This window comes from Aeromicrobium tamlense (assembly GCF_013408555.1).
GTDB lineage: Bacteria > Actinomycetota > Actinomycetes > Propionibacteriales > Nocardioidaceae > Aeromicrobium > Aeromicrobium tamlense.
On the sequence record NZ_JACBZN010000001.1, the window covers coordinates 1,736,846 to 2,186,524 of the forward strand.

Here is a 449,679-nt window from a genome sequence, read left to right on the forward strand (position 1 = left end):
CGGCAGTGCCCCGGGCCTGATCTACGGCTACGGCTCGTACGAGATCAGCCTCGACCCCGACTTCTCGATCTCGCGCCTCAGCCTGCTCGACCGCGGCTTCGTCTACGCCGTCGCCCACGTGCGCGGCGGCGGCGAGCTCGGCCGCGCCTGGTACGACCAGGGCAAGCAGCTGGCCAAGAAGAACACGTTCACCGACTTCGTCGCCTGCGCCCGTCACCTCGCCGACGAGCGCTGGACGTCCGCCGACCGGCTGGTCGCCGAGGGCGGCAGCGCCGGCGGTCTGCTGATGGGCGCCGTCGCGAACCTCGCACCCGACGCGTTCGCGGGAATCTTCGCCGACGTGCCGTTCGTCGACCCGTTGACCACGATCCTCGACCCCTCACTGCCGCTCACGGTCATCGAGTGGGACGAGTGGGGCGACCCGCTGCACGATCCCGAGGTCTACGCCTACATGAAGGGTTACGCGCCCTACGAGAACGTGGCCGACATCGAGTACCCCGCGATCCTGGCCGGCACGTCGCTCAACGACACCCGCGTCCTCTACGTCGAGCCCGCCAAGTGGGTCGCCCGGCTGCGCGAGGTCACCGGGGCCGAGCGATCGGTCCTGCTGCGCACCGAGATGGCCGCCGGCCACGGCGGCGTCAGCGGTCGCTACGCCGCCTGGCGTCAGCGGGCCTGGGAGCTGGCGTGGATCATCGACACCGCGACCCGCGTGACCGGCGCCATTCCAAGAAACTCCTGAGAACGGAACACCAGCGCTGCCGCGTTCGTTGTACCGGGTGAAGCCACCGTCAGGAGGATCACCGTGGAAGACCGTGAATTCGAGGGCAAGGACAGCGTCGGCATGTACCTGTCCGAGATCGCGCGCACCCCGCTGCTCGACGCCGAGCGCGAGGTCGAGCTGAGCCGCACGATCGAGGCCGGGCTGTACGCCCGCCACTTGCTCGAGACCGGCCGCATCGGACGTGCGAAGGGCGGCGCGCCCAAGCGCGCCACGCGCGAGGAGCTGGAGTGGATCGCCGAGGAGGGCGACCGCGCCGTGCAGGAGTTCGTCCAGGCGAACCTGCGCCTCGTCGTGTCGATCGCGCGCAAGTACGGACGCGCGCAGATGCCGATGCTCGACCTCATCCAGGAGGGCAACACGGGTCTGATCCGCGCCGTGGAGAAGTTCGACTACGCCAAGGGCTTCAAGTTCTCGACCTACGCCACGTGGTGGGTCCGTCAGGCCATCACCCGTGGTGTCGCGCAGCAGGCGCGCGTCGTGCGCCTCCCCGTGCACGTCGTCGAGGAGCTGAACCAGGTCTCCGGCGCCCGTCGCAACCTCGAGCGCCAGCTGGGCTACGACCCCGAGCCCGCCGAGATCGCCGCCGAGCTCGGGATGGAGGTCGAGCGCGTCATCGACCTGCTCGCCTGGGGCCGCGACCACGTCAGCCTCGACTCCCCCGTGGACGAGGACGGCGACACCAGCCTCGGCGACCTGATCGCCCGCGACAGCACGCCCGGCCCCGACCTGGCGATGCTCGACCACGATGCCCGCGACCAGCTGCTCGCTCTCGTCGACCGACTGGAGGCCCGCGAGGCCGACATCGTCAAGGCCCGCTACGGCCTGCTCGACGGTCGCCAGCAGAAGCTCGCCGACATCGGCAAGCGCCACGGCATCTCGGCCGAGCGCGTGCGTCAGGTGGAGCGCCAGGCGATCGCGCGACTGCGCGAGATCGCCGATCCCGAACTGGCCGCGTAAGCGGTCACTCCCGAGCGGACGCTACTGCAGCGGCGTCGCGCTCATCGAGCGCCCGGCTCGACCAGGTCCTTCCAGACCTCGTCGACCCGGGCGCTCAGCTGTTCCCGGGTGCCGGTGTTCTCGATGAGGACGTCCGCGGCGGCGTTGCGCTGATCGCGGGACGCCTGCGCGGCGATGCGGGCGCGGGCGTCGGCCTCGCTCATGCCGCGGTCCCCCACCATGCGCGCGAGCTGGAGCTCCTCGGGCGCGTCCACGACGATGACGACGTCGCACGCGGCCGCGGCACCCATCTCCACCAGGAGCGGGTTGTCGTGCACGACGATGCCGTCGGGACCCGCCTGCTGCTCCCGCTCGGCTGCGAGATCGCGGATGGCGGGGTGCGTAATCGCCTCGAGGTCCTTCAGGGCCGCCGGGTCGGCGAAGACCAGCGCGCCGAGCGCGGGCCGGTCGAGCGTGCCCTCGGGGGTGATGACGCCGGCGCCGAAGCGCTGGGCGATGAGGTCGAGCGCGGGGCTGCCCGGCTCGACGACCTCGCGGGCCAGCCGGTCGTAGTCGATGATCGTGGCGCCCAGCGCGGCCAGACGCGCGCTGACCGTGCTCTTGCCCGAGGCGATGCCTCCGGTCAGGCCGACCCGACGTGCCATCGCGCGGGGCTCAGAGGGTGCCGGCGTTGCCGACGGTGGTCACGTGGACGTGGTCGTAGTGGTTCGCGGTGGCGCCACCACGGTCGCTCATGCCACGCCAGCCCTCGCCCCCACGCTGGACCGTCCAGATGCGCTGCTCGTAGATCAGGTAGTCCACGCCCAGCTGGGTGCGGTTGGCCTGCAGGAACGCGGCGATGTCCCAGCCGAGCTGGCCGCGGACCATGATGTCGAGCGAGTGGCCGGTGGCGTGCTCGCCACGGCCGGCCAGGCCGCCGTAGCTGGCGACCTCGGGGAAGCGCGCGCAGACGGCGCGGTAGACGCGCACGGTGTCGGGCTGCAGGCCCGACTCGACCGCGGAGCCACGGGCGCAGGCGGCCGTGGAGATCGTGCCCTCGGAGGGGCCGAGCTTGGGCTCCTCCTCGTCGACGAGCTCGGTGGAGACCCAGCGCGGGAGGTCGTTGTGGATGACCTGCGTCCAGTCGCCGCGGGTCTCGCCCGTGACCTGGAGGGTCTTGCCCTTCGCCACGGTGGCCAGCACCGGTGAGTCGTCGGAGGCGTCGGCACGGACCGGGACGGTCTTCTGCGCGTAGAGCGAGCCCTCGACCATGGCCTCGGCCTCGACGGCGGAAGGCAGGGGCGGGCGCTCGGCGCTGCTGCGGCTGGCGCGCGCGGGAGCGGAGCCGCTGAGGGCCTCGGTGACGATGTCACCGTGGGCGACGGGGGTGGCGTCGGCGGCATCGGGAGACTCGGCCAGGCTCACCGTGGAGGTGCCGAGAGCCGCGACGGCGGCCACTCCGAGGGAGGCCACACCGGTCGCCAAGGCTCCGTGCTTGCGGGCACGGACGTACCAAGGGTCGCGGACGACGGGCTTGCGCCGGTGTCCGGGCTTGGGGGTCTGGGTCATCGAAACCAATGCGGGTCGGGGGAACGGCCGCCTGCCAGTCAACCATACTGAGCACGCAGATCCCAGAGGCTTCGACGATCCCCCGCGAGAGGAATGAGCGATGTCACACCAGGCCGCAGAGCCCGTGGCGCTGCCCGCGGCCGACCTGCGCCGCCTGGCGGGCCGCTTCGCGGCGGGACTCGAGACGGCCGGCGTGCGGGCCGGGGACCGGGTCGTGGTGAGCCTGCCGAACAGCGTCGAGCTGCTGGCGGCGGTGTGGGCCTGCGTCGCCTCCGGGCGCATCCCCGTGCCCCTCGACCCACGGCTGACGCCGCACGAGCGCGAGCCGATCCTCGACGACGTCTCCCCCGCCCTCGTGCTGGACTCGCTCGTACGGTTCGCCGAGCTGCTCGAGCCCGAGCCCGTCGACCTCGACCCCGACCCGCGCTGCCGCCCGATGCACTTCACCTCGGGCACAACGGGGCGCCCGAAGGGCGTCTGGTCGGGCTTCTGGGACGTCACCGACGCCGAGCAGGCCGTCCTGGAGGAGCGGGACCTCTGGGGCTTTGCGGCCGAGGACGTCAACCTCGTGGTCTCGCCGCTCTACCACTCCGCTCCCCTGCGGTTCGCGCTCGGCACGGCGCTGGCCGGCGGCGACGTGGCCGTGCTGCCCACGTTCACCCCCGAGGGCTTCTGCGAGGCCGTCGCGCGGCTGCGGCCGACGACGATGTTCTGCGTCCCGGCGCACCTTCAACGGCTGCTGGCGCATCTGGAGGTCGGCGCCACGATCGACGTCTCGTCGTTCCGTCTCGTGGCGCACGCCGGCGCGCCCTGCCCCGACCCGATCCGGCGCGGCGCGCACGCGCTCTTCGGCACCGACGTCGTCTGGGAGTTCTACGGCTCGACCGAGGGCCAGTTCACGGCCTGCTCGGCCCCGGAGTGGGCCGAGCACCCGGGTACTGTTGGGCGCGCCCGGCCCGGCCGCACGATCACGGTGGACCACGAGGACGAGCTGTGGTGCGCCGTGCCGCCGTGGGGACGCTTCGCCTACTGGAACGACGAGGAGCGCACGGCGAACGCCTGGCGCGACACCGCCGACGGTCCGGCGTTCACGGTGGGCGATCTCGGCCGCGTCGACGACGACGGCTACGTGTACCTCGACTCACGCCGCACCGACCTCATCATCAGCGGCGGGGTGAACGTCTACCCCGCCGAGGTGGAGGCCGCGCTGGTGGAGGTCCCCGGCGTCGTCGAGATCGCGGTCTTCGGTCGGCCCGACGAGCACTGGGGCCAGCGTGTCGTGGCAGCGCACGTCGGCGACGCATCGGAGGACGCCCTGCGCGAGGCCGCCACCGAGCGCCTGGCCCCGCCGAAGCGGCCCAAGGAGTACGAGCGCGTCGAGGCGCTCCCCCGGACCGCCACCGGCAAGGTCAGGCGCACCGAGCTCTGAGCAGCCTCAGGCCGACTCGATGCACGTGAACGAGCGCCGGTACGCCTGGGGGCTGGTGCCGCGGATCGCGCCGAAGTGGTGGCGCAGCGTCGCGGCGTTGCCGAAGCCCACGCGGGTCGCGATCTGCTCGATCGAGAGCTCGGAGGTCTCGAGGAGCTCCTCGGCCATCGCCACCCGGCGACCCAGCAGCCACTGCCAGGGCGTCGTTCCCGTCTCGTCGCGGAACCGGCGGGCGAAGGTGCGCTCGGAGAGGTGCGCGCGCTGGGCCAGCGCGGCCACGGTGAGCGGCTCGGCGAGGTGCTGCTGGGCCCAGTCGAGCACGGGAGCGAGCGTCTCGGCCTCGATCGTGGGCATCGGCGCCCGCACGAACTGCGCCTGCCCGCCGTCGCGGTGCGGCGGCACCACGATCCGTCGGGCCGCCGTGGCCGCGACGCGGGAGCCGTACCACTGACGCATGAGATGCAGGTTGGCGTCGATGCCGCCGGCCGAGCCCGCGCCGGTGACGATCCCGTCCTGCTCGACGTAGAGCACGTCGGTGTCGACGACCGCCTCGGGGAACGTGGCCGCGAGCTCCGGACCGTAGCGCCAGTGCGTGGTGCAGCGACGGCCGTCCAGCAGCCCGGCGTGGCCCAGATGGAACGCGGCCGAGCACGAGGCCATGATCGTCGCCCCGCGCGCGTGCGCTGCTCGCAGCACCTCGCTGATGCGCGGGTCCTCGTCGCGGTAGTGACGCTGCGCCGCCACCGCCACGAGATCGGCGTCGTCGGCAGCCGACAGGTCGTGTCGCACGACGTAGTCGAATCCCGAGGTGCCGGTGACGATCCCTGGCACCGGGGTGCACGCGACGAACTCGAAGACCGGGTTGTCGTCGTCGGGGTGGTACGGCTCGGCCCAGACCTCGGCGAGCACGCCCATGCCGAAGGGCTCGGCGAGCTCGGGGACGATCATCGCGATCTTGGTCATGGGGACCTCCTGGAGGGTTTCCATCGCATGTGGCGGAATCTTGACGTGTCATGGCGTTCCTGCCACTGGTGGCAGGATATCACTGATAGCAGAATTAAAGCCATGATGATCCTCCTGCTCCTGCTGATGACCACGACGGCCGCGGCGCTCGCCGCCGGACTGTGGTCGACCATCAACCACGACGGACTCGGCGTCCGCCCCGGCCCGCGCAGCCACGCCCGCGACACCTTCGGTGCGTCGTATGACTCCTGACGACACCGACTCCGAGGACGACGAAGGCCCCCGACCAGCTGGTCGGGGGCCTTCGTCGTGCTCAGGGGGAGATCACTCGCCGCCGGTCAGCTTCTCACGCAGGGCCTGCAGCGCCTCGTCGGACGCCAGCGAGCCACCGGTCGACTCCTCCTGGGCGGGAGCGGACGTGTACTCGCCCACCTCGCCGGCCTCGAGGTTGGCCTTCTCGGCCTCGGCGACCTGCTTCTTGTGGGCCTCCCAGCGCTCGTGCGCCTCGGCGTACTGACGCTCCCACGTGGCGCGGGCCTCTTCGAAGCCCTCCTGCCACTCGCCGGTCTCCGGATCGAAGCCGTCGGGGTAGATGTAGTTGCCCTGCTCGTCGTAGGACGACGCCATGCCGTAGAGGGTCGGGTCGAAGCTGTCGGCCTCGGCGGCGACCTCGGTCTCGTTGGCCTGCTTCAGCGACAGCGAGATGCGACGACGCTCGAGGTCGATGTCGATGATCTTGACCATGACCTGGTCGCCGATCTGGACGACCTGCTCGGGGATCTCGACGTGACGCTCGGCGAGCTCGGAGATGTGCACCAGGCCCTCGATGCCCTCCTCGACGCGCACGAACGCACCGAACGGGACGAGCTTGGTGACCTTGCCCGGGACGATCTGACCGATCTGGTGGGTCCGGGCGAAGTGCTGCCACGGATCCTCCTGGGTCGCCTTGAGCGACAGCGACACGCGCTCGCGCTCCAGGTCGACCTCGAGCACCTCGACGGTGACCTCGTCGCCGACCTGAACGACCTCGTTCGGGTGGTCGATATGCTTCCAGGACAGCTCGGAGACGTGCACCAGGCCGTCGACGCCGCCGAGATCGACGAAGGCGCCGAAGTTGACGATCGAGCTGATGACGCCCTTGCGGACCTGGCCCTTCTTGAGCTCGTTGAGGAAGTTCTGGCGCACGGCCGACTGCGTCTGCTCGAGCCACGCACGGCGCGACAGGACCACGTTGTTGCGGTTCTTGTCGAGCTCGATGATCTTCGCCTCGAGCTTCTGGCCGATGTACGGGTCGAGGTCGCGGACGCGACGCATCTCGACGAGCGACGCGGGCAGGAAGCCACGCAGGCCGATGTCCATGATCAGGCCGCCCTTGACGACCTCGATGACGGTGCCCTCGACGACGCCGTCCTCTTCCTTGATCTTCTCGATGTCGCCCCAGGCGCGCTCGTACTGGGCGCGCTTCTTGCTCAGGATCAGACGGCCTTCCTTGTCCTCCTTCTGGAGGACGAGGGCCTCGACCGAGTCGCCCACCTGGACGACCTCGTTCGGATCGACGTCGTGCTTGATGGACAGCTCACGCGAGGGAATGACGCCCTCGGTCTTGTAGCCGATGTCGAGCAGGACCTCGTCGCGGTCCACCTTGACGATGGTGCCGTCGACGATGTCGCCGTCGTTGAAGTACTTGATGGTCTGGTCGATCGCGGCGAGGAAGTCCTCTTCGCTGCCGATGTCGTTGACCGCAACCTGCGGGGCCGCAGAAGGAGTTGCGAGGCCGGAAGTCATGTAGTTGGGCTCCGAGTGGATGGAATTGAGTGTGGACAGGATGTGCACCGGATTCCGGGCATGCCGGAGCCAGCGCAACTGTCAGTCTACGTCACGCACGGGTGCCGCGTAAAACCGGCGGCTCAGCCGTTGGAACCGGCGAGCTGCTCGTCCATCCAGGCGGTGCGACCGGCGATCCAGTCCCGCAGCCGGGCGGTCTCGCGCAGCCAGCCCTCCCCCGGCTCCACGCCGGAGTCCGGGTCGCTCGCGAAGCGCAGGACGGTGGTCCACGTGCCGATCTCCTCCGGCGCGGCCCAGACCAGCTGACCGGCCCCGCCGTCGGCGACCGGGGTGAAGTTGGCCGTCGCGCTCTCGAGCAGTCGGGCGGACTCCTCGTCGACGTGCGTGGCGAGAGTCGCCAGCTGCGGCGCGGCCTCGCGCCAGCGGGCGCGGACCTGCTCGACGAACCAGGGATCGGTCAGCAGGCGGTTGTAGTAGTGACCACCCGGCTCGGCCCACAGCTGCGACGGCAGCAGCGCCTGGCGCCAGCCGTCGTCGGGGAACTGCGGGTGGAAGTGCCGGCCGATCCACCAGCCCGAGGGCAGGTGGGAGTCGCCGGCGTAGCCGAGCTCGTACAGCCCCTGCGAGACGTCGTAGTCCCACGGCGGGCCCATCGCGAGCGTGCCGTCGGCCCGCATCACGAGGTACACGCTGTTGCGGAAGCCCGCGTCGAGGTTCTTGGTCAGCTCGTTGACGAGGTACAGGGAGACGAACGAGTCCACGTCGATGCGCTCGCGGTAGCCGTTCTCGGGGAAGGACTCGTCGTAGAGGAGGTCCTCGACCTCCTGGAACGCCTGCCGCACGCGGGCCGGATGGTTCGTGTCGCCGTCCTTGAGGAAGACGCGCAGCCCGCGGTCCGTGCGGAACTCGGGATCGTCGTCGTCGTTCGTGTCGGCCTCGAGCAGGGTGTCGCCGTCGCCGAGCTCGACGCGCCCGTCCTGCGTCTCGATGCCCTCGCCGAACTGGTAGACGCCGCAGGGGGCGCCGTTGATGCGCAGCTCGACCGACTCGAGGTGGGGCGCCCACGGGACGGCGAGCATCCGCGCCGCGCGCATCGCGACGTCGTTGCGCAGCAGCGAGCGGTCGAAGTGGTTGGCCAGCAGCACCCAGTCCCGACTCTGCGGCAGGCCGAGCAGCGAGGCCTTCGCGTCGAGCTTGACCTTGTACGGTCGCTTGCGCTCGATCGACGCGGTGGAGTTGCCCCGCACGCGCAGTCCGGCCGCCACCGTCGTGAATCGGCCGTCGCGCCGGTCGTGGAACGTCAGCCGCCCCTTCACGTAGTCGGTCTTCGTGGTGATGATCTGCGTGCAGGCATCCGGGCCACGCGGCCCGGGGACCTCGACGGCCAGCGACGTCACGCGCGGCGGGGTCGTGGGGGTGGGCTCGGTCGTGGGCTCGGTGGTCGGCTGCTCCAGCGGCTCGTCCGGGGTCGGGTCCGGCGACGAGGTAGGCGGGGCCGGCACGACCTGTGCGGCGCCCGAAACCTGGGGCGCGCCCTTCCAGCGTCCGGCAACCACCCGGAACGCGCGTCCCGTCAGGTCGCGCTGGGTGCCCACGACGCCGAAGTCCACCCGTCCGGCGGCGTTGCCGGGACGCCCTGCGACGACGGTGCGCCAGGTCGAGCCGTCACGGCGTTGCAGGCTGACCTTGCGGCCGGTGCGCGCGGGCGTGACACGCGCGGCGACGCGGACCTGTCCCCCGGTGACCCGCACGGTCGTGTCCGCTGCGGGACGCACCGTGCGGACCGTCACCGTCCTCGTGGAGAGCGCACGGTGGCGCTTCCCGCGCACGGTCGTCGCCGGGAGGACGGCGCGGTAGTCGACCCGGGCGCGCGTGGTGGAGGTGGTCGTCCGCAGGACGCCCCTCGCATCGGTTGTCGCGCGCAAGCTGCGCCACGAGGAGCCGGCGCGGTACTTCAGGACGACGGGGCGCCGCACCCGGGTCCCCGACGCCACCACCACGGAGAAGCGCTCGCCCGGCATCACCGACGTGCGCGAGACCTTGACCGTCGCCCGGGGTGCGGCCTCGGCCGGGGTCGCCACGACGAGTCCCGTCACCATCACGAGACCACTCACGCCACAGGCGAGAGCACGCAGGGCCCACCTCACGAGAGTTTCCCCGATTCAGTCCGAGATCAAGAACGAGCGCAGCGCCCGTCCGTACGACTCGACGTCGGCCGCGGCCATCACCTCGCGCGCGGAGTGCATCGCGAGCTGCGGCGCACCGACGTCGATCGTCAGGATACCCGTCCTGGCAGCGCTGATCGGACCGATCGTGGAGCCGCACGGCAGGTCGGCGCGGTGCACGTATCGCTGCAGCGGCACGCCCGCGGCCGTGCACGCCGCGGCGAAGATCCCGGCGCCGACGCCGTCGGTGGCGTACCGGAGGTTCTGGTTGACCTTCAGCACCGGACCACCGCCGAGCGTGATGCGGTGCAGCGGCTCGTGCTTGTCGGCCTGGTTGGGGTGCGTCGCGTGGGCCATGTCGCCCGAGACGCAGACCGACGCCGCGACCGAGCGGAAGACGTCGTCGCGCTCGCCGCCGGCGGCGAGCACGATCCGCTCGAGGACCGAGGACAGCAGGGGCGAGTCGGCGCCGCGCTCGGAGGTGCTGCCGACCTCCTCGTGGTCGAACAGCACCATGACGTGGCGCGCCGTGGGGTCGCCGGCCTCGACCGCGCCCAGCAGCGCGTCGAGGGCCGCCGAGCACGTGGCCTGGTTGTCCAGTCGCGGGGCGGCGACGAGCTCGCCGTCGGGCCCCGTGCGACCCGAGGCGCGCAGGTCGAAGGTCATGAGGTCGAAGCCCGTGACGGCCGTGCCGTGGAACCCGGCGCGCTCCCCCACCACCTCGAGGAACGGACGGCGGGTCAGGCCCGCGAGCGCGTCGAGGTGGCGCTGGCGGTCGAGCTTCGAGCCGTCGCGGTCGAGGTGGATGGCCAGCCGCGGCACGCGCAGCAGCGGCTCGTCGACCCGGATGGTGCGGGTGGTGCCGTCGCTGAGCGCGATGCGGCCGGCGATGCCGAGGTCGAGGTCGAGCCACGACTCCAGCAGCGGGCCGCCGTACGGCTCGAGCGCCACCGTGGCCTGACCGTCGCGCCAGCCGTCGTGGTGCTGCTTGAGCCGCAGGTTCGGGCTGTCGGTGTGGGCGCCGACGATGCGGAAGCCGGCATGGGCGGGCGCCTCCGGACCGGTCGACCACGCGACGAGCGTGCCGCCCGAGACGATGAAGTGGCGTCCCGCCGCGGTGGGCCAGGCGTCGCGCGGGTCCACCGCGGTGAACCCGGCCTCGGTCAGCCGCGCGGCCGCCGTCTCGCAGGCGTGGAACGGCGTCGGCGAGGCGTCGACGAAGGAGATCAGGCGGTCGGCAGCGTGCATGGCGCCACCCTAGCGACGGTTGCGGAAGTCCTCGATCGTCGCCTTGAGGCCGATCTCGGCCGTGGTCGAGGGCGACCAGCCGAGCAGCTCGCCCGCGAGGGTGATGTCGGGACGGCGGATCTGCGGGTCGTCGACGGGACGCGGCACGTGCACGATCTGCGACGAGGACTCGGCCAGGTCGCGGATCCACGTGGCGAGGTCGAGCATCGAGATCTCCTCGGGGTTGCCGAGGTTGACCGGGCCCGTGGCGCTGGACTGCATCATCGCGACGAGCCCGCCGACGAGGTCGTCGACGTAGCAGATCGAGCGGGTCTGGTGGCCGTCTCCGGCGACGGTGATCTCGCGGCCGGTGAGCGCCTGGTGAACGAAGTTCGGGATGGCGCGGCCGTCCTCGACGCGCATGCGCGGGCCGAACGTGTTGAAGATGCGCACGATCTTGGTGTCGACGCCGAACTCGCGGCGGTACGCCGCCGTCATCGCCTCGCCGAAGCGCTTGGCCTCGTCGTAGACCGAGCGGGGACCGACGGGGTTCACGTGGCCGAGGTAGGTCTCGGGCTGCGGGTGGACCTGCGGGTCGCCGTAGACCTCGGAGGTCGAGGCCAGCAGGTAGCGGGCGCCGTGCGCGTGGGCGAGGTCGAGCGTGTTCTTCACGCCCATCGAGCCCGTCATCAGCGTGTGGATCGGAAGGCGGTGGTAGTCGACCGGCGAGGCCGGCGAGGCGAGGTTGTACACCTGGTCGAACGGACCCTCGATCGCGTCGACCGCGGCCGCGTCGGCGATGTCAGCGTCGACGATCGTGACCTGGTGCGCGACGGCGGCGAGGTTCTCACGTCGGCCCGTGCTGAAGTCGTCGACCACGACGACCTCGTGTCCCGCATCGACGAGCCGCTCCACGAGGTGCGATCCGACGAAACCGGCGCCGCCGGCAATCAACGCGCGCATCCGTGCTTCCCTTCGCCTGAGTCCGCCAGCTTTCTACTGGCGAGTAGGACTCATCTCACAGGGTACCTCGGAGTTCGCCCGGTTCGGCAGCTTCGCGCCCATCTCGTCGCAACAGCAACAGCAGGTTCCACGAGAGGACCTCTCGGACGACGGGGACGCGCACCAGGAACGAGGCCCAGCGCGGCAGGTAGCGCGGCCGCGCGGACACGACCCGCACGCCCGGCGCCCGGTGCGCCCATCGCATCCCCCACGCGACCGAGAGCTTGAAGAGCGTCTCTCCGACGCGATTCTTGGGCGGGTGGCCGTGACGGCGGGTGTACCGGTCGATCGCGCGCCGGCCGCCGAGCCAGTGCCACGGCGACGTCTCGTGGCCGCCCCACGGCGACCACCAGTTCGTGTAGGAGAGGAACACCAGCCCGCCGGGCTTGGCGATGCGCACCAGCTCGCGGGCGACGACCTCGGGGTCGCGGACGTGCTCGAGCAGGTTGGAGGAGAACACCAGGTCGGCCGAGCCGTCGGCGAACGGCAGGGCCGCGGCGTCGGCCGCCACTCCCCCGTCGGCGAGCGCCGGGACGTCGGGGTCGAGGTCGACCGCGACGTAGCGGGCGCCGCGGCGACGGAACTCCTCGGCGAACTCGAGCGGGCCCGCGCCGACGTCGACGACGAGCCGCCCCTGCAGCGACATCTCGTGCTCGACGAGGTCGGCCGAGTCGCGCGCGAGCGCACCGTAGAAGAGGTGTGGCTCGGTCTGCTCGACCAGGAAGGACCGGAAGAGATGGACCGAGCGGCCGATGCCCTCGCCCCTCATCGGACGGGCCTCGTGGCCGTCACGACGAGCGTGGGCCGCCAGCGCGGGCGCACGATCCGCAGCACGAGGGCGACCGGCGCGAGCGCCATCGCGAGCAGGCGGGCGGCGCGCGACGCCAGCACCCCCGCGGGGCGGTCGGCAGGGCGGAGGCGCCGCACGAGGCTGGCGCCCTCCATCGTCAGGTTGTCCGTCAGCGACCGCGACACGCGCACGTCGGCGAAGCCCGCCGCGTCGAGCAGCCGCGTGATCGAGTCGGCCGAGAAGAAGCGCACGTGCGTGGGGTCCTCCAGCAGCCACCAGGCGTCGGAGAAGGCGCGCAGGGAGGCGCTGTCGGCCGCCGGCGTCAGGAAGAGCACGCGGCCCCCCGGGCTCAGCAGCCGGTGCGCGGCGCGGGCCAGGGCGTGCACGTCCTGCACGTGCTCGACGACGTGGACGCCGTAGACGAGGTCGGCCGGCTCGGCGGTCTCGGGGACCTCCTCGATCCCGCACGCGTGCAGCTCGGCGCGCGCGCGGACCTGCGGGTCGACGTCGACGTGCAGCTGGTCGGGATCGCAGCCCGCCACGGGGTGGCCGTCGTCGAGGTAGCCGCGCAGCATGGCGCCGCCGCCGTAGCCGATCTCGAAGACGCGGGCCCCGTGACGCAACGGAGCGGCCCGCCGCAGCGTGCGCGACGTGAGGGCGAGCCGCACCCGGTCGAGGCCGGGGTCGCCGCCGTAGGCGACGTCGCGCGGATGCGCCGGAGCGGCCTTGGGATCGCGCTCGATGTGAGAGCATTTCGGACAGGTCGCGAGCACCGAGACGCCGTCCCGCAGGGTCACGGGCGTCGTCGGTGTGGAGCACACCTCACAGGACATCGGACACCTCACCCCTCGCACGGACAGGAGAGCACGCTATCAGCGGATTGCGCATCGCCATCCTCAGTTGGCGTGACCTCGAGCACCCCGAGGCCGGAGGCGCGGAGGTGTTCGCCGAGCGGACCGCCGCGACCATGGCCGAGCGCGGTCACGACGTCGTCCTGTTCGCCTCCTCCTTCCCCGGCGGGACGCCCCACGCCGAGCGACACGGCTTCCGCCTCGCCCGGGCCGGCGGCCGCTTCACCGTCTACCCGCGGGGTCTGTGGCACGTGTGGCGCCGCCGCCGCAGCTACGACATCGTCCTCGACGTCCAGAACGGCGTGCCCTTCTGGACGCCCCTCGTCTTCGCCAAGCCGCTGCTGGCCGTCGTGCACCACGTGCACCGCGAGCAGTGGTTCACCTTCTTCCCGCGCCCGATCTCCTCGATCGGCTGGTTCCTCGAGTCGCGCGTCGCGCCCTTCGTGTACCGCCGTCAGCAGTACGTCACGGTGTCCGAGGCCTCGCGGCGCGAGCTGGCGGCCGTGGGCGTCGACCCCGCACGCGTCTCGGTGGTCTACAGCGGCAACGAGGCCCCCGACCACGTGCTGGAGCAGGAGCCCGAGCCCGAGCGGGGCACGCGACTGGCCTGCCTGGGCCGCCTCGTGCCGCACAAGCGCGTCGAGCTCGCGATCGACACCGTCGCGGCGCTGAAGGACGAGTTCGACGACATCGCGCTGGACGTCATCGGTGGCGGTGACTGGATGGACTCCCTCGTGGAGCACGCGCGCCGCGCCGGCGTCAGCGACCGCGTCGTCTTCCACGGCCACGTGAGCGACGACGAGAAGCACGCCCTGCTCGCCGGGGCGGCCGCGCTGGCGATGCCCTCCATCAAGGAGGGCTGGGGCCTGACCATCCTCGAGGCCGGATACCACGCGGTGCCGACGGTGGCGTTCCGCTACGCCGGCGGCACGCAGGAGTCGGTCCAGGACGGCCACACGGGCCTGCTCGTCGACACCGACGACGAGTTCATCGCCGGGCTGCGCCGGCTGCTGGCCGACCCCGACGAGCGGGCCAAGCTCGGCGCCGCCGCACGCGAGTTCGCCCTGCGCTTCGACTGGGACCGCACGGGCCACGAGCTGACCGACCTGGTCGAGCGCGTCGCGCGCTCCTGAGACTCCTCACCGCACACGACGAAGGGCCGCCGTCCCCCGGAGGGGACGGCGGCCCTTGCGGTACCGGTGACCGTCAGGCGGTCGCGTAGGCGTCGTCGTTCACGTCGGCGTCGCGGTTGCCGCGGAACCGGACCGCGAGCGCGATGCCGACCACGATGAACAGGATGCCGAGGCCGCCGATGGCCAGCGGCAGCCAGGTGCGGACGGCCTTGAGGACGCCGACCTTGGAGCCGTAGTCGTCGATCGTGGCCTGGACCGTCTCGGGCGTGGACGCCGAGACGGTGTCCATCGCGACGACGTCCTCGGCGCCGGGCTCGTCCAGCTTCAGCCACTGCTTCTGGGCCTCCTGGATCTTCACCATGACGCCGGTCTCGGGCTCGACCCAGATGGTGCGCTCGTTGGCGTACGTGCGGGTGGCCTCGACGGCGTTGGTGTCCTCCAGGCCGAAGATGCCGCGCGGGACCTCGCGGACGCCGAACTCGGTCTCGGGGACCGAGCCGAAGAAGCGGTAGGTGTCGATCGAGCCGTCGGTGCCCTCGACCTTCTCGGTGCCCTCGTACTCCATCGTCATGGGCGCCTTGATCGTCGCGTCCCAGTACTCGTAGCTCTTCTTCTGCGTGTTGAACGGGAACTTGATGATCTGGCCCTCGAACTCGATGGGCTCGCCGTTCTGCGAGCTGCCCGACCACGGGACGGCCTCGCCGGTGAAGCGATCGATCGCGAACGTCTGCTCGAGGAAGTCGATCGGCGGAGCCTGGTCGTTGTTGTCGGTGCTCTGGCCCTTGGTGAAGACGCCGATGTCGGCGCCGTCGTTCTCGTCGGAGGCCTCCGACGCGAGGTCGGGATCGCCGATGACGGTCGCGACGGTGGAGATCGGGCCCGAGCCGGGGGCCACGTTGTCGGCGTCGAAGAAGTTGGCGTTGTCGTCACCGAGGACCTGCTGGGTGTTCTGGTCCTTGGGGACCACGGCCAGGCGGTCGTAGGCGTACACCTTCATCGCGACGCCCAGCGTCAGAAGGAACGCTCCGAGCGTCAGGAACGCCACCGCGCCACGAGAAAACTTCCGCACAAGTGCCTCCGGTCTAAGGGTGCTGCAAACAGTATTTGTGAGTTACCTCTCGCGAGAGCGTAGCACCACGAATCCGTCTTGTTGCGGATCCCTACTGATGAGTACATCCGCGATGCGAGCACTGCCCACACCCGCCGGTCCCGCGTCCAGCCAGGCGACCCCCGCGGCGTGCGCCGCGGCCTCGTCGCTGGGCTGGTCGCCGACCATCACGACGCGTTCGGGGCGGGCCCACGGCGCCCGCGCCAGGGCCCGCAGCAGCATCCCCGGCAGCGGCTTGCGACAGTCGCAGGTGCCCGTCTGGTGGGGGCAGACCTCGATCCCGTCGAGCCGTCCGCCCGCCCGCGCGAGACGCTGGACGAGGGCCGTGTGGACGTCGACGAGCTGCTGCTCGGAGAGCAGCCCGGTGGCGATCCCCCGCTGGTTCGTGACGAGCACCGTGCGCACGCCGGCGCGGGTCAACTGCCCCACCGCACGGGCGGCGCCGGGGCGCAGCCGCAGCTCTGCGGGCGATGCGATGTAGCCCGGCCGGTGCACGTTGAGGGTGCCGTCGCGGTCGAGCAGCACGAGGTCCCACGGGACGTGGCGGTCCGGCGGCGGGATCTCGCCGGTGTCGCGTCCGAGCAGCGCCTCGGCGGTCCACATGGTCAGGACGTCGGCTGCGACAGCACGTCGACCGCCTCGCACCAGGCGTGCGCCCACAGCATGTGGACCTCCTGGATGCGCGGCGTGAAGTCCGAGGGCACGTGCAGCACGTGGTCGGCGCGGCCCGGCAGGTCGCCACCACCCTCACCGGTCAGCGCGACGGTGGCGATGCCGCGCTCGCGGGCCGCGTCGAGCGCGCGCAGGATGCTCTCGCTGCGCCCGCTCGTGGACATCGCGATCAGCAGGTCGCCCGGACGACCCATGGACTGGACGCCCCGCACGAACACGTCGTCGAAGCCGTAGTCGTTGCCGACGGCCGTGATCGAGGTGAGCGAGTCCGCGAGGCACACCGCGGGCAGCGGCGCGCGATCGAGGATGCACTTGCCGACGAACTCGGCCGCGACGTGGCTGGCGATCGCGGCGCTGCCGCCGTTGCCGGCCACCAGGATCGTGCCGCCGGCCCGGAGCGTCTCGACGACGGCCCGGCCCGCGGCGTCGACGGCCTCGACGAGCGCGGGCTCCTCGAGGGCGCGCGCCAAGGTGGCCCAGGCGTCGATGCCCAGCGTCTGGCGCTGCGCGACGACCTGCGCGACCGCGTCGTCCGAGACGCGGTGCAGCTGGTGCTCGATCGTCAACTCTGTCCCCTCCACGTGACCAGTCCTTCCCTCGAGAACGTGAACTCCGAGACCGCCAGCCCCATGCGGGTCAGCTCCTCCGCCACGACGTGGCGCCGCTCGAACTCACAGATGAAGACCAGGTGGCCTCCGCCGCCGGCGCCGGTGACCTTGCCGCCGAGCGCACCGAGCGTGAGGGCCTTCTCGATCGCCTGGTCGATGAGCGGCGTGGCGATGCGGTCGGACATCTTGCGCTTCTCGTCCCATGCGCGACCCAGCAGACGGCCCAGCGTGTCGACCTCGCCGCGCACCAGCGCCAGCTTCATCTCCTCGGCGAGCACCTTCTGGGCGCGCAGGCCCTCGAGGGCCTCCTCCTCGCCGCGCTCGTACCGCGACACCTGGTCGTCGATGATGTGGTCGCTGACGCGGGTGTTGCCGGTGTAGGCCAGCAGCATGTTGTGCTCGAGCTCGTGGATCGTCGAGTCGCGGATGCGCAGCGGGTTGACGACGACCTTGTCGGTGAACTCGATGTAGTTGAAGCCGCCGAACGCCGCGGCGTACTGGTCCTGGGCACCGCCGGGGATCTGCAGGTCCTCGCGCTCGAGCCGGTAGGCCAGCTCGGCCACCTCGTACTCGGTGAGGTCGACGCCGAGGTGCTGGGCGACGACGCCGATCACGGCGACCATCACCGCGCTCGAGGAGCCCAGGCCGGACCCGGGCGGGGCGTTCGTGTGGATGAAGAGGTCGAAGCCCGTGGCCTGGACGGCGCCGGGGTACTGGCGCAGCCGCGCGATCGTGGCCTTGGGCAGGTCGAGCTGGCCGTCGAGCTCGAGGTCGTCGTCGACGTTGAAGCCCACCGAGTAGCCGTAGTCGAGCGACTTGATGGTGACCTGTCCGTCGGTGCGCGGGCGCAAGGTGCAGTAGGAGTAGGCCGAGATCGTGGCCGACAGGACCGCGCCGCCCTCACGCTCGGGGAACGGCGCCACGTCGGTGCCGCCACCGGCGAACGAGATGCGCAGCGGAGCACGGGCACGCAGCACCGGGCGGCGGACGTCGACCGCGGCGGGATCGGCTGACACCTGGTGGGACTGCTGTGTCATCCGTACTAGCCTCCAGACGTGACGCGTCGCACTGCCGGGCGCAGTGCGACGTCAACCTACCTGATGTACGACCATCCCGGAGGGCCCATGGGTCACCTGCGTCTCGTCGACGGCCTGCGTGCCGTCGCGGCGGGTCTCGTGCTGGTCTCGCACGTCGCGTTCTGGACCGGAGCGGCGAACATCGACCTCGTCGGAGGGCTCGTCGCACGCGGCGACGCGGGCGTCGCGGTGTTCTTCGCGATCTCCGCGTTCCTGCTGCTGCGGCCCGCCATCGCACGGGGGCTCGACGGCGTGGCGAGCGAGCCGGGCTCGCTCTGGCGGTACGCCGTGCGCCGCGCCGCGCGCATCCTGCCGGCCTACTGGCTGGCCCTCGCCGGCGTGCTGGCCGCAGCCGTGTGGGTCGTCGGGTCCGGCAGCGGCGGCGCCGGGAAGGTCGCCGCGCACCTGCTGGTGCTGCAGGGGTACACGCGCGAGTACTACCAGTCCTTCACGCAGACCTGGAGCCTCACGACCGAGGTGACGTTCTACGTCCTCGTGCCGCTGCTCGGGGCGGTGCTCACCCGCGGGCTCTGGCGGCGCGGCTCGCGCGGCGTGGGCACGCTCGTCGGCCTCACCCTGGCGGTCGGCGGGGTCGGCCTCGTCGCGCAGGCCGCGGCCGCCGCGTGGACGCGCGCGGGCTCCGACGGCGGCGCGGGGGTGCTGGCGACCAGCGTGCTCGGCCACCTGGCGTGGTTCGGGGCGGGCACCGTCGTGGCGCTGCTGGCCGAGGGCCACCGCCGCGGGGTCGGCCCCCTCGCCACGCGCCCCGGCGTGCTCGCCGTCTGGAGGTCGCGGCCCACGCTCGTCCTGCTCGCCGTCGTCACCTACGTGCTGGCGTCCTCGCCGATCGCCGGTCCGCGCGACCTGGCTGCCCCGACCGTCGGTCAGGCCGTGGTCAAGGAGGCGCTCTACGCGCTGTTCGCGTTCCTGCTGCTGGCGGCGTGCGTGCAGGAGCCCCGCCCCGGCACCCCCGCCGCCCAGGTCGCCCGCTGGGGCGTCACGCGCTGGCTCGGCGACATCTCCTACGGCGTGTTCCTGTGGCACCTGGTCGTGCTGCAGGTGCTGTTCGAGGTCACCGGCGCCACCCTCTTCGCCACCGGATTCTGGTGGGTGCTCTACGCGGTGGTCGGCTTCAGCGTGGCGCTGGCGTCGCTGTCGTGGATGCTGGTCGAGCGGCCGATCCTGACGCTGGCCCGGGATCGAACAGCCCGCGACCGAGCAGCGCGAGCGTGAGCAGACCCGTCAGCTGACCCAGCACGGTGCCGGCCGAGGTCCGGTCGACGACGCCGAGAGCGGCCATGGCCACGGCGCCGAGCCCCATCGAGACGATCGCGGCCGGCACGACGAACCGGCGCGGCAGCAGCCACGCGACCACCACGAGGGCCAGCCCCGCGGGTCCGCCGCAGAGCAGACCGACGACCCCGGAGACCGCCCAGCCGAGCCGGCGATCGGGCTCGTCCGCGGGCGCCGGCCAGGTGTCGTCGGGCAGCCGTCGGCGCCGCGTCGCGACGAGTGCCCCGAGCAGCAGCAGGAGCGCCACGGGCGCGGTGGCCAGACCCCAGCGGTGCGCCGTGGACGGGGCGAAGTCGATCACCACGTCGCCGGAGACGGCCGCGGGGACGCGGAAGCCCTGCCGCCAGCCGTCGATCGTCACGGGCTCGAGCTCGTCGCCGTCGGCCGTGGTGGCGCGCCATCCCGCGTTCGCCCCCTGGGTCAGGGCGATGACGGCGTCGTCTCCCCCGCTCAGCGAGGCGACGATGCGTCCCGGACTCTGCTCCTCCGCGCGCACCGGACGTCCCACCCCCGCCGCGGAGTCGACCGTGCCGAGCAGGATCCTCTCGACCTGGAGCGCCGGCGGCAGCTCGGGACGGACCTCGACGACGCCGCGACCGACCGAGACCTCGTCCTCCCCGCACGCCGGGAGGGTGAGCGGGTCGCCGCTCACCAGGCGCGAGCGGGCGATCTCGCCGCCGACACGGACGGTCGAGCCGCCGACCGTCACGGCCGAGCACGGCACGCGGACGGGGGCGGGCTCGCCGATCGCCTCGAAGTCGAGGTCGGGCACGGCCCAGGCGCCCTCCCCCGGCGTGCGCACGACGGTGAGGGTGACGCGGTCGCCCCTGCCCTCCACGACGCCACCCGTCGGAGGCAGCACGGTCACGCGTCCGCCGACCGTGGCGCGGATCGACGCGATGCCCACCCCGTCCGTGGTGATCCGACCGAGCGGGGTCTCCTCGGGCAGCGTGACCTCGACGGTGGCGGCGTCGCGCCCGTCCGGGACCTGCCACGACGTGGTCGGGTCGCGGTCGAACGCCGCGCCGGGTCGCGAGGCGATGTCGTCGGGGTCGGCACGGTCCTCGGAGGCGAACGTCGCCGGGGCGTCGAGCAGCGACTCCAGCTGGGACCCCGGGCGGGCGCGGGCGGTGACCTCGACCGGCACGCGCGCCTCGGCGGATGACCGGAAGGCCCAGCGCGGCGCCGCGGCGTCCTCCTCCAGCGGGCTCAGCAGGACGCCGGTGCGACGCGGATCGATCTCGCCGGGCAGGAGCAGGCGCGAGCCCCACTCGTGCTCCGCGCTGGTGACCTCGGCGATGCCCCGCACCACGGGTCGCGGCGCCTCGGGCAGGAGGACCTCGAGTCGGGTGAACTCCTCGGCGCCGAAGTCGGCGGTCCAGTCCGAGCCGGCGTCGACGTCCTCGGCGCGCGAGCTGCCGTCGGCGCGCACCGCTCGCAGCGTGAGGGGGTCCGTGGCGGGCGTGGTCTCGGCAGGCGCCACCGTGACCTCCCCCAGCGGCGAGGACTCGTCGAGCGTGAGCGCCAGACGTCCTTCGGTGGTCTCGTCGGTCAGCCACGCGGTGCCCGGATCACCGTCGAGGGCGGCCGCGGGTCCGGAGGCCGTGCCCGACCACGTGGCGGCGAACGGGTCGGCGCCCGAGCTGGACGCCTCGACCGAGGCCAGACCGAGCCACTCGCGCACGGGCTGGGTGGTGCGGTCGCCCGCGGGCGGGAGGTCGCGCGACCCGATCGGGACGGGGCCGTCGTCGTCGACGTCGAGGGTCGGCCCGAAGGCGAGCTGGGCGGGGCGGCCACTGTTGAACTGCCGCCAGCGGGGCGTGTCGGTGACCACGTCGGCGTCCTCGGCCGCCGGCGAGACCGAGGTCCACGCCCACGGCGACAGGCCGATCGCGGTGAGGTCGTGCAGCGCCTCGGGACCCCCGGCGACGACGACCTCGCCGTCGGCCGGCATCGACTCGACGACCGGAGTGGGGCCGGAGCCGACCGTCCACACCGAGAGGTCCCCGAAGCGCTGGTGCTCGGCGAATCCCGGGGAGCGGGCGAGCGTGCGCTCGACCCGGTCGGCCGGCAACGCCTGCACGAGTGACAGCACCCCGTGCCGGACGACGACGCGCGCCACGCCCATCCGCTCGAGCAGGTCCGCGAGTCCGGGCTGGGCCACGCCCGACGCGGCCGCCGCGTCGATCCGGTCGAGCAGCCGGGTCGCGCCCGGGTGTCCCAGCGGCGCGGCGGGTCGCGTGACGATCGGCGACTCGGCCAGCGCGACGAGTGGCTCGTCCGAGGTCTTGCCCCACGTGAACTCCGCCGTGCGCGCGGCGGGCAGCACGAGCGTGGAGCCACCGTCCTGCGCGTGCAGGGCGTCGAGGTCGGCCGCGGCCTCGCGCCACGTCGCCGGGATCTCGTCGTAGCTGTTGGCGTCCCCACCGCGGCCCGACCACCAGGCCATGGGCGACAGCAGGGCCGCCACGAGCACCACCACGGTGGCCGCCCGCGGCAGCCGTCGCACGCGACCGAGGCCGTGCGCGACCAGCACCGCCGCGCCGAGGGCGAGCGGCAGCCGGACCAGCGGGTCGGCCTTGTGCACGTTGCGCAGCGCTGCGCCCGGCCCGTCGAGGAAGTCGCGGACGAGCCCGGACACCGGCGATCCGACGATCCCGGCGTGTCCCACCGCCATGAGCACGGTGCCGAGCAGGGCCGAGCCGACGAGGAACCGCGAGACGTCGCGGCGCTCGCGGTCGCGACCGAGGACGACGAGTCCCGCGACTCCGGCGCCGGCGACGACCATGCCCGCGACGATCGCCACGAGTCCCTGCGCCTGGACCCAGCCGGACTGCCACACGGGGTGGGACTCCGCGTCGAGGATGTAGGCGATCCAGTGGTCGGCGCCGCGCAGCACGTGGGGCACCGAGGTCACGGCCGTGGTGATCCGGGCGGTCTCGATGTAGTCCAGGAACGGGTAGCCGTAGCGGCCGAGCACGAGCAAGGGCACGACCCACCACGCGGCGCCGACGAGCACCCCGGCGGACCACGCGAGGACGGCTCGCCCGCGCCGAGCGGCCCTCGGGGCGGTGAGCAGCACCAGCAGCGGCAGGAGCAGCACGACGGCGGACGCGGTGGCGTTGACGCCACCGAGGGCGAAGGTGAGCAGTCCCGTGATCGCGGCGGCCCGGACCAGGGCAGCACGGTCGGTGGAGGGCCTGACCATCGTCCACGCGCTCAGCACGAGCCACGGCGCGACGGCGCCCGGCCAGGCCTCGACCGAGATCTCGGGCAGGACGGTGACCACGCGCGGGGCGATCGCGTAGAGGGCGCCGGCGAGCAGGGCGAGGTCGGGCCGCAGGCGAAGCAGGCGGCGGGCGACGAGGTAGGTGCCGGTGAAGCCGACGACCAGGATCAGGCTCCACCAGAGGCGCTGGGCGGCCCAGCCGGGAAGGCCGATCGCGTCGGCCAGACCCATGAACGGGCCGAGGGGGAAGAGGTAGCCGTAGGCCTGGTTCTGCAGCTCACCGAGGCCGGCGTGCGAGTTCCACGCGTACAGCGCCCGCGCGAGGTAGTCCCACGGGGCGACCGTGAGGTCGAGCTTGGTGTCGGGCTGCGTGCGCCCGGGTGCGACGACCCACGGAAGAATCGCCACCAGCAAGGTGCTGGCGGCGATTCTGACCCGTTGCGCGACGTCGGGCGTCGCGGAGGGTTCGTCGATGGTGGGGTGTGTCACCCCGGTTCGATCAGGACTCGTCGTACGCGATGACGGACGAGTGCGTCTGATCCTGCTTGACCGCGGTCTGGCTCGCGACGATGCCGAGGACCGCGAGAATTCCAAGGATGATCCCGGCAGCGCTGCCGCCGATGGTCCAGACCGCGTTCTCGCTCATGTGCCCCTGTTTTCCGTAGTCGAGGAATACTTATCGGTAACCCTAGCAGCCCGCCGGCGGCTTGTCCCGCAGACGACACACGCGTGATACGGCGCCTCAGGAGTGCTCGCGCGGCCTCCGGACGACCGCACGGGCGGCTCCGCCCGCGGCCAGGAGCAGGCCGAGGCCGCCCAGCGCGAGACCGAGGTGGTCGATCGGCTCGGCCTCCGGCACGGGGGCGAGCCCCTCGTCGCCGAGGTCCCACCACTCGAGGGACTCCGTGCGGACGCGCAGGTCGGCGTCGGCCAGCTGCAGGGCCGTGAGGGTGGGTCCGGGCTGGTCGGGCTGGATGAGCACGTGGCGCACGCCGACGGCGCGCAGTGCCGCGAGGACGTCGCCGCCCGGTGCGCCGAGGGCGCGTGTGACGTCCGCCGCGCGGGGGTCCTCCCCCGCCACGACGCCGTCGCGCAGCGGCAGCGCGTCGTTGACCCGGACGTCGCGCTGGAGCAGGCGCGGCCACGGGTCGAGCAGGACGCGGTCGTCGTTCCATCCGTACCGGCGGTACTGCGTCCACGGCAGCACGGCGACGGCTCCGGGCTCGGCCCGCTCGAGCCGCTCGGCGACGAACGTGAAGTCCACGGGGTAGTCGACCGAGCCCCAGCGGCCGCCGGCGCCCCAGGCGAGCCCCGGCAGCGTGACGACGGTGACGAGGCCGGTGGCGGCGGCCAGTCCCCCGGCGATCCAGCGTCCGGCACCGCGCCGGGACGCCGTGGCGGCGAGACGGGCGGCGCACAGGCCCACCGCCAGCGACACCTCGACCATCCACAGTGCGGCGAACTTCTGCCCGTCGCGGACGAGTCCGCCACCGGGGACCTGCAGGACGAGGAAGGAGACGAGCTCACGGCCTCCGGGCAGGCCGGCCGCGATGCCCGCGACCAGGCCGAGAAGGCCGGCGACGGCGGCGCCGAGATATTCGGGGCGCGACCGGACCCGCGCGTCGGACCACGCGATCACGACTGCCGCGAGGACGCCGACCAGCGCGACCCCCGACAGCAGCAGGCTCTGCCGCTCGGCGAACCAGCTGGCCTCGTTCCAGATGCCACCCCCGGTCAGCACCGAGCCGACCATGCCCCAGGGGGTGTCGCCGCGGGCGGCGAAGGCCTCGACGCCCGCAGAGTCCGCCGACGAGGAGGCGTCGGAGCGCAGGAACGGGAACCACCACGAGGCCGCGACCAGCACCGAGACGAGCATCGCCCAGCCCCACGCCCGCCAGGCCCGCGGCCACCGCGACCCGGCGAGCAGCACGGCGGTGGCCATGACGACGGCGAGCACGGCGCCGGTGGAGCCGGAGAGCCCGGCCAGCGCCAGCACCACGCCGAGCGACCCCCCGGCGGACTCGCCCCGGCGGACGCGACCCGCCGTGCGGACGACCCAGAACAGCGCGGCGTAGCCGAGCAGGTAGCCCCAGTGGCCGATCGCGAGCCGCTCGGCGATCCACGGGTTCCAGCAGGCGACGAGCGCACCGGCCACCGCGGCGCGGCGCCCCGGCAGCAGCGCACCCGCACCCGCGCCGGCCGCCACGAACACCGTGACGAGCAGCAGCTTCTGGACCAGCCAGCCGGGCAGGACGGTGGACAGGACGGCCACGACGAGGTCGTTCGGGACGGCGCGCGGCACGGCTCCGTCGACGCCGAGGGTGCGCTCCCCGAACCCGAGGTCGGGGACGAACACCATGTCGTAGCCGAGCTGGAAGCCCGGCGCCAGCGTGGGGCCGAGGATCACCACGGCGGCCAGCAGGCCGACCAGACCGCCGACGGCGGTGGGCGTGGTCGCGCGCCTCATCAACGCGCCCCGTGCAGACGTTCCATCTCGGCGAACGCCTCGCCCATGCGACGGCACTGCGTCAGCAGGTCGTGGTGCTCGACGACCCACGCGCGGTTGGCCTCGCCCTGCCGGCGGCGACGCTCGGCGTCGGACAGCCAGCCGACCAACGACGCCGCGAGGGCCTCGACCTGGTCGGACCCCTCGACGTCGAGCAGGTCATTGCCCGGTGCGATCGCCTCGTGGTTGCTGCCGCAGCGCGTCGTGACCACGGGGAGACCGCACGCCTGGGCCTCGACGTAGGCGAGGCCGAACTGCTCCTCCCACTTCCACGTGGGCCGCGGCGCCGTGGTGAAGACCGCGGCGCTGCGCAGCAGGTCGCCGACGCCGCCGGCGTCGAGGCCGCCCGCCAGCGTGACGCCGCCGTGGGGGTCGTCCGCCGCGGCCCGCACGAGGCCCTCGAGCGGCCCGCGGCCCGCGACGACGAGCTCGGCCTCGGGGATCTCGCGGCGCACGAGGCGCATGGCCTCGAGGATGCGGTCGATCCCCTTGTTCTCGGCCAACGGGCTGACGAACGCCACCCGCGGGCGGTCGGCGATGTCGTGGGCCGGCGTGAAGATCTCGGTGTCCACGCCCGGCTTCACGACGCGGATGACCGCGTCGTCGAAGCGGTTCTCCAGCAGGTGGTCGCGCGCGGCGTCGACCATGCACAGCAGCAGCTCGGCTCCGCGGCACGACTCGAGCGCCTGGCGGTAGGGCGGCACGCGGTAGAGCGGCTGGCGCGCGAGATTCTCCCACGTCACGACCGCCTGGAGCGGACGCCGTCCGGTGCCGCGCCGTCGCCACCGCGACGCCTGGCCGGTGACGAGCGAGCACAGCTCGAGCGAGGCGACCCAGTCGAACTCGGCCGGGTCCTGGTCGCGAAGCTCGTTGACCCACGCGAACGCGCCGGCCTCGATGAAGCGCTTGATCGGGCGGCGGTAGGTGCTGGGCACCCACGTCAGGTCACCCACCGGCTCGTCGCGCGCCAGGGCGGTGACGTGCGTGTCGCCCAGGAGCGACATGTAGAAGAGCTCGCGACGCGGCCGCTGGTCGGGCAGGGACACCCACAACAGTTCGCGCGTCACCCGTCGATCCTCACACCCGCGCCCGGCGACGACCCGCACGGGCGCCCCACAGGTAGCCCGCGGCCTCCATCACGCGCATGCCGGCCATGCCGAGAGCGTGGACGGGGCGACGGGCGAGCCGGCGCCAGCTCTGGGCGTAGGCACGCAGCACGCCGGAGCCCTGGTCGGCCATCGCGCGGTCGTGACGCTCGACCAGCGCCGGGAGGCTGAGCCCGTAGTAGTAGCGCTTCTGCCAGATGTCGCGCAGGGTCAGCCGGCCCTCGTCGTGGTCGACCACGACGGGCGCGAGCTCGACGGTGCCGCCGGCATCGCGGATGCGGAAGCGCAGGTCGGCGTCCTCCGGGCCCGACATCGACTCGTGGAACCCGTCGGCGAGCATGTCGGCTCGGCGCAACAGGCGCGGGTTGTGCAGCCACGGCGCGTCGAGGTAGCACTCGCGCTCGAGCGCGCGGCACGCCGTCCAGAAGCCGTCGCCGATCGTGCGCTCGGGCAGCGCGACGCCCGTGGCGTCGGTGACGGCGGCCGTGCGCACGGCGGCGCTGACCGCGTCGGTGGGCAGGTACATGTCGCTGTCGAGCCACAGGATCCAGACGCCCTCGGCGGCGCGGATGCCGCGGTTGCGCTGGGCGCTGCGCTCGGGACCGGCCGTGATGACCACGTCGGCGATCCCCCGCGCGATGTCATCGGTCCCGTCGGAGCTGTGGTTGTCCACCACGATCAGCTCGACGTGCGGGTGGTCCTGCGCGCGCACCGACGCCAGGCAGCGCTCGATCGTGCGGGCGTTGTTCCGCGTCGGCACGATCACCGACACCAGGGGCTCAGTCATCGTCGTCCCTCCGCAGGAGCAGGATGAGGCTGCCGGCGACGGCCAGCACGAGGCCCGCGCCCGCGAGGTGGTGCGGCACCAGGCTGGCCGCGATCACGTCGGCGGACAGCTCGCCGATCCCGTCGCGCCGGGCCTGAACGACCAGCAGCGCCAGGATCGAGGCGAACACCAGTCCCGACCCGAGGTACACGAGACGGCGCGGGTCGACCGGCCGCAGCCACGTCAGCACGACGGCGACGAGCGCGCCCGCCAGGCCGCCCCAGCCCAGCAGGAGTCCGGCGCCGACGACGCCGGTCACCGCGAGCACGGGTGCCGAGGCCCACCGCGGGCGCAGGGCGGTGGGCCCGGCCGGACCGTCGGGCAGCGCGAACAGGCGGCGGCGCACGAGGGCGGCGACGATCAGCGCGAGGGCCGCGAGCAGGCCGACGCCGCTCGCGCCGAGCGCGATGTTGGCCCACGTCTGCGGGGCGTAGCGGATGTCGATCGTGGCGGCGGCACCGTCCTCGACGATCCAGCCCGTGGAGAAGCCGTCGAGCGTGACGGGGGCGCCCAGGTCCTTCCCGTCGGCGGTGGCCCGCCAGTCGGGGTTGTAGCTCTGGCCCGTGACGACGGCGTAGGGGCCGTCCGTGACCTCGACGTCGAGCGTCTGGTGGGCGTCACCGTCGCGGGTGGTCTCGGAGATGATCGGCGAGCCGAAGCGCTCGAGCGACTCCCGGGTGTCGCTCAGCTGGAGCGAGTCGAGGATGAACGCGGGGTTGGCGTCGATCGTGTGCTCGCCCGCCTCGAGGCGCGTGGTGTCGCAGCCGACCCACGGCGTGCCCTGCTGATCCTTGCGCGCCAGCAGACTGGTCTGCGGCCGCATCAGCAGGCCGGTCCCGTCGGCGAGCGCGACCGGCAGGCACTGCTGCTCGTCCTCGTCGGCCTCCGGAACCTGCAGGCCCGTGTCGATCGAGCGGAACGTGGGCGGGACGCCCGAGGGGTCGCCGGCGATGCCGTCGATCGTGACCCGGACGGCGGAGCCACGGACGGGCTCGTCGAGCTCGATCGTGGTCTCCCCCAGGCCGATCTCGGACTCGGCGACGTCGCGGCCGTCGACGCTGACCGTGACGCGGGAGGCGCGGTGGCGGGTCTGGTCGTCGAGGATCCTCGCGGGCTCCTGGTCGATGACGACGCGCTCGATCCGGCGCTCGTCGCCGCGGATCTCCCACCAGGCACCGCGGGTGTTGCCGCCGGGCACCCAGCCGGTGTCGGCGTCGCCGTCGGCGGCGCGCGAGGCGCGGTAGACGGGGTTGTCGAAGTAGAAGCCGCTCGACTCCGCCTCGACCTCCTTGCCGCGACCCTCGACGCGGTCGTACATGACCTCGACGGGGCCGTTGACGCGGACGTCCGCCTTCGTCTCGAAGGTGCGGCGGTCGGGCAGGGTGACGACGCGGTTCAGCGCACGCTCGGAGTCGTCGTTGATGGAGGGCGTGTTCTGCACACGGGTCAGCAGCACGTCGAGCGGCGTGCGCGAGAAGCGCAGGCGGTCGTCGGCGTCGAGCTCGTCGTACGTGTTCGAGAGCGTGAGCGGGGTGCGGCCGGCGACGTGCGCCAGCTGGCCCAGGCCGATCTCGGCGATGCCCACGAAGTTGAAGCCCTCACCGCGGGTGGAGTCGATGGTGAGCGTGACCTCGTCGGTCTCGACGCCGCCGAGTCGCGCGGTGGCCAGGCCGCTCTCGGGCAGGGTGATGGTGTCGCTCCGACCGCCCGCGGACACCGTGACCTCGTCGATCTGCACGTCGCCGATGGGCAGCTGCGCCACGGGGACCTCGTCGAGGGTGACGGGCTCGTCGAACGTGGCGACGAGGCGCTGACCGGCGGCCGTGCCGAAGTCGCCGAACCGCCAGCCGGTGGTGAGGTCGCCGTCGACGGCGAAGTCGCCCGTGCCGTAGGGCAGGTCGAAGAACGTGCCGCCCGAGCGCGACGTGGTGACCTCGACGACCGAGTCGACGCGCACGGTCTGGTCCTCGGGATCGGTGCCGAGCGTGCGGGTGGCGCCCGGGTCCTGGTCCTCGCGCAGCAGCGGGCCCTGGCCGACGGTGAGCCGGTTGGCGATCACGCTGCGGCGCGCGTTGGTGTCGGTCAGCACCATCCGGCCGACCGTGTCGAGGGCCGTGCTGAAGTCGTCGGTCGACAGGTCCTGGGCGTACCGGACGAGCGGCGAGTCGTCGAGCAGGCCCGCGTCGGCCATCGCCGGGAACGAGAAGCCGTCGCCCGCGACGATCACCTGTCCGTCGAGCGGCACGGCGCGCAGCGGCTCGCGTGCTCCGCCGACGTCGTAGATCTGCACGGGCGGCAGCAGGTGCTCACCGTGGAAGAAGGGGTCCTCCTCCGCGGGCGAGAGCGTGTTCTGCCCGGGCACGCCGATGTTCTCGCGGCCGAAGAGGCCAGGATCGCCGGCGACCAGCTGGTTCATCTCGGACGGGCGCGCGCCGCCGGTGTTCTCCCACACCACGTCGTTGCGCAGCAGCACCTGCCCGGCGCCGAGGTAGCGCGCCATCGTGGAGACGACGGCGCCCGTGGACGTGCCGGACTGCAGCGAGCCGTCGAGCGCGGCGAGGAAGTTCACGCCGGGCGGCGAGGCGTTCGGCGTGGTCTCGGGCAGGACCGCGCGCCGGTCGATGAGCGCGTTGACGATGTCGTCGGGACGCTCCTCGGTCCATCGGTAGAACGGCCGGACCTGTCCGGGCAGCACGAGGACCGAGCCGGGACGGGTGCTCTCGTCCACCGAGGCCGCGGCCTCGTGCCAGTAGTCGGGGACGTCGATCGGCGAGATGTAGAGGCGGCCCGACAGCGCCGGCAGGCACCAGGCGGCGAACACGCTGGCGGTGACGACCACGACCACGGTGCGCGCGGGGTGGAAGCGCCAGACGCGCGGCGCGAGGTGCACGACCGCCACGACCAGGCCGATCGTCATCGCGACGACGAGCACCGCGCCGATCTTGTTGGTCGTGCGGAACGCGGAGAGCGCCGGGATCTCGAGCAGCTGGGCCAGGAGGAGGCCGAAGGGAGACGCCGGGCCGTCCTCGGTGGGGAACACGCCGACCATGACGACCGCGGCGCCGAACACGGCCACGGTGACGAGCACCCGGGCGCGGGTCCGTGCCCAGGCCAGCGCCGTGAGGCCGAGCGCCGGCCACAGCGCGGTCAGCACCATGATGAGCGGACTGACGACGTAGACCGCGTGCTCGGGCACCCAGGGCCCGGTCGAGCTGGAGCCGTACAGCGGCCACAGGCCGAGCCCGCGCAGCACCTCGGTGAGCGACGAGACCTTCGCGATGCCCGTGAGCGACTCGGAGCCCTCGACGATCTGGGCACCCGTGGTGAGCGCGGCGAACGCCGGCACGAGCCAGTAGAGCGACAGCACGACGACGAAGAGCGCGGACTTCGCGAGCACCAGCAGCGCGTCGACCCAGCGCAGTCCCTCGCTGGCGCGGATCGCCAGGACGACCGGGATCACGGCGAGCAGCTGCAGCAGCGGCACGACGGCGACGTTCATGCCGCTCATCGCGAAGAAGGTGAGGCCGAACAGCGCCGGCCAGGCCCAGCTGGCCGGGCGGCGCAGGCCGTGGATGAGGCACAGCAGCTGCCACGGCAGCAGCGCCATCGGCAGCGCGATGGCCAGTGTGGCACCGGCGCTGATCGTGTAGGGGTTCGCGAGGAACAGCACGGCCGCCAGCAGCCCGCCCCAGCGCCCGACGCGCGGCGCGACGACCCGCGTCAGGCGGGCCGCGCCCCACGCGGCCACGAGCCAGAGCACGAAGTGGAAGACCTTGAACGCCATCTCGGGCGACAGCCCGATCCCCCGCAGCGCGGACAGCACGAGCAGCACCGGCGCGAGGCCCACGTTGAAGTTCGGCGAGCCCAGGTACGGCGAGGCGGTCCACGACGACATGTACTGGCCGAGCATCGCCCACGGGCGGATGTAGATCTCGGGCTTGATGTCGGTGTAGAAGGTGCCCCAGCCGTTGAGACCGATGACCAGCGCCAGAGCGACGATCGCCGAGCCCACCACGAAGCGGTAGTGGGTGAACAGGCGCACAGAGAACTCCCTCGAGGTCCGGCCGGTCGGCCGCGGGCACAGCGTCGTCCAATATAGCCCGCGTCACACATCTGTTACCGGCGAGTCACGAAGCCCGGTAGCCTGAGGTCGCCATGCCCCGTCCGTCCCCCTCGTCACGCACGCGTCCGGGCGCCGGGGCGGCACTCGGCGTCACGATGGCCGTCGCCAATCTCCTGAGCTACGTCTTCGTCCTCGTCCTGTCGCGCGCGCTCGGTCCTTCGGACTTCGGCGGCTTCTCCGCGCTCTCCGCCTACGGCATCGTGCTGGCGGTGCCCGCCGGCGCGCTGCAGGTCATCGTGGCCCGTCACGTGGCCGGCGCGTCGTCGGACTCGCGCGGCCTGCGCACCGCCCTCATGGTGGGCACGGCCCTCGCCGGTGCGACGATCCTCGCCGCTCCCCTGCTGGCCGACGCGTTCCGGCTCGACACCGCGTGGTCGGCCATCTGGCTGGGCCTGACGCTGGTCCCGATGACCCTCACCGGCGCGTTCCAGGGCATCCTGCTCGGGCGCGACCGGCTGGCGGCCCTCTCGGCGATCTACGTCGCCACCGCCGGAGGGCGGCTCGCCGCCGGAGCCGGCGGCGCGGCGCTCGGCCTCTCGGTCGCCCAGGTCTTCGCCCTCCTGCTGCTCGTCGCGGCCGCCGTGGCGGTGCTCGGCGCGTGGCTGTGCCGCGAGGACCTCACGCTCGCCGAGGACCAGAGCCTGGGCACGGAGCTCATCCGCGCCACGATGTCGCTCGGCGCGTTCATCGCGCTGACGAACGTCGACGTCACGCTGGCGCGCGCCTACCTCGACGATCACGAGTCCGGCGGCTACGCCCTCGCAGCCACCTTCGGCCGCGCGATGGGCTGGGGCACCCAGTTCGTGGCGCTGCTGCTGGTCCCCCGGATGCAAGGTCCCGGAGCGGCCCGCTCGTTCCGCCGGTCGCTGCTGCTGATCCTGGCGCTCGGCCTGGCCGGGGTCGCCGTGATCGCGGTCGCCCCCTCGTTCTGGGTCGAGCTCGCCGGCGGCGCCGAGTACGCCGAGTTCGGCGGACTCGCGGTGGCGTGCGTCGGCCTCGGCGTGCTGTGGGCGCTCGTGCAGGTGTCGCTGTTCGCCGAGATGGGCCTCGACAGCCCCTGGCTCGGCCGGTTCACGTGGCTCGTCCTCGGCGTGCAGTGCGTGCTGGTGGTGCTGTGGTTCCACGACACCCCGTACGAGCTGGTCGGGGTGTGCGCGGCCGGTGCCGCGGCCATCGTGGCCGCGGCGCTGGTCCGATCGCGCCGCCTCGGAACGCGCTGACGGGACGACGGAGCGTCGGTCGTCAGTCCTGCTTCTGCTCGATCGCGCGCGACCGGCCCATGACGATGCGGGCGCCCAGCTTCATGACGCCGGGGAACTTCGTCGCGGCCTTCCACGCGAGCCGGTTGAGCCGGTTCTGCACGTGCACCTGGTAGCGGCGCAGCCACTCGTCGCGGCCCTTCAGCACCGACGGCGTGGTGCGACGGAACGTCAGCGCGTGCAGGCCGTTGGCCCAGCGCGGGTCGTCGTCGGACTTCGCGTCCCACGTGGCGTCGATCGTCCAGCCCGGGTGGCGGTCGAGGAAGAGGCGGTGGGCGCGCTGCACGACCGGCCACGTGGCGTCGTCGATCAGCACGAGCGCCTCGTCGGCCAGCAGCGGCTCGACGACGGCCAGCGCGAGGTAGTGCGCCAGCAGCGTGTGCTCGCCGTCGTAGAAATAGACGCCGACCGGTCGGTCGAGGATGTTCGGGACGGCCATCAGCTTGAAGCAGTCGCCCTCGAGAAGGCGGACGTCGGCGCCCTCGCCGTACGTCGCGAGGTTGGCCATCAGCTCCTCGCGGGCCTCCTGGCCGGCCATGCCGAACTCCAGGAAGTTCTCCATGGCGTAGAAGACCTTGTCGGCGTTGTCGCGGACCGTGCCGCACATCGACCGGCCCTTGAAGGTGCCGACCTCGAGGTAGGCCTCGTCGGCGGGCATCAGGGACGCCGCCAGGTTGAGCATCGCGAGCTCGTTGGAGGACGTGAAGCCCGTGACGTCGGCCTTGACCTGGTCCCAGTACGGATCGATCGGATCGGTGTCCTGCGGATCGCCGGGGAAGAGCGTCGGGGCGCGGTCGAAGAATGCGGAGGTGTCCATGAATGCCTTTCGTGCGGCGACCAGCCTACCTGCTGGTAACCGGATTCTGGGGTGAACCGAGCGGGTTCACGCGCGGGTCTGCCAGCGCTCCCGGATCGAGGGCGCGAGCCACGTCCAGACCATCGGCGTGGCCTCCTCGGAGAAGTGCAGCTGGTCGCGGAAGACCTCGATCCCGTGGCGCTCCTTGGCGAAGCCGCGCTGGCACTCGAGGGCGTCGTAGAGGTCGAGCACGGGCACCCCGTTCGCCTCCGCCCACGCGGTGAGCCAGCCGTTGATCCGGCGCGGATCGACCACCGTCTCGGCGATCTCGGGACGCTCGTCGAACCAGTCCTCGTCCTCCGCGTCGATCTGGTAGTCGCCGATCGAGTCGGCGCGGCACGGCAGCGTGGCCAGCTGCACCTGCTGGACGTCGGCGGCCCGGGCGTCGGCGAGCAGCCCGTCGAGCTGCTCCTCCACGGCCGCGCGGTAGGCGGGATCGTCGACCTCGAGCAGGCTGCCGTCCTCGCGCTCGTGCGGCACGCCCAGCACCGAGCCCACCATGAGCACCAGGACCTCGGCGTCGGCGTCGCGCAGGTTCTCGGTCAGGTTCTCGCGGCCCTCGCGGCACGCGTCCGAGACCTCCTCCTGATTGCGCGGCGTCCAGTGGATCGTGAGCGGCAGCAGGCTGCAGCCCTCGGTGGCCAGGTCGGTGACCTGCAGGTCGGAGAAGGTGCGGTCGGGGAAGCCCTGCGCGAGGTAGTGGGCGACGGAGTCGCCGTAGAGCGCGGTGCGCACGGTCTCGTCCTGGGGCGCGTAGGTCGGGGTGCCGTCGACGAGCGCCGGCACCCGGCCCGCCTCGAGGTCCTCCTCGACGGTGGGCACGTCGCCCACCCGGACCGCAGCGAGGACGACCGCCGCGGTGGCGCCGACCGCCAGCACGCGGCCGCGATCGATCCCGCCGGTGAGCCGCGCGAGTCCGCCGAGCATGACCGGTACCTCGACGAGGTGGAAGCTCAGCGCCGCCAGCGCCAGCGTGACGAGCGAGCCCAGGATGAGGGTGCCCTCGACGGGCAGCGCCGGCGCGTAGCGGTCGAGCCACAGCTTCACGGGCCAGTGCCACAGGTACAGCCCGTACGTGAGGATGCCGAGGTAGACCAGCGGCGCCACCGTGAAGACGCGGCGGAACAGACCCGGCCCGACCTGGACGGCGCCCGCCAGCCCGACGGCCGTGAGCGCCGCCAGCATGAGCATGCCGCCGGACTCGAACATGAACGGCGACAGCGGCGGCACGACGAAGAAGCAGGCGATCGACGTGAGCGTGGCCGCCCAGGCCCAGAAGGCCGCGACCCGCGGGCGCATGTCGGCGGGCCGGTGGCCGTCGCGGTCAGGCCCGACGGCGAAGGCGACCGCCATGCCGGCGAGCAGCGCCTGCACGCGGGTGTCGGTGCCGTAGTAGGCGTGGGCCTGCGCCTCGGTGGAGCCGACGCCCACCATGGCCGTCCAGACGGCCGAGGCGGTGGCGAGCGACGCGACGACGGCCACGCGCGCCCAGCGTCGGTGGACGAGGCGGATCAGCGCCATCACCAGGAACGGCGCGACGAGGTAGAACTGCTCCTCCACCGCGAGGGTCCACACGTGGCGCAGGAAGGAGGGGTTGGCCCACTCGACGAAGTACTGGTCGGCCTGCTGGACCAGGCGCCAGTTCATGACGAAGCCCATCGTGGCGAGGATGTCGCCGCGCATCGAGCGACGCGTGGCGTGATCCGCCGCGAGCACCCCCCACGTGGCGATCGCCAGCAGCATGATCGTCAGGGCCGGCAGCAGGCGCCGCGCGCGACGCCGGAAGAAGTCGACCACGTCGATCCGGCCCCGGCGCGCGTGCTCCTTGAGCATGATCATGACGATCACGTAGCCCGAGAAGACGAAGAACAGGCTGATGCCGACCCACGCGCCCTGCAGGGCCGAGACGCCGAAGTGGTAGAGCAGCAGGACGACGACGGCCAGGCCGCGCACGCCGTCGAGGGTCGCGCTGCGCGAGCCCTGGCTGTTCCTCAGGGAGAAGACCGAGCTCATCGCGTGACCTCCCGCGCCCGGTCGCGCACCGTCGGCGCCAGCCAGGTCCACACCATCGCCGCGGCCTCGTCGTCGAAGTGCAGGCCGTCGCTGAAGAGGGTCACGTCGTTGATCTCCTGCACGGGCCCGTCACCGCAGCCCAGCACGTCGTAGAGGTCCACCAGCGGCACGGAGCGCGCACGCGCCCACGCCCGCACCCAGTCGTTGACGACGGAGGGCTCGGCGGTGGCGTCGATGACCTCGGGATGGTCGGCGACGTACGTGGAGATGCCCGGGATCGTCGCCATCTGGCGCGGGTCGCGGCACGGCAAGGTGGCCACCTGCATCGTGGTGCCGGACTCGGCGGCGCCCTCCCGGAGGCGGTCGAGGGCGTCGAGCACCTCACGCCGGAATTGCGGCGACTCGAGCCAGATCGGCTCGCCGGCGGGGTCCTCGTGCGGGATCGCCGCGAACGTCGGCAGCATCACGAGCACGGTGTCCACGTCGGCGTCGCGCACGTTCGCGGCGAAGTCGCGCTTCGCGGCCCGGCACTCGTCGTCCTGCTGGAGCTCGCGGTAGGCGATGCGCGACTCGAGCAGGTCACACCCCGGCACGGCGAGCGAGGTCACCGAGAGGTCCTCGTACTGCTCCGCGGGGAAGACCTCGGCCAACCGGTCGGGCAGGGAGTCTCCGAACACGGCGATGCGGGTGGGCTCCTCCCCCGCCTCGTAGGCGGGCTGGCCGGCGCGCAGGGGCGGCACGTCGCGCGCCGCGACGGCCTGTCCGGTGGCGGGGACCTGCCCGACGAGCACCGCCATCACGACGACCGACGCGGGACCGACGACCGCCAGCCAGCCCGGCCGGCGCAGCCGCGGCACGAGGCCGCGCAGGCCGTGGTCGAGCACGGGCCGCTCGAGGTAGCGATAGCTGAGCGACGCCAGCAGGGTCGTGACGAGACAGCCGACCACGATCTCGGCAGCGGTGCCGATCTGGGGCACGCCGCGCTCGATCCAGAGCTTGACGGGCCAGTGGTAGAGGTACAGCCCGTAGCTGCGCTCCCCGAGCCACGCCAGCGGCCGCCAGCCGAGGACGTGGTGCACCGAGAGGTCGGGCCGGGCGACGCATGCCCACACGAGCACCGCCACGATCGCCGACTGCACGAGGATGCCGCCCCGCTCGAAGAACAGCGACGACATCGGGTCGACCAGGACGAGCGCGGTCAGCAGACCGAGGAGCGACGCCCAGGCAACCGGCTCGAGCACTCCCCGCGACGGGACGCGGCGGGTCACCGCTCCGGTCCCCGCCACGAGGTGCGCGAGGAGGACGCCCACGAGGAGGGACTGCACGCGGGTGTCCGTCCCGTAGTAGGCGTGCGCCTGCGCGGTGGCGTCGCCGACGCCGACCTGTGCGGTCCACCACGCCGAGGCGAGGGCCAGCAGCACCAGGACGACGGCTGCGATCCGGCGCGATCCCAGCCACGCCAGCACGGCGAGCAGCAGCGGGACGACCACGTAGAACTGCTCCTCGACCGACAGGGTCCAGGCGTGGCGCAGCATCGAGGCCGAGCCGAACTCGGCGAAGTACTGGTCGGCCTGCGCGATGAGCCGCCAGTTCATGACGAAGCCGAGGGTGGCCACGAGGTCGCCGCGCAGCTGGCGGCGCGCGGCGTCGTCGGCGAACGCCAGTCCCCACACCGCGAGGACGAGCAGCAGGGCGATGAGCGCCGGCAGCAGTCGGCGGGCGCGGCGTCGGTAGAAGCCCAGCAGGTCGACCCGCCCGAAGCGCTCACGCTCGACCAGGAGCAGCCGGGCGATGAGGAATCCGGAGAGGACGAAGAACACGTTGATGCCGGTCCAGGCACCGCCCAGGACAGTCAGGCCGAAGTGGTAGGCCATGAAGAGGAGCATGAAGCCGCCACGGATGCCGTCGAGCGAGGCGACCCGGGCGCGTGCCGGAGCCGCCGTCACGCCCACGCCCGCCGTGCCTGCTCGAGGGCCTCGGGCGTCCCCACGTCGAGGAACTCCGCGTCGTCGCGGTGCGCGCGGACGTCGGCACTCGTGACCAGGCGCGGGAACACGTCGACCTCGACGGACAGCGGGACGGTGTCCGGCAGGCCGAGCAGGACCTCGCCGCGCATCACGTAGGTGCCGGCGTTCACGAGACCCGGTGCGGCCTCGGCGGGCTTCTCGTGGAACCCGGTGACGCGGTCGCCGTCGACCGACACCACGCCGTAGGCCCGGGCGTCGGACACCTCGCGCACGTGCAGGAGGACGGCGGCACCGGACTCCTCGAACACGCGCACCTGGGCGGCGAGGTCGTGCCGCGAGAGCAGGTCGCCGTTCACCACCACCACGGTGTCCCCGGGCGCGACGGTGCCGCGCGCGGCGAGCGCGAGCGCGCCCCCGGTGCCGAGCGGCTCGTCCTCGCGGCTGTACGACAGGCGCGCGCCCCACGCCTCGCCGGTGCCCAGCTGCTGCACGACCCGGTCGGCGCCGTACCCGACGGCGACGGTCACGTCCGGGACGCCGGCGGCGACGAGGCGACGGATCTGGTGGGCGACGAGAGGCTCTCCGCCCACCTCGACGAGAGGCTTGGGCAGGTCGCCGCTCGCGGCTCGCAGGCGGGTCCCGAGACCTCCGGCGAGAACGATCCCACGGCGCACAGACACAGCCCTAACTCTTGGTTACCCGCGCGTACGCACGGCGTTCGCCATAGTAGTATGCGTCACATGCTCGACGACTCCGATGTGCGTTCTCGCCCCGTCCCCAACCTCGGGACGAAGGTGGCGATCCTCGCGGCGATCCCGTTCCTGGCGTACGGGATCTACCTGCTGCTGACGCCCATCACCGAGATCCAGACCAGCTCGGGCGCGATCTTCGAGTGCGGCTCCGCGCTGCAGCCGCCCGCGGACAAGTTCCAGGCCGGCGTGTGCGGTCCGATCAACACGCAGTACCTCTACGGTGCGCTCGCCTCCATCGTCGCCGCAGTGGGCATCGCCGGAGTCGGCGCGATGCTCTTCGGCTTCACGCACCAGGTCGAGCGCGCCCGCGGCGACCGGCACGGCTACGCGGACGACTACGAGTACTCCGACCGCGACCGCGACCGCGACCGCGACGAGCGTGGCTCGGTGCGCGGCACCGACCGTGACGACCACTCCGACGGCGGCGCGCGGCGCCGACTCCTCGACGACGGACGCTGAGACCCGCGGGCCCCGCCCGCCGCCTCGAACCTCATGTCGGCTCCCACTCCTGCGCTGCGTGCGCGACTGCCCTACCGTCCCGCTCTCGACGGCCTGCGCGCGGTCGCGATCATCGGCGTCCTCGTCTTCCACCTCGACGAGCGATTCCTCCAGGGCGGCTGGCTGGGCGTCGACCTGTTCTTCGTCCTGTCGGGCTTCCTGATCACGAACCTCCTCGTCGCCGAGCAGGACCGCTGGGGCCGCATCAGCGTCGTCCGCTTCTGGGGCGCGCGCATGCGGCGACTGCTGCCGTCGCTCATCACGGTGCTGCTGGCCGTCTCGGTCGCCGCGTGGATCTGGACCCTCCCCGGCCGCCGCACCGCGGTCGCCTGGGACATCGTCTCCTCGCTGTTCTACGTCTCGAACTGGCGCTTCATGCTCGGCGACGAGCAGTACTTCGACCAGCTCTCGCTCCCCTCGCCGGTCCGCCACACGTGGTCGCTGTCGATCGAGGAGCAGTTCTACCTCGTCTTCCCGCTACTGCTGCTGCTCGTCAGCGCCGTGGTCCGGGCCCGGCGCCGGCAGTCGATCGTCTTCGCGGCGCTCGCTGCCGCCTCGGCCCTCGCGATGGCCAACGGGTACGCGAACGGCACCGAGATCACCTCGCTCTACTACAGCACCGTCACGCGGGCGTTCGAGCTGCTGATCGGCGTCTGCGCCGCCCTGGTGCTGGGTCGGACCGCCTTCCGCGAGCGCCGCTCCTCGGTGCTGACCGATGTCACGGCCTGGGGCGCCCTGGCGCTCATCGTGGCGGCCATGGTGGTCACCGACTCGTCGGCCGCGGCCGTCTACCGCGGTGGTCTCGTGCTGGTCTGCCTGGCCGCGCTCGTCGCGATCCTTGCGGCCGCCAGCGGCACCGCAGGCACCTTCAACCGCGCGCTCGGCAGCCCGGTCCCCCGCTGGATCGGCCTCATCAGCTATCCCCTCTACCTGTGGCACTGGCCGGTCATCGTCTACCTCAACTCGGGCACCACCGGACTCGACGGGCTCGCCCTCGACGTGGTCCGGGTGGGCGTGTCGGTGGTACTGGCGTGGCTCACCTACCGCTTCATCGAGGCGCCGATCCGGGGACGGCGACCCTTCTTCGCCTCCGCCCGGCGCGTCTCGCGAGCGATCACGATCATGGCCGCGCCCCTCGTGCTGACGAGCGCCTTCGTCGTCGCGCACTCCCAGCCGCCGCAGTCCGAGCTGGCCGGCTACGGTCCCCACTCCGACCTGCCTCCGCTCGAGCTGACCCCGGAGCCGTACACCGCCGAGGCGCGCCGCTCGACGATGCTGCTGGGCAACTCGATCCCGTTCAGCATCTACAAGAACGTCGCCACCCACGAGTTCCGCCAGCTCTCGATGAGTCAGACCACGCACCTGGGCTGCGACCCCTTCACCCTGCAGAAGGTCGTGGACGGCGAGGCCAACGAGCCCACCCGCAGCTGCCTGGACTGGCGCAAGGAGTGGCCCGCCCTGGTCGAGGCCGAGAAGCCCGACGTCCTGCTGTTCTTCGTCCCGCAGACGTTCGTGTCCGACCTCGTCCACGACGACGAGGTCGCGACGTTCGGCACGCCCCAGCACGACGAGCTGATCCGCACCGCCCTCGACGAGGTGAACCGCAAGGCCGACGGCGCCGGCACGCTCGCGCTGTCGACGCTGGCCTGCCACGACATCCCGGCCTTCGACAAGACCGAGATGCAGCAGCTCAACGACATCGAGCGCGTCGAGCGGGTCAACTCCGTGGTCACCTCGTGGGCCAGCGAGAACCAGGTGCCCGTCGTCGACTCGTTCGCCGCGTTCTGCTCCGAGGGGTACAACCCCGTGCTGGGCGGCGATCCGCTGTACGAGGACGGCCTGCACTTCACCGTGAAGTCCGCACCGCTGGTGTGGGCGTGGATGATGCCCCAGGTGCTGCGCTTCGCCGACGAGGCCCGGGGAGCGAGCTCGTGAGCCGGGCAGCACGCGCCACCTTCTCGAGCGGCACGATCGTCGCCGTCGCGATGATGGTGATGAACGTGGCGACGTACGGCTTCAACCTCGTCGCCGCACGGCTGCTCGTTCCTGCGGAGTTCGGCGCCCTCACCGCGCTGCTGAGCCTCATCCTCATCGCGAACGTCGTGGCGCTCGCCCTCCAGGCCTCGATCGCGCGCCGGATCTCGGTCCACCCCGACCACACGGTCCAGATCGTCCACACCGCCTCGCGGGTGGCGCTCGCCGTCTCGCTCGCGGTCGGCCTCGCCGTCGCGCTGTCGAGCCCAGTGCTGACGCCGGCCTTCTCCTTCGACTCGGTGCTCGCCGTGGTGTGGTGCGGGGCGATGCTCGTGCCGCTGACCCTCGCGGGCGCCCAGCTGGGCGTCGCGCAGGGCACCGGACGGTGGGGCAAGCTGGCCGCGCTCTACGTCGGCAACGGCTTCGGTCGGCTCTTCGGCGGCGTCGCCGGACTGCTCATCGAGCCCTCCGCCACCAGCGCGATGATGGGCCTGGCGATCGGCGCCTGGCTGCCCGTGGTCCTGGGGGCCGGGCTGCTCCGGGCCACCGGCACGGGCGACGTGCACAGCCGGCGTCCGCTCGTCTTCGAGACCGTCGCCTCGGCCGCCACCCTGCTGGCGTACTTCGCCTTCAGCAACGTCGACGCGCTCATCGCACGCGGCGGCTTCGAGGCCCACGACAGCGGCCTCTACGCGTCAGGGCTCATCCTCACCAAGTCCACGCTGTTCCTGCCGCAGTTCGTCAGCGTCGTGTTCTTCCCGAGCATGGCCCGCGACACCTCCCACCGCACGCGCCTGCGCGCCGCCGGGCTGGTCGGCGTGCTGGGCCTCGCCGTCGTGGCGGGCAGCGCCCTGCTGCCGCAGCTCGCGCTGATCCTGGTCGGCGGCGACCAGTACCGCGAGGTCGCGGACGACCTGTGGCTGTTCGCGCTCTCGGGCACGTTCCTGGCCGTGGTCTACCTGCTGGTGTTCGACGCGCTCGCGCGCCGCTCCACCGGCGTCGCCGTCCTGCTGTGGGCGGCGTCGGCCACGGTGTTCGCCGTGGCGTGGTTCTGGCGGATCGACATCGTCGGCCTCGTGGTCACGATGGCGAGCGTGGCCGCCGTGGTGGCCGGCCTGCTGCTGGTGTGGCCGCTGCTGCGGCCCACTCCCCCGCGGGACGGCTCAGTGACCGGCCTCGTGCCAGGAGCGACCGACGCCGACGGACACGTCGAGCGGCACTGACAGGTCGGCCGCGGCCGCCATCTCGCGACGCACCAGATCGGTGAGCTGGTCGAGCTCGCCGGCCGTGGTCTCGAGCACGAGCTCGTCGTGCACCTGCAGCAGCATCCGCGACTGGAGGCCCGCCTCGTCGATGGCGCGCTCGACGTTCAGCATCGCCACCTTGATGATGTCGGCGGCCGAGCCCTGGATCGGCGCGTTGAGCGCCATCCGCTCGGCCATCTCGCGACGCTGACGATTGTCGCTCTGCAGGTCGGGCAGGTAGCGGCGCCGCCCCATGATCGTCTCGGTGAAGCCGGTCTGGCGAGCCTCGTCGACCAGCCCGCGCAGGTAGTCGCGCACGCCGCCGAACCGCTGGAAGTAGTCGTCCATGAGGCCCTGCGCCTCGCCCGTGGAGATCGACAGCTGCTGGCTCAGGCCGTAGGCCGACAGGCCGTACGCGAGCCCGTAGTTCATCGCCTTGATCCGGGCACGCAGCTCGGTGCCGATGTCGTCGGGCTCGCGCTCGAAGACCTTCGCGGCCATCACCGTGTGGAAGTCCTCGCCCGAGTTGAACGCCTCGATCAGGTCGGCGTCCTCGGACAGGTCGGCCATGATCCGCATCTCGATCTGGCTGTAGTCGGCGGTGAGCAGGGTCTCGTACCCCTCGCCGACGACGAACGCCTCGCGGATGCGGCGGCCCGACGCGGTGCGGATCGGGATGTTCTGCAGGTTCGGGTCGTTCGAGCTGAGCCGTCCGGTGGCCGCGATCGTCTGCGCATAGGTGGTGTGGATGCGCCCGTCGTCGGAGATCGATCGACGCAGCGTCTCGACGGTCTGGCGCAGCTTGGTGACGTCGCGGTGCGCGAGCAGGTGCTCGAGGAACGGGTGGCCCGTCTTGGCGTAGAGCTGCTGGAGCGAGTCGGCGTCGGTCGTGTAGCCGGTCTTGGTGCGCTTGGTCTTGGGCATGCCCAGGTCCTCGAACAGGACCACCTGCAGCTGCTTGGGCGAGCCGAGGTTGATCTCCTTGCCGCCGATCGCCTCGTAGGCGCCGTTCGCGGCCTCCTGCGCGCGGGCGGCGAACTCGGACTCGAGGGTGAGCAGCGCGTCGTCGTCGACGGCGATGCCCGCCTGCTCCATCCGCGCCAGCGTGGAGACCAGCGGCAGCTCGACCTCGGCCAGCAGGCGCGTGCCGCCGGACTGCTCGACCTCGGTGGCCAGCGCGGCCGCGAGATCGAGGGCGGCCCGCGCCCGCAGCATCGCGACCTCGGCGTCGTCGTCGGTGTCGAGCGAGAGCTGGCCGGTGTCGGCGGTGTCGTCGCGCAGCTCGCGCTTGAGGTAGCGCACGGAGAGGTCGGCCAGGTCGTAGGAGCGCTGGTCGGGGCGCACCAGGTACGCCGAGACGGCGGTGTCGGCGCGCAGTCCGCGCAGGGTCCAGCCGCGGTCGGCGAGCGCGAGGATCGGGCCCTTCGCGTCGTGCAGGACCTTGCCGCGGCCGGCATCGCCGAGCCAGGCGGCCAGGGCGGCGTCGTCCGCGGGCGTGAGCTGCTCGACGTCGATCCAGGCGGCCTCGTCCTCGGCGGCGATGGCCAGCGCGATGACGTCGCCCGAGCCGCGGCCCCACGAGCCCTGGACGTGCAGGCCCACGTCGCCGCCGGCGTGCTGGTCGAGCCACGCCGCGACCTCGCCGGGCGCGAGAGCGCGACCCTCGAGGTCGAAGCCGGCCTCGGGCTGCACCTCCTCGGTGACGCCGGGGAACGTGGTGAACAGACGCTCGCGCAGGGCGGTGAACTCGAGGGAGTCGAAGACGGTGTGGACCTTCTCGCGGTCGAACGCCGTGTCGATCGTGAGGTCGGCCGGGCCGAGCGGCAGGTCGAGGTCGCGCACCAGCGCGTTGAGGCGGCGGTTGCGGATCACCGAGTCGAGGTGCTCGCGCAGGGACTGCCCCGCCTTGCCCGGCACCTCGTCGACGCGCCCGATGAGCGCCTCGAGGGTGCCGTAGCCGTTGATCCACTTCGCCGCGGTCTTGGGACCGACGCCGGGGACGCCGGGCAGGTTGTCGCTGGTCTCGCCGACGAGCGCGGCGATGTCGGGGTAGAACTCGGGCAGCACGCCGTACTTCTCCTGCACGGCCTCGGGCGTCATCCGCGCGAGGTCGGAGACGCCCTTGCGCGGGTACAGCACCGTGGTCTGCTCGGTGACCAGCTGGAGGGCGTCGCGGTCGCCGGAGCACACCAGCACCTCCATGCCCGCGGCCTCCGCACGCGTGGCGAGGGTGGCGATGATGTCGTCGGCCTCGTAGCCCGCCTTGTCGACGTGGCGGATGTCGAGCGCGTCGAGCACCTCCTTGACCAGGGCGACCTGCCCGGAGAACTCCTCGGGCGACTTCGACCGGTTGGCCTTGTACTCGGCGTACTCCTCGGTGCGGAACGACTGCCGCGACAGGTCGAACGCGACGCACACGTGCGTGGGCTGCTCGTCGCGCAGCACGTTGATCAGCATCGAGGTGAAGCCGAACACCGCATTGGTGCTCTGGCCGGTCGAGGTCGCGAAGTTCTCGACGGGCAGGGCGAAGAAGGCGCGGTACGCCACCGAATGTCCGTCGATCAGCAGGAGTCGGTCCACGGGACGACCCTAGTCGCCCGCGCCGACAGGTCAGCCGCGGACGGCCGCGCGGCGGCGCAGCGAGCGGCGGACGGCCAGCAGGCGGCCCGTCTCGCGGGAGCCGGCGGCCTTCGCGGCCAGCCGGGCGTTGAGCTTGCCGACCGGGATCGCGCGCAGCACGGCGATCTGGTTGAAGCCCAGCTTCGTGAGGTAGCGGTTGGGCTCGCGCGCGTGGGCGGCGGACGAGGCGAGCACGAGCTCGCAGTCCTGCTCCTCGGCGTGCGCGGCCACGACGGCCAGCAGGCCCGACGCGATCGACCGGCGGCGGTGGCTGGGACGCACCTGCAGGTCGGACACGATCATGACCTTCGACATCGTGATGGGGTTCAAGGTGGCGAGGTCGGCGGTCGCCGCGGCGACGATCTCGCCGCCCACGAGCGCCACGAAGAAGCGGCGTCGGTGCTCACGGGCGTTGAACTCGATCGCCTCGCGGGCCTCGGCCTCGGTCGGGCAGCGCCACAGCGCCTGCTGGGTGTACGCCTCGGACCCCTCGTCCGTCACGGCGTCCGCACACGCGGCCCACAGCGCGATCAGGGCGGCGGCGTCGTCGACCTCGACATCGCGAATCTCGACGGGCTGGCGCAATGCCATCGACGTGGCACCTCCGGGCGGGGGACGGACGGGGACGGGCGACAGCCTACGCCTCCGCGTCGGCTCGTGTGAATGGCTGTCCGGCCTCCGCAATCGAAACCGAACTGTTACCAAAGCGACCCGCGAGAGACCGGCGGGGAAACGCCGGGATCGCTATGCTCTTCGGGATCGACTCTGGCGTACCTGACCCCGGTGCGCAGACAGCGACAGGAGAATGCGTGCGACTGCGAACAGCGGCGCTGCTCTCGGTGATCGTTGCCGGACTCGTGCTTCTCGCGAATCCGGCAATGGCTGAGACCACGTCCCCCACACCCGGACCCAGTGCCTCGGCGCCGGCCTCCGATGCCCCCGTCACGGGTCCTGCGATCCGCGTACGGCTGCTCGACCAGCAAGGCGGCAAGGCGGCCAACGATCCGCCGCCCGTCCCTGGCGTCACCGTGAGCGTCGCGGACGACTCGGGCTCCGAGCTCGGCTCGGCCGTCACCAACGACCAGGGCGTGGCCGCGGTCGCGATCCCCGGCAAGGGAACGTACGAGGTCTCCATCGACGAGTCCACGCTCCCCTCGGGCGTGAAGCTGACGGGCAAGAAGACCCTGACGGTGAAGGTCAACCTGGCGTCCGGCCAGAACGTGGCCTTCCCGCTGAACGGCAAGGTCGTCGAGGCCACCCCGTTCGCCGAGCGTCTCGTCGACAGCATCGTCTCGGGCGTCAAGTACGGCCTCATCATCGCGCTCGCCGCGATGGGCCTGTCGCTGATCTTCGGCACCACGGGCCTGACGAACTTCTCGCACGGCGAGCTCATCACCTTCGGCGCCATCTCGGCCTACGTCCTCAACGTCACCTTCGGGCTGCCACTCATCCTGGCCGGACTGCTGACGATCGGCATCGGCGGCCTGTTCGGCTGGGGCCAGGACCGCGTGCTCTGGAGACCCTTGAGGTCCCGCGGCACGGGCATCATCGCGATGATGATCGTCTCGATCGGTCTGGGCCTGCTGCTGCGCAACCTGTTCCAGTTCTTCTTCGGCGCCGGCACCCGCTCCTACAACGAGTACACCTCGCAGCGAGCGCGTGACTTCGGCCTGTTCGACCTGTCGGACAAGGAGATCGCGATCATGGGCATCGCGATCGTCGCCATCGTCGTCACGACGACGATCATGTCCCGCACCCGCCTGGGCAAGGCGATGCGCGCCGTCTCGGACAACCCGGCCCTGTCGGCCTCGTCCGGCATGCGCGTCGACGGCGTCATCTCCTCGGTCTGGACGATGGGCGCGGCCCTCTCGGCCCTGGCCGGCGTCCTGCTCGGCGTCAACAGCCAGGTCAACTTCATGATGGGCTACCAGCTGCTGCTCATGGTGTTCGCCGCGACCGTGCTCGGTGGCCTGGGCACCGTCTGGGGCGCCGTGATCGGCTCCCTCGTGATCGGTGTCATCACCGAGGTCGGCCCCCTGCTGGGCGTGCCCAGCTCCATCAAGGAGGTGGGCGCGCTGATCGTGCTCATCCTCATCCTGCTCATCAGGCCGCAGGGCATCCTGGGCCGCGCGGAGAGGATCGGCTGACCCATGGACATCGGCAACATCATCGACGCGGCGTTCTCCAACGCCTTCGGCCCCCAGGCGATCGTCTTCGCGCTCGCCGCCATCGGCCTGAACGTCCACTTCGGCTACACGGGCCTGCTGAACTTCGGCCAGGCCGGCTTCATGGCGGTGGGCGCCTACGGCCTCGCCGTCACCATGGTCCGCCTGGACCTGCCCCTGCTGGTCGGCGTCGCCGCCGGCCTGTTCGCCTCGCTGCTGCTCGCGCTCGTCCTGGGTGTCCCCACCCTGAGACTGAGGGCCGACTACCTGGCGATCGTCACGATCGCCGCAGCCGAGATCCTGCGCCTGGTGTTCGGCGCCGTCGAGACCAAGAAGGTCTTCGGCGGCTCCAACGGCCTCAACGGCTTCACCGACACGTGGAACGACCTCAACCCGTACACGGGCGGCATCGACATCGGCATCGCCTCCTGGGGTCGGAACGACCTCTGGGCCATGACCGTCGGCTGGATCGCGGTGGCGCTGTGCTGCCTGCTGATCTGGGCGCTCATGCGCAGCCCCTGGGGCCGCGTCCTGCGCTCGATCCGCGAGGACGAGGACGCCGTCCGCTCGCTGGGCAAGAACGTGTTCCTGTACAAGATGCAGGCGCTGATGCTCGGCGGCATGATCGGCGGCCTCGGCGGCATCTTCTACGCGCTGAAGCAGGCGTCGGTCGTGCCGTCGGACTACAGCACCAACCTGACGTTCTTCGCCTACACGGCGCTGCTGATCGGTGGCGCGGCCCGCGTGCTGGGCCCCGTCGTCGGCTCCATGATCTTCTGGTTCCTCATCAGTGGCCTCGGCGAGTTCTTCAGCCAGGCCACCTCCGGCGTCGACCCGCTGATCCCGGCCTCGATCATGACTGACACGCAGGCCAGCCTCATCCGCTTTATTCTCATGGGCCTCGGCCTCATGCTGCTGATGATCTACCGACCCCAGGGGATCTTCGGCGACCGAAGGGAGATCGCGATCGATGCCCGTTGACATCACCAGCGCCCGCGAGGCGCTCGCCGCCCTGCCGAACGATCCGGGCGTCAGGAAGCCCGACCCGATCGTCGTCGGCGACGACATCACCCGCACGTTCGGCGGCCTCAAGGCCGTCGACGTGGAGCACATCGAGATCCAGCGCGGCGTCATCACCGCCCTGATCGGGCCGAACGGCGCGGGCAAGACCACGCTGTTCAACCTGCTCACCGGCTTCGACGTCCCCGACACCGGCTCGTGGTCCTTCGAGGACAACTCGCTGGCCAAGGTGCCCGCCTACAAGGTGGCGCGCCTGGGCATGGTGCGCACGTTCCAGCTGACCAAGGTGCTCTCGAAGCTCACGGTCATCGAGAACATGCGTCTCGGTGCCACCGGCCAGCGCGGTGAGAAGTTCTTCCCCGCGATCGTCAAGGCGCTGTGGGGCGGCCAGGAGGACGAGATCACCGCTCGTGCCGACGAGCTGCTCACCCGGTTCAAGCTCGACGCCAAGCGCGAGGACTTCGCCGGCTCGCTCTCGGGCGGCCAGCGCAAGCTCCTCGAGATGGCGCGCGCGCTGATGGTCGACCCCGACCTGATCATGCTCGACGAGCCGATGGCCGGCGTGAACCCCGCGCTCAAGCAGTCCCTGCTCGGGCACGTGAAGTCGCTGCGCGACGAGGGCCGCACGGTCCTGTTCGTCGAGCACGACATGGACATGGTCCGTGACATCTCGGACTGGGTCATCGTCATGGCCCAGGGCCAGATCGTCGCCGAGGGCACGCCCGATGCCGTGATGGCCGACCAGCGCGTCATCGACGCCTACCTGGGCGCCCACCACGACACCGACCTGAGCGAGCTCAACGAGGACGAGCTGGCCGAGCAGGTCGAGGCCGAGATCGATGCGGAGGAGAGCCAGTGAGCGACGCCATCCCCACTCCCCAGACCCCCGAGTCGGAGCGTCGGAAGCACGCCGAGGGCGCCGACGGCGCCGTCGTCCGCGCCGACAACCTGATCGCGGGCTACCTGCCGGGCGTGAACATCCTCAACGGTGCCGACCTGTACTGCCAGCCCGGCGAGCTGGTCGGCATCATCGGCCCGAACGGCGCGGGCAAGTCCACGCTGCTCAAGGCGCTGTTCGGCCTGGTGAAGATCCACTCCGGCACGGTGACGCTGAAGGGTGAGGAGATCACCAACAAGCGCGCCGACGTGCTGGTCAGCCAGGGCATCGGCTTCGTCCCCCAGACGAACAACGTGTTCCCGAGCCTGACGATCGAGGAGAACCTCGAGATGGGCTGCTACCAGGACCCGTCGAAGTTCAAGGACCGGTTCGCCTTCGTGACCGACCTGTTCCCGACGCTGGGCCAGCGCGCGAAGCAGCGCGCCGGCTCGCTGTCGGGCGGCGAGCGCCAGATGGTGGCCATGGGCCGCGCCCTCATGATGGACCCGTCCGTGCTGCTGCTCGACGAGCCGTCCGCCGGCCTGTCCCCCGTCATGCAGGACGAGGTCTTCGTCCAGACGCGCAAGATCAACCAGGCGGGCGTCTCGATCATCATGGTCGAGCAGAACGCCCGTCGCTGCCTGCAGATCTGCGACCGCGGCTACGTGCTCGACCAGGGCACCACGGCCTACAGCGGCACCGGTCGCGAGCTGTCCAACGATCCCAAGGTCATCGAGCTGTACCTGGGCACGCTGGGCAAGCAGGCCGGCTGACCCAGCACCACCGCGAACGCCCCGCCTCCTTCGGGAGGCGGGGCGTTCGTCGTGTGAGGACTCGCCGGGGCGGTGAGCTGTCAACCCTTCCGCCCGGGTCGCGGTGCCTCATCAACCGAATGGGAGGTCCATGAGGTTGACCACGCACCGCTCCCCCGGCCACCAGCGCCCGCAGGGAAAGGCGAAGGGCCCGGGGCGTGCGCCCCGGGCCCTCCTGTGCGGAGACTGAGTCAGTCGACTCAGATGTCGCCCGCGATGTACTTGACGGCCTTGTAGCCGCCCTTCGTGTCGTACTCGTAGATGCCGATGGACGCGGACGTCGGGCTGCCCGTGTCGCTCATCTCGATCGGACCGGAGACACCGTCGTAGTCGATGTCCTTGTCGTCGGCCAGCAGATCAGCGCACTGCTTGAACGTCGTGCACTTCTCGCCGCCCTTCGTGACCTCGACCAGCTCCGACGCGATGGCCTCGCCCGAGTCGTTGCCGGCCGCGATGGCCGCCAGCGCCGAGGTGATGACCGCGTCGTAGGACTCCGCCGCGTAGGAGTAGTCCTTCAGCTTCGGGTCGATGGCCAGCAGACGCTCACGGAACTCGCCCGTGGCCTCGGCGCCGGGGACCGTGCCCTTGACACCCTTCAGGTCGGCCGCGAACGACTCGGCGGAGTAGTCGGCCACGTTGCCGTCGACGAAGTACGTCGCGACGTCCTGCGGGCCGACGCCCTTGCCGACCAGCTGCGGGATGATCTTCTTGGTCTCGTCGAACGCGATCAGCACGACGGCGTCGGGCTTCGCGGCGGCGACGTCGTCGACCTGCGCGTCGTACGAGGGAGCCTTCTCGCCGTAGAACGACGTGACGGCGACCTTCGAGCCGGCGGCCTCGAGGCCGGACTTGACCTGCTCGGCCAGCGTCTCGCCGTACGAGTCCTGGCGGGCCAGGATGGCGACGTTCTGGCGACCGTCCTCGACCAGCAGGTTGGCCATGACGGCACCCTGCAGGACGTCGGACGGAGCGGTGCGGAAGTACAGGTCGGGCTCGGCGTACTTGCCCTCGTCGAAGTCGGTCGACGTGTTGGCCGGCGAGTACTGGACGACGCCCGCACCGAGGATCTTGTCGATGACGGTCATCGAGACGCCCGACGACGCGGCGCCGACGATGACATCGGCCTTGGCCTTGATCAGCTTGTCGGCCTCGGCCGGAGCGATGCCCGAGTCGGTGTCGCCCGAGTCGCCCTTGACGTGGCGCGCGTCCTTGCCCAGGACACCGCCGGCCTCGTTGATCTCCTGGACGGCCAGGTCGACACCGGCGAACTCCGGCGGGCCGAGGAAGGCGAGGCTGCCGGTCTGCGGGAGCAGCGAGCCGACGACGAACTCGCCGTCGCCCTTCGCCACATCCTTGTCGTTGTCGTCAGAGCTTTCGTCGCCGCCGCCACAGGCGGCGAGGACGAGTGCGCTGGCGCTGGCCAGTGCGGCCAGACGGAGCGTCGTGGTGGAGCGCTTCATCAATCCTCCGTGTGAGTAATCCGCACGGGTCGGTTCGCCCGGCGCGATGTGACAAGAAACCTAGTCGCCGGAGGTTTCCAAATCTCGCATGCTGCGTGATTGGGAGGTTTCGTAGCCAACTTGTAACCGTTGCCACACTCGCGGCTCGTCACCCCTGCAAAGACGGCCCGTTCTCGATGACGGCCTCGGCCACCTGGCGCATCGACAGCCGCACGTCCATGGCGGTCTTCTGGATCCAGCGGAACGCCGCGGGCTCGGTCAGGCCGAGGGACTCCTGCAGCACCGCCTTGGCCTGCTCGACGACCTTGCGGGTGGCGAGCTGGTCCTGCAGGTCGCCGACCTCGGCCTCCAGGGCTCGCAGCTCGGCGTAGCGGCTGCGGGCCATCTCGATCGCCGGCACCAGGTCGGAGGCGGTGAACGGCTTGACGAGGTACGCCATGGCGCCGGCCTCGCGGGCCCGCTCGACGAGCTCGCGCTGGCTGAACGCGGTGAGCATGACGACCGGGGCGATCCGCTCCGCGGCGATCTGCGACGCGGCGGTGATGCCGTCGACGCCGGGCATCTGGACGTCCATCATCACCAGGTCGGGCCGGTGCTCGCGGGCGAGGTCGACGGCGGCCTGCCCCTCGGCGGCCTCCCCCACGACGTCATAGCCCTGCTCGGCGAGCATCTCGGCCAGGTCCATCCGGATGAGGGCTTCGTCCTCGGCGATCACCACGCGCGGCGCGGGGGCGGTCGAGCGTTCTGCGTCGTTCACCCACTAAGGTTATCGGGCACGACGGTGAGCCGGGATGGCGGAATGGTAGACGCGGTGGTCTCAAAAACCACTGTCCGCAAGGGCGTGCGGGTTCGAGTCCCGCTCTCGGCACCCTGACGCCCCGTCAGGCGATGGTCGGCGGGGTCTCCTCGGGGTCGTAGGCCGCGACGACCCGGTTGATCGCGTCGCCCATCTTGTGCACGCGCAGGGCGTTGGTGGAGCCGGGGATGCCCGGAGGGGCACCGGCCACGATGACCACGCGGCGGCCCTGCTCGCAGCGCTGCTGGCCGAGGAGCTCGCGGTCGACCTGGAGCGCGATCTGGTCGGTGTGGCTGATCTCGGGCGTCAGGAACGTCTCGACGCCCCACGTGAGCGCCAGCTGGTTGCGCACGAGCGTGTGCGGCGTGAATGCCAGCACCGGGATCGACGAGCGATAGCGCGCCATGCGGCGAGCCGAGTCGCCCGTGGTGGTGAACGCGATCATGAGGTCGGCCTCGACCGACTCGGCCACCTGCGAGGCGGCGCGGCAGATGATGCCCGTCGTGGTCTTGGGCTGCCACGTGAACGCGGCCATCCGCGGCAGGCCGTGGTCCTCGGTGGAGCCCACGATCCTCGCCATGATGCGCACGGTCTGGATCGGGAACTGGCCCACGCTGGTCTCGCCCGACAGCATCACCGCGTCGGCGCCGTCGAGCACCGCGTTGGCGACGTCGCTGGCCTCGGCGCGCGTGGGCCGCGGGGCCGAGATCATCGACTCGAGCATCTGGGTGGCGACGATGACCGGCTTGGCGTTGCGGCGCGCCTTCTCGATGATGAGCTTCTGCACGATCGGCACGTCCTCGAGCGGCAGCTCGACGCCCAGGTCGCCGCGCGCCACCATGAAGCCGTCGAACGCGTCGACGATCTCGTCGAGGTTCTCCACGGCCTGCGGCTTCTCGATCTTGGCGATGATCGGGCGGTGGACGCCCTCCTCGTCCATGATCGCGCGGACCTCGGCGGCGTCCGCGGCGTTGCGCACGAACGACAGCGCGATGAAGTCGACGCCGGCGCGCAGGGCCCAGCGGAGGTCGTCGATGTCCTTCTCGCTCATCGCCGGGACGCTGACGTTCACGCCGGGCAGGTTGATGCCCTTGTTGTTGCTGACGGCGCCGGGCACCTCGACCGTGGTGACGACGTCGGTGTCGGTGACCTCGGTGGCTCGGAGGCGGACCTTGCCGTCGTCGATGAGGATCTCGTCGCCCGCCTCGACGTCACCCGGCAGGCCGGAGTACGTCGTCGAGCACAGGTCGCGCTCGCCCTGCACGTCACGCGTGGTGATCGTGAAGCGGTCGCCGTAGCTCAGATCGTGGGGGCCGTCGGCGAACCGGCCGAGCCGGATCTTGGGACCCTGGAGGTCGGCCAGGACCGCGATGGCCTTGCCGGTGGCGTCGGCGGCCTGGCGCACGCGCTCGAGGCGCTTGAGCTGGTCGCTCTGCTCTCCGTGGCTCATGTTGAGCCGGGCCACATCCATGCCGGCGATCGCCAGCTCGAGGATGCGTTCGGCGGTGTCGGTCGCGGGTCCGAGGGTGCAGACGATCTTGGCTCTACGCACGTCGTCCAGCCTAGTCCTGCTCCGAACCCAACCGCGAGTCACACGCCCACGCGGCCGGGTCCGGAGCGGACGGGTCAGACCGTGAGCGGTCGCGCCGTGGGCGGGATCGGCTTGGGGAGCGTGGTCGATCCGGTCAGCCACGCGTCCACGCCGGCGGCCGCGCCGCGGCCCTCGGCGATCGCCCACACGATGAGCGACTGGCCGCGGCCGGCGTCACCGGCGACGAAGACGCCCTCGACGCTGGACATGTAGTCGAGGTCGCGCTTGATGTTGCCGCGCTCGTCCAGGTCGACGCCGAGCTGCTCGACGACGCCGCCGGTCTCGGGACCGGTGAAGCCCATCGCGAACAGCACGAGCTGCGCCGGGATGACCTTCTCGCTGCCCTCGACCTCCTGGAAGCGGCCGTCGATCATCTCGACCTCGACGATGTGCAGGCCGCTGACGTGGCCGTTCTCGTCGCCGACGAACTCCTTCGTGGAGACGGCGTAGACGCGCTCGCCGCCCTCCTCGTGCGCCGAGGCGACGCGGTAGATCATCGGGTAGGTCGGCCAGGGGTGGGCGTCGGCCCGCTCCTCGCTGGGACGCGGCATGATCTCGAGGCTCGTGACCGAGCGCGCGCCCTGGCGGATCGAGGTGCCGAGACAGTCGGCGCCGGTGTCGCCGCCGCCGATGATGACGACGTCCTTGCCCGTGGCGACGATCTGGTCCTCGACCGTCTCGCCCAGCGCGACGCGGTTGGCCTGCGGCAGGAAGTCCATCGCCTGGTGGATGCCCGCGAGCTCGCGGCCGGGCGCCGGGAGGTCACGACGGACGGTGGAGCCGATCGCCAGCACGACGGCGTCGTACCGCTCGCGCAGCTGCTGGCCCGTGATCGCCTCGCCGACGGCGACGCCGGTGCGGAACACCGTGCCCTCGCGCTGCATCTGGTTGATGCGGCGGTCGACGTGCGACTTCTCCATCTTGAACTCGGGGATGCCGTAGCGCAGCAGGCCACCGGCCTTGTCGTCGCGCTCGTACACCGCGACCGTGTGGCCGGCGCGCGTCAGCTGCTGCGCGGTGGCCAGGCCGGCGGGGCCGGAGCCCACGACCGCGACCGTCTTGCCGGTCAGCCACTCGGGCGTCTCGGGCTTGACGTTGTGCATGTCCCAGGCCTTGTCGATGATCGAGACCTCGACGTTCTTGATGGTCACCGGGTCGCGGTTGATGCCCACGACGCAGGCCGTCTCGCACGGCGCCGGGCACAGCCGCCCGGTGAACTCGGGGAAGTTGTTCGTCGCGTGCAGGCGATCGATCGCGTCCTCCCAGTCGTCGCGCCAGACCAGGTCGTTCCACTCGGGGATCAGGTTGCCCAGCGGGCAGCCCTGGTGGCAGAACGGGATGCCGCAGTCCATGCAGCGTCCGGCCTGCTCCGAGATGATCGGCAGCAGGGCTCGGCCGGCACCGCCGGGATAGACCTCGTTCCAGTCGTTCACCCGCTCCTCGACGGGGCGGCGCTCGGCCACCTTGCGGGGCGTGGTCATGAAACCTCGGGGATCAGCCACGGGCTGCCACCTCCATCATGCGTGCAGTCGTCTCGTCCTCGGAGAGTCCTTCCGACTCCGCCGAGGCTTTCGCTTCCAGGACCCGCCGGTAGTTGACCGGCATGATCTCGCTGATGCGAGCCAGGCTCGCGGGCCAGTCGCGGAGCAGCTGCTCGGCCACGGCCGAGCCCGTCTCCTCGAAGTGGCGGCGCACGATCGCCTCCAGCTCGGCACCGGTGGCCTCGGGCACGGGGCGCACCTCGACCATCTCGGGGTTGACCACGTCGTGGTCGAGGTCGAGCACGTAGGCCGACCCACCGCTCATGCCGGCCGCGACGTTGCGGCCGGTCGGGCCCAGGATCACGACGCGGCCGCCGGTCATGTACTCGAGCGCGTGGTCGCCCACGCCCTCGACGACCGCCGTGGCGCCGGAGTTGCGGACGCAGAAGCGCTCGCCCACCTTGCCGCGCAGGTAGATCTCGCCGCCGGTGGCGCCGAAGCCGATCACGTTGCCGGCCACGATCTGGCCCTCGGCCGCGAACTGCGACTCGCGCGGCGGGCGGACCACGATGCGGCCGCCCGACAGGCCCTTGCCGACGTAGTCGTTGCCGTCGCCCTCGAGGCGCAGCGTGATGCCGCGCGGCACGAAGGCGCCGAACGACTGGCCGGCCGAGCCCAGGAAGGTGATGTCGATCGTGTCGTCGGGCAGGCCCGCGCCGCGGTAGCGCTTGGTGACCTCGTGACCGAGCATCGTGCCCACGGTGCGGTTGACGTTGCGGATCTCGAGCTGGGCCCGGACGGGCTCGCCCTTCTCCAGCGCGTCGCCCGCGAGCGCGATGAGCTCGTTGTCGAGGGCGCGGTCGAGGCCGTGGTCCTGCTCCACCGTGCGGCGGAGCGAGGCGCCCTCGGGCAGCTCGGGCCGGAACAGCACGGGCGCCAGGTTCAGCGAGCTGGCCTTCCAGTGGTCGATCGCCTCGCGGACGTCGAGGACCTCCGCGTGGCCGACGGCCTCGTCGATGCTTCGGAAGCCGAGCTCGGCGAGGATCTCGCGGACCTCCTGCGCGATGAACTCGAAGAAGTTCACGACGTACTCGGCCTTGCCGGAGTACTTCTCGCGCAGCGAGCGGTTCTGCGTGGCGACGCCCACGGGGCAGGTGTCGAGGTGGCAGACGCGCATCATGATGCAGCCCGAGACCACGAGCGGCGCCGTGGCGAAGCCGAACTCCTCGCCGCCGAGCAGCGCGGCGATCACGACGTCGCGCCCCGTCTTGAGCTGGCCGTCGACCTGCACGACGATGCGGTCGCGCAGCCCGTTGAGCAGCAGGGTCTGCTGGGTCTCGGCCAGGCCGAGCTCCCACGGACCACCGGCGTGCTTGAGGCTCGTCAGCGGGGACGCGCCCGTGCCGCCGTCGTGGCCGGAGATCAGCACGACGTCGGCCTTGGCCTTCGAGACGCCCGCCGCGACCGTGCCGACGCCGACCTCGGAGACCAGCTTCACGTGGACGCGGGCCGACGGGTTGGCGTTCTTCAGGTCGTGGATGAGCTGCTTGAGGTCCTCGATCGAGTAGATGTCGTGGTGCGGCGGAGGGCTGATGAGGCCCACGCCCGGCGTCGAGTGACGCGTCTTGGCCACCCACGGGTACACCTTCGGACCGGGCAGCTGGCCGCCCTCGCCCGGCTTGGCGCCCTGGGCCATCTTGATCTGGATGTCGTCGGCGTTCGTGAGGTACTCGCTCGTGACGCCGAAGCGGCCCGACGCGACCTGCTTGATCGCCGAGCGGCGCTCGGGGTCGTAGAGGCGCTCGGGGTCCTCGCCGCCCTCGCCGGTGTTCGACTTGCCGCCGAGGCGGTTCATCGCGATGGCGAGGGTCTCGTGCGCCTCCTGGCTGATCGAGCCGTACGACATGGCGCCGGTGGAGAAGCGCTTGACGATCTCGGAGATCGGCTCGACCTCGTCGATCGAGATGGGCTGGCGGTCGGAGTTGAACTTCATCAGGCCGCGCAGGGTCATCAGACGGCCGGACTGGTCGTCCACCTTCTGCGTGTACTGCTTGAAGATGTCGTACCGGCCCGTGCGCGTGGAGTGCTGCAGGCGGAAGACGGTGTCGGGGTCGAAGAGGTGCTCCGGACCCTGGCGGCGCCACTGGTACTCGCCGCCGACCTCGAGCAGGCGGCGCGGACCGGCGATGCCCTTCGTCGGGTAGGCCTTGAGGTGGCGCGCGTGGACCTCGTCGGCGATGACGTCGAGGCCGACGCCGTCGAGCTTGCTCGACGTGCCGGTGAAGTAGCGGTCGACGACCTCGTTCGACAGGCCGACGCACTCGAAGATCTGCGCGCCGGTGTACGACGAGACCGTCGAGACGCCGATCTTGCTCATGACCTTCAGGACGCCCTTGCCCAGGCCGTAGGCCACGTTGCGGGCGGCCTTGGTCGGGTCGACGCCCTCGACGTAGACGCCCTCGCGGGCCAGGTCCTCGGCGGTCTCGAGCGCCAGGTACGGGTTGACCGCCGTGGCGCCGAAACCGATGAGCAGGGCCACGTGGTGGACCTCGCGGACGTCGCCGGCCTCGATCAGCAGGCCGGCCTGCGTGCGCAGCTTCTCGCGCACCATGTGGTGGTGCACGGCGCCGGTCAGCAGCAGCGACGGGATGGGGGCGAGGTCGACGTTGGAGTGACGGTCCGACAGCACGATGATGCGCGCGCCACGGTTGACGATCGCGTCGGACACCTCGGCGCAGATCTCGTCGAGGCGCTTCGCGAGCGCCTCTCCCCCGCCGAGCACGTCGTACAGGCCGCGGACGACGTGCACGCTGAAGCCGGGCATGTCGCCGTCACGGTTCATGTGGCGGATCTTGGCCAGCTCGTCGCTGTCGATCACGGGGAACGGCAGCTGCAGCATGCGGCACGAGGCCGGGCTGGGGTCGAGCAGGTTCTTCTCGGGGCCGATGGTGCCGGCGAGCGAGGTGACGACCTCCTCGCGGATGGCGTCCAGCGGCGGGTTCGTGACCTGCGCGAACAGCTGGCTGAAGTAGTCGAACAGCAGGCGCGGGCGGTCGGACAGCGCCGCGATCGGCGTGTCGGTGCCCATCGAGCCGATGGCCTCCGCTCCCGTGCGCGCGATCGGCGCGACGAGCTTGCGGACCTCCTCCTCGGTGTAGCCGAACACCTGCTGGCGACGGGCGACCGAGGCGTGCGTGTGCACGATGTGCTCGAGGTCGGGCAGGTCCTCGAAGCGCACGAGGCCCGAGTACAGCCACTCCTCGTACGGGTGCTCGGTCGCGAGCGAGCGCTTGATCTCGTGGTCCTCGACGACGCGGTGCTCGGCGAGGTCGAGCAGGAACATCTTGCCCGGCTCGACGCGGCCCTTGCGGGTGATCGTCTTGGGATCGATGTCGAGCACGCCGGCCTCGGACGCGAGCACGACGAGGCCGTCCTCGGTGATGACGTAGCGGCCGGGGCGCAGGCCGTTGCGGTCGAGGACCGCACCGATCTGGGTGCCGTCGGTGAAGCACACCGCGGCGGGGCCGTCCCAGGCCTCCATGACGGTGGAGTGGAACTCGTAGAACGCGCGGCGCGCGGGATCCATCTCGGCGTTGTTCTCCCACGCCTCGGGGATCATCATCATCACCGCGTGCGGCAGCGAGCGACCGCCCAGGTGCAGCAGCTCGAGCACCTCGTCGAGCGAGGCCGTGTCCGAGCCGTCGGGGCTGCAGATGGGGAACAGGCGCGACAGGTCGCCGGGGATCAGGTCGCTCTCGAGCAGCGCCTCGCGGGCGCGCATCCAGTTGCGGTTGCCGCGGGCGGTGTTGATCTCGCCGTTGTGCGCCAAGTAGCGGAACGGGTGCGCCAGCGGCCAGCTCGGGAACGTGTTGGTGGAGAAGCGGCTGTGCACGATCGCCAGCGCCGACTCCATGCGCTCGTCGAGCAGGTCGGGGAAGAACACGTCGAGCTGCTCGGTCGTGAGCATGCCCTTGTAGACGAGGGTGCGAGACGACAGCGACGGGAAGTAGACGCCCGCCTCGTGGTGCGCGCGCTTGTTGACCGCGTAGGTGAGGCGGTCGAGCTCGAGTCCCGCGGTGGAGCGGTCCGGCGTGGTGACGAAGAACAGCTCGAAGGCGGGCATCGCGGCGTAGGCCATGGAGCCGAGGATCGACGGCTCGACCGGAACCTCGCGCCAGCCCAGGACTTCGAGACCCTCCTCGGCGGCGATGCGCTCGACGTCGGCCTTCGCGGCGGTGACGCGCTCGCGCGGCAGGAACGCCATGCCCGCGGCGTAGTGGCCGAGATCGGGCAGCTCGGTCGGGGCGACGCCACGCAGGAACCGGTCCGGCACCTGCATGAGGATGCCGGCGCCGTCGCCGGTGTTGGGCTCGCCGCCGACGGCGCCACGGTGGTCGAGGTTGCGCAGGGCCGTCAGGCCGTGCTGCACCATCTCGTGGCTGGGCACGCCGGTGAGGGTGGCCACGAAGGCGACACCACAGTTGTCGTGCTCGTTGGCGGGGTCATAGAGGCCTTGCGCCGGGGGCGCGGCCGAGAAGAGAGGACGATCCATCGAAAGAACCTGTCGTCGGTGCCAAGGGGAAAGAACTGGGCGAGGACGACATTGGCCTCATCAGCGGATTCAGATTACCTCAAGATTTCGCGCGACCCGAACCCCGGGCCCGCGTGCCTCAGGTGGCGGCGCAGGCGGGGGCCGGCGGCAGCGGGGCGGGGACCCCGACCGACGGCATGCCCAGACCCACCGAGCCGGGCGAGACCGAGGTGCGGCCCTGGCGCGCCTCCCACGCGTCGCCGGCGCGCGTGCGGCGCACCTCGATCGGTGCATCGTCGGCGACGAGGTGGTGCGGCGACGCCTTCGTCACCGTGGTCACCACGAGGTCGCCCGGGCGCACGTCGTGGCCGCCCGGCGTGAAGTGCACGAGGCGGTTGTCGCGGGCTCGGCCGCTCATGCGGTGGGTCTCGGCGTCCTTGCGGCCGCCGGCCTGCGACTGGTCGGAGACGAGCAGCTCGACGACCGTGCCCTCGAGGCGCTGGTTCTCGGCCCACGCGACCTCCGAGACGAGGGCGGCGAGTCGCTCGTAGCGCTCCTGCACGACCGCCTTCGGCAGCTGGTCGGGCAGGTCGGCGGCGGGCGTGCCGGGACGCTGGGAGTACTGGAACGTGAACGCGCTGGAGAAGCGCGCCTTCCGCACGACGTCCATCGTCTCGAGGAAGTCCTCCTCGGTCTCGCCCGGGAAGCCCACGATGATGTCGGTGGTGATGGCGGCGTCGGGCATCTGCGTGCGCACGCGGTCGAGGATGCCCAGGAAGCGCTCCTTGCGGTAGGAGCGGCGCATCGCCTTGAGGATGCGGTCGGAGCCGGACTGCAGCGGCATGTGCAGCTGGGGCATGACGTTGGGGGTCTCGGCCATCGCGGCGATGACGTCGTCGGAGAACGCCGCCGGGTGCGGCGAGGTGAAGCGCACGCGCTCGAGGCCCTCGATCCGGCCGCACGCGCGCAGCAGCTTCGAGAACGCTTCGCGGTCGCCGAACTCGACGCCGTAGCTGTTGACGTTCTGGCCCAGCAGCGTGACCTCGACGACGCCCTCGGCGACGAGCGCCTCGATCTCGGCGAGGATGTCGCCCGGGCGGCGGTCGCGCTCCTTGCCGCGCAGCGCCGGGACGATGCAGAACGTGCACGTGTTGTTGCACCCCACGCTGATCGACACCCACGCGGCGAACACGGAGTCGCGCTTCGTGGGGAGCGTGGACGGGAAGACCTCGAGCGACTCGAGGATCTCGACCTGGGACTCCTCGGCGATGCGCGCACGCTCCAGCAGGACGGGCAGCGAGCCGATGTTGTGGGTGCCGAAGACGACGTCGACCCACGGGGCGCGCGTGGTGATCGTGTCCTTGTCCTTCTGGGCCAAGCAGCCGCCGACGGCGACCTGCATGCCGGGCTTCTTCGCCTTGAGGCTCGCGACGTGACCGAGGTTGCCGTACAGCTTGTTGTCGGCGTTCTCGCGCACCGCGCAGGTGTTGAACACGACGAGGTCGGGGGTCTCCCCCGACTGCGCCGCGGCGTAGCCCGCCGTCTCCAGCAGACCCGACAGCCGCTCGCTGTCGTGGACGTTCATCTGGCAGCCGTACGTGCGCACTTCGTAGGTCTTCGTCATGACCGTCCCATCGTACGTGGGCCGCGGACGCGAGAGTCGACACGCGGTCGTCCGAGCCCGACCGACGCTACGGTGACGGGATGGTCGAGTATCCGAACGACTCCACTCCCCTGGTTCGCACGTGGTTCGAGGATGACGACGCGTGGCAGCGTCTCCTCACCGAGGCGGTGACGCGCGCCCACGAGCGGGACGAGTACGCGGACATCGCGATCATCGACGACCCGGACGCCGCGAGGCTCTCCCCGTCCGACCTGACGGCGCTGCATCGCGTTCCCACGGGACACAGTCTCGTGATCGTCGCGGACCGGCGGGCCATGACCGAGGACGGGCACCCGCTGCTGGTCCTCCGCGCCGACGGCGCCTCGCCGCCGGAGGAGATGCGGGCCGCGGCGGACCAGATCGCCCTCCTCGAGATCAACGTGGCGCTGCTGGCCAACCTCGACTGGGAGGACTTCGCCACGCACGTCGGACCCGACGGCGTTTTCCGAGGCTTCGGCTGACAGGGCTCAGAGGGTCGCGAGGATCTGGTTGAGGCGCGCGACCTCGGCGGACTGCGACGCGGCGACGTCGGCGGCGAAGCCGCGATTCGTCGTGTCGATGCCGTCGCTGAGCGCCCGGTCGGCCATCGCGAGGGCGCCCTCGTGGTGGGCGATCATGCGGCGGACGAAGAGCTTGTCGAACGCCGTGCCGCGGGCCGCGGCGAGCTCGTCGAGCTGCTCGGGCGTGAGCATGCCCTGCATGTGCGTGGCGTGCTCACCGGTGGCCTCGAGCGGCGCCTCCGGCAGGTCGCGATCTCGGAGCCAGTTCTGCATCGTCTCGATCTCGGTGCGCTGCGTGTCGCTAATGCGCTGCGCGAACCCGGCGACCTCGGAGTCCTTCGCGTGCTTCGCCGCCAGCGCGGACATCTCGACCGCCTGCTGGTGGTGCGGGACCATCATCTCCACGAACTCGCGGTCGACCTCGTTGTAGTCGTCCTGCGGGGTCGTGAGGTCGTCCGGGTCGACCGTGCGACTGGACTCCCCCACCTTGCCCGGCACGTTGACGACGGGACCGTCGGGCTGGTCCTCGTCGCCGGAACAGGCCGAGGCCACGGTGAGCGTCAGGACGACGCCCACCGTGGCCACGACACGACGAGCCAGGGTCACCTGGTGACCCGGATCGTCACCTTGGCGCTCTGGGCCGAGACCGACGCGCTGCCGCCGTAGGCGACCGTGGCGCGGTACGTGCCCGCCTTCAGCTTCGGCAGCGTGATGGTCACGGCGCCGTTCCGCAGGACGCCGCCCGCCTTCTTGCCGCCGACGGTGACGGTGACCTTGCCGGTCGGCGTGGTGCCCGTGGCGGTGACCTTCACCGTGAGCTTGCCGCGCTTCGAGGCCTTCACCTTGGTGACCGAGGCCGCCTTGACCTTCGCCGTCGCCTTGAGGACGTCGAACGAGACGACCGAGGACATCGAGGCCGTGCTGCCCGACGACGACGGCACGAAGGCCGCGCGCAGCGCGTGACGCTTGGCGACCGGGAAGTCGCGCGGGAGCCTCACGCTGGCCTTGCCACCGGACAGCGCCACGCCCTTCGCGATGACGCCGCCACCGTGGCTGAACGTCACGGTGCCCTCGGCGCCCTCACCGGTGACCGTGGCGGTCAGCGTGGCGGGGCTCGAGCCGAAGACCTGCGACTTCGGGCTGACCGACAGGGCCGTCGAGGTGCTGACCGCGGTCAGCTCGACCGAGGCCGCGTACAGGGCCTCGTCCAGCTCGGAGTCGCCGCGGACGACGAACGATCGCGTGCCGACCTTGGCCGAGGCCGGGACGGTCACCGAGAGCGAGGCGGAGCCGTCCGCCTCGGCGCGACCCGTGGCCAGGACCTCGGGCTCGGCGCCCGTGCTCCACACGTCCACGTACTCGCCCTCGTCGAACGTGCCGGCGGGAACCGAGACGGTGACGTCGCGGTCGGTGCCGGCGCGGAAGCTCGCGGGCGAGACCTCGGCCTCGGGGAGCGACCCGAGCGACGGGACGACCGGGGCGGTCTTCCAGTCCCACGTGATGGGCTCCTGCGTGGCGGGGTTGCGGACGTCCTGGCGGTGGCGGACGGCGTCGGCGAACTCGTCGCCCGTGAGCTTGAGCACGTCGAGGCCGCGGCCGATCTCCGAGCCGTACAGGTAGCCGTTGTGGTGGTAGACGGCCCAGTAGCCGCCGAGGACCAGGTTGTTCTCGCCCAGCGAGCCGCGATCGAAGTAGCCGATCTCCTGCGGCTTCGTCTGGTTCGAGAAGTCGATCAGCGAGGCGCCGCCCTGGTACCAGGCCTGGACCATGACGTCACGGTCGCCGACCTGGACGATGTTGCCCTCGTGGCCGACGCAGTTCTCGCGCGTCGACTGGCGGCGCGGGATCTTGTAGTAGCTGCGCAGGGTCAGGTCGTCGCCCTCGATCGAGAAGATCGCGTTGGCGCCGCGGTACTGCGGGGTGCCGGGCAGGCAGGTGGCCGAGGAGCCGCCGCCGAGCTCGTCCTGGAAGACGACCTTGCTGGCGTCATCGCTGAACTGCGCGGTGTGCCAGAACGCGTAGTTCTCGTCACGGACGCGCTCGGTGACCGCCGGGTTCAGCGGGTCGGAGATGTCGACCATCACACCGTCGCCCATGCACGCCGCGGCGAGCAGACCCTTGGCCGGGTAGGCGGTGAGGTCGTGGCAGCCGTTCGTGGCCGAGGTGCTCGCGCCGCCGTCGACGCGGTCTGCCGTCGTGAACGCGGGGTTCTCCGCGTCCCACAGCGAGACCTCCTTGGCGATGTGCGCGCCGGCCGGATCGTCGAGGTCGACCTCGATGATCTCGAGCTGCTGGTGCGGGGGCTTGCAGTAGAACGCCGAGGCCGAGACGTCGTACGCGGCGTTGTACAGGTAGACGCTGTTGTCGTCGCCGGGCTTGGGGACGAGCGTGTGCGTGTGCGAGCCGCAGCGGGTCTTCACGTTGCCCACGTACTGCGGCGAGGCCGGGTTGCTGATGTCGAAGATTCGGATGCCCTCCCACGCGGCGGCGTTCGAGGAGGCGACCGCGGCTGCGCCGCACTCCGACCCGTTGCGCGGCTGGTCGACCGAGAAGAACAGCAGGTCGCCGGCGATCGAGAGGTCGCCCTGGTAGCCGGGGCAGATGGTGTTGGAGACGACCTGCGGGTCCTCCGGGTTGCTCACGTCGTAGGCGACGAAGCCGTTGTAGCTGCCCTGGTAGACGTAGTCGCCCTTGAACGCCAGGTTCGACATCGTCGCCTGGCCCTCCTGCAGCGGGACGTTCTTCACGAGCTCGACGTTGGGCGTGGCCTTCTCCTGGCCGAACGCCAGCGGGGCGGTGAAGTCCATCGGCACGAACGGCACGCCGCCGGGGGCGATCGAGCCGTTGCTCTCGTCCTCGGAGGTGACGTCGGCGCCGGCGCTGGCGCCACCGAGGATGCGGGCCTGCTCACGGGTCTCGGGGACGAGCGGATCGGCGACGGCCGGGGTCGCCAGGGCGCTGAGCCCCAGGGCGATCAGGGCCGCGGCACTGAGGGTGCGACGGAGGGAAACGGGTCTCAAGGCAGGGGTCCTCACTCGGGCTGAAACGTGACGCACGTCTCTTCGATGCGTTGGGCAGATCGTAGGAGAGATTTGTTGCCGGTTTGCTACGGGGTGTCGGACAAGACTCATGTGACCCGTGATGCCAGTGGAAATTGGTGGGGCGATCGGACGCGGACACGTGCGCCCGGGTTGCGATCCGGTTGCGGTCTCGGGCCCACCGGGTTCAACAGTTGCGCGGGCGGAGGCGCTGCGGTTGGGTGGTACGTCATGGGAGACACCACCACGCCGATGGTCCGCATGGACGGCGTCCAGAAGTGGTTCGGCGACCTGCACGTGCTGCAGGACATCGAGTTCGAGGTGGCCGGCGGTGAGGTCGTCGTGGTGATCGGGCCCTCGGGCTCGGGCAAGTCCACGCTGTGCCGCGCCATCAACCGGCTCGAGCCGATCAACGAGGGAACGATCGAGATCGACGGCGTCCCGCTGCCCGAGGAGGGCAAGGCCCTCGCCCGGCTGCGCGCCGAGGTCGGCATGGTCTTCCAGTCGTTCAACCTGTTCAGCCACAAGACGGTCCTCGAGAACGTCACGCTCGGACCGATCAAGGTGCTGGGCAAGTCCAAGTCCGAGGCCGAGCAGCGCGCCCGCGAGCTCCTCGACCGCGTCGGCGTCGGCGCCCAGGCCGGCAAGCTGCCGTCGCAGCTGTCCGGCGGCCAGCAGCAGCGCGTCGCGATCGCCCGCGCCCTGGCGATGGACCCCAAGGTGATGCTCTTCGACGAGCCCACCTCCGCGCTCGACCCCGAGATGATCAAGGAAGTCCTCGACACCATGGTCGACCTCGCCAAGGGCGGCATGACGATGGTCGTGGTCACCCACGAGATGGGCTTCGCGCGCACCGCCGCCGACCGCGTCGTCTTCATGGCCGACGGGCGCATCGTCGAGCAGAACACGCCCGACGAGTTCTTCACCAACCCGCAGAGCGATCGAGCCAAGGACTTCCTCGGCAAGATCCTCAAGCACTGATCTGCATCACGACGTATCTCGCAACATCGATCCCGAAGGGGGAGGACGAAAGATGAGAGCACGAAGGACACGGTTCGCGGCCGTCCTGGCCGCCGGCCTGTTGGCACTGAGCGCCTGCGGCGACGCGGGCAACAGCGATGACGAGGGCTCCGGCCCGGACGTCGAGGTCGAGGAGCAGGACTTCGAGGCCGGCACCCGCATGGCCGAGCTCCAGGAGGCCGGCTCGGTCAAGATCGGCGTCAAGTACGACCAGCCCGGCGTCGGCTTCAAGACCGCCACCGACGACGCCCCGTCCGGCTTCGACCCCGAGATCGGCAAGATCCTCGCGGCCAAGCTCGGCATCAAGGCTGAGGACATCGAGTGGGTCGAGGCCGTCTCGGCCAACCGCGAGCCCTTCCTGCAGAACGGCACGGTCGACTTCGTCATCGCGTCGTACTCGATCACCGACGACCGCCGCAAGGTCGTGGGCCAGGCCGGCCCGTACTACGTCACCGGCCAGAGCCTGCTGGTCGCCAAGGACGACGACTCGATCAACGGTCCGGACGACCTCAAGGGCAAGAAGGTCTGCTCGGTCACCGGCTCCACGTCGATCAAGACCGTCGAGGAGGAGTTCGGCGCCACGCCGGCCGGCTTCGACACCTACTCCGAGTGCGTCCGTCAGCTCGAGAACGGCTCGGTCGACGCGGTCACCACCGACGCGGCCATCCTGCTCGGCTACGCCGCGGAGAACCCCGACGAGCTCAAGGTCGTCGGCGAGCCCTTCTCCGAGGAGCGCTACGGCATCGGCTACAGCAAGGACAGCCCCGAGCTGTGCCAGTTCATCAACGACAGCCTGACGTCGGCCTTCGAGGACGGCACGTGGGCCGAGGCGTTCGACGCGACCCTGGGCAAGGGCGGCGCCGACGCGGGCGACCCGCCCACGCTGGACGAGTGCGCCTGACGTGACGACCGACCGACGACGAGGGTGGTGAGATGGACTTCTCGTTCCTGCAGGACAGCTGGGAGCTGCTCCTGAAGGGCTTCTGGGTCACGCTGCGAGTGTTCTTCGCCAGCGGTCTCATCGCCCTCGTCCTCGGCACGTTCGTCGCCGTGGCCCGGGTCAGCCCGGTCCCGGCGATGCGGGCGGTGGGCACGGCGTACGTCACGCTGTTCCGCAACACTCCCCTGCTCCTGCTGCTGTTCATCACCTACTACGGCCTGCCGGCCATGGGGATCGACTTCGGCTTCTTCTGGAACGTCTCGCTCGCGGCCGGGCTCTACACCGCCGCGTTCGTGTGCGAGGCGCTCCGGTCAGGCATCAACGGCGTGCCCCTGGGTCAGGCCGAGGCGGCGCGCGCCGTGGGCATGCCCTTCAGCATGACGATGACCCAGGTGATCCTCCCCCAGGCGTTCCGCCTGGTGGTGCCGCCGATGGCGAGCGTGTTCATCGCCCTGGCCAAGAACACGTCCCTCGTCGCCGCGCTCGGCTTGGCGGACATCGCGTTCCGCCTCCAGGGCCTGATGCGCGACTACCCCAGCTCGCGCACGGCGGTGTTCCTCACGATCGCGGCGATGTACATCATCATCGTGGCGGCGATCTCCCTCGTGGCCTCCTGGGCCGAGCGTCGCTGGAAGGTGGAGTCGCGATGAGCACGCTGCTGTTCGACGTCCCCGGCCCCCGAGCCCGTCGTCGCCACCAGATCCTGTCCGTGGTGACCGTCGTGGTCGTCACGGCGTTCCTCGGCCTCGTCGTGTGGCGCTTCGCCTCCACCGGCCAGTTCGACTACGAGCTGTGGGAGGTCTTCGTCACCCCGGCCTACATCGAGATCATCCTCGAGGGCCTCTACTACACGCTGCTCGCCGCGGTCATGGCGATCGCCGGCGCCCTCATGTTCGGGATGCTGTTCGGCATCGGGAAGCTGTCGGACCACGCGTGGGTCCGCTGGCCCTGCTGGGCCATCGTCGAGTTCTTCAGGGCCGTCCCGCTCTTCATCCTCATCACCTACCTGTGGGCGCTCTACCGCTTCCAGATCGAGCTGCTCGCTCCCCTGGTGATCGGCCTGATCCTCTACAACGGCTCGGTCCTGGCCGAGACCTTCCGCGCCGGCATCAACGCCGTGCCGAAGGGTCAGGTCGAGGCGGCGTACGCGCTCGGCATGCGCAAGAGCGCCGTCATGCGCATCGTCCAGCTGCCGCAGGCGATCAAGATCATGACGCCGGCGATCATCAGCCAGTGCATCGTCGCGCTCAAGGACACGTCGCTGGGCTACATCATCGTGGCTCCCGGCCTCACCTACGCGGGCCGCCAGATCTGGCGCGAATTCGACAACCACCTGCAGGTCGCGCTGGTCCTCGGGGCGATCTACATCATCCTCAACCTGTGCCTCGAGCAGCTCGGCCGCTTCGCCCAGCGACGCCTCACCGAGTCGCGCACCGTGCAGGGTGACGCGGGTGCCGACGACGCCACGCTCGCCGTTCGCTGACCCGAGGCAGGACCGGCCGCGTTGCCGGGTCACAATGTCGCCGTGACACCTGTGTTCTGGCGCGACGTGCGCCTCGTGCCGGTCCACTCGGCGGCCCCGAGCGATCCGGTCTGCCTCCGCGTCGCCGACGGAACGATCGTGGCCGTGGGCCCGGACCTAGGGCCCGAGCCGGGCGATCGCGTGATCGACGCCGAGGGCCGCTGGGCGATCCCCGGGCTGTGGGACCAGCACGTGCACCTGACCCAGTGGGCGCAGACCCGCACGCGGCTCGACGTCTCGGACGCGACCGACCCCACGGCGGCGGTCGAGATCGTCCGCGCGCACCTGCCGTCCGTCCCCGACGGCGACTGGCTGTTCGGGTTCGGCTTCCGGCTCGCGGGCTGGGAGCGTGAGCCCACCGTCGCCGAGCTCGACGCCGTGACAGGCGACCGTCCCGTCGTCCTCACCAGCGGCGACGCCCACACCGGGTGGCTGAACTCCGCGGCCCTCTCGGCGCTCGGCGCTCCTCCGAGCGACGGGCCGCTGACCGAGGCGCCGTGGTTCGCCCTGATGGCCGAGGTCGTCGAGCGCAACGCGGCTCAGGACGGCGGCCGCGCGGTGGCGGACGCGATCGCCCAGGCCGCCTCGCGCGGCGTCGTCGGCATCGTCGACTTCGAGTGGGCCGAACCCCTCGCCATCTGGTGCGAGCGCATCGCGCAAGGGCTGGACGCGCTGTGGGTGCGCTCGGCCGTGTACCCCGAGTACCTCGACGACGTCATCGCCGCCGGGCTCCGCACGGGCTCCCCCGTCACGCCCGATGGCCCGGTCACGGTGGGTCCGCTCAAGATCATCTCCGACGGCTCGCTGAACACCCTGACGGCGTTCTGCCACGACCCCTACGGCGGCGGCTCCGACCGCGGCGTGCAGAACCACGACCGTGCCGCGCTGATCGAGCTGCTGACCCGAGCGCACGGCTCCGGCTTCCGAGCGGCCGTGCACGCGATCGGCGACGCGGCCGCCCACGAGGCGCTCGCCGCGTTCGCGGCCACCGGCGCCGTCGGCAGCATCGAGCACGCGCAGCTGCTGACCGGACTCGACATCGCCGAGATGGCACGCCTGGGCGTCACGGCGAGCGTCCAGCCCGGCCACCTGCTCGACGACCGCGACGTGACCGCCCGGCTCTGGGCCGACCGCGCCGACCGCTGCTTCCGGCTGCGTGGACTCCTCGACGCCGGTGTCACCGTCGCCTTCGGCTCGGACGCCCCGGTGTCGCCACTGGACCCGTGGTGGGCCATGGCGGCTGCCGTCCACCGCTCCGCCGACGAGCGGGCGCCGTGGAACCCCGGCGAGGCCCTGAGCGCCGCCGAGGCGCTCGCCGCCAGCGTGGACGGCCGCGACACCCTCGCGGTCGGGAGCCCGGCTGATGTCGTGCTGCTGGATCGCGACCCGCTGACGCCCGTCGGCGACTCGGCCGCGGTCGCGTCCCATCTGCGCGCCGTGGGCGTCGAGGCCACGATGCGCGCCGGTCGCCTCACCCACACGGCACCGAGCCTGGCCTGACGCCCTACTTCTTGGGCGTCACCCACAGGTGGATCGTGCCCTCGACGGTCACGGTGCCGTCGGCGCGCGTGGCGCGGACGGTGATCGGGACCTCCGGTCCGCCCGCCCAGTCCGTGGCGTCGCTGTCGGCCGTGCAGACCACGTCGGAGTCCGACTTCGCAAGGTACTTCACGTCCATGCCCTTCGGCAGCCAGCGGTGGTCCGGCGGGCACGTGGCTTCGGCCAGGAGCCCCATGGCCGCCTCGAGCCCGTTGCAGGCCGCGATCGCGTGCACCGTCCCGATGTGGTTCTTCGTGGAGCGACGCAGCGGCACGACGACCTCGCCGTGATGGGGACGCATGTCGACGATGCGCAGGTGCGCGCTCGCGAAGTAGGGCGCCGCGCGGGAGAAGAGCTGACCGAAGACGGCACGGCCCTTGGGCAGGGCCGAGAGCTTGCGGTACATCGCATAGGTCGAGGGCATGACGGTGATGTTACTCGACAGTAGGATCGAATGTCGCGCGCTGGGCGGTGCAGACCACGTCGGCCCACGGAGCACCCTCGGGCTGGATCCACAGACCCGTGACGAAGCCGCACTTGCTGAGCACGCGAATCGACCGGTGGTTACGGGCGTCCGGCGCCGCGAGGAACCGCGGGGCGTCCGGGTACTCCGGCACCAGCACGTCGCGGCAGAACCGCTCGATCATCTCGGTGCCGAGACCCTTGTCGACCAGGTCGGGGTCGCCGATGAGGTAGTCGAACGCGACGGCCTCGGGGTCCTGGCAGCGCACCGTGAGGTCGTCGTCGGAGGCCACGACGAAGCTCTGCAGGTAGCCGACCGGGACTCCCCCGAGCTCGGCGATCCACATCCGCACCGGGTCGTCACCGGAGAGGCGCCGACCGTAGCGACGACGTGCGTGGTCGATGTCCTCGAGACGGTCGGGGAACCACGCCAGCACGTGCGGCTCGCGCCGCCAGGACACGACCGCCCCCAGGTCGGCGTCGACCAGGGGGCGGAACGTGAACACGCGGACAGCGTAGGGCGACCGACGTCAGGTCGACTCGATCGCCACGTGCTCGGCGTCGAGCTCGGCACGGACCACGTCGAAGGCGACCTGCGGCGCGTAGCCCTTGCGGGCGAGCATCGCCGTGAGCCTCCGAACCTGCACGGACTGGTCGAGGCCGCCTACCGAACGCAGCTTGCGCTGCACGAGACGGTGGGCCGCCTGACGCTCGAGGTCGGGATCGACGTCGGCCAGGACCACGTCGATGACCTCGGGCGCGACGCCCTTGCGCTGCAGCTCCATCCGCAGCACCGACCGCGCCAGACCCTTCGCGCGACCACGCTGCTCGACCCACAAGCGGGCGAACCGCTCGTCGTCGACCAGTCCCTCGGACTCGAGCTGGTCGACGACCACGTGTGCGACGTCCTCGGGGAACTTGCGACGCGCGAGCGCGTCGAGAAGCTCACCGCGGCTGCGGTCGCGCGCGGCCAGACGATCCATCGCGATCGTCCGGCCCGCGACGACGACGGCCCGAGGATCCGCGTCCGGATCCGTGGGGTCGATCATCAGAAGTCGGCGGCCGAGAGGTCGCCCGCGAGGTCGTCGACGACGACGGCAGGATCGGCCGGCTGGTCGACCTGCGGCCCGATGCCCAGGTGCTCCTTGATGCGCTTGTCGATCTCGTCGGCGAGGTCGGGGTTGTCGCGCAGGAAGTTGCGGGCGTTCTCCTTGCCCTGGCCCAGCTGGTCGCCCTCGTACGTGTACCAGGCGCCGGCCTTGCGGACGAAGCCCGCGTCGACGCCGAGGTCGATCAGGCTGCCCTCGCGGCTGATGCCCTGGCCGTACATGATGTCGAACTCGGCCTGCTTGAACGGCGGCGCGACCTTGTTCTTCACGACCTTGACGCGGGTGCGGTTGCCGACCATGTCGGTGCCATCCTTGAGCGTCTCGATGCGGCGCACGTCGAGGCGGACCGAGGCGTAGAACTTCAGCGCCTTGCCGCCCGTGGTGGTCTCGGGGCTGCCGAACATCACGCCGATCTTCTCGCGGAGCTGGTTGATGAAGATCGCCGTCGTGCCCGAGCCGTTGATCGCGCCGGTCATCTTGCGCAGCGCCTGGCTCATGAGGCGGGCCTGCAGGCCGACGTGGCTGTCGCCCATCTCGCCGTCGATCTCGGCGCGCGGCACGAGGGCGGCGACCGAGTCGATGACGATGATGTCGAGCGCGCCGGAGCGGATCAGCATGTCGGCGATCTCGAGCGCCTGCTCACCGGAGTCGGGCTGGGACACCAGCAGGGCGTCGGTGTCGACGCCCAGCTTGCGGGCGTACTCGGGGTCGAGCGCGTGCTCGGCGTCGATGAAGGCGGCCACGCCGCCGGCCTTCTGCGCGTTGGCCACCGCGTGCAGCGCGACCGTCGTCTTGCCCGAGGACTCGGGGCCGTAGATCTCGACGACGCGGCCACGCGGCAGTCCGCCGATGCCGAGCGCGACGTCCAGCGAGACGGCACCGGTGGGGATGACCTCGATGGGAGCCCGTGCCTGATCGCCCAGGCGCATGACCGCACCCTTGCCGTACGACCGGTCGATCTGCGCCAGGGCGTTCTCGATCGCCTTGTCCTTGTTGGCTCGCTCCTTGGCGATGTCCTTGTTCGAGGGGGTGCTGCTCTTGGGAGGCATGCTGCGTCCTTCGTGTCGTCGACCGTGGCGGTCGGGTGGCGGGCCATCTTCGACGGTAGGCGGACCCACTGACATTCGTGAGCCTCGTCGACTCGCCTGTGGATGCTGCCCGACCTCACCGTCGGCCTGTGGACGAGCCTAGACCGAACACCTGTTCGACGGAAGCGCGACACGCCGAACGCCCCTCCCCTCGCGATGGCACACGCGGGAAGGGGCGTTCGCACAAGGTCTCAGGCGGTCAGGGCCTCGCCGATCGCGCTGACGAAGGCCGGAAGATCGTCGGGATTGCGGCTCGTGATGAGGTTGCCGTCGACCACCACGGTCTCGTCCACCCACTCGCCACCGGCGTTGCGGATGTCCACCTCGAGGCTCGGGTAGCTGGTGAGCCGCCGGCCCTTCACGAGGTCGGCCGAGACGAGCAGCCACGGCGCGTGACAGATCGCAGCGACCGGTAGGCCGGACTCGAGTGCGGCCGAGACGATCCCCCGCGCCTGCTCGTCCTGGCGGATGTGGTCGGCGTTCACCGTGCCCCCGGGGAGCACGATCACGTCGGGCCACTGCTGGTGGAAGCCGTCGAGCGTGCCGTCGACGCGGACCGAGATGGTCTTGTCGACGTCGCCCTCCATCGCCTGGAGAGTGCCCTCGTGCGGGGCGAAGATCCTCACGTCCGCCCCCGCTGCCTCCAGCTCGTCGCGCGGGGTCGTGAGCTCGGACTCCTCGAAGTGGTCGGTCGCGATGATCGCGACATGCTTGCCGGTCAGGTCGGGAAGTTCGCTCATTCCTCGACGCTAGCTCAACGGTCGCGTGCCGGCAGGTCGAGCGCGGCGTGCACCGCACGCCAGATGCGCTGCGGGTCGACGCCCGCGTCCAGCGCCTCGACCGGGGTGCGCCCGTCGAGCGAGGCGATCGCCTGTTGGCGTGCCCACGAGGCGGCGTAGGCCGGCCCGAGGGCCGCCTCCATGCGCTGCCAGAACTCGCTGTGCCTCACGCGGCGGAGGCCTGGGCCTCGTCGCGGGCGATCGACGACACGGTGGCCAGGTCGGCCGCCTCCTCCAGCTCGAGCAGCGAGCTGACGTCGAGCAGGACCTTGCTGAGCGGAACCTCGAGCGCCTGGGCGAGCGCGGCGAGCAGCTCGGAGCTGGCCTCCTTCTGCCCGCGCTCGACCTCGGAGATGTAGCCGAGGCTGATCCGGGCCCGCTCGGAGACGTCGCGCAGGGTCAGGCCCTCGGCGAGACGACGCGCGCGCAGCACGTCACCGATGAGTTCACGCATCGCGGTCATCGCCATCACCCTTCCCTGTTGAGCTCAACGCTCGTCGAGCCGTCGTTCTTCCCCAGCCTATAGTGCAGGTCCGCCAGGACGGCGCGGACCGCCGAACGTCTCACCGCGTCGCGGTCGCCGTCGATCCGCAGCAGGCGCGAGGTGACCCCGTCCGGGCCCGCCACCGCGACGTGCACCGTGCCCGCCGGCTGCCCCTCGGCCGGCCCTGGGCCGGCCACGCCCGTGGTGCCCAGCCCCCACGTGGCGCCGAGGCGCACACGCGCGCCTCGCGCCAGCTGCTCGGCGACCGCGGCGTTCACCGTGCCGTGCTCGGCCACGAGCGCCGCGTCGACGCCGAGGACCTCGACCTTCACGTCGGGCTGGTAGGCCACGACGGAGCCGCGGACGACCGCGGAGGCACCGGGGACGTCGACGAGCGCGGCGCACACGAGGCCGCCGGTGAGCGACTCGGCAGTGGCCACGGTCTGGCCGGCCGCGCGCAGGTCGGCCACGACGGCCGCGGCGTCGGCCAGCGGACTCACCGCGAGGTGTCGCCCGCGGGCTGGGCGGCCAGGCGGCGCGCGTCGATCACGTACTGCACGCCGGTGACCAGGGCCACGACGAGTGCCGCGGCCATCAGGACGTGGGTGACGGCGAGCAGCACGGCCGGCACGACGCCGTCCCACAGCTCGAACGGCAGGCAGTAGCCGGCGATCGCGAAGGACTGCAGGACGGTCTTGAGCTTGCCGCCGCGTCCGGCCGGCATGACGAAGCCACGACGCACCATGACCATGCGCATCACGGTGATCCCCCACTCGCGCATGAGCATGAGAATGACGGCGGCCCAGAACACCGGGCCCCACGGCTGGTCGGTGAAGATGATCGCCAGTCCGATGAAGGCCATGCCCGTGAGCGCCTTGTCGGCGATCGGGTCGGCCATCTTGCCGAAGTCGGTGATCAGGTCGTGCTTGCGGGCGATGTCACCGTCGATCTTGTCCGTGGCCATCAGCACCGCGAACGTGGCCCACGCGGCGATGCGGTAGCCGATGGACTCCCCTCCGTCGTGGAGCAGCAGCCAGCCGAACACCGGGACACCGAGGATGCGGATCACGGTGAGGACGTTCGGGACGTTCAGGTTGCTCGGCTTGTCGGCCGGGCGAGACGAGTCCATGGGGTTCAGTATGGCTCAGGCAGGTGAGAGCCAGGTCCATCCGGGCACGTTGCGGGCCACCCAGTAGGCCAGCACGACGCCGAGCAGCGCCCAGATCCACGCGGCCGGGATGCGGCTGGGGTGCCAGGCCTGCCGGCCCAGGAGCCGCAGACCCCACGCGCCCCAGGCGATCAGCACCGCGGGGAGCAGCAGGACGGCCAGCGGGTTGCGGTCCCACGCCGTCGCCAGGTCGCCGCGGGTGAGGGCGTGGACGGCGCGCAGGCTGCCGCAGCCGGGACAGTAGAGGCCCGACACGGCCAGGAACGGGCAGGTCGGGTAGTGCCCGGGCTCCTCGGGCGAGACGGACGCGAGCACAGCCGTGGCGGCGAGCCCGGCGACCGTGACGCCGACGAACGCCATCGCCCCGCGCCGCCGGACGGATCCGGCGGGCGCGGGGCGCTGGTGGCTGTCGATCGAGATCAGAGGCTCGACGTCGAGGTGGTGTCGCCGTTGGCGACCACGACGAAGATGACGATCAGGTAGACGACGAGGGCCACGAAGAAGGCGATGACGGACCAGATGGCCCACTGCTTCGCCTTGCGCGACGACTCCTGGGCCCCGGCGAGGTCACCGGCGGCGAACTTGCCGTTGACCTGCGCCGCGTAGACGATCGAGACCACGCCGAGCGGCAGGCAGCAGAACAGCGTCGTGAGGATCGCCCACACGAGGTTGTTCGGCGGCGGCGTCGCTCCACCGTAGGGCCCCGAGGACGGAGGCGGCGGAGGTGCGTTGTAGGTCATGCAGCGTTCCCTTTCGCGTCACCGTTCACCCCCGAGGGTGAACGCGTTGGTCCGTCGAGCCTAGTGGCTCAGCCGACCTGGATGCTCGCCAACACGTCGGCGAGGTCGTCGGGCTTGACGAGCACGTCACGCGCCTTGGAGCCCTCACTCGGCCCGACGACGCCACGACTCTCCAGGATGTCCATGAGTCGTCCGGCCTTCGCGAAGCCGACGCGCAGCTTGCGCTGCAGCATCGAGGTCGAGCCGAACTGCGTGTTGACGACCAGCTCGACGGCCTGCAGGACGAGGTCCATGTCGTCGCCGATGTCGTCGTCCAGCTCGCGCTTGGCCTGCTGCGGAGCCGTGACGTCCTCGCGGTAGGAGGGCTTCAGCTGCTCCTTGCAGTGCGTCACGATCGTCTCGATCTCGGCCTCGGTGATCCAGGCCCCCTGCATGCGCATCGTCTTGTTCGCGCCCATCGGCAGGAACAGGCCGTCGCCCTGGCCCACGAGCTTCTCGGCGCCGGGCTGGTCGAGGATGACACGGCTGTCGGCGAGCGAGCTGGTGGCGAAGGCCAGACGGCTCGGCACGTTGGCCTTGATGAGGCCGGTGACGACGTCGACGCTGGGTCGCTGGGTGGCGAGCACGAGGTGGATGCCGGCGGCACGGGCGAGCTGCGTGATGCGGACGATCGAGTCCTCGACGTCGCGCGGGGCGACCATCATGAGGTCGGCGAGCTCGTCCACGACCACCAGCAGGTACGGGTACGGCGTCAGGACGCGCTCGCTGCCCGGAGGCGCCTGCAGCTTGCCCGACGCGACGGCCTTGTTGAAGTCGTCGATGTGCCGGTAGCCGAAGTTCGCGAGGTCGTCGTAGCGCAGGTCCATCTCGCGCACGACCCACTGGAGGGCCTCGGCGGCCTTCTTCGGGTTCGTGATGATCGGCGTGATGAGGTGCGGGATGCCCTCGTAGGCGTTGAGCTCCACGCGCTTCGGGTCGACGAGGATCATGCGGACCTCGTCGGGCGTCGAGCGCATGAGGATCGAGGAGATCATCGAGTTCACGAAGCTCGACTTGCCCGATCCGGTGGCGCCGGCGACCAGCAGGTGGGGCATCTTCGCGAGGTTGGCCACGACGTAGCCGCCCTCGACGTCCTTGCCCAGGCCGATGACCATCGGGTGGTGGTCGCTGCGCGCCTTGTTCGAGCGCAGCACGTCGCCGAGGGAGACCATCTCCTTGTCGACGTTGGGGATCTCGACGCCGATCGCACTCTTGCCCGGGATGGGCGACAGGATGCGGACCTCGTTGGAGGCGACGGCGTACGCGATGTTCTTGCTCAGCGCAGTGACCTTCTCGACCTTGACCGCGGGGCCGAGCTCGACCTCGTAGCGGGTGACCGTCGGGCCGCGGGTGTAGCCGGTGACGGTGGCGTCGATCTGGAACTGCTCGAGCACCTCGGTGAGGCGGCCGACGACCTCGTCGGAGGCGGCCGAGCGGGCCTTCGGCGGCGTGCCCTCCTTGAGGGCGTTCGGCTCCGGCAGCGTGTAGACGATGTCACCCGACAGGGCCAGCTGCTCCGCGCGGACGGGCAGCGGCTCGAGGGGACGCGGGTCGGGCTGGGGCTCCGGCTCGCTGAGCACGGGCACCGGCGGCGGGCTGACGGGCACCTGACGGTCCTCGTCGGGCCCGTCGACGAGCGGGTTCTCGAACGGCTCGTCGTCGACGACCGGGACCGTGCGCGGGTGACGCTTCTTGACCGGCTCGGGGGTGGGCTCGGGCTCGACCGCCTTGTCGCGACCGAGGGCGCGGTTCACCAGCGACGAGACGCGCTCGGGCACGGCGTACAGGGGGGTGGCGGTGACGACGAGGACGCCGAAGATCACGACGAGCACGAGGATCGGCGCGACCACCCAGCCCGTCTTGAGCAGGTCGACGAGGATCGCGGAGAACAGGAAGCCCACCGCTCCCCCGGCCTCGGACATGTCGGGGTCGCTGGGGCGCGGAGTGCCGTGCGCGAGGTGCACGAGCCCCAGCACGCCACCCACGATGGCTCCCCAGCCGATCGCCTGACGGCCGGCCGGACCGTTGCGGTCGGGGTGGCGCAGCGTGCGCCAGGCGACGACGGCCAGCAGGATCGGGACCGCCCACGCGAGCACGCCCACCGATCCCGTCGTGATGCGGCGGACGGTGGCGCCCACGCCTCCGGGGATATCCCACCAGACCGATGCGGCGGTGACGAGCGCGAGCGAGACCAGCGCCAGGCCGACGCCGTCGCGGCGCTGCTCGGCGTCGAGCTCGCGGGCACCGTGTCCGATGCTGCGCGCGATCGCGCCGACCACGCCCGCCAGCCCCAGCCAGAAGGCCGTGGAGGCGCGCATGACGCCCTGGAGGGCAGCACTGAGGGGACCAGGACCCGTGCGGGGTGCCGGCTTGCGCGCAGGAGGCTTGCGCGCCGCGGGCTTCTTCTTGCGGGCCTGGCTGCCGGACGGCCGCTTGCGCGGCGGGGAAGACGTTCGGGTCGCCATGATCCCAAGGCTAAACCAGAACCTGAGAGTTCTCACGGACCCACGCCGCGAGCGGGGACGGGGTCAGCGGATCGCGGACCCGACCTCGCCGGGCGTCTCCAGGACGTCGGCCCGCTCCAGCGCGAGCGAGACGAGCCGCGGGTCCGGGGCGCCGGCGCCCAGCAGGGGTGCGGTGACGACGTCGGCGCCGAGCCGCCCGATCGCCGAGGCCCCCTCCCCCGACGCCAGCGCGTACATCGAGACGACGACCCGCCGGTTGTGGGCGCGGGCGACGTCGAGCGCGTCCTCGACCGGCGTGCCGACACCGTTCACCACGCCGACGTGCACGGGCCCACCCCACACAGCGCTCAGCAGGCGGGCCGCCTTCGAGACGTCGGTGAGCGCCGGCGAGCCGTCGGCGTGCGGCGCCACCATGACGATCGTGTCCGACGGCTTCGCGCCCGCCTCGATGAGCCGGCGAACGCCGATCTCGGCCAGGACCCAGTCCGGACCCATCGCCGGCGCCACCCGGACCAGCGGGTCCGTCGCGGCCACCTCGTTCATCAGGCGGGACGTCTCGCAGTCGTGGTTGAGCAGCAGCGGCACGATGATCCGCGGACCCGACGTCTCGGCGACGACGTCGGCCAGCGACGGCTGCTGGACGTCGACGAACGCGTCGACGACTTCGCACGACGGCGCCTGGCGTCGGACCGCGTTGACGAGCGACGCGATGGCCGACCGGCCGATGTGCGACGTCGTGCCGTGGCTGCACACGATGATCCGAGTCCTCACGCCTCAAGAGTCGTGAGCGACTGTTTCCTCGCGGTTACGGTGCGGGCGAGGTTCGGTAACGGGTGTCTCGCCCGTCCCTCAGGCCTCGAGGACGATCGGGATGATCATCGGGCGCCGGCGCAGTCGACGACCCGCGAACGAGCCGATGACCCGTCGCATGACCTGCTGCAGGGCCGCCGCGTCGCGGGCGCCGTCGGCGATCGACTCCTCGAGCGCCGCCACGACCTTGGGCTGGATCTGGTCGAAGACCGAGTCGTCCTCGGCCAGACCGCGGGCATGGATCTCGGGGCCGCTGACGATCTTGCCCGTGACGGAGTCCACGACCGCGATGACCGAGATGAAGCCCTCGGCGGCGAGCGTGCGGCGGTCCTTGAGCTCGGAGTCGGTCAGGTCGCCGATCGAGGAACCGTCGACGTAGACGTAGCCGACGTCGTAGGCACCGGCGATCTCGGCATGGCCGTCGATGAGGTCCACCGCGTAGCCGTCCTCGGCGATGATCGTGTTCGGCACGCCGGTCTGCGTCGCCAACGCGGCGTTGGCGTGCAGGTGCCGGATCTCGCCGTGCACCGGCATGACGTTCGAGGGCTGCACGATGTTGTAGCAGTAGAGCAGCTCGCCCGCGGACGCGTGGCCAGAGACGTGCACGAGGGCGTTGCCCTTGTGCACGACGTTCGCGCCGAGCTTGGTCAGTCCGTCGATGACGCGGTAGATCGCGTTCTCGTTGCCCGGGATCAGCGACGAGGCGAGCAGGACGGTGTCGCCCGGCTCGAGGTGCACCTTGTCGTGCGTGCGGTTCGCGATGCGTGACAGGGCGGCCATCGGCTCTCCCTGCGAGCCGGTCGACATGAGCACCATCTTCTCGGGCGGAGCCGCGTCGATCTTGTCGACCACGACCCCGTCCGGAACGCTCAGATAGCCCAGCTCGCGCGCGATCTGCATGTTGCGCACCATCGAACGGCCCACGTAGGCGACCTTGCGGTCGTGCTTCACGGCAGCGTCGAGCACCTGCTGGACACGGTGGATGTGCGAGGCGAACGAGGCCACGATGATGCGCTTCTTGCTGCGCGCGAACACGGCGTCGATCGCCGGAGTGATCTGCTTCTCGGCGGTCGTGAAGCCCGGCACCTCCGAGTTGGTGGAGTCGGTGAGGAACAGGTCGACGCCGGCCTCGCCGAGGCGCGCGAACGCGCGCAGGTCGGTGATGCGGCCGTCGAGCGGCAGCTGGTCCATCTTGAAGTCGCCGGTGTGCAGCGCGACGCCGGCGGCGGTCTTGATCGCCACCGCGAGGGCGTCGGGGATCGAGTGGTTCACCGCGACGAACTCACACGCGAACGGGCCGAACTGCTCGACGTCGCCCTCGGACACGACGTGGGTGGGCACGTCCTTGAGGCGGTGCTCCTTGAGCTTGGGCGCCAGCAGGGCCAGCGTCAGCTTCGAGCCGATGACCGGAATGTTCCCGCGCTCGCGCAGCAGGTACGGGACGCCGCCGATGTGGTCCTCGTGACCGTGGGTCAGGACGAGGCCGACGATGTCGTCGAGGCGGTCACGGATCGGCGTGAAGTCCGGGAGGATCAGGTCGACGCCCGGGTGGTGCTCCTCGGGGAACAGCACGCCGCAGTCGACGATGAGCAACTTGCCGTCGAACTCGAAGACCGTCATGTTGCGGCCGATCTCGCCCAGTCCTCCGAGGGGGACGACGCGCATGGCGCCCGGGGCGAGCGGCGGCGGGGTGGGCAGCTCGGTGTGCATGTGGGTCACGACGCGACCTCCGGGCGGAGAGCGGCGTTCTTCGGTGATGTCATGGGATTCCTTCGGTTGCGCACGCTGCTCCGGCTCACGCCAGGAGGCCTGCGTCCTTCAGTGCCGTGCGGATGACCTGGACCTGGGCGTCCGTCGCGGGCGTGAGCGGCAGTCGCACGCCTGCGTGGGGGATGATCCCCATCTCGGTCAGGGCGACCTTGGTGGCGATGGCGCCCTGGGTCTGCCCCATGATCGCGTCGACGATCGGCAGCAGCTCGTCGTCGAGCTGGCGCGCCCGGACGAGGTCGCCGGCGTCGACGGCCTCGATCATCGCCTTGATGCGAGCGCCCGCCACGTGGGCGATGACGCTGACGACGCCGGCGGCGCCGATGGAGAACCACGGCAGGTTGACCGCGTCGTCGCCCGAGTAGAGGGCGAGGCGCGAGGTCGCGCGCAGGCGCGCCGCGCGCGCGAGGTCGCCGGTGGCGTCCTTCACGGCCAGGACCGTGCGTCGCGACTCGAGCTCGACGTACGTCTCCTCGGAGATTTCGACGCCGGTGCGGCCGGGGATGTCGTAGAGCATGATCGGCGTGTCACCGGCCGCGGCCGCGACCGCGTCGATGTTCGCGAGCAGCCCCGCCTGCGGCGGCTTGCTGTAGTACGGCGACACGACCAGCAGGCCGTGGGCGCCGATGCGGACGGCCTGCTCGGCCAGCTCGACGGTGTGGCGGGTGTCGTTCGTGCCGACGCCGGCCACGATGGTGGCGCGGTCGCCGACCGCCTCGAGCACGGTGGCCAGCAGGCGGCCGTCCTCCTCACCCGTCGTGGTGGGCGACTCGCCGGTGGTGCCGGAGACGACGATGCCGTCGTTGCCGATCTCGACCAGGTGCGTCGCGAGCGCCGCGGCGGCGTCGAGGTCGAGGCCACCGTCCGGGGTGAACGGGGTGGCCATCGCAGTGAGGAGCCGGCCGAACGGCGCGGCCTCGGTCGCCAGCGGAGACGTCATGCTCCGAGGTTACCGTCACGGCGCCGGTGCCCTCGTGCAGGATGAGGCCGTGACCGACTTCTACCCGCACGACACCATCGCGACCCCCGACGGCTCCGGACGGCTGACCCTGGAGGTCACCGATCGCTGGAACACGCCGCTCGGCAAGCCCAACGGCGGGTGGGTGCTGGCGTCGATGCTGCGCACGGCGATGGACCACGCCGACGTCGGCCGCCCCGTGGTGGCGGCCATCACCTACTTCGCCTCCCCCGAGGCCGGCACGATCGCCGACCTCACGGTCACCCCGGTGAAGCTGGGCCGCCGCGTGCAGACGGTCGACGTCGACCTGGCCTGCGACGGGCGACCGCTGGCACGGATGACCGCGAGCTTCGCGCGCGACCACCACGGTCCCACGCAGGAGCTGGGCGCCGCTCCCGAGCTGCCCGACCCCGGCACGCTGCCCGACCCGCGCGAGGTCGGCATGCCGCGCGACGGCCTGTTCGGGCGCGTCGAGTACCGGATGGCGCAGGCGCCGGGCTGGTCGGTCGGCCAGCCGTCGGGCGACCCCACCACCGACGTCTGGCAGCGCCTCGACGGCGGCACCGAGATCGACTGGCCCGCCCTCGGCCTGCTGGTCGACGCCTGTCCGCCGCCCGTCATGGAGCTCGGCCCGCTCGTGTCGATGACCGTGCAGCTCACGGTGCACTTCCACCGGCTGCCCGAGCCCGGATCCTGGGTGGCGTCGCGGTTCAGCACCCGTCACCTCGCCGACGGGTTCCACGAGGAGGACGGCGAGCTGTGGGACGACCAGGGCCGGCTCGTGGCCCAGTCGCGTCAGCTCGCGATCCTGCTCTGACCCGTCAGCCGCCGGAGGTGTCGGTGGTGCCCTCGTAGAGACCGATGACGTTCCCGTCGGGGTCCTCGAAGATGGCCCACCAGCTCGTCTCGGAGATCGGCTGGCGCTCCATCACCACGCGGGCGCCGTGCTCGCGCGCCGTGGCCAGCACCTCGTCGATCGAGTCGACCTCGACGTACGAGCGGGGCTGGGTGAAGCCGTCGGAGCGGGGCGCCAGTCCCCCGCCGCTGATCTCGTTGGGGGCCTGCCACATGGGGTAGCCCTCGTAGCCCGGGTACTCCTGGAACTTCCAGCCGAAGAGGGCGCCGTAGAACTCCTTCGCGCGCTCGTGGTCGGACGCGGGGATGTCGATGTGCGTGATGTCGCCGTGTGCCATGGCTGACTCCTGTCCTCCCGGCCAGTGTCGGACGGCGACGGGCTCACGACAAGGGGTCAGCGACGGGCGTACGTGGCGATCTCGTAGTCGGGCGTCCCGGCGTGCCGCTCGCGTTCGACCTCGGTCCAGCGGTCGGGGTCGATCGGCGCGAAGAACGTGTCACCGGGCGGGCTCAGCGGCACGTGCGTGACCACCATCGAGTCGACCAGGTCGCGCTCGAGGGCCTCGCCGAAGACGGCCGCACCGCCGATGAGGAAGACCTGGTCGTCGAGCTCGCGCGCCCGCGCCAGCGCGGTGTCGAGGTCGCCCGCGACGATCACGCCGGGGTCGCCCGGGTCCCAGCCCGCACGACGGGTGAGCACGATCGAGGTGCGACCCGGCAGCGGCCGCCCGATCGACTCGTACGTGGCGCGACCCATGACGATCGGGTGCCCCCACGTGAGCTCCTTGAACTGGCGCATGTCGCCCGTGCGGGGCCAGGGCATGCCGCCCTCGAACCCGATGACGCCGTTCTCCCCGACCGCCACCGCCACCGTGACCGTCATGCGTCAGACCGCGATCGGCGCCTTGATGGCGGGGTGCGACCGGTAGCCCTCGATCGTGATCGAGTCGAGCGTGAAGTCGTCGATGTCCGTGACGGACGGGTCGAGCCGCAGCGTGGGCAGCGGCAGCGGATCACGGGTGAGCTGCTCGCGCGCCTGGTCGAGGTGATTGACGTAGAGGTGGCAGTCGCCACCGGTCCAGATGAACTCGCCGACCTCGAGGCCGGTGACCTGGGCGACCATCTGCGTGAGCAGCGCGTAGGAGGCGATGTTGAACGGGACGCCGAGGAAGACGTCGGCAGACCGCTGGTAGAGCTGGCAGCTGAGCTTCCCGTCGGCGACGTAGAACTGGAAGAACGCGTGGCACGGCGCCAGCGCCATGGCGTCGAGGTCGGCCACGTTCCAGGCGCTGACGATGTGGCGGCGCGAGTTCGGATCGGCCTTCAGCGCGGCGATGACCGCCTGCAGCTGGTCGAGGTGGCGGCCGTCCGGCGCGGGCCAGGACCGCCACTGGTAGCCGTAGATCGGACCGAGGTCGCCGTTGGCGTCGGCCCACTCGTCCCAGATCGTGACGCCGTTGTCGCGCAGGTACTGCGTGTTGGTGTCGCCGGCGATGAACCACAGGAGCTCGGCGACGACGCTCTTGAGGTGCACCTTCTTGGTCGTGACGACCGGGAAGCCCTCGGCGAGGTCGAAGCGCATCTGGTGCCCGAAGACGCTGCGGGTGCCGGTGCCGGTGCGGTCGCCCTTGGCCACTCCCTCGTCGAGGATCCGGCGGACGAGATCGAGGTAGGCCTGCATGTCGGCAGACTAGCAACGCGCCCCGACGTTCCGTCCGAACGCCGTGAGATACTGACCCGCGTGCCGGAACCCACTGCGCCGAGTCCTGCGGACGTGAGGCGATTCGTCGCCCTCCAGCTCGGTGTCACCGCCCTGTTCGCCGCCCTCGTGCTCGTCGTCTTCGGCGGCGGTGACGAGCCCGCGGCCCGCTGGTGGGTCGCGCTGGCGCTCTTCGCGCTGGTCCTCGTGGCGGGCGCCTGGGTGGCCCGCTCGTGGTCGCGTCCCGCGCCCCTGGCCGCCGACGACCCCGATCCGCGCGACACCGCGCTGCGCCGGCTGTCCTCGCACATCGCCCGGGCGTTCCTCGTCCTCGAGATCCCCCTCGTCATCTCGGCCGTCCTCGGTCTCGCCGGACTGATCGGCGGCGGCGTCATGCTCGTCACCGTCGTCGCGGCGCTCGCCGCCCTCGTCTTCGGCACCTGGCCCACCCGTCGCAACGTCGACCGCTTCGCCGCGGCCCTCGAGCAGGGCGGCGCCTCCTCCGGACTGCGAGAGGCGTTCTCGCGATGAGCGAGCGCCAGCGAGCGAACCATTCCATGCGTCGAGTCGGGCCATCGCCCTACCGTGGCTTGTCCAAGGCGGTGGCTCGATGAGTGCTGACGTCTCCGTGCGGCTGGCGTGGCCGGACGACGCGGCGCGGATCGCGGCGGTCCAGCGCGCCCACTGGGAGCGCGCGTACGGCGAGGTCGTCGACCCGGCCGAGCTCGACGCGCTCGACACCGATGAGATGGCGCAGCGGTGGGCGCAGCTCATCACCGCGCCCCGTGACGCGCGCATGCGCACCCTCGTCGCGCTGGAGCGCGCCACGGTGCGCGGCTTCGCCCTGGTGCACCCGTGCCACGACCCTGACGCCGACCAGGTGCGCGACGCCGAGATCGGCGAGTTCGTCGTCGACGCCGAGCACCTCGGCCAGGGCCACGGCTCGCGCCTCCTGCACGCGTGCGTCGACACCGTGCGCGCCGACGGCTTCAGCCGCGCGGTGTGGTGGGTCTCCCCCGCCGACGACGCCCTGCGGGCGTGGCTGCTCGACGCCGGGTGGGCCGCCGACGGAGCCCATCGCGAGTTCGCCGGCGCCACCGGCCCACTCAAGCAGGTTCGACTCCACACCACGCTGACGTGAGCGACGAGACCAGCGACCGGCAGGTCGTCGCCGACTCCCTCGGCGTGGGGATCGGCGTCGGGCTCTACGGCGTCTCCTTCGGCGCGCTCGCCACCACGAGCGGCCTGTCCGTGCTGCAGGCGTGTGCGCTGTCGCTGCTGGCGTTCACGGGCGCGTCGCAGTTCGCCTTCCTCGGCGTGGTCGCGGCGGGCGGCGCCCCGCTCACGGGCGCGCTGACCGCGGTGCTGCTGGGCGTGCGCAACACCTTCTACGGCATCACGCTGGCGCCGATCCTGCGGGTCAAGGGCCTGAGACGGCTGGGCACGGCCCACGTGGTGATCGACGAGTCCACCGCGATGTCGGTCGTGCGCGACGACCCGCGCCAGGCCCGGCTGGGCTTCTACTGGACCGGACTGTCGATCTTCGCGGTCTGGAACCTCATGACCCTCGTCGGCGCCGTGGCGGGCGAGCGGATCGGCGACCCACGCGCCATCGGACTCGACGCCGCGGTCGCCGCCGCGTTCCTGGGCCTGCTGTGGCCGCGACTGGACTCCACGGCCGCCCGGCTGCTGGCGCTGCTGGCCGCCGCCGTGGCCCTCGGGCTCGTGCCCTTCACCCCTCCGGGCGCCCCGATCATCATCGGCGGCGTCGTCGCCGTGCTCGTCGGCCTGACGTTCGTCCCCACCACCGCGCGAGGCGCCGATGACTGAGATCTGGTGGGGCGTGCTGGCCGTCGCCGTCGGCTGTTACGCGCTGAAGCTGCTGGGCCTCTCGGTTCCCGAGCGCGTGCTGGAGCACCCGCTCACCGTGCGCGCGGCGGCATTCATCCCGGTGGGGCTGCTCGCGGCACTGGTCGCCGTGCAGGGGTTCAGCACGGGCTCCGAGGTCGTGGTGGACGCCCGCGTCGTCGGTCTCGGCGTCGCCGCCGTGCTGCTGTGGCGCAAGGTGCCGTTCCTGCCGATGCTCATCGCCGCGGCCGCGGCGACCGCGCTCGTGCGACTCGTCGCCGGCTGAGCGGCCTCACTCCAGGCCGAGCACCTCGTCGAGCCCCACCGTGACGCCGGGGTGCGACGGGATCCAGCGGAGCGCGGCGACCACGCCGGGCATGAACGACTCACGGCTCGACGAGTCGTGGCGGATGCTGAAGATCTCGCCGGGGTCGCCCAGCACGACCTCCTGCGAGGCGATGAAGCCCCGCGCGCGGACCGCGTGCACGGGAATGCCCTCGACCTTGGCGCCGCGGGCCCCGTCGGGGTCGGTGGTGGTGGCGTCGGGCAGCGGGTCCGACCCGGCGTCGCGTCGCGCCTGCGCGATGACCTCGGCCGTGCGGACCGCCGTGCCCGACGGCGCGTCGACCTTGTCGGGGTGGTGCATCTCGATGACCTCGACCGACTCGAAGAAGGGCGCCGCCTGCGCCGCGAAGCGCATCATCAGCACGGCGCCGATCGAGAAGTTCGGGACGACGATGACGCCGACGCCCGACCGCCCGTCGACGAGCTCGCGCAGCCGTGCCACCTGGTCGTCCCCGAAGCCCGAGGTGCCGATGACGACGTGGATGCCGCGCTCGAGGCACCAGCGCGCCTGGTCGAAGGCGACGTCGGGCGTCGTGAAGACGAGCACGGCCTCCGCGTCCGCCTCGACGACGGCCTCGAGGTCGTCGCCCACGTCGATGCCGGCCACCAGGTCGAGCCCTTCGGCCGCCTCGATCGCCGCCGCCGACGTCGATCCCATCCGGCCCTTCGCACCCAGCACCGCCACGCGTGTCATGGCCCCGATGCTATCGACCGATCCGCAGGCCCGTTCGGGGGTCGAAGTGGTGGACCTGCTCGGGGTCGAGGACCGCCAGGTGCGAGGGCGTGCCCTTCACCGGAGGGTTGCGCCAGTCGGTGCGTGCCACCACCGGAGTGCTGACGCCGTCGGCACGCCCGTAGAGGTAGGCGTCCGAGCCCAGCTCCTCGACGACGTCGACGACGATCGGCAGGCCCTGGTCCGAGATCGCGAGGTTCTCGGGGCGCACGCCGACGACGATCGAGCTGCCGCTGGCGCCGAGCAGCGCCTGCCGCGGCACCGCGAGGTGCGTCGTGCCGAAGGCCACTCCCCCGTCGCTGATCGGCAGCTCGAGCAGGTTCATCGCGGGCGAGCCCATGAAGCCCGCGACGAAGAGGTTCACCGGACGGTCGTACAGCTCGCGCGGGGCCGCCACCTGCTGCAGGACGCCGTCCTTGAGCACCGCGACGCGGTCGCCCATCGTCATCGCCTCGACCTGGTCGTGGGTGACGTAGACGGTGGTGGTCCCGAGTCGTCGTTGCAGGGCGGCGACCTGGGTGCGGGTCTGCACGCGCAGCTTCGCGTCGAGGTTCGACAGGGGCTCGTCCATGAGGAACACCTGCGGCGACCGGACGATCGCGCGCCCCATCGCCACCCGCTGGCGCTGGCCGCCGGAGAGCGCCTTCGGCTTGCGGTCGAGGAAGTCGGTGAGCCCGAGCAGGTCGGCGGCCTCGGCCACGCGGCTGCGGATGTCGGCCTTGGAGACCTTCGCGATCCGCAGGGCGAAGCCCATGTTCTCGGCGACCGTCATGTGCGGGTAGAGGGCGTAGTTCTGGAACACCATCGCGATGTCGCGCTCCTTGGGCGGCACCCGCGTGACGTCGCGGTCGCCGATCAGGATGCTGCCCGCGTCGACGTCCTCCAGCCCCGCCAGCATGCGCAGGGTCGTGGACTTGCCACAGCCCGAGGGCCCGACCAGGACGAGGAACTCCCCGTCCTTGACCTCGAGGTCGATGTGGTCGACCGCGGGACGCTCCTGGCCCGGGTACACGCGGGTGGCCCCGTCGAAGACGACGGCGCTCATGCGGTCTCACCCGCCTGCAGCACGGCCGGGAGGACGACCGACCGCGGCTCGGCCGAGGGGTCGTCGATCCGGCGGGCCAGCACGTCGACCGCCGTCGCACCGAGCTCGGCGAGCGGCTGGTGCACGGTGGTCAGCACCGGCGTCGAGGCGGCCGCGGCCGGCGATCCGTCGAAGCCGACGATCGCGACGTCCTCGGGGACCCGCAGGCCCCGCCGACCCAGCTCGCGCAGCGCGCCGAGCGCCATGACGTCGTTCGCGGCGAAGATCGCGTCCACGTCGGGGCGCCGCTCCACCAGGGCGGCCGCGCCGCTCACGCCGCTGGCGTCGCTGAAGTCGCCCGCCTCGACGAGCTCGTCGTCGAACGGCAGTCCGGCGGCCTCGAGCGCCTCGCGGTAGCCGGCGAGGCGGTCGCGGCCCGATGCGAGGTCCTGGGGGCCGGTGATCGTGGCGATGCGGCGCCGCCCGCGCGAGGCGATGTGGTCCACGGCCTGACGCGCACCGCCGACGTTGTCGACGTCGACGAAGCACGCACGCGGGTCGCGCGGCCGGCCGACGTGCACGATCGGCAGGTCGGGGCTCTCGGGCAGGCTCAGCGCGTCGTGCATCGAGACCACCATGACCCCGTCGACGTGCTGGGGCGTAAGGAACTGGCCGAGCCGTGCGAGGTGGGACTCGTCGGGGACCATCGAGAGCACGAGGCGCCGCGAGGTCTCGTCGACCGAGCGCGAGATGCCTCGCACCAGGCCGGCGAAGAACGGCTCGGCGAACACGCGCTCCTCGTCCTCGGCGATGACCAGCGCGACCGTGTCGGTGCGTCGGGTCTTCAGGGCGCGCGCGGCTTGGTTCGGCACGTAGCCGAGCTCGCGGACGGCGCGCTCCACGGCGTCGCGGGTGTGGGGCGACACGTGCTCCGAGCCGTTCACGACCCGGGACGCGGTGCCGCGCCCGACCCCGGCGAGCCGGGCCACTTCCTCCAGCGTCGGCTGGCGGCTGTCAGTCATGCCCTCTCCTTCGTGCTGCTCGCCCGCGCGAGCTCGGCGAACCAGCGTGCGCTGGCCTTGGGGGTGCGGACCAGGGTGTCGAAGTCGACGTGGACGATGCCGAACCGCTTCGCGTACCCCTCGGCCCACTCGAAGTTGTCCAACAGCGACCACGCGAAGTATCCCCGGACGTCGACGCCGTCGTCGACCGCGTCCGCGAGCGCCTCGAGGTGACCGGCGACGAAGTCGATGCGGTCCTGGTCGTCGATCGTGCCGTCACGGACCTCGAGGTCGTCGAAGGCCGCGCCGTTCTCGGTGATGTAGATCGGGATCGACGGGTAGTCGCGGTGCACCTGTCGCAGCACCTCGCCGAGCCCTGCGGGGTCGATGTCCCAGCCGGACGCGGTCTTGGGCCACTCGCGGTTCACGAAGTCGACCTCCGAGGCACCGGGCCACGGCGACGCCGCCACGACGTGCCGCGAGTAGTAGTTGATGCCGAGGAAGTCCAGCGGCGCCGCGATCACGGCGAGGTCCTCGGCACGGATCGCCTCGGTGCCACCGACGCCCGCGACGTCCTCCAGCACGTCCTGCGGGTAGCGACCGAGCAGCACGGGGTCGAGGAACCAGCGGTTCATGAGCCCGTCGATGCGCCGCGCGGCGTCGTCGTGGCGGCCCGTGTCGTCGGCCGGGGACACCGCGTAGAGGTTCAGCGTGACCCCGACGCGCGCCTCGGGACGCCCCTCGCGCAGCCGCGGCACGGCCAGTCCGTGCGCCAGGTGCAGGTGGTGCGACGCGGCGAGCGCCGCGGCGGGCTCGGTGCGACCCGGCGCGTGGATCCCGGCGCCGTAGCCGAGGAAGGCCGCGCACCAGGGCTCGTTCGTGGTGGTCCAGCTCCGCACGCGGTCGCCCAGCGCGTCGGCCACGATCTGCGCGTAGTCCGCGAAGCGCTCGGCGGTGTCGCGCACGGGCCAGCCGCCGGCGTCCTCGAGCGCCTGCGGGAGGTCCCAGTGGAACAGGGTCGGCCACGGCTCGAGCCCGGCCTCGAGCAGGCCGTCGACGAGCCGGTCGTAGAACGCCAGGCCGCGCGGCTCGACGCGTCCGCTGCCCTCGGGCTGGACGCGCGACCACGAGATCGAGAAGCGGTAGGCGTCGAGGCCGAGCTCGCGCACGAGTGCGACGTCCTCGGGCCACCGGTGGTAGTGGTCGACGGCGACCTCGCCGGTGTGCCCGTCGAACGTGCGACCGGGCTGCGCGGCGAACGTGTCCCAGATCGACGGACCGCGTCCGTCCTCCTTCACGGCCCCCTCGATCTGGTACGCCGAGGTGGCCGCGCCCCACACGAACCCGGGGTCGAACCGCTGGCTCAGAGCGCTCATGACTTCAGTCCGCCTTCCATGATGCCGCCGACGATCTGGCGGCCGAACACGATGAACACCAGGACGAGCGGCAGGGTGCCCATGAGCGTCCCGGCCATGACCAGCGCCTGGTCGGTGTAGTACCCGCCGGACAGGCGCGAGAGCGCGACCTGCACCGTGGGGTGGTCGATGTCGAGGGAGATGTACGGCCACAGGAAGTCGTTCCAGCGCTCCATGAAGGTCAGCAGGCCCAGCACCGCGGCGGCCGGACGCAGCGCCGGGAACACGATCGACCAGAAGATCCGGAACGTGGAGGCGCCGTCGACGCGCGCGGCCTCGATCAGCTCGTCGGGGATCGCCTGCGAGGCGTACTGGCGCATGAAGAACACACCGAAGCCGCTCACCAGGAAGGGCAGCGTGACCGAGGCCAGCCCGCCGGCGAGGCCGAGCTTCGTCATCAGCATGTACAGCGGGATCAGGCCCAGCTGCACCGGCACCATCATCGTGGCCACGACGATCACGAGCAGGACGTTGCGGCCGCGGAAGCGCAGCTTGGCGAACGCGAAGCCCGCGAGCGCGGAGGTCACCACGACCGAGATCGTCGCGACCGTCGCCACCAGCAGCGTGTTGAGCAGCGCCTCGGCGAACTGGACGTCGGCGTTGGCGAAGACCCGCTCGATGTTCGTCGCCAGCTGGTCGCCGGGCAGCAGCGGCGGCGGGATGCCCAGGATGTCGCTGTTGGCGCGCGAGGCCATGACGACCATGAAGTACAGCGGCGCGGCGGACAGCAGCACCACGAACGCGAGCGCCACGTACATCAGCGGCGAGGCGCCGGTGACGCGGGAGGTCACGGGCGGTCGGTCCGCCGGCGGGATGACCAGGGTGGAGGCGCCGGCGCGCGTGCTCAGGCTCATGTCAGTCCGCCGATCGGATGCGCCGCAGGAGCAGCAGGTTGATCGCCGCCACGACGGCGATGATGAGGAACAGGACCCAGGCGATGGTGGACGCGTAGCCGAACCGCTGGCCCGTGAAGGCCTGCTGGACCAGGTACATCGCCAGGGTCTGGAACTGGCCGCGGTTGCCGCCGGAGATGGCGTTGGCACCGGAGTTGAACAGCAAGGGCTCGGTGAACAGCTGGATGCCGCCGATCGTGGCGATGATCGTCACGAAGATCAGGGTGGGCCGCAGCATCGGCACGGTGACCGACCAGAACTGCCGCCAGGCCGAGGCGCCGTCGATCCGGGCCGCCTCGTAGAGCTCCTTCGGCACCGACTGCAGGGCCGCGAGCAGGATCAGCGCGTTGTAGCCGGTCCAGCGCCAGTCGACCATCGTCGCGATCGCGAGCCACGACGACCAGCGGTGGGCCCGCCAGTCGATGTTCTCGACACCGAACAGGCCCAGGAACCAGTTGGCGATGCCGTAGTCGCGGGCGAAGATCAGGCCGAAGATGATGCCGACGGCGGCGACCGAGGCCACGTTCGGCAGCAGCACGCCCATCCGCCAGAAGGTGCGCGCCCGCAGCCGCGTGTTGAGCATCTGGGCCAGCACCGTGGCCAGCACCAGTTGGGGCACGGTGGCGAGCACGAAGATGCCGAAGGTGTTGACCAGGGCCCGCCAGAAGGCGGTGTCGCCCATCAGCTCGCGGTAGTTGTCCAGGCCGATGAACTCGACCTTGCCGGCCAGCAGCGTCCACTCGTGCATCGACACCCAGGCGGTGTAGACGAGCGGGAACAGGCCGAACACCGCGAAGACGACGAAGTAGGGCGAGACGAACGCGAGGCCGGCGCCCTGCTGCCGTGCGAGTCGCTTGGTTGCCATGGCTGATCCTCTCCGATCTCGGTGTCCGAACAGGGGCAGCCGGTGTCCGCGCCTTGGAGGAACGCGCGGACACCGGCCGCGTCAGGGGTGCGTCAGCGTGCGGCCTTCTCGGCTGCGGCTGAGGCGTCGTCCCAGCCCTGGGCGGGCGGGACCTCTCCGTTCTCGACACTGCGCAGGGCGTTCTCGACCGCGTCGCGGACGGGGACGTTCTTGGTGCCGAGGAAGACCGGCTCGAGCTGCTCGGCGCCGGCCACGAACAGCTGGCCGATGGGCGCCTCGTTGAAGTACGCGTTGGTGGCGTCCTTCAGCTCGGGCTGGTCGTACAGGGCCGGCAGGGAGGGCAGGCGTCCCTCGGCCTCGAAGGCGAGCATCTGGCCCTCCTCGTCGCTGAGGTACTCGATCAGCTCGAGCGCCATCTCCTGGTGCTTGCTGGTCTGGGGCACCGCGAGCCACGAGCCGCCCCAGTTGCCCCCGCCGCCGGGCACCGTGGCGATGTCCCACTTGCCGGCGTTCTCCTCGCCCGACTGGTCCTTGATGTAGCCGGTCATCCAGGCGGGGCAGGCCACGGTGGCGAACGAGCCGTTCTTGAAGCCCGCGTTCCACTCGTCGCTGAACGCCTTGAGCTGCGCGGACAGGTCGGCCTCGGTGATCTCCACCGCGTAGTCCCACGCCGTCTTCACCGCGGGGTTGGTGTCGAACACCAGGTTCTCCTCGCGGTCGAAGTAGGTGTGGTCGCCCTGCTGCATGAGGATCGAGTTGTAGGTGTTCGTCGAGGAGTCGATGAACCCGACCTTGTCGTCGCCGATGCCGGACTGGAACTTCTTGCCCGTGGCGATGAAGTCGTCCCACGTGGGCCAGAGCTTGCCGACCTCCTCGCGGTCGGTGGGCAGTCCCGCCTTCTCGAACAGGTCACGGCGGTAGCACATGGCCAGGCCGCCGACGTCTGTCCCGTAGCCGATCGTGGTCTTGCCGTCGCCGGTCGTGGCCTTGTCCCACACCCACGGCAGCCAGCGGTCCTTGAGGTCGTTGCCGCCCTTCTCCTGCAGGTTCACGAACTTGTCGGTGGCCGCGAGGAAGGCGACCGTCTGGCCCTCCTCGATCGCGACCACGTCGCCCGCGTCGCCGCCGGCGGCGATCTGCTGCGTGAGCTTGGTGTTGTACTTGCCGAGGTCGCCCTCGGCCGTCTCCACGATCTTGACGCCCGGGTGGGCCTCTTCGAACTTCTTGTACGCCTCGGTGTAGCCGAACTTGCCGAACAGGTTCACCCGCAGGGTGATGTCGTCCCCGTCCTCGCCCGAGTCGCTCCCGCCGCAGGCGGCCAGGCCACCCAGGGCGACGACAGCGGCAAGGGAGGCGGCGATCCGTCGTGTGCGATTCAACGTCGTGCCTTCCGTCAGTCCCCCACCCGTCATGGGAGCGCTCCCATGCAGTGTGGTCCGCGTCACACGCTGCTGTCAAGAGAATTTTGGGAGCGCTCCCAAACTCGCGGCGAAGCCGCTCGGTTGTGACGCGTGAGCGGTGACCTGTGAACCCCAAAGGGGCCGGGATGGGTTGATGTTCCACCGCGACCTGCCGGGAAGGGTTGACGGCTCACCGCTCCTCCACCGAACGGGACGAGGCCCCGCACCTCTCGGTGCGGGGCCTCGCGGGGTCGAGCGTGACGATCAGGCGTCGGTGGACTCCTGCGCCTCCTCGGCGGGCTCGTCGGCCTTCTCCACGACCGGGACCAGCGACAGCTTGCCGCGGTCGCCGACCTCGGCGATCTGGACCTGGATCTTGTCGCCGACCTTGACGACGTCGTCGACGTTGTTCACGCGCTGGCCGCCGTTGAGCTCACGCAGCTTGCTGATGTGCAGCAGGCCGTCCTTGCCCGGCAGCAGCGAGACGAACGCGCCGAAGTCGACCGTCTTGACGACCGTGCCGAGGTAGCGCTCGCCGACCTCGGGCATCGTCGGGTTGGCGATCGCGTTGATCGCGGCCTTCGCGGCCTCGGCCGCGTCGCCGCCCTCGGCGCCGATGAAGACGGTGCCGTCGTCGTCGATCGAGATCTTCGCTCCGGTGTCGTCCTGGATCTGGTTGATCATCTTGCCCTTCGGGCCGATGACCTCGCCGATCTTGTCGACCGGGACCTTCACCGTGATGATCCGCGGAGCGTAGGGGCTCATCTCGTCGGGCTCGCTGATGGCCTCGGCCATGACGTCGAGGATCGTCTGCCGCGCGTCGTGCGCCTGCTGCAGGGCACCGGCCAGCACGTCGGCGGGGATGCCGTCGAGCTTGGTGTCCAGCTGCAGGGCGGTGACGAAGTCACGCGTGCCGGCGACCTTGAAGTCCATGTCGCCGTAGGCGTCCTCGGCTCCGAGGATGTCGGTCAGCGTGACGAACTGCTGCTCGCCGTCGACCTCACCGGAGATCAGGCCCATGGCGATGCCGGCGACCGGGGCGCGCAGCGGCACACCCGCGTTCAGCAGCCCCAGGGTGGACGCGCAGACCGAGCCCATCGAGGTGGAGCCGTTGGAGCTCAGCGCCTCGGAGACCTGGCGGATCGCGTACGGGAACTCCTCGCGCGAGGGCAGGACGGGCAGCAGGGCCCGGCCGGCGAGCGCGCCGTGGCCGATCTCGCGACGCTTGGGCGAGCCCACGCGTCCGGTCTCACCGGTGGAGAACGGCGGGAAGTTGTAGTTGTGCATGTAGCGACGCGTCGTCTCGGGCGAGAGCGTGTCGAGCTTCTGCTCCAGGTCGAGCATGTTCAGCGTCGTGATGCCCATGATCTGGGTCTCGCCACGCTGGAACAGCGCCGAGCCGTGCACGCGCGGGACCACGCCGACCTCGGCGGACAGGGCGCGGATGTCGGCCAGACCGCGGCCGTCGATGCGCACCTTGTCGCGCAGGACGCGCTCGCGCACGAGGGACTTGGTCAGCGAGCGCAGCGCGGCGCCGAGCTCCTTCTCGCGACCCTCGAAGCGCTCGCCGAGCTGCTCGACGACGTTTGCCTTGATCTCGGACTCGCGCTCCTCGCGGTCGGCCTTGCGGACGATCGTCAGGGCCTCGGTGAGGTCGGCGGTCGCGATCTCGCGGACGGCCTCGTACGCGTCGTCCTCGTAGTCGAGGAAGACCGGGAAGTCCTGGACCGGCTTGGCGGCCGCGGACGCGAGCTCGACCTGGGCCTCGCACAGCTGACGGATGGCCACCTTGGCGGCCTCGAGGCCACCGGCGACGATCGTCTCGGTGGGCGCCTGGACGCCCGACTGGACGAGCTCCCACGTGTTCTCGGTGGACTCGGCCTCGACCATCATGATCGCGACGTCGTCGCCCGCGATGCGGCCCGCGACGACCATGTCGAACACGGCCTCCTCGAGCTGGCTGTGCGTCGGGAACGCGACCCACTGGCCGTCGATCAGCGCGACGCGCGTGGCGCCGACGGGACCGGTGAACGGCAGGCCCGAGATCTGCGTGGACGCCGAGGCGGCGTTGATCGCCAGGACGTCGTAGGGGGTGTCGGGGTTGAGGGCCAGGACCGTGATGACGACCTGGACCTCGTTGCGCAGGCCCTTCTTGAAGGTCGGGCGCAGCGGACGGTCGATCAGGCGGCACGTGAGGATCGCGTCCTCGCTGGGGCGGCCCTCACGGCGGAAGAACGAGCCCGGGATGCGACCCGCGGCGTACATGCGCTCCTCGACGTCGATCGTCAGCGGGAAGAAGTCGAAGTGGTCCTTGGGGTGCTTGCCGGCCGTGGTGGCCGAGAGCAGCATCGTGTCGTCGTCGAGGAACGCCGAGACCGAGCCGGCGGCCTGCTGGGCCAGCAGACCCGTCTCGAGACGGATGGTGCGGGTACCGAATCGACCGTTGTCGATCACGGTCTCCACGGAGGTGATGTCGGACATGTGTGTCCCTTCTGCAGGGGAGCTCCCCTGCTCGTCGGGACGAGGACGGCTGCGCCGGAGCGGTCCGCATACAGGACCCGGGCCGGTGCCGGTCTTCGATCGAGGCCCGCGGCGCCCGAGGCTCCGAGGGCCACTACCGAGGACCGAGCAGTCGCCGGCCTCGTCGTGGGTTCTTCTTCAGTTGTGGTGCATGCGGAACGGGCGGCCATCCCCGTAGGGATGACCGCCCGCGTCCTCAGCGGCGCAGACCGAGACGCTCGATGAGCGAGCGGTAGCGCTCGATGTCGTTGTTCTGCAGGTAGTTCAGCAGGCGGCGACGCTGGCCGACCAGCAGGAGCAGGCCACGACGGCTGTGGTGGTCGTGCTTGTGCTCCTTGAGGTGCTCGGTCAGGTGCGAGATGCGGCCCGTGAGCAGCGCGATCTGGACCTCGGGGGATCCGGTGTCGCCCTCAGCGGTCGCGTACTCGGCGATGATGTCCTGCTTCGACATGTTTGCCACCGTGGGGGCAGCGGTCTTCTTCGACACGTTTCTCCTTGGAGTGTCCGTTGCACGGCGCGCCCGGGCCTGTTCACCGGGGCACTCTCTGTCCGTGGCCGTTCGACGGCAACCATCAGGGTACCAGCGCGGGCACGACGGGTGCCAATCGCCACACGGTCAGGAGCGCAGGGCCACGCGGGCGTCCGCGACGTCGCGGTGCATCTGCTCCACGAGCGCCTCGAGCGTCGTGTACGCCACCATCTCGCGCAGCCGCGCGACGAATTCCACGCGCACGCGCGAGCCGTAGAGGTCGAGGTCCTCGCGGTCGAGCACGTAGGTCTCCACGCGGCGTCCGCGGACCCCCTCGAAGGTGGGGTTGGTGCCGACCGAGGTGGCGCCGGGCAGGCGCGTGCCGTCGGGCAGCAGCAGTCGCGTGGCGTAGACGCCGTCCGGCGGGACCGCGTAGGTGTCGTCGACCGGCACGTTGGCCGTGGGGAACCCCAGCTCGCGACCGCGGCGGTCTCCCTCGACGACGACCCCTTCGACCTCGTGCGGGCGGCCCAGCAGCACCGTGGCCTGCTCGACGTCACCCGCGGCGACGGCGGCGCGCACGCGCGTGGACGAGAAGGCCTCGGCGTCGCCCGCCAGGGCGGACTCCTGCGCGGTGAAGCCGTGGGCGCGCCCGGACTCCGCGAGCGACTCGATCGAGCCGGAGGCCCGGCTGCCGTAGCGGAAGCCCTCCCCCACGACGACCGCCCGGGCGTGGCACTGGTCGAGCACGACGGCCCGCACGAACTCGTCGGGCGACCAGGCGGCCATCTCCCGTGAGAAGTCCAGGACGCGCACGTGGTCGGCGCCGTGCTCGTGCAGCAGCTCGATCCGGCGCTCCAGGGTGGTCAGCCGGGCCGGCGCGCGGTCGGGCGCGAAGATCGCGACCGGGTGCGGGTCGAACGTGATGGCGAGGGTGGCGACCTCGCCGGCGACCGCGCGCGTGGCGGCCAGCAGGGCCTGGTGTCCGCGGTGCACGCCGTCGAAGTTGCCGATCGTCACGGCCGTCGGCTCGGACACCGAGGTGTCGGGAGCTCCCTCGACCGCCTTCCAGATCGCCACGGCGTCACTTTGCCACATGGCGCCCCGGCGTTCTCAGGCAGCGAGCCTCAGCGCGGCGATCGAGTCGTCGGTGCACGTGTCCCAGAAGCCGCCCACCACGTCCTGCACCTGCCCGAAGGACGACGCCGCGAACAGCACCTCCTGGTAGTGCGTGATGTCGTAGTCGGTGGTGCCCATGTCGGCCAGGTCGAGCGGCCGGATCGTCATCTGGCGGAACTCCTCGATCTCGCCGGGGCTCGACAGGATGCCCGCGCCGTACGCCTTCAGCCCGTCGGTCTCGTGCACGACGCCGAACTCGAGCGTGAACCAGAAGACCTTGCTGACGAACTCGAGCGCCTCGTCGGACTCCACCCGTCGAGCGGCGGCGCCGGCGGCCTCGTAGAGGTCGGTGAAGCGGCGGTCGGCGAGCGTGTTGCCGTGGCCCACGACCTCGTGCAGCACGTCGGGCTCGGGCGTGTAGAGCGGGACCGAGTGGTGCCGCACGTACTGCGTCGCCCAGAACCTCTTGTCGGCCAGTGCGCCGTAGAAGTCGCGCAGCGGCACCAGGCCGGCCGCGGGCTGGTACGCGAAGCCGGTCAGCGGCGCGAGGGCCTCCGACAGCTCGTGCAGCTGCGGCACGTGGTCCTCGGGCAGGCCGAACGCCTCCTTGCCGTCCAGGTACTCACGGCACGCGTAGGTGCGGTGCTTCGCGTGCAGGTCCGCGCAGACCACGCGCCACACCTCGTGCTCCTCGTCGGTGTAGTCGATGAGCGGCGCCGGATCGCCGGGCTGCCACTGCGCGGCGGCGGTGGCGATGCGGTCGCGCCGCTCCCGGTAGACCGGGTCGTCGAGGCCGGGGTGGCCCTCCCCCAGCTCCACGGACACGCTGCCGTCGCCCTTCTTGACGACGGGTGCGAAGTACTGCCCTTCCTCGAACATCTCGCTCCTCCCCGTGGCCGTCAGGCCACGATCCCCTCGACCTCGCCCAGCGGCAGGGTTCGGCCGTCGTGTGTGCGGGCCACCGCAGCGATGACGACGCGGTCGCCGTCGCGCAGGAAGCCGCGCTCGGAGCCGTCGTCGAGCCGCAGCGGCTCGGTCCCGTTCCAGGTCAGCTCGAGCAGCGAGCCCACCTGGTCGCGCTCGGGTCCGCTCACCGTGCCCGAGGCGAACAGGTCGCCCGGGCGCAGCGACGCGCCGTTCACGGTCAGGTGCGCCAGCATCTGCGCCGGCGTCCAGCCCATCGTCCGGAACGGTGGTCGCGCCACGACCGTCCCGTTGACGGCGACCTCGAGCTCGAGGTCCAGTCCGTGTCCCGCCGGCAGCAGGTAGTCCTGAAGGTCCGCCTCGGGCCGTGGTGGATCGATCCGCGCGTCCGCGAGCGCCTCCCAGGGCACGATCCACGCAGAGACCGACGTCGCGAACGACTTGCCCAGGAACGGGCCGAGCGGCACGTACTCCCACGCCTGGATGTCGCGCGCCGACCAGTCGTTGACGAGGCAGACGCCGAACAGGTGGTCCTCGGCGCGGCCGATCGGCACCGACTCGCCCAGGGCCGTGCCGGTGCCGACGACGAAGCCGACCTCGGCCTCGATGTCGAGCCTCGCGCTCGGCCCGAACGAGATCGTGCCGGCCGCGGACCGCACCTGGCCCGAGGGCCTCCGGACGGGCGTGCCCGAGACGACGACCGTGCCCGCGCGGCCGTGGTAGCCGATCGGCAGGTGGTTCCAGTTCGGCGTCAGCGGCTCGCCGTCGGGACGGAAGATCCGGCCGACGTTCGTCGCGTGGTGGCGCGAGGCGTAGAAGTCCACGTAGTCGGCCACGGTGAAGGGCAGGCGGAGCTCGACGCCCGACGCGTCGCGCACCTCCGGGGAGCCCGAGACGTGCTCGAGGAGGGCGGTCCGGACGACCGACCACGTCTCGCGGTCGGTCGCCAGCAGCGCGTCGAGGGTGCCGGCGGCGAACAGGGGGGCCAGGTCCGGCAGCAGCGCCGGGGCGAGCCCGGTCAGGTCCAGCACGCCCTCGCCGACGCCCACGCCCACCCGCGGTCCGTCGAGATCGTCGGCGGTGAAGCTGCAGTACGGCAGCGTCGTCGTCCCGAAGTCCGTCATCGCAGCAGGCCCAGCGCGCGCAGGTGGCCGAGCGGCTCGTCGATGCTGCACGTGCCCACCGAGCGGAACAGCCGGCGCGCCTCGCCCAGTGACTCGAGGTCGAGGTCGTCCGCCGCCGCCGTGAGCAGCGGGACGGGGTCCTGGCCACGATGCGCCGCGACGACCGCCGCCATGACGTTGACGAAGCCGTGGGCGCCGTCGTGCGCGATCGCCGCGTGCAGGCCGGCCGTCAGCTTGAACGGCCGGCCGTGCTCGACGCAGTGGACGATCGCGGTCCCGAGCTCCTCCGGGGTCGGCACGTACGCGCCCCCGCAGCGCAGCTTCAGCACCGCCCCCGGAGGAACACGGAACCCCGCTCCCCAGGGCATCTCGACCGCGATCTGGTGCACCGGCAGGTCGGGCAGGAGGTGGATCGGTCCGCGCACCTCGGCCGCGACCGGCTCGACGGGCGTGCCCATCAGCGCGCGGAGCGCCGGTGCGAGCTCCTCCGCGGTGCCCACCACCGAGACGCGCACCGGACGGACCGCCGCGTCGAGAAGCGCTGGCAGGCGTGGGACGTCGCACACGAGCGGTCCCACGTGCACGCCGTCCCCGGCTCCGGCGCGCGCCAGGTGGTCCTTGACCGCGACGTCCACGGGCGCGTCGCCCGGCGGGAAGATCGCGGCGTCGTCGAAGAACGCGTCGAACGCCGCCGTCACGAGCGCCCCCACGACAGGTGGTAGACGCCGTCGTCCACCGCGCGGCCGCCCTCGCCCAGTTCGAGCGGTCGGAACGTGTCGACCATGACGGCCAGCTCGTCGAAGGACTCGGCACCCAGGCTCGCCTCGATCGCCGAGGGCTGCGGGCCGTGCGAGTGCCCGCCCGGGTGCACCGAGATCGAGCCCTTGCCGATGCCCGAGCCCTTGCGCGCCTCGTAGTCGCCGTCGACGTAGAACATGATCTCGTCGGAGTCGACGTTCGAGTGGTAGTACGGCACCGGGATCGCCAGCGGGTGGTAGTCGACCTTGCGCGGCACGAAGTTGCAGATGACGAAGTTGTTCCCCTCGAACACCTGGTGCACCGGCGGCGGCTGGTGGACACGGCCGGTGATCGGCTCGAAGTCGGCGACGTTGAACGCGTAGGGGTACAGGCAGCCGTCCCACCCGACGACGTCGAACGGGTGCCGGGGCACGACGTGCACCGACCCCGAGAGCCCGCCCGGGCCCGAGCCACGGTGCTTCACGTAGACCTCGACGTCGGTCTCGTCGCGCACCTCCGGCTGGCCGGGTCCACGCAGGTCGCGCTCGCAGTAGGGCGCGTGCTCCAGCAGCTGGCCGTAGCGCGAGAGGTAGCGCTTCGGCGGACCGATGTGGCTGTTCGCCTCGATGCAGTAGGCGCGGACGGGGCCGTCGGGCACCCAGCGGTGCGTCGTCGCGCGCGGCACCAGCAGGTAGTCGCCCGGCCCGAACGCGAGGTGCCCGAACACGGTCTCGAGCACGCCGCTGCCGGCCTCGACGAAGACGCACTCGTCCCCCGTGGCGTTGCGGTAGAGCGGTGAGGCCTCGGCGCCCACCGCGTACGAGATCCGCACGTCGCCGTTGCCCAGCACGAGCCGCCGGCCGCGCACGAGGTCGCGCTCGGCGTCGGTGAACAGGTCGTGCAGCTTGAGGTGCCGCGGGAGCAGGGGCTCGTTCGGCGTCGTCGCCTGGTCGGGCAGCTGCCACGTGCGCGCCTCGACGATCGCCGAGGGCACGCCCACGTGGTAGAGCAGGGAGGAGTCCGAGCTGAAGCCCTCCTCCCCCATCAGCTCCTCGCGGTAGAGCGAGCCGTCGGGCGCCCGGTGCTGGGTGTGGCGCTTCGGCGGGACCAGCCCCGCGCTGCGGTAGTGGGCCATGTCCGACCGTCCTAGAAGTTCCCTCGCCGGGCCTGCTCGCGCTCGATCGCCTCGAACAGCGCCTGGAAGTTGCCCTTGCCGAAGCCCAGCGACCCGTGGCGCTCGATGAGCTCGAAGAAGACCGTGGGCCGGTCGCCGACGGGCTTGGTGAAGATCTGCAGCAGGTAGCCGTCCTCGTCGCGGTCGACGAGGATGCCGCGACGCTGCAGCTCCTCGATGGGCACGCGGACCTCGCCGATCCGCTCCCGCAGCGCGGGGTCGGTGTAGTACGAGTCGGGCGTGTCGAGGAACTGGACGCCGGCGTCACGCAGCCAGTCGACCGTCGCGAGGATGTCGTTCGTGGCCAGCGCCAGGTGCTGGGCGCCCGGGCCGCCGTAGAACTCCAGGTACTCGTCGATCTGCGACTTCTTCTTGCCCATCGCGGGCTCGTTGAGCGGGAACTTCACGCGGTGGTTGCCGCTGGCGACCACCTTGCTCATCAGGGCGCTGTACTCCGTGGCGATGTCGTCGCCGACGAACTCGGCCATGTTGGTGAAGCCCATGACCCGGTTGTAGAAGTCGACCCACTCGTCCATGTGGCCCAGCTCGACGTTGCCGACGACGTGGTCGAGCGCCTGGAAGATGCGCTTCGGCGCGCCCTCGGGACGCTTCATCGTGGACGTCCGCTCGACGTAGCCGGGCAGGTAGGGGCCCGAGTAGCGGCTGCGGTCGACCAGCGAGTGGCGCGTCTCCCCGTACGCGGCGATCGCAGCCATCCGCACGGTGCCGTGCTCGTCGCTGACGTCGTGGGGCTCCTCGAGGATCGTCGCGCCCTGCCGCCGCGCCTGCTCGACGCACGTGTCCACGTCGGGCACCTCGAGGGCGATGTCGACGATCCCGTCGCCGTGGCGACGGTGGTGGTCCAGCACCGGGCTCTGCGGATCGACGCCGCCCTTCAGGACGAAGCGGACCGCGCCGCTGGCCAGCACGAACGCGTGGTGGTCGCGGTTGCCGGTCTCGGGGCCGGAGTAGGCCACGAGGTCCATCCGGTAGGCCGACATGAAGAAGTGCGCCGACTGCGTCGCGTTGCCGACGTTCCACACGATCGCGTCCCAGCCGGTCACCGGGAAGGGATCGGTCGAGGGGTCGTGCTCGACGAGTCCGACGAGCTGCTGGAGCTGCTCGAGGTCGAGGTGGGCGAGGCGTTCGGCATCCGTGAGGTCGAGGCTCATGTGACTCAGGACACACCCACGGTGCCGAGTGGGCAACCGGCTCACGTGGAGGTGGTCATACCTGTCATTCAGCGCAGGAAGGACGGCCGCGAACTGGTCAGATTGCTAGGCTCAGGTCATGTTGGACCGATTGGACGTCGCCCTGATCGACGCGATGCACACCCACCCCCGTGTCGGCGACCTCGAGCTGTCGCGCCTCCTCGGCGTCGCCCGAGCGACCGTGCAGTCCCGGCTGCGCAAGATGGAGGAGGCCGGCGTCATCACCGGCTACGCGCCCGACATCGACCTCGCCGCCGCCGGCCACCCCGTGCAGGCCTTCGTGACCCTGCAGATCGTGCAGGGCTCGATCGCCGACGTCACCGAGGAGCTCGAGTCGCTGCCCAACGTGCTGGAGGCGTTCATCACCAGCGGCGACGCCGACATCGTCTGCAAGATCGCCGCCACCTCGCACGAGGACCTCAAGGACACGCTGCTGCACATCAGCGGCTCGGGCTCCGTGGCCCGCACCAGCAGCGTGATCGTGCTGTCCGAGCTGGTGCCCGCCCGCGTGCTGCCGATGCTGCGCAAGGGTGCCGTCGATCCGCCGCCGCGCGCGCCGGCGTTCCGGTGAGCGGGCACGGACTCTCATCGAGACCTCATTCGCATCGGCGCCGGAACCGCGAGAATGGGAGCATGTCCCCCCGCTCCATGCTCGTCGCCGGCCTGCTCGGCGCCGTCGTCCTCGTCCTCGGGGGCGTGCTCGTCGGCCGGCTGAGCCCGGCGCAGGGATCCGACGGCACGGTCGAGCCGGTCGTCATCGACCCCTCCGCCGTGAGCGAGACCGTCGACCCGACGCCCACGCCCAGCCCGACCCCCAGCCCCACGCCGACCACCGCGACGCCGACGCAGCCCGAGCCCAGCCAGGTGAAGCCCTCGCCGCGCCGGGTGGACGACGACGATGATGATGACGACGATGACCTCGACGACCGTGACGACCCCGATGACGACGACTGAGTCGCGCCGGCGGAGCCGGGCGTGGTGAGGCCGGGCCGGCCCTCGTTCTCCGTCCGCAGTCGCCTGATCGCCGCGATCGGGCTGCTCGTCGGAGCCGCGCTGCTGGCCGCCGGCGTCTCGATGTGGGTCGTGGAGTCGCGCCGGATCGACCAGAGCATCGACGCCGCCATCAGCCAGGAGTTCGCCGAGTTCCGCACGGCGTTCGCCACCGAGCCGACCGTCGGGGCCGACGCGCGGCTGTCGGAGTTCCTGGCACGCACGCTGCCCGACGACGGCGAGATCGTCTGGATGTTCCCCACGACGGGTGGCCCGTCGTACATCGGCGACGCCGACCGCAACCTGCTCGACTCGCCCCGGTTCTCCGCGCTCGTCGAGGACCTGCGCGCGACGGGCGGCCTGCGCGACTTCACCGCGGGTGGCGAGCGCTACCGGGTGGGTGTGCTGCCGGTGCAGCAGGGTGATGCCGCCGCGGCGCTCGTCGTGACCCGCGACCGGACCGAGGCCACGGAGCAGCTCAACGACCTGCTCATCACGTACGCGCTCGTCGGCCTGCTCGCGCTCGTGGTGGTGCTGGCCGCGTCGTCCTGGCTCGCCGGACGCCTGCTGCAGCCCCTCAGCCGGCTGCGCGACACGGCCCGCGACATCAGCGCGGGCTCCCTGGACGAACGGCTCGAGGTCACCGGACACGACGACCTCACGGACCTCCAAGTCACCTTCAACGACATGCTCGACCGGCTGGAGGCCGCCTTCTCCACCCAGAGGCAGATGCTCGACGACGCCGGCCACGAGCTGCGCACGCCACTGACCGTCCTGCGCGGCCACATCGAGCTCATGGACCCGGACGACCCGGCCGAGGTCGACGAGACGAAGGCGCTGCTGCTCGACGAGATCGACCGCATGTCGCGCCTCGTGGACGAGCTGCTCGTGCTGGCCAAGGCACGACGTCCCGACTTCATCCGGCTCGAGCCGGTCGACCTCCAGACCTTGGGCGAGGGCGTCGCCGCCCGCTCACGAGCGCTCGCCGACCGGGACTGGCGCACCGATCTGTCCGCGGTGGGCGAGGCCATGCTCGACGGCCAGCGCATCACGCAGGCGCTGCTCCAGTTCGCCGACAACGCCGTGCGGCACACGCAGGACGGCGACACGATCACGATCGGCTCCGGCGCGACCTCGAGCTCGATCGAGCTCTGGGTGGCCGACACGGGCCCCGGCGTGCCGACCGAGCTGCGCGACGAGATCTTCGACCGCTTCACCACCACCGGCTCGCACGACGGCTTCGGCCTCGGCCTGTCGATCGTGAGCGCGATCGCCGAGGCGCACGGCGGCACGGTCGTCCTCGACGATCCGCCCACCGGCTCGGGGGCCGTGTTCCGGCTGCGCCTGCCGAGGGTGCAGGATCGGTGACATGAGCCGGATCCTGGTGGTCGAGGACGAGGAGCGCATCGCCTCCTTCGTCGCCAAGGGCCTGCGCTCCGAGGGCTTCACGCCCACCGTCGTCGCCGACGGGATCACGGGGCTCGACTACGCGCTCAGCGGCGAGTTCGACCTCATCGTGCTCGACATCGGCCTGCCCGGCATGGACGGCTACACGGTCCTGCGGCGGCTGCGCGAGGAGCGCTCGACGCTCCCGGTCATCGTCCTCACGGCGCGCGACTCCGTCACCGACACGGTCGCGGCGCTCGAAGGCGGCGCGGCCGACTACATGAGCAAGCCGTTCCGCTTCGCCGAGCTGGTCGCGCGGGTGCGCCTGCGGCTGCGCACCACCACCGAGACGGTCGTGAGCGAGGACCTGTCGGCCGGAGACGTGCGACTCGACGTCCGCAGCCGACGCGCGTTCGTCGGCGACCGCGAGGTCGATCTGTCGGCCCGCGAGTTCGCCCTCGCCGAGGTGCTGCTGCGCCACCGCGGCCAGGCCCTGTCGCGCGAGCAGCTGCTCTCGCACGTGTGGGGGTACGACTTCGACCCGGGCTCGAACATCGTCGACGTCTACGTCGGGTACCTGCGCAAGAAGCTCGGCCCGGAGCTCGTCACCACGGTGCGTGGCGTCGGCTACCGGGCCGGCTGAGCGCGCTCAGCGACGCAGGCTGAAGCCCGCGAGACGCGCCGAGGGCAGCGCCGCGAGCAGGGGCTCGATCCGCTCCACGAGCTCGACCGTCGTGGGCCGGTCGGCGGGGTCGAACGCGAGGCACTCCATCACGAGATCGCGCACCGGCGCCGGGACGAACTCCGGCATCGGCGCGGGCGGGGTGCTCAGCTGGGGCCAGCGGTCGTCGCCGCCGAAGCGCCAGGCCCGGTGGCCGACCGCCGCGCGGTACAGCGTCGCGCCGATCGACCAGACGTCGGCAGCCGGACCGATCGGCCCGTGCGTGACCGGGTCGCACTGCTCGGGCGGCATGTACTCGTCGCTGCCGACCGGGTAGTCGAGCGCGGCGGCGGTGTCGAGGTCCAGCGTGAGGCTCAGGTCGATGAGCTTCGCCGGCGCGCCCATGATGACGTTGCTGGGCTTCACGTCGAGGTGCAGCAGGCCACGGGCGTGCAGGTAGTGCACTCCCCCGGCGAGCTCGAGCGCGAGCGGCAGCAGCTGGTGCAGCTGCACGGGACCGTCGCGGAAGATGAGGGCCGACAGCGTGGGGCCGTCGAGATGCTCCTGGACGAGGTACGGGCGCTCGGCGCCGTCGTCGAAGTCGTAGAGCCGCACGATCGACGGGTGCGCCAGCTGCGACAGCACCTCGATCTCGCGCAGGGTGCTCGCCACCGCGTCGGCGTCGCCGATCAGCTCGGGTCGCAGGATCTTCACGACGACGGGCGCCAGGCGCGACTCGTCGTACGCGAGCCACACCTCGTGGTGGACGCCGCCGCCGAGCTCGGAGAGCCCGACGAGCCCCGGCGGCAGGTCTGCCGCCGGGGTGCCGGACGCTGCGGGGGTGGGCATCAGTTGGTGCCGCGCGTGTTGGCGGACTGCTTCGACGCGACGGTCTGCTTGCTCGGCGCCGTCTGCTTCGACGGGGCGCTCGGGCGCGACTGCTTCGTCTGCACCGTCTGGCGCGACGGGGCGCTCGGGCGGGTCTGCACCGTCTGACGCGACTGCACCGTGTGGGCCGTCGGGTCGTCGGCCCCGGCGGTCGCCGAGGTCGTCTGCGCCGACACCGTCGTCTTCAGCGTGTTCTGCGTCGGGTCGGCGGTGGGGTCGGCCGTCGGCTCGGGATCCGGCGTGGGCTCGTCGTCCACCGTGGTCACCACGCTGCTGGTGGCGTCCTCGCGCTTGGCCGGGTCGGTCTGCCCGCCCACGGCCGCCTGCGCCACGACGACGCCTCCGGTCGTCAGGGCGATCGTTCCGGCCAGGGTCGCGATGCCGGTGCGCACTAGGTTGTTCATGCATCCTCCTCGAGTGTCGTTGCCTCCACTCTTGGGCCCGGCCGTGAAGCCTCCGTGAGACGTTCGTGAGAGGACTCTCATGAACGCCGCACGGTCAGACGAGCGGCCGCCAGGGGCGCATGAGGCGCTCGTAGAGGCGGGCGATCGTGGGGCGCTCGCGCCACGTCTCGGCGTCGAGGACCTGCGCGCTCTCGGCGTCGCGCTCGAAGATGCGGCGCATCCCCTTCGCCAGGCCCTCGTCGAGGATCTCGAGGTTGATCTCGTAGTTGCCCGTGAGGCTGAGCCGGTCGATGTTGGCGGTGCCGATCGTGGACCACTCGCCGTCGACCGTCATCGTCTTCGCGTGCACCATGTGGTCGCTGTAGCGCAGGATCTCCACGCCGGCGTCGAGCAGCGGGCCGAAGTAGCCACGGGCGACGAAGTCGGCGACCACGTGGTTCGAGACCTTCGGCACGAGGATGCGCACCTGCACGCCGCGACGGCTGGCGTCGATGAGCGCCTGCAGGATGTTCTGGTCGGGGATGAAGTACGCCTGCGTGATCTCGATCGTCTCGGTCGCCCGGTCGATCGCCTCGAGGTACATCCCGCGGATCGGGTAGATCAGCTGCCGCGGCACGTTGCGGTGCGCGCGCACGTGCGGGTCCCACGTGGACTCCGACAGCGCCGTCATGCTCTCGTGCGGCCGGACGTCGTTCCAGAAGTCGATGAACGCGTTCTCCAGGTCCCACACCGCGGGACCGGTGACCGCCACGTGCGTGTCGCGCCACTCGTCGGCGTAGAGGCTGCCGATGTTGTACCCGCCGACGAAGCCGATCGTGTCGTCGACGACGAGGATCTTGCGGTGGTTGCGGCCCCACGCGCGCGGGCTGAAGAACGCCAGCCGGTGCGGCAGGATCGGGTAGCGCATCATCCGCACGCCGTGGCCGAAGCGGAAGAAGCTCGGCGGGACCACGAGGTTCGCGAAGCCGTCGTAGACCACGCAGACCTCGACGCCGCGGCCGGCCGCCTCGCGCAGCGCCGCACGGAAGCGGCGCCCCATCGCGTCGGCCTTGATGATGTAGGACTCCAGCAGGATCCGCTTCCGGGCGCCGGCGATCGCCGCCAGCATGTCGTCGTAGAGGGCCTCGCCGGAGACGTAGACCTGGACCTCGTTGCCGCCGCCGATGGTGAAGTGGTCGGCCTCGATGCGCGGCAGCGGCTCGGTGCCCTTGCCGCGCAAACGCTTGCGCACCGACGTCGCCGTCATCAGCGAGACGACGGCGCCGACCTGCACGAGGAGGGCGCCGAGGAGGAACCGGCGGAGCCAACCGCGGGGGTGGGACGACCGGAGCGACATGGCGCTCAGCCTAGGTGGTCTCACACGAAGACCGCGACCGGGCGCGCCCCGGAGCCCGCGGCCTCGTACAGCGCGAGGAAGGAGCCGTCGGGCGCGAAGATCGCCACCGGCTTGCCCGACGGGACCGAGAGCCCGGGCAGCGCGCGGCCGTACCGCACGTCGCGAGCCTGGTCCTCGTCGAGCTCGACCGCCGTGAACGCGGCACGCGCCGCGTCGTCGAGGCCGACCATCTCGAAGTGCTCCCCCAGCTGGTCGAGGGTGCGCGCCTGGTCGAGCGTGAAGCCGCCGACGCGGGTGCGACGCAGGCTGGTGAGGTGACCGCCCACGCCGAGTGCGGCACCGAGGTCGCGCGCGAGCGCGCGGACGTAGGTGCCGCTCGAGCACTCCACGCGGACACGGGCGACGGCACGCTCCCCCGGCTCGAACTCGAGCAGCTCGAACGCCGAGACGACGACGGGTCGCGCCTTGAGCTCGACCTGTTCGCCCGACCGCACGCGCGCGTAGGCGCGCTGGCCGTCGACCTTGATCGCCGAGACCGACGACGGCACCTGCTCGATCGCGCCCGTCAGCGGCTCCATGGCCGCGCGGACGTCGTCGATCGTGAGCGCCGAGGCGTCGGCGACGGAGGTCTCCTCACCCTGCGCGTCGTCGGTGACGGTGGTCGCGCCGAGCGAGATCGTGGCGAGGTACTCCTTGTCGGCACCCGCCACGTGCCCGAGCAGGCGCGTGGCGCGGTTGACGCCGAGCACCAGGACGCCCGTCGCCATCGGGTCGAGGGTGCCGGCGTGGCCGACCTTGCGCGTGCCGGCGAGCCGGCGGGTGCGACCGACGACGTCGTGCGACGTCCAGTCGATCGGCTTGTCGACGACCACGAGACCGGACTCCGTGGTCGCGGCACGCCTCTCGCCCTGGGGCGAGCCGTGCCGCGACCGCGGAACCTCACTGCTCAGTGGACTCGTCCTCGTCCTCGCCTTGCTTGTACGGGTCGGCGTCGCCGGCGTACGTGGCGCCCTGTGCCTGCTCTGCGACCCGCGCGTCGGACTCGCGGGCCTTCGCCAGCAGGTCCTCGATCTCGCGGGCCGTCTCGGGAACGGAGTCCAGGAAGAACTCCAGCGACGGCGTGTGCCGCGCGCCGAGCTGCTTGCCGACCTCGGAGCGGATCAGGCCGGTGGCGCTGACCAGCGCCGCGGCCGTCTCCGCACGAGCGGTCTCGTCGCCCATCACGGTGTAGAAGATCGAGGCGTGCTGACCGTCGCCGGTCAGCCGCACGTCGGTGATGGTGACGAAGCCGAGCCGCGGGTCCTTGACCCGCCGCTCGAGCATCGTCGCCACGATCTCCTTGATCCGATCGGACTTCTTGGCCTGACGAGGACTCGCCATCGTCAGTCCCGCTTCTTCTCGACCAGCTCGAAGGCCTCGATCACGTCGCCGAGCTTGATGTCGGAGTACGAGACCACGACACCGCACTCGAAGCCCTCGCGGACCTCGGACGCGTCGTCCTTCTCACGGCGCAGCGACAACACGTCGAGGTTGTCGGCCACGACGGAGCCGTCGCGGACGATGCGCACCTTGGCGTTGCGTCGGATCGAGCCACTGGTGACCATGCAGCCGGCGATGTTGCCGCCCTTGACCTTCGAGGACCGGAAGATGTCGCGGATCTCGGCGGTGCCGAGCTGCTGCTCCTCGTAGATCGGCTTGAGCATGCCCTTGAGCGCGCTCTCGATCTCCTCGATGGCCTGGTAGATGACCGAGTAGTACTTGATCTCGACACCCTCGCGGTCGGCCAGCTCGGTCGCCTTGCCCTGGGGCCGGACGTTGTAGCCGATGATGACCGCGTTGGACGCCGCCGCCAGGTTGACGTCGGTCTCGGTGATCGCGCCGACACCGCGGTCGATGACCCGCAGTGCGACCTCGTCGCCGATCTCGATGCCGGCCAGCGAGTCCTCGAGGGCCTCCACCGAGCCGGCGCCGTCGCCCTTGAGGATGAGCAGGAGCTCGTCCGTCTCGCCCTTCTCCATCGAGGACATGAAGTCCTCGAGGGTGCGGCGACCCGAGCGCTTGGCCAGCAGCGCGTTGCGCTCGCGCGCCTCACGCTTCTCGGCGATCTGACGGGCGATGCGGTCGTCCTCGACCACCATGAAGTTGTCACCCGCGCCGGGCACGGCCGTGAGGCCGAGCACGAGCGCCGGACGCGACGGGGTCGCCTCCTCGATGTTGTCGCCGAACTCGTCGAGCATGGCGCGGACGCGGCCGAAGGCCGGACCCGCCACGAGCGAGTCGCCGACACGCAGGGTGCCGCGCTGGACGAGGACGGTGGCCACGGGGCCACGACCACGGTCGAGGTGCGCCTCGATCGCCAGGCCCTCGGCCTTCTGCGCCGGGTTGGCGCGCAGGTCGAGCTCGGCGTCGGCGGTCAGCACGATCGACTCGAGCAGGGTGTCGAGGCCCTGCTCGGCCTTGGCCGAGACGTCGACGAACATCGTGTCGCCGCCGTACTCCTCGGGCACCAGGCCGTACTCGGTCAGCTGGCCACGGACCTTGGACGGGTCCGCACCCGGCTTGTCGATCTTGTTGACCGCGACGACGATCGGCACACCGGCGGCCTTGGCGTGGTTGAGCGCCTCGACCGTCTGCGGCATGACGCCGTCGTCAGCCGCGACCACGAGGATCGCGATGTCGGTGGCCTGGGCACCACGGGCACGCATGGCGGTGAACGCCTCGTGGCCCGGGGTGTCGATGAACGTGATCGCACGCTCGGCGCCGTCGACCTCGGTCGTGACCTGGTAGGCACCGATCGACTGCGTGATGCCGCCGGCCTCCTTGGCCGCGACGTTGGCCTTGCGCAGCGCGTCGAGCAGCTTCGTCTTGCCGTGGTCGACGTGACCCATGACGGTGACGACCGGCGGACGGGCCGCCAGATCGCTCTCGTCGCCGGCGTCCTCGCCGAACTCCAGCGAGAAGGACTCGAGCAGCTCGCGGTCCTCGTCCTCGGGCGAGACGACCTGGACGTCGTAGTTCAGCTCCTCGCCGAGCAGCTGCAGCGTCTCGTCGTTGACCGACTGCGTCGCGGTGACCATCTCGCCCATGTGGAACAGCACCTGGACGAGCGATGCCGCGTCGACGCCGACCTTGTCGGCGAAGTCCGTCAGCGAGGCGCCACGGGCCAGGCGCACGACCTGCCCGTCGCCCTTGCGGACGCGCACGCCGCCGATCGACGGCGCCTGCATCTGGTCGAACTCTTGACGCTTCGCGCGCTTGCTCTTGCGTCCACGACGGACCGGGCCACCGGCGCGACCGAAGGCACCCTGGGTGCCGCCGCGCTGGTTGCGGCCGGGGCCGCCGGGGCGACCGCCACCGGGAGGACCGCTGAAGCCGCCGGGACGGGCTCCGCCGCCACCGCCACCGGGACGACCGCCGCCACCGGGACGACCGGGACCGCCGGCGCGACCGCCGGGACCGGGACGAGCGCCGGGACGGGCGGGACCGACCGCGGACTGCTTGGGCATCATCGCCGGGTTGGGACGGGGCATGCCCGGACGAGCCGGGGCGCCGCCGCCCTCACGGGCCGCAGGCGGACGCGGCGCCCGCTCCTGCTGCATGCCCTGCTTGGACGAGAACGGGTTGTTGCCCGGACGGGCCGCCGGCGTGCGCGGACCCGGACGGGGACCACCGCTGGTGGGCAGGCCGCCGGCCTGGCCGGGGCGCGGGGCCGGTCCCGGACGGGGACCGGGGGTGCGCGACGGCGCGGGGGCGGGAGCCTCCGCGGCAGCAGCGGCCGGGGCCTCGGGGGCCGACGGCTGCTGGGGTGCCGGGGTGGGCTTCGCGGCCGGGGCGGGTGCCGCCGGCTTGGGCGCCGGAGCCGGACCCGGCTTCGGCGCAGCAGGCGCCGCCGGGGCGGCCGGCGATGCGGCGACCTCGGCGGGCGTGGACTCGGGGGTGGTGCTCTCGGGCGCCTTCTGGGCCTCCGGCTTCTTCGCCGGGGCGGCCTTCTTGGCAGCCTTCTTCGAACCCTGCTCGCGCAGGCGGTCGCCGTGCTCCTCCTTCAGACGGCGCACGACCGGCGCCTCGACGGTGGAGGACGCCGACTTCACGTACTCGCCCATCTCCTTGAGGGTGGACAGGACGACCTTGCTCTCAACACCGAGCTCGCGGGCGAGCTCGTGGACTCTTACGGCCACTCTTCTCCTTCAGGGATCCGGCCCCGAAGGAGGCACGGATCAGTTGTAGACGTACAGGCTCATTGCGCGGTGCATCTTCATTGCGCAGTACTCATCGAGTGCTCATGAGCGTGTGCTCCGATTTCCGTTTCGAGCGACACCGGTCGGTGCCGCAGTGGTCAGGCTCTGCGCTGGGCCTCGTTCCGCACCCAGTCGGTCAGGGCTTCGGTGTCCGGGGATCCTTCGAGTCGAAGGGCCCTGACGAACGCCCGCCGGTCGAGGGCGAGCTGCAGGCACCGTTCCGCGGGGTGCAGATGCGCTCCGCGGCCCGGTCGAGTGCCGTCTGGGTCGGGCTCCACGGTGACTCCCGTGGCACTCCGTCCGGCGACGACTCTCACCAGAGTGGACTTCTCCGCACGCTGCCGGCAGCCGACGCACGTACGAATCACCATCGTCAAGTCTAGCGGCTCTACCGAGGCGACGCCGAATCGCCACCCGGCGTGGGTGCCGTGTCGGGTCGGATGTCGATGCGCCAACCCGTCAGCTTCGCTGCGAGACGGGCGTTCTGGCCCTCCTTGCCGATCGCCAGCGAGAGCTGGAAGTCGGGCACGACCACGCGCGCGGAGCGCGTGGCCTCGTCGACGATCGTGACGCCCTTCACCTGCGCGGGCGACAGCGCGTAGGCGATGAACTCGGCGGGGTTCTCGCTGAAGTCGACGATGTCGATCTTCTCGCCGTGCAGCTCGGTCATCACGGCGCGGACGCGCTGGCCCATCGGGCCGATGCAGGCGCCCTTGGGGTTCACGCCGGCGGCGGTGGCGCGCACCGCGATCTTCGTGCGGTGACCGGCCTCGCGCGCGATGGCCGCGATCTCGACCGAGCCGTCGGCGATCTCGGGCGACTCGAGCGCGAACAGCAGCTTCACCAGGTTCGGGTGGGTGCGCGAGACCTTGACGCGAGGACCGCGCAGGCCGCGCTCGACCTCGTAGACGTAGGCCTTGATGCGCTCGCCGTGGGCGTAGCGCTCCTCGGGTACCCGCTCGTTCAGTGGCAGCACGGCCTCGATCGAGCCGAGGTCGATGTAGACGTCGCCCGGCGAGCGACCCTGCTGGATCACGCCGGAGACGATGTCGCCGACCTTGCCGGAGAACTCGCCGAACTTGCGCTCGTCCTCGACGTCGCGGATGCGCTGCATGATCAGCTGGCGCGCGACGGAGGCGGCGAAGCGGCCGAAGTCCTCGGGGGTGTCGTCGAACTCCTCGGTGAACGTGGCGGGGGGCGTCTCGCCGTCCTCGGACGGCGGGGTCTCCAGACGCTCGCGCGCCCACACCGTGACGTGGCCGCTCTTGCGGTCCAGCTCGACGCGCGCGTGCTGCTGGGCGCCCGAGGTCTTGTGGTACGCCGAGAGCAGGGCGGTCTCGATCGCGTCGACGACGAGGTCGAAGCTGATGCCCTTCTCGCGCTCCAGCATCCGCAGCGCGGACATGTCGATGTCCATCAGACGTCCTTCCGGTTCAGCTCGATCTGCACGACGGCCTTGACGATCTCGTCGTACGGGAAGCGGGTGGTGTCGCCCTTGACGGCCAGGTCGACGCCCGTGGCATCGCTCTCGCCCACGCGGGCCTCGAAGCGCTCGCCGTCGATCAGCTCGACGGCCACGACACGACCGGCGTTGCGACGCCAGTGGCGGGCCTCGACGAGGGGCCGGTCGACGCCACGCGACGCGACCTCGAGCGTGTACGGGCTCTCGCCCATGACGTCCGAGTCGTCGAGCGCAGCGGAGATGGCGCGCGTGGCCGCGGCGATGGTGTCGATGTCGACGCCGCCGTCGCGGTCGACGGCGACCAGGAGGCGGCGGCGCTCGCCCTTGCCCAGCAGCTCGACCTCGTCGAGGTCCAGGCCGAGGGAGGTGGTGACGGGTTCGAGGAGACTCGAGATCCCTTCCGGGGTGGGGGTGGTCATCGGGTGCTCCTGTTCAGTTGTCATCCGTACTGCCCCACCCTACCGAAGAGGTCGAGGTCGGTAGTCTGCGGTCGTGAGCAGCCGACGCGTCGTCATCGCCGCCGCCGGCGGAGCCGCGGTGGCCCTCGCAGGACTGTTCGTCACCGACACCTTCGACGACGCGCTGCGGGCCGTGGGCGCCACGCCCAAGCCTCTCCCCCGCCCCGAGGACACCTCGCTCATGCGGGCCGTCGTCGAGGACCAGCAGCGCGTGCTGGCGGTCGCGCGAGGCGCCGGGAACCCCGAGGTCGTGACGCTGGTCTCGGCCCAGCTGGTGCAGCTCGGCACGACGCCCGGCACGGGCACCGAAGACGGCGACCTCGCCGAGGTGCTGCGCGCGGCCGTGGGCCACCGCGCCACCGACGCGCGCGCCGCGATCTCCCCCGACTTCGCCCAGGTGCTGGCGTCGATGTCGGCCGGGCTCGCGCAGGCGGTGACGCTGGCGTGAGCACCGCGACCGAGCTGCGCCTGACGCAGCAGTGGCTGGCCCTCGAGCACGAGGCGATCTGGGTGCTCGCCCTCGTCGGGGCGCGGTTCCCCGCGCTCGAGGAGGCCGCGCAGGACGCCCTGCCGGCCCACGAGACCACGCGCGACCGGCTGGCCGACGCCGTCACGGACCTCGGCGGGACGCCCGTGGCGACCCAGCCCTCCTACGACGTCACCGATCCGCGCGACGCGAGCGCCGCTCGAGCGCTGGTGCGCGACGTGGAGGCCCGCATCGCCGCCGCCTGCGTGCGACTCGTCGGCCCCACGAGCGACCGGGCACGCGACCGCGCCGTCCGCGGCCTGCGCGCCGCCGCCCTCGCCCAGGTCCGCTGGGGCGCCGACCCCGAGCCCTTCCCCGGCCTCGACTGACTCTCTCGCCTCCGGCGAGCAAGATCTGTAGCGGCATCCACCGTTTTCCCGGCGTTCAGGCCGAAAAACTGTGGATACCGCTACACATCTGGCGCCGCGGAGCGGTGGTCAGTCGGCCGGGCCGAGCTCGATCAGCGGGAAGGTCGTGGGCAGACGGCCGGACGCGGTCCCGAGGGCGTACTGGTGGTCCTCGAACCTGGCACTTGACGGCACGGGCGCGTCGGCGAGTCGCCTCAGCTCTCCCCGGCGCAGGTCGAGCAGGTGGGCCTGCTGCTCGCCGTTGCGCTCGACGGCGAAGGCGACCCAGCGATCCGTGGCGTTGAGCGCGCCGAGGCTCCCGTCGCCGGCGTCGATCCGATGGTCACCGAGGTCGGAGTCGATGCGGATCTCGTGCGCCTCCGGGTCGAGCACGGCCGACACGCCCTCGCTCGCCGCGAACGAGGTGCCCGCGAGGCCATCGCCGGGCATCCGTCCCTCGGCTCCGAGGGACGGATCCCAGCCGATCAGCCGGTCGCCGATCAACACGCGCACTTTGCCTCCGACGTCCGCGAACACGTCCGTCGCACCCTCGGCGACGCGCTGCGGCGGGGCACTCGCGTCGAGCGGCACCCGGTAGAGCGAGCTCATGCGCGGGATGCTCTCCGGGTCCTTCGCGTCCGACGCGATGAACCAGGCGTCGTCACCCACCACGACCGGACGCGAGAGCACGCTGACCGAACGCGTCGCGAGGAGCCGATCCGTGCCGTCGCCCAGGTCGAGCACGTGGAGGTCGCCGTGGTCACGGCTGGGCGACTCGACCCAGAGGAGCCGGTCCCCGTCGACCGTGACAGGACCGAGCTGAAGCGCGCTGCCCGGGATGGCGTCGCGGTCGACGGGCCCCTGCCGCCGGGCGCGATCCGACAGGACCTCGGTCCCGCCCGTGCCCGGGTCGCGGGCGACCAGGGCGACGGCGTACGGGTCGTACCCGGAACCGCCGTCGGCCGAGTGGGCCTCCCGGACGTAGATCTCGTCGCCGCCAGCCGTCCAGCCCTGGAAGGTCGCGGCGCGTCCGTCCAGCTGCGCGGCGATCGAACCCGTGACGCGGTAGTCGTCCTCGGACAGCACGGGCACCACGTCGCCCACCACGATCACCGTCGGCCCGTCGGGCTCGGACGCGCCGGAGCAGCCGGCCAGCACCGCAGCGAGCAGGACGGACCCAGCGGCCATTGTCGAGATGATCGAGCCTCGCATCGGTACCCTTCCTCCGGCGCGAAGGCCTCGCGCGTCGGAGGCGATCATGTCGGTCGGCACACGTGTTGTCGAGACGCCTCACCGGCCGGCGCGTCGCCGGGATGCGCCGGCGCGGAGGCGCGACTCAGGCGTGGTCGGCGAGCACCGTGACGAGCTCGCCGACGGGCACGTCGCGACGCTCGCCGGTGGCGCGGTCCTTCACCTCGACGACGCCGTCGGCCAGGCCCTTGCCCACGACGACGATCGTCGGGACGCCGATCAGCTCGGCGTCCTTGAACTTCACGCCGGGCGACATCTTCGGGCGGTCGTCGTAGAGGACGTCGAAGCCGGCCGTCTCGAGCTCGGCGACGAGGCCCTCGGCGGCCTCGAACAGGGCGGGATCCTTGCCGGCCACCACGAGGTGGACGTCGAAGGGCGCGACCTCCTTCGGCCACACGATGCCGGCGTCGTCGTACGAGCCCTCGACGACCGCCGCCACGGCGCGCGAGACGCCGACGCCGTACGAGCCCATCGTGACCGTGACGAGCTTGCCGTTCTCGTCGAGCACCTGCAGGCCGAGCCGCTCGGCGTACTTGCGGCCGAGCTGGAAGATGTGGCCCATCTCCATGCCGCGCGCCAGCTCGAGCGGACCCGAGCCGTCGGGTGCGGGATCGCCGGCGCGCACCTCGGCGGCCTCGATCGTGCCGTCGGACGCGAAGTCACGGCCCGCGACGAGGTCGAACACGTGCCGGCCCTGCTCGTTGGCGCCGGTGATCCAGCTGGTGCCGTCGACGACGCGGGGGTCCGTCAGGTAACGGATGCCCGTGGTGCTCTCGGCGCCCAGCGCCGCGGGACCGATGTAGCCCTTCACGAGCCCCGGGTGCTGCGCGAACGCGGCCTCGTCGAACGGCTCGACCTCGGCGGGCGCCACCTGCGTCTCGAGGCGCTTCGCGTCGACCTCGCGGTCGCCGGGGAGGCCGATCGCGAGCGGCTCGGTGGAGCCGTCGGGGTGGCGCAGCATGACGAGGACGTTCTTGAGCGTGTCGGCCGCGGTCCACGGGCGGTCCTGGCGCGGGTGCTTCTCGTTGGCGTGGGCGACCAGCGTCTCGATCGTCGGGGTGTCGGGCGTGTCCTCGACGTGCGCCGCGGGCAGGCCCTCGAACGCGATCGCGTCGGGCACGACCGTCGTGACGGCCTCCACGTTGGCCGCATAGCCACCGGGCGAGCGCACGAACGTGTCCTCACCGGTCTCGGAGACCACGAGGAACTCCTCGCTCGCCGAGCCGCCCATGGCGCCGGAGTCGGCCTGGACGATGACGTAGTCGAAGCCGAGGCGGTCGAAGATGCGGATGTAGGCGGCGCGGTGCGCCTGGTAGGCCGCCTCGAGGCCCTCGTCGCTCACGTCGAAGGAGTACGAGTCCTTCATGATGAACTCGCGGCCGCGCAGGATGCCCGCGCGGGGACGCGCCTCGTCGCGGTACTTCGTCTGGACCTGGAAGAGGATCGCGGGCAGGTCCTTGTAGGACGAGAACGTGTCCTTCACCAGCAGCGTGAACATCTCCTCGTGCGTGGGGCCGAGCAGCATGTCGTTGCCGCGACGGTCCTTGAGCCGGAAGAGGTTGTCGCCGTACTCGGTCCAGCGGTCGGTGGCCTCGTAGGGATCGCGCGGCAGCAGCGCCGGGAAGCGCACCTCCTGGCCACCGATGGAGGCCATCTCCTCACGGACGATCGCCTCGACCTTCGCCAGCACCCGCAGGCCCAGCGGCAGCCACGAGTAGATGCCGGGCGCGACGCGACGCACGTAGCCGGCGCGGACGAGCAGCTTGTGGCTCGGGACCTCGGCATCGGCGGGATCGTCGCGCAGGGTACGGAGGAACAGCTGGCTCATGCGCATGGCACGAGGCTATCGGCTGGCGCGACGGGCGACGTGACCGCCCGACGGGCTCAGGAGGAGCGCGCGAGGTGGAGCGCGGCGCGGATCAGCGGCCACTGCAGCGGCAGGCGCGCCAGGACTCCGGCCTTGAACGCCGGGGACGTCCGGCGGCTGCCGACGACGTCGACCGCCATCTGTACGTTCGCCGGGAACACCGCCGCCAGCAGGCCGGCTGACGCGATGGCGCCGACGCGGCGCGTGGGCGGTGCGATCACCGCGGCCGCGCAGACCAGCTCGGCGACGCCCGATGCGAGGACGATCTCGCGGTGGCGCGGCAGGAAGCGCGGCACGATCCGCTCGAAGACCTGCGGACGGACGAGGTGGATGACGCCGGAGACGGCGAACGGGACGGCGACGAGCGCCAGATCGGTGCGACGGGACATGGTGCCTCTCAGAGCAGGATCGAGGCGAACGTCTCGACCTGGCGGAAGCCGACACGCTCGTACGTGCGGCGGGCGGGGGTGTTGTGCTCGTTGACGTAGAGGGTGACCGCGGGCGCCACTGCGCGGCGCACCTGACGGATCACGGAGGCGAGGGCCGGGGCGGCCACGCCCGTGCCGCGCAGCTCGGGGTGCACCCACACGCCCTGCAGCTGGCAGCCGGTGTCGGTCGAGGCGCCGACCTCGGTCTTGAACAGCACCGTGTCGTCCTCGATGATCGCGTACGACCAGCCCATCGACACCAGCTGCGTGACGCGGGCGCGGTACCCGCTGGGCGAGCCCACCGACTCGGGATGGACCCCGACCTCCTCGGTGAACATCGCGACGCACGCCGGGTAGAGCGTGTCGACCTGGTCGATCCGGACCGGGCGCACGCGCGGGTCGAGCGGCACGTCGCTGTCGTGCTTGAGGACCATGAACGGCTGCGACGGGCGCGGTGAGCGCGCCGGGCCCCACTCGTCCTTCACGCGGTCCCACAGCGGCAGCACCGTGGCGGCGGTCCCGACGAGCGAGCTCGGCTTGTGGCCGTGGGTCAGCAGTCGCTCGCTGAAGGCCTCGATGGCAGCGGGCGTGGCCTGGGCCGGGACGACATTGGCGCCCACGTGCAGCAGCGAGACCGCCTGGCCGTCCTCGAAGTAGCCCCACAGCTCGGCGCCGAACCAGCGGCGGTCGAGGCGCGTGGAGTCCACGCGGTGGCGGACGAACATGTCGACGAGCGGCTCGCGGTCGAGCACCTCGTGGATGAGCTCGAGGTCGGCGCGACCGAGCGGCCTCACGTAGGAGGACGTCGCGGCAGGCGGGTCGCACACCTCGGTCATGTGACCCAGACTACCCGCGGGACTTCGGCTGCAACTCGCTGTCAGGACACGGAGACCGAGGCAGAACCGCCCTCGACCGGCTCCATCGTCTCGGCGATGCGCATCGCCTCGTCGATGAGGGTCTCGACGATCTGGCTCTCGGGGACCGTCTTGATGACCTCGCCCTTGACGAAGATCTGACCCTTGCCGTTGCCCGACGCCACGCCGAGGTCGGCCTCGCGGGCCTCCCCCGGTCCGTTCACGACGCAGCCCATGACCGCGACGCGCAGCGGGACCTCGAGGCCGTCGAGGCCCGCGGTGACCTGCTCGGCGAGCGTGTAGACGTCGACCTGGGCGCGGCCGCAGGACGGGCACGAGACGATCTCGAGCTTGCGGGGGCGCAGGTTGAGCGACTGCAGGATCTGGATGCCGACCTTGACCTCCTCGACCGGCGGGGCCGAGAGGGAGACCCGGATCGTGTCGCCGATGCCCTTGCTGAGCAGCGCGCCGAACGCCGTGGCGCTCTTGATCGTGCCCTGGAAGGCGGGGCCGGCCTCGGTGACGCCCAGGTGCAGCGGCCAGTCGCCGCGCTCGGCGAGCATCTCGTACGCGCGCACCATGACGACGGGGTCGTTGTGCTTGACCGAGATCTTGAAGTCGTGGAAGTCGTGCTCCTCGAACAGCGAGGCCTCCCAGACGGCCGACTCGACGAGCGCCTCGGGCGTGGCCTTGCCGTACTTCTCGAGCAGGCGCTTGTCGAGCGAGCCCGCGTTGACGCCGATGCGCAGCGAGACGCCCGCGTCCTTGGCCGCCTTGGCGATCGCGCCGACCTGGTCGTCGAACTTGCGGATGTTGCCCGGGTTCACGCGCACCGCGGCGCAGCCGGCGTCGATCGCGGCGAAGACGTACTTCGGCTGGAAGTGGATGTCGGCGATGACCGGGATCTGCGACTTGCGCGCGATGTCGGGCAGCGCGTCGGCGTCGTCCTGGCTGGGGCACGCGACGCGCACGATGTCGCAGCCGGCGGCGGTGAGCTCGGCGATCTGCTGGAGCGTGGAGTTCACGTCGGAGGTCAGCGTGGTGGTCATGGACTGCACCGAGATCGGGGCGTCGCCGCCGACGTCGACGGTGCCGACCTTGATCTTGCGCGTGGGCCGGCGAGGGGCGAGCACCGGCGGCGGCGCCTCGGGCATCCCGAGGTCGACCCCGCTCACGAGAGCCTCACCGGATTGACGATGTCCGCGTAGATCAAGACCACACCCATGACTATAAGGACGAGCCCAACCCCATAGGCGACCGGCAGCATCTTCGCGACGTCCACGAAACCGGGATCCGGCTTGCCCCGCAGGCGGGCGAACACGCGCCGCAGCTGCTCCCACAGCGCCCCCGCGATGTGCCCGCCGTCGAGCGGCAGCAGGGGGATGAGGTTGAACAGCCACAGGAAGAGGTTGAGGCTCGCCAGCAGCCCGATGATGCGCTGCGCGCGCTCGCCCCACGTGGGGTCGTCGTACGTGACGAGCTCGCCGGCCACGCGGCTGGCGCCGACGACGCTGACGGGACCCTCGGCATCGCGCTCGGCACCGAGGGCAGCCTTCGCGACGTCGACCATGCGGGCGGGCAGGTGCACCAGGGCGTTCGCCGTGGCGCCGATCATCTCCCCCATCTGGTCGATGACGAAGACGGGTCCCTGGCGCTCGTTGACGAAGGTGGGCGAGACGCCCAGGAAGCCGACGTTCTCGACCCGCTCCGGGTCGTCGACCGACGCGCGCGCCAGCACCGACGTGTTCACGGTGACCTCGCGCTCGGCGCCGTCGCGCTCGAAGCCGATCGTCGCCTCGCGGTCGCCGTTGCGGCGGATCAGCGTGGTGACCTCGGTCCAGTCGTCGAGCGGCTCGCCGTTGAACGTGGTGAGCACGTCGCCCGTCTCGAGGCCGGCCTGCCGCGCGGGGGTGACCGGGTCGGCGTCGGTGCACGCGCGGCCGACCTCGGCGTCGGTGATGGCGCAGTCCGAGACCTGACCGACGGTGGTGGTCGGGGTGGGCACGCCGAACGCCATGAACGAGATCGCGAACAGCACGGTGGCGATCAGCAGGTTCACGGTGGGGCCGCCGGCCATCACGATGACCTTCTGCCACCAGGGCTTGCGGTAGAACAGACGGTCCTCGTCGGCGGGATCGACGTCCTCGTACTCGGCCGCGCGGGCGTCGGTGGCCATCTGCGTGAACAGGCCCGTATTGGACGAGCGGACCACGAGGTGACCGTCGTGGTCGCGCTCCTCGCGCTCGGGCGGGAGCATGCCCACGAGCTTGACGAAGCCGCCGAGCGGGATGGCCTTGAGGCCGTACTCGGTCTCGCCGCGCTTGACCGACCACACGGTGCGGCCGAAGCCGACGAAGAACTGCGTGACCTTGACGCCGAACTTCTTCGCGGGCCACATGTGGCCGACCTCGTGCAGTGCGATCGAGACCGCGACGCCGATCAGGAAGACGATGACCCCGAGCGCGTACATCATCGGCGGGCCGCCCCTGCTCGGACGGCGACAACCTGGCGAGCGCGCTCACGGGCGCGCGCGTCGGCCTCGAGGACGCGCTCGACGGAGAGGTCACCCGTGGCCGCTTCCGGGTCGGCGAGGTGGTCGTCCACGATCTCGGCCACCGTGTCGACGATGCCGAGGAAGTCGAGGTCGCCGGCCATGAACGCGTCGACGCAGACCTCGTTCGCGGCGTTGAACACGGCGGGGGCGGTGCGTCCGAAGGCTCCGGCACGACGGGCGACGCGGATCGCGGGGAACGCCTCGTCGTCGAGCGGGAAGAACTCCCAGGCGGTGGGCGACGTCCAGTCGCAGGCGGGCACGGCGCCGGGGACGCGCCGCGGCCACGAGAGCCCGAGCGCGATCGGCAGGCGCATGTCGGGCGGCGAGGCCTGGGCCATCGTGGAGCCGTCGACGAACTCGACCATCGAGTGCACGACCGAGGTCGGGTGCACGACGACGTCGATGCGGTCGTATTCGATCCCGAACAGCAGATGCGCCTCGATGACCTCGAGGCCCTTGTTCACCAGTGTGGCGGAGTTGATCGTGATGACGGGGCCCATGTCCCACGTGGGGTGCGCGGACGCCTGTTCAGGGGTGACGTCGAGCAGCTCGTCGCGCGAGCGACCGCGGAACGGTCCGCCGCTGGCGGTGAGCACGAGTCGGCGCACGTCCTCGGGGTCCTCGCCGCGCAGCGCCTGCGCGAGCGCGGAGTGCTCGGAGTCGACGGGCACGAGCTGGCCCGGCTTGGCGGCGTCGAGCACGAGCTCGCCGCCGATGATGAGCGACTCCTTGTTGGCCAGCGCGAGCGTGGCACCGGTCTCCAGCGCGGCCAGGGTGGGCATCAGGCCGACAGCGCCGGTCATACCGTTCAGAACGGTGTCGGCGGGCACCCGCGCGGCCTCGACGGCCGCATCGGGACCGGCCACGAGCCGCGGCAGCCGGTACTCCCCCGCCGACCAGCCCCGCCGCTGCGCCTCGGCGTACAGCGCGAGCTGCACGTCCTGCGCGGCGGTGGCATTGGCCACGGCGACCAGCTCCACGCCGAACTCCAGCGCCTGGGATGCCAGGGTCGCCGGATCGGCGCCTCCGGCGGCCAGCGCCACCACGTCGAACCGGTCCGGATTGGCTCGCACGACGTCGAGCGCCTGCGTGCCGATCGACCCGGTCGAGCCCAGGACGACCACCCGCGAACTCATGGGGTCCATTGTGGCACCGGCCGGCGAACCCGGGGCCGAGCCCTGCGAGCCGGTCAGGTGAGGGTGCCGCCGTGCAGGAGCGTGGCGAGCACGTCGCCGTACGTGCGCTCCATGCGCTCGCCGTAGTCGCCGGCGTCATGCATCTCGGCGCGAGCGGGATCGACCCGTCCGGCGCGCAGCACGAGCTCGAGCTCGTACTTCTCGTCACCGGTGTGGATCGTGGCCGGGTCGCCCTCGATCCGGAAGCCGGCCTCACGGTCGGGCTCGGCGCCCAGACGCACGATCGCGAGCACGCTCACGACCCAGGTGTGGCGGTCGGGGACGGACAGCGCCACGGGCGCGCCGGCGCGCAGGCCGAGGTCGCGCAGGCCGCCGGCGAGCGAGGCGCTCTCGTGGAGCAGCTGGGCGTAGGACAGCGAGCCGGAGGGCGTGACGAGCGCGAGCTCGTCGGCGCGGCCCTCGACCACGTGGCGGTCGAGGGCGCGGAAGGCGATGCTCTGCACGCGTGCCATCAGTTTCCCCTGAAGATCGGGTCGCGCTTCTCGGTGCGGGCGAGGGCCGCCTCCTTGACGTCCTGGCTGGCCCAGACGTCGCGGAAGCTCTGCTCGATGCGCTCGTCGTCGCGGCTCGAGCCGTTGAGGACGAGCTTGTTGTGCGCCAGCGTGAGCGGCGCGAGCCGGGCGATCTCGTGGGCCCAGGCGATCGCGTCGTCGAGGGTGCCGGCCCGGTCGGCCAGCCCGCACGCGAGGGCCTCGTCGCGGTCGATCGTGTCGGCGGCGAGCATGACCCGGCGGGCCCGGCCGCTGCCGGCGAGGTCGGCCAGGGTGCGGATCGTCCACGCGTCGACGGCCATGCCGTTGCGCGCCGTGGGGACCGCGAACCGGGCACGCTCGTCGACCACGCGCAGGTCGCACGCGATCGCGAGCTGGGTGCCGGCGCCGATCGCGGGGCCGTTGACGGCCGCGATCACCGGCACGGGGACCTGCGCGAGGTGGTGCAGCATCCGGTACAGGGCCTCGATGAACTCGTCGCCGTAGACGCCGTCGAGGTCGGCACCGGCGCAGAACGCCGAGCCCTCCCCCGTCACGACGAGCACGCGGGCTCCCTGCTCGACGGCCTCGGTGGCGGCCTCGTGCAGCTCGCGGCACAGCGCGAGGTTGAGCGCGTTGCGCCGGTCGGGACGGCGGAGGGTGAGGACGACGACGTCGCCGTCGCGCGCGATGGTCAGCAGGTCGGGCATGCGACCCAACCTAGCGAGCGACCATCGCGCGGACGGCTCCGCGTCACTTGACTTCGGTGCGCTGGACCCGCAGGTAGCCCAGCACGCCGGGCACGACGACCCAGAGGCAGAACGTGAACGCGAAGCGCAGGTACTCCAGCGCCCCGACGTCGACCGAGTTGCCCATGACGTCCTCGCCTGCGATGAGAGGCGTGGCCGCGTAGTTGAAGTCCAGCCACGGCAGCAGATCGCGCGCCCAGCCGAACAGGGCCATCAGGATGGGGTACGCCACGAGCGGCAGGATCAGCGCGACGACGTAGAAGCTGGCCACAGCCGCCGGCGTGTTCAACAGCAGCATCGCGAACGCGAAGGCCATCCAGAAGAACGCCAGCTGCAGCACGACCGTCCAGAGCAGTTCCTTGCCCGTGAGGTTCCAGACGACGTCGTGGTCGGTCAGCATGCCGTAGAGGACGTTGCCGAGAGCACCGAAGACGGCCGCCAGGACGAGCGTACCGAGGGCGAGCAGCGTGACGGCGGCGAACTTCGCACCGATGACGCGGCCGCGGTGGGGCTGCAGGCTGAAGGTGGTCAGGTGCGTGCGCTGGCTCCACTCGCTGCTCACGGAGAGGATCGCGAACACCGGCAGCAGGATCGACAGCGGGATGGTCATGATCTGGGAGAAGCCCGACGCCGTGATCGTCACGTCGTCGTTCAGGGCCAGCACGAGCAGCGTGAGCACCATGGCCAGCAGCAGCAGCCCACCGGTGATGATGAACAGCCACAGACCTCCGCGGGTGTCGAACATCTTGCGCAGCTCGACCCTGACTTCGCGGGAGAAGGGGATGGCGGGACGCGACAGGTCGATCGTCGAACCGCTCGTGGTGGTCGTGCTCATGAGTGGGCTCCTTCGGTGGCGAGGGCATCGCGCTGGTCGTCGGCGGTGAGCTGCAGGAACATGGCCTCGAGGCCCGCCCCGTCGGCCTCGCGCAGCTCGAGCAGGGCCACGCCCGCCTTCGCGGCGGCCAGGCCGACCTCCTCGGGCGACGCGGTCGAGGTGACGGCGTCGGAGGCGACCGACGCGTCGAGGCCGGCGGCCTCGAGCGCCCCGATCAGGGCGACCTGGTCGCGCGCCCGCACCCGCGTGCCGGCGGCGCGCAGCAGCTCGTCCTTGGTGCCGCTGGCGACGATGCGGCCGTGGCCGATGACGATGAGGTCGTCGGCGATGATCTGGATCTCGTGCAGCAGGTGCGACGAGAGCATGACGGTGCCGCCGCGGTTCGCGTACTCGCGCAGCAGCTGGCGCATCCAGTGGATGCCGGCCGGGTCGAGGCCGTTGGCGGGCTCGTCGAGGATGAGCACCTTCGGGTCGCCGAGCAGCGCGTGCGCGATGCCGAGGCGCTGGCGCATGCCGAGCGAGTAGTTGCGGACGCGGCGCTTGGCCTCCTTGGGCGTGAGACCCACGAGGGCGAGCATCTCGTCGACGCGCGACATCGGCAGGCCCATCGCGCGGGCGCCGATGACGAGCACCTCGCGACCGGTGCGGCCGCCGTGCTGGGCCGAGGCGTCGAGCAGGACGCCGACCTGCGTGCCGGGGTTGGGGATGTCGGCGTAGTTCGCGCCGCCGATGGTGGCGGTGCCGCCCGAGGGGCGGGTCAGGCCGGTGATCATCCGCATCGCCGTGGACTTGCCGGCGCCGTTGGGCCCGAGGAACCCGGTGACGCGTCCGGGCCGGCACACGAACGAGACGTCGTCGACGGCGCGGAAGTCGCCGTACGACTTGGACAGGTTCTGGACTTCGATCATGACTCCACCCTGCCGTGTGCCGAGGTCTCGCAACAGACGCCGACACGCTCGTTCTGGTAGCCGAAAGTAGGGGGCGCGCCATCCCCTCGCCCGAGGTGCCGCGCCGAGGGTCGCGCCTATCCTGAGGCGGTGACGCCCCCGCCCCCTCCCCTGTCCCTCTGGGGGCACGTGTGGCGCACCCTGGTCGCTGTCGCGATCTCCGCGGTGGCGTGGTCGGCGCTGTTCCCCTGGCAGTGGGAGAACGCGCGCTGGTGGTGGTGGCTCGACGTCCTCGTCGGACTCGCGTGCTTCGTCCTGGTGTTCTGGCGCCGGCGCTTTCCGGTCACGGTGGCCCTCGTCACGAACGTCGCCAGCGCCTTCGCGGCCACGGCGGGCGGTCCGGCCACGCTGGCGCTGTTCTCGCTGTCCACCCGGCGCCAGTGGCGCGAGATCGTCCCGGTGAGCATCGCCACCCTCGTCTCGGCGTTCGTCTTCGTGGTCGTCGACCCCACCACCGACCGGGGCCTGTGGCTGCTCAACGTCGGCTTCGTCATCACGATCATCGGGTTCACGATCGGCTGGGGCCTCTACGTGGGTTCGCGCCGCGAGCTGATGGCCACGCTGCAGGAGCGCGCCGAGCGCGCCGAGGCCGAGCAGGCCGCCCGGGTGTCGCAGGCGCGCACGGCCGAGCGGGCTCGCATCGCGCGGGAGATGCACGACGTGCTGGCCCACCGGATCTCGATGGTCACGATGCACGCCGGGGCGCTCACCTTCCGTGAGGACCTCGGCGCCGAGGAGATCCGCCAAACCGCCGGCATCATCGAGCAGAGCTCGCGCCTGGCCCTCGTGGAGCTGCGCGAGGTGCTCGGCGTCCTGCGCGACGACGTGGGCGACGGCGCCCCCGAGCCGCCACAGCCCACGGCCGCTGGCATCGACGGCCTCGTCGAGCACTTCCGCGCCTCGGGGATGAACCTCGACTCCAACCTGTCGGTCGACCTCTCGACCGTGCCGGAGTCCATCGGTCGCACCGCCTTCCGTGCGGTCCAGGAGGGCCTGACCAACGCGTCCAAGCACGCCCCGCACGCGCGGGTCGCCCTCGCGATCACCGGCGGTCCGGACGACGGCCTGGTCATCGAGGTGTCGAACCCGCTGCCGGCCGGAGGGCGTGCTCCCGACCTGCCCGCCTCGGGCCTCGGGCTCGTGGGTCTGGCCGAGCGAGCCGAGCTCGCCGGCGGCCGCCTGCACCACGCCGTCGTGGCCGGCCATCACGTCCTGAGAGTGTGGTTGCCGTGGATCGCGTGACTCGAGTGCTGCTCACCGACGACGACCCGCTCGTGCGCGCGGGTCTGGGCCTCATCCTGGGCGGCGCCCCCGGCATCGAGGTCGTGGCCGAGGCGTCCGACGGGCGCGAGGCCGTGGCCACCGTGCGCGAGCGTCCCGTCGACCTCGTGCTGATGGACCTGCGGATGCCCGTGATGGACGGCATCGAGGCCACCCGCGTGATCACCACCGAGCCCTCTCCCCCGAAGGTCGTGGTCCTGACCACCTTCGACGCCGACGACCACATCGTGCGCGCCCTCGCGGCCGGTGCCGCCGGGTTCTTGCTGAAGGACACCCCGCCGCCGCGCATCGTCCAGGCCATCGAGGCGGTCATGGCGGGCGAGCCGATCCTGTCGCCGGCCGTCACCGCCAACCTGATCCGCCAGGTCACGGCGGACGGTGCCGACCAGCGGCGCACCGCCGCGGAGCGCCTCGTCGCCACCCTCACCGAGCGCGAGCTCGACGTCGCCCACGCCGTCGGTCAGGGCCGCTCGAACGCCGAGATCGCGGCCGAGCTCTTCATGAGCCTCGCCACCGTGAAGGCGCACATCTCGCGCATCTTCGCCAAGCTCGACGCCTCGAACCGCGTCCAGGTCGCCATCACGATGCACGACGCCGGCCGCCTCTGAGGCGCTCGAATCGAGACTCCCGCGACTTTTGGAACGGAATGCACCGTTCGAGCGCGGGAAAGCGTGCAAACCGTTCCAGAAGTGGGCCAGGAAGGCGGTTACTCGGCGGCGGCGAGCTGGCCGCAGGCGCCGTCGATGTCGGAGCCGCGGGTGTCGCGGACCGTGGTGGGGATGCCCTTGGCCTCGAGGCGGCGGACGAACTCGCGCTCGTCCTCGCGGCGCGAGGCGGTCCACATCGAGCCGGGCGTCGGGTTCAACGGGATGAGGTTGACGTGCACCCAGCCCCAGTCGCCGTACGAGTTGAGCACATCGCCCAGCAGGTCGGCGCGCCATGCCTGGTCGTTGATGTCGCGCATCATCGCGTACTCGATCGAGACGCGGCGCTTCGTGGTCTTCGCGTAGTTCCACGCGGCCTCGACCGTCTCGGCGACGCTGGAGCGGTTGTTGATCGGCACCAGCTCGTTGCGCAGCTCGTCGTCGGGCGCGTGCAGGCTGAGCGCGAGGGTGACCGGGATGCCCTCCTCCGCGAGCTGGCGCATGCGCGGGACGAGGCCGACGGTGGAGACCGTGATGTTGCGGGCGCTCATGCCGAGGCCGTCGGGCGCGGGCGCCACCATGCGACGGACGGCACCGATGACGGCCTTGTAGTTGGCCATCGGCTCGCCCATGCCCATGAACACGACGTTCGAGAGGCGGCCCGGGCCGCCGGGGATCGCGCCGGACTCCATCTGGTGCGCGGCGTCGACGACCTGGTCGATGATCTCCGCGGTGCTCATGTTGCGCTGCAGGCCGCCCTGGCCGGTGGCGCAGAACGGGCACGCCATGCCACAGCCGGCCTGGCTGGAGACGCAGATAGTGGCGCGGTCGGGGTAGCGCATCAGCACCGACTCGACGAGCGCGTTGTCGAACAGGCGCCACAGCGTCTTGCGAGTGGTGCCCTTGTCGGCCTCGAGCACGCGGACCTGCGACAGCAGCTGCGGCAGCAGGGCGCCGACGATCGCGTCGCGCTCCTTCGCCGGGAGGTCGGTCATGTGCTCGGGATCGCGCTCGTGGCGGGCGAAGTAGTGGTGCGCCACCTGCTTGACCCGGAACGGCTTGAGGCCGAGCTCCTCGGCGGCGGCCTTGCGCTCGTCGCCCGAGAGGTCGGCGAGGTGCCGCGGGGGCTTGCCCCGTCCACGCGCCGGTGCCATCACGAGAGGCAACGGCTTGGGATTCACGTCCGCAACGTTCACCTCGTTCGCCATGTCCCCAGTGTCCCAGACGGCGCCCACCGGGAACGAATCCGCGCGAGGACGGCTCAGAGCGCGCGGAAGCGCGGCGACAGCGCGGCGACGAACTCGAGCTTGTCCAGCACGGGTCCGGCGATGACGAACGGGTAGAGCGGGTCCTTGCCCATCGAGCGGTTGATCTGGTTGAGGGCCACCGAGAGCGGGATCCAGACGCCCGTGACGAGGTCGCGGAACGAGCGGAACGCGCCCACGTCCACCGACGTCAGCCCGAACGACTGCGCCGTGTCGATCGTGTCGGCGATGTGCAGCACGTGCGCGAACGTCTCGGCGAAGTCCTCGAACGGGTGCATCGTGGCGTAGGCGCTGATGTAGCGATCGGTCCAGCCGGCCGGCGGGCCGTCGGCGTAGTGCCGGTCGAGGGCCTCCTGGTAGTCCGCGCGCTCGTCGCCGAAGAGATCGCGCGCGGCCTCGATGAGGTCGCCCTGAACCAGCTGGGACTCGTAGTAGTGGCCGGTCTCGTGCCGGAAGTGCCCCAGCAGCGTGCGGTAGGGCTCGTCGAGGTCACGGCGCAGCCGCTCGCGGTGCACGCTGTCGCCCTCGGCGAGGTCGATCGTGACGATGCCGTTCTGATGTCCCGTGGTCACCGGCTCGTTCGCGCTGGACAGCAGGTCGAAGGCGAGCCCGTTCTCGGGATCCTCCGCGCGCGTGACGATCGGAAGCTCCAGCGCGTCGAGCTCGACGATGAGCCGGCGCTTGGCCGACTCGGCCCCGGGGAACGCCCGCATGCCCTCGGGGTCATGGTCGTTCGGGCGGGTCCGCGTGAGCACACAGTTGAAGCACAGCGTGCCCTCGAAGCGTGTCAGCCACGTGCACGCGGCCAGCTCGCGGTTGGCGCAGCGCCACCACACGAGTCCTTCGGCATCGACGTAGCGGCCCTGCTCGTCGACGGGGACGATCGCCCGCTCCTCGCGGGAGAACCCGAGCTCGGCACCGCACGAGACGCACGCGGTGTTCTCGAAGTACAGGGGGTTGCCGCACCGACGACACTCGAACGCACGCACGGAACCACCCAACCCCGACAGCCGCGGGCGCGCCACTTCGAGCCCACAGGGCGTGGGTCACGCGAGCGGTGCCACGTCCACCTGGACGTCGAGCGAGGACGAGCGCGCGTCGGTGTAGATGATGCCCTTCACCGGCGGCACGTCCTTGTAGTCGCGACCCCGGGCCACCGTGACGTAGCGGTCGTCGGCCCAGTGGTCGTTGGTGGGATCCAGCGCGAGCCAGCTGCCGTCGGGCAGCCAGACGGCGGCCCAGGCGTGCGAGGCGTCGGCCCCGACGACCCGCTCGCGCCCCGGCGGCGGCGTGGTGGCCAGGTAGCCGCTCACGTAGGCGACGGCGAGCCCGTGCGAGCGCAGGCACGAGAGCGTGAGGTGGGCGAAGTCCTGGCAGACGCCGGCGCGCTGCTCGAAGACGTCGTCGATCCTGCTGGTGACGGTGGTGGCGGTCTTGTCGTAGCGGAAGTCGGCATGGATGCGGTGCATCAGCTCGGTGACGGCCTCGCCCACCGGGCGTCCGGCCGTGAGCGACTCGGCCGCGTACGCGCGGGCCTGCTCGGTCTGGTCGACGAGGGTCGACGGGAGCGCGAAGTCCACCGCGCGCCACGCGTCGGGCACGTCGGGCCGCTCCCCCGGACGCGCCAGCTCCCACGGCGTCGCGAGGGCGTCGGCGTCGTACGTGGGCACCTGCACCTCGACCTCGCTCGTGGCGTCGACGACGAGCGTGCGGTGCGGCTCGGTGACCTGGAAGTACGTCACCGCGTTGCCGTAGAAGTCGGTGTCTCGCGATGCGTCGCCCGGGGTCGGCTCGATCCGCACGTCGACGTCGTCCACCCGCTGCCACGACGTGGAGCGCGGGACGACGTGGGCGATGCCGTAGCTGTTCGAGACGTCCTCGTCGTACGTGTAGGTGGTGCGGTGCCAGACCCGGTACCTCATGCGCCACCTCCCGCCGACAGCGCCAACGCCCGCGGCGTGGGCGCGGCCGCGAAGTGCACCTCGGCTACCGCGTCGGACAGACGCATCAGCTGCTGCCCGGTGGCCTGCGCGAACCGCACGAAGTTCGGCCGGCTCTCACGCTCGATCGACATGAGCGCCGCGACGTCGAGACGCTCGAGCTCCTCGAGCAGGTCGTCCACGAGCCGCTCAGGACGGCTCGCGCCGCTGGAGCCCGGCAGGGTCGCGAGCGAGGCGTCGATGGCGCGCAGGTTGAAGGCGAGCGACCGGGGATTCGTCTCGTCGAGGAGCAGCAGGTCGAGCACCGAGGCGCCACGGACCACCCCGCGGTGACGCCGTCGGTGCGTGATCGCGCTCTCGGCCGCCTGCAGCACCGCCAGGTGCACGTCGCGATCGACGTCGATCCCGCGCCGCACCGACAGGGTGGGGCCGACGAGGTGGCACAGCTGGAGGCTGCGCTCGATGCCGCGCCCGATCTCCATGAGGTGCCAGCCCACGTCGCGCACCATGTTGCCCGTGACGCCGTGCAGGGCGAGCACGTCGGTGAGCATGCGGCCCGCGCTCTCGCCGATCTGCCAGCCGTGCGGGTTGGCCGCCAGCGCGCCGCGGGCGCGGTCCATCGCGCCGAACACGCGGAAGAGGTCGGGCGAGACCTGGTCGCGGATGCTCTGGGCGATCTCCTTGAGGCGTGCCACGGTCTGGGCCACGGAGCCGGGGCGCCGGGTGTCGAGCAGCAGCGACCGCAGGTCGCCCTCGAAGTCCTGCGCGTCGAACGGCGACGGGCTGAGCGAGCGCAGGACCTGCGCGACGACGGACAGGGTGCGGCCGCCACTGGAGTGCGCGCGCCCCTGGAAGTCCTCGGCGAGCTCGTGCGTGACGATCGCGAGCCGCAGCAGGTCCTCGACGCGCTCGGCGTAGCGGCCCAGCCAGAACAGGTCGTCGAGGACGCGCGGCACCGGCGTGACGGGAGCCCGCACGTGGGCGACCTGCAGCGAGTCGAGCAGTCCCTGGTCGGGCTCGTCCGGCGACTCCTTGAGCACCCAGACGTCCTTGCTGACGCCGACCTCGTCGGACTCGGTGCCCACGGGTGCCGCCGTGGCGAGACCGCCGATCATCGGGCGGTAGCTGGAGCCGTGCCGCAGCGTGAACGCGCGCAGGGTGAGCGCGTGCGGCTGCAGGCGGCCGCGGTCGAGCGTGGGCGAGACCGACACGGCCGCGCGCTCCTGGCCCACGTAGCGGTACGGCTCGGCGAGGAGCGCGGTGACGAGCTGCTCGCGCGTCAGCGCCTCGGGCACGAAGGGCGGATCGATCCGGCGGACCACGAGCTCGTCGAGCCGGTCGAGCACCTGGTCGCGTCCCTCGGGGGTGCCGGCCCAGACCGTGGGCACGTTGGAGAGCCGCAGCGGCTCGTCCAGCAGGCGCTCGCACATCGCGGACATGAACGGCAGCAGGGCCGCGTTCTCCAGCACACCGGAGCCGAGCCCGTTGACGACCGTCACGGTTCCGCGCCGAACCGCCTCCGTGAGGCCCGTGACACCCAGCTGCGACTCGCCGCGCAGCTCGAGCGGGTCGCTCCACTCGGCGTCCACACGACGCAGGATCACGTCGACCTGCTCCAGCCGGCCGAGGACGCGCATCCAGATCGCGCCGTCGCGCGCGACGAGGTCGCTGCCCTCCACGAGCGGGAAGCCGAGCGTGGTGGCGAGGAACGCCTGGTCGTAGGCCGTCTCGGACGTGGGACCGGGCGAGAGCACCACGACCCGCGGGTGCTCTCGCCCGTCGGGCGCCACCTGCGTCAGCGCCACGCGCAGCGCCTGGAAGAAGGGGGCGAGCCGGTGCAGGCCGGCCTCGCGGTAGGCGACGGGCAGCACGCGCGACAGGACACGGCGGTTCTCCATCGCGAAGCCGATCCCGGACGGCGCCTGCGTGCGGTCGGCGATGACCTGCCACTCCCCCGACGGCGTGCGCCCGAGGTCGGTGCCCGTGACGACGAGCTGGCGGCGGTGGTCGGCGCTGGCCCGCGCCACCACGCGCAGGAAGCCGCTGTGACCGAACACGATGCTCGCGGGCAGCGTGCCGCTCGAGAGCAGCTCCTGCGGGCCGTAGAGGTCGCGCGAGATCGCGTTCAGCAGCTCGGCGCGCTGTGCCAGGCCCTTCTCCAGGACCGACCACTCCTCGGGCGCGATGACGAGCGGCACGGGGTCGAGTCGCCACGCCTGCTGGTCGGCGCCCGGGGGCGTGTAGACCACGCCCTCGTCGGCGAGCAGCCGCGCGATCTCGTCGCCCACCCGGTTGAGCTCGGGCAGGGTCAGGTCGACGGCCTCGGCGGCGAGCCGCTTCCACGACGTGCGCAGCGTGCCGTCGGGGCTGGCCACCTCGTCGTAGAGGGCGGCCGTCTGACCCAGCGCCGGCTGGATCACCGAGGCGGCGTAGTCACGCAGGACGGTCATGGGTCAGACCAGCAGGTACATCACCAGGTACGCGACGGGCGCGACGGCGATGAGCGAGTCGAGCCGGTCCATCAGTCCACCGTGGCCGGGCAGCAGGTCGCCCATGTCCTTGATGCCGAGGTCGCGCTTGATGAGCGACTCGCACAGGTCGCCGAGAGTGGCGAAGCAGACTCCGGCGACGCCGAGCAGCAGGCCGGCCCACCACGGGCCCTCGAGCGCGTAGACGACCACGAGGATGCCGCACGCGATGCCTGCGAGCAGCGAGCCGGCGAAGCCCTCCCAGGACTTCTTCGGCGAGATCGTCGGCGCCATCGGGTGCTTGCCGAACAGGACGCCCGCGGCGTAGCCGCCGATGTCGGAGGCGATCGTCACCAGGATGAACGCCACGACGCGCCACGGGCCGTCGTCGGCGGCGAGCATGCGCATGACGAACGTGCCCATGAGGAACAGGTAGGACAGCAGGAAGACGCCCGCCGTCGCGTCGCGGACGAAGCCGTCGCTGCCCGAGCGCAGCCGCCAGGCCATCGTCGCGATGACGGTGAGCGCCATGACCGCCGCGGCGGTGTCCATGTCGTCGTAGAACGCCACCACGAGCATGGCGACGCCGCCCACGAGCACCGGCGGCAGCGGCACCCGGATGCCGGCCGTGCCGAGCGCACGGGCGATCTCGAGCGCCGCCACGACGAGCGCGACAGCGGCGACGACGCCGAACAGATCCTTGACCCAGAACAGGGACAGCAGGACCAGGGCGACCAGGCTGACGCCGACCGTGATGGCCGCGCGCAGGTCGCGGCCGGCCCTCCCGGTCTTCTTGGCGGCGGCCGAGTCGGGAGTCGGGCCCTCAGACGTCAAGGAGCTCTGCCTCTTTGGCCTTCAGCGCGTCGTCGATCTCGTCGACGTGCTTCTTCGTCAGACCGTCGAGACGCTTCTCCGCCCCGGTGTTGTCGTCCTTGCTGATCTCGGAGTCCTTCTCGGCCTTGTCGAGCGCCTGCTTGGCGCTGCGACGCACGCCGCGCACGGCGATGCGGCCGTCCTCGGCCTTGGAGCGCGCGAGCTTGATGTACTCCTTGCGGCGCTCCTCGGTGAGCTCGGGCAGCGTCACGCGCAGCACCTTGCCGTCGTCGGACGGGTTGACGCCGAGGTCGGAGTCGCGGATGGCCTTCTCGATGGCCGACTTCGCGCCGAGGTCGTAGGGGGCGATGATGACGGTGCGCGCCTCGGGCACCTGGAAGCCCGCCAGCTGCTGCAGCGGTGTGGGCGTGCCGTAGTAGTCGGCGGTGATCTGGGCGAACATCGCCGGGTGGGCGCGTCCGGTCCGGATGGCCTCGAACTCGTCGCGAGTGTGCTCGACCGCCTTCTTCATCCGGGTCTCGGCATCGCGCAGTGTCTCGTCGATCACGTCATGCTCCGTTGCATCGTCGGGGGTGTCCACGCCTCAGGCGTGGACGAGTGTTCCGATCATCTCACCACGCAGGGCGCGGGCGACCGCGCCCTCGTCGTTCATGTTGAACACCATCATGGGCAGTTCGTTCTCCATGCACAGCGCGAACGCGGCCGCGTCGACGACCTGGAGGTTGCGCTGGAGGGCTTCGTTGAAGGTCAGGCTGTCGAAGCGCTGGGCCTCGGGGTTGCGGCGCGGGTCGGAGTCGTAGACCCCGTCGACGCCGTTCTTGCTCATCAGCACGACGTCGGCCTTGATCTCCAGCGCGCGCTGGGCCGAGACCGTGTCCGTGGAGAAGTACGGCATGCCGGCGCCGGCGCCGAAGATCACGACGCGGCCCTTCTCCATGTGGCGGATGGCGCGGCGCGGGATGTAGGGCTCGGCCACCTGGGCCATCGCGATGGCGGACTGCACGCGCGTCTCGACGCCCTGCTTCTCGATGAAGTCCTGCAGCGCGAGCGCGTTCATGACGGTGCCCAGCATGCCGATGTAGTCGGCGCGGGCACGCTCCATGCCCCGCTGGCTGAGCTCGGCCCCGCGGAAGAAGTTGCCGCCACCGACGACGATCGCGACCTGCACGCCGTCACGGACGGCGGCGGCGACCTGGGCGGCCGCGTCGTTGACGACGTCGGGGTCGATGCCGATCGCACCTCCTCCGAAGACCTCACCGGAGAGCTTGAGGAGTACGCGGCGAGCCATGGGTACGAGATTATCCGATGACCGGCCCCGGAGCGCAGCCGACATGGGCATCGGGCGAGGGCTGTGACGCGCGCCGCAGACGCACGAGGGCCCCGCGGATCGCTCCGCGGGGCCCTCGACGATCGTGGTGCGACTCAGGCGCCGACCTCGATGTGGCTGAAGCCCTTGACGGTGATGCCGGCCTCGTCGGCGACGGCCTTCACGGTCTTCTTGTTGTCGGTGACGCTGGACTGCTCCAGGAGGACGTTCTCCTTGAAGAAGCCGTTGACGCGACCCTCGACGATCTTGGGCAGGGCCTGCTCGGGCTTGCCCTCCTCCTTGGCCGTGGCCTCGGCGATCTCGCGCTCCTTGGCGACGAGGTCGGCGGGGACGTCCTCGCGGGTCAGCCAGCGCGGGCGCATGGCCGCGATCTGCATCGCGACACCGCGGGCGGCGTCGACGTTGTCGCCCTCGTACTCGACGAGCACGCCGACGGCCGGCGGCAGGTCGCTGGCGCGACGGTGCATGTAGGTGGCGACCTGACCCGAGAGGGCGCTGACGCGACCGAGCTCGAGCTTCTCGCCGATGACGGCGGCGAGGGCGCTGATCGTCTCGGCGACGGTCTTGCCGTCGTCGAGGGTGACCTGCGCGAACTCCTCGGCGTTCGCCGGCTTGGCGGCGTCGGCCGCGGTGGCCAGGCGCTCGGCCAGCGCGATGAACTGGTCGTTCTTCGCGACGAAGTCGGTCTCGGAGTTGAGCTCGACCAGGGCCGAGCCGGCGTTGGCGACGAGGCCCGAGGAGGCCTCGCGCTCGGCACCGCGCTTGGCGGCCTTGGCCGCGCCCGAGATCCGCAGGACCTCGACGGCCTTGTCGAAGTCGCCGTCAGCCTCGGTGAGGGCCTTCTTGGCGTCCATCATGCCCGCGCCCGTGGCGTCGCGGAGCTTCTTCACATCGGCAGCAGTGATTGCCATGTTCAACCTCGGTTCTGGTGGTGCCGGCCCGACGGATCGCGTCGGGCCGGCAGATGGTCGGAGTGACTCAGGACTCGGCGGGAGCCTCGGCCGCGTCGGCGGCGGGCGCCTCGGCGGTCTCGGCGGCCGGCGCGTCGGCGGCGGGGGCCTCGGCGGCGGGCGCCTCAGCAGCAGCGGCCTCGGCGGGCTGCTCGGCCTTCGAGGCGAGCAGCTCCTTCTCCCAGTCGGCCATGGGCTCCTCGGCACCGAGCTCCTGGCCCGGGGCCTCCTCGCCCGTCTTGGCGCCACCGCGCGACATGAGGCCGTCGGCGACCGCGTCGGCGATGACGCGGGTCAGCAGGCCCACCGAGCGGATGGCGTCGTCGTTGCCCGGGATCGGGTAGTCGACGTCGTCCGGGTCGCAGTTGGTGTCCAGGATCGCGACGATCGGGATGTTGAGCTTCTTGGCCTCGTCGACCGCGAGGTGCTCCTTCTTGGTGTCGACGATCCACACGGCATTGGGCACGCGGCCCATGTCGCGGATGCCGCCGAGGGTGCGGTTGAGCTTGGTGTACTCGCGACGCATCTGAAGGAGTTCCTTCTTCGTGCGGTTCGAGCCCGCCACGTCGTCGAAGTCGATCTCCTCGAGCTCCTTCATGCGCTGGAGGCGCGCGGACATCGTGGAGTAGTTGGTGAGCATGCCGCCGAGCCAACGCTGGTTGACGTAGGGCATGCCGACGCGCTTGGCCTGCTCCTCGACGGGCTCCTGCGCCTGGCGCTTCGTGCCGACGAACAGGATCGTGCCGCCGCGGGCGACGGTGCTCTTGACGAACTCGTACGCGGAGTCGATGTACGACAGCGACTGCTGGAGGTCGATGATGTAGATGCCGTTGCGCTCGGTCATGATGAATCGCTTCATCTTGGGGTTCCAGCGACGGGTCTGGTGCCCGAAGTGAACGCCGCTCTCGAGCAGCTGACGCATGGTGACGACGGCCATGGCCGTACTTCCTTTCAAACCAAGTTGTCGCATCGCCGGTCGGCGACGCCCTGGTGTCCGACGCGGGCCACCCATCGACGGATGGGACCTGGATCGCGCCCCGTTCGGTTGCTCACGTCACGGGAGAGGACACGCGAATTTCCGTCCGGTGGACGGATCGAACCAAGTCTAGTCCACGGCCCCTCTCCCGAGGAAATCGGTGCCACGGTGGGCCGAAGCGGCGATCTCCACAGGGTCGTGCGGCCCGGGTTGCGCGGTCCACAGGGTCCACGCCGGCGGTTCCGCCCAGGCTCCCGGATCGGTTGGCTCGGGGCATGCGCCGTGCCCTCCTCCTCGTCCCGCTCCTGCTCACCCTCGTGCTCGCGTCGCCCGCCGTGGCCGCCCCGTGGACGTGGCCGCTGGGCGACCACACGATCGAGCGGCCCTTCGACCCACCGTCGTCCGAGTACGGGGCCGGGCACCGCGGTGTCGACATCCCCGGACGCGTCGGTCAGACGGTCCGGGCCGTCGCCGTGGGTCGGGTGGCGTTCGCGGGACGCGTCGCCGGGATCTGGACGATCACGATCGAGCACGGCGGGGAGCGCTCCACCTACCAGCCCGTCGCGCCGTCCGTGCGCGTCGGCGACGCGGTCACCGCGGGCCAGCCCATCGGGCGGCTCCTCGGCGACCACCCGTCGTGCCGTCGCACGTGCCTGAACCTGGGGCGGCTGCGCGGCGACGAGTACCTCGACCCGGCCGACCTCCTCGCCACCGCCGGCGCCTACCGTCTCATCGACCCCGACGGCGAGGTCCCCGAGCCGCCGGACGTCGGCATGGGCGACCTGCCGATCGACGGTCCCGTGACGTCCGCGTTCGGGATGCGGGTGCACCCCGTCACGGGCGTGCGGAAGCTGCACGACGGGGTGGACGTCGGGGCGCCGTGCGGGACCCCCGTCCCCGCGGTGGCGGCGGGCGAGGTCGGCCACGCCGGGTTCCGCGGCGGGTACGGCCTGCAGGTGCAGGTCGAGCACGCCGGGGGCGTCGCGACCTCCTACTCCCACCTCGGGTCGGTCACGGTGCGCCCGGGCCAGCGCGTCGGCGCCGGCACCGTCGTGGGGCGCGTCGGCTCGACCGGGTACTCGACGGGCTGCCACCTGCACTTCATGAGACTCGTCGACGGGCGGCCCGTCGATCCGCTCGCCGCCCGGTGAGTCAGGCTCGCGGGTGCGCCTGGGCGAACGCGGCGCGCAACCGGTCGGCGCTGACGTGCGTGTAGATCTGCGTCGTCCCGAGGGACGCGTGCCCGAGCAGCTCCTGCACGGAGCGCAGGTCCGCCCCACCCTCGAGGAGGTGCGTGGCGGCCGTGTGCCGCAGCCCGTGCGGACCGACGTCCGGCGCGTCGGGAACGGCGGCCACGCGGTCGTGCACGATGCGGCGCACCACGCGCGCGTCGACTCGGCCGCCGCGAGCCCCGAGGAAGAGGGCGGGTCCGCTGCCGGGCACCGCGAGCGCGGGCCGCCCTCGTTCCAGCCACGCGGCGACGGCGTCCTGCGCGGGAACGCCGTACGGCACCATCCGCTCCTTCGAGCCCTTGCCCATGACGCGCAGGACGCGTCGTGACGTGTCCAGGTCGTCGACGTCCGCGCCGACCAGCTCGCCCACGCGGATGCCCGTCGCCCACAGCAGCTCGATCACCGCGAGGTCCCGCAGGCCCACCGGGCTGTCGTCGTCGATCGACTCGACGATCGCGTCCACCACGCCGCGCATGTCGGCCTGGCTGAGCGCGGGCGGCAGCGACCGGTGCGCCTTGGGCGCCGCGAGCAGGGCCCCGGCGTCCGTCGCGGCACGGCCGGTGCGCTCCATCCACGCGGTGAACACCCGCGCCGCGGTCGAGCGTCGGGCCATCGTCGTGCGCGCCTTGCCACGCGTCTGCAGGTTCGCGAGCCAGCTGCGCAGGGTCCGGATCGTCATGCCTGACGGGTCGTCCACCCGCATCAGCGTCGCGTGCTCGGCGAGGCTCGCGAGGTCGGTCAGGTAGGCCCGCACCGTGTGGTCGGACAGGTCGCGCTCCTGCACGAGGTGACGCTCGTAGTCGGCCAGCGTGCGCGCCCAGGCCTCGGAGAAGTCACTCACTCCCCCACTCTCGCACCGGCGTCGCGCGATCGTCGGGAGGCGCGGTCAGGCGGGGTGGAGGTGGACCTCGGTGGCCTTGATGCTCAGCCAGACCTCGCGGCCCGGCTCGAGCTCGAGCTCGGCCACGGCCGCGGTGGTGACATCGGCGAGCCATCCCGAGATCTCGACGCGGCACGTCGTGCCCCGGACCTCGACGCCGAGGACCGTGCCGGTCAGCACGTTCCGCGGGCTGCCGCTCGGATGCTCGCGGTGCACGGCCACCGCCGACGGAGAGAAGGTGGCCGTGGCGCCCGCGCCGGCGAGAAGGCCACCCGTGGGCGTGCCGGTGAGCTCGCGGCCGTCCGCCGTCCTCATCCGGTCGGCCGCGAGGGCGACCCCGTCCACGAGGTTCACCCCGGCCAGGGCCGCGCCGAACGCGCTGCGCGGATGGGCCAGCACGTCGCGGACCGGCCCCTCGTGCACCACACGGCCGCGCTCCACGATGACCGCTCGATCCGCGAGCGCCAGCGCGTCCAGCGGATCGTGGGTCACCAGCACGGCCGTGCTCCCTTCCAGGACCTGGCGCAGCAGACGACGGATCTCGGGGACCGCCTCCACGTCGAGGGCCGCGAGGGGCTCGTCCAGCAGCACGACGTCCGGGCGCACGGCCAGGGCGCGGGCGATGGCGACGCGCTGGGCCTGGCCCCCGGACAGCTCGCGAGGGCGTCGGTCGCCCAGCTCCCGCGCGCCGACCAGCCCGAGCCAGTGCTCGACGTCCTCGGGGTCGCCGCGCAGCCCGAAGGCGACGTTCTGCCGGACCGTCAGGTGGGGGAACAGCCGTGGCTGCTGACCGAGCAGCGCCACGGAGCGCAGGTGCGGACGCACCCACGTGCCGTCCCCCGCGAGCACGCGGTCGCCCACGACGACCTCCGCCTCCGCCGGCCTCAGCAGACCCGCGATGGTGGCGAGCAGGGTGGACTTGCCCGCGCCGTTCGGCCCCATGACGGCGAGGGTCTCCCCCGACGCCACCGCGACCTCCAGGTCGACGTCGCGCACCGGATCTCGCAAGCGCACGCCGAGGCTCACCACGGCGACCGCCCCGGCCGGTGGACGACGGCGATCACGACCACCGCGACGGCGACGAGCAGGAACGCGAGCGCGGTCGCGGCGTCGGGATCGACCTCGCGCTGCAGGTAGATCTCGGTCGGCAGGGCGCGCGTGACGCCCTGCAGGCTGCCTGCGAAGGTGACCGTGGCGCCGAACTCGCCGAGGGCCCGCGCGAACGAGAGCACGACGCCGGCGACGAGACCGGGCGCCACGAGAGGCAGGGTCACCCGGCGCAGCACCCGTCCGGGCGAGGCACCGAGCGTCGCGGCCACGTCGGCGAATCCGGGATCCGCCGCCCGGAGCGCGCCCTCGAGCGTGATCACGAGGAAGGGCAGCGACACGAACGTCTGGGCCAGCACGACCGCCAGCGTGCTGAAGGCGATCTCGATCCCGAGCGCCTCGAGGTGCTCCCCGAGCCACCCGCGCCGCCCGAAGGTCGCCAGCAGGGCGATGCCCCCGACGACCGGCGGGAGGACGAGCGGCACCAGGACCACGGCGCGCACGGCGGCCGCCCAGCGTCCCGAGCTGCGCGCGAGCAGCAGCGCGAGCGGCACCCCGAGCAGCACGCACAGCACCGTGCTGGCGGCCGCGGTCCGCAGGCTGAGCGCCAGCGCCGCGCGCGAGGACTCCGTCGTCACGAGGGACAGGAAGTCGGCCCACTCGACCCGCAGCACGAGGCCGACGAGCGGCAGCCCGAGCAGCGCCACGGCGATCGCGGCAGGGATCGCGGTCCAGCGCGGGACGTCGGTGCGGGTCGTCACGGTGCCCCGAAGCCCGCCTCGGACAGGATGCGCCGACCCTCCGGGCCGGAGGCGAAGGCGACGAACTCGGCCGCCAGGTCGTCGCCCGGATCGAGCGCCGCGGCCGGGTAGCGGTTGACGACCTCGTCGGCTCCGGGCACGTCGACGCCACGCACGGAGGAGCCCGCGGCGACCACGTCCGTGCGGTAGACGATCCCGGCATCGGCCTCGCCGCTGGTGACCTTGCCCAGCACGTCGGTGACCGACTGCTCCTCGCTGACGGCCGAGATCCTCAGGCCGTTCTTCGCGAGCAGCACCCGGGTGGCCGCGCCACACGGCACCTGGGGCGCGCAGACGACGACCTTGGTGCCTGGATCGGTGAGATCGTCCGCGGACGCGACGCTCCCGTCGGGGCTCGCGGCGATCTGGAGCGTGTTGGTCGCGACGATCTCGGGCGCCAGCGCGTCCTCGGAGGCCCCCGTGACCCGTGCCATCGTGCGCTCGTCGGCCGCCGCGAAGACGTCGGACGGCGCACCCTCGAGGATCTGCGCGGCGAGGTCGGACGAGCCGCCGAAGGACAGCCGGACCTCGACGCCGTCGTGCTCGCCCTCGAACCGGTCGGCGATCTCGGTGAAGGTCTGGTTGAGGGAGGCGGCCGCGAACACGGTGAACGTGCGCTCCTGAACGGCGTCCGTGCTCGACGTGCACGCGGACCCCGTCGCCGCGATCGCGACCAGCACGGCCCCGAGCCGCCTCATCGACCCTCACCCGGCGTCTCGAGGGCGACGTTCGTCGCCTTCACGACGGCCACTGCCACGACTCCCGGCTCGAGACCGAGCTCGCGGACGGACTCCGTGCTGATGAGCGAGACGACCCGGTGCGGGCCGCACTGCAGCTCGACCTGGGACATCACCCGGTCGCTCACCACCTCCGTCACGATGCCGACGAAGCGGTTGCGGGCGGAGCGGGAGACCGACGTCGGATCGGCGACCGATCGACCCTCGCTCCTGACGTACTCGGCCAGCCCACGGCCGTCCACGACGGTCCGGCCGGCGTCGTCCTTCGCCGCGGCCAGACGGCCCGCGGCGATCAGACGTCGTACGGTGTCGGTGCTGACTCCCAAGAAGTCAGCGGCATCAGAGACGCGCACCTGAGACATGACTGCCACGATAGCGGCTCAGATGCGTCATCGGACCGGAGGAACCATGGGCAGATCCGTCGACGAGCACGTCCGGGAGGTGGCGACCCTCGTCCGCGCGGCCGCTCAGCGTCGAGCCACGGACCCGCCCGAGACGGTCGCGGTCTCTGCCGCCCTCGCCGGGCGGCTCGCCACCCCGGTGCGATCACGGCTCGACGTTCCGGGCTTCGACAACAGCCAGATGGACGGATTCGCCGTCCACGCCGAGGACCTCGCCCGTGCCGGCGTCACCCCGGTCACCCTGCCCACGGTCGCCCACGTCGTGGCCGGCGACGCCGTTCCGCCCCGCCTCGATCCCGGCACCGCGGCGCCGATCATGACGGGCGCTCCCCTCCCGCCCGGCGCCGACGCGGTCGTGCCCGTCGAGCGCACCCGCCCCGGCGACTTCGGTCCGGTCGAGGGCGGTGGCCTGGTCGAGTTCGGCGAGGCGGTCGAGCCCGGCACCTTCCTGCGGCGAGCCGGGTCGGACGTCGAGGCCGGCGCGACCGTGCTCGAAGCCGGCGCGCCACTGACGCCCGCCGCGATCGGGGCGCTCGTCGTGTCAGGTGTCGCGGAGGTCGAGGTCGCGCCGCTGCTGCGCCTCGCCGTGGTCGCCACCGGGGCCGAGCTCGTCACGGGCGCCGTCCCCGACTCGAACTCCTCCGTCCTGGCCGCCCACGCCGTGAGCCTCGGCCTCCCGGTCACGACGCACGTCGTCCCCGACGACCCCGCGCTGCTGCGTGAGCTGCTCGACCGCCTCGCGGTGGAGCACGACGTCATCGTCACGACCGGTGGCGTCAGCGCCGGAACGCGCGAGGTCGTGCGGCAGGTGGTGGAGGGCACGCCCGGCTCGTGGTTCGGCCACGTCGCCGTCCAGCCCGGCGGACCACAGGGCCTCGGCACGGTCCGCAGTGGCGACCACGACGTGCCGATCATCTGCCTGCCGGGGAACCCGGTCAGCGTCCTGGTGTCGTTCGAGCTGTTCCTGCGCCCGGCGCTGGCCCAGGCGGCGGGCCGGGTCGCCTGGCGCCCGTCGGGCACGTCCGCCCTCGCCGAGCCGCTGACGTCGCCGCCCGGCCGACTGCAGGTACGCCGGGGACGGCTCGGCGACGACGGTCGCGTGAGCCTCGTCGGCGAGGCGGGGTCGCACCTCGCGGTCTCCTACGCGCGGGCCGACGTGCTGGTGCTGGTCCCCGAGCACACCACCGAGCTCGACGCCGGCGATACCGTGGAGTGGTGGAGGATCGCATGAGCACGAGCGGGTCCGGGGACGAGCTGTCGCACTACCGCGAGGACGGCAGCGCGCACATGGTCGACGTGTCGGGCAAGGCCACGACGCGGCGCGAGGCCACGGCCTCGGGCGTGCTGCGCACCCGGCCCGACGTCGTCGAGCGGATCATGAGCGGTGACCTGCCGAAGGGCGAGGCCCTCGCCACCGCGCGGATCGCCGGCATCCTGGCCGCGAAGCAGACCCCGCACCTCGTGCCGATGTGCCACCCGCTCCCCCTGTCGGCGATCACGCTCGACTTCCGCGCCCTCGAGTCGGGTGTGCGGGTCGAGGCGACCGTCGCCACGACGGCACCCACCGGCGTCGAGATGGAGGCGCTCACGGCCGTCAGCGTGGCGGCGCTGACGCTGTTCGACATGGTGAAGGCCGTCGACCACACCGCCGTGATCGACCAGGTGCGCGTCGAGGCCAAGACTGGCGGCACCCACGACTGGACCCGCGATGAGTGACACCCGGCCCCGCCTGCTCGGCGTGGTCGTCTCGTCCACGCGTGCCGCCGACGGCCGGCGCGAGGACCTCACCGGCCCCCGGATCGCCGAGTGGGGCCGGGCCCACGGCTTCGAGGTCTCGGGTCCGCACGTCGTCCCCGACGGTCCCGAGGTCGGTGACGTCCTGCGCCGCCTCGTGGACCAGGGCTGCGCCCTCGTGCTCACCACGGGCGGCACCGGGTTCACCGACGACGACCACACGCCCGAGGTGACCGCCGCGCTCGTCGACCGGCCCGCGCCGGGCATCGCCGAGGCGATCCGCGCCCGCGGGCTGCGCACGACCCCGCACGCGGCGCTGTCGCGCGGCACGGCCGGGATCAGCGGGCACACCCTCCTGGTGAACCTCGCCGGATCGACCGGGGCGGTGCGCGAAGGGCTCGAGGTGCTGTCCGAGATCGTCGACCATGCCCTCGAGCAGCTCGGGCACGGGCGACCCCACGACCCGCCCCTGCACACCTGAGGTCGAGCGCGTCAGGCGCTGCGTCGGAGCAGCAGCACGCCGTCGCGCAGCACGACCTCCTCGCCGCTGGGGGCGAACGCCGTGCGCTCCCGGACGTCGGCGACGACCGTGGTCCACTCGTCGGGCGGCAGGTCGAGCACCTTCAGGTCGTCCTCGGGCGTCGGGAAGTGCATCCGCGCGTGGTGGTCATGGTCGCCGTCGTGAGCCCACGGCGGCGCCTCGGCGTGCGCGACCACGAGCAGGTGGCCGCCGACCGCGACCCGGTCGGCCCCGGTCCGCAGGATCCGGCCGCGGTCGAGCGCCACGGCCGACTGCAGGAACGAGGCCGTGACGAGGTCGAACTCTCGGGTGCAGGACCAGGTTTCGAGGTCGGCAGCCACCCAGGTGACCCGCTCGCTCAGGCCGGCCCGTTCGGCCGCCCTTTCGGCTCGCGAGAGCGCCGTGGGCGAGATGTCGATGCCGGTGACCTCCCAGCCCCGCTCGGCGAGCCAGAGGGCGTCGCCGCCCTCCCCCGCGCCGAGGTCGAGCGCCGTGCCCGCGGGCAGGTCGGCCGCCACGTGGGCCAGGGCCGCGTTGACGTGACCGGACCAGACGCCCTCGCTCGACCCGTACTTCTCCTCCCAGTGGGCGAAGACCTCGTCGGCTCGGGCGGGATCCATCGCGTGGGAGTCGTTCACGCCGTTCAACCTACCCCTCCCTCACGGTTCGTCACCCTCGTCTCGCGTCGCCATCCGCGCTCGTCCCGTGCCACCACGTCGTGGTGCTCGAGCTCGCGCAGGGCCCGCAGGACCGGGACGGTGCCGAGGCGCAGCGCCCGAGCCAGCTGCTCGACGGGCTGGGGCTCGGCACCGAGCCGGAGCCACACCCTGCGCGCTCCCGGACCGATCGCGGGCAGATCGGCGTCGACGATCCCGAAGGTGTCCGCGAGGACGTCGTGCCCCGACGTCACGAGCAGCGCCTTGCCGTCGCGCACCGCGAGATGGGTGCCGCACGAGGCCTGCGACGTGATCGGTCCGGGGACGACCATCGTCGTCCGGCCGAGGAGGTCGGCCCAGTGCAGGGTGTTGAGCGAGCCGCTGCGTCGTGCGGCCTCGACGACCACCACGCCCACGCTGAGCGCCGCGATGATCCGGTTCCGCACGAGGAAGCGGTGGCGCTGCGGCTCGGCGCCGGGTGGGAACTCGCTGATGACGAGCCCCTCCTCGGCGATGCGGCGCAGGAGGGCCGCGTGCGTGCGCGGGTACTCGACGTCCACGCCGCACGCCATCACGGCCACCGTCGGCCCGCCGCCGAGCAGCGCCCCGCGGTGGGCGCAGGCGTCGATGCCGAACGCGGCTCCGCTCACGACGGCGTGCCCCTGGTCGGCGCAGTCGGCCGCGATGTCGCTGGCGACCTCCGCGCCGTAGGTGGTGGAGCCGCGAGCCCCCACCACCGCCACCGGAGCCGCGGCGATCGAGGTCAGGTCTCCCCCGCCGCGCACCCACAGCCCCAGTGGGGCACCGGTGACCTGCCCGATGCCGTCGACCTGGTCGAGGTCGTCGAGCGCGACCGGCCACGCGGGCGAGCCCGGGACCACCCAGCGGGCGCCGACCTCGTCGGCGCGCCGCAGCACCCCGTCCACGCGACTGGCGGCGTCCGCAGCGCCGGCGTGCCAGCGATCGGGGATCTCCGGGGCGCCACGGACGACCGCATGCCACAGCTCGACCGGGTCGCAGCGCTCCCGCCAGGCGACGAGCCGCGGGTCACCCGGTTCCGCCACGAGCGACAGCATCAGTCGGGTGCGGGACTGGCTCCTCGTCATGCCGCCTCCAGCAGTCCGAGGAGCTCGCCGCCGATGGCACTCCCGCGCCGCAGGTCGAGCGCCGCCTGGACGTCCTCGATCGTCGGCTGAGAGTGCTCGCACAGGTCGGCGATGCTCCAGGCGAGCCGCAGGACCCGATCGGCCGACCGGGGCGTCACCTTGTGCCCCCGCACCTGCTGCTCGAGCAGGCGTGTCGCGTCGGTCGCGGCGGGCCAGGCCTTGCGCAGCTCGACGCCGGGGACCGCCGCGTTGACGCGCCATGGCGTGCCGGCGAGTCGCGTCCGCTGCCGGAGGCGGGCCTCGGCGACCCGGCCGGCGAGCTCGGCGGTCGTGGGGCGGGTCACCAGGCCCGAGACGAGGTCGCGCCGCGTGGGCTCGACGAGCGTGCGGTGGATGTCGATGCGGTCCCGGATCGGCCCGGACAGGCGGTCGGCGTACCGGCGTCGCGTCGCGGCCGGGCACTCGCACCGCTGCATGACCGAGCCGGCATGGCCGCACGGGCACGGGTTGGTGGCGAGCACGAGCTGGAATCGTGCCGGGAAGACCGCCGTCTGCGCCGCACGCGACACCACCACCTGACCGCTCTCGAGCGGCTGCCGCAGCGCCTCGAGGACGTTGCTGGCGAACTCGGGCGCCTCGTCCAGGAAGAGGACCCCGTGGTGGGCCAGCGACATGGCGCCCGGCCGGACGACCCGGCTGCCGCCACCGACCACGGCCGCCGCGCTCGCCGTGTGGTGCGGCTCGAGGAATGGCGGTCGCACCAGCATGGGCAGGTCCGACGGCAGGACGCCTGCGAGCGAGTGGAGCGCGCTGACCTCGAGGGAGTCGTTCGGGTCGAGGTCGGGCAGCAGCGCCGGGAGCCGCTGCGCGAGCATCGTCTTGCCGACCCCGGGCGGCCCGGTGAGCAGCAGGTGATGACCACCGCTGGCGGCGATCACCGTGGCCAGGCAGGCGTCGTCCTGCCCGACGACGTCGGTGAGGTCGAGCTCGCCGGTCGGCGCGACGCCGCTCCAGCCGTCGCCGGCCTCGCTCAGGGGTGGGACGGGCGGATCCTCGGGCTCCTCGTCGCCGCGCAGCATCGCCACGACCTGTCGCAGGGAGCGCACGCCGACGACCGTGATCGAGGGGACGAGTCGTGCCTCGTTGACGTTCGACTCCGGGACGACCACCTTCTCGAAACCGGCGTCGGCGGCCGCGAGCGTGGCCGGAAGGACACCACGGACGGGCCGCAGCCGCCCGTCGAGTGCGAGCTCGCCGAGGAAGACCGTTCCGGCGAGCGTCTCGGGCGGGACGACGGCCTTCGCGGCGAACACCCCGAGCCCCATCGCGAGGTCGTAGTGCGGTCCACTCTTGGGCAGGCTGGACGGAGCGAGGTTGATCGTCACCCTGGTGTCGGGCCATGAGGTGCCGGAGTTCACCACGGCGGAGCGCACGCGGTTGCGCGCCTCGCTCACGGTGGCGTCGGCCAAGCCCACGACGACCGTGGCCGACAGGCCGGACGCGATGTCGACCTCCACCTCGACTGGACGGCCGGCGAGTCCGTCGAGGGCGATCGAGTGGACGGCCGCCATCACGCCACCCCAGCGATCCGCTCGACGCGTGGTCCGCCGCTGCGCGGCACCCACACCGTGACCACGTCGATGCGGACGCCGTCGGGGCTGACCTCGTGCACGTCGAGCCAGCGCGAGAGGGACCGCCGCAGCATCGTGATCTTGCGGTCGGAGACCGACTCGAGCGGCGTGCCGTGACTGGCCGTGGTGCGCGTCTTGACCTCGCACACCACGAGCGTGTCGCCGTCGCGCGCCACGATGTCGATCTCGCCGTGCTGGCATGTCCAGTTCCGGGCGAGGATCACCATGCCCAGGCGGCGCAGGTGGTCGGCGGCGACGCGCTCGCCGTAGGCGCCGAGCGCCTGGTTCCGTGCGTAGGTCATGCGCCGAGCCTCCCGGTCCGGCACGCCCCGGAGAAGGCCCCGCGCGGGGCCTGTGGACGAGCCCGGCGGGGTCCGTCAGGCCTGTGGACGGGCGTCGGCCGCGTCGGCCGCCGCCTCCTCCCGGTAGCGCTCGGAGAGCAGCCGGTACGAGCGCGTGCCGAACGCGGCGAGCGCGAGCGCCACCATGGTCAGCCCCGCGAAGAAGAAGATCAGCGCGATCCCGCGCGCGTCACCCGTGCCGACGAGCCACTCCCACTGGCGGGCGCCCTCCTCGGACTCCAGCAGCGGGATGATCCAGAACTCGGCGAGCGGCGCGACCAGGAAGGCCGTGACGGGAGCCGCAGCCGACTCGAAGGCCTGCGCGAAGCCGAACACCCGGCCCTGACTCGTGAAGGGCACCACGCGCTGGATCACGGTCTGCTCGGCCGCCTCGACCGCCGGCACGATCAGCAGGAACAGCCAGATGCCGGCGATGCACAGCCAGGGCCACTCGCGCAGCGTGAACGTGGCGTTGAGCACGCCCATCGCGACCAGCACCCACAGCATCGTGCGCAACGGGTTCGAGCCGAGTCCCCAGCGCGCGATCACGAGCCCGCCCGCGATGAAGCCCGTCGAGGCGAAGCCGAAGACCAGGCCCCACTCCTCCACCGAGAACAGGGTCAGACCGTACGGGTCCATGAGCGCCATGAAGACGCCCGAGACGAGGTTGTTGAACGTCGTGAGGACGATCAGCGCGAACAGGCCCGGGACCAGCGCGATCGCCGCGAGCGCGCCCCGGACGTCGACCTTCGGCGTCGGCTCGCCGGAGGTCGACGGGTGCGCCTCGGCGATCCGCACGAAGGCCAGGTGCACGACCGTGGCCACCGTGAGGACGTTCGCGATCACCAGCGTCCAGCCCATGCCGAGCTGGCCGATCGCCAGACCGCTGAAGACGCTCGTGACGATGAAGGCGATCCCCTGCACCGTGCCGACCAGGCCGTTCGCCCGATCGCGCCGGTCGGCGGGGATCAGCAGGGTCACCAGGGTGGAGAGCGCGATGTTGCGCATGCTCTCCACGACCGAGCCGAAGAGCACGATGCCGGAGAACAGCCAGAACCAGGGACCGGTCATGTCGACGATCGCCTCGGGACCGACCCAGGCGTAGAGCACGCCCGCCGCGAGGAAGGCCGCCATCGTGACCAGGCTCGAGCCCACCAGGACGTCGCGCTTGCGGTGGCGGTCGACGAGCGTGCCGAAGAGCATCGCGAACAGGGCGAGCATCAGCATGTAGGCGCCGCCGACGACACCGGTGGCGAGCACCGAGCGCGTCTCGAGGTAGACCCAGAACGTCAGCGCGAACCACAGGAAGCTCGTCGTCACGTTGGCGACCAGCGTGTTCGTCAGGACGTGGGCGAAGGTCCGCGCCCCGTCGGGAGGCGCGGTGGGATCGGTCGTCATGGGTCGCTCAGGCCGGAGGCAGCTTGACGTCGGAGTCCTGCAGCTCCTCGACGTTGACGTCCTTGAAGGTCAGCACCTTCACGTGCTTGGCGAAGCGCGCGGGGCGGTAGATGTCCCACACCCAGGCGTCGGCCATCGTGACCTCGAAGTAGGCGTCGCCGGACTCGGAGCGGACCTTCACGTCGACGGCGTTGCACAGGTACAGCCGGCGATCGGTCTCGACGACGTACTTGAAGATGCCGACGACGTCGCGGTACTCGCGGTAGAGCGAGAGCTCCATCTCGTTCTCGTACCGCTCGAGATCCTCAGCGCTCATCAGACCACCGCCTCCGTCATCGCCACCGCCACGTCGGGGACCGGACCGCAGCCCGGCAGGGACCACGAGCGACGATGGTGCAGCGTGGGACCGTGCTGCGCCAGCGCAGCGATGTGCTCGGGCGCGGAGTAGCCCTTGTTGAGCTCCCAGCCGTACTCGGGGTGCTCGGTGGCCAGCTGCACCATGATCGCGTCGCGCGCGGTCTTGGCCAGGATGCTGGCGGCCGCGACCGCGGCGCACCGCATGTCGGCCTTGATCATCGTGGTGACCGGCGGGACCTCGTCGGCGAGGCCGGGCGGGCCGAACAGCGCAGCCTGCTCCGGGATGCTGAGGTAGTCGTGGTTGCCGTCGAGCAGGACCGCGTCGGGCCGCACGGCCAGCTGGGCGAGGGCCCGGTGACCGGCCAGCCGCATCGCGGCGATGATCCCGTACTCGTCGATCTCGGTGGGGGTCGCGTGACCGACGCCGTGAACGGGCGCCCATCGGCGGATCTTCGGCACCAGCGCCTCGCGGGCTGCCGGGGTGAGCAGCTTGCTGTCGCGCACGCCCTGGGGCGCGGTGCGGGTCTGCTCGGTGACCACGACCATGCCGATCGTGACGGGTCCGGAGAGGGCGCCGCGGCCGACCTCGTCGCTGCAGGCCAGCGCCGTGCGGCCCTCGCGCAGCAGGCGGCGCTCGTGGCGCAGCGACGGCGCGGGGCTCACGGGACCTCGTCGAAGGCGTCGGTCCCGGGGATCGTCCCGAAGCGGTTCAGCGGCCACACCCTCAACCATGCCTTGCCGACCACGTCCTCGTCAGCGATGAAGCCACCTCCGGGCTCGCCGAGGTGCGCGCGCGAGTCGGCCGAGTTGCCCCGGTTGTCGCCCTGCACCCACAGGTAGCCCTTCGGCACCTTCACGTCGAAGGTCTGGTCGGCGTTGACGTCCTGGTCGGCCAGGTAGGGCTCGTCGATCGGCTCGCCGTTGACCGTGGTGCGTCCCTCGGCGTCGCAGCAGACCACCCGGTCGCCGCCCACGCCGATGACGCGCTTGATGAGGTGACCGCCGGACGGGAACAGGCCGACGACCTCGAGGCCGCGCTGCACGACGTTGGCGGACTCGTCGACGTCGCCCCCGAGCCAGTTGCCCGGGTCGCGGAAGACGACGATGTCGCCCCGCTCGGGTCCGCCGCTCCAGTACGACCACTTCTGCACGAGCAGCTTGTCGTTCTTCACCATCGTCGGGACCATCGAGTCCGACGGGATGTAGAAGGCCTGGAAGAAGAAGGTCTTGACGATCAGGGCCAGGACGAGGGCGGTGGCGACGAGGAGGATCGACTCCTGCCACAGCGGCAGCTGGCGTTTCTCCTCAGGCACTCGATGAGCCTACCGGCTGGTCCCGGGCGAACCGCGCATCGGTCGGTCGCGTCACGGGGCCGGAACGTCGTCGAACGCGTCGGTCGGCGCGACCCGCCCGATGCGGTCGAGCGGCCAGATCCGCGTGCCGACCCGGCCCACCACGAGATCGGTGTCCACGAAGCCTCCGCCGGCCTCGTCGAGGTGGGCCCGCGAGTCCTTCGACGCGGCCCGGTTGTCGCCCTGGACCCACAGCCTGCCCCGCGGCACCGTGACCTGGAACGGCTGCGCGACGTTGGCCGCCGGGTCGGCCAGGTAGGGCTCGTCGACCGGCTCGCCGTTGACCATCAGGCGCCCGGCCTCGTCACAGCAGCGGACCTCGTCACCGGCGACGCCCACCACGCGCTTCACGAGGTGCCCGCCCTGCGGGAACAGCCCCACGGCCTGCAGCCCGCGCTGCCACGGGGCCGGCGGCTCGAGGGGCCCGAGCCAGTCGCCCGGGTCGCGGAACACCACCACGTCACCACGCTGCGGCTCGCCCACGCGGTAGGACCACTTCTGCACGGCGATGCGGTCCCCCTTCGCCAGCGTGGGGACCATCGACGACGACGGGATGACGAAGACCTGGAACGCGAAGGTTCGCACCAGCAGCGCCAGCGCCAGGGTGCCGGCGACCAGCACGAGCGCGTCGAGCCACCGGGGCAGCCGGCGCCGTCGCGTCCTCGGCTGCTCGGTCACCCGCAGATCGTAGCCCGGAACGGCGACGACCCCGCTCCCTGACGGGAACGGGGTCGTCGAGCGGCGGGAGAGATCAGATCTCGCGCTTCTCCTTGATCTTGGCGGCCTTGCCGCGCAGGTTGCGCAGGTAGTACAGCTTGGCGCGACGGACGTCGCCACGGGTGGCGACCTCGATCTTCTCGATCACGGGCGAGTGAACCGGGAACGTGCGCTCGACGCCGACGCCGAAGCTGACCTTGCGGACGGTGAAGGTCCGGCCGATGCCCGAGCCCTGCACCTTGATGCAGACGCCCTGGAACAGCTGCACACGCGAGCGGTTGCCCTCGACGATGTTGACGTGGACCTTCAGGGTGTCGCCCGCGCGGAAGTCGGGGACGTCGTCGCGCTTGCTCTGCGCTGCGATCTGGTCGATGACGTTCGTCATGATCTCTCCTCGCCGGTGCCACAAGTCACCTGCGGATGTCGTGTTGCCGAAAAGTTGGGTGTGGTGCGCCGTGGGGACTCCCTCATGGCAGAGCCGTCCGGCACCAGCAGTCCATGATGCCACAGCGCCCCGCCCCCGAGGAAATCGGGGACGGGGCGCCGCGGTGCAGCAGAGGGTGCTCAGTCGAACTTGTACGCGGCGCCGCCGTGCAGGACGTTGTCCAGGCCGGCGACCTCCTCGTCCTCGGTGACGCGGAAGCCGATCGTGGCGTCGATCGCCTTGCCGAGGCCGAAGGCCACCGCGAAGGAGAAGACCGCGACGAACACCGACGGGATGATCTGCGCGATCAGCTGGTCGAAGTCGCCGCCCGTGAACAGGCCCGTGTCGGTGGCGAAGAAGCCCAGGTACAGGCAGCCGATGAAGCCGGCGACCAGGTGCAGGCCCACCACGTCGAGCGAGTCGTCGTAGCCGAGCTTGTACTTGAGGTCGATCGCGAAGCAGCAGACCGCGCCGGCCAGCAGGCCGAGGACGATCGCCCAGAACGGCGTCAGGTTGGCCGCGGCCGGGGTGATGGCGACCAGGCCGGCGACGATGCCCGAGGCGGCGCCGACGGCGGTCGGCTTCCCGTCCTTGAAGTGCTCGACGACGATGTAGCCCAGGACGCCCGCCGCGGGAGCGGCGATCGTGTTGAGGAAGATGATCGCAGCGGTGTTGACGTCGACCGCGGCACCGGTGTTGAAGCCGAACCAGCCGAACCACAGGATCGCGGCGCCGATGAGCACGAGCGGGACGTTGTGCGGCTCGGCGGACTCCTTGGCAAAGCCGACGGTGCGCTTGCCGAGCACGAGCGCCAGGGCGAAGGCCGCGGCACCGGCGCTGATGTGGACGACCGTGCCTCCGGCCCAGTCGATCGGGACCGCGTCACCGATCTCGAGGGTGCCGATCCAACCCGTCAGGCCCTCGTCGTCGAAGCCCCACACCCAGCCCTGGGAGGGGAAGTAGACGATCGTGGCCCACAGGCCAGCGAACAGCATCCAGGGGAAGAAGCGCGCACGGTCGGCGACGGCGCCGGAGATCAGGGCGGTCGTGATGACGGCGAACGTCGAGCCAAACGCGACGCCGGCCAGGCCGGACGCACCGTCACCGGTCGCCAGGTCCTGCAGGGCGAAGTCCGAGAACGGGTTGGCCAGCCAGCCGTCGATGAGGTCGGCCGAGCCGGCCGAGCCCATGTTGTAGCCGTAGAGGATCCACAGCACGAAGACCAGGCCCATCGCGCCGAAGCTCAGCATCATCATCGAGATGACGCTCTGGGCCTTGACGAGTCCGCCGTAGAAGAACGCCAGTCCGGGCGTCATGAAGAGAACAAGGGCCGCGCAGATCAGCAGCCAGATGGTCCCGGGTTCCATATCAACCTCTTTGCAGTAGGTAACACGTGAGCAGCGGCCGGAGCTCCCTTGCCGCGGCGCTGCACCGATCCTGCTGCGGCCCGATTACGCGGGGCCTCCAGCGTCGTTACGAGCGTGTTACTCGCCGAGATCGCGTGTTAAATCGGGACGACGCTGCTCGGTGCGCAGGCGGGACTGGTCCCTGCGCCAGGCGGCGATGCGTCCGTGGTCCCCCGACAGCAGGATCGGTGGGACGTCCAGGCCGCGCCACGTGGCGGGCTTGGTGTACACGGGGTACTCGAGGAGGCCGTCGGCGTGCGACTCCTCCGTGAGCGACTCGGGGTTGCCCATGAAGCCGGGCAGCAGGCGCACGACGGCCTCGATGATGGCGAGCGCGGCGACCTCTCCCCCATTGACGACGAAGTCGCCCAGGGAGATCTCGCGGACGTCCCAGCGGGTGGCGGCGTGGTCGAGGACACGCTGGTCGATGCCCTCGTAGCGCCCGCACGCGAACACCAGCTGCTCGGCCGTGGAGAGGCGGACCGCCTCGGCGTGGGTGAAGGGCGCGCCCGACGGCGTGGGCACGACGACGACGGCCCGATCGGTGGCGACGGCGTCGAGCGCCTCGCCCCACGGCTCGGGCTTCATCACCATGCCGGCGCCACCGCCGTACGGCGTGTCGTCCACCGTGCGGTGACGGTCGTGGGCCCAGTCGCGCAGGTCGTGCGCGTGGAAGTCGACCAGTCCGGCGCGGCGGGCCTTGCCCGGCAGGGACAGGTCGAGCGGCGCGAAGTAGTCGGGGAAGATCGAGAGGGCGTCGATGCGCACTAGCGCACCTCGTCGGCTTCCTCGGGGTTCAGCAGGCCCGGACGGTCGACGACCGTGACCGTGCCGGCGTCGAGGTCGACCTCGGGCACGAGGGCCTCGACGAAGGGCACCTGGACGCGGCGGCCGTCGACCTCGACCAGCAGGGTGTCGTGCGCGGGCAGGTGGAGCACGTCGAGCACGCGCCCGCGCGATGCTCCGTCGACCTGCACCGCCAGTCCGATCAGCTGGTGGTCGTAGAACGCGTCGTCGTCCTCGGGGACCTCGTCGGGGTCGATCTCGACCTCGAGCAGGGCGCCGTGCAGCTGCTCGGCCGCCGTGCGGTCGGGGACCTCGGCGAACGTCACGAGCAGCTTGCCCGAGTGGGGACGGCTGGCGGTGATCGTCAGCTCCCGGTCACGACACAGGACCGACGAGCCCACGGCGAAACGCCGTTCGGGCTCGTCGGTCCTGGTCTCGACGGCGAGGTCGCCACGGATGCCGTGGGCACGGCCGATCCGGCCGACGACGACGCGCATGCTGGAGCTCAGCGGCGCCGGTCGACGTCCACGAAGTCGATCCGCGCGCCGTCGGCACCGGCGATGGCCGATGCGACGGTGCGGATCGCCGTGGCCGTGCGACCCTGGCGACCGATGACCTTGCCGAGGTCGCTCGGGTTCACGCGCACCTCGAACAGCTCGCCGCGGCGGGTCTGCTTCGCGCGGACCGTCACCTCGTCGGGGTTGTCGACGATGCCGGCGACGAGGTGCTCGACGACCTCCTGCATGGGAGCGGACACGATCAGGCCTCGTCGGCCTTCGCGTCGTCGGCCGGGGTCTCCTCGGCCTTCGGCTCCTCGGCCGGGGTCTCCTCGGCCTTCGGCTCGTCCTCGGACTTCGCCTCGGCCTTCTTGGCCTTGGTGGTGGCCGACTTCTTGGGCTCGGCGTGCAGGTCCTTCAGGGCGGCGTCGAACAGCGCGGCCTTGTCGGCCTTCGGCTCGGGCTGCTTGAGCGTGGACTCGCCACCGATGTCGCCGGTGAGCTTGAGGATCGCCGCGACGGCCTCGGTCGGCTGCGCGCCGACGCCGAGCCAGTACTGGGCGCGATCGGAGTCGACGTTGATGGTCGACGGATCGGTCTTCGGGTTGTACGTGCCGATCTCCTCGATCACGCGACCGTCACGCTTGGTGCGGCTGTCGGCGACGACGATGCGGTAGAACGGCGTGCGGATCTTGCCCATCCGCTTGAGGCGAATCTTGACTGCCACGAGTGTGGTGTCTCCTTGTGAAATCGAACTGTGGTGACGGCGACCCGGCGTGTGGGGCAGGCCCGGTCTTCATCGAGGGCCGGGCTCGGCGGGAGAGAGGGCCGCACCGATTCCGGACGCAAGCGCCCATTCTGCCAGAACGAGCAGCCGCGTTCCAATCCGCCTCGCTCCCCCGGACTCAGCGGCGCGCGAGCCCCACGATGTGGTCGATGACCTCGTCCAGCGTGAGGTCCGTGCCGTCCACGACGACGGCGTCGTCGGCCTGCGCCAGCGGGGACGCGGCGCGGTTGGAGTCGATCGCGTCGCGACGGGCCAGCGCCTCGCGCATCGCCTCCGCGTCCTCCACACCGAGCTCGAGCGCACGGCGCTTCGCGCGGGCGACCGGGTCGGCGACGAGGTAGATCTTCAGGGTCGCGTCGGGCGCCACCACGGTGCCGATGTCGCGTCCCTCCACCACGATGCCGCCGGTGGCCCCGGCGATCGCCTGGCGCTGCAGCGACACGAGCTGCTCGCGGACCTGCGGGACGGTGGCGACCGGGCTCACGGCGGCAGTGACGGCGTCGCCGCGGATCGGCTCGGAGACATCGATGCCGTCGGCGGCGATCGTGGGTGCCTCGGGATCGGTGCCCGAGGTCAGCACGACCTCCCGGGCGGCCGCGGCGACCGCCGCGGGGTCGTGCACGTCGACGCCCCGCTCGAGCAGCGCCCACGTCATCGCGCGGTACATCGCGCCGGTGTCGAGGTAGGCGTAGCCCAGCCGTGAGGCCACCCCACGGGAGGTGCTCGACTTGCCGGACCCGGAGGGTCCGTCGATGGCGATGACGTCGGTCATTGGTCTCCTCAGCGGAAGGCGGCCCAGCCGCGTTCGATCAGGGCGGTGTGCAGGTCCTCGGCGGCGCCGGCCTGCACCACGACCTCGACGACGCCGACGAGGCGGCCGAGCTCGTGGTCGATGCGCATGTCCTCGATGTTGATGCCCGCGTCGCCGATGTCGGCGAAGAGTCGCGAGAGCTCGCCCGGGGTGTCGTCGATCGAGACGAAGACGCCGGCGAGCGCGATCGGGTGGGCGCCGTGCTTGCCCGGCACGCGGGCGACCCCGGCCCGCCCGCGGTCGAGGTGCTCCCCCACCGAGCCGTCGGCGGTGCGAACGGCGGCGCGCAGGTCGTCGAGGCGGACGGCGAGGTCGTCGAGGATCGCGCCGACCTGGCCCGCGTTGCTGCCGATGATGTCGACCCAGAGGCCCCGGTCGCTGCCGGCGATGCGGATGACGTCGCGCAGTCCCTGACCGGCGAGCAGGAGGTCATCGCCCTCGGCCTCGGTGAGCAGGCCCGCGGTCAGGGCGGAGACGAGGTGGGGCACGTGCGAGACGAGGGCGACCGCGCGGTCGTGGGAGGCCGCGTCCATCCGCCGCACGACCGAGCCGAGCGCCGTGGCGACCCGTTCGACGACCGCGACGGCCTCGGGGTCGGTGCCCTCGGTGGGGACGACGGCCCAGGCACGACCCTCGAACAGCAGGCCGGAGCCGGCCATCGGGCCCGAGCGCTCCTTGCCAGCCATGGGGTGGCCGCCGACGAATCGCGGGTCGGTGACGCCCGCGCAGACGTGGGTCTTGACGCTGGCGACGTCGGTGACCACGGCCGACGGGAACTCCTCGAGCGCCGCCAGAGCGGTCTCGACGACCGCGGCGGGAGGCACGGCGACCACGACGAGGGCCGGATCCTGCACCGGATCGGGAGTACCGGCGCCCAGCGAGGCGGCCAGCTCGACGTTCGCGGGTCGCGCGTCGCGCAGGTGCACCCGGACGCCGAGATCGCTCAGACCGAGCGCGACCGAGGTGCCGATCAGGCCGCAGCCGATGACCAGAACCGGTCCGGGCACGACGGGTTCGGGCAGATCGGCACTCATGCCTCCACGCTATCGAAGAGCGCTCCGAGCTCGTCGCGCGACAGGTCGCGCATCGCGCCCACGCGCAGGTCGCCCAGCCGCAGCGGCCCGAACGCCGTGCGCGTGAGCTCCACGACGGGGTGGCCGACGGCGTCGAGCAGGCGCCGGACGATGCGGTTCTTGCCGCTGTGCAGGTCGAGCTCGACGAGGCTGCGGCCGCGGCTGCGGTCGCGCACCACGAAGCGGTCGACGGCCGTGACGCCGTCCTCCAGCTCCACACCCGCGAGCAGCCGTCGACCGATCGAGGCCGCGACGTTGCCGTCGACGAGGGCGACGTAGGTCTTGGTGACCTCGAACGACGGATGCGCCAGCTGGTGCGCCAGGTCGCCGTCGTTGGTCAGGATCAGCAGGCCCGAGGTGTCGGTGTCGAGCCGGCCCACGTGGAACAGCCGGTCGGTGCGATCGGCCAGCAGACCGGACAGGTCGGGTCGGCCCTGCTCGTCGGCCATCGAGCTGACGATGCCCCGCGGCTTGTTGAGGATCACGTAGGCGTGCTCGGACGGCGGCGGGATGCGCACACCGTCGACGCGCACGACATCGGTGGTGGGGTCGACGCGGGCGCCGAGCTGCGTGACGACCTCGCCGTTGACCTCGACGCGGCCCGTGGCCATCAGCTCCTCGCTGCGCCGACGGCTGGCGACGCCGGCCTGGGCCAGCACCTTCTGCAGACGGATCGGCTCAGCCACCGACGCCTCCTGGGGTCTCGGAGGTCTCCACGGAGGGAGCGTCCTCGGCGGGCACGGCCTCGCGCTCGGCGGTCTGCTGCGCCACGCGCTCCAGCTCGCCGTCGAGGTCCTCCAGGTCGGGCAGCATCGGCGCGAGCTCGGGCAGCTCGTCCAGCCCGCTCAGCCCCATCCGCTCGAGGAAGTAGCTCGTCGTCCCGTAGAGGATCGCGCCGGACTCGGCGTCGTTGCCCAGCTCGACGATCAGACCGCGCGTCACCAGCGTGCGGACCACGCCGTCGACGTTGACGCCACGGATCGCCGAGATCCGCGAGCGGCTGATCGGCTGGCGGTACGCGACGACCGCGAGGGTCTCCAGCGCCGCCTGGCTCAGCTTGGCCTGCTGGCCCTCCAGCACGAACGCCGAGACGACGTCGGCGAACTCCTCACGGCTGTAGAAGCGCCAGCCGCCGGCCAGCTCGCGCAGCTCGAAGCCGCGCCCCTGCTCGGCGTACTCGGCGGCGAGCCCGCGCAGCGCCTGCTCGACATCGGCGGGCGGGTGGCCGACGGCCTGCGCGAGCACGAGGTGGTCGAGCGGCTCGTCGGCGATCATCAGCACGGCCTCGAGGGCGGGGCGCAGCTCGACCGGCGGGCGCCCGTCGGTCACGCTCTCCTCCGTCACACCCTGCTCGGGCACCTCGGCGGGCACGTGGTCGTCAGTCTCGGTCATCGTCACTTCCGGTCGTCGGGGCCGGCGGGACCTCGGGGTCCCCGGCGTCGCCCTCCTCGGGCAGGGTCGGCTCGTCGAACTCGTCGCCCACGTCGATGTCGCCGTCGTCGGTGCCGGTCCAGCGCACGGTCAGCTCGCCCAGCGGCACGGCCTGCTCGAACGACAGCATCCCCTCACGGAACAGCTCCAGCAGCGAGAGGAAGCGCGCGACCTTCGTCTGGCCGTCCGGCGCGTCCGCGACGATCGCGCGGAACGTCAGCGAGCGCTCGCGCCGGAGCCGGTCGACGACGAGGTGGGCCTGCTCGCGCACGCTGACCGCCGGGGCGTGCAGGTGCGCCAGTGACACGAGCGGCGGCGCCTTCGGCGCGAGGGCGGCGGCGGCCAGCTCGGCGAGGTCCTGCGGGGTCGCGCGGATCTCCACCTCGGGTAGCAGCGTCGCGAAGCGTGGCTCGAGCGTGACGGCGCGTGGGTGACGCAGCAGCTGGTTCTCGAAGCGCTCCTGGAGGATCGCCGCCACGGCCTTGAACGCGCGGTACTGCATGAGACGGGCGAACAACAGGTCGCGGGCCTCCAGCAGGGCGAGGTCCTCCTCGTCCTCGACCTCGGCCTGCGGCAGCAGCCGCGCGGTCTTCAGGTCGAGCAGGGTGGCCGCGATCAGCAGGAAGTGCGTGGTCTGCTCGAGGTCGTCCTCGAGCTCGCGCGTGTACGCGATGAAGTCCGACGTGACCACCGAGAGCGCGACCTCGGTGATGTCGAGCTGGTGCTTGGAGATCAGCTGCAGCAGCAGGTCGAACGGCCCCTCGAAGTTGCCGAGCGAGACCGAGAAGCCGGTCTCGGACGCCTGCGCGGGTGCCGGATCCGTCACGGACACCGCGGCGCTCATTCCTCGCCGAGCCGTCGGGCGAGCTCGCTGTCGGCCCCACGGGTCTCGAGGTCGGCGAGCGCACCGGCGATCGCGGCGCGCACGAGGCGACCGCGGTCGACCTTGCGACCCAGCACCGAGCGCAGCTCGAGGCGCGCCTGCTCGATGGCGAGCAGCTCGTCGCTGGTGAGGTAGACGGTCATCTTCTCGTCGTGCTTGACCCGGCCGCTGCCGGACGGCGGCACGGCAGGCGTCTCCTCGGATCGGGGCCCACTGGGTGCGGTCGGCCGGAAGAGCTCGTCCGCACCGGGCAGGTTCACGCGTCGGGACACCGCTGCAGCACTTCCCTCGCCAGCTGGCGGTAGGCCTCGGCACCCGGCGACGTGGACGCGTACTCGGTGATCGGCTCGCCGGCGACCGTGGAGTCGGAGAACTTCACGGTGCGGCGGATGACGGTGTGGAACACGGCGTCGCCCCAGCCGTCGACCAGCGTCTGCAGGACCTCGCGACCGTGCAGGGTGCGGCTGTCGAACATCGTGCCCAGCAGACCGATGACGCGCAGGTCGAAGTTGGTGCGGTCACGCACCTTCTCGATGGTCTCGTTGAGCAGCGCCACGCCGCGCAGCGCGAAGTACTCGCACTCCAGCGGCACGATGACGCCGTCGGAGGCCGTGAGGGCGTTGACGGTGAGCAGGCCCAGCGAGGGCTGGCAGTCGATGAGGATGACGTCGTAGTCATGGCGCACGTCGCGCAGGGTGCGCGCGAGCACCTGCTCGCGGCCCACCTCGGTGACGAGACGCATCTCGGCCGCCGACAGGTCGATGTTGGCCGGGACGAGGTCGAGGTTGTCGACCGACGTACCGAGGATGATCTCCTTCATCGAGAGCTCGCGGTCCATCAGCACGTGGTAGATGCTCTGCTCGATCTCGTGGGCGTTGTAGCCCAGTCCGACGGTCATCGAGCCCTGCGGATCGAAGTCGACCAGCAGCACGCGACGGCCGGTCTCGGCCAGCGCGGCGCCGAGGTTGATCGTGGTCGTGGTCTTGCCGACGCCGCCCTTCTGGTTGCACATCGAGATGACGACGGCGGGGCCCTGCGTGGTGCGCGGTCCGGGCTCGGGGAGGTCGGGCATCGGGCGACCGGTGGGTCCGAGATCCGTGCTGGGCATGTCGGCCACTGTACCGCTCACCGCAGCGCCCGGGGATGGGACGCCGCGTACGTCTCGCGCAACTTGTCGATCGTCACGAGGGTGTAGATCTGGGTGGTCGTCACCGACGCGTGGCCCAGCAGTTCCTGCACCACGCGAACGTCCGCACCGCCGTCGAGCAGGTGCGTGGCGAACGAGTGACGCAGGGTGTGCGGCGACACGTCGGCGTCGATCCCGGCGCGTCGCGCGGTCTTCGTCAGCACCGTCCACGCGCTCTGCCGCGACAGCCTGCCGCCGCGCGCGTTGAGGAACACGGCGGGCCCGCTGCCGGCGGTCGCCGTGAGGTGCGGACGCGCCTTCGTGAGGTACGTCTCGAGGGCGTCGCGCGCGAAGGACCCGAGCGGCACGATGCGCTGCTTGGAGCCCTTGCCGGTGAGCAGCACGGACGACTGCTCGAGGTCCACGTCGTCCACGTCGAGACCGACGGCCTCGGAGATGCGCGCGCCGGTGCCGTAGAGGATCTCCAGCAGCGCACGGTCGCGCATCGACAGGGCGGTGCCGGGCTCCCCCGCCGCCGTCAGCAGCGCCTCGACGTCCTCCAGCGGCAGCGCCTTCGGCAGCCGGGACGCGGGCCTGGGCGGCCGCACGGCGGCCGTCACGTCGTTGGCGACGATCTGCTCGCGCAGGCAGAAGCGGTGGAAGCCGCGGACCGCGACGACCGTGCGCGCGACGCTCGACGTGCCGAGCGCGGGATGGTCCTCGTCGCCCTCGCGCAGCGCGGCGGCGAACGCCGTGACGTGGTCCTCGGCGATGTCCGCGGGCTCCGTGACACTGGCGCCCGTCAGGAACTCGGTGTAGCGACGCAGGTCGCGGCGATACGAGGCCAGCGTGTTCTCGGCGAGGCCGCGCTCCACCGCGAGGTGGGACAGGTACTCGGCCACGACCCGCTCGACCGCACCGCCGTCGGTCACGCCCGTGCCACCGCCAGGATCGCCACGACGGTCTTGGCGTCGAAGATGCGACCGTCGAGGCAGGCTGCCACGGCCTCGTCGAGGTCGACCCACCAGTGCGCCATGTCGGCCTCCTCGGCCTCGCGCTCGGTGCGCTCGGCCTCGGCGACCGGCACCAGCTCCGAGGCGTGGAACAGGGTGATCGTCTCGGTGGAGTAGCCCACCGTGGGGGCGATCCGCATCAGCTCGCGCCACGTGCCGGCGACCAGGTCGGTCTCCTCCGCCAGCTCGCGGGCCGCGGTCTGCTGCGGCTCCTCCCCCTCGACGTCCATCAGCCCCGCGGGGATCTCGAGCATGCGGCGGCCCATCGGGTGACGGTACTGCTCGACGAGCAGGATGCGACCGTCCTCGTCGACCGCGGCCACGCCCACGGCACGCCGCGGCCGCACCACGACGCGCGGATGGGTCGAGCCGTCCGGCGCCTCGATGGTGTCGACCGTCAGCGTCAGGTACGGGTTCTGGAACCCGACCTCGGACCCCACCTGCGGCCACGTGCCGTCTCCGGCCTCGACCGGTGCGGCGATCCGCCCCGGCAGCCGGGGGTGCGAGGTCACGATTCCTCGACGGGCAGCCGCATCTCCAGCTTGCGCTTGAGCGAGGCCGCGATGAGGCCCGAGAACAGCGGGTGCGAGCGCGTGGGACGCGAGCGCAGCTCGGGGTGCGCCTGGGTGGCCACGTAGAACGGGTGCACCTCGCGGGGCAGCTCGACGAACTCGACCAGGGTCGAGTCCGGCGACGTGCCCGAGAACACCAGGCCGGCCTTCTCCAGGTCGTCGCGGTAGGCGTTGTTGACCTCGTAGCGGTGGCGGTGACGCTCGTCGACCTTGTCCGAGCCGTAGAGCTCGCGGACGATGCTGCCGGCCTTGAGGCTGGCCGGGTACAGGCCCAGGCGCATCGTGCCGCCCAGGTCGCCCGCACCCTCGACGAACTCGTGCTGCTCGGCCATCGTGGCGATGACCGGGTGCTCGGTGGCGGGGTCGAACTCCGACGAGCTCGCGTCCTCGATGCCCAGCTCGGTGCGGGCGTACTCGATCACCATGCACTGCAGGCCCAGGCACAGGCCCAGAACGGGGATCTGCTGCTTGCGCGCGTAGGACAGCGCGCCGAGCTTGCCCTCGATGCCGCGGATGCCGAAGCCGCCGGGCACGCAGATGCCGTCGACGTCGCCGAGCTGCTCGGCTGCCCCGGCCTCGGTGGCGCAGTCGTCCGACGGCACCCAGCGCAGGCGCACCTTGGCGTCGTTCGCGAAGCCGCCGGCGCGCAGGGCCTCGGCGACCGAGAGGTAGGCGTCGGGCAGGTCGATGTACTTGCCGACCAGCGCGATCGTGACCTCCTCCTCGGAGTGGTGCACACGGCGCAGCAGCGCGTCCCACTCGTTCCAGTCGACGTCGCGGAACGGCAGGTCGAGACGGCGCACGACGTAGGCGTCGAGGCCCTCGGAGTGCAGCACCTTCGGGATGTCGTAGATGGACGGCGAGTCGACCGCCGTGACGACGGCGTCCTCGTCCACGTCGCACATGAGCGAGATCTTGCGCTTCACGCCCGCGGGCACGGGACGGTCGGACCGGCAGACGATCGCGTCGGGCTGGATGCCGATCGAGCGCAGCGCGGCGACCGAGTGCTGCGTGGGCTTGGTCTTGAGCTCGCCCGAGGGACCGATGAACGGGATCAGCGAGACGTGCAGGAAGAAGACGTTGGAGCGGCCCACCTCCTGGCGGACCTGGCGCGCGGACTCCAGGAACGGCTGGCTCTCGATGTCACCCACCGTGCCGCCGATCTCGTGGATCACCACGTCGACGTCGGGGCCGCCCATCGACAGCATCCGGTCCTTGATCTCGTTCGTGATGTGCGGGATGACCTGCACGGTGTCCCCGAGGTAGTCGCCGCGGCGCTCGCGGGCGATGACGTCGGAGTAGACCTGACCGGTCGTGACGTTGGCGCGGCCGACGAGGTCCTCGTCGAGGAAGCGCTCGTAGTGGCCGATGTCGAGGTCGGTCTCGGCGCCGTCGTCGGTCACAAAGACCTCACCGTGCTGGAACGGGTTCATCGTGCCCGGGTCGACGTTGAGGTACGGATCGAGCTTCTGCATCGTGACGCGCAGGCCGCGTGACTTGAGCAGACGCCCCAGGCTGGAGGCGGTCAGGCCCTTGCCGAGGGAGGACACGACTCCACCGGTGACGAATACGTGCTTGGTGACGGCGTTAGTTGCCAACATGACTCCCGTGGGTCCGGTTCGGATGCGGAACCGGGCGGTGCCTGCGGCAACGTCCGGGGGTGGAGGAACCGCCTCGGGGGCTGGGTTCGACTCTGGGTTCCACGGAACTCCAGCCTACCATCGCCGACCGAGGCCCGGGACCATCCGCGCCGAACGCCACGGTCCCGAGCCCCTGATCCTGCCTCAGTTCGGAACGGGCCCGTCGGCCGCCCGTGACGTGCCCCACGCACCCGACTGGCCGGCGGCCTCGCGCACGAGTCCGAGCACCGAGGCGACGCGGCCGGTGCCCGTGTCGGTGACGTCGATCGTCGAGACGTTGGCAGCGGCGTCGCTGCCGCGGACGGCGTTCACGACGCCGTTCTCGCCCGAGGAGACCGGCCCGACGACCGCCACGCCCTGGCTGCCGGCGTCGAGGCCGGCGACCATGCTGGACACGACCGTGCCCTCTCCCCCGGACGACGATCCGGCGGGTCCGGACACCACGAGCGCCAGCTGGGCCGAGACCTCGGGGTCCTGCTCGACGGCGAGCAGGTCGCCCTCGGTGAACGCCGAGCGGATCGTGCGGGCGGTCTCGTCCAGGGAGCCGTCGCCCTTCGTCAGGTAGCCGCGTGCGATCGCCGCGCCGACCTTGCCGTAGTCGGTCGCCTCGGAGGCCGCGTCCGGGTCGGACTGGGCCGCGACGCCCTCGGCGAACTGGCGGTTGGCCGGCGACAGCAGCTTGCTGGTGAGCTCGACCTGGCCCGTCACCCGGGCGCCCGCGGTGGTGAGGTTCTCGATGAGCGAGTCGATCTCGTTGTCGCGCGCGCCGGGCGTGGTGAGCAGCAGCACCGTGCGGTTCTTGAGCTTGTCGCGCAGCTGGCCCGGAGCCGTCATCGACGCGTAGCCCGCGTCGAAGCCGGCCAGCGCAGGGCTGATCTCGGCGGTGTCGGACGAGGTCGTCGTCGTGGCGGCGTCGCTCTCGTCGAGCAGCCCCGCCCCGACCGCGATGCCGGCGGCGAGCGCGAGCAGCACGGCCGCGAGGGAGATGACGTGGTAGCGCAGGTTGATCACGAGACGAGTCCTTCGGTCCAGGAGGAGACACGGTCGGTCACGGGCGAGAGCCACTCATGACCGAGAGGGGTGGTGGCCACGGCCGCCACGACGGCGATGACGCCGGCCAGCAGGAGCAGCAGCGGGACGAACCAGCTCAGCCGCTGGCGCGCGAACCACGCCACGGACTGGGCGTCGACGACGCGCGAGCCGGCGCGGAGCCGGGCGATGAACGTGCCGGCCGCGTCGGCGGTGTCGCCGTCGACGATGTCGACGAGGCGCGAGGGCCCGCCGACCTGCACGATGACTGCGGCCTCGTTCTGGTCGGCGAGCAGCAGGGCGAGGTTCTCGGGCGTCCCCGCCGCGGTGAAGACCACCGGCTGACGGCCGTGGGCCTCGAACTGCTCGGGACGGTCGAGTCGGCCCGAGGCCGACACGATGACGACCTCGCCCGAGCGCTCGATCATGCGGCCGGAGAGCTCGTCACCGCGCCCGACCAGCAGGTGCGGCCGCAGGCCCGCATCGATGAGCAGCCCGGCGCCGTCGCCGACGCCGATCAGCACGGGGTCGTGGTCGCGGACGAACGAGCGGATCGACTTGAGGTCCTTCGCCGCGTCGGGACCGTCGGTGACGACGACCACGGGGCGACCCTTGATCGGGGTGGAGACCTCGGGGATGCCGGCACCCTCGAGGAGCATCGCGCGGTCGCGGCGCAGCGTGTCGGCCGCGTTGGTGACGATCGAGTCGAGCTGGCTGGACAGCCCCGAGGACGCCTCGTCCAGCTGGTCGCGGACCCGCGACTCGGTCATCTCGACGCCGGTGGCCACGGTGGTCTCACCGAGGTGGACGGCGCCTTCGTCCACACGCACGACGTCGCCGCTGCGGAGCGTCTGCCAGACGACCTCCCCCACGCGGTCGACGAGCGGGATGCCCGCGGCGGCCAGCACCTGCGGGCCGAGGTTCGGGTAGCGACCCGACGAGGACGAGGACACGTTGAGGACGGCGGCGACGCCGCGCTCGACCAGCGACTGGGCCGTGTCGGCGCCGAGGTCGGCCACGTCGATGACGACGACGTCTCCCGAGCGCACCGAGGACAGGTCGGCGGCATTGCGGCACAGCCGCGCCGGGCCGACCACGCCGGGACCGTCGGGAAGGGCGCGCTTGCTGCGCTTCAAGATGGGCATGATGCCCTCCATGGAACCCGCGTTCCATGAGAGTTCACACCCGACACGCCGATCCGGGCCTCGAAAGTGACGTGACCCTCAGGCAGTGCGGGCGAGCTCGAGCAGCTCCCGGGCGTGCTCCTGCGCCGCGGCCGAGTCGTCCAGCCCGGCAAGCATCCGCGCCAGCTCGTCGACCCGGGAGTCGTGCTCCAGGCGCAGCACGCTGCTGCTGGTGACCGTGCCGTCGTCGGACTTGCTCACCACGAAGTGGGAGTCGGCGAAGGCGGCCACCTGCGGCAGGTGGGTCACCGCGATGACCTGGGCGTGCTGCGCGAGGCGGGCGAGGCGGCGGCCGACCTCGACGGCCGTGCGGCCGCCGATGCCGGCGTCCACCTCGTCGAACACGAGCGTGGGCACCGGGTCGCGACCCGCGAGCACGACCTCGATCGCGAGCATGAGGCGCGACAGCTCGCCGCCGCTCGCGGCGCGGGCGAGGGGGCGCGGCTCGGCGCCGCTGTTGGCCGCGAACCAGATCTCGACGTCGTCCGCACCGTGCGGTCCGGGTTCGCCTGGCAGGACGCGGACCTCGAGTCGCGCCGATGGCAGGGCGAGGTCGGCGAGCTCGCGGCCGACCTCCTCCGCCAGCTGCTCGGCAGCGCGGGTGCGGGCCTGCGTGAGCCGGCCGGCGAGCTCCACCACCCGATCGCGCGCGGCGTCGGCCTCGGTCTCGAGTCGTTCGATCGCGGTGTCGTCGAGGTCGAGCTCGAGCACCTCGGCGCGGGCCCGGTCCGCCCAGGCGATGACGTCGTCGAGGCCCGGACCGTACCGACGCTGCAACGCGGTGAGCGCCGCGCGTCGCTCCTGCACGGTGGCCAGGCCGGCGGGGTCGAGGTCCACGTCGGCGGCGTAGGCAGCCAGCTCGGACGCGATGTCGGTGAGGTCGATCGCGGCGCGGCGCAGCCGCTCGGCAAGCGCCTCGAGCCGAGGGTCGTTCCCGGCGACGGGGTCGACGACGGACTTCGCGGCGGCGAGCGCGGCAGCGGCGGAGTGCTCGTCCTCGGACAGGGCGACGGACGCACCGGCAGCGGCCGCCGCGAGCGCCTCGGCGTGCGCGAGCCGGTTCTCGCGCTGCACGAGCTCCTCGTCCTCGCCGGGCTGCGGGTCGACCGCGTCGATCTCGTCGAGGCCGTGGCGCAGCAGGTCGAGGCGCTGCAGGCGCTCCCCCGCGTGCGTTCGCAGGTCGTGCAGGCGCGCCTTCAGCTCGCGGAGGCGCTCGTAGTCGGGCTGGTACAGCGCGAGCAAGTCGGACACCTCGGACCCGGCGTACCGGTCGAGGGCGCCGCGCTGCTCCTGTGGCCGCACGAGTCGCTGCTGGTCGGACTGACCGTGCACCGCGACGAGCGAGTCCGCGAGCCGCGACAGGAGTCCGGCCGGCACGGTCGACCCGCCCGCGAGGGCGCGGCTGCGGCCCTGGCTCGTAAGCACGCGGGCCAGCACGAGGTCGTCGTCGACCTGGCCCCCGGCCTCCTCGACGAGCGCGGCGACCTCGGGCGTCGCGACGACGGAGGCCTCGATGCGGGCGCGGTCGGCTCCACGACGGACGAGAGCGGAGTCGGCACGCTCGCCACGCAGCAGCCCGAGCGCCGTCACGACCATCGTCTTGCCGGCGCCGGTCTCACCCGTGATCACGGTGAAGCCGGGGCCCAGGTCGAGCTCGGCCTCCTCGATGACGCCCAGGGACGCCAGCCGCAGCGACTGCCACATCAGCGCTCTCCCGCGGCTCGTCGGGAGGCCTCGGAGGACCCGCGCCACCCCGAGACCGGGAGCTCGAACTTGCGCACGAGGCGGTCGGCGAACGAGGCCGGGTGCACGCGCGCGAGCCGCACCGTCTCGACGCCGCGGCGGACCTCGACGCGCGCGCCGATCGGCAGGTCGGACGCGCGACGGCCGTCGCACCAGAGCACGCCGGTGGCGGACTGTCCCACGACCTCGACCGCGAGGGTGGACTCCGGCGACACGACCATGGGCCGCGCGAAGAGGGCGTGCGCGCTGATCGGGACCATGAGCAGCGCCGACACCTCGGGCCACACCACGGGACCGCCGGCGCTGAAGTTGTAGGCGGTCGAGCCGGTCGGAGTCGCGCAGACGACACCGTCGCAGCCCATCCGTGAGACGGGACGCCCGTCGATCTCGACGACGACCTCGAGCATGCGCTCGCGGGACGCCTTCTCGACCGAGGCCTCGTTGAGAGCCCAGTTGGTGGCGACCACCTCTCCGTCCTGCAGGACCAGGACGTCGACGGTGAGGCGCTCCTCCACGGTGAGGTCGCCGGCGATGACACGCTGGGCGACCTCGGCGAGGTCCTCCTCGTCCGCCTCGGCGAGGAACCCGACGTGACCCAGGTTGACGCCCAGCAGCGGGGTGCCGGTGCCGCGGCACAGCTCGGCCGCGCGCAGGATCGTGCCGTCACCGCCGAACACCACGGTCAGCTCGCAGTCCTGGGCGGCACCGGACGCGGCGGGAACGACCGCCAGGTCGACCGCGCCGGCCGCCTCGAGGGCCTCGGCCTCGCCCTCGAGGGCGCGGACCTGGAGACCGGCCTCCTGGAGGGAGGCGGCGAAGTCGGCCGCGATCTTCGGGGCCCCGTTCCGCTGGGTGTGGACCGCGAGCAGCACGCTCCTCATGATCCGCTTCCTTCCTTCGGGTGCCGGGCCGCGAGAGGCCCGGCCGCGACGGCTGCGCGCGCCATCTCCTCGTCCGGCGCCGGGGCGTCGGTCCTCAGCCAACAAAAGTACTCGACATTCCCGGCGGGGCCCGGCAACGGACTCGGTGCGAGCGCGCGGGTCCCCCAGCCGTTGGCCCAGGCCGTGGTCGTCACGCCGTGGACGGCGCTCGCATGCAGCTCGGGGTCGCGGACGACGCCGTTCTTGCCGAGGTTCTCGCGCCCGACCTCGAACTGCGGCTTGACCATGAGGACCATGTCCCCCTCGGCCCGGCAGACCGAGGCCAGCGCCGGGATCACGAGCGTGAGCGAGATGAAGGACAGGTCGGAGACGACGAGGTCCACCGGCCCGCCGATGAGCTCGGCATCGATCGAGCGGATGTTCGTGCGGTCGAAGACGTGAACCCGCGGGTCGGACTGCAGCGACCACACCAGCTGGCCGTAGCCGACGTCGACGGCGACGACCTCGGCGACGTCGCGCCTCAGCAGGACGTCGGTGAATCCCCCGGTCGACGCACCGGCGTCGAGAGCGCGGCGGCCGCCGACGCTCAGACCCTGGGGCTCGAAGACCTCCAGCGCGCCGAGCAGCTTGTGGGCACCGCGCGATGCCCAGCCCGGGTCGTCACCCTCACGCACGACGATCGCCTGGTCGGTGGTCACCTGCGTGGCCGGCTTGCTGGCGGCGTTCCCGCCCACCAGCACGCGGCCCTGCTCGATGAGCGACGCCGCCTGGTCGCGCGATCGCGCCAGTCCGCGCCGGACGAGCTCGGCGTCGAGCCGCACCCGGCGGCTCACCGGCTCACCCGCGGGTCCCCGACGAGCCGGCCAGCTGGTCGCGCAGGACGCGGTGCACGGCCTCGAACACCGGCGGGTGCTGGGCCACCTCGAGGTCGCCGAGCGTGTCCAGCATCGCGACGGCCTCGTCGATCGCGGGGCCGACGCCCTCCACGGATCCGTCGCCGGTGGGTTCGGTCGTCATGCGTCGATCCTCTCATCGACGGTCACGTCGAGCCCCGATTCGTCGCGGCACGCCCAGCCGAGTCCGACGATCGCGCGGAGCGTCTCCGTCTCGGCCCCTTCCCGGGCCACGCGGATCGCGCCGTCGTGGATCTCGGCGACGGCCTCGCCGCAACGGGCGGCCCCACGCTCGACGGCGACGGCCGGGTGCGGCTGGTGGAGCGACGCGAGGCCGGCCCCGACGAGGTCAGGGCGCTCCTGCGGGTCGGCGTTCACGACGTCGACCAGCGTGTTGACTCCGGTGAGGACGAACAGCGAGGCGATGCCCGCCTGCCTGGCGCCGCGGATGTCGGTGTCGAGGCGGTCGCCCACCATCAGCGGGGACGAGGGCGCGATGCGCTCCATCGTCTCCTCGAACAGCGGCGCGTACGGCTTGCCGGCCACGACGGGCTCACGACCCGTGGCGAGTCGGACGGCGTGGACGAGGGCGCCGTTGCCCGGCGCGATGCCCTCGGCGGTCGGGATCGTCAGGTCGGTGTTGCTGGCGTACCAGGGCGCTCCGGCCTGCACGGCGTAGGCCGCCTCGGCGAGATCGCGCCAGCCGAGGTCGGGCATGTAGCCCTGGACCACCGCGGCCAGTCCCGGGGCGTGGCGATCGTCGACGGGTTCCAGGCCGCGGGCACGCAGCGCGCTGCGCAACCCCTCTCCCCCGATCACCAGCACCGGGGAGCCCGGCGGGACGTCGTGCGCGATGACGCCGGCGATCGCCTGGGCCGAGGTGACGATGTCCTCGACCGCAGGATGCAGGCCCAGCTCGCGCAGGTGCTCGGCGACCGCCTCGGGTGGCCGGTTCGCGTTGTTGGTCAGGTAGGCCAGGCGCACGTCACGCGCCTGGTTCAGTGCCTCCACGGCGCCGGGGACGGCATGCCCGCCGCGGTAGACGACACCGTCGAGGTCCAGCAGTACCGCGTCGTGGGAGGCGACGAGCGGGCGGTCGGTCGCGGCCAGCGTCATGCCGTCGAGGCTACCGGGGGCTCGGGCAACCGGGTCAGCGACCCGAGGTCGACGTACACCCGGCTCGATACGCCTCCGGACCGGCTGGAGAACAGGCGTCGGAGCTCGCCCTCGACCTCGATCCGGTCCCCAGGCTTCAGCTTCAGCGCCTTGGTGCGCAGCCGCGACGTCCACGCCGAGCAGTCGAAGGTGTCGACGAGCTGACGCGAGCGACGCTTGGCCGCCGCGCTGCGCTCGACGATGAGGCGGAACGAGACGAGCTCGTCCCCGCTGGGCAGGGTCCGCGGCTCGGCGGCGTCAGCCACCCGCCCGCGGAGCAGGACCTGGTTGTCGGTGTCGTTCATGACGCCCAGCCTCGCGTGGCGACGGGGAACGACGACAGGGCCCACGCACTGCCTGTGGACGGCGTGCGTGGGCCCTGCGACGTCTGTGGACGGGTTAGTTTTCGAGTTGTTTGAGGCGGTCGTGGACGTCGGTGGTGTGGTGGGTGTCGGTGCCGGCGGTGCGGTGGAACCAGGTGATGGCGTCTTGGGTGTTGCCGGTGGCGAGGAGGGTGTCGGCGTAGGCGTATCGGAGGCGGGTGACCCAGTCGGAGCGGTTGGTGGTGTGGAGGGGTTCGGTTTCGAGGATGTGGAGGGCGGCGTCGAGGTGTCCGAGGTCGCGGCGGGCGCCGGCGATGACGATGGACAGTTCGGTGTTGCCGGGTTCGTCGAGGTGGGCGCGTGTGGTGGGGTTGTCGTATTCGAGGGCTTTTTCGGGGCGGCCGAGGGCGCGTTCGGCGTCGGCCATCATGGGGGCGTAGATGTGGCGGCCGGTCATGCGGCGGGCGGCGCGGAATTCGGCGAGGGCTTCGGCCCAGTTGCCCAGGGCGTAGGCGGTTTCGCCGGTGGCTTCGCGGACGAGGCCGACGCGCATGGCGCGGGCGCGGGCGGCGAGGGCGTGCTTGTGGGCGGTCTCGGGGTCGGTGTGCAGGAGGGTGCCGGCCATGACGAGGTGGCGGGCGACCTTGTCGGCGAGCTTGTCGGGCAGGCCGGAGAGCTCTTGGCGGGCGTGCTTGTCCAGGTCCTTGGCGGAGACGTCGTCGGGGATGGGGGGTCCGTCGTAGATCTTCTGCTCGGCGGTGCGCTCGGGGGCGCTGGGGCGGCCGCCGGACCGCGGGGCGCCCGAGCGCGAGCCGGGGCCGGAGCGCTGGCCGGGGCCGGAGCGCTGGCCGGGGCCGGAGCGCTGGCCGCCGGGGCCGGAGCGCTGGCCGCCGCCGGAGCGGGAGCCGCTGGTGGGCTTGCCGTCGCGGGAGGTGGGCTTGCCGTCGCGGGAGGTGGGCTTGCCGCTGTTGCGGCTGCTGCTGGTGGGCTTGCCGCGGGTGTTGCCGGGCTTGTTGCTGGGCTTGCCGCCGCGGTTGTTGCCGCCGTTGCGGGGGTTTCGGTCCTGGGCCATGGTGCGGGTTCCTCTCGGGTGCCTGGCCTGGCGCCCGGCTGGGTGGGTGTTCGTGTGCCCCTCCACTGTGGCGGGGTCGGGGCCCGTGCGCCAGCAGGACCACCCGCTCGTTGGGGGTGGTCGGGGGGTGAAATGCAGCAAGGCCGCTCCCTGTTGGGAGCGGCCTCGCGCATCAATGGTTGTCCGGCGACGTCCTACTCTCCCACACCGTCTCCAGTGCAGTACCATCGGCGCTGAAGGGCTTGACTTCCGGGTTCGGAATGTAGCCGGGTATTTCCCCTTCGCCATGGTCGCCGAAACTCTATAGAGATATCAACAAACCTTGGAGAACACTCTCGTGTTCTTCGTGGTTCCCGATCATATCTCGGGAACCTCACAGTGGACGCGTGGCGGTCTTTGTAAGAAACAAGCCCTCGGCCTATTAGTACCGGTCAGCTCCATGCATTGCTGCACTTCTACTTCCGGCCTATCAACCCAGTGGTCTGCTGGGGGCCTTACCTCCTCGAGGGAGTGGGAAACCTCATCTTGAAACATGCTTCCCGCTTAGATGCTTTCAGCGGTTATCACTTCCGAACGTAGCCAACCAGCCGTGCTCTTGGCAGAACAACTGGCACACCAGAGGTTCGTCCACCCCGGTCCTCTCGTACTAGGGGCAGCCTTTCTCAAGTTTCCTACGCGCGCGGCGGATAGGGACCGAACTGTCTCACGACGTTCTAAACCCAGCTCGCGTGCCGCTTTAATGGGCGAACAGCCCAACCCTTGGGACCTGCTACGGCCCCAGGATGCGACGAGCCGACATCGAGGTGCCAAACCATCCCGTCGATATGGACTCTTGGGGAAGATCAGCCTGTTATCCCCGGGGTACCTTTTATCCGTTGAGCGACGCCGCTTCCACATGCCAGCGCCGGATCACTAGTTCCGACTTTCGTCCCTGCTCGAGCTGTCACTCTCACAGTCAAGCTCCCTTGTGCACTTACACTCGAAACCTGATTGCCAACCAGGCTGAGGGAACCTTTGAGCGCCTCCGTTACATTTTAGGAGGCAACCGCCCCAGTTAAACTACCCATCAGGCACTGTCCCTGATCCGGATAACGGACCTAGGTTAGATATCTAGTACGACCAGAGTGGTATTTCAACGATGACTCCACTCGAACTGGCGTCCGAGCTTCACAGTCTCCCACCTATCCTACACAAGTCGAACCAAACACCAATACCAAACTATAGTAAAGGTCCCGGGGTCTTTCCGTCCTGCCGCGCGTAACGAGCATCTTTACTCGTAGTGCAATTTCGCCGAGTTCATGGTTGAGACAGCGCCCAAGTCGTTACTCCATTCGTGCAGGTCGGAACTTACCCGACAAGGAATTTCGCTACCTTAGGATGGTTATAGTTACCACCGCCGTTTACTGGGGCTTAAGTTCTGTGCTTCGCTTGCGCTAACACGTCCCCTTAACCTTCCAGCACCGGGCAGGAGTCAGTCCATATACGGCGTCTTTCGACTTAGCATGGACCTGTGTTTTTAGTAAACAGTCGCTTGGGCCTGGTCTCTGCGGCCTTCAACGCTTCTCGGAGCAAGTCCGATGACGCATCCGGCCCCCCTTCTCCCGAAGTTACGGGGGCATTTTGCCGAGTTCCTTAACCATGATTCTCTCGATCACCTTAGTATTCTCTACTTGACCACCTGAGTCGGTTTGGGGTACGGGCGGCTCTGAATCTCGCTAGATGCTTTTCTCGGCAGCATAGGATCACTCACACTCCACTACGTGGGTGGCATCGGCTCTCAGGCATATGAGTGACGGATTTGCCTATCACTCGCCCTACGACCTTACCCGTGGACTACCATCGCCACGGTTGAGCTACCTTCCTGCGTCACACCATTGCTTGCCTACTACCAGATCGGGTCATGCGCTCTGCCGCACCGTGGTCTCCGAAGAGACGGTAGGTACGGTTTCGGGCACTTAGCATCACTGGATTCAGCATGGGCGATTCAACGCCGGTACGGGAATATCAACCCGTTGTCCATCGACTACGCCTGTCGGCCTCGCCTTAGGTCCCGACTTACCCAGGGAAGATTAGCTTGACCCTGGAACCCTTGGTCATTCGGTGGAAGAGTTTCTCACTCTTCATTCGCTACTCATGCCTGCATTCTCACTCGTGTCGCATCCACGGCTGGGTTACCCCGCCGCTTCGCTCGCGACACGACGCTCCCCTACCGATCCACACGGCTGGACCACGAAGGCCTACCTCATGTGTGAATCCCATAGCTTCGGTGGATTGCTTGAGCCCCGCTAAATTGTCGGCGCGGAATTACTTGACCAGTGAGCTATTACGCACTCTTTCAAGGGTGGCTGCTTCTAAGCCAACCTCCTGGTTGTCTCTGCGACTCCACATCCTTTTCCACTTAGCAATCGCTTTGGGACCTTAGCTGATGGTCTGGGCTGTTTCCCTCTCGACTACGGAGCTTATCCCCCGCAGTCTCACTGCTGCGCTCTCACTTACCGGCATTCGGAGTTTGGTTGAGTTCAGTAAGCTTGTAGGCCCCCTAGCCCATCCAGTGCTCTACCTCCGGCAAGAAACACGCAACGCTGCACCTAAATGCATTTCGGGGAGAACCAGCTATCACGGAGTTTGATTGGCCTTTCACCCCTATCCACAGCTCATCCCCCCAGTTTTTAACCTAGGTGGGTTCGGTCCTCCACGCGGTCTTACCCGCGCTTCAACCTGGCCATGGATAGATCACTCCGCTTCGGGTCTAGATCGTGCAACTCAAGCGCCCTATTCGGACTCGCTTTCGCTACGGCTACGGCACTCGCCTTAACCTTGCTACACAACGCTAACTCGCAGGCTCATTCTTCAAAAGGCACGCTGTCACAGTTCACAAGGAACCGCTCCAACGGATTGTATGCACACGGTTTCAGGTACTATTTCACTCCCCTCCCGGGGTACTTTTCACCTTTCCCTCACGGTACTAGTCCGCTATCGGTCATCGAGGAGTATTTAGGCTTAGCGGGTGGTCCCGCCAGATTCACACCGAATTTCAGGGGTTCGGTGTTACTCGGGATGACGCACAAGAGCCATGAGCTTACGGTTACGGGGATCTCACCCTCTGTGTCGCGACTTTCCAGTCAGCTTCACCTTCACTCATGGTTTATGACTCTTCGACTGTCCGGCAGAACAGTCAGTGCGGTCCCACAACCCCCTGGATGCAACGCCCGCCGGCTATCACACACCCAAGGTTTGGCCTCTTCCGGTTTCGCTCGCCACTACTACCGGAATCACTGTTGTTTTCTCTTCCTGTGGGTACTGAGATGTTTCACTTCCCCACGTTCCCTCCAAACGCCCTATGTGTTCAGGCGCAGGTACTCAGACTTTCCTCTGAGTGGGTTTCCCCATTCGGACATCCCCGGATCACAGCTCGGTTGTCAACTCCCCGGGGCTTTTCGCAGACTCCAACGTCCTTCATCGGCTCTCGATGCCAAGGCATCCACCATGTGCACTTAGTAGCTTGTTGTTACTACAAAGATGCTCGCGTCCACTGTGAAGTTCTCAAAATACGATCGGTCCCGTACCCGGTTCCCCGCCTGCCCCACCCCACAGGGTCGGATGGTTCGAGGAGATGTACGGTCCGAGAGATCCAGCAAGAGATGCTGATCCCTCAGGACCCAACAGTGTGCCTGAGCTGCCACCCACCACCAGGACCGAGGTTCCACGCCCACCCCAAAAGGTGAGCAGTACTGACGGCCCGAGACGGGCAGCAAGTCAAATAATCGACGATCCACTAGTGAGCTGGACCCGCGTCAGACATTCGCTGACGAACGGTGTCCGCCTGGACCAGACAAAGCTGGCCAGATGCTCCTTAGAAAGGAGGTGATCCAGCCGCACCTTCCGGTACGGCTACCTTGTTACGACTTCGTCCCAATCGCCAGCCCCACCTTCGACGGCTCCCTCCACAAGGGTTGGGCCACCGGCTTCGGGTGTTGCCGACTTTCATGACGTGACGGGCGGTGTGTACAAGGCCCGGGAACGTATTCACCGCAGCGTTGCTGATCTGCGATTACTAGCGACTCCGACTTCATGGGGTCGAGTTGCAGACCCCAATCCGAACTGAGACCGGCTTTTTGGGATTCGCTCCACCTCGCGGTTTCGCAGCCCTTTGTACCGGCCATTGTAGCATGCTTGAAGCCCTGGACATAAGGGGCATGAAGACTTGACGTCATCCCCACCTTCCTCCGAGTTGACCCCGGCAGTCTCCTATGAGTCCCCACCATGACGTGCTGGCAACATAGGACGAGGGTTGCGCTCGTTGCGGGACTTAACCCAACATCTCACGACACGAGCTGACGACAGCCATGCACCACCTGTATACCGACCACAAGGGGGCGCCTATCTCTAGGCGTTTCCGGCATATGTCAAACCCAGGTAAGGTTCTTCGCGTTGCATCGAATTAATCAGCATGCTCCGCCGCTTGTGCGGGCCCCCGTCAATTCCTTTGAGTTTTAGCCTTGCGGCCGTACTCCCCAGGCGGGGCGCTTAATGCGTTAGCTGCGGCACGGAGACCGTGGAAGGTCCCCACACCTAGCGCCCAACGTTTACGGCATGGACTACCAGGGTATCTAATCCTGTTCGCTCCCCATGCTTTCGCTCCTCAGCGTCAGGTAATGCCCAGAGAACCGCCTTCGCCACCGGTGTTCCTCCTGATATCTGCGCATTCCACCGCTACACCAGGAATTCCGTTCTCCCCTGCATACCTCTAGTTTGCCCGTATCGTAAGCACGCTCAGGGTTGAGCCCTGAGTTTTCACTCCCGACGCGACAAACCGCCTACGAGCCCTTTACGCCCAATAATTCCGGACAACGCTCGGACCCTACGTATTACCGCGGCTGCTGGCACGTAGTTGGCCGGTCCTTCTTCTGCAGGTACCGTCACTTTCGCTTCGTCCCTGCTGAAAGAGGTTTACAACCCGAAGGCCGTCATCCCTCACGCGGCGTTGCTGGATCAGGCTTTCGCCCATTGTCCAATATTCCCCACTGCTGCCTCCCGTAGGAGTCTGGGCCGTGTCTCAGTCCCAGTGTGGCCGGTCACCCTCTCAGGCCGGCTACCCGTCGTCGCCTTGGTGAGCCGTTACCTCACCAACAAGCTGATAGGCCGCGAGTCCATCCCACTCCGCCGGAGCTTTCCACCACCAGAAGATGCCTTCGATGGTCATATTCGGCATTAGCCAGCGTTTCCACTGGTTATTCCGAAGAATGGGGCAGGTTACTCACGTGTTACTCACCCGTTCGCCGCTCGTGTACCCCCGAAGGGGCCTTACCGCTCGACTTGCATGTGTTAAGCACGCCGCCAGCGTTCGTCCTGAGCCAGGATCAAACTCTCCGTTGAAAAAATCCCACAACCTCCGAAGAGATCACGGTCAACAACTAGACAGTTCAACACTGACAAGATCTGACTGCTGGACAGTCATTAATTGTCGGAATTGTCCCTGCAACCCTGCGCGAAACCAACCGAAGCCGGAATCCTTCAGAGTCGCCGGGGTACTGATAAAAAATTCGTCGACTTTTGACACACTGTTGAGTTCTCAAGGATCAGACGCACACCCACAACCACACCGTCACCGGCACAACCACAGGGGCTCATCCACATTACATCGCTGTTTTCCACCAGGTCAAACCCAGCTCGGTCACGATGCCAGCGCAACGTTTTCCCGCGGCCAGTTTCCGGCTCCCCACAGGGCTCCTGGCGTTAACCGCTTCGGTCTGCGCTTCCCGTTCCCCCGCCGTGCGGAGCAACAAGAAGAACATTACACACACGTTTCCCGTGGGCGCAAACCGGGGGGTGCGTGTGCCGGGTCACACCTGCAATTCCAGTCGTTTCGGGCGGTCACACGACCTGGACCCCCGAAACCGACCGCTTGCCCTTGCGCAGCACCACCCACGACCCGTGGAGCAGGTGCTCGGCCCCCAGCTCCAACTCGGGGTCGTCGACCCGCTGGTTGTTCACGTAGGCGCCACCGTCGCCGATCGCGCGACGAGCCGCCGACTTGGAATCGGCGAGGCCGGACGAGATCAGCGCCTCCACCAGCGGGGTGCCGGACGGGACCTCGACGGCTCCTGCCTCACGCAGCGCGGCCGCGAGCGTGGACTCGGGCAGGTCCCCCAGGTCACCCCGCCCGAAGAGCGCGCCCGAGGCCAGCTCGGCGGCTCGGGTCTCGTCCTCCCCGTGCACGAGCGTCGTGAGCTCGGCCGCGAGCCGGCGCTGCGCGGCGCGGGCACCCGGGCGCTCGGAGTGCTCCGCCATCAGCGCGTCGATCTCCTCGACGGGCAGGAACGTGAACTGCTTGAGGTACTCCCCCACCTTGGAGTCCTCGGCCTGGATCCAGGACTGGTAGAAGGCGTAGGGGCTCATCAGCTCGGGATCGAGCCAGATCGTGCCGCTCTCGGTCTTGCCGAACTTCGTGCCGTCGGCCTTGGTGATGAGCGGCGTCGACAGTGCGTGCACCTTGGCGCCCTCGGCACGGCGGATCAGCTCGACGCCACCGGTGAGGTTGCCCCACTGGTCGCTGCCGCCCGTCTGCAGCACCGCGCCGTGGCGGCGGAACAGCTCGAGGTAGTCCATCGACTGCAGCAGCACGTAGCTGAACTCGGTGTAGCTGATGCCCGACTCGAGCCTGCTGGCGACGACGTCGCGGGCCAGCATCCGGTTCACCGGGAAGTGCTTGCCGATGTCGCGCAGGAAGTCGAGCACGGACATCGGCTGCGTCCAGTCGAGGTTGTTGACCACCGTGGCGCCGTTGTCCCCGCCGAACTCGACGAAGCGCGAGACCTGTCCACGGATCCGCTCGACCCAGTCGGCGACCGTCTCCTTGGAGTTCATGATCCGCTCCCCCGACTCCTTCGGGTCGCCGATGAGGCCCGTGGAGCCGCCGACGAGGATCAGCGGCCGGTTGCCCGCGAGCTGGAGGCGACGCGCGGTCAGGAGCTGGAGCAGGTTGCCGACGTGGAGACTCGGCGCGGTCGGGTCGAAGCCCACGTAGTAGGTGATCGGGCCCGCGTCGATCTCGGCCCGGAGGGCGTCGAGGTCGGTGGAGTGCGCGATGAGGCCGCGCGCCTGCAGGTCGTCGATCACGTGTGTAGTCACGCGTTCAAGGCTATCGGCGCGGAACGCCGGGGCCTCACTAGGCTTCGGGCGTGAACACCCCTGCCGAGACGCACGAGGTCGGCATCGTGGCCTTCCGCGCGGACGGCTCGACCATCGACGCGCGCGACCTCCTGGACTACCTGGACTCCGTGCGCATCGCAGGCGGCGTGATCGACGGGGCCCGTCTAGGCCAGCCGGAGGTGCACACGGTTCGCCTGGCGCTCGACGCGGACGAGCTCGTCCTGCGCAGCGACGACCTGCCGCCGAGCCTGCCCTGGCAGGGACTGGTCCGCTCACTGGTGCACCGGTTCGACACCGTAGCGCTGGTGGACGACGGCGTGGTGGATCGCGACGGCCGGCACCACACGGGTGGCGACCTTCCGGAGGAGCTCGATGAGCTCATGGATACCGTGTGGGAGGCCGAGACCCACTCCCTGCCGCTCACGCTGGTCCACGTCGTCCGCACCGACCCGGACCTCGGCGGGGAGGCCCAGTCGATCGCCAATCGCGGCAACGCGACCGTGGAGGTCGCCGAGGTCGACGGGTTCACGCTGATCCACGACACGCTCAGCACGGATCCCGGGGTCGTCGTGGACGTGACGCTGCGGTCGCAGCTGCCTGCCGTGTCCTTCAGCCGGGAGGGAGACGGCCGTGGCGCGATCATCCGTGTCCGGCACGGCGGTCGCACCGTCGTGTGTCACGTGGACCGGGGCGTCCCTCCTGAGCTGACCACGGGGCTCCACGATCCCGAGACGCGCGCCCTGCTGCGGGGTGAGGTGACCCTGTGGTTCCCCTCGCGGCGACGCCGATTCGACGACGCGCTCGTGGCGCGCCTCAAGGCCGCCGGGACGGGCGAGAAGTCCTTCGCGGCCGACGTCGCCGACGCCGTCGGCGTCCCGCTCTCCGCGGCGCTGTGGCTGGAGGAGGACGCTCCACCCCCGGCCGTCACGGTCGTCGGGCCCCTCTCGAAGCGCGAGATGCTGGCGCGCGGGCTGCGAGGCGCCGCGGGCGACCTGCGCACCGAGCTCTCGCGGGAGGAGATCACGAAGGGGCCGCTCGGCGGCCTTCGCCGGTTCCTGATCGAGCACCCCGGCGCGTGCTTCGTCTACGGCCTGACCGAGCTCGCGCTGGCGGTCGTGTTCCTCACCGTCGCCGCGGACTGGGGCCTGTGGGCGCCGATCCGCTGGGTCGTGGCCATCTACTTCGCCGTCGACGGGCTGTTCAGCCTCGGGGTGGCCGCCGTGACGTGGCGGGGTCGCGTCAGGGCTTGACGGCGATGACGGGCATCGGGGCGTCGAGCAGGATCATCTGGGTGACGCGGCCCATGAGCATCTTGCCGACGGGCGTGCGCTTGCGGATGCCGATGACGAGGCGCTCGGCGCCGGCGTCGACGGCCTCGTCGATCACGACGTCCGAGACCGAGAGCGAGGCCGCGCGGCGGACCTCGTAGTCGATGCCCTCGAGGTCGAACCGCTCGGTGAACTCCGAGAGGTCGATCTCCTCGGGCTCGTCGAACTCGGGGTCGATCTCGCTGACCGTGATGATGACGAGCTTCTCGTCGTTGGCCTCGGCCTTGGCTGCGGCCCAGCGGACCGCGGCGCGCCCGTAGTCGTCGGGTCGGTAGGCGACGGCGATGGTCATGGTCCGAGCGTATCGCGCACCCGCGTCGGGAATGCCGCGACGGCTCCCCGGCGTTGGGACCGACGTGAACGACAACGCTGCACGTCCCGTCAAGGTCGACATCTGGTCCGACATCGCCTGCCCCTGGTGCTTCATCGGCAAGCGCCGCTTCGAGTCCGCCCTGCAGGACTTCGACGGCGAGGTCGAGGTCGAGTTCCACAGCTTCGAGCTGGCCCCGGACACGCCGGTCGACTTCGAGGGCAGCGAGGTCGACTTCCTCGCGCACCACAAGGGCATGGACGCCGGCCAGGTCGAGCAGATGCTGACGCAGATGACCGCGCTGGCCGCCGACGAGGGCCTGTCGTACGACTTCGAGGCGCTGCGCCACACCAAGACGCTGCTCGCGCACCAGGCGCTGCACTTCGCCAAGGAGCACGGCAAGCAGATCGAGCTCAAGGAGCGTCTGCTGTCGGCGTACTTCGAGCAGGGTCGTCACGTCGGCCGCGTGGATGAGCTCGTCGCGCTGGGCGCCGAGGTGGGACTGGACGCCGACGCGCTGCGTGAGGCCCTCGAGTCGGGTCGTCACGCCGACGACGTCGAGGCCGACATCGCCCAGGCGCGTGCCTACGGCATCTCGGGCGTCCCCTTCTTCGTGTTCGACGGCCGCCTCGGCGTGTCGGGCGCGCAGGCCCCCGAGACGTTCCGCCAGGTCCTCGACCGGGCCGTCGCGGAGGCCTCGGCGTGACCGGACCGTTCGAGATCGTGGGCGACGACGACGCGCCCGTGTGCGTCGACGGCGTCTGCGAGATCCCGCAGGCGAGCGACGGGGCACCCGAGGAGCAGGCGGAGCCCGGCCTCTAAGGTGCCGCCATGAGCACCACGGCCACGAGAGTCGCGCGCCGGCACGAGCTGGACCACCTGCGGGTGCTGGCGACCTTCGCGGTCATCCTGCTGCACACCGGGGCGATCGTCGTGGTGGTGTGGCGCGACTCGGCGCCCGAGCTGGTCTCGGCCTTCAACGTCGGCAACCTGGCCGACTCGCTGGGGCGCTTCGCGGTCAACTGCTTCTTCATGACGTCGGGGGCGCTGCTGCTCGACCCCGTCCGCCGCTTCGTGCTGCGGCCGCAGTTCCTGCGCGTCGCGCTCCCGACGCTGACGTGGATCGTGATCTACGGCCTCGCGAACGCGCTGCTGCGCGAGGACGGCGCGCGCGGCGTCAACGGCACCCTCACCGACCCCGGGGAGCTGGGACTGACCGGTCTCGTGCGGGCGCTCCTGGGCGGCCCGGCCGCGTACCACCTGTGGTTCGTCTACGTCCTGCTCGGGATCTACCTCACGGTGCCGCTGCTGCGGGCCCTGACGGACCGTCCCGAGCCCCAGCGCCGCCAGCTGCTGACGTGGTTCCTCGTGCTGTGGCTGATCGCCGACCTGCTGCCGCGGTGGGGCGCCTGGTTCCTCGGCGACCGCTTCCCCGCGCTCTACCCGTCACCGTTCGCGGCCCTGCCCACGGGCTACGTCGGCCTGTTCGTCCTCGGCTTCGTGATCAGCCACTACCGCGACCGGCTGCGGGTGCCGTACCTCGCGTGGCTCGCACTCGCGGTGGCCGGCCTCGGGTGGACCTTCGTCGCCGTGTGGCAGGCGGCCAGCCACGGCGATCCCGACGTGTTCGCCGCCTACGACAACCTCAAGCCGCCGGTGCTGATGTACTCGATGGGCGTCTTCGCGCTCTTCGCGACGCGCAGCTGGGGACCCGGACCCGCGTGGCCGGCCGTCCGCCGGCTCTCCGAGCTGAGCTTCCGGATCTACCTCGTGCACGCCCTCGTGCTGCACACGCTGCGGATGACGACCGACCTCGGTCCCCTCGTCGAGGAGCGCCCGATCGTGGGACTCCCGGTCATCTACGTGGCCACCGTCGTGATCTCGGTGGGCGTCTCCTGGGCGCTCGACCTCGTGAAGCCGTTGCGCCGCTGGATCTGACGGAAGTCGGTGGTAGCGTCGCGGACGTCGCGTGACCCAGGTCACATCCAGTCCTCGAGGAGTCCCCCGTGAAGTCCTTCCGTCGCTCGTCGGCCGTCGCCGCCTCCCTCGCCCTCCTGGCCGGCCTGGCCACGGCACTGCCCGCCTCGGCCGGCGAGCGGTCCCATCCGTGGCACCACCCGACCTCCGGCGAGAAGTACGTCGCGATGGGCGACTCGTTCGTCGCCGGCCCGGGCATTCCCGAGCAGGTGCCGGGCGGCTGCGCCCGCAGCGACCACAACTTCCCCAGTCTCGTCGCCGCCGAGATCGGCGCGAAGAGCTTCACCGACGTGAGCTGCAGCTCGGCCACGACGGCGCACTACTGGAACCCGCAGACGACGCCCGCAGGCGACGTGCCGCCGCAGCTCGACGCGCTCACCCGCGACACCACGCTCGTGACGATCGGCACGATGGGCGGCAACGACGTGGGCCTGGTCGGACTGGCCCAGACGTGCCTGATCCAGGGCTGCAGCACCCTGCCCACGCAGCCGTACCACGACGCGATCGACGGCCTCGCCGACATCTATCGGCGCGTCATCGCCGACGTCCGCAAGCGCTCGCCGAAGGCCCAGATCGTCGCCGTCGGCTATGGCACCTACGTGCCGACCGAGACGTGCCCCGCGCTCTTCCGCGCGACCAACGCCGACCTCGCGTACCTCCAGTCGATGATCGACCGACTCAGCGACACGATCGGCCGCGTGGCGAAGGAGGAGCGCGTCGCGTTCGTCGACATGCGCGACATCGAGGGCTGGCAGGAGCACTCGGCCTGCGCCGCCCCGGCCGACCAGTGGATCCGTGGCCTCGAGGCCTACGGCGACGGCGCTCCGCTGCACCCGTCGACCGCCGGCATGGCCCAGATGGCCGACCAGGCCCTCGAGACGATCGAGCCGCTCGTGGCGGGTCGTCACGACTCGCGGCGCCGCCTCGGTCGCGCGGCCGGCACCCTGCGGCTGCACGCCGTCTGTCAGGGACCGGCGCGCAAGGCGCGGGTGACCCTGCGGGTGACCGGCGGGCAGGGCCTCGCCACGTCCACCACGTTCGGCATCGGGAGCCGCGTGGTCGGCACCGACACCCGCGCGCCCTTCGCGCTCACCCGGTCGGCGGCGTCGCTGCGCGGCCACGCCCACCGGGGCCCGGCGCGCGCCCGGGTGACCTTGCGGCACGGCAGCGTCGTCCGAACGGCCGACCTGGCCACCAGCACGCCGAAGTGCCTGCGCTGAGCTGACGAGCGGGTCAGGCCCGGGGGTGCCGGCGATAGGCCGACACCGTCGGGTCACCCGCGACCCAGAAGCGCCACGGCGCGTCGGCGTTGAGCCGGACGCCCACGCGAGGGCCAGCGACGATCTCGGGATCCTCGACCCGCTCCCCCAGTGACACCGGCTCGGGATCGAGCAGGTCGGTGCCCAGATCGGCGCTGGTGATCCCGAGCGCCTTCGTGAGGTTGCCGGGGCCGCGCGCCAGGGCGACGTCGGCCACGGGACCGCGGCGCTCGCGGGCGAGCTCGATCCCCTCAACGATCTCGGCGGCGCGGATGAGCACGGCGGCCGCCTTCTCGGTGGGTCCCGTGACGACGTTGGCCGCGTGATGGCCGTGGATCCGGTACACGTAGAGCCGCCACGCCGGTCCGTACATGATCTCCGAGCGCGGCGTGCGGACGTACGCGTGGGAGGCGGGGTCCTCGATGCCGCCGTAGGCCTCGACCTCGGTGATCCGCGCGACCACGCCGTGCCCGTGCAGCAGGCGGCCCAACAGGTCGCGGGCGCGCAGGGTGACCTCAGCCATGGGTCGTGGATCTCGCTTCCGGGACGGGAACAGGGACGGCGTCATCGTAGGCACGCCGCCGCGAGCCACCCCGAACCGGTTCAGACCGCGTCGGACTCCTCGTCCGGCTTGACCGCCAGGACGGGGCACGGCGCGTCGAGGATCACCCGCTGGGCGACGCTCCCCATCAGCGCCTTGCCCACCGGGCTGCGGTGCCGGACGCCGACCACGATGAGGCTGGCGCCCGACTCGGTCGCCGCGCGGACGACGCTCTCGGCGACGTCGCGCACGACCTCCTGGCGCACCTCGGCCTGGAGGCCGAGCGTCGCCAGCCGCACGCGCACCTGCGTGATCTCGTCCTCGTGCGCGAATCGCGTGTCCACGAGCGAGTCGCCGCGGGTGTCGTTGATCACGAGCAGGCCCTCGCTGCGCAGCGTCGCCTCGGCGGCGCCGTGGGCGAGCGCGGCTCGTCCGTACTGGTCGGGGCTGTAGGCCACCACGATCGTCATGTCGTCGTTCCTCTCAGATGTCGTCGCGGTCGGTGACCGCCGCGCGGTCGAGCATGCGGTCGATCTCGTCGGTGTCGTGCCCGCGGCGACGCCACGCCACGACCCCCATGACCACGGCGATCGCCGCCATGAGGACGTAGACCAGGACGGCCACCGGCTCGCTCCACAGGGTGCTCAGGTCACCCTGCGAGATGGCCAGGGCGGTGGTCAGCTGCTCCTCCAGGCGCGGCCCGAGGATCACACCGATGATGAGCGGCAGCACCGGGAGCCCGAAGCGCCGCATCGCGAAGCCGAGCAGGCCCAGCACCAGCAGGATGCCGAGGTCGAACGCCTGGAAGTTCACGCTGTACGCACCGAGCGCGGCGAAGAACAGGATGCCGGCGTAGAGGTACGGCCGCGGGATCTGCAGCAGCTTCGCCCAGATGGGCGCCATCGGCAGGTTCAGCACCAGCAGCAGCACGTTGGCGATGAACAAGCTGGCCAGCAGGGCCCACACGAGCTCGGGCTCGGCGTCCATCAGCTGCGGGCCGGGCTGGATGCCGTAGCTCTGGATCGCCAGCAGCATGACCGCGGCGGTCGCGGTGGTCGGCAGACCGATCGCCAGCAGCGGCACGAGCGTGCCCGCGGCCGACGCGTTGTTCGCCGCCTCCGGGCCGGCGACGCCCTCGATGGCGCCCTGGCCGAACTCCTCGGGGTGCTTCGTGAGGCGACGCTCGGTGATGTACGACAGGAACGTCGGGACCTCGGCGCCGCCGGCGGGCAGGGCGCCGAACGGGAAGCCGTACGCCGTGCCGCGCAGCCACGGCTTCCACGAGCGGCCCCAGTCGGCCCGGCTCATCCAGGGCTGCCCGACGGGGATGATCTCCAGCGGGCGGCGGCGCAGGTGGGCCGCGACCCACAGCGCTTCGCCGATGGCGAAGATCGCGACCGCGACGACCACGACGTCGATGCCGTCGGCGAGCTCGGGCCGGCCGAACGTGAGCCGGGCCTGACCCGTCTGGGAGCCGACCAGCGCGATCGTCAGGCCGAGGAAGAGCGAGGTGAAGCCGCGCAGCTTCGAGGAGCCCAGCACGGCCGTGACCGTGAAGAGCGCGAACAGCATGATCGCGAAGTACGACGGCGCACCGAGCTCGACCACGACGTCGGCGATCCTGGGCATCAGGACGACGAGCAGGATCGAGCCGATGGTGCCGGCGACGAACGAGCCGATCGCCGCGGTGGCGAGGGCCTGTGCCGCACGTCCGCGCTTGGCCATCTTGTTGCCCTCGAGCGCCGTGACGACCGATGAGGACTCTCCGGGGGTGTTCAGCAGGATCGACGTCGTCGAGCCGCCGTACATGCCGCCGTAGTAGATGCCGGCGAACATGATGAGCGCGCCCGCCGGTTCGACGTTGTAGGTGATCGGCAGCAGCAGCGCCACCGTCATCGCCGGGCCGATGCCCGGCAGCACGCCGACGGCCGTGCCCAGCAGCACGCCGATGACGGCGTACAGCAGGTTCTCGGGGGTCAGGGCGTTCGCGAAGCCCTCCAGCAGCAGCTCCATCAGAGCACTCCGTCCAGGACGCCCGCGGGGATCGGGATGCCGAGGCCGACGTAGAAGCCGTACCAGGTCAGCAGGGACAGGGCGATGCCCACGCCGACGTCGAGCAGCAGGCGCCGGCTGCCGAGGATGCGCGCCGAGGCGGCGAAGAGGAAGGCGCCCATGATCGCCCAGCCGAGCCAGTTGATCAGCGCCACGACGACGACGATCACGGCGACCAGCTGCAGCAGCGTGGTCCAGTCGAGACCGCCGGAGAGGTCGACGTCCTCGCCCTCCTCGGGCTCGGCGACGTCACCGCGCCAGGTGGCGACGGCCAGCAGGACGCCGAGGACGACGAGCACGCTGCCGATCGCGTACGAGAACGCGTACGGCTGGACGGGCTGGTCGGCGAAGCCGGCGTCGAGCCCGAGGGCGTCGACGAGGACGACGATGCCGACGACGGTGACGAAGGCCGCGAGCCCGTACTGGGCCCGGTCCACCGTGCGTGCCGGTGGGTTCGTGGTGGTGGTCATGCGAGTCCCAGCTCCTCGAGGGTCGAGGCGACGCGGTCGTTCTGCTCCTCCAGGAAGGTGCCGAAGTCGTCGCCCGTGGCGAAGTCGTCGATCCAGCCGTTGCGCTCGAGGGCCTCCTGCCACTCGGGCGTCTCGTGCATGGCGGTCAGCAGCTCGATGTACTCGGCGCGGGTCTCCTCCGAGATGCCCGGCGGTGCGAGCACTCCGCGCCAGTTGATGAAGCTGAAGTCGATGCCCTCCTCCTTGAGGGTGGGCGCGTCGACGGTCTCGAGCGGCTCCTCGCCGGAGACGGCGAGCACGCGCAGGGACCCGTCCTCGATCTGGCCCTCGAACTCGCCGAGGCCGGACATGCCGACCTCGATCTTGGAGCCGAGGAGCGCCGTCGTGAGCGGTCCGCCGCCGTCGTACGTGATGTAGTTGACGTCCTTCGCGTCGATGCCGAGCTCGTCCGCGAGCTGCATCGGGAAGAGGTGGTCGGGTCCGCCCGGCGACGAGCCGCCGCCGATCGTGACGCTGCCGGGGTCCTTCTTCCAGGCGTCGACGAAGTCCTGGACCGTGCGGAACGGCGAGTCCTTCGGCACGAGGATGCCCTCGGGCTCGGACACCAGCTGCGCGATCGGCGTGGCCTTGTCGACGGTGGCGTCGGAGCCGTTCGTGAAGACCGACCCGACGACGCCGAGACCCATGGTCATCAGCAGGTCGTCGGCGCCGCGCTCGTTCATGAGTCGCTGCATCGCGACGGTGCCGCCGGCGCCGATGACGTTGGTGACCTCGAAGCGTCCGGTGAGCTCGTTCTCCTCCATCGCCCGCACACCGGCGCGACCCGTGAGGTCGTAGCCGCCACCCGGGCTGTTCGGGATCATCATGCGCAGGCGCCGGTTGGACGCGTCCTCGTCGTCGGCTCGCGTGACCCCGCAGCCGGCGAGCATCGCCAGCACCAGCGTCGCCACGAGTCCCACGCCCAGCGCGCGGCCACGGCGGCCGCTCGTTCCCCACCTGATCATCGGTCCTCCTCGTCGTGCTCCACCCCGATCATGCGGGCCCTTGTGGCGTGGGTCACGATTGCGGAATCAAAGGAGGTTCTGGTCATTGTGGTCATGCGGAACGTGTCGCCCGGACGGCGCCGGCTGACGCTCGCCGGGCAGGTGCTGCTGCTGCAGCTGGCGGTCGTCGCCGCCGTGCTGCTCGTCGTGGCGGTGATCTCGTTCCGGCAGAGCACGGCGGCCTTCACCGACGAGCGCGGCAGCGCGATGCGGTCGGTCGCGGAGTACCTCGCGGGCGGCGAGGTCGTCCGCACCGCGATCGACGAGCCCTCCGCCACCCGGACGCTCGCGCCGTTCGTCGAGCGGGCCGTCGCGCTGTCGGGCGCCACCGACGTGCTGGTGACCGACCCCGACGGCACCGTGATCGCCGCGGCCGAGCCGTCGGAGGTGGGCACCACGCTCGACCTCGGCGAGAGCCGCGTGCGCGAGGGACGCGGCTGGAGCGGCGACGTCGAGCACGACGGCCGGACCTACGTGACGGCGCACGCGCCCGTGATCGCCGACGACGGCACGCTCGTGGGCATCGCGGTCGCCGAGCAGGCCTACCCGTCGTGGTGGGACCGGATCGCGGACTCCTCCACCGACCTCGCGCCGTACCTCGGTCTCGGGGCCTTGCTGGGCGGACTCGGCACGTGGGCCGTCTCGCGGCTGCTGAAGCGTCGCACCCGCGGCCTCGCCGGCGACGAGATCGCCACGCTCGCCGACCACCGCTACGCCCTGCTGCACAGCATCCGCGAGGGCGTCGTCGCCGTGGACAACTCCGGCGTCGTGACCGTCATGAACGACGCCGCACGGCGGCTGCTCGGCGTCACGGGAGACCCGGTCGGGCAGCCGCTCGACGCGCTGGGACTCGACGCCGCGCTGACCGAGGTGATCGGGGGCGACGCCGAGACCCGCGACGCCGTCGTCCTCACGGGCGACCGGGTGCTGGTGGTCAACCGGCGCGCGGCGTCCAGCCGGGGCCTGGGCATCGGCGGCGTCACGACGATGCGCGACCGCACCGACGTCGTCGAGGTCGAGCAGCAGCTCAGCTCGAACCTCTCGATCACCGATGCGCTGCGCGCCCAGACGCACGAGTTCGCGAACCGTCTCCACACGATCTCCGGCCTCGTCGAGCTGGGCGAGTACGACGAGCTGGCGAGCCTGCTGGGCACGCTGACGCGCGAGCGGGCGGTGCTGGACGCGAGTCTGCGCGACGCGGTGCGCGACCCGGCCGTCGCCGCACTGCTGGCCGCCAAGGTCAGCCAGGCGGCCGAGGCCGGACTGGACCTGCGGATCCACCCGTCCTCGCACGTGCCAGCCCTGGAGCCGGACCTGGCCGCCGACCTCACCACCGTGCTGGGCAACCTCGTCGACAACGCCGTGGACGCCTGCCGCGGCGGCGCCGGGCGCGAGGTGGCCGTCCGCCTGACCGAGATCGATGGCACGATCGAGGTCGTGGTGAGCGACGACGGACCCGGCGTGCCGGACGAGATCGCCGGATCGATCTTCTCGCGCGGCTTCTCGACGAAGCCCGAGGTCCTCGGCGGCCGCGGCATCGGGCTGCCGCTCGTGCGCCTCATCGCCACGCGTCGCGGGGGCTCGGCCACCCTCGACCCCGGCGGGCCGGGCGCCACGTTCCGGGTGCGTCTCCCCCTCGTGGGCGGCGCCGCATGATCCGCGTGCTCGTCGTCGACGACGACTTCATGGTGGCGCGGATCCACCAGCGGTTCGTCGAGCGCACCGACGGGTTCGAGATCGCCGGGACCGCCGGCACGGGAGCGGACGCGCTGAGCGCGGTGGCCGAGCTCCGCCCCGACCTGGTGCTGCTCGACGTCCACCTGCCCGACATGGACGGCATCGAGGTGCTGCGCGCGCTGCGCGCCTCGGGGCACGAGGTCGGCGTCATCATGGTCACCGCCGAGCGCGACGCCGACGTGGTCCGCGCGGCGCTGCTGGGTGGCGCGCAGCAGTACCTCGTGAAGCCGTTCGAGTACCCCGAGCTGGCCGACCGCCTGCGCGCCGTCGCGAAGTCGATCCGGTCGCTGCACACCGAGTCCGAGCCGGACCAGTCGGCGATCGACCGGGCGTTCGGCGGTGGGCCGGGCGGTCCGGCGCCGCTGGCGAAGGGCCTGAGCGCCGAGACGGCGGCGTCGGTGCTGGCTGCGCTGGAGGGTGCGGGCGAGGTCTCGGCGGCCGAGGCCGCCGAGCTGATCGGGCTCTCGAGGGTCAGCGCGCGGCGCTACCTCGAGCACTTCGTGAGCACCGGTCGCGCCACCGTCAGGCTCCGCTACGGCACCGCCGGACGGCCCGAGCGGCGCTACCTCCTCGACTGAACGGAGTCCCGCTCCCGGCCCGCCCTGCTGCCCCTAGGCTTCGGGGCATGTCCGAGATCGCCGAGCCCGTCGACCTCGCCGTCGGCCGCCGCCTCAACCCCGACGCCGTCGGCTGGACGCGACGCCCGCTGCACCGCACGGCCCTGCCCTGGACCGGCCGGGCGAAGCGCTGGGAGTACTGGGGCATCGTCACCCGCCGGTTCGTGCTGGGCCTGACGATCGCCGACCTCGACTACGCGAACCTCACGCAGGTCTACGCGTATGACCGGCTGCGCCGGCACGAGGTCAGCCTCGACACGACGAAGCTTGGGCCGCTGCGCCCGGGCCTGTCCGACGACCTCCCGCCGATCACCGTGTCGAGCGGACCGCTGACCTTCGCCGACCACGGCCGGGGCACGCGCATCAGCGTGCAATCCGAGCGGGTCACGGTCGCGTTGGAGGCCGAGGGCGGCGACGACGCGCTCGGGGTGGTCGTGCCGTGGAGCCCGCGGCGATTCCAGTACACGCTGAAGGACCCCGCCCGGCCGCTGAGCGGCACGATCGAGGTCGACGGCGAGCGCGAGGCCGTCGTGGCCGGCTGGGGCGTCCTCGACCGCGGCCGCGGCGTCTGGCCCTACCGGATGACCTGGAACTGGGGTGCCGGGAGCGGCGACGTGGGCGGCCGGCGCCTGGGCCTGCAGCTCGGTGGGAAGTGGACCGACGGGACCGGCCAGACCGAGAACGGCCTGTTCGTCGACGGCCGCCTGCACCACTGGATCGACGACCTCCAGTGGTCGTACGACCTCGAGGACCCCGCATCGCCGTGGACCGTCACCGGACCCGACGTCGAGGCCACCCTGACGCCGTTCCACCGCCGCGTCGCCACGACCCAGCTGGGCGTGATCGCGTCGCGCACCCTCCAGGCCTTCGGCCGCTGGTCGGGCTGGGCCCGCGGAGGCAAGGGCGTGGAGCACCGGCTCGACGGCCTGGTCGGCTGGGCCGAGGAGGCGCGCAACCGCTGGTGAGCGGACCGTGCGGGGTTTTCCGTCACGATGCGGGGAAGTTTCCCCGCAAGGTGAGGGATTCCCCTGTCAACAGGGGATCCTCCACCCTCAGAGCCGCGAGCGGAGCTCCGCGAGCTGCTCGGTGACGCGGGCCTGGGCGGTGCCGCCGCGGCCGTCGCGCGAGGCGATCGAGCCGGCGAGCGTCAGCACCTCGCGCACTCCCCCGGGCTCGGACGCGCCCGACAGGTGCGGCGAGATCTGCGCGAAGTCCTCGTCGCTGAGGTCCCACAGCTCGATGCCGCGCTCCTCGCACGCACGGACGCACGCGCCCGAGAGCTCGTGCGCGACGCGGAACGGCACGCCCTGGCGGACGAGCCACTCGGCCACGTCGGTGGCCAGCGCGAAGCCCTGCGGCGCGAGCTCGGCCATCCGCGTGGTGTTGAACTCGAGCGTGGCCACCATGCCGGTGAACGCGGGCAGCAGGACCTCGAGCGTGTCGATCGAGTCGAAGACCGGCTCCTTGTCCTCCTGCAGGTCGCGGTTGTAGGCCAGCGGCAGCGCCTTGAGCGTGGCCAGCAGGCCCGACACGTTGCCGATCAGGCGGCCGGCCTTGCCGCGGGCGAGCTCGGCGATGTCGGGGTTCTTCTTCTGCGGCATGATGCTCGACCCGGTGGAGTACCCGTCGTGCAGCGTGACGAAGTCGAACTCCTTCGTGTTCCACAGGATGATCTCCTCGGCGAGCCGGGAGACGTCGACGCCGATCTGCGCCGCCACGAAGGCGAACTCGGCGACGAAGTCGCGCGCCGCCGTGCCGTCGATCGAGTTCGCGGCCGAGCCGGTGAAGCCGAGGTCGGCCGCGACCGCCTCGGGGTCGAGGCCCAGCGAGGAGCCCGCGAGCGCGCCCGAGCCGTAGGGCGACTCGGAGCCGACGCGGGCGTCCCATTCGCGCAGTCGGTCGAGGTCGCGCACGAGCGGCCAGGCGTGGGCCAGCAGGTGGTGCGAGAGGAGGACGGGCTGGGCGTGCTGGAGGTGTGTGCGGCCGGGCATCGGCGCGCCGAGGTGGCGCTCGGCCTGCCCGGCGATGGCCTCGACGAGCTCGCGCACGAGCGAGGCGACCTGGCGCGCGTGGTCGCGCAGGTAGGCGCGGAAGAGCGTGGCGACCTGGTCGTTGCGCGAGCGGCCGGCCCGCAGCCGGCCCCCGAGGTCGGCGCCGAGGCGCTCCATCAGGCCTCGCTCGAGCGCGGAGTGGACGTCCTCGTCGCCCGGCTCGGGGCGGAAGGCGCCCGAGCGGACGTCGCCGTCGAGCGACGCGATGCCGTCCATCATGGCCGCGAGGTCGTCGTCGGTCAGCAGGCCCGCGGAGTGCAGCACGCGCGCGTGGGCGCGCGAGCCGGCCAGGTCGTAGGGCGCGAGCCGCCAGTCGAAGTGCGTCGAGCGCGAGAGCTCGGTCAGCTCGGGCGAGGGGCCGGACGCGAAGCGCCCGCCCCAGAGTCGCGAGTCGGCGGCCTCGACGTCGGTGGAGCCGGGCACGGCGGGCGTGAGGTCGGAGGAGTCAGTCATCGGTGGGCACCTTACGGGCGAGGGAGTTCAGGTGGGCGGCGAGGGCCTCGCCGCCGGCCGGGTCGCGCGAGATCAGCATGACCGTGTCGTCGCCGGCGATCGTGCCGAGCGTCTCGCTCATCTGCACGTGGTCGATCGCGGAGGCCAGGAACTGCGCGGCACCGGGCGGGGTGCGCAGCACCACGAGGTTCGCGGACGACTGCGCCGAGACGAGCAGCTCGCGCAGCAGGCGCTGGAGCCGGACCTGCGCCGCGAACGAGTCGGAGGCGGCCCGGGCGCTACGGTCGCCGCCCTCGGCCGGAACCGCGTACACGAGGCTGCCGTCGCCCTGGCGGACGCGGACGGCGTCGAGCTCGTCGAGGTCGCGCGACACCGTGGACGCCGTCGCGGTGACCCCGCGCTCGCGCAGCAGGTCGACGAGCTCGCCCTGCGACCGCACGTCGCACGTGCCGAGCAGGTCGACGATGAGCGCTTGGCGGGACGCCTTGGTGCCGGGGATCATGACCGTTCCAGCAGCCAGGTCAGGACCGCCTTCTGGGCGTGGACGCGGTTCTCGGCCTCGTCCCACACCACGGACTGCGGTCCGTCGATGACGTCGGCGGCGATCTCGAGCCCCCGGTACGCCGGGAGGCAGTGGAGCACGATCGCCTCGGGGTCGGCCTTGGCCATGAGGTCCGCGGTGACCGAGTAGGCGCCGAACAGCGCGACGCGCTCGGCCTTCTCGTCCTCCTGCCCCATCGAGACCCACGTGTCGGTGATGACGACGTCGGCTCCGGCCACGGCGGCGGCCGGGTCGGCAGTGACCGCGACGGAGCCGCCCGTGCCGGCGGCGATCCGCTCGGCGTCGGCGACGATCGCGGGATCGGGCTGAAAGCCCTCCGGTGCGCCGACGCGGACGTGCATGCCCGCCGTGGCGCCGCCGAGGAGGTACGAGTGGCCCATGTTGTTGGCCCCGTCGCCCACGTAGGCGACCGTGAGCCCGGCGAGCGCGCCCTTGTGCTCGATCACCGTCAGCCAGTCCGCGAGGATCTGGCACGGGTGGAAGTCGTCCGAGAGCGCGTTGACCACCGGGACGCCCGCGTGCTCGGCCATCTGCTCGAGGCCGTCCTGGGCGTAGGTGCGCCACACGACGGCGCTGGCCATGCGGCCCAGGACGCGCGCCGTGTCGGCGATCGGCTCGCCGCGACCCACCTGCGTGACGCCCGTGTCCATCACCACGGCGTTGCCGCCGAGGTCGGCGATGCCCACCGCGAACGACACGCGCGTGCGGGTGGACGACTTGTCGAACAGCACGACCACCGACTGGGGTCCCGCGAGCGGGCGGCGCGAGTACGGCTCGGCCTTCAGCTCGGCGGCGAGCGCCAGCACTTCAGCCTGTTCTTCGGGAGTCAGGTCGTCGTCCCGCAGGAAGTGCCGGGTCATGATCCCACCTCCGTGGAAAGTGCAGGGTACGTCGGCGGCACCATGCCCGTGCCGATGCTCGCTCGCTGGCGCTCGCTCATGAGAGCACCTCGTCGAGGATCGCGCCGAGGGTGGACACGGCGTGGGCGGCCTCGTCCTCGGTCAGCACGAGCGGCGGCGCGAGGCGCAGCCGGTCGGGCGTGGGGGCGTTCACGATGAGCCCGGCGTCGAGCGCGGCCTTCTGCACGTCGGCCGCGCGCGGCTCGCTGAGCACGACGCCCCGCAGCAGGCCTCGACCCGTGACGCCCTCGACCCGCGCGTGGCGGGTGAGGCCGTCGGCGAGCTGGTCGCCGCGCGCCTGCGTGGCCGCGAGCAGGCCCTGCGACTCGATCGTGGAGATGACGGCGAGGCCGGCGGCGGTCGCGACCGGGTTGCCGCCGAACGTGGTGCCGTGGTTGCCCGGGCCGAGCAGCGTGGCGGCCTCCCCGAGCGCGACGCACGCACCGATCGGGATGCCGCCGCCGAGGCCCTTGGCGAAGGTCACCAGGTCGGGCGTGACGCCCGACGGCGTGTGCCCGAACCAGTCGCCGGTGCGGCCGATGCCGGTCTGGACTTCGTCGAGCCACAGGAGCGCGCCGTGCTCGGACGTGATCCGGCGGGCGGCCGCGAGGTAGTCCTCCGGCGGCACGATGACGCCGGCCTCCCCCTGGATGGGCTCGAGGATCACGGCGGCCACGGTCTCGTCGACGGCCGCGGCCAGTGCCTCGGCGTCGCCGAACGGCACCCAACGGACGTCGCCCGGCAGCGGCTCGAACGGCTCGCGGTAGGCGGCCTTCGAGGTCAGCGCGAGCGCGCCCATCGAGCGGCCGTGGAACGAGCCCTCGGCAGCGACGACCGTGGTGCGGCCCGTGCGGCGGGTGGCCTTGAACGCGGCCTCGTTGGCCTCGGTGCCCGAGTTCGCGAAGAAGACGCGGCCGTCGGAGCCGAGCAGCTCGAGCAGCTTCTCGGCGAGCTCGATCTGGGGCGCCGACGCGAAGAAGTTGCTGATGTGGCCGAGCGTCTGCAGCTGCTGCGCGACGGCCTCGAGGATCGCGGGGTGCCCGTGGCCGAGCACGTTGACGGCGATGCCGCCGAGCAGGTCGAGGTAGCGGTTGCCGTCGGCGTCCCACACGTGGGAGCCCTCGCCGCGCACGAGCACGCGCTGCGGGTCGCCGAACGTGTTCATCACCGCGCCGCGGTAGCGCTCGGTCCACTCGGCGCCGCCGAGCCGGGGCTCGCGGCCGTGGATCACGACTCCTTCAGGAAGACTCACGACTTCTCCTTCGCACTGGTCGTGTACATCGCGGTGCGGATCTTGGTCCGTGCGCCGGCGAGCACCTGGGTGCCGACGCCCTCGTCGGTGAAGATCTCCAGCAGCACGGCGTGCTCCTCGCGACCGTCGACGACGGTGGCGCGCTTGACGCCGCCACGGACGGCGTTGAGGCACGCGGTCATCTTGGGGATCATGCCGCTGGCCAGCTCGGGCAGGATCGCCTCGAGCGACTCGGGGCTGATCTCGCCGATGACGTCACTGCTGTTCGGCCAGTCGGCGTAGAGGCCCTCGACGTCGGTGAGGACCAGCAGCTTCTCGGCCCCGAGCGCCACGGCGAGGGCCGAGGCGGCCGTGTCGGCGTTGACGTTGAGCACCTGGCCGTCGGCGTCGGGCGCGACGGTGGAGACCACCGGGATGCGACCGGCGTCGATGAGGTCGATGACGGCCTCGGGACGCACCCCGACGACCTCGCCCACGAGGCCCACGTCGACCGGCTCGCCGTCGACGACCGGCTGGGTGCGCTGGGCACGGAACAGGCCGCCGTCCTCACCGGACAGACCGACGGCGAGGTCGCCGTGCTGGTTGAGCAGGCCGACCAGCTCGGGGCCGACCTGGCCCTTGAGCACCATCCGGACGACCTCGACGGCCTCGGGTGTGGTGACCCGCAGGCCGCCGCGGAACTCCGACTCGATCTGGAGGCGGTCGAGCATGGCGCTGATCTGCGGCCCGCCGCCGTGCACCACCACCGGCTTGAAGCCGGCCAGCCGCAGGAAGACGATGTCCTCCGCGAACGCGCGCTTGAGGCGCTCGTCGGTCATGGCGTTGCCGCCGTACTTCACCACGACGATCTTGCCGTGGTAGGCCTTCAGCCACGGCAGGGCGTGCGCCAGCGTGGCCGCCTTCGTGGTGGCGGCCGCCCAGTCCTCGGGCGCCCACTGCTTCATCTCGTTGTCACTCATCGGTGCTTCCTCAGGTCGAGTAGGCGGAGTTCTCGTGGACGTAGGCGTGCGTCAGGTCGTTGGTCCAGATCGTGGCGCTGTGGTCGCCTGCCTTGAGGTCGATCGTGACCGTGACCGAGCGCGGCTCGAGGTCGACCAGGTCGATCGACTCCCCCACGCCGGAGTTGCGGCACACCCACACGTCGTTGACCGCGACGTCGAGGTCGAGCGGGTCGAACTCCGCGGTCGTGGTGCCGGCCGAGGCCAGGATGCGGCCCCAGTTGGGGTCCTTGCCGTAGATCGCCGTCTTGAACAGGTTGCTGCGCGCGACGGACCGGCCGACCTCGAGCGCGTCCTGCTCGCTCGCGGCGTTGACCGTGGTGATCGCGATCTCGTGGTCGGCGCCCTCGGCGTCGGCCAGCAGCTGCAGCGCGAGGTCGCGGCACACGGTGGTGAGCGCCTCGGTGAACGCGGCGACCTCCGGCGCGACGCCCGAGGCACCGGACGCCATCAGCAGCACGGTGTCGTTGGTGGACTGGCAGCCGTCGGAGTCGAGCCGGTCGAACGTCTGGGCCGTGGCGGTCCGCAGGGCGGTGTCGAGCGTGGCCGCGTCGAGGTCGGCGTCGGTCGTGACGACGACGAGCATCGTGGCCAGCGCCGGGGCGAGCATGCCCGCGCCCTTCGCCATGCCGCCGATGACCCAGCCGTCGCCCTGCGCGACGGACTGCTTCATGACGGTGTCGGTGGTCATGATCGCCGTCGCTGCGTCGGCGCCGCCCTCGGGCGAGAGAGCGACGACGGCCGCGTCGACCCCGGCCAGCACCTTGGACTCGTCGAGCAGGCGCCCGATGAGGCCCGTCGAGCAGACCTGGACGTCGATCGCACCGATGCCGAGGTGCTCGGCGACGCGCTCGGCCGTGCGGTGCGTGGCCGCGAATCCCTCGGGTCCCGTGTAGCAGTTGGCGCCGCCGGAGTTGAGCACGATCGAGCGGGCGCTGCCGCCCTTGATCGCCTGCTCGCTCCAGATCACCGGGTGCGCCTTGCAGCGGTTCGAGGTGAACACGGCGGCCGCGGCCGACGACGGACCGTCGTTGACGACGAGCGCGATGTCGGGCTTGCCCGAGTCCTTGAGGCCGGCGGTGACGCCCGCGGCCCGGAAGCCCTGCGCAGCGGTCACGCCCGTGCTGTTCTCGTTCATGGCGCCACTCCGATCGTGGTGAGTCCGGTGGTCTCGGGCAGACCCAGCGCGAGGTTCATCGACTGGACGGCCGCGCCGGCCGTGCCCTTGACGAGGTTGTCGATGGCCGTGACCGTGACGAGGCGACCCGCGCGCTCGTCGACCGCGACCTGGATCTGGGCCGTGTTGGCGCCCAGCGTGGCGGCCGTGGTGGGCCACTGGCCCTCGGGCAGCAGGTGCAGGAACGGCTCGTCGCCGTACGCGTCCTCGTAGGCGGCGCGCACCTGCGCCTCGTCGATGCCCTCGGCCAGCCGCGCGGTGGCGGTGGCCAGGATGCCCCGCGCCATCGGCACCAGCGTGGGCGTGAAGGAGATCGTCACCTCGGGCGCGCCGGCCTTGGTGAGGTTCTGCGCGATCTCGGGAATGTGGCGGTGGCTGCCGCCGACCGCGTACGGCAGCGCGGCGCCCAGGCCCTCGGACGCCAGCAGGTGCGTCTTGAGCGACTTGCCCGCGCCGGAGTACCCGTTCGCCAGCACGGCGACGAGGTCGGTGGTCTCGACCAGACCCGCGGCGACCGCCGGCTGCAGGCCCAGCGTCACGGCGGTGACGTTGCAGCCCGGCACGGCGACGCGCCGCGCGCCGGCCAGCGCCGCGCGCTGACGCGAGGAGCCCGTGATGAGCTCGGGCATGCCGTACGGCCAGGTGCCCGCGTGCTCGCCGCCGTAGTAGTCGGCCCAGTCCTGCGAGCTCTCGAGCCGGTGGTCGGCCCCGCAGTCGATCACGAGGACGTCGTCGGGCAGCTGCGCGGCGACGGCGCCCGACGCGCCGTGCGGCAGCGCCAGGAACACGACGTCGTGTCCGGCGAGGGTCTCGGGGGTGGTCTCGGCGACGATCCGGTCGGCCAGCGGGAGCAGGTGGGGCTGGTGCTGGCCGAACCGAGAGCCCGCGGTGGACGCCGCGGTCAGCGCGCCCACCTCGACCTCGGGGTGCGACAGCAGCAGCCGCAGCACTTCTCCGCCGGCGTACCCGGTGGCACCGGTGACGGCGACCTTGATCATGGCGATCAGTCCGTCCCGAACTCCATGGCGGCGGCCTCGAGAGCCACCTCCTCGTCGCCCTCGACCGAGGGGTTCGCCTCGATCCGCATGGCTCCACCGGCAGGCAGATCGCCGAACAGCGTGCCGTTCTCGACCAGGACCTGGCCCTGGTCGAGCGGCTGCGAGGCGTACATCTCGAGCTTGGCGCGCGAGTCGGCGATGTCGAGATTGCGCATCGTGAGCTGGCCGATCCGGTCGGTGGGTCCGAAGACAGCGTTCTCGGTGCGCTCCATCGAGAGCTTCTCGGGGTGGTAGGAGAAGTGCGAGCCCTGGGTGTCGAGGATCGAGTAGTCCTCGCCCCGCCGCAGCCGCAGCGTGACCGAGCCGTGCACGAGCGACGCGATCCAGCGCTGGATCGACTCGCGCAGCATCATCGCCTGCGGGTCGAGCCACCGGCCCTCGTACATCAGCCGGCCGAGGCGGCGGCCGTGCGCGTGGTAGTTCGCGATGGTGTCCTCGTTGTGCACCGCGTTGACCAGCCGCTCGTAGGCGATCCACAGCAGCGCCATGCCCGGCGCCTCGTAGATGCCCCGGCTCTTGGCCTCGATGATGCGGTTCTCGATCTGGTCGGACATGCCCAGTCCGTGCCGGCCGCCGATCACGTTGGCCTCGTGGACGAGCGCGACCGGGTCGTCGAACCGGGTGCCGTTGATGGCGACGGGGCGACCCTCCTCGAACGAGATCGTGACGTCCTCGGCGTCGATGTCCACCGACGGGTCCCAGAACTTCACGCCCATGATCGGGTCGACGGTCTCCAGCGAGACGTCGAGGTGCTCCAGCGTCTTGGCCTCGTGCGTGGCGCCCCAGATGTTGGCGTCGGTCGAGTACGCCTTCTCCTGGCTGTCCCGGTACGGCAGGCCGTGCTCGACGAGCCACTGGCTCATCTCGGTGCGGCCGCCCAGCTCGTGGACGAAGTCGGCGTCGAGCCACGGCTTGTAGACGCGCAGCTCGGGGTTGGCCAGCAGGCCGTAGCGGTAGAACCGCTCGATGTCGTTGCCCTTGAAGGTCGAGCCGTCGCCCCAGATGTTGACGCCGTCCTCGTGCATCGCGCGCACGAGCAGCGTGCCGGTGACGGCGCGGCCCAGCGGGGTGGTGTTGAAGTAGGTGCGGCCCGCCGACTTGATGTGGAAGGCGCCGCACGCGAGGGCGGCCAGGCCCTCGTCGACGAGGGGGCGCTTGCAGTCGATGGCCCGGGCCAGCTCGGCGCCGTACTCCATCGCGCGTCCGGGGACGCCGGAGATGTCCGGCTCGTCGTACTGGCCGAGGTCGGCGGTGTACGTGCAGGGCACGGCGCCCTTGTCGCGCATCCAGGCGACGGCGACGGACGTGTCGAGTCCGCCGGAGAAGGCGATGCCGACGCGCTCGCCGACGGGAAGAGTGGTGAGGACCTTGGACATGGGGAACATTCTTGCACAGCACTGCAAGACTTTGCATTCGGGGTGGGGTCCGCTCCGCCTAGTATCCCGCCATGGCCCGTCTCGTGCTCCGGTTGGTCACCGCGGTGATCCTCGCCGGACTGCTGCTCGTCCCCGCGCTCGCGACGATGGGAGGCTCCTCCAGCACCGGTGTCGCCGATCCCGTGACGATCACGTCGTACCGCGCGACGTACGACGTCGACGCGGACGGCACCCTGCACGCGAGCGAGACCATCACCGCCGACTTCCCGTGGGGACGCCACGGCATCTTCCGCTACTGGGACCGCTCGGACCAGGGCGACCACACCGTCCGGTACCACCCGAAGGACGTGCGCATCCGCCTCGACGGCGAGCCCGTGCCCGTCAGCCGCTCCTGGGAGCAGGGCCGGCGCTTCCGCGTGGCCAAGATCGGCGACCCGAACACCTACCTGGCGGCCGGCACCCACACCTACACGATCGACTACCGGATCGACGGCGTGCTGGGTCCGAATCCCGAGAGCCTGGCCGACTCGAGCGCCAGCTGGACCGGCGGCGAGTCCGACCGCGCCGAGCTCGTCTGGCAGGTCGTGGCCGCGGGCTGGAGCATGCCGATCAGCGTGGCCGACCTGCGCGTCTCCCTGCCGCAGCCGACCGACCGCCTGGAGTGCTCGATCGGCGACGGGCGCCCGTGCACCGTCGAGGGCGAGGGCTCCCGCGAGCTGCGCATCACGGCCACCGACCTCGCGCCCCACACCGCCGTGGTGGTGCGCGCCGCGATGGACTCCCCCGCCCCCGACCGCGCGCACGTCCCCTGGTCGATCGGCTGGGACCGGATGCTGGGCTCGTCGCTGCCCGCCCTCGCCGTCGTCGTGCTGATCTCCGCGGTCGCCCTGCTCGTGGGCTACCTCCTGGAGCGCACCACGCGGGAGCGCGTGCCCGGCCTCCCCGTGCTGTTCGAACCGCCCGAAGGACTCGGTCCGGTGCAGACGGCCTACGTCACCGACGAGCGGGTGCCCCGCCACGCCCTGACCGCCACGCTGCTGCACCTGGCCGAGCAGCAGCACGTCGACCTGCGGCAGCACGGCAAGGACTGGACCGTCACGAGCCACGTCGACCCCGCCACGTGGGACCGCCTCGACCCGGTCGCCCGCGAGGTCGTCTCCGGGCTCGACCTGCGCGGCGAGGGCCGCACGTTCACGGCCGACGGCTCGATCGAGTCGGGCAAGCGCCTGTCCGCGGTGAAGACCGCACTGCCCGGCGTCGCCCGGGCCTGGGGCACCACCAGCCGCACCGTCGTCCCGGCCTCGCACGAGTGGCTGTGGCGCGCGCTCCTCGTGGTCGCGATCGGCGTGGTGATCGGCGGCACGTTCGTCGGGGTCACCGGCCTCTACCTGATGCCCTTCGCCGCCTTCGCGATCGGCTCGGTCGGCGTGCTGATGCCCGGTGTCGGCCGGCGCCGCACCCGCGAGGGCCGCGAGCTGTGGTCGCGCGCCGGTGGCTTCGAGCGCTTCCTCAGCACCGACGCGGCGAAGGACCGGTTCGACTTCAGCGGCCGCGAGGACCTCTACACCGCCTTCATCCCCTACGCGGTCGCCTTCGGCGTCGCCGACCTGTGGGCCCGCAAGTACGAGACCGCCACGGGCCTGCCCGCACCCGTCCCGGTCTGGTACGGCGGCACGACGGGCGGCGGCACCGTCGGCGCCAGCGGCGCGGCCGCCTTCAGCAGCTTCGAGAGCGCGCTCTCCAGCTCGATCGGCGCCTACACCGCGAGCGTCTCCTCCTCCTCGAGCGGGGGCGGTGGGGGCGGCGGCTTCAGCGGCGGTGGAGGCGGCGGAGGCGGGGGCGGCTCGTGGTGAACCCCTCGGCCCCGGCGCCGCGCCCCACTAGAGTTTCGACCAGTTCCCGTACCTGGAGGTTCCCGTGCTGATCTGGATCATCGTCGCGATCGTCGTCGCCCTCGTGCTGTTCGGGGTCGTCGCGTTCAACCGGCTGCGCACGGCCGACATCGCCGCCCAGGAGGCGCTCGGCGGGATCGACGTGCAGCTGACCCGCCGCGCCGACCTCATCCCGAACCTCGTGAACGCCGTGAAGGGCTACGCCGCCCACGAGCGCGGCGTCTTCGAGGAGGTCACGGCCGCGCGCGCCGGCGTCACCGAGGCCGCCCGGTCGGGCTCGGTCGAGCAGCGCGCCGCTGCCGAGGCCCGCCTCGAGCGCGCGCTCGTCGACGTGATGGCCGTCGCCGAGGCGTACCCCGACCTCAAGGCCTCGGCGAACTTCCAGCACCTGCAGACCGAGCTGAGCGACACCGAGGACAAGCTGTCGTTCGCGCGCCAGTACTACAACGACGCCGTGCGGGCGCTCAACCAGCTGGTGCGCACGATCCCGTGGATGTTCTTCACGGGCGTCGCCGGCGTGAAGGAGCGCACCTTCTACGACGCTCCCGCCGGCCAGGACGCTCCTCCCACCGTCCAGTTCTGACCCCGCAACGAGATGTGCTCCCCTTTCGACGTTTGAGCCGGGCTGAAAGGTCGAAAAGGGAGCACATCTCGCGCTCGCCGGAGGTCAGACCGCGCGGGTCATCCAGCCGTGGCGGTCCTCGGCGCGGCCGTACTGGATGTCGACCAGTGCCGAGCGGATGTCGGCCGTGACCTTGCCCGGCTCGCCCTCGGCGCTGACGACCTCGCCACCGTCCCACTTGAGCTTGCCCACCGGAGTGACCACCGCGGCGGTGCCGCAGGCGAAGACCTCGGTGATCGTGCCGTCGGCGACGCCGTCGCGCCAGTCGTCGATCGAGACCTTGCGCTCGATGACGTCGTGGCCCAGGTCCTTGGCGATGGCCAGGATCGAGTCGCGGGTGATGCCCTCGAGGATCGAACCACTGAGCTCGGGCGTGACGATCGATCCGTCGGCGTGCACGAAGTACAGGTTCATGCCGCCGAGCTCCTCGACCCAGCGGTGCTCCACCGAGTCCAGGAAGGCGACCTGCGCGCAGCCGTGCGTCGCGGCCTCCTGCTGGGGCAGCAGGCTGGCGGCGTAGTTGCCGCCGCACTTCGCGGCGCCCGTGCCACCGGCGCCCGCCCGGCTGTACTCGCTGGAGAGCCAGATGTCGACCGGCTTGATGCCCTCGGAGAAGTAGGCGCCGGCGGGCGACGCGATCACCGAGTACGTGACGTGCTGGCTGGGCCGGACGCCCAGGAAGACCTCGGACGCGAACATGAAGGGGCGCAGGTAGAGGCTGCGCTCCTCGCCCGTGGGCACCCACGCGCGGTCGGTCTCGATCAGCGACCGCACCGACCCGATGAACCACTCGACCGGCAGCTCGGGCAGCGCGAGGCGGTGCGCCGAGCGCTGCATCCGGGCCGCGTTGGCCTCGGGACGGAACAGCCACACCGAGCCGTCGGCGTGGGCGTAGGCCTTGAGGCCCTCGAAGATCTCCTGGGCGTAGTGCAGCACCGCCGTGGCCGGGTCGAGCGACAGCGGGCCGTACGGCACGACGCGGGGGTCGTGCCAGTCGCGGTCCGGCGTCCACTCGGTCAGGAACATGTGGTCGGTGAAGTGGTTGCCGAACCCGGGATCGGCGAGGATCTCCGAGCGCTCGGCGTCGCTGCGTGCGTTCGCGTTGGTCTCGATCCGGGGGGTGAACGCAGGGGTGGTCATGGCGGACACGATAGTCCTTTCGGGAGTGGTGGGAGGGGTCGTCAGGCGACCGATACCTCCGCGGCCACGCGCGACGCGATGGCCTCCCCCACCTCCTGCGTGGATCGCGGCTGACCGTCGCGCGCGGCGATGTCGGCCTCGACGGCGGCGGTGATGCGCGCCGCCTCGGCGGCGTGGCCGAGGTGGTCGAGCAGCAGGCCGGCCGAGAGGATCGCGGCGGTCGGGTCGGCCTTGGACTGGCCGGCGATGTCGGGCGCCGAGCCGTGGACCGGCTCGAACATGCTCGGGGCGGTGCGGTCGGGGTTGACGTTGCCGCTCGCGGCCAGGCCGATGCCACCGGTGACGGCGGCGGCCAGGTCGGTGAGGATGTCGCCGAACAGGTTGTCCGTGACGATCACGTCGAAGCGCGCCGGGTCGGTCGCCAGGAAGATCGTGGCGGCGTCGACGTGCAGGTAGTCGACCGTGATGTCGGGGAACTCCGCCGCGACGGCGTCGACCGTGCGGCTCCACAGGTGGCCGGCGTGGACGAGCACGTTGTTCTTGTGCACGAGCGTCAGCTTGCGACGCGGGCGCGCCTGCGCACGGGCGAACGCGTCGCGGACCACACGCTCGACGCCGAAGGCCGTGTTGAGGCTGACCTCGGTGGCGACCTCGTGCGGCGTGCCGACGCGGATCGCGCCGCCGTTGCCGACGTACGGTCCCTCGGTGCCCTCACGGACGACGACGAAGTCGATGTCGCCCGGGTCGGCCAGCGGCGTGGGGACGCCCGGGAACAGCTTCGAGGGACGCAGGTTCACGTAGTGGTCGAGCTCGAACCGCAGCCGCAGCAGCAGTCCGCGCTCCAGCACCCCGGACGGGACCGACGGGTCGCCGACCGCGCCGAGCAGGATCGCGTCGTGCCCGCGGATCTCCTCGAGGACGCTGTCGGGCAGCGTCTCGCCGGTCGCGTGCCAGCGGCGCGCGCCCAGGTCGTAGGCCGTGCGGTCGAACGTGAGTCCGGACCCCTGCGCGACGACGTCGAGAACCTTCAGGGCCTGCTCGGTGACTTCCGGGCCGATGCCGTCGCCGGCGACGACCGCGAGGGAATAGGTGCTGGTCATGAGTCCATCCTAGAACCGTTGATCTCAGATGTTGAAACTCGGGTCTCGCTATCCGGTCGTCAGTTGTCTTCGGGCGTCTCGTCGAAATCGGCGTCGTCGCGCAGGTGCGCGGGTCCCCATTCCATGGCGATGATCGGGTCGAACATGAGTGCTCCTCTGAAGTGGCAGTGGTGGTCGGTGCGGGATCCGACGGGACCGACGACCCTGCGGGGCCACGTGCTGCGACGGGTGACGTCGGTCAGCGTTTCAGAGGAGGAGAACCAGGTCCTGGTCCAGAACATCTGCTGCAGAGTCGTCGAGCCAACGCCGAAACTCCGCGGCAGGTGTGGCCCTAGGAGGTCCTGCCGCGGCAAGCGATGAGTACGAGCTGCTTCCGCATGGCCGCGACTGTACACCAGGGTCCGGGCCGCCGTCTGCACCCCACGCAGATCTCAGCGGGTGAGCCCGGGCGCCTTCGTGCCCGCCACGTGGAACACTGGCCTCATGAGCGCTCCGGCTGAGGTCCCTGATCTGGTCGCCCGCGCCCTGGACCTGTCCCGGCGCCGCGGCTTCATCACCTCCACCCGCAGCGAGACGGGCCGACTGCTGGCGACCTTGGCCGCCTCGCGCCACGGCACCCTCGCCGAGCTCGGCACCGGTTGCGGCGTGGGCTCGGCCTGGCTGTCCAGCGGAGCCCCGAAGGGCGCCCACATCGTCACCGCCGAGCTCGATCCCGGCCTCGCCGAGGACGTGCAGGGCATCTTCCACGACGCCTCGAACGTCGAGGTCACGTGCGGCGACTGGACCGTGCTCGAGCAGTACGCGCCGTTCTCCCTATTGTTCGTGGACGTGCGCGACGTCATGGCCAGCATCGACGTGATGGCCGACCTCCTCGAGCCCGGCGGCATCGCCGTGCTCGACGACTTCGTCCCCTCGGCGTTCTGGCCGCCGATCGTCGACGGCCAGGTCGACACGATCCGCGAGCAGTGGCTCACCGACGAGCGCTTCGCCGCCGTCGAGATGCTGATCGACCCCGACGCCAGCCTCATCATCGCCACGCGCCGCTGACGCGACCGGCACGGGCGAACCCCTCGCCGTCCTACTCTCGGCCCAACGGGTCATCGAGACCCAGACGGAGGAGGAGTCGTCATGTCCGAACCGACCTACGCCCACACCACCAGTCCGCGAGGCGTCCGCACCGTCGGACTGCTGTCGATCATCGCCGGCATCGTCCTCGTCGTGGCCGGGGCCGCCACGTGGTGGGTCGTCACCGACCAGCTGAAGGCCCAGAACATCACCGTCTCCGAGGACGCCGAGTGGTTCGGCGGCAAGCAGGTGAACGGCCCCGTCGACGCCTACTCGCAGGCGCAGGTGATCGACAAGCACGCCCTCGAGGCGACGGGTGGCAAGACCTACGCCGAGCTGGAGCAGGACGACCCCCTGCGCGAGGTCGCGATGAACGCCTCGTTCCTGCGTGCCTCGCTGTTCACGTCGGTGGTCGCCTACGGCGTCGCGCTGTTCGCGGCCGGCATGGGTCTCATGTGGATCCTGATGGGCTGGTCGCTGCGTCGCCTCGCGCCCTGAGCGGACGTCAGGTCGTGGCCGGCTCGGCGGCCGCGACCCGGCGCACCTCGAACCACGGCAGGAAGAGCTGCACGATCGGGCCGATCGCCACGGCGTAGAGCACCGTGCCGATGCCCACCGTGCCGCCCAGCAGGAAGCCCGTGGCGAGGACGAGCAGCTCCAGCATCGTGCGCACGCGCCGCACGCTCGCGCCGGTGCGTCGGACGATGCCGGTCCACAGGCCGTCGCGCGGGCCCGGGCCCAGGCCCGCTCCGACATACATGGCGCCCGCCATGCCGTTGCCGACGACGCCGGCCACCAGCATCGCCGTGCCCCACACCGGACCCGAGGCCTCGGGCAGGACCGCCAGGGTGGCGTCGGCCGCCAGGCCGATCACCACGACGTTCGCGATCGTGCCGAAGCCCGGACGCTGGCGCAGCGGGATCCAGGCCAGCAGCACGAGTGCCCCGACGAGGATGACGACCTGCCCGAACGTCAGCGGCAGCTGGTGGGTCAGACCCTCGTGGAAGACGTCCCACGGGTCGAGCCCCATGCCGGCCCGCACCAGCAGGGCCATGGTCGCGCCGTAGAGCCACAGCCCGACGAAGAGCTGCACGAGACGGCGCGTCATCGCCGCGCCTCGGGCCGGCGCAGGATCGGCGCGGTGGGCAGGCGACGCAGCCCGTCGCGTCGCACGACGCGCACGGTGGCCGCGATCCCCCACATCGTGAGGGCGATCAGGATCATCCACAGGAGCACCCTCTCACTCTGCGCCGAACTGGACTTGGATTCCATAGCCAATCCTGCCAAAGTGGCCTCATGGCCCGTGCCACCGCCCTCTCCGCCCGCCGTCTCGCGTCGATGCTCGGCGACGCCGACCCCGGAGCCGGCCCCGCCTACCGCCGGCTCGCCACCCAGATCCGCGGCGCGGTGATGGACGGGCGCATCCCGTCGGGGACGACCCTGCCGAGCGAGCGCTCGCTGGCCGAGGCCACCGGGCTGAGCCGCACCACCACCACGCGCGCCTACGAGGTGCTGCGCGAGAGTCGCCTGGTGCGCACACGGCAGGGCTCCGGAACCGTGGTCGAGCTGCCCGTCGGCCGCGCCGGCTCGACGAGCATGCTGGCGCGACCCTCGCGGCACGACGGCATCGCGCTGACCGCCGCGGCATCCGAGGCGCCAGAGGGCTTCGCCGCCCTGATCCAGCGGGCGATGACCAGCCTGCCGGCACTGCTGGCGACCGACGGCTACCTGCCGGACGGCCTGCCGATCCTGCGCGAGCGTCTCGCCGCCCGGTACACGAGCCACGGTCTGCCCACCGACCCGGAGCAGATCGTCGTCACGACCGGCGCCCAGAGCGCACTGTCACTGCTCGTCTCGGTGCTCGTGCGGCCCGGCGAGCGGGTCCTCGTGGAGGGCTGCGGCTACCCCCATGCGTTCGACCTGCTGGGGCGCGCCGGCGCGCGGCTGCTGCCGCTGCCCACCGGCAACGACCCGTGGCCCGTCGACGAGGTGGCCCGGCTCGCGCCCGCCGCCGGCCTCGCCCTGTTCGTGGCCGACTTCCACAACCCCACCGGCACTCTGATGCCCTCGGCGCAGCGCCGCGAGCTGGCGCGCATCCTGCCGGCGGGCGGCGTCACCACGATCATCGACGAGACCCTGCGCGACGTGAGCCTGGGCGACGCTCCCCTGCCCGAGCACTACGCCGCTCACGACTCGTCCGCGATCGTCGTGGGCTCGGCGGCGAAGTCGCTCTGGGGCGGACTGCGCATCGGATGGATCCGCGCTCCCCGCACGCTGGTGCCCCGGCTCGTCCACGCCCGCATGACGCGAGACCTCGGCACGGCCGCGCTCGACCAGCTCGTCATGGCCACGGCGCTCGAGGACGGCGACCTCGACCTGACGGCGCGGCGAGCCGAGCTGCGGCACCGCCGCGACGTCCTCGTCCAGGCCGTCGGCACCCACCTGCCCGACTGGTCGCTGACGCGGCCCGAGGGCGGCCTGACCGCGTGGGCCACGCTGCCCGCTCCCCTGAGCTCGGCGCTCGTCGCGGTGGCCGAGGAGGAGGGCCTGACCCTCACGCCCGGGCCGCGGTTCTACGCGACCAGCACCGCGGTCGGCGAGCGACGACTGCGACTTCCCTTCGCGCTGGCGCCCGACCAGCTGGAGGACGCGGTGGCGCGCCTCGCCCGGGCGTGGGAGCGCGTCACCGAGGGCCACGCGGGCGCCACCCGCGATCCGGACGCGGTCGACCTCATCGCCTGAGCGTCCGCTCCTGTTGCGGGCCGCTACCGATGCCCGCAGGCTTCTGTGCAGGCCATTTCGCCCCACCCGGGGCACGATCCGCAGGGGGCAGGGGCATGGATCTGCTGAGGAAGAAGAGCGTCGACGACGTCATCCACCAGAACGACGAGACGCCGGAGAGCCAGGAGCACGGCAGCCTCAAGAAGAACCTGTCGGCGCTGGACCTGATCGGCTTCGGGATCGGCATCGTCATCGGCACGGGCATCTTCACGCTGACCGGCCTGCAGGCGAAGGAGAACGCCGGACCCGGCGTGACGATCTCCTTCCTCATCGCCGGAGCGGTCGCCCTGCTGGCGGCCCTCTGCTACGCCGAGCTCGCCTCGGCCGTGCCGACGGCCGGCAGCTCGTACACCTACAGCTACACGACGATCGGCGAGATCTTCGCCTGGATCATCGCGTGGGACCTCATCCTCGAGTTCGCGCTCGGCGCGGCGGTGGTGGCGCGCGGCTGGTCGGGCTACGTCGCCGGCGTCTTCGACCTTCCGGCCAAGTGGTTCGCCGAGGAGGGGTCCGTCGTCAACGTCGGCGCGATCTTCATCGTGTTCGTGCTGGGCTGGGTCGCGCTGCGCGGCATCCGCGAGTCGGCGTGGGTCACGAACGGACTCGTCGTCATCAAGGTGCTCGTGTGCGTGTTCGTCATCGCGGTCGGCGCCTTCTACGTCAACACCGGCAACCTCGTGCCGTTCATCCCCGAGTCGCAGCCCCCGTCGGGCGACGGCGGCGCCTCGAGCAGCCTGCACGCCCCGCTGTGGCAGTTCCTCTCCGGCGTCGAGCCGGCCACGTTCGGCCTCACCGGCATCTTCGTCGCCGCCGCCGTCGTGTTCTTCGCCTACTCCGGCTTCGAGGCCGTGGCGAACCTCGGCGAGGAGACCAAGAGGCCCGAGCGCGACATGCCGCTCGGCCTCCTCGGCACCCTCGGCATCTGCACCGCGCTCTACGTGGGCGTGTGCATCGTCCTGACCGGCATGGTCCACTACTCCGATCTGTCCGAGGGCGACGCCGTCGCCGACGTCTTCGACCAGGTGGGTCTGGAGTGGGCGGGCATCCTCATCGGCATCGCCGCCGTCGCCGGTCTGACGTCGGTGATCCTCGTCGACCTCGTCGCGATGCCGCGCATCGGCTTCGCGCTGGCACGTGACGGCCTGCTGCCCGAGGCGTTCCGCCGCATCCACCCCACGTGGGGCACGCCCGTCCTGATGACCAGCCTCACCGTGGTGGCCGTGGCGCTGCTCGCGGGCCTGGTCCCGATCTCGGTGCTCGCCGAGATGGTCAGCATCGGCACGCTGTTCGCCTTCGTCGTCGTGGCGATCGCCGTGATCGTGCTGCGCCGCACGCAGCCCGACATGAAGCGCCCGTTCCGCACGCCGTGGGTGCCGATCCTGCCGATCGCCACCGTCGCCTCGTGCGTGGGCCTCATGGCCAGCCTCAAGGTGGACACGTGGCTGCGGTTCCTGGTCTGGCTCGCGCTCGGCTTCGTCGTGTACTTCGCCTACGGGTACCGCCACTCGCGGCTCAACAAGTCCCCCGAGGGTGATCCCGCGTGAGCGTCGTCGTCGGGTTCGGCAGCGACACCCGCAGCCTCGCGGCGCTCGACCTCGCGGTCGAGTTCGCGCGCACCACGGGCGAGGAGCTGGTCGTCACGAGCGTGGTCCAGGACAGCTGGGACTCGCTGCGCGACTTCGCCGGCGTGGACGACGAGTGGCGCCGCTACGTCAAGGAGCAGACCGAGGAGGCGCTGGCCATCGCCCGGGCGCACCTGGGCGAGGAGGCCGACGTCGTCACCGTCTCGCGCACCGCCTCGTCGGTGCCGCAGGCGCTGCTGGACGAGAGCCGCGCCCGGAACGCCCGGCTCGTGGTGGCGGGCTCGGCGTCGCACGGCGCCCTGGGCCGCATCGCCTTCGGCAGCACGAACGGCCGGCTGGCGCACAGCTCGGCGATCCCGGTGGCGCTGGCACCGCGCGGCTTCCACGCCCACGACGGCGGCATCGAGCGACTCGTCGTGGCGGTGGACCCGACCGCGTCGGACGCGGCGCTGAACGGACCGATCGCCTCGCTCGCGCTCTGGCTCAAGGTGCCGGTCGAGATCGTGACGTTCGCCGTGCGCAGCGGCTCGCGCACCGCCTTCGCGGCCTTCGCCGACCAGGGCGTGCGCGAGGCGTGGGCGGCGCTCGTGCGCCGGCATCAGGACCAGCTGGCCGACGGCATCCGCGCGCTCGCGCCGGGCGTCGACGTCACCACGACCCAGGTCACCAGCGCCGAGCGCTGGTCGCTCGCGCTCGACTCGTTCGAGTGGAGCCCCGGAGACCTGCTCGCCGTCGGCTCCAGCCGTCACGGCCCCGTGTCGCGCGTCTTCATGGGGTCCACCGCGACCAGGATCGTCAACCACAGCCCCGTGCCGGTGATCCTGCTCCCCCGCCCTCCGCGCGCCCGCGCGCCCCGCTCCTGACGCACGAACGCGGCGCCCCGCACCGACACGTGGTCGGACGGGACGCCGCGCTCGGCGACGGAGGACGGACTCAGCGAGCCGCGCTGCCCTCGGTGTAGTCGTCGTCGGCCTGCTTCCACGAGAAGTGCGAGCGCAGGGCCTTGCCGGTGGCCTCGATCGGGTGACCGGCCTCCTTCTCGCGCAGCTCGAGGAACTCCTTGCCTCCGTTGTCCTGGTCGGCGATGAAGCGCTCGGCGAACGCGCCGGACTGGATGTCGCCCAGGACCTGCTGCATGCGCTCCTTGACGCCCGAGTCGATGACGCGGGGGCCGGACACGTAGTCGCCGTACTCGGCGGTGTCGGAGATGCTCCAGCGCTGCTTGGCGATGCCGCCCTCCCACATGAGGTCGACGATCAGCTTGAGCTCGTGCAGCACCTCGAAGTAGGCGATCTCGGGCTGGTAGCCGGCCTCGGTCAGCACCTCGAAGCCCGCCTGGACCAGGTGCGACATGCCGCCGCACAGCACGGCCTGCTCGCCGAAGAGGTCGGTCTCGGTCTCCTCGGTGAAGGTGGTCTTGATGACGCCGGCGCGCGTGCCGCCGATGCCCTTCGCGTACGAGAGCGCGAGGTCCCAGGCCTGGCCCGAGGCGTCCTGCTCGACCGCGATGATGTCGGGGATGCCGCGGCCGGCGACGAACTCGCGACGCACGGTGTGGCCGGGGGCCTTCGGGGCGACCATGATGACGTCGACGCCCTCGGCCGGCTTGATGTAGCCGAAGCGGATGTTGAAGCCGTGGCCGAACACCAGCGTGTCGCCGGTGGTCAGGTTGGGCGCGATCGACTCGGTGTAGACGTGACGCTGCACCTGGTCGGGCGTGAGGATGACAATCACGTCGGACTCCTCGACCGCCTCGGCGACCGGGAGGACGCGCAGGCCCTCGGCCTCGGCCTTGGCCTTGCTCTTGCTGCCGTCGGCCAGGCCGATGCGGACGTCGACGCCCGAGTCGCGCAGGTTGAGCGCGTGGGCGTGGCCCTGGCTGCCGTAGCCGATCACGGCCACGTTCTTGCCCTGGATCAGGGACAGGTCGGCGTCGTCGTCGTAGAACAGTTCAGCCACGATTCTCGGTTCTCCTTGGTTGGGGGTCGAAGGCGCAGGTGCGTGCGCCGGCGCGATGTGGGGTGCGGGTGGTCAGCCGGCGGCGGTGCCGGGCACGGTGCGCAGCGTGCGGTCGGTGATCGACCGCGAGCCGCGGCCGATCGCGACGCGTCCGGACTGCGCGATCTCGCGGATGCCGAAGGGCTCGAGCACGTTGAGCATGGCCGTGAGCTTGCCGGCGTCGCCGGTGGCCTCGATCGTGACCGAGTCCTGCGCGACGTCGACGACCTTGGCCCGGAACAGCTGGACGGTCTCGAGGACCTGGCCGCGGGTCTGCTGGTCGGTCTTGACCTTGATCAGCATCAGTTCGCGCTCGACCGCGTTGCCCGAGTCGAGCTCGACGATCTTGAGCACGTTGACGAGCTTGTTGAGCTGCTTCGTGACCTGTTCGAGCGGGAGCTCCTCGACGTTCACGACGATGGTCATCCGCGAGATCTCGGGGATCTCGGTGGGACCGACCGCGAGCGAGTCGATGTTGAAGCCGCGGCGCATGAACAGGCTCGAGACGCGCGCGAGGACGCCGGGCGTGTTCTCGACCAGGACGCTCAGGGTGTGCTGGGGCATCAGAGGTCTTCCTCTTCCCATTCGGGGGCCAGATCGCGGGCGATCTTGATGTCGTCGTTGCTCGTGCCGGCGGCCACCATCGGCCAGACCATCGCGTCGCGCTCGACGACGAAGTCGATCACGACGGGCACGTCGTTGATGCTCATCGCCTTGGCGATGACCTCGTCGAGCTCGTCCTCGCTCTCGCAGCGCAGGCCCACGCAGCCGTAGGCCTCGGCGAGCTTGACGAAGTCGGGGATCCGGCGGGCGCCGATGGTCTCGGGGCCGGTGTTGAGGTCGGTGTTGGAGTAGCGGCCCTCGTAGAACAGGGTCTGCCACTGGCGCACCATGCCCAGCGAGGAGTTGTTGATGACCGCGACCTTGATCGGGATGCCCTCGAGGGCGCAGGTGGCCAGCTCCTGGTTGGTCATCTGGAAGCAGCCGTCGCCGTCGATCGCCCACACGACGCGATCGGGGTCGCCCACCTTGGCACCCATCGCGGCGGGGACGCCGTAGCCCATCGTGCCGGCACCGCCGGAGTTGAGCCACTGGCGCGGGCGCTCGTACTTCACGAAGTGCGCGGCCCACATCTGGTGCTGACCGACGCCCGAGGAGTAGATCGCCTCGGCACCGGCGGCGGCGTTGATCCGCTCGATCACGGTCTGCGGGGCGAGGCCGTCGTGCGGCTTCTCGTACGCGACCGGGAACTTCGCCTTCACGCCGAGGATGTACTGGCGCCACTGGTCGTAGTCGCCCGTCAGCCCGTCCTCGTCGGACTGCTTGCGCAGCGCGCGGATGAGGTCGGCGATGACCTCGCGGGCGTCGCCCACGATCGGGACGTCGGCCACGCGGTTCTTGCTGATCTCGGCCGGGTCGATGTCGGCGTGGATGACCTTCGCGCCGGGCGCGAACGTGTCGAGGTTGCCGGTGACGCGGTCGTCGAAGCGAGCGCCCAGCGTGATGAGCAGGTCGGCCTTCTGCAGGCCGGCGACGGCCGCGACCGTGCCGTGCATTCCGGGCATGCCCAGGTGCAGGTCGTGCGAGTCGGGGAACGCGCCGCGTGCCATCAGCGTGGTGACGACCGGGATCTGCGTCAGCTCGGCGAGCATCGCCAGCTCGGCCGACGCGTCGGCCTTGATGACGCCGCCGCCGACGTAGAGGATCGGCTTCTTCGCCTCGGCGATGAGGCGCGCCGCCTCGCGGACCTGCTTGTTGTGCGGGCGCGTGGTGGGCCGGTAGCCCGGCAGCGCGAGCTCGTGCGGCCACTCGTAGGTGGTCATCGCCTGGAGGGCGTCCTTGGCGACGTCGACCAGGACCGGGCCGGGACGACCGGTGGAGGCGATGTGGAAGGCCTCCGCGACGACGCGCGGGATCTCGGCGGGGTCGGTCACCAGGAAGCTGTGCTTCGTGATCGGCATCGTGATGCCGCGGATGTCGGCCTCCTGGAAGGCGTCGGAGCCGATGACGCTGCTGGCGACCTGGCCCGTGACGGCGACGATCGGCACCGAGTCGAGGTAGGCGTCGGCGATCGCGGTGACGAGGTTGGTGGCGCCCGGGCCGGAGGTGGCCATGCAGACGCCGACCTTGCCGGTGGCCATCGCGTAGCCCTGCGCGGCGTGGCCGGCGCCCTGCTCGTGACGGACCAGCACGTGGCGGATCGAGGAGTCGAAGAGCGGGTCGTACGCCGGCAGGATCGCCCCGCCGGGGATCCCGAAGATGACCTCCACACCGGCCTGTTCCAGCGATCGGACGAGGCTCTGCGCCCCGGTCATCGGCTCCGGTGCCGTCTCGGTCATGGCCCCACTCTTCTCGTCTGCCGGCAGCCCCGTGGCGGCGGCCGGTGCTCGGTTCCCCATCGTATTCCCTGCTTCCTGTCGTCCATTCATCGCATGAAAAAACCCCCGGCCGTGAGGCGACGAGGGCGAGACGCGCGGCGAGGTGCCGTGCGTCAGTGGACTACGAGAAGCAGCGCGTGCATGACTCCAGTGTGCGCCGGGAGGCGCGAGTGGTCAAGTTGTGAGACGAGTCGTCCAGCATCCGGACAGCCGGGCGTCAGTGGAGGGTGCCGAGCGTGGCCTCGTCGAGCGTCCGGTCGGCGAGGACGAGACGGATGCCGTCCGGCACCTCGCGGTCGGGTCCGCGCCAGACGAGGCCCAGCCCTACGCGCTCGGCTGTGCGCCGCGAGGCCTCGTTGTGCTCGAGGAGGTAGGCGACGACGGGCTCGTCGGGAGCGAGCCGCGCGGCCGCGTCGACGCCCGCCCGGGCGACCTCGGTGGCGTAGCCGTGACCGTGGCGCTCGGCTGCGATCCGGTAGTAGAGGTTCCACGTGCCGCCGGCGCGGCGCCGCACTCCCCCGATGCCGACCAGCTCACCGCCGCGGCGCGCGATCCAGTAGCCGAGGCCGTCGCGCTCCCAGTCCGCCGTGTAGTCGGCGATCTGGTCGCGGGTCTGCTGGACGTCGGAGTGCACCCCCGAGGGCAGGTGCCGCCAGACCCGCGGGTCCGCGTTCAGCGCGTGCAGCTCGTCGAGGTCGCCCTCGGACACCGCCGCGAGCTCCAGCCGCTCCGTGCTCAGCCTGGTGAGGTCCATCCCGCTCACCAGGGGAAGGGCTCGAAGTCCTTGAGGAACACGCCGTGCAGGTCGACGCCGGCCTCGCCCTGGACGATCGGGTCGTAGACGCGCGCGGCTCCGTCGACGAGGTCGAGCGGCGCCTTGAAGCCCTCCTGCGCGAGGCGCTGCTTCGTCACGTGCGGACGCTCGTCGGTGATCCAGCCGGTGTCGACGGCGGTCATGAGGATGCCGTCGGACTCGAACATCTCGCGGGCGCTCGTGCGCGTGAGCATGTTGAGCGCTGCCTTGGCCATGTTGGTGTGCGGGTGGCCGGGACCCTTGTAGCCGCGGGCGAACTGCCCCTCCATCGCCGAGACGTTGACGACGTACTTGCGGCGCGCGGCCGAGGCCGCCATGGCGGGACGCAGACGGCTGACAAGGATGAACGGCGCGACGCTGTTGCACAGCTGGACCTCGAGCAGCTCGAGCGCGTCGACCTGACCGACGTGCTGCACCCAGCTGTTGGTGTCGACGAGGTCGGGCAGGAGGCCGCCGGCGTCGATGCGCTCGAGGTCGGCCGAGCCCGCCTCGAGCGCGAGGGCGGTGAGCTCGTCGGCCGTGACGGCGTCGCCCGCGAGCGCGGGGTGCGAGCTGACCGAGCCGACGAGCGAGGCCGGGTGGGCGTCGCTGGTGTGACCGAAGGTGACGAGCTCGGGGACGAACCCCTCGGGCAACGGCTGCAGCTCGGCGTCGGCGATGGCCTGGTAGGCGCCGGGCTGGCGCTTCACGGTCTGCGCGGCGTTGTTGATGAGGATGTCGAGCGGGCCGGCCGCGGCGACCTCGTCGGCCAGGCCGATCACCTGGGCGGGATCGCGCAGGTCGATGCCGACGATCTTGAGTCGGTCGAGCCACTCGTTGCTGTCGGGCTGGGCGCGGAAACGGCGCACGGCGTCGCGCGGGAAGCGGGTGGTGATCGTGAGGTGCGCGCCGTCGCGCAGCAGCCGCAGCGCGATGTACATGCCAATCTTGGCGCGGCCGCCGGTGAGCAGCGCGCGGCGGCCGGTGAGGTCGGTGCGGGCGTCGCGCTTGGCGTGGCTCAGCGCGGCGCAGTCGGGGCACAGCTGGTGGTAGAACGCGTCCACCACCGTGTACTTCTCCTTGCAGATGTAGCAGCCGCGCGGCACCTGCAGCACGCCCGCGGAGGCACCACGCGCGTTCGAGACCAGCGCGATGCCGGCGGTCTCGTCGTCGATGCGGCGGGGCGATCCGGTGGCGGTGAGCGAGACGACCTCGCGGTCGGCGGCGTTCACGGCGTCGCGCTTGGCCTTGCGGCGCTGCTTCTTGACGTCCTTGTAGAACTTGCCGCAGGCGCGTCGCAGCGCGACGTAGGCCTCGTCCTCGTCACCGAGGTGCTGCGCCTCGCCCAGCACCTTGAGGGCGATCGCGAGCTCGTCGTCGGTGAAGTTCGGCACCAACTGATTCTACGGTGCCGTTCCGCGAGCCTGGCCGCTGAGTGGGCGGTGAGATGTCAACCGATCCCCCGGCCGAGCGGTGAGGCGTCAACCTTCTGAGGTCTGGATTCGGTTGACGACTCACCGCTCACCCAGCGGCGGGAGCCGATCAGCCCGTGACGGCGCCGTGCGCGGCGGAGCTGACGAGCTTGCGGTACTTGGCCAGCACGCCGGAGGTGTACTTCGGCGGGTTGGGCTCCCAGCCCTCCTGGCGACGGGCCAGCTCGTCCTCGTCGATCTCGACGTCGAGGAGCTTGTTCGCGACGTCGAGGACGATCGGGTCGCCGTCGCGCACGAACGCGATCGGACCACCGTCGACGGCCTCGGGGGCGACATGGCCGACGCACAGGCCGGTGGTGCCGCCGGAGAAGCGGCCGTCGGTGAGCAGCAGGACGTCCTTGCCCAGGCCTGCGCCCTTGATGGCGCCGGTGATGGCGAGCATCTCGCGCATGCCGGGACCGCCCTTGGGGCCCTCGTAGCGGATGACGACGACGTCGCCGGCGACGACGGTGCCGTCCTCCAGCGCGTCCATCGCCGCGCGCTCGCCGTCGAACACCCGGGCGGTGCCGCGGAAGACCGACTCGTCGAAGCCGGCGCTCTTGACGACCGCGCCCTCGGGGGCGAGCGAGCCGTGCAGGATCGTCAGGCCGCCGGTCTTGTGGATCGGCTGGTCGAGCGGGCGGATGACGTCGCCGTCGAGTCCGAGGTCGATGTGCGCGAGGTTCTCGGCCATCGTCTTGCCGGTGACGGTCATGACGTCGCCGTGCATGAGGCCCGCGTCGAGCAGCGCCTTCATGATCACGGGGATGCCGCCGACCTTGTCGACGTCGTTCATGACGTAGCGGCCGAACGGCTTGAGGTCGCCCAGGTGGGGCACCTTGTCGCCGACGCGGCTGAAGTCGTCGAGCGTGAGCGGCACGCCGGCCTCGCGCGCGATCGCGAGCAGGTGCAGCACGGCATTGGTGGAGCCGCCGAGCGCCATGACCACGGTGATGGCGTTCTCGAAGGCCTCGAGCGTCATGATGTCGCGGGCGGTGATGCCCTTGCGGAGCAGCTCGACGACGGCCTCGCCCGACTTCTTGGCGTAGTCGTCGCGGCGGCGGTCGGGGGCCGGCGGGGCGGCCGAGCCGGGCAGGCTCATGCCGAGCGCCTCGGCCGCGGAGGCCATCGTGTTGGCGGTGTACATGCCGCCGCAGGCGCCCTCGCCGGGGCAGATCGCGCGCTCGATGCGGTCGACCTCGTCGCGGGTGATGAGGCCCTTCATGCAGGCGCCGACGGCCTCGAAGGCGTCGATGATCGTGACGTCCTTGCCGTCGACGTTGCCCGGCAGGGTGGAGCCGGCGTAGAGGAAGACGCTCGACAGGTCGAGGCGCGCGGCGGCCATGAGCATGCCGGGCAGGCTCTTGTCGCAGCCGGCGAGCAGCACCGAGCCGTCGAGGCGCTCGGCCGACATGACGACCTCGACCGAGTCCGCGATGACCTCACGGCTGACGAGCGAGAAGTGCATGCCCTCGTGGCCCATGCTGATGCCGTCGGAGACGCTGATGGTGCCGAACTCGAGCGGGTAGCCGCCACCGGCGTGGACGCCCTCCTTGACGGCCTTGGCGAGGCGGTCGAGCGAGAGGTTGCACGGGGTGATCTCGTTCCAGCTGGACGCGACGCCGATCTGGGGCTTCACCCAGTCGTCGTCGCCCATGCCCACCGCACGGAGCATGCCGCGGGCGGCGGTCTTCTCCAGACCGTCGGTGACGTCGCGGCTGCGCGGCTTGATGTCGATCTCGGGCGTGTCGGGGGTCTCGGCCATACCGGCATCGTACGACCGGCTTTCGCGAGGACGACGCCCGGTCAGAACAGCGGCACGAGCACGAGGGCGAGGAACCAGCTGACGAAGCTGCCGACCAGGACGTACTCGGCGCGCGAGCCGTCGCCCTCGTCCTTGGAGATCTCGGGGAATCGCAGGATGCCCTTGGCGGCCAGGATCGCGGCCACTCCTCCGTAGTTGCCGCCGACGGCGAAGCCGAACACGAGCACGCGCTCGAGGGGGCCGATGACGCGGCCGCCCTTGAGGCGTCGCTCCTCGGCGAGCAGGCCGCGGCCGACGTGGTCGAGCACCTCGCGCACGACCGCGTTGGCGGGTCCGATGAGGGCAACGGCGGTGATGACGGCGAGGACGAGCTCGTCGAGGCTGACGCCGGCGAGCGCCGGGACGTCGAGGTCCTCGTACCAGCTGAGCATCGGTGGGCGGTCGCGCTCGATCACGGGCGAGGCGATGAGGGCCAGCAGCGCGCCGATGCCCGAGACGACCATGCCCGGGACCCGCCACGACGGAACCGTGCGGGCACTGGCCCACCAGAGGCCGACGACGGCCGGCAGCCAGCCGGCGCCCGGGCCGTAGCCGAGGCCGTACGCGGCGAGGATGACGATCGCGACCATCGCGATGACCTCGAGGACGACGATCCAGAGACGGTCGACGTGGCGGAGGTACTCGGCGAGGCAGATCGCCAGCAGGACGAGGGCGAGCAGGGCCATCAGCGCACCAGCTCCAGTCCGTCGAGCACGGCGTGGGCGCCGCTGCGGCGCAGGGACTGCGAGACCGCCGACGGCGAGATGCCCTCGGCCTCGGCGAGCTCGCGCTGCGTGCGACCCTGCAGGAGGCCGAGCGCGAGGCGTCGCTGGCGGCCGTCGAAGCCGCTGACGACGTGGTCGCGGACCATCAGGTAGGCGTTCACCGTTCCCCCTTCGTGCACCCAGCTGCGCAGGCCGGACTGGCGCCCTTCGCGCCGTTCCACCTGACCGATCGCGTCGCGCGCGTTCCACCAGGCGGGTCCGTCCTGGGTGAGACCGTACTCGGAGCGACCGACGACTTCGATCGTGCCGATGCCGATGCCGACGCGGGCGTCCATCTCCGGCGGGAGCGCGAGCCTCACGGCGAGCGCGGTGACCAGCGCGTCGCGCAGGCTCGCGTGCGTCGACTGGAACTCGTCGCCGATCGTGGGCGCCGGGGCCTGCAGCGATGGCACCAGCTGGGCCGCCGTCTCGAGCGCGGTGATCAGCGCCTCCTGCGCTCCCGATCGGGACGAGGCGGTGCGCGAGGCGACGAGGTCACCGATCAGCGCGACCACCTCTGAAGTCGACGGCTTCATTTCCATGAAATGAAGCATATGACTTTATTTCGAGAAAATGAAGTGCTTGGCTTCATTCCATCGGTTCGGGCCGCCATGCCGGCACCACCAGGTCGCGGTCGGGATCGGGCTCGGGCGCCGGGGGCCCGGCGGGGTGCTTCCTCACCCAGGCAGTCGCGGCGCTGTGTCCCGCGTCGAACAGGCTCGCCCGCTGCTCGGGGGTGAGGTCGAAGTCGGTCCAGCGCACGCCCCTGGGCTTGGCGAAGATGCTGCGGTCGATCGCGGCAGGGTCGCTGACGTGGCGCACCTGCGTGGAGTCGACGGTGGTGAAGATCAGGTTCGTCAGCAGCGACAGCGGCGACGTGACCGGCTTGGCCTTGGCGCGCTCCCCTGCCGGCGAGCTGAGCCGCACGCCGAGGGTGGGCCAGCGGCTGGGCTTGCCGTCGTGGCGGTCGAAGAGCTCGATGGGATAGCTGCGCAGAAGCGAGCCGTCGGCGAGGGTGAGCGTGCCGTACTGCGACTTCAGCCGAACGGGCTCGAAGAGGAACGGGATCGCGGCCGAGGCTCGCACCGCGCGGGCGACGGAGTACTCGTTCGGGTCGTGGCCGTGCGCGGGCAGGTCCCACGGTAGGAACATCGCCCGCTGGCGGGACAGGTCGCTGGCGGTGACGACGAGCCGGAACGACTGCCCCTGCGGCAGCGCGCTGCCCGGGTCGTCGAAATAGAGGTCGCCGAAGGTGCGCACGCCGAGGTCGCCCAGGACGCCCCGCACCCACTGCTCCATGTGGCGCCCGGGGTGGGCACCGAGGTGGAAGAGCACGCCCCACGCGTCAGCAGCGCGCGGCCACCAGCCGAGCATCGCGCCGCGCTTGCGACGGTCGAGGAACGCGCTGTAGTCGATCGTGCGCATGATCTCGTCGACCCGACTGAACGGCTCCCCCGCGTGCTGCATCGCCGCCATCACGGCTCCGACCATCGCACCGGCGGACGACCCGCCGATCCGCGCGAACGTGTATCCGTTCTCGGCCAGCGCGGTCGCCGCCCCCACGAGGGCGATCCCCTTGACTCCCCCGCCCTCCAGGACGAGGTCGATCGCGCGCGTCTGCTCCACGGTTCGACTCTATGGGCTCGGCGCGACCACGGCCCGGCTCAAGCGTTCGGGCCCGGTGCGCCATGTGATGTTCTGACCGACCTGATGCGCGATGGCTCCCGGTGAACAACGCACCGGACTGTGGTCACCCGGCGACTGCAATATGGCGCGCCCTTCCGTCTCAACCGGAAATGACGTCACTGGCGGATGGGCACGAGGCCCGTGCGGCCGTCCCAGGAACCGTGCTCGGACAAGGGCCGGAACCGGAAGGTCGCGAACTCGTGGTGGAAGTCGCGGCGCTCTCGCTCGCGCATGGCGTCAACGTGCCGCGTCGGGTCGGGCACGTCGGAGCGTCCGTGCACCATCTCCACCATCTGGCGCGCGCTGTGCCAGATCGTGAAGGTCGAGATCGTCCGCGGCGGACGGAAGCCGGCGACGGCGAGCGTGACGCCCGGGTGGTCGCGCACGAGGCGCTCCACGGGCCGGCCGTGGTGGAGGAAGCGAGGGATCTCGGGGATGCGCATCCGGGCCAGCGTGACGGCCACGACCGGCTCGTCCTGGTCCCACGAGCCCGCCCGGACCGGCAGTCCGGGCAAGGCGGCGAGGCTCGACCAGCGGCGCAGGTACTCCAGTCGCACGTGCCAGCCGGCGGCGAGCGAGCGGCCCAGTCCGTCACTGGCAAGGAACCGCTCCAGTGAGGCTTCGTCCTGCCACTGCGCGAAGACCGCGAGCCTGCGCAGCTGGAGTCGGTCGGGCGACACGACCGGCGCGCCGAGCCGCATGAGCGAGAGGCTCTCGAGGTGGTCGAGCCCAGGGACGGTGTCCGGCGTGGGCGGTCGCAGCAGGGCGCTGGTCCCCGTGCGGCGCGGGACCTCGGCGAGGTGGAAGCTGTGGATCGTCACGACTCACGCTCGAGCCTGTAGTGCAGGCGCAGGGCCGAGACGCCCCACATGCGCAGCTCATGATCGGTGCGCAGCACGCCGTCCGGATCGACGAAGACGTGGAAGGTCTCGTGCAGCGGCACGCGTGCGGCGTGCTCTCCGGCCTCACGGACGACCACGTACGCCCCGTCGTCGCCGAAACGACCGCGGGGCGACTGCAGAAGGAGTCCTCCGTCGGGCGTGATCGAAGGCCGCAGGAACACCTGCAGGTTCCCCGACTCGAGGGGGAAGGCGACATGCACACTCGGGCCCGCGGCGCCCGGCAGCGTCCGCGCGGAGTAGGCGCCGCTGAAGACCGTCCGGCCGCTCGCACGCAGGGTCCGCGTCCACGCGGACGCGACGTGGAGGCCGTCGCGGTTCCGTACCGGCGTCACGTGGCTGTCCATGCCGTGCGCGACGTCGAGCGGACGCATCGGCAGGGCGAGCTGCTCGACACGGCGGCCCCACAGGCGCGAGATCAGCTCACCGGCCGGCCAGAACACCGGCGACCAGCCGGACCACACGTCCATCCGCCAGCGCGCGGTGTGCTCGTAGAAGTCGCGCACCAGCGGGTTCAGGCGATCCGCCGCGAACCCGGGACCGTCGAGGACGGACATGGACGGCAGCAGTCCCGCGTCGGGGTCGGCCTCGCCCAGCACGCCGCCGTGCCGTGCGGCCTCCGTGCCGATCCAGTCCGTGCCCACGCGGGCCGAGGAGCTCACCGGCGCGTCGAGCCACCGCTCCGCCCCGTCGAGGTCGACGCGGCGACCGGTGAGTCGCCAGAAGCTCCTCGACCCGAGGTCCAAGACGTGAGGCACGGACCAGATTGTGCCGCATCCATCGGCACCGTGACCCGCACTTGCTACCGGGAGCGGACCGTTCCCTGCCGCGTGGTCGCTGCCACCGACGGAGCGACACGAGGCCAGGTCCAGGCGCTGCGCAGGATGAACGCGAGCACCATCAACTCCAGCACGACGCCGAGTCCGTAGAAGAGCAGCCAGGACTCCCCCGCCACGTTGAACGCCGTCACGGGCACGAAGAGCGAAGCCGCGACGAGGTTCGCGATGCGGTTCACCCGGGCCGGCAGTGCCGCCGACAGCACGACCATCAGGGACGGGACGGACATGAGGGCCAGCGCCGCGGTCGAGAAGGTCTGGGAGAGGTCGAACTCGAAGACCCGGCCGTCGAGGATGTCCTCCACGACGCCTGGCGTGAAGAAGTTGAGAATGTCCACGTAGGCGTACAGGAACATGAGGCTGGTCCAGGCTGCGGCGAGCCTGACGCGCACCGGGAGCGGCTGGTCGTCGAAGGTGTTGGGTTGGCGTGTGCTCATGGTGGGCTCCGTTGTCGTGAGGATCGTTGCGTCCACGCTCGCCCGGCACGGCGGCCTGCACATCGGTCCCGAGGCCTGAGCCGATCCGGCCGATGGAATGGCCTGATTCTCGTTCTTTCGGCGGGTGTGCCGGCGCGCGCCGATCCCTAGGGTGGAGCCGTGTTCACTGTCCGGCGCTCCCTGTGGGACGAGCCGCGACCTGCCGACGCCCCGCCCGTCGGACGGCTCGACTGGCTGCTGGCAGGCGTGTTCGCGATCGCGACGCTGGTTGAGGGCGCGGTGCGGCCGGACGTGGCCTGGCGTCCCCTCGTGACGGTGCTAGGTCTAGCACTCGTGCCGGCTCTCCTCTGGCGGCGGAGCCATCCCTTGCCGGCCGCCTCGGTCGGGTGGGGTGTCGCCGGGGTGCTCTCGGTCCTCCAGCTGACCGCCGACACCTCGGACCTGGGCCTCTACTCCATGCTCGGCGTGCTGGTCCTTCTCTACTCACTCGTGCGGTGGGGCTCGGGACGCGAGATCGCCGCGGGATCGGCGTTCGTGATGGTCGTCGCCGTGCTCGGGATGATCGCTTCCTCCGCGGGCTTTGCCGACGTCTTCGGTGGGAGCGTGCTCCTGCTGCTCGTCGTCGCCCTCGGAGCCGTGTTCCGCTACCGCGCGGACCTCTGGAGTCGTCAACAACGCGAGATCCGCAACCAGGAGCGGGTGGCGCTCGCGCGCGAGCTGCACGACACGGTGGCTCACCACGTCTCGGCCATCGCGGTGCAGGCGCAGGCCGGCGGCGTGGTCGTCGGCTCCCAGCCCGAGAAGGCCGCCGAGGTCCTGACCGCGATCGAGGCCGAGGCCTCGCGAACCCTCGCGGAGATGAGGTCCATGGTCCGCCTGCTGCGCGAGGAGGAGTCCGTCGACTACGCACCGCAGCGGGGCGTCGCGGACCTGCCTGCGCTGGCGCGCGTCGACACGACGCTTGCCGTCGAGGTCTCGCTGGACGGCTCGCTCACCGAGCTGGCGCGCCCCGTGGACGCGGCGCTGTACCGACTCGCGCAGGAGTCGCTGACGAATGCCGTGCGGCACGCCCGCGGCGCGACGCGAGTCGCGATCGACGTCCACCGCGAGGGCGACGCCGTCAGACTGCGTGTCAGTGACGACGGACGGATCGAGACGGAGGCGCCCGAACCCGGTTTCGGCCTGCTGGGGATGGCCGAGCGCGCCCAGCTGCTCGGCGGTTCGCTCAGTGCGGGTCCGGGGCCAGAGGGCGGCTGGGTGGTCGAGGCCGCGCTGCCCCTGAAGGCTCCGGCATGACCATCCGCGTGGTGGTGGCCGACGACCAGGACCTGGTCCGCACCGGGCTCGTGATGATCCTCGGCGCGCAGCCCGGCCTCGAGGTCGTGGGTGAGGCCGCGGACGGGCTCGCAGCGCTCGACCTGGCCACGCGGCTGCGCCCCGACGTCCTCCTCGTCGACATCCGGATGCCCGGGCTTGACGGCGTCGAGGTCACGCGCCGCCTCGCCGGACCTGACGTGGCCGACCCGATGGCGGTCGTCGTGATCACCACCTTCGACCTCGACGAGTACGTCCTCGGCGCCCTTCGCGCCGGCGCCCGCGGATTCCTGCTCAAGGACGCCGGGCCGGACCTCCTCGTGCAGGCCATCACCGCGGCCGCGAACGGCGACGCACTGATCGCGCCCAACGTCACCCGCCGACTGCTGTCGACGTTCGCCGACCAGGCCCCGGCGACTCCGGTCCAGCCCGTCGCGCCCCTCACTGAGCGCGAGGAGGAGGTGCTCGCCCTGGTGGCACGGGGACAGACCAACGCCGAGATCGCCTCCGAGCTCTTCGTCGGCCTGAGCACGGTCAAGTCCCACGTCGCCTCGCTGATGGCCAAGCTCGGCGCCCGCAACCGCGTCGAGATCGCGATGTGGGCATACGACACGCGGCGGGTCAGGGCCGACCAGTCGTGAGCGCTCTCAGTCCCGGGCCAACGCGACGGCCTCGATCGAGACGAGGAGTCCTCGCGGAAGCCGCACGTTCGCAGGCGCGGACCGTGCGGGCGGCGGGTCGGGCATGAATCGGGCGTAGACCTCGTTCAGCTTCGCGAAGTCGTCGACATCGGCGTAGAAGATCGTGGTCTTCACGAGGTCTGCCAGCGACGCACCCGCAGCCTCGAGGATGGCGGAGAGGTTGGCCAGCGCCTGCTCCGTCTGCGCCTCGATGCCCTCGACCACCTGCCCGGTCTCGGGATCGATGCCCGCCGTGCCGGAACAGAAGACGAAGCCACCTGCGACGATCGCCTGACTGTAGGGACCGAGCGCAGCCGGAGCCGCGTCCGTCTCGATCGCCACCCTGGCCGCTCCACCTTCGTGGCCCATGCAGCGAGCCTAGGCAGCGTCGAGGCTCTTGAACAGAGTTGCGAGGGCGTCGCCCCTCTCACCCCGCGCCGGGACGCAGTTCCGCCTACGGCTGGGGGTCGCCCTCCGAGTCGTCGTCCTCGTCCTCGCTGCTCAGCGCTGCGCCGAACGCGACGCCGATCGCGATGCCGAAGCCGATGAAGGCCCACTGGTCGAGCGCCACGGACAGCGCGACGCCCATGGACATGCCGATCGCGAGTCCGACGGCGAGCTTCGACGAGTCCATGCCGGCGAGCCTATCCGCGACTCTCAGGCGTGACCGATGAAGGGCTTCTGCCGTACGAAGGTCGCGTCCTCCACGCACTCGAGCAGGAAGGCCGCGGTCTCGTCGCGCGTGATCGCGCTGAGCTGGAGTCCCGGCGGGATCTCGGTGAACACCTGCAGCTCTCCCGAGGTGGTCTTCGCGAACGGGGCCGGCCTGACGATCGTCCAGTCGAGGCTCGTGCGCTCGATCAGTGCCTCCTGCCGGTCCTTGTCGGCGTAGCGGTGGCGCGTGAAGAGCGGGAAGAGAACGCGGTTGTAGAACCAGCCGCCGTGCCCCCTCGAGTCGCCGGCGCCGATCCCGGTGACGGCGACGAGACGCTTGACGCCGGTCGCCTCCATCGCCGCGATCAGTGCCCGCGTCGTGTCCGAGAACAGCGTCGTCCGGCCGAGCGAGTCGATGCCCAGGCACAGGACGACGGCGTCGTGCCCCTCGAGACTTCGCCGGAGAAAGGGCTCGTCGGTCGGCTCGCCCTCAGCGACGCGCACGTCCTCGGACGGGGTCACCCTGGACGCCTCTCGGGTCTGGGCGGTGACGGTGTGTCCCTGCGCGACCGCGCGGGCCAGCAGCCGCGAGCCGACACCGCCCGACGCTCCCACCACGACCAGTCGCATCGCAGGCCACCCCTCTGACTCGGACTTGGTACGTCCATCGAAACATGCCCCGGGTCCAGGCCGCCCCCATCCGGCGCGGAACCTCCAAGCGCGTCGGTCCGGCGCTCGGTCGTGTCAGACTCTCGGCGTGTCGACGACATCCACGGACCGCGCGGCTTCCGGACCCCGACCGACGGCTCGGCGCCGCCGCAAGGGGATCGTGGCGATCCTCGTCGCGATCGTGCTGGTGGCGGCGGGGATGGTGGCGTGGAACTGGTGGACGCATCCGAAGGCGTTCGGTGGACTGGGCGACGGCTATGAGCCCGATCCCCGACCGCTGGCGGATTCAGCTCTCTCGACCACGGTGGTCTTCCCCAAGATCAAGGGCTCTCCCGAGACCGTCACGATCAGGGGGCTCGACGCGACATTCTCCGAGAACACCGCCAAGGCCGGTGCCACCTTTTGGATCTGCCACATGACCGAGGGCGGAGCTCCCATCCTTGCCGTGTTCGACCCGGAGTCGACCTGTGCCGACATCGAGAAGGTCACCACCCCCATGCGCTTCGAGCACGGCGTCCGGCCGGACAGCGACTACCTGTTCGTCACCATCACCCCGACGCGAGCCGGCGTGGCACGCCTGTCGTCGATCGACGTCGACTACCGACGTCCCGAGCACTTCCACCAGCGCGGGACCCAGACCATCCAGGTCGGTGCGGAGGTCAACGCGCGCTGAACCGCGCACCCCCTCGCTCACCTGACGTGGGCGAGCCGACGGCCCTGGACACGAACCGCCGGGTAGCGTCCCGAGGGTGGCCAGTCCTCGCCGATCACGTGCTCGTCGACGCAGCACGTCCTCGCGCCGCGCCGGGACACGACCGTCGACGCGGCCGCTGCCGTCCGCCGGACCGGGTGAGCGCATCTGGGTGCTCGACGTCCCCTACGGGACCCCAGTCGATGGAGCCACTTGGCACCCTGCGGTCAAGACCCACCTCTACATCGGGCGCGCTCTGCCCGCACACCTCGAGCCGTACGCTCCCGGGCCGTACACGCTCGGTCGGTTCGTCGAGAGCTCCCTCAATCCCGAGCCGACGCCCAACCCCGAGCCGACCGAGGCGCTCGAGCCCCGCAGGATCCAGTTCGAGGCAGCCGACGCGATCGCGGCACGGGCCGAGGCCGGCGGACGGCAGTTCCTGCTGGCCGACGAGCCCGGCGTGGGCAAGACGATCTCGGCCGTCCTCGGCGCGACGGCCGTGGGCGATCTGCGCGGTGCGCGACGAGTGCTCGTCGTCGCCGACCGACCCGCCGCGATCACGATCGGCCACTGGTGCCGCACGATCGCCGCGCTCGGCGACGGCGGCCTGGAGTGGGTCGTGATCACGTGGGACCGCCTCGAGAAGGTCAAGGACCACGCGTGGGACGTGATCATCGCGGACGAGGCGCACGCCCTGCGGCGGACGACGACGAAGCGGTGGAAGCTGTGGGCGCGGATCTCGGGACATGCGCGCCCGCACGACAAGGCGCCGTTCGTCATCGCGACCACGGCGACGCCCGGGCACACGCCGCTCGAGCTCCCCTACCTCGCTCCGGCCTACGCCCAGACTCTCGGCGAGCCGATGAGCGAGTGGACCTCGGCGACGCAGCCCGCCGCCGTCTTCGCCACCGCACTCGAGCGCCACGGCGTGGAGCTGGAGCACGGCCGCTACGGCGCGGCCTGGACCGCCGACCCGGCGCGACGCGCTGCCGACCTCAAGCTGGTGCGCGGCTGGCTGAACGAGGAACAGCCGCCCGCGATGCTGCACCGCGCCGCACCGTGGGGGCCCGTGCCGATCTCCGGCATGCCGGTCGCGCTCACGCCCGCGGAGCGAGCCGCCTACGAAGCCGAGTGGGGCGAGTTCTGCCGTGAGATGGACATCGCCCGTCGCGGACGCAACGTGGCGAAGGGCCGCGCCGCCCTTCTGCGCTTCCGGCAGAAGGCCGGGCTCATCCGCGTCGACTCCACGGTCGCCTGGATCGCCCAGCAGATCGAGTCCGACCGGCAGGTGGCGTGCTCGGTGGAGTTCGTCACCACCGCGGCTGACCCGATCACCGACCGGCTCCGTGACTCCGGCATCGAGGTGGCCACCATCTACGGCCGCGACCGGTTCGACCCCGAGGCCGAACGGCTCCGCTTCCAGACCGGGGAGGCGAGGGTCTGCGTCTTCACCGCCGTCGCCTCGATCAGCCTGCACGCCGGGGAGACCCTCGCCGACGGCCGCCAGGCGAGCACCGAGCCGCGGGTCGGCCTCTTCCACCAGGCCCGCTTCTCGGGGATCGCCGCTAGACAGGTGACCGGCCGCACCCACCGGGATCATCGTGTCTCGCCGTGGCACATCGCCTACGCCGAGGCCACGGTCGAGGAGCAGGTCGGCAAGGTGATGGTGGAGCGGATCGCCGCGGCGTCCGACACCGTGGGCAGCGACACCACCGGCCTCGCCGACCTGGCGCAGCTCCTCGGGGCCGACTGGCTGCCGCCCACGACCCTCACCGAGGACGGCGCCTGAGCTCGCCACGTCCATGCTCGGCTGAGGTCGGGCAGACTGCTGGGGTGTCCGACCCGCTGCGCAGGCTGCTCGCCGCACCGCCCGACCTCCCGGTCGCCGCGGGCCTGCCGGCGCTCGACGAGGCGCTTCGCAGCCGCGGCCTCGCGGTGGTGCACGCGCCGCCCGGCACGGGCAAGACGACCTTGGTCCCGCCTGCCGTGGCCCAGTCCGTCACGGGGCGCGTCGTCGTCACGCAGCCCAGCCGCATTGCGGCGCGTGCCGCCGCCCGGCGACTGGCGCACCTGCTGGGCGAGCCGGTCGGCGAGACGGTCGGGTACTCGGTGCGTGGCGAGCGACGGACCAGCCGGAGCACGCGCATCGAGGTCGTCACGACGGGACTGCTGCTCCGGCGGCTCCAGCACGATCCCGAGCTCGCCGGCGTCGGCGCCGTCATCCTCGACGAGGTGCACGAGCGCCACCTCGATGCCGACCTGACCCTCGCGCTGCTCCTGGACGTCCGCGCGAACCTGCGCGAGGATCTCTCCCTCGTCGCGATGTCAGCCACCATCGAGGCCGAGCGCACGGCCGCGCTGATCGGTGGCGGCGAGGCTGCCCCGGTGATCAGCGTTCCGGGTGCGCTCCATCCGGTCGAGACCGTCTGGTGTCCGATGCCGCCGGGGACGCGTCGCACCGACGACCGGGGCATCACGCCGGCCTTCCACGACCACGTCGCTGCGACCGTGCGTCGCGCGCTCGCCGAGCACGGGGGCGACGTCCTGGTCTTCGTCCCGGGGGTCGCGGAGATCGACGCGGTCATCCGTCGGCTCGGCGGGGTGGAGGCGGACGTCCACCCGCTGCACGGACGACTGTCCGGCGCCGAGCAGGACCGAGCGCTGAGCGAGGGCCCACGTCGACGCGTCATCGTCTCGACGGCGGTCGCCGAGTCGTCGCTGACCGTGCCCGGGGTGCGTGTCGTGGTGGACGCCGGCTTCTCGCGCGAGCCCCGGACCGACCACCGCCGCGGTCTGGCCTCCCTCGTCACCGTCACCGTGAGTCGGGCCGCGGCCGACCAGCGAGCAGGACGAGCCGGCCGCCTGGGTCCGGGTGCCGTGCTGCGGTGCTGGTCCGAGGCGGAGAACGCGCACCTGTCGGCGCACCCGGAGCCCGAGATCGCCACCGCCGACCTGACGGCCTTCACGCTGGAGGTGGCGTGCTGGGGCAGCCATGACGTCCGAGAGCTGGCGCTCCTCGACCAGCCCCCGCCGCACGCCCTCGGGGCGGCCCGGCGGGTGCTCGTGGAGCTCGGCGCCGTCACGGAGGACGGGAGAGCCACCTCGCGGGGTCGAGCCATGGCCGCCGTCCCGGTCGACCCGCGGCTCGCGCGAGCCCTCATCGACGGAGCCCCACTCGTCGGGTCGAGGCGCGCTGCCGAGGTGGTCGCGATGCTCAGCGAGGACGTCCGTGCTCCCGGAGGCGATCTCGTCGCGGCGCTCAGATCACTGCGCTCCGGACAGCGGTCCGGCGCCTGGCGCAGCCAGGTCACGCGCTTGGAGTCCGTGGTGAAGGAACAGGTCGGACAGAGGGACAACGTCCCCGCGCTGACGGACGACGTCGCGGTCGGGCTCGTGGTCGCCCTCGCGCACCCGGACCGCATCGCGCGCAAGCGCTCCGGCGGCTCGAGCTACCTCATGACGTCCGGCACGGGTGCGGCCCTCGATCCGCGCGACCCCGGACCGCTCGCCGGCCTGGAGTGGCTCGCGGTCGGTGACGCGGAGCGACGGTCCGGGCAGCGTGAGGCCCGGATCCGCTCGGCGGCTCCGCTCACGGAGGACCTGGCGCTCGAGGCCGCAGGCTCGTCGTGGACCGAGGTCGACGAGGTCGGCTGGACCGACGGACGCGTCGTGGCTCGCCGCCGCACGCTGCTCGGCGCGATCGAGCTGAGCTCCGTGCCGATCAGCGACCCTCCGGTGGAGGCCGTGACCGAGGCGATCCGGGAGGCCGTGGCGAGCGAGGGCATCGATCTCCTCACCTGGTCGGAGGCGGCCACCGCGCTGCGCGCTCGGCTCGACTTCCTGCACCGCGCGATGGGCGACCCGTGGCCCGACGTGAGCGACGAGGCGCTGACGCAGAACCTTCAGTCGTGGCTGGGTCCGCAGCTGGCGCGAGTCCGCTCGGCCCGCGACCTTCGCCGCATCGACGTCGTGGCCGCACTGCGGGCGCTGTTGCCGTGGCCCGAGGCGGCGCGGCTGGACGCGCTGGCGCCGGAGCGCGTGGAGGTCCCGAGCGGCTCGATCGTGCGGATCGACTACTCCCAGGAGCAGCCGGTGCTCGCCGTCCGGCTGCAGGAGGTCTTCGGCTGGGACTCGGCGCCGGCCCTCGCGGACGGCAGGGTGCCGCTCCTGCTGCACCTGCTCTCCCCCGCCCGACGTCCGGCCGCCGTCACGGCCGACCTCGACTCGTTCTGGGACAACGGCTACCCGGGAGTCCGCGCCGACCTCCGCGGCCGGTACCCCAAGCACTCCTGGCCCGACGACCCGCGCACCGCCCCGGCGACCCGCCGCACGAACGCGCGCCGCACCCGGGACTGAGCCGTCCATGATGGACGCATGACCACCGAACGCGCGGACCGCGTCCGCGCCCTGTACCAGTCGTTCAACGACCGCGACCTCGATGCCGTGCTGGCGGCGATGGCACCGAGCGTCGAGTGGCCGAACGGCTGGCGCGGTGGGCGGCTGACGGGTCGCGACGAGGTGAGGGCGTACTGGCAGCGCCAGTGGGAGGAGATCCGCCCGATGACCGTCGTCCGACACATCGCCGAGCGTCCCGACGGCACCGTCGAGGCACGTGTCCGCCTGGTCGTCCGCGACCCCGCCGGGACCGTCCTGGAGCGCTCCGAGACGACGCACGTCTACGAGTTCGCGGGACCCCTGGTCCAGCGCATGAGGGTCGAACCCCAGGACGCCGTGGCGGGTGAAGCGTCGACATCCGCCTAGTCGCACCCGGTTCCGTCACCGTCCCTGTCGAGCCGGTACGGGTCGCTGCCCGTCACTGTGACGGGGTGACCGATCTCTCCGCAGTCGAGGTCCGCGACGATCGGCAGGCAGGGCGAGTACCCGGCCATGCAGTCCTTGTCAGGTGTCTTCGCCTTGGGAGGCTGCGGAACCAGTGGGACGGGCTTCGCAGCCTTCCGACACGCCGGTACCGAGGCCGAGGCGAAGGCACGGTCGAGTCGACGACCGAGCTCGGGGTTCTCGTGACGGAACTCCTCGAGGTAGCGGTCGTCGCCGAGCCCGCGCCGCGCGAGCATGACGTTCAGCGACCTGCCCTTCGCGTCCCGCACCTCAGCGACCAGGCGGCCGTGCGTGTCCTCGGCATACGCGTTCACCGAGTACCCGTTGCGCAGGACCTTTCGCGTGAACGCGGTGGCCTCCGGTCCGCACTGCTCATTGCGCTCCGGCGTGTTGACGAGTCCCAGGCGGTACTCGTTGCCGTCGGATCCCACCCAGGAGTCGCCGTCCTTCTGGTCCGTGATGAACAGCATGACGACGGGCTCGTCGGTCGGTTCGGGCGTCGTGGACGGCTCGGTCGTCGGTGACGGCTCGACGTCGGCCGGCGACTGGTCGACCGTCCGGGCGGGCTCTGTCGCATGGACCGGCTCGCTCGTCACGGTGTCGTTGGTCTCCGACGTGGCCGCGGCACCGACCGCCACGATCCCCATGACGGCCACGCATCCTGCGACCAGCCAGAGCTCCCACCTGCGAAGCCACGGCTTGCTGACGCGGTGAGTGTCGGCCGTGAAGCCCGCGGACGACTGGTAGGCGTTCAAGGCGTACGGATAGTTCCGCGCGGTGTAGTTGGTCCACGCGGACCCGTCCCAGTAGCGCAGCTCACCCTGGTCATCGGCATACCAGCCGGCGCGGGGACCCTCGGTCATCGAACGAGCGTCCCATGATCGTTCTGCGAATGTGGCGAAACAGGGTCAATCCAGCGGCGGCCCCTCGCGCTACCGGGCTGTCATCTCCACGAGGGACCCCGCCGCCTGCGTTCCGGTCTGGCAGAGGTGTCGACCCGAGCGCCGGTACGTGACGTCAGCACCATCGATCGTCAGCCGTCCAGGCCTCGTGGCGGTCACCGTCATCAGGATCTGTGATCGCCGGCCGTCCTGCCCGAACGTCCTTCTGGCCGTGGGCCCCGTCGTGGCGCAGAAATCGGCGATGTCCCGCTCCTCCCCGGAGCCGAGACCACCATTCGCATCCTTGAGCACGCACGTCAGGAACCCGAAGCGCGCAGCGGTCTCGTCCCGGACGACGCGTGGCGCGATGTCGAGGACCTTGACCGTCTCGTCCACTCCACTCAGGTGATCCACGACGGAGATGACGTGAGTCTGGCCCACAGTCAGGCTCTCGCCCTCCTGCCCTCCCTGGGCGAGAACAGTCGGGTGGGTCCACCAGTAGCCGGCGGCGAACAGCGCTGAGCCGAGCAGCAGGACGATCGCCTCGGCACCGACCCACCGGTACGCCACCGGGCGATCCACACGCATGTCGTGCACTCTCCCACGAGGACTGGCGCCAGCGGCCAGTTCCTCGAAATCGAGCCCGCCGCCCGTACGCTTTCGGGATGGCCAGGAAGAGGAGCCGGGACCGCCAGCTGCCGTTCTTCGTCATGGCGCGCACCGAGCACGGCCACTATCCGCACCCGGTGGAGGTCGCCGTTCACCCCGACGGGGCGAGCTCGCGCCTGTCCTTCTCCATCGGGCCGCATGCCGCGAACGCAGGAGGACAGATCGCGCTGGCTCGTGTCCTCGATGAGCAGCGGACCGGACTGAACCCGATGTTCGCGACGGAGTTCGACGTGGCCGAGCTGCACTGGCTCGTGCCCTTCCTGGTGCGGCTTCAGGCCGGCGAGGACGTGAACGACGAGATGGTGGCGGCCTACGCGACCCGGCACGGCCGCTCCCCGGAGGTGCTGTGGCAGGAGCACCACGGGGACTGAGCGGTACGGGCCGCGCGATGCTCTCGTGATGACCGGATCGCCAGCGGACGAGCGATACGATCACGCTCGTGCGCCGGGCCACGTATACGACTGCCGAGCTGACGGCCCTGAGTTTCGTCCTCGTCTTCTTCGGCTCCTCGCTCGTCATGCCGCTGAGCGAGGAAGGTGCCTCGTGGAGCTGGATCTACGCGGCGCTGTCCACGGTCAGCTCAGTCGTCGGCCTCGGACTCGTCGCGTTCGGGATCTGGTGTGGTGTCCGCCTGTGGCAGGCTCCCCGCGGGGCGTCGAACATCGGTGGCCTCGTCGCGATCGGGATGTTCGCGCTGTTCAGCATCCTGATGACTCTCGGTCCGCTCTCCAGCGGCGTCTGGCCGTGGGACGCCGCCCTGCTCGCGGCGCTGGGTCTCTACTTCCTCGCCATCCTGGTGCTGGAGATCTGGGCCGGGTCGAAGAGGCGACCGTGATCTCGGCGTTCGTGGAGCACCTCGTCGACCGGGTCCTCGAGCGGCTCACGCGGCACCCGGACGCCAACGCGGCCCGGGCGGCTTATCAGCAGGCCCTCCGTCAGCCGCCGGAGCTCCGCGATGCCGCGTTCCGCGAGGCGCTCGCGGACGAGGGCGTCACGTTGGACCTCGACGTCGAGGAGCACCTGCTCGGAGCGCTGAGCCACGGAGTCCCGGCGCGGCGCGCGTGCGCCGTGCTCGAGTAGGCGACTTGGCTCAGAGCTGAACGGTGTCGTTGTCGCCGAGGTCGGGCTGGGAGTCGGTGACGAGACCCTTCACGAACTGGACGGCCGCCGTGACCTTGCCCGGGGACTCCCAGTACTCCGCCGTGGTGGCGTCGATGCGCAGGGCGATGTTGTCGGGGTCCTCGGGGCCACCGGACATGAAGGCACCGGAGGACGCGTCCCAGAGGTCCTCGACCTTGCCGCGGTTCTGCTCGACGTGCGCGGTGCCGCTGAGGGAGACCCAGCCGGCGTCGCTGGCGTAGGCCACGTTCACGCGCGGGTCTGCCTCCAGGGCCTGCACCTTCTCGCTGCTGCGCTCGGTGAGGAACCACGTCGTGCCGGGGTGGTCGAAGTCCTGCACGCCCATCGGCGTGGACACGAGGAGGCCCTCCTGCGAGACGTACGTCAGGACCGCGATCCTGGTGTCGCGCATGATCTTGGTGACGGTCTCGGTCTGGTCGCGTGAGGTCATGCCTCGACCCTCGCACCACGACCGGGAGACCGCCTCTCGAGGAGCGGCTACGCCACCTGGTAGGTCAGGCAGTCCGCGGCGTCGGCGCCCGGCCCGACCCGGATCGAGTCCGCGTGGCACTCGAGATGGTCGTTGTGGGTGCAGTCGGTGCGGTGACAGGCGCCGACCATCGCGGTCGCGGTGGGCAGGCCACCGGAGACGCTGATGTCGATGAACGTGCCGCAGCCGGCCTCGGTCCCCGTGATGTTGATGGCCCCTGCGTGGCACTCGTGGTCCGCGTTGTACGAGCAGCCCTCGACCGCGCAGTCGTGGACGGGTGGCAGTTCCTTGACGCTCATGGTCGCCTCCGGCGGTGGTGGTCCTGCCTTCGACGGTACGACGACGCCCCCGCACTGAGGGAAGACTCAGTACGGGGGCGTTTCGTCGTGCGTCAGGAGAGCTTCTCGAGGATCAGCTCGCGCACGCGGCCGGCGTCGGCCTGGCCGCGCATCTCCTTCATGACGAAGCCGATCAGCGCTCCGGCGGCGGCCTGCTTGCCGTCGCGGATCTTCTGCGCGGCGTCGGGGTCGTTCGCGATCGCTCGGTCGACGGCCTCGCCGAGCGCGCCGTCGTCCGAGACCACCTCGAGGCCGCGGGAGGCCACGACCGCCTCGGGCTCACCCTCGCCGGCCAGCACCCCCTCGAAGACCTGGCGGGCCAGCTTGTCGTTGATCCGGCCGGCGTCGATCAGGCCCTGGATCTGGGCGACCTGGGCCGGGGTGATCGCCAGCGCGCTGACGTCGGTGCCCTGCTCGTTGGCCGTGCGGGCCAGCTCGCCGAGCCACCACTTCTTGGCGACCTGCGGCGAGGCGCCCGCGGCCACGGTCTCGACGACGAGGTCGAGCGCACCCGCGCCCACCGTGTCGCGCATGTCGAGATCGCTGAAGCCCCACTCGGACTGCAGGCGCTTGCGGCGCTCCGACGGCGGCTCGGGCAGCGTGCCGCGCAGCTCCTCGACCCACTCGCGCGACGGGGCGACGGGCGCCAGGTCGGGCTCGGGGAAGTAGCGGTAGTCGTCGGCGTCGGACTTCGGGCGGCCGGCCGACGTGGTGCCGTCGGACTCGTGGAAGTGACGCGTCTCCTGCAGGATCGAGCCACCCGCGTCGAGGATCCCGGCGTGCCGGCTGATCTCGTAGCGGACGGCGCGCTCCACCGAGCGGAACGAGTTGACGTTCTTGGTCTCCGAGCGGGTGCCGAGCTGGTCGGAGCCCAGCGGCTTCAGCGACAGGTTGACGTCGGCGCGCATCGAGCCCTGGTCCATGCGGGCGTCCGAGACGCCGAGGGCGACCATGAGGTCGCGGACCTGGTTGACGAACGCGCGCGCGACCGCGGGCGCCTTGTCGCCGGGGACCTCGATCGTGCGGGTGACGATCTCGATCAGGGGGATGCCGGCGCGGTTGTAGTCCAGCAGCGAGTAGTCGGCGCCGTGGATGCGACCCGTGCTGCCGCCGACGTGCAGCGACTTGCCCGTGTCCTCCTCCATGTGCGCACGCTCGATCTGGATGCGGAAGGTCTCGCCCTCGCCCCCGTCCTCGGAAGGCACAGTGACATCGGTCCACCCGTCGAAGGCGATCGGCTCGTCGTACTGCGACGTCTGGAAGTTCTTCGGCATGTCCGGGTAGAAGTAGTTCTTCCGCGCGAAGCGGCACCACTCGGCGATCTCGCAGTTGAGCGCCAGACCCATCCGGATCGCTGACTCGACGGCCTTCGCGTTCACCACCGGCAGGGCGCCCGGCAGGCCCAGGCACACGGGGCAGATCTGCGTGTTCGGCTCGGCGCCGAACGCCGTGGAGCAGCCGCAGAACATCTTCGACGCCGTGTTGAGCTCGACGTGGATCTCCAGGCCCATCACGGGCTGGTACCGGGTCAGGGCGTCCTCGAGCGGGACGAGCTTCGTGTCGGTGGTGCTCATCGGGCGGCCTCCAGCTCGGGGGCGAGTGCGGCGAAGGGGCTGCCGTCGCGCTCGGCGACGAGGCGCTCCACGGCGGCACCCGCGTTGTACAGGCGGTCGTCGGCCATCGCGGGGGCGAGGAACTGCAGGCCCACCGGCAGGCCTTCGGACAGGCCGATCGGCAGCGAGATGCCGGGCACGCCGGCGAGGTTGGCCGGGATCGTCGCGATGTCCTGGGCATACATGGCCAGCGGGTCGTCGAGCTTCTCCCCCAGGCGCCACGCGACGGCGGGCGACGTGGGCGAGGCGAGGACGTCGACCTGCTCGAACGCGGCCTCGAAATCGCGCGCGATCAGTGTGCGCACCTTCTGGGCCGAGCCGTAGTACGCGTCGTAGTAGCCGCTCGAGAGGGCGTAGGTGCCCAGGATGATGCGGCGCTTGACCTCGTCGCCGAAGCCCGCGTCGCGCGAGGCGGCCATGACCTGCTCGGCGCTGGGCACCTCGACGCCGTCGGGCGAGACGCGCAGGCCGTACCGCATGGCGTCGAACTTGGCGAGGTTGCTGCTGACCTCGCTCGGCATCACCAGGTAGTAGGCGGCCAGGCCGTGCGCGAAGCTCGGGCACGAGACCTCGACGATCTCGGCGCCGGCCTTCGCGAGGAGCTCGATCGACTCCTCGAAGCGCTGGCGCACGCCGGGCTGGAAGCCCTCGCCGCCGAGCTCGCGGATGACGCCGACCCGCAGGCCCGAGACGTCGGCGCGGCGGGCGGCCTCGACCACCGGCGGCACCGGGACGTCGAGGCTGGTGGAGTCGCGGGGGTCGTGTCCGGCCATCACCTCGTGCAGCAGCGCTGCGTCGAGGACGGTGCGGGTGACCGGGCCGGCCTGGTCGAGGCTGCTGGCCATCGCGACGAGCCCGTACCGGGAGACACCGCCGTACGTGGGCTTCACGCCGACGGTCCCGGTGACGGCGCCGGGCTGACGGATCGAGCCGCCGGTGTCGGTGCCCACGGCGAGAGGCGCCTCGAACGCGGCCACCGCGGCCGCCGAGCCGCCGCCGGAGCCGCCGGGGATCCGGTCGGTGTCCCACGGGTTGCGGGTGGGGCCGTAGGCCGAGTGCTCGGTGGAGGAGCCCATCGCGAACTCGTCCATGTTGGTCTTGCCCAGGATCGGCAGGCCCGCGGCCTTGAGTCGCGAGACGACCGTGGCGTCGTACGGCGGGATCCAGCCCTCGAGCATCCTCGAGCCGCACGTGGTGGGCAGGCCCGTGGTGGTCAGGACGTCCTTGACCGCGATCGGCACGCCGGCCAGGTGGTGCAGGGACTCCCCCGCGTCGCGGCGGCGGTCGACGTCGGCGGCCGCGGCGAGCGCGCCCTCGGCGTCGACGTGCAGGTAGGCGTGGATCTCGCCGTCGACCGCGGCGATCCGGTCGAGGTGCTGCTGCGTGACCTCGACGGAGGTGACGGAGCCCTCGGCGAGCGCCGCCGCGAGGTCAGCGGCGGTGGAACGGGTCAGGTCGCTCATTCTTCTCCCAGGATCTGCGGGACGAGGAAGCGCTGTTCCTCACTGGCGGGGGCACCGGCGAGCGCCTCGTCGGGCGTCAGGCTCGGCGTCACCTCGTCGGGACGGAATACGTTGGTCACCGGCACGGGGTGACTCATGGCCGGGACGTCGTCGCCGGCGGCCTGCTGAACGACCTGGACGTAGTCGAGGATCGCGGGGAGCTCGGCCCCCAGGCGATCGAGCTCGGACTCGGACAGTTCGATCCGCGCGAGGCTCGCCAGATGGGCGACGTCGTCGCGGGAGATCTCGGGTGACGACATGCCTTCCATCCTAGTGACGACATCGGACCGCCAGCACTCAGGACGCCCGGTGGTAGGTCAGCTCCCAGCGGCCCTCGACCCACTCGACCTCGAACCGGACGCCGGACGTGTGCGCCGGCTCCTCACCCCTGAGCTCACCGCTCCGCGGGTCGAACCGTCGTGAGGGCGGGGAGTGGATCTCGGCCTCCACGACGAACCTGTTCTCGCTCGGATTCTCGAGCGACATGATCCGCACCGTGGGCCGCTCCTCGTAGAGGTGGATCTCTTGGGCGTAGAACGCACCGACGTCGCCCGCCAGGACGCACAGGTGGCACGACTCCGCGTCGCCGAGGTCCGCGAGCGAGGAGGGATCCTGCGCGGCGAAGGCGTACGTCGGCACCGCCACGAGATAGTCGACGTAGGCGCGCAGGCCCTCCTCGGACTTCACATCTCGAGGACGCTCGGGCCTGAGTAGCTGGTTCCACCCCTCACTCGCCGCCGGCGTCTTCGTCGGGGCGGTGAGCTCGGGAGTCGGCGTGGGGTCATCGTCACCTCCCCAGCACCCTGCCAGCGGCAGCACGAGGACCAACGAGGCGGCCAAGGCGCGCAGACGATGCATCAGCACCCCTCCCCGAGATGCGGTCACGACTGGCTTCACCGTACGCGCCCGTCAGCGGCGGCGATGGGCGAGGATGACGTCCATGCTCCCTCGGACCGCGGCGCTCGCCATGGGATGCGCGCTGCTCACGGGATGCCAGAGCAGTCCGACCGATGAGCGCGAGCAGGCGTCGAGCTGTCCCGTCATCGAGATCGTCGGCATCCGCGGGCAGGGCCAGTCGCTCGACGCGCATCGCGGCCTCGGTGCCGAGGTGGACGAGATCGCGACGGCCCTCGCCGACGATCTCGCGTCGACCGGCACCGTGCGGACGACGGCGATCCGGCACGAGAGCGGCCTCAGGAGCTGGGACGACTACGTCACGGACGTCGCCGAAGGGCGCGAGCTGCTGGGCGAGCGGCTGCGGTCGCTCGCCGCCGAGTGCCCTGACACCCGGGTCGCCGTGATCGGCTTCAGCCAGGGTTCGCAGATCGCCCGCGAGGCGCTGGCGGCCGAGCCGGGGCTGGCGCGCGACGTGGACGCGCTGGTGCTGGTGGGCAGCCCGTTGCGCGACCCGTCGTCGCCGTTCCACCACGTGGAGCTGCCCGGTGGCGTGCCGTCGGCCGGTGGCCGGCTCGGCCCCGGCCCGGACCTCGGCGACCTGTCCGCGCGAACCGTGGAGGCCTGCGTCACCGGTGACACCGTGTGCGCGAACGACGGCTCGTCCGACCTCGCCGTGCACCGGAAGGCCTACGAGAGGCCGGCCGTGGCGCAGGCGATCGCGGACGCCGCCGACGACGTGCTGGGCTGACTCACGCCAGCGCGTCGGGGCCGCCCGCGAGCAGCTTGACGAAGCCCGCCTCGTCGAGGATCGGGACGCCGAGCTCCTCGGCCTTGTCGGCCTTCGAGCCCGCGTTCTCGCCCACGACGACGTAGTCGGTCTTCTTGCTCACCGAGCCGGCCGGCTTGCCGCCGGCGGCGATGATCGCCTCCTTGACCGAGTCACGCGTGAAGCCCTCGAGCCCGCCGGTGACGACGACCGTGAGCCCGTCGAGCACTCCCCCGGCCGTGGACGCGGCGCCGGGGCCCGGGTGGTCGGGGATCGCGAAGCGCACACCGGCGGCCTGCCACTGGTCGACGATCTCGCGGTGCCAGTCGACCTCGAACCAGTCGGTGACCGAGTCGGCGATGATCCCACCGACTCCCTCGACCGCCGCGAGCTCCTCACGCGTGGCCGCCCGAATCGCCTCGATCGACCCGAACCACTGCGCCAGTGCCCTCGCCGCGACCGGGCCGACGTGGCGGATGTTGAGCGACACCAGCTGGCGCCAGAAGTCCTTGGTCTTGGCCTTCTCGAGCTCGTCGAGCAGCACCTGGGCCTGCTTGGACGGATCTCCCGTCTTGACCCGGAACGGCGTGCGGACCACGGGCTCGCCGGTCTTCTCGTCGAGCTTCGGCTCGCCGGTCTCGGCGTCGCGGACCTCGACCTCGATCGGGACGAGCTGGTCGATCGTGAGGGAGAACAGCCCGGCCTCGGAGTCGAGCGGAGCGCCCTTGCCCTGGGTGAGCGCGGCGGCCGTGACCTCGCCGAGCGCCTCGATGTCGAGGGCGCCGCGCGAGCCGACGTGCTCGACGCGTCCGCGCACCTGCGCCGGGCAGGTGCGGGCGTTGGGGCAGCGGAGGTCCTTGTCGCCCTCCTTCATCGCCCGCAGCGGCGTGCCGCACTCGGGGCAGCCCTCAGGCATGACGAACGCGCGCTCGCTGCCGTCGCGGCGCTCGACGACCGGACCGAGGACCTCGGGGATCACGTCGCCGGCCTTGCGCAGGACGACGGTGTCGCCGATCAGCACGCCCTTGGCCTTCACGACGTCCTGGTTGTGGAGGGTGGCCTGGCGGACGACGCTGCCGGCCACCCGGACCGGCTCCATCTGCGCGTACGGCGTGGCGCGGCCCGTGCGGCCGACCGACACGACGATGTCGAGCAGCCGGGTCTGGACCTCCTCGGGCGGGTACTTGTAGGCGATCGCCCACCGCGGCGCGCGGCTGGTCTCGCCGAGCTCGGGGTGCAGGGCGAGCTCGTCGACCTTGACGACGAGGCCGTCGATCTCGTGCTGGAGCGAGTGCCGCTGACCGCCCAGCTCCTCCATGCGCGCCACCACGGCGTCGACGTCGTCGAGGACGCGCGTGTTCGGGCTGGTGGGCAGGCCCCAGCCCTGCAGCAGGTCGTAGACCTCGCTCTGGGCGGCGACCGGCGGGCGCTCCCAGGCACCGATGCCGTGGACGTAGAGGTTGAGCACCGCGATGCGCTCGTGGCCGGCCTCGAGCTCGAGGCCCGACTTCTTGTCGAGCTGCTGGCGCAGGCCGCCGCTGGCGGCGTTGCGCGGGTTGGCGAAGGCCGGGAAGCGGCGGGCCGCACTGGCGGTGGCGCGCTCCTCGCTGACGCCGCGGCTCGTGGACTCGGCGACGGCGCGATCGCGCAGGTCGGCCTGGAACGCGTTGAGCCGCTCGAACTCGGCGATGCCGATGAAGACCTCGCCGCGGACCTCGACGAGCGGCGGGTGGCCCTCGCCGTCGAGTCGCTCGGGGATGCCGCGGACCTTCAGCGCGTTGACCGTGACGTCCTCGCCGACCCGCCCGTCGCCGCGCGTGGCGGCCGAGACCAGCACGCCGTCCTCGTAGCGCAGGTTGATCGCGAGGCCGTCGATCTTGGCCTCGGTGAGCCAGCGGACCTGGCGGCCCGCCGCGCGCTCGGTCTTGGCGCACCATTCGCGCAGGTCCTCGGGCGAGAAGACGTTGTCGAGGCTGAGCATCCGCTCGGCGTGCTGGATCGGCGGCAGCGCCGTGGCGCCCGTGGCCGCGCCGACGTTCAGCGTGGGCGAGTCCTGCCCCTGCAGCTCGGGGTGGAGCCGCTCGAGCTCCTCCAGCCGGTGCATCCAGCCGTCGTACGTGGCGTCGTCGACGAGCGACGTGTCCTGGCCGTAGTAGGCGTCCCGTGCACGCTCGATCTGCTCGGTGAGCTCGGCCGCCTCCGTGCGCGCACCCGCCGCGCCGGGATCGTCGTCGGGGACCGCCGTCGCACGTGTTTCCGCCATGTCGCCGAGCCTAGTGCGAGCGTCGGACACTGCCACGCCGGTGCGCGCGTGCGGCCGAGTTGCCGCGCGCCGCGAGCGACCTAAGGTGCGGAACATGAGACTTCGCCGCGTGACGACCCGCACCCGGGGCTGGACGCGGCGGCGTGCCGGGCGCGGGTGGACCTACCTCGACGAGCTCGGCGCCACGATCACCGGCGAGGAGCGCGAGCGCATCGAGGCCCTGGTGATCCCGCCCGCGTGGACCGACGTCTGGATCAGCCCGTGGGAGAACGGTCACCTGCAGGCCACCGGCGTGGACGAGGCCGGGCGGACGCAGTACCTCTACCACCCCGAATGGGTGCGCCAGCGGAACCTGGAGAAGTTCGACCGGGTCAGCCAGATCGCCCAGGAGCTGCCGAAGCTGCGCGCGCTCGTGACCGACCACATCACCGCGACCGACTCGTCGCGCGAGCACGCGGCCGCGGTGGCGGTGCGCCTGCTGGACTCGGGCTCGTTCCGCGTCGGCAACGACGTCTACGCCCGCCAGGGCAGCTTCGGGCTGACCACGCTGGAGCGGCGCCACGTGCGCGCCAAGGGCGAGACGCTCGTGTTCAGGTTCATCGGCAAGTCCGGCGTGGAGCACCAGGTGGTGCTCGAGGACGCGCCGGTCGTGGACGCCGTGAACCGGATGCGGCGGCGGCGCGGCGGCGGGCCTCGACTGCTCGAGTACCGCGCCAACCGGGCGCGCTACGCGCTGGACTCCTCCGACGTCAACGAGTACCTGCGCGAGCAGACCGGCCTCGACATCAGCGCGAAGGACCTGCGCACGTGGGCCGCCACCGTGCTCGCGGCCGAGGTGCTGGCGCTGTCCGACGAGCCCGGTGACACGAAGGCGTCGCGGGCCCGGGCGGTGCGCTCGGCGATGACCGAGGTCGCGCTGGCGCTCGGCAACACGCCCTCGGTGGTGCGCAGCTCCTACGTCGATCCGCGCCTGGTGAGCCTCTACGAGTCCGGCACCGTCATCCCGCGGCAGTCCTTCGAGCAGGAGATCGACGAGCTCGAGCGCCGCAACGCGATCGAGCGCGAGACGCTCCGGCTGCTCCGCAAGGCCGACTGAGCTCTCGGCCCCTACCGAGATTTGCTCCCATTTCCACCTTTCAGACCGGTTGAAAGGTAGAAACTGGAGCAAATCTCGGCGGGGGCAGTCAGGTCAAGGAGCGGGCGGCGGTGGCGGCGAGCTCGAGGGCGCGGCGGGCGTCGGCGGGCGAGCGGCCCGCGAGGCCGCAGGCGGGGGTCACCGCGCCGCGCGCGGCGAACGACTCCGCCGCGAACCCGAGCCGTCCCATGAAGTCCTCGACCCGAGCCGCGTCGGCCCCGCCGAACCACAGGTCGGTGCCGGACTCGAAGGCCTGCGCCCACTCGTCCGACGGCCGGGCCAGCGACACGTCGAACGCGATCGCCTCGAAGCCCGCGCCGGCCAGCAGCGCGACGGGCACGTCGGGCGCGCACGAGTGCACGACGGGCCGCGCACCCTCGTCCACGATCGCCCGGACGACGGGCCGCAGCAGCGCGTCGGCGAGCGGCGCGTCGACCGATCGGTGCCGTCCGAAGCCACTCGCGGTCGGCACCTTGCCGCCCAGCACGGCGGTGATCGCGGGCTCGTCCACCTGGACGGTGAGCTCGCCGCTGAACCGCCGGCGCAGCTCGCGCACGTGATCGCGGACGCCCTCGCCCAGCGCCTCCGCCAGCTCGCGTCGCGCCCCGTGGTCGGAGAGCACCTTGTCGCCGCGCGGCCGCTCGACCATGGCGGCGAGCGTCAGCGGACCGGTGACCTGCTGCTTGACCGCGGCATCGTGCTCGGCGAGCAGCTCCTCGAGCAGGTCGAGGTCGGCCCGCAGCGCCGAGCGGGCGCGACGCTGGTCCATGCCCTCCCCCGGCGCGAGTCGCCAGCCGGCGGGCTGCAGGTCGATCGGCAGCGGCACGAGCCCGAGCGTGCGGCCGAGCATCGCCGACGGCGCGCCGCGGTCGGGCAGCTCGGGGACGAAGACGATCCCGTCGTCGCCGAAGGTGTCGATCACGTGCCGCGCGACGGGAGCGAGCTCCTCGCCGGGCATGGATCCGATCCCCGTGGCGCGCATGCCGACGATTCTCCCGCACGGTCGCCTGTGAGAATCATCCGGTGACCGTTCGACCCGCCACGGAAGCCGACCTGCCCGCCCTGGCCGACCTGGCCGCGCGCACGTTCCCGCTCGCCTGCCCGCCCGACATGCCCGAGGCGAGCATGACCGCGTTCGTCGCCGAGCATCTGTCGCTCGAGCGGTTCGCGCAGTACCTCGCGCACGAGGTCGCCGAGGTCCTGGTGGCCGAGGACGACGGCGTCCTGACCGGCTACACGCTGACGTTCGCGCGCGAGCCCTACGACGATCACCTGGCCTCGCTCGTGCGGCTGCGGCCCACGGTGGAGCTCAGCAAGTGCTACGCCGACCCGACCGCGCACGGCACCGGCGTCGCCGCGCGGCTGATGGAGGCCGTCGTCGAGTCGGCGCGCGCCGCGGGCGCGGCCAGCGTGTGGCTGGGGGTGAACGGCCGCAACGCCCGGGCCCAGCGCTTCTACGCCAAGCAGGGCTTCGAGGTCGTCGGCGAGCGCCGCTTCGTCGTCGGCGCGCACACCGAGGACGACCTGGTCCTCGAGCGTCAGCTGGCCTGAGCGGAGGCCTGCTCCAGCGCCCGCTGCACCGCGCGGGCGGCCACGCGGCCGGCTCGGTTCGCGCCGATCGTCGAGGCCGAGGGGCCGTATCCGACCAACTGCACGCGCGGGTCCGCGACGGAGGTCGTCGAGGTCGCCGTCGTGTCCCCCAGCTGGATGCCGCCGAGCGGCGAACGCAGCCTCAGCGGTCGCAAGTGGTCGACGTCGGGCCGGAAGCCCGTCGCCCACAGGATGACGTCGACGGGCTCGAACGTGCCGTCGGCCCAGCGCACGCCGTCGGGCTCGATCCGCTCGAACATCGGCAGGCGCTCGTAGGCGCCGAGGCGCGCGGCCTCCTGCTCCTGGGGCCGCAGCATGAGCCCGGTGACGCTGACGACGCTGCGCGGCGGCAGTCCGCGACGCACTCGCTCCTCGACCATCGCGACGGCCGTGCGGCCCGCCTCCTGGTCGAACTCGTCCGTGCGCCAGACCGGCTCGCGTCGCGTGACCCAGAGGGTGTCGGTGAGGGGGCGCAGCAGGCCGAGGAACTGCACGGCCGACGCGCCACCGCCGACCACGAGCACGCGCTTCCCGCGGAAGTCCTCCGGATCGCCGAAGCCTGCGGTGTGCAGCTGGCGGCCCCTGAACGACTCCTGTCCCGGGTAGCGCGGCACGAACGGGCGACGCCAGGTGCCGGTGGCGTTCACGAGCGTGCGGGTGTGCCACGTGCGGCCGTCCTCGGCCTCCACGCGGAGCACGCCGTCCTCGTCGCGCACGGACCTCACCACCACCGGGCGCACGACGGGCAGGTCGTGGTGGGTCTCGTAGTCGCTGAAGTAGCCCGGCACGAAGTCGTTGGCACGCTCGGAGCCGCTGGCCGGCGGCACCGGGTCGTCCGGCAGGTCGGCGACCCCGTGGACGTCGGCCATCGTGAGGGCGTCCCACCGGTGCTGCCACGCCCCGCCCGCGCGAGGATTCGCGTCGAGGACGAGGTGGCGCACGCCGAGCCGGCTCAGGTGGAACGAGGTCGACAGGCCGGCCTGCCCGGCTCCGATGACGATGCTGTCCCACACGCCAGGGTCAACGGCTCCGGTCCCTCCGCGATTCCCCCGGGCACCCTCGGTGAGCGGTGAGCTGTCAACCGCACCCGGGTGGGAGCGGTGAGCTGTCAACCGCATCCGACCCTCGAAGGGTTGACCACTCACCGCTCAGCCAGCGGAAGGGTTGACCACTCACCGCCCTCCCAGCGGTCCGGGTCGGGGGTCAGGCGGCGACGGAGCGGGAGGTGCGCGCGATGGTGGCCGAGCCGACGACGCGGGTGCCGGCGTAGATCACGCAGGCCTGACCCGGGGCGATGCCGGTGGCGGGGTCGCGCAGCTCGACCCGGACGACGTCGCCGTCCACGGTGACGGTGGCGCGGTGCTCGTCGCCGTGGGCGCGCAGCTGGACCGTGCAGTCGAGCGGCTCGGTGGGCGGCTCGTCGCACCAGAGCGGCTTGATGCCCTCGATCGCGTCGATGGCCAAGTGCTCGCGCGGCCCGACCGTGACGGTGCCCGAGACCGGCTCGATGTCGAGCACGAAGCGCGGCTTGCCGTCGGACGCCGGGACGCCGAGGCGCAGACCCTTGCGCTGGCCGATCGTGAACGCGTAGGCGCCGTCGTGGGAGCCGACCTCGGCCCCGGACTCGTCGACGATCGGCCCGGGCCGCGGACCGAGCCTGTCGGCCAGCCAGCCCGCGTTGTCGCCGTCGGCGATGAAGCAGATGTCGTGGCTGTCGGGCTTGTTCGCCACCTGGAGCCCGCGGCGGGCGGCCTCCTCGCGCACGAGGGTCTTCGGGTCGTCGCCGAGCGGGAACACCGAGCGCCCCAGCTGGTCCTGCGTGAGCACGCCGAGGACATAGGACTGGTCCTTGCCGTGGTCGACGGCGCGGTGCAGCTCGACGACCTCTCCGCCAGCTCGCTCGGAGGTCGCCAGTCGCGCGTAGTGGCCGGTGACGACGCCGTCGAAGCCGAGCGCGACGGCCCGCTCGAGCACCGCCGCGAACTTGATCTTCTCGTTGCAGCGCAGGCACGGGTTGGGCGTGCGGCCGGCGGTGTACTCGGCGATGAAGTCGTCGACGACCTCGTCGGCGAACTCGTCGCTCATGTCCCACACGAAGAACGGGATGCCGATGACGTCGGCCGCGCGGCGCGCGTCACCCGCGTCCTCGATCGAGCAGCAGCCGCGGGCGCCGGAGCGGTAGGACCGCGGGTTGCGGCTGAGCGCGAGGTGCACCCCGGTGACGTCGTGGCCGGCGTCCACGGCGCGAGCGGCCGCGACGGCGGAGTCGACGCCGCCGGACATCGCCGCGATGAGCCTCATCGCGTGCGGCTCCGGACCAGGCCGGCCGAGCGGGCGCGCTCGTGGACGGCGGGCAGCACCTCGAGCAGGCGTTCGACGTCGGCCTCGGTGGAGGTGTGGCCGAGGCTGAACCGCAGCGAGCCCCGCGCGGCGGCGTCGTCGAAGCCCATCGCGAGCAGCACGTGGCTGGGCTGGGGCACGCCGGCCTGGCACGCCGAGCCGGTGGAGACCTCCACGCCCTGGGCGTCGAGCAGCATGAGCAGCGCGTCGCCCTCGCAGCCCGGGAACGTCACGTGCGCGATGTTCGGCAGACGGTGCGTGGGGCCGGGCTCGGGATCGCCGTTCACGACCGCCTCGGGCACGACGCGAGCGATGCCCTCGACGAGGCGCGTGCGCAGGGTCTCGATGCGGGCGGCGTTCTCCGCCTGTCGCTGCACCGTGAGCTCGAGGGCCGTGGCGAAGCCGGCGATCAGCGCCACGCCGACCGTGCCGGAGCGCAGGTCGCGCTCCTGGCCGCCGCCGTGCAGCAGCGGGGTGGCCTCGATCTCGCGGCGGATCACCAGCGCGCCCACGCCGACGGGGCCGCCGAGCTTGTGCGCGGTGACGGTCATCGCGTCGAGGCCCGTGCCCGCGAAGTCCAGCGGCAGGTAGCCGGCGGCCTGGACCGCGTCGGAGTGCACGGGGATGCCGTGCGCGCGGGCGATCTCGACGACCTCCCTGACGGGCTGGATCGTGCCCATCTCGTTGTTGGCCCACATCGTGGTGATCGCCGTGACGTCCTCGGGACGGTCCTCGATGGACTCGCGGAGGGCGTCGAGGCGCACGCGGCCCTGGCGGTCGACGGGCGTGACGTCGATGCGGGCGCCCTCGTGCGCGGCGAGCCAGGTGACGGGGTCGAGCAGGGCGTGGTGCTCGATCGAGCTGAAGACGATGCGGTCGCGCTGCGGATCGGCGGATCGGCGCGACCAGAAGAGTCCCTTGATCGCGAGGTTGTTGGCCTCGGTGCCGCCGGAGCAGAACACGACCTCGCTGGGCCGGGCGCCCAGTCGCTCGGCGATCGACTCGCGCGACTCCTCCACGACGCGGCGGGCGCGGCGGCCGGCCTCGTGCAGGCTCGAGGGGTTCCCCGTGCGGCGCAGCTCGTCGTGCATCACCTCGACGGCCTCGGGCCACATCGTGGTGGTGGCCGCGTGGTCGAGGTAGACGCGATCGGGGGTCGTGCTCATCGTCTCCAGCGTAATGGGGGCGCACGAGGGCCGCCCGGGCCGTCCAGCCGCGGTTGCCGTGGCCGGGCGGCGCTCATAGATTGACCGGACACGGACCATCGGGGGGGGGGGGACGCGTGCGGGTCGAACTGGATCACGCCCTGCTGCTGGCCGCGCGCGGGGAGATGCGGCGGCTGGCCCAGTCCGTCGACGCCGAGTCCGGCCTCGCCGTGGCGACGTCGCCCGTGACGCTCCCGAGCCTGGCGCCGTTGCGCGAGAAGGCCACCTGGCTGCACGAGCAGCTGCCGATGGTGGGCGACCTCGCCGCGATCGCCCTCCTGCTCGACGAGGACGGCGACGGCACGACCGTCGTCACCGTGCCCGAGGGCGGCTGGGACCCTGCGACGCTGGTCGGACAGGCCGGCGACCAGAGGTTCGGTCCCGGGTTCGTCGAGGCGACCGGGCTGGAGGGCGAGGAGCTGTCGGCTTTGCTCCTCACGCTGGGGTCGGTGGGCCGCGACCTTCCTCCCGGGTCGGCGATGACGGCCGCCGAGCTGCGCCGCTTCGTCGTCGACCATCCCCGTGTCGCCACGGCGCTGCAGTCGACTCTGCCGCTCGGCACCGGACCGGCGGGCTCGCTGCGGTCCCTCACCGGCCCGTTCATGACCGCGCCCGGCGGCGCCGCCGAGGTCTGGGACCAGCGCCGGGCCGACGCGCGCGAGCTGTTCGCGAGCCTCTCCCCCGACGACGCCGCGATCCTCGCCATGACCTACCCGTCGATCGTGGGCAACCTCGCGGGCGTCCCCTTCGCCAACCGCGCCCACGCGAACACGGTGAACGTCGTGGCGGCGCTCGCGGACGAGCGTCGCGAGCTGGCCGAACTGCGCGAGCAGCACGCCCGGAACCAGGACGACTGGGACTTCCTCGGGCTCAACAACGACGACCTCGAGGGCCCGATCGGCAACCTCGAGGACCGGATCAGCCTGTACGAGTCGATCCTCGAGGACGACCGCACGATCGTCTTCTTCGACCCGGCGGGCGACGGCGCGATCGCCGAGCTTCATGGCACGATCGACGCCAGGACCCGCAACGTCGGGGTGCTGGTGCCCGGCACCGGCAGCGACCTGTCGAACTACGAGGGCGGCGTGGCCCGGCGGTCGCGCGGCTTCGTCAACACCAACGCCGCGGGCGAGCTGGCGATGGTCTCGTGGATGGGCGGCGACCTGCCCGACGACGTGGTCGCCGACGCACCCTTCGCGAGCTACAGCCTCGACCTCGGTCCGCGGCTCGCCGAGTTCTCGCGCGACCTCGACCAGGAGATCGGCAGCGCCACCGACTCCCGGCCGAGCATCACCGTCGCCGGGCACTCCTACGGTGGCGCCGTGGTCGGCCGGTCGGAGCTCAGCGGACTCGTCGCCGACCGCGTCCTGCACATCGAGTCCGCCGGGATGGGGCACGACGTCCGGGACCCCGACGACCTCCCCGACTCGCAGTCGTCGGTGGACCGCTACTCCATGACCGCGCCGGGCGACATCATCGAGCTGACCCAAGGGGTCCAGATCGGGGACATCGGGCACGGTGCCGACCCCGACCACTTCGACGGCACCACGCGGCTGCACACCGGTGACCGCGTCGACGGCTCGCTGAACACCGGCCCCGACTCGCACTCGGGCGTGTTCGAGGAGCAGAGCGACGCGTGGAGGAACATGTACGAGGTGTTCACCGGAGGCGTCGTGGAGACGTACCGCTCGCCCGAGTACCAGGTCCCTCGGTCGCCCCATGGCCCCGCGATCCCCGTGCAGGTGGGCTGGCAGGACGACGGGGAGAGGATCGACATCCGATGAGGCGCGCGGTGGCGGCGCTCATGCTCTGCGGGATCGTCCTGGCAGGGTGCGGCAAGGAGGACGACATGGACCTGCAGGAACGGGCCGAGGCCCGCGCGGCCGAGGCACGCACGTACGTCGACGACCTGGCCGCTCACGTGGGCGCCGACCCCGAGGTCGTGCAGGACGAGCTCGGCGACTGCGTGCCGGGCCAGCAGGACAGCGGGATCGACCTGTCCTACGCCGTGCACGTCACGGTGGACGACACCGCGGCCGAGCGGCTGCGCGGCGAGATCGCCGACCACTTCGCGGCCGAGGGCTGGGAGATCAAGGCCGACCCCGTGGACCCCGCGAAGGACGAGGTCAGCGTCCGCTTCGCCAAGGGCCCGTTCACCATGGGCGCCAACATCAGCACGACAGCCGGCCGGGCCGCCGTGAGCGGCACCGGCGGCTGCGTGCGCTGACTCAGGAGATCTGCGAGCCGCGGTGCGGCAGCAGCTCGTCCACGAGCGTGGCGGTGGTGTGGTCCATCGGCTCGCCCTCGAGCGCGGTCTCGAGCTGGTCGACCGCGACGGCGACCGCGGACACGCCGCCGGTCTCGTGACGGGCGCGCAGGATGATGCGCCACGCCTCCTCGTGCGTCGGGTAGATCCGCAGGATCGCGCCGGCCGCCGCCGCGGAGCCGGCCGGGTCGCGGCCGTCCTGCAGCAGTGTGGCCAGACGCAGGGCCGCGTCGATCACGAGCTCACCGATCGTGCGCGGCAGGTCGAGCGTGGCCGCCCAGGCGTAGCGGCCGCGCGGCGCGCCCTCGAACGCCGGACCGCGCACGAGCTTGAGCGCGCGACGCAGCAGGTCGATCTCGTCGCGCGGGAACTCGGCCCGGCGGCTGGCGATCACCAGGTGACGGAACGCGTCCCAGTCGCACACGACGTCGGGACCGAGCGACAGGCGGCCGTCGAGGCTCTCGCGCAGGCGGTGGTGGCCCTCGCGGTCGGAGCCGAGCCACACGCGGGCGCGCTCGATGTTGGCGTCGCGCACCTCGGGCGTGACGCCGAGCGGCCAGACGGCGCCGGCGAGCACGGTCGGGTGCACGCCCTCGGGGTGCAGGGCCAGGAACGTGATGATCTCGGTGAGGACCGTGGCGCGACGCTCGGTCTGCTCCCCCGGGCCGTCGACGACGACCGAGCCGAGGATGCCGACGCGGCTCGTGGCGGTGAGCCAGGCGGCGTCGTCGGCGTCGCGGCGCGGCAGCGCGATGGCCACGCGGTCGCCGTCGCCGGGACGCGTGGTCAGGCCGGCCGAGGCGAACAGCGAGGCCACGGCCTCGGCGTGGTGCGCGCCGATGCGGTTGGCCGTGACGGCCAGGCCGAGCTGGGGCACGTGCAGCGTGCCGTGCTCGTCGACGTGCAGGCGCCAGCGTGCGGCGTCGTGGTCGCCCACGGCGATGGCGGCCGTGCCCGGGTGGGCCGCGGCCACGCCGGCGAGCCGCTCGAGCGCGAAGCCCGGCGACTGGCTGCCGACGGCCAGGATCGCGACCTCGTCCTCGCGACGGCGGCCGGTGAGGACGTCGTCGGCGCGGGTGGCCTCGAGCTCGGAGGCGGCGGACTCGAGGTCGGACACGAGCGTGACGCGCTCGGCCACCTCGGCGACCGCGGACGGCAGGCCGGTGGCCAGGACGCGGACCGATCGCGACCAAGGGCTGACGGCAGCCTGCAGGACGAGCGAGGTGATGACCTCGGCGCTGACGTGCAGGTCGCCGCCGACGGTGATGAGGCCGCCCGACGACGCGAGATCGACCAGGACGTCACGGCCCTCGGTGTCGACGCCGAGGCTGACCAGCGACGGGTACGCCGGCTCGGCGTCCTCGGGCGCCTCGAGCGTGGCGAGGTCGGCGGTCAGGCGCCACACGGCGCCGTCCTCGACGGCCTCCCAGCCCTCCACCGCCTCGGGGACGGCAGGCGCGAGATGCAGGGCCACGTCGTCGTGGCCGACGACGGCCGCGTAGGCCGCCGGGACGTCGACGCCCGCGCGATCGCAGGCGTCCGTGAGGTGACGCAGCACGGTGTCGAGCGCGGCGGCGCGCTCGGGGTCGGCGGCCAGTCGCAGGTCGGCCTCGGTCTCGCGTGCCTTCTCGTCGGGCTCGCCACCGGGACGACGGCGACGCGCCACCGCGAGCGCGGCGAGCAGGCCGCTGGCCAGCAGGCCGGCGCCCATCCACCAGGCGGTGGACTCGGGGGCCTGTGCCGTGGAGTCGGCCTCGACGCCGCCGGCGTCGGACGTGCCGCCGCCGCCGCCGCCCTGCGAGCCGGCGGGCGGGGTGACCGGCGCCTGCTCGACCGCCACGCGGTCGACGCCGCTGGCGTCGCCGGGCATGACCAGCTGCCAGCCGGGCTGGATCAGCCGGGCGAGCTCGAGCTTGCGACCGTCGAGCTGGACCTTGTCCTTGTTGAGCTCGTAGATCTCCTTGTAGCGGAAGCCGTCGCCCAGGTGGCGCTCGGCGATGTCCCAGAGGTTGTCGTGGTAGCCGTCCTTCGGCGCCTTCACGGTGTAGACGAGCTCGCCCTCGAGACGGTTCTCGATCTGGTCCGTGGCCGCCGGCTTCTCCTCGGGCGCCGGGGTGACGGCGTCGACGACGGCAGCCGCCACGGCACCGGTCTGCGGGGCGATGTCCGACTCGGACGGACCCGCGGCGTTGGCGGCCGGACCGGCGACCAGGCCGGTCACGAGCAGGCCGCCGATGAGGGCGCGCGCGAGGTGCTGCAGCGGGCCGGCGAACGGCACGGTGCGGGCGAGGCCGCCGCGACGCGTGGCGACGATCTCGAGGACCACACAGACCACGAACACGAGCCACAGCAGCCAGACGATCCCGACGAGCACGGACACGAGGTCCTCGGGGCCGAGCTGGCGCGCAAGGTCGCGCAGGGCCGGCAGTTCGGTGGGGATCGGCGGGGCGCCGCCGAGCAGCAGCAGCGCGACGGGCAGGCCGACGAGCAGCGCGACGAGCGCGAGCGCGGACCCGATCCGCGAGGCGACCGATGAGGACTCCTCCACCGGGGCAGGTGCGAGCGACTCGAAGCGGCTGGCGTCCGGGGTCAGGGTGGGATCAGTCATGGTGCTCCTAGGTCAGGAGGTGGCGGCGGTCGCGGTGGCGCGGGCGGTGACCGGGTACTGGTTGATGCCGATGAGCTTGAGCATCGTGGTCTCGCTGGTGTCGCGGACCTCGATCGCGACGGTGTTGGCGTTCACCGTGATCGAGAACTGCGAGGCGGGGTAGCCGCGCGCGCTGAGGAAGTCCTGGGCGTAGAGGCGTGCCAGGCCGGGGTCGACCGCGAGCGCGCCACCGCTGCGCAGCTGGTCGACGTTGACGGCGTTGGCGCCGGCGCGCGCGGCCTGCTCGGCGTCGTCGGCGACGCGCATGCGGGCGTTGATGCCCATGCCGCCGTCGATCACGAGGCCGGCGCACAGCATGAGCACGAGCGACATGCCGAGCACGAAGATCGTCGCGCCTCCGCGTTCACGCCTGCTCATCCGAACCTCCGGTACTGGTCGATGGGGGCACTGCTGCTGGCCTCGAAGTCGCGGCTGCCGTTGAGGCCGACGAAGCCCAGGCCGTCATTCGAGACGCGGCAGCGGATCGTCACCTCGACCACGCCGCCGGCGGCGAACGTGCCGCCGATGTTGGCCACGTCGCACGACGAGAAGCGGTCGTCGACGTCGCTCGCGTTGGCGGCCGCGTAGGCGGCCGAGTAGGCCGCGGACTGGCTGCGCTCGAAGGAGGCCGCGCGGGCGGCGTCGCGGGCGGCGGACTCGATGTCGGCCCGGACCGTGACGTAGCGTCCGCCGGCCAGCACGAGCATGAGGAACATGACGAGGATCGGCACCATCAGCACGACCTCGACCGACATCGAGCCGCGCTCGGACCTGCGCATCCGGCGGATCACGGCGTGTCCTCCTGGAACTCCTCGATGGGACCCTGGGCCACTTCCTCCACGCGCGGCGAGCCGATGAACGGCAGCAGCTGGTTGGCCCGTCCGGAGACGGTGGCCCGCATGCTGTCGCCCACCTGAACGACGGTGACCTGCGGTCCACGCAGGACGCCCCGGCCGAGCTGGTTGGCCGAGGAGATCCCCTTCGTGCGGCCCTGGTCGGCGTCGCCGGTGACGCGGGCGACGCGCGAGGCCTCGCGGGCCGCAGCGCTGGCGGACTGCTTGGCCAGGTAGGTCAGCGCGAACTGGATCGTGATGATCATGGCGATCATGAGCAGGGGCGTGTAGAGGACCAGCTCGATCGCGCTGGCCCCCCTCTCGTCCCGTGCCCGAGATCGCATCGGATCAGGGGTTCTGGATGTTGTTGCCGATTTCGTTGGCCTCGCCCTGGAGGGCGTTCGTCAGGATCACGCCGATGATGCCGCAGACCGTGACGAGGACGGCCGCGATGACGACCCACTCCACTGCGGAGGCACCCTCCTCGCGGCGCGCCTTGTCGAGGCGGGCGCCGAGCATCGTGACGAGGTAGCCGAGTGCGGGGTTCAACATGTGCTTCTCCTTCGGGTGCGGTGGTCTCAGAGACCGGCGATGCCGGACAGCGCCGGGTAGATCAGGAAGACGAGGAAGCCGGCGGCGAGCAGCAGCTGTGCCACCAGCATGGACTGGGACCGCTCCTGGGCGCGGCCTTCGGAGTCGGCCAGCTCGCGCTGGCGCATCGACGCCGCTCGGGCGGTGAGCGAGTCGCGGACCTTGGCGCCGTCCTCGGCCACGAGGGCGAGCGCCGCGGCGAGGTCGCGCAGCTCCTCGACCTTCATGTCGTCGCCGAGGCGACCGAGCGCGGCCCACGGGGTGATGCCCTGGAGCCGGGCGTTCTCGATGGTCTCGCGCAGGCGGACCATGCCCCAGCCCTGGCTCACTCCGGCCGCGGCCGAGAGGGCCTCGGGCACGCCGCGGCCGCCGGCGAGGTTCATCGACACGAGGTCGAGGAAGGCGCTGACGACGTGGCGGAAGTCGCGGCGACGGTCGGTGGCCTCGGAGTGCAGCTGCAGCTGACCGAGCACCGCGCCGCCGAGGGCGCCGAGGATCGCCAGCCACAGGGGCAGGACCGGGCTGATCCAGCCCGCGACCATGAACGGCGACAGCATGAGGGCCGGCGCGAACGCACCGACGATGGCCGCCACGAGCGTGTTGCCCAGGTGGCTCTCGACGGAGCGGTCGACGACCGACAGGTCGGAGCGGATGCTCGCGGGCAGCTCGATGCCGCGGTCGTTGAGCAGGCCCGCCACGCGGGCGCCGAACTTCTCGCTGCGCGACTCCTCGGCCTCGAGCGAGGCGCGGCTGGGACGCACGCCGCCGCGGCGGCGCTGGACGTCGAGGCGGGCGAGCTCGGAGGCGGCAGTCGCGTTGAACGCGGGCGAGCGGCTGAACAGCAGCCACAGCCCGGCACCGGCGATCGCGCCGCAGATGAGGATGAGGGTCATCGCGCCTCCTGCTTCGTCAGCAGGAACCGCTCGGGCGTCTCGAACTCGGACAGGCGGCGCATCCAGATGAAGCCGCCGGCGAACAGGCCGATGACGACGAGCAGCACGATCTGGCCGATCGGCGTGGCGTAGGGCGCCACGTAGTCGCGGTTGAAGATCGACAGGATCAGCACGAACGCGATCGTGATCGCCATGACGATCTGGACGCTGCGACGCGTGCTGGAGCGGCTGGCGGCGATGCGGCGGCGCATGTCGAGGTCGGCGCGTGCCGACTTCGCCAGCGAGGTCAGCACCTCGCGCAGGCCCGGGCCGCGCAGCCGCGCGTTGAGGATCAGGGTGGCGACGATGAGGTCGGCGCTGGGGTCGTCGATGTCGTCGGCGAAGCCCTGCAGCGCGGTGGGCAGCGACGTGCGCACGCGGAGCCGGTCGGTGAGCCGGATCAGCGCGGGCTTGATCGCGGGGGACGCGGCGTAGGCGGTGGCCGGGATGGCCTGCTCGAGGCCGACGGCACCGGCGATCGTGTCGCGCAGGGACTCGGTCCAGGCCGCGAGGCCCTCGAGTCGCGCCATCGCGCGCTTCTCGCTGGCCAGGCCGCCGAACAGCAGGGGCGCGAACCACACGAGCGCGCCGACCGCGATGGCCAGCACGGGCCAGCTGGTGAGCAGCAGCACGAGGAGTCCGGCACCGGCGCCGAGCAGGGCCCGGCGCGCGCTGCCCTGGAGGCGGTCGCGCAGCGAGGGACCCGGACGCTTCGGGGTGTCGTCGTGGTCGGACATGCCCACCACGACGAGCAGGATCCCGGCGCCGACCACGGCGCCGAGGAGCGTCACCATCAAGGCCAGGGACAGCATCAGTACGCCTGGCCCTCGTAGGCGGTGGGCCGGTAGCCGTGCATCTGCAGGTCCTCGATGCAGCTGACCGCGGCGGCGGCGTGGGCCATGCCGTCGGGACCCTCGGCGAAGACCTCGCTCGACAGCACGCGGCCGTCGACGCCGTTGACCTCGCGGACCGACGTGATGACGCGGCGCAGGCCGCCACCGGTCTGGAACTCGTTGCGGCGCTCCACGAAGATCACGAAGTCGATCGCGCCGGCGATGAGCATCATCGTGGCGTCGGCCGGCAGCCGCTCCGCGGACTGGATCGCGTACGTGCAGATGCGGTTGAACACCTCGAGCGAGGAGTTCGCGTGGATCGTGGACAGCGAGCCGTCGTTGCCCTGGCTCATCGCGTTGAGCATCGTGACGATCTCGTCGCCGAGCACCTCGCCGACGATGACGCGGCTGGGGTTCATGCGCAGCGAGCGGCGCACGAGCTCGGACATGTGGATCGCACCCTGGCCCTCGGAGTTCGGCAGCCGCTCCTCGAACGCGACGACGTTCGGGTGCAGGTCGGGGAACTCCCCCAGGCCCAGCTCGAGCGCGCGCTCGACGGTGATGAGGCGCTCGGCGGGCTTGATCTCGTTGGCCAGCGCACGCAGCAGCGTGGTCTTGCCGGCGTTCGTGGCGCCCGCGATCATGATGTTCTTGCGCGCCGCGATCGCGGCGGACAGGAACGACGCCAGCTCGGGCGTCATCGTGCCGCTCTCGATCAGCATGTCGAGCGACACCCGCGCCAGGCGCGAGCGACGGATCGACAGCGACGGCCGCGGCGTGACGCCCATGACCGCCGAGAGGCGGCTGCCGTCGGGCAGGCGCAGGTCGAGCTGCGGGTTGGCCGTGTCGAACGGGCGGCTGGTGAGGCCGGAGTAGGCGCCCAGCACCTGCACCAGCTCGACGAGCTCGTCGTCGCTGTCGGCTACGGGCGGCATCCGCCGCTCCTCGCCGTTGGCGTAGCCGACGAACACGTTGTCGCAGCCGTTGATGTCGATGTTCTCGACGTCGGGGTCGTCCAGCAGTGGCTGGAGACGGCCGACGCCGTAGAGAGCGGCGTGGATGCCGTCGGCGAGCTCGGCCTCCTCGGTGCCCGAGAGCGGGGCGCGACCGGCCGCGATCTCCTGGCGGGCGTAGGACTCCAGGACTCGCGCGATGATGGCGCGCGCGAACTGGCGCTCGTCCTCGGTGGACATGGAGGGCAGGCCGGCGGCCGCGTCCTCACGACGCTGGCGGGCCAGCGTGTCGGCGACTTCCTCGCGCAGGGTGCGCAGCAGCTGCTGGTCCATCAGATCTCCTGCGCGACGGTGGACGGAGCGGCCAGGGCGCGGACCCGGGGCACCAGGTCGACGAGCGACCGCGAGAACAGGGAGCGCTGCACGGCGCGCGAGGACGAGGCGGCGCCGCGGGCGGCGGCCTTCGGGTCCCAGGCGATCGTGCCGAGCATCGTGACGTCGAGCTCGGACGCGGCGAGGAGCCGGCCGATGTCGTCGACGGCGCGCTGGTCGCGCGGGTCGCCGACCACGGCGACGCCGACGCGGGTGGCACCGGGACGGCCGAGCGACCAGGGCTCCTTCACGGTGGAGAGCCGGTCGCGCAGGTGCGCGACCGCGGCAATCTCGGAGCGGACGAGGAAGACGACGGCGTCGGAGCCCTCGACCACCGGACCGGCGGGCGAGCCGGCGATGAACCGGCCGGCGTCGGCCAGGACGTCGCCCGAGTGGGCACGCAGCGTGCGCTGCAGGTGGGGCCAGGCCGGACCGAGGCTCTGCGCCTGGCGCGGGCCCGAGGCGCCGACGAGGACGTCGATGCCGTGGCTGGTCTCCTGCAGGTGGTCGGCCAGGTCGACCTCGTCACCGGAGCGGACGGCCGCGCCGAGGGAGACCAGGCCACGCTGCTCATCGAGCGCGTTGTCGTCGGCGTCGCGCTCACGCGTGGCGACGTCGCCCCCGATCGGGTCGAGGTCGGCGACGACGACCGGCTCGGGCCAGCGCGCGGCCAGGCCCATCACGGCCGTGCTCACGCCCGGCGATCCCTTCGCGGAGACGAAGCTGATCACGGTCATCGCGCCACCGCCTCGGAAAGGGCACGGTAGGTCGGTGCCGCGATGGAGAGCGTGGAATCGTTCACTCGCTGACGCTCGCTCATCGCGCACTCGCCAGGCTGCGGAGCCGGTCGGAGTCGGTCACCGCCACCCCGCGGTCGACGAGCGACATGCCGATGCGGTTGTTGCCCGCCGCGTCGACGATCGCGTCGGCCACCTCGAGCGGGACGAGCAGCGTGGCCGCCGAGCCCTTCGCGTCGTTGCCGCCGCCGAGGACGCCGCCACCACCGGAGGAGACCGGCGGACGGATCACGAGCGCGAGCGCGAGGGGCTGGCTGGGCGTCTCGCCCTCGCCGATGCGCACGACGCGCACGAGGTCGCCGGAGTCGAGGTCGTCGGGGACGCGGCCCTCGACGAGCGGCACGCCGACCTCGGCGCGCTGGCCACCGCTGAGCGGGTTGGTGCGCACGAGCATCGTCGTGTCGAGCAGCTGACCCTCCACGAGCGGGACGCGGGAGTACGTGCCCAGCACGCTCGACAGCGCGCCCGACGGGACGATGAGGTCGGACTCGGTGGCCACGTTCGTCTCGCGGAGCATGTCGCGGGTGATCTCGGTGCCGGCGGGCACGTCGGTGGCGACGACCAGCACGGGGTCGCGCGAGTCCATGCGCAGGGCGAGCAGTCCGGCGAGCGCGGCACCGCCGACGATCAGCAGGACGCCGAGCAGCGCCACGGCCGGACGGCGGCGGCGCGGCGGCGTGGGACGCGCGGCCGACGGAGCGGCTCGTCCCCCGACCCCGCGAGCGGTGCGTGCGCGCTGACGGTCCTGGACCGCGTCGCCGACCGAATCGGTGCTGGTGCGCATCGACATGAAGTGGCTCCCCCTTGCAGACGTTGAGGCGCCCCACGACGGACTGAAGACACGCTCCCTCAGCGCAGCCCCCCGCAGGAACCACCACAGTCTAGCCCGATCCAGCCATCTCGTCCTGTCGGGTGGTCGACGTCACGAAGGCGCCCTCCGTCCCGCCGCTCGGGCCGAAACGCGGCGTCCCACCCTCTACGCTGAGGTCCATGCGATTGCTCGTCACCGCGGAGGCGGCATCGTCGGGGGAGATCCGAGATGCCATCGTCGCCTATTCCGCCACGAGCACGGTCGGGGATCTCGAGTCCGTGCTGCAGCAGCTCTTCGGGATGCGCAGCCCCCATGCCGACGTCGCGGACGTCATCGACCTCGACGCCCGGCGCGGCGGAGTCGACCGCACGGGTCCCGGCGTCTTCCTCGGCTCCCGCCGCCTCGACCCCGCCGACACCCTCGCGTCGGCCGGCATCCGCCACGGCGTCGTGGTGGGCCTCGGCGGTCCCAGCCGCCACCGCGAGCGCGAGCCGCAGGGCCTCGTCGAGGTGCGCGTCAGCTCGGGCCGCGGCGCCGGCCGCGTGCACCGCCTCGGGATCGGCACCTGGACGATCGGGTCCGCCGGCCACTGCGCGATCCGCGTCGACGGCGCCCCCGAGGTGGCCGCCCGCCTCGAGGTCGACGCGCAGGGCCGGGTCGTCGTCACCGCTGACGAGTCCGCGCGCGACCTCACCCTGCCCATCCCCGAGCGGCGCGAGCCGCCCACCGAGCCGATCGTCCTGCAGGCCAGCGTCGCCACCCGCACGAAGCGCCGCTTCCGCCGCCGCAAGCCCGGCCTCAGCGCCCTGCAGCAGGGACGCCAGGTCGACCCGTCCGCTCCCCTGCCGCTCGTCCGGCTCGACCGCGAGCCCGTCACCGCCTCGGTGACCTGGGCGCCGGGCGCCGTCCTGGGCGTCGCCGACGTGCTCTTCGAGCTCGGCTCGGTGAGCGCCCCGGACGCCTCGCTGTCGCCCTCGGCCAACGGTCCCGAGCTGGACTACAACCGTCCACCGCGACTGCACCCGCCCGCGCGCACCCGCGAGTTCTCGCTGCCCACCGAGCCGAAGAAGCCCGACAAGTCGCCCATTCCGCTGGTGATGATGCTGTCGCCGATGGTCATGAGCGGCTTCATGTACTGGCGCACCGGCTCGATCTTCTCGCTCATGTTCATGATCCTGATGCCGATCATGATGCTGCTGAACGCCACGGGCACGCGCCGCCAGCAGAAGGTCCGCTACCAGGAGCAGCTCGCCGAGTTCCACCGCCGCCGCGCCGACGTGGAGAAGGCCGCCGTGAAGTCGCTGGCCGACGAGCGGGGCCAGCGTCGCTCCATCTACCCCGACCCGGCCTCCGTGCTGCTGTTCGCCACCGGACCGCGGGCGCGCCTGTGGGAGCGCCGTCGCTGGGACCCCGACTTCCTCGAGCTGCGCCTGGGCACCAGCGACCTGCCGTCCGACGTCGTCGTCAAGGACTCCACGCGTGAGCAGCACGAGGGCCCGCTGCGCTGGACCGCGCCCGACGTCCCGGTGATCGTGCCGCTGGCGCCCACCGCGGTGCTCGGCGTGTGCGGCCCGTCCGACCAGTGCCTGTCCACCACGTCCTGGCTCATCGCCCAGGTCGCGGCGCTGCACTCCCCCACCGACGCCTCGGTCTGGGTCTTCACCGACCGCGACAACGCCGCCGCGTGGGAGTGGACGAAGTGGCTGCCCCACGCGCGCACCAGCGAGGACCACCCGCGCGCGGCCCGGGTCGCCCTCGACGAGGACGATCGCGCCTCGATGATCTCCGAGCTGACGCACCTGGTCGACCGGCGCAAGGAGCTCGACACCGACGAGCGCGAGGCGCTGCCCTCGGTCGTCGTCGTCCTCGACGGCGCCCGCGAGCTGCGCATGGCGCCCGGCATGACCTCGCTGCTCAAGATGGGCGCGTTCGTGCACGTCTACTTCATCTGCCTCGACCGCACGCGCCGCGAGCTGCCCGAGGAGTGCCGGGCGATCGTCGAGCTGCACGGCGACCTGCTCGACCTCGAGACCACCGCCGAGCGCCACATCGACGCCGTGCGTCGCGACGAGGTCGACGGCGTGTGGCTCGAGCGGCTCGGTCGCGCGGTCGCGCCGATCCGCGACGTCAGCACCGAGGACCTGAGCTCGAGCCTCCCGGCCGCCAGCCGTCTGCTCGACGTGCTGAGCCTGGACTCCCCCACCGGCCAGGACCTCGTCCGCCGCTGGGCCGGCGGCGGCCGCACCACCAAGGCCGTCATCGGCGAGGGCCTCGACGGGCCGTTCCGCATCGACGTGCGCGCCGACGGACCACACGGTCTCATCGCCGGCACCACCGGCTCGGGCAAGTCCGAGCTCCTCCAGACGATCATCGCGTCGCTGGCGGTGGGCAACCGGCCGGACGAGTTCAACTTCGTCCTCATCGACTACAAGGGCGGCGCGGCCTTCATGGACTGCCAGCACCTGCCCCACACCGTCGGCATGGTCACCGACCTCGACGGCCACCTCACGACGCGGGCACTCGAGTCCCTCGGTGCCGAGCTGCGGCGGCGCGAGCACCAGCTCGCCGACGCCGCGGCGAAGGACATCGAGGACTACCTCGCCGCCCGCCAGCCGGGCGACGAGCCGATGCCGCGACTGCTCATCATCATCGACGAATTCGCGGCCCTCGTGGCCGAGCTGCCCGACTTCGTCACCGGCCTGGTCGACGTCGCCCGACGCGGTCGCTCGCTCGGCGTGCACCTGATCCTGGCCACGCAGCGCCCCGCGGGCGTCGTCAACGCCGAGATCAAGTCGAACACCAACCTGCGCATCGCCCTGCGCGTCACCGACGCCAACGACTCCGACGACGTCATCGAGTCCAAGGCGGCCGCCGAGATCCCGAAGTCGTTCCCCGGCCGCGCGTACGCGCGCCTGGGCCACTCGTCGCTGACGCCGTTCCAGAGCTCGCGCGTGGGTGGCCGTCCCGCCGGCACCGAGCGCGCCGAGCTGCGCACCCGCGGCTTCGGCGTCGACGAGCTCGTGGCGCCGCCGTCCGCCGCGACGTCCGACGAGGACGACGTCTCGATCCCCACCGACCTGGCCACCCTGGTCGGCGCGGTGCGCGAGGCGAACGAGCTCATCGGCCTCGAGCCCATGCGCAAGCCGTGGCTGCCGCCGCTGCCCGAGACCCTGGTCCTCGATGACCTCGAGGCGCCCACCGCACCGGACATCGGCGCCGAGCCCGTCATCGCGCCGATCGTCTTCGGTCGCGGCGACCTGCCGCACCTGCAGCAGCAGGAGGTCGCCTCGTGGGACCTGCAGAACGCCGGCCACCTCGTGATCGCCGGCCAGTCGCGGTCGGGCCGCTCGTGGTCGCTGCGCGCCATCGCCGCCGCGATCGCCCGCCAGACCGCGCCCACCGACGTGCACGTCTTCGGCATCGACGCCGGCAACAATGCCCTGCTGCCGCTCGTGTCGCTGCCGCACGTGGGCGCCGTCGTCACCCGCACCCAGATCGACCGGATCTTCCGCCTGTTCGACCACCTCGGTCGTGAGCTCACGCGGCGCCAGCAGCTGCTGGCCGAGCAGGGCTTCGCCGACATCGGCGAGCAGCGCGCGGCGGTCGCCGGCGCCGACCGGCTGCCGTACCTCGTGGTGCTGCTCGACCGGCTCGAGGGCTTCACCAGCGCGTTCGAGTCCGTCGACGGCGGCGTCCTGCTGGAGCGCCTCGTCGGCCTGCTCCAGGAGGGCGTGGGCGCCGGCATCCGCATCGTCATCGGCGCCGACCGCTCGGGCGTGCTCGGTCGGTACGCGCTGCTGGTCGACGACCGGATCGTCCTGTCGATGAGCGACCCGTCCGACTACTCGGTCGTCGGCCTGCCGACGAAGCAGGTGCCCGCGCACATCCCGCCGGGTCGCGGCTTCCGCGCCGGCGAGCGCCCGCAGGAGGTGCAGTTCGCGATGCTCGACGCCTCGGGCGAGGGCACCGCGCAGGTCCGCGCGATCCACGAGCTCGGCCGCGCCGTCTCCGAGCGCTACGGCGACATCCCCCGCGAGCTGCGGCCGCACCGCATCGACGAGCTGCCCGTGGCGATCAGCCTCGACGAGGCGCTCACCCTCGAGCCGTCCGAGGCCGCGCTCAGCCCCAGCTTCATCCCGGTCGGCGTCGGCGGTGACACGCTCGCGTTCGAGGGCTTCGACCCGCTGTCCACCGGCCCGGGCTTCCTCGTCGCCGGTCCTCCGCGCTCGGGCCGCAGCTCGGCGCTCGTCGTGCCGATCGGCCAGCACCTCGCGCACCGGCGCGACGTCCTGGTCATCGCGCCGCGCCGCTCGCCGCTGCGCGACCTCGACGACCGGCGCCTCCAGCAGTTCACCGGCGCCGAGCCCATCGAGGAGATCCGCGAGGCCATCGGGCGCCTGCGCACGCAGCACCTGATCGTCGTCGACGACTTCGAGGTCCTCGGCGCGGACTCGCCGATCGGGCAGCTGCTCGGCGAGACCTACGGCGCGATGCGCGACACGCCGAACGCGATGATCATCGCGGGCGGCATCGACGAGCTCGGCTCGGTCTACCGCGGCCTCCCGTCCGACCTCAAACGCGGTCGCACGGGCCTCATCCTGTCGCCCCGCGCCTCGAACGACGGCGACGTCCTCAACGCCCGCCTCCCCCGCTCGGTCGGCGCCGCGGTCCCACCCGGCCGCGGCCTCCTCATCAACCCCACCGGCTACCGCTGGGTCCAGGTCCCCAAGGCCTGACCGGGGCTCTCGCCTCCGGCGAGCGAGATGTGTAGCGGTATCCACCCTTTTTCCGTCGGATCGGCCGAGAAGGGGTGGCTACCGCTACACATCTGGCGCTGGGGACAGCGTTCTCCCTCGTCCACAGGCCACCGCTCGGCTGTTCCCTCCCTCCTCCCCTGCCCGCCAGCCTCGAGGGATGCGCGAGATCCCTGAGTCGCTGACCGGTCGGCCGTTCACCGTCGCCGAGGCGCGTGCTGCGGGAGTGAGCGCGCGGACGCTCGACGGCGGTCGCTTCCGGCGGCTGTTCCGCGGCGTCCATGTCCTCGCCTCCGAGGAGCCGACGTCACGGACGTGGCTGAGGGCCGCGGTCCTGGCCGGGCCCTCCGACGCCGTGGTCAGCCACCGCACCGCGCAGGAGCTCTGCGGACCCGAGCTCAGCGGCGCCGACGACCGCATCCACCTGTCCACCCGGCGCAACGCCGTCAGCCGGGACGAGCGCATCGCCGTGCACCGCCGCCTCCACCCGATCGCGTCGCACGAGGTCGACGGTCTCCCGGTCACGACGCCGGCGCGCACCTTCGTGGACTGCGCGCTGTCGCTGACGTTCGTCCAGCTCCTGGTCTTCGGCGACTGGCTGATCCACCGCGGACTCGTGGAGTTCGACGAGCTGCTGCACTACTGCCGCGGTCGTCACCTCGACGGCGTCGTCAACGCCCGCCGCGCGATGCAGTACCTCGTGGCCGACGCGCGCTCGCCGATGGAGACGCTCGTACGCCTCATGATCGTGCTCTCGGGGCTGCCGCACCCGGCGTGCAACGTGACGCTCCTCGACGACGCAGGGCACCTGGTCGCCACGCCCGACCTCCAGTGGGCGCGCTTCAAGGTGGTGGTCGAGTACGACGGGATCTGGCACGAGCGGTCGCCCGACGACCGGCGGTGGCAGCGCGACCGGCGCGAGGAGCTGGAGCGGCGCGGCTGGACCGTGATCGTCGTCCACGACACCGACCTCGCGAAGCCGGTCTCGATCGTGACCCGGGTGCACGACGCCCTGGTGCGCGGCGGCTACCGCGGGCCTCGCCCGGTGTTCGGCCCGCGGTGGCACCGCGTGGTCCGGCAGCGCCTCTGACAGAAAATGTGTAGCGGTGTCCACCGGAATCCGGCCGGATGGCTCGGAAAACGGTGGACACCGCTACACATCTCGCCCGCCGGAGGCGGGAACGGCGGAGGGTCAGTCGACCTCGGTGACGACGGACTGGATCTCGCCGACCTCGAGGGTCTGCGGCGCCGAGGTCCGGTCGATCGGGGCCGGCAGGTCGATCGGGCCCGCGGGCGTCGTGATGCGCACGGTGTAGGCGACCGACACGGAGACGTCGAACGCACCCGACCGGGCGTAGGCGTGCTCGACCGCGCCGGACTGGCCGACCGCGGCGCCCTCGACGCCGATGCCGCTGCCCGACCGACCGTCGCCGAACGACCACGTCACCGTGCCCGGCGTGAACTCCACCGGGATCTGGAAGCCGAGGATGTCGACCGTGACCGTGGTCGCCTGCGCCTCGGCGGCGAAGTTCGTCGGAATGTTGACGTAGGAGCGGTCGGCCGGCTCGATCACGAACGTGGGCGTCGGCGCGAGCGCGAGCGCCCGCTCGATGATGTCCTCGGTGGTGATCGTCGGCGGCTCGGACTCGTTCGGCTCATCCGATCCACGGCACGTGATGCCGGCGCTGGAGAAGTTGTCCTCCGTGGCGCGGTTGTCCGCGCCCATCGCCCGTTCGAACACGCGGTAGCTGTACTCGCCGTCCACCGGGCACTGCGCGTCGAAGGCGGTGCAGAGAACGTCGTTGATGGTCTCGTAGTCCCTCACACCGGGGCCCGTGGCACGGACGGAGTTGTCGGCGCAGTTGGGCACGTACACCCGCTGGGTCCACGGCACCGGCACGCTGATGGCACCTCCGCCTCCACCACCACCGCCGCCCGGGTTGCCCTGCTCGCCGCCCTCGGAGCCGCAGACGTCGACGCCGCCGGAGCCGGCCTCGCCACCCCATCCCCCGGGGCAGTCGTCAGCGGCGGCGGGAGCCACGGTGGACAGCTGGAGAGCCGCCACGAGGCCTGCGAGCAGGACCGTGGCGGACAGGAGCGCGCCGACGCGGCGCGCGAACGAGGTCAGCCCAACTGGTAGCGCAGCAGCACCCATTGGTCGTCCTTCCACTGAAGATCGGCCGTGAAGGGCAAGCCCTTGGCCGCGTCGATGGTCGTCGTCTTCTTCTTGCCGTCGGTGGTGACCACGGACTCGCCCGCAGGCACGTCCATCGTCAGCTTCACCTGGTAGAAGACATCGTCGTTGATGGTCGGCTTTCCAGCCAACTCGTAGGTGACCGGGCCGGACAGGATCGACTGCTTGTTGATCTTGCCGTTGTCATGGTTGTCGGCCCACTCGCGGCACGTCTCGCACGAGCCGAGGTCGGCGATCGAGGTCAGGGCGGGAACGTCCGAGGTGGCCATCATGTAGAACACGGTGTCGGCCGCGTACTGCGCAAACGCCTCGGCGCCCTCGGCACTCTGCTCGTCGGCGGGCCGCTGCGGCAGCGCATCGGCGGCCCAGGTGGCCTCGGTGGTCGGCTCGGTCGTGGCGGACGCGCTGGGCCGCGGGCCCGCGGTGTCCTCGTCACCACCGCCGCACGCGGCGGTCAGTCCGAGCATCAGCGCCACGGCAGCGGCGGCGATGGTCCTGCGCATGGGTGCTCCCTTCGGCACAGCCGAGACGCCCGGCCCCCACGGGAGGCCGGGCGTCACAGGCAGGTCAGCGAGGCGACTGCAGGGGCGACAGCACGGGGTGCTGGTCGGCCTCCTTGGCGCCCTCGGCGAACTTGTTGTGCTGGAAGGCCACGTCGGTACCGGCGTTGGCGAACGCCTGGCACAGCTGGGTGAGCGCCTGCTTGAACTGGACCCAGGCCTCGTTGAACTCCTTGGCGCCGGTCGACTGCCACTCCTCGTTGGCCTGGTTCAGGGAGCCGTCCACGTTGGTGATCATCGTGTCGGTTTCCTGCATCGACTTGTTCAGCGTGTTGTACAGCGCGTAGAGATCTTCGATCCGAGCTTGCACCATGGGTTTGTCTCCTTCGTGAGTTCGTCCCCCGATTTATTCGAACGCAGGGACCAGGATGCTGGGCACGAGCGTATCGGACGATGCGCACGCTGGCAGCCCTACCCGACCATCGAACATGGCCCGTTGTGACCATGCCGGGCTGACGAGGTCGGCGATCGACGCTACGCTGGCCCTGCCGAAGCACACCATCGCCGGGGGAAACGATGACACCTGAAGACACCGAGGAAAAGACCGAGCCCAACCTGTTCCGGGGGACGCTGCAGTCCGCCAAGACCACGGTCACGAACTGTGGGAACAACGTGTACTCGGGCTACGGATCGCCGCTCGACGCGATCGCCAACCCGCTCGCCAACGGCGGCTGGGTCTGCACCGAGGCCGACTCGTGGATCGCCGAGCTCAAGGAGCAGTGCACCGGCATCCCCGAGGCCTTCGACGACGCCGTCTCCACGATCCAGGCGCGCATCGGCTCCGAGCCCGACCGGGTGCCCGAGAACGACTGGCGCGGGAACAACTGGCCGCGCCAGTGGCGCATGCAGAGCATGTACTGAGGACGGCCCATGACCACCGTCACCATCAAGATCGACGAGATCAGCGCCGCCATCACCGCGATGGAGGACCTCTCCTCAGAGGTCACCTCCCAGGCAGGGGTCGCGCGATCCGCGTCCCCGATCAGCCTGCCGAGCCTGTCCGAGAGCACGCTGGGCAAGAAGACCCGCTGGCTCGACGACCACCTCGAGGACCTCACCACGCGCCGCGACCTGGCGATCCTGCTCGACACCGAGGGCACTGGCTCCGCGTCGTACACGGTCACCAGCGACACGCTGTCCAACGTCAAGGAGATGCTGGGCCAGGAGCTCGCGGCCGCCGCGGGCACCATCGACGCCACGTCCGACCAGGACCAGCTCGACCACCTCGCCGGCCTGCTCGAGACGTGGAAGGACGATCCCGACGTCATGTCGGCGATGTTCACCGAGCTCGGCCCCGACGGCACCGTCGGCTTCATGGCCACCATCTCCTCGGCGATGGGCTACGGCGGCGTCGGCGACCCCGACGTCTACACGTCCCTGGCCGAGGACTTCCGCTCCGGACTCGCCACCGCCTCGAACGCCCCCGGCTTCCCGGCCGAGGAGTTCGGCCAGGAGATCGTGCGCTTCAGCGTCGCGCCCCTGCTCACCGACGAGGAGCAGCAGGCCTTCGCCGAGGAGTTCGGCATGGGCATGAACGGCGCGAACATCCTCACGTTCCTCATGGGCGACACGTCGTACTCCGACGACTTCCTGCTCGGGGCGGCCAACCAGCTCGACGACTTCGAGCGGATGGCCCGCGACGGCGTGCTGACCGCGCAGGACTGGTACAGCCACAACGGCTACGGACCGCTGCCCACCGGCAACGAGACCGGCTGGTACGACGATCCGATGGCGATGATCATGCACAACTTCGGGGAGAACCCCGAGGCTGGCCTGACCTTCTTCACCCAGCCCACCGAGGACGGCTGGGACCGTCAGACCTACTACTTCAACGACCGCGAGTGGAAGGCCGACGGCTACGGCGGCATCTCGCACGCGGTCGAGGGCATCGGCACCTCCGCGGAGAACCTGACGAACGACCCGGAGGCCACCACCGGCCTGGTCTCGCGGTTCCTCGACCAGGTCGCCAACAGCCCTGGCTTCAACGCCAACGATGCCCAGCCGGCCTCGCCGTACATCGCCGACCTGCTGAAGTTCTACATGCCGGCGGTCGACACGGCCTTGCGGTTCCCGAACGAGGACGGCGACGGCGGCTCCACGTCGCTGACGATCGACAACTTCGGGTCGTTCGACCACTACCCGATCCTGTTCACCGACGACCTCGACTCGCTCATGCAGGTCTCGATGAGCACGCCCGAGGGCATGCAGCGCATCGCGGAGGGCGTCGGCGTCTACCAGCAGACGCAGATCAACAACATCGCCGCCGCGCTCGAGGCGAACCCCGACGATCCCGACCTGCGCATGCAGCTGCGCGACGTGCTGCAGCGCTCGGCGGCCCTCCAGGGCTTCGGCGAGTACTCGGTCGGCCAGGTCGAGATCGACGGCGCCGAGGACCGCGACGCGCAGCGCCAGGCCTTCATCGACCTGGTCAGCGACGCCACCAGCCTCGTGCCCCTGCCCGGGGCCGACGTGGTAGGCGAGTTCGGCAGCGACCTGATCGACTTCGGCTTCAGCCAGGCCGTCGACCTCGGCACCGACGCGGCCGGTGACGCGTTCACGTCCGAGGCCGCAGCGGCCACCGACAACGCCAACGACCGGGCCGCGGCCGGCACCAACCGGGTCAAGATCACGGCGTACCTCGCCCTGGTCGAGTCGGGCGTCATCCCGCGCGACGAGGTGCCGGACTCGTTCTTCCAGAACGGTCGCCTCATCAGCGCCGCCGACATCCCGCCCGACCAGGTGTCCGCCTACGCCCAGACCGCGATGTCCGGCGTCAGCTCGTACGCGTCGAACAACGACCTCGAGGGGCCGTACCGGGACGAGTTCCTCGAGTACTACGGACCGGCGGGAGAGTGACGGTGCGACGTCTGGTGATCGGGGCCGTCGCGTGCGCCGCCCTGCTGGCGGGCTGCGCCGACGACGACAACGGCGGCGAGGGTGGCACGAACGACGACGGCGTGCCCAGCACGCTGCTGCAGCGGGACGACCTCCCCGACGTCGAGAAGGTCACCACCGACGACCGCTCGATCCTCACCAAGACGAACTGCGCCGACATGGACGGCGAGTACAACCTCACGATCACCGACAGCGATGACGTGAGCGCACTCTACGTCCTCGCCGACGGCGACCAGGTGAGGTCCTCTCTGCAGGGGCCCGCGCAGAACCAGACCACGGTCGACCACACGCTCGAGCAGGTCGACACCGCGGTCACCGCCTGCTCCGCGCCCGGCGCCGCCACCGGCACCTTCGCCCGGATCGAGGGCCTGCCCGAGGGCGCGGTCGGCTTCCGCACCGTCACCGACACGTCCGAGGGCCCGCAGACCACCGAGCGCGCGTACGCCGCAGCCGACGACGACACCGCCGTGGTGGTCACCGTCGACCACGTCGGCGAGGGCGAGCCGGCCGTCACCGCCGCCGAGCTGCTGCCGAAGGCGCTCGAGCGGGCCCAGGGCTGACTCAGCCCGTCGTCACCTGCGCGAGCTCACGCGCCACCTGCTCCAAGGTCGCGTCGTCGACCGAGTCGTCGAAGGTGAACCGCACGGCGGTCTGCGCCGTCTCGCGGTCGTAGCCCATCGCGGTGAGCACGTGGCTGGGCTCGTCGCTGCCGGCGGCGCAGGCGGACCCACTGGACGACACGATGCCGCGCGCATCGAGGTCGACGAGGATCGACTCGCCACTGCGCGGCGTGCGGGTCAGCACGAACGAGACATGCCCGGGCAGGCGATGCGTGCGGTGACCCGTGAGCTTCGCGCCGGGGACGAGCCGCTCGACCAGGCCGACGAACCGGTCGCGCCGTTCGGTGACGACCTGCGGGTCGCCGTGGCCCAGCTCGAGGGCGGTGGCCAGCCCGACGGCTCCGGCCACGTCCTCGGTGCCCGAGCGACGGCCGTCCTGCTGTCCCCCGCCGTGCACGAGCGGCTCCCACGGCTGACGACGCTGGACCCACAGCACGCCGACGCCCTTGGGCGTACCGAGCTTGTGGCCGCTGAGGCTCAGCGCCGTGACGCCCGACGTGCTCACGTCGAGGTCGAGCCAGCCCGCCGCCTGCACCGCGTCGGTGTGGAACGGCACGCCGCGCTCGGCGGCAAGGGTTGCGAGCGCGGCGATCGGCTGGATCGTGCCGACCTCGTTGTTCGCGTGCTGGATGCTGACGAGCGTGGTGTCGTCGCGCAGCGCGTCGGCAAGGGTCTGCGGCGCGACCGTGCCGTTGCGGTCCACCGGGAGCACCGTGACGTCGAAGCCGAGGCGTCCGAGCCACTCGGCCGACTCGAGCACCGCCGGGTGCTCGACCGCGCTCACCACCACGTGCCGCCCGCGAGGCGCCGCGAGCGCGATGCCCTTGATCGCCGTGTTGTCCGACTCGGTGCCTCCGCTGCAGAACGTGACCTCACCGGCGCGCGCGCCCAGCACGCCGGCGACCCGGCGCCGGGCGTCGTCGAGCGCCTGTCGCGCGACCGCGCCCGGCTCGTGGTGGCTCGCGGGGTTGCCGAAGTCGCGCGTGAGGTACGGCCACATCGCCTCGAGCACCTCGCGCCGGACGGGCGAGGTGGCGGCGTGGTCGAGGTAGATCACGAGAGCCGCACGTCCAGGCCGAGGTCGAGGTTGCGCACCGAGTGGGTCAGCGCGCCCACGCTGACGACGTCGACGCCCGTGGCGGCGATCGCCCCGATGGTCGTGAGGTCCACTCCCCCGGACGCCTCGACGAGCGCTCGGCCGGCGACCAGCTCGACGCCCGCACGCAGGTCGTCGAGGCTGAAGTTGTCGAGCATGATCGTGTCCACGCCGCCGGCCAGCACGGGCTCGATCTGGTCGAGGCGGTCGACCTCCACCTCGAGGTGGGTCGTGTGCGGGAGCTGCTCGCGCGCCGACCGGATGGCGGCGGTGATGTCGTCGACGAGGGCCAGGTGGTTGTCCTTGGCCATCACCGCGTCGGACAGGCTGAACCGGTGGTTGTGGCCGCCCCCGCAGCGCACGGCGTGCCGCTCGAGCGCGCGCAGGCCCGGCGTGGTCTTGCGGGTGTCGGCGACGCGCACGGACGGGCCGGCCGCCTCCACGTAGGTGGCCGTCAGCGTGGCGATGCCGCACATGCGCTGGACGAGGTTGAGGGCGATGCGCTCGCCGCGCAGCACGGCGCGGGCGTTGCCGCGGATCGTGGCCAGCTTCTCCCCCGCCGCGAACCGGTGGCCGTCGGCGACCAGCACCTCGACCTCGACGGCCGGGTCGATCGCGGTGAAGGCGACCTCGACGACCTCGGCACCGGCGAGGACACCGGGCTCTCGGGCGACGAGGTCGGCGGTGGCGACGGCGTCGCGCGGCACGAAGACCTCGGAGGTGAGGTCGCCATGGGGCGCGTCCTCGTCGAGGGCCATCTCGACCACGCGGAGGATCTGGCGGCGCTCAAGCATGGTGCACCGCCGTGAGCGTGGAGTGCCGGACCGGTCCCGGCGCAGCCTCGGGGACGTCGCGGCGGAAGTGCCCGCCGCGCGACTCCTCTCGGGCGAGCGCGCTGGCCACCACGGCGCGCGCGACCCACCACAGGTTGGCGTCCTCGGCGGACTTCGCGTCGATCGGAGCGGGGGGCGCCCAGCCGGCCAGCACCGCCGCCGCCTCCTCGAGGCCGGCACGGTCGCGCGCCAGTCCCGCGGCGTCCCACATCAGCTGCTGGAGGTCGGTGCGTCCGAACGCCTCGTCACCGGCGCGGACGTCCAGCCCGAGCGGCGCCCCCCAGGAGTCGTCGAAGTCGGCGTGCGCGCCAAAGGGGCGGCTGAGAATCGCGTCGGCCACCCGGGTGCCGTAGACGGCGCCCTCGAGCAGCGAGTTCGACGCGAGCCGGTTGGCGCCGTGGAGGCCCGTGCAGGCGACCTCGCCGACGGCGTAGAGGCCGGGCACGCTGGTGCGGCCCGAGAGGTCGGTGCGGACGCCGCCCATCGCGTAGTGCGCGGCGGGCGTGACGGCGATCGGATCGCGGGACCAGTCGAGCCCCTGTGATCGGACGACGGCGTCGATCGTCGGGAAGCGCTCGGCGAGGAAGCGCGCGCCCAACGCCGTGGCGTCGAGCCGCACGGGAGTGCCGCCCTGGGCGCGCATCCGCTCGGCGATCCCGCGCGCCACGACGTCGCGCGGCGCGAGCTCGGCGTCGGGGTGCAGGTCGGTCATGAACCGGTGGCCGGCCTCGTCGACCAGGACGGCACCCTCCCCGCGTACCGCCTCGGACACGAGGTGGTTTCCCGGCGTGGCCAGCGACGTGGGGTGGAACTGGACGAACTCGAGGTCGGCCACCACGGCGCCCGCGCGCAGCGCGATCGCGACGCCGTCGGCCGTCGCGACCGCGGGGTTCGTGGTGCAGGGGAAGAGCTGGCCAGCGCCGCCGGTGGCGAGCACGACGGCGTCGGCGGGCAGCTCCTCACCGTCGAGCAGACGGACGCCTCGGGCACGACCGCCCTCGAGCACGATGTCGACGACCGTGGTGTTCTCGCGGATCGTGATCCCGCTGGTGGCGAGGTGCCCGATCAGCGCCGTGGCGATCGCGGCACCCGTCGCGTCGCCGCCGGAGTGCAGGATCCGCTGGTGCGAGTGCGCCGCCTCGAGGCCCAGCGCGATGCGTCCGCCGACCCGGTCGAACGGCACGCCGCGGCGGATCAGCGTGGCGACCGCGGACGGGCCGTGCCCGCACAGCACCTCGACCGCGTCCTGGGCGCACAGGCCCGCCCCGGCGGCGAGCGTGTCGGCCACGTGCGAGGCGACGGTGTCCTCGGGCGAGGTCACCACGGCGATCCCGCCCTGGGCGACCGCGGTGTTGGACTGGTCGAGCCGGGCCTTGGCGACGAGCGTGACCTCGACGCCGGGACGCGAGACGAGGTCGAGGGCCGTGGTGAGTCCCGCGACGCCGCTGCCCACCACGACGACGTGCACCATCAGGCGTCCTTCGGCAGGGCCGCGAGCATCCGCTCGAGGGCGACCTTGGCGTGGACGGCGACGTCGTCGTCCACGACGATCTCGTTGCGGACCTCGCCCTCGACGAGGCCGTCGAGCACCCACGCGAGGTAGCCGGGGTGGATCCGGTACATCGTCGAGCACGGGCACACGACCGGGTCGAGGCAGAAGATCGTCTTGTCGGGGTTCTCGGCGGCGAGCCGGTTCACGAGGTTGATCTCGGTGCCGATCGCGACCACGGAGCCGGCCGGCGCCGCCGCCACGAACTTCTTGATCGCGTCGGTGGAGCCCGCGGCGTCGGCGGCGTCGACCACGGCCATGGGGCTCTCGGGGTGCACGATGACGCGCACGCCGGGGTACTGGGCGCGCGCCTGCTCGATCTGCGCCACGGTGAACCGCTTGTGCACCGAGCAGAAGCCCGGCCACAGGAGCACGCGCGCGTCGCGCAGGACATCGGCCTCGACACCGAGGTCGGGCCGGCGCGGGTTGATCATCGGCATCTGCTCCAGCGGCACGCCCATCGCCTTGCCGGTGTTGCGACCGAGGTGCTGGTCGGGGAAGAAGAGCACCCGGCGACCCTGCTCGAACGCCCACTCCAGCACGGTGGAGGCGTTCGACGACGTGCAGACGATGCCGCCGTGACGGCCGCAGAACGCCTTGAGCGCGGCCGAGGAGTTCATGTACGTGACGGGCACGGTGTCGTCGTCGCCGTAGAACTCGGTCAGCGTCTCCCAGGCGGCCTCGACCGAGTCCTCGTCGGCCATGTCGGCCATCGAGCAGCCCGCGGCGAGGTTGGGCAGGATGACGCGCTGCTCGGGCCGGGCCAGGATGTCGGCGGTCTCGGCCATGAAGTGGACGCCGCAGAAGACGATGGCCTCGGCGTCAGGGCGGGTCAGCGCGGCGTTGGCCAGCTGGAACGAGTCGCCCACGAAGTCGGCGTACTGGACGACCTCGTCGCGCTGGTAGAAGTGCCCGAGGATCACGAGGCGATCGCCGAGCGTGGCCTTGGCGGCGCGGATCCGCGCGTGCAGCTCGGCCTCGTCCATGCGCTGGTACGCCGCGGGCAGCTGACCGGGACGCGTGACCGGAGCGGGGATCACGTCGGTCTCGGACGCGCCGGGGCCGTAGCCGGGCATCCGGTCGAACTCCCACGGCTGCTTCGCCAGGTCGGCGTCGCAGCTGCTGCCCGGCGCCGACACGATGAGGTCGTTGATCGAGAGGGTCATGTTGTCTCCAGTCGGTAGAGGGCCGGGGGTCGGTGGCTGGTGCCGGTGACGTGGCGGCCCGTGGCGACGATGCGCGGGTGCGCGAGGGTCTGGCGTCGGAAGTTGGCGGGGTCGAGGCGGACCTGGCGGACGGCCTCGTGCACCTCGCGCAGCTGGGCGATCGTGAACTCCTCGCCCGTGAACGCATGCGCGATGTCGGAGTAGGTGATCTTGGCGCGCAGCCGGCTGAGGGCGTACTCGACGATGAGGTTGTGGTCGAAGGCCAGCCGCGGCACCTCGTCGGCGACGAACCACTCGACGTTCTCGCCGTCGATCGCGCGGGCGTCCTCGTCGGGGCGCACGAGTGCCCAGTAGACGATCGAGACGACACGGTCGGGCGAGCGGTCGATGCCGCCGAAGCTGTAGAGCTGCTCGAGGTGGGCCGGCTCGAGGCCGGTGGTGCGCATCAGGGTGCCGCGCGCGGAGGTGTCGAGGTCCTGCGCGGGCTCCAGCGGACCGCCGGGCAGCGCCCACTGGCCGAGGAACGGGTCGCGGATGCGGCGGACCAGCGGCAGCCACAGCGTGTCGCAGCCGGTGGTGGGGTGCGGGCGCAGCGCGAAGATCACGGTCGACACGGCCAGCTCGATTCGCTGCTCCATCACGCACCTCCTTAGGGTCACCGCGACACTAAGGGGTGGTTAAGGTCATGTCAACACTAAGTGCGACCCGTCTCAGAAGTAGTCGCGGATGATGACGGGCGCGGTCGGCGCCTCGAAGGAGCCGGGCTGCAGCACCGCGAGGTCGTACGGGCGGTGCTCCAGGACCCGGTGCTCGGTGAGCACGTCGGTCAGCTCGGTGCCGGACGTGTCGAAGCGGACCGCGGGGACCACGGTCGAGAACGTGCCGAGCATCCAGAACAGCGAGTCGCGCGCCGCGTCGTCGGCCCAGACCATGTCCTCGACCTCGACGTACGCACCCTCGCCCTCCCCCGGCGAACGGTTCCACGCCGCGTACGCGACCGCCGAGCCGTCCTCGTCGAGGGCGAGCGTCACGCCGGTGGCGTCGTGCAGCCAGGCGTCGTCGTCGAACTCGGCCGACTCGCGCGTGAGCGGGCCGTCCTGCTGCCGCGCCCAGTCGGCGTACAGGCGCTTGAGCGTGGGCAGGTCGCCGGCGGTCGCGCGGCGCAGCTCGCGGGTGCGCTCGAAGCGGTGGAGCGCCGTCGTCGGGACCTCGATCGTGTCCATCGCGCCCACCGTGCGGTAGCCGAGGCTCCGGTAGATGCCGGGCGAGCTGGCGAACAGCGTGCCGATGACATCACCCTGCGAGCGGGCCGACTCGTGCAGGCGCTCGATGAGGGGGCGCAGCAGACCGCGACCGCGGTGCTCCGGCGCGATGGCGACGCCGCCGATGCCGCACGTGGGCACCGCGCGACCGGCGAACCACGAGGCGTAGGGCTTGCGCGACGCGGTGGCCGCGAGCTGCCCGTCGACGAACAGCCCCCACCGCTCGTACGCCGGGTGCTCGACGCGGTCGTTCGGCAGCCGGCCCGACCCGAACGCCGGCAGCCTCACGGCGATGAGCGCGTCGCGGTCGGCCTCGGTCAGTCTGCGGATCTCCATGGACCGACCGTAGGCGATCCCTCAGCGGTAGTCGCGGGAGCGGTGGCCGCGCGGGACGGCGGGGTCGATGAGGCGCTCGAGGGTCTCGGCCACCAGGTTAACCGCGCCCTGCTGGTGCTCGAGACGACCCCGGATCACCACGGCGGCGCTGGAGCGCGCCACGGCGCGGTGCCGCTGCCAGACCGCGTCGAACACGACCACGTTGAGCATCCCGGTCTCGTCCTCGAGGTTGAGGAAGGTGACGCCGCCGGCGGTGTACGGCCGCTGGCGGTGCGTGATGAGCCCCGCCACCCGCACCCGCCGATCGGGCTCGTGGTGCAGCAGTCCCCCGACGGCGAGGATCCCCTGCTCCTGCAGCATCGGGCGCAGGTGCTCGAACGGATGCTCGCTCGGCGAGATCTTCGTGGACTCGAGGTCGGCCAGGGTCAGCTCGACGTCGCTCATCCCCGGCAGCATCGGCGGTGGCGCCACGATGGCCGTGCCGGGCAGCCGGTCCTGGCCGTCGGTGTAGCCCGCGTTCCAGATCGCCTGGCGGCGGGTCAGGCCGAAGTCGTCGAAGGCGCCCGCCGTGGCCAGCTGCTCCTGCTGCGCACGGGTGAGGCCGCAGCGGCGCACCACGTCGGCCATGTCGGCGAACGGCCGCTCCGCCCGCGCCGCCACGATCCGCTCGGCGTCGGCCGTGCCGATGCCCTGCACCGAGGTCAGCCCCAGCCGCACCGCGTGGTGGCCGTCGCGACGGTGGTCGGCGTGGTCGGGGGCCGCTGCGGCGTCGAACTCCCCCACCGGTGGCTGCTGGGCCTGCGCGCAGGACGCCCGCCCCGAAGGGCCCGTGCGGTCGCCGGTCGGCTCGAGGTCGGCGTGGACGCCCGACCGCACGATGTCGGGTCGGCGCACCTCGACCCCGTGGCGCCGCGCGTCGGCCACGAGCGACTGCGGCGAGTAGAAGCCCATCGGCTGCGCCCGCAGCAGTCCGGCCAGGAACGCGGCCGGGTGGTGCAGCTTGAGCCAGCTGCTGGCGTAGACCAGCAGCGCGAAGCTGATCGCGTGGCTCTCGGCGAACCCGAAGTTCGCGAACGCCTGGATCCGGCCGTAGATGTCGTCGGCGAGGTCGCCGGTGATGCCCTTCTCGGCCATCCCCCGGTAGAGCTGGTCGCGCAGCCGGTCGATCTTCTCGACGCCGCGCTTGGAGCCCATCGCCCGGCGCAGCAGGTCGGCCTCGTCGCCCGTGCAGCCACCGAGGACCATCGCGATCTGCATGAGCTGCTCCTGGAACAGCGGGACCCCCAGCGTGCGCTCCAGCACCGGCTCGAGCACGGGGTGCGGGTAGGTGATCGGCTCCTCGCCGAGCTTGCGCCGGATGTAGGGGTGCACGGCGCCGCCCTGGATGGGTCCGGGCCGGATCAGTGCGATCTCGATGACGAGCTCGTAGAACCGGCGCGGTCGCAGCCGTGGCAGCGTGCCGACCTGGGCGCGGCTCTCGACCTGGAACACGCCGATCGAGTCGGCGCGGCACAGCATGTCGTAGACGCCCTGCTCCTCCTTGGGCATCGTGGCCAGGGTCCAGCGCTCGCCGACGCGCTCCTCGACGATGTCGAAGGTGTGCTGGATCGCGCCGAGCATGCCCAGGCCGAGCAGGTCGAACTTGACCAGGCCCATGTAGGCGCAGTCGTCCTTGTCCCACTGCAGCACGGTGCGGTTCTCCATCCGGGCGCGCTCGATCGGCACGACCTCGCCGACGGGGCGCTCGGTGAGCACCATGCCGCCGGAGTGGATGCCCAGGTGCCGCGGCGACTTCATCGCCTGCTCGGCCAGTCGCACGACCGGCTCGGGGATCGCCTCGGCCTCGGGGACGTCGGTGCGGACCGAGGACCACGAGTCGATGCGCTTGCTCCACGCGTCCTGCTGGCCGACGGAGTACCCCAGCGCCTTGGCCATGTCGCGCACCGCCGACTTCGGGCGATAGCTGATGACGTTGCAGACCTGGGCGGCGTTGCGGCGGCCGTACTTCTCGTAGACCCACTGGATCACCTCCTCGCGCCGTTCGGAGTCGAAGTCCACGTCGATGTCGGGCTCCTCGTCGCGGGTGGCCGACAGGAAGCGCTCGAACGGCAGGCCGTAGGTGATCGAGTCGACCGCGGTGATCTCGAGGGCGTAGCAGACCGCCGAGTTCGCGGCCGAGCCGCGACCCTGGCACAGGATGCCGCGGCCGCGGGCGAACGCGACGATGTCGTGGACGATGAGGAAGTAGCCGGCGAAGTCCTTGTCCTCGATGACGGCGAGCTCGCGCTGGAGCCGCTGCTCGGCCTCGTCGCGCATGTCGGCGTAGAGCCGGTCGGCGCCCCGGCGCACGAGCTCGCGCAGCCAGCTCATCGGCGTGTGGCCCTCGGGGACCTCCTGCTTGGGCAGCCGCGGCGAGGCCTTGCGCAGGTCGAAGGCGCAGGCGTCGGCGATCTCGACCGAGCGCGCCACCGACCCGGGCCAGCGGGCGAACCGCTGGGCCATCTCGGCGCCCGAGCGCAGGAACGGCGGCGGCGCGAGCCAGCCGTCGAGCTCGGCGAGGCTGCGGCGCGCCCGCACCGCGGCGAACGCCTGGGCCAGCCGGGCATCGGCCAGCCGGGCGGCGTGGACGTTGCCGGTGGCGACGGTGGGCAGGCCGAGGTCGGCGGCCCAGCCGGCGAGCGCGTCGTTGGCGGGACCGTCGCCGGGCCCGCCGTGGTCGGTCAGCTCGACCACGACGTGCTCGGCGCCGAAGAGGTCGACCAGGCGGCGCAGACCCGCGATCCCCTCGCGGCGCGCCCAGCCCTTGCGGCAGCCGGTGAGCACGACCCACCGGTCGCGGCCCCGCTCGGCGAGCTCGCGCAGGTCGTAGACCGGCTGGCCCTTCTGGGTGCCGGCGAGGTTCGCCTCGGTGATCGCCGCGGCCAGCGCGTGGTAGCCCTCGACGCCGCGGGCCAGCACGAGCAGGTGGTCGCCCTCGGGGTCGGGGACGCCGTTCTGCGGGCCGGACAGGCCCAGCGACAGCTCGGCGCCGTAGACCGTGCGGAGCCCGTGCAGCTGGGCCGCCTCGGCGAACCGGGCGGCGCCGCTGAAGCCGTCGTGGTCGGTCAGGGCGAGCGCCGACAGGCCCAGCGCCTTCGCCTCGCGCACGAGCTCCTCGGGGTGGCTCGCGCCGTCGAGGAAGCTGTGGTTGCTGTGGCAGTGCAGCTCGGCGTAGGGCACGACCGCGCCGGGCGCCTCGGGCAGCTCGGCGGCCTCGTAGGCGCCGCGCTTGCGCGAGAACGCCGGCCCGTCGCCGCCGTCGGGCAGCGGCTGCGCGGGATCGCGCCACCGCCCCGAGAGCCGCGCCTCCAGCTCGCGCCACGAGATGTCGGGGTTGTTCCAGCCCATCAGGACCCCCCGGAGCGCTGGCCGTGACGTTCACGGGGTCGACACGCCGTGAACGACCCCGCGAACGTCACGCCCAGGGCTGCGGTCGGCTCAGTCATAGCGGGCCTCGGTCCACCAGCGGCCGTTCTCGACGACCATGAGCCAGGCGCTGCCGTCGACGCCGACCACCTGGAAGCGGGCGACGCGACGGGCGGAGGCCTCGTCCCACCAGTGCTCGTCCACGGGCCACGGACCGGCCCACGCCGCGACGGGCTGCCAGGCCAGGTCGGCACCGGCCCGGAAGCGGGCGGGTCGCCCCGACAGCCCACCGCGGCCGCTGACGCTGACCGGCATCCCCTCGGCGCCCACGACCTGGGCGGGCGCCGGCTCGGCGAACACCGTGGCGGGCGCAGGCGCCGGCACGCTGCCGGGCCACGGCCGGTCGAGCGGGCGCTGCACGACGGCACGCTCGCCCCACGCGGCGGAGAGCCGCCGGTCGGACGGACCACGACCGCCCTGCACCCCCACCGAGCGGACCCCCTCGGGCCCGACGAGCGCCTGCACGCGCGCCACCGACCGCTCGACCTGGTCGTCGGGACCGCCGCCGAACAGGCTCTCGGCGTGCTCGCCGAGGGGCTCGACCTCGACCGGGACGCACCGCACCGCCGCCACGGGACCTCCGGGCGGGTCGGCGGACAGCTGCCAGCGCAGCCGGTCGAGCACGTCGCCCGAGCCGAACCAGCGAGGGTGGCGCCACAGCCGACCGGAGACCCGAGGCTCCCCCGCGACCTCGGCGTCGACCTCGATCCGCAGCGTGGCGCACACCAGCCCCGCGCGGTCGAGCCGCCGGACGAAGTCCTCCACGGTCTGGCGGGCGCTGAACACCACCGCGTCGGCGCGCTCGAGCGGCGGCTCGAACGCCACCGACGCCGTCAGCTCGGCCGGCGGGGTGCGCCGCGAGATCTGACGGACCTCCTCGCCGCGGGCCCACCGGTGCAGCAGCGCGCCGTGCGCGCCGAACCGCGCGAGCACGTCGGAGCCGGCCAGCGCCGCGAACTCCCCCACGCGACGGATCCCCAGCCGTCGCAGCACCGTGACGAGGTCGAGTCTGGGCGCGGACGTGCCGGCCGGGTCGGGCACGTCGAGCACCTCGACGGGCAGGTCGCGCAGGAAGTCGACGTTGCCGCCGGCCGCCACGATCACGCTGTCCTGGGCGGGAGCCTGGCGGGCGGCCAGCTCGGCGACGAAGACCCCGTCGGCGATGCCGAACCGCACGTCCCACACGCCCAGGCCCACGAGCGCCTCGGCCATCACCGCGACGGCCTCGGGCTCGCCGCCGTAGTACCGGTCGGGGACGGTGAGCGCGCACAGGCCCGGGCGCAGCGGCGCCACGCCGGGACTGAGCTCCTCGAGCGTGGTGACGACCTGCTCGAAGGCCTTCGCGTCGGCCTCGGGACGGTGGTCGCTCACCACGAGGTCGGGACAGCGCGATTGCGCGTCGCGACGGCGCATCCCGCGCCGGACCCCCTGCGCGCGGGCGGCCGGCGTGCAGGCCAGCACGACGCCCTTCTCCAGGACGGCCAACGCGTCGGACGGCTCGGCCGCGCCCCCACGGGCGGCCTCGACGTGGTCGGCCAGCTGGACCAGCGCGGGCCAGTCGGGCACCCACACCACCATCGTGCGCATCAGCCCGCCACCTGCTCCATCGCGCCACGACGAGCGTCGGCGACGGACACGCCCACCGGGGCCACCCGCGCGTCGCGGCTGGGCAGCCACAGCCGACGCGTGCCCGCGACGCGGCCCCCGCGCTCGACCTCGACCGTGACCTGGCGCGCGACGAGGTGACCGTGGCCGTCCTGCGGACCCGCCCAGACCGCGTCGCTCAGGCGCAGCCGGGCGTCGACCCGCGGCCAGTCCCCCACGGCCACGAGCACGGCCTGCCGCCGGTGCAGCCGGGCCCGCAGCCGCGCGACCTCGCGCTCGGGCAGGCTGACCCGGTCGACCATGACCACGCCCACCGCGTCGACCAGCGCGCCCAGCACCGAGGCCGGGTCGGCGCCCGCGTCGGGCACCCAGACGGTGCGGTCGAGGTCGACCCCCATCGCGGCGGCGGCCTCGAAGCCCACTCGGTCGCTGCCGACGATCGCCGACCAGGCGCCGTCGCGCGACGGACCCGCCATGAGCAGCAGCGCCAGGCTGGTGGAGTCGACCGCGTAGCTGCCGCCGGGCTGCAGCGCGAGCAGACCGCTGAGCGCCGGATGCGTGGCCATCGAGAGCACCGACGGACGTCCCTGCATCCGCCCGATCGTGGCCCGCAGGTCATCGACCAGGGTGGCGGTGGGGACGGCGGAGCTCACCCTCCCATCATCGAACACCTGTTCGAATCAGTCAATCCGGTTCGAGCACTCCCGGGCGTGTCGCGACGAGCGCCAGGATCGCCGCCGCCAGCGGCGACGCCGCGCCCGTCGGCCGCTGGAGGGCCCCCTGGGACGCCCCGTCCACGAGCCAGCCGACCCACGTCACCAGGTCCGCCAGATCCACATCCTCGCGCACGTCGCCGTCGCGGCGGCCGCGCCCCAGGTGCTCGGCGAGGAACCGCTCGACCATCTCGCTCTCGGCGGCGAGCGCCGCGGCGACCTCGGGCTCCCCGACCACGCCCAGCAGGCCGTTCACGAACGTGACGTACGAGTCGTCGGCCATCTCCGCCTCGATCCTCGCGGCATGGGCCAGGACCGCCGCCAGCCCCGACGCCTCGCGGGCCACCTGCTCCAGCGACTCGCGCAGGCTCTCGAGCTCGGTCGTCAGGACCGCCACCAGGACGTCGAGCTTGCTGGGGAAGTAGTGGAAGAACGTGCCGGACGAGATGCCGGCGGCCCGGCAGATGCCGGCCGTCGTCGCACGGTCGTAGCCGAGCTGGGCGAACTGGGCCGCCGCGGCGGCGACGATGACGGCACGACGCGCGCCATGGCGCTGGGGGTCCACGGATCGAGGCACGTCCGCACTCTAGGGCATGAATAGAGCAAACACTCTAGAGTGTCTACTCTATGAATGATCGGACGCCCTCCCCCGCCTCCTCGCCCGCCCGGCCCCCGGGTCCACTGCCCTGGCTGGTCGTGGGAGTCGGGCTGGCCATCGCCTACGCCCCGATGTCGCTGCCCCCGCTGGGCCGCGCGGCCGGCCTCTCGCCGGGCGTCGACGGGCCCGCCTCGTCCATCGTCTGGAACGCGCTGGCCGTCACCGGCCTGCTCGCCCACGTCCTGGTCGTCGAGCGACGCCCGCTGGCCTCCCTCGGCATCTCGCGCCCGCGGGCCAAGGACCTCGAGTGGGCGATGTACCTGTTCGGGATCGCCATGACGTGGCAGTGGGTCGTCCTCACCCTCTGGCCACCACCGGCCGACGACGGCACGGCGACCCTCACGGCGCAGCCGGTCGCCGTCGTCCTGGCCCTCGTCGTCTCGGCCGCGGTCTTCGAGGAGATCCTGTGCCGCGGCTATCCGATCGAGCGACTCAGCGAGCTGACCGGACGGCGCACGATCGCCTTCGCGCTCACGGTCCCGCTGTTCGTGGCGCCCCACGTGGCCTTCTTCGGCCTGCCGTGGCTCTGGACCGCCGGCGCGGGCACGGTCGCGATCTACGTCCTCTACGCCATCACGCGCAACCTGCCCGCCTGCATGCTGCTGCACCTGGGCGTCAACCTGCCGATCCTGATCCCCACGATCGGCCAGCGGCTCGCCGGCTGACCGAGAACGACGAAGGGCGGGCCGTCCCGTGGGACGACCCGCCCTCAGCCTCGAGCGATCAGCGCGAGAGCTCGATCGACCCGCCGGGGATCGCGTCGAGCAGTCGGCGCGTGTACGCCTGCTTGGGGTTGCTGTAGACCTCGTCGACCGAGGCGTGCTCGACCAGCTTGCCCTTCTCCATCACCAGCACGTCGTCGGCGATCTGGCGCACGACGGCGAGGTCGTGGGTGATGAACAGGTACGACAGGCCCAGCTCGGCCTGCAGGTCGGCCAGCAGCGACAGGATCTGCGCCTGGACCAGCACGTCGAGCGCGCTGACGGCCTCGTCCAGGATGACCACCTCGGGCTGCAGGGCCAGGGCGCGCGCGATGGCGACGCGCTGACGCTGGCCGCCGGACAGCTCGTTGGGGAACCGGCGCGCGACCGTCCAGGGCAGCGAGACCTTCTGGAGCAGGTCGCGGACCCGCGCCTCGCGCTCGGCCTTCGTGCCGATGTCGTGCGTGAGCAGCGGCTCCTCGATCGCCCGGAAGATCGTGTACTGCGGATCCAGCGAGGCGTACGGGTTCTGGAACACCGGCTGCATCTGCCGGCGCAGGGCCAGCTGCTGCTTCTTGGTGCGCAGGGTGGAGATGTCGACGCCGTCGAACTCCACCGAGCCCGTGGTGGGCTCGAGCAGGTCGAGCACCATCCGCGCGACGGTGGACTTGCCCGAGCCGGACTCGCCCACGATCGCCGTGGTCGTGCCGCGACGCAGCTGGAACGACACGTCGTCGACGGCGACGAAGTCGTTCTTGCGCCACGGGGCCGAGCCGGGGATGTTGAAGACCTTCGTGAGGTGCTTGGCCTCCAGCACGATGTCGGTGCCCGAGCCGAACTCGGGATCGGTCTGGGCGACCTCCCCCGCCAGCTCCTCGGCGGCCTCCTGCGCGTGCTCGCGGACCTCGGCGCGCTGCTGCGACAGCAGCCGCTGCGAGGCCAGCGACGGAGCGCTGGAGATGAGGCGCTTGGAGTACGGGTGCTGCGGCTCCTGGAGGATCTCCAGCGCCGGACCCGACTCGACGACCTGACCCTTGTACATGACGACCAGGTGGTCGGCGCGCTCGGCGGCCAGGCCGAGGTCGTGGGTGATCAGCAGCACGGCGGTGCCCAGATCGGCGGTCAGCTGGTCGAGGTGGTCCAGGATCTGCTTCTGGACGGTCACGTCGAGCGCGCTGGTGGGCTCGTCGGCGATGAGCAGCTTCGGCCGCGCGGCCAGGCCCATCGCGATGAGCGCACGCTGGCGCATGCCGCCGCTGAACTCGTGCGGGTACTGCTTCGCGCGCTGCTCGGCGTCGGGCAGACCCGCCTCCTCCAGCAGCTCGACGACCCGTCGCTCGACGTCGGAGCCCTTGACCACCTCGTTGGCCACGAGGACCTCGGCGATCTGCTTGCCGACCTTGACGAGCGGGTTCAGGTTGCTCATCGGGTCCTGGGGCACCAGGCCGATGCGCGAGCCGCGCAGCGCCAGGATGTCCTTCTTGCTCGCCTTCGCGACGTCCTTGCCGTCGAACAGGATCGAGCCGCCGGTGACATGGCCCGTGCCGGGCAGCAGGTCGATGATGGCGTGCGCGGTGGTGGACTTGCCCGATCCGGACTCGCCCACGATGGCGACGGTCTGGCCCGGGTAGACGGTGAGGTTCGCACCACGGACGGCCGGGATGACCTCCTTGCCCTGGCGGAACGCGACGTCGAGGTCGATGACCTCCAGCAGCGGTGTCGTCATGCGCGGTTCCTCGACTTCGGATCGAGGGCGTCGCTCACGGCGTCGCCCAGCAGGATGAATCCCAGCGAGGTCAGTGCCAGCGCCGAGGCGGGCCAGAACATGACGCCGAGGCGCTGACCGGAGCGCACCTGGTTCTGGGCCGCGGAGATGTCGTTGCCCCACGAGACGATGCTGGTCGGCAGGCCCAGGCCCAGGAACGACAGCGTCGCCTCGGCCACGATGTAGACGCCCAGCGACACGGTCGCCAGGACGATCACGGGCGCCAGGGAGTTCGGCACCACGTGCCCCCACAGGTTGGCCCGGCGGGTCTTGCCGATCGCGCGGGCGGCATCGACGAACTCGAGGTTCTTGACCTCCAGCACGGCACCGCGCGAGATGCGCAGCACCTGCGGCCAGCCGAACGCCGCGAGGGCGAACACCACCGTGAGGATGAAGCCCCAGTAGCCGCGGTCGGGCCACAGGTTGTTGATGATCGACAGGCCGACCAGCGCGCCCAGCAGCAGCGGGATCGCGAAGAAGACGTCGGCGACGCGGGAGATGATCGTGTCGGACCAGCCACCGAAGAAGCCGGCCATGGCACCGAAGATCACGCCCGGGACCGTCACCACGATGGTGCACAGCACGCCCACCAGCACCGAGGCGCGGGCGCCGTAGATCGTGCGGGCGAAGACGTCGTAGCCCTGCTTGTCGAAGCCGGCGATGTGACCTTCGCTGGGGCCCTCGAGGCTGCGGCTCAGGTCGGCGCGGGTCGGGTCGACGTCGGTGAACAGCTGCGGGAAGAGCACGACGATCGTGACGATCGTCAGGATGACGACCGAGACCCAGAAGATCCAGTTCTTGCGGAGGCGCTTCCACGCCTCCTTCCACTGGCTCTCGGGGCTGCGGCTGTCGTCGAAGGAGCCCGTCTCGGCCAGCGGCGTCAGCTCGACGGCGGCGACGAAGCGCTCCTGGCCCGGCAGGGCCTTCGGGGGAATGTCGGTGGGGAACTCAGGCATAGCGGATCCTCGGGTCGAGCCAGGCGTACAGAAGGTCGACGATGAGGCTCATGACGACGTAGATGAGGACCATCACCGTCACGACCGAGACGATCGTGGGGCCCTCCTTCTGCTGGATGGCGCGGAAGGCCAGGTTGCCCAGGCCCGGGATGTTGAAGATGCCCTCCGTCACGATCGCGCCGGCCATCAGCGTGCCGAGATCGGCGCCGAGGTAGGTGACGACGGGGATGAGCGAGTTGCGCAGGACGTGACGGCGGTTGACCTGGCCGTCGGTGAGGCCCTTGGCGCGAGCGGTGCGCACGTGGTCGGCCGTGAGGTTCTCGACCACGGAGGTGCGGGTGAGGCGTAGGACGTACGCGAAGGACACGAGTCCCAGCACGAATGCCGGGATGATCAGGCGGTCCCAGCTGGCGTCTCCGCCGACGGTGACCGGTGCCCAGCCGAGCTTCACACCGAAGATCAGCTGCATCGTGAAGCCGAAGACGAAGATCGGGACGGCGATGACGAGCAGCGAGGCCACGAGCATCGTGGAGTCGAAGAGCTTGCCGCGCTTGAGGCCGGCGTAGAAGCCGGCGGCGATGCCGAGCACGCCCTCGATGACCAGCGCCATCAGCGCGAGCTTGAAGGTCACCGGGATCGTCTCGGCGAGCAGCTCGCTGACGGGACGTCCCGAGAAGGAGACGCCGAGGTCACCCTGAGCGGCGTTGCCCAGGAACAGCAGCCACTGCACCAGGAACGGCTTGTCGAGGTTGTACTGCTGCTCGATCTGGGAGCGAACCGCTTCCGAGACGGGCTTCTCGCCGAACAGGGCCACGATCGGATCTCCCGGCATGGCGAAGACCATGGCGTAGATCAGGAACGTGGACCCGAGCAGCACGGGGATGGCCTGCAGGATTCGCCGGCCGATGTACCACCACATTGTTAGCTACCTCCGGGGCACGAGGGTCGTCCCGTGCGTCGATTAAGCGTACCCGCGTGCCCACGGATCGAGCGCGGGCACGGGGGTGCGTTCGGTCATGAGTGTGGGGCGGCACCGGGTTGGTGCCGCCCCACCTCACGCGAGCATCACTTGGTGATGTTCTGGTATTCCGGCTTGTTCTGCCAGTTGAACTCCACGTTCTCGACACCCTTGGCCGCGACAGCCGCGACGTTGGTGTTCCAGAGCGGGATGGCCGGCAGATCCTTGAACAGGATCTCCTGGGCCTGCGCCAGCAGCTTGGCCATCTCGTCGCCCTCGGCGCTCAGCGCGTCGGACAGGAGCTTGTCGAACTCCTTGTTGGAGTAGTCGCCGTCGTTCGAGCCGGCGCCCGTGCCGAAGACCGGGCCGAGGTAGTTGTAGACCGACGGGTAGTCGGGCTGCCAGCCGGTACGGAACGCGGTGCCGATCGTGCGATCGGTGACCTTGGTGCGCAGCTCGGCGAACGTCGCGTAGGCCTTGGGCTCCGCGTCGATCTCCAGGTTGTTCTTGAGCTGGTTGGTGAGGGCCTCGACCCACTCCTTGTTGCCCGGGCCGTCACCGTTGTACGCGACGACGAACTTGCCCTCGAACGGGGCGATGGCGTCGGCCTCGGCCCAGAGCTTCTTGGCCTCGTCGGCGTCGAACTCCAGGACCTCGGAGCCGGGGATGTCGGCGGTGAACTCGGGCATCAGCTCGGAGCTGAAGTCCTTCGAGGGCGAACGGGTGCCGTCGAAGATCTTGTCGGTGATCTCCTTGCGGTCGATCGCGCGGCTGATGGCCTGGCGACGCAGGTTGCCCTCCTCACCGGAGAAGTGATCGAGCGACTCGGGGATCGTGACCGTGCCGTTGACCGAGCCGGCCGCCTCGAACGCCTGGACCGAGTCGTCGGTCTTGAAGGTCGTCAGGGCGCTCGGCGGAGCCTGGTCGAGGACGTCGAGGTTGCCCGCCTGGACGTCGGAGTAGGCCGAGTCCGGGTTCGTGTAGAACTTGAAGGTCACGCCGCCGTTCTTGGCCTCGCGGTTGCCCTTGTACTCCTCGTTCGGCGTCATGACGGCCTCGACGTTGTTCTCCCACTTGTCGAGCTTGTAGGGGCCGTTGCCGATGGGGGCCTTGCCGAAGGCGTCCATGTCCTCGAACGCGGCCTCGGGCAGCGGGTAGTACGCCGAGTAGCCCAGACGCAGCGGGAAGAGCGCCTCGGGGTTCTTGAGCGTGACCTCGAAGGTCTTCTCGTCGACGACCTTCAGGCCGCTCATCTCGGTGCCCTTGTCGAGGATGACGCCCTCGTCGTCGGTGCCCTCGATCGGGTAGTAGAAGTAGCTCTGCAGCTGGGCGTTCTCGGCGGCAGCGCCGAAGTTCCACGCCTTCACGAAGGACTCGGCGGTGACCGGGGTGCCGTCGGTGAAGCTCCAGTCCTTGAGCTTGATCGTCCAGACCTTGTTGTCGTCGGACTCGATCGACTCGGCGATCTCGAGCTCCTGCGAGCCGTCAGCCTTGTACGAGACGAGACCCGCGTAGATCAGGTCGATGATGTTGCCGCCGCCGACCTCGTTCGTGTTGGTCGTGATCAGCGGGTTCTGGGGCTCGGTGCCGTAGGCGGTGATGACCGCATCGGTCGACTCCGAACCGCCGTTGTCGTCATCGCCGCCGCTCGAGCAGGCCGCCAGGGTCAGGCTGGCGACTGCGGCGAGGGCGACACCTGCGAGGGCTGAACGCCGAGTTCGCATGTATTTCCTCCTGTGAAGGCGTACGTCGGTGAACGTGCATGTGTACGCGTGCTTCATAGGTATCACCTCGGGGGTGCCCCAGCCCACTCCCGACGGCGTACTTCATCGAACTGCAACCAAACGAAAGAACCACTCCCATTGGCACGATCGGGCCATGCCCGAGCACGACGACGGCCCCGCTCCCGGAAGGGAGCGGGGCCGTCGGGCGAGGGCCGATCAGCCCTTGCGCTTGGTGATCTCCTCGGTCGCCTGCGGCAGGACCGACTTGAGGTCGCCCACGACGCCGAAGTCGACGAGCTCGAAGATCGGCGCCTCCTCGTCCTTGTTGACCGCGACGATCGTCTTGGACGTCTGCATGCCGGCGCGGTGCTGGATCGCACCGGAGATGCCGTTGGCGACGTACAGCTGCGGCGACACGGTCTTGCCGGTCTGGCCGACCTGGAACGTGTGCGGCTTCCAGCCCGAGTCCACGGCGGCGCGCGAGGCGCCGACGGCGGCACCGAGGGCGTCGGCCAGGGCCTCGACCTCGGAGAAGTCGCCCCCGGTGCCACGGCCACCGGAGACCACGATGGCGGCCTCGGTCAGCTCGGGACGACCGGTGGAGACACGCGCCTCGGAGGACACGATCTTCACCTGCTTGGCCGACTCGGGGACGTCGAAGGACACGGCCTCGACGGTCCCGGCGCCGGCAGCGGCCTCCGGAGCAGCCGAGTTCGGCTTGACGGCGATGACCGGGGCGCCCTTGGTGACCTGCGCGGCAACGGTGAAGTTGCCGGCGAAGGCCGCCTGGGTGGTGGTGATCGAGCCGCCGTCGACGGCGACGTCGATGGCGTCGGTGATCAGGCCGGCCTCGGACTTGAGCGCGACGCGAGCCGCGATCTCCTTGCCCTCCGAGGTCGACGGGACCAGGACGGCCGCGGGCGACTTCTCGGCGACCAGGGCGGCGAGCGCCTCGGCCTTGGGGGCCACGAGGTACTCGGCGAAGGTGCTGTCGGCGTACGTGTAGATCTTCTCCGCGCCGTACTCGGCCAGGACCGAGGTGTCCGCACTCTGCCCATCAGCGTCGGCGAAGACGACGGCCGAGGCCTCGCCGATGCGGCGGGCGATCGTCAGGAGCTCCAGCGAGGGCTTCGTGACCTTGCCCTGCGGGGCGTCGATCAGAACGAGAACTTCACTCATTGATTCAGGCTCCTACTCACACGAACTTCTTGGACGCGAGGAACTCGACGAGCTTGGTGCCGCCGTCTCCCTCGTCGGTGACGATCTCGCCGGCGGTGCGCGGCGGGCGGGGGGTCGTGGACTCGACCTTGGTCCAGGCGTTGTCGAGGCCGACCTCGGCCGCGTCGACACCCAGGTCGGCGAGCGTCCACTCCTCGACCGGCTTCTTCTTCGCGGCCATGATGCCCTTGAAGGACGGGTAGCGGGCCTCGCCCGTCTGGTCGGTGACCGAGACGACGAGCTTGCCGGTGGCCTCGATCTCCTGCGTGGCGGCATCGCCGTCGCGACGGATCTTGACCGTCTCGCCGTCGACCGAGATCTCCGAGGCGAACGTGATGGCCGGCAGGCCCAGGCGCTCGGCGACCAGCGTGGGCACGACGCCCATGCCGGCGTCGGTGGAGCCCATGCCGAAGAACACCAGGTCGTAGTCGAGCTTCTCGATGGCCTTGGCCAGCACGAGCGACGTCGCGAAGGCGTCGGAGCCCGCGATGGCGTCGTCCTCGACGTGCACGCCGGCGTCGGCGCCCATCTGCAGGGCCTTGCGGACCGCGTCGGAGGCGTCGGCGGGACCGACCGTCAGCACGGTCACCTCGCCGTCGCCGGCCTCGACGACCTGCAGCGCCTGCTCGACCGCGTACTCGTCGAGCTCGGACAGAAGTCCGTCGACGTTCTCACGATCGACAGTGTTATCCGCTTCGAACGTGCGGTCCGCCGTGGCGTCCGGCACGTACTTCACAGCGACAACGATCTTGGTCACGAGGACCCTCCTGTGAATTCGGGGCGCGAGCGACGGTTTGATCACTCGCGAGTTATCGGGTCCACCTTGCCACGCGAAGCCATTCGCGAGTGAGGCGACCCTTCCTGTGGACGATGTTACCGAAAGGTAACCAGCGCGCCCATCCCAGCGGGAGTGGCGTGGGTCACGTGCCGGTGAACGTCGCCTTGCCGGGACCGTTCTCGACGAACGACCGCATGCCGTTCGTCTGGTCCTCGGTGGCGAACAGGCCGCTGAAGCCGGCCCGCTCGATCTCCAGGCCGGTCTGCAGGTCGACCTCCAGACCCCGGTCGACCACGTCCTTCGCGGTGCGCAACGCGATCGCCGGCCCCCCGACGAACTGCGACGCCCACGCGACGGCGCGCTCGTACACCTGCGCCGCGGGCAGGACCTCGTCGACCAGACCCAGCGCGAGCGCCTCGTCGGCACCGACGAACCGGCCCGTGTAGATGAGGTCCTTGGCCTTCGACGGGCCGATCAGGCGCGCGAGGCGCTGGGTGCCGCCGGCGCCGGGGATGATGCCCAGCAGGATCTCGGGCTGGCCGAGCTTCGCGTCGTCGGCGCAGAAGCGCAGGTCGGTGGAGAGCGCGAGCTCGAGGCCGCCGCCGAGCGCGAAGCCCGTGATGGCCGAGACCGTGGGCTTGCCGATCGCGGCGATCGCCCGGGTGAAGTCCTGCAGGAGGTGTCCGTGACGGAACATCTCCTGGTAGCCCATGTCGGCCATCTCCTTGACGTCCGCGCCCGCGGCGAAGACGCGCTCGCCGCCCCACACCACGACCGCGGCGACGTCGTCGCGGCGGTCGGCCTCGCGCGCCGCCTCCAGCAGCTCGGTCTGGACCTGTGCGTCGAGTGCGTTCATCTTGGGCCGGTCGAGGCGGATCGTGCCGACGCCGTCGGTCACCTCGAGTCGGACGAATGCGGCCATGTCAGTGCCTCCTGTGTGGGTTGCGCCCGAGCATAGGACAGCGTCAGGACACCGACCCGACGGCCTGCAGCGCCTCCCCCGACAGCCGGTAGGTGCGCCAGTCCTCGAGGTCGACCGCGCCCAGGGATCGGTAGAACTCGATCGACGGGGTGTTCCAGTCCAGCACCTGCCACTGCAGCCGGCTGTAGCCCCGCTCCACGCACACCCGGGCGAGCTCGGTCAGCAGGGCCTTGCCCAGGCCGCTCCCCCGCTGCGCCGGGTCGACGTAGAGGTCCTCGAGGTGGATGCCGTGGACCCCGTCCCACGTGGAGAAGTTGAGGAACCAGATCGCGGTACCGACGACCGCGCCGTCGGCCTCGGCGACGTGCGCGTAGAGCGCGGGCTGCGTGCCGAACAGCCGCTCGTGCAGCATCTCGTCGGTCAGGACGCACTGCTCCGGGGCCCGCTCGTAGGCGGCGAGGTCATGGACGAGACGCACCATGTCGGGCACGTCGGCGGCGGTGGCGGGGCGGATCCGCGGATCGGTCATGGGCTCGATTCCATCACGGCGGCCGGTAGCCTCGGCCACGTGACCGAGCCCGCCGAGCCCTCTGCCTCCCTGCGCGACGACGACCTCGTCCTCGAGCCCACCTCGGGCGCGGACGACCTGCACGGCTTCGCGGTCGTCTACGGCGGCGACCGCATCGGCACCGTGGCCCTGCAGCATGCCCACGGCAAGGCCGGCCGCCGGCTCGGCTCGATGCGGTGGAACTTCTCCTCCGGTCCCGGCGCGATGGTCGCCAGCCGCGCCCTGCGCATCGCCGTGGAGTACGCGTTCGAGCAGCTGGGCTGGACCCGGATCGAGGCGCGGGTGCCCGCCGACGACCCGCTCGGCCTGCGCGCCGCGTCGATCGCCGGTCTGCGCCGCGAGGGCATCGCCCGCTCCCCCGGCGACGCCGAGGACCTCGTCCTGCTGGGCCGCATCGTCGACGACCCGCCGGCCTTCAGCCGCGAGGGCTTCGTCGCCATCCTCAACGCTGGGCTGCCCCGCAAGCGCGTCATCGGGCAGGGCGTCCTGCGCGACCGCGACGGCCGGGTGCTGCTGTGCGAGCTGACCTACAAGCGCGAGTGGGACCTGCCCGGCGGCGTGGTCGAGGTGGGCGAGAGCCCGGCCACCGGCCTGGTCCGCGAGCTCGAGGAGGAGCTCGGCATCACCGTCGAGGTCAACGGACTCGTGACGATGAACTGGCTGCCGCCGTGGAGCCGCTGGGACGACGCGTGCCTGTTCGTGTTCGACCTCGGGGTCGTCGACGCCGAGCTGGTCGAGCAGATGGTTTTGCAGCGCACCGAGATCGCCGCCGTGCACTGGTGCGACCTCGACCTCGTGCGCGAGCGCGCCACGCTGGCCACGACCGAGCTGCTCGAGTCGCTGGCCGACTCCCCGCTCCCGGCCTACCGCGAGGCCCCGCGCCAGCCCGACCCGGTCCGCGACCAGGCCCGCTGACCTGCGACCCGGCGCCTCAGAAGAGGGCGGCGGCGAGCGAGCGGCGGGCCTGCGCGACGCGCGGGTCGGCCAGGCCCACCACGGTGAACAGGTCGAGCAGGTGCTGGCGCACGCGCTCCCGGTCGTCCTCCGAGGTCCGCTTCACCAGGTCGATGAGGCGCAGGAACGCATCCTCCACGTGGCCACCGGTGACGTCGAGGTCGGCGACGAGCAGCTGCGCGTCGATGTCGTCGGGCGCGTCGGCCGCGGCGCGACGGGCCTCCTGGAGGTCGGCGCCGTCCACCCGCGCGTACAGCTTGGTCGCGGCGAGGCGCTCGGCCACCTCGGCGTCGGCCGGGGACTGCGCGAGCAGGGCCTCGTACTCGGCCACGGCGGCGGCGAAGTCACCGCGGGCGTAGGCCTCGTCGGCGGCGGCGAAGCGCGGGTCGTCCTCCGGCTCCTCCGGGGCCTCGACCTCGGCGCCACCCGACGGCTGGGCGCGGCCGTTGAGGCCGTTCTGCTGGGCGAGGCGCACGAGCTCGTCGAAGAACCGCTTGACCTCGCTGGCGTCGACCGTGCCCTGGAACAGTGGGACGGGACGGCCCTGGACGAGGCCGACCACGAACGGCACGGCCTGCACCTGCAGCGCCTGGGCGATGCCCGGGTTGGTGTCCGCGTCGACCTTGGCCAGCTGCAGCGCGCCCCCGTAGGCGGCGGTGGCCTGCGCGAGGACCTCGTTGAACTCCACGCTCTGCGGCGAGCGCGGGGACCACACCGACAGCACGACGAGGTGCTGCATCGAGGAGTCGACCACCTGCTGGAAGTCGGCCTCGGTGACGTCGATGACGTAGACGGCGCCCTCGGGCGCGGGCGCGCCACCGCCGGCGGCGGGGCGGGGCTGGGCCAGGGAGGACAGGTCGAACGCGCCGGGCTGCGAGAAGCTCATGGGGACAGTCTAGGAAGACGGCTCACAGGCCGCGGATCGGCTCGGTGCGCTCGTCCCCGTCGGGTCCGCCGTCGAGCCGCCGGTCGCGCGAGGCCGACATCAGCCGCTCGCGCCGTCGGTTCTCCTTGTTCACGGCGTTGTTGATCTCGCGGTCGACCGCGAGGATGTCCGGCACGAACTTGATCTCGCGCAGGCCCTGCTCCTGCGCCGCCGACTCGAACACGAAGTGCCCGTATCCGAACACCCGGCCGAGCAGCGGGCGCGTCATGGTCATGTCGAGGATGCGGTTGATGGGCATCGTGGCCACGCGCGCGGTCAGGACACCGCTGAGCCGGACGACCCGCCAGTTCGTGACGACGAAGACGTCGCGCCACTCGACGTAAGCGCGCACGGCGGCCGCGCCGACGACGACGAGGGACAGCAGCCACAGCACCTGCGCCGGGCCGGAGTTCCAGTGGAAGAGCAGGACGAGCAGGCAGCCCGCGGACGCCAGCATCGAGGCGGGCAGCGGCCAGTACACGGCCACGTGCTTGGGCACGATCTGCAGGACGCGCTCGCCGCTGCGGGGATTGAGGCGCTTGTTGAGCGCGACGTGGTGCTCGGGGTCGGGGAACGGCTCGCGCAGGCGTCCCCAGAACCGCGCCGTCACCGGAGGGGGCGCGGTCTCGATCGCCGGACGCTCGGTCATGGCGCCGGCCTAGAAGAGCTCGGCGACGAACACTCCGACCTGCCCGAATGCGCTGATGGCGGCGTCGAAGGCCCCGCGAACGGCCGACGCGGCGTCCTCAGGCGTGCTGAACAGGTAGTAGAGCCCGAAGCCCACCACGAACAGGATCACTGCCTTCTTCACCACGCGCACAGTTCTACCGGACCTGCAACCCGAAATGCGGGACGCCGCGCAGGCGTGTGCGCTACGCGTCGAGATCGGCCAGGAGCGTGTCGGCGGCCGAGAACGGGTCGACGTCGCCCGCGAACGCCCGCGCGGCGAGCGCGTCGAGCTCCTCGCCGCCGTCGAGGACGAACCGTCGCCGGACCTGGTCGAGCGCGATCGCCTGGATCTCGCGGCGGAGCCGATCAGTGCGTCGCCGGGCCAGCTGGCCGGAGGTGCGCAGATGGGCCGCGTGCTCCTGCAGATGGTCGACGAGCTCGGGCACGCCCGTGCCCTCGGTGGCCACGGTGAGGTCGATCGGACGCTTCCAGCCGTCCTGGCGGTCGCTCATCGAGAGCATCGTGCGCAGCTCGCGCCGCGTGGTGGCGGCGCCGTCGCGGTCGGCCTTGTTGACGCAGAAGACGTCACCGATCTCGAGGATGCCCGCCTTCGCGGCCTGGATGCCGTCGCCCATGCCGGGCGCCAGCAGCACGACCGTGGTGTCGGCCAGACCCGCGACCTCGACCTCGGACTGCCCGACGCCAACCGTCTCGAGCAGGACCACGTCGCAGCCGGCGGCGTCGAGGACGCGGATCGCGTGGGGCGTGGCCCACGACAGGCCGCCGAGGTGGCCGCGGCTGGCCATCGAGCGGATGAAGACCTCGGAGTCGGTGGCGTGGTCGGTCATGCGGATGCGGTCGCCGAGCAGCGCTCCCCCGCTGAAGGGCGAGGTGGGGTCGACCGCGAGCACGCCGACGCGCAGGCCCCGGGCGCGCAGCTCGGTGACGAGGGCCGACGTGGTCGTCGACTTGCCCACGCCCGGCGACCCGGTGAGGCCGACGACGTGCGCGCCCCCCACGAGCGGGGCCAGCGCGGCGCTGACCTCACGCAGGTGGTCGGACTCGGTCTCGACGAGGGTGATCAGACGCGCCACCGACCTGGCCTCGCCGGCTTGCGCCCGCGTGACCAGGTCGGTGACGTCGACGTTCCTGGGACTCAACTCCGCAGATTCGGGTGAGGGCCGATCAGGCCTGCGGGACCCGGATGATCAGAGCGTCGCCCTGGCCACCGCCGCCACACAGCGCGGCCGCGCCGGTGCCGCCGCCACGACGCTGCAGCTCGAGGGCGAGGTGCAGGACGATGCGCGCACCGCTCATGCCGATCGGGTGGCCGAGCGCGATCGCGCCGCCGTTGACGTTGACCTTGTCCTGGCTGACGCCCAGCTTGTTGGCCGAGACGATGCCCACGGCGGCGAACGCCTCGTTGAGCTCGAACAGGTCGATGTCGGAGACGGCGATGCCCTCCTTCTGGGCGGCCTTCTCGATCGCGTTGGCCGGCTGCTCCTGCAGCGTGGAGTCGGGGCCCGACACGTTGCCGTGGGCGCCGATCTCGGCGAGCCAGGTGAGGCCGAGCTCCTCGGCCTTGGCCTTGCTCATGACGACCACGGCGCAGGCGCCGTCGGAGATCTGGCTGGCGGTGCCGGCCGTGATCGTGCCCTCCTTGGAGAACGCGGGACGCAGGCGGCCGAGGGACTCGCCGGTGGTGTCGCCACGCACGCCCTCGTCGGCGCTGACGACGACCGGGTCGCCCTTGCGCTGCGGGATCTCGACGGGGACGATCTCGTCGTCGAAGACACCGTTCTTCTGGCCCTCGGCGGCGAGCTGGTGCGAGCGGGCGCCGAACGCGTCCTGCTCCTCACGGGTGAGGGTGTCGGTGGCGGCGTTGCGCTGCTCGGTGAGCGAGCCCATGGCCTGGTCGGTGAGCGCGTCCCACAGGCCGTCGTACTCCATGTGGTCGAGCATCGTGACCTTGCCGTACTTGTGGCCGTCGCGCGAGCCCGTGAGCAGGTGCGGGGCCTGGGTCATCGACTCCTGGCCGCCGGCGACGACGACGTCGTACTCGCCCGCACGGATGAGCTGGTCGGCCAGCGCGATCGCGTTGATGCCCGACAGGCACACCTTGTTGACGGTGATCGCGGGGACGTCGAGCGGGATGCCGCCCTTGAACGCGGCCTGGCGCGCGGGCACCTGGCCGGCTCCGGCTCCGAGGACCTGGCCCATGATCACGTAGTCGACCTGGTCGCCGGTGATGCCGGCCTTGTCCAGGGCGCCCTTGATCGCGATGCCGCCGAGATCGGAACCGGACAGCGACTTGAGGCCGCCCTGCAGTCGACCGATCGGGGTACGGGCCCCGGCGACGATGACGGAAGTGGTCATGAAACGTGCTCCTTCGGTGCGTGCGTTGGGGTCACTGTACCCATGGGACCGGACGGCCCGACTGGGCGTGGGCCACCTCACATGACGGGCGTGAGGTCGGGCTCCGGCCCGAAGCGGAACCGGCGTCCGCTGATCTCGCCGACGTCGATGACGACGAGGTGGTACTTGAGCGTGGGCACCCACGAGTGCAGGTCGGCCAGGTCGAGCTCCTCGGCCTCCTCCTGCGTCTCGATCCGGCGCGCCGTGCCCTTCAGCACGACGCTCGTGGCGCCGTCGGCCGAGACCTCGTCGACCTCGAAGGCGACGTGGCTGTCCAGCAGGACGCCCATGAGCTTGGTGCCCTCGGCCGTGCGGAAGGCGATCCGGCGGCCGACGAGTGCGTAGTTGACGGGGAAGATCTCCGGCTGGCCCAGGACCGTCAGCGCCAGCCGCCCGAAGGTGTGGTCGGCGACGAAGTCCCACGGCTCGTTCCCGGTCATCTCGGTGATCGCAGAGGTGTCCATGTCTCATTGTCACCCCGGAAGCGGTCCACGGGGAGGACCCGCCGCTCCCGTACTAGGCTGCCCGCCATGACCAGTGAATCGCTCGTTCCGGGCCACCTGCTCACCGCCATCGACCACGTCGGCATCGCCGTCCCCGACCTCGACGACGCCATCGAGTTCTACTCGCGCGTGTTCGGCCTCGAGTCGATCCACGAGGAGGTCAACGAGGCGCAGGGCGTGCGCGAGGCGATGCTCGCCGTCGGCGACTCCGGCTCGTGCATCCAGCTGCTCGCCCCCCTGAGCGAGGAGTCCACGATCGCCAAGTACCTGGACCGCAACGGACCGGGCGTGCAGCAGTTGGCGTACCGTGTGACCGACATCGACGCGGTCTCCAACACCCTGCGCGACCGCGGCGTGCGCCTCCTGTACGACACCCCCAAGCGGGGCACGTCCGACAGTCGCGTCAACTTCGTGCACCCGAAGGACGCCGGGGGCGTGCTCGTCGAGCTTGTCGAGCCTGCGGCCGCGCACTGATTCCGGCTCGCGGCCCAAGTTCCCCGCCAGTAACATCACCGCAGACCCCCTGCACCACCGACGCGAAGGACCCTCAGTGCAGCACATCCTCGACGCCATCATGTCCGGCGACCGCACCGCAGAGACGTACCAGAACCTCGAGCTCCCCGAGACCTACCGGGGCATCACCGTCCACAAGGACGAGCAGAACATGTTCGAGGGCGTGGCCACCCGGGACAAGGATCCCCGCAAGAGCCTGCACCTCGACGACGTCCCCCTGCCCGAGCTGGCTCCGGGCGAGGCCCTCGTCGCCGTGATGGCCAGCGCGATCAACTACAACACGGTGTGGACCTCGATCTTCGAGCCCGTCTCGACGTTCGGCTTCCTCGAGCGCTACGGCCGCCTCTCGGAGTACACGAAGCGCCACGACCTGCCGTACCACGTGGTCGGCTCCGACCTCGCCGGCGTCGTGCTGCGCACGGGCCCGGGCGTCAACGCCTGGAAGCCCGGCCAGGAGGTCGTCGCGCACTGCCTGTCGGTCGAGCTCGAGAGCCCCGACGGCCACGACGACACGATGATGGACCCGCAGCAGCGGATCTGGGGCTTCGAGACCAACTTCGGCGGCCTCGCCGAGCTGGCGATCGTCAAGTCCAACCAGCTGATGCCCAAGCCCGCCCACCTGTCGTGGGAGGAGGCCGCCTCGCCGGGCCTGGTGAACTCCACCGCCTACCGCCAGCTGGTCAGCAAGAACGGCGCCAACATGAAGCAGGGCGACGTCGTCCTGATCTGGGGCGCCTCGGGTGGCCTGGGCTCCTACGCCACGCAGATGGCCCTGAACGGCGGCGCCATCCCCGTGTGCGTCGTGTCCAGCCCCGACAAGGCCGAGATCGTGCGCTCCCTCGGCGCCGAGCACATCATCGACCGCTCGGCCGAGGGCTACAAGTTCTGGAAGGACGAGCACAACCAGGACCCGAAGGAGTGGCAGCGCTTCGGCAAGAAGATCCGCGAGCTCACCGGCGGCGAGGACCCGGACATCGTGTTCGAGCACCCGGGTCGCGAGACCTTCGGCGCCAGCGTCTACGTCACCCGCAAGGGCGGAACGATCATCACCTGCGCGTCGACCTCGGGCTACATGCACCAGTACGACAACCGCTACCTGTGGATGAACCTCAAGAACATCAAGAGCTCGCACTTCGCGAACTACCGCGAGGCCTTCGAGGCCAACCGCCTCATCGACAAGGGCCTCATCCACCCGACCGTGTCCAAGGTCTACAAGCTCGAGGACACCGGCCAGGCGGCGCTCGACGTCCATCACAACAAGCACCAGGGCAAGGTCGGCGTCCTGACGCTGGCGCCCGAGGAGGGCCTGGGCGTGACGGACGAGGCCAAGCGCGCCAAGTACATCGACGAGATCAACCGCTTCCGCGGCATCTGATCCCGATGAGGTCGCGAGTCCGCGGGCTGGATGCCGCCCGCGGACTCGCGCTCGTCGGCATGGTGGTCGCCCACCTCGACACCCGGATCGACTTCGATCCGGGTGTCGCTGCGTCCTGGCGCCATGTGGGCGACGGGCGCGCTGCCGTGCTGTTCGTCGTGGTGGCCGGGTTCGCGCTCGCGCTGACCACCGGCGGCACGCGTCCCCACGAGGGCGAGCGGATGGCCGACGACCGGCTGGCGATCTTCGTGCGCGCGGCCGTGCTGGCCGCGCTCGGCGCCGCCCTGACCGCCCTCGGCACGCCCGTGGCGGTCATCCTGGCCTCGTACGCCGTGTACTTCGTCGTGGCGCTGCCCTTCCTGCGGGCGCCGGTCCCCGTGCTGCTGGGCGCCGGCACCGTGCTCGCCGTGGGCGGGCCGGTCATCATCGCGTGGCTCGTCGAACGGGTGCCCGAGCTGGCGGAGAGTCCCGTGGGCGACCTCTTCGTCGCGATGCCCTACCCCGCGATCCAGTGGACCGGGTTCCTGCTCGTGGGCCTCGCGCTGGGGCGCCTGCAGCCCTCCGACACCACGCTGTATGCGATCGCCGCCGTCGGGCTCGGCGTGGGGATCATCCTGCACCAGCTCATGCTCGACGTCCTCCAGCGCCTGATGAGCGAGCCGGGTGCGCGCGACGGCCTGGTGCTGAACCTGCTGAGGTCCGACCACCGCTCGCAGAACCCGATCGAGGCCGCCTCGGTGCTGGCGATCAGCGTGGCCGTCCTGGCCCTGCTCCTCGCGCTCACGCCCCAGCTGAACGGGCTGCTGTACCCGCTGGAGTCCGCCGGCAGGATGGCGCTGACGCTCTACGTCGGGCACATCGTGGCCTACTGGATCGCGATCGAGACCGATCCGGTGCTCGAGGCAGGATCGGGCGCCCTGGCGGGGTGGACGCTGGTCGTCGCGCTCGTGCTGGCGAGCCTGTGGTTCCTGCGGTTCTCCCGCGGTCCGCTCGAGTGGGCGCTGCACCGGATCGTGCAGGCCACCCTCGGGCCGCGGCACGGCGTCAGCGCGGCTGGTCCTTGAACACCGCGGTGGTGCGGTCGGCGTAGGCCGACGAGTCGGCGCGCTCCATCGGGCCGTCCCACTCCCCCGGCAGGGGCAGGTCGGCCTGCGGGTTGAGGCGAGCGACGATCTCGTCCAGCACGCGCTCGGTGTCCCCCACCCACAGGTGCTTGGCGCCGTCGACCGCGATCACCTCGGCCTGCGGCACCGCGGCGAACCGCTCCCGCGCCTCGGCGGGCTGGAGGTAGTCGTCGAACTCGGGCACGAGGGCGATCAGCGGCCGGCCGTCGGCGGCCCAGGCCGCCAGGTGCTCGGGCGCGCTGAAGCGCAACGGCGGCGACAGCAGGATCGCCCCGGCGACGTCGGGCTCCAGCCCGTACATGAGGGTCAGGTCGGTGCCGAAGGACCAGCCCACGATCCACACGTTCGGCAGCTCGGAGAACTCGGCGTACTCGATCGCGGCGGCCACGTCGAACCGCTCCCCCTGCGCCCGGTCGAACTCGCCCTCGCTGCGGCCGCGCACGCTCTCGGTGCCGCGGGTGTTGAACCGCAGGACGGCGATGTCGGCGAGTGCGGGCAGGCGGTAGGAGGCCTTGCGGAAGACGTGGCTGTCCATCATGCCGCCGTGCGTGGGCAGCGGGTGCAGGCAGATCATCGTCGCGACCGGGTCGCGGTCCTGCGGCAGCGCCAGCTCGCCCACCAGGGTCAGTCCGTCGGCGGTCGTGAGCTCGATGTCCTCGCGCCGGGCGGGCAGCACCGACGATCCCGTGATCTTCACACGTCCATCCTGCCCGAGGAGGCACGACGCCTCGCGCCGGGCGGGATCAGGACTGGCGCTGCCAGCAGTGCTGGTGCCAGTGCCGGCGCTCGTTGATGCCGTCGGTCTCCAGCAGGCTCGGGACGTCGGGCCACACGACGAAGTGCGGGGTCGCCGGCGGGATCAGCTGGTCGCAGCCGGGGCACCGGTAGGGGTACGACGAGGTGGTGCCGGTGATGAACCGCTGCCAGAAGTCGCCGGAGCGCCGACGGACCAGCTCCTCGGGCCGCGCGGGAGGCTCGCGCCGGGCGGCACGGGCGGCGGCTGCCTTGCGACGCGACATGGCCCCGATCGTACCGATCGGGGCCATGTGCGAGGGGCGTGCGGTGCGGCTCAGTAGGTGTGGAAGCCAGCCTTGGTCTTGCGGCCCAGGCGGCCCTCGGCGACGACCTTCTCCAGCGACGGGGCCGGCTGCCAGCCCTCGTGGCCGAACGTCTCGACGAGGGTCTGCTGGATCGCCAGCGAGACGTCGTTGCCGACCACGTCGAGCAGCTCGAACGGGCCCATCGGCAGCTTGGTCTCCTTCATCGCGGCGTCGATCTGCTCCATCGAGGCGGCGCCGGACTCCTGCAGACGGATCGCGTCGTTGAGGTAGGGGAACAGCAGCGCGTTGACGATGAAGCCGGCGCGGTCACCGCACGAGACCGGGTGCTTGGCGGTGGCCAGGCACAGGGCGCGCACGGTCTCGTCGACGTCGGGGTCGGTGACCTCGGTGGTGACGACCTCGACCAGCTTCATGACCGGGGCGGGGTTGAAGAAGTGCATGCCGATGACGTCGGCCGGACGGCTCGTGGCGTCGGCGCAGGCGCGGATCGACAGCGACGACGTGGTGGTCGCCAGGATCGCACCGGGCTTGCAGATGCGGTCGAGGTCGCGGAACAGCTCGAGCTTGATGTCGAGGTCCTCGGCGATGGCCTCGACGACGAGGTCGACGTCGGCCAGGGCCTCGCGCTCGGTGGCGCCGGTGAGGCGGGCGAGCACGGCGTCCTTGCCGGCCTCGTCGAGCTTGCCGCGCGCGACGGCGCGGTCGAGGTTCTTGGTGACGTACGCGACGACGCCGTCCAGCTTCTCCTGCGAGCGACCGACGTAGACGACGTCGTAGCCGGCCTGGGCGAAGACCTGGGCGATGCCCGACGCCATGGTGCCGGTGCCGACGACGCCGACCGTGGCGACGGGGCGCTTGACCTCGGGGACGGGGGTGCCGTCGGCGCCCTCGCCGGAGAAGGAGGAGCCGGAGTCGGCGATCTCGACCAGCGCGGGGGCCGGGCGGTGCAGCGGGTCGCCGGTCTGGGCGAACTGCTCGGCCAGGCCGTCGACGACCGTCTTCGCGCCGAGCGCGTCGATCAGCGCCAGCGGGCCGATCGGGTAGCCGCAGCCGAAGCGCATGCCCGCATCGATGTCGGCCGCGGTCGCGTAACCGTCGCCGTACATCGTGGCCGCGTGGTTGAGGTACGGGTAGAGCAGCGTGCGCGCGATGCGTCCGCCCTCGTCGTCGGCGGTGATGCGATCGACGATCTCTGCCATCAGAATCTCCTTCGAGGCTTGGCCCGCCGGTACTGCTTCCCGCCGAGCGTTCGTGAAAGGGTAGCGTGACAGCACCTCTGTCTCGATGGGAGTCCCATGTCCTCACGTCTCGCCGCCACCGCCCTCGCGACCGTCCTGCTGGCCGGTTTCGCCGGGTGCGCGAAGGACGAGCCCGCGACGCCGTCCGACCCGACCTCGCAGACGCCCAGCGCCACCGTCGCCACGGACGATCCCCGCGCCGCGCTCGTGGGCTCGTGGCGCGCCGACGAGGCGGACTGGACCGTGCACTTCGCGGCCGACGGCTCGTTCACCGAGGACTTCGAGGGCAACGTGGACTTCCGCCGCGGTGCGTACCGCGTCGAGGACGGCATCGTCTACCTCGACGGGGACGACGGCGAGACCACCGAGGGCGAGCTCTCCGGCGAGACCATCAACTTCAAGCTCGGGATGCTCGAGCGCCTGTGAGGATCGTCGTCGCCCGCTGCCAGGTCGACTACGCCGGCCGGCTGACCGCGCACCTGCCGCTCGCGCTGCGGGTCATCATGGTGAAGTCCGACGGCTCCGTGCTCGTGCACGCCGACGGCGGGTCCTACAAGCCGCTCAACTGGATGAGCCCTCCGTGCACGCTGCGCGAGGGCGTCGCCGAGGACGGCGTCGTCGAGTGGACCGTCACGGCCAAGAAGACCGACGACACGCTGCGCATCCGGCTCGAGGAGGTCATCCACGACTCCGAGCACGAGCTGGGGGTCGACCCCGGCCTGCAGAAGGACGGCGTGGAGAAGCACCTGCAGGAGCTGCTCGCGGAGCACACCTCGGCCCTCGAGGACGGCATGTCCCTCGTGCGGCGCGAATACATGACCGCCATCGGCCCGGTCGACCTGCTGTGCCGCGACGCGGCCGGCGGCTCGGTCGCCGTGGAGATCAAGCGCCGGGGCGAGATCGACGGCGTCGAGCAGCTCACGCGCTACCTCGAGCTGATGAACCGCGACCCGAAGCTGCGTCCCGTGCGCGGCATCTTCGCCGCCCAGGAGATCAAGCCCCAGGCGCGCACCCTCGCCAAGGACCGCGGCATCGACTGCGTCGTCGTCGACTACGACGACCTCCGCGGCCTCGACGACCCGAGCCTGCGCCTCTTCTGACCTCCGGTCAGCCAGATCTGTAGCGGTATCCACCCTTTCCCGGCCGACCTGGCCGGAAAACGGTGGCTGCCGCTACACATCTCGCGCGGCGGAGCCGCGGGTCAGCGGGAGCAGACGCGCAGGTCGGCCCAGACGGCGCGGTGGTCGGCGCCGGAGATGTCCTCGGTGCCCGAGTCCTGCACGCTGAGGCCGCGCACGAGCACGTGGTCGATGTCGGCGAACGGCGGGTAGAGGCGGTCCATCGGCCACGTGGCGGTGGGCCACAGCCCCGCGGTGTCATACATGCCGCGCTTCGCGTCGCGGAAGGCGGCGTGCGCCGAGGACGCGTTGAAGTCGCCCGCCATCACGAGCGGGCGGCCGCGGTTGGCGCGCTGCCACTGCCCCAGCTCCAGCAGGCCGCCACGCCAGTCCTCGAGCCACTGGCTCACCGGCGGCATCGGGTGCACGGCGCGCACCAGCACGGCCGTGCCGTCGACGTCGACGGACATCGCCGGCTGCTGGAAGGTGGCGGCCTCGCCGGCCGGCACGTCGACGCGCGTGGCCGGGTACCGCGAGAGGATCACCGAGCCGTCGGTGTCGCGCGCCTCGGGCGTCTGGCCGCTGCGGTGCGTGAAGCGCTTGCCGTCCTCGGTGGCGGAGATCGCCGCGATCATCGGCTCGGTGACCTCGTTGAGGATCAGCACGTCGACGTCGTGGCTCTTCACGGCCGCCACGATCTCGTCGACGTCGGCCTCGGCGTAGTACGCGTTGAGGGTCATCACCGACAGCCGCGCCTGGCCCGCGTCGCAGTCCGGACGGTTGCTGACGTTGAGGATCGTCACGAGCGCCACCGCGATCACGACGGCGTTGGCGCCGCACGCGAGCCAGGCCCGCGCGAGCACGCTCAGGACGATGCCCGCGACGGCCAGCACGATCCAGAGCCGCCCGAGCGCCTGGACCGCGGGCAGCCACGACGGCTCCACACGGTCCAGCCACGGCGTCGCCGCCAGTGCCAGCAGCACCACGGCGACGAGCGTCAACAGCGCCCGGACGACCCTCACGGCGTCAGGCGCCCGCGATCGGCGGAGCGGTGGGGTCGGAGTCCTCGCCGGTCTCCTCGCGCGCGATCCAGTCCTCGATGCGCTCGTAGTCGTCCTTCGAGCGCGTGACCACCGCGAGCAGGTCGCTCATCTTGGCGACCTCCTCGACCTGCTCCTTGATGAACCACTGCATGAACTGGTCGGAGGCGAAGTCGTTGTCCTCGCGGGCGAGTCGCGTGAGCTCGTTGATCTGCGCGGTGACGCGCTTCTCCTGGTCGAGCGCGACCTGGACGGGCTCGACCACGTCGGCGAAGTCCATGCGCGGGGCGGGCAGGCCCGGGATGACGACCTGCTGGTCCTGGTCGAGCAGATACTGCACCATCATCATGGCGTGGTCGCGCTCCTCGAGCGCCTGGGCGTAGAACAGGGCGGCCATCTGCGGCATCGTGAGCGCGTCGTAGTACGTCGCGATCCCCACGTACTGCTGGTGTGCGCTGAACTCGTGGCCGATCTGCTCCTGCAGGGCCTTCACGAACTGCTGGGACGCCATGTGCTCCTCCTTCGGCGAGGACAGCCTCACCTCGCGATGTACCGTGGTTGTCGTGCCGAAGCCGCCGAAGAAGAAGTGCTGCGTGAGCAAGCCGCGCTGCAAGCGCTGCCCGATCCGCATGATGGCCGACGGCACGCTCCCCGACGGCTACACCGTCAAGAAGCGCAAGCTGGTCAAGGTCAAGAAGGACAAGAAGAAGGACAAGAAGTCCTCGAAGTCCTCCAAGACCAAGGCCAAGCCGCTGGCCGCCTGATCACTTCGACCGCTTCGATCACGGCGAGCCTATTGGTCGGCGCGCGCCGACGCCACGAAGGACAGGCGAGCCTTCGCCCACCTGTCCCTCGCGCGGACCATTCCCAGAATCAGACGGGGAGGTCGTTGGCCTTGCGGATCTCGTCGACGACGCGGCCCATGATGTCGGTCATGCCGAAGTCCTTCGGCGTGAACACCGCGGCGATGCCGGCCGCCTCGAGCTTGCGGCCGTCGGAGTCGGGGATGATGCCGCCGACGATGATCGGCACGTTCGTCAGGCCGGCGTCGGCCAGGCCCTTCTGCACGTCGGGCACCAGCTCCATGTGCGAGCCGGACAGGATCGACAGGCCGACCACGTGGACGTCCTCGGCCACGGCGGCGGCCACGATCTGCTCGGGCGTCAGGCGGATGCCCTGGTAGATGACCTCGAAGCCGGCGTCGCGCGCCCGCACGGCCACCTGCTCGGCGCCGTTGGAGTGCCCGTCGAGGCCGGGCTTGCCGACGAGGAAGCGCAGGCGGCCTCCCAGCTCCTCACCGGTCTGGCGCACCTTCTCGCGCACGGCGGTCAGCTCGGATCCTGCCTCGGCCACGCCACTCACCCCTGCCACGCCCGTGGGCGCCCGGTACTCGCCGAAGACCTCGCGCAGCGCCGCGGACCACTCGCCCACCGTGGCGCCAGCGCGCACGGCGTCGAGGGTGGCGGCCATGAGGTTCTGGTCGGTCTTGGCCTGCTGCTGGACGACCTCGAGCGCAGCGTCGACGGCGGCCTGGTCGCGCTGGCTGCGCCACTGCTGCACGTCGGCGATCGCGTTGGCCTCGGCCTGCGGGTCGGCGACCATGATCGCGGTGTCGAGGTCGGCGGTCAGCGGCGACGGCTCGGTCTCGACGAAGCTGTTGAGTCCCACGACCTTCATCTCGCCGGACTCGATGCGCGCGCGACGCTCGGCGTGCGACGTGACCAGCTCCTGCTTCATGTAGCCCGAGACGACCGCGGCAACGGCGCCGCCCATCGCCTGGACACGGTCCATCTCGGCCTTCGCGCCCTCGACGAGCTCGTCGACCTTCGCCTCGATGACGTGCGAGCCGTCGAAGATGTCGCCGTACTCGAGCAGGTCGGACTCGTAGGCCAGCACCTGCTGGAGCCGCAGCGACCACTGCTGGTCCCACGGACGCGGCAGGCCGAGTGCCTCGTTCCAGGCGGGCAGCTGCACCGCGCGGGCGCGGGCGTTCTTGCTGAGCGTGACGCCCAGCATCTCCAGCACGATGCGCTGGACGTTGTTCTCGGGCTGCGCCTCGGTGAGGCCGAGCGAGTTGACCTGCACGCCGTAGCGGAAGCGACGCATCTTCGGGTCCTTGACGCCGTAGCGGTCGCGGGTGATCTCCTCCCACAGACGGCCGAAGGCGCGCATCTTGCACATCTCCTCGACGAAGCGCACGCCGGCGTTCACGAAGAAGGAGATGCGACCCACGACCTGCTCGAACTGGTCGTCGGGCACCTGGCCGGAGTCCTTGACCGCGTCGAGGACGGCGATGGCCGTGCTCATCGCGAAGGCGAGCTCCTGCACGGGCGTCGCGCCCGCCTCCTGCAGGTGGTAGCTGCAGATGTTGAGCGGGTTCCACTTCGGGATGTTCGCGACGGTGTACGCGATCATGTCGGTGGTCAGCCGCAGCGAGGCCTCGGGCGGGAACACGTAGGTGCCCCGGGAGAGGTACTCCTTGATGATGTCGTTCTGGGTCGTGCCGGCGAGGGCCGAGGGATCGACGCCCTGCTCCTCGGCGGCCACCTGGTACATCGCCAGCAGCCACATGGCCGTCGCGTTGATGGTCATCGAGGTGTTCATCTCCGACAGCGGGATGTCCTCGAAGAGGCGGCGCATGGCGCCCAGGTGCGGGATCGGCACGCCGACCTTGCCGACCTCACCACGCGACAGCACGTGGTCGGGGTCGTAGCCCGTCTGCGTCGGCAGGTCGAAGGCGACCGAGAGGCCGGTCTGACCCTTCGCCAGGTTGCGCCGGTAGAGGGCGTTGGACTCGGCTGCGGAGCTGTGGCCGGCGTAGGTTCGCATCACCCACGGGCGATCAGGCTGCACTGACATGCGGCAAGGGTACCGCTGCCCTGCGGCGCTCGACGGCGGGTCCACCCCGCCGTCACGCTCGGTTGCGATCAGGCGCCGGTGCGGTCGCCGCCGGGAACCCAGAGCACGTCGCCGCGCTCACGGTTCGCGTAGCGACCGAGGATGAACAGCAGGTCGCTGAGGCGGTTGAGGTACTTCGCGACGAGCGGGTTGACCGTGTCGCCGTGCTCCTCGATGGCACGCCAGGCTGCGCGCTCGGCACGGCGGGTGACGGTGCGGGCCACGTGCAGCTGCGCGGCGGCCATCGTGCCGCCGGGGAGGATGAACGAGTCGAGCTTCGGCGTCGCCTCGTTGAAGCGGTCGCACCACTGCTCGAGGCGCTCCACGTAGTCGGGCTCCACCCGCAGCGGCGGGTACTCGGGCTCATCGACGATCGGGTTTCCGACGTCGGACCCGAGGTCGAACAGGTCGTTCTGGATGTGCGTCAGCACGGCGGTGACGTCGGCGTCCAGCTCGCCGGTGGCCAGTGCCACGCCGATCTGGCTGTTCGCCTCGTCGACGTCGGCGTAGACGACCAAGCGCACGTCGTTCTTCGACGTGCGCGAGAAGTCGACGAGATTGGTGGTCCCGTCGTCTCCGGTCCTGGTGTAGATCCTCGTCAGGTGAACCATGCGTTCACCCTAGAGGTTGAGGTCAGAGGACCTCGCATCACATCCAGTCGATGCGGTTGATCTTGATGGGCGCCGAGGAGTCGTCCGCCTGGGCGGGCGAGGCGACGGTGCCCGCGGCGACGGCGAGGGCGAGGAGCGCTGCAGCGATGATCTTCTTCATGATCACAAGTGTGAAGGGTGGCGAGGTCACGAGCAACCGAAATGGCGGAGTTGCCTCGTATCGAAGATCACAGGACGTTGTTCACGCCACGTCCGGGCGGCGATGACTCCAGCCACGACAGCAACCCGGTTAGCGAGTTCGGGCTCAGCGCGAACTGCTCGATGCCGGCAGCGTTCTCGGTGCGCACGACGATGTGGCCGTCGTGCAGGGCGTACGCCTCGGCGCCCTCGGGGTCGCGGCGCCCCTCGATGAGGACGCCGCCGCGCTCGAACCGGTGGCGCGGGCGCGGGGAGAAGGAGAAGGTGCGATACCAGTCGATGGCGTCGTCACGATAGACCGCGACGCCGAGCACCCAGCCGGAGGCGGAGTGCTCGGCGCCACGATTCACGCTCAGCTCGAAGGTCACGCCCTGCCGGGCGATCCACCGACGACGTGCGATGAGCCCGACGAGGAAGAGCAGGCCCAGCACGACGATGATCGCGAGGGAGTCGACCAGCCACAACCACAGCGGCATCGATCAACCCCTCGCGATCACCATCAGGACGCCTTGCCGATGAGGCGGAGCTTCGCCTCGGCGCGGCGGACGGCCAGCTCGTCGTCGGACGAGCGAGCCTTCTCCAGGTCAGCGGTGGTGGCCGCCTCGTCGACCTCGTCGGCGAGGAACGTGTCCTCGGACAGGATCGACACGCGGTCGGCCGCCACGGAGATGAACCCCTCGCTGACGGCGGCGCGCAGGACCTCGCCGCCCTCCACGGGGTGGATCTCGACGACGCCGGGCACCAGCAGGGACAGCAGCGGCGCGTGGCCGGTGAGCACGCCGATGTCGCCCTCGGCGGTACGGGCGATGACCTCACGGGCCTCGCCCGACCACACGACGCGGTCGGCGGCGACGAGCTCGATCTGCAGTGTCATGTCAGCGGACCTCAGAGGTTCTTCTGGATCTCGGCCCACTTCTTGTCGACGTCGTCCAGACCGCCGCACATGAAGAACGCCTGCTCGGCCACGTGGTCGTACTCGCCGTCACAGATCTTGGTGAAGGCGTCGATCGTCTCGTCGAGCGGGACGGTCGAGCCCTCGATGCCGGTGAACTGCTTGGCCACGTAGGTGTTCTGCGAGAGGAAGCGCTGGATGCGACGAGCGCGCGAGACGATCGTCTTGTCCTCCTCGCTGAGCTCGTCGACACCGAGGATCGCGATGATGTCCTGGAGCTCCTGGTTGCGCTGCAGGATGCCCTTGACCCGGTTGGCCGTCGCGTAGTGGTCCGCCGCGATGTAGCGGGGGTCCAGGATGCGCGAGGTCGAGGTCAGCGGGTCCACGGCCGGGTAGATGCCCAGCGACGCGATCTCACGGCTCAGCTCGGTCGTGGCGTCCAGGTGGGCGAACGTCGTGGCCGGGGCCGGGTCGGTGTAGTCGTCGGCCGGCACGTAGATCGCCTGCATCGAGGTGATCGAGTGACCACGCGTCGAGGTGATCCGCTCCTGCAGCACGCCCATCTCGTCGGCCAGCGTGGGCTGGTAGCCCACGGCCGAGGGGACGCGACCCAGCAGGGTCGAGACCTCGGAGCCGGCCTGGGTGAACCGGAAGATGTTGTCGATGAACAGCAGCACGTCCTGGTTCTGGACGTCGCGGAAGTACTCGGCCATCGTCAGGGCCGACAGGGCGACGCGCAGACGCGCTCCCGGCGGCTCGTCCATCTGGCCGAAGACCAGCGCCACCTTGTCGAGGACGCCCGACTCCTCCATCTCGACGATGAGGTCGTTGCCCTCACGGGTGCGCTCGCCGACGCCGGCGAACACCGACACGCCGTCGTGGTCCTTGGCGACGCGGGCGATCATCTCCTGGATCAGCACGGTCTTGCCGACGCCGGCACCACCGAACAGGCCGATCTTGCCGCCCAGCACGTACGGCGTCAGCAGGTCGATGACCTTGATGCCGGTCTGGAACATCTCGGTCTTGGACTCGAGCTGGTCGAAGGCCGGAGCCTTGCGGTGGATGCCCCAGCGCTCGTTGACCTCCCAGGTCTCACCCTCGGCCAGGTTCATGACCTGTCCGGTGGTGTTGAAGACCTTGCCGAGGGTCTGGTCGCCGACGGGAACCGAGATCGGCTCGCGGGTGTCGGTGACGGGGGTGCCGCGGACGACGCCGTCGGTGGGACGCAGGCTGATCGCGCGGACCATGCCGTCGCCGATGTGCTGCGCGACCTCGAGGGTCAGCGTCTCCTTGGTGCCGGCGACCTCGGTGTCGACCAGCAGGGCGTTGTAGATCTCCGGCATCTGGTCGGCCGGGAACTCGATGTCGAGCACCGGGCCGATGACCCGGGCGACGCGGCCGGTCACGGCGGCCGAGTCGGTGGTGGTCTCTTCGACGGTTGCAGTCATGGTGTCTTCCTCAATCGGACTGGGAGGCCTCGGCGAGCGCGTTCGCGCCACCCACGATCTCGCTGATTTCTTGGGTGATGCCGGCCTGGCGAGCCTGGTTCGCCAGTCGGGTGTACTTCTCGATCAGGTCCTGCGCGTTGTCGGTCGCGGACTTCATGGCCTTCTGGCGCGCGGCGAGCTCGGAGGCCGCCGCCTGCAGCAGGCAGGAGTAGATGCGGCTGTAGAGGTACTTCGGCAGCACGGCCTCGAGCACCTCGGCGGCGCTCGGCTCGAACTCGTAGAGGGGCAGGACCTCGGAGTCCTCCGGGGCCTCCTCCCCCTCGACGATCTCGAGCGGGAACAGACGGATCGCCGTCGGCTCCTGCACCAGCATCGACTTGAAGCGCGTGTAGACCACGAAGAGCTCGTCGACGGCCTGGGCCGGGTCGATGGCCTCCTCGGCCGTCTCGTGCTCCGCGCCGCGAGCGATCAGCTCGTCGCCGATCGCGCGCGCGTCGTCGTACGTGGGCTTGTCCGAGAAGCCGGTCCACGACTTCTCGAACTCACGCTGGCGGAAGTTGAAGTACGACTCCGCCTTGCGGCCGGCCAGGAAGTACGTGACCTCCTTGCCCTCCGCGCGCAGGCGCTCGGCGAGCTGCTCGGTCTCCTTCAGCACGCTGGACGCGTAGGCGCCCGCCAGACCGCGGTCGCTGGCGACCACGAGGATGGCGGCCCGCTTCGCGTCCGGGTTCTCCGTCGTCAGCACGTGGTCGACGTTGGAGTACGTGGCCAGGGCCGACACCGCACGCGTGAGCTCTCGCGCGTACGGTGCGGCCGCGGCCGCGTGCTGCTGGGCCTTGATGATCCGCGACGCGGCGATCAACTCCATCGCACGCGTGATCTTCTTGGTCGACTGCGTCGACCTGATCTTCGCGCGGTACTCGCGGAGTGAGACAGCCATCGTCAGCCTCGCTTCTGTCGGACGATCTGCTCCTGCTCGACGTCCTCGTCGGCGAGTGCGTCGAACTCCTCGTGGCCGGCCTTGATCGATCCACCGTCGCTGGTCTCGAACTGGTCGAGGAAGGAGTCGTACGCGCCGTCGAGCGTCTGGGCGCTCGAATCCTCGAACTTGCCGCTCTCGCGGATCGCGTCGAGGACACCGGAGTGCGAGCGCTTGACGTAGTCGAGGAACTCGGCCTCGAAGCGGTGCACGTCGTTGACGGGCACGGCGTCGAGCTTGCCCGTGGTGGCGGCCCAGATCGAGACGACCTGCTGCTCCATCGGGAACGGGTTGTACTGCGCCTGCTTGAACAGCTCCATGAGGCGCTGTCCACGGGCGAGCTGGGCCTTCGACGCGGCATCGAGGTCGGACGCGAACATCGCGAACGCCTCCATGGCGCGGTACTGGGCCAGCTCGACCTTCAGCGAGCCGGTGACGGCCTTCATCGCCTTGGTCATCGCCGAGCCGCCCACGCGGGAGACCGAGATGCCGACGTCCACGGCGGGACGCTGGTTGGCGTTGAACAGGTCCGACTGCAGGAAGATCTGGCCGTCGGTGATCGAGATGACGTTGGTCGGGATGTACGCCGACACGTCGTTGGCCTTCGTCTCGATGATCGGCAGACCGGTCATCGAGCCCGCGCCCAGGTCGTCGCTGAGCTTGGCGCAACGCTCGAGCAGCCGCGAGTGCAGGTAGAAGACGTCGCCCGGGTAGGCCTCGCGGCCCGGCGGGCGGCGCAGCAGCAGCGACACGGCGCGGTACGCCTCGGCCTGCTTCGACAGGTCGTCGAAGATCACCAGGACGTGCTTGCCCTGGTACATCCAGTGCTGGCCGATGGCCGAGCCGGTGTACGGGGCGAGGTACTTGAAGCCGGCCGAGTCCGACGCGGGGGCTGCGACGATCGTGGTGTACTCCAGGGCGCCGGCAGCCTCGAGCGCGCCGCGCACGGAGGCGATGGTCGAGCCCTTCTGGCCGATGCCGACGTAGATGCAGCGGACCTGCTTGCTCGGATCGCCCGACTCCCAGAACTCCTTCTGGTTGATGATCGTGTCGATCGCGATGGCGGTCTTGCCGGTCTGACGGTCGCCGATGATCAGCTGGCGCTGGCCACGGCCGACCGGGGTCAGCGAGTCGATCGCCTTCAGGCCGGTCATCAGGGGCTCGTGGACGCTCTTGCGCTGCATGACGTTCGGCGCCTGGAGCTCGAGGGCACGACGTCCCTCGAGGTCAGCGATCTCGCCGAGGCCGTCGATGGGCGTGCCGAGCGGGTCGACGACGCGGCCGAGGTAGCCCTCGCCGACGGGGACCGAGAGGACCTCGCCGGTGCGCTTGACCTTCTGGCCTTCTTCGATGCCCTCGAAGTCACCGAGGATGACCACACCGATCTCGCGGACGTCGAGGTTCAACGCCAGACCGAGGGTGCCGTCCTCGAACTCGAGCAGTTCGTTGGCCATCGCCGAGGGAAGACCCTCCACCTGCGCGATGCCGTCGGCCGCGGACGCGACGACGCCGACTTCTTCGGCCTCGCCCTGCGTCGGGGTGTAATCCGACACGAACTTCTGCAACGCGTCGCGGATCTCCTCCGGACGAATCGAGAGTTCAGTCATGCTGTGTGCCTGCCTTCTTGTGCGAACGATGCGTTCTGGTCAGCCTGCGATGCGCCGGCGGGCGGCCTCGAGGCGGGTGGACATGGTGGCGTCGACGACCTCGTCGCCCACGGAGACGGCGATCCCGCCGATCACGGACGGATCGACCACGGTGTTGAGCTGGATCGCGCGGCCGTAGCGACGCGAGAGGGCGTCGGTGAGCCGCTGGCGCTCGGCGTCGTCGAGGTCGTAGGCCACGCGGGCGACGGCGACGAGCCGGTCCTCACGCGCTGCGACCTGACGGCTGAACGCCTCGAGGACCCGCTCGAAGGAGCCGGAGCGTCCGACCGCGGCCTGGCCCAGGAGGGACAGGGTCGACTCGGAGACCTTTCCACCGAAGACGTCCTGCAGCAGGGTGGTCTTCGCCGCGACCGGAACGGTCTTGTCGGAGACGACCTGACGCAGCTCGTCGGACTGGTGGATGACGCGACCGGCCTCGAACAGCTCGTTCTCGAGCTCGTCGCCCCGGCCGGCCTCGTCGGCGGCCCGGGTGAACGCCGCGACTCCGGCGATCTCGAGGCCGTCGGTGAGGTCACGACCCGCGGCCCAGCGACCGCCGACCGCGGCCTGCAGGACCGCGAGGGCGTCCTGGCTGACCTTGCCGTCGAAGATGCCGGCGGCGAGCGTGCGCTTGCCGTCGGCCTCGATCGAGGGATCGGTCAGCACCCGACGCGCCGCGACGGCGGAGTCGAGGGCCTCGACGATGCCGAACAGCTCGGCGCCGACCTGGGCCGCCGACGCGCCCGGCACCGCGGAGACCGCGGCGAGGGTCGCGTCGAGCGACTTGGCAGACGATCCGCGCATCAGTTCGCCGACCCCTCGAGCTCGTCGATGAAGCGCTGCACCGTGCGACGCTGGGCATCGGTGTCGGCGAGGGACTCACCGACGATGCGACCCGCGAGCTCGGTGGCCATGCCGCCGACCTCGGACTTCAGCTGCGCGATGGCCTGCTGGCGCTCGGCCGCGATCTGGGCCTGCGCCGCCGAGACGATGCGCGCGGACTCGGCCTGAGCCTGCTCGCGCATCTCGACGACGATCTGGGCGCCCTGCTCGCGCGCCTCCTCGCGGATGGCGGCGGCCTCGTGCCGGGCCTCGGCCAGCTGCGCCGTGTACTGCTCGAGCGCGGCCTGGGCTTCCTTCTGCGCCGACTGCGCCTCCTCGATCCCGCCCTCGATGGCGGCCGTGCGCTCGGCGTAGGCCTGCTCGAAGTTCGGAATGACGTACTTCCGGATGAGGAAGTACAGGATCGCGAAGACGACCACTGCCAGCACGATCTCCGAGAGGATCGGCATCAGCGGGCTGTGTTCCTCGCCTTCGGCAGCCGTGGCGAGAATCGTGGAGTACATCAGTCAGTTCCTGACGTTGTCAGAGGACGAAGGCGAGCGCGATGCCGATGATGGCCAGGGCCTCGGCAAGAGCGAAGCCGAGGATCGCGATCGTCTGGAGGCGGCTCTGGGCCTCGGGCTGACGGGCGACGCCGTTGATGTAGGCGGCGAAGATCAGACCGATGCCGACGCCCGGGCCGATGGCGGCCAGGCCGTAGCCGATCATGTTCAGGGAGCCGAGGGTTTCGAGATCCACGGATTTTTCCTTTCGTTGACGACGCAGGGCGCGCCGTCGGTTTGCGAAAACTGGGAGGCTATTCGGTTGTGGCCGGCGCTCAGTGCTCGTCGGCGAGTGCCCCACCGATGTACATGGCGGTCAGCAGGGTGAAGACGTAGGCCTGCAGGAACAGGACCAGCAGCTCGAGGAAGCTCACGGCGATGCCCAGGACGAACGACAGCGCGCCGACCGGGATGTACCAGGGGTTGCCGGAGTCGAGGATCAGGTAGGCCGCACCGGTCGCGAAGAGGATCAGCAGCAGGTGGCCGGCGAACAGGTTGGCGAAGAGACGAAGCGCCAACGTGACCGGTCGGACCAGCACGGTGGACAGGAACTCGAGCGGGATGATCAGCACGAGGATCGGGCCGGAGATGCCGCCGGGGACCGTGACGTGCTTGAGGTAGCCGAGGAAGCCGTGCTTCGCGACGCCGACGCCGTTGAAGACGAGCCACACGAGCGCCGCCAGCGGCAGCACGAAGCTGAAGCGCGAGAACGACGGGAACTGCAGGAACGGGATGAGGCCGAAGTAGTTGTTCACCAGGATGAAGGTGAAGAGCGAGAACAGCAGGGGCACGAACTTCATGAAGTCATGCGAGCCGATCGAGTCCCGGGCGACGCCGTTGCGGACGAAGCCGTAGACGTACTCGCCGGCGAACTGCAGCTTGCCCGGGACGACGGCCTTGTTCTTCGAGGCGGCCCAGAAGAAGCCGACGATCAGCGGCACCGAGAGGACCAGCAGGAGCATCGGCTTGGTGACCCCGAAGTCACCGATCGAGAAGACCGGAGGGAGGTCGAAGCTGGCCGGCCCGGGGGCGTGGTAGCCCTCAGAGTCCGAGGCGGCGTTCAGCACGGCGGTCGTCACGGCGGACAATCGATCACCCTTCTGTGGCGTCGAGCCCTGTCGGCCCCGACGTCGGTCGGCAGTTCGCGCGGGTCACTTCTCGCGTTGCGCCATCGCGACCGTGAGAATGCCCAGTGCAGCACCCACCACGACTCCGATGGCCACCATGAACGACGTGTCCCACCATCGGTCGAGCAGGAAGCCCACTCCACCGTAGAAGATCACTCCACCGGCCACACGCCCGAAGGCAACCCACGGATCCTGCGGCGGCGGTGCGTCGTTCATTGCACCCCGAATCTATCAGGGCCGTTTGCAGCCGCTGCAGGCAGGTCGTGAAAGTTGTCACTTGCTCGCGTGCGACCCGTTTCGCAGCGTCGAGGACACGCGGGCGAGGCTCAGTCGCGACCGGTTTCGCCCGGTTCTCCAGCGGTCTTCTCGGGCAGGTCGTACATCGGCGTGCGGTCCCGGGTGGCGTCGACAAGTCGGGCGGTCAGCCACGCGAGGGTGGTGGCGATCACCGTGACCGAGACCGACTCGGGGTCGATCGGGCCCGAGTCGCCGGACGAGCGCTGCAGCACCACGAACAGCGCCAGCAGGGCGACGACCTTCGTGAAGAAGAAGATCAGCGCGAACATCATCGACAGGCCGGGCGTGGCCTTCGCCACGGGTCCGAGGACCGCCGGGGTGGTGGCGAAGAACGCCAGCACGATGACGCCGCCGATGATCGCGCCCAGGAGCCCCTCGACGCCGACGACCGCCGCGGCCACGACCGTGCAGACCACGATCACCGCGAGCGCGATCCACGGGGCGAGCTGGCGTCGTTTCACGACCACACCTTCGATTCGAGTCGGGGAAGCAGGAAGATCGCGGCCGTCACCAGGGCGGTGATCAGCGCGATCGCCACGAAGAGCTGCCAGCCGCTGAACAGGCCCACCGCGACCACCCCGAACGCGACGAGCGCCGCGGCCGCGTACATGAGCAGCACGGCGCGACGGTGCGAGTGCCCGATCTCGAGCAGCCGGTGGTGGATGTGCATCTTGTCGGGGCTGAACGGCGACCGGCCCGCACGGGTGCGCCGCAACACCGCCAGGCCCATGTCGAGGAACGGGATCGTCAGGATCGCGAACGGCAGGATCAACGGGAGTATCGCCGCGGGCAGCAGGCTGGAGTCGGCGCCGCCGATGCCCTCGGAGAGGCTCGTGGCCGGGAACTGCCCGGTGAGGCTGATCGACGAGCACGCCAGGACGAAGCCCAGCAGCATCGAGCCGGAGTCGCCGATGAACATGCGAGCCGGGAAGAAGTTGTGGGGCAGGATGCCCAGGCACGCACCGGCGAGGCTGATCGTGAGCAGCGCGGCCGCGACCGCACGGGTCTCGCCGTTCTCGACGGCGAGGACGAACGCGTAGATGAAGAACGCGATCGACCCGATCGCGGCCATGCCGGCGGCCAGTCCGTCGAGGCCGTCGACGAAGTTCATCGCGTTGGCCGTGGCCACGATGAGGAAGACGGTCAGGATCATCGCCTGCGCCTGATCGAGGCCCAGGTAGGTGTTCGGCAGCGGCAGGTAGACGAAGTGCAGGCCCATCGCCACGGTGATGACGCCGGCCAGCACCTGGCCGGCGAACTTGCTGAGCGCGTCGAGCTCGAAGAGGTCGTCGATGATGCCGACGATGCAGATGACGCTGGCGCCGACGAGGACGGCGCGGACGTCGGCGTAGAGCGACGCGTCGCCGCCGGAGAGGAACGGCAGGTGGGTGGCGGTCAGGTACGCCGCGACGAGTCCGCCCAGCATCGCCGGCCCGCCGAAGTACGGCGTGGGGATGGCGTGGACGTCGCGGTCGCGCACCTGCGCGACAGCGCCGAGCTGCTGGGCCGTCTGCCGCGCGATCGACGACAGCAGGTACGCGACGCCGATCGCGACGCCGAAGACGACGAGGTACTCACGCACCGGCTCCACCGCCGGCGTGCTCGATCGTGTTGTTGTAGCGGTGCAGCGTGGCGAGCTCGATCGCTCCCTGGCGCAGCACGCGCGGCACGGGGCCCGTGACGTCGAGGATCGTGGACGGCGTGGAGCCGGCGGACGGGCCACCGTCGAGGTAGACCTTCACGGACTCTCCCAGCATGGCCTCGGCCTCGTCGGCCGACTCGGCCGCGGGGCGACCACTGAGGTTGGCACTGCTGACCGCGCTGGGGCCCGAACGGCGCAGGACGGCGCGCGTGCGCTCGTCGTCCGGGACGCGGACCGCCACGGTGCCGTGCGTCTCGCCGAGGTCCCACGTGAGCGACGGCTGGGCTCGGAACACGACGGTCAGCGGGCCGGGCCACAGGTCCTCGAGCATCGTCTGCAGCCACGCCGGCGGGCGCTCGGCGACGAGCGCGTCGAGCGTGGCGGGATCGGCGATGAGTACGGGCGGTGGCATGTCACGACCTCGGCCCTTCGCCTCGAGCAGCCGCGCGACCGCCATCGCGTCGAACGCGTCGGCAGCCACGCCGTAGACGGTGTCGGTCGGCAGCACGACGAGCGCGCCCTCGCGCAACGCCGAGACCGCCGCCTCGACACCCTCGTCGAGCTCGGTCGCGCAGTCGAACCTCATGGGTCAAGGTTAGGGGTCGACACCGGCACCCACGGCGCGGGATGCCGCCGGGGGGATCGTTAGAATCGTCAGGATGCGTTCCTCCAGCCTGGTCACCACCGACGTGGCGCGATGACCCCGTCCCCCACGCTGGCCGCCGTCCTGGCCCTGAGCTCGGCGCTCGGGTTCGCGTTCTCGACCTCGTTCCAGCACCTGGCCGCGGGACGCGTGCAGCTCACCGTGACGCATCCCCTGCTCGTGCTGCTGCAGCTCCTGCGCAGCCCGCGCTGGCTGGCCGGCAGCTCGATCGGGCTCGTCGCGTGGCTGCTCCACGCGGTCGCCCTCAACCTCGGCACCCTGTCGCTCGTCCAGCCGATCATCCTGCTGGGCGTCGTGCTCGCGGTGGTCGTGAGGTCGGCGCTCGACCGCCGCTGGCCGCGCCGCAACGAGCTGGCCGGCGTGCTCGTCACGATCGTCTCGCTCATCGCGGTGGTCTCCGTGGCCGACACGAACCACGGCGGCGCGATGGCGCCCACCGGTCTGATGCTGGCCGTGGCCGGAACGGGCGTCGCGACCGCGCTCGTCGTGACGCGCTTCGCGAACGAGCTCCCGCGGCGCGGCATGGCCGCGTTCTTCCTCGGCATGACCGCGGGCATGCTGTTCGGCATCACCGCCTGCCTGATGAAGGTGGTCGGCAGCGCGATCGGCGACCACGGCGTCCCCGGGTTCCTCGGCACCTGGTCGCCGTGGGTGCTGCTGGCGTGCGCGTTCCTCGCGATGTCGCTCAACCAGCGCGCCTACCAGCTCTCGCGCCTCTCGCACTCGATGCCGGTGCTCAACGTGACGTCGGTGCTGCTGTCGATCCTGCTCGGCGCGCTGCTGTTCGACGAGTCGCTGCCGACCTCCCCCGCGACCCTGGCCCTGCAGGCCGTCGGCCTCGTCGGCATCGCGTGGGGCCTCTACCGGATCGCCGACGCCGGCCCCCGGGCCCGCGTCGCCTGACCTCCGCCTCCGCGCCCGCGCCCGCTAGCTCCACTTCTGGAACGGTCTGCACCGTTCTCGACCACGAAAGCGTGCATCCCGTTCCAAAAGTGGGACGGGACGAAGCGGGAGCTAGGGGCGGCGGGCGGTGACGTAGCGGGGGCGGTCGGCGAGGTCGGCGTGGTCGCGGACCTCGGCCCAGCGGGCCGTGAAGACCGCGGGGGCGGACTCGCCCTGGGCGTCGGCGTGCTCGGCGCCGACCACTCCCCCGGAGCGCAGGAGTCGCCAGGCGACCTGCTCGACGACGCGCATCGCGTCGAGACCGTCGTCGCCGGACCACAGCGCGAGCTGGGGGTCGTGGTCGCGGGCCTCGGGCGCGACCGACTCCCACGCGTCAAGCGGGATGTACGGCGGGTTCACCACGACCACGTCGACCGTGCCGTCGAGGTCGCCGAACGCGTCGGCCATGTCGCCGCGGCGCAGGTCGACTCCCGTGCCGTCGAGGTTGCGCAGGGCCCAGCCGTAGGCGGACTCGTCGAGCTCCACGGCGTGCACCCGGGCCTCGGGCACCTCGTGGACCACCGACAGCGAGATCGCGCCGGAGCCGGCGCACAGCTCCACCACGACCGGCGGACGGCCCTGCGCGAGGACCTCGCGCGCCGAGTCGATCGCCCAGCCGGCGAGGAGCTCGGTCTCGGGGCGCGGCACGAAGACGCCCGGCCCCACCTCGACGTCGACGTAGCGGAACGCGGCCGAGCCGGTGATGTGCTGCAGCGGCACGCGACGGGCGCGGGCGTCGATCATCTCCAGGTAGGTACGGCGCTGGGCGTCGTCGACCCGCGCGGTCAGCGTGAGCAGCGCGCGCGGCGTGCCGGTGACGTGGCTCAGCAGGACCTCCGCGTCGTGGCGCGGGGACGCGACCCCGCCCTCCTCGAGCCGCGCGGCGGCGTCCTCGAGCAGGCGGCGCGTGCTCATCCGCGGTCCTCGAGCGCGGCGAGCCGCTCGGCCAGGTCGGCCTCGACGAGCGAGCCGATGACGTCGTCCAGGGCGCCGTCGATGACCTGGTCGAGGTTGTAGGACTTGAAGCCGGTGCGGTGGTCCGAGATGCGGTTCTCGGGGAAGTTGTAGGTGCGGACGCGCTCGGAGCGGTCGACCGTGCGCACCTGCGAGCGGCGCGCGTCGGCGGCCTGGGCGTCGGCCTGCGCCTGCGCGGCGTCGAGCAGCCGCGAGCGCAGGATCCGCATCGCCTGCTCCTTGTTCTGCAGCTGCGACTTCTCGTTCTGGCAGCTCACGACGATGCCCGTGGGCAGGTGCGTGATCCGCACCGCCGAGTCGGTGGTGTTGACGCTCTGACCGCCGGGTCCGGACGAGCGGAACACGTCGATGCGCAGGTCGTTGTCGTTGATCTGGACGTCGACGTCCTCGGCCTCGGGCAGCACCAGGACGCCGGCGGCGGACGTGTGGATGCGTCCCTGCGACTCGGTGACGGGCACGCGCTGGACGCGGTGAACGCCGCCCTCGAACTTCAGCAGCGCGTAGGGGGCCTCCCCCGGCTCGGGCGTGCCCTTGGCCTTCACCGCGGCCGTGACCGACTTGTAGCCGCCGAGAGCCGTCTCGGTGGAGTCGAGCACCTCGACCTTCCAGCCGTGCTGCTCGGCGAAGCGCGAGTACATCCGCAGCAGGTCGCCCGCGAACAGGGCCGACTCGTCGCCGCCCTCGCCGCCCTTGATCTCGAGGATGACGTCCTTGCCGTCGGCCGGGTCGCGCGGGACGAGCATGCGCTCGAGGCGCTCGGCGAGCGCTGGGACGCGACGCTCGAGGGCCTCGGCCTCCTCGGTCATGTGGAGCTCCTGCGCGGCGACGAGGTCCTCGCGGGCCTCCTGCCACTCGCGGTACACCCGGATGATGGCGGTGAGCTCGGCGTAGCGTCGCCCGAGGTCGCGCGCACGGCGCGCGTCGGAGTGCACGGCCGGATCGGCCAGCTGCTGCTCCACCTCGGCGTGCTCGTCGATCAGCGACTCGACGGCTTCGAACACGTCGTCACCTCCTTGCCTTCGGGTGCCCGGACACGACAACGGCGCCGATCGCTCCGTAGAGCGACCGGCGCCGGAGAAGTCCTACTTCTTGCCGTAGCGCTTCTCGAACCGGGCCACGCGGCCGCCGGTGTCGAGGATCTTCTGCTTGCCCGTGTAGAACGGGTGGCAGGCCGAGCAGACGTCGGCGCGGAGGGTGCCCTCGGTCGCCGTGCTGCGGGTGGTGAACGAGTTGCCGCAGGTGCAGGTGACCTGGGTCTCCACGTACGCGGGGTGGATGTCCTTCTTCATGATGTCCTCTCGTGTGGTCGCCGGGTCGGGACGCGGGGCGCGGACCGTGAACCGGAACCAAGGATCGATTGTGCCAGTCGGCATTGGCATAACCCAAATCGGGGCCCGGGTGTTCCCGGCGTTCCGAAAAACCCCGCACCGCCTACTATGACCTCCATGCGCACCGGGAGACTCAAGACCATCCTCGTCACCCTGGTGATGCTCGTCGTCATCGGCGGAGCCGGCCTCTACATCGCGAGCGAGTACGGCCGCTCCCGCGCCATCACGGTGATCGCGGCGGTCGGACTGATCGCTGCCCTCACGTGGGTGGTGCTGGCCGTGGTGTCGATCGCGACCGCGACCCGCGCCCGCCGGGTGGTGTCCGAGGAGGACACGACCCCGCGCAACGAGCAGCGCCCGGTGGCGCGCCGCACGATCCTGCCGGGCGACGACCAGCAGGTGGGTCGTCGTCGCCGCAAGGACGTCTCCGACGCCTGATCAGGCCGGCAGCAGCGCCTCGATGTCCTGGGCGATGTCCTGCGGGCTGGTCGTGGAGCCATAGCGCTTGACGACGTTGCCCTCGGGGTCGACGAGGAACTTCGTGAAGTTCCACTTGATCGCCCCGCCGAGCACGCCCTTCTTCTCGGACTTGAGCCACTGGTAGAGCGGGTGCGCGTCCGAGCCGTTCACCTTCACCTTGGAGAACATCGGGAACTGCACGCCGAACTGCGACTCGCAGAACGTGGCGATCTCGCCCTCGGAGCCGGGCTCCTGGCCGCCGAACTGGTCGCACGGGAACCCCAGGACGACGAAGCCACGCTCGGCGTACGTGTCGTAGAGGTCCTGCAGCGGTCCGTACTGCGGCGTGAAGCCGCACTGCGAGGCGGTGTTGACCACGAGCGCGACCTTGCCGCGGTAGTCGGCCAGCTGCTGCTCGATGCCGTCGATGGTCGTGGCGCTGAAGTCCCAGGCAGTCGTCATGCCGCGAGCCTAGCGACGAGGGCCCGGTCCCCTGACGGGAACCGGGCCTTCGTGGATCGGCAGAGGCGGCTCAGGGCCGCCCGCGGTCAGCTCTGACCGTCGTTGGACCCGCCGGGCATCGTCTTGTTGATCTCCATGAGGAACTCGACGTTGTTCTGCGTCTTCTTCAGCTTGCCCAGGATGAGCTCGAGGCCCTGCTGGCCCTCGAGGCCCGAGAGCAGGCGACGCAGCTTCCACACGATGGCCAGCTCGTCGCGGGCCATCAGCAGCTCCTCGCGGCGCGTGCTGGAGGCGTCGACGTCGATCGCCGGGAAGATGCGCTTGTCGGCGAACTCGCGGCGCAGGCGCAGCTCCCAGTTGCCGGTGCCCTTGAACTCCTCGAAGATCACCTCGTCCATGCGCGAGCCGGTCTCGATGAGCGCGGTGGCCAGGATGGTCAGCGAGCCGCCGTCCTCGATGTTGCGCGCGGCGCCGAAGAACTTCTTCGGCGGGTACAGCGCCGAGGAGTCGACGCCACCGGACATGATGCGGCCCGACGCGGGCGCGGCCAGGTTGTAGGCACGACCCAGGCGCGTGATGCCGTCGAGCAGCACGACGACGTCGTGCCCCAGCTCGACGAGGCGCTTGGCGCGCTCGATGGCCAGCTCGGCGACCGTGGTGTGGTCCGAGGCCGGTCGGTCGAACGTCGACGCGATGACCTCGCCCTTGACGGTGCGCTGGAAGTCGGTGACCTCCTCGGGACGCTCGTCCACCAGGACGATCATCAGGTGGCACTCGGGGTTGTTCTCGGTGATCGCGTTGGCGACCTGCTGCATCACCATCGTCTTGCCGGCCTTGGGCGGCGAGACGATGAGGCCGCGCTGGCCCTTGCCGATCGGCGAGACGAGGTCGATGACGCGACCCGTCATGCCGCCGGCCTGGCCCTCGAGGCGCAGGCGCTCCGACGGGTACAGCGGCGTCAGCTTCGAGAAGTCGACGCGGCGCTTGGCCTCCTCGGCGTCCGACCCGTTGACCGAGTCGACCTTGACCATCGGGTTGAACTTCTCCTTGCGCTCGCCCTCGCGGGGCTGGCGCACCTGGCCGGTGATCGCGTCGCCGCGACGCAGGCCGAGCTTGCGCACGAGCGACATCGAGACGTAGACGTCGTTCTCGCTGGGCAGGTAGCCCGTGGTGCGCACGAAGGCGTAGTTGTCGTGGATGTCGAGGATGCCCGCGGCCGGCACCAGGACGTCGTCCTCGGTGAAGGTGGGGTTGTCCTCGAGGCGGCCACCGCTGCCACCGCGGTTGCGGCCACGGCGGTTGCGGCGGCGTCCGCCGTCGTCGTCGCGGTTGTCGCGGCTGTCGCGGTTCTGGTCGCGGTTGTCGCGGCCCTGGTTGTCGCGGTTCTGGTCGCGGTTCTGGGTCTCGCGGCTCTGGTCGCGGCTCTGGTTGTCGCGGTTGCCCGCGCCCTGACCCTGGCCGCGGCCCTGGTCCTGGTTCCGGTTGCGTCCCTGGCCCCGGCCCTCGCGGTCACCGGACTCGCGGCGATCGCCCTTGTCCTGCGCCTTGTCGCCCTGGGCCTTCTCGCCCTGGCCGCGGTCGTTCTGACCCTTGTCGCTCTTCTCGCCCTGCGGCTTGTCGGCCTTCGCGGGCTTCTCGGCCTGCTCGGCCTGCGCCTCGACCGGCTCGGCCTGCGCCGGCTCGGCCTGCGGGGCGGCGTCGGCGGCCGGCTCGGCGGCGGCCTTCTTGGCGCGGGCGGGGCGCGAGGTCTTCGTCTCGGCAGGCACGTCGATGAGCGTGTCCTGGCTGGCGCGCGGCGCCTCAGCCGGCTTCGCGTCGCCGCGAGCGGTCTTGATGGCGTCGATCAGCTGGCCCTTGCGCATCTTGGCGGCACCTTCGATGCCGAGGCCGTTGGCGATCTCCTGGAGCTCGGCGATCACCTTGCCGCCGAGCGCTCCGCCGGACTTGCGGGGAGCCTTCGCGGGGGCCTTGTCGGCACCCTCCGCGGGAGTGGGATCGACCGTGGTTGATTCCGTCACACGTTGTCCTTATCGGGAGGCCACGTTCCTGCCGACGCCGGTCGGGTTCGCCGACGGTGCGTCGCGTTCAAGATCGCCCGTATCCGACGGGCTCAGAGGTGGCATGGTGTCGGGGAGAGAAACTCGACTCCGACACCTTCACTGTAACACGCACTCACGGCGCGACGTGGGCACCTTCGGGCGACACGCGCAGCTCGCGTCGCGCCCATCCGGACGGGGTCCAGTCCTCGAGTCCGTGCGCGAACGCCAGCACCGTGGGGCCGGCCCCGGAGATCACCGCGGGCACCCCCTCGACCCGCAGCTGACGGAGCAGCTTGTACGAGTCGGGCATGACCTCGGCACGGTACGTCTGGTGCAGCCGGTCCTCGGTGGCCGAGATCAGCCGCTCGGGCGCGGTGGTCAGCGCCGCGACCAGCAGGGCGGCGCGACCGGCGGTGAAGGAGGCGTCGGCGTGCGGCACGCTCTCGGGCAGCAGGCCCCGGGCGACCGACGTCGCGACGGGCTCGGGCGGCACGAAGACCGTGACGTCCGCCTCCACGTCGAGCCGCTGCGTCTCGGCGGCCGCTCCCTCGATCCACGAGATCGTGAAGCCGCCGAACAGGGCCGGGGCGACGTTGTCGGGATGGCCCTCGAGGTCGTTCGCCAGGCCGAACATCGTGCGGTCGTCCATGCGGTCCTCGCCGCCGACGACGAGCGCGCGCGCCAGCACCAGGCCGGCGGCGATCGCCGCCGCGGACGAGCCGAGGCCGCGACCGTGCGGGATCGTGTTGCGGCAGGACAGGTGCAGGCCGGCCGGCTTCTCGGCCAGCAGGTCGAACGCGGCGTCCATGGCGCGGTAGAGCAGGTGGGTCTCGTCGCGGGGCACCTCGTCGGCGCCCTCGCCCTCGATGTCGAACGTCAGGCCCGACGTGGTGACCTCGGCCGTGACCTCGTCGAACCAGCTCAGCGCCAGGCCGAGGGAGTCGAAGCCGGGGCCCAGGTTGGCGCTCGTCGCCGGGACCCTGACGGTGACCGGCACGTCGACGAACGTCATGCGAGACCGGCCGCCTCCGCGGCCGCGTGCACGTCGGCGTCGATCACCGTGTCGACGACCGAGCCGATCTGCGACAGCGGGGTGTCGATGTCCTTCAGGCCGTGGCCCGTGACGGTGATCGAGATGGTCAGGCCGGTGGGCACGTCGCCCGCCTCGACCGCGGCCAGCAGGCCGGCGACGCCCGCCGCGGAAGCGGGCTCGACGAAGATGCCCTCGTGACGGCCGAGCTCGCGCTGGGCATGCAGGATCTGCTCGTCGGAGACGGCCTCGATGCGGCCGCCCGACTCGTCGCGGGCGTTCTCGGCGAGGGTCCACGAGGCGGGGTTGCCGATGCGGATCGCGGTGGCGATGGTCTCGGGGTTCGCGACGACCCGCCCGCTCACGAGCGGCGCGGCGCCGGCGGCCTGGAAGCCCCACATCTGCGGACGCGAGCTGGCGACGCCGTCCTCGTGGTACTCGACGAAGCCCTTCCAGTACGCGCTGATGTTGCCCGCGTTGCCGACGGGCAGCACGTGGATGTCGGGAGCCTTCCCGAGGACGTCGACGATCTCGAACGAGGCCGTCTTCTGGCCCTCGAGACGCATCGGGTTGACCGAGTTCACGAGCGCGACCGGGTACTCCTTGGCGAGTCCGCGCGACATGTTCAGGCAGTCGTCGAAGTTGCCGCGGACCTGGATGATGTCGCCGCCGTGCATGACCGCCTGGGCCATCTTGCCGGCGGCGATCTTGCCCTGCGGGACGAGCACGATGGGCGTCAGCCCCGCCCGCGCGGCGTAGGCGGTCATGGAGGCGGAGGTGTTGCCGGTGGAGGCGCACACGACGGCCTTGGCGCCCTCGGCGAGGGCCGCACTGATCGCGGTGGTCATGCCGCGGTCCTTGAAGGAGCCGGTGGGGTTGTTTCCCTCGACCTTGACGAAGACGTCGCCGCCGACCAGACCCGACAGCCACGCCGAGTGGACGAGCGGCGTGCCGCCCTCCCCCAGCGACACGGCGGTCGCTCCGGCGTCGAGCGGGATGCGGTCCCGGTACTCCTCGATGACTCCGCGCCACGGGCTGGCCATCACGACACTCCTTCGACTCGCATGACCGACGAGACCCCGCGCACCATCTCCAGCTCGCGAACCTGTCGCACGGTGGCCGCCAGGGCGGCGTCGTCGGCCTCGTGGGTGACGACGACGAGCTGGGCGTCGCCGCCGCGGCCCTCCTGGCGGACCGTCTTGATCGAGACGTCGTGGACGGCGAAGGCCTCCGCGACGGCGGCCAGCACGCCCGGACGGTCCTCGACGTCGATCTGGACGTGGTACCGCGTGCGGGCCCGGCCCATGTCGAGCACCTCGACCTGCGCGTGCGCGGTCTCGCCCGGGCCGAAGACGCCGTCGACGCGGTGGCGGGCGACGGTGACGACGTCGCCCAGGACCGCGCTCGCGGTGGGCGCTCCGCCGGCCCCGGGGCCGTAGAACATGAGCTGGCCGGCGGCCTCGCTCTCGACGAAGACCGCGTTGTAGGCGCCGCGGACACTGGCCAGCGGGTGGGTCGACGGGATCATCGCGGGGTGCACGCGGACGGAGACCGCGGTGCCCGCGGGATCGATCTCGCAGATCGCGAGCAGCTTGACGACCGAGCCGATCTCGCCGGCGGAGCGCACGTCGGCCGCCGTGACCTCGGTGATGCCCTCGCGATGCACGTCGCCGATCGTGACGCGCGTGTGGAAGGCCAGGCCGGCCAGGATCGCGGCCTTCGCGGCGGCGTCGAAGCCCTCCACGTCGGCCGTGGGATCGGCCTCGGCGAAGCCCAGCCGCTGCGCCTCGTCGAGGGCCTCGTCGAAGCCGGCGCCGGTGGTGGTCATCGCGTCCAGGATGAAGTTGGTGGTGCCGTTGACGATGCCCAGCACGCGCTCCACCTTGTCGCCGGCGAGGGACTCGCGCAGCGGACGGACGATCGGGATGGCACCGGCCACGGCGGCCTCGTAGTAGAGGTCGCGCTCGGCCTTGACCGCCGCCTCGTAGAGGGTGTCGCCGTCCTCGGCGAGCAGCGCCTTGTTGGCGGTGACGACCGACGCGCCGCTCTCGAGGGCCGCCAGGATCAGCTCGCGGGCGGGCTCGATGCCGCCGATGACCTCGATGACGACGTCGAGGTCGCCGCGGGTCACCAGCGCCTTGGCGTCGGTGGTGAACAGGTCGGACGGGAGGTCGAGGTCACGTGCACGGTCGAGGCGGCGGACGGCGATGCCCACCAGCTCGACGGGGGCGCCGACGCGGCGACCCAGCTCCTCGGCGTCGCGGACGAGGAAGCGGGCGACCTCTGTGCCGACGACGCCACAACCGAGCATCGCGATGCGGATCGGGCGGGCTCCGGCAGGAGCCTCGGGCGAGGTCGTGGTCACCCGAGCAGCCTATCGGCCGCCGGACGCCGCCAGACCCGGGAGGGCGAAGGATGGGACGGGCCCACCGCGCAGGCGGGTCCGCCCCTCGACCTCACGACTCGCGCAGGCGTCCGCTGAGGACGACCGCGCCGAGGGCCACGAGCGGCGCGATGCCGAGGACGACCGCGAACGCCTCCTCGCTCGAGCGCGTGAGCAACGCGGCGAAGACCGCACTGCCCAGCGCCAGTCCCATCGCCTGGACGACGGCGTCGTTCGTCTGCATCGCGGCGCTCGCCGCGCCGTGCTCCCCCGGCGGCGCGGTCTCGAGCAGCAGCACCGAGAGCGTCGAGGTCGCCATGCCCATCCCGAGGCCGGCCAGCGGCCACAGCAGCACGAGCGCCGTCAGCGGCAGCGCCTCGACGAGGACCAGGACGCCCGCCAGGCTGCCGATCGAGACCAGGGTGGTCCCGATCCGGACGCGCCGGTGCTTGTCGGCGAGCGCGGGCACGTTGGCGGCCAGCCACGAGCCGCTGAACCACAGCACGGCGCCACCGGTGAGGAACATGCCGCCCTGCGTCGGGGTGAGGCCGCGGTGCTCCACGAGCGCCAGGGGCAGGTACGCCTCGACGCCGAAGAACGCCAGGGAGACGACGCCACGAGTCGCGATGACCGTCGGCAGGCCGCGGCGGCCGGTCCACGTGCCCGCGGGGAGCAGGGGCGGGACGACGAGGACCGCGGTCACGAGACCGAGCAGCAGCAGGGCCCACCAGCCGTCGAAGCCGCGCTGGCCGGCCACGCTCACCGCCAGGACGGCGAGCGCGCCCAGGCTCGCCAGCCCGACGCGACGGGCGCTGAGACGGACGTCGGACTGCGCGCCGGGGGTGCCGAGCGCCGGCGTCAGCAGCCCGGCCGCCAGGAGCGCCGGGACGATGGCGCCGAGGACGGCCCAGTGCCAGCCGAAGGTCTCGGCGACCCAGCCGGCGACCGGCGGGCCGACGAGCGCGGGCAGCACCCACGCCGAGGTGAGGACGACGAACACGCGCGGGCGGATGTGCTCGGCGAACGCCTGCCCGACGAGCACGTAGAGCGCGACGGTGGTCAGTCCCGAGCCGAGGCCCTGCACCGCCCGCCCGACGACGAAGACCTCCATCGTCGAGGCGGTGCCCGAGACGACGAGGCCGACGACGAAGCCGGCGACGCCGGTCAGCAGCGGGACGGTGGGTCCCTCGCGGTCGCACCACGGCGCCGAGACCGTCATCGTGACCACCGACGCCGCGAGCATGACGGCGAACGAGACGCCGACGAGCGACAGGCCGTCGAGGTCCGCCGCCACGAGCGGCAGGGCGGTGGCGATCGCGTAGGACTCGAAGGCGAAGAGGAACGCCGTGGCGAAGACGCCGGCCACGACCGCGCCCTGCGGGCCGGTCCACAGCCGCTCGCGCGTCACCGTGCTCATCGGTGGGTCTCCTTCGGGACGGGGACGTGGAGTCCTCCGTGGTGGTGCAGGCGTACGGCGCGCATCGCTCTCCTTCAACGGGTTCGACGCCAGCCAACAACCTCAACCGCGGTTGAGGTCAAGCGGCGCCGATCCGGCGCTCCGTACGGGTTCAGTCGACGTCGAGCGCGAGGAGGTCGTCCTCGGTCTCGCGGCGCAGGATGAGGCGCGCCTCGCCGTCGCGCACGGCGACGACCGCGGCCCGCGGGACGTGGTTGTAGTTGCTGGCCAGCGAGCGGCAGTAGGCGCCCGTGCCCGGCACGGCGAGCAGGTCGCCCGCGGCGATGTCGGACGGCAGGAACTCGGACTTCACGACGATGTCGCCGGACTCGCAGTGCTTGCCCACGACGCGGGCGAGGACCGGACGGGCGTCCGACGCGCGCGACGCGAGCGTGCACGAGTAGTCGGCGCCGTAGAGCGCGGGCCGGATGTTGTCGCTCATGCCACCGTCGACCGACACGTACATGCGCGAGCCGCCGCCGTCCAGACCGACGGCCTTGGTCGTGCCGATCTCGTAGAGCGTGAACGTGGACGGGCCGGCGATCGCGCGACCGGGCTCGATCGACAGCTGCGGGAGGTCGATCCCCAGCGCCGCGCACTCGTCGGTGACGATCTTGACGATCTCGCGGCCGAGGTCCTCGGGGGCGCGGGGGTCGTCCTGCGTCGTGTAGGCGATGCCGAAGCCGCCGCCGAGGTCGAGCTCGGGGGCGGTGATGCCCAGCTCGCGCGCGATCTGGTCGTGCAGGCGCAGGACGCGGCGCGCGGCCACCTCGAAGCCGTCGGTGACGAAGATCTGCGAGCCGATGTGCGAGTGCAGGCCCAGGAAGTCGAGGCCGTCGGCCGCGAGCACCCGGCGCACGGCCTCCAGCGCGGCGCCGTCGGAGATCGAGAAGCCGAACTTCTGGTCCTCGTGCGACGTGGAGATGTACTCGTGGGTGTGCGCCTCGACGCCGGCGGTGACGCGCACCATCACGGGCGCGCGCACGTCGAGCTCGGCGCTGAGCGCGGCGAGCCGCCCGATCTCCTCGAACGAGTCGATGACGATGCGGCCCACGCCGACCTCGAGGGCCCGGCGCAGCTCGGCGACCGACTTGTTGTTGCCGTGGTGGCCGATGCGGGCGGGCGGGAAGCCGGCGCGCAGCGCGACCGCCAGCTCTCCCCCGGTGCACACGTCGAGGTTGAGGCCCTCCTCGGCGATCCAGCGGGCCGTGGCCACGCACAGGAACGCCTTCCCGGCGTAGTAGACGTCGGCGTCGGGGAACGCGACGCGGAACGAACGCGCCCGCGAGCGGAAGTCGTCCTCGTCCACCACGTAGAGCGGGGTGCCGAACTCCTGGGCCAGCTCGGCCGCCGTCTCGCCGGCGACCGTGAGGACGCCGTCGACCTTGCTGACGTTGGCGGACCACAGGTGCGGGACGAGCTCGTTCGCGTCGTCGGGCTCGCGCAGCCACTCGGGGCCACGGGTGCCGGCTTGCCCGTGGAGGGCTCCAGCCTCGTGCGATCGCATCGTCACATCCGTTCCGGCGCCGAGACGCCCAGCAGGCCGAGTCCGTTGGCGAACACCTGACGCGTGGCGGACACCAGCACGAGGCGGGCGCGGTGCGTGTCGGTGGCCTCCTCGTCGCCCTGAGGCAGGACGCGGCACACGTCGTAGAACTTGTGGAAGGTCGAGGCCGTGTCCTCGAGGTAGCGGGCCACACGGTGCGGCTCGCGCAGCTCGGCGGCGCGCTGGACGACGCGCGGGAACTCCGCGAGCGCCCGCAGCAGGTCGCCCGCGCGCTCCTCGACGAGCAGCGACGGGTCGAACGCGCCGAGGTCGGCCGTGAGACCCAGGTCGGCGCCGTTGCGCAGGATCGACGACAGCCGCGCGTGCGCGTACTGGACGTAGTAGACGGGGTTGTCGTTGCTGGCGCTGGCCCACAGGTCGAGGTCGAGGTCGATCGTGGAGTCGGTGGAGTACCGGGCCAGGGCGTACCGCGCCGCGTCGACGCCGATCGCGTCGACGAGGTCCTCCAGCGTGATGACGGTGCCCGCACGCTTGCTCATCCGCAGCGGCTGGCCGTCGCGCAGCAGGTTGACCATCTGGCCGATGAGGATCTCGAGGTTGACGCCCGGCTCGTCGCCGAACGCGGCGCACATCGCCATCATCCGCGAGACGTAGCCGTGGTGGTCGGCGCCGAGCATGATGATCGCCCGGTCGAAGCCACGCTCGCGCTTGTCGAGGTAGTAGGCCAGGTCGCCCGAGATGTACGCCGGCTTGCCATCGGACTTGATGACGACGCGGTCCTTGTCGTCGCCGTAGTCCGACGTGCGCAGCCACTGCGCGCCCTCGGACTCGTACATCTTGCCCAGCTCGGTGAGGCGGGCGATCGCGCGATCCACGGCGCCGGTCTCGTGCAGGTGGTTCTCGTGGAAGAAGACGTCGAAGTCGACGCCGAAGTCGTGCAGGCTGCCCTTGATCTCGGCGAACATCTGCTCGACGCCCTCGGCCCGGAACAGCTCGGCGGCCTCGTCGTCGGGCAGGGTGGCCGCGCCGGGGTGGTCCTCGACGATGCGAGCCGCGATGTCGTGGATGTACTGGCCGCCGTAGCCGTCCTCGGGGGCCTCCTCGCCACGCGCCGAGGCGAGCAGCGACCGCGCGAACCGGTCGATCTGCGCGCCGTGGTCGTTGAAGTAGTACTCGCGGGTGACGTCGCCGCCGCTGAACTGCAGCAGTCGGCCGAGCGAGTCGCCGACGGCCGCCCAGCGGACGCCGCCGATGTGGATCGGTCCGGTGGGGTTCGCGCTGACGAACTCGAGGTTGATCCGCTGGCCCGCGTACAGGTCGTTGCGGCCGTAGCCCTCCCCCGCGTCGAGCACGACGCGGGCGATCTCACCCTGGGCGCCGGCGGCGACGCGGATGTTGAGGAAGCCCGGACCCGCGACCTCGGCGCCGGCGATGCCGTCGTCCGTGGCCAGCTCGGCGGCGAGCAGCTCGGCGAACTCGCGCGGGTTCATGCCGGCCTTCTTGCCCAGCTGCATCGCGATGTTCGTGGCGTAGTCGCCGTGCTCCTTGACCTTGGGTCGCTCGACGCGGACCTGGGTGGGAACCGGGTCGGGAAGGGTCACGCGGCCGGCGTCCACGAGGGATGTCAGGGCCGCGACGATGGCGTCGGAGAGCTGGTCGGGGGTCACCGACACAGCCTATCGGCGTCGGTCTACGCGCGGGATTGCAGGACCCGGCGCACGGTCTCGACGAGGTTGTCGGGATCGAACGGCTTCGTGACGTAGTCGTCGACGCCCGCGGCCGCGGCCCGGTTGAGGTCGATCTGCTGGCTCTGGGTGGACACCATCACCAGTCCGATGCCGGCGTAGCGCTGGTTCGAGCGGATGCGCGTGATCGCGGTGACGCCGTCCATGCGCGGCATCATCATGTCCATCGTGATGACGTCGGGCAGGGTCTCGAGGTCGCGCAGGGTGTCCAGACAGTCCTGGCCGTCCTCGGCCTCGATCACGTCGAAGCCGGCCAGCTCGAGGTTGGTCCGGATGAGGAAACGGATGGACGCCGTGTCGTCGACGACCAGCACGGTGGGGGGCACGGGGACAACGCTACCGGTGCGCTACCTTGGTTCTCGCGACGTCACGCCGTGAAAGGCCCCCGTAGCTCAGGGGATAGAGCACCGCCCTCCGGAGGCGGGAGCGCAGGTTCGAATCCTGCCGGGGGCACCACGCAGCACGAGAAGCAGCGCAGCACCAGGATCCGTCCCGTCTCGGGGCGGATCCTCTTGCTTTTCTCCGGGGTCCGCCAATCATTGAAGTCACTACATCGTGAAGTAGACTCATCACATGGAGTCCCGCGCCACGTCCGTGCTCGACAAGCTGCTGCTGCTGTCGAGCCTGATGTCGACCGACCTGACCCGGTTCGAGCAGGAGTCGGGTCTCACCACGGCCCGCACGCACCTGCTCTGGGTCCTCGGACTGTCCGGGCCCAGCACCCAGCAGGCGCTCGCCGCCGCGCTCGACGTGACGCCGCGCAACGTCACGGGTCTCGTGGACGGGCTCGTGGGCTCGGGGCACGTCACGCGCGAGCCCCACCCCACGGACCGCCGCGCCATCCTCGTGACCCCGACCGCGCGGGGCCGTCGGGCGATCGACGACCTCAGGTCGAGTCACGCCGACCTGGCCGCTCAGATCTTCGGGGACGTCCCCGACACGCGCCTGACCACCTTCGAGTCCACGCTCGACGAGACCATCGCGACCTTCCGCCGCCTGATGGAGGAGGCCACGTGAGCGGGCGAGGGCTCCTCCACCTCGGTCGGGAGGCCGTGCTGATGGAGCTCGCGCTGTACCGCTCGCTCGGGCGCTGGATCGCCCGTCGGCCCGACGTGCCGGACGGCGCCACTCCCCTCCGCTACGCCCAGCTCGTCGGACCGATGCTGTGGCTGTGGATCCTCGGCTCGGCCACCGAGACGGTCGCGGTCGAGCTGGTCCTGCGGCACGTCGACGCCGACTGGGCCGAGGCGATCCGGCTTCCGCTGCTCGTGCTCGGCATCTGGGGCGTGCTGTGGATGCTCGGCATGCTCGCGTCCTACCGCGTGCGGCCGCACCTCCTGGAGGCGGATCACCTGCGCGTCCGCAACGGTGCCCGCACGTGGGTCGACGTCCCGCTGGCCGCGCTGACGCGCGCCCGCTCGGTCGAGCACGAGCTCCCGGGGACCATCCGAGCCGTGCACCGCGAGGACGGCCTACTGCTGGTCGGCGTCAGCGGCCGGACGAACCTCGAGCTCGACCTCGGCGGCCCCACGGTGCTGCGCTCGTCGCGGGGCGAGGTCACGGCGGACCGCGTCGGCCTGTGGGTCGACGAGCCGCGCGACGTCGCGCGGGAGCTGGCCTCACGGATCGCCGTGCGCCCCTGATCGAGGCACTCACCCGCAGGCGACCTTCCCCCGTGGGGGCGACGCCCGGAGGCGCTTCCACCACAATGGACCCGATGCCCGACACCACGAGCGCGACCCACGACGACCTGCCGACCCTTCCGAGCCCGTGGCGTGCCCGGGTTCCCGGGTACTCCGACATCGACGCCCTCGTGGCCCTCAGACGGCTCGACGAGCTGCAGGGCACGGGCGAGGCGCACGTCGATCCGGCGGGCATCGAGTCCGAGGTCGCCGGCCAGGCCTCGTGGACCCGACGCCAGCTCGTGGCCGTGGGCGAGGACGACGTCCCGCGCGCCTGGATCACCGTGCACGACCGCGCCGCGGGACGTGCTCTCATCTGGGGCTACTTCGACCGCGACGTGCCTGAGATCGACGCGATCGCCGCGGCGTTCTACCGCTGGGCCGAGTCCGCGGCCGTAACGATGGCGCGCTTCCGCGGGATCAGCGCCACGCGGCTCGACGAGAGCCCCTTCGCCGGCGACACGCGCCAGGCCGGATGGCTCACCGACGCCGGCTACGCCAAGCGCCGCACGTGGCTGCACATGGAGCGGCCCGTCACCCCCGACGAGGCCTCGCTCGAGCCACGCGCCGGCGTCACGGTGCGGCCGGTCGAGCGGCACGAGAACGGGATGCCGGTGGCCTCCGACCTGCAGGTCGTCCACCAGATGCTCGAGACGTCGTTCCAGGACCACTTCAACTCGTACCGCGAGAGCTTCTCGGAGTTCGTCCAGCGGATGCGCGAGGACCCCGCGCACAGCTGGGACCATTGGTGGCTCGCGTACGTGGACACCGACGGCGGCCATCACGTGCCCGCGGGCACGGTCGTGTGCTCGTCGAGCGCGGCGCCCGAGGGCGGCACGCAGGGCACGTACGTGGAGTACATCGGCGTCACGCGCGCCGCCCGGGGTCGCGGCGTGGCCAAGTCGCTGCTCGCCACGGTGATCGCCGACGCCGCCCGCAACGGTCGCGACCGCGTGTCCCTCGAGGTCGACGCGGACTCCCCCACGAAGGCCGACGAGCTCTACCGGTCACTGGGCTGGGAGACGGACTACGTCACCGAGTCCTGGTTCAAGGACCTCGACCTCGGCGTCTGACGCTCAGCTCCCGGCGGGACTGGTGCGCTCGCGCAGCCACGAGGTGGTGCCGGGCTCCAGGCCGCGCAGCTTCGGCGTGCGGTCGACCGGTGTCACGATGAGCGCGGCGTCGTCGGGCAGCGACCACTTGATCGCGTGGTAGACGACCGACAGCGTCTCGGAGCTCTCGACCAGCAGCAGCCCCGGCGCGATCGTCCGCGCCTCCACCCACGGCCCCTCGAGGTCCTCGGGCTCCCGCTCCGTCCACGCCAGGTACACGCTCACGCGACCATCCTGTCGGCCTCCGGGCGCCCGCGCACGGGGCCGCCGATTCCCCGGCACCGGTCAGCGCCGGACCTGAGGCGTCAGGCCATCAGGCCGAGGGCGGCGCGGACGATCTCGTCCTCGCCCAGCAGGACCTGGTCGGAGGCGGGGCCGAGGGGGATGAAGCTGTCGGCGCTCGCGACGCGGGCGATGCGGCCCGGGTGGCGGGCGGCGACGAGGGCGCTGACGACGCCCTCCCCCACGCCGCCGGAGTGTCGCGTCTCGTCCACCACGAGCACGCGGTCGAAGCCGCGGCAGGCGTCGACGACCTGCTCCTCGGGCAGCGGCGCGAGCCAGCGCAGGTCGACGACGGTGGCCTCGACCCCCCGCCGACGCAGTTCCTCCGCGGCGCGCCGGCTCATGAACGTGCCGTTGCCGAAGGTCAGGATCACGAGGTCGCGACCGTCGCCGTGCACGCCGACCTCGCCCGGGGCGATCACCGCGTCCTCGGACGGCGGGGCGGTCCACAGGCCGTCGCCGTCCTCGTGGAGGTCGCGCGAGTGGTACCGCGCGATGGGCTCGAGGTAGACGCAGACCCGACCCTCGCGCGCCAGCCGGTGACAGGCGCGCAGCAGGCCGGGCGCGTCGGCGGGGTGGCTCGGCACCGCCAGCACCAGGCCCGGGATGTCGCGCAGCACGGCCACGGAGTTGTCGTTGTGGAAGTGGCCGCCGAAGCCGCGCTGGTAGGCCAGTCCGGCGATGCGCACCACCATGCCGTTGCGGTACTGCCCCGCCGAGAAGAACCCGAGCGATGCTGCCTCTCCGCGCAGCTGGTCCTCCGCGTTGTGCAGGTAGGCCAGGTACTGGATCTCGGGGATCGGCACGAAGCCGGCGAGCGCGGTGCCCAGCGCGGTGCCCAGGATCGTCTGCTCGTCGAGGAGGGTGTCGAAGACCCGCTGACCGCCGAACCGCTTGCGCAGGCCGCGGGTGACGCCGTAGACGCCGCCCTTGACCGCCACGTCCTCGCCGAACAGCAGCGTCTCGGGATGGTCCTCCAGCAGCTCTCCGAGCGTCGCGTTGATCGCCTGCGCCAGCGTGCGCCGCGATCCTTCGACCTCACGCTCCGGCACCGAGTCGAACCGCGGCAGCGCGAGCGGCGCGACGACGGCCGCGCGCGAGTCGAGCCGCGGCTCGCCGATGATGTCCTCGGCCTGCGCCATGACCCCGCGCCGCGTGCTCTCGTAGGCCTCGAGAGCCTCGGCGCCGGTGATCCCCCCCGCGTCCACGAGGGCGCGCGCCGTGGCGACGATCGGATCCCGGTCGTAGTCGGCCTCGATCCGCTTGCGCGTGCGGTACGCGACCTCGGCGTCGGACCCCGCGTGGCCGAGGAACCGCACGGTGGAGAGGTGCAGTACCCCGGGGCTGCGGCTCGACCGGACGGCGTCGAGGGCGTCCTGCGTCTGGCGCAGCAGGCCGACGGGGTCGTCGCCGTCGGCCGCGCGGTACTCGATCCCCGGCAGGCCCTCGAGCATGGCGCCGGGCCAGCCCTCGGGCGAGGCCGTGCTGATGCCGATGCGGTTGTCCTCGCACACGAACAGCACGGGGCAGGCGAGCCCGCGGTGGGTCAGGTAGGCCGCGGCGTTGAGTGCGCCGACCGCCGTGGAGTGGTTGACCGAGGCGTCGCCGAAGCTGCACAGCACGACGGCGTCCTCGGGCCAGGCCGTGTGACGCCCGAGCCGGCGCGCGAAGCCCAGCCCGAGCCCGAGCCCCACTGCCCGCGGCAGGTGCGAGCTGATCGTGGAGGTCTGCGGGACGATGCTCAGCGCCGGGTGCCCGAACACCTTGTGCCGCCCGCCCGACATCGGGTCGCTGCGCGCGCTGGTGAGGCTCTGCAGGATCGCCCGCACGCCGTCGTCGCGGCCCGCCTTCGCCGACCGCGCGGCGTACAGCCCGCCGGATCGGTAGTGCAGCAGGGCCGGGTCGCTCACCTCGGACAGCAGGCCGAGCGCCGCGTTGCTCTCGTGGCCGGCGGAGCCGATCGTGTAGTGCCCCTCGCCGCGCCCCTGCAGCCAGCGCGCCGCGAAGTCGAGGTGGCGGCTCTGCACCTGCGCCGCGAAGAGGTGGCGCAGCGCCACCACGTCGACGTCCCGGGCGGCCTCCGGGGCCGGCTGCAGTCCGGGCAGGGTGCGGACGACGTACTCGTCGATGGTCTCCATCAGACGCTCAGCGCCTCGCCGACCGCACGCGCGATCGGGACGTGGGCCGCGGGACCGTGGCCCGGCAGGACGAGGTCGGCGTCGAGCAGCGCGAGGTCCGGCAGCGTGGCCCGCAGTCGCGACGTGTCGTGGTGGAAGAACGCGTCGATCGCCTGCGGCCCCTCGACCGGGCTCAGCGAGTGCCCCGTGACGAGCGCGTCACCCGTGGCGACGGCGCGCTGGGCCGGGAAGTGCAGGGCGATGTGTCCCGAGGTGTGCCCGGGCAGCGACACCGGCACGGGCGAGCACGGGAGGTCGAGCGGCTGCCCCGGCACGACGGCCTCGACCGTGTCGACGTGCGGGTGGCCCGACGCGCCGAGGCGCGCGATGCCGAGCGCCCAGCGCAGCACCCGCGGACGCCACGCGCGCAGCAGGACGTCGGTGGTGGTGGCGCTCTCGACGCGCTCGCCCCGCAGCATCGGCATCTCGTCGGCGCCCGCCAGCACGCGCACGCCGCGCGCCGAGAGGGCCGGCATCGAGCCCGTGTGGTCGACGTGGTTGTGGGTCACCACGAGCGCCTCGACCTGCTCCATCGTGACGCCCGCGCGCCGCACGGACTCCTCGAGGAGGCCCGCCTGGCCGGGGTAGCCGCAGTCGACCAGCGCGGCGCGGTCGCCCTCCACCAGGACGATCCAGTTGACGTACTCGGTGCGGGCGAACCAGATCCCGTCGGCAACCTCGGTGACCTCCACGGCTCGAACCTAGGAGGCCGCGCAGGCGCTGTCCACGGACGCGCCGTGCGGACCCGCCGAAACGTGGTTAGCGTCGAGAGGGAACCACCACGTGAGCACCACACCCCGAGCCACAGGAGGCCCTCATGCCCACTCGCACCGCACGCACCGCCTGGGACGGCGGCTTCGAGGACGGATCCGGCCAGGTCGAGCTGACGTCGTCCGGCCTGGGCACCTTCGAGATGTCGTTCCCCAAGCGCTCGTCCGACGACGGTGGCGGCGCCACCAACCCCGAGGAGCTCATCGCGGCCGCGCACTCGGCCTGCTACACGATGCAGCTGACCGCGCTGCTGGGCCGCGCGGGCGCCACGGTCAACGCCGTCGAGACGTCGGCCGACGTCACGCTGGGCCCCGATCCCGACGGCGGGTTCCGCATCACCCGCATCAACCTCACCGTGCGCGCGGAGGCCGAGGGCATCGACGACGCGGAGTTCCAGCAGGTGGCCGAGGAGGCCAAGGAGACCTGCCCCGTGAGCAAGGCGCTCGACGGCGTCGACGACATGGGTCTCGACGCCACCCTCGAGACGCTCTAGAGCCTCGCGCCGGTCCCCGGCGCGAGGTTACCGACGGGTTCTGCGACCTGCCTGCGACCCTGTGGGCGAGCGCGTTACCCTGTCTTGAGTCCACCATCCGTGCGCGATCACGCGAGCGATTTTCCCCGGAAGAGGCGATTCAGGCCGTGGCCGAGTCCTCCCCCACCGCGTCGGCGACCGACGCTCCCCACCCCGACTTCGGCAGCAACGAGTGGCTGGTCGAAGAGATGTACGACCAGTTCACCGCCGACCCGTCCTCGGTCGACGCCGAGTGGGCCGACTTCTTCCGCAAGGGCGGCTACGGCGCCAACGGCGCCGCCTCGTCCGAGTCGAAGACGGCCGGGTCGTCGACGACGGCCGAGAAGCCCGCCCCGAAGTCCGAGTCCTCCGAGACCCGCACCGACGAGCCGGCGATCGAGCCGTCGCAGCAGCAGGCCGAGAAGCCGGCCACGCCGCAGAAGGCTCCCTCGGCGCGTGCCGCCGAGGAGAAGAACCCGCCGGCCCCGGCCGCCGCCCCGACCTCGCCGAAGCCCGCCGCCAAGGAGCAGCCCGCGAAGGCGCAGCCCGCCGCGGCCAAGTCCGCCGCCCAGGACAAGCCCGCCGAGACCCCCACGGGTCCCGGTGAGGTCGAGAAGGTCGTGCTGAAGGGCGCCTCGGCGCGCACCGCGACCAACATGGACGCCAGCCTCGCGGTCCCCACCGCCACCAGCGTCCGCTCGGTGCCGGTCAAGCTGCTGTTCGACCAGCGCGTCGTCATCAACAACCACCTCGCCCGCGCTCGCGGCGGCAAGGTGTCGTTCACGCACCTCATCGGCTACGCGGTCGTCAAGGCCGTCGCGGCCATGCCCGAGATGAACACCGGCTTCGAGTACAACGAGAAGGGCAAGCCGGTCCAGCTCAACCCCGAGCACGTGAACTTCGGCCTGGCCATCGACGTGCAGAAGGCCGACGGCTCGCGCCAGCTCATGGTGCCGAACATCAAGGCCGCCGAGACGATGGACTTCGCGCAGTTCTGGCGCGGCTACGAGACCATCGTGCGCAAGGCCCGCGACAACAAGCTCGAGGTCAGCGACTTCCAGGGCACCACCGTCAGCCTGACGAACCCCGGCGGCATCGGCACCAACCACTCGGTGCCGCGCCTCATGGCCGGCCAGGGCCTCATCGTCGGCGTCGGCTCGATGGACTACCCGCCGGAGTTCCAGGGCGCGTCCGAGGACACCCTCGCGCTCATGGCCGTCTCGAAGATGATGACGCTGACGTCCACGTACGACCACCGCGTCATCCAGGGCGCGCAGTCGGGCGAGTTCCTGCGTCGCGTGCACCAGCTCCTGCTGGGCGCCGAGGGCTTCTACGACGAGATCTTCACCTCGCTGCGGATCCCCTACGAGCCGATCCGCTGGGCGCAGGACATCTCGGTCCGCCACGACGACGACGTCGACCGCCAGGCGCGCGTCCTCGAGCTGATCCACTCGTTCCGCGTGCGCGGCCACCTCATGGCCGACACGAACCCGCTCGAGTACCGCCAGCGCACCCACCCCGACCTCGACATCGCGTCGCACGGCCTCACCCTGTGGGACCTCGACCGCGAGTTCCCGGTGGGCTCCTTCGGCAAGGCCTCGGGCAAGCGCTTCATGAAGCTGCGCGAGATCCTGGGCATCCTGCGCGACTCCTACGTCCGCACGATGGCCGTGGAGTACATGCACATCCAGGAGCCCGAGGAGCGCAGCTGGTTCCAGGAGCGCCTCGAGCGCCCGCACGTCAAGGAGCCCCGCGAGGAGCAGCTGCGCATCCTGCAGAAGCTCAACCAGGCCGAAGCCTTCGAGACCTTCCTGCAGACCAAGTTCGTCGGCCAGAAGCGCTTCAGCCTCGAGGGTGGCGAGACGATGGTCCCGCTGCTCGATGAGATCTGCGAGGGCGCCGCCGCCGACGGCCTCGAGGAGGTCTGCATCGGCATGGCCCACCGCGGCCGCCTCAACGTGCTGGTGAACATCGCCGGCAAGGACCCGGCCAACGTGTTCCGCGAGTTCGAGGGCAACATCGACCCGCGCACCGTGCAGGGCTCGGGCGACGTCAAGTACCACCTGGGCGTCGACGGCGAGTTCACCTCGGTCCGCGGCGACAAGATCAAGGTCTCGGTCGCGGCCAACCCGTCGCACCTCGAGGTCGTCGACCCGGTGCTCGAGGGCATCGCCCGCGCCAAGCAGGACGTGCTGAACCGCGGCGAGGAGTTCCCGGTCCTGCCGGTCCTCGTCCACGGCGACGCGGCGTTCGCCGGCCAGGGCGTCGTCGCCGAGACGCTCAACCTGTCGCAGCTGCGGGGCTACCGCACCGGCGGCACCGTGCACGTGATCGTGAACAACCAGGTCGGCTTCACCACGAGCCCGTCCTCGTCGCGCTCGTCGACCTACTGCACCGATGTCGCGCGCATGATCCAGGCGCCGATCTTCCACGTGAACGGCGACGATCCCGAGGCCTGCATCCGCGCCGCGCAGCTGGCCTACGAGTACCGCCGCACGTTCCACAAGGACGTCGTCATCGACCTCGTCTGCTACCGACGCCGTGGCCACAACGAGGGCGACGACCCCAGCTTCACGCAGCCGCTGATGTACGACACGATCGAGAAGAAGAAGTCGGTGCGCAAGCTGTACACCGAGGCTCTCGTCGGTCGTGGCGACATCACGCTCGAGGAGGCCGAGGAGGCGCTCAAGGACTACCAGAAGCTGCTCGAGCAGAACCTGGCGAAGGTCAAGCAGGCGCAGCACGACCCCGGCTACACGCGCACCCCGGACTACCCGGAGAAGCCGTACGACGAGGAGCTGGTCACCGCGATCAGCGCCGACACGCTCAAGGCCATCTCGGACGCCTACACGAACGTGCCCGACGGCTTCACGGTCCACCCGAAGGTGCTGCCCCAGCTGCAGCGCCGCGCGGCCTCGATCACGGCCGGTCCCATCGACTGGGGCACGGGCGAGATCATCGCGATGGGCTCGCTGCTCGCCGACGGTCGCCCCGTGCGCCTCGTTGGCCAGGACTCGCGCCGCGGCACGTTCACCACCCGCTTCGCCACGATCATCGATCGCAAGGACGGGGCCGAGTGGACGCCGCTGCAGCACGTGGCCGACAAGCAGGCGTCGTTCTACGTCTACGACTCGCTGCTCTCGGAGTACGCGGCGCTCGGCTTCGAGTACGGCTACTCCGTGGCCCGTCCCGAGGCGCTCACGATGTGGGAGGCCCAGTTCGGCGACTTCGTCAACGGCGCCCAGTCCGTGATCGACGAGTACATCAGCTCCGGTGAGACCAAGTGGGGTCAGAAGTCGGGCGTCGTCCTGCTCCTGCCGCACGGCTACGAGGGCCAGGGCCCCGACCACTCGTCGGGCCGCATCGAGCGCTTCCTGACGCTCGCCGCGAACGACGAGATGACGATCGCCCAGCCGTCGACGCCCGCGTCGTACTTCCACCTGCTCCGTCGTCAGAACCTGCAGTCGCAGCACCGTCCGCTCATCGTCTTCACGCCGAAGTCGATGCTGCGCAACAAGCTCGCGGCCAGCCAGCCCGACGACTTCACCTCGGGCACGTTCCGCCCGGTGATCGGCGACGACACGGTCGACGCCGAGCGCGTGGAGAAGGTCATCCTGTGCTCCGGCAAGGTGACGTGGGACCTGCTGACCGAGCGCAAGAGCCTCGAGGGCGACAGCCCCCGTACGGCGATCGTGCGCCTCGAGCAGCTCTACCCGCGTCCGCTGGAGGAGATCAAGGAGGAGCTCGCGAAGTACCCCAACGCCCGCGAGATCCGCTGGGTCCAGGACGAGCCCGAGAACCAGGGCCCGTGGCCGCACGTCGCACTCTACCTGCGCGACGCGCTGGGTCTGCCGATGACGCAGGTCACCCGCCCGGAGTCCTCGGCTCCGTCGGTGGGCTCGCACTCGGTGCACGTCACCGAGTTCAAGGACCTGATGAACCGCGCGTTCGCCTGATCGGTCGATGTACTTCACCGACCGGGGCATCGAGGAGCTGGCGGCCCGCCGCGGCGAGGAGGAGGTCTCCTTCGCCTGGCTGGCCGAGCAGCTGTCGATCTTCGTCGACCTGAACCCCGAGTTCGAGGTGCCCGTCGAGCGGCTGGCCACCTGGCTGGCCCGCCTCGACGACGACGAGGACTAGCCCGACCCGCAGCGCCTGCACCGCCCCGCCACCCGCGAGTGGCGCAGAACGGCCCGCCACTCGACGAGTGGAGGGCCTTCTTGCGCCACTCGGCGTCGGCCGGGCGCAGGGGCGCGGCTCGCGCGGCTCAGCGGGTCAGGACGATCTTGCCGAAGACGTCGCCGTCGATGACGCGCTGGAGGCCCTGTGCGGCGTCCTCCATGGCGATCTCCGCGTCGATGAGCGGCTTGGTGCCGGTGACGTCCATGAACTCGGCCAGGCGCCGCAGCTCGTCGCGGGTGCCCATCGTGGAGCCGTGGACGCGCATCTGCTGGAAGAAGATGCGGGTCAGCTCGGCGTGCGAGGGGGCGTCGCCCGACGTGGCGCCCGAGATGACGATCGTGCCGCCGGGGCGCATCGCGCGGACCGAGTGCGACCACGTGGCGGCACCGACCGTCTCCATGACCGCATCGACCTTGACGGGCAGCCGCGCACCTGACTCGAGGACCTCGTGGGCGCCGATCTCGAGCGCACGCCGGCGCTTGTCCTCGTCGCGGCTGGTCGCGAACACGCGAAAGCCCGCGGCCCGGGCCAGCGTGATCGCGGCGGTGGCCACGCCGCCGCCCGCGCCCTGCACGAGCACGGAGTCGCCGGGGTGCAGGTCGGCCTGCGTGAAGAGCATCCGGTAGGCCGTCAGCCACGCGGTGGGCAGGCACGCGGCCTCGGCCATCGACAGGCCCGCGGGCTTGGGCACCACGTTGCGCCTCGGCACGGCGACCTTCTCGGCGAACGTGCCCTGGTGGCGCTCCGACAGCAGCGAGCGGCGCGGGTCGAGCGTCTCGTCGCCGATCCAGTCCGGGTCGCTGATGACGGCGTGGACGATGACCTCGTTGCCGTCCTCGTCGAAGCCCGCCGCGTCGCAGCCCAGGATCATCGGCAGCGACTCCTCGCGCAGGCCGACGCCGCGCAGGCTCCACACGTCGTGGTGGTTGATCGACGCGGCCTTCACCGTGACCGTGGTCCAGCCGTCGGTGACCACCGGATCGGGCCGCTCCCCCACCACGAGGCCGTCCAGGGGGTTCTTCTTGTCCATCGAGGCGGCGTAGACGGCGAACACGGGCGATCTCCTGGGGTCGGGCGACAACTACCGCTGCGACCCTAACGGGGTCCGGCCGTGCTCGCCCGCGAGGGGCGTCCGATCAGTACGGGCGACGAGCGAGACCGTCGCGGCGCGCGGTGTCCGTCACGGCGCGGGCCACGGCCTGCGAGACGCGAGGATCGAACGGCGACGGGATGATGTGCGTCTCGGTCAGCTCGTCCTCGTCCACGAGGTCGGCGATCGCGCGCGCGGCCGAGAGCTTCATCGACTCGGAGATCTCGGTGGCGCGCACGTCGAGGGCGCCGCGGAAGATGCCCGGGAAGACCAGCACGTTGTTGAGCTGGTTCGGGAAGTCCGAGCGGCCGGTCGCCACGATCCGCGCGTGCCGGTGGGCGACGTCGGGGTGCACCTCGGGGTTCGGGTTCGCCAGCGCGAAGATGATCGCGTCGGGGGCCATGCGCGCGACGGCCTCCTCCGGAACCGTGCCGCCGGAGACGCCGATGTAGACGTCGGCGCCGTCGAGGGCGTCGGCGATGGTCCCGGGCCGGGCCCAGCCCGACGTCTCCTGCGCCAGCCACTGCTTGACCTCGTTGAGGTCGTCGCGCTCGGGCGTGATGACTCCGGCGCGGTCGGTGACGCTGATCTTGCGCACGCCGGCCGAGCGGAGGATCTTCGTGATCGCCACGCCCGCGGCTCCGGCACCGGAGATGACGACCTTGACCTCGTCGGGCTCGCGGTCGGTGAGGCGCAGCGCGTTGTAGAGGCCCGCGAGCACCACCACGGCCGTGCCGTGCTGGTCGTCGTGGAAGACGGGGATGTCGAGGCGCTCGATGAGGCGACGCTCGATCTCGAAGCAGCGCGGGCTCGAGATGTCCTCGAGGTTGACGCCGCCGAACGTGGGCGCCAGGCGCACGATCGTCTCGACGATCTCGTCGGTGTCGGTGGTGTCCAGCGCGATCGGCATGGCGTCGACGCCGCCGAACTGCTTGAACAGGATCGCCTTGCCCTCCATCACGGGCATCGCGGCGGCCGGGCCGATGTCGCCCAGGCCGAGCACGGCGGTGCCGTCGGTGATGACCGCGACGGTGTTGCCGACCCACGTGTACTGGTGCGCGACCTCAGGGTCGGCGGCGATCGCCTCACAGACCTTGGCGACGCCGGGGGTGTAGGCCAGCGACAGGTCGTCGGCGTTCCCCACGGGTACCGTCGAGGTGACCTCCATCTTGCCGCCGCGGTGCAGCGAGAACACGGGATCGTCGTCGTCGGTGAGCGTCATGAGCAGGTCGGTGTCGATCGGGTCGATGTGGGTGGACATGGTTCCTCGCGCAGCAGGGGGTGATCAGGTGCGGGCGGCGCCGATCCGGCTGCCGGGTGCGGTGTCGTGCCGCGGGTGAGGACGGGGTGTGCCCCACCGTCCAGTCTCCCACACCGGTCATTCCCCGTGGTCGTCGGCCAGCGCCCGTCGCGCCGGGCCGGTGGCCAGGCAGGCGAGCACGACCAGCGCCGAGACCGCGATCGCGATCCCCACGGCGCGGTTGTCGCCGGTGTTCGCGTCGGGGTTGCGCAGGGACCACGCCAGCCCCAGGCCGATCAGCTGGGCGACCACCACGGGTCCCCGGGCGACGTGGGCACCGCGCACCAGGCCCACGGCCGCGGCCACGAGGCCGGCGCCGAGGATCAGCAGAAGCACCCCGATGCCCACGCCCACCGCGATGCGTCCGGGGACGAGTCCGGCCAGGTCGAGCACCGCCAACGCGATGAAGACCAGCCCCTGGAGGGCGACGACGACGGCGGCGATCCCGAGGGGGATGCGAGAGGACACAGGCACGCGCTCAGGCTAACGCGGCGTGAATGCAAGCATTTTCCACGTTACGAATATGTGACGTTTCCCTCAGGATCTGTCCGGGTACATCTGTTGTGGAGTGCGCAGAACCTTGCAAAACTGGTAGAGCGTGCGCCCCGGCGTACTCGATCCCCCCCACGTAAGCTGCCCTAAGGAGTCATCCGCATGGATTGGCGTCATCGTTCGGCCTGTCTGGACGAAGATCCCGAACTGTTCTTCCCGATCGGCAACACGGGCCCGGCGATCCTCCAGGTGGAGGAGGCCAAGCTGGTGTGCCGCCGGTGCGACGTTCGCGACCAGTGCCTGCAGTGGGCTCTCGAGTCCGGCCAGGACCACGGTGTGTGGGGTGGCCTCAGCGAGGACGAGCGTCGCGCTCTCAAGCGCCGCAACGCGCGCGCCCGCATCAAGACCGCCTGATCGCCCTCACAGGCTGAAGGCGATCGTCACGGTCGTGCCGCCCGAGGGCATCGACTCGTAGTCGAGGTCGCCCTTCAGCTCGCCACGCACCAGCGTGGACACGATCGACAGGCCCAGACTCAGTGTCGGGTCGAAGTCGTCCGGCAGCCCCCGTCCGTCGTCACTCACCCTCAGCCGGATCCGTCCGCGGATCCGGTTGACGGCCAGTGTCACGCGCCCACCCTCGGGTCCGAAGGCGTGCTCGGCAGCATTCTGCACCAGCTCGGTCAGCGTCATCGCCAGCGGGGTCGCGATCTCGGCGGGCACCAGCCCGAACGAGCCCACCCGCTCGGCCTTCACGACGCCGCCACCGACGTCCAGCACCGTGCGCAGCAGCGTGTCGGCGATCGCGTCGAACTCCACCGACTCGTCGAAGGACTGGCTCAGCGTCTCGTGCACGAGCGCGATCGAGCCCACCCGCCGCTCGGCCTCCTGCAGCGCCTCGCGCGCCGCGGGGATCTCCATCCGCCGGCTCTGGAGCCGCAGCAGGGCCGCGACGGTCTGCAGGTTGTTCTTCACCCGGTGGTGGATCTCGCGAATCGTGGCGTCCTTCGAGACCAGCTCGCGCTCGCGCAGTCGTAGCTCGGTCACGTCGCGCAGCAGGATGAGCGAGCCCGTGGCCGCTCCCCCGCTGCGCAGCGGCATGATCCGCAGCAGCATCGACGCACCCGACGCCTCGATCTCGGCCTCGGTCTCGCCAGCTCCGAACAGCGTGGAGAACGGGCGGTCGGCGTCGTTGCCGATGAGGTACGTCGTGACGTCGATCAGGTCGGCGCCCTGGAGGTCGCCCACGTAGCCGAGCCGACGGTACGCCGACAGCGCGTTGGGGCTCGCGTACAGCACGCGGCCCTCCGCGTCGGTGCGGACGAAGCCGTCGCCCACCCGCAGCGAGTCGGCCAGCTCGGACGGCACGCCCGGCAGCGGGAACTCGCCGCGCTGGATCATCTCGAAGAGCTCGTCGCTGGCCCGCTGGTAGGCCGACTCGAGGGCGCTCGCGGTGCGGCGGTCGGTGACGGGGCGGCGCTTGACGATCACGCCGATGCGTCGGCCGGCCCACATCACCGGCACGGCGGCCTGCGTGATCGAGGTGCCATCGGCGAGCCGCTCGTCCTCGACCGCGGTCAGGTCGCGCGGGACGAAGGTGCCCACCACGTCCTCCAGCAGGGTGGTCGGGCCCGTGGTCGGACGGATCTGCGCCGCCGCCCACATGCCCTTCTCCTCCGCGTCCTCCACCCACAGGACCAGGTCGCTGAACGACAGGTCGGCGACGATCTGCCAGTCGGTGACCAGCAGCTGCAGCCGGTCGATCTGTGCCGTGGTCAGCGCGGTCTGCGCGTCGGCGATGTCTTCGAAGGAGGGCACGTTCCGAGACTAGGGCTCCGCTGGAAGCGACTCGCGGGTAACCTGCGTCACATGACCGAAGACCAGCAGCAGGACGCCGCGTTCCCGGAGCCCACCGGACCGCACGGCGGCCACCACGCACTCGACGTCGCGCGGGCCCACGGAGCCGAGGCGATGTTCACCCTCTCGGGCGCCCACATCTTCCCGATGTACGACGCCGCCGTGAAGTCCGACGAGCCGATGCCGATCATCGACGTGCGCCACGAGCCCTCCGCGGTCTTCGCCGCCGAGGCGATCGGCAAGCTCACGCGCACGCCCGGTCTCGCGGTGCTCACGGCCGGCCCCGGCGTGACGAACGGCGTGAGCCCGGTGGCGCAGGCCTACTTCTCGGGCGCTCCCCTCGTGGTCGTCGGCGGCCGCGCCGCGCAGTCGACGTGGGGCACCGGCACGCTGCAGGAGCTCGACCACCCGCCGATCTTCGAGACCATCACGAAGTCCGCCACGACGGCCAAGAGCCTGGCCGACATCGCGCCGGTCGTCGACGAGGCGTTCACCCTCGCCGGCTCGTCGCACCGCGGCCCCACGTTCGTCGACATCCCGATGGACGAGTTCTTCAACTCCGGCCCGGTCACGCACGTGTCGAGCGGCCCCTCGACCGAGCGGATCGACCCCGACCCCGACACGGTCGCGTCGGTCGTGCGCCTGCTCGCCGAGTCCCGGCGTCCGGTCGTGATCCTGGGCAGCGACGTGTGGTCCGACCACGCAGAGGAGGCCGCCCTGCGCTTCGTGCAGGAGTCCGGCATCCCCGCGATCGCCAACGGCATGGGCCGCGGCATCGTCCCCGGCGGACACCCGAACCTCGTCACGAAGGCACGCTCGAAGGCCCTCGGCACCGCCGACCTCGTCGTGGTCGTCGGCACCCCACTGGACTTCCGCCTCGGCTTCGGCCGGTTCGGTGGCAAGGAGGGCGGCGACCCCGCCGTCACGGTCCACATCGGCGACTCCCCCGGCCAGGTCTCCACCCACGCGTCGCTCGGCGCGTCGGCGGCCGGTGACCTCACCACGATCTTCGACGCGCTCCTCCAGGGACTCCAGTCCGGCACCAGCCGGCCCGACTGGTCGCCGTGGCTGAGCGAGCTGCAGGACGTCGTCGCGGCGGCCGTCCAGCGCGACGCGGCGCTGCTGACCGCCGAGGCCGACCCGATCCACCCCGCGCGGATCTACGGCGAGCTGCTGCCGCGGCTGGCCGACGACGCGGTCGTGATCGGCGACGGCGGCGACTTCGTGTCGTTCGCGGGCAAGTTCGTCGAGCCGCAGCGGCCCGGCGGCTGGCTCGACCCGGGCCCGTACGGCTGCCTCGGCGCCGGACTGGGCGCGGCGATGGCGGCCCGCATCGCACGGCCCTCGAGCCAGGTCGTGCTGCTGATGGGCGACGGCGCCGCCGGCATGTCGATCATCGACGTCGACACGCTCGTCCGCCACGACCTGCCGGTCGTCATGGTGGTGGGCAACAACTCCGCCTGGGGTCTGGAGAAGCCCCCGATGCAGATGCTCTACGGCTACGACGTCGCGGCCGACCTCGCCCCGAACACGCGCTACGACCAGGTGGTCCAGGCGCTGGGCGGCGGCGGCGAGTTCGTCACCGACCCGAAGGAGATCGGCCCGGCGCTCGACCGCGCGTTCGCCTCGGGCGTGCCGTACCTGGTCAACGTCGCCACCGACGTGAACGCGCTCTACCCGCGCAACACGATGGGCGTCTGAGCGTGACCGACCCGTCCGGACAGGCCACCGTGACGCACACCGTCGGCCCCGAGCACACCGCCCGTGCGGTGGGCAGCGGCGACCTCGAGGTCCTCGGCACGCCGGTCGTGCTGGCCTGGCTCGAGGCCGCCACGTGCGCCGCGCTCGACCTCGAGCCCTCGCAGACCAGCGTGGGCACCCGCGTGGAGGTGCAGCACCTGGCCGCGAGCGCCGTGGGCGCCACCATCACTGCGACGGCCTCGGTCACCCAGCGCGACGGGCGCCTGGTGATCTTCGACGTCGCCGCCCGCGACCAGAACGAGGTGCTCGTGGCCAGCGGACAGGTGCGCCGGATCGTGGTCGATCGCGAGCGCTTCCTGTCCCGTGTGCCCGTGGTGGGCTGAGTGTGCGAGACTTGATGGTCAGCGTTTTGAGGAGGAACCATGGGCAAGACCGGTCGCAAGCGCCGGGCGCGTCGCAAGAAGGGCGCGAACCACGGTAAGCGCCCCAACGCGTGAAACCGCGCCGATAACGCACGAAACCCCATCCGGCGGATGGGGTTTCGTCGTCTCCGGGACTCAGCGCAGGTCGGTGATCTCGACCTGGACGGTGCGGATCTGCAGCCGCACCTTCTCGCGCAGGGGCTCGGGAGCGATCTCGGTGCACGAGCGACCGACGAGCGCCTTCACGATCTGCTCGAGGTGGTACTCGTTCAGGCAGTCCGAGCAGTCGTCCAGGTGCGCCTGGATCTCGTCGCAGCTGGCGCCGTCGATCTCCTGGTCGAGGAAGACGTAGAGGTTCTCCAGCGCCTTCTCGCAGTCGGGTCCGTCACAGCTCACTTGGTGTCACCTCCGGCCGGAACCTTCATCCCACGATCGCGGGCGTAGTCGGTGAGCAGGTCGCGCAGCTGCCGACGTCCGCGGTGCAGCCTCGACATCACCGTGCCGATGGGCGTGTCCATGATCTCCGCGATCTCCTTGTAGGGGAAGCCCTCGACGTCGGCGAGGTACACCGCGTAGCGGAAGTCCTCGGGGAGCGCCTGCAGGGCGTCCTTGACGTCGGAGTCGGGCAGGCGCTCGAGCGCCTCCATCTCCGCCGACTTCAGTCCCGACGAGCTGTGCGCCGCCGCCGCCGCGATCTGCCAGTCCTCGATCTCGTCCGTGACCTGCTGGGGCTGGCGCTGCTTCTTGCGGTAGTGGTTGATGTACGTGTTCGTCAGGATGCGGTACAGCCACGCCTTGAGGTTGGTGCCGGGCTTGAACTGGTGGAAGGCGCTGAACGCCTTCGCATAGGTCTCCTGCACCAGGTCCTCGGCGTCCTGGGGGTTGCGGGTCATACGCAGAGCGGCCGAGTACAGCTGGTCGAGGAAGGGAAGGGCGTCGGCCTCGAATCGGGCCTGGCGCTCCTCCGGGGTCTCGTTCGACGGGTCCACGACGGTGTCGTCAGTCATCGTCGTCCAGCCTACTGTGGCCGGTCGTACGGGGCATGCGAGCATTCGTACCTCCTGTCAGGTCAAACGACTCGCCACGTGCCGCTATTCCCCCTCGATCGGGATCGGCTCGACCAGCTCGGGACCGTTGTTGCGGACGTTGTTGACCTCGGTGGAGACCGGCCACGTGCGCAGCACGCCGGGCGTGGCCGGGACGAGGTGGTCGAGCGCCTCGGGCCACGGCTCGGCCGCCAGCCACCGGCTCGCGACGTCGGGCTCGACGATCAGCGGCGCGCGGTCGTGGATGCGGCCGTCCTCGCCCTCGGCGGACGTGGTGAGGATCGTGTAGGTCAGCAGCCACGCGCCCTCGGGGTCCTTCCAGAACTCGTAGAGGCCGGCGAGGCCCAGGCCCGACTCGGCGCTCATGAAGAACGGCTGCTTCGGCGGCTTGCGCTTCGCGCCGGGCTCGCCCTCGGGCTGGTACCACTCGTAGAACCCGTCGGCCGGCACGATGGCGCGCCGCTTGGCGAAGGCCTTGCGGAACGAGGGCTTCTCGGCCACCGTCTCGCTGCGAGCGTTGATCAGCCGATTGCCGATCGAGGGGTCCTTGGCCCACGAGGGCACCAGGCCCCACTTCGCCGTGACGAGCTCGCGCCGGACCGTGTCCTCGCCGGTGCGCTGCACCACGAGTGGAGCGAGCTTGGTGGGCGCCAGGTTGTAGTCGGCGCCGGTGTCCTCGAACAGGTCGCCGAGGTCAGCCTCGAAGTCGTCGACCAGGGTGGCCGGGGTCCGGGAGGTCGCGTAACGGCCGCACATGCGGCAATAGTAGGCGCGGGCACCGACGCTCCGGGCCGAGCCGGCGGGTTCCGCCACACCCGAGATGGTGGCGGATCCCGCCGGTTCAACCGGTGAGTGCGTCGAGCACCCAGGTCACGTCCTGGGCCACCGGCGGCAGCAGCTCGAGCCACACCCGCGGCGGGGGCGACTCGAACGTCCGGCGGAGCAGGACCGTGACCAGGCTCAGCGTCGGCTGGTCCAGGCGCCGGCGTTCGGCCAGCACGCAGAACCGCCGCGGGCTCAACTGGGCGATGACCTCGTCGCCGGGGAATGCGGTGCGCAGGGCGACGCTCACGTCGACCGCGTGCAGCGCCTGCTCCAGCGGGTGACCGGGCTCCGGAGGCAGCTCGACCACCACGAGGGCGTGACGATCCGTGACCGTCCCGTCGTCCCGGACCGCGCCGCGGTACAGCCCGTCCAGGCTGTGTCGCAGGTGCGCCAAGGTCGACAGCTGGGTCAGCGGGTCCTCGCACGACGTCTCGAGCTGCAGCGCCCTCGACGTCTCGGCCCACGCCACGGCGACTCCACGGACCATCGCGAACGACGGTTCGAGGCCGTCGAAGGCCCTCTCCACGCGGTCCAGGACCTCGTGGAGCGGGACTCCGAGAGACGCTGCACTCGCTCCCACCTCGTGTGCAACGTCCACTGCGTCCACCCGGCCGGCACGGACGGCCGAGTCGAGGTCGACATAGCTGACGTCGAAGGGATCCATCTCCGTGCCTCCTCTCACAGGTGCCGGGCGCAGTCGCCGTGTTGTCACCCAAGAGACGGGGCCCGCCGGGGGCCATGACGCGACTTCGGCGACGAGTTTTCGTGCAACTGCGAGTTCGTCCCGAGAAGTCCGGGCAAAACGAGTCCGCCCCCGTAGTCACAAAGGGCCACGTGAACACCGGACAGCAGCGGATCGGCCACCTAGACTGAGGAGCGTGGCTGACCGAGGTCACGCGCGTTCTGCTTCGCGACCACTCGGGAAAGGGGCTGGCAGTGACCCTCGACGCCCCGCCGCCTGCCCTCGGACAGGAGCGCAGCGACGCCGACCTGCTCACCGCGGTGCGCGGTGGTGACTCCGGCGCGTACGGCGAGCTGTACTCCCGCCACCAGGCGGCGGCCCAGCGCCTGGCGCGCCAGCTCATGCGCGGGCCCGACGCCGACGACCTCGTCGCCGAGGCGTTCACCAAGGTCCTCGTGACGGTGCAGAACGGCGGCGGCCCCCAGGAGTCGTTCCGGGCCTACCTGCTGACCGCGGTGCGTCGCCTGCACGTCGACAGGATCCGGGCCGTCACGCGCGAGCGTCCCACCGACGACCAGTTCGAGCTGGACGGCCGCGTGGACTTCGTCGACACCGCCGAGCTCGGCTTCGAGCGCACCACCACGGCCGAGGCGTTCGCGTCGCTGCCCGAGCGCTGGCAGATGGTGCTGTGGCACCTCGACGTCGAGGGCCAGAAGCCCGCCGAGATCGCGCCGATGCTCGGCATGAGCGCGAACAGCGTCTCGGCGCTGGCGTACCGGGCGCGCGAGGGACTGCGCCAGGCGTACCTGCAGAAGCACCTCGTCCCCACGACGACGCCCGACTGCCAGTTCGCGATCGGCAACCTCGGCGCGTTCGTGCGCGGCGGCCTCTCACGACGCGACGCGGGCAAGGTGCAGCGCCACCTCGACGAGTGCCGCTCGTGCATGGGGCTGTACCTCGAGCTCCAGGACTTCAACCACGGCCTCGCGGGCATCCTCGCCCCGGCGATCCTGGGCACGGCCGCCTCGGGCTACCTGCAGGGCACCGGTGCCGCCGGCGCGCTGGCCGGTGCCGGCGGCGGCCAGGGTGGCGCGGGCGGCGGAGGCGGCGCGGGTGCCGGCGGTGGCGCGGGCGCCGTGGGCGGCTCGACCTCCGGCGTCATGGGCGTGCTCGGCACGATCGGTCCCGCGGGCATCGCGGCCGGTGCGGCCGCCAGCGTCGTGGTGATCGCCGGGGCAGCCGCGCTCATCACCGTGGACCGTCCCCCGGGGTTCGACACCACCACCTCGGCCGACGGGCCCGGCTCGGTGCTGCGGCCGAACGGCTCGGTGGTCCCCCAGACCCAGGGTCCCGACGTGGGACCGCTGCCCGACCCGATGGTGTGGCAGGACCCCGAGGAGCCCGTGGACGAGCCGACGGACGACGACGAGCCGCCGCTGCCTGACGACCTCGCGCCCGAGGACCCGGTCCCCACCGACCCCGTCCCGCTGCCCACCGAGCCGACCACCGAGCCCACGCCCTCCGAGCCGACCACGATCCCCACCGCGGAGCCGACCACGGAACCGACCACGGAACCGACCACCGAGCCGACCACGGAACCCACGACCGAGCCCACGACGGAACCGACCACCGAGCCGACCACGGAACCCACCACCGAGCCGACCACGGAGCCGACCACCGAGCCCACGACGGAACCGACCACCGAGCCCACCACCGAGCCCACGACGGAACCCACCACCGAGCCGACCACGGAGCCGACCACCGAGCCCACGACGGAACCGACCACCGAGCCCACCACCGAGCCCACGACGGAACCCACCACCGAGCCGACCACGGAACCGACCACCGAGCCCACGACGGAACCGACCACCGAGCCCACGACGGAACCGACCACGGAACCGACCACCGAGCCGACCACGGAACCCACCACCGAGCCCACGACGGAACCGACCACCGAGCCGACCACGGAACCCACCACCGAGCCGACCAGCGAGCCCACGACGGCTCCGGTCGACCAGACCGTCCGCGCGTCCGCGACGACCTCGTTCTTCTCGACGAGCTTCGCCTTCACGGTCGGCCGCGACGCCCAGCCCGGGCAGGCGGCGCAGATCCGCATCACCTTCACCGGCGGCTTCCCGGACCTCGAGATCATCACCAGCTGGTCGGGCTGGACCTGCACCCGTCCCGGAGGCATCACGAGCCCGACCCTCACGTGCAACCAGACCGTCACCGCGAACCGCACGCTGCCGACCCTCACGGTCCGCACCCTCATCCCCTTCGCGTCGGGCACCTACACCGTCACCAGCGGCGGCACGTCGCTCTCGGGCTCGTTCCGCTGAGCGCGACCTCGGCAGCGTCCGCATCCTGCGGCATGATGAGGGCATGACTCTCCTGCGCGCGGTGGCCCGTCCGATGCTCGCCTCGATGTTCATCTCCGGCGGGGTGATGGCGCTGCGCAAGCCGCAGGCGCTGGCCGCGAAGGCCCAGCCCGTGGCCGATGTCCTGCGCAGGATCGCGCCGCAGGCCGACCTGTCGGCCGCGAACCTCATCCGGCTCAACGGTGTCGTGCACGTCGCCGCCGGCGCCGCGCTCGCCACGGGCCACCTGCCGCGCACCTCGGCACTCGTCCTGGCCGCCACGATGCCCGCCACCACGGTGTCGGGTCACCCGTTCTGGAACGAGACCGACCCCGTCGCGCGCCGCAACCAGTTCACCCACTTCGTCAAGAACGTGTCGCTCACCGGCGGCCTGCTGCTGTCGACCCTCGACCCCGACCCGCACAAGCCGTGGCTGGGCACCCGCGCGAAGAACACCGCGGTCGCCGCCAAGGACACGATCGTCGACCAGATCGACGACCTGCGGGGATGAGGATGGACTGGCCCGCCCCGCTCCCCTCCGCCGCCGTCGACGCCGACGTCCGGCTGCCGGGCTCGAAGTCGCAGACCAACCGTGCCCTCGTGCTCGCGGCGATCGCCGACGGCCCGTCCACGGTGCACGAGCCGCTGGCCGCCCGTGACACCGAGCTGATGGCCGAGGCGCTCGTCTCGCTCGGCGCCCGGATCGAGCGCGGGACGCGCTCGTGGACCGTCACCCCGATCCGGCCCGTCGAGGCGGCCTCGGTCGACTGCGGCCTCGCCGGCACCGTCATGCGGTTCGTCCCGCCGGTTGCCGCCCTCGGCTCGGGCGAGGCCCGGTTCGACGGCGACCCCCGGGCCCGCGAGCGTCCGATGGGCACCACGATCTCCAGCCTGCGCGACCTCGGCGTCCGCGTCGACGACGACGGCCGCGGCAGCCTGCCCTTCACCGTCCACGGCGCCGGGTCGGTGCGTGGCGGTGCGCTCACCGTCGACGCCTCGGCCTCCAGCCAGTTCGTCTCGGCCCTGCTGCTGGTCGCACCCCGGTTCGCCGAGGGCCTCGACCTGCGCCACGAGGGTGGCTCGCTGCCGTCGCTGCCGCACGTCGCGATGACCGTCACCGAGCTGCGCCGCCGCGGCGTCGTGGTCGAGGAGTCGGCGGGTCGCTGGCACGTCCGTCCCGGGCCCGTGAAGGCGCTCGACGTGACGATCGAGCCCGACCTCTCCAACGCCGGACCGTTCGTCGCGGCCGCCCTCGCCACGGGCGGTCGGGTGCGCGTGCGCGACTGGCCCGAGACCACCGACCAGGCCGGCGACGCCTGGCGCGACCTGGTCACGGCCTTCGGCGGGCGCACCGAGCGCGACGGCGCCGACCTCGTCGTCCTCGGTCCCGAGCGCCTCGCCGGGGTCGACCTCGACCTGCACGACGTCGGCGAGCTGACCCCCGTGGTCGCGGCGCTGGCCGCGGTCGCCGACGGCCCGTCCCGGCTCTCCGGCATCGGCCACCTGCGCGGTCACGAGACCGACCGCCTCGCGGCACTGGCGACCGAGATCAACCGCCTCGGCGGTCAGGTCGAGGAGCAGCCCGACGGCCTCGTGATCACGCCGGCCCCGCTGCACGGGGGCACGTTCGCCACCTACGACGACCACCGCATGGCGCACGCCGGCGCGGTCATCGGGCTGCGCGTGCCCGGGGTCGTCGTGGAGAACATCGGCACCACCGCCAAGACCTACCCGCGCTTCGCCGACGACTGGGCGGCCGTGGTCTCGTGAGGGACGAGCACGACCAGTACGAGCGCCCCCGCCGGCGCACGCGGCCCCGCACGAAGGACCGGCCCGACTACTCCGACGCGCTCGTCGCCGTCGTCACCACGGTCGACCGCGGGCGCTACACGCTGCTGCTGCCCGACGGCACCGTCCTCACCGCGATGAAGTCCCGGTCGCTGGGCCGCCAGGGCGTCGTCGTCGGCGACGAGGCGCGCGTGGTCGGCGACGTCTCGGGCTCGGCCGGCAGCCTCGCCCGCATCGTCGAGGTGCTCGAGCGCCGCACGGTGCTGCGCCGCAGCGCCGACGACGACGACCCGATCGAGCGCGTCGTGGTGGCCAACGCCGACCAGCTGGTGATCGTGGCCTCCCTCGCCGACCCGCCGCCGCGCCCCGGCCTCATCGACCGCTGCCTCGTGGCCGCGTACGACGCCGGGATGGACCCCGCGGTGTGCCTCACGAAGGCCGACCTCGCTCCGGCCGACGAGATCCTGGCGCAGCTCGAGCCGCTCGGCGTCCGCGTCGTGACCACGCGGATCGAGGGCGACCTCGAGCCCCTGCGCGACCTGCTGCGCGACCGCACCAGCGTCCTGATCGGCCACAGCGGCGTGGGCAAGTCCACCCTGGTCAACGCCCTCGTGCCCGACGCCGGCCGCACCACCAGCCACGTCAACGAGGTCACCGGACGCGGCCGCCACACCTCCACCTCGGCGATGATCCTGCCCCTGCCGTTCGGTGGCCGGATCGTCGACACGCCCGGCTTCCGGTCCTTCGGTCTCGCCCACGTGGAGATCGACCGGATCCTGCGGGCGTTCGCCGACCTCAACACCGCGGCGCGCGACTGCCCACGCGGCTGCACGCACCTGGCCGAGGAGCCCGAGTGCGCGCTCGACGCCGCCGCCGCGGCCGGCGAGATCGATCCCGCCCGGCTCGCGTCGTTCCGCCGGATCATGGCCAGCCGCTCGCTGGCCGACGAGTACTGACCTGACCGCGGCCGCCAGACCGTAGGGTGGGCCCCATGGCCAACCCGTACCTGGATGACCTGCGCCTGGCCCACGTGCTGGCCGACTCCGCGGACAACCTCAGCATGGACCGCTTCGGCGCCCTCGACCTCGAGGTCTCCACGAAGCCCGACATGACCTACGTGACCGAGTCCGACCGTGCCGTCGAGGAGGCGATCCGTCGCACCCTCAAGACCTCGCGCGGCCGCGACATCGTCCTGGGCGAGGAGGCCGGCGAGACCGAGGGCACCGCCGAGAACGCCGACCGTCGCTGGATCGTCGACCCGATCGACGGCACCTCGAACTTCGTGCGCGGCGTGCCCGTGTGGGCCACCCTCATCGCCCTCGAGGAGGCCGGCGAGATCGTCGTCGGCTGCGTGTCGGCCCCCGCGATCGGCCGCCGCTGGTGGGCGATGAAGGGCGACGGCGCCCACACCGGCAAGTCGTTCCGCCAGACGCGTCCCATCCAGGTGTCGGGCGTGCGCGAGCTGACCGCCGCGTCGATGTCCTACTCCTCGGCGCCCAGCTGGGGCCAGATCGGCCGCCAGGGCGAGTTCGACGCGCTGCTGCGCCAGTGCTGGCGCACGCGGGCCTACGGCGACTTCTGGTCGTACATGATGGTCGCCGAGGGCGCCGTCGACATCGCCGCCGAGCCCGAGCTCAACGTGTGGGACATGGCGGCCCTCGACATCATCGTCCGCGAGGCCGGCGGCCAGTTCACGAGCCTGGCCGGCGAGCCCGGCCCGTGGGGCGCGAACGCCGTCGCCACGAACGGACGCCTGCACGACGCCGTGATGGCCTACCTCGGGCACTTCCCCGACGACGAGCCGTCGACGTGGCCCGACGAGCCGGAGGACGACGACGAGCCGCTGGCCGACAACGTCACCCGGCTGCGCTTCTCCCGCGACGACTGAGCCGTGAGACCGACACCTGCGCCTCGGGTGTGATGCGGGCTACACTCCCCACACAGTCGAGTGTCGACGACAGTCGAGGAGGCAGCCATGCGCGTACGTGACGTACTCACCGCCAAGGGCAGTGCGACCGTGTTCACCATCTCCCCCGATGCCACGGTCGAGGAGCTCCTCGACCTGCTGGCCGAGCACAACATCGGCGCCCTCGTGGTCAGTGCCGACGGCCGCTCGATGGCCGGCATCGTGTCCGAGCGCGACATCGTCCGCAAGCTGCGGGCCCTGCCCGAGCCCCGGTCGGCGACGGTGCAGCAGATCATGACCACCGACGTGCAGGTGTGCCACCCCGAGGACTCGTTCGGCTCCCTCATGAGCTCGATGACCGAGCACCGCGTGCGCCACATCCCCGTGCTGGAGAACGAGGAGGTCGTCGGGCTGCTCAGCATCGGCGACGCCGTGAAGTTCCGCATGGACCAGCTGGAGTTCGAGCGCGACCAGCTGACGCACTACGTCCAGGGCTGAGGCCCTTCCACCCCTGCAGTGACCGTTCTCACCTTGCGTGTCGATATGCAATCGATATATCGTAAGTACATCGGATGCCGCAGTGGTGTCCGTGGAACACCGAAAGGGGACGAGCATGCATCGCACTCCTCCCAACCCCGCCGGTCCGCACCGGCACCCCCGCCGGGCGCGTCGCGCCGGTGGACCCCGTGACTTCGACTGGGACCTCGGTCCCGGCCGCGGCCGTCCCGGACCGCGCGGTCCGCGTCGAGGCCGCAAGGGGGGCGACGTCCGCGCCGCCGCCCTGCTCCTGCTCGACGAGGCGCCCGCCCACGGGTACCACCTGATCCAGCAGATCGCCGCCCGCAGCGAGGGCGCGTGGTCGCCCAGCCCCGGGTCCATCTACCCGGTCCTGCAGCAGCTCGAGGACGAGGGCTTCATCGACTTCGAGCGGGTCGACGGTCGCAAGACCGCCACCCTCACCGACGCCGGCAAGGCCTACGTCGAGGAGCACCGCGAGACCCTCGGCGAGCCGTGGGACCCCGAGCAGCTGCGCCGCGGCGGCGACGCCGAGTCCGGCGCGCTGATCACCTCGGTCAAGACGCTCAACGCCGCCACGCGGCAGGTCATGACCGTCGGCAGCCTGGCCCAGCAGGCCAAGGCCGCCGAGATCGTCAACGAGGCCCGGCGTCAGCTGTACGGCCTGCTCGCGGACGATGACGCCTGACGGACGCCTGAGGCTGCCCGAGTCGGAGCTGGGCTGGCGATTCAGCCGCTCCTCCGGCCCGGGCGGCCAGCACGTCAACACCACCGAGACCCGCGTCGAGGTCCTCTGGTCCCCCGCGGACAGCACCGTGCTGACGCCCGACCAGCGCGACCGCGTGACTGCGCGTCTGCGCAACCGCCTCGTCGACGGCCGGATCTCGGTGGTGTCGTCGACCCACCGCTCCCAGCTGCGCAACCGCGAGGACGCACTGCGCCGGCTCGAGGAGCTGGTCGCCGACGCGCTGCGCCCCGCCAAGCGCCGCCGCGCGACCCGTCCCACCCGGGGATCGGTCGAGCGCCGGCTCGACGCGAAGAAGCGCCGCAGCCAGCTCAAGCGCGACCGCCGCGACTGGTGATCCCATCCGCCGGTGATGACCCCGGGCGGTCCCCCGGCCGATAGCCTGCGGCCATGGACTGGGGCACGATCATCTCGCTGGCGGCCGTGGTCGCCGTGGTCTCGATCAACATCGCGGCCCTGGGCATCATCCCGGAGAACCGCCGTCCCCAGACCGCGATGGCGTGGCTCATCCTCATCGTCTTCGCGCCGTTCCTGGGGATCCTGGCGTTCCTGTTCTTCGGCAGCGCGCGCATCGGCCACCAGCGCCACCGCCAGCTCACCGCCGCCAACGAGGTGATCGCCCGCGAGACGCAGGTGCTCGCCTCCGACGTGCCCGCCGGCGCCCCGGACTACCTCGACGGCATCGTGCGGCTCAACCACCGGCTCGCGCTGATGCCGCTCACCGAGGGCAACCACGTCACCCTGCTCCCGGAGTACCAGGAGTCGATCGACGAGATGATCGCCGCGATCGACACGGCGCAGCGCCACGTGCACGTGGAGTTCTACATCATGGCGCTCGACGACATGACCCGTCCGTTCTTCGACGCCCTCGACCGTGCCACCGCGCGCGGCGTCACGGTGCGCCTGCTGTTCGACCACCTCGGCACGCGCGGCATCCCCGGCTACCAGGACCTCAAGGCACGGCTCGCCGCCTCCGACATCGAGTGGCACCTCATGATGCCGCTGCTGCCCTGGAAGCGGCGCTTCCGGCGGCCCGACCTGCGCAACCACCGCAAGCTCCTCGTGGTCGACGACGTCGTCGGCTTCACCGGCTCGCTCAACCTGACGCACCCGTCGTACAACAAGCCCAAGAACCTCGCAGTCGGTCGGGAGTGGGTCGAGCTGTGGATGCGGCTCGAGGGGCCCGTGGTCGCCACGATCGACGCGCTGTTCGCGGCGGACTGGGCGCTGGAGACCGAGGAGGTCCTCCAGGTCTCGATGCAGCAGGTCGACCAGGTGCCGCACTCAGAGCGCGACGTCGTGGGCGTCAGCGCCCAGCTGGTGCCGAGCGGCCCGGGTTTCGAGGCCGAGAACAACCTGCGCCTGTTCACGTCGCTGATCTACAGCGCGCGGCATCGGATCAGCCTCACCAGCCCGTACTTCGTGCCCGACGAGACCCTGCTCTACGCGGTCACGACGGCCGCCCAGCGCGGGATCGACATCGAGCTGTTCGTCAGCGAGCAGGCCGACCAGTTCATGGTCGGCCACGCGCAGGCCTCCTACTACCGCGAGCTGCTCGAGGCCGGCGTGCGCATCTGGCTCTACCCCAAGCCCTTCGTCCTGCACGCGAAGCACTTCAGCATCGACGAGGACGTGGCCGTCGTGGGCACGAGCAACATGGACATGCGCTCGTTCGCGCTCAACTACGAGATGAGCCTGCTGGTCGCCGACCCCGGGGTGGTCCGGCGGATCCGCGTCGTCGAGGACGACTACCGCGCGAAGTCACGCGAGCTGCTGCTCGACGAGTGGCTGGAGCGCCCCGCGCGCACGCGCTTCGTCGACAACGCGATGCGCCTCACCGCGACGCTGCAGTGAGCGGTCAGGGACGCCCGAAGACCTGCACGGTGTAGGTGCGGCCGTCGGCCTTCGCCACGCCCGTGGCCAGGCGGGTGTACCCGCGGCTGAGCATGTTCCGCCGGTGACCCGGCGACTTCAGCCACGCCCGCACGTTGGCCTTCGGCGACGTGAAGCCGGTGGCGACGTTCTCGCCGACGCGGCTCATCCTGCACTTCTTGAGCACGACACCGAGGTTCTGGTGGAACATCCGGCGCTCCGCGGCCATGCGCTTCGCCTGACGGTGGGCGTACCGGTTGAGGCACGAGTGGTGCTTCAGCTTCTTGATGTCACGGAAGGCCCGAGACGTGTTCGTCTGCTGGAACAGCTTCCGGTCGAACGTCGTGTTGGACATCGCCGACGCCTGCGGTGCCGTCGGGACGACGAGCAGGGCGAGAGCGGTCAGGAACGCTGCGATGACGTGACGCATGCCTTCCAGTGTTGCGAGGGTGATCCCAGGGATCAAGCGCCGGAGTAGCCGTTGAGCAGGGCGAAGAACACCAGGAGGGCGGCTCCCGCGGCCAGCAGTCCGCCCAGCGCGCCCAGGCCCGCGAGGCGTCCCCGGTCGTGCGGACGCGACGACAGACCCGGGATCAGCGACCACAGCAGGGCGCCGACCACCACCATCACGACGACGAAGAGCGGCAGGATCAGGTCCTCGTTCGTTTCGTCGAGCACCGCCGCCGTCGAGGGGAACAGGCCCAGCGCGAGCAGCAGCAGGATGCCGCCGACGGCGAAGCGCCGATAGCCCCGGCGCTCGGGGGGCGAGTACTGCTCCTTGTCCTCCATGCCCCGAACCTACTGCGACGTCCGGGTGCACCGCACCCGCACGCGACACGCGCCCTGCGGGTGACCGCACGGTGGGGCAGGATCGAAGGACAGTGAAGGAGGCACCATGACCACGAGCCCTGACGAACCCCTGCCTGACTCCCCGCTGCCGGAGGTCGACCCCGACCTCGAGCCCGCGGCCGAGCCCGCCGACGCCGCCGACCAGCGCCGCGAGGTCTGGCAGAACGAGGACGACGCCCTCGTACCCGACGCCGAGCGCATCGTCCCGATCGACGAGGACGCCGACGACTGAGCCCGGCTAGACCACGCCGGTCGTGCCGAGCAGCTGGCCGATCGCGTAGGTCAGCGCGAGAGCGAGCGCGCCGCCGATCACGAGGCGCCCGGCGGCACGTACCTTGCGCCCGCCGCCGATGCTGGCCGAGATCGTGCCCGTGAGGGCGAGGGCGACGAGCACCGCCACGAACGTGACCGCCACGCGCCAGTCGGCGGTCGTGAGCAGCATCGCGAGCAGCGGCAGCAGCCCGCCCACCGTGAAGGCGGCCGCCGAGGAGAACGCCGCGTGCCACGGGCTGACCAGGTCGTCCTGGTCGAGCCCGAGCTCCACCTCGAGGTGGGCGGCGAGCGCATCGTGCTCGGTCATCTCCTTCGCCGCCGTGAGGGCGGTGGGAGCGCTGATCCCCCGGTCCTGCAGCATCTGCGCGAGCTCGTCGAGCTCCCCCTCGGGGTCCTCGCGCAGCTCGTCCTTCTCGATCGCGATGAGGTTGCGCTCGGAGTCGCGCTGACTGCTGACCGAGACGTACTCGCCGAGCGCCATCGAGATCGCGCCGCCGACGAGAGCGGCCGTGCCGGCGGTCGCGATCGCGCTCGCGTCGTTCGTCGCGCCGGCCACGCCGACGACGAGGGAGGCGACCGAGACGATGCCGTCGTTGGCTCCGAGCACTCCGGCCCGGAGCCAGTTCAGCTTCTGCGACGTGACCGCTGCGTGCGGCTCTTCGACGACCATGCTCGAAGGCTAGGCCACGCCCCGGGCGGTGAGGACAGGCTCACAGCCGCACGGACAGCAGCGCGAGAAGCCACGCCATCGCGGTCAGCAGCGCCAGCGTCAGCTCGACCAGGATCGAGATGCCGGTGGCGCGCATCGCGTGGCCCGTGGCCTTCCGCGCCGCGACGGGGTCGCCCAGGCGCTGCAGCTCGGCGAGGTAGGTGCCGCCGATGAAGCCGATGAACAGGCCCACGAACGGGATGACGAAGAACCCGATCACGCCCAGGACCGCGCCGAACAGCAGGCTGCGGTTGGGCACCCCGCGTCGCTTGAGGTAGCGCCCCGCGATGAGGTACTTCAGCACGACCCCGCCCACGGTCAGCGCGGCGGCGAGGACCGCGACGGTCCAGCCGGCCGTGCCGCCGGTGATCGCGCCCCACGTGAAGACCGCGATGCCGACGACGAGGCCGCCGGGGATGACCTGGACGATCGCGCCGACGAGGCCGACGAGGATCGCCAGCGCGACCAGCAGGTCGAGGACCACACTGCTCACGAGAAGGCGCTGATCCCGGTCTCGGCCCGCCCGATGATGAGCTTCTGGATCTGGCTCGTGCCCTCGTACAGGGTCATGACGCGGGCGTCGCGCATGTACTTCTGGACCGGGTACTCGTCGACGTAGCCGTAACCGCCGAACGCCTGGATCGCGAGGTTGGCGGCCTTCACCGCGGCCTCGGACGCGAACAGCTTGGCCTTGGACGCCTCGACGCTGAACGTCTCGCCGCGATCGATGAGGTCGGCCGCGCGCCACGTGAGCAGCCGGGCGGCGTCGGCGTCGACCGACATCTCGGCGATCATGTCCTGCACCAGCTGGTAGCTCGCGATCGGCTTGCCGAACTGCTCGCGCGAGGTGCTGTACTCGACGGTCGCGTCCAGACAGCCCTGGACGATGCCGACGCAGCTGGCGGCGATGCCCACACGGCCCTTGTCGAGCGTGGTCATCGCGATCCGGAAGCCGCGGCCCTCCTCGCCGAGGAGGGCGTCGGCGGGCACGCGCACGTCGGTGAACGAGAGCGCCGCCGTGGCCTGGCCGCGCAGGCCGAGCTTGCCCGTGACCTCGGTGGCCTCGAAGCCCGGCGTGTCGGTGGGGACGAGGAACGCCGAGACACCCCGCGCGCCGGGACCGCCGGTGCGCGCGAAGACGAGTGCGACGTCCGCCCACGTGCCGTTCGTGATGAAGATCTTCGAGCCGTTGATGACCCACTCGTCGCCCTCGCGCACGGCGCGGGTGGTGAGGTTGCCGGCGTCCGACCCGTGGTCGGGCTCGGTGAGGCCGAAGCAGCCGAGCAGCTTGCCCGAGGCGATCCCGGGCAGCCAGCGCTGCTTCTGCTCCTCGGTGCCGAACTTCAGGACGGACTTGCCGAACAGGCCCGTGGACACCGACACGATGCCGCGGATCGCCGAGTCGGCGCGGCCGAGCTCCTCCATCGCCAGCACGTAGGTGACGTAGTCGCCGCCGATGCCGCCGTACTCCTCGGGGATGGTGAGGCCGAGGAATCCGAGCTGTCCGAGCTTGGGGATGATCGCGGTGTCGACCGACTCGACGCGGTCCCACTCGGCGCGGAACGGCACGACCTCCTTGTCCAGGAACTCGCGCGCGAGCGCGCGGAAGCTGCGTTGGTCCTCGTTCAGGCTCAGATCCATGCCCCGATCCTGCCATCGACCTACGATGCAGAGCATGACCCTGCCCGTGGCACGCACCCCCGATCCTCGCGACGCCCCCGCCCTGCGCTGGGGCATCCTCGGCGCGGGCGGCATCGCGGCGACGATGACCACGGCGCTGCAGGAGGGGACCCGGCAGCAGGTCGTCGCGGCGGGCTCGCGCGACCTCGGCCGGGCTCGCGCGTTCGCGGGGCGCTTCGGCATCGGGCGCGCCCACGGCTCGTACGAGGACCTCGTCGCCGATCCCGAGGTCGACGCCGTCTACGTCGCCTCGCCCCACTCGGAGCACCACGACCACGCGCTGCTCGCGATCGCGGCAGGCAAGCACGTGCTGGTGGAGAAGGCGTTCACCCGGAACGCGGCCGAGGCGGACGCCGTGCTCGAGGCCGCGGACGACGCGGGCGTCACGTGCATCGAGGCGATGTGGTCGCGGTTCCTGCCCGGCTACGACGTCGTGCGGCAGGCCGTCCTCGACGGCCTCGTCGGTGACGTGCGACTGGTCCAAGCCGACCACGGCCAGCTGCTCTACCCCGACGGGCCCGAGCGGCTCGCCGACCCGGCACTGGCCGGCGGCGCCCTGCTGGACCTCGGCGTCTACCCGATCCACCTGGCCGCGATGCTGCTGCCGGACGTCGTCGAGGTGACCGCCACCGGCACGCTGACGCCGCTCGGGGTGGACGAGCAGGAGAACGTGACCCTGCGCGACGCCTCGGGCGCCCTCGCCGCGCTCAGCGCCACGATGTCGGCCACCTCGCCCACGGTGGCCACCGTGGCGGGCACCAAGGCCCGGCTCGATCTCCAGGGGCCGTTCTTCCAGCCGTCCACGATCCGGCTGGTGGACCCCAACGACCGCACGCTCGACGTGTGGGAGCCGCCGACGCGCGACGCGCTGCTGGGGCTGCGGTACGAGGCCGCCGAGCTCGCCCGGTGCGTGGCCGACGGGACCCCGGAGTCTCCGCTCCTGCCGTGGTCCGAGACCCGCCGCGTCATGGCGCTGATGGATGAGATCCGGTCGCAGCTGGGCGTGGTGCTGCCGGGCGAGTGAGGTCCGACCGGCGACGGCTGCGCCGCCTCCGCCGCTCGCCCGTCTACCGTGGAGTCACATGCGTTCCGACCGATCCCGCCGCCGCGCCGCCCCCGCGCTCGTCGCCGTGGCGATCGTCGTCGGCCTCCTGCTCGTGGCACGGCCGCTCAGTGCGGTCGACGCGCTGGTCGTGGTCGTGGTCGGCCTGCTGGCGGTTCTGGGTGCACACGAGCTGCTCACGGGCTCCCGCCTGCGCGACCGGCTGATCGGCGCGGGGGTGCTCGTCGCGTCCGTGGTGCTGGCGCTCGAGCCGCACTGGACCGTGCGCGTGCTGGTCGTGGTGTTCGCGGTCGTCCTGCTGGGCGAGGGGCTCGCGCGGGTCCGGCGGCGTCGCACCCGCTCCGAGCTGGCCACCGGCGCCGGCCTGGCGATCCTCGGCGTGCTGGCGCTGGCCTGGCCGGACGTCACGGTCTTCGTCATCGGGCTCGTGCTCGGCCTGCGACTCCTCCTGTTCGGGTTCCCGCGACTGGGGGCACGGGTGCCGCCGCCCGTCACCGCGACGTTCGTGCTCGCGCTGGCCGTCTCACTGGCCGCCTACACGGTCGTCGTCACGGCGATCGCGCCGCGGCCCGACGCGTTCTACGTGGCGCCCGACGACACGCCCCGCTCCCCCGGCCTGCTGCTGCGCGCCGAGCCCTTCGTCACCGACGTGCCCGACGGGGCCCGCGCCTGGCGCATCCTCTACAGCACCACGCGCGCGGGCGACGAGCCCACGGTGGCGAGCGCGCTCGTCGCCGTCCCGCGCGAGCGCCTGCAGGACCGACCGCCGGTGATCGCGTGGGCGCACGGGACGACGGGGTTCGACCGTCGGTGCGCGCCGAGCCTGCGTCGGTCCCGCACGATCGGCGCCGGCGGGATCGAGGCCGTGCACGCGGCGCTCGACGAGGGCTGGGCCGTCGTCGCGCCCGACTACCCGGGGCTCGGCACCCGCGGGGTGCAGCCGTACCTCGTCGGGTCGGGCGAGGCGCGGTCGGTGCTCGACGCGGTGCGCGCGGCACGGCGGCTGCCACAGCTGTCGCTGTCGAACGAGACGGTCGTCTGGGGTCACTCGCAGGGTGGGCACGCGGCCCTGTGGACCGCGATGACGCAGCCGGGCTACGCCCCCGACGTGCCGCTCGCGGGCGTCGCCGCGATGTCGCCGGTCAGCAACCCGACCACGTTCCTGCGCGACCTCGGCCGGCGCCCGGTGGGCACGATCTTCGTCGCCTACGCGCTGGCGGCGTACAGCGGGACGTACCCCGACGTGGAGCCCGGCGACCACGTGCGCGCCAGCGCGCGGCTGCCGCTCGAGCGGATCGCCGACCGCTGCCTGCGCTCGCCGACCTCGGAGATCTCGCTCGCGCAGGCGCGGGTGATGGCCGACCGGTTCGTCTCGAACTCGCTGTACGAGGGCGCGCTCGGGCGGCGGCTCAGCGAGAACGACGCCACGGGCGCCATGGAGGCGCCCGTGCTGATCGCGCAGGGCGAGAGCGACCGCGTGGTCACGCTCGGCCTGCAGGACGCGTACGTGCGCGAGCGGTGCGCGGCCGGCCAGTCGCTCGACTACCGCACCTACCCCGGCCGCGGCCACGGCGACCTCCTGCGCGAGGGCTCCCCCTTCGTCGAGGAGCTCCTCGCCTGGACCACCGACCGCTTCGCCGATCAGCCCACCACGACCACCTGCTGACCTCCGCGCCTCCGGCGCGCCAGATGTGTAGCACTGTCCACCCTTTTTCGGCCGATCAGACCGGAAAAAGGTGGAGACCGCTACACATCTCGGTCGCCGGAGGCGACGGAGCCGGTCTGGACGCGCCAGAGGGCGGCGTAGGCGCCGTGGCTCGCGACGAGCTCGTCGTGGGTGCCGGCCTCGACGATGCGGCCGGCGTCGAGGACCCAGATGCGGTGCGCGTGGCGGACCGTGGAGAGGCGGTGCGCCACCATGATCGCGGTGCGGTCGCGGGTGGCGGTCTGGAGCGAGACCTGGATCGCGGCCTCGGTCTCGTTGTCCACGGCGCTGGTCGCCTCGTCGAGGATCAGCACGGCGGGGTCGCGCAGCAGCGCGCGGGCCAGGGCCAGACGCTGGCGCTGGCCGCCCGAGAGCGTGACGCCACGCTCCCCCACCCACGTGTCGTAGCCGTCGGGCAGCGCCTCGATGAACGCGTCGGCGGCGGCCTGCCGAGCGGCCTCAGCGACCGCCTCGTGATCGGCACCGGGACGCCCGTATGCGATGTTCTCCGCGATCGTGCCGGCGAACAGGAACACGTCCTGCGAGACGTAGCCGATCGAGCCGCGCAGCGACTCCCACTCCAGCTCGCGCAGGTCGCGGCCGTCGAGGCTCACCTCACCCGAGCGGGGGTCGTCGAAGCGCAGCATGAGGCGCAGCAGTGAGGACTTGCCGGCGCCCGTGGGTCCGACGATCGCGTGCGTCTCGCCGGCGGGGACGACGAGGTCGATGCCGTGCAGGACGTCCGGCCCGTCGGCGTAGCCCGCGCGGACGCCCGACAGCTCGAGCCGGCCGGCCACCGGCGACGGCAGCGCGACCGTGCCCGCGGGCACCTCGATCGGCTCGTCGAGCAGCGCCAGGATGCGCGCCGTCGAGGCGCGACCGCGCTGGTAGAGGTCGAGCATCTCGGCGATCTCGGTGAGCGGCCACAGCAGCCGCTGGGTCATGAACACGAGCACCGAGTACAGGCCCACCTCGAGCTCGCCGTTCAACGTGGCCCAGCCACCGAACAGCAGCGTGCACGTGAAGCCGACGAGGATCGCCATCCGCACGAGCGGCACGAACGCGGCCGACGAGCGGATCGCGTCGACGTTGGCCTGGCGGTAGTCCGCCGAGGCCCGCTCGACACGGTCGCGCTCGCGATCCTCCGCGGTGAACGCCTTGATCGTGGTGATGCCGCCGAGGTTCGCCGCGACGAGGCCCGACAGGTCGGCCACCCGCTCGCGCACCGCGGCGTAGAGCGGCTCGAGGCGTCGCTGGAACCACAACGAGCCGAACACGATGAGCGGGATCGGCAGGAACGCCAGGACCAGCAGCTCCCACGACGCCACGGCGAACACCGCGCCGACGAGCAGGATGTTGAGGGCGGTCTGCAGCAGCGCCGGCGCGCCGATGTCGAGGAACCGCTCGAGCTGGTTCACGTCGTCGTTGATCGTGGCGAGCGTGGTGCCCTGCGGCCGGCCCTCGTGCCAGTGCACGTCGAGGCGCTGCGCGTGGTCGTACGCCTCCACCCGCAGGTCGTGCTCGACCGACTGCGCGAGCCCGCGCCAGGTGACCGCCGCGAAGTACTGCGAGGCCGACTCGACGATCCACACCAGCGCGTTGATCGCCGCGAGCCAGCCGAGCTGGGCGAACCGCGACTCCACGCCGAGCACGTCGGCGACGAACGAGCCCTGACCGCGCACCACCACGTCGACGGCGGCGCCGATCAGCAGCTCGGGGACGACGTCGGCCACCTTGTTGACCGTGGACAGCACCACCGCGAGCACGAGCCGCTTGCGGTAGCGGCCGTAGCGTCGCCACAGCTCCTCCAGGGGTGCGCGGTCGGCGCGGTCGGACATGCGGTCTCCTCGGTCGGTGGGGTCGGGTCTCAGGCGTGGGGCGCCGAGAACCGGGGCAGGTGCCAGTGCCAGTGGATGGCACCGACGCGGATGAGCAGGACGACCGCCCCGGCGGACAGCGCGGCGGCGCCGGTGGGCACCGTGGTCTGGCGCAGGACGACGTAGAGGGCGGCGCCGGCGACGGACGCCAAGGCGTAGATCTCGCCCACCAGGACGAGCGGCTTGCGGCGCACCAGCACGTCGCGGATGACGCCGCCGCCGGTGCCCGTGATGACGCCGAAGACGACGGCGACCCACGGCCGGACGTCCTCGGCCAGCGCGATCGACGCGCCCGTGACGGTGAACGAGGCCAGGCCCACGGCATCGGCGTAGAGCACGATGCGCCACGAGTCGACCTTCGACTGCGGGTGCCGCGATGCCACGGCGATCACCACGAGAGAGGTGACGGCGGCGACGATCAGCAGGCCGGGCGCGGTGACCCACCAGACCGGCTCGATGCCGAGCAGGAGGTCGCGCAGCGTGCCGCCGCCGACCGCGACGACCACGGCCAGCACGACGACGCCGAGCCAGTCCATCCCGGCCCGGACGGCCGCGTACCCGCCGGAGACCGCGAACGCGACGATCCCGACGACCTCGGCGGCCGCGAAGAGATCCTCGTTCACGGATTCCACCGTAGGGGGCCGTCCTGCCAGTAGCGTGCGCAGCATGGCCCGGACCCCCTCCTCGACCGACCACGCCTCCCGCGTCCTCGCGGCGCGCTGGCCGGCGCTGGCTGCCTTCGCCCTGCTGGTCATGACCACCCAGGTCCTGTGGCTGACGTTCGCCGCGGTGACCCCGCAGACCGCCACGCACCTGGGCGTCTCCGAGGGCGCCGTCGGCGACCTCGCCGTCGTCAACGCGGCGATGTTCGTGCTGCTGGCGATCCCGACCGGACGCTGGATGGACCGGTCCTACGAGCGGGCGCTGGCCGCCGGTGCGCTGTTCACCGCCGTCGGCGCGATCGTGCGCGCGCTCGACCCATCCTCCTACGCGGTCATCCTGACGGGCCAGGTGATCATGTCGGTCGGCCAACCCCTGGTCCTCAACGCGCTGACGAAGGTGGCCGCGCGCCACTTCCCCGACCGCGAGCAGACCACGGCGATCTCGGTGGCCGCGGGCGCGCAGTACGCCGGCATCCTCGTCGCGGTGCTGACTTCGGCCTGGCTCGTGGACGCCGGCGGATTCCGACTGCTGCTGGTCTCGCACGCCGTTCTCGCGGTGGTGGCCGCGGCCGCGGTGCTGCTCAGCCTGCGCCTGCCGGCCCACGCGGTCGACGTCCTGGGCCGCGCGAGGCTCGGCGAGCTGCGCCGCGACCCGCTCGTGTGGAAGATGGCGGGCCTGCTGTTCCTCGGCTTCGGCATCTACAACGGCATCGCCACGTGGCTGGACTCGATCCTCGTGGACTTCGGCCACCCGGGCCTGGCCGGACCCGTGATCGCGACCATGACGCTGGCGGGCATCGCCGGCGCGGCCGTGCTGCCGGGGCTCGCGGCGGCTCGCGACGCCCGCCGCACCGTGGCGCTCGGCGCCACCGCCACCCTCGCGGTGGTCATGGTGGCGCTCGCGGCCACGCAGCCGGTCTGGCTCGTGTACCTCGGCCTCGCGCTCGTCGGCTTCATGCTGATGGGCACCCTGCCCGTGGTGCTGGACTGGTCCGAGCTCCACGTCGGGCCCACCCGCGCGGGCACGGTCACCGGCATGCTGCTGCTGGCCGGCAACCTCGGCGCCGTGCTCGTGGTGCTGACGGTGCAGCTGGCCATCGGCGACCCGACCGCGGCACTCGTCGTGATGGCGGCCTGGGCCGTGCCGGGCTTCGTGGTGGCGTGGCTGCTGCCGCGACGCCAGGGGGCCCGGGGTCGCGCCTAGGCCGCGGCCCTCTCGATCCGCACCACCACGGCCTTCGACACCGGGGTGTTGGACTCGCGCGCCGTGGAGTCGAGCGGGACGAGCACGTTGGCCTCGGGGAAGTACGCCGCGGCGCACCCGCGCGCGGTCGGGTAGGCCACGGCCCGGAAGCCGCGCAGCACGCGGTCGGGCTGGCCCGGCCACTCGCTGTAGACGTCGATCACGTCGCCGTCCGCGATGCCGCGCTCGGCGAGGTCGTCGGGGTGCACGAACACGACGTCGCGGCCCGACTTGATACCGCGGTAGCGGTCGTTGCGGCTGTAGATCGTGGTGTTGAACTGGTCGTGCGCCCGGACGGTCTGCAGCAGCAGACGCCCCGGCTCGAGCTCGATCGGCTCGAACCGGTTGGCGGTGAACCGCGCCTTCCCCGTGGCGGTCTCGAAGGTGCGGGAGTCGCGGGGGCCGTGCGGGAGGACGAACCCCTCCTCGCTCGCGACCTTGCGCTCGTAGTCCTCGCAGCCGGGGACGACGCGGCTGATGTGGTGGCGGATCGTGCCGTAGTCGGCCTCGAACGCGGCCCAGTCGATCGGCTGCCGGTCGGCCAGCGTGGCGCGGGCGAGCCGGCTGATGATCGCGACCTCCGACAGGAGGGTGTCGGCGACGGGGTCCACCTTGCCCCGCGAGGCGTGGACGGCGCACACCGTGTCCTCGACGGTGATGAACTGGTCCCCCGAGGCCTGCCGGTCGATCTCGGTGCGGCCCAGCGTGGGCAGGATCAGCGCGGCGTCGCCCGTGACGCCGTGCGAGCGGTTGAGCTTGGTGGAGACCTGCACGGTCATCGCGGTGCCGCGCAGCGCCGCCTCCGCGGACGCGGTGTCGGAGATCGCCGAGACGAAGTTGCCGCCCAGGGCCATCCAGAAGCGCACGTCGCCGCGCTGCATCGCGCGCACCGAGTCGACCGAGTCCAGGCCGTGACGGCGCGGCGGCTCGAAGCCGAACTCCGCGGCGAGCGCGTCCATGAAGCTGTCGGGCATCTTCTCCCAGATGCCCATCGTGCGGTCGCCCTGCACGTTGCTGTGGCCGCGGATCGGGGAGGCGCCCGCGCCGGGCCGGCCCATGTGCCCGCGCAGCAGCAGGAGGTTGACGATCTCCTTGATCGTCGCGACGGCCTGCGTGTGCTGGGTGAGCCCCATCGCCCACGTGACGATCACCTTGTCGGCGGCGAGGTAGCGGCGGGCGAGCTCGTCGATCTCGGTCGAGGTCAGACCGGTCGCACGCAGCACCGCCTGCTCGTCGAGGTCGGCCACGCTCGCGCGCAGCTCGTCGAGGCCCGACGTGTGCTGCTCGATGAACGCATGGTCGAGCACGGTGCCGGGCGCGGCGTCCTCGGCGGCCAGGACCCGCTGGATGACCGCCTGCAGCAGCGGGCCGTCGCCGCCGAGGCGGATCTGGCAGAACTGGTCGGCCATCTTCGTGCCCTTGCCGATCACGCCGCGTGCGTTCTGCGGGTTCTTGAACCGGATCAGCCCGGCCTCGGGCAGCGGGTTGATCGCGATGATCGACGCGCCGGCCCGCTTCGCCCGCTCGAGGGCCGAGAGCATGCGCGGATGGTTCGTGCCCGGGTTCTGACCCATGATGATGATCAGGTCGGCCTGCGGGATGTCCTCGTAGGTCACGGTGGACTTGCCCACGCCGATCGTCTCCACGAGCGCCGAGCCGGTGGACTCGTGGCACATGTTCGAGCAGTCGGGCAGGTTGTTCGTGCCGAACGCCCGCACGAAGAGCTGGTAGACGAAGGCGGCCTCGTTCGACGCACGGCCGGAGGTGTAGAACGACGCCTGATCGGGGTGGTCGAGGCCGTTCAGCGTCTCCGCGGCGAGCCGGAACGCCTCGTCCCAGGACACGGGCCGGTAGTGGTCCTCCCCCGGCGCCTTGTAGACCGGCTCGGTGAGCCGCCCCTGCTGGCCGAGCCAGTACTCGCTCTTGCCGGCGAGGTCGTCCACGGAGTGCTCGGCCCAGAACTCGCGCGACACCGTCAGCGGGGTCGCCTCCCACGTCACGGCCTTCGCGCCGTTCTCGCAGAACTCCGCCGAGTGCCGCCGGCCCGGGTCGGGCCAGGCGCAGCTCATGCAGTCGAAGCCGTCCTTCTGGTTGATCGACGTGAGCAGTCGCGCCGTGCGCGCCACGCCCATCGCGCTCAAGGCGGGACGCATCGCGTGCAGCACGCCCGGGAGGCCCGCGGCCCAGTCCTTGAGGCCGGTCACCTCGATGCCGTCGTCGTTCGGGTCCTCCACCAGCGGCTTGCGTGTCATCAGGCCTCCACCCGATCGGGACGTGAGTAGACGACCATCGACGACCCGCGCAGGAAGCCGACCACGGTCAGGCCGGCCTCCTCGCCGAGCTCGACCGCCAAGGACGAGGGAGCCGAGATCGCCGCGAGCAGCGGGGCGCCCGCCATCGACGCCTTCTGCACGAGCTCGAAGCCCGCGCGCCCCGAGACCAGCAGGACGCAGCCGGCCAGTGGCAGCTTCTCGTGCTCGAGCGCCCAGCCGACGACCTTGTCGACGGCGTTGTGGCGCCCGACGTCCTCGCGGACCACGAGCGGCTCCCCGGTGCGGCCGTCGAAGAGTCCCGCGGCGTGCAGTCCCCCGGTCTGGTCGAACACCGACTGGACGTCGCGCATGCGGTCGGGCAGGGCCGTCAGCAGCTCGGCCGGGACCGTCAGCGGGTCGGGCCCGACCTCGAAGGCGGACTTCGTGGTGACGGCGTCGATGCTGGTCTTGCCGCAGACGCCGCACGAGGAGGACGTGTAGCCGTGGCGCTCGAGGGCGAGGTGGTCGAGGTGGGCGCTGGCGTCGACCTGGACGTCCAGGACGTTGTACGTGTTGACGCCCTCGTCCGTGGCGCCGGCGCAGTAGCGCGCGGTGCGGATCTGCTCGCGCCGCGTGATGACGCCCTCGGAGACGAGGTAGCCCAGCGCCAGCTCGACGTCGTGGCCCGGCGTGCGCATGGTGACCGCGAGCGCGCGGCCGTCCACCCGGATCTCGAGTGGCTCCTCGCCGGTCAGCCGGTCCTCGCGGACGCGCGAGCGGCCGGCCTCGACCACGGTGACGCGACGGCGGACGGCGGGCTTGGTCATACGGCCACCGTATGCGAGATCGGCGGACCGGGCCGGGCGATGGGAGGCGGAGTCGGTACCCCCGCCTCGGGGGGTGTGCAGGGGCACCGACTCACGACAGACACAGCTCGGCTGGGGGACCGAGCGCTTTCCCTCCCGGCAGTCTCGAGTGGTGTGAGCTCGAGGCGCCGCGAGCCAAAAGTACCGGACTGGTACACAAGCGCGCCCGAAAATCGCACAATTTGTTCAGTCCCTGCACAAAGCCTGCAACGGCGGGGGAAAACGCACCTCAGACCGGGCGGAGGAGGCTGGTCTGGATCGAGACGACCGGCGGCACGATCGCGGACAGCCGCAGCCGGCGACGCGGTGGGGTCCGCCGGATCTCGCGGGCGACGAGCTCCTCCGCGGCGCCGATGGCGCCGACGACCTCGAGCTCGGTGGGCACGCGCACGTCGGCACCGGACGCCGCGGCGAGCTCGGCCACGCGCGCGAGGCTGCGGGCGTGGCGTTCCACCACGACATCGCGCTGGCGGCGCAAACGCTCCCCCGCGGCGTGGATCTCCACGACGAAGCTGCGCGCGAACGTCGGTCGCGCCTCGAGGCAGGCCGCGAGGCCCCGCACGCCGAGCTCGATCCGCTGCTCCCAGGCCGCGTCGTCGAGGGTCACGCCCTGGTCGCGGATGAACTGGACCAGCTGCTCGCTGATGGTCTCGTGGGCCGCGGCGAAGGCCTCCTCCTTGTCGGAGAAGCACCGGTAGAAGGTCGTGCGCGAGACGCGCGCCCGTCGGGTGATGCCCGTGACGGTGGCGCCGGCGAACCCCGCGTGCGCCACCTCGTCGGACACGGCCTGCAGGATGCGGCCGCGCTGCGAGGCGGCGACCTCGGACTCGGGGAGGGCCGCGCGCCCCCGCGGGAGTTCGAGCCGCTCCGGCAGCAGGCTCAGGGCGTCTTCGGGCACCCGGCACACATTATCCGCAGGAATCCCGGGGTGTCTCGGACTTTTCCCGCGACTGGACGCGGCCGACGACGCAGAAATGTTGCTCCGCAGGGCTTCGCACGCAACGTTTCCGGGCTGAGCACGCAAGAAATTTCCGTTGTTTGCACCCTGACCCCTGCGTAGCGTTGACTTCATGAGTTCCGTCCCCTTCCTCGACGTGGCCAACACCGTGCGCTGGGTCCGCTCGCGCGGCGCCGAGGCCGTCATCGCCGGCATGACCGACGCCGTCGAGGCCGACTTCCGCCGCTGGCCGTCGTTCGACAAGACCCCGCGCGTGGCCGCGCACTCGTCCGAGGGCGTCATCGAGCTGATGCCCACGAGCGACGGCGTCGCGTACGGCTTCAAGTACGTCAACGGGCACCCCTCGAACCCCTCGTACGGCCTCCAGACCGTCACCGCGTTCGGCGTCCTGGCCGAGGTCTCCTCCGGCTACCCGACGTTCGTGGCCGAGATGACCGTCCTGACGGCGCTGCGCACCGCCGCCACCTCGGCGATGGCGGCCCGCCACCTCGCCCGTCCGGACTCTCGCGTCATGGCGATGATCGGCACCGGCTCCCAGGCCGAGTTCCAGGCGCTCGGCATGCGTGCGGCGCTGGGCATCACGTCACTGCGCGTCTGGGACGTCGACCCCGCCGCGATGGAGAAGTTCGTCCGCAACGCCGAGCCGCTCGGCTTCGAGGTCCACGTCGCGTCCAGCGCGGCCGACGCCGTGCGCGGCGCCGACGTCATCACGACCTGCACCGCCGACAAGCAGCGCGCCCTCGTCCTCACCGACGACATGGTGGCGCCCGGCGTGCACGTCAACGCGATCGGCGGCGACTGCCCCGGCAAGACCGAGCTCGACCCGGCGATCCTGCACCGCGCGGACGTCTTCGTGGAGTTCGAGCCGCAGACCCGCATCGAGGGCGAGATCCAGGCCGTCGCGGCCGACCATCCCGTCACCGAGCTCTGGCAGGTCGTCACCGGGCAGGCGACGGGTCGCCGCGACGCCGACGCCGTCACGGTCTTCGACTCGGTGGGCTTCGCGGTGGAGGACTTCGCGGCGCTGCGGTACGCGCACGAGTCCGTCGCCGGCACCGACCTCGTGGGGTGGCTCGACCTCATCGCCGACCCCGCCGACCCGAAGGACCTGTTCGGCCTCGTCGCCGGCGCGGACGTCCTCTCGGCCGCCCACTGATCCACCGATCGCGAAGAAGTCCGGCGTCGCTCTTGACGCCGGACTCTCCTCGGCATAACGTGCAACCAAATGGTTGTAGATACTCAGAACGAGCTGACCGACGCCGAGGTCGACCGCATCTTCCACGCCCTCGCCGACTCCACTCGACGCGACATCGTCCGCCGCACCCTCGTGGGCGAGGCGTCGGTGTCCCGTCTGGCCGACTCGTACGACATGTCGTTCGCCGCCGTGCAGAAGCACGTGGCCGTGCTGGAAGGGGCCGGACTGGTGACCAAGCACCGACAGGGCCGCGAACGACTGGTCCGGGGCAATCCGCACACGATTGCCCGGGCCCAACAGCTGCTCGACGAGTTCGAGCTCATCTGGCGCTCGCGCGTGGAGCGCCTCGACGCCCTCCTGGCCGAGGACGAACCCGATCCCTCCTGAAAGGCACGACCATGCCCATCACCTCCGTGTCCAAGGACACCGACGACCTCACGATGACCGTCGTCGCCGACTTCCCCGTGCCGGTGCGCCGGCTGTGGGACGCCTACGCCGACCCCCGCCAGCTCGAGCGCTTCTGGGGGCCCGTCGAGTGGCCCGCGACGTTCAGCCGGCACGACATGACGCCGGGCGGAGAGTCGCACTACGTCATGACCGGCCCGGACGGCGACCAGAGCGCCGGCTATTGGAAGTTCCGCTCGGTCGACGAGGGGAAGGGCTTCGAGGTCGAGGACGGCTTCTGCACCGACCCGGGCGTGCCGAACCCCGACATGCCGTCCATGCGGATGACCTTCGCGTTCGAGGAGACCGGCGAGGGCTCCCGCGTCACGACCACGACGTGGTTCGCCTCCCTGAAGGACCTCGAGGAGCTCATCGCCCAGGGCATGGAGGAGGGCATGACCTCCGCCATGAGCCAGATGGACGCCGTCGTGGCCGACCTGAGCTCGTTCGCCGCCTCCGTGGGCACCGAGAGCCAGCTGCTCGACGACACCCACGTGCGGATCACCCGCATCATCCGCGGCACGGTCGAGCAGGTGTGGCGCGCCCACACCGAGCCCGAGCTGCTGCGGCGCTGGCAGCTCGGGCCCGAGGGCTGGACGATGCCGGTGTGCGAGGTCGCCACGAACGTCGGCGACACCTACCGCTACGAGTGGGAGCAGGAGGGCGGCGAGAACCGCTTCGGCTTCACCGGCGAGCTGCTCGAGGTGAGCCCGCCCGTCCGTTCGGTCACCACCGAGCGGATGATCGGCATGGAGGGCGAGGGCACGATCAACGAGCTGACCCTCACCCCCGTCGAGGAGGGCACGCTCATGTCGCTCTACGTCACCTACCCGAGCCGTGAGCTGCGTGACCAGATCCTGGCGACGGGCATGACCGACGGCATGGAGACCAGCTACGCCCGGCTCGAGCGCGAGGTGCTCGCCCCGGCGTGAGCCATCGCCTCATCGCAGCCGCAGGCTCACCACCGCGGCTGCGATGAAGCGGTCACGCCCCTCGGGGCGGATGCGGCCCTCGACGAGGCGTGCGGGAACGGACAGGGACGGGCGGACCCGGCGGCGCCGGGTGGGCTTCGACTGGAGCATGGTCCTGATCGAACAACCTCAACTAAGGTTCAGGTCAATGACTGTCCTCCTGACCCCGTCCCAGGTCGCCGAGCGAGCCGGCGTCGCGGTGTCCGCCCTGCACTTCTACGAGCGCGAGGGGCTCATCACGTCCACGCGGACGGCGGGCAACCAGCGCCGCTACACACGCGACGTGCTGCGGCGCATCGCGTTCATCCGCACGTCGCAGCGCGTCGGGATCTCCCTGGCCGAGATCCGCGAGGCGCTCGCGTCCCTGCCGACCGACCACGCCCCGTCCAAGGCCGACTGGTCGCGGCTCTCGCGGCGCTGGCGCCGTTCGCTGGACGAGCGGATCGCCCGGCTCGAGCGGCTGCGCGACGACCTCGACGGCTGCATCGGCTGCGGCTGCCTGTCGCTCAGGACGTGCCGGCTGCGAAACCCCGACGACGCCCTCGCCTCCGACGGCGCCGGCCCTCGACTCCTCGACCCCGACTGACGCTCAGCCGGGGCTCAGACGTTGCGGCGGTACTGGCCGCCGACCTCGAAGAAGGCCTCGGTGACCTGCTGGAGCGAGCAGACCCGCGCGGCGTCCATCAGGACGGCGAAGACGTTCTCGTGGCTGGCGGCGGCCTCCTTGAGCCGTTCAAGGGCGGCCTCGGCCTCGCCGCGGTGCGCCTGCTGGAACGCGCGCAGGCGGCGCAGCTGCGACTCCTTCTCGCCCTCGGACGCCCGCGCGAGCGCGAGCTTCTGCGGCACCTCGTCGCCGTGCGGGTTCTTGAACGTGTTGACACCGACGATCGGCAGCGAGCCGTCGTGCTTGCGGTGCTCGTAGAGCATCGACTCGTCCTGGATGCGCCCGCGCTGGTAGCCGGTCTCCATCGCGCCGAGCACGCCGCCACGCTCGCTGATGGCCTCGAACTCGCGCAGCACGGCCTCCTCGACGAGCTCGGTGAGCTCCTCGATGACGAAGGACCCCTGCAGCGGGTTCTCGTTGGCGGCCAGCCCCCACTCGCGGTTGATGATGAGCTGGATCGCGAGCGCCCGGCGCACCGACTCCTCCGACGGCGTCGTGACGGCCTCGTCGAAGGCGTTGGTGTGCAGGCTGTTGGCGTTGTCGTAGATCGCGATGAGCGCCTGCAGCGTGGTGCGGATGTCGTTGAAGTCCATCTCCTGCGCGTGCAGGGACCGGCCCGATGTCTGCACGTGGTACTTCAGCTTCTGGCTGCGCTCCCCCGCGCCGTACTTCTCCTTCATCGCGATCGCCCAGATCCGGCGGGCGACCCGGCCGAGGACCGAGTACTCGGGGTCCATGCCGTTGCTGAAGAAGAAGGACAGGTTGGGGGCGAAGTCGTCGATCGCCATGCCGCGGGCGAGGTAGGACTCCACGTACGTGAACCCGTTCGCGAGCGTGAACGCCAGCTGGCTGATGGGGTTCGCCCCGGCCTCGGCGATGTGATAGCCCGAGATCGACACGGAGTAGAAGTTCCGGACGCCGTGCTCGATGAACCACTCCTGGATGTCGGCCATCATGCGCAGGCTGAACTCGGTGGAGAACAGGCACGTGTTCTGGCCCTGGTCCTCCTTGAGGATGTCGGCCTGCACCGTGCCGCGCACCTGCCGCAGCGCCTCGGCGGCGTCGACGCCCTTCTCGGCGGCCTGGTCGATCACGGCGTTGAGGAAGAACGCCAGCACCGTGGGCGCCGGGCCGTTGATCGTCATCGACACCGAGGTCGACGGATCGAGAAGGTCGAAGCCGTCGTACAGGACCTTCATGTCGTCCAGGGTCGCGACGGAGACGCCCGACGTGCCGACCTTGCCGTAGATGTCGGGGCGCAGGTCGGGGTCTCGGCCGTAGAGGGTCACCGAGTCGAAGGCCGTGGACAGCCGCGTGGCGGGCTGGCCCTCGCTGAGCAGCTTGAAGCGGCGGTTCGTGCGGAACGGGTCGCCCTCGCCGGCGAACATGCGGGCGGGGTCCTCGTTGTCGCGCTTGAAGGTGAACACGCCCGCCGTGAACGGGAAGAAGCCGGGCAGGTTCTCACGCCGCCAGAAGCGGACGAGGTCGCCGTGCGAGCGGTACCGCGGCAGGCTCACCCGGCGCAACCGGTTGCCCGAGAGCGTCTCGCGCACGAGCGAGAACCGCAGCTCACGGTCACGCACCCTCACGACCTGCTCGTCGCCGGAGTACGCCTCCACGACGGCAGGCCAGGCGTCGAGGGACTCGCGCACCGGGGCCGGGAGCTCGTCCTGGGCGCGGCGCGCGGCCTCGGCCAGACCCGGTTCGTCGGGCAGCTCGGCCGCCGCCGCGGCGAGGTGCTGCGCCCGGTCGGCCGCGTCGGCCCAGCGCTCGGTCTCGTCGTGGAAGTCGCGCACGGTCTCGGCGATCTCCGCCAGGTACCGCACCCGCTGGGGCGGCACGAGGTGGTGCTCGTCGCTGGAGTGCCGCACCGACACCTCCGGCAGGACGCCCGGCTCGATGCCCAGCACCGACCGCAGCTCCTGGTAGAGCGCCGTCACGCCGTCGTCGTTGAAGTGCGCCGCCGACGTGCCGAACACCGGCATGTCCGACGGCTGCTGCCCGAACGCCTCGCGGTTGCGCACCAGCTGGCGACCCACGTCGCGCAGCGCGTCCTTCGCGCCGCGGCGCTCGAACTTGTTGATCGCCACCACGTCGGCGAAGTCGAGCATGTCGATCTTCTCCAGCTGACTGGCGGCGCCGAACTCCGGCGTCATGACGTACAGCGAGGCGTCGACGTACGGCAGGATGCCGGCGTCGCCCTGGCCGATGCCGGGCGTCTCGACGATCACCAGGTCGTTGCCCGCCGCCTTCAGCACGGCGATGACGTCGGTGAGGTGGTCGGGCACCTCGTGGCTGCCGCGCGTCGCGAGCGACCGGAACGACACCGGCCCGCCGATCGCGTTCATCCGGATGCGGTCGCCCAGCAGCGCGCCGCCGCCCTTGCGTCGCGTGGGGTCGATGGCCACGACCGCCACCCGCAGCTTGTCGCCGTGGTCGAGACGCAGCCGGCGCACCAGCTCGTCGGTCAGCGAGCTCTTGCCCGACCCGCCGGTGCCGGTGATGCCGAGGACGCGCGCGGTCGAGCGGCCGGCGCCGGTCGTGATCGCCGCGGTGAGGTCGGGACCGAGGCGCCCGGACTCGGCGGCTGTCAGGGCCCGCGCGACCGAGGCGCGGTCACCCGCCAGCACGGCGTCCGCCGCGGGCAGTCCCGCCTCGACGAGGTCGACGTCGCAGGCCTCGACGAGGGTGTTGATCATCGCCGCCAGGCCGAGCCGCTGGCCGTCCTGCGGGCTGAAGATCGTCACGCCGGCGCTGCGCAGGCGGGCGATCTCGTCCGGCACGATGACGCCGCCGCCCCCGCCGAAGACCCGCACGTGGCGGGCGCCGCGCTCGGCCAGCAGCTGCACGAGGTACTCGAAGTACTCCACGTGACCGCCCTGGTAGGAGCTCACGGCGACGCCCTGGACGTCCTCCTCCACGGCGGCGTCCACGATCTCGGCGACCGAGCGGTTGTGACCGAGGTGGATCACCTCGGCGCCCTGCGACTGCAGGATCCGTCGCATGATGTTGATGCTCGCGTCGTGCCCGTCGAACAGGCTCGAGGCGGTGACGAAACGCACTGGATTCACGGGGACGTGCATGGCGACCTCATCAATTACTAGGATGTCCTAGCAATATACTCGGACGTCCGAGCATTGACCATGGGTCAGCGCCGCGCGATGCGGTGAATGGTGAAGGAGAGGACGAGGTCAGTGCCCCCGCGATCGGGGGGTGAGCGGGGGCACCGACCTGTCGGACGGGGTTCGGTCGGGGGAGACGAACCACACCGTCATGGGCAAAAGTACACCGCGGGTACAACTGTCCCGCCACCACCACGAGCGTGTCGGGACGTGGCCTGCGTCACGGTCGGTGCATGACGGCCGTGACGATCTCCCGGATCGGCGGGGCGACGGCGGCGAGGTCGAGGTCCTCGTCGTGTCGCTGGCTGCGCACCCGCCGCGCGACGAGCTCGTCGAACGCGCCGATCAGGGCGCGGAGGACGTCGTGCTCGGGCAGCCGGATCGTGGGGTCGTCGGCCGACGACACCTTCGCCAGCTCGTGCAGGATCTGCACGTGCCGTTCGAGCATCTCCTCGCGCTGGCGTGCCAGCCGCTCCCCCGCCGCGAGGATCTCGACGAAGAAGCAGACGGTGAACGACCGCGCGGTCTCCAGCACGTGGAGGTAGCTGGCGAGCACCGTGGCGATGCGCTCGTCGAACTCGAGGTCGGGCCGGGTGAGCGCCGGCTCCCACACCCGCGTGAGGGCCAGGTCGCTGGCGTGCCAGTGCGCGGCGGCGAAGGCCTCCTCCTTGTCGGCGAAGGCGTCGTAGAACGAGGAGCGCGAGACGTGGGCCCGCTTCGTGATCGCGGCGACGGTGGCGGCGGCGTAGCCCGACTCGGCGACCTCGTCGAGCGCGGCCTGCATGATGCGGCCCCGGCGGGAGGCCTCCACGTCGGACTTCGACAGGGCCGATCGGCCGCGGGGCAGGTCGAGGCGATCGGGCAGCAGGCTGAGCAGACCGTCGTCCTCCATTCCCGCAGGATAGGTGGGCGCGGACGGCCTGTCCGGCGCTTCGGCAGACGCCTGCGATCAGGCGCGCGCCTCGACCCGGCTCCACCCGTCGGCGGTGCGCTCGACGGTGAGCTGCGCGGGCAGGCGCTCCTTCATCGTCTCGACGTGGCTGATGAGCCCGATCGTGCGGCCGTTCTGACGCAGCCCGTCGAGGGTCTGCATCGCGACCTCGAGCGTCTCGGCGTCGAGCGAGCCGAAGCCCTCGTCGATGAACAGGGTGTCCAGCGTGATGCCTCCGGCACGGTTGGTGACGACCTCGGCCAGGCCCAGCGCGAGCGCCAGCGACGCGAGGAACTTCTCGCCGCCCGAGAGCGACTCGGGGCTGCGGGTGACGCCCGTGTACTCGTCGCGGACCCGGACCTCGAGTCCGGAGTTCGAGCCACGGGTGGCGGTGACGTCGCTGCGCTCGAGTGCATAGCGGCCGCTGGACATCGCGTGCAGGCGCAGGTTGGCCGCGACGACGATCTGCTCGAGCTCGGCGGCCAGGACGTAGCTCTCGAGGCGCATCCGCCGCGTGTTGGGCGACTCACCGTGCACCGACCGGGCCAGCCGGTCGAGGACCGCGAACTCCGCACGGGCCTGCGCGTGCGTGGCCCACGCGCTTCGGATCGTGGTGGCGAGCCGGTGCGCCGTGACGGCGCTGGTCTCGACCGAGCCGTAGCGGATCGTGGCGGCCTCGCAGGTCTCGCGCGCCTGCGCGTGCACCGCCTGCGGGCCCTGGATGTCGACCGGCTCGGCGGGCAGGTCCTGCAGCTCGGGAGCGGCGAGGGCGGTCTGGCTGGCCACCCGCAGCGCCTCGTGCTTCTCGATGCGTCGGCTGAGGTCGGCGATCGCGGCCGCGTCGAGGCGCGCCTGGGCGAACTCGCCCTCGTCGGCGAAGCCGTTCTGGTCGAGCGTGGCGGCGAGGGTCTCGCCGCATTCCCGGAGGCGCTCGCGCGCACCCTCGTCGGCGGCGCGGGCCTCGACGAGACGGCTCGTGGCCTCGAGGTGGCCGGTGACGACGGCGATGCGCTCCACGACCGAGCCGGAGTCGCCACGGACCCGGGCGACCGTGGCGGCCAGGGCGTCGGCCTGCTGCTCGGTGGTGGCGGCGCGCTGCTGGACCGCCGCCCGCTGCACCCCGAGATCGGCCAGCGCTGCGGCGATGCGCTCCTTGGCGGCTCGCGAGTCGACGCGCTCCTGCTCGGCCTGCTGGGCCCGGGCCAGCGCGTCCTCGGCCTCGCGCACCGCGGCGGTGAGCTCGTCGAGGGGACGGACCTCGGCCCAGCCCTGCACCGTGGCCCGGAGCGCCGCCGCCTGCTCGCCCGCGCGACGGGCCGCGTGGTCGGCGCGGTCGAACGCCTGCCGCGCCTCGTCGAGCGCCTCCTCGGTGACGTGCCCGTCGGCCAGGACGGCCGGCGCCGGGTGCTCGGCCGAGCCGCAGACCGCACACGGCTCACCCGTGACGAGCGCCTGGGCCAGGGTGCCGGCGTACTCGGCGAGGCGACGCTCGTTGAGCGAGTCCAGGACCGTGGAGGCCGCCGTGCGGGCCTTGCCGCGCTGCAGCTCCTCGACCTGCGCCGCGGCGAGCTCTCGCTCGGCGGCGGCGCGCTTGCGGGCGAGGGCGAGGGCGTCGCGCAGCCGCTCGAGGGCGGACCCCGCCTGCTCGGCCGAGACGTCGACCTCGCGCTCGAGGACCGCGTCGTGGTGGAGGGCCTGGGCCGCGAGGTCGTCGGCCCGCCGCCCGAGGTCGTCGAGCTGCTCGGACAGGGTGCCCGCGAGGGCCCGCAGGCGCTCCAGCTCCTGCTCGTCGGCGAGGCGGGCCGTGAGCACCGCGAGGTCGGACGTGAGCCGGTCGCGGTGCTGGACGAGGTCGGTCGGCGGCGGACCGTCGACGACCTCCTCGAATCCCGCCAGCGCCGCGGCGAGCCCGGCCGCGGCCTCCTCGGCACGGGCCGCGGCGACGACCCGGGCCCGGTGCGCCACCTCGACCGACTGGGCGGCCACGGCGAGGTCGCGACGGACACGGTCGGCCGCGATCGCCGGCGCCTGCTGCACCACGAGGGTCATCGCCTCGGTGGCACGGGCGAAGCGGCGCTGGCGCTCGGCCAGCTCGGTGGCCTGCTGCAGCAGCTCGGCGGCGGCCTCGACCTCCTTGGTGGCCTGGTCGAGGTCGCCCCTGGCGAGCTCGACGTCGGCGTCGTGCGTCTCGAGGACCTGGGCGATCCACGCCTCGTCGACCTCCTCGGGCACGTCCCGTCCCGCGTGCTGGGCCAGGGCGGAGATCGTGGCGGCGGTGCCGGACTCGGCCTCGCGCAGGGACTGGCGCAGGGCGCCGGCGCGGCGCTGCAGCTCGACGTCGTAGTCGCTGAAGCGCTCGCTGCGGAACAGGGTGCGCAGCAGCTTCTGGCGGTCCTCGCTGGAGGCGACGAGGAAGCGCTGGAAGTCGCCCTGCGCGAGCAGGACGACCTGGAGGAACTGGTCGCAGCGCAGCGGCAGGATCTCGTGCAGCTCCTCGCCGACGGTGCGAGGCTGGGCCGCGATCCCGACCCACTGGTCGCCCTGGCGCACCGACAGCTCGGCGGTGGCCTTCTCGCGGGTCATGCCGGTGCCGCGCACCTTCGGCCGCGCGTACTCGGGCGTGCGGACGACGCGGTAGGTGCGACCGGCCGCACTGAAGACGAGCTCGACCCGCGTGGGCTCGTCGGGCGTGCAGTGCGTGCTGCGCACCTGCTTGCCGCCGCCGGTGGCGTAGCGCGGGGCCGAGTCGTAGAGGGCGTAGACGACCGCGTCGAGGATGCTGGACTTGCCCGCGCCCGTGCGGCCGGTGATGAGGAAGATGCCGTGGGCGGCGAACGTGTCGAGGTCGACGGTCTGCGTCTGACGGAACGGGCCGAACCCCGTCATCGAGATCTGGTGGATCCTCATCGCGCCGCCTCGGTGCCGGCGACGTGGCCGACGAGGTCGTCGAGGATCGCGGCCTCGGCCTCGGTGGGACCCTCTCCCCCACGCACGAACGACAGGAACTCGGCCATGACCTGCTGGTCGGTGAGCGTGGCGAGCCGACGGGGATCCGTGGGCGCCACGGAGTCGTCGACCCGGCTGGGGCGGAACTCCAGCAGGGCGCAGTGCGGGAAGCGACGCTGCAGCCGGCGCATGGGGTCGTCGGGACGCGCGTCGTCGGTGAGGATGGCGCGGACCCACGACGACTCGTGCGCCGCGTGCGCGGCGTCGGTGAGCAGCTCGTCGAGGGTGCCGGTGAGGGTGGCGAGCGGCCGCGGGACCGGCAGGTCGAGCCAGTCCACGGCGCCGAGGCCGGCGGCGTCGAGGGTGACGAGCCACGCGCCGCGCGGCTTGTCCTGCTCGGAGAACGACAGGTGCAGCGGCGCGCCGCTGTAGCGGACGTGGGGCGCGAGCGTGTGGCGACCGTGGATGTGGCCGAGCGCCGCGTAGGTGACGCCGTCGAACGTGGGCACGGGCACGCGGTCGAGGCCGCCGGCGGTGATGCCGCGCTCGGACTCGCACGACTCGCCCTCGGCGCCGGAGACGAAGGTGTGCGCCAGCACGACCGAGCGACCGCCGCGCTCGGCGAGGTCGGCCCGGATGTTGTCGAGCGCGAACCCGATCGCGTCGGCCTGGTGCGCGAGGCGCTGGTCGGGCCACACGTGGCGGATCAGCGCGGGCTCGAGGTAGGCGATGCCGTAGAAGTGCACGGACCCGTGCTCGTCCTCGAGCGTGACGGGGGTGGCGTGGTCCTCGGGCCGGGTGACGACGTGGACGCCGGACTCGCGCGCGAAGGCGGCCTTGGCGCCCAGTCGCGCCGGCGAGTCGTGGTTGCCCGACGTGACGACCACCGCGGCGCCCGTGCGACGCAGGGCGATCAGCACGCGGTCGAGCTCCTCGACCGCGGCGGCCGACGGGGTGGACGAGTCGAAGACGTCGCCCGCCACGACCACGACGTCGACCGCATGGTCGCGCACGGCCTCCACGAGCGCGTCGAGCACCGAGGCGAGGGCCTCGGCGGTCGAGTGCTGGTGGAACGTCCGGCCGATGTGCCAGTCGGACGTGTGGAGGATCTTCACGTCTTCGACGCTAGCCAGCGGCTCGGACAATTCGGTGCACCGCACCGGGCGGGTCGCCGCGGCGTCGGCCACATCCGCCTCCCGCTAGGGTTCAGGCCATGGCGATCGTCCTGCTGGTCCGGCACGGTCGGTCCACCGCGAACACGTCCGGCACCCTCGCGGGCCGGCTCCCCGACATCCACCTCGACGACCTCGGGCGCGAGCAGGTCGAGACCACCGGCGCCCGTCTCGCGGACGTCCCGGTGGCCGACGTGGTCACCAGCCCCCTCGAGCGCTGCCGCGAGACCGCCGCCGCGATCGCCGGACGCCACGGCATCGAGCCCACCGTCGACGAGGCGATCACCGAGTGCGGCTACGGCGACTGGCAGGGCCGGGCCCTGAAGGAGCTCGCCGCCGAGGACCTGTGGAAGACCGTCCAGCTCCACCCCGCGGCCGCGGCCTTCCCGGGCGGCGAGTCGCTCGCGGCCATGCAGGCACGCGGCGTCGCGGCCGTCCGCGGCCATGACGCACGGGTCGCGGCCGAGCACGGCGACGAGGCCGTGTGGGTCGCGGTCTCGCACGGCGACGTCATCAAGGCGGTCCTGGCCGATGCGCTCGGCATGCACCTCGACCTCTTCCAGCGCCTGCACGTGGACCCGGCCTCCGTGTCGATCGTCCGCTACGGGTCGCGCCGGCCCGACGTCGTCGCGGTCAACACCTCGGCCGGCGACCTGTCGTGGCTCAAGGCCGCCGAGCCCTCCGCCGACGCTGCGGTGGGCGGCGGCGCGGGTCCTCGTGCCTGATCGCATGAGCCGTGTCACGTCCACGCGCCCAGCGGCGTGCGGCACGGGCTCCTAGCATGGGTGCCATGGCGCAACGGGTGCACGAGTTCGACTGGCCGGACCGTCTGGTGATCGGCACGGTCGGCCGTCCCGGCGAGCGCTCGTTCTACCTCCAGGCGCGCACGGGTGAGCACCTCGTCAGCGCTCTCATGGAGAAGGAGCAGTCGGCCACCCTCGCCGAGAAGCTGGACGAGGTCCTCGACGAGCTCATGGCCCAGGACGGCAACCCGTTCAGCGTGCCGGCCGAGGCCCCCGAGGGACTCGACGACGACGGTCCGCTGGACTCCCCCGTCGTCGAGCAGTTCCGGGTCGGGATCCTCTCGCTGGGCTTCGACCCCACCACGGCGCAGGTCGTGATCGAGGCGTTCCCGCTCGTCGAGGACTCCCCCGAGTCGCTGCTCGAGCCCGAGCCCGAGGGACCGTCGGAGGTGCTGCACGTCCGCATCCCCGTGGGCGCCGCCCGCTCGTTCTGCAAGCGCACCCGCGCGGTCGTCGAGGCCGGCCGTCCCTTGTGCCCGCTGTGCTTCGAGCCGATCGACGGCGACGTCCACGTGTGCGGCGCCACGGACGACTCCTGGTGAGCCTCGAGGGCGACCTCGAGCTCGAGGGTCGCATCCTGCCCGCGTCCAACGCCACCTTCGTCGGCCGGATCGACGGCGTCCGGGTGGTCTACAAGCCCGTCGCCGGCGAGCGGCCGCTGTGGGACTTCCCCGACGTCGTCCTCGCGAAGCGCGAGGTCGCGTCGCGCCTGGTGTCGGAGGCCACCGGCTGGGACGTCGTCCCGCCCACGTGGTGGGGCGAGGGTCCCCACGGGCCCGGGATGCTGCAGGTCTGGCAGGACGCCGATCCCGAGGCCGAGGCCGTCACGCTGGTGCCGGCGGACGACCTCCCCGACGGCTGGTGCCACGTCCTCGACGGCCTCGACGCCGAGGACCGGCCCGTCTCGCTCGTCCACGAGGACTCCGCCGGCCTGCGCCGCATGGCGGTGTTCGACGCGATGGTCAACAACGCCGACCGCAAGGGCGGGCACGTGCTGGCGATGACCGGCGGCCACCGGCACGGCGTGGACCACGGCCTGACCTTCCACGAGGAGCCGAAGCTGCGCACCGTGCTGTGGGGCTGGCTCGGACAGGCGCTCTCCGAGGACGAGCTCGCCGGCGTGCGTCGAGTCTGCGACGGCCTCGACGCCGAGCTCGGCACCACGCTCGCGGAGTGGCTCGGCGAGCCTGAGCTGGCGGCCCTGCGCCGTCGCTGCGACCGCTTGCTGGCCGAGGGCGTCTTTCCCTCACCCGAGGGCGACATGCCCGCCGTGCCCTGGCCGCCCTTCTGAGCCCGTCCTCTGCGACTGAACGAGGTTTCCTGTCACTTCACGTGGTTCGCAAACCTCGTGAAGTGACAGTTTCCCCGGTTAACCGGGGAAACCGTCACCGCGACGAGGAGCGGCCGCCCCGGGGCTCCGGGCGGCCGCTCGTGTCGGGTCGATCAGATGCTGGCCAGCTCGGCGTCGCGGGTCTTCGAGTGACGCAGACCCAGGGCGGCGAGGACCGCGAGGACCACGGCTCCGGCGAAGGAGGCGATGGCCGTCAGCCCGGCGATCAGGCCCATGGTGCCGAAGGCGTAGGCGTTCAGGAGCATCCCGCGCAGGGTGTTGCCCATGAAGAGCGACTGCCGCAGCGCGGCGACCTGCTGGCCGGCCTCGGAGGCCTTCTCCTGGTCGGACAGGGCCATGAACTCACCGCTGACCTCCTCGTACGTGCGGTTGCCGCTGGAGGCGTTCATGTGGGCGAGGATGTAGTGGTCGGCGAAGGCGCGGGCCTCGGCACCGGTGTCGAGCGGGCTGCCGGCGAAGGGCTCGAGCGCCTCGCGGTCCGCGTCCGACAGGCTCGTCAGCGCGTCGCCCTCGGGCATCGTGATCCGCTGCGCCACCAGCTGCGACTGCACCTGGTCGTCGATGAAGAAGTGTGCCCAGGAGGCCAGGCCGCCCACGACCACCAGCAGTCCTGCCAGGGCCAGTCCGGTCCACGAGATGAGCTTGTCGAATGCCGAGCGGCGCATGATCTGTTCCTCCTGTGCGATGACTCCGCGTCGTTGCGTCGTCATCACTGACGCTACGGAGCGCCGCGGGTCCCGGGATGAGGCGAAGTGACCCACTTTCCCGGGCCCTTGGTCCCGGGTGCGTAGGGACCCCGGGACGCGACGACGCCCGGCCCCCAGGAGGGACCGGGCGTCGCGGGGACCTGCGTCGATCAGGACAGCGTCTCGAACGCCGGAAGGTTGCGCTTCATGACCTTGCCGGTGGGGTTGCGCGGCAGCTCGTCGAGGAACATCACCGCACGCGGCACGGCGAACCGGGCGACGTGCTGCTTGGCGTAGTCGACGACCTCGTCCTGCGAGAGCTCCTCGCCCTCGCGGACGACGACGTAGGCGGCCAGGCACTGGCCCCACTGCGGGTCGGGGATGCCGGTGACGACGACGTCCTGGACCTTCGGGTGCTCGATGAGGGCGTCCTCCAGCTCGCGCGGGAAGACGTTCTCGCCGCCGGAGATGACCATGTCGTCGTCACGGCCGGCGACGAACAGGCGGCCCGCCTCGTCGAAGTAGCCGAGGTCGCCCGAGTGCATGAGGCCGTCGCGAAAGTCCTTCGTGCGGCCGTCGGTGTACCCGGCGAACATCATCGAGTTGCCGACGTGGATCACGCCGGTCTCGCCCTGCGGGACCTCGTGGCCGTTCTCGTCGAGCACCTTGACCACGGTGTGCCACGGCACGCGGCCCGCGGTGCCCGGCGCGTCGCGCAGGTCCTTCGGGCCGGCGATCGTGACCCAGCCGGTCTCGGTGGCGCCGTAGAAGTTGTAGACCGAGTCGGTGAACGTGTCCATGAAGTGCGTGGCCAGCTCGCCGGCCAGGGCCGAGCCGCTGGACGCGGTGATCTTGAGGCTGGAGACGTCGTGGTTCTTGATGACCTCGGGATCGGCGTCGACGAGGCGCTGCATCATGAGCGGCACCACGACGAGGACCTCGGCCTTGTACTTCGCGATGTCCCGGATGACCTGCTCGGGCACGAAGCGGCGACGCAGGACGTAGGTGGGGACGGTCGAGAGGCCGAAGCCGAAGTTCAGCAGGCCCCACGAGTGGAACAGCGGCGCCGCGACGACCACGGTGGAGTTGCCCTCGTACGGGATCGCGCCGAAGTAGGTGAGCAGGGGCTCGAGGTTCTCGGGCTCCTTGCGCTTCGCGCCCTTGGGCAGGCCGGTGGTGCCCGACGTGAAGATGACGATGCTGCCCGGCTTGGCCGGCTTCGGGTGGTCGGCCGGCGACAGGCCCTTGGCCAGGCTGCCCAGCGTGGGCAGGCCGTGGGTCTCGTCGTCCTCCCACGCCACGACGATCGACTCGCGGTCGATGTCGGCGGCGACGGGCAGGAACTCCTGGTCGAGGATGACCATCTTGGCGCCCTCGCGCTTGACCAGCTCGGTGAGCTGGCCGCCGCTGGCCATCGTGTTGAGCAGCAGCATGCGGCCGCCGAACTGCGAGATCGCGACCATGGCGATCACCATGTGGCGGTGGTTGCGGCACAGCACCGCGATCGGGTCGCCGGGGACGAAGCCCTTGTCCTTGAACGCCTGCGTCAGGCGGTTGATGGCGTCGCTCGTCTCGCGCCACGTCAGCTGGCCGGCGTCGTCGATGATCGCGACCTGCTGGGGCTTGCGGGCAGCCGCGGCGCCGACGGCGGACGGGAATCCGGGACCCCACGAGGCGAGCTTCTTGCCTGCCTTCACCAACCGGACGGGGTTCTGGGCCTTGAGCAGCCCGATTCGCCGCAGCACCTTCAACTTGTAACCGAGGTCGCCCATCTTCTCTCCGCATCCTGTGTGTACCGGCAGGTAATGTGACGAAGGTTACCAGCGGGTCACTTGATCGCGTCAGGGACTTGTCCAAGATGCGGCGGGTTCGTCCTCGAATCGCAGGACGGATTCGTGACCGGTGTAACTCCGGGTGACCCCGCCGGTGGCGAAAGTCACTCGAATCCCAGCGGTTTCCAGATACCTCGGGAATGTCGCCGAAAGCCTCGCCCCGGCGTCCGGCCGCGCGCAGGATGGGTCGGGTGGGACGCGTGGCGCGTCCCGGGAACGAGGTCGACGTGACGCACCGGGTGGCAGTCGTGACGGGCGGGGCGAGCGAGACGGGGCTGGCCGCCGCACGCCTGCTGGCGCGCGACCACCACGTCGTCCTCAGCGACGCACGCGGCGAGCGGCTGGTGCGCGCCCTGGACCGTCTGGACTCCCCGGGGTCTCGGCCGAGTCGATCGTGGCCGACGTCACCGACCTGCGCTCGGTGGAGGCGCTGATGCTGGCGGCCCGCGAGGCGGGGCCCGTCGTCTCGGTCGTCCACGCGGGCGGCACCACCGACTCGGCCGACTCACCCGAGGCCATCGTGCGCGCCCGCGTCCTGGGCACGATCAACGTCACGGCCGCCACCCTCGCGGTGGCCGGGCTGGGCACCACCCTCGTCCACGCCTCGTCCGCCGCCGCGACGGCGCTGCCCGTGCTGCCGCGCTGGGTCTTCCGGCTCGCACCGGCCGACCCGGAGGGCCTCGTCGCGACCCTCACGCGCCTGGCCACCCTGTGCCCGGCGCGGCGCGCTCCCGCCGCGGCCCACGCCATCAGCACCAGCTTCCTGCTCGGCTACACCGCCCGGATGGGCGAGGTCTTCGACTCGTGCGGCGCCCGGCTGCGCTCGACCCCCGCCGAGTCGGTGGTCGAGCTGTGCCGCCACGACCTCGTCCCGGCCGCCTGAGCCAGCCGCCGCGAGCGTTCTGGCGCGGCTCCCCTCCCCACTTTCGGAACGCGTCGCACCGTTTCGCGGACGGAAACGGTTCAACGCGTTCCAAGAGTGGAAGAGGGGGTCAGCCGCGCTTCTTGAGGTCGCGCCCGATGACGAGGCGCTGGATCTGGTTGGTGCCCTCGAAGATCTGCATGACCTTGGTCTCGCGCATGTAGCGCTCGACCGGGAAGTCCTTCGTGTAGCCCGCGCCGCCGAGCACCTGGACGGCGTCGGTGGTGACCTTCATGGCGTTGTCGGTCGCGACGAGCTTGGCGATCGAGGCCTGCCGCGAGAACGGGCGGCCGAGGTCGCGCAGACGCGCGGCGGCGAGGTACGTGGCGCGGGCGCTCTCGACGGCCGCGGCCATGTCGGCCAGCAGGAACGTCAGACCCTGGTGGTCGATGATCGGCACGCCGAACGCCTCGCGCTCCCTGGCGTAGGCGACCGCCGCGTCGAGGGCGCCTTGGGCGACGCCCGTGGCGACCGCGGCGATGCCGAGCCGACCGGAGTCCAGTCCGGCCAGCGCGATCGCGAGGCCCTGGCCCTCGTCGCCGAGCCGGCGCTCGACCGGCACCCGCACGTCGTCGAACAGCATGGTGGCCGTCGTCGAGCCCATCAGGCCCATCTTGTCCTCGGGCACGTCCGCCGCGAGTCCCTCGGCGTCGGCGGGCACGAGGAAGCACGTGATGCCGGCTTCGGCGCGCGCCATCACCTTGTAGTAGTCGGCCTGGCCGCCGTGCGTGGTCCACGCCTTCGCGCCACGCATCACGTAGTCGTCGCCGTCACGCTTCGCGGTGGTGCGCATCGCGGCGGGGTCGGAGCCCGCGTGCGCCTCGGACAGGCAGTACGCGCCCAGCAGCTCGCCGCCGAGCATGTCGGGCAGCCACCGCTGCTTCTGCTCGGGCGTGCCCGCGTGGTCGAGGCCGAAGCAGCTCAGCGCGTGCACGCTCGTGCCGACGCCGACGCTGGCCCACGCCGTGGCGATCTCCTCGACCACCTGCAGGTAGACCTCGTACGGCTGGCCGCCGCCGCCGAGCTCCTCCGCGTACGGCAGCCCCAGCAGCCCGGCCCGACCGAGCGTGCGGAACACGTCGCGCGGGAACGTCGCCGAGCGCTCGTCGGCGTCCACGCGCGGGCGCAGCTGGTCGTCGACGATCTGGCGGGTCAGGGCGATCAGGTCGCTCGCCTCGTCGCTGGGCATCACGCGCTCCACGGCCACGGTGGGTCCTCCTCGGTGTGTCGGCACCTCCAGCATGGACCACCGCCGGAATGGTTGGATCAGGACATGGAGATCACTGGAGCATCAGCCATCGTCACCGGAGGCGCCTCGGGAATCGGCGCCGCCGTCGTCCGCCAGCTCGCCGCGAAGGGCGCGCGCGTGGTCGTCGCGGACCTCAACGACGACGCGGGCCGCGCGCTCGCCGACGAGGTCGGCGGCGTGTTCATCCACGTCGACGTCACCGACACCTCGCAGATCGAGACGGCGGTCGCCGCCGCCGAGGAGCTCGCGTCGCTGCGCGTGCTGGTGAACTCGGCCGGCATCGGCTGGGCCCAGCGCACGGTGGGCCGCGACGGCTCGTTCGAGTCGGCGCACGACCTCGACGCCTACAAGAAGGTCATCGCCATCAACCTGATCGGCACCTTCGACGCCATCCGTCTCGCCGCCACCGCGATCGGTCGCACCGAGCCGCTGGAGTCCGGCGAGCGCGGCGCGATCTGCAACCTCGCGTCCGTCGCGGCGTTCGACGGCCAGATCGGCCAGGCGGCGTACTCCTCGTCGAAGGGCGGCGTCGTCGGCATGACCCTGCCCGTCGCGCGCGACCTCGCGGCGATCGGCGTGCGCGTCAACACCGTGGCCCCCGGCCTGATCGACACCCCCATCTACGGCGAGGGCGAGGCGGCCGAGCAGTTCAAGGCCAAGCTCGGCGAGTCGGTCAACTTCCCCAAGCGCCTCGGCCACCCCGAGGAGCTGGCGAGCATGGTCGTCGAGTGCGTCACGAACTCGTACATGAACGGCGAGACGGTCCGCGTCGACGGCGCGATCCGGATGCCTCCGAAGTAGGTCGTCCCGGGAGGCGAGCACGCGGGGGCCCCGGCAGGATGGACCCATGCGTGCTCTCCTTCTCATCGACCTCCAGGAGGACTTCCTCGACCCGCCGCCGCTGGCCGAGCAGCGCTCGGACCTGGTCCGCGCGGTGCAGCGCTGGGCGGACTGGGCCCGCGACCACGACGTGCCCGTGATCGAGGCGCGCACGGTGCTGCCGGAGGACAAGTCGACGTGGGCGCTCAACATGCGCGAGGACGACCAGCCGGTGGTGCTCGAGGGCACGCAGGGCGCCGAGACGCTCACCGAGCTGGACCTGCGGCCCGACGTCGAGATCGTCAAGCGACGCGACGACGCGTTCCACGGCACCGACCTGCTCGAGCGGCTGCGCGCCCTCGACGTGGACGAGCTGATCGTGGGCGGCGTGGTCACCGAGGCGTGCCTCGCGATGACCGCCGCCACCGCCTACGCCCACGACCTGCGCGTGCTGATCGCCGAGGGCGCCGTGACGTCAGCCGATCGCGACGCCCACGACGCGGCGCTGAAGTGGCTGCGCGAGCAGTACCGCCAGGACGTCGTCTCCCCCGAGGACCTCGACGACTGAATCAGCCGACCGCTGAGGAGCGGTGAGAGGTCAACCCTTCCCGCCGAGCGGCGGTGAGTCACCAACCGAATCAGGCTGCCATGGGGTTGACGACTCACCGCTCTGCCAGCCAAGCCGCGGCGCCAGGTCGGGCGGCGCGAGCGGCCGTCGAGCGCCGGGTGTCACGGATCGGTCGCGGCCGGTGTCTTGATGTCGGACGACCTCGCCGAGGTCCGATGAAGGAGACACCATGCCCAGCACGTTCCGCATCCCCGCCGCCCCGATGGACTCCCCCGCCGCGCGCGTCGTGAGCGCCGCAGCGCGCCGGATGTACGGCCGCGTGCCCGACCTCGTGCCCGTGCTGTGGAACCACCGCAAGGTGCTGCGCGCAGTGCTGGCGTGGGAGCGCCGCGTCGCGACGTGGGACGCTCTCGACCCGCACCTGAAGTCGTACGCCGTGATGGCCTCGGCCGCGAGCATCGGCTGCAGCTGGTGCCTCGACTTCGGCTACTACCTGGCCCACGACGAGGGCCTCGACGAGCAGAAGGTGCGCGAGGTCCCGCGGTGGCGCGAGTCGGACGCCTTCACCGACCTCGAGCGCGACGTCATGGCCTACGCCGAGGCGATGACCGCGACCCCGCCGACGGTCACCGACGAGCAGGTATCCGGGCTGCGCGCGGCCCTGGGCGAGCAGGCGCTCGTCGAGCTCACGATGATGGTGGCCGTGGAGAACCAGCGCTCGCGCTTCAACCTGGCCGCCGGCCTGGCCAGCCAGGGCTTCAGCGACGTGTGCGAGCTGCCGCTGGCGGACGTGCGGTGACGTCCGTCCTCGACGAGTTCACGGCGCACCGCGCGCTGCTGTTCACGGTCGCCTACGAGATGCTCGGCTCGGCCGCCGACGCCGAGGACGTCGTGCAGGAGACGTGGCTGCGCTGGAGCGCCGAGGACCGCGAGGACGTCCACGACCCGCGCGCCTACCTCGTGCGGATCACGACGCGCCTGGCCCTCAACCGCCTGCGCACGCTGGCGCGTCGGCGCGAGTCGTACGTCGGGCCGTGGCTGCCCGAGCCGCTCGTCACCGCGCCCGACGTCGCCGACGACGTGGCCCTGGCCGACTCGGTCTCCACGGCGATGCTGCTCGTGCTGGAGACCCTCGGCGAGACCGAGCGGGCGGTGTTCGTGCTGCGTGAGGTCTTCGACGTCCCCTACGAGGAGATCGCCGCCGCGGTCAACCGCACGCCCGCCACGGTGCGCCAGATCGCGCGGCGGGCACGGGCGCACGTGGCCGCGCGCCGGCCGCGCGTGCAGGTGACACCGCGCGAGCGCACCGAGGTGGTGGCGCGGTTCCAGCGCGCGATCGCCGAGGGCGACCTCCAGCAGCTGCTGGACGTCATCTCCCCCGACGTGGTGCTGGTGTCCGACGGCGGCGGCAAGGTCAGCGCGGCCCGGCGCCCGATCGTCGGACGCGACAAGGTGCTGCGGTTCCTCGCGGGCGTCATGCCCGACGACGTCGTCGTCGAGGCCGCGTGGATCAACGGCGAGCTGGGCCTCGTCACCCGTCAGGCCGGCGCGATCACCGCGATCGCGACCGCGGTGGTGCAGGACGGGGTCGTCGTCACGATGAACATCGTGCGCAATCCCGACAAGCTCGGGGCGACCGGCCCCGTGCGGCTCAGCCGGAGCTGAGCCGCGGGGGCGGACGGTCAGGCGTCGTCGTCCTCGCCCTCGTCGCCGGGGCCGCCGGTGCCGGGGTCGTCGGGCGTCGGCAGGTCGGGAACCCCCGCGGGGCCCTCGACGCCGGGCACCGTCTCCGTGCCGGCCTCCTGCTCGTTCCCGCCCGGCTCCGAGACGCTCGCGTGCTGCGGGTCCACGGTGAGCTCGTCGGCCAGCTCCGCGGCCTTGCCCTCCGCCTGGTCACCGGTCTTCGGCGTGCTGTCCATGCTGTCCTCCATCGGTGGTGCGGTGCAGCAGCAGGACGGCGCCGCCGTCGAGCTGCCGGCTCTCGGCGATCGTGAGGCCGCGCTCGGCCGCGTCGGACTCGAGATCGCGTCCCTGCCCCTCGTCGCGCAGCTGGAGCAGGCCGACGCCGCCGCGGCACAGGTGCCGGGCGATCACGGTCAGGCACTCGCGCGCGAGGTCGAGTCCGTCGGCGCCCCCGTCGATCGCGGTCAGCGGGTCCTCCGGGAACTGCCCGACGCCGTCCGAGGTCAGGTACGGCGGGTCGGCGATGACCAGGGCGAAGCGCTCGTCGGGCAGCAGCACCTCCGACATCCCGCCGTGACGGATGTCGGAGTCCACGCCCCACGCCCGCGCGTTGCGCGAGGCCCACACGCAGGCGTGCAGGTCGGCGTCGACCTGGACGAGGTGCCTTCCGGTGCCGGCCACGGCGAGCAGGCCGATGTGACCCGCCCCCGCGCAGACCTCGAGCACGGGACCGGCCGGCACGCGGTCGAGCCACTCGCGGGCCCAGGCCGACTGCGCCTCCGTCCAGGGGCGGGGCGTCAGCACCCGCTCGTCGTAGCCGATCGACCGGCCGCCGAACGTGGTCGACCGCGCCTCGGGCTCGGTGGCCTGGAGCATCAGAAGACCGGCTTTCCGCCGGTGACGCCCAGGACGGTCCCCGAGACGTAGCTCGCGTCCGTCTCCGACGCCAGGAACACGAACGCCGGCGCCACCTCGGCGGGCTGGCCCGCGCGACCCAGCGGCGTGTCCGAGCCGAACTGCTCGAGCTTCTCCACGGGCTGCGTCGCGGGCTGCAGCGGCGTCCAGATCGGGCCGGGCGCGACCGCGTTCACGCGGATCCCCCGCGGGCCGAGCTCGGCCGCGAGGTTCACCGTGAGGTTGTTGATCGCGGCCTTCGTGGAGGCGTAGTCCAGCAGGCTCGTCGACGGCTCGTACGCCTGGATCGACGTGTTGTTGATGATGCACGAGCCACGACCCAGGTGCGCCAGCGCGGCGCGGGTGAGCCACAGCAGGGCCAGCACGTTGGTCGTGTAGGTGCGCTCGAGGCGCTCGTCGTCCATCTGCTCCAGGCCCTCGTCGCGCGCCATCTGGTAGCCGGCGTTGTTGACGAGGATGTCGAGGCCCCCGAGGCCGTCGTGGGCGTGGGCGATGACGCGGTCGCACGTGGCGCTGTCGCGCAGGTCGGCTTCGATGGCCAGGCAGGTGCGGCCGGCCTCCTCGACGAGGCGCGACGTCTCGCGGGCGTCCTCGACCTCCTCGGGCATGTAGGTGAACGCGACATCGGCGCCCTCGCGGGCGTACGCGATCGCGACCGCACGACCGATGCCGGAGTCGCCGCCGGTGATGAGGGCCTTGCGGCCCTCCAGCCGGCCGGTGCCGACGTAGCTCTCCTCGCCGTGGTCGGGCACGGGCTCCATCACGTCGGTGCGGCCCGGGGGCTCCTGCTGCTGCGGCGGGAAGCCGCTCTGGTCCTCACTCATGGGACTCTCCTTCGTCGTCGAATCGGGTCCTGATCGCCTGGTGGGTCGCGTCGCACCAGGGCAGCGACGCGGACTTGCCGCACCGGCACACGGCGCTGACGGGTCTCTCGGTGCGGTGGATCTCGCCGTCGGGGGCGCGCACGCCGATGTCCCCGCGGATGAGCAGGGGTCCGTTGGGGCACACGCTCAGATCGACGCGGCGCGACATCAGATCCCCCACTTGTCGAACATCGCCGTGGCGAACCGGCTCTCCTGGTCCAGGCACGTGAAGACGCCGAACGCGACGTCCTCGGCCAGGTGCGGCTCGGCCTCGACCAGCGCGCCGGCGATGAACCGCGCGGCGGTCTGCTCGTGCACGGCGTCGGCCTCGACGTGCTCGTCGTAGTAGGCCGCGATCTCCTCCGGCAGGCCCAGCCGCCGCAGGCCGCGCGCCATCCGGCGCGACGGTCCCGAGCTGGAGGCCTCGAACGCCACGAGGTGGCCCACGGAGGCCCCGCGCAGCCGGCGCTGGAGGCCGAACATCGTCAGGGTCACGTTCATCTCGAGCACCTCGACCGGCACGTCGTCGATCGCTGCGCCCTCGCGGGTGTCGAGGCCGAGGGCGCGCATGCCCTCGGCGAACAGGTGCGCGTGGAGCCGCTCGGGACGACCGCCGCCGTACTCGTCGTACTGGAGCTCGGCCAGCGCCGCGCGCGCCGGACCGGGCAGCCGTGCGACGGTCCACGCGGTCGGGTCGGCCTCCTTGAGGTGGTAGATCGACCGATACCAGAGCAGCTCGCGGACCTGCTCCGCCGTGGCGGAGCGCTGCACGTGCGCGGCCAGCGACGGCCCGTCGTCGTTGCGCACGTACTCGAGCAGGACGTCGGGATCGGCGGACTCGGGCAGGCGACCCACGGCGCGCTCACGCAGTCGCGCCTCCAGGTCGCGCTCGACCTCGTTGCGCACGGCGATGAGCTCCGGCGTCCACTCCGCGTCCTGCACGTCGGCGAAGCCGCGGTGGTGCAGCTCGTGCGCGATCCAGGCCGTCAGCAGCCCGTCCTCCTCGCTCGACGGGCGGACCCGCGGGATCCGGTCCCACGGCATCGCCCCGGTGAGGGCCGCGACGGTCGCGGCACTCAGGTCGCCACGAGGCTGCGGCAGGGTCGACGTGGTCGGCCCACTTCCGGTGATGACGGCTGATGGCATCCGTGGTCCTTTCGATCTGCAACGGGGGGACACGGTGGGGGTACCCCCCGGAGCGCGCCTCATGCGCACCGCGCGCCCATCGTGCCCCGGCGCATGGAACCGCGCGAGTCGGGTACGTGAACCTCGACCGTCGAAACTGAGGAGGATCCATGAGCACACCGCACCCTGACGCTCCCGCCGAGGGCCCCGATCCCGACGACCCGTCGACGCAGCCCGACCCGACCGAGCCGGACGACCCGCCGCACGACGCGGTCGACGCCGCGCCGAACCAGGACGTCCAGCAGCAGCTCCTCGAGCGCGACGGGCTGGCCTGAGGCGCCGATGACCGACGACAACCGACCCCTCTGGCTCGTGCCCGCGGAGGTCGCGGGCTCCGACACGCTCCCCGACGCCTGCGACGACCTCGTCGTCGGCGCCGGGGTGGTTGGCCTCACCACCGCCGTCCTGCTGGCCCGCGCGGGCCGGCGGGTCTGCGTGGTCGAGGCCCGCTACGTCGGCGCCGGCTCCACCGGGCACAGCTCGGCCAAGGTCTCGCTGCTGCAGGGCACGCGCCTGTCCACGCTGCTGGAGCAGCACTCGCGCGACGTCGTGCAGTCCTACGTCGAGATGAACCGGGCCGGCTTCGACTGGCTGGTCGACTTTGCCACGGCCCACGACGTCCGCATCGACCGCCGCGCCGCAGCCACCTTCGCCGCCAGCCCGAACGAGACCTCGCGGGCGCGCGCCGAGTTCGTCGCCGCGCAGTCCGTGGGCCTCCCGGTGGAGTGGTCCGACGGGCTCGACCTGCCGGTGCACGTGCACGGCGCGGTCACCCTCGCCGACCAGGCGCAGGTCGACCCCGGGTCGCTCCTGTCCGCGTTGGCGACGGAGCTGCGCGCCCACCAGGGCGTGATCGTGGAGAACGCGCGGGTCGCGAGCGTGGACTGGGTCGGTCCGCCGACGGCGCACCTCGAGGACGGCCGCACGGTGCGCGCCGAGTCCCTCGTCGTCGCTACCGGCTCGCCGATCCTCGACCGCAGCCTGGCCTTCAGCGATCTCGAGCCCCAGCGGTCGTACGTCGTCGGCTACGAGCTGGCCGACCCGCCGCAGATCATGGCGCTGTCGTCCGGCTCGCCCTCGGTGTCGCTGCGCGACGCCCGCACCGCCGACGGGCGGCCCGCGCTGCTGGTGGGCGGCTTCGGCCACGGCGTCGGGCGCACCGAGGCCGAGCGCGAGCACGTCGAGGCCATCCGCACGTGGACCGCCGAGCACTTCCCCGCCGCTCGCGAGGTCGCCGCGTGGTCCGCGCAGGACTACACCACTGGCGACGGGCTGCCCCGCTTCGGGCGGATGCCCCGCGGCGGCGACCGGATCCGCTTCGCCACCGGGTTCGCCAAGTGGGGCTTCACGAACGGCACGGCCGCGGCCCTCGCGATCGCGCACGACGTGCTCGGCGACCCGATGCCCTGGGCGGACAGCGTCGTCGACCACTCCTCGCCGCTGCAGTCGGTGAAGGGCCGCGCGTCGATCAACGCCAAGGTCGCCAAGGAGGTCGCCACCGGCGCCGTCCGCGCGCTGTCCGGCTCGGACGCGCCGCTGGAGACCGGCGAGGGACGCGTGCACCGCGAGGGCGTCCACGTGGTCGCCGAGTCGCGCTCCGAGACCGACACCTGCCGCGTGTCCGGGCTCTGCACCCACCTCGGCGGTGTGCTGCGCTGGAACGACCACGAGCAGTCGTGGGACTGCCCCCTCCACGGCTCGCGCTTCTCCCCCGAGGGCGAGGTGCTGAACGGTCCCGCGACGAAGCCGCTCAAGCGGCTCGAGCCCTCGGAGGAGTCCTGACGTCGCGAGCGCCTCAGGGGCGGACGTGTCGCGCCTCCTGATCGGCGTCAGCGGCTGGAGCTACGACGGGTGGCGCGGCGACTTCTACCCGAAGGGCCTGCCCGGCGTCGCGAGCTCGAGCACGTCGCGTCGCGCCTGACGGCCGTCGAGGTCAACGGCACGTTCTACTCGCTGCAGCGGCGCACCACCTTCGAGCGCTGGGCCTCGGAGGTGCCCGAGGACTTCGTGTTCGCACTGAAGGGCAGCCGCTACGTGACGCACCTGCTGCGACTCGTCGGCGTCCGCACGACCGCGGAGGCCGCCGTGCTGGCGCAAGGACTGGCCCGTCCTCGACCTGCCCTCGAGCTCGATCGCCTACGCGCGCCTCCACGGCCACACCCGCCTCTACGCCAGTCGCTACAGCGATTCCTCCCTGGACGCGTGGGCGCAGTGGTGTCGCAGGCGGTCCGCCGAGGGCCGCGACGTGCAGGTGTACTTCGACAACGACTCCGAGGGACACGCGCCGCACGACGCCGAGCGGCTGCTCCACCGGCTCCGTCCGAGCTGACCTCCGCTCGGGTTGCCGACCCCCGGGGGCGGTGTGAGGCTGAAAGCGGTTGAACCCCCAGCCACCCGGTTCTCTCCCGATCCGACGGAGGCTCCATGACTGCGTTGTACGACCACCCCCACACGACGAGCTGCGAGGACCTCGTCCTCGAGCACCTGTCGCTCGCCACCGCCCTCGCCCGCCGGTTCGGCAACCGCGGCGTCGACGCCGAGGACCTCGAGCAGGTCGCCCGGCTCGCCCTGGTCAAGGCGGCGAAGCGCTACAACCCCGCTCAGGGCCCGTTCCCGCCGTTCGCGACCGCCACGATCCAGGGCGAGATCAAGCGGCACTTCCGCGACCGGGCCTGGATGGTGCGACCCCCGCGCCGGGTCCAGGAGATCCAGGCGCTCATCGCCGGCGAGCAGCTGCCCGAGCTGACGACGGCGAACCTCCACGAGATGGCCGCGCGCCTCGGCGTCGCCCCGGAGGACCTCCGGGACGCGGCCGCGGCACGGGGCTGCTTCCACCCCGACTCCATGGACGACGTCAGCCACGGACGGCGCGAATTCGTGCGCGAGGACGACGACCTCGAGTTCGTCGACGAGTGGCTCACGGTCGCGCGCCCGCTGCGCGAGCTGGAGCGCGAGTCGCGCGAGCTGCTGCACTGGCGCTACGTCGACGAGATGACCCAGCAGGCGATCGCCGACCGGCTCGGCATCAGCCAGATGCAGGTGTCGCGCCGGCTGTCCAAGGTGCTGTCCTCGCTCCGCGGGCATCCCGACCTGGCTGCGGCATAAAATGGAGGAGCTCCACCGGCTGTAGGAAGGATCCGGGCGTGACCGGCGACACCACCACTCCCCTCATCAACCAGCTCGCGGACGTGGCCCTGTCGATGCATCAGGAGCACTCGGCCGAAGCGACCGTCGAGTCCGTGCTCGGCTACATCAAGACCGCGGTGGGCGCCCAGTACGCGGGCGCCCTGCTCTTCGGCGAGAAGGGAGCGATCGAGACCGTCCCGGGATCGGACGACATCGTCGAGAAGGCGGGCGCCGTCCAGGCCGAGGTCGGCGAGGGGCCCGACCTCGCCGCCATCGAGGAGGCCCAGTCCATCCTCGTCTCGGACATCCGCGCCGAGCCGCACTGGCCGCACTGGGCGCAGGCCATGGCCGAGCTGGGCCTGCGCAGCCTGGTCAGCGTGAAGCTGTCCACGCGCGACCGAGCCTTCGGCAGCCTGACCGTCTACTCGACCCATCCCGACGCGTTCACGGACGAGGACCGGTCGGTGGTCGAGGCGTTCGCGCGCCACGTGGCCATCGCGATCTCCACGTCCGTGCGGGAGCAGAACCTCAACGCGGCGATCGACTCGCGCAAGCTCATCGGCCAGGCGCAGGGCATCCTCATGGAGCGCTTCTCGCTGTCCGACGCGCAGGCCTTCGCGGTGCTGCTGCGGTACTCCCAGCACTCCAACACGAAGCTGCGCGTCATCGCCGAGCGCCTCGTGTCCGAGCGCACGCTGCCGCCCGAGTCCGACTGACTCAGGCTCGGCGCACCCGTTCGACCGAATCCAGCCATGCCGCCACCACGCGGTCGGCCATGTCGGAGGTGGAGCGCATGTTGCGCGTGACCTCCAGCCCGCGAACGAGGGCCATGAGCGACTCGAAGGCGAGCGCCTCCTCGTCGGGGTCCTCGATCCCGGCGTGGCGGCGGAAGAGATCGCGCAGCGCAGAGCCGAGCCGACGCTCGGCCGGCAGCAGAGCGGCCCGCAGCTGCTCGTCGGTGCGCGAGGCCGACCACAGCTCGAGCGCCGCCTGGAAGTACGGACCGGTCATGGCCTCGCGGATCGCCTCGACGAGCAGCCGCAGCGAACCCGGACCGTCCTCGAGCTCCTCGAGTGTGCTGCTGATCATCGCGAACCGTTGGTCGGCGACGTGATGAATGGCCGCGACCAGCAACTCGGACTTGGAGCCGAAATGGTGCAGCAGGGCGCCACGGGAGAGCCCCGCGGCGTCCTGGATGCGCTGGGTCGTCGTGCCCGCGTACCCGTAGGTGACGAGGCACTCCACGGTGGCGTCCAGCAGGCGCTCACGCGTGTGGGCGAGCTGCTCCTTGCGGGTCATGGACACGACGCCACGTTACTGAATCTCCGCGGCGGTGTTCACAGCTGCGCGAGCTCCCCGGCCGCGATCTGGTCGCGAAGACGGAACTTCTGCAGCTTGCCCATGGCGTTCGTCGGCAGCTGATCGGCCACGAACCACGACTTCGGCGTCTTGTGCGGTGCCAGGTGCTCGCGCAGGAACGTCTGGAGCTCGCCCGCCGAGGGACGCGCGGCGCCCGCGAGCTGCACCACGGCCGCGACCGACTCGCCCCATGCCGCGTCCGCGAGCCCGACGACGACGGCCGAGGCCAGTGCCGGGTGCGTGACGAGGACGTCCTCGATCTCGCGCGGGTAGATGTTCTCACCGCCGCGGATGATGAGGTCCTTGATCCGGCCGGTCACGGTGACGTAGCCGCGGGCGTCCATGCTGCCGAGGTCACCGGTGTGCAGCCAGCCCCGCGCGTCGATCGTCTCGGCCGTGGCCTCCGGCTGGCCGAGGTACTCGATCATCGCCTGGAAGCCGCGAGCGCAGATCTCGCCCTCCGTGCCGACGGGCACGACCTCACCGGACCGCGGGTCGAGGATCGCGACGTCCACGTTCGGCAGCGGCTGACCCGCGGTGTGCAGGGCGTCCTCGCGGGCGTCGTCCGGGCGGGTCTGGCACACGATCGGGCTCAGCTCGGTCTGGCCGTAGACGGCGCTGAAGCGGGCTCCGCACACCTCGTCCCAGCGGTCGACGAGGACGGGCGGCACGAGGTCACCACCCGACATCACGACGTCGAGCGCGGAGAGGTCGAAGCCGGCGAGGCCCGGGTGGGCGAGCATCGCGTGCAGCATCGCCGGGACCGCACCGATGCCCTTGACGCGATGGTCCTGGATCGCCGTCAGCAGCAGGGACGGGTCGAAGAGCTCGGCCAGCACGAGCGTGCCGCCCTGACCGAACGTCCCCATCGCGGCCAGGCCGCAGCCGGCGGTGTGGAACAGCGGCAGAGCCGTGGCGTAGGTCGCCCCGTACGGCAGGTCGCAGCGCTCGCGCACGTAGCGCGCGTTGTTGACCATGGCGACGTGCTTGAGGACCGCGGCCTTCGGGCGGCCCGTGGTGCCCGACGTGAACTGGATCTGCGTGGGCGAGTCCGGCGAGACCTCCGGCAGCTCCACGCGGCGCGGGGCGGCGCGGACGTCCTCGAGCCAGCCGCCGAGTGCGACGGCCTCGCGGATCCGCGACACCTGCGGCAGCACGGCCTTCACGATCGTGGCCATGTCGGTGCCGCGGAAGTCGTCGACGTGGAAGACGCCCACCGCCTCCGACGCCTCCAGCACGTGGCGCAGCTCCTCGCCGCGCAGCGCGGGGTTCGCCGTGACGAGCACGAGGCCCGCCAGCGCCGCCCCGTACTGGAGCACGATCCACTCCGGCACGTTCGGTGCCCAGACGGCGACGTGCTCGCCGGGCTCGAAGCGCTCGAGCAGCCAGGCGGCCGCGTGCTCGGCGTCGGCCAGCAGCTCGGCGTAGGTCCACACGCGGTCGTCGCGGTCGGGGGCGACCGAGACGAGCGCGATCGCGTCGGGCGCCTGCCCCGCCCCGTCACGCAGCAGGTCGCCGACGGTGAGCGGCAGGACGGGCTCGCTGGTGTCGGCCTCCCACAGCGACCGGGTCAGCGCCCTCATCGGCCGCCGCCCGCCGTGTCGCGCCGCATCGCCGCGACCTCGTCGGCCGTGGGGATCGCTCCGCCGCCGTCGGGGATGAAGCGGCCCGTGTCGCGCCACTGCACCGCGGCACCGAAGCCGTGCTCCTTCGCGAAGTCCACGAACCACCGGCCCTCGGGCGAGTGCCGCGTGATGCCGTCGAACAGGACGGCCATGTTCTGGGTGCTCTGCAGGCCCATGTTGTCCAGCGCCTGGTTGACCATGAGCTTCTGCATGACGAGCTGGTTGATCGGGACGCCGGCCATCCGCTCGGCCAGCCGCTCCACCGCGGCGTCGAGCTCGTCGGCGGGGACGGCGTCGATCACCAGGCCCCACTCCTTGGCCTGCGCGCCGTTGATCGTGTCGCCCGTGAGCAGCATGCGCTTCGCCCGCTCGGCACCGAGCCGGTACACCCACATCGCGGTCGTCGGGCAGCCCCAGATCCGCGCCGGCATGTAGCCGATCTGCGCGTCCTCGGCCATCACGACGAGGTCGCACGAGAGCGCGATGTCGCTGCCGCCCGCCACCGCGTGGCCCTGCACCTTGGCGATCGTCGGCTTGGCCGAGCGCCACAGGGAGAAGAAGTGGTCGGTGTTGGCCTTCATCATCTGGAAGTCCTGGATCGGGTCCCAGACCTCCCCCTGGTGGTCGATGCCGCCCTCGGCGTACACCTTCAGGTCGTAGCCCGAGCAGAACGAGCGGCCGCTCCCCTGCAGGACGATGACGCGCACCTCGGGATCGGCGTTCGCCTCGTCGACGGCGGCGTGGATCTCGCGGGCCATCTCGGCGGTGATGGCGTTGAGGCGCTCGGGGCGGTCGAGGGTGATGTAGGCGCGGCGGTCGCGGGTCTCGTAGCGCACGGTGTGGCCGGTGAAAGGCACGCTCAGCTCCTTCTCGGGGTGTGTGGTCGCCGTCACGATTTCACAGTCCGTCCGGACTGTCAATCAACACCGGCGATCACTCGTCGCCGTCGCGTCGCCCGCGCTTGGTCCGGCTGTCGTAGTGGGGTGCAACACTTCAGTGTTCGCGCCCGGCGAACGCGTCTCGAGGAGTTCCGTGAATCTGTTCGCTCGCTTCAGCATGGCCAACCGCGCCCTCATCGCGCTGGTCACCGTGGTCGCCTCCATCGCCGGCGTCTACTCCGTGACCCAGCTGAAGCAGGAGCTGATCCCGGCTCTGGAGTTCCCGGCCGTCATCGTGGTGTCGCAGTACCCCGGTGCCTCCGCCGACGTCGTGGACGCGCAGGTCACCCAGAAGGTCGACTCGGCCGCGAAGTCGCTGGAAGGCGTGGAGTCGATCCAGTCGACGTCCACCCCGGGCAGCTCGATCGTCATGGTCACGCTCGACTACGGCACCGACACCGCCTACGCGCGCCAGCGCCTCGAGAGCAGCCTCGGCTCCGCGCTGGCGGGCCTGCCCGACGACGTCGAGCCCCTCGTGATCGCGGGCAGCATCGCCGACATCCCGATCGTGCAGCTATCGGTCTCGGGCGAGGGCGCCGACCTGGCCGACCTCACGTCGAAGGTCGACGAGGAGCTCGTCCCGCTGCTCGACGACATCGCCGGCGTCCGCGACGTCACCGTCTCGGGTGGACCGGTCGACCAGGTGCAGCTCACGATCCAGCCCGCCGCGCTCGCCGCCGCGAAGGCGAACGCCGGCGACATCGCCACCACGCTGCAGCAGAACGGCTCGCTGCTGCCCGCCGGCGCCGTCACCGACGACACCACCACCCTCAGCGTCCAGGTCGGCAGCGAGCTGCAGGACGTGAAGGACATCGCCGCACTCCCCCTCGCGGGCAGCCCCGGCACCACGCTGGGCGACGTCGCGCGCGTCCGCCTCGCCGAGAAGGCCGCCACCTCGATCTCGCGCACCGACGGCAACCCCAGCATCGGTCTCGCGATCACCAAGACACCCGACGGCAACACCGTCGACATCTCGCACGCGGTGGCCGACGCCGTCGACGAGGCCGGCACGGCACTCGGCGAGGGCACGTCGGTCGACGTCGTGTTCGACCAGGCGCCCTTCATCGAGAAGTCGATCGAGGACCTCACCACCGAGGGCCTGCTGGGCCTGGTCTTCGCGGTCGTCGTGATCCTGGTGTTCCTGGCGTCGCTGCGCTCCACGATCGTCACCGCGATCTCGATCCCGCTCAGCCTGCTGGTCACGTTCGTCGGCCTGCTGGTCTTCGGCTACTCGCTCAACATCCTGACCCTCGGCGCCATCACCGTCGCGATCGGCCGCGTGGTCGACGACTCGATCGTGGTGATCGAGAACATCAAGCGACACCTCTCCTACGGCACGCGGAAGTCCGAGGCGGTGCTCACCGGCACCCGCGAGGTCGCCTCGGCGATCACCGCCTCGACCCTGGCCACGGTGGCGGTCTTCCTGCCCATCGGCCTGGTCGGCGGGCAGGTCGGCGAGCTCTTCCGCCCGTTCGCGTTCACCGTCGCGCTGGCGATGCTGTCCTCGCTGCTCGTGGCGCTCACGATCGTGCCGGTGCTGGCCTACTGGTTCCTGCGCGAGCGCCAGGGCGAGGTCGACCCCGTCGCCGTCGAGGCCGCCGCCCAGGAGAAGGAGCGCCGCACGCTGCTGCAGCGCGGCTACGTCCCGGTCATCGACTGGGCGCTGCGCCACCGCCTCGTCACGCTGGTCCTCGCGGCCGTCCTCTTCGTCGGCTCGATGGCGCTCACGCCGTTCATGAAGACGAACTTCCTGGGCAACTCCGGCCAGAACACGTTCACGGTCGTGCAGTCGCTCGAGCCCGGCGCCTCGCTCGCCGCGATCGACACCGCCGCGCAGAAGGTCGAGGACGCGCTGACCTCGGTCGACGGCGTCGACACCGTCCAGGCCACGATCGGCTCGGGCGACGGCCTGGCCGCGCTCTTCGGCGGGGGCGGCGACGCCAACTTCGCCGTCACCACCGACGAGGACGCCGACCAGGAGGCCCTCCAGGACGAGGTCTCCGCGCGGCTCGACGAGCTGCGGGACGTCGGCACGGTGCAGATCAGTGCCGCGGCCGCGATGGGCGGCTCCTCCACGATCGACGTCGTCGTCACCTCCGACGACCCGGCCTCGCTCGACGACGCCGCCGCGCAGGTGCTCGAGGCGCTCACGGACGTCGACGGCGCGTCCGACGTGTCCTCCAACGCGCAGGCCGCCCAGCCGACGATCACCGTCACCCTCAACCAGGTCGGCCGCACGCTCGGCGTGAGCGAGCAGCAGATCAGCCAGGCCGTGTCGTCGCTCACCGGTCCCACGCCGTTGGGCAGCGTCGTGCTCACCGGCGCGCAGACCGACGTGGTCGTCCTGCCGGGCGGCGAGGTGCCCACCTCGGTCGAGGAGCTGCGCCGGCTACCGTTCGGCGACGCCACCCTGGGCGACGTCGCCGAGGTCGAGCAGGTCGCGCTGCCCGTGTCGGTCACGCGCCAGGACGGCGACCGCTCGATCACGGTCTCGGTCACGCCCGAGGGCGACGACCTGGGCACCGTGAACTCGTCCATCGCGAAGGCGATCGACGGCGTCGACCTCCCGGAGGGCGCCGAGGCCACCGTCGGCGGCGTGTCCGCCGACCAGGCCGAGGCCTTCGCCCAGCTCGGCATCGCACTGCTGCTGGCGATCGCGATCGTCTACATCGTCATGGTGGCGACGTTCAAGAGCCTCATCCAGCCGTTCCTGCTGCTGGTGTCGATCCCGTTCGCCGCCACCGGCGCTGTCCTGCTGCTCGTCATCACCGGCGTGCCGCTCGGCGTCCCGTCGCTCATCGGCATGCTCATGCTGATCGGCATCGTGGTCACCAACGCGATCGTGCTGATCGATCTGGTGAACCAGTACCGGCGCCAGGGCGCCTCAGCCGAGGAGGCGGTCCGCGAGGGCTCGCGCCACCGCGTCCGCCCGATCGTCATGACGGCCCTCGCCACGATCTGCGCCCTGACCCCGATGGCGCTCGGCGTCACGGGCGGCAGTGCGTTCATCAGCCAGCCACTCGCGATCGTCGTGATCGGCGGCCTGGCCAGCTCGACCTTGCTCACGCTGATCCTGGTCCCGGTGCTCTACCTCGTGGTCGAGCGCTGGCGCACGCGCAAGGAGCGGCGCCGCGAGCGTCGCGCCGCGCGCCCTACCGCGGTCTGACGGTTGTGGTGGCTCCGGGTCGCGGCTAGTATGCAAATCGTTGTATGCAACGAGTTGCATGAGTCCCGGCCCGGAGGTCACCCCATGTCCCTGCCCACCGTCCTCGAGAACCGTCTGTCCATCCCGGTGATGGCGTCCCCGATGTTCATCGCCTCGGGTCCCGAGCTGGTCATCGAGCAGTGCAAGGCCGGCGTCGTCGGCTCGTTCCCCGCCCTCAACGCGCGCCCGGCGTCGCTGCTGAACGACTGGCTCGACCGCATCGAGTCCGAGCTCGCCGGCACCGACGCCGCCCCGTTCGCGGTGAACCAGATCGTGCACCGCTCGAACAACCGCCTCGAGGAGGACATGGCCACGATCGTCGAGCACCAGGTGCCGATCGTCATCACCTCGCTGGGCGCCCGCCCCGAGATCAACGACGCCGTGCACTCCTACGGCGGCATCGTGCTGCACGACATCATCAACAACCGCTTCGCGCACAAGGCGATCGAGAAGGGCGCCGATGGCCTCATCGCGGTGGCCGCGGGCGCGGGTGGCCACGCCGGCACCCTCTCCCCCTTCGCCCTCGTGCAGGAGATCCGCCAGTGGTTCGACGGACCGCTCGCGCTCTCGGGCTCGATCGCGCACGGCCGCTCGGTGCTGGCCGCGCAGGCCGCCGGCGCCGATCTCGCCTACGTCGGCTCGGCCTTCCTGGCCACCGAGGAGGCCAACGTGGTCGACGGCTACAAGCAGATGATCGTCGAGAGCTCGGCCGACGACATCGTCTACTCCGACCTGTTCACCGGCGTGCACGGCAACTACCTCCGCGGCAGCATCGAGGCCGCCGGGCTCGACCCGCGCAACCTCCCCGCCGGCGATCCGTCGACGATGGACTTCGGCTCGGGCGGCACCACCGACGCGAAGGCCTGGAAGGACATCTGGGGCGCCGGCCAGGGCCTCGGCGTCGTCGACGCGACCGTGCCCACGGCCGACCTCGTCGCCCGCCTCGTCCGCGAGTACGACGAGGCCCGCCGCGACCTCCTCGCCGCCGTCCCGGCCTGAGTCTCAGCCGTCACACGATTCCCCGGTTAACCGGGTCTTCCTGCACGATGCGGGGGAGGCTCCCCCCGCATCGTGAGGGATTCCCCTGTTAACCGGGGAATCTTCTTTCCTGCGCGCACCCCGACGCAGATGGGCCCCGGGGGCCGTCAGCGGAACCCGTAAGGCAGGCTTGGTCCCGCACGCCACGAAATCTGAACGTAACAAAGCAGACGGGAATGAAGCCTGGTGACCTTGCACGAGAGCCTCGGGACGATCTACGACGAAGTCCTGCACCGCAACCCCGGTGAGACCGAGTTCCACCAAGCCGTGCGCGAGGTGCTGGACAGCCTCAACCCCGTGGTCAGCAAGCACCCGCAGTACACCGACGCCGCCGTCATCCGCCGCGTCTGCGAGCCCGAGCGCCAGATCATCTTCCGTGTCCCGTGGGTCGACGACCAGGGCAACGTGCAGATCAACCGTGGCTTCCGCGTCGAGTTCAACTCCGCGCTCGGCCCGTACAAGGGCGGCCTGCGGTTCCACCCCAGCGTCTACCTGGGCATCGTCAAGTTCCTCGGCTTCGAGCAGATCTTCAAGAACTCCCTCACCGGCATGCCGATCGGCGGCGGCAAGGGCGGCTCGGACTTCGACCCCAAGGGCCGCTCCGAGGGCGAGATCATGCGCTTCTGCCAGGCCTTCATGACCGAGCTCTACCGCCACATCGGCGAGTACACCGACGTGCCCGCGGGCGACATCGGCGTGGGTGGCCGTGAGATCGGCTTCCTGTTCGGCCAGTACAAGCGCATCACCAACCGCTACGAGTCCGGCGTCCTCACGGGCAAGGGCATCACGTGGGGCGGGTCGCTCGTGCGCACCGAGGCCACCGGCTACGGCACGGTGTTCTTCGCCGGCGAGATCCTGCGCACCCGCGGCGAGTCGTTCGACGGCAAGCGCGTCGTCGTGTCGGGCTCGGGCAACGTGGCGACCTACGCGGTCGAGAAGCTGCAGCAGCTCGGCGCCACGGTCGTGGCCTGCTCGGACTCCAGCGGCTACGTCGTCGACGAGAACGGCATCGACCTCGAGCTGCTCAAGGACGTCAAGGAGGTGCGCCGCGCCCGCATCAGCGAGTACGCCGAGGGCCGCGACGGCGCGCACTTCGTGAGCGACTCCTCGATCTGGCACGTGCCGTGCGACATCGCCCTGCCGTGCGCCACGCAGAACGAGCTCGACGAGACCGACGCGAAGACGCTGGCGCAGAACGGCTGCACGATCGTGGCCGAGGGCGCGAACATGCCCTGCACGCCCGAGGCGATCAAGGCGTTCGGCGAGTCCGGCATCACCTTCGCGCCCGGCAAGGCCGCGAACGCCGGCGGCGTCGCGACGAGCGCGCTGGAGATGCAGCAGAACGCCTCGCGCGACCGCTGGTCGTTCGAGTACACCGAGGAGCGCCTCGCCGAGACGATGCGCGGCATCCACGACCGCTGCCTCGAGACCGCCGACGAGTACGGCACGCCGGGCAACTACGTCGCGGGCGCCAACATCGCCGGCTTCACGCAGGTCGCGGACGCAATGCTGGCCCTCGGCGTCATCTGAGACCCGACGGAAGTCGTCCGTCCCGGACGCGAGATGTGTAGCGTTGTCCACCCTTTTCGGGGTGGATCCGCCGGAAATCGGTGGATGCCGCTACACATCTCGCGCGGCGGAGCCGTGGCTCAGGTCGCCTTGCGGCGGAACTCCGGCTGCTCGATCGGCTTGCTGGAGCCGTGGGACTTCTCGCTGCCGTCGTGCTCGGCCCCCTCGGCCGTGGCGTGGTGACGGTGCTTCTTCTTGTCGAGCGCCTCGCGGAACTTGGCCTTCATGTCGTCGGAATCGGTCACTGCGGCCTCCTCAGGTCGTGTCCAACGTAGCCCGGCGCGCAGGCCGGCGCGAGGGCGTCAGCGCCAGTGCCCGTGCCCCTTCGGCTTGCCGACGTCGCCCTTGCGGTAGTCGCAGACGCCCTCGGGGAACACCTGCTCGAGGCGGGCGATCTCCGCGCGGCCGGGACGCCACGAGCCGTAGAGCCCCGACTTCACGGCCTTCGAGACCGGCTGGAGCGCGCACTTCCAGATGCCGCCCTCGTACGGGGCGCCGGCCACGCGACGCGAGCTGGAGTAGATCGGGAAGCGCTGCGTGCACTCCCCCGCGGCCTTCGTGTCGAGGACGCCGTTCCAGACCTTCGGCCCAGCGGCGATGACCTCACCGCTCGTGGTGAAGCACGTGTCCACCGCGCGCGCCGGCTTGTTGCCCGAGACGCCCTTCCTCGGGTTCCGCGCGATGTTCGCCATCCACTCGTCGACGACCTCGAACGCCCGCAGCGTCGGGTCGTAGTCCTGCTGAGGCCGGGCGTCGGCGAACCAGATGACCTGGTTCGAGGCGTCCCGGTCGACGTTGAGCATGCGCTGGCGCACCGCGAACGACTGCTGGGTGTTGTGCATGTCCAGCTCGTCCTCGAGGTACGGCCGCAGGTCGATGATCGGGATGTCGATGTCGCCCTGGAACTGCATGCCCGAGGCGTAGGCCGCGCGGATGGCCTTCAGGTCGCCCGACCGCCGCGGCGCGGGTGCGTCGCCGCCGGGGCTGAGGTTCATGTTGCGCGAGCTCCACGGGTCGAAGTTCTGCGGAGTCGTGGCGCCGGCGAACGGTGCCCCCTCGGTCACCATGTCGCGGGCCTCCTTCCAGCTGCCCACCTTGGCGTTGAGGTCGACGAACTCGGCCGGCGTGATGACGCCGTCCTTCAGCGCCTGCAGGCCGTACTGGACGCCCACGTTGTCCCACGGCACGCGGGCGTACCCGTCGGAACCGGTGCCGTAGATGTTCACGAGGTCGGCGAAGTGGGTCCACTGGACGCCCTCGGTGCCCTGCGCGAGCTTGTCGAGGTCCTGCACGTCGGTGAACGTCGGGTTGAGCGCCAGCGGCGTGAGCCCGAACCAGCCGGGCTTGCACTCCATCAGCGGGGGCGCCGCCGAGCCGGGCGCACGGTCCATCACCTGGTAGCCCAGCGCCTGCATCGCCCCGTACAGCTGGTTCCACTGCGCGATCTCGCCGGCGGACAGGTTCTTCGGCTCCTTCGTGCCGTTGAGGCCGATGATCGCCTGCCGGACCTCGGGGTCCTTCCACTTCGGGTTCGCCCGGTCGGTGGCGTCGAAGTAGTGCTCCAGCAGCTCGCAGTCGCCCACGTGGATGATCTGCGTGACCATGTCGGGGTACGAGTACTGCGGGATCGCCGCGTCGATGATGCCCGGGTGGTTCTGCGCGTAGACGTACTGCTGGATCGCGCCGCCCGAGCCACCCACGGCCACCGTGTAGTCCGGCACGCCGTAGGTCTCGATCGCGCGCTCCTTGAGCATCAGCGCGGTCTCGCCGCCGAGCTGCAGGTTGTAGTGCGTGCTGGTGCGGGTGCCGCTCGACCACATGACGCCGTAGCCCCGGCCGAGCAGGTCGGCGGGCAGCATCGCGCTGTCGCTCGTGGTGCCCTGCGCGTGCCCGATGGCGACGCCGCCCTGGAAGCTGAACACGAGGCGGCGGTTCCACAGCGCGTCGTCGGGACGCTCGGGATCGGCGTCGCCCACGGGCGCGAGCGCCGCGATGCTGTAGACGAAGCGGTTGACCGTGCCGCGCTCCCACCGCACCACGAACGGCACCTGCTGACCGTCCTTCGTCGTCGTGGTCGCGGTGTCGGCCGGCGCGTTCGCCGGGTCGTCGAGCCAGTGGAACCGGTTGTCCGTGGTGGAGCGGTAGACGTAGCCGATGCGGCGCTCCGCGGCGCAGTTCGCGCTCCAGCCGACGGTCTCGGCGTCGGCGGTCGGGTAGCCGCGCCCGTCCTGCGGGTAGTCGCCGTCCGCGTCCTCGCGCGCCACCGCGATGCCCTGCCGGTCCTGGTTGTCCACGATCGGCTGGCCGAGGATCTTGCGGCCGTCGAAGCGGCCGCGTGCCGTCGTGCAGACGAACGGCTGCTGCTGCGGTCCGGAGAAGATCGGCCCGGACTCGGGGAAGTTCGTGACGCGCAGCGAGGCGGAGCGGGCGCCGTGCCGGGCGCCCCTGCGGACCTCGGCCCGCAGCGTGGTCCGCCCGACGCGCAGGTCGTCGACGAGTCCGACGAGGGTGCGGTCGGAGGTCAGGTCGAAGGCGTCGGTGACGTCGGCCGCGCCGGCGCGGATCACCACGTCGGACGGCCGCACCTGCTTCGGCAGACTCACCTCGACGAGCGCGTCACCCGCGGAGACCTGGTCCGGGGCGCTCGACAGCACCTCGATGCGCAGGGCGTTGCCGTGGCGCGGGCTGCCGGCCTCGGCGGCGACGGTGGCGCCCGCGACGAGCGCGAGCCCGGCGGCGCCGACGAGGACGAGACGGAGGGGACGGTGGGGTGCACGCATGCCTGACTCCCAACAGGACAGCCCGAGAGACTTGATGTTCGAGCACCCTACTGTGACCTACGTCACATTGTCACGACCTGCGGACGAAGGCGACTCGCCCCGGTCCTCCCGCGCCGTCTCGTAGGCGGGCTCGCGCAGGCGCCTGACCCAGTCGTAGTTCTGCAGTCCCGGGACCGTCCTGCGGACGGGGTCGAACGAGGGCTGCTCGGCGGACTCGTGCAGCAGTCGCAGCACCGCGAAGGCGACCCAGGCGCCCTGCCCCTCGGCACGCAGCAGCACGTACTGCTGCGGTTCCGTGGGCGCGGCGGCCAGCAGCAGCGGACCCTCGGGTCCGCGGTACGGCAGCAGCGTCGTCGACAGGTGCCAGCCCGAGGACTTCACGGGGCGCAGCAGGAAGCGACTGAACCGCCCCGAGCCGGTGCTGGCGAGCAGCACGTCGGCATCGCCCTGCTGGGGCAGCCGCAGGGCGAGGCCCTGGATGTCGGGCCAGCCGTGCGGGAACCCGAACGCGGCGGAGACGCGGACGATCGCGCGCTCGGTGCCGGGCTCGTCGAGCCACGGGACCCCGGTCGGCAGCAGCGTGCCCGTGCGGGTGAGCTCGGCCTCCCACACCGTGCCGCGTGGGTGCAGCGGCTTGCGGGCCCGACGAGCCATCGCGACGGCGTGCGTGGCGCCCTCGAGGACCAGCCCGCCGGCCCGCGCGGCCACGCGGCCGGCTCCGGTGGCGAGCTCCTCGGCGGCGCGGGGCAGTGAGGTCATCGGGGCTCCTGACGGGTCACGGGTGCAGCGGGGGCATCGTGCTGCCGGCGCGCTCGGGGATGCCCGACAGCAGCGCGTTGACCGCGTCGCGTCCCGAGTGGTCCGGGGTCCAGTCCAGCTCCGTCCGGGCGCGCTCGGTGGACATCAGGGGCGCGCGCATCAGCGCACCCAGCAGGCTTCCGGGCACCGGAGCGGCGTGCACGCGCCACGCGGCGCCGAGCACGGCCTGCACGGCGCGCGCCGGGACCTCGACCGTGCGCGCACCCATGAGCTCGCCCAGCTCGGGATGGCGCAGCACCCCCTCGCCCGCGAGGTTGAACGGGCCGCTGACGGGGCGCTCGACCGCGGCCCGGATCGCACGGCCGACGTCGCCGGCGTGGATCGCCTGGAACCGGAGCCCGGCGGGCACGGGCAGGATCGGGATGCGGCGGCGATCCAGCAGCGCGGGCCTCGCGAGGGCGCCGCCGAAGATGCGGCGCTGCTCGCTCGCGGCGGAGCGCTGGAACACGAAGGCGGGACGCAGTCGCACCACGCGGACGTCCGGGTGCGACGCCTCGAAGCCGTCGAGGGTGCGCTCCACGTAGGCCTTCTCGCGGCAGTAGGTCGCCTCCGAGGCACCGTCCGTCAGCCACGACTCGTCGACGGGCGTGTCGTGCTCGACCGGCGAGTAGGCGGCCACCGACGACGCGACGACGACCTTCGGCACGCCGACCGCCTGGACCGCGTCGAGCACGCGCCGGGTGCCCACGGCGTTCGTGGCCCAGGTGACGTCCTGGCGGTGCGTCGGCTGGAACTTCCAGGCGAGGTGCACCACGGCGTCGGCACCGGTGAGGACGGTCGTGAGCTCGTCGTGAGAGACGTCGGCGGCATGCCAGCGCACCGAGGAGGCCCCCGCATTCGCGATCTCGGGCAGACGGCGCGCGACGGCGGTGAGCTCGTGCTCGCCGCCGGTGGACAGCTCGCGCAGGGCGGCGGACCCCAGGTTCCCGGTCGCGCCGGTGATGACGATCCTCATGCAGGACACGTACCCGCGGCGCGTGCTCTCACACCCCAGCCGTCGCCGCGGCGCTCGACCAGGCCCTGCTCCTCGAACGCCTCGAGCCAGCCCGTCATGGGCCAGCGGCCCCAGCGGCGGTGGAACAGCGCCCCGTTGCGCAGGATGTCGTCGAGGTGGTCCACCGGGGGCCGTTGCACCGGGTGGTGCTGGTGGAAGGCCCTCGCGCCGCCGGTCCAGCCGAGGTCGACGCCCGCGCGCGCGGCGCACTGCGAGAAGTCGGTGTCCTCGCCTCCGTAGCCGACGTACTCCTCGTGGAAGCCGCCGATGCGGTCCCACGTCTCGCGGTGCACCGCGAAGGAGAGCGACCAGAACAGGTCGGGGTCGCCTCCTCGGATCCGCTCCCCCGGGGCCGGCGCCGGCCGGGCGGCGTGCGGTGAGTCCCACGCCTCGACGTCCTCCGGGTAGCCCTCCGGCGGCGGGGGCGGGAGGTAGGTGACCGGGCCGCACCACAGGAGGTCCGGCTCGGTGGTCACGGCGTCCACGTAGTCCTGCACCAGCCCCGGCGAGACCAGGCAGTCGACGTCGAGGAACACCAGCACCTCGGCGCCGGTACGGAGCGCGGCGTCGGCGCCCGCGTTGCGCGCGGCGGCCAGCGGCAGACCGAGCGGGTCGCGATCGATCGCGAGGGCGTGGACGGCAGGTGGCGCCTCCGGGCTCCACTCCAGCAGCTCCGGGTCGTCCATCGCGACGAGCACGCGCTGGTCCGGCAGGCGGGTGTTGCGGGCCAGGCTTGCGTGCTGCGCCCGCAGGTGGTCGTGACGCCCGTGGGCGACGGTGATCACCGCGACGGACGTCATCGCGCGACCGGCTCCGCGACGAGTCCGGCGACGAGCGCCGCGAACCGCTCGGGTGCGTGGCCGTCACACCAGCGCTCCCAGCCTGAGCCGTCGAGGCGTGCGGCGCGCTCGAGCCGCTCCGCCCACCCGGCCGCGGGGAACCCGAACTCGACGAGTGCCGGCCACGACTCCCCGGCCAGCACGCGCGCGGTGGAGTGCTGCTCGTCGTGCGGCCGGTCGGCCGGGATGACGATCGCCGGGCGGCGTGCCGCGGCGACCTCGGCGATCGCGTTCTGGCCGGCGTGCGTCACCACGACGTCGGCCTCGCAGATCGAGGGGAACGGATCGGCGAGCCACGGTCCGTCGGCACCGCCCAGCACCTCCCACTGCCAGCCGGGCGTCTGGGCCCGGGCGACCTCGAGCTCCGCGTCGGTGAGGCCGCCGCCGCCCCTGCCGCCGAGCACCACGACGCGTCGCGCCGACGTCCTCCGGACGGGCTGGTCCTGCACCGGGAATCGCGAGACCGCGCCGACGCAGTGGAGCGGCTCGTCCACGCCACGCACCATGCCCTCGGCCTCCTCGGGCCAGAACGCGACGAGCGCGCTCGAGGCAGCCCGACCCAGCCGGTGGGCGCGGTCGCCGCGGTCGCCGGGCAGGACGACCGAGACCACCGGGACCCCGTGCAGGCGGGCCAGCAGCGCGACCTCGACCGAGACGTCGCTGACGACGAGGGACGGGGCCGTCTCGCCGATCCACGTCGAGATCGCGGCCATCCGCGAGCGCAGCCCCGGCTCGCCGAGCGGCGCCCAGTGCAGGAAGCCGTCGGCGGTGTCGCCGGCCTCCTCGGCCCACGCGTCGTCGCGCTCGAGCCGGACCCACTCCCCCGCCCAGCCTTCCGGCTTCGGCAGGGACGACAGGCCGGTCACCGGCTCGTCCAGCGACTGCGCGAGGACGGTGGCGCGGTGCAGATGGCCGCTGCCCTGGTGGTGGACGTAGTAGCCGATCATGCGGCGAGCGGCGTCGACACCGCCCGGTACAGGTCCTCGTACCGGTCCACCATCGTCGAGATCGAGCAGCGCTCGACCGCGGCCCGCCGGACGCGCGACCGGTCGAGCCGGGCCGCGAGGTGCATGGCCCGGGCCAGACCGTCGACGTCGTCCGCCGCGGCGAGCGCACCGACGGTGCCGTCGACGAACTCCGGCAGGGCGCCCCTGGCGAACGCGGCGACGGGCGTGCCGCAGGCCATCGCCTCGGCGGCCACGAGTCCGTAGGGCTCGTCCCACATCGGCGTCACCACGGCCACCCGCGCCGAGCCCACCGCGGCCCGCAGCGAGTCGTGCGTGAGATGTCCGAGATACCGGACGTCCCCACCGAGCCGCGGCTCGATCTGCGTGCGGAAGTAGTGCGCGTCCAGCGACGGCCCGGCGAGGTCGAGCGGCATCCCGGCCGCCCGCGCCGCGTCGATCGCCAGGTGCGGACCCTTCTCCGGCACGAGCCGACCCGACCAGATCGCCGCGCGGCCGCCGGGCCCGGGCCACCACCGCTCGACGTCCACCCCGTTGGGGATGGTCGTCGTCGGGGTGACGTGGGCCCACGCCTGCGCCGTGAAGCGGCTGACCGCCACGAACGTGCTGGCGGGCGACGCGAACTTCAGGGCGGACTCCAGCCACGGCACCGGCGGCGTGTGCAGCGTCGTCACCATCGGCACGTCGAGCATCGCCGACATCGCCACGGGCAGGTGGTGGAGGCTGTTGTTGTGGATGACGTCGAACCGGCGGGCGTTCCGCGCGAGGTCGAGCATGAGCCCGAGGTAGGCGTGGTGCTCGTCCATCCAGGCCCCGGGCGTCACGTCGAGGTCCGGACGGTTCACCTCCTCGTGCCGCAGCGCCTCCACCGGCAGCTCCGCCGTGCGCAGATCGGGGTCCGATCCCGGCGCAGCGAACAGCGAGACGTCGTGGCCGCGCTGGGTCAGCTGGCGGGCGAGGGCGTGCGTGTGCGCCTCGAGTCCGCCGGCGAAGGGCTCGCTGATCGGGAACCGGCTCGAGGCGATGAGGCAGATCCGCAGGCCGCTCACGACAGCAGCCTCCGGTAGAGCTCCTCGTGGGCGCGGGACACCGCGATCCGCTGGGCGCGACGCTCGTCCACGTCGGCCCCGTGGTCGGGCCGGGCGGCGTGCGCGAACCAGACCGCGTCGCGCAGGGACTCGGCGTCGAAGTGCGACTCGTCGAAGCCGTAGCTCAGCACCGGCCCCTGGTCCGCATAGAAGCCGCACGTCGGCGCCACCACGGTGGTGCCGAGGTCGCGGCACGCCTCCAGCCAGCCCGAGTGCGTGCCGAAGCGGTAGGGCAGGACGGCCACGTCGAGGCTCGCGAGGTACTCCCACAGCTGGTCGTCGGGCAGGAAGTCGTGCACCCGCAGGTCGATCCGGCCGGCGGCGGCCTTCTGCTCGAGCCAGCGCGCGAGCTCGTCGTCGCGCCGGGCGCCGTCGGCGTCGAGGACGTCGCGGTGACCGTTGACCTGCAGGACCGCACCGGGCAGGCCCGCGAGCGTCTCGTCGAGCACCTCCAGCACCGGGAACGGGTCCATCGACTCGCGCAGGCTCTTGATGTGCACGCCCACGCGGAACTCGTCCGTGTCACGGGCGGCCCGCTCGCGGCGGAGCCGCGCCATCGTGTCGAGCTCGACGACGTGCGGGTGCGGCAGCACGATCGCCTCCCGGTCCCAGCGGCGCCGGATCTGCGCGGCGGCGCCCTCGGTGAGGGTCACCACCGCGTCGGCGGCGGTGATGAGGACGCCGAGCTGCTCGTCGTGCAGCTGCGGGGTCGGGTGGTGCGGGTTGCGCAGGTCGTGCGCGGTCAGCACCAGGGGCTTGCCGCGCTCGCGGAGGACGTCGACGAGTCGCTGGAGGTCCTCCGGCGAGCAGGCGTCGAAGCCGAACTGCACGTGGAACACGTCGAAGTCGGCCGTGGCCGCCCACTCCGGACGCAGCATGACCGGCGGCCACCACGTGCTGGTGGTTGAGCGCGAGGGGTGGTCGGGGTCGGGATCCGGCAGGTGCACGAACGGGCTCGGCCCGTCCGGCGGACGCAGGTGCCGCACGTAGACGTGCGTCGACGGGACGGAGGCGATGCGCAGCGACCCGGTGGCGGTGCGCTCTGCGACGAAGTTCGTGGTCAATCCAGGTCCCCGATCACGACACGGCCACGGGGAACCGGTCCCACACGCGGTGCGAGGCCATCAGCTCCTGGACCTGTCCGAACACCGTGGTGGCGTCGTCACCCGTCACGACGCCCGTCAGCCGACCCGAGTAGCCCGCCGACTCCAGCGCCGTCACACCGTCGCCCCACGCACCGATCACCTTCGCGTGGCGCCACGTCTCGTCGATCAGCAGCTGCACGCGCGGATCGAGCGCCGGACCGCTGGGCGCACCGGACTTGTCGTCGCGCGACGCCAGCGCGTCGGGCGCGGGCTTCGGAAGGCCGGCCAGCAGGAGGACGTCGAACTCGACCGAGCGACCGGTCGCGAACGTCCGCTGCACCGTGAGCGGACCGACCGTGCCGCCGTGCGGGCCCACCACGAGCGGGACGGCGCCGGCGGAGAAGATCGCCGCACGCAGCGCCTCGACGCCCGCCAGGTCGCCGTCGGGGTCGACGACGATGCCGATCATGCGGCCATCCGCGGGCCACGTGCCGCCGACCTGCGACAGCGCGGGGCTCGGCGTCTCCTGCGTGAGCTCGACCGTGGGCGCCGGCGCGGGCAGGCCGAGGGCCGTGGCCACCTCCTGGCACAGCACGGGATCGATGTCCGCCAGGTGCTGGAGCTGGCGCTCCTTGATCGCGTCCTCGTAGCACTTGCCCAGCTCGAACGAGTAGGCGCGGATGATGTGCTCCTTCTCGACGGGGCTCATGCTGGCCCAGAACAGCCGCACCTGGCTGAAGTGGTCGTCGAACGAGGCCGGGTTCGCGCGCACCTTCGTCGCCTCGGCGACGCGCACCGGCGTGTCCTCGAAGGCGCGGTCGTCGGCGCCGGCGAAGAACGGGCAGCCGCCGTCGAGCGAGTTCGGCTTGTACGGCGCGACCCCGGCGTGCACGGCGTGCTGGTGGAAGCCGTCGCGGAGCATGTCGTTGACGGGCGCGTGCGGCCGGTTGATCGGGATCTGCGAGAAGTTCGGCCCACCGAGACGCGTGATCTGCGTGTCGATGTACGAGAACAGCCGCGCCTGCAGCAGCGGGTCGTTGGTGACGTCGATGCCCGGCGGCAGGTGGCCCGGGTGGAACGCCACCTGCTCGGTCTCGGCGAAGAAGTTCGTCGGGTTGCCGTTCAGCGTCAGGCGGCCGATCGGCTGCACGGGCGCGAGCTCCTCGGGGACGATCTTCGTCGGGTCGAGCAGGTCGATGCCGGCGAACTCCTCCTCGGGGTTGTCCTCGAAGACCTGGATGCCCAGCTCCCACTCGGGGAACGCGCCCGCCTCGATCGCGTCGTAGAGGTCGCGGCGGTGGAAGTCCGGGTCGATGCCGTTGATGAACTGCGCCTCCTCCCACGTCAGGGAGTGCACGCCGAGCTTCGGCTTCCAGTGGAACTTCACCAGTGACGTGCCGCCCTCGGCGTTGACGAGGCGGAACGTGTGGACGCCGAAGCCCTCCATCATCCGGTAGGAGCGCGGGATGCCGCGGTCGGACATGTTCCAGATCGTGTGGTGCTGCGCCTCGGAGTGCAGCGAGACGAAGTCCCAGAACGTGTCGTGCGCGCTCTGCGCCTGCGGGATCTCGCGGTCCGGGTGCGGCTTGCCGGCGTGGATGACGTCGGGGAACTTGATGCCGTCCTGGATGAAGAACACCGGGATGTTGTTCGCGACGAGGTCGAACGTGCCCTCCTCGGTGTAGAACTTCGTGGCGAAGCCGCGGGTGTCGCGCACCGTGTCGGCCGAGCCGCGCGAGCCCAGCACCGTGGAGAAGCGCGTGAACACCGGGGTGGTGACGCCCTCCCGGAGGAACTGCGCGTGGGTCACCTCGGACGCCGTGCCGTAGCCCTCGAAGATGCCGTGGGCGCCGGCGCCGCGGGCGTGGACGACGCGCTCGGGGATCCGCTCGTGGTCGAAGTGCGTGATCTTCTCGCGGAAGTGGTGGTCCTGCATGAGGATCGGACCGCGCGGGCCGGCCTTCAGCGAGTGGTCGCTGTCGCGCAGGCGCGCGCCCTGCGAGGTGGTCAGGTGGGCGCCCTGCTGGGTGCGCACGTCGTCGGGGGCGCCGGACGGCGCGCCGGTCGCCGACCGGGTGTCGGGGGCGCTCTGGTCCTGCTTGCGCGGCAGCGGCTCGCGCGGGGTGGTCGGCTCGTCCAGCGGGGCCGGCTCGGGTCCGGGCCGGCCCGGGATGTCCGGGCTCGCGAGCTCCGCCGCCTTGTCGAGCGCCTTCTCCGCCGTGCTCTCGACGGCGTCCTTGATGTTCTTCGCGGCCTTGCTCGGGTCCATCGTGGTCTCCTCGGGGAATCGGCGGTCGTCCTTTCCGGACGTACCCCTCCGCATGGGGGTCAATCGCGCGCGCGTCATCTCGTCGCGAACGGGTACTGGAGACCCACAAGGAGGCACGATGACCACAGATCCGCAGGACCCCCAGGAGCGCCCCGACGAAGCCGAGCAGGAGGGCACCGTCAGCGAGTCGGCGGCCAACCCGACGCCGCCGGACACCGATGTCACCACGTCCGAGGACGTGCACGACATGCCGCAGTCGCCCACCCGGCCCGACGTGGCCGAGGACGACCGCCAGCCCGACTGAGTCCCCGTGCGCCACATCGGGATCGAGGAGGAGCTGTTCGTCGTCGACGCGCGCGGACGGCTCGTGCCGCGGGCCGAGGAGGTGCTCGCGGCACACCTCGAGCGCGATCCCGAGCACCCGCTCGACCACGAGCTGTTCCTGCAGCAGGTCGAGCTGAAGACGGGTGCCCACGACGACCCCGACGCCCTGCGCGAGGATCTCGTGGCGCGCCGCGGTGACGCGATCGACTCGGCCCGCTCGCTGGGCCTGGAGCTGGCGGCCGTCCCCGTGGACGTGCTCGGTGGCGAGGACCCGGTGGTGACGCCGTACCCGCGCTACACCCGCATCGTCGAGCGGTACGGCGAGCTGGCCCGCACCACGATGGTCTGCGGCATGCACGTCCACGTCGAGGTCGATCCGGACGACGCGATCCCCGTGATCGACGCGCTGCGCCCGTGGACGCCGCTGCTCGCCGCGCTCGCCTCGAACTCGCCCTTCACGAACGGCCGGGACACGCGCGTGGCCAGCTGGCGCGGCCACCTGCGCGACACGTGGCCGTCGGCCGGGGTCGTCGAGCCGTTCCGCGACCGGGAGGCCTACCGCCTGCTCGTCGAGCACGCGATCGCGTCGGGTGCGGCGATCGACGAGCACATGGTCTACCTCGACGCGCGCATCGCGACCCGCTACCCCACGGTCGAGGTCCGCGTGGCCGACGTGTGCACCGACGTGGACGACGCGCTCCTCGTGGCCGAGCTGGCCCGCGCCCTGGTGGCCACGATCGTCACGGAGCGGACCGACCCGGGCGAATGGCGGATCGACGTCCTGCGCGACGCGGCCTGGCGCGCTCGCCGCGACGCGCTCGACGCCACGCTGCTCGACCCGCTGTCCGGGATGTTCGTCCCGGCCGCGCAGGCGCTCGACTCCCTGCTGAGGACCGTGGCGGTCGCGCTGAAGGACGCCGGCACGGCCGACCGGGTCGAGTCCGGCGTGCACCGGCTGCTCACGTACGGCACCGGCGCGGTGCGCCAGCGCGCGGTGGCGGGCGACCCGCCCGACCTCACGGCCGTCATGACCGACCTCGTCCGCCGCACCGACCCGCGCCCGGCCTGACGGTTTCGTCCCGCGCGTCCCGGGGTACGTGACCGCCGTGCATCGCGTGGGCATCGAGGAGGAGCTGTTCGTCGTCGACGACCGGGGACGTGTCGTCCCCGAGTCCGAGGCCGTGCTGAGGGCCCATCGCCGCATGGACCCCGGCGAGGAGCTCGACCACGAGCTCTTCCTCCAGCAGATCGAGCTGCAGACCTCGCCCCACGCCGACCACGCCGACCTGCGCGACGACCTGCTGACGCAGCGGTCCGGCGCGGTCGCTGCCGCCCGGGCCGTCGGGCTGAACGCCGTGGCGATGCCGGTGGACGTGCTGGGCGGCAGCGAGCCGCGACCGACGCCCCACTCGCGCTACGAGCGCATGATCGCCCGCTACGGCGAGATCGGCCGCAACGGCATGACCTGCGGCATGCACGTGCACGTCGAAGTGCCGGACGAGCAGGCGATCGGCGTCATCGACGCGCTGCGTCCCTGGACCCCGGTGCTGACCGCGCTCTCGGCGAACGCGCCGTTCTTCCACGGCCGCGACACCCACCACGCCAGCTGGCGCGGGCACCTGTGGGACATGTGGCCCACGGCCGGTCCGGTCGAGCCGTTCCGCGACCTCGAGACCTATCAGGCGACCGCCCAGGGGCTGATCGAGTCGGGCGCTGCGCTCGACGAGCACATGCTCTACCTCGACGCGCGCATCGCCGAGAAGTACCCGACCGTCGAGGTGCGGGTGGCGGACGTGTGCACCGACGTCGACGACGCGCTCCTCGTGGCCGAGGTCGCCCGCGCGCTGGTGACGACCCTCGTCGCTCGGCCCGAGTCGGGTGAGTGGCGGCTCGAGACCCTACGCGCGGCGCGGTGGCGCGCCCGCCACGATGGACTCGGCGGCACGCTGCTCGACCCCGTCACCCGCAGCTTCGTCCCGGCCGAGCAGGCGCTGGAGTCGCTGCTGTCGTCGACCCGCGACGCGCTCGACGCCGCCGGCACGACCGACGTCGTGACCGACGGAATCCATCGCGTCCTGACCCGCGGCAACGGCGCCGCCCGGCAGCGCGCGGCCGCCGGCGACCCGCCCGACCTGGGGGCCGTGGTGTCCGACCTTATCGCCCGCACCGACCCGAAGGAGACGTCATGACGAGCGTGTTCCGCCAGTGGACGATCGACGCGCACGACATCGAGCGGCTCGCCCGCTTCTGGTCCGGGGCGCTCGACTACCGGATCGAGTCCGACGGCAGCGACGGGCCGACGTGCCACCTGCTCCCCCGCGAGGACGCCCCGGCCGGCGCTCCCACGGTCTGGGTCCAGCACGCCGGCGACCCCTTCGTGGTCCTGCGTGACCCGGAGGGCAACGAGTTCTGCATCCTGCGCGATCCTCACTGACCCCGGTGACCGATCAGGGCTTGAACAGCACCTTGATCGTGGAGTCGGTCTTGTCCTGGAAGTTCTTGTAGGCCGTGGGCGCCTCGTCGAGCGGCACCCGGTGCGTGGCGAAGTCGGCCAGGCCCAGCGGATCGGACGAGTCCTCCGCGAGCGGCTTGACCTGATTCACCCACCGGCGCACGTTCGCCTGACCCATGTGCAGCTGCACCTGCTTGTCGAACAGAGTCTGCATGGGGATCGGGTCGACCGTGCCGGCGTACACGCCGCTGAGCGAGATGATGCCGCCGCGACGCACCGCGTCGATCGCCAGGTGCAGCGCGCCCAGGCGGTCCACGGCCACCGTGGTCATCGCCTTGCGGGCGAGGAAGTCCGGCAGGAAGCCGACCGCGGTCTGGCCGGCGTGCGCCACGGGCGAGCCGTGCGCCTCCATGCCGACGGCGTCGATCACGCCGTCCGCGCCGCGCCCACCAGTGGCCTCGCGGACGACCTCGGCGACGTCGACCTGCGTGACGTCGTACGTCTCGGCGCCGCGCGCGGCGGTGCGGGCGAGCCGCTCGGGCACGAGGTCGGCGCCGATCACCCGGGCGCCGCGATGCAGGGCCAGTCGCGCCGCCATGTCGCCGATCGGCCCGAGGCCGATGACGAGCAGTGTGTCGCCCTCGCCGACGGCCGAGTACTCGAGCGCCTGGAAGGCGGTGGGCAGCACGTCGGACAGGTACACGAAGTGCTCGTCGTCGAGGTCGGACTCGATCTTGATGGGCCCGTAGTCGGCGTGCGGCACGCGCAGCAGCTCGGCCTGGCCGCCGGGCACCGCACCGTAGAGGCTCGAGTAGCCGAACAGCGAGGCGCCCATGCCGGTGTCGCGGTTCTGGGTGACCTCGCACTGCGTCTGCAGGTCGCGGCTGCACATCCAGCACGAGCCGCAGGCGATCTGGAACGGCACGACGACGCGGTCGCCGATGTCGAGGTTGGTGACGCCCTGGCCCACCGCGACGACGCGGCCCATCGGTTCGTGGCCGAGGATGTCGCCGGGCGTCATGAACGGCCCGAGCACCTCGTACAGGTGCAGGTCCGAGCCGCACAGGCCCGTGGTCGTCACCTCGATGATCGCGTCGGTGTCCTCCTGGATCGTCGGATCGGGCATCGTCTCGACGCGCACGTCGCGCTTGCCCTGCCAGGTCACGGCCTTCATGTCCCCACCTCTGTCCTCGAAGTCACGGTCTCTCGGGGAGTACCCGACGACGGCAGGGCTACACGGGAAGTCGCGTCAGGACTTCGACTCGCGGCTGAAGAACGAGAACGAGCCGTCCTGCTCCAGGACCGCCCAGGCGATGTCGTCCAGATCGGTGATGCCCTCCTGCCGGGCCGCGACCATGAGATCGTCGTGGGTCACCCGCTCGGCGCGCATCGACTCGGTGACCAGCTCGCCGTCGCGCACCAGCAGGGTCGGAACGCCCTCGAAGAACGCGCGCCGGCTCGGCATCCGGTACGACAGCCACGACATCGCGATGGTCAGCAGGCCGAAGGTGGCCACGGCGGTGACGGCGCCGGTGACCGAGGTGTCCTCGGCGATCACAGCCTCGGCGATGAGGTCGCCCATCACGACGAGGATGACGAGGTCGAACGGGGCCATCTCGCTCAGCTCGCGCTTGCCGACGATCCGGACGACCACCCAGACGAGGAAGAAGACGGCGGTGGCGCTCAGGACGATGCTCATGGCAGCACCACCGTTCGGACCGAGGCGACCTCTGCGGGCGGCTCGCCCCCCGTACCGACCTTGACCGCGTACCTCACGGGGCCGAGAGTCGACCGAGTCGGCATGCGGCCGTGCAGGTAGACCGTGAGCTCGCCGGCTGGCGGTCGGGCGAACGTCAGACGCACGGCCGTCTTGTCGCCGGTCTCGGCGGCGGGGCGCGGTGTCACGACCTCCAGACCGAGCGTCTCGAGAACGTCGCGCGGCAGCTGGACGGTCATCGGGCCGGTGACGTCCTCGATCGAGATCTCCAGCGCGGCGTCGGCGCCCGACCGCGTGAGCAACGGGTAGGTGACCGTCACCTCGGAGCCGTCCGGCGTCGCTCCCCGCGCGGTGGCGTCGCGGGGTCCGAGCCAGCCCAGGCACGCGAGCACGATGACCACCAGGAACAGCACGATGCCGAGGCGGCGCCAGTTGCGCGAGCGCCGCGCCTGGGCGGGTCCCGCCACACCTCGGAGGACGGGGATGTGGGCGTCGTCTTCAGAGCTCATGGGCACCTCCAGTGGCCGGTCGCCCGTCACCCTAGACCGCACCGGGTCTTCGTGCCCGCGGAGCGATCAGGGCGTCGGGTAGACGAGCTGGCCGTCGACGACGCGAGCGCCCTCGCTCGGCTCGTGCGCCGAGAGGCGACCGTCGGGCATGACGTGCTCGACCGGCAGCCCGTGCAGCAGCACCGCGGCATCCGAGACGAGGCGGCGGTGGCACCGCCACCACACGAACTCCGAGCACATCACGGCGACGGTCGCGTCCTGGGCGCGCTCGACGACCTCCGTGAGGGCGGCGCCGAACTCCGGCGTGCGGGTGTACGCGGCGTAGGCCCGGAACGCCTCGACCCGCCACCAGGCGTCGGTGTCGCCGGCGTCCTCGGGCACCCGGCGGCGCCCGCCGAGGCGCTCCTCCCAGGCGTACTCGACCTTCTCGTCGGGGAGCCACGCCTCGAGGGCGTCGCGGGACACGTCGGGGTTCCGGCGGCTCCCGGGGAACCGCCGGATGTCCACGAGCACCTCGATCCCGGCCTCGTGCAGGCGTCGGGTCAGGTCGGGCCGGTCGGACGTGCCGTGCCCGATCGTCAGCAGGCTCACTCGAATGCGGGGTGCTCGCTGGCGACCTCACGCACCTCGTTGAGGTGGGCGCCGAGGTACCCGGCCGCAGCGGCGACGATGGCTGCGCCGAGGGCGAGGTTCCGTCCCCGGCCGTGCTCCCCTCGACGGCGCGCCTGCCACGAGGCGGCGTACCCGACGACGGCGGCCGCGTTGCCGACGGCGTGCACCACGCCGACCCGTTGCTCGGGACGGCGCGGGATGCTGCCCCACTCGGCCCAGCCGGTGATCGCGGTCGGCGCCGCCGACAGGACCCCGAGGCCGACCAGACGTCGCGCGGCCGGACGCGAGTCCTTGCCGCCCACGAGGTCGAGCACGCTGGCCGAGGTCCAGAGCCCCAGCGGCAGGTCGGTGAGCAGCGGGTGGATCGCGTGCCCCAGCCAGTCGCCCTGCAGCAGCCGGCGGCGCTCCTCCGAGCCGATGAGGGCCCCGGCCACCGGACTCAGGGCCCGGACGGCGGGGTCCAGCACACGGGCGCCCTCGAGTCGCTGCGTGATGCGGACGAGAAGGGGTGTCGAAGAACGAGGATCTCGATCGGTCGTTCGATGCATGCCAGGCCTCCTTGCGTTCCCCTCAGGTCTACCCCGGGTCGCCGACCCGTGCGACCTCGACGCTCACTCAGCCGACGAAGATGCAGAACGGGTGCCCCTCGGGGTCCGCGAACACGTAGAGCGGCTCCTCGGGGTCGTCGGTGCGATCGAGGATGACCGTCGCCCCGAGCGCCTCCGCCCGCTGGCGCTGCCGTTCGAGCGCCTCCGCGTCGGGCACGCTCGTGTCGAGGTGGATCTGCATCGGCACCTCCGGATCGGGCCACGTGGTCCGCTTCAGCTCGTCGGCATGCTGGAACGCCAGCCCGTGCCCGCCCTCGCGCCCCCGCAGCACCAGCCACTCGACGTCCTCCTCGCCCTCCCGCGGCTCGTCGCCCGCGCGGTACTCCAGGCCAAACAGCTCGCGATAGAACTCGGCCGTCCGCCGCACGTCCGTCGCGTCGATGACCGTCTGCAGGATCCGGGGATGCTCGCTCATGCTCCGAGGTACCCACAGTGCGCCCCCTCAGGCAAGTCCTCGCGTCGTCTACACGCCCAGCCGACCGGGCGGTTCCTTGGCTCGGAAGTTGTGACGCTCAGGCCCAGATATGGGCTTGAGCGTCACAACATTTCCGCGTCCTTGCGCCCACTTAGACGCACGTGCTTCCCTCCGAACACGAACGGACGGCCGCCAAGAATGTCCTCTTCTGAGATGTCCGAAGGGTAGGCGTCTCTCCCCGACAACCGTCTGTACGTCGGCTAACCGGTCCGCGGTTCTTGGGCGCTGGGCCGCGCCCTTCGCCGAGATGCTCGGCATCGCTAGGTGTCACGCCCGGATCGGGATTCCTCTTGAAGGGTCAGGGCCCCGCAGGTGCTGAGGCCCGCGTTCGAAGTTCACTGGTCGATTCGTCCGCCGCGCCTGACATTCTTGGAGCATGGGCCTGAACGCACGTATCGCCGCGAAGCTCGACGCTGGCATCGACGCCGACGTGTTCGAACGGTGCGCCATCGCTCTGATGGCGAATCACTATGACAGCGTGGTCGGCGTCGAGGGCGGGAGCGACGGCGGTCGCGACGGCGACATTATTGCGCCCATCGTGGGTGAACCCGACTCGCGCGGGCGAATTCTCGTCACGACGGGCGACTCTCTCGACAACCTCAAAAGTAGCCACAAGACATGGAAGAAGTTCTGGGACGCGGGCGAGGCGTTCCGGGTCGATCAGATCGTGATGGTCACGTCGAACAAGCTTTCGGACACGAAGCGCCGCAACATAGAGAAGTACTGCAAGATCAATGAGCTCCCGGTGCCCCGTATCTACTCACGGCAATGGTTGGTGGAGTCCCTGCGCCGCGACCCGGAACTTCGCGTGGAGCTGACGGGGGTCAAGGGACGTCTGGAGGCTCTGACGATCAAGGCGCCTGATCTATCGTCGGCCACTATTCTGTTCGGGCGGGACCATGAGGTTGAGCAGTTGGACGCCGCGGTCTCGCTTGCGACCGACGTCTCGTTGGTGGGCGTGCCCGGTGTCGGCAAGAGTCGCCTGCTCGCCGAACTCGAAGGCAGTGTTCACTTCGTGGACCGCCTTGCTCGCGAGTACCTTGTTGACGACCTGTTCGCCATGGAGCCGACGACTGTCGTGCTTGACGATGCCCACCTCGACCTGGACCTCCTCAAGCAACTTGTCAGCATCCGAAGCAAGGAACAATTGGGCTTCACTATCGTCGCCGCGACGTGGCCGGGCACCGAGGCTCCGGTCGAGGCGCTGCTAAACGACCCGGCGAGAGTCGAGGTGGATCGACTCGCGCGAGCAGCACTCGATCAGATGATCCAGGCGCTCGGAGTTCACGGGGTACGCGCGCGTTTGTCGGTGCTCGAGCAATCGGACGGCCGACCAGGCTGGGCGGTCATCCTCTCGAGGTTGGTCGTCGATGGCGCGGGCGATGATCTCGCGACTGGTCAGTCACTCCTCGACCAGGTCGCGGGTCTCGCTACGGCGATCGCAGGCAACGCAGTCCTAAATGAGGCACTGGCCTGCATCGCCGCGCTCGGCGCGGCTTCCCTCGAGGACATCGAGATCATAGCTAGCCATGCTGGTGTGCCGTACGCGGACTTGAGCGCTTGGCTCGAAGTCACCGCGCAAGGAGGCCTCGTAGAACGATCAGGCGACAAGTGGGCCGTGCTCGCTCCGCTGCGCTCGCTGATCGTCGCGTCGACATTCTTTGGGGCGCGAAAGCGAAGGAGTTGGATGTCGTTCGCCGCGAAGTTCCCCGACGATGTGCGACTAGACCGCGCAGTCCTCGAGGTCGCCAATGACGTACCGGATGTCGAGGTGCGGGCACTAGCGGATGCGTGGTTCGACGACGTGTCGATCGAGGAGCTCGATGAGGCGACGTTGGACCTGGTCCAGGCCTTCAGCACCATCGACGAGACCGCGGCCGACCGTGCCGCTCTACTCGCTCGTGCTGTCCTTGACTCTCCTCGCGAGCGTCAGACCCTCTACGGGGACGTCACGTACGACCCGGTCGGCACTGCTGCCGAGCAGATCCTCCGGAGCGCCTTTCGCCGTACCTGCTCGCGCGAGGCAGCCCGCGGACTGCTGGAACTCGCAATCGGGGACGTGCGGCCGCGACACCAACATCCGGATCACCCGATGCGAGTCATTCAGGACATGGCGCACTACCTTGACCCAGACTTGGGGGCTTTTGATGGCCTGCGCGACCGCATCCTGACGTACGCCCTGGAGTGGTTCGACGAGAGACCAGACGAGGCTCGGTGGCGGGTTCTCGCGGAGGCCGCACGCTACGTGTTCGACCCCAGCGTTGAGGGCAATTGGAGTGACCCAAGCAGCCACCTCGGCTTCACTATGTCCCGTGGTGTCATGAGCTCGGAGGCAATGGAGTCACTTCTGGCGCGCTGGGGCGATATCGACGCCAGGGTCCGAAAGTGCGCGGCCGCGAGTATCGGCCATCGAGCCGTAGCAGATCTCTGCGAGACCTTTGAGGCGTGGGCGGGACTCGTCGGGGGCGTCACCGGTTCGGGGGTCGAGGCCTCTGACAATCATAAGGTCGTCGCCGCGAACGGAGCCGAGCTCATGCTCGCTACTCTGGCGCGCTTGGCGGAGCGGTTCCCGGCAGTGCCGATCCGGGTCAGCCAGCGTCTGGCGCTGCTCACGCTGTGGAACGGTGGCCCCACATCACTGCAGGAGCTTCCGGTGAACGACGACCGTCTCCTGCGGTTCGTGGGCGTACGAGAGCCCGACGAGGACATCGACTCATGGATGGCCGAGCGCCGGGAGCAGCAGATTTCACTTGCTCGTGAACTTGACCAGCTAGAGGCGCTGGAAGGCGTCACCGAGTTTCAAAGGCTCGTGCGCGAAGCGTCGGTGCTAGACGGCCACCACGAAGGTGATCTGTTCGCAGGCGTACTCGCCGAGCACGTCACCGACCCTCCCCTGTGGCTTGAAGTCGCCGTACAGGCATTTGCCCGCCCGCTCATCGCCCCGCTGGTGGCCAGGGCGCGAGCCGACGGCGCGGACATCGCCGACCTGATCGGTGCCGCTATCGAAATCCCTGACCTGCGGGCCGGTGTTCTGCGCGCAATCGTGCAGGAGGAGGGAGAACTAGACGATCTAGCGCGCAATGTGGTCAGCAGCCTCACTGACGACGACGTCACGCACATCGGGGAACTATGGATTCGTGACGAGGTGACGCCGATGTTGCGCGAATTGCTCATGCACCCGCTAGCGTCGGTGCGCGGGCTTGCCGCCGTTGCTTTCGGAGAGGCGCCACGCGGTCACGGCCCGCCGGTCCCAAACGATCTCAGACCCGCTTGGCGCAAAGCACTCGTAGAGGCAGTACCCAACCAGTTGCCTCAGCACTCCAAATGGCGCCTCGGCGAAATCCTCGAGCACGCCGTGAACACCGACCCCGAACTCTGCGCTGACTGGTTCATCATGAACGCGAGGCAGCCGGGTCTCTCGTCGCGCGCGCGGCGACTAGTGGAGTCATTCTCCGGCGTGCTCCGCGCTCTGCCGCAGGAGCAGAAGCGACGCATCGTCGCGACGTTGGGTGTGGAGACGCTAATCACCAGTGGGTTCGCAGGAGATGTCCTTGGCACCGACGCAGAACTCGCCGGCGATCTGCTTGCTGAGGGTGTTGTGGATGAGTCGTCCCTGCTCCGGTCGATGACGGGCTACCGCGACCACACCGTCGAGGCACTCTCACCCGCGCTCGTGGCGGCCCAGGTCGCTCCGGACCGCATCGTTGCCGAAGCTCTTAAGAACCGCAATTGGACCGGTGCCGAGTCTGACGCAATCCTCAAGGACCTAAAGTTCTTCGAACAACTGAAGGTGCGGCAGCCCGAACTTGTCGAAGTGTGCGACCTCGCGGCCGAACGCCTCCGAGGGGAGCTCGAAGCTTCGCTAGCGAAGGAGGATCAGGAGCGACGGCTCGGTTGGTAAACGACTGACCGTTGTAGAGCGACTCTGGAACGCCACCAAATTCTGGACACTGAAAGGCCTCCGGCAACATCCGACGCGTGACGCGTGCTTCGCACGTGGCAATCTCAGTCAGTAGACCGACGCGCGCTACTCGCGATTCCCTGTGGAACTGCGTCTAGCGCCGCTGGTGGATTGGCCTGAACCTGCTTCACCGATCCAGCCTTCAGGCCAGGAGCGTGACAACTTCGCCGTGGTTCTTCTCCCACCACTCGGCGAACAATTTGTGGTGCCGTCTGACGAGAGCCTTCATTTTCTTCACCTGCTTCGAGTTCGCCCAGGGCGGCAGGTCACCGTCCAGCTCGGCGGTTTCGAGGTTGATCTTGATGGACTCATTGTCGGGCTCGGACTTCTTGAGGATGTGCACGTGCGGCGGCGGGTGGTCATTCGGCCATACGTGGACGCTGATGCCGCCGTCGAAGGGTTTGCCCTCCGCGACCAGGGCGGTGATGAAACCATCGTTGTTGTATGCGGCCGACCAGCCGTCCTTGTTCTCGCCGAATTCGAAGAGAGCAATCGCGACGAGTCGTCCCAGAACGTCCTCGGCCTCGAGGCGGTCCTCCGACTCCGCTAACGCCCATCCTGCCGGCTCGCCGAGGTTGTAAGCCGCCCGCTCGGGTGGAGTCAGGTCGTCGTCCTTCACAGGGCGAGTCTCGCAGTTTGGAGACGACCTAGCCGACTGATTTCCGGTGACGGAACGCTTGCGTGTATCCGTGACATCCGACCTAGCCCATTCCGCCGCCAGTGTCGCGTAGCGGCGCCGACGAGTGAGCCCATCTTCGGAACTCCGGCAACACAAAGGTCAGACGGTACGGAGCGAGTTCAGGACCGCTGAGGGTGCGGACAGTTGCTTCCGTCGCTGGCGTGGGCGACTTGGCATACCCGCGCCCAAGCGACGAGAGTGCCTACGGCGTAGGCCGGTCTGGATCTGATCTGATTGCCGTAGGCAGTCACACCAATGAAAGGAATTCCGATGGCGCTGTGGGTTGTCCGCGGGGGACGAGGCGGTTCGTACGCGCAGTGGTGTCTCGCTGAGGGACGGGCCGCTGCAGCGTGGAACTCCGTTCCGACCCTTGCGCACGCACAGTCGCGCGATGACGTCGTCGCGCTGGTCGCCCCGACCATGCCGAACGAGTCGACGGCCAAGGTCGGCAACCTCGCGAGCCAACTGTGGGGCCTGCGGTCGATTGAGCCGGGCGATACGGTCATTTTGCCGCTGTCGTCGTCGGGCACATTAGCGGTCGGCGTATGCACCGTTGGCTACGAACATCTCGACGAGCACGCTCCCGCTCGCCACTCAGTGCGCGTTCACTGGAGGGCAGATGAAGTGCCCCGTGCTGTTCTTGGCCAAGACCTGCTGAACTCTCTCGGGTCACTGTTGACGGTGTTCCAACTGTCGCGGCACAACGCAGAGGCCAGGTTCGCGGAGGTGCTCCGGACCGGGGTCGACCCCGAAGCAACCGCGGACGACCCCGGCGAAACGCCCTCAGAATCCGTTACGACAGCGTCCGGCACGCTCCTTGATCCCGAGCCGGTACCGACGACCGAGTCCATCCGCGACAGGGTCCGCACCCACATCCGAACTCACTTTCGCGAGCACGAGCTCACGCGTCTCGTTGCGGCCGTGCTGACGGTCCGTGGATTTCACTGCGACATCTCGCCGCCGGGGCCGGATCAGGGCGTTGACATCCTCGCAGGGACTGGGCCGCTGGGACTTGACTCGCCCACCCTCATCGTTGAGGTGAAGTCTGGTGGTGGCGCGATTGGGGCCCCGGTCGTCCGAGGTCTCCAAGGTGCGATGTTGTCGCATCGAGCAGATCAGGGACTCCTCGTGGCCTGGGGAGGCATCACCCGTGAAGCGCGCGCCGAGATTCGTAAGGACCGACTGACGATGCGGGTCTGGGACGCGGATGACTTACTGGATCAGGTCCTCGATGTATACGAGGAACTCGACGAAACAATTCGAGCCGAGATGCCGCTCAAGCGTGCCTGGGTGCTCGTAGAGAACGAATCCTAAGCTGTGTGGCGCCTTCAGGACACGGCTTCCGCCTCAGACGCCCATGTTGGTGTGTCCTTTCGCCGAGAAGGGACCGCCGGCCCGTCAGATGAGTAGCACTGAAACAACAAAACCAAATGCGAGCGCCAGCGCGACCGTTCGGAGTTCTCGGGTCGCTGATGATGCCGCCGTGTAGCGAGCGTCGAGCCACCGGACGAGCCTCAGGAAAGCCCATAGGACAACGACCAGCAGGCCGAGACGCACGACGTGGTCCATGCGGGCAGTGTGGCAGGGAACGCGAGCCTGAGGAGCAGAACTCGGCTCGCCGGCCACAGCTACTCCGCATTTCGGCAGCGGGGCTACGCAGCCGCGAAGACTCAGCGCCGATGCCGCCGCGACCGTGCGCTCAGCTGACCTGAGGCCGCACCGCGAGTCAGTCGATCAACTGCTGCGCGAGGCGCTCGCCGATCTCGTTGAGCGCCCGGACCTGGGTCGGGTTGAGGTGGGTGGCGCCGTGCTCGTCGAAGAGGGTCTCGGCGGTGCCGAGGTCGAGGGGCGTGTCGAGATCGAGGCCGGCAACGACGTCGGCCAGGGCCTCGACCGAATCGGTCACCAGCCGCTCCACCTCGGCCGCGGGGGTCGACTGGTCGAGAGCGTCGAACCGCTCGTAGATCGCGCCGAACGACTCCATCAGCGAGGGCTCGGCGAAGCGCTCGTACATCTCCTGGATGAGCCGCGACGCCTCCTCTCCCCCGAGGTGCGCGAGCAGGAGCAGCTGCTCGCGCTCGAGCCTCGCCAGTCGCGGGGACAGGCCGATCGCGGAGACGAGGGCCGCGTGGGCGGCCAGCTCGGGCGGCAGGTCCGGCGCGGCACCGCCCGCCCGCAGCGCCGCGACCACCGCGCGCTGCGCGGTGAGGCGGTCGATCTGCGCTGCCAGCTCGGCGTCGAGGGACTCCAGCCGCGCGTCGTGATCCGCGTCGTCCTCGAGCGGGAGGTCCTGCAGCGCGAACCCGAGGTCCGCGAGCCGCTTGATCCGCAGCACCCGCACGAGGTGGCCGACGTCGTACTCGCGATAGCCGTTGAGCGAGCGCGCGGGCTCCTCGAGGAGCCCGATCTGGTGGTAGTGCCGCAGCGTCCGCACCGTGACGCCCGCCAGCCGGGCGAGCTCCCCACTACGCATCGATCGACTCCGGTTCGCTCGGCTCGAGGTCGCGCAGCACGGGACCCGCGACCGCGACGACCGACATCACGACCCACAGTGCCACGAAGCCGGCCGCCGCAGCCGTCAGGCTCACGTGCTCGATCACGACCGCGGCGAGCAGGATCGCGGCCGGCGCGGCCGCTGTGACGAGCGCGTTCTGGGTCCCCATCACCCGGCCGAGCGCCCGCTCCGGCACCGCGCTGGTGGTCAGCAGCCCCAGCAGCGCACCGCACAGCCCACTGCCGAGCCCGAGCACGAATCCCGCCCCGAACAGCAGCCACGTCGGCGGCAGCAGCCCGATCACCGCGAACCCGACCGACGACACCAGCAGCCCCATCACGAGCCACGTCCGCCGCGCCAGACGATCGGCGAAGGCGACGTACAGGCCACTGCCCACCAGCAGCCCCGCCGCGATCGACGTCAGCACGAAGCCCAGCAGCCCCGGCCGGTCGATCAGCGTGAAGTGCACCGGCAGGATCAGCGCCTGGAACGCCGACAGCACCATCACCGACAGCAGCGACAGCCCCGTCACCATCGCCACCAGACGGGTCCGCGTGAGGAGCTGCCAGCCCTCCACGAACTCGCGCCACGCCCCGAGCGGCGCGGTCGCCGGCACATCGTCGGTCCGCCCGACGCTCCGCGGGATGCCGAGCGTCAGCAGCGCCGCCAGGAACGACGTGCCCGCCGTGATCCACAGGACCGTCGAGCCATCGAAAAGCGTCATCAACAGACCCGCGACCGCCGGGCCGATCAGCAGCGAGATGGCACCGAGCGACTCGCGCAGCCCGATGAGCCGCTCGGTCGAGAGGCTCGAGCTCCGCGCGATCCTCGGCAGCAGCGCCTCGCGCGCCGTCATGCCCGGCACGTCACCGAGCGACCCGATCACCCCGAACAGGACGAACCAGCCGACCTCGAGCCCCACCAGACCGTCCACGATCGGCAGCGCCGCGACCGACGCCGCCGACACGAGGTCCGTCACGACCGACGACGTCACGCGGTTGATCCGGTCGATCACCACGCCCATGAACAGGCCGGCGAGCACGGCCGGCACCGCGGTCGCCGCCGCCACCCAGCCCGCCGACATGGCGCTGCCGGTGGCCTGCAGCACGATCAGCGGCAGGGCGATGGCCGCGATGGAGTTGCCCAGGACCGAGACGAAGTAGGAGCCGAGATAGAGCACTGATGTCCGCATGGGACCAGTCCAAACCCTGACGTCGCGTCAGGGTCAAGCCGACCGATCCACACCCTGCAGCGGCCCCGACGTCTTGTCGGTGGTGCTCACTACGTTGGGCTTCATGGACTTGAGCCGAGCGGTGGTCACGGGTGACGCGGTGCGTCGCGCGCGTGCGATCGCGGAGTTCGAGGAGTGGGAGTTCGTGGTCTCCCACCATGCGATGCGGGTGGCCGAGATCGACCGCGTCGATGACATCCCGCTGTCGAAGGACCTGGCCCGGCGTGAGGTCACACTCGATCTCGCGCGGGCACTGCGGACCACCGAGCACCAGGTGTGGGGCATGGTCCACGAGGCCGACACGCTGCATACCCGGGCGCCGGGCGTGTGGGAGTCGTTCCGGGCCGGAGACATCGACGCCGACCGCACCTCCGCCATCGCGTCGACCGCGGAGCGGCTGCAGACCCGTGAGGCCTGGGCGGCGCTGGAGCACTCCGCGCCCGAGTACGCCGCGACGCACACGCTGGCCGAGCTGCGGTCGTGGCTGCGCCGGCTGCGGGCCCGGCTCGAGCCCGAGGAGACCCAGGCCGAGGCCGACCGCGCGATCGAGCAGCGCCGCGTCTCGATCACCCACAACGACGACGGCACCTCGTGGTTCAACGCGCTGCTGCCCACCGGGCTGGCGATCGCGATCGGCGAGCGACTGCGCAAGGCCGCCCGCGCCATCCCGTCCATCGACCCCGCCACGGGTGAGCGCGACCGCCGCACCCGCGACCAGAAGCAGGCCGACCTCTTCGCGGACTGGCTGATCTCGAACACGGGCACCGTCGGCGACCTCCGGGCCGAGATCGCCATCAGCATCAGCGCCATCGACCTGCTCGGCTACACCAACGGCCCCGGCCTCACCCTCGACGGCGAGCCCGTCGGCGCCGCATGGGTCCGCGAGCTCGCCACCTCCGAGCACGCCGTGCTCCGACGGCTGGTCCTCGACCCCCTCGGACACGTCCTCGACACCCAAGTCCTCAAGTACCGACCACCCGAATCACTCCGCCAAGCACTGCACTGGCGCGACGGCACCTGTCGAGTCGCCGGCTGCCGAGCCCCGGTCCACGAGACCGACCTCGACCACGCGAAGGCCTACGACTCCGGCGGATCCACCAGCGGAACCAACCTCCGCTGCCTCTGTCGAAAACACCACAACATGAAGTCCCACGGTCACCTCCACGACCGCCACCTCGACGCGCCCCTCCAGCACGTCGAGCGGTACCGCACGGCCCCGTAGGCCGGGCCGACAAGCCTGCGTCAAGCCGCGTCAAGAACGCGTCAAGACCGGCGGGTTCCGGCCTGCGCGGGTCTTGGCTGGCGGCATGAGCATCGAAAGCGTCCTCGTGACGGCCGTGGTGGTCGTCCTGGCGATCTACCTGCTGGTCGCCCTCGTCCTGCCGGAGCGGTTCCAGTGACCGACACCCTCGCAGGCCTCCTCTCCATCGCCCTCCTGCTGTCGCTGCTGGCCGTCGCCTACGTGCCGGTCGGCGACCACATGGCGCGCGTCTTCACCAGCACCCGGCACCTGCGCGTCGAGCGCGCGATCTACCGCCTCACCGGCGTCGGCTCCGATGCCGAGCAGAGCCCACGGTCGTACGCCACGAGCGTCGTCGGCTTCACCCTCGTCAGCGTTGCTCTGCTGATGGGCATCCTGCTCGCGCAGGCGCACCTGCCGCTCAGCCGCGACCTCGACGGCATGCCGTGGTGGATGTCGTTCAACACCGCGATCTCGTTCGTCACCAACACGAACTGGCAGTCCTACGCGGGCGAGTCCACCCTGGGCTTCACCGCCCAGATGGCCGGCTTGGCCGTGCAGAACTTCCTGTCCGCGGCCGTCGGCATCGCGGTGGCCGTGGCGCTGATCCGCGGCTTCGCCCGCTCCCGGTCGGGGTCGCTCGGCAACTTCTGGGTCGACCTCACCCGCGCCACCGTGCGCATCCTGCTCCCGCTCGCCTTCGTCGGAGCCGTCGCCCTCATGGCCGGCGGCGTCATCCAGACGTTCAGCGACACCACGGCGACCACCCTCACCGGCGCCTCGCAGGTGATCCCCGGCGGCCCCGGCGCCAGCCAGGAGGCCATCAAGCTGCTGGGCAACAACGGCGGCGGCTTCTTCAACGCGAACTCCGCCCACCCCTTCGAGAACCCCACGGCGTACACGAACCTGCTCGAGATCTTCCTGATCCTCGTCCTGCCCGTCTGCCTGACGCGCACCCTCGGCACGATGGTCGGCAACCGGCGTCAGGGCCTCGCGGTGCTCGGCGCGATGACCGTGCTCGCCGGTACCGCACTCGCCGCCGCCACGTGGGCCGAGTCCGGCGCGCACGCCCCGTCCGCGCAGGCCGCGGGCGCGGCGATGGAGGGCAAGGAGACGCGGTTCGGCGAGTGGGCCTCGTCGCTGTTCGCGGTGGCCACCACCGGCACCTCGACCGGCGCCGTCAACGCCTCGCACGACTCGATGACCCCGGTCGGCGGCGGCGCCACGCTCGTCAACATGATGCTGGGCGAGGTGGCGCCAGGAGGCGTCGGCGCCGGGATCTACGGCATCCTCGTGATGGCCATCCTCGCCGTGTTCGTCTGCGGGCTCATGGTGGGCCGCACGCCCGAGCTGCTCGGCAAGAAGATCCGCGCCCGCGAGATGACCTGGGTCGCCCTCTACGCCCTCACCACGCCGACCCTCGTGCTGCTGGGCACCGGCGCCGCGATCGCCCGCGACTCCACCGCCGACGCCATGGGCAACCCGGGCGGCCACGGCTTCAGTGAGGTGCTCTACGCCTACACGTCGGCTGCGAACAACAACGGCAGCGCGTTCGGCGGGATCACCGTGACCTCGGACTTCTTCCAGATCACCCTGGGACTGGCGATGCTGCTCGGCCGGCTGATCCCGATCGTGCTCGTCCTGATGCTCGCCGGCTCGCTGGCCCAGCAGGCGAAGGTCCCGGTGACCGCCGGGACCCTGCCCACCCACCGCCCCCTCTTCGTCGGGATGCTCGTCGGCGTGATCGTCATCATGACGGCGCTCACGTACGTCCCGGCCCTCGCCCTCGGACCCATCGCGGAGGCCCTCGCATGAGCACCACCACCAACACCAGCACGCTCGGCCGCCAAGCGCTCGACCAGCTGCCGGCGGCGCTGCGCAAGCTCGACCCGCGCCACCTGTGGCGCTCCCCCGTCATGTTCATCGTCTGGCTCGGCTCGCTGGCCGCCACCCTGGCCGCGATCGCCGACCCCGGCACCTTCACGATCTCGATCGCGGCGTGGCTGTGGCTGACGGTGCTCTTCGGCAACCTTGCCGAGGCCGTCGCCGAGGGCCGCGGCAAGGCGCAGGCCGCCTCGCTGCGCGCCACCCGCACGGACACGATGGCCCGACGCCTGACTGCCAACGGTGAGGAGCGCGTGCCCGGCACCGAGCTCGCCGTCGGCGACCGCGTCGTGGTCGAGGCGGGCGAGGTCATCCCCGGCGACGGCGACGTCGTCGAGGGCATCGCCTCGGTGGACGAGTCGGCCATCACCGGCGAGTCGGCGCCTGTCATCCGCGAGGCCGGGGGCGACCGCAGCGCCGTCACCGGCGGCACGCGCGTGCTCTCGGACCGCATCGTCGTGCGCATCACCGCGGCGGCCGGCGAGACCTTCCTCGACCGGATGATCGGACTCGTCGAGGGCACGTCCCGACGCAAGACGCCGAACGAGATCGCCCTGTCGATCCTGCTGACGAGCCTGACGTTCGTGTTCCTGATCGCGGTCGCGACGCTCGCGCCGATGGCGGACTACGCCGGGGCGCCGCAGGACCCGGTCGTGCTGGTGGTCCTGCTGGTCTGCCTCATCCCCACCACGATCGGCGCGCTGCTGTCGGCGATCGGCATCGCGGGCATGGACCGGCTCGTCCGCGTGAACGTCCTGGCCATGTCCGGCCGCGCCGTCGAGGCCGCGGGCGACGTCAGCACCCTGCTGCTCGACAAGACCGGCACGATCACGCTGGGCAACCGCCGGGCGACGCTCCTCATCCCCGCTCCCGGGATCGACGAGGAGCGCCTGCGTGACGCGGCCAGGCTGGCGAGCCTCGCCGACCTCACGCCCGAGGGCCGCTCGATCGTCGAGCTCACGAAGGGCGGCGACGAGGCACCCGCGGGTGCGGAGTTCGTCGAGTTCACCGCCCAGACGCGCATGTCGGGCGTGGACCTGCCGGACGGGCGGTCCATTCGGAAGGGCGCGGGCTCGGCCGTGACGGCGTGGCTCGGGGTTGCCCCGTCCGACATCGTGACGGACACGATCGACTCGATCGCCCGGCTCGGCGGGACGCCCCTCGTGATCGCCGAGACCGACCCCGACGGCAAGGGCACGGTGCTGGGCGTCGTCCAGCTGACCGACGTGGTCAAGCCGGGCATGACCGAGCGCTTCGAGGAACTGCGCGCGATGGGCATCCGCACCGTCATGGTCACCGGCGACAACACCCTCACCGCGCGGGCGATCGCGAAGGAGGCCGGCGTCGACGACTTCCTCGCCGAGGCCACCCCCGAGGACAAGCTCGCCTTCATCCGCCGGGAGCAGGAGGGCGGACGGCTCGTCGCGATGACCGGCGACGGCACCAACGACGCCCCCGCGCTCGCCGCCGCCGATGTCGGCGTCGCGATGAACAGCGGCACCGCCGCCGCGAAGGAGGCCGGCAACATGGTCGACCTCGACTCGGACCCGACGAAGCTCATCGACATCGTCGAGATCGGCAAGCAGCTGCTCATCACGCGGGGCGCGCTGACCACGTTCTCGATCGCCAACGACGTGGCCAAGTACTTCGCGATCATCCCGGCGATGTTCGTGGCGGCCTACCCGTCGCTCGACGCGCTCAACGTCATGGACCTGGCCACACCGGAGTCGGCGATCCTCTCGGCGGTGATCTTCAACGCCCTCGTGATCGTCGCCCTCATCCCGCTGGCGCTCCGGGGCGTGCGGTTCCGCGCGGCCTCGGCCGTCTCGGTGCTGCGCCGCAACGTCCTCGTGTTCGGCCTGGGCGGCGTGCTCGTCCCCTTCGCCGGCATCAAGCTCATCGACCTGCTCGTCTCGAACCTCCCCGGAATCGGCTGATCACCATGCTCCTCACCACCCTCTCCGACCTCGGTCGCCAGTCCCTCGCAGCGCTGCGCCTGCTCGTCGTCCTCACGCTCGTCCTCGGCATCGCGTACCCGGTGGCCACGTGGGGCGTCGCCCAGGCGTTCGGGGACCGCGCCGCCGGTCAGCCGGTCGAGGTCGACGGCCGCGTCGTCGGCTCCCGTCTGCTGGGCCAGTCCTTCGACGGCCCGCAGTGGTTCCACGCGCGGCCCTCGGCGAACGACCACGACCCGCTCGCGTCCGCGCCGAGCAACCTCGGCCCCCTCAACGAGGACCTGATCGCCACGATTGCGCAGCGTCGGGCGGAGGTCGCGCAGCGGGAGTCCGTCCCCGAGTCCAACGTCCCGCCGGACGCCGTCACCGCGTCGGGCTCGGGCCTCGACCCCCACGTCTCGCCCGCCTACGCCGAGCTCCAGGTGGAGCGCGTCGCCCGCGCGAACGGGCTCACCCCGGCGGCGGTGCGGACTCTCGTCGCCGTGCACACGCAGGGTCGGTTCCTCGGCATCCACGGCGAGCCGGGCGTCAACGTCCTCGAGCTCAACGTCGCTCTTGCCGAGGCGGCTGCCGGGAGCGCCGGCGCGGGTGGAGACTGAGCACGTGGGAACGGCGAACGAGCGAGGCACGCTGCGCGTGTACCTCGGCGCCGCACCCGGCGTGGGCAAGACGTTCAAGATGCTCGACGAGGGCAACCGCCGGCTCGCCCGCGGCACCGATGTCGTGGTCGGCTTCGTCGAGACCCACGGCCGGGCCCACACGATCGACGCCGTCGCCGGGCTCGAGGTCGTCCCACGGGCCCGGAGGCAGTGCCGCGGCACCGTGCAGGAGGAGCTCGACCTCGACGCGATCCTCGAGCGCCGGCCCGCGGTCGTGCTGGTCGACGAGCTCGCCCACACGAACGTGCCGGGCAGCCGTCACGAGAAGCGCTGGCAGGACGTGGAGGCCCTGCGCGACGCCGGCATCGACGTCATCACCACCGTCAACATCCAGCACCTCGAGTCCCTGAACGACGTCACCGAGTCGATCACCGGCGTCCGCCAGCGCGAGACCGTGCCCGACGAGGTGGTCCGCGGCGCCGACCAGATCGAGCTCGTCGACATGAGCCCGCAGGCGCTGCGCCGGCGCCTCGCGCACGGCAACGTCTATGCCGCCGAGAAGGTCGACGCCGCGCTGCACCACTACTTCCGCGAGGGCAACCTCACGGCCCTGCGCGAGCTCGCGCTCCTGTGGCTCGCCGACCGGGTCGACGAGGGCATGGACCGGTACCGCGAGGAACATCGGATCACCGGCACGTGGGCCACCCGCGAGCGGATCGTCGCCGCGGTCACGGGCGGCCCGGAGTCCACCACCCTGATGCGCCGCGCCGCCCGGATCGCGTCGCGGCGGGCGGGTGGCGAGTGGCTGGCGCTCTACGTCACGCGCCACGACGGACTCAGCTCGATCTCACCCGACCGCCTGACCGAGCTGCGCGCGAAGACCGAGGAGCTCGGCGGCACGTTCCACACCGTCGTCGGCGACGATGCGGCGGAGGCCATCCTGGCGTTCGCCCGGGCCGAGAACGCCGACCAGGTGATCATCGGCGCCAGCCGGCGCGGACGGCTCTCCACCCTGCTGCGGCCCGGGATCGGCGAGCGCGTCATCAGCGCATCGGGCGACGTCGACGTCCACATCGTCACGCACGACCACGCGCGGGGTCGCGGCTCCGCGTCGCAGCGCCCGGACCCCGCCCTGAGTCCCCGGCGCCGGGCTGTGGGC

440 protein-coding genes, 2 tRNA genes, 3 rRNA genes and 3 pseudogenes (2 of these 448 only partly in view) are annotated in these 449,679 nt (G+C 71.4%); 138 read left to right on the forward strand and 310 right to left on the reverse strand.

Translation table 11 applies throughout. The features are described 5' to 3' along the window. Positions 1-742 carry the 3' end of a S9 family peptidase gene (locus BJ975_RS08625; protein WP_179424924.1) on the forward strand. 1,391 nt of this gene lie to the left of the window's left edge, so the window shows 742 of its 2,133 coding nt (coding positions 1,392-2,133); the start codon falls outside the window, past its left edge; it ends in the stop codon at positions 740-742. A 102-nt stretch (positions 743-844) separates the two neighbouring features. Next, positions 845-1,741: a sigma-70 family RNA polymerase sigma factor gene (locus BJ975_RS08630; protein WP_179428154.1), complete on the forward strand. Its 897-nt coding sequence runs from the start codon at positions 845-847 to the stop codon at positions 1,739-1,741. A 41-nt stretch (positions 1,742-1,782) separates the two neighbouring features. Here the strand turns inward: BJ975_RS08630 and coaE are convergent, their stop codons facing one another. Beyond that, complete coding sequence (gene coaE / locus BJ975_RS08635) at positions 1,783-2,385, reverse strand: dephospho-CoA kinase (RefSeq protein WP_179424925.1); 603 nt, start codon at positions 2,383-2,385, stop codon at positions 1,783-1,785. 10 nt (positions 2,386-2,395) lie between these two features. Further along, the gene (locus BJ975_RS08640) at positions 2,396-3,289 is read right to left on the reverse strand and encodes an SH3 domain-containing protein (RefSeq protein WP_179424926.1); all 894 of its coding nucleotides are present in this window, start codon (positions 3,287-3,289) and stop codon (positions 2,396-2,398) included. A gap of 100 nt (positions 3,290-3,389) precedes the next feature. On the opposite strand from BJ975_RS08640, the gene BJ975_RS08645 reads away from it, so the two are divergent. Beyond that, positions 3,390-4,718, forward strand: a complete 1,329-nt coding sequence (locus BJ975_RS08645; protein WP_179424928.1) for a class I adenylate-forming enzyme family protein — start codon at positions 3,390-3,392, stop codon at positions 4,716-4,718. A 6-nt stretch (positions 4,719-4,724) separates the two neighbouring features. Here the strand turns inward: BJ975_RS08645 and BJ975_RS08650 are convergent, their stop codons facing one another. Next, entirely contained in the window at positions 4,725-5,681 is a 957-nt protein-coding gene (locus BJ975_RS08650) for a helix-turn-helix domain-containing protein (RefSeq protein ID WP_179424930.1), read from the reverse strand. 102 nt (positions 5,682-5,783) lie between these two features. Here BJ975_RS08650 and BJ975_RS08655 point away from each other — a divergent pair, with 102 nt between their 5' ends. Then, entirely contained in the window at positions 5,784-5,933 is a 150-nt protein-coding gene (locus BJ975_RS08655) for a hypothetical protein (RefSeq protein ID WP_179424932.1), read from the forward strand. A 72-nt stretch (positions 5,934-6,005) separates the two neighbouring features. On the opposite strand, the gene rpsA is transcribed toward BJ975_RS08655, so the two are convergent. From rpsA to BJ975_RS16550, 6 genes are all read right to left on the reverse strand, one after another. Beyond that, entirely contained in the window at positions 6,006-7,466 is a 1,461-nt protein-coding gene (gene rpsA / locus BJ975_RS08660) for a 30S ribosomal protein S1 (RefSeq protein WP_179424933.1), read from the reverse strand. A 122-nt stretch (positions 7,467-7,588) separates the two neighbouring features. Then, positions 7,589-9,565: a CotH kinase family protein gene (locus BJ975_RS08665; protein WP_179424941.1), complete on the reverse strand. Its 1,977-nt coding sequence runs from the start codon at positions 9,563-9,565 to the stop codon at positions 7,589-7,591. A gap of 63 nt (positions 9,566-9,628) precedes the next feature. Beyond that, positions 9,629-10,879 (reverse strand): M18 family aminopeptidase, encoded by a 1,251-nt coding sequence (locus tag BJ975_RS08670; RefSeq protein WP_179424943.1) that lies wholly within the window; start codon positions 10,877-10,879, stop codon positions 9,629-9,631. 9 nt (positions 10,880-10,888) lie between these two features. After that, positions 10,889-11,821 (reverse strand): NAD-dependent epimerase/dehydratase family protein, encoded by a 933-nt coding sequence (locus tag BJ975_RS08675; protein WP_179424945.1) that lies wholly within the window; start codon positions 11,819-11,821, stop codon positions 10,889-10,891. Positions 11,822-11,876: 55 nt separating this feature from the next. Further along, entirely contained in the window at positions 11,877-12,629 is a 753-nt protein-coding gene (locus BJ975_RS16545; protein ID WP_218845782.1) for a class I SAM-dependent methyltransferase, read from the reverse strand. After that, positions 12,626-13,447, reverse strand: coding sequence for a class I SAM-dependent methyltransferase (locus tag BJ975_RS16550; RefSeq protein WP_218845784.1), 822 nt, complete (start codon positions 13,445-13,447; stop codon positions 12,626-12,628). The genes BJ975_RS16545 and BJ975_RS16550 overlap by 4 nt, the downstream gene beginning before the upstream one ends. Positions 13,448-13,530: 83 nt before the next feature. Between BJ975_RS16550 and BJ975_RS08685 the strand changes: the two genes are divergently transcribed. Beyond that, a complete protein-coding gene (locus tag BJ975_RS08685) occupies positions 13,531-14,634 on the forward strand; it encodes a glycosyltransferase family 4 protein (protein WP_179424947.1) in 1,104 nt (367 codons plus the stop codon). Between the two features lie 73 nt (positions 14,635-14,707). Here BJ975_RS08685 and BJ975_RS08690 read toward each other — a convergent pair whose 3' ends face one another. The 4 genes from BJ975_RS08690 to BJ975_RS08705 form a co-directional block, all read right to left on the reverse strand. Continuing rightward, positions 14,708-15,679, reverse strand: a complete 972-nt coding sequence (locus tag BJ975_RS08690) for a DUF3068 domain-containing protein (protein ID WP_179424949.1) — start codon at positions 15,677-15,679, stop codon at positions 14,708-14,710. A gap of 66 nt (positions 15,680-15,745) precedes the next feature. After that, positions 15,746-16,345, reverse strand: a complete 600-nt coding sequence (locus BJ975_RS08695; protein ID WP_179424951.1) for a D-glycero-alpha-D-manno-heptose-1,7-bisphosphate 7-phosphatase — start codon at positions 16,343-16,345, stop codon at positions 15,746-15,748. Positions 16,346-16,347: 2 nt separating this feature from the next. Next, the gene (locus BJ975_RS08700) at positions 16,348-16,995 is read right to left on the reverse strand and encodes a D-sedoheptulose-7-phosphate isomerase (RefSeq protein ID WP_179424953.1); all 648 of its coding nucleotides are present in this window, start codon (positions 16,993-16,995) and stop codon (positions 16,348-16,350) included. Beyond that, the gene (locus BJ975_RS08705; RefSeq protein WP_179424955.1) at positions 16,977-18,059 is read right to left on the reverse strand and encodes a GHMP family kinase ATP-binding protein; all 1,083 of its coding nucleotides are present in this window, start codon (positions 18,057-18,059) and stop codon (positions 16,977-16,979) included. Before BJ975_RS08705 ends, BJ975_RS08700 begins: the two co-directional genes overlap by 19 nt. 18 nt (positions 18,060-18,077) lie before the next feature. Here BJ975_RS08705 and BJ975_RS08710 point away from each other — a divergent pair, with 18 nt between their 5' ends. After that, positions 18,078-19,331, forward strand: coding sequence for an acyltransferase family protein (locus BJ975_RS08710; RefSeq protein WP_179424957.1), 1,254 nt, complete (start codon positions 18,078-18,080; stop codon positions 19,329-19,331). Here BJ975_RS08710 and BJ975_RS08715 read toward each other — a convergent pair. The 6 genes from BJ975_RS08715 to BJ975_RS08740 all read right to left on the reverse strand — a co-directional run bounded on the left by BJ975_RS08715 (position 19,231) and on the right by BJ975_RS08740 (position 31,100). Next, a complete protein-coding gene (locus BJ975_RS08715; RefSeq protein ID WP_179424959.1) occupies positions 19,231-23,028 on the reverse strand; it encodes an alpha-(1->3)-arabinofuranosyltransferase domain-containing protein in 3,798 nt (1,265 codons plus the stop codon). The two genes, BJ975_RS08710 and BJ975_RS08715, sit on opposite strands and share 101 nt — an antisense overlap. Before the next feature lie 91 nt (positions 23,029-23,119). Then, a complete protein-coding gene (locus BJ975_RS08720; protein ID WP_153302813.1) occupies positions 23,120-23,266 on the reverse strand; it encodes a hypothetical protein in 147 nt (48 codons plus the stop codon). A gap of 96 nt (positions 23,267-23,362) precedes the next feature. After that, positions 23,363-25,087, reverse strand: coding sequence for a hypothetical protein (locus BJ975_RS08725; protein ID WP_179424961.1), 1,725 nt, complete (start codon positions 25,085-25,087; stop codon positions 23,363-23,365). Continuing rightward, positions 25,087-26,193: a glycosyltransferase family 4 protein gene (locus BJ975_RS17105; protein WP_218845786.1), complete on the reverse strand. Its 1,107-nt coding sequence runs from the start codon at positions 26,191-26,193 to the stop codon at positions 25,087-25,089. The genes BJ975_RS08725 and BJ975_RS17105 overlap by 1 nt, the downstream gene beginning before the upstream one ends. Before the next feature lie 10 nt (positions 26,194-26,203). Continuing rightward, positions 26,204-27,019: a glycosyltransferase family 2 protein gene (locus tag BJ975_RS08735; RefSeq protein WP_179424963.1), complete on the reverse strand. Its 816-nt coding sequence runs from the start codon at positions 27,017-27,019 to the stop codon at positions 26,204-26,206. After that, positions 27,012-31,100 carry an alpha-(1->3)-arabinofuranosyltransferase domain-containing protein gene (locus tag BJ975_RS08740; RefSeq protein WP_179424964.1) on the reverse strand — a complete coding sequence of 1,363 codons (4,089 nt, stop codon included), beginning with the start codon at positions 31,098-31,100 and terminating at the stop codon, positions 27,012-27,014. The genes BJ975_RS08735 and BJ975_RS08740 overlap by 8 nt, the downstream gene beginning before the upstream one ends. 113 nt (positions 31,101-31,213) lie before the next feature. Between BJ975_RS08740 and BJ975_RS08745 the strand changes: the two genes are divergently transcribed. Next, positions 31,214-32,401, forward strand: coding sequence for a lipopolysaccharide biosynthesis protein (locus BJ975_RS08745; RefSeq protein WP_179424966.1), 1,188 nt, complete (start codon positions 31,214-31,216; stop codon positions 32,399-32,401). 22 nt (positions 32,402-32,423) lie between these two features. On the opposite strand, the gene BJ975_RS08750 is transcribed toward BJ975_RS08745, so the two are convergent. From BJ975_RS08750 to BJ975_RS08765, 4 genes are all read right to left on the reverse strand, one after another. Beyond that, positions 32,424-33,257 carry a class I SAM-dependent methyltransferase gene (locus BJ975_RS08750; RefSeq protein WP_179424968.1) on the reverse strand — a complete coding sequence of 278 codons (834 nt, stop codon included), beginning with the start codon at positions 33,255-33,257 and terminating at the stop codon, positions 32,424-32,426. 66 nt (positions 33,258-33,323) lie between these two features. Continuing rightward, entirely contained in the window at positions 33,324-35,309 is a 1,986-nt protein-coding gene (locus tag BJ975_RS08755; protein ID WP_179424970.1) for an acyltransferase family protein, read from the reverse strand. Then, on the reverse strand, positions 35,306-37,261 hold the full coding sequence (locus BJ975_RS17110; RefSeq protein ID WP_179424972.1) for an acyltransferase family protein: 1,956 nt from the start codon (positions 37,259-37,261) through the stop codon (positions 35,306-35,308). Before BJ975_RS17110 ends, BJ975_RS08755 begins: the two co-directional genes overlap by 4 nt. Further along, entirely contained in the window at positions 37,252-37,956 is a 705-nt protein-coding gene (locus BJ975_RS08765) for a nucleotidyltransferase family protein (protein WP_179424974.1), read from the reverse strand. The genes BJ975_RS17110 and BJ975_RS08765 overlap by 10 nt, the downstream gene beginning before the upstream one ends. Positions 37,957-38,016: 60 nt before the next feature. On the opposite strand from BJ975_RS08765, the gene BJ975_RS08770 reads away from it, so the two are divergent. From BJ975_RS08770 to BJ975_RS08780, 3 genes are read left to right on the forward strand one after another with little or no spacing between them, the layout of a single operon-like run. Further along, positions 38,017-38,487, forward strand: coding sequence for a hypothetical protein (locus BJ975_RS08770; protein ID WP_179424976.1), 471 nt, complete (start codon positions 38,017-38,019; stop codon positions 38,485-38,487). Between the two features lie 33 nt (positions 38,488-38,520). Continuing rightward, positions 38,521-40,461 (forward strand): acyltransferase family protein, encoded by a 1,941-nt coding sequence (locus BJ975_RS08775; protein WP_179424978.1) that lies wholly within the window; start codon positions 38,521-38,523, stop codon positions 40,459-40,461. After that, the gene (locus BJ975_RS08780; protein ID WP_179424980.1) at positions 40,458-41,723 is read left to right on the forward strand and encodes a lipopolysaccharide biosynthesis protein; all 1,266 of its coding nucleotides are present in this window, start codon (positions 40,458-40,460) and stop codon (positions 41,721-41,723) included. Before BJ975_RS08775 ends, BJ975_RS08780 begins: the two co-directional genes overlap by 4 nt. Here the strand turns inward: BJ975_RS08780 and polA are convergent. Further along, entirely contained in the window at positions 41,664-44,324 is a 2,661-nt protein-coding gene (gene polA / locus BJ975_RS08785) for a DNA polymerase I (protein WP_179424982.1), read from the reverse strand. The two genes, BJ975_RS08780 and polA, sit on opposite strands and share 60 nt — an antisense overlap. A gap of 30 nt (positions 44,325-44,354) precedes the next feature. After that, positions 44,355-44,954 carry a GNAT family N-acetyltransferase gene (locus BJ975_RS08790; protein WP_179424984.1) on the reverse strand — a complete coding sequence of 200 codons (600 nt, stop codon included), beginning with the start codon at positions 44,952-44,954 and terminating at the stop codon, positions 44,355-44,357. 287 nt (positions 44,955-45,241) lie between these two features. On the opposite strand from BJ975_RS08790, the gene BJ975_RS08795 reads away from it, so the two are divergent. The 4 genes from BJ975_RS08795 to BJ975_RS08810 are packed head-to-tail and all read left to right on the forward strand — an operon-like array spanning position 45,242 to position 49,198. After that, complete coding sequence (locus tag BJ975_RS08795; protein WP_179424986.1) at positions 45,242-46,510, forward strand: branched-chain amino acid ABC transporter permease; 1,269 nt, start codon at positions 45,242-45,244, stop codon at positions 46,508-46,510. A gap of 3 nt (positions 46,511-46,513) precedes the next feature. Then, entirely contained in the window at positions 46,514-47,509 is a 996-nt protein-coding gene (locus BJ975_RS08800; protein ID WP_179424988.1) for a branched-chain amino acid ABC transporter permease, read from the forward strand. After that, positions 47,499-48,407 (forward strand): ABC transporter ATP-binding protein, encoded by a 909-nt coding sequence (locus tag BJ975_RS08805; RefSeq protein ID WP_179424990.1) that lies wholly within the window; start codon positions 47,499-47,501, stop codon positions 48,405-48,407. Before BJ975_RS08800 ends, BJ975_RS08805 begins: the two co-directional genes overlap by 11 nt. Further along, entirely contained in the window at positions 48,404-49,198 is a 795-nt protein-coding gene (locus BJ975_RS08810; RefSeq protein ID WP_317628309.1) for an ABC transporter ATP-binding protein, read from the forward strand. The genes BJ975_RS08805 and BJ975_RS08810 overlap by 4 nt, the downstream gene beginning before the upstream one ends. A gap of 239 nt (positions 49,199-49,437) precedes the next feature. Here the strand turns inward: BJ975_RS08810 and BJ975_RS08815 are convergent, their stop codons facing one another. Together BJ975_RS08815 and BJ975_RS08820 are read right to left on the reverse strand one after the other, a co-directional pair. Continuing rightward, positions 49,438-50,697, reverse strand: coding sequence for an ABC transporter substrate-binding protein (locus tag BJ975_RS08815; RefSeq protein WP_179424992.1), 1,260 nt, complete (start codon positions 50,695-50,697; stop codon positions 49,438-49,440). Between the two features lie 148 nt (positions 50,698-50,845). Next, positions 50,846-51,454, reverse strand: a complete 609-nt coding sequence (locus tag BJ975_RS08820) for an ANTAR domain-containing response regulator (protein ID WP_317628310.1) — start codon at positions 51,452-51,454, stop codon at positions 50,846-50,848. A gap of 28 nt (positions 51,455-51,482) precedes the next feature. Between BJ975_RS08820 and BJ975_RS08825 the strand changes: the two genes are divergently transcribed. After that, positions 51,483-51,565, forward strand: a tRNA-Leu gene (locus BJ975_RS08825). A gap of 13 nt (positions 51,566-51,578) precedes the next feature. Here BJ975_RS08825 and pyk read toward each other — a convergent pair. From pyk to miaB, 4 genes are all read right to left on the reverse strand, one after another. Beyond that, positions 51,579-53,045 (reverse strand): pyruvate kinase, encoded by a 1,467-nt coding sequence (gene pyk / locus BJ975_RS08830; protein WP_179424994.1) that lies wholly within the window; start codon positions 53,043-53,045, stop codon positions 51,579-51,581. Between the two features lie 74 nt (positions 53,046-53,119). After that, positions 53,120-54,586: a glutamate synthase subunit beta gene (locus BJ975_RS08835; protein ID WP_179424996.1), complete on the reverse strand. Its 1,467-nt coding sequence runs from the start codon at positions 54,584-54,586 to the stop codon at positions 53,120-53,122. Further along, positions 54,579-59,117: a glutamate synthase large subunit gene (gene gltB / locus BJ975_RS08840; RefSeq protein ID WP_179424998.1), complete on the reverse strand. Its 4,539-nt coding sequence runs from the start codon at positions 59,115-59,117 to the stop codon at positions 54,579-54,581. The genes BJ975_RS08835 and gltB overlap by 8 nt, the downstream gene beginning before the upstream one ends. 118 nt (positions 59,118-59,235) lie before the next feature. Further along, positions 59,236-60,720 carry a tRNA (N6-isopentenyl adenosine(37)-C2)-methylthiotransferase MiaB gene (miaB, locus tag BJ975_RS08845; protein ID WP_179425000.1) on the reverse strand — a complete coding sequence of 495 codons (1,485 nt, stop codon included), beginning with the start codon at positions 60,718-60,720 and terminating at the stop codon, positions 59,236-59,238. 80 nt (positions 60,721-60,800) lie between these two features. Here miaB and BJ975_RS08850 point away from each other — a divergent pair, with 80 nt between their 5' ends. Further along, positions 60,801-61,220 (forward strand): DUF6924 domain-containing protein, encoded by a 420-nt coding sequence (locus BJ975_RS08850; RefSeq protein ID WP_179425002.1) that lies wholly within the window; start codon positions 60,801-60,803, stop codon positions 61,218-61,220. Between the two features lie 6 nt (positions 61,221-61,226). Here the strand turns inward: BJ975_RS08850 and BJ975_RS08855 are convergent, their stop codons facing one another. Next, positions 61,227-61,865 carry a DUF305 domain-containing protein gene (locus BJ975_RS08855; RefSeq protein ID WP_179425004.1) on the reverse strand — a complete coding sequence of 213 codons (639 nt, stop codon included), beginning with the start codon at positions 61,863-61,865 and terminating at the stop codon, positions 61,227-61,229. Next, a complete protein-coding gene (locus BJ975_RS08860; protein ID WP_179425005.1) occupies positions 61,862-64,279 on the reverse strand; it encodes an Ig-like domain repeat protein in 2,418 nt (805 codons plus the stop codon). The genes BJ975_RS08855 and BJ975_RS08860 overlap by 4 nt, the downstream gene beginning before the upstream one ends. 270 nt (positions 64,280-64,549) lie before the next feature. Between BJ975_RS08860 and BJ975_RS08865 the strand changes: the two genes are divergently transcribed. Genes BJ975_RS08865 through BJ975_RS08885 form a run of 5 tightly spaced genes read left to right on the forward strand, consistent with a single transcriptional unit; the run spans position 64,550 to position 69,279 of the window. Continuing rightward, complete coding sequence (locus BJ975_RS08865) at positions 64,550-65,278, forward strand: amino acid ABC transporter ATP-binding protein (RefSeq protein ID WP_179428165.1); 729 nt, start codon at positions 64,550-64,552, stop codon at positions 65,276-65,278. A 52-nt stretch (positions 65,279-65,330) separates the two neighbouring features. Further along, positions 65,331-66,218 (forward strand): glutamate ABC transporter substrate-binding protein, encoded by an 888-nt coding sequence (locus BJ975_RS08870; protein WP_179425007.1) that lies wholly within the window; start codon positions 65,331-65,333, stop codon positions 66,216-66,218. 32 nt (positions 66,219-66,250) lie between these two features. Then, complete coding sequence (locus tag BJ975_RS08875) at positions 66,251-66,907, forward strand: amino acid ABC transporter permease (protein ID WP_179425009.1); 657 nt, start codon at positions 66,251-66,253, stop codon at positions 66,905-66,907. Next, entirely contained in the window at positions 66,904-67,740 is an 837-nt protein-coding gene (locus tag BJ975_RS08880) for an amino acid ABC transporter permease (protein WP_179425011.1), read from the forward strand. The genes BJ975_RS08875 and BJ975_RS08880 overlap by 4 nt, the downstream gene beginning before the upstream one ends. Before the next feature lie 42 nt (positions 67,741-67,782). Then, positions 67,783-69,279 carry an amidohydrolase gene (locus tag BJ975_RS08885; RefSeq protein ID WP_179425013.1) on the forward strand — a complete coding sequence of 499 codons (1,497 nt, stop codon included), beginning with the start codon at positions 67,783-67,785 and terminating at the stop codon, positions 69,277-69,279. Positions 69,280-69,283: 4 nt separating this feature from the next. Here BJ975_RS08885 and BJ975_RS08890 read toward each other — a convergent pair whose 3' ends face one another. The 15 genes from BJ975_RS08890 to dapA form a co-directional block, all read right to left on the reverse strand. Next, positions 69,284-69,742: a hotdog fold domain-containing protein gene (locus BJ975_RS08890; protein WP_179425016.1), complete on the reverse strand. Its 459-nt coding sequence runs from the start codon at positions 69,740-69,742 to the stop codon at positions 69,284-69,286. Positions 69,743-69,752: 10 nt separating this feature from the next. Continuing rightward, complete coding sequence (locus BJ975_RS08895; RefSeq protein ID WP_179425018.1) at positions 69,753-70,286, reverse strand: GNAT family N-acetyltransferase; 534 nt, start codon at positions 70,284-70,286, stop codon at positions 69,753-69,755. A 24-nt stretch (positions 70,287-70,310) separates the two neighbouring features. Then, a complete protein-coding gene (locus BJ975_RS08900) occupies positions 70,311-70,829 on the reverse strand; it encodes a regulatory protein RecX (RefSeq protein ID WP_179425020.1) in 519 nt (172 codons plus the stop codon). Beyond that, a complete protein-coding gene (gene recA / locus BJ975_RS08905) occupies positions 70,829-71,938 on the reverse strand; it encodes a recombinase RecA (protein WP_179425022.1) in 1,110 nt (369 codons plus the stop codon). The genes BJ975_RS08900 and recA overlap by 1 nt, the downstream gene beginning before the upstream one ends. A gap of 230 nt (positions 71,939-72,168) precedes the next feature. Beyond that, positions 72,169-72,717 (reverse strand): type 1 glutamine amidotransferase domain-containing protein, encoded by a 549-nt coding sequence (locus BJ975_RS08910; RefSeq protein WP_179425024.1) that lies wholly within the window; start codon positions 72,715-72,717, stop codon positions 72,169-72,171. Positions 72,718-72,731: 14 nt separating this feature from the next. Then, positions 72,732-72,926, reverse strand: a complete 195-nt coding sequence (locus BJ975_RS08915) for a DUF3046 domain-containing protein (protein WP_179425025.1) — start codon at positions 72,924-72,926, stop codon at positions 72,732-72,734. Next, the gene (locus tag BJ975_RS08920; RefSeq protein WP_179425027.1) at positions 72,923-73,219 is read right to left on the reverse strand and encodes a helix-turn-helix domain-containing protein; all 297 of its coding nucleotides are present in this window, start codon (positions 73,217-73,219) and stop codon (positions 72,923-72,925) included. The genes BJ975_RS08915 and BJ975_RS08920 overlap by 4 nt, the downstream gene beginning before the upstream one ends. A gap of 5 nt (positions 73,220-73,224) precedes the next feature. Beyond that, positions 73,225-73,740 carry a CinA family protein gene (locus BJ975_RS08925; protein WP_179425029.1) on the reverse strand — a complete coding sequence of 172 codons (516 nt, stop codon included), beginning with the start codon at positions 73,738-73,740 and terminating at the stop codon, positions 73,225-73,227. Continuing rightward, positions 73,737-74,369 (reverse strand): CDP-alcohol phosphatidyltransferase family protein, encoded by a 633-nt coding sequence (locus tag BJ975_RS08930; RefSeq protein ID WP_179425031.1) that lies wholly within the window; start codon positions 74,367-74,369, stop codon positions 73,737-73,739. Before BJ975_RS08930 ends, BJ975_RS08925 begins: the two co-directional genes overlap by 4 nt. A gap of 15 nt (positions 74,370-74,384) precedes the next feature. Further along, positions 74,385-74,768 (reverse strand): DUF2752 domain-containing protein, encoded by a 384-nt coding sequence (locus tag BJ975_RS08935; RefSeq protein ID WP_179425033.1) that lies wholly within the window; start codon positions 74,766-74,768, stop codon positions 74,385-74,387. Between the two features lie 59 nt (positions 74,769-74,827). Continuing rightward, entirely contained in the window at positions 74,828-75,148 is a 321-nt protein-coding gene (locus BJ975_RS08940) for a CD225/dispanin family protein (protein WP_179425035.1), read from the reverse strand. 68 nt (positions 75,149-75,216) lie between these two features. Beyond that, complete coding sequence (locus BJ975_RS08945; RefSeq protein WP_179425043.1) at positions 75,217-77,652, reverse strand: FtsK/SpoIIIE family DNA translocase; 2,436 nt, start codon at positions 77,650-77,652, stop codon at positions 75,217-75,219. A gap of 63 nt (positions 77,653-77,715) precedes the next feature. Next, complete coding sequence (locus tag BJ975_RS08950) at positions 77,716-78,423, reverse strand: sirohydrochlorin chelatase (RefSeq protein WP_179425044.1); 708 nt, start codon at positions 78,421-78,423, stop codon at positions 77,716-77,718. Between the two features lie 78 nt (positions 78,424-78,501). Continuing rightward, on the reverse strand, positions 78,502-80,181 hold the full coding sequence (locus tag BJ975_RS08955; RefSeq protein ID WP_269306515.1) for a ribonuclease J: 1,680 nt from the start codon (positions 80,179-80,181) through the stop codon (positions 78,502-78,504). Positions 80,182-80,257: 76 nt separating this feature from the next. Then, on the reverse strand, positions 80,258-81,169 hold the full coding sequence (gene dapA / locus BJ975_RS08960) for a 4-hydroxy-tetrahydrodipicolinate synthase (RefSeq protein WP_179425045.1): 912 nt from the start codon (positions 81,167-81,169) through the stop codon (positions 80,258-80,260). 49 nt (positions 81,170-81,218) lie between these two features. Between dapA and BJ975_RS08965 the strand changes: the two genes are divergently transcribed. After that, positions 81,219-82,004, forward strand: a complete 786-nt coding sequence (locus BJ975_RS08965) for a thioesterase family protein (RefSeq protein ID WP_179425046.1) — start codon at positions 81,219-81,221, stop codon at positions 82,002-82,004. A 4-nt stretch (positions 82,005-82,008) separates the two neighbouring features. Here the strand turns inward: BJ975_RS08965 and BJ975_RS08970 are convergent, their stop codons facing one another. The 3 genes from BJ975_RS08970 to BJ975_RS08980 are packed head-to-tail and all read right to left on the reverse strand — an operon-like array spanning position 82,009 to position 83,723. Next, positions 82,009-82,380, reverse strand: coding sequence for a VOC family protein (locus BJ975_RS08970; protein WP_179425047.1), 372 nt, complete (start codon positions 82,378-82,380; stop codon positions 82,009-82,011). 56 nt (positions 82,381-82,436) lie between these two features. Continuing rightward, positions 82,437-82,925, reverse strand: coding sequence for a dihydrofolate reductase (locus BJ975_RS08975; protein ID WP_179425048.1), 489 nt, complete (start codon positions 82,923-82,925; stop codon positions 82,437-82,439). 3 nt (positions 82,926-82,928) lie between these two features. After that, positions 82,929-83,723: a thymidylate synthase gene (locus BJ975_RS08980; RefSeq protein ID WP_179425049.1), complete on the reverse strand. Its 795-nt coding sequence runs from the start codon at positions 83,721-83,723 to the stop codon at positions 82,929-82,931. 93 nt (positions 83,724-83,816) lie between these two features. On the opposite strand from BJ975_RS08980, the gene BJ975_RS08985 reads away from it, so the two are divergent. The 4 genes from BJ975_RS08985 (at position 83,817) to BJ975_RS09000 (ending at position 85,875) form a co-directional block, all read left to right on the forward strand. Then, positions 83,817-84,272: a hypothetical protein gene (locus tag BJ975_RS08985; protein ID WP_179425050.1), complete on the forward strand. Its 456-nt coding sequence runs from the start codon at positions 83,817-83,819 to the stop codon at positions 84,270-84,272. A 79-nt stretch (positions 84,273-84,351) separates the two neighbouring features. Next, positions 84,352-84,882: a GNAT family N-acetyltransferase gene (locus BJ975_RS08990; RefSeq protein WP_179425051.1), complete on the forward strand. Its 531-nt coding sequence runs from the start codon at positions 84,352-84,354 to the stop codon at positions 84,880-84,882. Beyond that, entirely contained in the window at positions 84,879-85,571 is a 693-nt protein-coding gene (locus BJ975_RS08995; protein ID WP_179425052.1) for an AzlC family ABC transporter permease, read from the forward strand. The genes BJ975_RS08990 and BJ975_RS08995 overlap by 4 nt, the downstream gene beginning before the upstream one ends. Next, positions 85,564-85,875, forward strand: coding sequence for an AzlD domain-containing protein (locus BJ975_RS09000; protein ID WP_179425053.1), 312 nt, complete (start codon positions 85,564-85,566; stop codon positions 85,873-85,875). The genes BJ975_RS08995 and BJ975_RS09000 overlap by 8 nt, the downstream gene beginning before the upstream one ends. A 6-nt stretch (positions 85,876-85,881) precedes the next feature. Here the strand turns inward: BJ975_RS09000 and dapB are convergent, their stop codons facing one another. From dapB to hppD, 15 genes are all read right to left on the reverse strand, one after another. Continuing rightward, the gene (dapB, locus tag BJ975_RS09005; RefSeq protein WP_179425054.1) at positions 85,882-86,628 is read right to left on the reverse strand and encodes a 4-hydroxy-tetrahydrodipicolinate reductase; all 747 of its coding nucleotides are present in this window, start codon (positions 86,626-86,628) and stop codon (positions 85,882-85,884) included. 10 nt (positions 86,629-86,638) lie between these two features. Further along, positions 86,639-87,712, reverse strand: a complete 1,074-nt coding sequence (locus BJ975_RS09010) for an ABC transporter ATP-binding protein (RefSeq protein WP_179425055.1) — start codon at positions 87,710-87,712, stop codon at positions 86,639-86,641. After that, positions 87,709-88,713 carry a LacI family DNA-binding transcriptional regulator gene (locus BJ975_RS09015; protein ID WP_179425056.1) on the reverse strand — a complete coding sequence of 335 codons (1,005 nt, stop codon included), beginning with the start codon at positions 88,711-88,713 and terminating at the stop codon, positions 87,709-87,711. The genes BJ975_RS09010 and BJ975_RS09015 overlap by 4 nt, the downstream gene beginning before the upstream one ends. Further along, positions 88,710-90,068: a GH1 family beta-glucosidase gene (locus BJ975_RS09020; protein WP_179425058.1), complete on the reverse strand. Its 1,359-nt coding sequence runs from the start codon at positions 90,066-90,068 to the stop codon at positions 88,710-88,712. The genes BJ975_RS09015 and BJ975_RS09020 overlap by 4 nt, the downstream gene beginning before the upstream one ends. Further along, positions 90,065-90,961 carry a carbohydrate ABC transporter permease gene (locus BJ975_RS09025; RefSeq protein WP_179425060.1) on the reverse strand — a complete coding sequence of 299 codons (897 nt, stop codon included), beginning with the start codon at positions 90,959-90,961 and terminating at the stop codon, positions 90,065-90,067. The genes BJ975_RS09020 and BJ975_RS09025 overlap by 4 nt, the downstream gene beginning before the upstream one ends. Position 90,962: 1 nt before the next feature. Beyond that, positions 90,963-91,865: a carbohydrate ABC transporter permease gene (locus BJ975_RS09030; RefSeq protein ID WP_179425062.1), complete on the reverse strand. Its 903-nt coding sequence runs from the start codon at positions 91,863-91,865 to the stop codon at positions 90,963-90,965. Positions 91,866-91,957: 92 nt separating this feature from the next. Beyond that, on the reverse strand, positions 91,958-93,244 hold the full coding sequence (locus tag BJ975_RS09035; protein ID WP_218845803.1) for an ABC transporter substrate-binding protein: 1,287 nt from the start codon (positions 93,242-93,244) through the stop codon (positions 91,958-91,960). Between the two features lie 285 nt (positions 93,245-93,529). Then, entirely contained in the window at positions 93,530-95,746 is a 2,217-nt protein-coding gene (locus BJ975_RS09040) for a polyribonucleotide nucleotidyltransferase (protein ID WP_179425066.1), read from the reverse strand. Between the two features lie 235 nt (positions 95,747-95,981). Continuing rightward, positions 95,982-96,236 (reverse strand): 30S ribosomal protein S15, encoded by a 255-nt coding sequence (gene rpsO / locus BJ975_RS09045; protein ID WP_179425074.1) that lies wholly within the window; start codon positions 96,234-96,236, stop codon positions 95,982-95,984. 165 nt (positions 96,237-96,401) lie between these two features. After that, positions 96,402-97,334, reverse strand: a complete 933-nt coding sequence (locus tag BJ975_RS09050) for a bifunctional riboflavin kinase/FAD synthetase (RefSeq protein WP_317628311.1) — start codon at positions 97,332-97,334, stop codon at positions 96,402-96,404. 33 nt (positions 97,335-97,367) lie between these two features. Beyond that, the gene (locus tag BJ975_RS09055) at positions 97,368-98,252 is read right to left on the reverse strand and encodes a phenylalanine 4-monooxygenase (protein ID WP_179425078.1); all 885 of its coding nucleotides are present in this window, start codon (positions 98,250-98,252) and stop codon (positions 97,368-97,370) included. A gap of 20 nt (positions 98,253-98,272) precedes the next feature. Next, entirely contained in the window at positions 98,273-99,421 is a 1,149-nt protein-coding gene (gene fahA / locus BJ975_RS09060; RefSeq protein ID WP_179425080.1) for a fumarylacetoacetase, read from the reverse strand. Continuing rightward, a complete protein-coding gene (locus tag BJ975_RS09065) occupies positions 99,418-100,131 on the reverse strand; it encodes a hypothetical protein (RefSeq protein WP_179425082.1) in 714 nt (237 codons plus the stop codon). The genes fahA and BJ975_RS09065 overlap by 4 nt, the downstream gene beginning before the upstream one ends. Beyond that, positions 100,116-101,294, reverse strand: a complete 1,179-nt coding sequence (locus tag BJ975_RS09070) for a homogentisate 1,2-dioxygenase (RefSeq protein ID WP_179425084.1) — start codon at positions 101,292-101,294, stop codon at positions 100,116-100,118. Before BJ975_RS09070 ends, BJ975_RS09065 begins: the two co-directional genes overlap by 16 nt. A gap of 11 nt (positions 101,295-101,305) precedes the next feature. Further along, positions 101,306-102,505 carry a 4-hydroxyphenylpyruvate dioxygenase gene (gene hppD / locus BJ975_RS09075; RefSeq protein WP_179425086.1) on the reverse strand — a complete coding sequence of 400 codons (1,200 nt, stop codon included), beginning with the start codon at positions 102,503-102,505 and terminating at the stop codon, positions 101,306-101,308. A gap of 118 nt (positions 102,506-102,623) precedes the next feature. On the opposite strand from hppD, the gene BJ975_RS09080 reads away from it, so the two are divergent. The 4 genes from BJ975_RS09080 (at position 102,624) to BJ975_RS09095 (ending at position 105,563) form a co-directional block, all read left to right on the forward strand. After that, positions 102,624-103,115 (forward strand): Lrp/AsnC family transcriptional regulator, encoded by a 492-nt coding sequence (locus BJ975_RS09080; RefSeq protein ID WP_179425088.1) that lies wholly within the window; start codon positions 102,624-102,626, stop codon positions 103,113-103,115. 62 nt (positions 103,116-103,177) lie between these two features. Continuing rightward, positions 103,178-103,498 (forward strand): hypothetical protein, encoded by a 321-nt coding sequence (locus BJ975_RS16750; RefSeq protein WP_179425090.1) that lies wholly within the window; start codon positions 103,178-103,180, stop codon positions 103,496-103,498. A gap of 21 nt (positions 103,499-103,519) precedes the next feature. Further along, positions 103,520-104,902, forward strand: a complete 1,383-nt coding sequence (locus BJ975_RS09090) for a sensor histidine kinase (RefSeq protein ID WP_179425092.1) — start codon at positions 103,520-103,522, stop codon at positions 104,900-104,902. A gap of 1 nt (position 104,903) precedes the next feature. After that, complete coding sequence (locus tag BJ975_RS09095; protein ID WP_179425094.1) at positions 104,904-105,563, forward strand: response regulator transcription factor; 660 nt, start codon at positions 104,904-104,906, stop codon at positions 105,561-105,563. A gap of 6 nt (positions 105,564-105,569) precedes the next feature. Here BJ975_RS09095 and BJ975_RS09100 read toward each other — a convergent pair whose 3' ends face one another. From BJ975_RS09100 to rimP, 9 genes are all read right to left on the reverse strand, one after another. Then, entirely contained in the window at positions 105,570-106,430 is an 861-nt protein-coding gene (locus BJ975_RS09100; RefSeq protein ID WP_179425096.1) for a serine/threonine-protein kinase, read from the reverse strand. Further along, a complete protein-coding gene (locus tag BJ975_RS09105) occupies positions 106,430-106,873 on the reverse strand; it encodes a hypothetical protein (RefSeq protein WP_179425098.1) in 444 nt (147 codons plus the stop codon). The genes BJ975_RS09100 and BJ975_RS09105 overlap by 1 nt, the downstream gene beginning before the upstream one ends. A gap of 94 nt (positions 106,874-106,967) precedes the next feature. Further along, positions 106,968-108,209: a phospholipase D-like domain-containing protein gene (locus tag BJ975_RS09110; RefSeq protein WP_179425100.1), complete on the reverse strand. Its 1,242-nt coding sequence runs from the start codon at positions 108,207-108,209 to the stop codon at positions 106,968-106,970. 20 nt (positions 108,210-108,229) lie between these two features. Beyond that, the gene (gene truB / locus BJ975_RS09115; RefSeq protein ID WP_317628312.1) at positions 108,230-109,081 is read right to left on the reverse strand and encodes a tRNA pseudouridine(55) synthase TruB; all 852 of its coding nucleotides are present in this window, start codon (positions 109,079-109,081) and stop codon (positions 108,230-108,232) included. A gap of 67 nt (positions 109,082-109,148) precedes the next feature. Then, entirely contained in the window at positions 109,149-109,589 is a 441-nt protein-coding gene (gene rbfA / locus BJ975_RS09120; RefSeq protein ID WP_179425102.1) for a 30S ribosome-binding factor RbfA, read from the reverse strand. Between the two features lie 2 nt (positions 109,590-109,591). Further along, positions 109,592-112,387: a translation initiation factor IF-2 gene (infB, locus tag BJ975_RS09125; protein WP_179425104.1), complete on the reverse strand. Its 2,796-nt coding sequence runs from the start codon at positions 112,385-112,387 to the stop codon at positions 109,592-109,594. A 158-nt stretch (positions 112,388-112,545) separates the two neighbouring features. Next, positions 112,546-112,818 (reverse strand): YlxR family protein, encoded by a 273-nt coding sequence (locus tag BJ975_RS09130; protein ID WP_179425106.1) that lies wholly within the window; start codon positions 112,816-112,818, stop codon positions 112,546-112,548. 17 nt (positions 112,819-112,835) lie between these two features. Then, the gene (gene nusA / locus BJ975_RS09135; RefSeq protein WP_179425108.1) at positions 112,836-113,864 is read right to left on the reverse strand and encodes a transcription termination factor NusA; all 1,029 of its coding nucleotides are present in this window, start codon (positions 113,862-113,864) and stop codon (positions 112,836-112,838) included. Then, the gene (gene rimP / locus BJ975_RS09140) at positions 113,864-114,328 is read right to left on the reverse strand and encodes a ribosome maturation factor RimP (RefSeq protein ID WP_179425110.1); all 465 of its coding nucleotides are present in this window, start codon (positions 114,326-114,328) and stop codon (positions 113,864-113,866) included. The genes nusA and rimP overlap by 1 nt, the downstream gene beginning before the upstream one ends. Before the next feature lie 73 nt (positions 114,329-114,401). On the opposite strand from rimP, the gene BJ975_RS09145 reads away from it, so the two are divergent. Both BJ975_RS09145 and BJ975_RS09150 read left to right on the forward strand, forming a co-directional pair. Beyond that, positions 114,402-114,815: a hypothetical protein gene (locus BJ975_RS09145; RefSeq protein ID WP_179425112.1), complete on the forward strand. Its 414-nt coding sequence runs from the start codon at positions 114,402-114,404 to the stop codon at positions 114,813-114,815. Next, positions 114,812-115,222: a DUF4439 domain-containing protein gene (locus BJ975_RS09150; protein ID WP_179425114.1), complete on the forward strand. Its 411-nt coding sequence runs from the start codon at positions 114,812-114,814 to the stop codon at positions 115,220-115,222. Before BJ975_RS09145 ends, BJ975_RS09150 begins: the two co-directional genes overlap by 4 nt. 108 nt (positions 115,223-115,330) lie before the next feature. Here the strand turns inward: BJ975_RS09150 and BJ975_RS09155 are convergent, their stop codons facing one another. The 11 genes from BJ975_RS09155 to BJ975_RS09205 form a co-directional block, all read right to left on the reverse strand. Continuing rightward, positions 115,331-116,428 carry a hypothetical protein gene (locus tag BJ975_RS09155; RefSeq protein ID WP_179425116.1) on the reverse strand — a complete coding sequence of 366 codons (1,098 nt, stop codon included), beginning with the start codon at positions 116,426-116,428 and terminating at the stop codon, positions 115,331-115,333. Positions 116,429-116,576: 148 nt separating this feature from the next. Further along, positions 116,577-118,325, reverse strand: coding sequence for a proline--tRNA ligase (locus BJ975_RS09160; RefSeq protein ID WP_223303264.1), 1,749 nt, complete (start codon positions 118,323-118,325; stop codon positions 116,577-116,579). A gap of 50 nt (positions 118,326-118,375) precedes the next feature. Continuing rightward, a complete protein-coding gene (locus tag BJ975_RS09165) occupies positions 118,376-118,747 on the reverse strand; it encodes a DoxX family protein (protein WP_179425118.1) in 372 nt (123 codons plus the stop codon). Between the two features lie 8 nt (positions 118,748-118,755). After that, positions 118,756-119,622, reverse strand: coding sequence for a GNAT family N-acetyltransferase (locus tag BJ975_RS09170; protein WP_179425120.1), 867 nt, complete (start codon positions 119,620-119,622; stop codon positions 118,756-118,758). Between the two features lie 41 nt (positions 119,623-119,663). After that, positions 119,664-120,794 (reverse strand): flavodoxin-dependent (E)-4-hydroxy-3-methylbut-2-enyl-diphosphate synthase, encoded by a 1,131-nt coding sequence (gene ispG, locus BJ975_RS09175; protein WP_179428173.1) that lies wholly within the window; start codon positions 120,792-120,794, stop codon positions 119,664-119,666. Between the two features lie 17 nt (positions 120,795-120,811). Then, complete coding sequence (locus BJ975_RS09180; RefSeq protein ID WP_218845805.1) at positions 120,812-122,113, reverse strand: M50 family metallopeptidase; 1,302 nt, start codon at positions 122,111-122,113, stop codon at positions 120,812-120,814. After that, positions 122,110-123,330: a 1-deoxy-D-xylulose-5-phosphate reductoisomerase gene (gene dxr, locus BJ975_RS09185; protein ID WP_218845806.1), complete on the reverse strand. Its 1,221-nt coding sequence runs from the start codon at positions 123,328-123,330 to the stop codon at positions 122,110-122,112. Before dxr ends, BJ975_RS09180 begins: the two co-directional genes overlap by 4 nt. Positions 123,331-123,383: 53 nt before the next feature. Then, on the reverse strand, positions 123,384-123,842 hold the full coding sequence (locus tag BJ975_RS09190) for an AMP-binding protein (RefSeq protein WP_179425124.1): 459 nt from the start codon (positions 123,840-123,842) through the stop codon (positions 123,384-123,386). After that, complete coding sequence (locus BJ975_RS09195) at positions 123,842-124,570, reverse strand: enoyl-CoA hydratase (RefSeq protein ID WP_218845808.1); 729 nt, start codon at positions 124,568-124,570, stop codon at positions 123,842-123,844. Before BJ975_RS09195 ends, BJ975_RS09190 begins: the two co-directional genes overlap by 1 nt. 43 nt (positions 124,571-124,613) lie before the next feature. After that, positions 124,614-125,444 (reverse strand): hypothetical protein, encoded by an 831-nt coding sequence (locus BJ975_RS09200; protein WP_179425126.1) that lies wholly within the window; start codon positions 125,442-125,444, stop codon positions 124,614-124,616. After that, on the reverse strand, positions 125,441-126,352 hold the full coding sequence (locus BJ975_RS09205; protein WP_179425135.1) for an ABC transporter ATP-binding protein: 912 nt from the start codon (positions 126,350-126,352) through the stop codon (positions 125,441-125,443). Before BJ975_RS09205 ends, BJ975_RS09200 begins: the two co-directional genes overlap by 4 nt. Before the next feature lie 129 nt (positions 126,353-126,481). On the opposite strand from BJ975_RS09205, the gene BJ975_RS09210 reads away from it, so the two are divergent. Further along, positions 126,482-127,633: a histidine kinase gene (locus BJ975_RS09210; protein ID WP_179425137.1), complete on the forward strand. Its 1,152-nt coding sequence runs from the start codon at positions 126,482-126,484 to the stop codon at positions 127,631-127,633. Beyond that, positions 127,630-128,280 carry a response regulator transcription factor gene (locus tag BJ975_RS09215; protein WP_317628313.1) on the forward strand — a complete coding sequence of 217 codons (651 nt, stop codon included), beginning with the start codon at positions 127,630-127,632 and terminating at the stop codon, positions 128,278-128,280. Before BJ975_RS09210 ends, BJ975_RS09215 begins: the two co-directional genes overlap by 4 nt. Before the next feature lie 98 nt (positions 128,281-128,378). Here the strand turns inward: BJ975_RS09215 and rlmN are convergent, their stop codons facing one another. The 9 genes from rlmN to rpsB all read right to left on the reverse strand — a co-directional run bounded on the left by rlmN (position 128,379) and on the right by rpsB (position 138,037). After that, positions 128,379-129,524: a 23S rRNA (adenine(2503)-C(2))-methyltransferase RlmN gene (gene rlmN, locus BJ975_RS09220; protein WP_179425139.1), complete on the reverse strand. Its 1,146-nt coding sequence runs from the start codon at positions 129,522-129,524 to the stop codon at positions 128,379-128,381. 53 nt (positions 129,525-129,577) lie between these two features. After that, positions 129,578-130,570, reverse strand: a complete 993-nt coding sequence (locus BJ975_RS09225; protein ID WP_179425141.1) for a zinc-binding metallopeptidase family protein — start codon at positions 130,568-130,570, stop codon at positions 129,578-129,580. Positions 130,571-130,627: 57 nt separating this feature from the next. Next, the gene (locus BJ975_RS09230) at positions 130,628-131,503 is read right to left on the reverse strand and encodes a transglutaminase family protein (RefSeq protein ID WP_179425143.1); all 876 of its coding nucleotides are present in this window, start codon (positions 131,501-131,503) and stop codon (positions 130,628-130,630) included. Continuing rightward, the gene (locus BJ975_RS09235; RefSeq protein ID WP_179425145.1) at positions 131,500-133,971 is read right to left on the reverse strand and encodes a circularly permuted type 2 ATP-grasp protein; all 2,472 of its coding nucleotides are present in this window, start codon (positions 133,969-133,971) and stop codon (positions 131,500-131,502) included. The genes BJ975_RS09230 and BJ975_RS09235 overlap by 4 nt, the downstream gene beginning before the upstream one ends. Positions 133,972-133,974: 3 nt before the next feature. After that, positions 133,975-134,823, reverse strand: a complete 849-nt coding sequence (locus BJ975_RS09240) for a phosphatidate cytidylyltransferase (protein ID WP_179425147.1) — start codon at positions 134,821-134,823, stop codon at positions 133,975-133,977. Beyond that, positions 134,813-135,334, reverse strand: coding sequence for a ribosome recycling factor (gene frr / locus BJ975_RS09245; RefSeq protein WP_218846639.1), 522 nt, complete (start codon positions 135,332-135,334; stop codon positions 134,813-134,815). Before frr ends, BJ975_RS09240 begins: the two co-directional genes overlap by 11 nt. Before the next feature lie 72 nt (positions 135,335-135,406). Further along, positions 135,407-136,111 carry a UMP kinase gene (pyrH, locus tag BJ975_RS09250; RefSeq protein ID WP_223303265.1) on the reverse strand — a complete coding sequence of 235 codons (705 nt, stop codon included), beginning with the start codon at positions 136,109-136,111 and terminating at the stop codon, positions 135,407-135,409. A 134-nt stretch (positions 136,112-136,245) separates the two neighbouring features. Continuing rightward, positions 136,246-137,061, reverse strand: coding sequence for a translation elongation factor Ts (tsf, locus tag BJ975_RS09255; RefSeq protein WP_179425151.1), 816 nt, complete (start codon positions 137,059-137,061; stop codon positions 136,246-136,248). Positions 137,062-137,128: 67 nt separating this feature from the next. Beyond that, on the reverse strand, positions 137,129-138,037 hold the full coding sequence (rpsB, locus tag BJ975_RS09260; RefSeq protein ID WP_179425153.1) for a 30S ribosomal protein S2: 909 nt from the start codon (positions 138,035-138,037) through the stop codon (positions 137,129-137,131). Between the two features lie 314 nt (positions 138,038-138,351). Here rpsB and BJ975_RS16560 point away from each other — a divergent pair, with 314 nt between their 5' ends. Further along, positions 138,352-139,227, forward strand: a complete 876-nt coding sequence (locus BJ975_RS16560; RefSeq protein ID WP_218845812.1) for a peptidoglycan DD-metalloendopeptidase family protein — start codon at positions 138,352-138,354, stop codon at positions 139,225-139,227. Between the two features lies 1 nt (position 139,228). Here BJ975_RS16560 and BJ975_RS09275 read toward each other — a convergent pair whose 3' ends face one another. The 5 genes from BJ975_RS09275 to BJ975_RS09295 are packed head-to-tail and all read right to left on the reverse strand — an operon-like array spanning position 139,229 to position 143,134. Next, complete coding sequence (locus BJ975_RS09275; RefSeq protein ID WP_179425155.1) at positions 139,229-140,149, reverse strand: tyrosine recombinase XerC; 921 nt, start codon at positions 140,147-140,149, stop codon at positions 139,229-139,231. A 45-nt stretch (positions 140,150-140,194) separates the two neighbouring features. Next, positions 140,195-141,202, reverse strand: coding sequence for a sulfate/molybdate ABC transporter ATP-binding protein (locus BJ975_RS09280; RefSeq protein WP_325064607.1), 1,008 nt, complete (start codon positions 141,200-141,202; stop codon positions 140,195-140,197). Between the two features lie 8 nt (positions 141,203-141,210). Further along, positions 141,211-141,996, reverse strand: a complete 786-nt coding sequence (locus tag BJ975_RS09285; protein ID WP_179425166.1) for an ABC transporter permease — start codon at positions 141,994-141,996, stop codon at positions 141,211-141,213. Further along, the gene (modA, locus tag BJ975_RS09290; RefSeq protein WP_179425169.1) at positions 141,993-142,733 is read right to left on the reverse strand and encodes a molybdate ABC transporter substrate-binding protein; all 741 of its coding nucleotides are present in this window, start codon (positions 142,731-142,733) and stop codon (positions 141,993-141,995) included. The genes BJ975_RS09285 and modA overlap by 4 nt, the downstream gene beginning before the upstream one ends. Continuing rightward, positions 142,730-143,134, reverse strand: a complete 405-nt coding sequence (locus BJ975_RS09295; RefSeq protein ID WP_179425171.1) for a TOBE domain-containing protein — start codon at positions 143,132-143,134, stop codon at positions 142,730-142,732. Before BJ975_RS09295 ends, modA begins: the two co-directional genes overlap by 4 nt. 46 nt (positions 143,135-143,180) lie before the next feature. Here BJ975_RS09295 and BJ975_RS09300 point away from each other — a divergent pair, with 46 nt between their 5' ends. From BJ975_RS09300 to BJ975_RS09310, 3 genes are read left to right on the forward strand one after another with little or no spacing between them, the layout of a single operon-like run. Further along, on the forward strand, positions 143,181-144,404 hold the full coding sequence (locus tag BJ975_RS09300; protein WP_218845814.1) for a molybdopterin molybdotransferase MoeA: 1,224 nt from the start codon (positions 143,181-143,183) through the stop codon (positions 144,402-144,404). Then, positions 144,401-144,889 (forward strand): cyclic pyranopterin monophosphate synthase MoaC, encoded by a 489-nt coding sequence (gene moaC / locus BJ975_RS09305; RefSeq protein ID WP_179425175.1) that lies wholly within the window; start codon positions 144,401-144,403, stop codon positions 144,887-144,889. Before BJ975_RS09300 ends, moaC begins: the two co-directional genes overlap by 4 nt. Beyond that, positions 144,882-145,388, forward strand: a complete 507-nt coding sequence (locus BJ975_RS09310) for a MogA/MoaB family molybdenum cofactor biosynthesis protein (protein ID WP_179425177.1) — start codon at positions 144,882-144,884, stop codon at positions 145,386-145,388. Before moaC ends, BJ975_RS09310 begins: the two co-directional genes overlap by 8 nt. Positions 145,389-145,399: 11 nt before the next feature. On the opposite strand, the gene BJ975_RS09315 is transcribed toward BJ975_RS09310, so the two are convergent. The 38 genes and pseudogenes from BJ975_RS09315 to tyrS all read right to left on the reverse strand — a co-directional run bounded on the left by BJ975_RS09315 (position 145,400) and on the right by tyrS (position 180,845). Continuing rightward, positions 145,400-146,065 carry an SAM-dependent methyltransferase gene (locus BJ975_RS09315; RefSeq protein WP_218845815.1) on the reverse strand — a complete coding sequence of 222 codons (666 nt, stop codon included), beginning with the start codon at positions 146,063-146,065 and terminating at the stop codon, positions 145,400-145,402. A 5-nt stretch (positions 146,066-146,070) separates the two neighbouring features. Beyond that, entirely contained in the window at positions 146,071-147,189 is a 1,119-nt protein-coding gene (dprA, locus tag BJ975_RS09320) for a DNA-processing protein DprA (protein WP_179425185.1), read from the reverse strand. Then, complete coding sequence (locus BJ975_RS09325; protein ID WP_179425187.1) at positions 147,186-148,760, reverse strand: YifB family Mg chelatase-like AAA ATPase; 1,575 nt, start codon at positions 148,758-148,760, stop codon at positions 147,186-147,188. Before BJ975_RS09325 ends, dprA begins: the two co-directional genes overlap by 4 nt. After that, the gene (locus BJ975_RS09330) at positions 148,760-149,122 is read right to left on the reverse strand and encodes a YraN family protein (RefSeq protein ID WP_179425189.1); all 363 of its coding nucleotides are present in this window, start codon (positions 149,120-149,122) and stop codon (positions 148,760-148,762) included. Before BJ975_RS09330 ends, BJ975_RS09325 begins: the two co-directional genes overlap by 1 nt. 75 nt (positions 149,123-149,197) lie before the next feature. Next, positions 149,198-150,559, reverse strand: a complete 1,362-nt coding sequence (locus tag BJ975_RS09335; protein ID WP_179425191.1) for an MFS transporter — start codon at positions 150,557-150,559, stop codon at positions 149,198-149,200. A 7-nt stretch (positions 150,560-150,566) separates the two neighbouring features. Next, complete coding sequence (locus BJ975_RS09340) at positions 150,567-150,875, reverse strand: DUF2469 domain-containing protein (protein WP_179425193.1); 309 nt, start codon at positions 150,873-150,875, stop codon at positions 150,567-150,569. Continuing rightward, positions 150,875-151,579, reverse strand: coding sequence for a ribonuclease HII (locus BJ975_RS09345; protein ID WP_317628315.1), 705 nt, complete (start codon positions 151,577-151,579; stop codon positions 150,875-150,877). The genes BJ975_RS09340 and BJ975_RS09345 overlap by 1 nt, the downstream gene beginning before the upstream one ends. Next, a complete protein-coding gene (lepB, locus tag BJ975_RS09350; protein ID WP_179425197.1) occupies positions 151,576-152,229 on the reverse strand; it encodes a signal peptidase I in 654 nt (217 codons plus the stop codon). Before lepB (BJ975_RS09350) ends, BJ975_RS09345 begins: the two co-directional genes overlap by 4 nt. Before the next feature lie 51 nt (positions 152,230-152,280). Then, positions 152,281-152,946 carry a signal peptidase I gene (gene lepB, locus BJ975_RS09355; RefSeq protein ID WP_179425199.1) on the reverse strand — a complete coding sequence of 222 codons (666 nt, stop codon included), beginning with the start codon at positions 152,944-152,946 and terminating at the stop codon, positions 152,281-152,283. A gap of 73 nt (positions 152,947-153,019) precedes the next feature. Next, entirely contained in the window at positions 153,020-153,370 is a 351-nt protein-coding gene (gene rplS / locus BJ975_RS09360) for a 50S ribosomal protein L19 (protein WP_179425201.1), read from the reverse strand. Positions 153,371-153,549: 179 nt separating this feature from the next. After that, complete coding sequence (locus BJ975_RS09365; protein WP_179425203.1) at positions 153,550-154,776, reverse strand: ammonium transporter; 1,227 nt, start codon at positions 154,774-154,776, stop codon at positions 153,550-153,552. Positions 154,777-154,893: 117 nt separating this feature from the next. Then, the gene (gene trmD, locus BJ975_RS09370) at positions 154,894-155,583 is read right to left on the reverse strand and encodes a tRNA (guanosine(37)-N1)-methyltransferase TrmD (RefSeq protein WP_179425205.1); all 690 of its coding nucleotides are present in this window, start codon (positions 155,581-155,583) and stop codon (positions 154,894-154,896) included. Then, positions 155,583-156,098, reverse strand: a complete 516-nt coding sequence (gene rimM, locus BJ975_RS09375) for a ribosome maturation factor RimM (RefSeq protein ID WP_179425207.1) — start codon at positions 156,096-156,098, stop codon at positions 155,583-155,585. Before rimM ends, trmD begins: the two co-directional genes overlap by 1 nt. A gap of 8 nt (positions 156,099-156,106) precedes the next feature. Beyond that, a complete protein-coding gene (locus BJ975_RS09380; protein ID WP_179428187.1) occupies positions 156,107-156,346 on the reverse strand; it encodes an RNA-binding protein in 240 nt (79 codons plus the stop codon). A 14-nt stretch (positions 156,347-156,360) separates the two neighbouring features. After that, entirely contained in the window at positions 156,361-156,825 is a 465-nt protein-coding gene (rpsP, locus tag BJ975_RS09385; protein WP_179425210.1) for a 30S ribosomal protein S16, read from the reverse strand. A 178-nt stretch (positions 156,826-157,003) separates the two neighbouring features. Then, complete coding sequence (cmk, locus tag BJ975_RS09390) at positions 157,004-157,657, reverse strand: (d)CMP kinase (protein ID WP_179425212.1); 654 nt, start codon at positions 157,655-157,657, stop codon at positions 157,004-157,006. An 8-nt stretch (positions 157,658-157,665) separates the two neighbouring features. After that, positions 157,666-158,730 carry a prephenate dehydrogenase gene (locus BJ975_RS09395; RefSeq protein WP_179425214.1) on the reverse strand — a complete coding sequence of 355 codons (1,065 nt, stop codon included), beginning with the start codon at positions 158,728-158,730 and terminating at the stop codon, positions 157,666-157,668. Next, entirely contained in the window at positions 158,727-159,455 is a 729-nt protein-coding gene (locus BJ975_RS09400; RefSeq protein WP_179425216.1) for a pseudouridine synthase, read from the reverse strand. Before BJ975_RS09400 ends, BJ975_RS09395 begins: the two co-directional genes overlap by 4 nt. Further along, complete coding sequence (gene scpB / locus BJ975_RS09405) at positions 159,448-160,161, reverse strand: SMC-Scp complex subunit ScpB (protein WP_179425218.1); 714 nt, start codon at positions 160,159-160,161, stop codon at positions 159,448-159,450. Before scpB ends, BJ975_RS09400 begins: the two co-directional genes overlap by 8 nt. Continuing rightward, entirely contained in the window at positions 160,148-161,026 is an 879-nt protein-coding gene (locus tag BJ975_RS09410) for a segregation and condensation protein A (protein ID WP_407647424.1), read from the reverse strand. The genes scpB and BJ975_RS09410 overlap by 14 nt, the downstream gene beginning before the upstream one ends. A gap of 14 nt (positions 161,027-161,040) precedes the next feature. Beyond that, positions 161,041-161,355: a hypothetical protein gene (locus tag BJ975_RS09415; protein ID WP_179425222.1), complete on the reverse strand. Its 315-nt coding sequence runs from the start codon at positions 161,353-161,355 to the stop codon at positions 161,041-161,043. After that, complete coding sequence (locus tag BJ975_RS09420; RefSeq protein ID WP_179425224.1) at positions 161,340-162,191, reverse strand: ParA family protein; 852 nt, start codon at positions 162,189-162,191, stop codon at positions 161,340-161,342. Before BJ975_RS09420 ends, BJ975_RS09415 begins: the two co-directional genes overlap by 16 nt. A 17-nt stretch (positions 162,192-162,208) precedes the next feature. Beyond that, positions 162,209-163,141 (reverse strand): site-specific tyrosine recombinase XerD, encoded by a 933-nt coding sequence (xerD, locus tag BJ975_RS09425; protein WP_317628316.1) that lies wholly within the window; start codon positions 163,139-163,141, stop codon positions 162,209-162,211. Then, the gene (locus tag BJ975_RS16755) at positions 163,138-163,734 is read right to left on the reverse strand and encodes an NUDIX domain-containing protein (protein WP_179425226.1); all 597 of its coding nucleotides are present in this window, start codon (positions 163,732-163,734) and stop codon (positions 163,138-163,140) included. The genes xerD and BJ975_RS16755 overlap by 4 nt, the downstream gene beginning before the upstream one ends. 2 nt (positions 163,735-163,736) lie before the next feature. After that, a pseudogene (locus tag BJ975_RS09435) lies at positions 163,737-165,395 on the reverse strand (CTP synthase); the annotation flags it as partial. Positions 165,396-165,578: 183 nt separating this feature from the next. Continuing rightward, positions 165,579-166,445: a copper transporter gene (locus BJ975_RS09440; protein WP_179425231.1), complete on the reverse strand. Its 867-nt coding sequence runs from the start codon at positions 166,443-166,445 to the stop codon at positions 165,579-165,581. Continuing rightward, a complete protein-coding gene (gene steA, locus BJ975_RS09445) occupies positions 166,442-167,608 on the reverse strand; it encodes a putative cytokinetic ring protein SteA (protein WP_179425233.1) in 1,167 nt (388 codons plus the stop codon). Before steA ends, BJ975_RS09440 begins: the two co-directional genes overlap by 4 nt. 78 nt (positions 167,609-167,686) lie before the next feature. Beyond that, positions 167,687-169,351 carry a DNA repair protein RecN gene (gene recN, locus BJ975_RS09450; RefSeq protein WP_179425235.1) on the reverse strand — a complete coding sequence of 555 codons (1,665 nt, stop codon included), beginning with the start codon at positions 169,349-169,351 and terminating at the stop codon, positions 167,687-167,689. Further along, positions 169,351-170,271, reverse strand: a complete 921-nt coding sequence (locus BJ975_RS09455; RefSeq protein WP_179425237.1) for an NAD kinase — start codon at positions 170,269-170,271, stop codon at positions 169,351-169,353. The genes recN and BJ975_RS09455 overlap by 1 nt, the downstream gene beginning before the upstream one ends. Next, entirely contained in the window at positions 170,268-171,104 is an 837-nt protein-coding gene (locus tag BJ975_RS09460; RefSeq protein WP_179425240.1) for a TlyA family RNA methyltransferase, read from the reverse strand. Before BJ975_RS09460 ends, BJ975_RS09455 begins: the two co-directional genes overlap by 4 nt. Positions 171,105-171,108: 4 nt before the next feature. Further along, entirely contained in the window at positions 171,109-171,288 is a 180-nt protein-coding gene (locus BJ975_RS09465) for a hypothetical protein (protein ID WP_179425242.1), read from the reverse strand. Then, positions 171,285-172,280: an HAD-IIA family hydrolase gene (locus tag BJ975_RS09470; protein WP_179425250.1), complete on the reverse strand. Its 996-nt coding sequence runs from the start codon at positions 172,278-172,280 to the stop codon at positions 171,285-171,287. The genes BJ975_RS09465 and BJ975_RS09470 overlap by 4 nt, the downstream gene beginning before the upstream one ends. Continuing rightward, complete coding sequence (locus BJ975_RS09475; protein ID WP_179425252.1) at positions 172,277-172,624, reverse strand: single-stranded DNA-binding protein; 348 nt, start codon at positions 172,622-172,624, stop codon at positions 172,277-172,279. The genes BJ975_RS09470 and BJ975_RS09475 overlap by 4 nt, the downstream gene beginning before the upstream one ends. 94 nt (positions 172,625-172,718) lie before the next feature. Continuing rightward, on the reverse strand, positions 172,719-173,714 hold the full coding sequence (locus tag BJ975_RS09480; RefSeq protein WP_179423993.1) for a tetratricopeptide repeat protein: 996 nt from the start codon (positions 173,712-173,714) through the stop codon (positions 172,719-172,721). 181 nt (positions 173,715-173,895) lie between these two features. Continuing rightward, a 5S ribosomal RNA gene (gene rrf / locus BJ975_RS09485) occupies positions 173,896-174,012 on the reverse strand. Positions 174,013-174,115: 103 nt separating this feature from the next. Continuing rightward, positions 174,116-177,222: ribosomal RNA gene (locus BJ975_RS09490) — 23S ribosomal RNA — on the reverse strand. Positions 177,223-177,571: 349 nt separating this feature from the next. Next, positions 177,572-179,090, reverse strand: a 16S ribosomal RNA gene (locus BJ975_RS09495). Together the 16S, 23S and 5S rRNA genes form the textbook arrangement of a ribosomal RNA operon. 498 nt (positions 179,091-179,588) lie before the next feature. Beyond that, positions 179,589-180,845 (reverse strand): tyrosine--tRNA ligase, encoded by a 1,257-nt coding sequence (gene tyrS / locus BJ975_RS09500; RefSeq protein ID WP_179425254.1) that lies wholly within the window; start codon positions 180,843-180,845, stop codon positions 179,589-179,591. Positions 180,846-180,895: 50 nt separating this feature from the next. Here tyrS and BJ975_RS09505 point away from each other — a divergent pair, with 50 nt between their 5' ends. Beyond that, on the forward strand, positions 180,896-182,116 hold the full coding sequence (locus tag BJ975_RS09505) for a hypothetical protein (RefSeq protein WP_179425256.1): 1,221 nt from the start codon (positions 180,896-180,898) through the stop codon (positions 182,114-182,116). Here BJ975_RS09505 and BJ975_RS09510 read toward each other — a convergent pair. Continuing rightward, positions 182,106-182,486, reverse strand: coding sequence for a universal stress protein (locus tag BJ975_RS09510; protein WP_179425258.1), 381 nt, complete (start codon positions 182,484-182,486; stop codon positions 182,106-182,108). The genes BJ975_RS09505 and BJ975_RS09510 overlap by 11 nt on opposite strands. Positions 182,487-182,550: 64 nt before the next feature. On the opposite strand from BJ975_RS09510, the gene BJ975_RS09515 reads away from it, so the two are divergent. The 3 genes from BJ975_RS09515 to BJ975_RS09525 all read left to right on the forward strand — a co-directional run bounded on the left by BJ975_RS09515 (position 182,551) and on the right by BJ975_RS09525 (position 185,701). After that, on the forward strand, positions 182,551-183,210 hold the full coding sequence (locus tag BJ975_RS09515) for a DsbA family oxidoreductase (protein WP_269306371.1): 660 nt from the start codon (positions 182,551-182,553) through the stop codon (positions 183,208-183,210). Positions 183,211-183,335: 125 nt separating this feature from the next. Next, the gene (locus BJ975_RS09520) at positions 183,336-184,442 is read left to right on the forward strand and encodes an acyltransferase (RefSeq protein WP_179425262.1); all 1,107 of its coding nucleotides are present in this window, start codon (positions 183,336-183,338) and stop codon (positions 184,440-184,442) included. A 68-nt stretch (positions 184,443-184,510) separates the two neighbouring features. After that, a complete protein-coding gene (locus BJ975_RS09525; protein ID WP_179425264.1) occupies positions 184,511-185,701 on the forward strand; it encodes an SGNH/GDSL hydrolase family protein in 1,191 nt (396 codons plus the stop codon). Between the two features lie 13 nt (positions 185,702-185,714). On the opposite strand, the gene BJ975_RS09530 is transcribed toward BJ975_RS09525, so the two are convergent. From BJ975_RS09530 to BJ975_RS09550, 5 genes are all read right to left on the reverse strand, one after another. After that, complete coding sequence (locus BJ975_RS09530; protein ID WP_179425266.1) at positions 185,715-186,263, reverse strand: DNA-3-methyladenine glycosylase; 549 nt, start codon at positions 186,261-186,263, stop codon at positions 185,715-185,717. A gap of 80 nt (positions 186,264-186,343) precedes the next feature. Further along, positions 186,344-186,751 (reverse strand): universal stress protein, encoded by a 408-nt coding sequence (locus tag BJ975_RS09535; protein WP_179425268.1) that lies wholly within the window; start codon positions 186,749-186,751, stop codon positions 186,344-186,346. A gap of 13 nt (positions 186,752-186,764) precedes the next feature. Next, complete coding sequence (locus tag BJ975_RS09540) at positions 186,765-188,294, reverse strand: tripartite tricarboxylate transporter permease (RefSeq protein ID WP_179425270.1); 1,530 nt, start codon at positions 188,292-188,294, stop codon at positions 186,765-186,767. After that, positions 188,294-188,803 (reverse strand): tripartite tricarboxylate transporter TctB family protein, encoded by a 510-nt coding sequence (locus tag BJ975_RS09545; RefSeq protein WP_179425272.1) that lies wholly within the window; start codon positions 188,801-188,803, stop codon positions 188,294-188,296. The genes BJ975_RS09540 and BJ975_RS09545 overlap by 1 nt, the downstream gene beginning before the upstream one ends. Further along, positions 188,800-189,807, reverse strand: a complete 1,008-nt coding sequence (locus tag BJ975_RS09550) for a Bug family tripartite tricarboxylate transporter substrate binding protein (RefSeq protein ID WP_179425274.1) — start codon at positions 189,805-189,807, stop codon at positions 188,800-188,802. Before BJ975_RS09550 ends, BJ975_RS09545 begins: the two co-directional genes overlap by 4 nt. A gap of 93 nt (positions 189,808-189,900) precedes the next feature. Between BJ975_RS09550 and BJ975_RS09555 the strand changes: the two genes are divergently transcribed. From BJ975_RS09555 to BJ975_RS09565, 3 genes are read left to right on the forward strand one after another with little or no spacing between them, the layout of a single operon-like run. After that, positions 189,901-191,502, forward strand: coding sequence for a sensor histidine kinase (locus BJ975_RS09555; protein WP_179425276.1), 1,602 nt, complete (start codon positions 189,901-189,903; stop codon positions 191,500-191,502). After that, the gene (locus tag BJ975_RS09560; protein ID WP_179425278.1) at positions 191,499-192,161 is read left to right on the forward strand and encodes a response regulator; all 663 of its coding nucleotides are present in this window, start codon (positions 191,499-191,501) and stop codon (positions 192,159-192,161) included. Before BJ975_RS09555 ends, BJ975_RS09560 begins: the two co-directional genes overlap by 4 nt. A 47-nt stretch (positions 192,162-192,208) precedes the next feature. After that, a complete protein-coding gene (locus tag BJ975_RS09565) occupies positions 192,209-193,165 on the forward strand; it encodes a DUF2804 domain-containing protein (RefSeq protein WP_179425280.1) in 957 nt (318 codons plus the stop codon). An 87-nt stretch (positions 193,166-193,252) separates the two neighbouring features. Here the strand turns inward: BJ975_RS09565 and argH are convergent, their stop codons facing one another. The 8 genes from argH to argG form a co-directional block, all read right to left on the reverse strand. Next, positions 193,253-194,704, reverse strand: a complete 1,452-nt coding sequence (gene argH / locus BJ975_RS09570) for an argininosuccinate lyase (RefSeq protein WP_179425282.1) — start codon at positions 194,702-194,704, stop codon at positions 193,253-193,255. After that, positions 194,697-195,206: an arginine repressor gene (locus BJ975_RS09575; protein ID WP_179425284.1), complete on the reverse strand. Its 510-nt coding sequence runs from the start codon at positions 195,204-195,206 to the stop codon at positions 194,697-194,699. Before BJ975_RS09575 ends, argH begins: the two co-directional genes overlap by 8 nt. After that, a complete protein-coding gene (argF, locus tag BJ975_RS09580; RefSeq protein WP_179425286.1) occupies positions 195,203-196,126 on the reverse strand; it encodes an ornithine carbamoyltransferase in 924 nt (307 codons plus the stop codon). The genes BJ975_RS09575 and argF overlap by 4 nt, the downstream gene beginning before the upstream one ends. Positions 196,127-196,202: 76 nt before the next feature. Further along, on the reverse strand, positions 196,203-197,417 hold the full coding sequence (locus BJ975_RS09585; protein ID WP_395487214.1) for an acetylornithine transaminase: 1,215 nt from the start codon (positions 197,415-197,417) through the stop codon (positions 196,203-196,205). Further along, on the reverse strand, positions 197,414-198,376 hold the full coding sequence (argB, locus tag BJ975_RS09590) for an acetylglutamate kinase (protein ID WP_179425288.1): 963 nt from the start codon (positions 198,374-198,376) through the stop codon (positions 197,414-197,416). The genes BJ975_RS09585 and argB overlap by 4 nt, the downstream gene beginning before the upstream one ends. Positions 198,377-198,386: 10 nt before the next feature. Then, a complete protein-coding gene (gene argJ / locus BJ975_RS09595) occupies positions 198,387-199,553 on the reverse strand; it encodes a bifunctional glutamate N-acetyltransferase/amino-acid acetyltransferase ArgJ (protein WP_179425290.1) in 1,167 nt (388 codons plus the stop codon). Then, complete coding sequence (gene argC / locus BJ975_RS09600; protein WP_179425292.1) at positions 199,550-200,590, reverse strand: N-acetyl-gamma-glutamyl-phosphate reductase; 1,041 nt, start codon at positions 200,588-200,590, stop codon at positions 199,550-199,552. The genes argJ and argC overlap by 4 nt, the downstream gene beginning before the upstream one ends. A gap of 5 nt (positions 200,591-200,595) precedes the next feature. Next, positions 200,596-202,026 (reverse strand): argininosuccinate synthase, encoded by a 1,431-nt coding sequence (gene argG, locus BJ975_RS09605; protein WP_179425294.1) that lies wholly within the window; start codon positions 202,024-202,026, stop codon positions 200,596-200,598. A 71-nt stretch (positions 202,027-202,097) separates the two neighbouring features. On the opposite strand from argG, the gene BJ975_RS09610 reads away from it, so the two are divergent. Together BJ975_RS09610 and BJ975_RS09615 are read left to right on the forward strand one after the other, a co-directional pair. Then, positions 202,098-203,879 carry a DUF2207 domain-containing protein gene (locus BJ975_RS09610; RefSeq protein WP_218845817.1) on the forward strand — a complete coding sequence of 594 codons (1,782 nt, stop codon included), beginning with the start codon at positions 202,098-202,100 and terminating at the stop codon, positions 203,877-203,879. 64 nt (positions 203,880-203,943) lie between these two features. Then, positions 203,944-204,501 (forward strand): LemA family protein, encoded by a 558-nt coding sequence (locus tag BJ975_RS09615; protein ID WP_179425296.1) that lies wholly within the window; start codon positions 203,944-203,946, stop codon positions 204,499-204,501. Between the two features lie 84 nt (positions 204,502-204,585). On the opposite strand, the gene BJ975_RS09620 is transcribed toward BJ975_RS09615, so the two are convergent. From BJ975_RS09620 to BJ975_RS09630, 3 genes are read right to left on the reverse strand one after another with little or no spacing between them, the layout of a single operon-like run. Further along, on the reverse strand, positions 204,586-205,680 hold the full coding sequence (locus tag BJ975_RS09620; protein WP_179425298.1) for a branched-chain amino acid aminotransferase: 1,095 nt from the start codon (positions 205,678-205,680) through the stop codon (positions 204,586-204,588). Positions 205,681-205,721: 41 nt separating this feature from the next. Beyond that, on the reverse strand, positions 205,722-206,780 hold the full coding sequence (locus tag BJ975_RS09625) for a 3-isopropylmalate dehydrogenase (protein ID WP_179425300.1): 1,059 nt from the start codon (positions 206,778-206,780) through the stop codon (positions 205,722-205,724). A 59-nt stretch (positions 206,781-206,839) separates the two neighbouring features. Continuing rightward, a complete protein-coding gene (locus BJ975_RS09630) occupies positions 206,840-207,061 on the reverse strand; it encodes a hypothetical protein (protein ID WP_179425302.1) in 222 nt (73 codons plus the stop codon). Positions 207,062-207,263: 202 nt separating this feature from the next. On the opposite strand from BJ975_RS09630, the gene BJ975_RS09635 reads away from it, so the two are divergent. After that, entirely contained in the window at positions 207,264-207,827 is a 564-nt protein-coding gene (locus BJ975_RS09635) for an O-methyltransferase (RefSeq protein ID WP_179425304.1), read from the forward strand. An 81-nt stretch (positions 207,828-207,908) separates the two neighbouring features. Then, positions 207,909-208,343, forward strand: a complete 435-nt coding sequence (locus tag BJ975_RS09640; protein ID WP_179425306.1) for an aromatic ring-opening dioxygenase LigA — start codon at positions 207,909-207,911, stop codon at positions 208,341-208,343. A gap of 7 nt (positions 208,344-208,350) precedes the next feature. On the opposite strand, the gene yczE is transcribed toward BJ975_RS09640, so the two are convergent. Next, the gene (gene yczE / locus BJ975_RS09645) at positions 208,351-208,953 is read right to left on the reverse strand and encodes a membrane protein YczE (RefSeq protein WP_179425308.1); all 603 of its coding nucleotides are present in this window, start codon (positions 208,951-208,953) and stop codon (positions 208,351-208,353) included. A 188-nt stretch (positions 208,954-209,141) separates the two neighbouring features. Between yczE and yczR the strand changes: the two genes are divergently transcribed. The 3 genes from yczR (at position 209,142) to BJ975_RS17115 (ending at position 213,072) form a co-directional block, all read left to right on the forward strand. Continuing rightward, positions 209,142-210,587, forward strand: coding sequence for a MocR-like transcription factor YczR (yczR, locus tag BJ975_RS09650; protein ID WP_179425310.1), 1,446 nt, complete (start codon positions 209,142-209,144; stop codon positions 210,585-210,587). A 95-nt stretch (positions 210,588-210,682) separates the two neighbouring features. Beyond that, positions 210,683-212,170: an APC family permease gene (locus BJ975_RS09655; protein ID WP_179425312.1), complete on the forward strand. Its 1,488-nt coding sequence runs from the start codon at positions 210,683-210,685 to the stop codon at positions 212,168-212,170. Continuing rightward, positions 212,167-213,072: a universal stress protein gene (locus BJ975_RS17115; protein ID WP_179425314.1), complete on the forward strand. Its 906-nt coding sequence runs from the start codon at positions 212,167-212,169 to the stop codon at positions 213,070-213,072. The genes BJ975_RS09655 and BJ975_RS17115 overlap by 4 nt, the downstream gene beginning before the upstream one ends. A 70-nt stretch (positions 213,073-213,142) precedes the next feature. Here BJ975_RS17115 and ilvC read toward each other — a convergent pair whose 3' ends face one another. The 12 genes from ilvC to BJ975_RS09720 form a co-directional block, all read right to left on the reverse strand. Then, entirely contained in the window at positions 213,143-214,168 is a 1,026-nt protein-coding gene (gene ilvC, locus BJ975_RS09665; RefSeq protein WP_179425315.1) for a ketol-acid reductoisomerase, read from the reverse strand. Positions 214,169-214,240: 72 nt separating this feature from the next. After that, the gene (gene ilvN, locus BJ975_RS09670; protein WP_179425324.1) at positions 214,241-214,771 is read right to left on the reverse strand and encodes an acetolactate synthase small subunit; all 531 of its coding nucleotides are present in this window, start codon (positions 214,769-214,771) and stop codon (positions 214,241-214,243) included. Next, positions 214,771-216,546: an acetolactate synthase large subunit gene (locus BJ975_RS09675; protein ID WP_233456579.1), complete on the reverse strand. Its 1,776-nt coding sequence runs from the start codon at positions 216,544-216,546 to the stop codon at positions 214,771-214,773. The genes ilvN and BJ975_RS09675 overlap by 1 nt, the downstream gene beginning before the upstream one ends. Before the next feature lie 256 nt (positions 216,547-216,802). Beyond that, the gene (locus BJ975_RS09680) at positions 216,803-217,339 is read right to left on the reverse strand and encodes a GNAT family N-acetyltransferase (RefSeq protein ID WP_179425328.1); all 537 of its coding nucleotides are present in this window, start codon (positions 217,337-217,339) and stop codon (positions 216,803-216,805) included. 5 nt (positions 217,340-217,344) lie between these two features. Continuing rightward, positions 217,345-218,772 (reverse strand): SDR family NAD(P)-dependent oxidoreductase, encoded by a 1,428-nt coding sequence (locus tag BJ975_RS09685; RefSeq protein WP_317628348.1) that lies wholly within the window; start codon positions 218,770-218,772, stop codon positions 217,345-217,347. Between the two features lie 148 nt (positions 218,773-218,920). Then, positions 218,921-220,615: a dihydroxy-acid dehydratase gene (gene ilvD / locus BJ975_RS09690; RefSeq protein WP_179425330.1), complete on the reverse strand. Its 1,695-nt coding sequence runs from the start codon at positions 220,613-220,615 to the stop codon at positions 218,921-218,923. 41 nt (positions 220,616-220,656) lie between these two features. Then, positions 220,657-221,340 carry a hypothetical protein gene (locus BJ975_RS09695; protein WP_179425332.1) on the reverse strand — a complete coding sequence of 228 codons (684 nt, stop codon included), beginning with the start codon at positions 221,338-221,340 and terminating at the stop codon, positions 220,657-220,659. After that, a complete protein-coding gene (locus tag BJ975_RS09700; RefSeq protein WP_179425334.1) occupies positions 221,340-221,933 on the reverse strand; it encodes a SatD family protein in 594 nt (197 codons plus the stop codon). The genes BJ975_RS09695 and BJ975_RS09700 overlap by 1 nt, the downstream gene beginning before the upstream one ends. A gap of 73 nt (positions 221,934-222,006) precedes the next feature. Next, positions 222,007-223,044 carry a patatin-like phospholipase family protein gene (locus BJ975_RS09705; protein WP_179425336.1) on the reverse strand — a complete coding sequence of 346 codons (1,038 nt, stop codon included), beginning with the start codon at positions 223,042-223,044 and terminating at the stop codon, positions 222,007-222,009. 176 nt (positions 223,045-223,220) lie between these two features. After that, positions 223,221-223,925, reverse strand: a complete 705-nt coding sequence (locus BJ975_RS09710) for a hypothetical protein (protein ID WP_179425338.1) — start codon at positions 223,923-223,925, stop codon at positions 223,221-223,223. Further along, entirely contained in the window at positions 223,922-224,761 is an 840-nt protein-coding gene (locus BJ975_RS09715) for a hypothetical protein (protein WP_179425340.1), read from the reverse strand. Before BJ975_RS09715 ends, BJ975_RS09710 begins: the two co-directional genes overlap by 4 nt. 44 nt (positions 224,762-224,805) lie before the next feature. Next, positions 224,806-225,276 (reverse strand): DUF6326 family protein, encoded by a 471-nt coding sequence (locus tag BJ975_RS09720; protein WP_179425342.1) that lies wholly within the window; start codon positions 225,274-225,276, stop codon positions 224,806-224,808. Positions 225,277-225,435: 159 nt separating this feature from the next. On the opposite strand from BJ975_RS09720, the gene BJ975_RS09725 reads away from it, so the two are divergent. Beyond that, positions 225,436-226,572 carry a sensor histidine kinase gene (locus BJ975_RS09725; protein ID WP_179425344.1) on the forward strand — a complete coding sequence of 379 codons (1,137 nt, stop codon included), beginning with the start codon at positions 225,436-225,438 and terminating at the stop codon, positions 226,570-226,572. Then, on the forward strand, positions 226,569-227,231 hold the full coding sequence (locus BJ975_RS09730; RefSeq protein ID WP_179425346.1) for a response regulator: 663 nt from the start codon (positions 226,569-226,571) through the stop codon (positions 227,229-227,231). Before BJ975_RS09725 ends, BJ975_RS09730 begins: the two co-directional genes overlap by 4 nt. Positions 227,232-227,237: 6 nt before the next feature. On the opposite strand, the gene BJ975_RS09735 is transcribed toward BJ975_RS09730, so the two are convergent. The 3 genes from BJ975_RS09735 to BJ975_RS09745 form a co-directional block, all read right to left on the reverse strand. After that, complete coding sequence (locus tag BJ975_RS09735; RefSeq protein WP_179425348.1) at positions 227,238-227,639, reverse strand: Rid family detoxifying hydrolase; 402 nt, start codon at positions 227,637-227,639, stop codon at positions 227,238-227,240. An 85-nt stretch (positions 227,640-227,724) separates the two neighbouring features. Next, the gene (locus BJ975_RS09740; protein ID WP_179425350.1) at positions 227,725-227,904 is read right to left on the reverse strand and encodes a hypothetical protein; all 180 of its coding nucleotides are present in this window, start codon (positions 227,902-227,904) and stop codon (positions 227,725-227,727) included. A gap of 23 nt (positions 227,905-227,927) precedes the next feature. Further along, the gene (locus BJ975_RS09745) at positions 227,928-228,554 is read right to left on the reverse strand and encodes an NAD(P)-dependent oxidoreductase (protein ID WP_179425352.1); all 627 of its coding nucleotides are present in this window, start codon (positions 228,552-228,554) and stop codon (positions 227,928-227,930) included. 127 nt (positions 228,555-228,681) lie between these two features. On the opposite strand from BJ975_RS09745, the gene BJ975_RS09750 reads away from it, so the two are divergent. The 4 genes from BJ975_RS09750 (at position 228,682) to BJ975_RS09765 (ending at position 234,045) form a co-directional block, all read left to right on the forward strand. Next, positions 228,682-229,266: a hypothetical protein gene (locus BJ975_RS09750; protein ID WP_179425354.1), complete on the forward strand. Its 585-nt coding sequence runs from the start codon at positions 228,682-228,684 to the stop codon at positions 229,264-229,266. A 190-nt stretch (positions 229,267-229,456) separates the two neighbouring features. Continuing rightward, entirely contained in the window at positions 229,457-231,073 is a 1,617-nt protein-coding gene (locus tag BJ975_RS09755; RefSeq protein ID WP_223303420.1) for a DEAD/DEAH box helicase, read from the forward strand. Between the two features lie 44 nt (positions 231,074-231,117). Further along, on the forward strand, positions 231,118-233,640 hold the full coding sequence (gene hrpB, locus BJ975_RS09760) for an ATP-dependent helicase HrpB (protein WP_317628347.1): 2,523 nt from the start codon (positions 231,118-231,120) through the stop codon (positions 233,638-233,640). Between the two features lie 18 nt (positions 233,641-233,658). After that, positions 233,659-234,045, forward strand: a complete 387-nt coding sequence (locus tag BJ975_RS09765) for a nuclear transport factor 2 family protein (protein ID WP_179425358.1) — start codon at positions 233,659-233,661, stop codon at positions 234,043-234,045. On the opposite strand, the gene BJ975_RS09770 is transcribed toward BJ975_RS09765, so the two are convergent. Together BJ975_RS09770 and BJ975_RS09775 are read right to left on the reverse strand one after the other, a co-directional pair. Then, the gene (locus tag BJ975_RS09770; protein WP_179425360.1) at positions 234,042-234,986 is read right to left on the reverse strand and encodes a DUF2510 domain-containing protein; all 945 of its coding nucleotides are present in this window, start codon (positions 234,984-234,986) and stop codon (positions 234,042-234,044) included. The genes BJ975_RS09765 and BJ975_RS09770 overlap by 4 nt on opposite strands. A gap of 69 nt (positions 234,987-235,055) precedes the next feature. Next, entirely contained in the window at positions 235,056-235,592 is a 537-nt protein-coding gene (locus tag BJ975_RS09775) for a hypothetical protein (protein ID WP_179425362.1), read from the reverse strand. A 77-nt stretch (positions 235,593-235,669) separates the two neighbouring features. Between BJ975_RS09775 and BJ975_RS09780 the strand changes: the two genes are divergently transcribed. The 3 genes from BJ975_RS09780 (at position 235,670) to BJ975_RS09790 (ending at position 236,753) form a co-directional block, all read left to right on the forward strand. After that, positions 235,670-236,044 (forward strand): hypothetical protein, encoded by a 375-nt coding sequence (locus BJ975_RS09780; protein ID WP_179425364.1) that lies wholly within the window; start codon positions 235,670-235,672, stop codon positions 236,042-236,044. A 68-nt stretch (positions 236,045-236,112) separates the two neighbouring features. After that, positions 236,113-236,508, forward strand: coding sequence for a hypothetical protein (locus BJ975_RS09785; RefSeq protein WP_179425366.1), 396 nt, complete (start codon positions 236,113-236,115; stop codon positions 236,506-236,508). After that, positions 236,505-236,753 carry a hypothetical protein gene (locus BJ975_RS09790; protein ID WP_179425368.1) on the forward strand — a complete coding sequence of 83 codons (249 nt, stop codon included), beginning with the start codon at positions 236,505-236,507 and terminating at the stop codon, positions 236,751-236,753. Before BJ975_RS09785 ends, BJ975_RS09790 begins: the two co-directional genes overlap by 4 nt. A gap of 10 nt (positions 236,754-236,763) precedes the next feature. Here the strand turns inward: BJ975_RS09790 and BJ975_RS09795 are convergent, their stop codons facing one another. The 6 genes from BJ975_RS09795 to BJ975_RS09820 all read right to left on the reverse strand — a co-directional run bounded on the left by BJ975_RS09795 (position 236,764) and on the right by BJ975_RS09820 (position 241,593). Continuing rightward, the gene (locus tag BJ975_RS09795) at positions 236,764-237,243 is read right to left on the reverse strand and encodes a pyridoxamine 5'-phosphate oxidase family protein (protein ID WP_179425370.1); all 480 of its coding nucleotides are present in this window, start codon (positions 237,241-237,243) and stop codon (positions 236,764-236,766) included. Between the two features lie 47 nt (positions 237,244-237,290). Further along, on the reverse strand, positions 237,291-237,581 hold the full coding sequence (locus tag BJ975_RS09800) for a DUF1540 domain-containing protein (protein WP_179425372.1): 291 nt from the start codon (positions 237,579-237,581) through the stop codon (positions 237,291-237,293). 92 nt (positions 237,582-237,673) lie between these two features. Next, positions 237,674-239,194, reverse strand: a complete 1,521-nt coding sequence (gene gatB / locus BJ975_RS09805; RefSeq protein ID WP_179425374.1) for an Asp-tRNA(Asn)/Glu-tRNA(Gln) amidotransferase subunit GatB — start codon at positions 239,192-239,194, stop codon at positions 237,674-237,676. Continuing rightward, positions 239,191-240,696 carry an Asp-tRNA(Asn)/Glu-tRNA(Gln) amidotransferase subunit GatA gene (gene gatA, locus BJ975_RS09810; protein ID WP_179425376.1) on the reverse strand — a complete coding sequence of 502 codons (1,506 nt, stop codon included), beginning with the start codon at positions 240,694-240,696 and terminating at the stop codon, positions 239,191-239,193. Before gatA ends, gatB begins: the two co-directional genes overlap by 4 nt. After that, the gene (gatC, locus tag BJ975_RS09815; RefSeq protein WP_179425378.1) at positions 240,693-240,995 is read right to left on the reverse strand and encodes an Asp-tRNA(Asn)/Glu-tRNA(Gln) amidotransferase subunit GatC; all 303 of its coding nucleotides are present in this window, start codon (positions 240,993-240,995) and stop codon (positions 240,693-240,695) included. Before gatC ends, gatA begins: the two co-directional genes overlap by 4 nt. 37 nt (positions 240,996-241,032) lie before the next feature. Beyond that, positions 241,033-241,593, reverse strand: a complete 561-nt coding sequence (locus BJ975_RS09820; protein WP_179425380.1) for a hypothetical protein — start codon at positions 241,591-241,593, stop codon at positions 241,033-241,035. 82 nt (positions 241,594-241,675) lie between these two features. On the opposite strand from BJ975_RS09820, the gene BJ975_RS09825 reads away from it, so the two are divergent. Beyond that, a complete protein-coding gene (locus BJ975_RS09825; protein WP_179425382.1) occupies positions 241,676-242,380 on the forward strand; it encodes a cutinase family protein in 705 nt (234 codons plus the stop codon). Between the two features lies 1 nt (position 242,381). Here BJ975_RS09825 and ligA read toward each other — a convergent pair whose 3' ends face one another. After that, the gene (gene ligA, locus BJ975_RS09830) at positions 242,382-244,661 is read right to left on the reverse strand and encodes an NAD-dependent DNA ligase LigA (RefSeq protein ID WP_179425384.1); all 2,280 of its coding nucleotides are present in this window, start codon (positions 244,659-244,661) and stop codon (positions 242,382-242,384) included. 94 nt (positions 244,662-244,755) lie between these two features. On the opposite strand from ligA, the gene BJ975_RS09835 reads away from it, so the two are divergent. Beyond that, positions 244,756-245,757: a DNA topoisomerase IB gene (locus tag BJ975_RS09835; protein ID WP_179425386.1), complete on the forward strand. Its 1,002-nt coding sequence runs from the start codon at positions 244,756-244,758 to the stop codon at positions 245,755-245,757. Between the two features lie 88 nt (positions 245,758-245,845). Here BJ975_RS09835 and BJ975_RS09840 read toward each other — a convergent pair whose 3' ends face one another. Continuing rightward, the gene (locus BJ975_RS09840; protein WP_179425388.1) at positions 245,846-246,778 is read right to left on the reverse strand and encodes a uroporphyrinogen decarboxylase/cobalamine-independent methonine synthase family protein; all 933 of its coding nucleotides are present in this window, start codon (positions 246,776-246,778) and stop codon (positions 245,846-245,848) included. A 41-nt stretch (positions 246,779-246,819) separates the two neighbouring features. On the opposite strand from BJ975_RS09840, the gene BJ975_RS09845 reads away from it, so the two are divergent. Then, a complete protein-coding gene (locus BJ975_RS09845; RefSeq protein ID WP_179425390.1) occupies positions 246,820-247,347 on the forward strand; it encodes a GNAT family N-acetyltransferase in 528 nt (175 codons plus the stop codon). Here the strand turns inward: BJ975_RS09845 and BJ975_RS09850 are convergent. From BJ975_RS09850 to BJ975_RS09860, 3 genes are all read right to left on the reverse strand, one after another. Continuing rightward, the gene (locus BJ975_RS09850; protein ID WP_317628346.1) at positions 247,335-248,399 is read right to left on the reverse strand and encodes an NAD(P)-binding domain-containing protein; all 1,065 of its coding nucleotides are present in this window, start codon (positions 248,397-248,399) and stop codon (positions 247,335-247,337) included. The two genes, BJ975_RS09845 and BJ975_RS09850, sit on opposite strands and share 13 nt — an antisense overlap. Positions 248,400-248,589: 190 nt before the next feature. Further along, positions 248,590-249,687, reverse strand: coding sequence for a tRNA 2-thiouridine(34) synthase MnmA (gene mnmA, locus BJ975_RS09855; protein WP_179425394.1), 1,098 nt, complete (start codon positions 249,685-249,687; stop codon positions 248,590-248,592). Next, positions 249,684-250,892: a cysteine desulfurase family protein gene (locus tag BJ975_RS09860; RefSeq protein ID WP_179425396.1), complete on the reverse strand. Its 1,209-nt coding sequence runs from the start codon at positions 250,890-250,892 to the stop codon at positions 249,684-249,686. The genes mnmA and BJ975_RS09860 overlap by 4 nt, the downstream gene beginning before the upstream one ends. 116 nt (positions 250,893-251,008) lie before the next feature. Between BJ975_RS09860 and BJ975_RS17120 the strand changes: the two genes are divergently transcribed. Next, positions 251,009-252,715: an alpha/beta hydrolase gene (locus BJ975_RS17120; protein WP_179425398.1), complete on the forward strand. Its 1,707-nt coding sequence runs from the start codon at positions 251,009-251,011 to the stop codon at positions 252,713-252,715. Then, positions 252,712-253,158, forward strand: coding sequence for a hypothetical protein (locus BJ975_RS09870; RefSeq protein ID WP_179425400.1), 447 nt, complete (start codon positions 252,712-252,714; stop codon positions 253,156-253,158). Before BJ975_RS17120 ends, BJ975_RS09870 begins: the two co-directional genes overlap by 4 nt. A gap of 1 nt (position 253,159) precedes the next feature. Here the strand turns inward: BJ975_RS09870 and BJ975_RS09875 are convergent, their stop codons facing one another. The 10 genes from BJ975_RS09875 to BJ975_RS09920 all read right to left on the reverse strand — a co-directional run bounded on the left by BJ975_RS09875 (position 253,160) and on the right by BJ975_RS09920 (position 261,945). Then, a complete protein-coding gene (locus BJ975_RS09875; protein ID WP_179425402.1) occupies positions 253,160-255,805 on the reverse strand; it encodes a BTAD domain-containing putative transcriptional regulator in 2,646 nt (881 codons plus the stop codon). A gap of 12 nt (positions 255,806-255,817) precedes the next feature. Beyond that, the gene (locus BJ975_RS09880) at positions 255,818-256,222 is read right to left on the reverse strand and encodes a TadE/TadG family type IV pilus assembly protein (RefSeq protein ID WP_179425404.1); all 405 of its coding nucleotides are present in this window, start codon (positions 256,220-256,222) and stop codon (positions 255,818-255,820) included. Continuing rightward, positions 256,219-256,635 carry a TadE/TadG family type IV pilus assembly protein gene (locus BJ975_RS09885; RefSeq protein ID WP_317628345.1) on the reverse strand — a complete coding sequence of 139 codons (417 nt, stop codon included), beginning with the start codon at positions 256,633-256,635 and terminating at the stop codon, positions 256,219-256,221. Before BJ975_RS09885 ends, BJ975_RS09880 begins: the two co-directional genes overlap by 4 nt. Beyond that, positions 256,632-257,021: a TadE/TadG family type IV pilus assembly protein gene (locus BJ975_RS09890; RefSeq protein WP_179425406.1), complete on the reverse strand. Its 390-nt coding sequence runs from the start codon at positions 257,019-257,021 to the stop codon at positions 256,632-256,634. Before BJ975_RS09890 ends, BJ975_RS09885 begins: the two co-directional genes overlap by 4 nt. A gap of 4 nt (positions 257,022-257,025) precedes the next feature. Further along, positions 257,026-257,229 (reverse strand): Flp family type IVb pilin, encoded by a 204-nt coding sequence (locus BJ975_RS09895; RefSeq protein WP_179425408.1) that lies wholly within the window; start codon positions 257,227-257,229, stop codon positions 257,026-257,028. 26 nt (positions 257,230-257,255) lie between these two features. Beyond that, on the reverse strand, positions 257,256-258,161 hold the full coding sequence (locus BJ975_RS09900) for a type II secretion system F family protein (RefSeq protein ID WP_179425410.1): 906 nt from the start codon (positions 258,159-258,161) through the stop codon (positions 257,256-257,258). Then, positions 258,158-259,012, reverse strand: coding sequence for a type II secretion system F family protein (locus BJ975_RS09905; RefSeq protein ID WP_179425419.1), 855 nt, complete (start codon positions 259,010-259,012; stop codon positions 258,158-258,160). Before BJ975_RS09905 ends, BJ975_RS09900 begins: the two co-directional genes overlap by 4 nt. Beyond that, entirely contained in the window at positions 259,012-260,319 is a 1,308-nt protein-coding gene (locus tag BJ975_RS09910) for a CpaF family protein (RefSeq protein ID WP_179425421.1), read from the reverse strand. Before BJ975_RS09910 ends, BJ975_RS09905 begins: the two co-directional genes overlap by 1 nt. Next, the gene (locus BJ975_RS09915) at positions 260,319-261,095 is read right to left on the reverse strand and encodes a P-loop NTPase family protein (RefSeq protein ID WP_179425423.1); all 777 of its coding nucleotides are present in this window, start codon (positions 261,093-261,095) and stop codon (positions 260,319-260,321) included. Before BJ975_RS09915 ends, BJ975_RS09910 begins: the two co-directional genes overlap by 1 nt. A 79-nt stretch (positions 261,096-261,174) precedes the next feature. Beyond that, complete coding sequence (locus tag BJ975_RS09920; RefSeq protein ID WP_179425425.1) at positions 261,175-261,945, reverse strand: SAF domain-containing protein; 771 nt, start codon at positions 261,943-261,945, stop codon at positions 261,175-261,177. Positions 261,946-262,145: 200 nt separating this feature from the next. Between BJ975_RS09920 and BJ975_RS09925 the strand changes: the two genes are divergently transcribed. Both BJ975_RS09925 and BJ975_RS09930 read left to right on the forward strand, forming a co-directional pair. Beyond that, on the forward strand, positions 262,146-266,702 hold the full coding sequence (locus tag BJ975_RS09925) for an FtsK/SpoIIIE domain-containing protein (protein ID WP_179425427.1): 4,557 nt from the start codon (positions 262,146-262,148) through the stop codon (positions 266,700-266,702). A gap of 178 nt (positions 266,703-266,880) precedes the next feature. After that, positions 266,881-267,810 (forward strand): hypothetical protein, encoded by a 930-nt coding sequence (locus BJ975_RS09930; RefSeq protein WP_179425429.1) that lies wholly within the window; start codon positions 266,881-266,883, stop codon positions 267,808-267,810. Between the two features lie 102 nt (positions 267,811-267,912). Here BJ975_RS09930 and BJ975_RS09935 read toward each other — a convergent pair whose 3' ends face one another. The 3 genes from BJ975_RS09935 to BJ975_RS09945 all read right to left on the reverse strand — a co-directional run bounded on the left by BJ975_RS09935 (position 267,913) and on the right by BJ975_RS09945 (position 269,787). After that, the gene (locus tag BJ975_RS09935) at positions 267,913-268,875 is read right to left on the reverse strand and encodes a hypothetical protein (RefSeq protein WP_179425431.1); all 963 of its coding nucleotides are present in this window, start codon (positions 268,873-268,875) and stop codon (positions 267,913-267,915) included. Then, positions 268,845-269,417, reverse strand: a complete 573-nt coding sequence (locus tag BJ975_RS09940; protein WP_179425433.1) for a DUF6318 family protein — start codon at positions 269,415-269,417, stop codon at positions 268,845-268,847. The genes BJ975_RS09935 and BJ975_RS09940 overlap by 31 nt, the downstream gene beginning before the upstream one ends. A gap of 64 nt (positions 269,418-269,481) precedes the next feature. Further along, entirely contained in the window at positions 269,482-269,787 is a 306-nt protein-coding gene (locus tag BJ975_RS09945) for a WXG100 family type VII secretion target (RefSeq protein WP_179425442.1), read from the reverse strand. Between the two features lie 203 nt (positions 269,788-269,990). On the opposite strand from BJ975_RS09945, the gene BJ975_RS09950 reads away from it, so the two are divergent. From BJ975_RS09950 to BJ975_RS09960, 3 genes are read left to right on the forward strand one after another with little or no spacing between them, the layout of a single operon-like run. Next, entirely contained in the window at positions 269,991-270,335 is a 345-nt protein-coding gene (locus BJ975_RS09950) for a hypothetical protein (RefSeq protein WP_179425444.1), read from the forward strand. Between the two features lie 9 nt (positions 270,336-270,344). Beyond that, positions 270,345-272,330 carry a DUF6571 family protein gene (locus BJ975_RS09955; RefSeq protein WP_179425446.1) on the forward strand — a complete coding sequence of 662 codons (1,986 nt, stop codon included), beginning with the start codon at positions 270,345-270,347 and terminating at the stop codon, positions 272,328-272,330. A 2-nt stretch (positions 272,331-272,332) separates the two neighbouring features. Further along, positions 272,333-272,929: a hypothetical protein gene (locus BJ975_RS09960; RefSeq protein WP_179425448.1), complete on the forward strand. Its 597-nt coding sequence runs from the start codon at positions 272,333-272,335 to the stop codon at positions 272,927-272,929. Between the two features lies 1 nt (position 272,930). Here the strand turns inward: BJ975_RS09960 and BJ975_RS09965 are convergent, their stop codons facing one another. The 10 genes from BJ975_RS09965 to BJ975_RS10010 all read right to left on the reverse strand — a co-directional run bounded on the left by BJ975_RS09965 (position 272,931) and on the right by BJ975_RS10010 (position 285,591). Next, complete coding sequence (locus BJ975_RS09965; protein ID WP_179425450.1) at positions 272,931-274,046, reverse strand: cysteine desulfurase family protein; 1,116 nt, start codon at positions 274,044-274,046, stop codon at positions 272,931-272,933. Continuing rightward, entirely contained in the window at positions 274,043-274,879 is an 837-nt protein-coding gene (gene nadC / locus BJ975_RS09970) for a carboxylating nicotinate-nucleotide diphosphorylase (protein ID WP_179425452.1), read from the reverse strand. Before nadC ends, BJ975_RS09965 begins: the two co-directional genes overlap by 4 nt. After that, positions 274,872-276,389 carry an L-aspartate oxidase gene (gene nadB / locus BJ975_RS09975; protein WP_179425454.1) on the reverse strand — a complete coding sequence of 506 codons (1,518 nt, stop codon included), beginning with the start codon at positions 276,387-276,389 and terminating at the stop codon, positions 274,872-274,874. Before nadB ends, nadC begins: the two co-directional genes overlap by 8 nt. Next, positions 276,389-277,633 (reverse strand): quinolinate synthase NadA, encoded by a 1,245-nt coding sequence (gene nadA / locus BJ975_RS09980; RefSeq protein ID WP_179425456.1) that lies wholly within the window; start codon positions 277,631-277,633, stop codon positions 276,389-276,391. The genes nadB and nadA overlap by 1 nt, the downstream gene beginning before the upstream one ends. Further along, a complete protein-coding gene (locus BJ975_RS09985; protein ID WP_179425458.1) occupies positions 277,630-278,271 on the reverse strand; it encodes an NUDIX hydrolase in 642 nt (213 codons plus the stop codon). The genes nadA and BJ975_RS09985 overlap by 4 nt, the downstream gene beginning before the upstream one ends. A 72-nt stretch (positions 278,272-278,343) precedes the next feature. Then, on the reverse strand, positions 278,344-279,231 hold the full coding sequence (locus BJ975_RS09990; RefSeq protein WP_179425460.1) for a GNAT family N-acetyltransferase: 888 nt from the start codon (positions 279,229-279,231) through the stop codon (positions 278,344-278,346). Positions 279,232-279,252: 21 nt separating this feature from the next. Further along, complete coding sequence (locus BJ975_RS09995; protein ID WP_179425462.1) at positions 279,253-282,618, reverse strand: error-prone DNA polymerase; 3,366 nt, start codon at positions 282,616-282,618, stop codon at positions 279,253-279,255. A gap of 90 nt (positions 282,619-282,708) precedes the next feature. Further along, the gene (locus tag BJ975_RS10000; RefSeq protein WP_179425464.1) at positions 282,709-284,283 is read right to left on the reverse strand and encodes a DNA polymerase Y family protein; all 1,575 of its coding nucleotides are present in this window, start codon (positions 284,281-284,283) and stop codon (positions 282,709-282,711) included. After that, positions 284,283-284,954, reverse strand: coding sequence for a hypothetical protein (locus BJ975_RS10005; protein ID WP_179425466.1), 672 nt, complete (start codon positions 284,952-284,954; stop codon positions 284,283-284,285). Before BJ975_RS10005 ends, BJ975_RS10000 begins: the two co-directional genes overlap by 1 nt. A 31-nt stretch (positions 284,955-284,985) precedes the next feature. Beyond that, on the reverse strand, positions 284,986-285,591 hold the full coding sequence (locus BJ975_RS10010) for a TetR/AcrR family transcriptional regulator (RefSeq protein WP_179425468.1): 606 nt from the start codon (positions 285,589-285,591) through the stop codon (positions 284,986-284,988). Positions 285,592-285,710: 119 nt separating this feature from the next. Here BJ975_RS10010 and BJ975_RS17125 point away from each other — a divergent pair, with 119 nt between their 5' ends. Then, positions 285,711-286,337 carry a CPBP family intramembrane glutamic endopeptidase gene (locus BJ975_RS17125; protein WP_179425470.1) on the forward strand — a complete coding sequence of 209 codons (627 nt, stop codon included), beginning with the start codon at positions 285,711-285,713 and terminating at the stop codon, positions 286,335-286,337. 58 nt (positions 286,338-286,395) lie between these two features. Here the strand turns inward: BJ975_RS17125 and BJ975_RS10020 are convergent, their stop codons facing one another. From BJ975_RS10020 to BJ975_RS10055, 8 genes are all read right to left on the reverse strand, one after another. Beyond that, positions 286,396-288,099 carry a dipeptide ABC transporter ATP-binding protein gene (locus tag BJ975_RS10020; protein WP_179425472.1) on the reverse strand — a complete coding sequence of 568 codons (1,704 nt, stop codon included), beginning with the start codon at positions 288,097-288,099 and terminating at the stop codon, positions 286,396-286,398. After that, entirely contained in the window at positions 288,096-289,094 is a 999-nt protein-coding gene (locus BJ975_RS10025; RefSeq protein ID WP_179425474.1) for an ABC transporter permease, read from the reverse strand. Before BJ975_RS10025 ends, BJ975_RS10020 begins: the two co-directional genes overlap by 4 nt. Continuing rightward, a complete protein-coding gene (locus tag BJ975_RS10030; protein ID WP_179425476.1) occupies positions 289,087-290,013 on the reverse strand; it encodes an ABC transporter permease in 927 nt (308 codons plus the stop codon). Before BJ975_RS10030 ends, BJ975_RS10025 begins: the two co-directional genes overlap by 8 nt. A gap of 146 nt (positions 290,014-290,159) precedes the next feature. Continuing rightward, positions 290,160-291,776, reverse strand: a complete 1,617-nt coding sequence (locus tag BJ975_RS10035; RefSeq protein ID WP_179425478.1) for a peptide ABC transporter substrate-binding protein — start codon at positions 291,774-291,776, stop codon at positions 290,160-290,162. Positions 291,777-291,992: 216 nt separating this feature from the next. After that, on the reverse strand, positions 291,993-292,955 hold the full coding sequence (locus BJ975_RS10040) for an electron transfer flavoprotein subunit alpha/FixB family protein (RefSeq protein WP_179425480.1): 963 nt from the start codon (positions 292,953-292,955) through the stop codon (positions 291,993-291,995). Between the two features lie 16 nt (positions 292,956-292,971). Next, the gene (locus tag BJ975_RS10045; RefSeq protein WP_269306191.1) at positions 292,972-293,751 is read right to left on the reverse strand and encodes an electron transfer flavoprotein subunit beta/FixA family protein; all 780 of its coding nucleotides are present in this window, start codon (positions 293,749-293,751) and stop codon (positions 292,972-292,974) included. A 163-nt stretch (positions 293,752-293,914) separates the two neighbouring features. After that, positions 293,915-294,694 carry an enoyl-CoA hydratase/isomerase family protein gene (locus tag BJ975_RS10050; protein WP_179425482.1) on the reverse strand — a complete coding sequence of 260 codons (780 nt, stop codon included), beginning with the start codon at positions 294,692-294,694 and terminating at the stop codon, positions 293,915-293,917. A 43-nt stretch (positions 294,695-294,737) separates the two neighbouring features. Beyond that, entirely contained in the window at positions 294,738-295,223 is a 486-nt protein-coding gene (locus BJ975_RS10055; RefSeq protein ID WP_179425484.1) for a GNAT family N-acetyltransferase, read from the reverse strand. Between the two features lie 39 nt (positions 295,224-295,262). Here BJ975_RS10055 and BJ975_RS10060 point away from each other — a divergent pair, with 39 nt between their 5' ends. Continuing rightward, positions 295,263-296,177, forward strand: coding sequence for an NUDIX hydrolase (locus tag BJ975_RS10060; RefSeq protein WP_218845822.1), 915 nt, complete (start codon positions 295,263-295,265; stop codon positions 296,175-296,177). Between the two features lie 16 nt (positions 296,178-296,193). Here the strand turns inward: BJ975_RS10060 and BJ975_RS10065 are convergent, their stop codons facing one another. The 6 genes from BJ975_RS10065 to BJ975_RS10090 all read right to left on the reverse strand — a co-directional run bounded on the left by BJ975_RS10065 (position 296,194) and on the right by BJ975_RS10090 (position 300,689). Next, on the reverse strand, positions 296,194-297,102 hold the full coding sequence (locus BJ975_RS10065; protein WP_179425486.1) for a tetratricopeptide repeat protein: 909 nt from the start codon (positions 297,100-297,102) through the stop codon (positions 296,194-296,196). A 22-nt stretch (positions 297,103-297,124) separates the two neighbouring features. After that, entirely contained in the window at positions 297,125-297,790 is a 666-nt protein-coding gene (locus BJ975_RS10070) for a PH domain-containing protein (protein ID WP_223303418.1), read from the reverse strand. 9 nt (positions 297,791-297,799) lie between these two features. Beyond that, complete coding sequence (locus tag BJ975_RS10075) at positions 297,800-297,955, reverse strand: hypothetical protein (RefSeq protein WP_179425488.1); 156 nt, start codon at positions 297,953-297,955, stop codon at positions 297,800-297,802. A gap of 58 nt (positions 297,956-298,013) precedes the next feature. Continuing rightward, on the reverse strand, positions 298,014-298,970 hold the full coding sequence (meaB, locus tag BJ975_RS10080) for a methylmalonyl Co-A mutase-associated GTPase MeaB (RefSeq protein ID WP_179425490.1): 957 nt from the start codon (positions 298,968-298,970) through the stop codon (positions 298,014-298,016). A 25-nt stretch (positions 298,971-298,995) separates the two neighbouring features. Beyond that, positions 298,996-300,186 (reverse strand): acetyl-CoA C-acetyltransferase, encoded by a 1,191-nt coding sequence (locus BJ975_RS10085; RefSeq protein ID WP_179425492.1) that lies wholly within the window; start codon positions 300,184-300,186, stop codon positions 298,996-298,998. Positions 300,187-300,263: 77 nt separating this feature from the next. Further along, positions 300,264-300,689, reverse strand: a complete 426-nt coding sequence (locus BJ975_RS10090; RefSeq protein ID WP_179425494.1) for a pyridoxamine 5'-phosphate oxidase family protein — start codon at positions 300,687-300,689, stop codon at positions 300,264-300,266. A 66-nt stretch (positions 300,690-300,755) separates the two neighbouring features. Here BJ975_RS10090 and mce point away from each other — a divergent pair, with 66 nt between their 5' ends. The 3 genes from mce (at position 300,756) to BJ975_RS10105 (ending at position 303,680) form a co-directional block, all read left to right on the forward strand. Next, positions 300,756-301,202 carry a methylmalonyl-CoA epimerase gene (mce, locus tag BJ975_RS10095; protein ID WP_179425496.1) on the forward strand — a complete coding sequence of 149 codons (447 nt, stop codon included), beginning with the start codon at positions 300,756-300,758 and terminating at the stop codon, positions 301,200-301,202. A gap of 76 nt (positions 301,203-301,278) precedes the next feature. Continuing rightward, positions 301,279-302,616, forward strand: coding sequence for a crotonyl-CoA carboxylase/reductase (gene ccrA, locus BJ975_RS10100; protein WP_179425498.1), 1,338 nt, complete (start codon positions 301,279-301,281; stop codon positions 302,614-302,616). A 5-nt stretch (positions 302,617-302,621) separates the two neighbouring features. After that, a complete protein-coding gene (locus tag BJ975_RS10105) occupies positions 302,622-303,680 on the forward strand; it encodes a heparan-alpha-glucosaminide N-acetyltransferase domain-containing protein (RefSeq protein WP_179425500.1) in 1,059 nt (352 codons plus the stop codon). Here the strand turns inward: BJ975_RS10105 and BJ975_RS10110 are convergent. Genes BJ975_RS10110 through BJ975_RS10120 form a run of 3 tightly spaced genes read right to left on the reverse strand, consistent with a single transcriptional unit; the run spans position 303,661 to position 306,000 of the window. After that, positions 303,661-304,437, reverse strand: coding sequence for an alpha/beta hydrolase (locus tag BJ975_RS10110; protein ID WP_179425502.1), 777 nt, complete (start codon positions 304,435-304,437; stop codon positions 303,661-303,663). The two genes, BJ975_RS10105 and BJ975_RS10110, sit on opposite strands and share 20 nt — an antisense overlap. A 46-nt stretch (positions 304,438-304,483) precedes the next feature. Then, the gene (locus BJ975_RS10115) at positions 304,484-304,759 is read right to left on the reverse strand and encodes a hypothetical protein (protein ID WP_179425504.1); all 276 of its coding nucleotides are present in this window, start codon (positions 304,757-304,759) and stop codon (positions 304,484-304,486) included. 50 nt (positions 304,760-304,809) lie between these two features. Further along, a complete protein-coding gene (locus BJ975_RS10120) occupies positions 304,810-306,000 on the reverse strand; it encodes a 3-hydroxyacyl-CoA dehydrogenase NAD-binding domain-containing protein (protein WP_179425506.1) in 1,191 nt (396 codons plus the stop codon). A 96-nt stretch (positions 306,001-306,096) separates the two neighbouring features. Here BJ975_RS10120 and BJ975_RS10125 point away from each other — a divergent pair, with 96 nt between their 5' ends. Both BJ975_RS10125 and nucS read left to right on the forward strand, forming a co-directional pair. Further along, positions 306,097-306,465, forward strand: a complete 369-nt coding sequence (locus BJ975_RS10125; RefSeq protein WP_179425508.1) for a hypothetical protein — start codon at positions 306,097-306,099, stop codon at positions 306,463-306,465. Further along, positions 306,462-307,139: an endonuclease NucS gene (gene nucS / locus BJ975_RS10130; protein ID WP_179425510.1), complete on the forward strand. Its 678-nt coding sequence runs from the start codon at positions 306,462-306,464 to the stop codon at positions 307,137-307,139. Before BJ975_RS10125 ends, nucS begins: the two co-directional genes overlap by 4 nt. A 101-nt stretch (positions 307,140-307,240) precedes the next feature. Here nucS and BJ975_RS10135 read toward each other — a convergent pair whose 3' ends face one another. Both BJ975_RS10135 and BJ975_RS10140 read right to left on the reverse strand, forming a co-directional pair. Further along, on the reverse strand, positions 307,241-308,179 hold the full coding sequence (locus tag BJ975_RS10135; RefSeq protein ID WP_179425512.1) for an endonuclease/exonuclease/phosphatase family protein: 939 nt from the start codon (positions 308,177-308,179) through the stop codon (positions 307,241-307,243). Positions 308,180-308,183: 4 nt separating this feature from the next. Next, complete coding sequence (locus BJ975_RS10140) at positions 308,184-308,708, reverse strand: ferritin (RefSeq protein WP_179425514.1); 525 nt, start codon at positions 308,706-308,708, stop codon at positions 308,184-308,186. Positions 308,709-308,760: 52 nt separating this feature from the next. On the opposite strand from BJ975_RS10140, the gene BJ975_RS10145 reads away from it, so the two are divergent. Further along, entirely contained in the window at positions 308,761-308,961 is a 201-nt protein-coding gene (locus tag BJ975_RS10145; RefSeq protein ID WP_179425515.1) for a hypothetical protein, read from the forward strand. Between the two features lie 109 nt (positions 308,962-309,070). Here BJ975_RS10145 and BJ975_RS10150 read toward each other — a convergent pair whose 3' ends face one another. From BJ975_RS10150 to BJ975_RS10220, 16 genes are all read right to left on the reverse strand, one after another. Continuing rightward, the gene (locus BJ975_RS10150; protein ID WP_179425517.1) at positions 309,071-311,056 is read right to left on the reverse strand and encodes a protein meaA; all 1,986 of its coding nucleotides are present in this window, start codon (positions 311,054-311,056) and stop codon (positions 309,071-309,073) included. Between the two features lie 68 nt (positions 311,057-311,124). Further along, positions 311,125-311,706: a cob(I)yrinic acid a,c-diamide adenosyltransferase gene (locus tag BJ975_RS10155; protein ID WP_179425527.1), complete on the reverse strand. Its 582-nt coding sequence runs from the start codon at positions 311,704-311,706 to the stop codon at positions 311,125-311,127. 37 nt (positions 311,707-311,743) lie between these two features. Further along, positions 311,744-311,866, reverse strand: coding sequence for a hypothetical protein (locus BJ975_RS16970; RefSeq protein WP_263280671.1), 123 nt, complete (start codon positions 311,864-311,866; stop codon positions 311,744-311,746). Positions 311,867-311,933: 67 nt separating this feature from the next. After that, positions 311,934-312,380 (reverse strand): DUF2550 domain-containing protein, encoded by a 447-nt coding sequence (locus tag BJ975_RS10160; protein WP_179425529.1) that lies wholly within the window; start codon positions 312,378-312,380, stop codon positions 311,934-311,936. A gap of 23 nt (positions 312,381-312,403) precedes the next feature. Continuing rightward, a complete protein-coding gene (locus tag BJ975_RS10165) occupies positions 312,404-312,778 on the reverse strand; it encodes a F0F1 ATP synthase subunit epsilon (protein ID WP_179425531.1) in 375 nt (124 codons plus the stop codon). Positions 312,779-312,789: 11 nt separating this feature from the next. Continuing rightward, positions 312,790-314,244 (reverse strand): F0F1 ATP synthase subunit beta, encoded by a 1,455-nt coding sequence (gene atpD, locus BJ975_RS10170; RefSeq protein ID WP_179425533.1) that lies wholly within the window; start codon positions 314,242-314,244, stop codon positions 312,790-312,792. A 10-nt stretch (positions 314,245-314,254) separates the two neighbouring features. After that, positions 314,255-315,184: a F0F1 ATP synthase subunit gamma gene (locus BJ975_RS10175; RefSeq protein ID WP_179425535.1), complete on the reverse strand. Its 930-nt coding sequence runs from the start codon at positions 315,182-315,184 to the stop codon at positions 314,255-314,257. A gap of 2 nt (positions 315,185-315,186) precedes the next feature. Next, positions 315,187-316,830: a F0F1 ATP synthase subunit alpha gene (atpA, locus tag BJ975_RS10180; protein ID WP_179425537.1), complete on the reverse strand. Its 1,644-nt coding sequence runs from the start codon at positions 316,828-316,830 to the stop codon at positions 315,187-315,189. A 39-nt stretch (positions 316,831-316,869) separates the two neighbouring features. Then, a complete protein-coding gene (locus BJ975_RS10185) occupies positions 316,870-317,673 on the reverse strand; it encodes a F0F1 ATP synthase subunit delta (protein ID WP_179425539.1) in 804 nt (267 codons plus the stop codon). Next, positions 317,673-318,215: a F0F1 ATP synthase subunit B gene (locus BJ975_RS10190; protein WP_179425541.1), complete on the reverse strand. Its 543-nt coding sequence runs from the start codon at positions 318,213-318,215 to the stop codon at positions 317,673-317,675. Before BJ975_RS10190 ends, BJ975_RS10185 begins: the two co-directional genes overlap by 1 nt. A 19-nt stretch (positions 318,216-318,234) precedes the next feature. Then, on the reverse strand, positions 318,235-318,420 hold the full coding sequence (atpE, locus tag BJ975_RS10195; protein ID WP_179428207.1) for an ATP synthase F0 subunit C: 186 nt from the start codon (positions 318,418-318,420) through the stop codon (positions 318,235-318,237). A gap of 109 nt (positions 318,421-318,529) precedes the next feature. After that, positions 318,530-319,333 carry a F0F1 ATP synthase subunit A gene (gene atpB, locus BJ975_RS10200; protein ID WP_269307038.1) on the reverse strand — a complete coding sequence of 268 codons (804 nt, stop codon included), beginning with the start codon at positions 319,331-319,333 and terminating at the stop codon, positions 318,530-318,532. Positions 319,334-319,405: 72 nt separating this feature from the next. Beyond that, the gene (locus BJ975_RS10205) at positions 319,406-319,597 is read right to left on the reverse strand and encodes a hypothetical protein (RefSeq protein ID WP_179425543.1); all 192 of its coding nucleotides are present in this window, start codon (positions 319,595-319,597) and stop codon (positions 319,406-319,408) included. A gap of 110 nt (positions 319,598-319,707) precedes the next feature. After that, positions 319,708-320,139, reverse strand: coding sequence for a hypothetical protein (locus tag BJ975_RS10210; protein ID WP_179425545.1), 432 nt, complete (start codon positions 320,137-320,139; stop codon positions 319,708-319,710). After that, a complete protein-coding gene (locus BJ975_RS10215; RefSeq protein ID WP_179425547.1) occupies positions 320,136-321,260 on the reverse strand; it encodes an MraY family glycosyltransferase in 1,125 nt (374 codons plus the stop codon). Before BJ975_RS10215 ends, BJ975_RS10210 begins: the two co-directional genes overlap by 4 nt. Beyond that, the gene (locus BJ975_RS10220) at positions 321,253-321,906 is read right to left on the reverse strand and encodes an L-threonylcarbamoyladenylate synthase (protein ID WP_179425549.1); all 654 of its coding nucleotides are present in this window, start codon (positions 321,904-321,906) and stop codon (positions 321,253-321,255) included. Before BJ975_RS10220 ends, BJ975_RS10215 begins: the two co-directional genes overlap by 8 nt. A gap of 111 nt (positions 321,907-322,017) precedes the next feature. Between BJ975_RS10220 and BJ975_RS10225 the strand changes: the two genes are divergently transcribed. Continuing rightward, positions 322,018-322,887, forward strand: coding sequence for a DMT family transporter (locus BJ975_RS10225; RefSeq protein WP_179425551.1), 870 nt, complete (start codon positions 322,018-322,020; stop codon positions 322,885-322,887). Between the two features lie 111 nt (positions 322,888-322,998). On the opposite strand, the gene prmC is transcribed toward BJ975_RS10225, so the two are convergent. The 3 genes from prmC to rpmE form a co-directional block, all read right to left on the reverse strand. Then, the gene (prmC, locus tag BJ975_RS10230; protein ID WP_179425553.1) at positions 322,999-323,841 is read right to left on the reverse strand and encodes a peptide chain release factor N(5)-glutamine methyltransferase; all 843 of its coding nucleotides are present in this window, start codon (positions 323,839-323,841) and stop codon (positions 322,999-323,001) included. Beyond that, positions 323,838-324,902, reverse strand: a complete 1,065-nt coding sequence (gene prfA / locus BJ975_RS10235; protein WP_179425555.1) for a peptide chain release factor 1 — start codon at positions 324,900-324,902, stop codon at positions 323,838-323,840. Before prfA ends, prmC begins: the two co-directional genes overlap by 4 nt. 81 nt (positions 324,903-324,983) lie before the next feature. Next, positions 324,984-325,190: a 50S ribosomal protein L31 gene (rpmE, locus tag BJ975_RS10240; protein WP_179425557.1), complete on the reverse strand. Its 207-nt coding sequence runs from the start codon at positions 325,188-325,190 to the stop codon at positions 324,984-324,986. A 156-nt stretch (positions 325,191-325,346) separates the two neighbouring features. On the opposite strand from rpmE, the gene BJ975_RS10245 reads away from it, so the two are divergent. Next, positions 325,347-325,667, forward strand: coding sequence for a hypothetical protein (locus BJ975_RS10245; protein ID WP_179425559.1), 321 nt, complete (start codon positions 325,347-325,349; stop codon positions 325,665-325,667). Here the strand turns inward: BJ975_RS10245 and BJ975_RS10250 are convergent, their stop codons facing one another. From BJ975_RS10250 to BJ975_RS10290, 9 genes are all read right to left on the reverse strand, one after another. Next, entirely contained in the window at positions 325,668-326,150 is a 483-nt protein-coding gene (locus BJ975_RS10250; protein ID WP_179425561.1) for a glutathione peroxidase, read from the reverse strand. 86 nt (positions 326,151-326,236) lie between these two features. Further along, positions 326,237-328,168: a transcription termination factor Rho gene (gene rho, locus BJ975_RS10255; protein ID WP_179425563.1), complete on the reverse strand. Its 1,932-nt coding sequence runs from the start codon at positions 328,166-328,168 to the stop codon at positions 326,237-326,239. A 154-nt stretch (positions 328,169-328,322) separates the two neighbouring features. Then, complete coding sequence (gene thrB / locus BJ975_RS10260; RefSeq protein WP_179425565.1) at positions 328,323-329,201, reverse strand: homoserine kinase; 879 nt, start codon at positions 329,199-329,201, stop codon at positions 328,323-328,325. Continuing rightward, entirely contained in the window at positions 329,198-330,262 is a 1,065-nt protein-coding gene (gene thrC, locus BJ975_RS10265; protein WP_179425567.1) for a threonine synthase, read from the reverse strand. Before thrC ends, thrB begins: the two co-directional genes overlap by 4 nt. Then, entirely contained in the window at positions 330,262-331,584 is a 1,323-nt protein-coding gene (locus BJ975_RS10270) for a homoserine dehydrogenase (protein WP_269306158.1), read from the reverse strand. Before BJ975_RS10270 ends, thrC begins: the two co-directional genes overlap by 1 nt. Before the next feature lie 91 nt (positions 331,585-331,675). Further along, complete coding sequence (locus tag BJ975_RS10275; RefSeq protein WP_179425569.1) at positions 331,676-333,019, reverse strand: MFS transporter; 1,344 nt, start codon at positions 333,017-333,019, stop codon at positions 331,676-331,678. A gap of 151 nt (positions 333,020-333,170) precedes the next feature. After that, entirely contained in the window at positions 333,171-334,565 is a 1,395-nt protein-coding gene (lysA, locus tag BJ975_RS10280) for a diaminopimelate decarboxylase (protein ID WP_179425571.1), read from the reverse strand. Between the two features lie 2 nt (positions 334,566-334,567). Then, positions 334,568-336,232 carry an arginine--tRNA ligase gene (gene argS, locus BJ975_RS10285; protein ID WP_179425573.1) on the reverse strand — a complete coding sequence of 555 codons (1,665 nt, stop codon included), beginning with the start codon at positions 336,230-336,232 and terminating at the stop codon, positions 334,568-334,570. A 23-nt stretch (positions 336,233-336,255) separates the two neighbouring features. Further along, complete coding sequence (locus tag BJ975_RS10290; protein WP_269306153.1) at positions 336,256-336,636, reverse strand: response regulator; 381 nt, start codon at positions 336,634-336,636, stop codon at positions 336,256-336,258. 55 nt (positions 336,637-336,691) lie between these two features. Here BJ975_RS10290 and BJ975_RS10295 point away from each other — a divergent pair. From BJ975_RS10295 to BJ975_RS10310, 4 genes are all read left to right on the forward strand, one after another. Beyond that, positions 336,692-336,766, forward strand: a tRNA-Arg gene (locus BJ975_RS10295). 117 nt (positions 336,767-336,883) lie between these two features. Continuing rightward, complete coding sequence (locus BJ975_RS10300) at positions 336,884-337,327, forward strand: MarR family winged helix-turn-helix transcriptional regulator (protein WP_179425575.1); 444 nt, start codon at positions 336,884-336,886, stop codon at positions 337,325-337,327. Further along, positions 337,324-337,953, forward strand: a complete 630-nt coding sequence (locus BJ975_RS10305; protein ID WP_179425578.1) for a hypothetical protein — start codon at positions 337,324-337,326, stop codon at positions 337,951-337,953. Before BJ975_RS10300 ends, BJ975_RS10305 begins: the two co-directional genes overlap by 4 nt. Positions 337,954-338,027: 74 nt before the next feature. Continuing rightward, a complete protein-coding gene (locus BJ975_RS10310) occupies positions 338,028-339,065 on the forward strand; it encodes a GNAT family N-acetyltransferase (RefSeq protein WP_223303416.1) in 1,038 nt (345 codons plus the stop codon). Positions 339,066-339,068: 3 nt separating this feature from the next. Here BJ975_RS10310 and BJ975_RS10315 read toward each other — a convergent pair whose 3' ends face one another. From BJ975_RS10315 to BJ975_RS10325, 3 genes are all read right to left on the reverse strand, one after another. Beyond that, positions 339,069-339,329, reverse strand: coding sequence for a hypothetical protein (locus BJ975_RS10315; protein ID WP_179425582.1), 261 nt, complete (start codon positions 339,327-339,329; stop codon positions 339,069-339,071). Positions 339,330-339,409: 80 nt separating this feature from the next. Further along, a complete protein-coding gene (locus tag BJ975_RS10320; RefSeq protein WP_179425584.1) occupies positions 339,410-341,524 on the reverse strand; it encodes a thiamine pyrophosphate-dependent enzyme in 2,115 nt (704 codons plus the stop codon). After that, positions 341,524-342,255, reverse strand: a complete 732-nt coding sequence (locus BJ975_RS10325; protein ID WP_179425587.1) for an MBL fold metallo-hydrolase — start codon at positions 342,253-342,255, stop codon at positions 341,524-341,526. Before BJ975_RS10325 ends, BJ975_RS10320 begins: the two co-directional genes overlap by 1 nt. Before the next feature lie 125 nt (positions 342,256-342,380). Between BJ975_RS10325 and BJ975_RS10330 the strand changes: the two genes are divergently transcribed. The 3 genes from BJ975_RS10330 (at position 342,381) to BJ975_RS10340 (ending at position 346,985) form a co-directional block, all read left to right on the forward strand. Continuing rightward, on the forward strand, positions 342,381-342,827 hold the full coding sequence (locus BJ975_RS10330; RefSeq protein WP_179425589.1) for an OsmC family peroxiredoxin: 447 nt from the start codon (positions 342,381-342,383) through the stop codon (positions 342,825-342,827). Between the two features lie 146 nt (positions 342,828-342,973). Next, positions 342,974-346,801, forward strand: a complete 3,828-nt coding sequence (locus BJ975_RS10335; RefSeq protein ID WP_179425591.1) for a multifunctional oxoglutarate decarboxylase/oxoglutarate dehydrogenase thiamine pyrophosphate-binding subunit/dihydrolipoyllysine-residue succinyltransferase subunit — start codon at positions 342,974-342,976, stop codon at positions 346,799-346,801. 7 nt (positions 346,802-346,808) lie between these two features. After that, a complete protein-coding gene (locus tag BJ975_RS10340; RefSeq protein WP_179425593.1) occupies positions 346,809-346,985 on the forward strand; it encodes a DUF6104 family protein in 177 nt (58 codons plus the stop codon). Between the two features lie 127 nt (positions 346,986-347,112). On the opposite strand, the gene BJ975_RS10345 is transcribed toward BJ975_RS10340, so the two are convergent. From BJ975_RS10345 to BJ975_RS10355, 3 genes are all read right to left on the reverse strand, one after another. Continuing rightward, positions 347,113-348,081, reverse strand: a complete 969-nt coding sequence (locus tag BJ975_RS10345) for a zinc-binding dehydrogenase (RefSeq protein ID WP_179425595.1) — start codon at positions 348,079-348,081, stop codon at positions 347,113-347,115. 82 nt (positions 348,082-348,163) lie between these two features. Next, on the reverse strand, positions 348,164-349,378 hold the full coding sequence (locus BJ975_RS10350; RefSeq protein ID WP_179425597.1) for an NAD(P)-dependent malic enzyme: 1,215 nt from the start codon (positions 349,376-349,378) through the stop codon (positions 348,164-348,166). Positions 349,379-349,495: 117 nt separating this feature from the next. Then, on the reverse strand, positions 349,496-349,891 hold the full coding sequence (locus BJ975_RS10355; RefSeq protein WP_179425598.1) for a hypothetical protein: 396 nt from the start codon (positions 349,889-349,891) through the stop codon (positions 349,496-349,498). 180 nt (positions 349,892-350,071) lie between these two features. Here BJ975_RS10355 and BJ975_RS10360 point away from each other — a divergent pair, with 180 nt between their 5' ends. Beyond that, positions 350,072-350,323 carry a WhiB family transcriptional regulator gene (locus BJ975_RS10360; protein WP_179425600.1) on the forward strand — a complete coding sequence of 84 codons (252 nt, stop codon included), beginning with the start codon at positions 350,072-350,074 and terminating at the stop codon, positions 350,321-350,323. Between the two features lie 6 nt (positions 350,324-350,329). On the opposite strand, the gene BJ975_RS17130 is transcribed toward BJ975_RS10360, so the two are convergent. After that, on the reverse strand, positions 350,330-351,724 hold the full coding sequence (locus BJ975_RS17130; protein ID WP_179425602.1) for a sensor histidine kinase: 1,395 nt from the start codon (positions 351,722-351,724) through the stop codon (positions 350,330-350,332). 51 nt (positions 351,725-351,775) lie between these two features. Between BJ975_RS17130 and BJ975_RS10370 the strand changes: the two genes are divergently transcribed. Genes BJ975_RS10370 through BJ975_RS17275 form a run of 3 tightly spaced genes read left to right on the forward strand, consistent with a single transcriptional unit; the run spans position 351,776 to position 353,961 of the window. Next, complete coding sequence (locus BJ975_RS10370) at positions 351,776-353,464, forward strand: acetolactate synthase (protein WP_179425604.1); 1,689 nt, start codon at positions 351,776-351,778, stop codon at positions 353,462-353,464. A gap of 2 nt (positions 353,465-353,466) precedes the next feature. Beyond that, positions 353,467-353,847, forward strand: a complete 381-nt coding sequence (locus tag BJ975_RS10375; protein WP_179425606.1) for a thioesterase family protein — start codon at positions 353,467-353,469, stop codon at positions 353,845-353,847. 39 nt (positions 353,848-353,886) lie between these two features. Continuing rightward, positions 353,887-353,961, forward strand: coding sequence for a 50S ribosomal protein bL37 (locus tag BJ975_RS17275; protein ID WP_369797015.1), 75 nt, complete (start codon positions 353,887-353,889; stop codon positions 353,959-353,961). Between the two features lie 60 nt (positions 353,962-354,021). On the opposite strand, the gene rsrA is transcribed toward BJ975_RS17275, so the two are convergent. The 4 genes from rsrA to BJ975_RS10395 all read right to left on the reverse strand — a co-directional run bounded on the left by rsrA (position 354,022) and on the right by BJ975_RS10395 (position 356,283). Next, positions 354,022-354,282: a mycothiol system anti-sigma-R factor gene (gene rsrA, locus BJ975_RS10380; RefSeq protein ID WP_179425608.1), complete on the reverse strand. Its 261-nt coding sequence runs from the start codon at positions 354,280-354,282 to the stop codon at positions 354,022-354,024. Continuing rightward, the gene (locus BJ975_RS10385) at positions 354,279-354,893 is read right to left on the reverse strand and encodes a sigma-70 family RNA polymerase sigma factor (protein WP_179425610.1); all 615 of its coding nucleotides are present in this window, start codon (positions 354,891-354,893) and stop codon (positions 354,279-354,281) included. Before BJ975_RS10385 ends, rsrA begins: the two co-directional genes overlap by 4 nt. An 84-nt stretch (positions 354,894-354,977) precedes the next feature. Beyond that, positions 354,978-355,688 carry an SOS response-associated peptidase gene (locus tag BJ975_RS10390; protein ID WP_179425612.1) on the reverse strand — a complete coding sequence of 237 codons (711 nt, stop codon included), beginning with the start codon at positions 355,686-355,688 and terminating at the stop codon, positions 354,978-354,980. Between the two features lie 85 nt (positions 355,689-355,773). Continuing rightward, positions 355,774-356,283 carry a hypothetical protein gene (locus tag BJ975_RS10395; protein WP_179425614.1) on the reverse strand — a complete coding sequence of 170 codons (510 nt, stop codon included), beginning with the start codon at positions 356,281-356,283 and terminating at the stop codon, positions 355,774-355,776. Positions 356,284-356,693: 410 nt separating this feature from the next. On the opposite strand from BJ975_RS10395, the gene BJ975_RS10400 reads away from it, so the two are divergent. The 9 genes from BJ975_RS10400 (at position 356,694) to cls (ending at position 365,605) form a co-directional block, all read left to right on the forward strand. Continuing rightward, complete coding sequence (locus BJ975_RS10400) at positions 356,694-358,778, forward strand: sigma-70 family RNA polymerase sigma factor (protein ID WP_179425616.1); 2,085 nt, start codon at positions 356,694-356,696, stop codon at positions 358,776-358,778. Between the two features lie 43 nt (positions 358,779-358,821). Continuing rightward, positions 358,822-359,307 (forward strand): DoxX family protein, encoded by a 486-nt coding sequence (locus BJ975_RS10405; RefSeq protein WP_179425618.1) that lies wholly within the window; start codon positions 358,822-358,824, stop codon positions 359,305-359,307. Continuing rightward, positions 359,304-360,566, forward strand: coding sequence for a 3-phosphoshikimate 1-carboxyvinyltransferase (gene aroA / locus BJ975_RS16565; protein WP_218845834.1), 1,263 nt, complete (start codon positions 359,304-359,306; stop codon positions 360,564-360,566). The genes BJ975_RS10405 and aroA overlap by 4 nt, the downstream gene beginning before the upstream one ends. After that, positions 360,563-361,540, forward strand: a complete 978-nt coding sequence (gene rsgA / locus BJ975_RS10410; protein WP_317628344.1) for a ribosome small subunit-dependent GTPase A — start codon at positions 360,563-360,565, stop codon at positions 361,538-361,540. Before aroA ends, rsgA begins: the two co-directional genes overlap by 4 nt. Positions 361,541-361,575: 35 nt before the next feature. Further along, on the forward strand, positions 361,576-362,472 hold the full coding sequence (hisN, locus tag BJ975_RS10415) for a histidinol-phosphatase (protein WP_179425620.1): 897 nt from the start codon (positions 361,576-361,578) through the stop codon (positions 362,470-362,472). Between the two features lie 87 nt (positions 362,473-362,559). After that, positions 362,560-362,988 (forward strand): CBS domain-containing protein, encoded by a 429-nt coding sequence (locus BJ975_RS10420; protein WP_179425622.1) that lies wholly within the window; start codon positions 362,560-362,562, stop codon positions 362,986-362,988. Between the two features lie 115 nt (positions 362,989-363,103). After that, positions 363,104-363,694: a PadR family transcriptional regulator gene (locus BJ975_RS10425; RefSeq protein WP_179425624.1), complete on the forward strand. Its 591-nt coding sequence runs from the start codon at positions 363,104-363,106 to the stop codon at positions 363,692-363,694. Then, a complete protein-coding gene (gene arfB, locus BJ975_RS10430; RefSeq protein ID WP_179425626.1) occupies positions 363,684-364,088 on the forward strand; it encodes an alternative ribosome rescue aminoacyl-tRNA hydrolase ArfB in 405 nt (134 codons plus the stop codon). Before BJ975_RS10425 ends, arfB begins: the two co-directional genes overlap by 11 nt. Positions 364,089-364,141: 53 nt before the next feature. Then, positions 364,142-365,605 (forward strand): cardiolipin synthase, encoded by a 1,464-nt coding sequence (gene cls, locus BJ975_RS10435; protein ID WP_179425628.1) that lies wholly within the window; start codon positions 364,142-364,144, stop codon positions 365,603-365,605. Between the two features lie 4 nt (positions 365,606-365,609). Here cls and BJ975_RS10440 read toward each other — a convergent pair whose 3' ends face one another. Together BJ975_RS10440 and BJ975_RS10445 are read right to left on the reverse strand one after the other, a co-directional pair. Continuing rightward, positions 365,610-366,053 (reverse strand): CAP domain-containing protein, encoded by a 444-nt coding sequence (locus tag BJ975_RS10440; protein WP_179425630.1) that lies wholly within the window; start codon positions 366,051-366,053, stop codon positions 365,610-365,612. Positions 366,054-366,085: 32 nt separating this feature from the next. Continuing rightward, complete coding sequence (locus tag BJ975_RS10445) at positions 366,086-366,412, reverse strand: hypothetical protein (protein ID WP_179425632.1); 327 nt, start codon at positions 366,410-366,412, stop codon at positions 366,086-366,088. A gap of 106 nt (positions 366,413-366,518) precedes the next feature. Here BJ975_RS10445 and BJ975_RS10450 point away from each other — a divergent pair, with 106 nt between their 5' ends. Beyond that, a complete protein-coding gene (locus tag BJ975_RS10450; protein ID WP_179425634.1) occupies positions 366,519-366,704 on the forward strand; it encodes a hypothetical protein in 186 nt (61 codons plus the stop codon). 6 nt (positions 366,705-366,710) lie between these two features. Here BJ975_RS10450 and BJ975_RS10455 read toward each other — a convergent pair whose 3' ends face one another. Genes BJ975_RS10455 through BJ975_RS10465 form a run of 3 tightly spaced genes read right to left on the reverse strand, consistent with a single transcriptional unit; the run spans position 366,711 to position 369,095 of the window. Beyond that, the gene (locus BJ975_RS10455; RefSeq protein WP_179425635.1) at positions 366,711-367,415 is read right to left on the reverse strand and encodes a VIT1/CCC1 transporter family protein; all 705 of its coding nucleotides are present in this window, start codon (positions 367,413-367,415) and stop codon (positions 366,711-366,713) included. Between the two features lie 40 nt (positions 367,416-367,455). After that, positions 367,456-367,947, reverse strand: coding sequence for a DUF456 domain-containing protein (locus BJ975_RS10460; protein WP_218845835.1), 492 nt, complete (start codon positions 367,945-367,947; stop codon positions 367,456-367,458). Further along, on the reverse strand, positions 367,944-369,095 hold the full coding sequence (locus BJ975_RS10465) for an acyl-CoA dehydrogenase family protein (protein WP_179425637.1): 1,152 nt from the start codon (positions 369,093-369,095) through the stop codon (positions 367,944-367,946). Before BJ975_RS10465 ends, BJ975_RS10460 begins: the two co-directional genes overlap by 4 nt. Positions 369,096-369,129: 34 nt before the next feature. On the opposite strand from BJ975_RS10465, the gene BJ975_RS10470 reads away from it, so the two are divergent. Beyond that, positions 369,130-370,158: a Gfo/Idh/MocA family protein gene (locus BJ975_RS10470; RefSeq protein WP_179425639.1), complete on the forward strand. Its 1,029-nt coding sequence runs from the start codon at positions 369,130-369,132 to the stop codon at positions 370,156-370,158. 58 nt (positions 370,159-370,216) lie between these two features. Continuing rightward, complete coding sequence (locus BJ975_RS10475) at positions 370,217-371,863, forward strand: lipase family protein (protein ID WP_179425641.1); 1,647 nt, start codon at positions 370,217-370,219, stop codon at positions 371,861-371,863. Positions 371,864-371,943: 80 nt separating this feature from the next. Here the strand turns inward: BJ975_RS10475 and BJ975_RS10480 are convergent, their stop codons facing one another. Both BJ975_RS10480 and BJ975_RS10485 read right to left on the reverse strand, forming a co-directional pair. After that, positions 371,944-373,740 (reverse strand): ABC transporter ATP-binding protein, encoded by a 1,797-nt coding sequence (locus BJ975_RS10480; protein WP_179425643.1) that lies wholly within the window; start codon positions 373,738-373,740, stop codon positions 371,944-371,946. A gap of 29 nt (positions 373,741-373,769) precedes the next feature. Then, positions 373,770-374,402 carry a trimeric intracellular cation channel family protein gene (locus BJ975_RS10485; protein ID WP_179425645.1) on the reverse strand — a complete coding sequence of 211 codons (633 nt, stop codon included), beginning with the start codon at positions 374,400-374,402 and terminating at the stop codon, positions 373,770-373,772. A gap of 43 nt (positions 374,403-374,445) precedes the next feature. On the opposite strand from BJ975_RS10485, the gene BJ975_RS10490 reads away from it, so the two are divergent. Further along, a complete protein-coding gene (locus BJ975_RS10490) occupies positions 374,446-375,645 on the forward strand; it encodes an MFS transporter (protein ID WP_179425647.1) in 1,200 nt (399 codons plus the stop codon). On the opposite strand, the gene BJ975_RS10495 is transcribed toward BJ975_RS10490, so the two are convergent. From BJ975_RS10495 to BJ975_RS10505, 3 genes are all read right to left on the reverse strand, one after another. After that, a complete protein-coding gene (locus BJ975_RS10495) occupies positions 375,642-377,936 on the reverse strand; it encodes an FdhF/YdeP family oxidoreductase (RefSeq protein ID WP_179425649.1) in 2,295 nt (764 codons plus the stop codon). The two genes, BJ975_RS10490 and BJ975_RS10495, sit on opposite strands and share 4 nt — an antisense overlap. Then, positions 377,936-378,763: a formate dehydrogenase accessory sulfurtransferase FdhD gene (gene fdhD / locus BJ975_RS10500; protein ID WP_179425651.1), complete on the reverse strand. Its 828-nt coding sequence runs from the start codon at positions 378,761-378,763 to the stop codon at positions 377,936-377,938. Before fdhD ends, BJ975_RS10495 begins: the two co-directional genes overlap by 1 nt. Before the next feature lie 268 nt (positions 378,764-379,031). Then, positions 379,032-379,700 (reverse strand): TetR/AcrR family transcriptional regulator, encoded by a 669-nt coding sequence (locus BJ975_RS10505; protein ID WP_179425653.1) that lies wholly within the window; start codon positions 379,698-379,700, stop codon positions 379,032-379,034. 172 nt (positions 379,701-379,872) lie between these two features. Here BJ975_RS10505 and BJ975_RS10510 point away from each other — a divergent pair, with 172 nt between their 5' ends. The 3 genes from BJ975_RS10510 to BJ975_RS10520 all read left to right on the forward strand — a co-directional run bounded on the left by BJ975_RS10510 (position 379,873) and on the right by BJ975_RS10520 (position 382,331). Next, positions 379,873-380,916: an ornithine cyclodeaminase gene (locus BJ975_RS10510; protein ID WP_179425655.1), complete on the forward strand. Its 1,044-nt coding sequence runs from the start codon at positions 379,873-379,875 to the stop codon at positions 380,914-380,916. 69 nt (positions 380,917-380,985) lie between these two features. Beyond that, positions 380,986-381,342 carry an ArsR/SmtB family transcription factor gene (locus BJ975_RS10515; RefSeq protein ID WP_179425657.1) on the forward strand — a complete coding sequence of 119 codons (357 nt, stop codon included), beginning with the start codon at positions 380,986-380,988 and terminating at the stop codon, positions 381,340-381,342. Positions 381,343-381,353: 11 nt separating this feature from the next. Next, positions 381,354-382,331: an SRPBCC family protein gene (locus BJ975_RS10520; protein ID WP_179425659.1), complete on the forward strand. Its 978-nt coding sequence runs from the start codon at positions 381,354-381,356 to the stop codon at positions 382,329-382,331. Between the two features lie 9 nt (positions 382,332-382,340). Here the strand turns inward: BJ975_RS10520 and BJ975_RS10525 are convergent, their stop codons facing one another. Beyond that, on the reverse strand, positions 382,341-382,481 hold the full coding sequence (locus tag BJ975_RS10525; RefSeq protein WP_179425661.1) for a hypothetical protein: 141 nt from the start codon (positions 382,479-382,481) through the stop codon (positions 382,341-382,343). A gap of 37 nt (positions 382,482-382,518) precedes the next feature. Here BJ975_RS10525 and soxR point away from each other — a divergent pair, with 37 nt between their 5' ends. Beyond that, positions 382,519-382,956 carry a redox-sensitive transcriptional activator SoxR gene (gene soxR, locus BJ975_RS10530; RefSeq protein WP_179425663.1) on the forward strand — a complete coding sequence of 146 codons (438 nt, stop codon included), beginning with the start codon at positions 382,519-382,521 and terminating at the stop codon, positions 382,954-382,956. A gap of 14 nt (positions 382,957-382,970) precedes the next feature. Here the strand turns inward: soxR and icmF are convergent, their stop codons facing one another. From icmF to BJ975_RS10550, 4 genes are all read right to left on the reverse strand, one after another. Beyond that, entirely contained in the window at positions 382,971-386,117 is a 3,147-nt protein-coding gene (icmF, locus tag BJ975_RS10535; RefSeq protein WP_179425665.1) for a fused isobutyryl-CoA mutase/GTPase IcmF, read from the reverse strand. A 259-nt stretch (positions 386,118-386,376) separates the two neighbouring features. Continuing rightward, the gene (locus BJ975_RS10540) at positions 386,377-387,048 is read right to left on the reverse strand and encodes a TetR/AcrR family transcriptional regulator (protein ID WP_179425667.1); all 672 of its coding nucleotides are present in this window, start codon (positions 387,046-387,048) and stop codon (positions 386,377-386,379) included. Between the two features lie 57 nt (positions 387,049-387,105). Beyond that, positions 387,106-389,994 carry an AAA family ATPase gene (locus BJ975_RS10545; protein ID WP_179425669.1) on the reverse strand — a complete coding sequence of 963 codons (2,889 nt, stop codon included), beginning with the start codon at positions 389,992-389,994 and terminating at the stop codon, positions 387,106-387,108. Then, positions 389,991-391,148, reverse strand: coding sequence for an exonuclease SbcCD subunit D (locus BJ975_RS10550; protein ID WP_179425671.1), 1,158 nt, complete (start codon positions 391,146-391,148; stop codon positions 389,991-389,993). Before BJ975_RS10550 ends, BJ975_RS10545 begins: the two co-directional genes overlap by 4 nt. 98 nt (positions 391,149-391,246) lie before the next feature. Here BJ975_RS10550 and BJ975_RS10555 point away from each other — a divergent pair, with 98 nt between their 5' ends. The 3 genes from BJ975_RS10555 to BJ975_RS10565 all read left to right on the forward strand — a co-directional run bounded on the left by BJ975_RS10555 (position 391,247) and on the right by BJ975_RS10565 (position 393,299). Further along, on the forward strand, positions 391,247-391,930 hold the full coding sequence (locus tag BJ975_RS10555; RefSeq protein WP_179425673.1) for a histidine phosphatase family protein: 684 nt from the start codon (positions 391,247-391,249) through the stop codon (positions 391,928-391,930). A gap of 65 nt (positions 391,931-391,995) precedes the next feature. Then, on the forward strand, positions 391,996-392,550 hold the full coding sequence (locus BJ975_RS10560; RefSeq protein ID WP_179425675.1) for a DUF3090 domain-containing protein: 555 nt from the start codon (positions 391,996-391,998) through the stop codon (positions 392,548-392,550). Next, positions 392,547-393,299 carry an SCO1664 family protein gene (locus BJ975_RS10565; protein ID WP_317628343.1) on the forward strand — a complete coding sequence of 251 codons (753 nt, stop codon included), beginning with the start codon at positions 392,547-392,549 and terminating at the stop codon, positions 393,297-393,299. The genes BJ975_RS10560 and BJ975_RS10565 overlap by 4 nt, the downstream gene beginning before the upstream one ends. A 152-nt stretch (positions 393,300-393,451) precedes the next feature. Here the strand turns inward: BJ975_RS10565 and BJ975_RS10570 are convergent, their stop codons facing one another. Further along, positions 393,452-394,024 (reverse strand): hypothetical protein, encoded by a 573-nt coding sequence (locus BJ975_RS10570; RefSeq protein ID WP_179425677.1) that lies wholly within the window; start codon positions 394,022-394,024, stop codon positions 393,452-393,454. 191 nt (positions 394,025-394,215) lie between these two features. Next, positions 394,216-395,817, reverse strand: coding sequence for an AMP-binding protein (locus BJ975_RS10575; protein WP_179425679.1), 1,602 nt, complete (start codon positions 395,815-395,817; stop codon positions 394,216-394,218). Positions 395,818-396,271: 454 nt separating this feature from the next. Between BJ975_RS10575 and BJ975_RS10580 the strand changes: the two genes are divergently transcribed. Continuing rightward, on the forward strand, positions 396,272-396,760 hold the full coding sequence (locus BJ975_RS10580; protein ID WP_179425681.1) for a Rossmann-fold NAD(P)-binding domain-containing protein: 489 nt from the start codon (positions 396,272-396,274) through the stop codon (positions 396,758-396,760). A gap of 109 nt (positions 396,761-396,869) precedes the next feature. On the opposite strand, the gene BJ975_RS10585 is transcribed toward BJ975_RS10580, so the two are convergent. After that, complete coding sequence (locus BJ975_RS10585; protein WP_179425683.1) at positions 396,870-398,006, reverse strand: acyl-CoA dehydrogenase family protein; 1,137 nt, start codon at positions 398,004-398,006, stop codon at positions 396,870-396,872. Between the two features lie 66 nt (positions 398,007-398,072). Between BJ975_RS10585 and BJ975_RS10590 the strand changes: the two genes are divergently transcribed. The 4 genes from BJ975_RS10590 (at position 398,073) to BJ975_RS10605 (ending at position 401,100) form a co-directional block, all read left to right on the forward strand. Continuing rightward, a complete protein-coding gene (locus BJ975_RS10590) occupies positions 398,073-398,849 on the forward strand; it encodes an SDR family NAD(P)-dependent oxidoreductase (protein ID WP_179425685.1) in 777 nt (258 codons plus the stop codon). 46 nt (positions 398,850-398,895) lie between these two features. Next, entirely contained in the window at positions 398,896-399,435 is a 540-nt protein-coding gene (locus tag BJ975_RS10595) for a cysteine hydrolase family protein (protein ID WP_179425687.1), read from the forward strand. A 229-nt stretch (positions 399,436-399,664) separates the two neighbouring features. Then, positions 399,665-400,234: a carboxymuconolactone decarboxylase family protein gene (locus BJ975_RS10600; protein WP_179425689.1), complete on the forward strand. Its 570-nt coding sequence runs from the start codon at positions 399,665-399,667 to the stop codon at positions 400,232-400,234. Next, positions 400,231-401,100, forward strand: coding sequence for an RNA polymerase sigma-70 factor (locus BJ975_RS10605; protein WP_317628342.1), 870 nt, complete (start codon positions 400,231-400,233; stop codon positions 401,098-401,100). Before BJ975_RS10600 ends, BJ975_RS10605 begins: the two co-directional genes overlap by 4 nt. 17 nt (positions 401,101-401,117) lie before the next feature. Here the strand turns inward: BJ975_RS10605 and BJ975_RS10610 are convergent, their stop codons facing one another. Genes BJ975_RS10610 through BJ975_RS10630 form a run of 5 tightly spaced genes read right to left on the reverse strand, consistent with a single transcriptional unit; the run spans position 401,118 to position 404,042 of the window. Next, entirely contained in the window at positions 401,118-401,354 is a 237-nt protein-coding gene (locus BJ975_RS10610) for a hypothetical protein (protein WP_179425693.1), read from the reverse strand. Further along, positions 401,329-401,994 (reverse strand): RsmD family RNA methyltransferase, encoded by a 666-nt coding sequence (locus BJ975_RS10615; protein WP_179425695.1) that lies wholly within the window; start codon positions 401,992-401,994, stop codon positions 401,329-401,331. Before BJ975_RS10615 ends, BJ975_RS10610 begins: the two co-directional genes overlap by 26 nt. Further along, complete coding sequence (locus BJ975_RS10620; protein WP_179425697.1) at positions 401,994-402,857, reverse strand: SDR family oxidoreductase; 864 nt, start codon at positions 402,855-402,857, stop codon at positions 401,994-401,996. The genes BJ975_RS10615 and BJ975_RS10620 overlap by 1 nt, the downstream gene beginning before the upstream one ends. Beyond that, positions 402,850-403,065: a CDGSH iron-sulfur domain-containing protein gene (locus BJ975_RS10625; protein WP_179425699.1), complete on the reverse strand. Its 216-nt coding sequence runs from the start codon at positions 403,063-403,065 to the stop codon at positions 402,850-402,852. Before BJ975_RS10625 ends, BJ975_RS10620 begins: the two co-directional genes overlap by 8 nt. Beyond that, complete coding sequence (locus BJ975_RS10630) at positions 403,065-404,042, reverse strand: iron-containing redox enzyme family protein (protein WP_223303413.1); 978 nt, start codon at positions 404,040-404,042, stop codon at positions 403,065-403,067. Before BJ975_RS10630 ends, BJ975_RS10625 begins: the two co-directional genes overlap by 1 nt. Before the next feature lie 149 nt (positions 404,043-404,191). On the opposite strand from BJ975_RS10630, the gene BJ975_RS10635 reads away from it, so the two are divergent. The 6 genes and pseudogenes from BJ975_RS10635 (at position 404,192) to BJ975_RS10655 (ending at position 407,923) form a co-directional block, all read left to right on the forward strand. Continuing rightward, a complete protein-coding gene (locus BJ975_RS10635; RefSeq protein ID WP_179425700.1) occupies positions 404,192-404,356 on the forward strand; it encodes a hypothetical protein in 165 nt (54 codons plus the stop codon). 7 nt (positions 404,357-404,363) lie between these two features. Further along, the gene (locus BJ975_RS10640) at positions 404,364-405,863 is read left to right on the forward strand and encodes an FAD-dependent oxidoreductase (protein ID WP_179425702.1); all 1,500 of its coding nucleotides are present in this window, start codon (positions 404,364-404,366) and stop codon (positions 405,861-405,863) included. Positions 405,864-405,998: 135 nt separating this feature from the next. Beyond that, positions 405,999-406,106, forward strand: a pseudogene (locus BJ975_RS16780) (DUF72 domain-containing protein); the annotation flags it as partial. An 82-nt stretch (positions 406,107-406,188) separates the two neighbouring features. Continuing rightward, positions 406,189-406,410: pseudogene (locus tag BJ975_RS16785) on the forward strand (DUF72 domain-containing protein); the annotation flags it as partial. A 95-nt stretch (positions 406,411-406,505) separates the two neighbouring features. Next, a complete protein-coding gene (locus tag BJ975_RS10650) occupies positions 406,506-407,186 on the forward strand; it encodes a sigma-70 family RNA polymerase sigma factor (protein ID WP_179425704.1) in 681 nt (226 codons plus the stop codon). A 38-nt stretch (positions 407,187-407,224) separates the two neighbouring features. Next, a complete protein-coding gene (locus BJ975_RS10655; RefSeq protein ID WP_179425706.1) occupies positions 407,225-407,923 on the forward strand; it encodes a GAF and ANTAR domain-containing protein in 699 nt (232 codons plus the stop codon). Position 407,924: 1 nt separating this feature from the next. Here BJ975_RS10655 and BJ975_RS10660 read toward each other — a convergent pair whose 3' ends face one another. Genes BJ975_RS10660 through BJ975_RS10670 form a run of 3 tightly spaced genes read right to left on the reverse strand, consistent with a single transcriptional unit; the run spans position 407,925 to position 411,084 of the window. Beyond that, positions 407,925-408,506, reverse strand: a complete 582-nt coding sequence (locus tag BJ975_RS10660; RefSeq protein ID WP_179428224.1) for a TetR/AcrR family transcriptional regulator — start codon at positions 408,504-408,506, stop codon at positions 407,925-407,927. Between the two features lie 38 nt (positions 408,507-408,544). Beyond that, a complete protein-coding gene (locus tag BJ975_RS10665; protein WP_179425708.1) occupies positions 408,545-410,149 on the reverse strand; it encodes a class I adenylate-forming enzyme family protein in 1,605 nt (534 codons plus the stop codon). Then, entirely contained in the window at positions 410,146-411,084 is a 939-nt protein-coding gene (locus tag BJ975_RS10670; protein WP_218845841.1) for a crotonase/enoyl-CoA hydratase family protein, read from the reverse strand. Before BJ975_RS10670 ends, BJ975_RS10665 begins: the two co-directional genes overlap by 4 nt. A 139-nt stretch (positions 411,085-411,223) precedes the next feature. Here BJ975_RS10670 and BJ975_RS10675 point away from each other — a divergent pair, with 139 nt between their 5' ends. The 3 genes from BJ975_RS10675 to gdhA all read left to right on the forward strand — a co-directional run bounded on the left by BJ975_RS10675 (position 411,224) and on the right by gdhA (position 416,902). Next, the gene (locus BJ975_RS10675; RefSeq protein WP_179425710.1) at positions 411,224-414,295 is read left to right on the forward strand and encodes an efflux RND transporter permease subunit; all 3,072 of its coding nucleotides are present in this window, start codon (positions 411,224-411,226) and stop codon (positions 414,293-414,295) included. Positions 414,296-414,379: 84 nt separating this feature from the next. Continuing rightward, a complete protein-coding gene (locus tag BJ975_RS10680) occupies positions 414,380-415,333 on the forward strand; it encodes an NAD(P)H-dependent flavin oxidoreductase (RefSeq protein ID WP_179425712.1) in 954 nt (317 codons plus the stop codon). A 231-nt stretch (positions 415,334-415,564) separates the two neighbouring features. Next, positions 415,565-416,902 carry an NADP-specific glutamate dehydrogenase gene (gene gdhA, locus BJ975_RS10685; protein ID WP_223303462.1) on the forward strand — a complete coding sequence of 446 codons (1,338 nt, stop codon included), beginning with the start codon at positions 415,565-415,567 and terminating at the stop codon, positions 416,900-416,902. A 119-nt stretch (positions 416,903-417,021) separates the two neighbouring features. On the opposite strand, the gene BJ975_RS10690 is transcribed toward gdhA, so the two are convergent. The 9 genes from BJ975_RS10690 to BJ975_RS10730 are packed head-to-tail and all read right to left on the reverse strand — an operon-like array spanning position 417,022 to position 427,780. Continuing rightward, complete coding sequence (locus BJ975_RS10690; RefSeq protein ID WP_269306044.1) at positions 417,022-417,186, reverse strand: DUF5302 domain-containing protein; 165 nt, start codon at positions 417,184-417,186, stop codon at positions 417,022-417,024. A gap of 57 nt (positions 417,187-417,243) precedes the next feature. Beyond that, positions 417,244-419,721, reverse strand: coding sequence for a DUF6351 family protein (locus tag BJ975_RS10695; protein WP_179425714.1), 2,478 nt, complete (start codon positions 419,719-419,721; stop codon positions 417,244-417,246). A 57-nt stretch (positions 419,722-419,778) separates the two neighbouring features. Continuing rightward, positions 419,779-420,480 carry a hypothetical protein gene (locus tag BJ975_RS10700; protein WP_179425716.1) on the reverse strand — a complete coding sequence of 234 codons (702 nt, stop codon included), beginning with the start codon at positions 420,478-420,480 and terminating at the stop codon, positions 419,779-419,781. Positions 420,481-420,496: 16 nt separating this feature from the next. Continuing rightward, a complete protein-coding gene (locus BJ975_RS10705) occupies positions 420,497-421,495 on the reverse strand; it encodes an NAD-dependent epimerase/dehydratase family protein (RefSeq protein ID WP_179425718.1) in 999 nt (332 codons plus the stop codon). Then, positions 421,492-422,334 (reverse strand): glycosyltransferase family 2 protein, encoded by an 843-nt coding sequence (locus tag BJ975_RS10710; RefSeq protein ID WP_179425720.1) that lies wholly within the window; start codon positions 422,332-422,334, stop codon positions 421,492-421,494. The genes BJ975_RS10705 and BJ975_RS10710 overlap by 4 nt, the downstream gene beginning before the upstream one ends. Then, positions 422,331-423,320, reverse strand: coding sequence for a glycosyltransferase (locus tag BJ975_RS10715; protein WP_179425722.1), 990 nt, complete (start codon positions 423,318-423,320; stop codon positions 422,331-422,333). The genes BJ975_RS10710 and BJ975_RS10715 overlap by 4 nt, the downstream gene beginning before the upstream one ends. Next, the gene (locus BJ975_RS10720) at positions 423,317-424,387 is read right to left on the reverse strand and encodes a glycosyltransferase family 4 protein (protein WP_179425724.1); all 1,071 of its coding nucleotides are present in this window, start codon (positions 424,385-424,387) and stop codon (positions 423,317-423,319) included. The genes BJ975_RS10715 and BJ975_RS10720 overlap by 4 nt, the downstream gene beginning before the upstream one ends. Continuing rightward, a complete protein-coding gene (locus BJ975_RS10725; RefSeq protein WP_223303411.1) occupies positions 424,384-425,490 on the reverse strand; it encodes a glycosyltransferase family protein in 1,107 nt (368 codons plus the stop codon). Before BJ975_RS10725 ends, BJ975_RS10720 begins: the two co-directional genes overlap by 4 nt. Before the next feature lie 13 nt (positions 425,491-425,503). After that, positions 425,504-427,780: a catalase gene (locus tag BJ975_RS10730; RefSeq protein ID WP_179425726.1), complete on the reverse strand. Its 2,277-nt coding sequence runs from the start codon at positions 427,778-427,780 to the stop codon at positions 425,504-425,506. Between the two features lie 118 nt (positions 427,781-427,898). Here BJ975_RS10730 and BJ975_RS10735 point away from each other — a divergent pair, with 118 nt between their 5' ends. Genes BJ975_RS10735 through BJ975_RS10750 form a run of 4 tightly spaced genes read left to right on the forward strand, consistent with a single transcriptional unit; the run spans position 427,899 to position 430,538 of the window. After that, complete coding sequence (locus BJ975_RS10735; protein ID WP_179425728.1) at positions 427,899-428,084, forward strand: hypothetical protein; 186 nt, start codon at positions 427,899-427,901, stop codon at positions 428,082-428,084. Between the two features lie 6 nt (positions 428,085-428,090). After that, entirely contained in the window at positions 428,091-429,173 is a 1,083-nt protein-coding gene (locus BJ975_RS10740; protein ID WP_179425729.1) for a carboxylate-amine ligase, read from the forward strand. Positions 429,174-429,201: 28 nt separating this feature from the next. Next, on the forward strand, positions 429,202-430,293 hold the full coding sequence (locus BJ975_RS10745) for a carboxylate-amine ligase (protein ID WP_179425731.1): 1,092 nt from the start codon (positions 429,202-429,204) through the stop codon (positions 430,291-430,293). Further along, positions 430,290-430,538 carry a VOC family protein gene (locus tag BJ975_RS10750; protein ID WP_179425733.1) on the forward strand — a complete coding sequence of 83 codons (249 nt, stop codon included), beginning with the start codon at positions 430,290-430,292 and terminating at the stop codon, positions 430,536-430,538. Before BJ975_RS10745 ends, BJ975_RS10750 begins: the two co-directional genes overlap by 4 nt. 13 nt (positions 430,539-430,551) lie before the next feature. On the opposite strand, the gene BJ975_RS10755 is transcribed toward BJ975_RS10750, so the two are convergent. The 6 genes from BJ975_RS10755 to BJ975_RS10780 all read right to left on the reverse strand — a co-directional run bounded on the left by BJ975_RS10755 (position 430,552) and on the right by BJ975_RS10780 (position 434,417). Beyond that, positions 430,552-431,730: an alcohol dehydrogenase catalytic domain-containing protein gene (locus BJ975_RS10755; protein WP_179425735.1), complete on the reverse strand. Its 1,179-nt coding sequence runs from the start codon at positions 431,728-431,730 to the stop codon at positions 430,552-430,554. 75 nt (positions 431,731-431,805) lie between these two features. After that, positions 431,806-432,255, reverse strand: coding sequence for a DUF421 domain-containing protein (locus tag BJ975_RS10760; protein ID WP_179425737.1), 450 nt, complete (start codon positions 432,253-432,255; stop codon positions 431,806-431,808). Beyond that, a complete protein-coding gene (locus BJ975_RS10765) occupies positions 432,252-432,782 on the reverse strand; it encodes a hypothetical protein (RefSeq protein WP_179425739.1) in 531 nt (176 codons plus the stop codon). Before BJ975_RS10765 ends, BJ975_RS10760 begins: the two co-directional genes overlap by 4 nt. Positions 432,783-432,848: 66 nt before the next feature. Then, positions 432,849-433,373: a DUF488 domain-containing protein gene (locus BJ975_RS10770; RefSeq protein WP_179425741.1), complete on the reverse strand. Its 525-nt coding sequence runs from the start codon at positions 433,371-433,373 to the stop codon at positions 432,849-432,851. Continuing rightward, entirely contained in the window at positions 433,370-433,861 is a 492-nt protein-coding gene (locus tag BJ975_RS10775; RefSeq protein ID WP_218845843.1) for a DUF2231 domain-containing protein, read from the reverse strand. The genes BJ975_RS10770 and BJ975_RS10775 overlap by 4 nt, the downstream gene beginning before the upstream one ends. Positions 433,862-434,009: 148 nt before the next feature. Continuing rightward, complete coding sequence (locus tag BJ975_RS10780) at positions 434,010-434,417, reverse strand: VOC family protein (protein WP_179425745.1); 408 nt, start codon at positions 434,415-434,417, stop codon at positions 434,010-434,012. A 436-nt stretch (positions 434,418-434,853) separates the two neighbouring features. Between BJ975_RS10780 and BJ975_RS10785 the strand changes: the two genes are divergently transcribed. After that, the gene (locus BJ975_RS10785) at positions 434,854-438,378 is read left to right on the forward strand and encodes an ATP-binding protein (protein WP_179425747.1); all 3,525 of its coding nucleotides are present in this window, start codon (positions 434,854-434,856) and stop codon (positions 438,376-438,378) included. Between the two features lie 202 nt (positions 438,379-438,580). Here the strand turns inward: BJ975_RS10785 and BJ975_RS10790 are convergent, their stop codons facing one another. Beyond that, positions 438,581-439,057, reverse strand: coding sequence for a DUF4160 domain-containing protein (locus BJ975_RS10790; RefSeq protein ID WP_179425749.1), 477 nt, complete (start codon positions 439,055-439,057; stop codon positions 438,581-438,583). 330 nt (positions 439,058-439,387) lie between these two features. Here BJ975_RS10790 and BJ975_RS10795 point away from each other — a divergent pair, with 330 nt between their 5' ends. Further along, positions 439,388-440,431, forward strand: a complete 1,044-nt coding sequence (locus BJ975_RS10795) for a restriction endonuclease (RefSeq protein WP_218845853.1) — start codon at positions 439,388-439,390, stop codon at positions 440,429-440,431. A gap of 84 nt (positions 440,432-440,515) precedes the next feature. Here BJ975_RS10795 and BJ975_RS10800 read toward each other — a convergent pair whose 3' ends face one another. The 3 genes from BJ975_RS10800 to BJ975_RS10810 all read right to left on the reverse strand — a co-directional run bounded on the left by BJ975_RS10800 (position 440,516) and on the right by BJ975_RS10810 (position 442,803). Further along, positions 440,516-440,686: a hypothetical protein gene (locus BJ975_RS10800; protein WP_179425751.1), complete on the reverse strand. Its 171-nt coding sequence runs from the start codon at positions 440,684-440,686 to the stop codon at positions 440,516-440,518. Between the two features lie 157 nt (positions 440,687-440,843). After that, positions 440,844-441,590, reverse strand: a complete 747-nt coding sequence (locus tag BJ975_RS10805; RefSeq protein ID WP_179425753.1) for a MerR family transcriptional regulator — start codon at positions 441,588-441,590, stop codon at positions 440,844-440,846. Next, positions 441,583-442,803, reverse strand: a complete 1,221-nt coding sequence (locus BJ975_RS10810) for an MFS transporter (protein ID WP_179425755.1) — start codon at positions 442,801-442,803, stop codon at positions 441,583-441,585. The genes BJ975_RS10805 and BJ975_RS10810 overlap by 8 nt, the downstream gene beginning before the upstream one ends. Before the next feature lie 103 nt (positions 442,804-442,906). On the opposite strand from BJ975_RS10810, the gene BJ975_RS10815 reads away from it, so the two are divergent. From BJ975_RS10815 to BJ975_RS10840, 6 genes are all read left to right on the forward strand, one after another. Next, positions 442,907-444,064 (forward strand): HNH endonuclease signature motif containing protein, encoded by a 1,158-nt coding sequence (locus BJ975_RS10815; RefSeq protein WP_179425757.1) that lies wholly within the window; start codon positions 442,907-442,909, stop codon positions 444,062-444,064. Positions 444,065-444,149: 85 nt separating this feature from the next. Beyond that, on the forward strand, positions 444,150-444,242 hold the full coding sequence (locus BJ975_RS16790; RefSeq protein ID WP_179425759.1) for a potassium-transporting ATPase subunit F: 93 nt from the start codon (positions 444,150-444,152) through the stop codon (positions 444,240-444,242). Continuing rightward, positions 444,239-445,897 (forward strand): potassium-transporting ATPase subunit KdpA, encoded by a 1,659-nt coding sequence (gene kdpA, locus BJ975_RS10825; protein ID WP_179425761.1) that lies wholly within the window; start codon positions 444,239-444,241, stop codon positions 445,895-445,897. Before BJ975_RS16790 ends, kdpA begins: the two co-directional genes overlap by 4 nt. Beyond that, positions 445,894-447,903, forward strand: coding sequence for a potassium-transporting ATPase subunit KdpB (kdpB, locus tag BJ975_RS10830; protein ID WP_179425763.1), 2,010 nt, complete (start codon positions 445,894-445,896; stop codon positions 447,901-447,903). Before kdpA ends, kdpB begins: the two co-directional genes overlap by 4 nt. Positions 447,904-447,908: 5 nt before the next feature. Continuing rightward, the gene (kdpC, locus tag BJ975_RS10835; RefSeq protein WP_179425765.1) at positions 447,909-448,520 is read left to right on the forward strand and encodes a potassium-transporting ATPase subunit KdpC; all 612 of its coding nucleotides are present in this window, start codon (positions 447,909-447,911) and stop codon (positions 448,518-448,520) included. A 4-nt stretch (positions 448,521-448,524) separates the two neighbouring features. Next, positions 448,525-449,679, forward strand: partial view of a sensor histidine kinase KdpD gene (locus BJ975_RS10840; protein ID WP_317628341.1) — the 5' end (the start) only. Its footprint extends 1,350 nt past the window's final position; the window shows 1,155 of its 2,505 coding nt (coding positions 1-1,155); the start codon lies at positions 448,525-448,527; the stop codon falls past the right edge of the window.

Excerpts from the sequence above, each read along its gene's own strand:
- BJ975_RS09860 (WP_179425396.1), bottom strand. The coding sequence starts at position 250,892 with ATGAGCACGACCCCCGATCGCGTCTACCTCGACCACGCGGCCACCACC.
- BJ975_RS10730 (WP_179425726.1), bottom strand. The coding sequence starts at position 427,780 with ATGGACCCGAGCAAGGCCGCGAAGAACATCAAGGACGCCGTCGAGAGC.
- BJ975_RS09995 (WP_179425462.1), bottom strand. The coding sequence starts at position 282,618 with ATGGGCTGGAACAACCCCGACATCTCGTGGCGCGAGCTGGAGGCGCGG.
- BJ975_RS10440 (WP_179425630.1), bottom strand. The coding sequence starts at position 366,053 with ATGCGTCACGTCATCGCAGCGTTCCTGACCGCTCTCGCCCTGCTCGTC.
- BJ975_RS09000 (WP_179425053.1), top strand. The coding sequence starts at position 85,564 with ATGACTGAGATCTGGTGGGGCGTGCTGGCCGTCGCCGTCGGCTGTTAC.
- BJ975_RS10055 (WP_179425484.1), bottom strand. The coding sequence starts at position 295,223 with ATGACCGATCCGCGGATCCGCCCCGCCACCGCCGCCGACGTGCCCGAC.
- BJ975_RS09530 (WP_179425266.1), bottom strand. The coding sequence starts at position 186,263 with ATGGCTGAGGTCACCCTGCGCGCCCGCGACCTGTTGGGCCGCCTGCTG.
- BJ975_RS09905 (WP_179425419.1), bottom strand. The coding sequence starts at position 259,012 with ATGCTGTCCCTGGCCTTGATGGTGACGCTCCTCGGCGCCGTGGTCGGC.
- BJ975_RS10245 (WP_179425559.1), top strand. The coding sequence starts at position 325,347 with ATGCGCACCGGGAGACTCAAGACCATCCTCGTCACCCTGGTGATGCTC.
- BJ975_RS10735 (WP_179425728.1), top strand. The coding sequence starts at position 427,899 with ATGACCACAGATCCGCAGGACCCCCAGGAGCGCCCCGACGAAGCCGAG.
- BJ975_RS08935 (WP_179425033.1), bottom strand. The coding sequence starts at position 74,768 with ATGGCGTTCGTCGGCGTCACGGTCGCCGGGCTCGCCGCCACGGCTGTG.
- BJ975_RS08725 (WP_179424961.1), bottom strand. The coding sequence starts at position 25,087 with ATGAGGCGCGCGACCACGCCCACCGCCGTCGGCGGTCTGGTCGGCCTG.
- BJ975_RS10300 (WP_179425575.1), top strand. The coding sequence starts at position 336,884 with ATGGAGTCCCGCGCCACGTCCGTGCTCGACAAGCTGCTGCTGCTGTCG.
- ilvN (WP_179425324.1), bottom strand. The coding sequence starts at position 214,771 with ATGCCCCAGCACACCCTGAGCGTCCTGGTCGAGAACACGCCCGGCGTC.
- BJ975_RS10405 (WP_179425618.1), top strand. The coding sequence starts at position 358,822 with ATGACTCTCCTGCGCGCGGTGGCCCGTCCGATGCTCGCCTCGATGTTC.
- BJ975_RS10185 (WP_179425539.1), bottom strand. The coding sequence starts at position 317,673 with ATGCGCGGATCGTCTGCCAAGTCGCTCGACGCGACCCTCGCCGCGGTC.
- BJ975_RS08880 (WP_179425011.1), top strand. The coding sequence starts at position 66,904 with ATGAGCACGCTGCTGTTCGACGTCCCCGGCCCCCGAGCCCGTCGTCGC.
- fahA (WP_179425080.1), bottom strand. The coding sequence starts at position 99,421 with ATGACGGACTTCGGGACGACGACGCTGCCGTACTGCAGCTTCACCGCC.
- BJ975_RS08770 (WP_179424976.1), top strand. The coding sequence starts at position 38,017 with ATGCTCGACGACTCCGATGTGCGTTCTCGCCCCGTCCCCAACCTCGGG.
- BJ975_RS10780 (WP_179425745.1), bottom strand. The coding sequence starts at position 434,417 with ATGAGCGAGCATCCCCGGATCCTGCAGACGGTCATCGACGCGACGGAC.
- BJ975_RS10800 (WP_179425751.1), bottom strand. The coding sequence starts at position 440,686 with ATGGACCACGTCGTGCGTCTCGGCCTGCTGGTCGTTGTCCTATGGGCT.
- BJ975_RS09235 (WP_179425145.1), bottom strand. The coding sequence starts at position 133,971 with ATGACCGTCCTGCGTGACTACGCCGCCTCGGTGATCCAGCCGGCGCTG.
- rimM (WP_179425207.1), bottom strand. The coding sequence starts at position 156,098 with ATGCGCGTCGTCGTCGGCCGGATCGGCCGTGCCCACGGCATCCGTGGC.
- BJ975_RS08735 (WP_179424963.1), bottom strand. The coding sequence starts at position 27,019 with ATGACTGAGCCCCTGGTGTCGGTGATCGTGCCGACGCGGAACAACGCC.
- BJ975_RS09170 (WP_179425120.1), bottom strand. The coding sequence starts at position 119,622 with ATGACCGAGGTGTGCGACCCGCCTGCCGCGACGTCCTCCTACGTGAGG.
- BJ975_RS10155 (WP_179425527.1), bottom strand. The coding sequence starts at position 311,706 with ATGGTTCACCTGACGAGGATCTACACCAGGACCGGAGACGACGGGACC.
- BJ975_RS10475 (WP_179425641.1), top strand. The coding sequence starts at position 370,217 with ATGCGTTCCGACCGATCCCGCCGCCGCGCCGCCCCCGCGCTCGTCGCC.
- BJ975_RS09480 (WP_179423993.1), bottom strand. The coding sequence starts at position 173,714 with ATGGCCCAGGACCGAAACCCCCGCAACGGCGGCAACAACCGCGGCGGC.
- BJ975_RS09330 (WP_179425189.1), bottom strand. The coding sequence starts at position 149,122 with ATGACCTACGCACGGAACCAGGCGCTCGGCGCCTACGGCGAGCGCGTC.
- argG (WP_179425294.1), bottom strand. The coding sequence starts at position 202,026 with ATGTCCAAGGTCCTCACCACTCTTCCCGTCGGCGAGCGCGTCGGCATC.
- rlmN (WP_179425139.1), bottom strand. The coding sequence starts at position 129,524 with ATGGCGAACGAGGTGAACGTTGCGGACGTGAATCCCAAGCCGTTGCCT.
- BJ975_RS09680 (WP_179425328.1), bottom strand. The coding sequence starts at position 217,339 with ATGGACCTCACCAGGCTGAGCACGGAGCGGCTGGAGCTCGCGGCGGTG.
- lysA (WP_179425571.1), bottom strand. The coding sequence starts at position 334,565 with ATGCGATCGCACGAGGCTGGAGCCCTCCACGGGCAAGCCGGCACCCGT.
- kdpC (WP_179425765.1), top strand. The coding sequence starts at position 447,909 with ATGCTCCTCACCACCCTCTCCGACCTCGGTCGCCAGTCCCTCGCAGCG.
- atpD (WP_179425533.1), bottom strand. The coding sequence starts at position 314,244 with ATGACTGCAACCGTCGAAGAGACCACCACCGACTCGGCCGCCGTGACC.
- BJ975_RS10610 (WP_179425693.1), bottom strand. The coding sequence starts at position 401,354 with ATGGACAGCACGCCGAAGACCGGTGACCAGGCGGAGGGCAAGGCCGCG.
- BJ975_RS08630 (WP_179428154.1), top strand. The coding sequence starts at position 845 with ATGTACCTGTCCGAGATCGCGCGCACCCCGCTGCTCGACGCCGAGCGC.
- BJ975_RS09155 (WP_179425116.1), bottom strand. The coding sequence starts at position 116,428 with ATGGCCGCTGGGTCCGTCCTGCTCGCTGCGGTGCTGGCCGGCTGCTCC.
- BJ975_RS08750 (WP_179424968.1), bottom strand. The coding sequence starts at position 33,257 with ATGGACACCTCCGCATTCTTCGACCGCGCCCCGACGCTCTTCCCCGGC.
- BJ975_RS09890 (WP_179425406.1), bottom strand. The coding sequence starts at position 257,021 with ATGCGATCTCGGGCACGGGACGAGAGGGGGGCCAGCGCGATCGAGCTG.
- BJ975_RS09110 (WP_179425100.1), bottom strand. The coding sequence starts at position 108,209 with ATGTCGCTCCGGTCGTCCCACCCCCGCGGTTGGCTCCGCCGGTTCCTC.
- BJ975_RS08800 (WP_179424988.1), top strand. The coding sequence starts at position 46,514 with ATGGACATCGGCAACATCATCGACGCGGCGTTCTCCAACGCCTTCGGC.
- argC (WP_179425292.1), bottom strand. The coding sequence starts at position 200,590 with ATGATCAAGGTCGCCGTCACCGGTGCCACCGGGTACGCCGGCGGAGAA.
- BJ975_RS10225 (WP_179425551.1), top strand. The coding sequence starts at position 322,018 with ATGACCCCGTCCCCCACGCTGGCCGCCGTCCTGGCCCTGAGCTCGGCG.
- BJ975_RS09565 (WP_179425280.1), top strand. The coding sequence starts at position 192,209 with ATGTCCGAGATCGCCGAGCCCGTCGACCTCGCCGTCGGCCGCCGCCTC.
- BJ975_RS09775 (WP_179425362.1), bottom strand. The coding sequence starts at position 235,592 with ATGCGTGTGGATCGCCCGGTGGCGTACCGGTGGGTCGGTGCCGAGGCG.
- BJ975_RS10520 (WP_179425659.1), top strand. The coding sequence starts at position 381,354 with ATGCCCATCACCTCCGTGTCCAAGGACACCGACGACCTCACGATGACC.
- BJ975_RS08720 (WP_153302813.1), bottom strand. The coding sequence starts at position 23,266 with ATGAGCGAGAACGCGGTCTGGACCATCGGCGGCAGCGCTGCCGGGATC.
- moaC (WP_179425175.1), top strand. The coding sequence starts at position 144,401 with ATGAGCACGAGCGGGTCCGGGGACGAGCTGTCGCACTACCGCGAGGAC.
- BJ975_RS10140 (WP_179425514.1), bottom strand. The coding sequence starts at position 308,708 with ATGGCGTCCCAGCAGTTCGTGAAGGCCCTGCAGGAGCAGATCGGCCAC.
- BJ975_RS10680 (WP_179425712.1), top strand. The coding sequence starts at position 414,380 with ATGTCCCTGCCCACCGTCCTCGAGAACCGTCTGTCCATCCCGGTGATG.
- BJ975_RS10420 (WP_179425622.1), top strand. The coding sequence starts at position 362,560 with ATGCGCGTACGTGACGTACTCACCGCCAAGGGCAGTGCGACCGTGTTC.
- argJ (WP_179425290.1), bottom strand. The coding sequence starts at position 199,553 with ATGAACGAGAACAGCACGGGCGTGACCGCTGCGCAGGGCTTCCGGGCC.
- BJ975_RS09895 (WP_179425408.1), bottom strand. The coding sequence starts at position 257,229 with ATGTTGAACCCCGCACTCGGCTACCTCGTCACGATGCTCGGCGCCCGC.
- BJ975_RS09070 (WP_179425084.1), bottom strand. The coding sequence starts at position 101,294 with ATGGCCCACTACCGCAGCGCGGGGCTGGTCCCGCCGAAGCGCCACACC.
- BJ975_RS10220 (WP_179425549.1), bottom strand. The coding sequence starts at position 321,906 with ATGAGGTTCGACTGCGCGACCGAGCTCGACGAGGGTGTCGAGGCGGCG.
- BJ975_RS10330 (WP_179425589.1), top strand. The coding sequence starts at position 342,381 with ATGCCCACTCGCACCGCACGCACCGCCTGGGACGGCGGCTTCGAGGAC.
- BJ975_RS09300 (WP_218845814.1), top strand. The coding sequence starts at position 143,181 with ATGGGCAGATCCGTCGACGAGCACGTCCGGGAGGTGGCGACCCTCGTC.
- BJ975_RS09560 (WP_179425278.1), top strand. The coding sequence starts at position 191,499 with ATGATCCGCGTGCTCGTCGTCGACGACGACTTCATGGTGGCGCGGATC.
- BJ975_RS08645 (WP_179424928.1), top strand. The coding sequence starts at position 3,390 with ATGTCACACCAGGCCGCAGAGCCCGTGGCGCTGCCCGCGGCCGACCTG.
- BJ975_RS09610 (WP_218845817.1), top strand. The coding sequence starts at position 202,098 with ATGGCCCGTCTCGTGCTCCGGTTGGTCACCGCGGTGATCCTCGCCGGA.
- modA (WP_179425169.1), bottom strand. The coding sequence starts at position 142,733 with ATGAGGCGGCTCGGGGCCGTGCTGGTCGCGATCGCGGCGACGGGGTCC.
- fdhD (WP_179425651.1), bottom strand. The coding sequence starts at position 378,763 with ATGACCAAGCCCGCCGTCCGCCGTCGCGTCACCGTGGTCGAGGCCGGC.
- BJ975_RS10590 (WP_179425685.1), top strand. The coding sequence starts at position 398,073 with ATGGAGATCACTGGAGCATCAGCCATCGTCACCGGAGGCGCCTCGGGA.
- BJ975_RS10665 (WP_179425708.1), bottom strand. The coding sequence starts at position 410,149 with ATGAGGGCGCTGACCCGGTCGCTGTGGGAGGCCGACACCAGCGAGCCC.
- BJ975_RS10035 (WP_179425478.1), bottom strand. The coding sequence starts at position 291,776 with ATGCGAACTCGGCGTTCAGCCCTCGCAGGTGTCGCCCTCGCCGCAGTC.
- BJ975_RS10040 (WP_179425480.1), bottom strand. The coding sequence starts at position 292,955 with ATGAGTGAAGTTCTCGTTCTGATCGACGCCCCGCAGGGCAAGGTCACG.
- BJ975_RS08930 (WP_179425031.1), bottom strand. The coding sequence starts at position 74,369 with ATGGACTCGTCTCGCCCGGCCGACAAGCCGAGCAACCTGAACGTCCCG.
- gatC (WP_179425378.1), bottom strand. The coding sequence starts at position 240,995 with ATGTCGTCACCCGAGATCTCCCGCGACGACGTCGCCCATCTGGCGAGC.
- hisN (WP_179425620.1), top strand. The coding sequence starts at position 361,576 with ATGGCCAACCCGTACCTGGATGACCTGCGCCTGGCCCACGTGCTGGCC.
- BJ975_RS10450 (WP_179425634.1), top strand. The coding sequence starts at position 366,519 with ATGACCACGAGCCCTGACGAACCCCTGCCTGACTCCCCGCTGCCGGAG.
- BJ975_RS09520 (WP_179425262.1), top strand. The coding sequence starts at position 183,336 with ATGAGCACCACGGCCACGAGAGTCGCGCGCCGGCACGAGCTGGACCAC.
- BJ975_RS10370 (WP_179425604.1), top strand. The coding sequence starts at position 351,776 with ATGACCGAAGACCAGCAGCAGGACGCCGCGTTCCCGGAGCCCACCGGA.
- BJ975_RS09130 (WP_179425106.1), bottom strand. The coding sequence starts at position 112,818 with ATGGTGATTCGTACGTGCGTCGGCTGCCGGCAGCGTGCGGAGAAGTCC.
- BJ975_RS09470 (WP_179425250.1), bottom strand. The coding sequence starts at position 172,280 with ATGACGCTGGCCGCGACCGACCGCCCGCTCGTCGCCTCCCACGACGCG.
- icmF (WP_179425665.1), bottom strand. The coding sequence starts at position 386,117 with ATGCACGTCCCCGTGAATCCAGTGCGTTTCGTCACCGCCTCGAGCCTG.
- BJ975_RS09870 (WP_179425400.1), top strand. The coding sequence starts at position 252,712 with ATGAGGCGCGCGGTGGCGGCGCTCATGCTCTGCGGGATCGTCCTGGCA.
- BJ975_RS08775 (WP_179424978.1), top strand. The coding sequence starts at position 38,521 with ATGTCGGCTCCCACTCCTGCGCTGCGTGCGCGACTGCCCTACCGTCCC.
- dxr (WP_218845806.1), bottom strand. The coding sequence starts at position 123,330 with ATGAGTTCGCGGGTGGTCGTCCTGGGCTCGACCGGGTCGATCGGCACG.
- BJ975_RS09800 (WP_179425372.1), bottom strand. The coding sequence starts at position 237,581 with ATGAGCGTCAAGGAACTGCCACCCGTCCACGACTGCGCGGTCGAGGGC.
- cls (WP_179425628.1), top strand. The coding sequence starts at position 364,142 with ATGGACTGGGGCACGATCATCTCGCTGGCGGCCGTGGTCGCCGTGGTC.
- BJ975_RS10695 (WP_179425714.1), bottom strand. The coding sequence starts at position 419,721 with ATGCGTGCACCCCACCGTCCCCTCCGTCTCGTCCTCGTCGGCGCCGCC.
- BJ975_RS09095 (WP_179425094.1), top strand. The coding sequence starts at position 104,904 with ATGAGCCGGATCCTGGTGGTCGAGGACGAGGAGCGCATCGCCTCCTTC.
- BJ975_RS08655 (WP_179424932.1), top strand. The coding sequence starts at position 5,784 with ATGATGATCCTCCTGCTCCTGCTGATGACCACGACGGCCGCGGCGCTC.
- dapA (WP_179425045.1), bottom strand. The coding sequence starts at position 81,169 with ATGACGTCTCCGCTGGCGACCGAGGCCGCGCCGTTCGGCCGGCTCCTC.
- BJ975_RS10385 (WP_179425610.1), bottom strand. The coding sequence starts at position 354,893 with ATGACTGACGACACCGTCGTGGACCCGTCGAACGAGACCCCGGAGGAG.
- BJ975_RS16545 (WP_218845782.1), bottom strand. The coding sequence starts at position 12,629 with ATGAGGGGCGAGGGCATCGGCCGCTCGGTCCATCTCTTCCGGTCCTTC.
- BJ975_RS10510 (WP_179425655.1), top strand. The coding sequence starts at position 379,873 with ATGAGTTCCGTCCCCTTCCTCGACGTGGCCAACACCGTGCGCTGGGTC.
- BJ975_RS10555 (WP_179425673.1), top strand. The coding sequence starts at position 391,247 with ATGGCGATCGTCCTGCTGGTCCGGCACGGTCGGTCCACCGCGAACACG.
- rpsA (WP_179424933.1), bottom strand. The coding sequence starts at position 7,466 with ATGACTTCCGGCCTCGCAACTCCTTCTGCGGCCCCGCAGGTTGCGGTC.
- BJ975_RS10020 (WP_179425472.1), bottom strand. The coding sequence starts at position 288,099 with ATGACGACACCGCTGCTGGAGGTCATCGACCTCGACGTCGCGTTCCGC.
- BJ975_RS08990 (WP_179425051.1), top strand. The coding sequence starts at position 84,352 with ATGAGTGCTGACGTCTCCGTGCGGCTGGCGTGGCCGGACGACGCGGCG.
- BJ975_RS09550 (WP_179425274.1), bottom strand. The coding sequence starts at position 189,807 with ATGATCAGGTGGGGAACGAGCGGCCGCCGTGGCCGCGCGCTGGGCGTG.
- dapB (WP_179425054.1), bottom strand. The coding sequence starts at position 86,628 with ATGACACGCGTGGCGGTGCTGGGTGCGAAGGGCCGGATGGGATCGACG.
- BJ975_RS10495 (WP_179425649.1), bottom strand. The coding sequence starts at position 377,936 with ATGACACGCAAGCCGCTGGTGGAGGACCCGAACGACGACGGCATCGAG.
- yczE (WP_179425308.1), bottom strand. The coding sequence starts at position 208,953 with ATGACGCGCCGTCTCGTGCAGCTCTTCGTCGGGCTGTGGCTCTACGGC.
- BJ975_RS10660 (WP_179428224.1), bottom strand. The coding sequence starts at position 408,506 with ATGACCCGCAAGGAGCAGCTCGCCCACACGCGTGAGCGCCTGCTGGAC.
- ispG (WP_179428173.1), bottom strand. The coding sequence starts at position 120,794 with ATGCCCGAGGCGCCGCCGCCGGTGCTCGCCCCTCGCCGGCCCACGCGC.
- BJ975_RS09640 (WP_179425306.1), top strand. The coding sequence starts at position 207,909 with ATGTCCGAACCGACCTACGCCCACACCACCAGTCCGCGAGGCGTCCGC.
- BJ975_RS10795 (WP_218845853.1), top strand. The coding sequence starts at position 439,388 with ATGGCGCTGTGGGTTGTCCGCGGGGGACGAGGCGGTTCGTACGCGCAG.
- BJ975_RS08790 (WP_179424984.1), bottom strand. The coding sequence starts at position 44,954 with ATGGCATTGCGCCAGCCCGTCGAGATTCGCGATGTCGAGGTCGACGAC.
- BJ975_RS09160 (WP_223303264.1), bottom strand. The coding sequence starts at position 118,325 with ATGCGCATGAGCCAGCTGTTCCTCCGTACCCTGCGCGACGATCCCGCC.
- BJ975_RS08670 (WP_179424943.1), bottom strand. The coding sequence starts at position 10,879 with ATGCACGCTGCCGACCGCCTGATCTCCTTCGTCGACGCCTCGCCGACG.
- BJ975_RS08640 (WP_179424926.1), bottom strand. The coding sequence starts at position 3,289 with ATGACCCAGACCCCCAAGCCCGGACACCGGCGCAAGCCCGTCGTCCGC.
- BJ975_RS09310 (WP_179425177.1), top strand. The coding sequence starts at position 144,882 with ATGAGTGACACCCGGCCCCGCCTGCTCGGCGTGGTCGTCTCGTCCACG.
- BJ975_RS09205 (WP_179425135.1), bottom strand. The coding sequence starts at position 126,352 with ATGATCGAAGTCCAGAACCTGTCCAAGTCGTACGGCGACTTCCGCGCC.
- nadA (WP_179425456.1), bottom strand. The coding sequence starts at position 277,633 with ATGACCCTCTCGATCAACGACCTCATCGTGTCGGCGCCGGGCAGCAGC.
- BJ975_RS09695 (WP_179425332.1), bottom strand. The coding sequence starts at position 221,340 with ATGGCCCTGCTCGCCCTCGTCCTGCTGGCGATCTGCCTCGCCGAGTAC.
- BJ975_RS10650 (WP_179425704.1), top strand. The coding sequence starts at position 406,506 with ATGACTGCGTTGTACGACCACCCCCACACGACGAGCTGCGAGGACCTC.
- BJ975_RS10700 (WP_179425716.1), bottom strand. The coding sequence starts at position 420,480 with ATGACCTCACTGCCCCGCGCCGCCGAGGAGCTCGCCACCGGAGCCGGC.
- BJ975_RS08850 (WP_179425002.1), top strand. The coding sequence starts at position 60,801 with ATGGTCGAGTATCCGAACGACTCCACTCCCCTGGTTCGCACGTGGTTC.
- BJ975_RS09655 (WP_179425312.1), top strand. The coding sequence starts at position 210,683 with ATGGATCTGCTGAGGAAGAAGAGCGTCGACGACGTCATCCACCAGAAC.
- BJ975_RS08870 (WP_179425007.1), top strand. The coding sequence starts at position 65,331 with ATGAGAGCACGAAGGACACGGTTCGCGGCCGTCCTGGCCGCCGGCCTG.
- pyrH (WP_223303265.1), bottom strand. The coding sequence starts at position 136,111 with ATGGCTCGCCGCGTACTCCTCAAGCTCTCCGGTGAGGTCTTCGGAGGA.
- BJ975_RS10600 (WP_179425689.1), top strand. The coding sequence starts at position 399,665 with ATGCCCAGCACGTTCCGCATCCCCGCCGCCCCGATGGACTCCCCCGCC.
- BJ975_RS09935 (WP_179425431.1), bottom strand. The coding sequence starts at position 268,875 with ATGGGTGCTGCTGCGCTACCAGTTGGGCTGACCTCGTTCGCGCGCCGC.
- BJ975_RS09795 (WP_179425370.1), bottom strand. The coding sequence starts at position 237,243 with ATGACCTCACGCGACCAGACCGAGACCGTCACCAAGATCATGCGCGAC.
- steA (WP_179425233.1), bottom strand. The coding sequence starts at position 167,608 with ATGCCCATCTTGAAGCGCAGCAAGCGCGCCCTTCCCGACGGTCCCGGC.
- BJ975_RS08650 (WP_179424930.1), bottom strand. The coding sequence starts at position 5,681 with ATGACCAAGATCGCGATGATCGTCCCCGAGCTCGCCGAGCCCTTCGGC.
- gatA (WP_179425376.1), bottom strand. The coding sequence starts at position 240,696 with ATGAGCGACCTGACCCGTTCCACCGCCGCTGACCTCGCGGCGGCGCTC.
- BJ975_RS16970 (WP_263280671.1), bottom strand. The coding sequence starts at position 311,866 with ATGAAGAAGATCATCGCTGCAGCGCTCCTCGCCCTCGCCGTCGCCGCG.
- BJ975_RS10525 (WP_179425661.1), bottom strand. The coding sequence starts at position 382,481 with ATGCTCCAGTCGAAGCCCACCCGGCGCCGCCGGGTCCGCCCGTCCCTG.
- soxR (WP_179425663.1), top strand. The coding sequence starts at position 382,519 with ATGACTGTCCTCCTGACCCCGTCCCAGGTCGCCGAGCGAGCCGGCGTC.
- BJ975_RS09190 (WP_179425124.1), bottom strand. The coding sequence starts at position 123,842 with ATGGCACGCGTGCAGAGCATCGCCTTCCGCGCCCTCGACCGCCACGTG.
- BJ975_RS10490 (WP_179425647.1), top strand. The coding sequence starts at position 374,446 with ATGGCCCGGACCCCCTCCTCGACCGACCACGCCTCCCGCGTCCTCGCG.
- BJ975_RS09080 (WP_179425088.1), top strand. The coding sequence starts at position 102,624 with ATGTTGGACCGATTGGACGTCGCCCTGATCGACGCGATGCACACCCAC.
- dprA (WP_179425185.1), bottom strand. The coding sequence starts at position 147,189 with ATGACGAGGAGCCAGTCCCGCACCCGACTGATGCTGTCGCTCGTGGCG.
- BJ975_RS09325 (WP_179425187.1), bottom strand. The coding sequence starts at position 148,760 with ATGGCGGCCGTCCACTCGATCGCCCTCGACGGACTCGCCGGCCGTCCA.
- BJ975_RS10815 (WP_179425757.1), top strand. The coding sequence starts at position 442,907 with ATGGACTTGAGCCGAGCGGTGGTCACGGGTGACGCGGTGCGTCGCGCG.
- BJ975_RS09195 (WP_218845808.1), bottom strand. The coding sequence starts at position 124,570 with ATGCCCGACCTGCTGACCATCGCGCGCGACGGCGACGTCGTCGTCCTC.
- miaB (WP_179425000.1), bottom strand. The coding sequence starts at position 60,720 with ATGACGAAGACCTACGAAGTGCGCACGTACGGCTGCCAGATGAACGTC.
- BJ975_RS10090 (WP_179425494.1), bottom strand. The coding sequence starts at position 300,689 with ATGGACACCTCTGCGATCACCGAGATGACCGGGAACGAGCCGTGGGAC.
- BJ975_RS10445 (WP_179425632.1), bottom strand. The coding sequence starts at position 366,412 with ATGGAGGACAAGGAGCAGTACTCGCCCCCCGAGCGCCGGGGCTATCGG.
- nadC (WP_179425452.1), bottom strand. The coding sequence starts at position 274,879 with ATGCTTGAGCGCCGCCAGATCCTCCGCGTGGTCGAGATGGCCCTCGAC.
- BJ975_RS10595 (WP_179425687.1), top strand. The coding sequence starts at position 398,896 with ATGCGTGCTCTCCTTCTCATCGACCTCCAGGAGGACTTCCTCGACCCG.
- BJ975_RS09295 (WP_179425171.1), bottom strand. The coding sequence starts at position 143,134 with ATGTCTCAGGTGCGCGTCTCTGATGCCGCTGACTTCTTGGGAGTCAGC.
- gltB (WP_179424998.1), bottom strand. The coding sequence starts at position 59,117 with ATGGATCGTCCTCTCTTCTCGGCCGCGCCCCCGGCGCAAGGCCTCTAT.
- BJ975_RS10350 (WP_179425597.1), bottom strand. The coding sequence starts at position 349,378 with ATGTCCACCCACATCGACCCGATCGACACCGACCTGCTCATGACGCTC.
- BJ975_RS16560 (WP_218845812.1), top strand. The coding sequence starts at position 138,352 with ATGCGCCGTGCCCTCCTCCTCGTCCCGCTCCTGCTCACCCTCGTGCTC.
- BJ975_RS09880 (WP_179425404.1), bottom strand. The coding sequence starts at position 256,222 with ATGAGCAGGCGTGAACGCGGAGGCGCGACGATCTTCGTGCTCGGCATG.
- BJ975_RS09770 (WP_179425360.1), bottom strand. The coding sequence starts at position 234,986 with ATGACCGAGGGTCCCCGCGCCGGCTGGTATGCCGATGACCAGGGTGAG.
- BJ975_RS09825 (WP_179425382.1), top strand. The coding sequence starts at position 241,676 with ATGCTCCCTCGGACCGCGGCGCTCGCCATGGGATGCGCGCTGCTCACG.
- BJ975_RS09625 (WP_179425300.1), bottom strand. The coding sequence starts at position 206,780 with ATGACCAGCACCTATTCCCTCGCGGTCGTCGCCGGCGACGGCATCGGC.
- argF (WP_179425286.1), bottom strand. The coding sequence starts at position 196,126 with ATGACCCGGCACTTCCTGCGGGACGACGACCTGACTCCCGAAGAACAG.
- BJ975_RS09730 (WP_179425346.1), top strand. The coding sequence starts at position 226,569 with ATGACCATCCGCGTGGTGGTGGCCGACGACCAGGACCTGGTCCGCACC.
- BJ975_RS09545 (WP_179425272.1), bottom strand. The coding sequence starts at position 188,803 with ATGACCACCACCACGAACCCACCGGCACGCACGGTGGACCGGGCCCAG.
- BJ975_RS09100 (WP_179425096.1), bottom strand. The coding sequence starts at position 106,430 with ATGCCCACCCCCGCAGCGTCCGGCACCCCGGCGGCAGACCTGCCGCCG.
- BJ975_RS09955 (WP_179425446.1), top strand. The coding sequence starts at position 270,345 with ATGACCACCGTCACCATCAAGATCGACGAGATCAGCGCCGCCATCACC.
- BJ975_RS10085 (WP_179425492.1), bottom strand. The coding sequence starts at position 300,186 with ATGACCACTTCCGTCATCGTCGCCGGGGCCCGTACCCCGATCGGTCGA.
- BJ975_RS10360 (WP_179425600.1), top strand. The coding sequence starts at position 350,072 with ATGGATTGGCGTCATCGTTCGGCCTGTCTGGACGAAGATCCCGAACTG.
- BJ975_RS10105 (WP_179425500.1), top strand. The coding sequence starts at position 302,622 with ATGAGGTCGCGAGTCCGCGGGCTGGATGCCGCCCGCGGACTCGCGCTC.
- BJ975_RS09555 (WP_179425276.1), top strand. The coding sequence starts at position 189,901 with ATGCGGAACGTGTCGCCCGGACGGCGCCGGCTGACGCTCGCCGGGCAG.
- BJ975_RS09635 (WP_179425304.1), top strand. The coding sequence starts at position 207,264 with ATGAGCGCTCCGGCTGAGGTCCCTGATCTGGTCGCCCGCGCCCTGGAC.
- BJ975_RS10630 (WP_223303413.1), bottom strand. The coding sequence starts at position 404,042 with ATGCCATCAGCCGTCATCACCGGAAGTGGGCCGACCACGTCGACCCTG.
- aroA (WP_218845834.1), top strand. The coding sequence starts at position 359,304 with ATGAGGATGGACTGGCCCGCCCCGCTCCCCTCCGCCGCCGTCGACGCC.
- BJ975_RS10615 (WP_179425695.1), bottom strand. The coding sequence starts at position 401,994 with ATGCTCCAGGCCACCGAGCCCGAGGCGCGGTCGACCACGTTCGGCGGC.
- BJ975_RS08675 (WP_179424945.1), bottom strand. The coding sequence starts at position 11,821 with ATGCGCGCGTTGATTGCCGGCGGCGCCGGTTTCGTCGGATCGCACCTC.
- BJ975_RS10480 (WP_179425643.1), bottom strand. The coding sequence starts at position 373,740 with ATGTCCGACCGCGCCGACCGCGCACCCCTGGAGGAGCTGTGGCGACGC.
- arfB (WP_179425626.1), top strand. The coding sequence starts at position 363,684 with ATGACGCCTGACGGACGCCTGAGGCTGCCCGAGTCGGAGCTGGGCTGG.
- rbfA (WP_179425102.1), bottom strand. The coding sequence starts at position 109,589 with ATGGCGAGTCCTCGTCAGGCCAAGAAGTCCGATCGGATCAAGGAGATC.
- cmk (WP_179425212.1), bottom strand. The coding sequence starts at position 157,657 with ATGACCGACGTCATCGCCATCGACGGACCCTCCGGGTCCGGCAAGTCG.
- BJ975_RS08865 (WP_179428165.1), top strand. The coding sequence starts at position 64,550 with ATGGTCCGCATGGACGGCGTCCAGAAGTGGTTCGGCGACCTGCACGTG.
- BJ975_RS09025 (WP_179425060.1), bottom strand. The coding sequence starts at position 90,961 with ATGAGCCTGAGCACGCGCGCCGGCGCCTCCACCCTGGTCATCCCGCCG.
- atpE (WP_179428207.1), bottom strand. The coding sequence starts at position 318,420 with ATGATCGGCTACGGCCTGGCCGCCATCGGCCCGGGCGTCGGCATCGGT.
- BJ975_RS08890 (WP_179425016.1), bottom strand. The coding sequence starts at position 69,742 with ATGCCCTCGACCTATGCGATGTACCGCAAGCTCTCGGCCCTGCCCAAG.
- BJ975_RS08805 (WP_179424990.1), top strand. The coding sequence starts at position 47,499 with ATGCCCGTTGACATCACCAGCGCCCGCGAGGCGCTCGCCGCCCTGCCG.
- argB (WP_179425288.1), bottom strand. The coding sequence starts at position 198,376 with ATGAGTGACAACGAGATGAAGCAGTGGGCGCCCGAGGACTGGGCGGCC.
- BJ975_RS10340 (WP_179425593.1), top strand. The coding sequence starts at position 346,809 with ATGTACTTCACCGACCGGGGCATCGAGGAGCTGGCGGCCCGCCGCGGC.
- BJ975_RS10470 (WP_179425639.1), top strand. The coding sequence starts at position 369,130 with ATGACCCTGCCCGTGGCACGCACCCCCGATCCTCGCGACGCCCCCGCC.
- BJ975_RS10810 (WP_179425755.1), bottom strand. The coding sequence starts at position 442,803 with ATGCGGACATCAGTGCTCTATCTCGGCTCCTACTTCGTCTCGGTCCTG.
- BJ975_RS09840 (WP_179425388.1), bottom strand. The coding sequence starts at position 246,778 with ATGCGCGCCACGGGGATCGGATCCATGCCCGGCGAGGAGCTCGCTCCC.
- BJ975_RS10065 (WP_179425486.1), bottom strand. The coding sequence starts at position 297,102 with ATGAGCTTCTCGCAGCCCGGCGCGTTCGACCTGTCCTCCCTGGCCCAG.
- rimP (WP_179425110.1), bottom strand. The coding sequence starts at position 114,328 with ATGACCACCCCCACCCCGGAAGGGATCTCGAGTCTCCTCGAACCCGTC.
- BJ975_RS10705 (WP_179425718.1), bottom strand. The coding sequence starts at position 421,495 with ATGAGGATCGTCATCACCGGCGCGACCGGGAACCTGGGGTCCGCCGCC.
- BJ975_RS09015 (WP_179425056.1), bottom strand. The coding sequence starts at position 88,713 with ATGACTGACAGCCGCCAGCCGACGCTGGAGGAAGTGGCCCGGCTCGCC.
- BJ975_RS10715 (WP_179425722.1), bottom strand. The coding sequence starts at position 423,320 with ATGATCGGCTACTACGTCCACCACCAGGGCAGCGGCCATCTGCACCGC.
- BJ975_RS08900 (WP_179425020.1), bottom strand. The coding sequence starts at position 70,829 with ATGATCGACCCCACGGATCCGGACGCGGATCCTCGGGCCGTCGTCGTC.
- BJ975_RS09380 (WP_179428187.1), bottom strand. The coding sequence starts at position 156,346 with ATGCAGGAGGTCGTCGAGCACCTCGTCGCCGGCATCGTCGACAACCCC.
- prmC (WP_179425553.1), bottom strand. The coding sequence starts at position 323,841 with ATGAGCACGCGCCGCCTGCTCGAGGACGCCGCCGCGCGGCTCGAGGAG.
- BJ975_RS09920 (WP_179425425.1), bottom strand. The coding sequence starts at position 261,945 with ATGTCGATGCGCACCAGCACCGATTCGGTCGGCGACGCGGTCCAGGAC.
- BJ975_RS10150 (WP_179425517.1), bottom strand. The coding sequence starts at position 311,056 with ATGTCAGTGCAGCCTGATCGCCCGTGGGTGATGCGAACCTACGCCGGC.
- BJ975_RS08920 (WP_179425027.1), bottom strand. The coding sequence starts at position 73,219 with ATGACCGCGATGCGTGAACTCATCGGTGACGTGCTGCGCGCGCGTCGT.
- kdpB (WP_179425763.1), top strand. The coding sequence starts at position 445,894 with ATGAGCACCACCACCAACACCAGCACGCTCGGCCGCCAAGCGCTCGAC.
- BJ975_RS09010 (WP_179425055.1), bottom strand. The coding sequence starts at position 87,712 with ATGAGCGCCGTCGTCTTCGACGGGGCCACCCGCGTGTACCCGGGCCAG.
- BJ975_RS10515 (WP_179425657.1), top strand. The coding sequence starts at position 380,986 with ATGGTTGTAGATACTCAGAACGAGCTGACCGACGCCGAGGTCGACCGC.
- BJ975_RS10050 (WP_179425482.1), bottom strand. The coding sequence starts at position 294,694 with ATGGCCGCATTCGTCCGACTCGAGGTGACCGACGGCGTCGGCACGATC.
- BJ975_RS08755 (WP_179424970.1), bottom strand. The coding sequence starts at position 35,309 with ATGAGCTCGGTCTTCTCCCTGAGGAACAGCCAGGGCTCGCGCAGCGCG.
- BJ975_RS09875 (WP_179425402.1), bottom strand. The coding sequence starts at position 255,805 with ATGACTGATCCCACCCTGACCCCGGACGCCAGCCGCTTCGAGTCGCTC.
- gatB (WP_179425374.1), bottom strand. The coding sequence starts at position 239,194 with ATGAGCACCACCGACACGAAGCTCGTCCCGCTCGAGGACGCCCTGACC.
- BJ975_RS09455 (WP_179425237.1), bottom strand. The coding sequence starts at position 170,271 with ATGAGGAGCGTGCTGCTCGCGGTCCACACCCAGCGGAACGGGGCCCCG.
- BJ975_RS08875 (WP_179425009.1), top strand. The coding sequence starts at position 66,251 with ATGGACTTCTCGTTCCTGCAGGACAGCTGGGAGCTGCTCCTGAAGGGC.
- BJ975_RS09535 (WP_179425268.1), bottom strand. The coding sequence starts at position 186,751 with ATGACGATCGTGGTGGCCTACAGCCCCGACCAGTACGGACGAGCCGCG.
- BJ975_RS09030 (WP_179425062.1), bottom strand. The coding sequence starts at position 91,865 with ATGGCAACCAAGCGACTCGCACGGCAGCAGGGCGCCGGCCTCGCGTTC.
- nadB (WP_179425454.1), bottom strand. The coding sequence starts at position 276,389 with ATGGTGCACGTCGTCGTGGTGGGCAGCGGCGTCGCGGGACTCACCACG.
- BJ975_RS09180 (WP_218845805.1), bottom strand. The coding sequence starts at position 122,113 with ATGATGTACGCGCTCGGGGTCATCGTCTTCCTGATCGGCGTCGCGGTC.
- BJ975_RS08795 (WP_179424986.1), top strand. The coding sequence starts at position 45,242 with ATGGCTGAGACCACGTCCCCCACACCCGGACCCAGTGCCTCGGCGCCG.
- BJ975_RS10000 (WP_179425464.1), bottom strand. The coding sequence starts at position 284,283 with ATGCGCACGATGGTGGTGTGGGTGCCCGACTGGCCCGCGCTGGTCCAG.
- BJ975_RS10750 (WP_179425733.1), top strand. The coding sequence starts at position 430,290 with ATGACGAGCGTGTTCCGCCAGTGGACGATCGACGCGCACGACATCGAG.
- BJ975_RS10755 (WP_179425735.1), bottom strand. The coding sequence starts at position 431,730 with ATGAAGGCCGTGACCTGGCAGGGCAAGCGCGACGTGCGCGTCGAGACG.
- BJ975_RS10570 (WP_179425677.1), bottom strand. The coding sequence starts at position 394,024 with ATGCGCCGCTCGGCATTCGACAAGCTCATCTCGTGGACCGGACTGGCC.
- thrB (WP_179425565.1), bottom strand. The coding sequence starts at position 329,201 with ATGACGTTCGTCGACGTGCCGGTCACCGTCAGGGTCCCGGCGACGAGC.
- coaE (WP_179424925.1), bottom strand. The coding sequence starts at position 2,385 with ATGGCACGTCGGGTCGGCCTGACCGGAGGCATCGCCTCGGGCAAGAGC.
- BJ975_RS08745 (WP_179424966.1), top strand. The coding sequence starts at position 31,214 with ATGCCCCGTCCGTCCCCCTCGTCACGCACGCGTCCGGGCGCCGGGGCG.
- BJ975_RS09165 (WP_179425118.1), bottom strand. The coding sequence starts at position 118,747 with ATGTCCCGTCGCACCGATCTGGCGCTCGTCGCCGTCCCGTTCGCCGTC.
- atpA (WP_179425537.1), bottom strand. The coding sequence starts at position 316,830 with ATGACTGAACTCTCGATTCGTCCGGAGGAGATCCGCGACGCGTTGCAG.
- BJ975_RS10560 (WP_179425675.1), top strand. The coding sequence starts at position 391,996 with ATGGCGCAACGGGTGCACGAGTTCGACTGGCCGGACCGTCTGGTGATC.
- BJ975_RS09040 (WP_179425066.1), bottom strand. The coding sequence starts at position 95,746 with ATGTCCGACATCACCTCCGTGGAGACCGTGATCGACAACGGTCGATTC.
- BJ975_RS10575 (WP_179425679.1), bottom strand. The coding sequence starts at position 395,817 with ATGGGCGACCTCGGTTACAAGTTGAAGGTGCTGCGGCGAATCGGGCTG.
- BJ975_RS08695 (WP_179424951.1), bottom strand. The coding sequence starts at position 16,345 with ATGTGGACCGCCGAGGCGCTGCTCGGACGCGACACCGGCGAGATCCCG.
- BJ975_RS09835 (WP_179425386.1), top strand. The coding sequence starts at position 244,756 with ATGAGACTTCGCCGCGTGACGACCCGCACCCGGGGCTGGACGCGGCGG.
- BJ975_RS09675 (WP_233456579.1), bottom strand. The coding sequence starts at position 216,546 with ATGACCGAGACGGCACCGGAGCCGATGACCGGGGCGCAGAGCCTCGTC.
- BJ975_RS10025 (WP_179425474.1), bottom strand. The coding sequence starts at position 289,094 with ATGCCTGAGTTCCCCACCGACATTCCCCCGAAGGCCCTGCCGGGCCAG.
- BJ975_RS10175 (WP_179425535.1), bottom strand. The coding sequence starts at position 315,184 with ATGGCTGTCTCACTCCGCGAGTACCGCGCGAAGATCAGGTCGACGCAG.
- BJ975_RS09990 (WP_179425460.1), bottom strand. The coding sequence starts at position 279,231 with ATGGAGATCCGCAGACTGACCGAGGCCGACCGCGACGCGCTCATCGCC.
- BJ975_RS09200 (WP_179425126.1), bottom strand. The coding sequence starts at position 125,444 with ATGAGCACGACCACCACGAGCGGTTCGACGATCGACCTGTCGCGTCCC.
- BJ975_RS10030 (WP_179425476.1), bottom strand. The coding sequence starts at position 290,013 with ATGTGGTGGTACATCGGCCGGCGAATCCTGCAGGCCATCCCCGTGCTG.
- BJ975_RS09335 (WP_179425191.1), bottom strand. The coding sequence starts at position 150,559 with ATGACGACCGATCCCACCGCGCCTCCCGACGGGGCGCGGACCTTCGCC.
- BJ975_RS09420 (WP_179425224.1), bottom strand. The coding sequence starts at position 162,191 with ATGCCCAGCACGGATCTCGGACCCACCGGTCGCCCGATGCCCGACCTC.
- hppD (WP_179425086.1), bottom strand. The coding sequence starts at position 102,505 with ATGAGCCTCGACCTCACGGATGCCGAACGCCTCGCCCACCTCGACCTC.
- BJ975_RS08975 (WP_179425048.1), bottom strand. The coding sequence starts at position 82,925 with ATGACGGTCACGGTGGCGGTGGCGGTCGGGGAGAACGGCGTCATCGGG.
- BJ975_RS09910 (WP_179425421.1), bottom strand. The coding sequence starts at position 260,319 with ATGGACCAGCAGCTGCTGCGCACCCTGCGCGAGGAAGTCGCCGACACG.
- BJ975_RS10250 (WP_179425561.1), bottom strand. The coding sequence starts at position 326,150 with ATGACGACTGCCTGGGACTTCAGCGCCACGACCATCGACGGCATCGAG.
- BJ975_RS10120 (WP_179425506.1), bottom strand. The coding sequence starts at position 306,000 with ATGGCAGAGATCGTCGATCGCATCACCGCCGACGACGAGGGCGGACGC.
- BJ975_RS16750 (WP_179425090.1), top strand. The coding sequence starts at position 103,178 with ATGTCCCCCCGCTCCATGCTCGTCGCCGGCCTGCTCGGCGCCGTCGTC.
- BJ975_RS09940 (WP_179425433.1), bottom strand. The coding sequence starts at position 269,417 with ATGCGCAGGACCATCGCCGCCGCTGCCGTGGCGCTGATGCTCGGACTG.
- BJ975_RS09230 (WP_179425143.1), bottom strand. The coding sequence starts at position 131,503 with ATGAGGTACCGGGTCTGGCACCGCACCACCTACACGTACGACGAGGAC.
- BJ975_RS09945 (WP_179425442.1), bottom strand. The coding sequence starts at position 269,787 with ATGGTGCAAGCTCGGATCGAAGATCTCTACGCGCTGTACAACACGCTG.
- BJ975_RS09820 (WP_179425380.1), bottom strand. The coding sequence starts at position 241,593 with ATGCATCGTCTGCGCGCCTTGGCCGCCTCGTTGGTCCTCGTGCTGCCG.
- BJ975_RS09735 (WP_179425348.1), bottom strand. The coding sequence starts at position 227,639 with ATGGGCCACGAAGGTGGAGCGGCCAGGGTGGCGATCGAGACGGACGCG.
- yczR (WP_179425310.1), top strand. The coding sequence starts at position 209,142 with ATGGCCCGTGCCACCGCCCTCTCCGCCCGCCGTCTCGCGTCGATGCTC.
- BJ975_RS10620 (WP_179425697.1), bottom strand. The coding sequence starts at position 402,857 with ATGAGTGAGGACCAGAGCGGCTTCCCGCCGCAGCAGCAGGAGCCCCCG.
- BJ975_RS08705 (WP_179424955.1), bottom strand. The coding sequence starts at position 18,059 with ATGACACAGCAGTCCCACCAGGTGTCAGCCGATCCCGCCGCGGTCGAC.
- BJ975_RS10625 (WP_179425699.1), bottom strand. The coding sequence starts at position 403,065 with ATGTCGCGCCGCGTCGATCTGAGCGTGTGCCCCAACGGACCCCTGCTC.
- rpsO (WP_179425074.1), bottom strand. The coding sequence starts at position 96,236 with ATGTCGAAGCAGGACATCATCGCCGAGTACGCGACCGCTGAGGGCGAC.
- rpsB (WP_179425153.1), bottom strand. The coding sequence starts at position 138,037 with ATGGCCGTCGTCACCATGCGTCAGCTGCTCGAGAGCGGCGTTCACTTC.
- BJ975_RS10545 (WP_179425669.1), bottom strand. The coding sequence starts at position 389,994 with ATGAGGATCCACCAGATCTCGATGACGGGGTTCGGCCCGTTCCGTCAG.
- tsf (WP_179425151.1), bottom strand. The coding sequence starts at position 137,061 with ATGGCAATCACTGCTGCCGATGTGAAGAAGCTCCGCGACGCCACGGGC.
- BJ975_RS09900 (WP_179425410.1), bottom strand. The coding sequence starts at position 258,161 with ATGACCCTCATCCTCATCTGCGGCGCGATCGCCGGTGCCGGGCTGTGG.
- rplS (WP_179425201.1), bottom strand. The coding sequence starts at position 153,370 with ATGACGAACGTCATCGACCAGATCGCAGCGCAGAGCAAGCGCGACGAC.
- BJ975_RS10785 (WP_179425747.1), top strand. The coding sequence starts at position 434,854 with ATGGGCCTGAACGCACGTATCGCCGCGAAGCTCGACGCTGGCATCGAC.
- BJ975_RS10070 (WP_223303418.1), bottom strand. The coding sequence starts at position 297,790 with ATGACCGAGCGTCCGGCGATCGAGACCGCGCCCCCTCCGGTGACGGCG.
- BJ975_RS10190 (WP_179425541.1), bottom strand. The coding sequence starts at position 318,215 with ATGTACTCCACGATTCTCGCCACGGCTGCCGAAGGCGAGGAACACAGC.
- ilvD (WP_179425330.1), bottom strand. The coding sequence starts at position 220,615 with ATGGCCGAGACCCCCGACACGCCCGAGATCGACATCAAGCCGCGCAGC.
- BJ975_RS16790 (WP_179425759.1), top strand. The coding sequence starts at position 444,150 with ATGAGCATCGAAAGCGTCCTCGTGACGGCCGTGGTGGTCGTCCTGGCG.
- BJ975_RS10275 (WP_179425569.1), bottom strand. The coding sequence starts at position 333,019 with ATGAGCACGGTGACGCGCGAGCGGCTGTGGACCGGCCCGCAGGGCGCG.
- nusA (WP_179425108.1), bottom strand. The coding sequence starts at position 113,864 with ATGGACATCGACATGTCCGCGCTGCGGATGCTGGAGCGCGAGAAGGGC.
- BJ975_RS10805 (WP_179425753.1), bottom strand. The coding sequence starts at position 441,590 with ATGCGTAGTGGGGAGCTCGCCCGGCTGGCGGGCGTCACGGTGCGGACG.
- BJ975_RS08910 (WP_179425024.1), bottom strand. The coding sequence starts at position 72,717 with ATGAGCGAACTTCCCGACCTGACCGGCAAGCATGTCGCGATCATCGCG.
- BJ975_RS10160 (WP_179425529.1), bottom strand. The coding sequence starts at position 312,380 with ATGCCGCTGTGGTTGTGGCTGGTCGACTCCCTCGCGATCATCGTCGTG.
- BJ975_RS10760 (WP_179425737.1), bottom strand. The coding sequence starts at position 432,255 with ATGAGCATCGTCCTGAGCGCCACCGCCGTCTTCTTCCTCGTCTGGGTG.
- BJ975_RS08665 (WP_179424941.1), bottom strand. The coding sequence starts at position 9,565 with ATGGTGACGGGACTCGTCGTGGCGACCCCGGCCGAGGCCGCACCCCGG.
- BJ975_RS08815 (WP_179424992.1), bottom strand. The coding sequence starts at position 50,697 with ATGAAGCGCTCCACCACGACGCTCCGTCTGGCCGCACTGGCCAGCGCC.
- BJ975_RS09475 (WP_179425252.1), bottom strand. The coding sequence starts at position 172,624 with ATGAACGACACCGACAACCAGGTCCTGCTCCGCGGGCGGGTGGCTGAC.
- BJ975_RS10455 (WP_179425635.1), bottom strand. The coding sequence starts at position 367,415 with ATGGTCGTCGAAGAGCCGCACGCAGCGGTCACGTCGCAGAAGCTGAAC.
- BJ975_RS09465 (WP_179425242.1), bottom strand. The coding sequence starts at position 171,288 with ATGACGACCGAACCCACCGGCGACGGATCCGTGGAGGGCGTCGGCCCC.
- BJ975_RS09745 (WP_179425352.1), bottom strand. The coding sequence starts at position 228,554 with ATGCGACTGGTCGTGGTGGGAGCGTCGGGCGGTGTCGGCTCGCGGCTG.
- frr (WP_218846639.1), bottom strand. The coding sequence starts at position 135,334 with ATGAAGAAGGCGGTCGAGCACACTCGCGACGAGTTCGAGGCCATCCGG.
- BJ975_RS09925 (WP_179425427.1), top strand. The coding sequence starts at position 262,146 with ATGCGATTGCTCGTCACCGCGGAGGCGGCATCGTCGGGGGAGATCCGA.
- recN (WP_179425235.1), bottom strand. The coding sequence starts at position 169,351 with ATGTGGCAGTCGCTGCGGCTGGCGTCCCTGGGCGTCATCGAGGAGGCC.
- BJ975_RS09765 (WP_179425358.1), top strand. The coding sequence starts at position 233,659 with ATGACCACCGAACGCGCGGACCGCGTCCGCGCCCTGTACCAGTCGTTC.
- recA (WP_179425022.1), bottom strand. The coding sequence starts at position 71,938 with ATGCCTCCCAAGAGCAGCACCCCCTCGAACAAGGACATCGCCAAGGAG.
- BJ975_RS08940 (WP_179425035.1), bottom strand. The coding sequence starts at position 75,148 with ATGACCTACAACGCACCTCCGCCGCCTCCGTCCTCGGGGCCCTACGGT.
- BJ975_RS09055 (WP_179425078.1), bottom strand. The coding sequence starts at position 98,252 with ATGTTCGAGGAAGGGCAGTACTTCGCACCCGTCGTCAAGAAGGGCGAC.
- mnmA (WP_179425394.1), bottom strand. The coding sequence starts at position 249,687 with ATGAGGCTCATCGCGGCGATGTCCGGCGGCGTCGACTCCGCCGTCGCG.
- BJ975_RS09020 (WP_179425058.1), bottom strand. The coding sequence starts at position 90,068 with ATGAGCGCTCTGAGCCAGCGGTTCGACCCCGGGTTCGTGTGGGGCGCG.
- BJ975_RS09985 (WP_179425458.1), bottom strand. The coding sequence starts at position 278,271 with ATGGAGCAGCGAATCGAGCTGGCCGTGTCGACCGTGATCTTCGCGCTG.
- BJ975_RS10640 (WP_179425702.1), top strand. The coding sequence starts at position 404,364 with ATGACCGACGACAACCGACCCCTCTGGCTCGTGCCCGCGGAGGTCGCG.
- BJ975_RS09395 (WP_179425214.1), bottom strand. The coding sequence starts at position 158,730 with ATGAGTGCCGATCTGCCCGAACCCGTCGTGCCCGGACCGGTTCTGGTC.
- BJ975_RS09780 (WP_179425364.1), top strand. The coding sequence starts at position 235,670 with ATGGCCAGGAAGAGGAGCCGGGACCGCCAGCTGCCGTTCTTCGTCATG.
- ligA (WP_179425384.1), bottom strand. The coding sequence starts at position 244,661 with ATGGCGGAAACACGTGCGACGGCGGTCCCCGACGACGATCCCGGCGCG.
- BJ975_RS08945 (WP_179425043.1), bottom strand. The coding sequence starts at position 77,652 with ATGGCGACCCGAACGTCTTCCCCGCCGCGCAAGCGGCCGTCCGGCAGC.
- argH (WP_179425282.1), bottom strand. The coding sequence starts at position 194,704 with ATGACTGACTCCTCCGACCTCACGCCCGCCGTGCCCGGCTCCACCGAC.
- BJ975_RS10465 (WP_179425637.1), bottom strand. The coding sequence starts at position 369,095 with ATGGATCTGAGCCTGAACGAGGACCAACGCAGCTTCCGCGCGCTCGCG.
- BJ975_RS09720 (WP_179425342.1), bottom strand. The coding sequence starts at position 225,276 with ATGAGCACACGCCAACCCAACACCTTCGACGACCAGCCGCTCCCGGTG.
- BJ975_RS10165 (WP_179425531.1), bottom strand. The coding sequence starts at position 312,778 with ATGACACTGCAGATCGAGCTCGTCGCCGCCGACCGCGTCGTGTGGTCG.
- BJ975_RS10710 (WP_179425720.1), bottom strand. The coding sequence starts at position 422,334 with ATGACGTCCGTCGCGGTGATCACCGTCGCCCACGGGCGTCACGACCAC.
- scpB (WP_179425218.1), bottom strand. The coding sequence starts at position 160,161 with ATGACCGAGACTGACGACCACGTGCCCGCCGAGGTGCCCGAGCAGGGT.
- BJ975_RS10115 (WP_179425504.1), bottom strand. The coding sequence starts at position 304,759 with ATGTCGCGTCGCAAGGCAGCCGCCGCCCGTGCCGCCCGGCGCGAGCCT.
- BJ975_RS09365 (WP_179425203.1), bottom strand. The coding sequence starts at position 154,776 with ATGGAACCCGGGACCATCTGGCTGCTGATCTGCGCGGCCCTTGTTCTC.
- BJ975_RS09510 (WP_179425258.1), bottom strand. The coding sequence starts at position 182,486 with ATGACCATCGCCGTCGCCTACCGACCCGACGACTACGGGCGCGCCGCG.
- BJ975_RS09915 (WP_179425423.1), bottom strand. The coding sequence starts at position 261,095 with ATGACCGTGATCAGCTTCGTCTCCGCGAAGGGATCGCCGGGCGTGAGC.
- BJ975_RS10425 (WP_179425624.1), top strand. The coding sequence starts at position 363,104 with ATGCATCGCACTCCTCCCAACCCCGCCGGTCCGCACCGGCACCCCCGC.
- BJ975_RS09575 (WP_179425284.1), bottom strand. The coding sequence starts at position 195,206 with ATGATCCCCGGCACCAAGGCGTCCCGCCAAGCGCTCATCGTCGACCTG.
- thrC (WP_179425567.1), bottom strand. The coding sequence starts at position 330,262 with ATGGCCAGCCCGTGGCGCGGAGTCATCGAGGAGTACCGGGACCGCATC.
- BJ975_RS10310 (WP_223303416.1), top strand. The coding sequence starts at position 338,028 with ATGCCCGACACCACGAGCGCGACCCACGACGACCTGCCGACCCTTCCG.
- BJ975_RS09620 (WP_179425298.1), bottom strand. The coding sequence starts at position 205,680 with ATGACCACCCCTGCGTTCACCCCCCGGATCGAGACCAACGCGAACGCA.
- BJ975_RS08970 (WP_179425047.1), bottom strand. The coding sequence starts at position 82,380 with ATGGCACACGGCGACATCACGCACATCGACATCCCCGCGTCCGACCAC.
- BJ975_RS09340 (WP_179425193.1), bottom strand. The coding sequence starts at position 150,875 with ATGAGCGCTGAGGATCTCGAGCGGTACGAGAACGAGATGGAGCTCTCG.
- BJ975_RS10205 (WP_179425543.1), bottom strand. The coding sequence starts at position 319,597 with ATGAACGACGCACCGCCGCCGCAGGATCCGTGGGTTGCCTTCGGGCGT.
- BJ975_RS09950 (WP_179425444.1), top strand. The coding sequence starts at position 269,991 with ATGACACCTGAAGACACCGAGGAAAAGACCGAGCCCAACCTGTTCCGG.
- BJ975_RS10540 (WP_179425667.1), bottom strand. The coding sequence starts at position 387,048 with ATGGAGGACGACGGTCTGCTCAGCCTGCTGCCCGATCGCCTCGACCTG.
- BJ975_RS09630 (WP_179425302.1), bottom strand. The coding sequence starts at position 207,061 with ATGTTCTGGACCAGGACCTGGTTCTCCTCCTCTGAAACGCTGACCGAC.
- BJ975_RS10765 (WP_179425739.1), bottom strand. The coding sequence starts at position 432,782 with ATGAGCTCTGAAGACGACGCCCACATCCCCGTCCTCCGAGGTGTGGCG.
- BJ975_RS10635 (WP_179425700.1), top strand. The coding sequence starts at position 404,192 with ATGAGCACACCGCACCCTGACGCTCCCGCCGAGGGCCCCGATCCCGAC.
- BJ975_RS10320 (WP_179425584.1), bottom strand. The coding sequence starts at position 341,524 with ATGGAGACCATCGACGAGTACGTCGTCCGCACCCTGCCCGGACTGCAG.
- mce (WP_179425496.1), top strand. The coding sequence starts at position 300,756 with ATGACCAGTGAATCGCTCGTTCCGGGCCACCTGCTCACCGCCATCGAC.
- rpmE (WP_179425557.1), bottom strand. The coding sequence starts at position 325,190 with ATGAAGAAGGACATCCACCCCGCGTACGTGGAGACCCAGGTCACCTGC.
- BJ975_RS09740 (WP_179425350.1), bottom strand. The coding sequence starts at position 227,904 with ATGGACTCGTCGAAGCTCGCCGTCGGACTCGCGATCGGCATGTCCATG.
- BJ975_RS09540 (WP_179425270.1), bottom strand. The coding sequence starts at position 188,294 with ATGGAGCTGCTGCTGGAGGGCTTCGCGAACGCCCTGACCCCCGAGAAC.
- BJ975_RS09105 (WP_179425098.1), bottom strand. The coding sequence starts at position 106,873 with ATGAACAACCTAGTGCGCACCGGCATCGCGACCCTGGCCGGAACGATC.
- BJ975_RS10125 (WP_179425508.1), top strand. The coding sequence starts at position 306,097 with ATGTCCTCACGTCTCGCCGCCACCGCCCTCGCGACCGTCCTGCTGGCC.
- BJ975_RS10390 (WP_179425612.1), bottom strand. The coding sequence starts at position 355,688 with ATGTGCGGCCGTTACGCGACCTCCCGGACCCCGGCCACCCTGGTCGAC.
- BJ975_RS08980 (WP_179425049.1), bottom strand. The coding sequence starts at position 83,723 with ATGCAGGCCTACCTCGATCTCGTCCGCCGGATCCTCGACGAGGGAGTG.
- BJ975_RS09930 (WP_179425429.1), top strand. The coding sequence starts at position 266,881 with ATGCGCGAGATCCCTGAGTCGCTGACCGGTCGGCCGTTCACCGTCGCC.